416 protein-coding genes, 5 tRNA genes, 7 pseudogenes and 1 CRISPR repeat array (1 of these 429 cut by a window edge) are annotated in these 461,373 nt (G+C 58.4%); of the genes and pseudogenes, 180 read left to right on the top strand and 248 right to left on the bottom strand.

The window, feature by feature from the left end:
- From thrS to I6G83_RS16855, 9 genes are all read right to left on the bottom strand, one after another.
- Positions 1 to 140, bottom strand: partial view of a threonine--tRNA ligase gene (gene thrS / locus I6G83_RS16895; protein ID WP_015672099.1) — the 5' portion only. It extends 1,789 nt beyond the left edge of the window; 140 of the gene's 1,929 nt are visible here — the first part of the coding sequence; its start codon is at positions 138 to 140; its stop codon lies off the left edge, out of view.
- 301 nt (positions 141 to 441) lie between these two features.
- Entirely contained in the window at positions 442 to 2,007 is a 1,566-nt protein-coding gene (locus I6G83_RS16890) for a right-handed parallel beta-helix repeat-containing protein (protein ID WP_082394686.1), read from the bottom strand.
- Positions 2,008 to 2,154: 147 nt separating this feature from the next.
- Positions 2,155 to 2,334 carry a hypothetical protein gene (locus I6G83_RS16885; RefSeq protein ID WP_126532951.1) on the bottom strand — a complete coding sequence of 60 codons (180 nt, stop codon included), beginning with the start codon at positions 2,332 to 2,334 and terminating at the stop codon, positions 2,155 to 2,157.
- A gap of 86 nt (positions 2,335 to 2,420) precedes the next feature.
- Positions 2,421 to 3,554, bottom strand: a complete 1,134-nt coding sequence (locus I6G83_RS16880; RefSeq protein WP_054307192.1) for an ABC transporter substrate-binding protein — start codon at positions 3,552 to 3,554, stop codon at positions 2,421 to 2,423.
- Between the two features lie 149 nt (positions 3,555 to 3,703).
- The gene (locus I6G83_RS16875; protein ID WP_054307193.1) at positions 3,704 to 4,987 is read right to left on the bottom strand and encodes an SLC5/6 family protein; all 1,284 of its coding nucleotides are present in this window, start codon (positions 4,985 to 4,987) and stop codon (positions 3,704 to 3,706) included.
- Positions 4,988 to 5,438: 451 nt separating this feature from the next.
- The gene (locus I6G83_RS16870; protein WP_041412076.1) at positions 5,439 to 6,776 is read right to left on the bottom strand and encodes a c-type cytochrome; all 1,338 of its coding nucleotides are present in this window, start codon (positions 6,774 to 6,776) and stop codon (positions 5,439 to 5,441) included.
- Positions 6,777 to 6,788: 12 nt separating this feature from the next.
- Positions 6,789 to 8,573, bottom strand: coding sequence for a GMC family oxidoreductase (locus tag I6G83_RS16865; RefSeq protein WP_054307194.1), 1,785 nt, complete (start codon positions 8,571 to 8,573; stop codon positions 6,789 to 6,791).
- Between the two features lie 2 nt (positions 8,574 to 8,575).
- On the bottom strand, positions 8,576 to 9,301 hold the full coding sequence (locus I6G83_RS16860) for a gluconate 2-dehydrogenase subunit 3 family protein (protein ID WP_015672092.1): 726 nt from the start codon (positions 9,299 to 9,301) through the stop codon (positions 8,576 to 8,578).
- Positions 9,302 to 9,610: 309 nt separating this feature from the next.
- Positions 9,611 to 10,279, bottom strand: a complete 669-nt coding sequence (locus I6G83_RS16855) for a transglycosylase SLT domain-containing protein (protein ID WP_054307195.1) — start codon at positions 10,277 to 10,279, stop codon at positions 9,611 to 9,613.
- A 109-nt stretch (positions 10,280 to 10,388) separates the two neighbouring features.
- Between I6G83_RS16855 and ghoS the strand changes: the two genes are divergently transcribed.
- The 6 genes from ghoS to I6G83_RS16825 all read left to right on the top strand — a co-directional run bounded on the left by ghoS (position 10,389) and on the right by I6G83_RS16825 (position 15,361).
- Entirely contained in the window at positions 10,389 to 10,688 is a 300-nt protein-coding gene (gene ghoS / locus I6G83_RS16850; protein WP_054307196.1) for a type V toxin-antitoxin system endoribonuclease antitoxin GhoS, read from the top strand.
- Positions 10,689 to 10,799: 111 nt separating this feature from the next.
- Complete coding sequence (locus tag I6G83_RS16845; RefSeq protein ID WP_054307197.1) at positions 10,800 to 11,738, top strand: metal ABC transporter substrate-binding protein; 939 nt, start codon at positions 10,800 to 10,802, stop codon at positions 11,736 to 11,738.
- The gene (locus I6G83_RS16840; RefSeq protein WP_054307198.1) at positions 11,735 to 12,634 is read left to right on the top strand and encodes a manganese/iron ABC transporter ATP-binding protein; all 900 of its coding nucleotides are present in this window, start codon (positions 11,735 to 11,737) and stop codon (positions 12,632 to 12,634) included. Before I6G83_RS16845 ends, I6G83_RS16840 begins: the two co-directional genes overlap by 4 nt.
- Positions 12,634 to 13,500 carry an iron/manganese ABC transporter permease subunit YfeC gene (gene yfeC / locus I6G83_RS16835; protein WP_015672086.1) on the top strand — a complete coding sequence of 289 codons (867 nt, stop codon included), beginning with the start codon at positions 12,634 to 12,636 and terminating at the stop codon, positions 13,498 to 13,500. Before I6G83_RS16840 ends, yfeC begins: the two co-directional genes overlap by 1 nt.
- The gene (locus I6G83_RS16830) at positions 13,500 to 14,366 is read left to right on the top strand and encodes a metal ABC transporter permease (RefSeq protein WP_054307199.1); all 867 of its coding nucleotides are present in this window, start codon (positions 13,500 to 13,502) and stop codon (positions 14,364 to 14,366) included. Before yfeC ends, I6G83_RS16830 begins: the two co-directional genes overlap by 1 nt.
- 104 nt (positions 14,367 to 14,470) lie before the next feature.
- Entirely contained in the window at positions 14,471 to 15,361 is an 891-nt protein-coding gene (locus I6G83_RS16825) for a DMT family transporter (RefSeq protein ID WP_054307200.1), read from the top strand.
- Here I6G83_RS16825 and pdxR read toward each other — a convergent pair.
- Positions 15,358 to 16,848, bottom strand: coding sequence for a MocR-like pyridoxine biosynthesis transcription factor PdxR (gene pdxR / locus I6G83_RS16820; protein WP_054307201.1), 1,491 nt, complete (start codon positions 16,846 to 16,848; stop codon positions 15,358 to 15,360). The genes I6G83_RS16825 and pdxR overlap by 4 nt on opposite strands.
- Positions 16,849 to 17,087: 239 nt before the next feature.
- On the opposite strand from pdxR, the gene I6G83_RS16815 reads away from it, so the two are divergent.
- Entirely contained in the window at positions 17,088 to 17,957 is an 870-nt protein-coding gene (locus tag I6G83_RS16815) for a fructosamine kinase family protein (RefSeq protein WP_054307202.1), read from the top strand.
- Positions 17,958 to 18,006: 49 nt separating this feature from the next.
- Here the strand turns inward: I6G83_RS16815 and I6G83_RS16810 are convergent, their stop codons facing one another.
- Complete coding sequence (locus I6G83_RS16810) at positions 18,007 to 18,567, bottom strand: YniB family protein (RefSeq protein WP_015672083.1); 561 nt, start codon at positions 18,565 to 18,567, stop codon at positions 18,007 to 18,009.
- A 182-nt stretch (positions 18,568 to 18,749) separates the two neighbouring features.
- Between I6G83_RS16810 and hxpB the strand changes: the two genes are divergently transcribed.
- The 5 genes from hxpB (at position 18,750) to I6G83_RS16785 (ending at position 23,659) form a co-directional block, all read left to right on the top strand.
- Positions 18,750 to 19,415 carry a hexitol phosphatase HxpB gene (gene hxpB / locus I6G83_RS16805; protein WP_054307203.1) on the top strand — a complete coding sequence of 222 codons (666 nt, stop codon included), beginning with the start codon at positions 18,750 to 18,752 and terminating at the stop codon, positions 19,413 to 19,415.
- Between the two features lie 250 nt (positions 19,416 to 19,665).
- A complete protein-coding gene (gene kduI / locus I6G83_RS16800) occupies positions 19,666 to 20,502 on the top strand; it encodes a 5-dehydro-4-deoxy-D-glucuronate isomerase (protein WP_015672081.1) in 837 nt (278 codons plus the stop codon).
- Between the two features lie 80 nt (positions 20,503 to 20,582).
- Positions 20,583 to 21,344, top strand: a complete 762-nt coding sequence (gene kduD / locus I6G83_RS16795) for a 2-dehydro-3-deoxy-D-gluconate 5-dehydrogenase KduD (RefSeq protein ID WP_054307220.1) — start codon at positions 20,583 to 20,585, stop codon at positions 21,342 to 21,344.
- A gap of 194 nt (positions 21,345 to 21,538) precedes the next feature.
- A complete protein-coding gene (locus tag I6G83_RS16790; protein WP_054307204.1) occupies positions 21,539 to 22,087 on the top strand; it encodes a metal-dependent hydrolase in 549 nt (182 codons plus the stop codon).
- Between the two features lie 180 nt (positions 22,088 to 22,267).
- Positions 22,268 to 23,659 (top strand): L-cystine transporter, encoded by a 1,392-nt coding sequence (locus I6G83_RS16785; RefSeq protein WP_054307205.1) that lies wholly within the window; start codon positions 22,268 to 22,270, stop codon positions 23,657 to 23,659.
- 59 nt (positions 23,660 to 23,718) lie between these two features.
- On the opposite strand, the gene phnX is transcribed toward I6G83_RS16785, so the two are convergent.
- Both phnX and phnW read right to left on the bottom strand, forming a co-directional pair.
- Positions 23,719 to 24,528, bottom strand: a complete 810-nt coding sequence (gene phnX / locus I6G83_RS16780; protein ID WP_054307206.1) for a phosphonoacetaldehyde hydrolase — start codon at positions 24,526 to 24,528, stop codon at positions 23,719 to 23,721.
- Between the two features lie 9 nt (positions 24,529 to 24,537).
- Positions 24,538 to 25,632 (bottom strand): 2-aminoethylphosphonate--pyruvate transaminase, encoded by a 1,095-nt coding sequence (gene phnW / locus I6G83_RS16775; protein WP_054307207.1) that lies wholly within the window; start codon positions 25,630 to 25,632, stop codon positions 24,538 to 24,540.
- 147 nt (positions 25,633 to 25,779) lie between these two features.
- On the opposite strand from phnW, the gene phnR reads away from it, so the two are divergent.
- The gene (gene phnR / locus I6G83_RS16770; RefSeq protein ID WP_054307208.1) at positions 25,780 to 26,499 is read left to right on the top strand and encodes a phosphonate utilization transcriptional regulator PhnR; all 720 of its coding nucleotides are present in this window, start codon (positions 25,780 to 25,782) and stop codon (positions 26,497 to 26,499) included.
- A gap of 61 nt (positions 26,500 to 26,560) precedes the next feature.
- On the opposite strand, the gene I6G83_RS16765 is transcribed toward phnR, so the two are convergent.
- Both I6G83_RS16765 and kdgR read right to left on the bottom strand, forming a co-directional pair.
- Complete coding sequence (locus tag I6G83_RS16765; protein WP_054307209.1) at positions 26,561 to 26,893, bottom strand: DUF1493 family protein; 333 nt, start codon at positions 26,891 to 26,893, stop codon at positions 26,561 to 26,563.
- Between the two features lie 178 nt (positions 26,894 to 27,071).
- Positions 27,072 to 27,863, bottom strand: a complete 792-nt coding sequence (gene kdgR, locus I6G83_RS16760) for a DNA-binding transcriptional regulator KdgR (protein ID WP_054307210.1) — start codon at positions 27,861 to 27,863, stop codon at positions 27,072 to 27,074.
- A 203-nt stretch (positions 27,864 to 28,066) separates the two neighbouring features.
- Between kdgR and I6G83_RS16755 the strand changes: the two genes are divergently transcribed.
- Entirely contained in the window at positions 28,067 to 29,437 is a 1,371-nt protein-coding gene (locus I6G83_RS16755) for an MFS transporter (protein WP_054307221.1), read from the top strand.
- Positions 29,438 to 29,479: 42 nt separating this feature from the next.
- Here the strand turns inward: I6G83_RS16755 and htpX are convergent, their stop codons facing one another.
- On the bottom strand, positions 29,480 to 30,364 hold the full coding sequence (htpX, locus tag I6G83_RS16750) for a protease HtpX (protein ID WP_015672070.1): 885 nt from the start codon (positions 30,362 to 30,364) through the stop codon (positions 29,480 to 29,482).
- 515 nt (positions 30,365 to 30,879) lie between these two features.
- On the opposite strand from htpX, the gene I6G83_RS16745 reads away from it, so the two are divergent.
- The gene (locus I6G83_RS16745) at positions 30,880 to 31,044 is read left to right on the top strand and encodes a hypothetical protein (RefSeq protein ID WP_015672069.1); all 165 of its coding nucleotides are present in this window, start codon (positions 30,880 to 30,882) and stop codon (positions 31,042 to 31,044) included.
- Positions 31,045 to 31,137: 93 nt separating this feature from the next.
- Here the strand turns inward: I6G83_RS16745 and I6G83_RS16740 are convergent, their stop codons facing one another.
- The 4 genes from I6G83_RS16740 to I6G83_RS16725 form a co-directional block, all read right to left on the bottom strand.
- Complete coding sequence (locus I6G83_RS16740; RefSeq protein ID WP_054307212.1) at positions 31,138 to 31,479, bottom strand: lysozyme inhibitor LprI family protein; 342 nt, start codon at positions 31,477 to 31,479, stop codon at positions 31,138 to 31,140.
- Positions 31,480 to 31,736: 257 nt separating this feature from the next.
- On the bottom strand, positions 31,737 to 33,785 hold the full coding sequence (gene prc, locus I6G83_RS16735) for a carboxy terminal-processing peptidase (protein WP_054307213.1): 2,049 nt from the start codon (positions 33,783 to 33,785) through the stop codon (positions 31,737 to 31,739).
- Between the two features lie 19 nt (positions 33,786 to 33,804).
- Entirely contained in the window at positions 33,805 to 34,494 is a 690-nt protein-coding gene (gene proQ, locus I6G83_RS16730) for an RNA chaperone ProQ (protein WP_015672066.1), read from the bottom strand.
- A gap of 96 nt (positions 34,495 to 34,590) precedes the next feature.
- Complete coding sequence (locus I6G83_RS16725) at positions 34,591 to 35,088, bottom strand: GAF domain-containing protein (RefSeq protein ID WP_015672065.1); 498 nt, start codon at positions 35,086 to 35,088, stop codon at positions 34,591 to 34,593.
- Between the two features lie 240 nt (positions 35,089 to 35,328).
- On the opposite strand from I6G83_RS16725, the gene yebS reads away from it, so the two are divergent.
- From yebS to I6G83_RS16705, 4 genes are all read left to right on the top strand, one after another.
- Positions 35,329 to 36,576: a membrane integrity lipid transport subunit YebS gene (gene yebS, locus I6G83_RS16720; RefSeq protein ID WP_054307214.1), complete on the top strand. Its 1,248-nt coding sequence runs from the start codon at positions 35,329 to 35,331 to the stop codon at positions 36,574 to 36,576.
- Positions 36,545 to 39,178 carry a PqiB family protein gene (locus tag I6G83_RS16715; RefSeq protein WP_054307215.1) on the top strand — a complete coding sequence of 878 codons (2,634 nt, stop codon included), beginning with the start codon at positions 36,545 to 36,547 and terminating at the stop codon, positions 39,176 to 39,178. The genes yebS and I6G83_RS16715 overlap by 32 nt, the downstream gene beginning before the upstream one ends.
- Positions 39,179 to 39,288: 110 nt before the next feature.
- Positions 39,289 to 40,728 carry a 16S rRNA (cytosine(1407)-C(5))-methyltransferase RsmF gene (gene rsmF, locus I6G83_RS16710; RefSeq protein ID WP_054307216.1) on the top strand — a complete coding sequence of 480 codons (1,440 nt, stop codon included), beginning with the start codon at positions 39,289 to 39,291 and terminating at the stop codon, positions 40,726 to 40,728.
- Positions 40,729 to 40,881: 153 nt separating this feature from the next.
- Complete coding sequence (locus I6G83_RS16705) at positions 40,882 to 41,127, top strand: DUF1480 family protein (protein WP_015672061.1); 246 nt, start codon at positions 40,882 to 40,884, stop codon at positions 41,125 to 41,127.
- A gap of 57 nt (positions 41,128 to 41,184) precedes the next feature.
- Here the strand turns inward: I6G83_RS16705 and I6G83_RS16700 are convergent, their stop codons facing one another.
- Positions 41,185 to 41,787, bottom strand: a complete 603-nt coding sequence (locus tag I6G83_RS16700) for a cysteine peptidase family C39 domain-containing protein (protein WP_054307217.1) — start codon at positions 41,785 to 41,787, stop codon at positions 41,185 to 41,187.
- Positions 41,788 to 41,791: 4 nt separating this feature from the next.
- On the bottom strand, positions 41,792 to 42,184 hold the full coding sequence (locus I6G83_RS16695; protein WP_054307218.1) for an ASCH domain-containing protein: 393 nt from the start codon (positions 42,182 to 42,184) through the stop codon (positions 41,792 to 41,794).
- 319 nt (positions 42,185 to 42,503) lie between these two features.
- Between I6G83_RS16695 and yniD the strand changes: the two genes are divergently transcribed.
- Positions 42,504 to 42,611, top strand: a complete 108-nt coding sequence (yniD, locus tag I6G83_RS23590) for a small membrane protein YniD (RefSeq protein WP_225365479.1) — start codon at positions 42,504 to 42,506, stop codon at positions 42,609 to 42,611.
- 28 nt (positions 42,612 to 42,639) lie between these two features.
- Here yniD and I6G83_RS16690 read toward each other — a convergent pair whose 3' ends face one another.
- On the bottom strand, positions 42,640 to 42,804 hold the full coding sequence (locus I6G83_RS16690) for a hypothetical protein (protein WP_156484015.1): 165 nt from the start codon (positions 42,802 to 42,804) through the stop codon (positions 42,640 to 42,642).
- Between the two features lie 165 nt (positions 42,805 to 42,969).
- Between I6G83_RS16690 and I6G83_RS16685 the strand changes: the two genes are divergently transcribed.
- The gene (locus I6G83_RS16685; protein ID WP_054307219.1) at positions 42,970 to 43,179 is read left to right on the top strand and encodes a hypothetical protein; all 210 of its coding nucleotides are present in this window, start codon (positions 42,970 to 42,972) and stop codon (positions 43,177 to 43,179) included.
- Positions 43,180 to 43,326: 147 nt separating this feature from the next.
- On the opposite strand, the gene I6G83_RS16680 is transcribed toward I6G83_RS16685, so the two are convergent.
- Positions 43,327 to 44,673: a 2-hydroxycarboxylate transporter family protein gene (locus tag I6G83_RS16680; RefSeq protein WP_041411779.1), complete on the bottom strand. Its 1,347-nt coding sequence runs from the start codon at positions 44,671 to 44,673 to the stop codon at positions 43,327 to 43,329.
- A 483-nt stretch (positions 44,674 to 45,156) separates the two neighbouring features.
- Between I6G83_RS16680 and pckA the strand changes: the two genes are divergently transcribed.
- From pckA to aroQ, 5 genes are all read left to right on the top strand, one after another.
- Positions 45,157 to 46,776 carry a phosphoenolpyruvate carboxykinase (ATP) gene (pckA, locus tag I6G83_RS16675; RefSeq protein ID WP_062778969.1) on the top strand — a complete coding sequence of 540 codons (1,620 nt, stop codon included), beginning with the start codon at positions 45,157 to 45,159 and terminating at the stop codon, positions 46,774 to 46,776.
- Positions 46,777 to 47,068: 292 nt separating this feature from the next.
- Positions 47,069 to 48,448 (top strand): MFS transporter, encoded by a 1,380-nt coding sequence (locus I6G83_RS16670; protein ID WP_054307517.1) that lies wholly within the window; start codon positions 47,069 to 47,071, stop codon positions 48,446 to 48,448.
- 24 nt (positions 48,449 to 48,472) lie between these two features.
- Complete coding sequence (locus I6G83_RS16665; RefSeq protein WP_054307518.1) at positions 48,473 to 49,735, top strand: gallate dioxygenase; 1,263 nt, start codon at positions 48,473 to 48,475, stop codon at positions 49,733 to 49,735.
- Positions 49,732 to 50,565: an amidohydrolase family protein gene (locus I6G83_RS16660; RefSeq protein ID WP_054307519.1), complete on the top strand. Its 834-nt coding sequence runs from the start codon at positions 49,732 to 49,734 to the stop codon at positions 50,563 to 50,565. The genes I6G83_RS16665 and I6G83_RS16660 overlap by 4 nt, the downstream gene beginning before the upstream one ends.
- Before the next feature lie 10 nt (positions 50,566 to 50,575).
- Positions 50,576 to 51,007, top strand: coding sequence for a type II 3-dehydroquinate dehydratase (aroQ, locus tag I6G83_RS16655; RefSeq protein WP_015672050.1), 432 nt, complete (start codon positions 50,576 to 50,578; stop codon positions 51,005 to 51,007).
- Here aroQ and I6G83_RS16650 read toward each other — a convergent pair.
- A complete protein-coding gene (locus I6G83_RS16650; protein WP_054307520.1) occupies positions 51,004 to 52,227 on the bottom strand; it encodes a LysR family transcriptional regulator in 1,224 nt (407 codons plus the stop codon). The genes aroQ and I6G83_RS16650 overlap by 4 nt on opposite strands.
- Before the next feature lie 128 nt (positions 52,228 to 52,355).
- Here I6G83_RS16650 and galB point away from each other — a divergent pair, with 128 nt between their 5' ends.
- The 8 genes from galB (at position 52,356) to I6G83_RS16610 (ending at position 59,860) form a co-directional block, all read left to right on the top strand.
- Positions 52,356 to 53,096 carry a 4-oxalmesaconate hydratase gene (galB, locus tag I6G83_RS16645; protein ID WP_015672048.1) on the top strand — a complete coding sequence of 247 codons (741 nt, stop codon included), beginning with the start codon at positions 52,356 to 52,358 and terminating at the stop codon, positions 53,094 to 53,096.
- The gene (locus I6G83_RS16640) at positions 53,093 to 53,806 is read left to right on the top strand and encodes a 4-carboxy-4-hydroxy-2-oxoadipate aldolase/oxaloacetate decarboxylase (RefSeq protein ID WP_054307521.1); all 714 of its coding nucleotides are present in this window, start codon (positions 53,093 to 53,095) and stop codon (positions 53,804 to 53,806) included. Before galB ends, I6G83_RS16640 begins: the two co-directional genes overlap by 4 nt.
- 1 nt (position 53,807) lies before the next feature.
- Positions 53,808 to 54,887, top strand: a complete 1,080-nt coding sequence (locus I6G83_RS16635) for a 4-oxalomesaconate tautomerase (RefSeq protein WP_054307522.1) — start codon at positions 53,808 to 53,810, stop codon at positions 54,885 to 54,887.
- A gap of 13 nt (positions 54,888 to 54,900) precedes the next feature.
- The gene (locus tag I6G83_RS16630) at positions 54,901 to 55,788 is read left to right on the top strand and encodes an NAD(P)-dependent oxidoreductase (RefSeq protein ID WP_054307523.1); all 888 of its coding nucleotides are present in this window, start codon (positions 54,901 to 54,903) and stop codon (positions 55,786 to 55,788) included.
- A gap of 178 nt (positions 55,789 to 55,966) precedes the next feature.
- Positions 55,967 to 56,419 carry a GlcG/HbpS family heme-binding protein gene (locus I6G83_RS16625; RefSeq protein WP_054307524.1) on the top strand — a complete coding sequence of 151 codons (453 nt, stop codon included), beginning with the start codon at positions 55,967 to 55,969 and terminating at the stop codon, positions 56,417 to 56,419.
- Between the two features lie 21 nt (positions 56,420 to 56,440).
- Positions 56,441 to 56,962: a sugar dehydrogenase complex small subunit gene (locus tag I6G83_RS16620; protein WP_062778972.1), complete on the top strand. Its 522-nt coding sequence runs from the start codon at positions 56,441 to 56,443 to the stop codon at positions 56,960 to 56,962.
- Positions 56,955 to 58,571, top strand: coding sequence for a GMC family oxidoreductase (locus tag I6G83_RS16615; protein WP_054306405.1), 1,617 nt, complete (start codon positions 56,955 to 56,957; stop codon positions 58,569 to 58,571). The genes I6G83_RS16620 and I6G83_RS16615 overlap by 8 nt, the downstream gene beginning before the upstream one ends.
- Positions 58,568 to 59,860 (top strand): c-type cytochrome, encoded by a 1,293-nt coding sequence (locus I6G83_RS16610; protein WP_054306404.1) that lies wholly within the window; start codon positions 58,568 to 58,570, stop codon positions 59,858 to 59,860. The genes I6G83_RS16615 and I6G83_RS16610 overlap by 4 nt, the downstream gene beginning before the upstream one ends.
- Before the next feature lie 87 nt (positions 59,861 to 59,947).
- On the opposite strand, the gene I6G83_RS16605 is transcribed toward I6G83_RS16610, so the two are convergent.
- Positions 59,948 to 61,072 (bottom strand): M10 family metallopeptidase C-terminal domain-containing protein, encoded by a 1,125-nt coding sequence (locus tag I6G83_RS16605; protein ID WP_054306403.1) that lies wholly within the window; start codon positions 61,070 to 61,072, stop codon positions 59,948 to 59,950.
- Between the two features lie 333 nt (positions 61,073 to 61,405).
- Here I6G83_RS16605 and I6G83_RS16600 point away from each other — a divergent pair, with 333 nt between their 5' ends.
- The 3 genes from I6G83_RS16600 (at position 61,406) to I6G83_RS16590 (ending at position 65,558) form a co-directional block, all read left to right on the top strand.
- Complete coding sequence (locus I6G83_RS16600) at positions 61,406 to 62,716, top strand: MFS transporter (RefSeq protein ID WP_054306402.1); 1,311 nt, start codon at positions 61,406 to 61,408, stop codon at positions 62,714 to 62,716.
- Positions 62,717 to 62,868: 152 nt separating this feature from the next.
- Positions 62,869 to 64,119: an MFS transporter gene (locus I6G83_RS16595; protein ID WP_054306401.1), complete on the top strand. Its 1,251-nt coding sequence runs from the start codon at positions 62,869 to 62,871 to the stop codon at positions 64,117 to 64,119.
- Positions 64,116 to 65,558 carry a glycoside hydrolase family 32 protein gene (locus tag I6G83_RS16590; RefSeq protein WP_054306400.1) on the top strand — a complete coding sequence of 481 codons (1,443 nt, stop codon included), beginning with the start codon at positions 64,116 to 64,118 and terminating at the stop codon, positions 65,556 to 65,558. The genes I6G83_RS16595 and I6G83_RS16590 overlap by 4 nt, the downstream gene beginning before the upstream one ends.
- 36 nt (positions 65,559 to 65,594) lie before the next feature.
- Here the strand turns inward: I6G83_RS16590 and I6G83_RS16585 are convergent, their stop codons facing one another.
- The 3 genes from I6G83_RS16585 to I6G83_RS16575 all read right to left on the bottom strand — a co-directional run bounded on the left by I6G83_RS16585 (position 65,595) and on the right by I6G83_RS16575 (position 68,608).
- Complete coding sequence (locus I6G83_RS16585) at positions 65,595 to 66,596, bottom strand: LacI family DNA-binding transcriptional regulator (protein ID WP_054306399.1); 1,002 nt, start codon at positions 66,594 to 66,596, stop codon at positions 65,595 to 65,597.
- Positions 66,597 to 66,677: 81 nt separating this feature from the next.
- Positions 66,678 to 67,238: a HutD/Ves family protein gene (locus tag I6G83_RS16580; RefSeq protein ID WP_054306398.1), complete on the bottom strand. Its 561-nt coding sequence runs from the start codon at positions 67,236 to 67,238 to the stop codon at positions 66,678 to 66,680.
- Positions 67,238 to 68,608: a formimidoylglutamate deiminase gene (locus I6G83_RS16575; RefSeq protein WP_054306397.1), complete on the bottom strand. Its 1,371-nt coding sequence runs from the start codon at positions 68,606 to 68,608 to the stop codon at positions 67,238 to 67,240. The genes I6G83_RS16580 and I6G83_RS16575 overlap by 1 nt, the downstream gene beginning before the upstream one ends.
- Before the next feature lie 174 nt (positions 68,609 to 68,782).
- Here I6G83_RS16575 and hutC point away from each other — a divergent pair, with 174 nt between their 5' ends.
- From hutC to I6G83_RS16555, 4 genes are all read left to right on the top strand, one after another.
- On the top strand, positions 68,783 to 69,532 hold the full coding sequence (hutC, locus tag I6G83_RS16570) for a histidine utilization repressor (protein WP_054306396.1): 750 nt from the start codon (positions 68,783 to 68,785) through the stop codon (positions 69,530 to 69,532).
- A 251-nt stretch (positions 69,533 to 69,783) separates the two neighbouring features.
- The gene (hutI, locus tag I6G83_RS16565) at positions 69,784 to 71,001 is read left to right on the top strand and encodes an imidazolonepropionase (RefSeq protein WP_054306395.1); all 1,218 of its coding nucleotides are present in this window, start codon (positions 69,784 to 69,786) and stop codon (positions 70,999 to 71,001) included.
- A complete protein-coding gene (hutG, locus tag I6G83_RS16560; protein WP_054306394.1) occupies positions 71,001 to 71,804 on the top strand; it encodes an N-formylglutamate deformylase in 804 nt (267 codons plus the stop codon). Before hutI ends, hutG begins: the two co-directional genes overlap by 1 nt.
- Positions 71,805 to 72,083: 279 nt before the next feature.
- Positions 72,084 to 73,622 (top strand): serine hydrolase domain-containing protein, encoded by a 1,539-nt coding sequence (locus tag I6G83_RS16555; protein ID WP_054306393.1) that lies wholly within the window; start codon positions 72,084 to 72,086, stop codon positions 73,620 to 73,622.
- 10 nt (positions 73,623 to 73,632) lie between these two features.
- Here I6G83_RS16555 and I6G83_RS16550 read toward each other — a convergent pair whose 3' ends face one another.
- From I6G83_RS16550 to I6G83_RS16535, 4 genes are all read right to left on the bottom strand, one after another.
- On the bottom strand, positions 73,633 to 74,160 hold the full coding sequence (locus tag I6G83_RS16550; RefSeq protein ID WP_054306392.1) for a chorismate mutase: 528 nt from the start codon (positions 74,158 to 74,160) through the stop codon (positions 73,633 to 73,635).
- Between the two features lie 110 nt (positions 74,161 to 74,270).
- Positions 74,271 to 74,684 (bottom strand): lysozyme inhibitor LprI family protein, encoded by a 414-nt coding sequence (locus I6G83_RS16545; RefSeq protein WP_054306391.1) that lies wholly within the window; start codon positions 74,682 to 74,684, stop codon positions 74,271 to 74,273.
- Between the two features lie 133 nt (positions 74,685 to 74,817).
- Positions 74,818 to 75,273, bottom strand: a complete 456-nt coding sequence (locus I6G83_RS16540) for a pesticin C-terminus-like muramidase (RefSeq protein WP_054306390.1) — start codon at positions 75,271 to 75,273, stop codon at positions 74,818 to 74,820.
- Between the two features lie 326 nt (positions 75,274 to 75,599).
- Complete coding sequence (locus I6G83_RS16535) at positions 75,600 to 76,148, bottom strand: anti-virulence regulator CigR family protein (protein WP_054306389.1); 549 nt, start codon at positions 76,146 to 76,148, stop codon at positions 75,600 to 75,602.
- A 495-nt stretch (positions 76,149 to 76,643) separates the two neighbouring features.
- On the opposite strand from I6G83_RS16535, the gene I6G83_RS16530 reads away from it, so the two are divergent.
- The gene (locus I6G83_RS16530) at positions 76,644 to 76,820 is read left to right on the top strand and encodes a hypothetical protein (protein WP_164722819.1); all 177 of its coding nucleotides are present in this window, start codon (positions 76,644 to 76,646) and stop codon (positions 76,818 to 76,820) included.
- Positions 76,821 to 76,868: 48 nt separating this feature from the next.
- On the opposite strand, the gene I6G83_RS16525 is transcribed toward I6G83_RS16530, so the two are convergent.
- The 5 genes from I6G83_RS16525 to I6G83_RS16505 form a co-directional block, all read right to left on the bottom strand.
- Positions 76,869 to 77,744, bottom strand: coding sequence for a nucleoside-specific channel-forming protein Tsx (locus tag I6G83_RS16525; protein WP_015672025.1), 876 nt, complete (start codon positions 77,742 to 77,744; stop codon positions 76,869 to 76,871).
- A 406-nt stretch (positions 77,745 to 78,150) separates the two neighbouring features.
- A complete protein-coding gene (locus I6G83_RS16520) occupies positions 78,151 to 78,423 on the bottom strand; it encodes a hypothetical protein (RefSeq protein WP_015672024.1) in 273 nt (90 codons plus the stop codon).
- An 88-nt stretch (positions 78,424 to 78,511) separates the two neighbouring features.
- Positions 78,512 to 79,402 carry an aromatic amino acid DMT transporter YddG gene (gene yddG / locus I6G83_RS16515; protein WP_054306388.1) on the bottom strand — a complete coding sequence of 297 codons (891 nt, stop codon included), beginning with the start codon at positions 79,400 to 79,402 and terminating at the stop codon, positions 78,512 to 78,514.
- Positions 79,403 to 79,496: 94 nt separating this feature from the next.
- The gene (locus I6G83_RS16510; RefSeq protein ID WP_054306387.1) at positions 79,497 to 80,867 is read right to left on the bottom strand and encodes an APC family permease; all 1,371 of its coding nucleotides are present in this window, start codon (positions 80,865 to 80,867) and stop codon (positions 79,497 to 79,499) included.
- Positions 80,868 to 80,989: 122 nt separating this feature from the next.
- Positions 80,990 to 82,408 carry a glutamine synthetase family protein gene (locus I6G83_RS16505; RefSeq protein WP_054306386.1) on the bottom strand — a complete coding sequence of 473 codons (1,419 nt, stop codon included), beginning with the start codon at positions 82,406 to 82,408 and terminating at the stop codon, positions 80,990 to 80,992.
- Between the two features lie 218 nt (positions 82,409 to 82,626).
- Here I6G83_RS16505 and puuD point away from each other — a divergent pair, with 218 nt between their 5' ends.
- From puuD to I6G83_RS16485, 4 genes are read left to right on the top strand one after another with little or no spacing between them, the layout of a single operon-like run.
- Positions 82,627 to 83,388, top strand: coding sequence for a gamma-glutamyl-gamma-aminobutyrate hydrolase (puuD, locus tag I6G83_RS16500; protein WP_054306385.1), 762 nt, complete (start codon positions 82,627 to 82,629; stop codon positions 83,386 to 83,388).
- On the top strand, positions 83,385 to 83,942 hold the full coding sequence (gene puuR, locus I6G83_RS16495) for an HTH-type transcriptional regulator PuuR (RefSeq protein ID WP_015672020.1): 558 nt from the start codon (positions 83,385 to 83,387) through the stop codon (positions 83,940 to 83,942). The genes puuD and puuR overlap by 4 nt, the downstream gene beginning before the upstream one ends.
- Before the next feature lie 15 nt (positions 83,943 to 83,957).
- On the top strand, positions 83,958 to 85,448 hold the full coding sequence (gene puuC, locus I6G83_RS16490) for an aldehyde dehydrogenase PuuC (protein ID WP_054306384.1): 1,491 nt from the start codon (positions 83,958 to 83,960) through the stop codon (positions 85,446 to 85,448).
- Positions 85,449 to 85,459: 11 nt separating this feature from the next.
- Positions 85,460 to 86,740: an NAD(P)/FAD-dependent oxidoreductase gene (locus I6G83_RS16485; RefSeq protein ID WP_054306383.1), complete on the top strand. Its 1,281-nt coding sequence runs from the start codon at positions 85,460 to 85,462 to the stop codon at positions 86,738 to 86,740.
- 37 nt (positions 86,741 to 86,777) lie between these two features.
- Here I6G83_RS16485 and I6G83_RS16480 read toward each other — a convergent pair whose 3' ends face one another.
- A complete protein-coding gene (locus tag I6G83_RS16480; RefSeq protein ID WP_054306382.1) occupies positions 86,778 to 87,533 on the bottom strand; it encodes an SDR family NAD(P)-dependent oxidoreductase in 756 nt (251 codons plus the stop codon).
- A gap of 284 nt (positions 87,534 to 87,817) precedes the next feature.
- Entirely contained in the window at positions 87,818 to 88,243 is a 426-nt protein-coding gene (locus tag I6G83_RS16475; protein ID WP_054306381.1) for a universal stress protein, read from the bottom strand.
- 344 nt (positions 88,244 to 88,587) lie between these two features.
- Here I6G83_RS16475 and I6G83_RS16470 point away from each other — a divergent pair, with 344 nt between their 5' ends.
- The 5 genes from I6G83_RS16470 to I6G83_RS16450 all read left to right on the top strand — a co-directional run bounded on the left by I6G83_RS16470 (position 88,588) and on the right by I6G83_RS16450 (position 93,509).
- Positions 88,588 to 89,211: a winged helix-turn-helix domain-containing protein gene (locus I6G83_RS16470; protein ID WP_054306380.1), complete on the top strand. Its 624-nt coding sequence runs from the start codon at positions 88,588 to 88,590 to the stop codon at positions 89,209 to 89,211.
- 408 nt (positions 89,212 to 89,619) lie between these two features.
- Positions 89,620 to 89,868, top strand: a complete 249-nt coding sequence (locus I6G83_RS16465) for a glycine zipper domain-containing protein (RefSeq protein WP_054306379.1) — start codon at positions 89,620 to 89,622, stop codon at positions 89,866 to 89,868.
- A gap of 463 nt (positions 89,869 to 90,331) precedes the next feature.
- A complete protein-coding gene (locus I6G83_RS16460; protein ID WP_225365477.1) occupies positions 90,332 to 90,946 on the top strand; it encodes a 2OG-Fe dioxygenase family protein in 615 nt (204 codons plus the stop codon).
- Positions 90,943 to 92,208 carry a cysteine desulfurase-like protein gene (locus I6G83_RS16455; protein WP_054306378.1) on the top strand — a complete coding sequence of 422 codons (1,266 nt, stop codon included), beginning with the start codon at positions 90,943 to 90,945 and terminating at the stop codon, positions 92,206 to 92,208. The genes I6G83_RS16460 and I6G83_RS16455 overlap by 4 nt, the downstream gene beginning before the upstream one ends.
- A 404-nt stretch (positions 92,209 to 92,612) precedes the next feature.
- Positions 92,613 to 92,940: direct repeats of the CRISPR family, unit length 28 nt; unit sequence TTTCTAAGCTGCCTGTACGGCAGTGAAC.
- Between the two features lie 278 nt (positions 92,941 to 93,218).
- The gene (locus tag I6G83_RS16450) at positions 93,219 to 93,509 is read left to right on the top strand and encodes a Bor family protein (RefSeq protein ID WP_054306377.1); all 291 of its coding nucleotides are present in this window, start codon (positions 93,219 to 93,221) and stop codon (positions 93,507 to 93,509) included.
- Positions 93,510 to 93,614: 105 nt separating this feature from the next.
- On the opposite strand, the gene I6G83_RS16445 is transcribed toward I6G83_RS16450, so the two are convergent.
- The 3 genes from I6G83_RS16445 to I6G83_RS16435 all read right to left on the bottom strand — a co-directional run bounded on the left by I6G83_RS16445 (position 93,615) and on the right by I6G83_RS16435 (position 96,357).
- Positions 93,615 to 94,706: a calcium-binding protein gene (locus I6G83_RS16445; RefSeq protein ID WP_054306376.1), complete on the bottom strand. Its 1,092-nt coding sequence runs from the start codon at positions 94,704 to 94,706 to the stop codon at positions 93,615 to 93,617.
- Positions 94,707 to 94,969: 263 nt separating this feature from the next.
- Complete coding sequence (locus I6G83_RS16440; protein WP_054306375.1) at positions 94,970 to 95,692, bottom strand: acid phosphatase; 723 nt, start codon at positions 95,690 to 95,692, stop codon at positions 94,970 to 94,972.
- A 425-nt stretch (positions 95,693 to 96,117) separates the two neighbouring features.
- Positions 96,118 to 96,357, bottom strand: a complete 240-nt coding sequence (locus I6G83_RS16435) for a hypothetical protein (protein WP_138111448.1) — start codon at positions 96,355 to 96,357, stop codon at positions 96,118 to 96,120.
- Positions 96,358 to 96,916: 559 nt separating this feature from the next.
- On the opposite strand from I6G83_RS16435, the gene I6G83_RS16430 reads away from it, so the two are divergent.
- Positions 96,917 to 97,972: an acyltransferase family protein gene (locus I6G83_RS16430; protein ID WP_072186123.1), complete on the top strand. Its 1,056-nt coding sequence runs from the start codon at positions 96,917 to 96,919 to the stop codon at positions 97,970 to 97,972.
- Positions 97,973 to 98,235: 263 nt separating this feature from the next.
- On the opposite strand, the gene umuC is transcribed toward I6G83_RS16430, so the two are convergent.
- The 3 genes from umuC to icd form a co-directional block, all read right to left on the bottom strand.
- Positions 98,236 to 99,504 carry a translesion error-prone DNA polymerase V subunit UmuC gene (umuC, locus tag I6G83_RS16425; protein WP_054306373.1) on the bottom strand — a complete coding sequence of 423 codons (1,269 nt, stop codon included), beginning with the start codon at positions 99,502 to 99,504 and terminating at the stop codon, positions 98,236 to 98,238.
- Entirely contained in the window at positions 99,504 to 99,926 is a 423-nt protein-coding gene (gene umuD / locus I6G83_RS16420) for a translesion error-prone DNA polymerase V autoproteolytic subunit (RefSeq protein WP_054306372.1), read from the bottom strand. The genes umuC and umuD overlap by 1 nt, the downstream gene beginning before the upstream one ends.
- Before the next feature lie 224 nt (positions 99,927 to 100,150).
- Positions 100,151 to 101,404 carry an NADP-dependent isocitrate dehydrogenase gene (icd, locus tag I6G83_RS16415; RefSeq protein ID WP_015671998.1) on the bottom strand — a complete coding sequence of 418 codons (1,254 nt, stop codon included), beginning with the start codon at positions 101,402 to 101,404 and terminating at the stop codon, positions 100,151 to 100,153.
- Positions 101,405 to 101,536: 132 nt separating this feature from the next.
- Here icd and rluE point away from each other — a divergent pair, with 132 nt between their 5' ends.
- The 4 genes from rluE (at position 101,537) to mnmA (ending at position 104,175) form a co-directional block, all read left to right on the top strand.
- Positions 101,537 to 102,163 carry a 23S rRNA pseudouridine(2457) synthase RluE gene (gene rluE / locus I6G83_RS16410; RefSeq protein ID WP_062778974.1) on the top strand — a complete coding sequence of 209 codons (627 nt, stop codon included), beginning with the start codon at positions 101,537 to 101,539 and terminating at the stop codon, positions 102,161 to 102,163.
- Between the two features lie 19 nt (positions 102,164 to 102,182).
- Entirely contained in the window at positions 102,183 to 102,518 is a 336-nt protein-coding gene (locus I6G83_RS16405) for a lysozyme inhibitor LprI family protein (protein ID WP_054306464.1), read from the top strand.
- A 9-nt stretch (positions 102,519 to 102,527) separates the two neighbouring features.
- Positions 102,528 to 102,974, top strand: a complete 447-nt coding sequence (locus I6G83_RS16400; protein ID WP_015671995.1) for an NUDIX hydrolase — start codon at positions 102,528 to 102,530, stop codon at positions 102,972 to 102,974.
- A gap of 97 nt (positions 102,975 to 103,071) precedes the next feature.
- A complete protein-coding gene (mnmA, locus tag I6G83_RS16395; protein WP_054306469.1) occupies positions 103,072 to 104,175 on the top strand; it encodes a tRNA 2-thiouridine(34) synthase MnmA in 1,104 nt (367 codons plus the stop codon).
- Positions 104,176 to 104,205: 30 nt separating this feature from the next.
- Here the strand turns inward: mnmA and I6G83_RS16390 are convergent, their stop codons facing one another.
- Complete coding sequence (locus tag I6G83_RS16390) at positions 104,206 to 105,573, bottom strand: Fic family protein (protein ID WP_072186127.1); 1,368 nt, start codon at positions 105,571 to 105,573, stop codon at positions 104,206 to 104,208.
- A 298-nt stretch (positions 105,574 to 105,871) separates the two neighbouring features.
- Here I6G83_RS16390 and hflD point away from each other — a divergent pair, with 298 nt between their 5' ends.
- The 5 genes from hflD to I6G83_RS16365 all read left to right on the top strand — a co-directional run bounded on the left by hflD (position 105,872) and on the right by I6G83_RS16365 (position 111,497).
- Positions 105,872 to 106,498 (top strand): high frequency lysogenization protein HflD, encoded by a 627-nt coding sequence (hflD, locus tag I6G83_RS16385; protein ID WP_015671993.1) that lies wholly within the window; start codon positions 105,872 to 105,874, stop codon positions 106,496 to 106,498.
- Positions 106,499 to 106,519: 21 nt separating this feature from the next.
- Positions 106,520 to 107,890, top strand: a complete 1,371-nt coding sequence (purB, locus tag I6G83_RS16380) for an adenylosuccinate lyase (RefSeq protein ID WP_054306462.1) — start codon at positions 106,520 to 106,522, stop codon at positions 107,888 to 107,890.
- A 245-nt stretch (positions 107,891 to 108,135) separates the two neighbouring features.
- Positions 108,136 to 108,807, top strand: a complete 672-nt coding sequence (phoP, locus tag I6G83_RS16375) for a two-component system response regulator PhoP (RefSeq protein ID WP_015671991.1) — start codon at positions 108,136 to 108,138, stop codon at positions 108,805 to 108,807.
- Between the two features lie 5 nt (positions 108,808 to 108,812).
- Positions 108,813 to 110,267: a two-component system sensor histidine kinase PhoQ gene (phoQ, locus tag I6G83_RS16370; RefSeq protein ID WP_054306461.1), complete on the top strand. Its 1,455-nt coding sequence runs from the start codon at positions 108,813 to 108,815 to the stop codon at positions 110,265 to 110,267.
- Positions 110,268 to 110,375: 108 nt separating this feature from the next.
- Complete coding sequence (locus I6G83_RS16365) at positions 110,376 to 111,497, top strand: ribosomal protein uL16 3-hydroxylase (protein WP_054306460.1); 1,122 nt, start codon at positions 110,376 to 110,378, stop codon at positions 111,495 to 111,497.
- 49 nt (positions 111,498 to 111,546) lie between these two features.
- Here I6G83_RS16365 and I6G83_RS16360 read toward each other — a convergent pair whose 3' ends face one another.
- Genes I6G83_RS16360 through I6G83_RS16305 form a run of 12 tightly spaced genes read right to left on the bottom strand, consistent with a single transcriptional unit; the run spans position 111,547 to position 124,056 of the window.
- Positions 111,547 to 112,167 carry an alpha/beta fold hydrolase gene (locus I6G83_RS16360; RefSeq protein ID WP_054306459.1) on the bottom strand — a complete coding sequence of 207 codons (621 nt, stop codon included), beginning with the start codon at positions 112,165 to 112,167 and terminating at the stop codon, positions 111,547 to 111,549.
- Positions 112,164 to 113,405 (bottom strand): MDR family MFS transporter, encoded by a 1,242-nt coding sequence (locus tag I6G83_RS16355; protein ID WP_054306458.1) that lies wholly within the window; start codon positions 113,403 to 113,405, stop codon positions 112,164 to 112,166. The genes I6G83_RS16360 and I6G83_RS16355 overlap by 4 nt, the downstream gene beginning before the upstream one ends.
- A complete protein-coding gene (locus tag I6G83_RS16350; RefSeq protein WP_054306457.1) occupies positions 113,402 to 114,361 on the bottom strand; it encodes a TauD/TfdA family dioxygenase in 960 nt (319 codons plus the stop codon). The genes I6G83_RS16355 and I6G83_RS16350 overlap by 4 nt, the downstream gene beginning before the upstream one ends.
- A complete protein-coding gene (locus tag I6G83_RS16345) occupies positions 114,358 to 115,956 on the bottom strand; it encodes an asparagine synthase-related protein (protein ID WP_054306456.1) in 1,599 nt (532 codons plus the stop codon). The genes I6G83_RS16350 and I6G83_RS16345 overlap by 4 nt, the downstream gene beginning before the upstream one ends.
- Before the next feature lie 2 nt (positions 115,957 to 115,958).
- A complete protein-coding gene (locus tag I6G83_RS16340) occupies positions 115,959 to 117,437 on the bottom strand; it encodes a class I adenylate-forming enzyme family protein (RefSeq protein ID WP_054306455.1) in 1,479 nt (492 codons plus the stop codon).
- A 10-nt stretch (positions 117,438 to 117,447) separates the two neighbouring features.
- A complete protein-coding gene (locus I6G83_RS16335; protein ID WP_054306454.1) occupies positions 117,448 to 118,194 on the bottom strand; it encodes a class I SAM-dependent methyltransferase in 747 nt (248 codons plus the stop codon).
- Positions 118,191 to 119,567, bottom strand: coding sequence for a 2-isopropylmalate synthase (locus I6G83_RS16330; protein WP_054306453.1), 1,377 nt, complete (start codon positions 119,565 to 119,567; stop codon positions 118,191 to 118,193). The genes I6G83_RS16335 and I6G83_RS16330 overlap by 4 nt, the downstream gene beginning before the upstream one ends.
- On the bottom strand, positions 119,564 to 119,788 hold the full coding sequence (locus I6G83_RS16325) for a hypothetical protein (protein ID WP_169802932.1): 225 nt from the start codon (positions 119,786 to 119,788) through the stop codon (positions 119,564 to 119,566). Before I6G83_RS16325 ends, I6G83_RS16330 begins: the two co-directional genes overlap by 4 nt.
- Entirely contained in the window at positions 119,785 to 120,438 is a 654-nt protein-coding gene (locus I6G83_RS16320; RefSeq protein ID WP_169802933.1) for a phytanoyl-CoA dioxygenase family protein, read from the bottom strand. The genes I6G83_RS16325 and I6G83_RS16320 overlap by 4 nt, the downstream gene beginning before the upstream one ends.
- Positions 120,435 to 121,043: an alpha/beta fold hydrolase gene (locus I6G83_RS16315; RefSeq protein ID WP_054306452.1), complete on the bottom strand. Its 609-nt coding sequence runs from the start codon at positions 121,041 to 121,043 to the stop codon at positions 120,435 to 120,437. The genes I6G83_RS16320 and I6G83_RS16315 overlap by 4 nt, the downstream gene beginning before the upstream one ends.
- The gene (locus I6G83_RS16310) at positions 121,040 to 122,308 is read right to left on the bottom strand and encodes a hypothetical protein (RefSeq protein ID WP_054306451.1); all 1,269 of its coding nucleotides are present in this window, start codon (positions 122,306 to 122,308) and stop codon (positions 121,040 to 121,042) included. Before I6G83_RS16310 ends, I6G83_RS16315 begins: the two co-directional genes overlap by 4 nt.
- 5 nt (positions 122,309 to 122,313) lie before the next feature.
- Positions 122,314 to 124,056, bottom strand: coding sequence for a non-ribosomal peptide synthetase (locus I6G83_RS16305; RefSeq protein WP_072186129.1), 1,743 nt, complete (start codon positions 124,054 to 124,056; stop codon positions 122,314 to 122,316).
- Between the two features lie 297 nt (positions 124,057 to 124,353).
- Between I6G83_RS16305 and I6G83_RS16300 the strand changes: the two genes are divergently transcribed.
- Entirely contained in the window at positions 124,354 to 125,091 is a 738-nt protein-coding gene (locus I6G83_RS16300) for a 4'-phosphopantetheinyl transferase family protein (RefSeq protein WP_062778977.1), read from the top strand.
- Between the two features lie 18 nt (positions 125,092 to 125,109).
- Here the strand turns inward: I6G83_RS16300 and I6G83_RS16295 are convergent, their stop codons facing one another.
- Together I6G83_RS16295 and pepT are read right to left on the bottom strand one after the other, a co-directional pair.
- Complete coding sequence (locus I6G83_RS16295) at positions 125,110 to 126,192, bottom strand: malate/lactate/ureidoglycolate dehydrogenase (RefSeq protein WP_054306450.1); 1,083 nt, start codon at positions 126,190 to 126,192, stop codon at positions 125,110 to 125,112.
- 71 nt (positions 126,193 to 126,263) lie between these two features.
- Complete coding sequence (gene pepT, locus I6G83_RS16290) at positions 126,264 to 127,496, bottom strand: peptidase T (RefSeq protein ID WP_054306466.1); 1,233 nt, start codon at positions 127,494 to 127,496, stop codon at positions 126,264 to 126,266.
- A gap of 353 nt (positions 127,497 to 127,849) precedes the next feature.
- Between pepT and potA the strand changes: the two genes are divergently transcribed.
- From potA to potD, 4 genes are all read left to right on the top strand, one after another.
- Complete coding sequence (gene potA, locus I6G83_RS16285; RefSeq protein ID WP_054306449.1) at positions 127,850 to 128,965, top strand: spermidine/putrescine ABC transporter ATP-binding protein PotA; 1,116 nt, start codon at positions 127,850 to 127,852, stop codon at positions 128,963 to 128,965.
- Positions 128,949 to 129,809 carry a spermidine/putrescine ABC transporter permease PotB gene (gene potB / locus I6G83_RS16280; RefSeq protein ID WP_054306448.1) on the top strand — a complete coding sequence of 287 codons (861 nt, stop codon included), beginning with the start codon at positions 128,949 to 128,951 and terminating at the stop codon, positions 129,807 to 129,809. The genes potA and potB overlap by 17 nt, the downstream gene beginning before the upstream one ends.
- Positions 129,806 to 130,582 carry a spermidine/putrescine ABC transporter permease PotC gene (potC, locus tag I6G83_RS16275; RefSeq protein ID WP_054306447.1) on the top strand — a complete coding sequence of 259 codons (777 nt, stop codon included), beginning with the start codon at positions 129,806 to 129,808 and terminating at the stop codon, positions 130,580 to 130,582. The genes potB and potC overlap by 4 nt, the downstream gene beginning before the upstream one ends.
- A gap of 206 nt (positions 130,583 to 130,788) precedes the next feature.
- Positions 130,789 to 131,835, top strand: coding sequence for a spermidine/putrescine ABC transporter substrate-binding protein PotD (gene potD / locus I6G83_RS16270; protein WP_054306446.1), 1,047 nt, complete (start codon positions 130,789 to 130,791; stop codon positions 131,833 to 131,835).
- 57 nt (positions 131,836 to 131,892) lie between these two features.
- On the opposite strand, the gene I6G83_RS16265 is transcribed toward potD, so the two are convergent.
- The 6 genes from I6G83_RS16265 to lolC form a co-directional block, all read right to left on the bottom strand.
- A complete protein-coding gene (locus I6G83_RS16265; protein ID WP_054306445.1) occupies positions 131,893 to 133,119 on the bottom strand; it encodes a cytochrome P450 in 1,227 nt (408 codons plus the stop codon).
- A 142-nt stretch (positions 133,120 to 133,261) separates the two neighbouring features.
- A complete protein-coding gene (gene cobB / locus I6G83_RS16260; RefSeq protein WP_015671981.1) occupies positions 133,262 to 134,098 on the bottom strand; it encodes a Sir2 family NAD+-dependent deacetylase in 837 nt (278 codons plus the stop codon).
- A gap of 13 nt (positions 134,099 to 134,111) precedes the next feature.
- Positions 134,112 to 135,026, bottom strand: coding sequence for an N-acetylglucosamine kinase (gene nagK, locus I6G83_RS16255; protein ID WP_015671980.1), 915 nt, complete (start codon positions 135,024 to 135,026; stop codon positions 134,112 to 134,114).
- Positions 135,027 to 135,082: 56 nt separating this feature from the next.
- Positions 135,083 to 136,330: a lipoprotein-releasing ABC transporter permease subunit LolE gene (gene lolE / locus I6G83_RS16250; RefSeq protein WP_015671979.1), complete on the bottom strand. Its 1,248-nt coding sequence runs from the start codon at positions 136,328 to 136,330 to the stop codon at positions 135,083 to 135,085.
- Positions 136,330 to 137,034: a lipoprotein-releasing ABC transporter ATP-binding protein LolD gene (lolD, locus tag I6G83_RS16245; RefSeq protein ID WP_015671978.1), complete on the bottom strand. Its 705-nt coding sequence runs from the start codon at positions 137,032 to 137,034 to the stop codon at positions 136,330 to 136,332. Before lolD ends, lolE begins: the two co-directional genes overlap by 1 nt.
- On the bottom strand, positions 137,027 to 138,229 hold the full coding sequence (gene lolC / locus I6G83_RS16240) for a lipoprotein-releasing ABC transporter permease subunit LolC (protein WP_054306444.1): 1,203 nt from the start codon (positions 138,227 to 138,229) through the stop codon (positions 137,027 to 137,029). The genes lolD and lolC overlap by 8 nt, the downstream gene beginning before the upstream one ends.
- A gap of 239 nt (positions 138,230 to 138,468) precedes the next feature.
- Here lolC and mfd point away from each other — a divergent pair, with 239 nt between their 5' ends.
- A complete protein-coding gene (gene mfd, locus I6G83_RS16235; protein ID WP_054306443.1) occupies positions 138,469 to 141,945 on the top strand; it encodes a transcription-repair coupling factor in 3,477 nt (1,158 codons plus the stop codon).
- 93 nt (positions 141,946 to 142,038) lie between these two features.
- Here mfd and I6G83_RS16230 read toward each other — a convergent pair whose 3' ends face one another.
- From I6G83_RS16230 to I6G83_RS16185, 10 genes are all read right to left on the bottom strand, one after another.
- The gene (locus I6G83_RS16230; RefSeq protein ID WP_015671975.1) at positions 142,039 to 142,590 is read right to left on the bottom strand and encodes a glycine zipper 2TM domain-containing protein; all 552 of its coding nucleotides are present in this window, start codon (positions 142,588 to 142,590) and stop codon (positions 142,039 to 142,041) included.
- 363 nt (positions 142,591 to 142,953) lie between these two features.
- Positions 142,954 to 144,258, bottom strand: coding sequence for an NAD(P)/FAD-dependent oxidoreductase (locus I6G83_RS16225; protein WP_054306442.1), 1,305 nt, complete (start codon positions 144,256 to 144,258; stop codon positions 142,954 to 142,956).
- A gap of 332 nt (positions 144,259 to 144,590) precedes the next feature.
- On the bottom strand, positions 144,591 to 145,133 hold the full coding sequence (ycfP, locus tag I6G83_RS16220; protein WP_054306441.1) for an alpha/beta hydrolase YcfP: 543 nt from the start codon (positions 145,131 to 145,133) through the stop codon (positions 144,591 to 144,593).
- 67 nt (positions 145,134 to 145,200) lie between these two features.
- Positions 145,201 to 146,226, bottom strand: a complete 1,026-nt coding sequence (gene nagZ / locus I6G83_RS16215; protein ID WP_054306440.1) for a beta-N-acetylhexosaminidase — start codon at positions 146,224 to 146,226, stop codon at positions 145,201 to 145,203.
- Between the two features lie 49 nt (positions 146,227 to 146,275).
- Positions 146,276 to 147,130 (bottom strand): thiamine kinase, encoded by an 855-nt coding sequence (gene thiK / locus I6G83_RS16210; RefSeq protein WP_054306439.1) that lies wholly within the window; start codon positions 147,128 to 147,130, stop codon positions 146,276 to 146,278.
- On the bottom strand, positions 147,111 to 147,704 hold the full coding sequence (gene lpoB, locus I6G83_RS16205; protein WP_054306438.1) for a penicillin-binding protein activator LpoB: 594 nt from the start codon (positions 147,702 to 147,704) through the stop codon (positions 147,111 to 147,113). Before lpoB ends, thiK begins: the two co-directional genes overlap by 20 nt.
- A 24-nt stretch (positions 147,705 to 147,728) precedes the next feature.
- Positions 147,729 to 148,118, bottom strand: a complete 390-nt coding sequence (locus I6G83_RS16200; protein WP_015671969.1) for a YcfL family protein — start codon at positions 148,116 to 148,118, stop codon at positions 147,729 to 147,731.
- 14 nt (positions 148,119 to 148,132) lie between these two features.
- Positions 148,133 to 148,483: a purine nucleoside phosphoramidase gene (gene hinT / locus I6G83_RS16195; protein ID WP_015671968.1), complete on the bottom strand. Its 351-nt coding sequence runs from the start codon at positions 148,481 to 148,483 to the stop codon at positions 148,133 to 148,135.
- Positions 148,484 to 148,636: 153 nt separating this feature from the next.
- Positions 148,637 to 149,083 (bottom strand): hypothetical protein, encoded by a 447-nt coding sequence (locus I6G83_RS16190; protein ID WP_072186128.1) that lies wholly within the window; start codon positions 149,081 to 149,083, stop codon positions 148,637 to 148,639.
- A gap of 177 nt (positions 149,084 to 149,260) precedes the next feature.
- On the bottom strand, positions 149,261 to 149,644 hold the full coding sequence (locus I6G83_RS16185) for a winged helix-turn-helix transcriptional regulator (protein WP_072186126.1): 384 nt from the start codon (positions 149,642 to 149,644) through the stop codon (positions 149,261 to 149,263).
- A gap of 99 nt (positions 149,645 to 149,743) precedes the next feature.
- Between I6G83_RS16185 and I6G83_RS16180 the strand changes: the two genes are divergently transcribed.
- Positions 149,744 to 150,490 carry an SDR family oxidoreductase gene (locus I6G83_RS16180; RefSeq protein WP_054306436.1) on the top strand — a complete coding sequence of 249 codons (747 nt, stop codon included), beginning with the start codon at positions 149,744 to 149,746 and terminating at the stop codon, positions 150,488 to 150,490.
- 105 nt (positions 150,491 to 150,595) lie between these two features.
- Positions 150,596 to 151,246, top strand: a complete 651-nt coding sequence (gene zinT / locus I6G83_RS16175) for a metal-binding protein ZinT (protein WP_054306435.1) — start codon at positions 150,596 to 150,598, stop codon at positions 151,244 to 151,246.
- A gap of 171 nt (positions 151,247 to 151,417) precedes the next feature.
- Here the strand turns inward: zinT and ptsG are convergent, their stop codons facing one another.
- The 15 genes from ptsG to yceD form a co-directional block, all read right to left on the bottom strand.
- A complete protein-coding gene (ptsG, locus tag I6G83_RS16170; RefSeq protein WP_054306434.1) occupies positions 151,418 to 152,851 on the bottom strand; it encodes a PTS glucose transporter subunit IIBC in 1,434 nt (477 codons plus the stop codon).
- 339 nt (positions 152,852 to 153,190) lie between these two features.
- On the bottom strand, positions 153,191 to 153,967 hold the full coding sequence (locus tag I6G83_RS16165; RefSeq protein WP_054306433.1) for a metal-dependent hydrolase: 777 nt from the start codon (positions 153,965 to 153,967) through the stop codon (positions 153,191 to 153,193).
- Between the two features lie 14 nt (positions 153,968 to 153,981).
- Positions 153,982 to 154,992, bottom strand: coding sequence for a DNA polymerase III subunit delta' (gene holB / locus I6G83_RS16160; RefSeq protein WP_054306432.1), 1,011 nt, complete (start codon positions 154,990 to 154,992; stop codon positions 153,982 to 153,984).
- On the bottom strand, positions 154,992 to 155,630 hold the full coding sequence (gene tmk, locus I6G83_RS16155) for a dTMP kinase (RefSeq protein ID WP_054306431.1): 639 nt from the start codon (positions 155,628 to 155,630) through the stop codon (positions 154,992 to 154,994). The genes holB and tmk overlap by 1 nt, the downstream gene beginning before the upstream one ends.
- The gene (mltG, locus tag I6G83_RS16150; RefSeq protein ID WP_054306430.1) at positions 155,620 to 156,639 is read right to left on the bottom strand and encodes an endolytic transglycosylase MltG; all 1,020 of its coding nucleotides are present in this window, start codon (positions 156,637 to 156,639) and stop codon (positions 155,620 to 155,622) included. The genes tmk and mltG overlap by 11 nt, the downstream gene beginning before the upstream one ends.
- A gap of 12 nt (positions 156,640 to 156,651) precedes the next feature.
- Positions 156,652 to 157,449 carry an aminodeoxychorismate lyase gene (pabC, locus tag I6G83_RS16145; RefSeq protein WP_054306429.1) on the bottom strand — a complete coding sequence of 266 codons (798 nt, stop codon included), beginning with the start codon at positions 157,447 to 157,449 and terminating at the stop codon, positions 156,652 to 156,654.
- Between the two features lie 152 nt (positions 157,450 to 157,601).
- A complete protein-coding gene (gene tnpA / locus I6G83_RS16140) occupies positions 157,602 to 158,039 on the bottom strand; it encodes an IS200/IS605 family transposase (protein ID WP_032751944.1) in 438 nt (145 codons plus the stop codon).
- Positions 158,040 to 158,203: 164 nt separating this feature from the next.
- On the bottom strand, positions 158,204 to 159,445 hold the full coding sequence (gene fabF, locus I6G83_RS16135; RefSeq protein WP_061324306.1) for a beta-ketoacyl-ACP synthase II: 1,242 nt from the start codon (positions 159,443 to 159,445) through the stop codon (positions 158,204 to 158,206).
- Positions 159,446 to 159,524: 79 nt separating this feature from the next.
- On the bottom strand, positions 159,525 to 159,761 hold the full coding sequence (gene acpP, locus I6G83_RS16130; RefSeq protein WP_015671952.1) for an acyl carrier protein: 237 nt from the start codon (positions 159,759 to 159,761) through the stop codon (positions 159,525 to 159,527).
- 154 nt (positions 159,762 to 159,915) lie between these two features.
- Positions 159,916 to 160,650 (bottom strand): 3-oxoacyl-ACP reductase FabG, encoded by a 735-nt coding sequence (gene fabG / locus I6G83_RS16125; protein WP_015671951.1) that lies wholly within the window; start codon positions 160,648 to 160,650, stop codon positions 159,916 to 159,918.
- A gap of 11 nt (positions 160,651 to 160,661) precedes the next feature.
- On the bottom strand, positions 160,662 to 161,591 hold the full coding sequence (fabD, locus tag I6G83_RS16120; RefSeq protein WP_054305522.1) for an ACP S-malonyltransferase: 930 nt from the start codon (positions 161,589 to 161,591) through the stop codon (positions 160,662 to 160,664).
- Between the two features lie 16 nt (positions 161,592 to 161,607).
- Positions 161,608 to 162,561 carry a beta-ketoacyl-ACP synthase III gene (locus tag I6G83_RS16115; protein ID WP_054305523.1) on the bottom strand — a complete coding sequence of 318 codons (954 nt, stop codon included), beginning with the start codon at positions 162,559 to 162,561 and terminating at the stop codon, positions 161,608 to 161,610.
- 6 nt (positions 162,562 to 162,567) lie between these two features.
- On the bottom strand, positions 162,568 to 163,602 hold the full coding sequence (gene plsX / locus I6G83_RS16110; protein WP_071889333.1) for a phosphate acyltransferase PlsX: 1,035 nt from the start codon (positions 163,600 to 163,602) through the stop codon (positions 162,568 to 162,570).
- A gap of 11 nt (positions 163,603 to 163,613) precedes the next feature.
- The gene (rpmF, locus tag I6G83_RS16105) at positions 163,614 to 163,781 is read right to left on the bottom strand and encodes a 50S ribosomal protein L32 (protein ID WP_015671947.1); all 168 of its coding nucleotides are present in this window, start codon (positions 163,779 to 163,781) and stop codon (positions 163,614 to 163,616) included.
- Positions 163,782 to 163,797: 16 nt separating this feature from the next.
- Positions 163,798 to 164,319 (bottom strand): 23S rRNA accumulation protein YceD, encoded by a 522-nt coding sequence (gene yceD, locus I6G83_RS16100; RefSeq protein ID WP_015671946.1) that lies wholly within the window; start codon positions 164,317 to 164,319, stop codon positions 163,798 to 163,800.
- Positions 164,320 to 164,461: 142 nt separating this feature from the next.
- On the opposite strand from yceD, the gene I6G83_RS16095 reads away from it, so the two are divergent.
- Positions 164,462 to 165,043 (top strand): Maf family protein, encoded by a 582-nt coding sequence (locus I6G83_RS16095; protein WP_128144570.1) that lies wholly within the window; start codon positions 164,462 to 164,464, stop codon positions 165,041 to 165,043.
- A 2-nt stretch (positions 165,044 to 165,045) separates the two neighbouring features.
- Here the strand turns inward: I6G83_RS16095 and rluC are convergent, their stop codons facing one another.
- Positions 165,046 to 166,005, bottom strand: a complete 960-nt coding sequence (rluC, locus tag I6G83_RS16090) for a 23S rRNA pseudouridine(955/2504/2580) synthase RluC (RefSeq protein WP_054305525.1) — start codon at positions 166,003 to 166,005, stop codon at positions 165,046 to 165,048.
- A 665-nt stretch (positions 166,006 to 166,670) separates the two neighbouring features.
- Here rluC and rne point away from each other — a divergent pair.
- Positions 166,671 to 170,009, top strand: a complete 3,339-nt coding sequence (rne, locus tag I6G83_RS16085) for a ribonuclease E (RefSeq protein WP_072186091.1) — start codon at positions 166,671 to 166,673, stop codon at positions 170,007 to 170,009.
- A gap of 54 nt (positions 170,010 to 170,063) precedes the next feature.
- Here rne and I6G83_RS16080 read toward each other — a convergent pair whose 3' ends face one another.
- A complete protein-coding gene (locus I6G83_RS16080; protein WP_054305527.1) occupies positions 170,064 to 170,351 on the bottom strand; it encodes a putative quinol monooxygenase in 288 nt (95 codons plus the stop codon).
- 197 nt (positions 170,352 to 170,548) lie between these two features.
- Between I6G83_RS16080 and pyrC the strand changes: the two genes are divergently transcribed.
- From pyrC to I6G83_RS16050, 6 genes are all read left to right on the top strand, one after another.
- A complete protein-coding gene (pyrC, locus tag I6G83_RS16075; RefSeq protein WP_054305528.1) occupies positions 170,549 to 171,598 on the top strand; it encodes a dihydroorotase in 1,050 nt (349 codons plus the stop codon).
- A gap of 80 nt (positions 171,599 to 171,678) precedes the next feature.
- Positions 171,679 to 171,918, top strand: coding sequence for a DNA damage-inducible protein I (gene dinI, locus I6G83_RS16070; RefSeq protein ID WP_015671940.1), 240 nt, complete (start codon positions 171,679 to 171,681; stop codon positions 171,916 to 171,918).
- 150 nt (positions 171,919 to 172,068) lie between these two features.
- Positions 172,069 to 172,347 (top strand): hypothetical protein, encoded by a 279-nt coding sequence (locus tag I6G83_RS16065; protein WP_015671939.1) that lies wholly within the window; start codon positions 172,069 to 172,071, stop codon positions 172,345 to 172,347.
- Between the two features lie 215 nt (positions 172,348 to 172,562).
- Positions 172,563 to 172,817 (top strand): biofilm formation regulator BssS, encoded by a 255-nt coding sequence (gene bssS / locus I6G83_RS16060; protein WP_015671938.1) that lies wholly within the window; start codon positions 172,563 to 172,565, stop codon positions 172,815 to 172,817.
- Positions 172,818 to 172,956: 139 nt separating this feature from the next.
- Positions 172,957 to 174,072 (top strand): N-methyl-L-tryptophan oxidase, encoded by a 1,116-nt coding sequence (gene solA, locus I6G83_RS16055; protein ID WP_054305529.1) that lies wholly within the window; start codon positions 172,957 to 172,959, stop codon positions 174,070 to 174,072.
- A 184-nt stretch (positions 174,073 to 174,256) separates the two neighbouring features.
- The gene (locus I6G83_RS16050; RefSeq protein WP_054305530.1) at positions 174,257 to 174,865 is read left to right on the top strand and encodes a LuxR C-terminal-related transcriptional regulator; all 609 of its coding nucleotides are present in this window, start codon (positions 174,257 to 174,259) and stop codon (positions 174,863 to 174,865) included.
- 40 nt (positions 174,866 to 174,905) lie between these two features.
- Here the strand turns inward: I6G83_RS16050 and I6G83_RS16045 are convergent, their stop codons facing one another.
- Complete coding sequence (locus I6G83_RS16045; RefSeq protein WP_232238972.1) at positions 174,906 to 175,919, bottom strand: AI-2E family transporter; 1,014 nt, start codon at positions 175,917 to 175,919, stop codon at positions 174,906 to 174,908.
- A 471-nt stretch (positions 175,920 to 176,390) separates the two neighbouring features.
- Between I6G83_RS16045 and I6G83_RS16040 the strand changes: the two genes are divergently transcribed.
- Together I6G83_RS16040 and I6G83_RS16035 are read left to right on the top strand one after the other, a co-directional pair.
- Positions 176,391 to 176,945: a cytochrome b gene (locus I6G83_RS16040; RefSeq protein ID WP_015671934.1), complete on the top strand. Its 555-nt coding sequence runs from the start codon at positions 176,391 to 176,393 to the stop codon at positions 176,943 to 176,945.
- A gap of 25 nt (positions 176,946 to 176,970) precedes the next feature.
- Entirely contained in the window at positions 176,971 to 177,549 is a 579-nt protein-coding gene (locus I6G83_RS16035; protein WP_015671933.1) for a YceI family protein, read from the top strand.
- Positions 177,550 to 177,608: 59 nt separating this feature from the next.
- Here the strand turns inward: I6G83_RS16035 and trhO are convergent, their stop codons facing one another.
- Entirely contained in the window at positions 177,609 to 178,664 is a 1,056-nt protein-coding gene (gene trhO / locus I6G83_RS16030; RefSeq protein ID WP_015671932.1) for an oxygen-dependent tRNA uridine(34) hydroxylase TrhO, read from the bottom strand.
- 207 nt (positions 178,665 to 178,871) lie between these two features.
- On the opposite strand from trhO, the gene I6G83_RS16025 reads away from it, so the two are divergent.
- From I6G83_RS16025 to I6G83_RS16005, 5 genes are all read left to right on the top strand, one after another.
- The gene (locus tag I6G83_RS16025; protein ID WP_054305531.1) at positions 178,872 to 179,966 is read left to right on the top strand and encodes an NADH:flavin oxidoreductase/NADH oxidase; all 1,095 of its coding nucleotides are present in this window, start codon (positions 178,872 to 178,874) and stop codon (positions 179,964 to 179,966) included.
- Between the two features lie 263 nt (positions 179,967 to 180,229).
- The gene (locus I6G83_RS16020) at positions 180,230 to 181,150 is read left to right on the top strand and encodes a Kdo(2)-lipid IV(A) acyltransferase (RefSeq protein ID WP_054305532.1); all 921 of its coding nucleotides are present in this window, start codon (positions 180,230 to 180,232) and stop codon (positions 181,148 to 181,150) included.
- Positions 181,151 to 181,255: 105 nt separating this feature from the next.
- Positions 181,256 to 181,540 carry a YciI family protein gene (locus tag I6G83_RS16015; protein WP_054305533.1) on the top strand — a complete coding sequence of 95 codons (285 nt, stop codon included), beginning with the start codon at positions 181,256 to 181,258 and terminating at the stop codon, positions 181,538 to 181,540.
- 190 nt (positions 181,541 to 181,730) lie between these two features.
- A complete protein-coding gene (gene mdtG, locus I6G83_RS16010; protein WP_054305534.1) occupies positions 181,731 to 182,969 on the top strand; it encodes a multidrug efflux MFS transporter MdtG in 1,239 nt (412 codons plus the stop codon).
- Positions 182,970 to 183,434: 465 nt separating this feature from the next.
- The gene (locus I6G83_RS16005; protein ID WP_054305535.1) at positions 183,435 to 184,994 is read left to right on the top strand and encodes a peptide MFS transporter; all 1,560 of its coding nucleotides are present in this window, start codon (positions 183,435 to 183,437) and stop codon (positions 184,992 to 184,994) included.
- Positions 184,995 to 185,040: 46 nt separating this feature from the next.
- On the opposite strand, the gene I6G83_RS16000 is transcribed toward I6G83_RS16005, so the two are convergent.
- Complete coding sequence (locus I6G83_RS16000) at positions 185,041 to 185,439, bottom strand: VOC family protein (protein WP_054305536.1); 399 nt, start codon at positions 185,437 to 185,439, stop codon at positions 185,041 to 185,043.
- 176 nt (positions 185,440 to 185,615) lie between these two features.
- On the bottom strand, positions 185,616 to 187,154 hold the full coding sequence (locus I6G83_RS15995; protein WP_138111436.1) for an aldehyde dehydrogenase family protein: 1,539 nt from the start codon (positions 187,152 to 187,154) through the stop codon (positions 185,616 to 185,618).
- Positions 187,155 to 187,426: 272 nt separating this feature from the next.
- Here I6G83_RS15995 and I6G83_RS15990 point away from each other — a divergent pair, with 272 nt between their 5' ends.
- The 3 genes from I6G83_RS15990 to I6G83_RS15980 are packed head-to-tail and all read left to right on the top strand — an operon-like array spanning position 187,427 to position 188,613.
- Positions 187,427 to 187,624: a hypothetical protein gene (locus tag I6G83_RS15990; protein WP_128144564.1), complete on the top strand. Its 198-nt coding sequence runs from the start codon at positions 187,427 to 187,429 to the stop codon at positions 187,622 to 187,624.
- 12 nt (positions 187,625 to 187,636) lie between these two features.
- Entirely contained in the window at positions 187,637 to 188,014 is a 378-nt protein-coding gene (locus tag I6G83_RS15985; protein WP_054305541.1) for a MysB family protein, read from the top strand.
- A gap of 38 nt (positions 188,015 to 188,052) precedes the next feature.
- Complete coding sequence (locus I6G83_RS15980; protein ID WP_054305538.1) at positions 188,053 to 188,613, top strand: GNAT family N-acetyltransferase; 561 nt, start codon at positions 188,053 to 188,055, stop codon at positions 188,611 to 188,613.
- Here the strand turns inward: I6G83_RS15980 and I6G83_RS15975 are convergent.
- From I6G83_RS15975 to I6G83_RS15965, 3 genes are all read right to left on the bottom strand, one after another.
- Positions 188,604 to 188,801 carry a YceK/YidQ family lipoprotein gene (locus I6G83_RS15975; protein WP_051032622.1) on the bottom strand — a complete coding sequence of 66 codons (198 nt, stop codon included), beginning with the start codon at positions 188,799 to 188,801 and terminating at the stop codon, positions 188,604 to 188,606. The two genes, I6G83_RS15980 and I6G83_RS15975, sit on opposite strands and share 10 nt — an antisense overlap.
- A gap of 189 nt (positions 188,802 to 188,990) precedes the next feature.
- Positions 188,991 to 191,552, bottom strand: a complete 2,562-nt coding sequence (gene mdoH / locus I6G83_RS15970) for a glucans biosynthesis glucosyltransferase MdoH (RefSeq protein WP_054307406.1) — start codon at positions 191,550 to 191,552, stop codon at positions 188,991 to 188,993.
- Positions 191,545 to 193,113 (bottom strand): glucan biosynthesis protein G, encoded by a 1,569-nt coding sequence (locus I6G83_RS15965; protein ID WP_174545391.1) that lies wholly within the window; start codon positions 193,111 to 193,113, stop codon positions 191,545 to 191,547. The genes mdoH and I6G83_RS15965 overlap by 8 nt, the downstream gene beginning before the upstream one ends.
- Before the next feature lie 259 nt (positions 193,114 to 193,372).
- Between I6G83_RS15965 and mdoC the strand changes: the two genes are divergently transcribed.
- From mdoC to I6G83_RS15950, 3 genes are all read left to right on the top strand, one after another.
- Positions 193,373 to 194,506, top strand: a complete 1,134-nt coding sequence (gene mdoC, locus I6G83_RS15960; protein WP_054307404.1) for a glucans biosynthesis protein MdoC — start codon at positions 193,373 to 193,375, stop codon at positions 194,504 to 194,506.
- 341 nt (positions 194,507 to 194,847) lie between these two features.
- Positions 194,848 to 195,072 carry a hypothetical protein gene (locus I6G83_RS15955; RefSeq protein ID WP_054307403.1) on the top strand — a complete coding sequence of 75 codons (225 nt, stop codon included), beginning with the start codon at positions 194,848 to 194,850 and terminating at the stop codon, positions 195,070 to 195,072.
- Positions 195,073 to 195,351: 279 nt separating this feature from the next.
- Positions 195,352 to 197,073, top strand: coding sequence for a potassium/proton antiporter (locus tag I6G83_RS15950; RefSeq protein WP_054307402.1), 1,722 nt, complete (start codon positions 195,352 to 195,354; stop codon positions 197,071 to 197,073).
- 470 nt (positions 197,074 to 197,543) lie between these two features.
- Here the strand turns inward: I6G83_RS15950 and I6G83_RS23655 are convergent, their stop codons facing one another.
- The 5 genes from I6G83_RS23655 to I6G83_RS15930 form a co-directional block, all read right to left on the bottom strand.
- Positions 197,544 to 197,675: a hypothetical protein gene (locus tag I6G83_RS23655; protein WP_015671916.1), complete on the bottom strand. Its 132-nt coding sequence runs from the start codon at positions 197,673 to 197,675 to the stop codon at positions 197,544 to 197,546.
- Between the two features lie 69 nt (positions 197,676 to 197,744).
- Complete coding sequence (locus I6G83_RS15945; protein WP_054307401.1) at positions 197,745 to 198,248, bottom strand: YlaC family protein; 504 nt, start codon at positions 198,246 to 198,248, stop codon at positions 197,745 to 197,747.
- A gap of 122 nt (positions 198,249 to 198,370) precedes the next feature.
- Entirely contained in the window at positions 198,371 to 198,670 is a 300-nt protein-coding gene (locus tag I6G83_RS15940; protein ID WP_015671914.1) for a hypothetical protein, read from the bottom strand.
- A gap of 188 nt (positions 198,671 to 198,858) precedes the next feature.
- Positions 198,859 to 198,954, bottom strand: a tRNA-OTHER gene (locus I6G83_RS15935).
- A 159-nt stretch (positions 198,955 to 199,113) separates the two neighbouring features.
- Positions 199,114 to 199,728, bottom strand: coding sequence for a hypothetical protein (locus tag I6G83_RS15930; protein WP_054307400.1), 615 nt, complete (start codon positions 199,726 to 199,728; stop codon positions 199,114 to 199,116).
- A gap of 361 nt (positions 199,729 to 200,089) precedes the next feature.
- On the opposite strand from I6G83_RS15930, the gene proP reads away from it, so the two are divergent.
- A complete protein-coding gene (proP, locus tag I6G83_RS15925) occupies positions 200,090 to 201,613 on the top strand; it encodes a glycine betaine/L-proline transporter ProP (RefSeq protein WP_015671912.1) in 1,524 nt (507 codons plus the stop codon).
- Positions 201,614 to 201,753: 140 nt separating this feature from the next.
- Here proP and I6G83_RS15920 read toward each other — a convergent pair whose 3' ends face one another.
- Positions 201,754 to 201,981: a hypothetical protein gene (locus tag I6G83_RS15920; RefSeq protein WP_054307399.1), complete on the bottom strand. Its 228-nt coding sequence runs from the start codon at positions 201,979 to 201,981 to the stop codon at positions 201,754 to 201,756.
- Between the two features lie 424 nt (positions 201,982 to 202,405).
- Here I6G83_RS15920 and I6G83_RS15915 point away from each other — a divergent pair, with 424 nt between their 5' ends.
- Entirely contained in the window at positions 202,406 to 202,624 is a 219-nt protein-coding gene (locus I6G83_RS15915; RefSeq protein WP_015671910.1) for a hypothetical protein, read from the top strand.
- A 193-nt stretch (positions 202,625 to 202,817) separates the two neighbouring features.
- Positions 202,818 to 203,786: a porphobilinogen synthase gene (hemB, locus tag I6G83_RS15910; RefSeq protein ID WP_171020719.1), complete on the top strand. Its 969-nt coding sequence runs from the start codon at positions 202,818 to 202,820 to the stop codon at positions 203,784 to 203,786.
- Positions 203,787 to 203,818: 32 nt separating this feature from the next.
- Here the strand turns inward: hemB and I6G83_RS15905 are convergent, their stop codons facing one another.
- From I6G83_RS15905 to I6G83_RS15895, 3 genes are all read right to left on the bottom strand, one after another.
- The gene (locus I6G83_RS15905; protein ID WP_054307397.1) at positions 203,819 to 204,859 is read right to left on the bottom strand and encodes a LacI family DNA-binding transcriptional regulator; all 1,041 of its coding nucleotides are present in this window, start codon (positions 204,857 to 204,859) and stop codon (positions 203,819 to 203,821) included.
- Positions 204,860 to 205,498: 639 nt separating this feature from the next.
- Positions 205,499 to 206,701, bottom strand: coding sequence for a BRCT domain-containing protein (locus tag I6G83_RS15900; protein WP_138111433.1), 1,203 nt, complete (start codon positions 206,699 to 206,701; stop codon positions 205,499 to 205,501).
- A 276-nt stretch (positions 206,702 to 206,977) separates the two neighbouring features.
- The gene (locus I6G83_RS15895; RefSeq protein ID WP_054307395.1) at positions 206,978 to 207,742 is read right to left on the bottom strand and encodes a nucleotidyltransferase domain-containing protein; all 765 of its coding nucleotides are present in this window, start codon (positions 207,740 to 207,742) and stop codon (positions 206,978 to 206,980) included.
- 238 nt (positions 207,743 to 207,980) lie between these two features.
- On the opposite strand from I6G83_RS15895, the gene I6G83_RS15890 reads away from it, so the two are divergent.
- The 4 genes from I6G83_RS15890 to I6G83_RS15875 all read left to right on the top strand — a co-directional run bounded on the left by I6G83_RS15890 (position 207,981) and on the right by I6G83_RS15875 (position 210,790).
- Positions 207,981 to 208,325, top strand: a complete 345-nt coding sequence (locus I6G83_RS15890) for a hypothetical protein (protein WP_054307394.1) — start codon at positions 207,981 to 207,983, stop codon at positions 208,323 to 208,325.
- A 45-nt stretch (positions 208,326 to 208,370) separates the two neighbouring features.
- A complete protein-coding gene (locus tag I6G83_RS15885) occupies positions 208,371 to 208,742 on the top strand; it encodes a hypothetical protein (protein ID WP_138111431.1) in 372 nt (123 codons plus the stop codon).
- Positions 208,743 to 210,292: 1,550 nt separating this feature from the next.
- On the top strand, positions 210,293 to 210,481 hold the full coding sequence (locus I6G83_RS15880) for a hypothetical protein (RefSeq protein WP_072186172.1): 189 nt from the start codon (positions 210,293 to 210,295) through the stop codon (positions 210,479 to 210,481).
- 93 nt (positions 210,482 to 210,574) lie between these two features.
- A complete protein-coding gene (locus I6G83_RS15875) occupies positions 210,575 to 210,790 on the top strand; it encodes a hypothetical protein (RefSeq protein WP_152972232.1) in 216 nt (71 codons plus the stop codon).
- Between the two features lie 549 nt (positions 210,791 to 211,339).
- Here I6G83_RS15875 and I6G83_RS15870 read toward each other — a convergent pair.
- The 8 genes and pseudogenes from I6G83_RS15870 to uvrY form a co-directional block, all read right to left on the bottom strand.
- The gene (locus tag I6G83_RS15870) at positions 211,340 to 211,987 is read right to left on the bottom strand and encodes a hypothetical protein (protein WP_054307874.1); all 648 of its coding nucleotides are present in this window, start codon (positions 211,985 to 211,987) and stop codon (positions 211,340 to 211,342) included.
- 3 nt (positions 211,988 to 211,990) lie between these two features.
- A pseudogene (locus I6G83_RS23585) lies at positions 211,991 to 212,187 on the bottom strand (tyrosine-type recombinase/integrase); the annotation flags it as partial.
- 353 nt (positions 212,188 to 212,540) lie between these two features.
- A tRNA-Leu gene (locus I6G83_RS15865) sits at positions 212,541 to 212,626 on the bottom strand.
- 10 nt (positions 212,627 to 212,636) lie between these two features.
- Positions 212,637 to 212,710, bottom strand: a tRNA-Cys gene (locus I6G83_RS15860).
- A 55-nt stretch (positions 212,711 to 212,765) separates the two neighbouring features.
- A tRNA-Gly gene (locus tag I6G83_RS15855) sits at positions 212,766 to 212,841 on the bottom strand.
- Positions 212,842 to 212,985: 144 nt separating this feature from the next.
- Positions 212,986 to 213,534, bottom strand: coding sequence for a CDP-diacylglycerol--glycerol-3-phosphate 3-phosphatidyltransferase (gene pgsA / locus I6G83_RS15850; protein ID WP_015671900.1), 549 nt, complete (start codon positions 213,532 to 213,534; stop codon positions 212,986 to 212,988).
- A 57-nt stretch (positions 213,535 to 213,591) separates the two neighbouring features.
- Positions 213,592 to 215,424 carry an excinuclease ABC subunit UvrC gene (gene uvrC / locus I6G83_RS15845; RefSeq protein WP_054306302.1) on the bottom strand — a complete coding sequence of 611 codons (1,833 nt, stop codon included), beginning with the start codon at positions 215,422 to 215,424 and terminating at the stop codon, positions 213,592 to 213,594.
- Positions 215,417 to 216,073, bottom strand: coding sequence for a UvrY/SirA/GacA family response regulator transcription factor (uvrY, locus tag I6G83_RS15840; RefSeq protein WP_054306303.1), 657 nt, complete (start codon positions 216,071 to 216,073; stop codon positions 215,417 to 215,419). The genes uvrC and uvrY overlap by 8 nt, the downstream gene beginning before the upstream one ends.
- Before the next feature lie 729 nt (positions 216,074 to 216,802).
- Here uvrY and I6G83_RS15835 point away from each other — a divergent pair.
- Positions 216,803 to 217,027, top strand: a complete 225-nt coding sequence (locus I6G83_RS15835) for a DUF2594 family protein (RefSeq protein ID WP_054306304.1) — start codon at positions 216,803 to 216,805, stop codon at positions 217,025 to 217,027.
- Positions 217,028 to 217,072: 45 nt separating this feature from the next.
- On the opposite strand, the gene I6G83_RS15830 is transcribed toward I6G83_RS15835, so the two are convergent.
- Positions 217,073 to 217,504 (bottom strand): DUF2846 domain-containing protein, encoded by a 432-nt coding sequence (locus I6G83_RS15830; RefSeq protein WP_015671896.1) that lies wholly within the window; start codon positions 217,502 to 217,504, stop codon positions 217,073 to 217,075.
- A 653-nt stretch (positions 217,505 to 218,157) separates the two neighbouring features.
- On the opposite strand from I6G83_RS15830, the gene I6G83_RS15825 reads away from it, so the two are divergent.
- Complete coding sequence (locus tag I6G83_RS15825) at positions 218,158 to 218,496, top strand: hypothetical protein (protein WP_225365475.1); 339 nt, start codon at positions 218,158 to 218,160, stop codon at positions 218,494 to 218,496.
- Positions 218,497 to 218,510: 14 nt separating this feature from the next.
- On the opposite strand, the gene I6G83_RS15820 is transcribed toward I6G83_RS15825, so the two are convergent.
- Both I6G83_RS15820 and I6G83_RS23750 read right to left on the bottom strand, forming a co-directional pair.
- Positions 218,511 to 218,663 carry a hypothetical protein gene (locus tag I6G83_RS15820; RefSeq protein WP_015671894.1) on the bottom strand — a complete coding sequence of 51 codons (153 nt, stop codon included), beginning with the start codon at positions 218,661 to 218,663 and terminating at the stop codon, positions 218,511 to 218,513.
- A gap of 47 nt (positions 218,664 to 218,710) precedes the next feature.
- Positions 218,711 to 218,851, bottom strand: coding sequence for a hypothetical protein (locus tag I6G83_RS23750; protein WP_371851004.1), 141 nt, complete (start codon positions 218,849 to 218,851; stop codon positions 218,711 to 218,713).
- Positions 218,852 to 219,114: 263 nt separating this feature from the next.
- Here I6G83_RS23750 and I6G83_RS15810 point away from each other — a divergent pair, with 263 nt between their 5' ends.
- Positions 219,115 to 220,128 carry an Ldh family oxidoreductase gene (locus tag I6G83_RS15810; protein WP_054306307.1) on the top strand — a complete coding sequence of 338 codons (1,014 nt, stop codon included), beginning with the start codon at positions 219,115 to 219,117 and terminating at the stop codon, positions 220,126 to 220,128.
- A 38-nt stretch (positions 220,129 to 220,166) separates the two neighbouring features.
- On the opposite strand, the gene I6G83_RS15805 is transcribed toward I6G83_RS15810, so the two are convergent.
- Both I6G83_RS15805 and I6G83_RS15800 read right to left on the bottom strand, forming a co-directional pair.
- Positions 220,167 to 220,595 carry a universal stress protein gene (locus I6G83_RS15805; RefSeq protein ID WP_015671884.1) on the bottom strand — a complete coding sequence of 143 codons (429 nt, stop codon included), beginning with the start codon at positions 220,593 to 220,595 and terminating at the stop codon, positions 220,167 to 220,169.
- Between the two features lie 184 nt (positions 220,596 to 220,779).
- A complete protein-coding gene (locus tag I6G83_RS15800) occupies positions 220,780 to 221,127 on the bottom strand; it encodes a DUF4377 domain-containing protein (RefSeq protein WP_054306308.1) in 348 nt (115 codons plus the stop codon).
- Positions 221,128 to 221,915: 788 nt separating this feature from the next.
- Between I6G83_RS15800 and cycA the strand changes: the two genes are divergently transcribed.
- Positions 221,916 to 223,316, top strand: a complete 1,401-nt coding sequence (cycA, locus tag I6G83_RS15795) for a D-serine/D-alanine/glycine transporter (protein ID WP_054306309.1) — start codon at positions 221,916 to 221,918, stop codon at positions 223,314 to 223,316.
- Between the two features lie 36 nt (positions 223,317 to 223,352).
- Here the strand turns inward: cycA and I6G83_RS15790 are convergent, their stop codons facing one another.
- Positions 223,353 to 224,267: a DMT family transporter gene (locus tag I6G83_RS15790; RefSeq protein ID WP_054306310.1), complete on the bottom strand. Its 915-nt coding sequence runs from the start codon at positions 224,265 to 224,267 to the stop codon at positions 223,353 to 223,355.
- Between the two features lie 77 nt (positions 224,268 to 224,344).
- Here I6G83_RS15790 and I6G83_RS15785 point away from each other — a divergent pair, with 77 nt between their 5' ends.
- Positions 224,345 to 224,920 (top strand): helix-turn-helix domain-containing protein, encoded by a 576-nt coding sequence (locus tag I6G83_RS15785; protein WP_054306311.1) that lies wholly within the window; start codon positions 224,345 to 224,347, stop codon positions 224,918 to 224,920.
- Here I6G83_RS15785 and I6G83_RS15780 read toward each other — a convergent pair.
- On the bottom strand, positions 224,917 to 225,843 hold the full coding sequence (locus tag I6G83_RS15780) for a LysR family transcriptional regulator (RefSeq protein ID WP_054306312.1): 927 nt from the start codon (positions 225,841 to 225,843) through the stop codon (positions 224,917 to 224,919). The genes I6G83_RS15785 and I6G83_RS15780 overlap by 4 nt on opposite strands.
- Positions 225,844 to 225,912: 69 nt before the next feature.
- Here I6G83_RS15780 and I6G83_RS15775 point away from each other — a divergent pair, with 69 nt between their 5' ends.
- The 4 genes from I6G83_RS15775 to I6G83_RS15760 all read left to right on the top strand — a co-directional run bounded on the left by I6G83_RS15775 (position 225,913) and on the right by I6G83_RS15760 (position 231,417).
- Positions 225,913 to 226,533: a LysE family transporter gene (locus I6G83_RS15775; RefSeq protein WP_054306313.1), complete on the top strand. Its 621-nt coding sequence runs from the start codon at positions 225,913 to 225,915 to the stop codon at positions 226,531 to 226,533.
- 126 nt (positions 226,534 to 226,659) lie between these two features.
- A complete protein-coding gene (locus I6G83_RS15770) occupies positions 226,660 to 228,120 on the top strand; it encodes a TrkH family potassium uptake protein (protein ID WP_054306314.1) in 1,461 nt (486 codons plus the stop codon).
- 325 nt (positions 228,121 to 228,445) lie between these two features.
- The gene (locus I6G83_RS15765) at positions 228,446 to 230,440 is read left to right on the top strand and encodes a BCCT family transporter (RefSeq protein ID WP_054306315.1); all 1,995 of its coding nucleotides are present in this window, start codon (positions 228,446 to 228,448) and stop codon (positions 230,438 to 230,440) included.
- A gap of 179 nt (positions 230,441 to 230,619) precedes the next feature.
- Positions 230,620 to 231,417: a DNA/RNA non-specific endonuclease gene (locus I6G83_RS15760; protein ID WP_054306316.1), complete on the top strand. Its 798-nt coding sequence runs from the start codon at positions 230,620 to 230,622 to the stop codon at positions 231,415 to 231,417.
- Between the two features lie 55 nt (positions 231,418 to 231,472).
- Here the strand turns inward: I6G83_RS15760 and cbl are convergent, their stop codons facing one another.
- Both cbl and I6G83_RS15750 read right to left on the bottom strand, forming a co-directional pair.
- Positions 231,473 to 232,426, bottom strand: coding sequence for an HTH-type transcriptional regulator Cbl (gene cbl / locus I6G83_RS15755; protein WP_041411764.1), 954 nt, complete (start codon positions 232,424 to 232,426; stop codon positions 231,473 to 231,475).
- A gap of 263 nt (positions 232,427 to 232,689) precedes the next feature.
- Positions 232,690 to 233,367 carry a gamma-glutamylcyclotransferase gene (locus I6G83_RS15750; protein ID WP_054306317.1) on the bottom strand — a complete coding sequence of 226 codons (678 nt, stop codon included), beginning with the start codon at positions 233,365 to 233,367 and terminating at the stop codon, positions 232,690 to 232,692.
- Between the two features lie 472 nt (positions 233,368 to 233,839).
- On the opposite strand from I6G83_RS15750, the gene I6G83_RS15745 reads away from it, so the two are divergent.
- Both I6G83_RS15745 and chaA read left to right on the top strand, forming a co-directional pair.
- Positions 233,840 to 234,658, top strand: a complete 819-nt coding sequence (locus tag I6G83_RS15745; RefSeq protein WP_054306318.1) for a siderophore-interacting protein — start codon at positions 233,840 to 233,842, stop codon at positions 234,656 to 234,658.
- 314 nt (positions 234,659 to 234,972) lie between these two features.
- Positions 234,973 to 236,073, top strand: a complete 1,101-nt coding sequence (chaA, locus tag I6G83_RS15740; protein WP_015671871.1) for a sodium-potassium/proton antiporter ChaA — start codon at positions 234,973 to 234,975, stop codon at positions 236,071 to 236,073.
- 63 nt (positions 236,074 to 236,136) lie between these two features.
- Here the strand turns inward: chaA and lpxO are convergent, their stop codons facing one another.
- The 5 genes from lpxO to I6G83_RS15715 form a co-directional block, all read right to left on the bottom strand.
- Positions 236,137 to 237,039 (bottom strand): lipid A hydroxylase LpxO, encoded by a 903-nt coding sequence (lpxO, locus tag I6G83_RS15735; RefSeq protein WP_054306319.1) that lies wholly within the window; start codon positions 237,037 to 237,039, stop codon positions 236,137 to 236,139.
- 227 nt (positions 237,040 to 237,266) lie between these two features.
- Complete coding sequence (phoH, locus tag I6G83_RS15730; RefSeq protein WP_015671869.1) at positions 237,267 to 238,055, bottom strand: phosphate starvation-inducible protein PhoH; 789 nt, start codon at positions 238,053 to 238,055, stop codon at positions 237,267 to 237,269.
- Positions 238,056 to 238,617: 562 nt separating this feature from the next.
- Positions 238,618 to 240,768: a TonB-dependent receptor PqqU gene (gene pqqU, locus I6G83_RS15725; RefSeq protein ID WP_054306320.1), complete on the bottom strand. Its 2,151-nt coding sequence runs from the start codon at positions 240,766 to 240,768 to the stop codon at positions 238,618 to 238,620.
- A 127-nt stretch (positions 240,769 to 240,895) separates the two neighbouring features.
- Positions 240,896 to 243,172, bottom strand: coding sequence for an AAA family ATPase (locus tag I6G83_RS15720; RefSeq protein ID WP_072186121.1), 2,277 nt, complete (start codon positions 243,170 to 243,172; stop codon positions 240,896 to 240,898).
- A 905-nt stretch (positions 243,173 to 244,077) separates the two neighbouring features.
- A complete protein-coding gene (locus I6G83_RS15715; protein WP_054306322.1) occupies positions 244,078 to 244,827 on the bottom strand; it encodes a prepilin peptidase in 750 nt (249 codons plus the stop codon).
- 260 nt (positions 244,828 to 245,087) lie between these two features.
- Here I6G83_RS15715 and I6G83_RS15710 point away from each other — a divergent pair, with 260 nt between their 5' ends.
- The 5 genes from I6G83_RS15710 (at position 245,088) to I6G83_RS15690 (ending at position 252,112) form a co-directional block, all read left to right on the top strand.
- Positions 245,088 to 247,307 carry a DUF2157 domain-containing protein gene (locus I6G83_RS15710; protein ID WP_054306323.1) on the top strand — a complete coding sequence of 740 codons (2,220 nt, stop codon included), beginning with the start codon at positions 245,088 to 245,090 and terminating at the stop codon, positions 247,305 to 247,307.
- Positions 247,297 to 247,830, top strand: coding sequence for a GDYXXLXY domain-containing protein (locus tag I6G83_RS15705; protein WP_054306324.1), 534 nt, complete (start codon positions 247,297 to 247,299; stop codon positions 247,828 to 247,830). Before I6G83_RS15710 ends, I6G83_RS15705 begins: the two co-directional genes overlap by 11 nt.
- A 234-nt stretch (positions 247,831 to 248,064) precedes the next feature.
- A complete protein-coding gene (locus I6G83_RS15700; protein WP_054306325.1) occupies positions 248,065 to 248,538 on the top strand; it encodes a (2Fe-2S)-binding protein in 474 nt (157 codons plus the stop codon).
- Positions 248,538 to 250,790: a xanthine dehydrogenase family protein molybdopterin-binding subunit gene (locus tag I6G83_RS15695; RefSeq protein WP_054306326.1), complete on the top strand. Its 2,253-nt coding sequence runs from the start codon at positions 248,538 to 248,540 to the stop codon at positions 250,788 to 250,790. Before I6G83_RS15700 ends, I6G83_RS15695 begins: the two co-directional genes overlap by 1 nt.
- A gap of 23 nt (positions 250,791 to 250,813) precedes the next feature.
- Entirely contained in the window at positions 250,814 to 252,112 is a 1,299-nt protein-coding gene (locus I6G83_RS15690; RefSeq protein ID WP_054306327.1) for a c-type cytochrome, read from the top strand.
- Between the two features lie 33 nt (positions 252,113 to 252,145).
- Here the strand turns inward: I6G83_RS15690 and hpxK are convergent, their stop codons facing one another.
- From hpxK to hpxU, 7 genes are all read right to left on the bottom strand, one after another.
- Positions 252,146 to 253,408 carry an allantoate amidohydrolase gene (gene hpxK, locus I6G83_RS15685; protein WP_054306328.1) on the bottom strand — a complete coding sequence of 421 codons (1,263 nt, stop codon included), beginning with the start codon at positions 253,406 to 253,408 and terminating at the stop codon, positions 252,146 to 252,148.
- Positions 253,405 to 254,646 carry a pyridoxal-phosphate-dependent aminotransferase family protein gene (locus I6G83_RS15680; RefSeq protein ID WP_054306329.1) on the bottom strand — a complete coding sequence of 414 codons (1,242 nt, stop codon included), beginning with the start codon at positions 254,644 to 254,646 and terminating at the stop codon, positions 253,405 to 253,407. The genes hpxK and I6G83_RS15680 overlap by 4 nt, the downstream gene beginning before the upstream one ends.
- A gap of 15 nt (positions 254,647 to 254,661) precedes the next feature.
- Positions 254,662 to 255,399 carry an amino acid ABC transporter ATP-binding protein gene (locus tag I6G83_RS15675; RefSeq protein ID WP_054306330.1) on the bottom strand — a complete coding sequence of 246 codons (738 nt, stop codon included), beginning with the start codon at positions 255,397 to 255,399 and terminating at the stop codon, positions 254,662 to 254,664.
- On the bottom strand, positions 255,380 to 256,036 hold the full coding sequence (locus I6G83_RS15670; protein WP_161805787.1) for an amino acid ABC transporter permease: 657 nt from the start codon (positions 256,034 to 256,036) through the stop codon (positions 255,380 to 255,382). The genes I6G83_RS15675 and I6G83_RS15670 overlap by 20 nt, the downstream gene beginning before the upstream one ends.
- Entirely contained in the window at positions 256,036 to 256,701 is a 666-nt protein-coding gene (locus tag I6G83_RS15665; RefSeq protein ID WP_054306332.1) for an amino acid ABC transporter permease, read from the bottom strand. Before I6G83_RS15665 ends, I6G83_RS15670 begins: the two co-directional genes overlap by 1 nt.
- Positions 256,702 to 256,712: 11 nt before the next feature.
- Positions 256,713 to 257,498, bottom strand: coding sequence for a transporter substrate-binding domain-containing protein (locus I6G83_RS15660; protein WP_015671855.1), 786 nt, complete (start codon positions 257,496 to 257,498; stop codon positions 256,713 to 256,715).
- A gap of 236 nt (positions 257,499 to 257,734) precedes the next feature.
- Positions 257,735 to 258,574, bottom strand: a complete 840-nt coding sequence (gene hpxU / locus I6G83_RS15655; protein ID WP_015671854.1) for a MurR/RpiR family transcriptional regulator HpxU — start codon at positions 258,572 to 258,574, stop codon at positions 257,735 to 257,737.
- A gap of 154 nt (positions 258,575 to 258,728) precedes the next feature.
- Here hpxU and hpxW point away from each other — a divergent pair, with 154 nt between their 5' ends.
- Genes hpxW through hpxZ form a run of 4 tightly spaced genes read left to right on the top strand, consistent with a single transcriptional unit; the run spans position 258,729 to position 262,288 of the window.
- On the top strand, positions 258,729 to 260,312 hold the full coding sequence (gene hpxW, locus I6G83_RS15650; RefSeq protein WP_062778985.1) for an oxamate amidohydrolase: 1,584 nt from the start codon (positions 258,729 to 258,731) through the stop codon (positions 260,310 to 260,312).
- 10 nt (positions 260,313 to 260,322) lie between these two features.
- A complete protein-coding gene (gene hpxX / locus I6G83_RS15645) occupies positions 260,323 to 260,511 on the top strand; it encodes an oxalurate catabolism protein HpxX (protein WP_054307931.1) in 189 nt (62 codons plus the stop codon).
- Positions 260,508 to 261,905: an AtzE family amidohydrolase gene (locus tag I6G83_RS15640; protein ID WP_054307930.1), complete on the top strand. Its 1,398-nt coding sequence runs from the start codon at positions 260,508 to 260,510 to the stop codon at positions 261,903 to 261,905. The genes hpxX and I6G83_RS15640 overlap by 4 nt, the downstream gene beginning before the upstream one ends.
- Entirely contained in the window at positions 261,902 to 262,288 is a 387-nt protein-coding gene (gene hpxZ, locus I6G83_RS15635; protein ID WP_099050042.1) for an oxalurate catabolism protein HpxZ, read from the top strand. Before I6G83_RS15640 ends, hpxZ begins: the two co-directional genes overlap by 4 nt.
- A gap of 374 nt (positions 262,289 to 262,662) precedes the next feature.
- On the opposite strand, the gene puuE is transcribed toward hpxZ, so the two are convergent.
- The 3 genes and pseudogenes from puuE to I6G83_RS15620 all read right to left on the bottom strand — a co-directional run bounded on the left by puuE (position 262,663) and on the right by I6G83_RS15620 (position 265,096).
- Positions 262,663 to 263,565, bottom strand: coding sequence for an allantoinase PuuE (puuE, locus tag I6G83_RS15630; RefSeq protein WP_371851005.1), 903 nt, complete (start codon positions 263,563 to 263,565; stop codon positions 262,663 to 262,665).
- Positions 263,483 to 264,380 (bottom strand): annotated as a pseudogene (locus I6G83_RS15625) (aspartate/glutamate racemase family protein). The gene puuE and the pseudogene I6G83_RS15625 overlap by 83 nt, the downstream one beginning before the upstream one ends.
- Complete coding sequence (locus I6G83_RS15620) at positions 264,380 to 265,096, bottom strand: GntR family transcriptional regulator (protein WP_054307826.1); 717 nt, start codon at positions 265,094 to 265,096, stop codon at positions 264,380 to 264,382. Before I6G83_RS15620 ends, I6G83_RS15625 begins: the two are co-directional and overlap by 1 nt.
- 142 nt (positions 265,097 to 265,238) lie before the next feature.
- Between I6G83_RS15620 and I6G83_RS15615 the strand changes: the two genes are divergently transcribed.
- Positions 265,239 to 266,708: an NCS1 family nucleobase:cation symporter-1 gene (locus I6G83_RS15615; RefSeq protein WP_054307825.1), complete on the top strand. Its 1,470-nt coding sequence runs from the start codon at positions 265,239 to 265,241 to the stop codon at positions 266,706 to 266,708.
- A gap of 219 nt (positions 266,709 to 266,927) precedes the next feature.
- Here I6G83_RS15615 and uraH read toward each other — a convergent pair whose 3' ends face one another.
- Genes uraH through I6G83_RS15600 form a run of 3 tightly spaced genes read right to left on the bottom strand, consistent with a single transcriptional unit; the run spans position 266,928 to position 269,117 of the window.
- Positions 266,928 to 267,260, bottom strand: a complete 333-nt coding sequence (gene uraH / locus I6G83_RS15610) for a hydroxyisourate hydrolase (RefSeq protein WP_054307846.1) — start codon at positions 267,258 to 267,260, stop codon at positions 266,928 to 266,930.
- Positions 267,257 to 267,757, bottom strand: a complete 501-nt coding sequence (gene uraD / locus I6G83_RS15605) for a 2-oxo-4-hydroxy-4-carboxy-5-ureidoimidazoline decarboxylase (RefSeq protein WP_054307847.1) — start codon at positions 267,755 to 267,757, stop codon at positions 267,257 to 267,259. Before uraD ends, uraH begins: the two co-directional genes overlap by 4 nt.
- Positions 267,735 to 269,117 carry a nucleobase:cation symporter-2 family protein gene (locus tag I6G83_RS15600; RefSeq protein ID WP_054307848.1) on the bottom strand — a complete coding sequence of 461 codons (1,383 nt, stop codon included), beginning with the start codon at positions 269,115 to 269,117 and terminating at the stop codon, positions 267,735 to 267,737. The genes uraD and I6G83_RS15600 overlap by 23 nt, the downstream gene beginning before the upstream one ends.
- A gap of 347 nt (positions 269,118 to 269,464) precedes the next feature.
- Here I6G83_RS15600 and hpxO point away from each other — a divergent pair, with 347 nt between their 5' ends.
- Entirely contained in the window at positions 269,465 to 270,619 is a 1,155-nt protein-coding gene (gene hpxO / locus I6G83_RS15595) for an FAD-dependent urate hydroxylase HpxO (protein ID WP_054307849.1), read from the top strand.
- Between the two features lie 33 nt (positions 270,620 to 270,652).
- On the opposite strand, the gene I6G83_RS15590 is transcribed toward hpxO, so the two are convergent.
- The 39 genes and pseudogenes from I6G83_RS15590 to I6G83_RS15395 all read right to left on the bottom strand — a co-directional run bounded on the left by I6G83_RS15590 (position 270,653) and on the right by I6G83_RS15395 (position 311,903).
- Positions 270,653 to 271,993, bottom strand: coding sequence for a VasL domain-containing protein (locus tag I6G83_RS15590; protein ID WP_062778988.1), 1,341 nt, complete (start codon positions 271,991 to 271,993; stop codon positions 270,653 to 270,655).
- Positions 271,994 to 272,061: 68 nt separating this feature from the next.
- Positions 272,062 to 272,433 carry a DUF1283 domain-containing protein gene (locus I6G83_RS23745; protein WP_390901458.1) on the bottom strand — a complete coding sequence of 124 codons (372 nt, stop codon included), beginning with the start codon at positions 272,431 to 272,433 and terminating at the stop codon, positions 272,062 to 272,064.
- A 101-nt stretch (positions 272,434 to 272,534) separates the two neighbouring features.
- Positions 272,535 to 272,981 (bottom strand): type VI secretion system baseplate subunit TssE, encoded by a 447-nt coding sequence (gene tssE, locus I6G83_RS15580; protein WP_054307895.1) that lies wholly within the window; start codon positions 272,979 to 272,981, stop codon positions 272,535 to 272,537.
- Between the two features lie 23 nt (positions 272,982 to 273,004).
- Positions 273,005 to 273,103 (bottom strand): annotated as a pseudogene (locus tag I6G83_RS15575) (phosphatidate cytidylyltransferase); the annotation flags it as partial.
- A gap of 186 nt (positions 273,104 to 273,289) precedes the next feature.
- Positions 273,290 to 274,885 carry a type VI secretion system protein TssA gene (gene tssA / locus I6G83_RS15570; protein WP_054307894.1) on the bottom strand — a complete coding sequence of 532 codons (1,596 nt, stop codon included), beginning with the start codon at positions 274,883 to 274,885 and terminating at the stop codon, positions 273,290 to 273,292.
- Between the two features lie 251 nt (positions 274,886 to 275,136).
- Positions 275,137 to 277,782, bottom strand: coding sequence for a type VI secretion system ATPase TssH (gene tssH / locus I6G83_RS15565; RefSeq protein ID WP_054307893.1), 2,646 nt, complete (start codon positions 277,780 to 277,782; stop codon positions 275,137 to 275,139).
- Between the two features lie 1,092 nt (positions 277,783 to 278,874).
- Positions 278,875 to 279,348, bottom strand: a complete 474-nt coding sequence (locus tag I6G83_RS15560) for a hypothetical protein (RefSeq protein WP_054307955.1) — start codon at positions 279,346 to 279,348, stop codon at positions 278,875 to 278,877.
- Positions 279,349 to 279,391: 43 nt separating this feature from the next.
- A pseudogene (locus I6G83_RS23575) lies at positions 279,392 to 279,616 on the bottom strand (type VI secretion system Vgr family protein); the annotation flags it as partial.
- 389 nt (positions 279,617 to 280,005) lie between these two features.
- A complete protein-coding gene (locus I6G83_RS15550) occupies positions 280,006 to 280,755 on the bottom strand; it encodes a hypothetical protein (RefSeq protein WP_054307978.1) in 750 nt (249 codons plus the stop codon).
- A gap of 48 nt (positions 280,756 to 280,803) precedes the next feature.
- Positions 280,804 to 281,415, bottom strand: a complete 612-nt coding sequence (locus I6G83_RS15545; RefSeq protein ID WP_232238921.1) for a hypothetical protein — start codon at positions 281,413 to 281,415, stop codon at positions 280,804 to 280,806.
- Positions 281,412 to 282,731, bottom strand: coding sequence for a hypothetical protein (locus tag I6G83_RS23570; protein ID WP_169802938.1), 1,320 nt, complete (start codon positions 282,729 to 282,731; stop codon positions 281,412 to 281,414). The genes I6G83_RS15545 and I6G83_RS23570 overlap by 4 nt, the downstream gene beginning before the upstream one ends.
- A complete protein-coding gene (locus tag I6G83_RS15530) occupies positions 282,731 to 283,288 on the bottom strand; it encodes a DUF4123 domain-containing protein (RefSeq protein ID WP_054307981.1) in 558 nt (185 codons plus the stop codon). The genes I6G83_RS23570 and I6G83_RS15530 overlap by 1 nt, the downstream gene beginning before the upstream one ends.
- Before the next feature lies 1 nt (position 283,289).
- Positions 283,290 to 285,605, bottom strand: coding sequence for a type VI secretion system Vgr family protein (locus I6G83_RS15525; protein WP_062779023.1), 2,316 nt, complete (start codon positions 285,603 to 285,605; stop codon positions 283,290 to 283,292).
- 11 nt (positions 285,606 to 285,616) lie between these two features.
- Positions 285,617 to 286,141, bottom strand: coding sequence for a type VI secretion system lipoprotein TssJ (gene tssJ / locus I6G83_RS15520; protein WP_054306589.1), 525 nt, complete (start codon positions 286,139 to 286,141; stop codon positions 285,617 to 285,619).
- A gap of 31 nt (positions 286,142 to 286,172) precedes the next feature.
- On the bottom strand, positions 286,173 to 287,252 hold the full coding sequence (gene tssG / locus I6G83_RS15515; RefSeq protein WP_054306588.1) for a type VI secretion system baseplate subunit TssG: 1,080 nt from the start codon (positions 287,250 to 287,252) through the stop codon (positions 286,173 to 286,175).
- Entirely contained in the window at positions 287,216 to 288,985 is a 1,770-nt protein-coding gene (tssF, locus tag I6G83_RS15510) for a type VI secretion system baseplate subunit TssF (protein ID WP_054306587.1), read from the bottom strand. Before tssF ends, tssG begins: the two co-directional genes overlap by 37 nt.
- 84 nt (positions 288,986 to 289,069) lie before the next feature.
- Complete coding sequence (locus I6G83_RS15505) at positions 289,070 to 292,450, bottom strand: ImcF-related family protein (protein ID WP_054306586.1); 3,381 nt, start codon at positions 292,448 to 292,450, stop codon at positions 289,070 to 289,072.
- 25 nt (positions 292,451 to 292,475) lie between these two features.
- A complete protein-coding gene (locus tag I6G83_RS15500; RefSeq protein ID WP_054306585.1) occupies positions 292,476 to 293,636 on the bottom strand; it encodes a hypothetical protein in 1,161 nt (386 codons plus the stop codon).
- 2 nt (positions 293,637 to 293,638) lie between these two features.
- Complete coding sequence (locus tag I6G83_RS15495) at positions 293,639 to 293,902, bottom strand: PAAR domain-containing protein (RefSeq protein ID WP_054306584.1); 264 nt, start codon at positions 293,900 to 293,902, stop codon at positions 293,639 to 293,641.
- A 449-nt stretch (positions 293,903 to 294,351) separates the two neighbouring features.
- The gene (locus I6G83_RS15490) at positions 294,352 to 294,558 is read right to left on the bottom strand and encodes a hypothetical protein (RefSeq protein ID WP_152972201.1); all 207 of its coding nucleotides are present in this window, start codon (positions 294,556 to 294,558) and stop codon (positions 294,352 to 294,354) included.
- Positions 294,559 to 294,726: 168 nt separating this feature from the next.
- The gene (locus I6G83_RS15485; protein WP_138111419.1) at positions 294,727 to 295,212 is read right to left on the bottom strand and encodes a lysozyme inhibitor LprI family protein; all 486 of its coding nucleotides are present in this window, start codon (positions 295,210 to 295,212) and stop codon (positions 294,727 to 294,729) included.
- Positions 295,213 to 295,277: 65 nt separating this feature from the next.
- Positions 295,278 to 295,697 (bottom strand): hypothetical protein, encoded by a 420-nt coding sequence (locus I6G83_RS15480; protein ID WP_138111417.1) that lies wholly within the window; start codon positions 295,695 to 295,697, stop codon positions 295,278 to 295,280.
- Between the two features lie 142 nt (positions 295,698 to 295,839).
- On the bottom strand, positions 295,840 to 296,184 hold the full coding sequence (locus tag I6G83_RS15475; RefSeq protein WP_138111415.1) for a hypothetical protein: 345 nt from the start codon (positions 296,182 to 296,184) through the stop codon (positions 295,840 to 295,842).
- Between the two features lie 60 nt (positions 296,185 to 296,244).
- Complete coding sequence (locus I6G83_RS15470; protein ID WP_197910548.1) at positions 296,245 to 296,565, bottom strand: hypothetical protein; 321 nt, start codon at positions 296,563 to 296,565, stop codon at positions 296,245 to 296,247.
- Positions 296,566 to 296,624: 59 nt separating this feature from the next.
- Positions 296,625 to 296,759: pseudogene (locus I6G83_RS15465) on the bottom strand (DUF2345 domain-containing protein); the annotation flags it as partial.
- A 245-nt stretch (positions 296,760 to 297,004) separates the two neighbouring features.
- Complete coding sequence (locus I6G83_RS15460) at positions 297,005 to 297,400, bottom strand: lysozyme inhibitor LprI family protein (RefSeq protein WP_161805820.1); 396 nt, start codon at positions 297,398 to 297,400, stop codon at positions 297,005 to 297,007.
- On the bottom strand, positions 297,391 to 297,684 hold the full coding sequence (locus tag I6G83_RS15455) for a lysozyme family protein (protein WP_174545392.1): 294 nt from the start codon (positions 297,682 to 297,684) through the stop codon (positions 297,391 to 297,393). Before I6G83_RS15455 ends, I6G83_RS15460 begins: the two co-directional genes overlap by 10 nt.
- Positions 297,679 to 297,792, bottom strand: a pseudogene (locus tag I6G83_RS23740) (type VI secretion system tip protein VgrG); the annotation flags it as partial. The gene I6G83_RS15455 and the pseudogene I6G83_RS23740, both read right to left, overlap by 6 nt.
- Before the next feature lie 71 nt (positions 297,793 to 297,863).
- Entirely contained in the window at positions 297,864 to 298,616 is a 753-nt protein-coding gene (locus I6G83_RS15445) for a hypothetical protein (protein WP_152972252.1), read from the bottom strand.
- A 23-nt stretch (positions 298,617 to 298,639) separates the two neighbouring features.
- On the bottom strand, positions 298,640 to 300,997 hold the full coding sequence (locus tag I6G83_RS15440; protein ID WP_072186187.1) for a hypothetical protein: 2,358 nt from the start codon (positions 300,995 to 300,997) through the stop codon (positions 298,640 to 298,642).
- Positions 300,998 to 301,008: 11 nt separating this feature from the next.
- Entirely contained in the window at positions 301,009 to 303,366 is a 2,358-nt protein-coding gene (locus I6G83_RS15435) for a type VI secretion system Vgr family protein (protein WP_062778992.1), read from the bottom strand.
- 68 nt (positions 303,367 to 303,434) lie between these two features.
- The gene (locus I6G83_RS15430) at positions 303,435 to 304,250 is read right to left on the bottom strand and encodes a lysozyme inhibitor LprI family protein (RefSeq protein WP_054307953.1); all 816 of its coding nucleotides are present in this window, start codon (positions 304,248 to 304,250) and stop codon (positions 303,435 to 303,437) included.
- 393 nt (positions 304,251 to 304,643) lie between these two features.
- Positions 304,644 to 305,135, bottom strand: coding sequence for a type VI secretion system effector Hcp (gene hcp, locus I6G83_RS15425; protein WP_015671822.1), 492 nt, complete (start codon positions 305,133 to 305,135; stop codon positions 304,644 to 304,646).
- 1 nt (position 305,136) lies between these two features.
- Positions 305,137 to 306,834: an OmpA family protein gene (locus tag I6G83_RS15420; protein WP_054305520.1), complete on the bottom strand. Its 1,698-nt coding sequence runs from the start codon at positions 306,832 to 306,834 to the stop codon at positions 305,137 to 305,139.
- Positions 306,834 to 307,553: a type VI secretion system protein TssL, short form gene (gene tssL / locus I6G83_RS15415; RefSeq protein WP_054305519.1), complete on the bottom strand. Its 720-nt coding sequence runs from the start codon at positions 307,551 to 307,553 to the stop codon at positions 306,834 to 306,836. The genes I6G83_RS15420 and tssL overlap by 1 nt, the downstream gene beginning before the upstream one ends.
- On the bottom strand, positions 307,550 to 308,899 hold the full coding sequence (gene tssK / locus I6G83_RS15410; protein ID WP_054305518.1) for a type VI secretion system baseplate subunit TssK: 1,350 nt from the start codon (positions 308,897 to 308,899) through the stop codon (positions 307,550 to 307,552). Before tssK ends, tssL begins: the two co-directional genes overlap by 4 nt.
- A 15-nt stretch (positions 308,900 to 308,914) precedes the next feature.
- The gene (tssC, locus tag I6G83_RS15405) at positions 308,915 to 310,462 is read right to left on the bottom strand and encodes a type VI secretion system contractile sheath large subunit (RefSeq protein ID WP_054305517.1); all 1,548 of its coding nucleotides are present in this window, start codon (positions 310,460 to 310,462) and stop codon (positions 308,915 to 308,917) included.
- Between the two features lie 33 nt (positions 310,463 to 310,495).
- Positions 310,496 to 310,993 (bottom strand): type VI secretion system contractile sheath small subunit, encoded by a 498-nt coding sequence (gene tssB / locus I6G83_RS15400; protein ID WP_015671817.1) that lies wholly within the window; start codon positions 310,991 to 310,993, stop codon positions 310,496 to 310,498.
- 822 nt (positions 310,994 to 311,815) lie between these two features.
- Positions 311,816 to 311,903, bottom strand: a tRNA-Ser gene (locus tag I6G83_RS15395).
- 227 nt (positions 311,904 to 312,130) lie between these two features.
- On the opposite strand from I6G83_RS15395, the gene yccA reads away from it, so the two are divergent.
- Entirely contained in the window at positions 312,131 to 312,787 is a 657-nt protein-coding gene (gene yccA, locus I6G83_RS15390) for an FtsH protease modulator YccA (protein ID WP_054305516.1), read from the top strand.
- Between the two features lie 70 nt (positions 312,788 to 312,857).
- On the opposite strand, the gene I6G83_RS15385 is transcribed toward yccA, so the two are convergent.
- Entirely contained in the window at positions 312,858 to 313,943 is a 1,086-nt protein-coding gene (locus tag I6G83_RS15385; protein ID WP_054305515.1) for an NAD(P)-dependent alcohol dehydrogenase, read from the bottom strand.
- A 172-nt stretch (positions 313,944 to 314,115) separates the two neighbouring features.
- On the opposite strand from I6G83_RS15385, the gene tusE reads away from it, so the two are divergent.
- Positions 314,116 to 314,445: a sulfurtransferase TusE gene (gene tusE / locus I6G83_RS15380; protein ID WP_054305514.1), complete on the top strand. Its 330-nt coding sequence runs from the start codon at positions 314,116 to 314,118 to the stop codon at positions 314,443 to 314,445.
- Between the two features lie 11 nt (positions 314,446 to 314,456).
- Here the strand turns inward: tusE and yccX are convergent, their stop codons facing one another.
- Positions 314,457 to 314,735: an acylphosphatase gene (gene yccX / locus I6G83_RS15375; RefSeq protein WP_054305513.1), complete on the bottom strand. Its 279-nt coding sequence runs from the start codon at positions 314,733 to 314,735 to the stop codon at positions 314,457 to 314,459.
- A 239-nt stretch (positions 314,736 to 314,974) separates the two neighbouring features.
- Here yccX and rlmI point away from each other — a divergent pair, with 239 nt between their 5' ends.
- Both rlmI and hspQ read left to right on the top strand, forming a co-directional pair.
- Complete coding sequence (gene rlmI / locus I6G83_RS15370; protein WP_171020791.1) at positions 314,975 to 316,165, top strand: 23S rRNA (cytosine(1962)-C(5))-methyltransferase RlmI; 1,191 nt, start codon at positions 314,975 to 314,977, stop codon at positions 316,163 to 316,165.
- A gap of 77 nt (positions 316,166 to 316,242) precedes the next feature.
- Positions 316,243 to 316,560, top strand: a complete 318-nt coding sequence (hspQ, locus tag I6G83_RS15365) for a heat shock protein HspQ (protein ID WP_054305511.1) — start codon at positions 316,243 to 316,245, stop codon at positions 316,558 to 316,560.
- A gap of 53 nt (positions 316,561 to 316,613) precedes the next feature.
- On the opposite strand, the gene I6G83_RS15360 is transcribed toward hspQ, so the two are convergent.
- Entirely contained in the window at positions 316,614 to 317,027 is a 414-nt protein-coding gene (locus tag I6G83_RS15360; RefSeq protein WP_054305510.1) for a CoA-binding protein, read from the bottom strand.
- A 292-nt stretch (positions 317,028 to 317,319) separates the two neighbouring features.
- On the opposite strand from I6G83_RS15360, the gene I6G83_RS15355 reads away from it, so the two are divergent.
- A complete protein-coding gene (locus I6G83_RS15355) occupies positions 317,320 to 317,874 on the top strand; it encodes a DUF2057 family protein (RefSeq protein WP_054305509.1) in 555 nt (184 codons plus the stop codon).
- 128 nt (positions 317,875 to 318,002) lie between these two features.
- A complete protein-coding gene (locus tag I6G83_RS15350; protein ID WP_054305508.1) occupies positions 318,003 to 318,461 on the top strand; it encodes a methylglyoxal synthase in 459 nt (152 codons plus the stop codon).
- 35 nt (positions 318,462 to 318,496) lie between these two features.
- On the opposite strand, the gene helD is transcribed toward I6G83_RS15350, so the two are convergent.
- Positions 318,497 to 320,551, bottom strand: coding sequence for a DNA helicase IV (gene helD, locus I6G83_RS15345; RefSeq protein WP_054305507.1), 2,055 nt, complete (start codon positions 320,549 to 320,551; stop codon positions 318,497 to 318,499).
- Between the two features lie 159 nt (positions 320,552 to 320,710).
- Between helD and I6G83_RS15340 the strand changes: the two genes are divergently transcribed.
- Positions 320,711 to 321,163: a YccF domain-containing protein gene (locus I6G83_RS15340; RefSeq protein ID WP_015671805.1), complete on the top strand. Its 453-nt coding sequence runs from the start codon at positions 320,711 to 320,713 to the stop codon at positions 321,161 to 321,163.
- 27 nt (positions 321,164 to 321,190) lie between these two features.
- Positions 321,191 to 323,326, top strand: coding sequence for a YccS family putative transporter (yccS, locus tag I6G83_RS15335; protein WP_054305506.1), 2,136 nt, complete (start codon positions 321,191 to 321,193; stop codon positions 323,324 to 323,326).
- 42 nt (positions 323,327 to 323,368) lie between these two features.
- Here yccS and I6G83_RS15330 read toward each other — a convergent pair whose 3' ends face one another.
- On the bottom strand, positions 323,369 to 323,977 hold the full coding sequence (locus tag I6G83_RS15330) for a TfoX/Sxy family DNA transformation protein (protein WP_054305505.1): 609 nt from the start codon (positions 323,975 to 323,977) through the stop codon (positions 323,369 to 323,371).
- A 230-nt stretch (positions 323,978 to 324,207) separates the two neighbouring features.
- Between I6G83_RS15330 and sulA the strand changes: the two genes are divergently transcribed.
- Together sulA and ompA are read left to right on the top strand one after the other, a co-directional pair.
- Complete coding sequence (sulA, locus tag I6G83_RS15325) at positions 324,208 to 324,720, top strand: SOS-induced cell division inhibitor SulA (RefSeq protein ID WP_054305504.1); 513 nt, start codon at positions 324,208 to 324,210, stop codon at positions 324,718 to 324,720.
- A 361-nt stretch (positions 324,721 to 325,081) separates the two neighbouring features.
- Positions 325,082 to 326,149, top strand: coding sequence for a porin OmpA (gene ompA, locus I6G83_RS15320; RefSeq protein ID WP_015671801.1), 1,068 nt, complete (start codon positions 325,082 to 325,084; stop codon positions 326,147 to 326,149).
- A gap of 112 nt (positions 326,150 to 326,261) precedes the next feature.
- Here the strand turns inward: ompA and matP are convergent, their stop codons facing one another.
- On the bottom strand, positions 326,262 to 326,720 hold the full coding sequence (gene matP / locus I6G83_RS15315; RefSeq protein WP_015671800.1) for a macrodomain Ter protein MatP: 459 nt from the start codon (positions 326,718 to 326,720) through the stop codon (positions 326,262 to 326,264).
- 208 nt (positions 326,721 to 326,928) lie between these two features.
- Here matP and I6G83_RS15310 point away from each other — a divergent pair, with 208 nt between their 5' ends.
- Together I6G83_RS15310 and fabA are read left to right on the top strand one after the other, a co-directional pair.
- Positions 326,929 to 328,677, top strand: coding sequence for an AAA family ATPase (locus tag I6G83_RS15310; protein ID WP_072186089.1), 1,749 nt, complete (start codon positions 326,929 to 326,931; stop codon positions 328,675 to 328,677).
- Between the two features lie 68 nt (positions 328,678 to 328,745).
- Positions 328,746 to 329,264: a bifunctional 3-hydroxydecanoyl-ACP dehydratase/trans-2-decenoyl-ACP isomerase gene (fabA, locus tag I6G83_RS15305; RefSeq protein WP_054305502.1), complete on the top strand. Its 519-nt coding sequence runs from the start codon at positions 328,746 to 328,748 to the stop codon at positions 329,262 to 329,264.
- Positions 329,265 to 329,356: 92 nt separating this feature from the next.
- Here the strand turns inward: fabA and I6G83_RS15300 are convergent, their stop codons facing one another.
- From I6G83_RS15300 to rlmKL, 7 genes are all read right to left on the bottom strand, one after another.
- Positions 329,357 to 329,845 carry a fimbrial protein gene (locus I6G83_RS15300; protein WP_054305501.1) on the bottom strand — a complete coding sequence of 163 codons (489 nt, stop codon included), beginning with the start codon at positions 329,843 to 329,845 and terminating at the stop codon, positions 329,357 to 329,359.
- A gap of 391 nt (positions 329,846 to 330,236) precedes the next feature.
- Entirely contained in the window at positions 330,237 to 330,404 is a 168-nt protein-coding gene (gene rmf, locus I6G83_RS15295) for a ribosome modulation factor (RefSeq protein ID WP_004964703.1), read from the bottom strand.
- 274 nt (positions 330,405 to 330,678) lie between these two features.
- A complete protein-coding gene (gene pqiC / locus I6G83_RS15290) occupies positions 330,679 to 331,239 on the bottom strand; it encodes a membrane integrity-associated transporter subunit PqiC (RefSeq protein ID WP_054305500.1) in 561 nt (186 codons plus the stop codon).
- A complete protein-coding gene (pqiB, locus tag I6G83_RS15285; RefSeq protein WP_054305499.1) occupies positions 331,236 to 332,882 on the bottom strand; it encodes an intermembrane transport protein PqiB in 1,647 nt (548 codons plus the stop codon). The genes pqiC and pqiB overlap by 4 nt, the downstream gene beginning before the upstream one ends.
- Positions 332,869 to 334,179: a membrane integrity-associated transporter subunit PqiA gene (pqiA, locus tag I6G83_RS15280; RefSeq protein ID WP_371851006.1), complete on the bottom strand. Its 1,311-nt coding sequence runs from the start codon at positions 334,177 to 334,179 to the stop codon at positions 332,869 to 332,871. The genes pqiB and pqiA overlap by 14 nt, the downstream gene beginning before the upstream one ends.
- Before the next feature lie 77 nt (positions 334,180 to 334,256).
- Positions 334,257 to 336,161 carry an ABC transporter ATP-binding protein gene (locus I6G83_RS15275; protein WP_054305497.1) on the bottom strand — a complete coding sequence of 635 codons (1,905 nt, stop codon included), beginning with the start codon at positions 336,159 to 336,161 and terminating at the stop codon, positions 334,257 to 334,259.
- 5 nt (positions 336,162 to 336,166) lie between these two features.
- The gene (gene rlmKL / locus I6G83_RS15270; RefSeq protein ID WP_128144963.1) at positions 336,167 to 338,287 is read right to left on the bottom strand and encodes a bifunctional 23S rRNA (guanine(2069)-N(7))-methyltransferase RlmK/23S rRNA (guanine(2445)-N(2))-methyltransferase RlmL; all 2,121 of its coding nucleotides are present in this window, start codon (positions 338,285 to 338,287) and stop codon (positions 336,167 to 336,169) included.
- A gap of 103 nt (positions 338,288 to 338,390) precedes the next feature.
- On the opposite strand from rlmKL, the gene I6G83_RS15265 reads away from it, so the two are divergent.
- Positions 338,391 to 339,494, top strand: coding sequence for a YcbX family protein (locus I6G83_RS15265; protein ID WP_054305495.1), 1,104 nt, complete (start codon positions 338,391 to 338,393; stop codon positions 339,492 to 339,494).
- Between the two features lie 2 nt (positions 339,495 to 339,496).
- Here the strand turns inward: I6G83_RS15265 and I6G83_RS15260 are convergent, their stop codons facing one another.
- Positions 339,497 to 340,045 carry a cell division protein ZapC gene (locus I6G83_RS15260; RefSeq protein WP_015671790.1) on the bottom strand — a complete coding sequence of 183 codons (549 nt, stop codon included), beginning with the start codon at positions 340,043 to 340,045 and terminating at the stop codon, positions 339,497 to 339,499.
- A 235-nt stretch (positions 340,046 to 340,280) separates the two neighbouring features.
- Positions 340,281 to 341,291: a quinone-dependent dihydroorotate dehydrogenase gene (pyrD, locus tag I6G83_RS15255; protein ID WP_054305494.1), complete on the bottom strand. Its 1,011-nt coding sequence runs from the start codon at positions 341,289 to 341,291 to the stop codon at positions 340,281 to 340,283.
- Between the two features lie 310 nt (positions 341,292 to 341,601).
- Between pyrD and ssuE the strand changes: the two genes are divergently transcribed.
- The 6 genes from ssuE (at position 341,602) to I6G83_RS15225 (ending at position 347,844) form a co-directional block, all read left to right on the top strand.
- On the top strand, positions 341,602 to 342,174 hold the full coding sequence (gene ssuE, locus I6G83_RS15250) for an NADPH-dependent FMN reductase (protein WP_054305493.1): 573 nt from the start codon (positions 341,602 to 341,604) through the stop codon (positions 342,172 to 342,174).
- 35 nt (positions 342,175 to 342,209) lie between these two features.
- Positions 342,210 to 343,178: a sulfonate ABC transporter substrate-binding protein gene (locus I6G83_RS15245; RefSeq protein WP_072186088.1), complete on the top strand. Its 969-nt coding sequence runs from the start codon at positions 342,210 to 342,212 to the stop codon at positions 343,176 to 343,178.
- 16 nt (positions 343,179 to 343,194) lie between these two features.
- Entirely contained in the window at positions 343,195 to 344,343 is a 1,149-nt protein-coding gene (gene ssuD, locus I6G83_RS15240) for an FMNH2-dependent alkanesulfonate monooxygenase (RefSeq protein ID WP_054305492.1), read from the top strand.
- 10 nt (positions 344,344 to 344,353) lie between these two features.
- Positions 344,354 to 345,148 (top strand): aliphatic sulfonate ABC transporter permease SsuC, encoded by a 795-nt coding sequence (gene ssuC, locus I6G83_RS15235; protein WP_015671785.1) that lies wholly within the window; start codon positions 344,354 to 344,356, stop codon positions 345,146 to 345,148.
- Entirely contained in the window at positions 345,145 to 345,918 is a 774-nt protein-coding gene (gene ssuB, locus I6G83_RS15230; protein ID WP_054305491.1) for an aliphatic sulfonates ABC transporter ATP-binding protein, read from the top strand. Before ssuC ends, ssuB begins: the two co-directional genes overlap by 4 nt.
- Before the next feature lie 162 nt (positions 345,919 to 346,080).
- Positions 346,081 to 347,844: an acyl-CoA dehydrogenase family protein gene (locus I6G83_RS15225; RefSeq protein ID WP_072186090.1), complete on the top strand. Its 1,764-nt coding sequence runs from the start codon at positions 346,081 to 346,083 to the stop codon at positions 347,842 to 347,844.
- A gap of 58 nt (positions 347,845 to 347,902) precedes the next feature.
- Here I6G83_RS15225 and pepN read toward each other — a convergent pair whose 3' ends face one another.
- A complete protein-coding gene (gene pepN, locus I6G83_RS15220) occupies positions 347,903 to 350,518 on the bottom strand; it encodes an aminopeptidase N (protein WP_054305489.1) in 2,616 nt (871 codons plus the stop codon).
- 422 nt (positions 350,519 to 350,940) lie between these two features.
- Between pepN and I6G83_RS15215 the strand changes: the two genes are divergently transcribed.
- The 5 genes from I6G83_RS15215 (at position 350,941) to I6G83_RS15195 (ending at position 358,549) form a co-directional block, all read left to right on the top strand.
- Positions 350,941 to 352,641 (top strand): GGDEF domain-containing protein, encoded by a 1,701-nt coding sequence (locus tag I6G83_RS15215; RefSeq protein ID WP_054305488.1) that lies wholly within the window; start codon positions 350,941 to 350,943, stop codon positions 352,639 to 352,641.
- A gap of 258 nt (positions 352,642 to 352,899) precedes the next feature.
- Positions 352,900 to 354,105: a nicotinate phosphoribosyltransferase gene (gene pncB, locus I6G83_RS15210; protein WP_054305487.1), complete on the top strand. Its 1,206-nt coding sequence runs from the start codon at positions 352,900 to 352,902 to the stop codon at positions 354,103 to 354,105.
- A gap of 205 nt (positions 354,106 to 354,310) precedes the next feature.
- Positions 354,311 to 355,711, top strand: coding sequence for an asparagine--tRNA ligase (gene asnS / locus I6G83_RS15205; protein WP_054305486.1), 1,401 nt, complete (start codon positions 354,311 to 354,313; stop codon positions 355,709 to 355,711).
- Positions 355,712 to 356,013: 302 nt separating this feature from the next.
- A complete protein-coding gene (gene ompF / locus I6G83_RS15200; RefSeq protein WP_062778994.1) occupies positions 356,014 to 357,111 on the top strand; it encodes a porin OmpF in 1,098 nt (365 codons plus the stop codon).
- A 247-nt stretch (positions 357,112 to 357,358) separates the two neighbouring features.
- On the top strand, positions 357,359 to 358,549 hold the full coding sequence (locus I6G83_RS15195; RefSeq protein ID WP_054306333.1) for an amino acid aminotransferase: 1,191 nt from the start codon (positions 357,359 to 357,361) through the stop codon (positions 358,547 to 358,549).
- Positions 358,550 to 358,624: 75 nt separating this feature from the next.
- On the opposite strand, the gene I6G83_RS15190 is transcribed toward I6G83_RS15195, so the two are convergent.
- The 7 genes and pseudogenes from I6G83_RS15190 to cmoM all read right to left on the bottom strand — a co-directional run bounded on the left by I6G83_RS15190 (position 358,625) and on the right by cmoM (position 369,360).
- Positions 358,625 to 359,272, bottom strand: a complete 648-nt coding sequence (locus tag I6G83_RS15190) for an MBL fold metallo-hydrolase (protein ID WP_054306334.1) — start codon at positions 359,270 to 359,272, stop codon at positions 358,625 to 358,627.
- 65 nt (positions 359,273 to 359,337) lie between these two features.
- The gene (locus I6G83_RS15185; RefSeq protein WP_054306335.1) at positions 359,338 to 359,886 is read right to left on the bottom strand and encodes a YcbK family protein; all 549 of its coding nucleotides are present in this window, start codon (positions 359,884 to 359,886) and stop codon (positions 359,338 to 359,340) included.
- Between the two features lie 185 nt (positions 359,887 to 360,071).
- Positions 360,072 to 361,757, bottom strand: a pseudogene (ldtD, locus tag I6G83_RS15180) (L,D-transpeptidase); the annotation flags it as partial.
- 338 nt (positions 361,758 to 362,095) lie between these two features.
- A complete protein-coding gene (gene mukB, locus I6G83_RS15175) occupies positions 362,096 to 366,550 on the bottom strand; it encodes a chromosome partition protein MukB (protein WP_054306337.1) in 4,455 nt (1,484 codons plus the stop codon).
- Entirely contained in the window at positions 366,547 to 367,275 is a 729-nt protein-coding gene (mukE, locus tag I6G83_RS15170) for a chromosome partition protein MukE (RefSeq protein WP_015671773.1), read from the bottom strand. Before mukE ends, mukB begins: the two co-directional genes overlap by 4 nt.
- Positions 367,256 to 368,578, bottom strand: coding sequence for a chromosome partition protein MukF (gene mukF, locus I6G83_RS15165; protein ID WP_054306338.1), 1,323 nt, complete (start codon positions 368,576 to 368,578; stop codon positions 367,256 to 367,258). Before mukF ends, mukE begins: the two co-directional genes overlap by 20 nt.
- On the bottom strand, positions 368,575 to 369,360 hold the full coding sequence (gene cmoM, locus I6G83_RS15160) for a tRNA uridine 5-oxyacetic acid(34) methyltransferase CmoM (protein ID WP_054306339.1): 786 nt from the start codon (positions 369,358 to 369,360) through the stop codon (positions 368,575 to 368,577). Before cmoM ends, mukF begins: the two co-directional genes overlap by 4 nt.
- 151 nt (positions 369,361 to 369,511) lie before the next feature.
- Here cmoM and elyC point away from each other — a divergent pair, with 151 nt between their 5' ends.
- Positions 369,512 to 370,279, top strand: a complete 768-nt coding sequence (elyC, locus tag I6G83_RS15155; protein ID WP_054306340.1) for an envelope biogenesis factor ElyC — start codon at positions 369,512 to 369,514, stop codon at positions 370,277 to 370,279.
- A gap of 80 nt (positions 370,280 to 370,359) precedes the next feature.
- Here the strand turns inward: elyC and kdsB are convergent, their stop codons facing one another.
- The 5 genes from kdsB to cspE all read right to left on the bottom strand — a co-directional run bounded on the left by kdsB (position 370,360) and on the right by cspE (position 373,689).
- Entirely contained in the window at positions 370,360 to 371,109 is a 750-nt protein-coding gene (gene kdsB, locus I6G83_RS15150; protein WP_054306341.1) for a 3-deoxy-manno-octulosonate cytidylyltransferase, read from the bottom strand.
- Complete coding sequence (locus tag I6G83_RS15145; RefSeq protein WP_015671768.1) at positions 371,106 to 371,288, bottom strand: Trm112 family protein; 183 nt, start codon at positions 371,286 to 371,288, stop codon at positions 371,106 to 371,108. The genes kdsB and I6G83_RS15145 overlap by 4 nt, the downstream gene beginning before the upstream one ends.
- A gap of 304 nt (positions 371,289 to 371,592) precedes the next feature.
- Entirely contained in the window at positions 371,593 to 372,819 is a 1,227-nt protein-coding gene (locus I6G83_RS15140) for a winged helix-turn-helix domain-containing protein (protein WP_054306342.1), read from the bottom strand.
- A 217-nt stretch (positions 372,820 to 373,036) separates the two neighbouring features.
- Positions 373,037 to 373,258 (bottom strand): cold-shock protein, encoded by a 222-nt coding sequence (locus I6G83_RS15135; RefSeq protein WP_015671766.1) that lies wholly within the window; start codon positions 373,256 to 373,258, stop codon positions 373,037 to 373,039.
- A 221-nt stretch (positions 373,259 to 373,479) separates the two neighbouring features.
- Positions 373,480 to 373,689, bottom strand: a complete 210-nt coding sequence (cspE, locus tag I6G83_RS15130) for a transcription antiterminator/RNA stability regulator CspE (protein ID WP_015671765.1) — start codon at positions 373,687 to 373,689, stop codon at positions 373,480 to 373,482.
- A gap of 546 nt (positions 373,690 to 374,235) precedes the next feature.
- Here cspE and hglS point away from each other — a divergent pair.
- On the top strand, positions 374,236 to 375,642 hold the full coding sequence (hglS, locus tag I6G83_RS15125) for a 2-oxoadipate dioxygenase/decarboxylase HglS (protein ID WP_054306343.1): 1,407 nt from the start codon (positions 374,236 to 374,238) through the stop codon (positions 375,640 to 375,642).
- 1 nt (position 375,643) lies between these two features.
- Here the strand turns inward: hglS and lpxK are convergent, their stop codons facing one another.
- The 10 genes from lpxK to I6G83_RS15075 form a co-directional block, all read right to left on the bottom strand.
- Entirely contained in the window at positions 375,644 to 376,624 is a 981-nt protein-coding gene (lpxK, locus tag I6G83_RS15120) for a tetraacyldisaccharide 4'-kinase (protein ID WP_054306344.1), read from the bottom strand.
- Positions 376,624 to 378,372 carry a lipid A ABC transporter ATP-binding protein/permease MsbA gene (gene msbA, locus I6G83_RS15115; protein ID WP_015671762.1) on the bottom strand — a complete coding sequence of 583 codons (1,749 nt, stop codon included), beginning with the start codon at positions 378,370 to 378,372 and terminating at the stop codon, positions 376,624 to 376,626. The genes lpxK and msbA overlap by 1 nt, the downstream gene beginning before the upstream one ends.
- Before the next feature lie 35 nt (positions 378,373 to 378,407).
- The gene (locus I6G83_RS15110) at positions 378,408 to 380,630 is read right to left on the bottom strand and encodes a ComEC family protein (RefSeq protein WP_232238970.1); all 2,223 of its coding nucleotides are present in this window, start codon (positions 380,628 to 380,630) and stop codon (positions 378,408 to 378,410) included.
- A gap of 322 nt (positions 380,631 to 380,952) precedes the next feature.
- Complete coding sequence (ihfB, locus tag I6G83_RS15105; protein ID WP_015671760.1) at positions 380,953 to 381,237, bottom strand: integration host factor subunit beta; 285 nt, start codon at positions 381,235 to 381,237, stop codon at positions 380,953 to 380,955.
- A gap of 63 nt (positions 381,238 to 381,300) precedes the next feature.
- Positions 381,301 to 382,974, bottom strand: coding sequence for a 30S ribosomal protein S1 (rpsA, locus tag I6G83_RS15100; RefSeq protein ID WP_041411759.1), 1,674 nt, complete (start codon positions 382,972 to 382,974; stop codon positions 381,301 to 381,303).
- A gap of 192 nt (positions 382,975 to 383,166) precedes the next feature.
- On the bottom strand, positions 383,167 to 383,856 hold the full coding sequence (gene cmk, locus I6G83_RS15095; RefSeq protein ID WP_015671758.1) for a (d)CMP kinase: 690 nt from the start codon (positions 383,854 to 383,856) through the stop codon (positions 383,167 to 383,169).
- A 416-nt stretch (positions 383,857 to 384,272) separates the two neighbouring features.
- On the bottom strand, positions 384,273 to 385,559 hold the full coding sequence (gene aroA, locus I6G83_RS15090) for a 3-phosphoshikimate 1-carboxyvinyltransferase (protein ID WP_054307497.1): 1,287 nt from the start codon (positions 385,557 to 385,559) through the stop codon (positions 384,273 to 384,275).
- A gap of 109 nt (positions 385,560 to 385,668) precedes the next feature.
- Positions 385,669 to 386,754, bottom strand: a complete 1,086-nt coding sequence (gene serC / locus I6G83_RS15085) for a 3-phosphoserine/phosphohydroxythreonine transaminase (protein WP_054307496.1) — start codon at positions 386,752 to 386,754, stop codon at positions 385,669 to 385,671.
- Positions 386,755 to 387,095: 341 nt separating this feature from the next.
- Complete coding sequence (gene ansB / locus I6G83_RS15080; RefSeq protein ID WP_054307495.1) at positions 387,096 to 388,142, bottom strand: L-asparaginase 2; 1,047 nt, start codon at positions 388,140 to 388,142, stop codon at positions 387,096 to 387,098.
- A 228-nt stretch (positions 388,143 to 388,370) separates the two neighbouring features.
- A complete protein-coding gene (locus I6G83_RS15075; protein ID WP_054307494.1) occupies positions 388,371 to 390,788 on the bottom strand; it encodes a membrane-bound PQQ-dependent dehydrogenase, glucose/quinate/shikimate family in 2,418 nt (805 codons plus the stop codon).
- Between the two features lie 537 nt (positions 390,789 to 391,325).
- Between I6G83_RS15075 and ycaO the strand changes: the two genes are divergently transcribed.
- The 4 genes from ycaO (at position 391,326) to pflA (ending at position 397,729) form a co-directional block, all read left to right on the top strand.
- Complete coding sequence (gene ycaO / locus I6G83_RS15070; protein ID WP_054307493.1) at positions 391,326 to 393,089, top strand: 30S ribosomal protein S12 methylthiotransferase accessory factor YcaO; 1,764 nt, start codon at positions 391,326 to 391,328, stop codon at positions 393,087 to 393,089.
- 423 nt (positions 393,090 to 393,512) lie between these two features.
- Entirely contained in the window at positions 393,513 to 394,370 is an 858-nt protein-coding gene (gene focA, locus I6G83_RS15065; protein ID WP_054307492.1) for a formate transporter FocA, read from the top strand.
- 51 nt (positions 394,371 to 394,421) lie between these two features.
- Complete coding sequence (gene pflB, locus I6G83_RS15060) at positions 394,422 to 396,704, top strand: formate C-acetyltransferase (protein WP_015671751.1); 2,283 nt, start codon at positions 394,422 to 394,424, stop codon at positions 396,702 to 396,704.
- A gap of 284 nt (positions 396,705 to 396,988) precedes the next feature.
- On the top strand, positions 396,989 to 397,729 hold the full coding sequence (gene pflA, locus I6G83_RS15055; RefSeq protein WP_054307491.1) for a pyruvate formate lyase 1-activating protein: 741 nt from the start codon (positions 396,989 to 396,991) through the stop codon (positions 397,727 to 397,729).
- Positions 397,730 to 397,781: 52 nt separating this feature from the next.
- Here the strand turns inward: pflA and I6G83_RS15050 are convergent, their stop codons facing one another.
- The 7 genes from I6G83_RS15050 to lrp all read right to left on the bottom strand — a co-directional run bounded on the left by I6G83_RS15050 (position 397,782) and on the right by lrp (position 407,709).
- Positions 397,782 to 398,933, bottom strand: coding sequence for an MFS transporter (locus I6G83_RS15050; RefSeq protein WP_054307490.1), 1,152 nt, complete (start codon positions 398,931 to 398,933; stop codon positions 397,782 to 397,784).
- A 261-nt stretch (positions 398,934 to 399,194) separates the two neighbouring features.
- Positions 399,195 to 399,611, bottom strand: coding sequence for an NUDIX hydrolase (locus I6G83_RS15045; RefSeq protein WP_054307489.1), 417 nt, complete (start codon positions 399,609 to 399,611; stop codon positions 399,195 to 399,197).
- A gap of 267 nt (positions 399,612 to 399,878) precedes the next feature.
- Complete coding sequence (gene serS / locus I6G83_RS15040) at positions 399,879 to 401,171, bottom strand: serine--tRNA ligase (RefSeq protein WP_054307488.1); 1,293 nt, start codon at positions 401,169 to 401,171, stop codon at positions 399,879 to 399,881.
- A gap of 109 nt (positions 401,172 to 401,280) precedes the next feature.
- On the bottom strand, positions 401,281 to 402,567 hold the full coding sequence (locus I6G83_RS15035) for a replication-associated recombination protein A (protein WP_051032620.1): 1,287 nt from the start codon (positions 402,565 to 402,567) through the stop codon (positions 401,281 to 401,283).
- 67 nt (positions 402,568 to 402,634) lie between these two features.
- A complete protein-coding gene (gene lolA, locus I6G83_RS15030; protein WP_015671745.1) occupies positions 402,635 to 403,246 on the bottom strand; it encodes an outer membrane lipoprotein chaperone LolA in 612 nt (203 codons plus the stop codon).
- 188 nt (positions 403,247 to 403,434) lie between these two features.
- Positions 403,435 to 407,094, bottom strand: a complete 3,660-nt coding sequence (locus I6G83_RS15025; protein WP_062778997.1) for a DNA translocase FtsK 4TM domain-containing protein — start codon at positions 407,092 to 407,094, stop codon at positions 403,435 to 403,437.
- Positions 407,095 to 407,214: 120 nt separating this feature from the next.
- Entirely contained in the window at positions 407,215 to 407,709 is a 495-nt protein-coding gene (lrp, locus tag I6G83_RS15020) for a leucine-responsive transcriptional regulator Lrp (RefSeq protein WP_004928318.1), read from the bottom strand.
- A 664-nt stretch (positions 407,710 to 408,373) separates the two neighbouring features.
- Here lrp and trxB point away from each other — a divergent pair.
- The 5 genes from trxB to infA all read left to right on the top strand — a co-directional run bounded on the left by trxB (position 408,374) and on the right by infA (position 414,108).
- On the top strand, positions 408,374 to 409,345 hold the full coding sequence (gene trxB, locus I6G83_RS15015) for a thioredoxin-disulfide reductase (protein ID WP_015671743.1): 972 nt from the start codon (positions 408,374 to 408,376) through the stop codon (positions 409,343 to 409,345).
- Between the two features lie 188 nt (positions 409,346 to 409,533).
- Positions 409,534 to 411,300, top strand: a complete 1,767-nt coding sequence (cydD, locus tag I6G83_RS15010; protein WP_054306746.1) for a heme ABC transporter permease/ATP-binding protein CydD — start codon at positions 409,534 to 409,536, stop codon at positions 411,298 to 411,300.
- A 2-nt stretch (positions 411,301 to 411,302) separates the two neighbouring features.
- Entirely contained in the window at positions 411,303 to 413,039 is a 1,737-nt protein-coding gene (gene cydC, locus I6G83_RS15005) for a heme ABC transporter ATP-binding protein/permease CydC (protein ID WP_054306745.1), read from the top strand.
- Positions 413,040 to 413,058: 19 nt separating this feature from the next.
- Positions 413,059 to 413,784: a leucyl/phenylalanyl-tRNA--protein transferase gene (gene aat, locus I6G83_RS15000; RefSeq protein ID WP_054306744.1), complete on the top strand. Its 726-nt coding sequence runs from the start codon at positions 413,059 to 413,061 to the stop codon at positions 413,782 to 413,784.
- A gap of 105 nt (positions 413,785 to 413,889) precedes the next feature.
- Positions 413,890 to 414,108, top strand: a complete 219-nt coding sequence (infA, locus tag I6G83_RS14995; protein WP_002211347.1) for a translation initiation factor IF-1 — start codon at positions 413,890 to 413,892, stop codon at positions 414,106 to 414,108.
- A gap of 216 nt (positions 414,109 to 414,324) precedes the next feature.
- Here the strand turns inward: infA and clpA are convergent, their stop codons facing one another.
- Positions 414,325 to 416,604, bottom strand: a complete 2,280-nt coding sequence (gene clpA, locus I6G83_RS14990; protein WP_054306743.1) for an ATP-dependent Clp protease ATP-binding subunit ClpA — start codon at positions 416,602 to 416,604, stop codon at positions 414,325 to 414,327.
- Positions 416,605 to 416,631: 27 nt separating this feature from the next.
- A complete protein-coding gene (clpS, locus tag I6G83_RS14985; protein WP_015671738.1) occupies positions 416,632 to 416,952 on the bottom strand; it encodes an ATP-dependent Clp protease adapter ClpS in 321 nt (106 codons plus the stop codon).
- Between the two features lie 335 nt (positions 416,953 to 417,287).
- Here clpS and cspD point away from each other — a divergent pair, with 335 nt between their 5' ends.
- Positions 417,288 to 417,509, top strand: coding sequence for a cold shock-like protein CspD (gene cspD / locus I6G83_RS14980; protein WP_015671737.1), 222 nt, complete (start codon positions 417,288 to 417,290; stop codon positions 417,507 to 417,509).
- Positions 417,510 to 417,589: 80 nt separating this feature from the next.
- Here the strand turns inward: cspD and macB are convergent, their stop codons facing one another.
- The 3 genes from macB to I6G83_RS14965 form a co-directional block, all read right to left on the bottom strand.
- Positions 417,590 to 419,536: a macrolide ABC transporter ATP-binding protein/permease MacB gene (gene macB / locus I6G83_RS14975; RefSeq protein ID WP_054306742.1), complete on the bottom strand. Its 1,947-nt coding sequence runs from the start codon at positions 419,534 to 419,536 to the stop codon at positions 417,590 to 417,592.
- Positions 419,536 to 420,648, bottom strand: coding sequence for a macrolide transporter subunit MacA (gene macA, locus I6G83_RS14970; protein WP_015671735.1), 1,113 nt, complete (start codon positions 420,646 to 420,648; stop codon positions 419,536 to 419,538). The genes macB and macA overlap by 1 nt, the downstream gene beginning before the upstream one ends.
- Before the next feature lie 205 nt (positions 420,649 to 420,853).
- Positions 420,854 to 422,608, bottom strand: a complete 1,755-nt coding sequence (locus tag I6G83_RS14965; protein ID WP_054306741.1) for a tail fiber/spike domain-containing protein — start codon at positions 422,606 to 422,608, stop codon at positions 420,854 to 420,856.
- Positions 422,609 to 422,853: 245 nt separating this feature from the next.
- Here I6G83_RS14965 and I6G83_RS14960 point away from each other — a divergent pair, with 245 nt between their 5' ends.
- Positions 422,854 to 423,804: a VirK/YbjX family protein gene (locus I6G83_RS14960; RefSeq protein ID WP_054306740.1), complete on the top strand. Its 951-nt coding sequence runs from the start codon at positions 422,854 to 422,856 to the stop codon at positions 423,802 to 423,804.
- A gap of 12 nt (positions 423,805 to 423,816) precedes the next feature.
- Here the strand turns inward: I6G83_RS14960 and I6G83_RS14955 are convergent, their stop codons facing one another.
- Positions 423,817 to 425,475 (bottom strand): ATP-dependent endonuclease, encoded by a 1,659-nt coding sequence (locus I6G83_RS14955; protein ID WP_054306739.1) that lies wholly within the window; start codon positions 425,473 to 425,475, stop codon positions 423,817 to 423,819.
- A 188-nt stretch (positions 425,476 to 425,663) separates the two neighbouring features.
- Between I6G83_RS14955 and I6G83_RS14950 the strand changes: the two genes are divergently transcribed.
- The 5 genes from I6G83_RS14950 to ltaE all read left to right on the top strand — a co-directional run bounded on the left by I6G83_RS14950 (position 425,664) and on the right by ltaE (position 432,551).
- On the top strand, positions 425,664 to 426,560 hold the full coding sequence (locus I6G83_RS14950) for a lysine exporter LysO family protein (RefSeq protein ID WP_015671731.1): 897 nt from the start codon (positions 425,664 to 425,666) through the stop codon (positions 426,558 to 426,560).
- A gap of 162 nt (positions 426,561 to 426,722) precedes the next feature.
- The gene (hcp, locus tag I6G83_RS14945; protein ID WP_062779025.1) at positions 426,723 to 428,423 is read left to right on the top strand and encodes a hydroxylamine reductase; all 1,701 of its coding nucleotides are present in this window, start codon (positions 426,723 to 426,725) and stop codon (positions 428,421 to 428,423) included.
- A gap of 54 nt (positions 428,424 to 428,477) precedes the next feature.
- On the top strand, positions 428,478 to 429,482 hold the full coding sequence (gene hcr / locus I6G83_RS14940) for an NADH oxidoreductase (RefSeq protein WP_054306738.1): 1,005 nt from the start codon (positions 428,478 to 428,480) through the stop codon (positions 429,480 to 429,482).
- A 270-nt stretch (positions 429,483 to 429,752) separates the two neighbouring features.
- Positions 429,753 to 431,474 (top strand): ubiquinone-dependent pyruvate dehydrogenase, encoded by a 1,722-nt coding sequence (gene poxB, locus I6G83_RS14935; RefSeq protein WP_054306737.1) that lies wholly within the window; start codon positions 429,753 to 429,755, stop codon positions 431,472 to 431,474.
- A gap of 57 nt (positions 431,475 to 431,531) precedes the next feature.
- On the top strand, positions 431,532 to 432,551 hold the full coding sequence (gene ltaE, locus I6G83_RS14930) for a low-specificity L-threonine aldolase (protein WP_054306736.1): 1,020 nt from the start codon (positions 431,532 to 431,534) through the stop codon (positions 432,549 to 432,551).
- A gap of 22 nt (positions 432,552 to 432,573) precedes the next feature.
- Here ltaE and I6G83_RS14925 read toward each other — a convergent pair whose 3' ends face one another.
- Complete coding sequence (locus tag I6G83_RS14925; protein WP_054306735.1) at positions 432,574 to 432,918, bottom strand: DUF1294 domain-containing protein; 345 nt, start codon at positions 432,916 to 432,918, stop codon at positions 432,574 to 432,576.
- 167 nt (positions 432,919 to 433,085) lie between these two features.
- Between I6G83_RS14925 and I6G83_RS14920 the strand changes: the two genes are divergently transcribed.
- Together I6G83_RS14920 and I6G83_RS14915 are read left to right on the top strand one after the other, a co-directional pair.
- The gene (locus tag I6G83_RS14920; protein WP_054306748.1) at positions 433,086 to 434,525 is read left to right on the top strand and encodes a DUF2867 domain-containing protein; all 1,440 of its coding nucleotides are present in this window, start codon (positions 433,086 to 433,088) and stop codon (positions 434,523 to 434,525) included.
- A 155-nt stretch (positions 434,526 to 434,680) separates the two neighbouring features.
- Positions 434,681 to 435,691, top strand: a complete 1,011-nt coding sequence (locus tag I6G83_RS14915) for an NAD-dependent epimerase/dehydratase family protein (protein WP_015671721.1) — start codon at positions 434,681 to 434,683, stop codon at positions 435,689 to 435,691.
- Here I6G83_RS14915 and I6G83_RS14910 read toward each other — a convergent pair.
- Positions 435,686 to 436,516 (bottom strand): N-acetylmuramoyl-L-alanine amidase, encoded by an 831-nt coding sequence (locus tag I6G83_RS14910; RefSeq protein ID WP_054306734.1) that lies wholly within the window; start codon positions 436,514 to 436,516, stop codon positions 435,686 to 435,688. The two genes, I6G83_RS14915 and I6G83_RS14910, sit on opposite strands and share 6 nt — an antisense overlap.
- Before the next feature lie 55 nt (positions 436,517 to 436,571).
- Positions 436,572 to 436,895, bottom strand: coding sequence for a heavy metal-binding domain-containing protein (locus I6G83_RS14905; RefSeq protein WP_054306733.1), 324 nt, complete (start codon positions 436,893 to 436,895; stop codon positions 436,572 to 436,574).
- A 248-nt stretch (positions 436,896 to 437,143) separates the two neighbouring features.
- On the opposite strand from I6G83_RS14905, the gene I6G83_RS14900 reads away from it, so the two are divergent.
- The 6 genes from I6G83_RS14900 (at position 437,144) to I6G83_RS14875 (ending at position 441,771) form a co-directional block, all read left to right on the top strand.
- Positions 437,144 to 437,686: a lipoprotein gene (locus I6G83_RS14900; RefSeq protein ID WP_054306732.1), complete on the top strand. Its 543-nt coding sequence runs from the start codon at positions 437,144 to 437,146 to the stop codon at positions 437,684 to 437,686.
- Between the two features lie 257 nt (positions 437,687 to 437,943).
- Positions 437,944 to 438,672 (top strand): arginine ABC transporter ATP-binding protein ArtP, encoded by a 729-nt coding sequence (gene artP / locus I6G83_RS14895; protein ID WP_054306747.1) that lies wholly within the window; start codon positions 437,944 to 437,946, stop codon positions 438,670 to 438,672.
- Positions 438,673 to 438,710: 38 nt separating this feature from the next.
- On the top strand, positions 438,711 to 439,442 hold the full coding sequence (gene artJ / locus I6G83_RS14890; protein ID WP_054306731.1) for an arginine ABC transporter substrate-binding protein: 732 nt from the start codon (positions 438,711 to 438,713) through the stop codon (positions 439,440 to 439,442).
- A 9-nt stretch (positions 439,443 to 439,451) separates the two neighbouring features.
- The gene (gene artQ, locus I6G83_RS14885; protein ID WP_015671715.1) at positions 439,452 to 440,168 is read left to right on the top strand and encodes an arginine ABC transporter permease ArtQ; all 717 of its coding nucleotides are present in this window, start codon (positions 439,452 to 439,454) and stop codon (positions 440,166 to 440,168) included.
- Positions 440,168 to 440,836: an arginine ABC transporter permease ArtM gene (artM, locus tag I6G83_RS14880; protein ID WP_015671714.1), complete on the top strand. Its 669-nt coding sequence runs from the start codon at positions 440,168 to 440,170 to the stop codon at positions 440,834 to 440,836. Before artQ ends, artM begins: the two co-directional genes overlap by 1 nt.
- 200 nt (positions 440,837 to 441,036) lie before the next feature.
- Positions 441,037 to 441,771, top strand: coding sequence for an arginine ABC transporter substrate-binding protein (locus I6G83_RS14875; RefSeq protein ID WP_015671713.1), 735 nt, complete (start codon positions 441,037 to 441,039; stop codon positions 441,769 to 441,771).
- A 31-nt stretch (positions 441,772 to 441,802) separates the two neighbouring features.
- Here the strand turns inward: I6G83_RS14875 and rlmC are convergent, their stop codons facing one another.
- The 5 genes from rlmC to I6G83_RS14850 form a co-directional block, all read right to left on the bottom strand.
- A complete protein-coding gene (gene rlmC / locus I6G83_RS14870; protein ID WP_054306730.1) occupies positions 441,803 to 442,933 on the bottom strand; it encodes a 23S rRNA (uracil(747)-C(5))-methyltransferase RlmC in 1,131 nt (376 codons plus the stop codon).
- Positions 442,934 to 443,030: 97 nt separating this feature from the next.
- A complete protein-coding gene (locus I6G83_RS14865) occupies positions 443,031 to 443,510 on the bottom strand; it encodes a YbjO family protein (protein WP_054306729.1) in 480 nt (159 codons plus the stop codon).
- 210 nt (positions 443,511 to 443,720) lie between these two features.
- Complete coding sequence (locus I6G83_RS14860; RefSeq protein ID WP_015671710.1) at positions 443,721 to 444,206, bottom strand: type III secretion system chaperone family protein; 486 nt, start codon at positions 444,204 to 444,206, stop codon at positions 443,721 to 443,723.
- Between the two features lie 143 nt (positions 444,207 to 444,349).
- Positions 444,350 to 445,267 carry a 30S ribosomal protein S6--L-glutamate ligase gene (gene rimK / locus I6G83_RS14855; protein WP_054307818.1) on the bottom strand — a complete coding sequence of 306 codons (918 nt, stop codon included), beginning with the start codon at positions 445,265 to 445,267 and terminating at the stop codon, positions 444,350 to 444,352.
- Between the two features lie 32 nt (positions 445,268 to 445,299).
- On the bottom strand, positions 445,300 to 445,599 hold the full coding sequence (locus I6G83_RS14850; protein ID WP_054307817.1) for a YbjC family protein: 300 nt from the start codon (positions 445,597 to 445,599) through the stop codon (positions 445,300 to 445,302).
- Between the two features lie 231 nt (positions 445,600 to 445,830).
- Here I6G83_RS14850 and I6G83_RS14845 point away from each other — a divergent pair, with 231 nt between their 5' ends.
- Entirely contained in the window at positions 445,831 to 446,094 is a 264-nt protein-coding gene (locus I6G83_RS14845) for a GrxA family glutaredoxin (protein ID WP_004965081.1), read from the top strand.
- 25 nt (positions 446,095 to 446,119) lie between these two features.
- Here the strand turns inward: I6G83_RS14845 and ybjM are convergent, their stop codons facing one another.
- Positions 446,120 to 446,509, bottom strand: a complete 390-nt coding sequence (ybjM, locus tag I6G83_RS14840; RefSeq protein WP_054307816.1) for an inner membrane protein YbjM — start codon at positions 446,507 to 446,509, stop codon at positions 446,120 to 446,122.
- 307 nt (positions 446,510 to 446,816) lie between these two features.
- Between ybjM and I6G83_RS14835 the strand changes: the two genes are divergently transcribed.
- Positions 446,817 to 448,505, top strand: coding sequence for an aspartate:alanine antiporter (locus I6G83_RS14835; protein WP_054307822.1), 1,689 nt, complete (start codon positions 446,817 to 446,819; stop codon positions 448,503 to 448,505).
- Between the two features lie 279 nt (positions 448,506 to 448,784).
- Here I6G83_RS14835 and I6G83_RS14830 read toward each other — a convergent pair whose 3' ends face one another.
- The 3 genes from I6G83_RS14830 to I6G83_RS14820 form a co-directional block, all read right to left on the bottom strand.
- Entirely contained in the window at positions 448,785 to 449,228 is a 444-nt protein-coding gene (locus I6G83_RS14830; RefSeq protein WP_054307815.1) for a hypothetical protein, read from the bottom strand.
- A gap of 115 nt (positions 449,229 to 449,343) precedes the next feature.
- Positions 449,344 to 450,117, bottom strand: a complete 774-nt coding sequence (locus I6G83_RS14825; RefSeq protein ID WP_054307814.1) for an ankyrin repeat domain-containing protein — start codon at positions 450,115 to 450,117, stop codon at positions 449,344 to 449,346.
- Positions 450,114 to 451,616, bottom strand: a complete 1,503-nt coding sequence (locus tag I6G83_RS14820) for a hypothetical protein (protein ID WP_054307821.1) — start codon at positions 451,614 to 451,616, stop codon at positions 450,114 to 450,116. The genes I6G83_RS14825 and I6G83_RS14820 overlap by 4 nt, the downstream gene beginning before the upstream one ends.
- A 357-nt stretch (positions 451,617 to 451,973) precedes the next feature.
- Here I6G83_RS14820 and I6G83_RS14815 point away from each other — a divergent pair, with 357 nt between their 5' ends.
- The 4 genes from I6G83_RS14815 to idi all read left to right on the top strand — a co-directional run bounded on the left by I6G83_RS14815 (position 451,974) and on the right by idi (position 455,168).
- Positions 451,974 to 452,354: a DUF4354 family protein gene (locus I6G83_RS14815; RefSeq protein WP_054307813.1), complete on the top strand. Its 381-nt coding sequence runs from the start codon at positions 451,974 to 451,976 to the stop codon at positions 452,352 to 452,354.
- Positions 452,355 to 452,567: 213 nt separating this feature from the next.
- The gene (locus tag I6G83_RS14810) at positions 452,568 to 453,473 is read left to right on the top strand and encodes a UbiA family prenyltransferase (RefSeq protein WP_054307812.1); all 906 of its coding nucleotides are present in this window, start codon (positions 452,568 to 452,570) and stop codon (positions 453,471 to 453,473) included.
- Between the two features lie 217 nt (positions 453,474 to 453,690).
- A complete protein-coding gene (locus I6G83_RS14805) occupies positions 453,691 to 454,599 on the top strand; it encodes a UbiA family prenyltransferase (protein ID WP_054307811.1) in 909 nt (302 codons plus the stop codon).
- Positions 454,600 to 454,622: 23 nt separating this feature from the next.
- A complete protein-coding gene (gene idi / locus I6G83_RS14800; RefSeq protein ID WP_054307810.1) occupies positions 454,623 to 455,168 on the top strand; it encodes an isopentenyl-diphosphate Delta-isomerase in 546 nt (181 codons plus the stop codon).
- 79 nt (positions 455,169 to 455,247) lie between these two features.
- On the opposite strand, the gene eco is transcribed toward idi, so the two are convergent.
- Positions 455,248 to 455,757 carry a serine protease inhibitor ecotin gene (eco, locus tag I6G83_RS14795; RefSeq protein ID WP_015671699.1) on the bottom strand — a complete coding sequence of 170 codons (510 nt, stop codon included), beginning with the start codon at positions 455,755 to 455,757 and terminating at the stop codon, positions 455,248 to 455,250.
- A 232-nt stretch (positions 455,758 to 455,989) separates the two neighbouring features.
- Here eco and I6G83_RS14790 point away from each other — a divergent pair, with 232 nt between their 5' ends.
- From I6G83_RS14790 to I6G83_RS14770, 5 genes are all read left to right on the top strand, one after another.
- Entirely contained in the window at positions 455,990 to 456,736 is a 747-nt protein-coding gene (locus I6G83_RS14790) for a phosphatase PAP2 family protein (protein ID WP_072186189.1), read from the top strand.
- Positions 456,737 to 456,741: 5 nt separating this feature from the next.
- On the top strand, positions 456,742 to 457,347 hold the full coding sequence (gene ybjG, locus I6G83_RS14785) for an undecaprenyl-diphosphate phosphatase (RefSeq protein WP_015671697.1): 606 nt from the start codon (positions 456,742 to 456,744) through the stop codon (positions 457,345 to 457,347).
- Between the two features lie 185 nt (positions 457,348 to 457,532).
- Complete coding sequence (gene deoC, locus I6G83_RS14780; protein WP_054307809.1) at positions 457,533 to 458,213, top strand: deoxyribose-phosphate aldolase; 681 nt, start codon at positions 457,533 to 457,535, stop codon at positions 458,211 to 458,213.
- A gap of 148 nt (positions 458,214 to 458,361) precedes the next feature.
- Positions 458,362 to 459,126, top strand: a complete 765-nt coding sequence (gene deoR / locus I6G83_RS14775) for a DNA-binding transcriptional repressor DeoR (protein WP_054307808.1) — start codon at positions 458,362 to 458,364, stop codon at positions 459,124 to 459,126.
- 930 nt (positions 459,127 to 460,056) lie between these two features.
- Positions 460,057 to 461,355, top strand: coding sequence for an HAAAP family serine/threonine permease (locus tag I6G83_RS14770; RefSeq protein WP_015671694.1), 1,299 nt, complete (start codon positions 460,057 to 460,059; stop codon positions 461,353 to 461,355).
- Positions 461,356 to 461,373: the final 18 nt, after the last annotated feature.

Raw genomic sequence — 461,373 nt, 5'->3', positions numbered from 1 at the left:
GCGTCGACCAGTTCGCCGTTCACACGGCCGGCAATGCAGGCTTTCGCCAGGCCAGGGCCGATATCGCGGGCAACGTCCAGGGGGGATACGGCGTGGTCGTAATGACGCTGACTGCCGTCAGGAAGCGTAATAACAGGCATTAATCATTCCTTATCTACAGTGGTGACCCACACGACAGATCACATATAGAAAAACATTTTTGTTTAACATCGATGCGTTATTGGCGCTATTTAGCTTCACTCTGCCAAATATATACACGCACCGGCACAGAATTTGCGATGTGCCGAGGGTGTGACGCGATAACGGCGCACAGTGTAGCACCTTGCACGGGCGGACGGCTACCCGCGGCTTTTTCATCCAGGCCTGTTGACCGCGGATAAAAACGCAACCATGCCCGGACGCAGGCTCCGGGCATGGACAGCGTTCAATCACGCGCGTCGCTTACAGCGTCCCCCACTCACGCCGCTTGATTTCGCCCTGGTAGTTCTGGTCCAGATAGCTGCGATAGTCGCCATCCGCATACTGCCCGCCATCCCAACGCTTCAGCCTTCTTTGCGTCGCGGTATGCCCCGCCTCCACCAGGTATGTCTCCCCGTTAATCAGCAAATATTCGCCCGGCGCCGCCGTGGCCAGAATTTCCGTATAGCCGTCGCCGCGGTAATTATATAAGGCGTAGCCTTTCCAGTCCGGGTGGTACTGCAGCACCAGGCTGCCGCGCGTGAAGTTGATTTCTCCCGCGCCGTTTAAGTCAGAATAATGCCCGCGTTCGCAGGTGCCGATCGAGAAACGATTCGGGAAGTTGCCCGGGCTGCCCAGCGGCGATATCAGCGCCGGGAAGCCGTTTTCCTGCCCGCCCATAATAAACTGCCGGCCGACCAGGCTTCTGAGCGCGGCGATCGGATAGTCCGCCGTCGCCCCCAGCTCAATGATAAAGCGTTCAATCGCGGCGTGGGTATTTTCGCCAATACAAACCCGCGTCGCCATGCCGTTAAGCTTGATAGCGCTCTGCAGGCTGGAGAAAAAGTTGCCCTGAATCAGACAGTTGCCAGAGCTGTTAATCACCCTCAGGCCATAGGCCGTTTTACCGGCCGTACCGGCAATTTTGTTGTTGGTAATCACGTTATTGAATGAGCCGGAATGAATCCGGTTGCTGACAATGCCGATCCCCGCCACCTCGGCAATATCATTGCCGTTGATAACGGCGCCCGAACAGGACTCGATAAATATGCCGTTCTTGTTATTTCTTAAAATATTGCCGCTGATATTCATTTGGCGGGCGGTGCCGGACGCATTCTCCGGCGTATTACCTTCAATATCGATGCCATTATCCCCCGTATTCATCACGTAGTTCCCCGCGATGATAATCCCGTCGGGGCGCTCGGCCTGAATACCGATAAAGGCGACATCCTGAACATAACACGCGGTAACCTGGCTCTCTTTACAGCCATACGCCGACGTTGAACTGCCGCTGCGGCGTAAATAAATACCGCCGGCCTGGCCGACATTATTGTTATGCACCCGAACCTGATGAATGCGCACGCGTTGGGAATCGACGATATTGATCGCCACCATACTGGCAGCGGTGACCTGGGAGGCATTGCCGTCAAGGGTGATGCCTTCAATGCTGATATCGGTGCAGGCGCCGCTCCAGTTGGTCACGAGCGCGCCGGGGACGTTTCCTGCCGTACCGGGCATCAGCTTAATCGTCCCGTTGCCGCACAGCGTCACGCCCGAACGCATATTCAGGCAGCCAAAGCCGGCGGCCACCTCACCGGCGATCACGGTTGAAGCCGGATTTTTCGACACCATGTACGTTCTCGCCCCCAGCGTGACGCAACAGGGCGTTCCGTACGACAGATAAGACTGATGCGCCGCATCGATCGCCGCCTGAATTGCCGTGCGATCATCGGTCGCGCCGTCACCGGCAGCGCCGAACATTTCCGGGGTGTAATTGCCCTCGCCCACGGCGGCATACCTTTCCTGGTTCCCAGTCTGAACATGTTCCATATTGACTCTCCTCGTCGATATTGCTCTGTATAAACCTCATGCCCGGCTCACGAACCGGGCAGCGCCAGAGCATTTAAGAGGAAAGAGGAGAAAAAGCGGAGTCAATCGGGCCTGCTGAACCGCCACACAACATGCGCTATCGCGCCGTTAACGCCCCCACCGCCAGCAAAGTCCGCCCAGCATCACCAGGAAAACCAGCAGGGAAATCAACAGCCGCCGCCACAGCGGCCCTTTCAGGCAGGAGAAAACCAGATCGGTAATCTCACAGATCAACGTCAGCAGCGCGCCGATAATATTGATAATGACGTTTGCAATTATCTCAATCATGTCCCGGCTCATCGCTGCGCTGCGGGAAATCCGGCCATCTACAGGATGCCGGGAAAGCACGGCGCTTTCCCGGGGTGGCTACCATGTTACTTGCCGCCCGGCGCCTGTGCGCCGAGGATGCCTTTGCCTTCGGGCACTTCGGTAAAGTTCTTCAGGATTTCGCTGTAGGTCTGCGCCGGATCCAGCGTTTTAAACTGCGCCGGGTAGATAAATTTCGCCAGATACTCCAGCCCGACGATATTGTACGGATGGTTGTAGAAGTTATGGTAGATACCGTAGAAGCGCCCCTGTTTCACCGCGTCAATCTGAGCAAAGCCCGGGCGCTGCTTCATCCGCGTAAAGGCGTCGTCCACCTGCTTTTGCGTGACACCGTAACCAAACGGCACCGCGGCGTTGGTTTTACTCGCCCACTGCGAACCGGACACAATATACACCTGCGGCTTCATGCTGATAACTTTCTCCAGCGAAACGTCGCCGGTAGCGCCGGGCAGCAGCTCAGAGCCGATATTACGGGCGCCGACCGCCTCCACCAGCCCGCCCCAGCCGACGTGCGCATGGGTAAAGCAGCAGGACTCCAGACCGTTCAGCCCGGCTTTCGCTTCAATAAACACCAGCGGCTTGGGTTCAATCGCCTGGGTTTTCGCCACGATATTCTGATAGTGCTGCTGATAATAATCGGTGTACTGCTTGGCTTCTGGTTCGCGATCCAGCGCCTCTCCCAGCAAGGTCACGCTTTTCGGCGTGTTCTCCACCGGTTTGAGCATGGTGTCGATAAACAGTACCGGCACCCCCAGCGCTTTCAGCTGTTTGAGCACGCCGGTCTGTTCCAGCGACGGCTTGGAGCGCAGCTGGGCGATCATCAGATCCGGCTGTTTGGCGATCACGCTTTCCAGGTTCACCTCGCCATGGTCGCTAAAGCCCATATCGAGGATGTTATTGGCCGCCGGCCATTTGCTTTTCAGGATGTCCCAGGTTGCTCCGTCGCTCTTTTTCAGCAGGTTATTCCAGGCCACCAGGCGGCTGAACGGATCGGCGCGGTCCAGCAGCGCCAGCGTCAGAATATCACGGCCGTCCTGCACCACGACGCGCTTAGGCTCCTGCTTCAGCGTTACGCGCTGGCCGGAAGTGTCGGTTAAGGTTAACGGATATTGGGTCGCCAGGGCCTGGGCGGAGAAAACGCTGGCGCAGGCTAACACCAGCGGGATAATTCGACGGGACACACGCTGCTCCTTAGTAAAATATCAACCAGGAAAGCATAATGAGAATTACTTTTATTATCAAAATCCAACGGTGCTTTTCAGCGCCTTAATTGCAAACAGGTGTTAACCGGCAGCGGAAAGCGGCGCATCCTGACGATGCGCCGGCGGTGTTACATCAGTCCGTAAATCAACGCCGACAGGGCAATCAGCCCCATCACCAGAACAAAAACATTGCTCAGGGCGCGGTACTTATGCATCGACGGCACGGCCCGCACCGCGTACATCGGCAGGATAAACAGGATCACCGCGATCAGCGGGCCGCTGATGGTCTCGATGATATGCAGCGCGCTCGGGTTCCATACCGTCGCCGCCCAGGTGAGCAGGAACAGCACCAGCGCAGAGACACGGTGCGTAGTGCGTGAGCTCAGCGGCTTACCCAGCGCCCGGGTGACGCCGTCAATCAGGCTGGTCGCCCCTTCGGTAACTCCCAGCGAGGTGCCGAGGTAGGATTTCGCCATCGCCAGCATCGCCATGATCGGTCCCAGATAGGCGATCAGCGGGTTGGAGAACTTGTTCGCCAGCGTGGTCAGCACGGTAATGTTCTGCGCTTTGGCCTGCTCCATATCCTGGTAAGACAGGCTCAGCACGCAGCTGAAGACGAAGAACAGCACGGTGACGCAGATCAGCATGTAGCTGTAGCGCATAATCCGCGCGCAGCGGCGCTCCGCCCTGTCGCCGTACAGGCTCTTCTGCGTCGAGGCGAAGGAAGAGATGATCGGCGCATGGCTGAAGGAGAACACCATCACCGGCACCGCCAGCCACAGCGAATGCCACAGCGACGGGCTGTCAAACTGCGTGCTCATCAGCCCCTGGGTGAAATGCGCGGTATTCCAGCTCGGGACCAGATACAACGAGATGCCCATCAGGAACACCAGCAGCGGGAAGACCAGCATGCCCATCGCGGCGACAATGCCGTCTTTGCCGCGCAGCAGCACCAGATTCAGCACCGCCACCACCGCCAGGCTCAGCCACAGGCGCGGCGGCGGCGTGACGTGGAACTGGTGGATCAGGAAGCTGTCCAGCGCATTGGTGATCGAAATGCTGTACACCAGCACAATCGGGAAAAACGCCAGCAGATAAAGCACCATGATAATTTTGCCGGCCAGCACGCCAAAGTGCTCCACCACCACATCATGGATATTGCCGTCACGGCTGGAGCCGGACAGCACAAACCGGCTCAGGGCGCGGTGCGGCAGATAGGTCAGCGGAAAGGCGAACAGCGCCATCAGCAGCAAAACCAGCGGGCCGTTCAGGCCGGCGTTAATCGGCAGAAACAGCGTGCCGGCGCCCACCGCCGTAGCATATAACCCGAACATCCATACGGTGTCCGTTTTGTTCCAGCGCGACGATGGCGGGGTCGCCAGCGCGCCGGTATCCGGAGAAATAGTACTCATGAGACAGCTTACCTTAATCTGTAACGACAACGATTGCGCTCAACGGAACTTCCCTCTCCGCGATATTTTATTTTATAATTCAATAGGTTAATAAATAAAACCATCTGATTGCCTGTTGGAAGGACGGCAAAGGATAATTAAAAATGCAGGATGGGTCTATGTTTATGCGGTTAACTGCGTGCTTCGTGAACGATTAATCCATAGTTCCCGTACGGGTTCAGCATAATCATGCACGGTCAGCGTAAAAAACAGGGAAAGTATCAGCGAAGGGTGACGAGGGTTAATGTGCTGATTTTTACGCCGATGGTAAACCCTTAGAACGCGCAGAAGAAAGCGTCGCGGCTTAATCGTTAACGCCCATGCGGGCATTAAGAGAAGGTCAAATCTGCCGGGCGGCTATATAAAAAAGGCCCCTTGCGGGGCCTGTACGTTTATCGATAAGCAATCGTCGTTATTTATGCGCGTCCGGATGGTCCGGCACCGCGGCGCTGCCCATCTCTTTCTCGTCGCGGATCATTGAGCGGTCCTTACGCACCGCGGCAACGTCCGCCGCGCTGACAGCGTCGGCCTTGTTGCCCCAACTGGTGCGGATAAAGTTCACCACGTCCGCCACCTGCTGGTCGTTGAGACGCCAGCCGAACGGCGGCATGGTGATGTTGGACACCGCCCCCTTCACCGCCGGCGTGGTGTTGCCGGTCAGCACGATATGGATCAGCGAGGTGGCGTCCTCGGTCTGCACGACCGGGTTGCCCTTCAGCGCCGGGAAGGCACGTTTATAGCCCACGCCGTCGGTGCGGTGGCAGGCCGCGCAGTTATCCACGTACAGCGCCGCTCCCGGCTTGCTGTCGTCGCCGCGCCACAGATCTTTGGCGACGCTGTCTTCCACCGGCGCCGCCTGCTGCTTACCGCCCTTCGGCGGCAGCGTTTTCAGGTAGCGGGCGATGGCGGTCAGGTCTTCGTCGCTCAGATACTGCAGGCTGTGCTCTACCACGTCGCTCATGCCGCCAAATACGATCGCCTTGTCGTTACGGCCGGTTTTCAGGAACTCGGTCAGCTCGGCTTCGCTCCAGCTGCCCAGGCCGTCGCGGTTCTCACCGCGCAGGCTGGAGGCGACCCAGCCGTCAATCGGCGCATTGCTGCCGGACAGGTAGTCGTCGCCCTCTTTCTCGTTCAGCGCCTTTTCCTGCATGGTGATGCTGCGCGGCGTGTGGCAGGCGCCACAGTGGCCCAGCCCTTCAACCAGATAACGACCGCGCTCCGTCACCGGATCGGCTTGCGCATCCGCCACAAAATCGGCCGGCGCCGGCGCAAACATGCCGCGCCAGATGCTCAGCGGCCAGCGCATTGACAGCGGCCACGGAATATCGGAGTCCTTGTTGGCCTCTTCCACCGGCTGGACGCCGTGCATAAAGTAGGCGTACATGGCGCGCATATCGTCTTCTTTGATCACCGCAAACGACGGGAACGGCATCGCCGGGTACAGCGTGCTGCCATTTTTGGCGACGCCCTTGCGTACCGCGTTGTCGAAGTCTTCGAAGCTGTAATCACCGATGCCGGTTTTCTTGTCCGGCGTAATGTTGGTGGAGTAAATGGTGCCGATCGGCGTCTCCATCGCCAGACCGCCGGCAAACTCTTTGCCGCTTTTGCCGTTGGTGTGGCAGGCCACGCAGTCGCCGGCGCGCGCCAGATACTCACCCCGTTTGATCAGCTCGCTGCTGACCGTGGCGTCCTGCGCGAACGCAGAGAAACTCAGAGCACTGGCGACCAGTGCGGGAATTATTGCTTTCATCATCAGCCGTCCTTATGCCTGCACCAGTGGGCCCGGGTTCTTCAGATACTGCTCGCGGATCGCGCGCGCAGACCAGTACGCCAGCGCCGCAACGGTGCCGGTCGGGTTGTAGCCCAGCCCCTGCGGGAAGGCCGACGCGCCGATAGAGAACACATTGTGTACGTCCCAGCTCTGCAGGTAACGGTTCACCGCGCTGGTCTTCGGATCTTCCCCCATCACCGCGCCGCCGTTCATATGGGTAGTCTGGTAACTGGTGGTATCGAAGTGGCTGTCGGCATTTTTCGGGCTGCCGATGATATGTTTCGGGTTCATCGCCTTGGCAATCGGTTCCATCTTATTGAACATGAACTGCGCCATCTTGATGTCGTTTTCCTGCCAGTCGAAGGTCATACGCAGCAGCGGCTGGCCGAACACGTTTTTGTAGTTCGGATCCAGGTCCAGATAGTTGTTGCGATAAGACTGGTGCGCGCCGTGGGCGTCCATCGACACGTGGTGGGTGTAGGCATCCGCCACCGCCGCTTTCCACTCGCTGCCCCAGTTTGGCGTGCCCGCCGGCGTTGGTACGCCGGAGATCGGTTTGGTGCCCGCCTGGTTGACCCAGAACGGCGAACCGCCGACAAAGCCCTCTTTCGCATGGTCGAAGTTATCGGCGTTGAAGTCATCCACCCCGACGCCGTTGCCGCCGGCGCCGATAAACGGGTTGGTGTGCACATTCTTGTCGAAGAACGCCTTGATGGTGGTCATGTTCTGGTAGGCGAAGTTACGCCCGACCACGCCTTCGCCGGTCACCGGATCGTACGGTTTGCCGATGCCGGACAACAGCATCAGGTGCACGTTGTGGAACTGGAAGGCGCCGAGGATCACCAGATCGGCCGGCTGTTCCACCTCACGACCCTGCGCGTCGACATAGGTTACGCCGGTGGCGCGGGATTTATCGTCGGTCAGGTTCACTTTCAGCACGTTGGCGTTGGTACGCAGCTCAAAGCGTTTTTCCATCCGCAGCGCCGGCAGAATGTTCACGTTCGGCGAAGCTTTAGAATACATATAGCAGGCGTAGCCGCTGCAGAAACCGCAGAAGTTGCACGGACCCATCTGCGCGCCGTACGGGTTGGTGTAGGAATCCGAGGTGTTGGCGGACGGCAGGTTATACGGGTGATAGCCCACCTCACGCGCGGCCTTTTCAAACAGCTGCGCGGAATAGGTGTTTTTCTGCGCCGGCAGCGGGAAATCCTCGGAGCGATCCGGCGCAAAGCGGTTGCCGCCCTTGCCTTCGCCGACCACTTTGCCCTTGATCGACCAGGCAGTGCCGGAGGTGCCGAACACCTTCTCCGCCTTATCGAAGTACGGTTCCAGTTCGTCGTAGGTCACGCCGAAGTCCTGGATGGTCATATCCTTCGGAATAAAGTTCTTGCCATAGCGCTCTTCATAGTGGCTGCGCATCCGCAGTTCGATCGGATCGACGCGGAAATGGACGCCCGACCAGTGCAGGCCGGCGCCGCCGACGCCGGTGCCCGGCAGGAACGCCGCCAGCTGACGGTACGGCACCGCGGTCTGGCTGCTGTTGTGACGGATGGTGACCGTGCTTTTCGACAGATCCTGGAACAGCTTACGGCGAATATTGTAGGTCAGCTCGTCGATCACCTGCGGGTAAGAGCCGTCCGGATAGGTATCGCGCATCGGGCCGCGCTCCAGCGCCACCACATTCAACCCGGCTTCGGTCAGCTCTTTCGCCATAATGGCGCCGACCCAGCCGAACCCGACGATTACCACGTCCTTTTTCTTCATTAGCGTTGCCATTGTTATCCCCTTTCCCCACGAATTGATACCGGCGGGAAGGGATAACGTTCCCCTCGCTCAACCCAGTCCATAAAGTCGGCGCGAGCGCCCGGAAAATTAATCAGCTTCCAGCCGACCATGTCTTTGTTGCCGCCATGGATCGGATCGCTGAAGAAACCTTCACGGGTGTTTTGCAGCAGGTAGGAGAAAAACAGTTTGGACGGCAGCTGCTCGAACGCCGCTTTACCGGCCTCCATATCCTGCAGCAGCGCATCTTTCTGCGCATCCGTCAGCTCGGCAAACACTTTACCGTGCTGTTTTTTACTGTAGGCGTCCGCCTCGGCGATGCCCAGGTTATAAATCTGCTTCGGCACCAGCGGCAGCTGGTAGCCCATCTCTTTCGGCACATCAGGGTTGAATGGCCCCTGCATATACCAGATGGAGCCGGTAGCGTACGGCGTATTCATCTGACGATCGATAAACTCCGGCACGCCGGCTTCCAGCGCCCCCGGGCCGCGATCGTCGGCCGGAATCAAACGCGCCACCGCGGCGTTGATAAAGGCCCACTCTTCAGGCGTGAAGAAGGTCGGTTGGTAGTCATGGTTTTTTGGTGCGTCATCAGCGGCAACGGCCGGTGCGGGAGCCGTCAGCGCGCCAACGCTGCTGCCACCGATCACCGCTGCAGGAATCAAGGTCACCGATTTCAGTAAGAAATCGCGCCGAGAATTGTTAGTTTTATTGTCCGACATATCACATTCCATCCAAATATAATCACAACTATTTAACCTCAACCGTGCGGTTGATGCGGGTTTTAAAAATATTTTGTAACCTTTTTGTCTATTTATTGAAGGCCAAAAAGTAAACTTTAGCAAAAATGTTACCGGTAACTTATTGAATGGACGCAAAGAATTGCCTTGCCGACCCGCATGAACTTTTCGTGCGGTTTTTTCATAATTCTCGGCAGGAATGATTAGAAATGGGAGCTTGGTCGCTTTTTTTAGCTACTAAAGGGAGAAAAACCGGTCAATTTGCAACCGGTTTGTAACATTTATCACAGACTATTCCATCGCCTGATAGGCGGTGGTCACTTTCCACAGGTAACGCGGTGCCTGCGGCGCCGGATGTTTCTTTTGAATATGCTGGTAAAACTCGTCCGGGGTCAGCTGATTAATGCGGTTGACCGCCACGCGCCGATCCGAGGAAAACGTACGCAGCATAGCGCCCGCACCGTTGGCGTAAGAGACGATGGTGGCGTATTGCCGCGTTTTCGGATCGTTGATCCCGGCCAGCTGCGCCTGGAGGATATTGATATAGGCCGCGCCCAGATCGATATTCACCGCCGGATCTTTCAGCTCCCGCGAACTTGGCTGCCCGCGTCGCCCTTTCATCCGGTAGGCGTCACGCCCGGCGGTCGACGCCTTGAGCTGCATCAGCCCTACCGCGTTCGACTTGCTCACCGCCAGAGGATTAAAACCGGATTCCACCTGAATAATGGCCTTAATCAGGTTTTCATCCACGCCGTAATTGCTGGCGGCCTGGCGAATATAGTCGCTGTACGCCACCGGCGTACCGGTGTGGTTGCTCGCTGTCTGCTGCGGCGACGGCGGCTGCAGCCAGCCCCCGGAAGGGGTGCCGCCAGCGCCCGTTGTGCTGCTGGTGGTCTGCGGGTCTTTCGCACAGCCCGCTAAAAGCGTAATTGCCATCAGGCAACCAATCTTGGTTCTCACGGAATCCTTCACTCCTTTCAATGAGTTGCGTCGCATAGACAACGGTTAAGGACGCCTGCATCACTTTTTTGGTCTATTCTCAAGCTATCCATATACCAAGAGGTGATTTATGAGTCAATCGGCAACCACGTGTTTTGTGGTGACTTTTCACTATCAGGAGGCCGGATTAACCGATTTGGCGAAGCTCACCGGCCAGCTGACCCGCGAGGGTTTCACCACCACCGTGGTAGATGAAAACGGGGTTTCTCACGAGCTGGGCAGCAATAGCTATGCGATTATTACTGCGCTAAATCAACAGGATGTCGAAAAGCTGGCGCAGGGAATGGGACAGGTTGCGTTAGGAAAAACGCCGCAGGTCACGCTGATCGCCTGGGATGAATATGTCAGACAGTTACATGAGGATACATAAAACCGCCGCCGTTAATCCGATGAAAATAATTCGCCACCAGCGACATGTGACGCTTGACCTGCGCTCAGTTGATATTGATAATCATTTTCATTTAACCTCTAGGGAGTCACCATGCCGCTGAAACACCACGTGTTACCACCGTTGCGCCGGTTAGTCCGCGCCGCCCGTCCGCTTACCCTGTGCGCCCTGCTGTGCGCCGGCACCCTGCTCAGCCCCGCCGCCTCGGCGGAAAAGAAGCTGCACGTGGTGACCACCTTCACCATTATTCAGGACATTGCGCAAAATGTGGCAGGTGACGCCGCGGTAGTGGAATCCATCACCAAACCCGGCGCGGAAATCCACGATTACCAGCCCACCCCGCGCGATATCGTCAAGGCGCAGCACGCCGATTTGATCCTGTGGAACGGCATGAATCTGGAACGCTGGTTCCAGCGCTTCTTTGAAAATATCAAACAGGTGCCCGCCGCCGTCGTCACCGAAGGCATTACCCCGCTGCCGATCCGCGAAGGGCCATACAACGGCAACCCTAACCCGCACGCCTGGATGTCGCCCACCAACGCGCTGGTCTATATCGAAAATATCCGCCAGGCGCTGGTCAAACACGATCCGGCCAATGAGCAGGTCTACAACCGCAACGCCAAGGCCTACAGCGCGAAGATCGCCGCGCTCGACGCGCCGCTGCGTGAACGCCTGGCGCGTATTCCCGCCGCGCAGCGCTGGCTGGTCACCAGCGAAGGCGCCTTCAGCTATCTGGCAAAGGATTATCAGTTGAAAGAGATCTATCTGTGGCCGATCAACGCCGATGAACAGGGCACGCCGCAACAGGTGCGCCGGGTGATTGACGCGGTGCGCAGCCACCATATCCCGGTCGTGTTCAGCGAAAGCACCATTTCCGATAAGCCGGCCAAACAGGTCGCCAAAGAAACCGGCGCGCAGTACGGCGGCGTGCTGTATGTCGATTCGCTCTCCGCCGCCGGCGGGCCGGTGCCGACCTACATCGATCTGCTGAATGTCACCGTGCAGACCATCGCCAAAGGATTTAAACAATGAGTGCCGAGACCTTTATCCGGCCGGCGCTGCGCGTCGACGATGTCACCGTGACCTATAACAACGGCCACACCGCCATTTTCGACGCCAGCTTTACCCTCGACGGCGGCGCCATCTGCGCGCTGGTCGGCGTCAACGGCAGCGGCAAGTCGACGCTGTTTAAAACCATTATGGGGCTGGTGCGCCCCACCCGCGGCCAGGTGGCGCTGAACGATAAACCGATCGCCGCCGCGCTGAAGAAAAACCTGGTCGCCTACGTGCCGCAAACCGAAGACGTGGACTGGAACTTCCCGGTGCTGGTGGAGGACGTGGTGATGATGGGGCGCTACGGCAAAATGAACTTCCTGCGTATCCCCACGCGTGAGGATCGCGAGCGAGTCGCCGCCGCGCTGGAGCGCGTGGGGCTGACCGCCCTGCGCCACCGGCAGATCGGCGAGCTGTCCGGCGGCCAGAAAAAGCGGGTGTTCCTGGCGCGCGCGCTGGCGCAGCAGGGCACGGTGCTGCTGCTGGACGAACCCTTTACCGGCGTCGATGTGAAAACCGAGAACGCCATTATCGACCTGCTGCGGGCGCTGCGCGATGAAGGGCATCTGATCCTGGTGTCCACCCATAACCTCGGCAGCGTGCCCGAGTTCTGCGACCGGGTGATCCTGATCAACCGCACCGTGCTGGCCGCCGGGCCGACGGCCACCACCTTCACCCAGAGCAATCTGGAGCAGGCCTTTGGCGGCGTACTGCGCCATATCAATCTCTCCGGCACCGACCTGCACGATGACAACGACCCGCGCACCCTGACGGTGCTGACCGATGACGAGCGTCCGGCGGTGTTCTACGGCCACAGCAAAAGCGATCCGCCGGCCAAAAGCCAGCCGCAAGGGAAAAAGGAGCAACGGTCCTGATGGTGGAAATCCTGCTGCAGCCCTTTAACTACAACTATATGGTGAAGGCCATCTGGGTCAGCGCCATCGTCGGCGCGGCCTGCGCCTTCCTGTCCGCCTACCTGATGCTGAAGGGCTGGTCGCTGATGGGCGACGCGCTGTCGCACTCGGTGGTGCCCGGCGTGGCCGGCGCCTACGCGCTGGGGCTGCCCTACGCCGCCGGCGCCTTCTTCACCGGCATGCTGGCGGCGCTGGCGATGACGCTGGTGCGCCATATCACCCGCCTGCGCGAAGACGCGATTATCGGCTTTATCTTCTCCACCTTTTTCGCCGCCGGCCTGCTGATCGTCTCCCTGAACCCGACCTCGGTCAACGTCCAGTCGATTATCTTCGGCAATATTCTCGGCATCGCCGATGAAGACGTGCTGCAGGTGGAAATTATCATCGGCGTTTCGCTGCTGATCCTCTGCCTGTTGTGGAAAGATCTGCTGGCGGTGTTTTTCGACGAAAGCCACGCCGTCTCCATCGGTCTGTCGCCGCTGCGGCTGAAAATTCTGTTTTTCACCCTGCTCAGCGCCTGTACCGTCGCGGCGCTGCAAACCGTCGGGGCGATACTGGTGATCGCCATGGTGATCACCCCCGGCGCTACCGCCTATCTGCTGACCGACCGCTTCAGCCGGCTGATCGTCATCGCCCTGTGCATCGGCGCGCTGACCAGCGCCGCCGGCGCCTACCTGAGCTTCTTCCTTGACGGCGCCACCGGCGGCGTGATCGTTACGCTGCAAACCCTGGTGTTTCTGCTGGCGTTCGTCCTGGCGCCCAAACATGGCCTGCTGGCGTCCCGACGCCGGGCCGCACACCACGCCGGCCCGCAGGAGGAAGAGTGATGGAGCTGCTGTATCAATGGCTGAGTGAGCCGTTCGCCTACCCGTTTATGCAGCGGGCGATTATTGCCGCCATCGTCACCGGCGTCGTCTGCGCGGTGCTCTCCTGCTATCTGGTGCTCAAAGGCTGGTCGCTGATGGGCGACGCCATCTCACACGCGGTGCTGCCCGGCATCGTGGTGGCGTTCGTCACCGGTATTCCGCTGGCCATCGGCGCCTTTCTGTCCGGGATTTTCTGCGCGCTGGCTACCGGCTACCTGAAAGAGCACAGCCGGGTCAAAGAAGACACCGTGATGGGCATCGTCTTTTCCGGCATGTTCGCCTTCGGCCTGGTGCTGTTTTCTCGGGTGGATACCGACCAGCACCTCAGCCATATCCTGTTCGGCAATATGCTCGGCATTACCGACGGCGAGCTGCGGCAAACGCTGTGGATTGCCGGCATTACGCTGGCGGTGGTGTTGCTCAAGCGCAAAGACTTTATGCTGTACTGCTTTGACCCCAGCCACGCGCGCGCCGTCGGCCTGCCGGTCAAACTGCTGCACTACGGCCTGCTGTGCCTGCTGGCGCTGACCATCGTCGCCGCGCTGCAGGCGGTGGGGGTGATACTGGTGATCGCCATGCTGATCGCGCCGGGCATTATCGCTTTCCTGCTGTGCCGTAGTTTTGATCGCATGCTGCTGGTCGCCATCGTGGCGTCGGTCTTCTCCTGTGTGCTTGGTACGCTGATCAGTTTCCAGATAGACGGCGCCACCGGCCCCTGCATCGTCCTGGTGCAGGCGGTGCTGTTCGTGCTGGCGCTGCTGTACAGCCGCTGGCGCACGTTACGCCGTCACGCCTCCGCAACGTTGGAAACCGCCGCGCGCCGCTGATAATGGACCAATAAAAATGGTGATAACCGGCTCTTTCTTTAGGCCGGTTACGCCGCAAAATGGTGCCAATTACGGTTTTCGCCCATCGTATGGAGCACCATCGCATGAACACACCTACCCGCTCACTTGCTGCCGCCGCGTCGCCTGCCGGCTGGATTAACGGCTTTATCGGCATGCTGATTTTCAGCGGCTCGCTGCCGGCCACCCGGCTGGCGGTTTCGGCCTTTGAACCGCTGTTTCTCACCGCCATCCGCGCCGGTATTGCCGGCTGTCTGGCGCTGTGCGCCCTGCTGCTGACCCGGCAGCCGCGCCCCGCCCGCGCCGACCTGATACCGCTGCTATGGGTCGCCGTCGGCGTGGTCGCCGGTTTTCCCCTGCTCACCGCCCTGGCGCTGCAGCATATGACTTCGGCGCACTCGCTGGTGTATATCGGCCTGCTGCCGCTGATGACCGCCTGTTTTGCCGTCTGGCGTGGCAGAGAGCGGCCCAGCGTGAAGTTTTGGGCCTTCTCCGTTGCCGGCGCCGTGCTGGTGGCGGCGTTTGCCCTGACCCACAGCGAGGCCGGTTCCGGGTTCGGCGATTTGATGATGCTGGGGGCGGTCATACTGTGCGGATTGGGCTATGCCGAAGGCGCGGTGCTGTCGCGCCGTCTCGGCGGCTGGCAAACCATTTCATGGGCGCTGGCGCTCGCCCTGCCGGTTACCGTACCGCTGACGCTATTTTACGCCCCGGCCGGATGGCCGGAGGTTGGCGCAGACGCCTGGCTGGCGCTGGCCTATGTCTCTTTGTTCAGCATGTGGATCGGCTTTATTTTCTGGTATCGCGGGCTGGCGCAGGGCGGCATCGCCGCCGTCGGTCAGCTGCAGCTGCTGCAGCCCTTTTTCGGCCTGCTGCTGGCGGCGCTGCTGCTGCATGAGCAGGTGCAGCCGGCCATGCTCGCCGTAATGGCCGGGGTGCTGCTGTGCGTCGTCGGCGCCAAACGCTTCGCCCGCTAGCGCCGCAGATTTTGTGCCGTCTGTAGCAGCTGATTGAGTGTGATAACCGCCTGCTCCACCTGGCGGTCGCCGTAGCCGCCCAGACCGAGGATCAGCCCGGAGCGCCCGTGGCCGGCGGCATACATCGGCGACAGCGCCCGCACCGAGACCCCGGCCTCCTGCGCCAGCCGTTCGATATGCCGGTCGTCCAGTCCGCGCCGCAGCCACAGCACCATATGCATGCCCTGGTCGCAGGGCTGCAGCTCCGCCAGCCCGGCGGCGATATGCCGGCTGACGGCGTCGATCACCACCCGCCGCTTTTCCGCATACAGACTGCGCATCCGCCGCAGATGGCGCGCCAGGTGCCCTTCCGCCATAAACTGCGCCAACACATACTGATCGGCATTCGGCGGATGGCGATCCATCAGGATGCGCGCGCCGCAGAATGCGCCCACCAGCGCCGGCGGCACGATGGCATAGCCCAGCCGCAATGAGGGAAACAGTACCTTGCTGAAGGTGCCCAGATAAATCACGCGCGCCGGATCCTGCCCCTGCAGTGCGGGAAAAGGATGACCGTCGTAACGCATCTCGCTGTCGTAGTCGTCCTCGACGATCCAGGCGTTATGTGCCTGCGCCCAACCCAGCAGCGCCGTACGCTGCGCCATGCTCATCGGCATCCCCAGCGGATACTGGTGCGAAGGCGTAACAAACGCCGCGCGGGCGTCAGGCGCCATCATCCGCCCGGCATCGACGTCAATGCCCTCGTCGCCGACCGGCACCCGCACCATCTGCCGGTCGCGCAGCGCCGTCGTGAACAGCGCCGTCACGCCGGGATAGGCCGGATCTTCCACCCAGGCGCGATCGCCGGCGTCCAGTAAAATCTGCGCCGCCAGATACAGCCCCTGCTGCGTGCCGCAGGTCACCACAATCTGTTCCGGCGTGCAGATCACCGAGCGCGACTGACGCACATACTCACAGATTGCGCGACGCAGCGGCAGCGCCCCCTGCGGATCGCCGTAGCCATCCGGCGCGCCCGGCCCGCGTGCGCGCACCCGGTTGCCAAGACGACGCCAGATATCCCCCGGCGCCGTATCACCGACGGGCAGCGACACGGTGAACGGCGCCGGCAGCAGCGGCTTCAGGCCGCCGGCAAAGCGGGCAAACGCCTGCGCCCGCTCCGACAGCGTCGGCTCGCCGTGTGGGCCGCCGGACGGCGATGGCGATGGCGGCGTACCCGCGGCAATCGCCGCCACGCGCGTTCCCGACCCCGGCTGCGCCGTCAGCACGCCCTCGGCAATCAGTTGATCATAGGCGACGGACACCGTGCCGCGCGACAGGTACAGCGCCGCCGCCAGCGCGCGCGTAGAAGGCAGGGCATCGCCCGCCTGCAGCTTCCCCTGCCGCACCGCCTCCCTCAGCGCCTGCGACAACTGACGGCTCAGCGAGCCGGCCTGGCGATCAAGGGGGGCAATGGCAGGAATTTCAATCAGTTTGGCTTTGCGTGGCATGACGATAACCGCAGAAAAAACATCGCGTCAGTATAGCCCAGCCGCCGCGTCCGGCGCGGAAAATCGCCCGCGGCCGCCGGGCTGTACTTAAATTAATCAATAGCGTATATACTTTGAGCGATGGCGGGCGGTAAAAAAACCGGCAAATGATTAATGCCGGCTGTGCGCCACATCGAGTTTTCACGCCGTTAAAGACGCTAAGCTATTCAAACAGCAGGCAACACAGAGGGGGGAATACCATGTGGCAAGCCGTTAGCCGTCTGTTAAGTGAACATCTTGGCAGCGCAGAAATCCGCGAAAGGACTGAACTGCCCGGTGGCGAAATCCACCCGGCATGGCGCGTGAGTTACGGTGACAACGCGGTGTTCGTGAAAAACGACGCCCGGGAGTTACTGCCTGTTTTTACCGCAGAAGCCGATCAGCTGGCATTGTTGGCCCGCAGCAAAACGGTGCGCGTGCCGGAGGTGTACGGCGTGGGCAGCGATCGCGACTACAGTTTTTTACTGTTGGAGCATCTGGAACTCAAACCGCTGGATGCGCACGGCGCCTACTGCCTGGGACAGCAGCTGGCGCATCTGCACCGCTGGAGCGAACAGCCGCAGTTCGGCCTCGACTTTGACAACCATCTGGCCACCACGCCGCAGCCCAATGCCTGGCAGCGCCGCTGGGCGGAATTCTTCGCCGAACAGCGCATCGGCTGGCAGCTGCAGCTGGCGGCGGAGAAAGGCATGTCCTTCGGCGATATCGATGAGCTGGTGGATATTGTCTACCTGCGTCTGCAGCACCACCAGCCGCAGCCTTCGCTACTGCACGGCGATCTCTGGCCGGGCAACTGCGCCATGACCCGCGACGGGCCGCTACTGTTCGACCCCGCCTGTTACTGGGGCGACCGGGAGTGCGATCTGGCAATGCTGCCGCTCTATCCGGAGCTGCCGCCGCAGATCTACGACGGCTATCAAAGCGTCTGGCCGCTGCCGACAAACTTTATCGAGCGCCAGCCGCTGTACCAGCTCTATTATCTGCTCAACCGCAGCAACCTGTTCGGCGGGCAGCATCTGGTGGCGGCGCAGCAGGCCATCGACGCCCTGCAGCATCCGCAGCGCGCCTAAAGCAAAACGGGGCCGTTAAGGCCCCGTCACGCCGTCTCCGTCTCGCCCGCTAGGCGCCCGCGGCCAGCTTGCCCAGCAGGCTAATCACGAAGTAGGCCACCACCGCAATCGTCACCGGCAGCACATACAGCGGGAAATACTGCAGGAAAATGCTGTGATGCGGCAGTGAAATACGCGACTCCAGCTGTTCGCGCGTCAGGCCTTCCGTCCCCTTCGCCTGTTCCAGAATCAGCTGGTCTTCCAGACGTTCGCGGATAAACTTCACCTGCCGCGTCATCCGCGCGCCGGAAGCGCGCAGCGCCAGGCCGACGAAAATCAGCAGATAGATAATAATAAACATCAGGTTGCCGCCGCTGAACAGGCTCTTATCCAGCCCCGGCACCGGCGAGTTATACCAGAACAGGTTCAGGAATGGCGTATTAAAGCGCACCATATCGACGATGACATGTACGAAGTCGATCACCACCGCGTTGATGCCTTTGGTTTTTTCACTGTATTGGTAAACAAAATTCAGCAATGAAATCAGCGTCGACAGCAGCGCCAGAATAAACAGCACCCACCCCAGAATTTGTTTAATAATGCCAATACGCCCTGCCTGTTGATACGTCATGTGTTCCCCTTGTTAACGACGCAGCGGTAATAAACCGCGAGTTTACCCGTAGTTGCCCGGCCAAGCCCACCGTTTTCTTTACGTCGGCGCCTCACCCGGCCGGGCTATTTTGGTCGCGGCGCAGGCAATGGTAGAGTAACGCAGAGATTCCATCCACCGCTGCGGCAGGAGTTAACGCACCCATGGCTTATTCACAACGCATTGAAAGCGCAATTTTTGATATGGACGGCTTGCTGATTGATTCAGAACCTTTATGGTTGCAGGCCGAGCTGGATATTTTCGGTTCGCTCGGTCTGGATCTTTCCGACCGTGACAAACTGCCGGATACCCTGGGGCTGCGCATCGATCTGGTGGTGGAGATGTGGTATCAGGCCATGCCGTGGCAGGGCGCGTCGCGGGAGCAGGTTTCCGCGCGCATTATCGAACGCGCCATTGAGCTGGTGCAGGAACGTCGCCCGCTGCTGCCCGGCGTGCGGCAGGCGCTGGAACTGTGCCGCAGCCTCGATCTGCATATCGGCCTGGCGTCCGCCTCGCCGCTGCATATGCAGCAGCAGGTGCTGAACATGTTCGGCCTGGAACACTATTTTGACCAGTTGGTCTCCGCAGAATATCTGCCGTACAGCAAACCTCACCCGGAAGTGTACCTGATTGCCGCCGAACGGCTGGGCAGCAACCCGCTGCGCTGCATCACGCTGGAAGACTCGTTCAACGGCATGATCGCCACAAAGGCGGCTCGCATGCGCTCCATCGTGGTGCCGGCCGCCGAGTATCGTCAGGACCCGCGCTGGGCGCTGGCTGACCATCAGCTGACGTCGCTGGAGCAGCTGACGCCGTCCCACCTTGCCTGAGCCTCTCCCGCCTTCTCCGCCCCGCCCCTGCACGTCGCGCTGACGCGGCAGGCGGGGCGTCTGGTTTCAAAAACGTCGACGCACGTCAAAAAATAAATAAAACGCGATTTCATTTTTATTGAATTCATATGCCGTGCGCTCTATGCTGTCAACACCACAGAAAACGCCGGGCGGCGGCTTTGCTGTCACTGCCACGCGGCACGTCAGCCGTCCGGCGTTTTCTTCCCTCTCATCACAGCGAGGCCCTGAGATGGACGTCCGTCAAAGCATTCACAGCGATCATGCCAAGCAGCTCGACACCGCCGGGTTACGCCGCGAATTTCTGATAGAGAAGATTTTCGAGGACGACCGGTACACCATGACCTACAGCCATATTGACCGCATTATCATCGGCGGCATCCAGCCGCGCCTGCGCAGCGTCACCATCGGCGATGAGGTCGGCAAACAGCTGGGCGTCGGTTACTTTCTCGAGCGGCGGGAGATGGGCATTATCAATATCGGCGGCGCCGGGCTGATCGAGGCCGACGGGCAGCGCTACGAGATCGGTACGGAAGAAGCGCTGTATATCGGCCAGGGCGCCAGACAGCTGACCTTCAGCAGCGTCGACGCCGAGCGGCCGGCCAAGTTCTATTACAACAGCGCGCCGGCGCATACCCGCTACCCCAATAAGAAAATCACCCTGGCCGAGGCCGCACCGCAAACCCTCGGCGACGACGCCACCAGCAACCGGCGCACCATCAACAAATTTATCGTGCCCGACGTGTTGCCGACCTGCCAGCTGACGATGGGGCTGACCAAACTGGCCGCCGGCAGCCTGTGGAACACCATGCCGTGCCACACCCATGAACGGCGTATGGAGGTCTATTTCTACTTCGATATGGCGGAAGAGAGCGCGGTGTTCCATATGATGGGGCAGCCGCAGGAGACCCGCCACCTGCTGGTGCACAACGAGCAGGCGGTCATTTCACCCAGCTGGTCGATCCACGCCGGCGTCGGCACCAGTCGCTACACCTTTATCTGGGGCATGGTGGGCGAAAATCAGGTGTTCGGCGATATGGATCACCTGGCCGTCAGCGAACTGCGCTGACCCTCGTCGCCGGCTGCGCGCCGGCCGTCAAGCAGCAACCCTGTCCGTGCGGCCGGCCCGCACGGTGCGAGAATATGTCTATGACCATCAACCCTTTTGATTTAACCGGCAAAGTCGCCATGGTGACCGGCTGCGACACCGGGCTTGGACAAGGTATGGCTATCGGGCTGGCGCAGGCCGGCTGCGATATTGTCGGCGTCAACCGCAGCGATCCCGCACACACCGGCGCACAGGTCAGCGCGCTGGGGCGACGCTTTCTCAAACTGCATGCCGATCTCGGGCGTACCGAAGCCATCCCGGCGCTGATTGACAGCGCCGTCGCCGAGTTCGGCCATATTGATATTCTGGTGAACAACGCCGGCATTATCCGCCGGCAAGACGCGATCGATTTCAGCGAGCAGGACTGGGACGACGTGATGAATATCAACGCCAAGACGCTGTTCTTTCTGTCACAGGCGGTGGCCAGGCAGTTTATGCTGCAGGGCGGCGGCGGCAAGATTATCAACATTGCCTCCATGCTGTCGTACCAGGGCGGCATCCGCGTGCCGTCTTACACCGCCTCCAAAAGCGCGGTAATGGGCCTGACCCGCCTGCTGGCCAACGAGTGGGCCAAACACGGCATTAACGTCAACGCGCTGGCGCCCGGCTATATGGCGACCAACAATACGCAGCAGCTGCGGGCCGACGAGGCGCGTAATCTGGAGATACTGGAACGTATTCCCGCCGGCCGCTGGGGCATGCCGCAGGACATGATGGGGCCGGTGGTCTTTTTGGCCTCGGCGGCCTCCGACTATGTTAACGGCTACACGCTGGCGGTCGACGGCGGTTGGCTGGCGCGCTGAGCAATCCGCCCCCGGCCGCGCTACCGGGGGCGACATGGCGGGCCGTGCCGGCGGAATGTGCAAAAAAAAATAACTCAACCCTTTGTAAAGCAGAGTAAAACACACAATTAGTTACAGCGTCACCTATTCCATTACTGGGGAAATCCCCATATACTGGATAAATTACCAGTTTACCAGTCGGAATAGCAACCAGCATGACCGCGGAAGGACACCTTATTTTTTCTGTCGCTTGCGCGATCTTCGCCAAGAAGGCGGAAGTGACGCCGGTTCTCGCCGGCGGCGACTGGTGGCATATCATCCCCGCCGCCCTGCTGACGTCGCTGCTGCCCGATATCGATCACCCCAAGTCGGTGCTCGGCCAGCGCCTGAGCTGGATCGCCAAACCGATCGCCCGCGCCTTCGGCCACCGCGGCTTTACCCACAGCCTGCTGGCCATTGCCGGCGGCATGATGCTGTTCCAGCTGGACGTGCCGCGCAGCTGGCCCATCCCCGCCGATGCGCTGCACGCCATGATTATCGGCTATTTCAGCCATCTGCTGGCCGATATGCTCACCCCGTCCGGCGTGCCGCTGCTCTGGCCCTGCCGCTGGCGCTTCCGTCTGCCGCTGCTCAATTCCCAACAGGGCAATCAGCTGGAGCGCGTACTGTGCCTCGCGCTGGTCGCCTTCGCCATCTACTGGCCGGGCGGCTGCACCATCCCGGTGCAGTCATATTTTGAGCAGCTGAAAAATATCAGATGGTGATCACAAAAAACCGCACGTTTTATCACCCGATCGTTCAGATTACCGACAAAAACAAAACAAAAGTTATATGACATTCCATTTGGGTATAAGTGGGCGCCCCGGCAAACTGTTACGATATTTACATCGCTACACACTGGTGCGTAGCCATTTTTATATAAGAAAAGATTTGGAGACACGGGGATGAATTTACCGCTCGTCATTAACGTGGTGGTTTTTGTCGCCCTCCTTTTGCTGTTGGCGCAAACCCGCCATAAGCAATGGAGCCTGGCGAAAAAAGTACTGGTAGGTCTGGTGCTCGGCGTAGTGTTTGGCCTGGCGCTGCAGCTGATCTACGGTGCGGAAAACCCACTGCTGAAAGAATCCATCAGCTGGTTCAATATCGTCGGCAACGGCTATGTGCAGCTGCTGCAAATGATCGTCATGCCATTGGTGTTCGTCTCTATTCTGAGCGCGGTCGCCAAACTGCATAACGCCTCATCGCTCGGCAAGATCAGCTTCCTGTCCATCGGCACGCTGCTGTTCACCACGCTGATCGCCGCGCTGGTGGGGGTGCTGGTCACCAACCTGTTCGGCCTGAGTGCGGAAGGCCTGGTGCAGGGCACGCAGGAAAGCGCGCGTCTGGCGGCGATTCAGAGCAACTATGTCGGTAAAGTCGCCGACCTGACGGTGCCGCAGCTGGTGCTGTCGTTCGTACCGAAAAACCCGTTTGCCGATCTGACCGGCGCCAGCCCGACCTCGATCATCAGCGTGGTGATTTTCGCCGCCTTCCTCGGCGTGGCCGCGCTGCAGCTGCTGAAGGACGATGAGGCGAAAGGCCAGCGCGTGCTGACCGCCATCGACACCCTGCAGTCCTGGGTGATGAAGCTGGTGCGTCTGGTGATGAAGCTGACGCCATACGGCGTGATGGCGCTGATGACCAAAGTGGTCGCCGGCTCCAACATTCATGAGATCATCAAGCTGGGCAGCTTTGTTGTCGCCTCTTACCTCGGCCTGGCGATTATGTTCGGGGTACACGCCCTGCTGCTGAGCTTTACCGGCGTTAATCCGGTGAAATTCTTCCGCAAAGTGTGGCCGGTTATCACCTTCGCCTTTACCAGCCGCTCCAGCGCCGCCAGCATTCCGCTGAATGTGGAAGCGCAGACCCGTCGTCTGGGCGTGCCGGAGTCAATCGCCAGCTTCTCGGCATCGTTCGGCGCCACCATTGGCCAGAACGGCTGTGCCGGCCTGTATCCGGCGATGCTGGCGGTGATGGTTGCGCCAACCGTCGGCATCAACCCGCTGGATCCGGTGTGGATTGCCACGCTGGTGGGGATTGTCACCGTCAGTTCCGCAGGCGTTGCCGGCGTGGGCGGCGGCGCCACCTTCGCCGCGCTGATCGTGCTGCCGGCCCTCGGCCTGCCGGTCACGCTGGTTGCCCTGCTGATCTCCGTCGAACCGCTGATCGATATGGGGCGCACCGCGCTGAACGTCAGCGGCTCCATGACCGCCGGCACCGTCACCAGCCAGCTGATGAAGCAAACCGACAAGTCCGTGATGGACAGCGAAGACGACGTGGAGCTGGCTCACCAGTAACCCCCTTCGTCACCACAAAAAACCGGCGCCAAGACGCCGGTTTTTTTATGCCCGCCGCGCTACGGCCGCTCCCCCGCCGCCAGCCGTCGGTTAATCGCCGCTACCACTCCGGGCAGCTCCGCCAGCGTATCAATCACGTAATGCGCGCCGGCGGCATAGAGCTTCTCCGTCGCCCGCGTCCGCCGGCGCGCTACCTCGGCGTCATCCATCCGCTGGTACTCCTGCCACTGGGCGCCGAACTCATTGCCCGACAGCGCCAGCCCCACGCTCCACATGCCGGCGTTCAGCCCTTCGGCAATGCCCGGTACGGCATCATCCACCTTTACGCAATGAGCCACGGCGTCAATCCCCAGCGCAATCACATTCTGCAGTGCCATCCACGGCCCCGGACGGCCGCCGGCCGCCAGCTCGTCCGTCGCCACCCAATAATCCGGCGCGTAGCCGCGTGCGGCGGCGGCCGGCGCCAGCACCTCCATCACCGCGCGCGGGTAGCCGGAGCAGGAACCGATCTTGATCCCCTGCCGTCGCAGTTCGGCAATCGCCTCCGGCACGCCGGCAATCGGCTCGGCGAAATCCACCACCTTGGCAATCTGCAGCGGCATAAACGCCGCGTACAGCGCATCAATATCCTGCGGGCTCATGGCGCGCCCCAGCGTTGCCCGCCAGCGCGCCTCGACCGCCGGCAGTTTACCCAGCGCCTCGATATGCTGCCATTTGCCCAGCCCCATCGGAATACGCGCCTCCTCCAGACTGATGGCGATGCCAAAGGTCTGCTGGAAGGCCTCGACGAAAATCTGCGTCGGCGCAAAGGAGCCAAAATCCACCGTGGTGCCGGCCCAGTCGAGAATAACGGCGTTAATCTGTGGCATGCTGCCCTCCTAATGTTGCCAGTACATAGCGCGGCTAACGGCGTCCAGCAGACGATCGATATCCTGCGGATAGACCTCGCCGATATTGCCGATGCGGAAACAGTCGCTGTGCGACACCTTGCCGGGATAGATAACAAATCCCTGGCGTTTGAGCCGCTGGTAAAACTCGCCGAAGCGGTAGTTTTCCGCCTGCGGCGAGTAGAACGCGGTGATAATCGGCGAGTGCAGCCCATCCTCCAGCAGAGTGTCAAACCCCAGCGCACGCATCCCCGCCACCAGCCGGCGCTGATTCTCGCCATAGCGCGCATAGCGTGCGGCGATGCCGCCCTCCAGATCCAGCTCGCGCAGCGCCTGCGCAAAGGCCAGCACGCTGTGGGTCGGCGAGGTAAAGCGCCATTTCCCGGCGTGGTCTTCCATACAGCGCCATTGGGCATACAGATCCAGCGACAACGAGCGCGAACGACCGGCGCATTTTTCCAGTTCGCTGCGCCGGGCGATCACGAAGGCAAAGCCCGGCACGCCCTGAATGCATTTGTTGGCCGAGCTGATCAGAAAATCAATGCCCAGCTGGCCCACATCCAGCGGAATGCCGCCGAAACTGCTCATCGCATCGACAATCAAGGTCTTTCCCAGGCGCGCCGCCAGCGCCGCCACCTGCGCCAGCGGATTCAGCATGCCGGTGGTGGTTTCACAATGCACCAGCGCGATATGGCTGATGCGCGCGTCGGCCAGCAGCAGCGCCTCCATCGCCGTTACGTCCGGCGCCGCCGTTTCACCGCAGTCATAGCAGTGGTGATCGATGCCCATTAACGCCGCCATCCGCGCGCCATAGGCGCCGTTGCTGACGATCAACAGCTTATCCTGCGCACCAAGCGCCGTGCCCAGCACCGCTTCCACCGCATAGCTGCCGCTGCCCTGCAGCAGTACCGAGGTGTAGCCGGATGTCGCGCTGGCCAACTCCTCCAGGCGGGCGCGAATCGCCTGAACGACGCCGATATTGTAATCCTCATCCCAGGTGCAGCTGTCGAACAGCATCGCCTGCTTCACCGTATCCGAGGTGGTCAGCGGGCCGGGCGTCAACAGCAGGTAATCACGATCGTTCATCTTTTTTACCTTTCCCAATTGGTCTATACCAGATGCGCGCATTGTGACGGCTAACCGCACGGCAGGTCAAACGCCAACCGGCGGTGAAACAAAAAATTCATCCGGGCATGTATAATGGAGCCAGCCGACATGCCATAGCGAGACAACATGAAACACCCTCAGGGCGATCTTCCCCACTATCTGCAGATCAAGGCGCAGCTACAGTCACGGATTACCAGCGGAGCGCTGAAGGCCGGGGATAAACTGCCTTCCGAACGGGAGCTGTGCGCCGCCTTCGCCACGACGCGCATCACCATTCGCGAAAGCCTGGCGCAGCTGGAAGCCAGCGGCGCCATCTACCGCGCCGATCGCCGCGGCTGGTTTGTCACCCCCGCACGGCTGTGGCTGGATCCGACGCAGAACACCAACTTCCACCGTTTGTGTCAGGAACAGGGGCGGCAGGCGCGCACCGCGCTGCTGGCGGCCGAACACACCGCCGCGCCGCCGGACGTGGCGCAGGCGCTGCAGCTGGAGCCGGATGCGCAGATCTACCTGCTGCGCCGCGTGCGCTATGCCGACGAGCGGGCGATCTGTTATTGCGAGAACCACTGCTTGCCGCAGCGGGTGCCGGGACTGCTGCAGCACGAGCTGGGCGGCAGCCTGACCGAGATTTATCAGCAGCACTATCAGCTGATCTACAGCAGCATGCACCTGACGTTTTATCCGACCGCACTGCCGCCCGAGGCCGCCGCCGCGCTGGGGGCGATGGTCGGCCTGCCCGCCTTGCTGCTGCGTCGTCTCAATTACGATCGGCAGGGGCGTATACTTGATTTTGATATTGAGTACTGGCGTCACGACAGCCTGCGCATTGAGGTTGATACGCAGTGAACGCCGCATAGGGCGGGAATGAGCGCAGGATAACCGCGCCCCGGCGGGGATATGGCGTCAGCTAATCATACAGCCAGCGCCCGGCTTTGGCGGACTCGGCGAACATACGCACGGTTAAAGGCTTTCTGCTCTTTTCTATGTCAGCTTTTTTATATTTGGTCCAGCGTTCCCAGCGGGATAGATTTTCCCAAGGGTAATAATGACGCATCTCGATCACGGACACATCAACGCCGAATTTTTCAGCATAGTCGGCGATCGCATAAAAGAATTCGTCGCCTGCCGCGTAGTCCTGTAACGGCGTATCCAGTTCAAGCGGAATCGCTTTCAGCTTCCAGGTAAGAGGGACGGACAGCTCACTGCGGAAAAATGCTAAAACATCTTGCTCCGTTACCATAATTTGTCGCTCCTGTCCCTTTGCCGCACGCCTTGAAAAGGATACTAGCGTGCAGAAAAGCAGCCGACAATCAGAGGGTTCTCGGGCGGATCGCCGATGGCGCAGGGGAACGGCAAATACAAAAAAACCTGCCGTAAAGGCAGGTTGTTGGGCATTCGCGCCGTGCAGGGCGTGACTATCAGAACGGGTAGTCGTGATAGCCCTGCTGCTCGGAAATAATACGCGCCGCATGATGCAGCTGGCGCACGTAGTCGGCCTTGGCCTCCTCCGAGAAACGGATGGTCGGGAACGAGATGCTCAACCCGGCGATCACCACGCCGAAGCGGTCAAACACCGGCACCGCAATACAGCGCAGCCCCTCTTCCTGCTCCTCCACGTCTTCGCCAAATCCCTGCTGACGCACCTGCGCCAACACCGGCAGCAGCTGCGCCGCGCTGGTGAGGGTATGCGCCGTGCTGCGGGTGAATTCCAGCTGCGACAGGATATCGTCCACCTCGGCCTCATCGCGCCACGCCAGCAGCACCTTGCCGATCGCCGTGCTGTGCAGCGGGTTGCGGCGGCCGATACGGGAATACATACGCAAGTTGTATAAGGAATCGATTTTATGGATGTAAACAATACTGTCTTCATCCAGCGCGCCCAGGTGGATCGTCTCGCGGGTCTGCTGCGACAGCTCGCGCATCTGGATATCCGCACTGCGGATCAGATCCACATTCTGCAGCGATTTGGCGCCCAGTTCGAACAGCTTCAGCGTCAGGGCGTATTTTTCCGACTCCCCTTCCTGCGCTACATAGCCGAGCGATTTCATGGTTTGCAGAAAACGGTAAACGGTGCTTTTGGACATCATCACCCGCTGAGAAAGCTCGGTAATGCCGATTTCGCGTTCCTCGCCCAGCGCCTGCAAAATACCAAACACTTTCAGCACCGATGAAACCGCGTCCGGTTGCTTATCTAGATCCGTATTCGCCATCAACAATCCCAGCCTGTTTCCGTTTTAAGAAATTTAAACAAGGGTTTCAGTATAAGCGGAACGTTTCGCCCTGCGCAATGCACAACCCGCAGAACACGCGTTGCCCCTCACTGCTGCTTACAATTGCTGGCGATCGAACGGATACAATGCGCGGAAAAATTGTTAGCATGCTCACATTCCGCACGTTGACCTATGATTTCACTATGACGCTCTCCAATTCCGACGGCTTGCCCGTGCCGCAGCGCTACGGCGCCATTCTGGCCATTGCCCTCGGCCTTACCGTTTCCGTGCTCGACGGGGCCATCGCCAACGTCGCGCTGCCCACCATCGCCCGCGACCTGAACGCCAGCGCAGCCAACTCCATCTGGGTGATCAATGCGTATCAGCTGGCGATTACCATTTCGCTGCTGTCGCTGGCCTCGCTGGGGGACTTGCTCGGCTACCGCCGGATCTATCTGTGGGGGCTGATGGTCTTCAGCCTGACGTCGCTGTTTTGCGCCCTGTCCGACAGCCTGACCACCCTGACCATCGCCCGCGTGCTGCAAGGCTTCGGCGCCGCGGCGGTTATGAGCGTCAATACCGCGCTGATCCGCATTATCTATCCGTCGCGCCATCTCGGCCGCGGCCTGGCTATTAACGCGCTGATCGTCGCCTTCTCGTCCGCCGCCGGCCCCACGGTCGCCGCGGGGATTCTGTCGTTCGCCTCCTGGCCGTGGCTGTTCGCAATTAACCTGCCGATCGGTCTGGCGGCGTGGCTGCTGGGCATGCGCTACCTGCCGGCCAACGGTCAGAAAAGCCGCGGACGCTTTGACCCGCTCAGCGCCGTGATGAATGCGCTGACCTTCGGCCTGTTGATCGCCGCCCTCAGCGGCTTCGCGCAGGGGCAAAGCCCGACGCTGGTGGCGGCGGAACTGGCCGCCCTGCTTGTGATTGGCTGGTTCTTCGTACGCCGTCAGCTGCAGCAGAGCGCGCCGCTTCTGCCGGTCGATCTGCTGCGTATCCCGATCTTTGCGCTGTCGATGGGCACCTCAGTCTGCTCGTTCGCCGCCCAGATGTTGGCGATGGTGTCGCTGCCGTTCTTTTTGCAGCAGGTGCTGGGGCGTGACGAGGTCGCCACCGGTCTGCTGCTGACGCCCTGGCCGCTGGCGATCGTGGTGGTGGCGCCGCTCGCCGGCCGGCTGATTGAGCACGTTCACGCCGGGCTGCTGGGCGCGCTGGGCCTTGGCCTGTTCGCCCTCGGGCTATTCCTGCTGGCGACGCTGCCGCATAACCCGGCCGATCTGGACATCATCTGGCGCATGGCGCTGTGCGGCGTCGGTTTCGGCCTGTTTCAGTCGCCGAACAACCACACCATTATCTCTTCGGCGCCGCGTCACCGCAGCGGCGGCGCCAGCGGCATGTTAGGTACCGCGCGTCTGCTGGGCCAGACTTCCGGCGCAGCGCTGGTGGCGCTGATGTTCAACCTGTTTCCGGACCACGGCACGCACGCCTCGCTGCTGCTGGCCGGCAGCTGCGCCGCCTGCGCCGCGCTGGTCAGCGCCCTGCGTATCAGCCAGCCGCGCGCGGCGGCATAAAAAAACCCCGGCAGGCCGGGGTTTTTGGTGATTCGCTCGCGCTTACTTCAGATACTGACCGGAACGCAGCGCTTCAATACGCTTGTCCAACGGCGGGTGCGACATAAACAGCTCGCTGAAGGTCTTGGATTTGCCGTTGATGCAGAACGCCATCATGCTGCCCGCTTCCTGCGGTTCGTAGCTGGTTTTCAGACGCTGCAGCGCGGCAATCATCTTCTCACGCCCCACCAGCTTGGCAGAACCGGCATCCGCATGGAACTCACGGTGACGCGAGAACCACATGGTGATGATGCTCGCCAGAATGCCGAACACCAGCTCCAGCACCATGGAAACCGCAAAGTAGATCATCGGGTTGCCGTTACCTTCCCCTTCACCTTCGCCGTCACGGTTGCCCAGGAAGCCGGCGGCCACCTGCGCCAGCAGGCGCGAGATAAAGATAACGAAGGTGTTCACCACCCCCTGAATCAGGGTCATGGTCACCATATCGCCGTTGGCGACGTGGCTGATTTCGTGGGCGATAACCGCTTCCGCTTCATCGCGGCTCATGCTTTGCAGCAAACCGGTACTGACCGCCACCAGCGATGCGTCACGGCGCGCGCCGGTAGCGAAGGCGTTGATATCCGGCGCGTGGTAAATCGCCACCTGCGGCATAGCAATGCCCGCCTGCTGGGACTGGCGGCGCACGGTTTCCAGCAGCCAGTTTTCGGTTTCATTACGCGGCTGTTCAATCACTTCCCCGCCAACGGAGCGCAGCGCCATCCATTTGGACATCAGCAGAGAGACAAACGCACCGCCGAAACCAAACAGACCGGCCATAATCATCAGGCCCTGAACGCTACTGGATTGAATTCCTGTCAGGCTGAGCACCAGCCCGAAAACCAACATCACCGCCAGGTTGGTGAGCAGGAACAGAGCTATACGCATCATAAAATGTTTACTTCCTCATAAAATGTTAACAAGACGCTGCTGTAGATACCTTTAGCAAGTATGGGCATCCGACACAGTTTCAAGCCAGAATCGCCATTAACCCACTAAAAATACGAATCTTTACAAAAACGGCGTTTCCCGCCGGATTTACGAATTGTAAACGATTGTTGCGAAGACCGGGGAGATTTTAGGGTATTGTCACGGCGACTGCCGGTTTTTCATGCAGGAACGCAACTGTTGCCGCTTGATACCAAGGCGGTATAACGTGATAAGGTGAAGGCGGACGGCAGGTTACCTGAATCATGCGCCGTTTCGTGAAGTATTCTCACGGGAAGATGTTAAATAACAGCAGGAAATGCCCAACAATAATGATGGCGGCGCAGGTTAAACGAAAGAGGCGCATATTGCTTCACTCACCCTGGAAGATACGTCGATATTTACAGCTCACCGATAAGAAAACAACTGGAAAAAGTCTGATAAGACCCACCATCATAATGGATTGAAAGAGTATATTTATGACGTTTAACAAAGGATTTATACGGCTAGCGGGTGTGATATCCATCGTCTCCGTTGTCAGCGGTTTCACCCGCTGGCCTGACGTGATGTTTATCTCCAGCTGCGCGATGATTGCGATCTGGCTCCATGCCGAATGGGACTGGCGCCGGAAGGATAAACCCTGATCGCCCGTGCGCAGCGGGTCCTGTGGTATTGGCTTCTCCGGCACAAGACGAACGTCGTTTGTGTTCGCCAAGCGCGCCGCTGGCGGGCAGGCTTTAACTGGTCGACGGCTCACCTTGCAGCGTCTGTAAGCGCCGATCGTTCTCTGAAGCCTGACAGAGATCCGACTGCAGCTTAAAAGCGCTGCTGCGTCGATCCATCCCCGTTGTCAGATAGGCGCAATAGTCCGTTTTATAACGCTCCCAAGAGGTCTGTGCGGTTTCAAAAGCGGCGCTATATTCGGCATCGCCAAGGTTCGCCAAATCCTTCCTTATCTCCGCCAGTCGCACATCGAGCCTCTGCGCCGAACGTGCAGATAAACGCGTAACGCACGTCAGCAACGCCGGATAGTTATTATCAATATTTATCGCCTTGCACGCCGCTGGAACTCTGGACATCAACCCTTCAACGTCTGAAGCGGTCTGTGCTGCGGAAAAAATGGCGCGCAGGCCAAAACGATAATGCCGTATCTGTTCATTCTTCCTCCCGTGAGCGCCCCTGCGAGGAGGCCAGGCATTCCTGCCCTATACCGTCAGGCAATTTAACCGATAACCGTTAGCCTGTCTGCGCTCCCGCTCACCGGCTGCTGTTTCAAACACGCCCATAAAAAAACGCACCCTGAGGTGCGTTTTTCACGTTTATCGACCGGAGGCCGTTATTTGTCGGCGGCGGGCTGCTGCGCCGGCTGCCCCTGCTCCAGATGGGCCAGATCCAGCGCGATATGCACGCTTTCATCCAGATACGGATCCGGTTCCTTGTAGTCTTTCGGCAGGTTGTCGAGCGACTTCAGCGGCTTTTTACCGGCGCGCTGCAGGCGTTCGTTAATCCGCTTCAGGCGCGTGGCATCATCGTCGTGGTTCTCTTTCTCGCGCTGGGCCAGATTGAGCGAGACAATGTTGCGCTTGTCTTTCAGCGCCTTGTAGTGAGCGATATCCTGCGCAATGTACTGGAACTCCGGATCCTTGGCGATGCGCTGCTCGTGGTCCTTCAGCAGTTGCGGTTCAAACGGTTTCAGATCGCCAACCCGGCTGTAGGTGGCAGCGTTAATGCTGTCCCACGGCATCGCATTGTCTTCGAAGCTTTCACCGGTTTCCGCCGGATCGACGCCGGTCGGCATCAGGATATCCGGCGTCACGCCCTTACGCTGGGTGCTGCCGCCGTTGACCCGGTAGAATTTCTGGATGGTGTACTGCACCGATCCCAGCGCCGGCCACTCAGGGCGCAGCATCTGATCGTAGATACGGCTCAGCGAACGGTATTGCTGCACGGTGCCTTTACCGAAGGTCGGCTCGCCGACGATCAGCGCACGGCCGTAGTCCTGCATCGCCGCAGCGAAGATTTCCGACGCCGAGGCGCTGAAACGGTCAACCATCACCACCAGCGGCCCTTTGTAATAGGTCACGCCGTCGGTATCCGCATCTTCACGGATTTTGCCGTTGTTATCACGCACCTGCACCACCGGGCCGCTCGGGATAAACAGGCCGGACAGCGACACCGCCTCGGTCAGCGCGCCGCCGCCGTTGGTGCGCAGGTCGATAACCACGCTCTTGACGTGCTGTTTGGCCATCTTCTGCAGCTGCACCTTGACGTCATCGGTCAGGCCGACGTAGAAGCCGGGAATGTCCAGCACCGCGACTTTCTCTTTGCCGACGGTCTTGATGGTCATTTTCACCGCACGGTCTTCCAGGCGGATGCGTTCACGCGTCAGGGTCACCACGCGGGTTTTGCTGCCCTTGCCGGCCGGCAGAATTTCCAGCCGCACCTTGCTGCCCTTCGGCCCCTTGATCAGGGAAACCACATCGTCCAGGCGCCAGCCGATCACATCGACAATCGGCTTACCGGTCTGGCCGACGCCGACGATGCGGTCGCCGACGGTAATCGACTTGCTTTTCGCCGCCGGGCCGCCCGGCACCATCGAGTTGATCAGGGTGTAATCGTCGTCCATCTGCAGTACCGCGCCGATGCCTTCCAGCGACAGGCTCATTTCAGTGTTGAACTGCTCGGTATTACGCGGCGAGAGGTAGTTGGTATGCGGGTCGATTTCATGCGCAAAGGCATTCATCGCCAGCTGGAACACGTCTTCGCTGTTGCTCTGCGTCAGCCGCTTGATCGCGAACTGATAGCGCTTGGTCAGCGTTTCACGAATTTCCTTATCATTTTTGCCGGCCAGTTTCAGGCTCAGCTCATCGTACTTGACCTTGGCGTCCCACAGGCGGTCAAGTTCGGCGGTATCTTTCGGCCACGGCGCTTTGCTGCGGTCAACGTCGATCGTATCGTTGCCGGTGAAGTTCATCGGTTTGTTCAGCAACGACAGCGCGTAGGTGTAACGCTCGAAGCGGCGTTTCTGCGCCAGGTTGAACAACGCGTATGGCGTGGTCAGCTTGCCGGTCTTCAGCTCTTCGCCGAAGGCGGTGCGCTTATCGGCAAACTGCGCGACATCGGAGGCCAGCAGAACGTTGTGGTTGTAGTCGAGCATGTTCAGGTAGCGATCGAAGATCTTGCCTGAAAACGCCGCGTCCAACGCGAACTGACGATAATGAGAGCGAGTGAAGCGCGCCGTAACGCGCTCACTCACCGTAGCATGCTGCGGTTCCTGATGCAGCTGCGGCAGTTGGTCGATGCGGATGTTGGCGGTATCCGCACCGTAACTGACGCCAGCCCACATCAAGGCAGCGACTGCCGTTAATCTGACAAATTTGTTCATGCCTTAGTTGGCCTCCGTATCAGAACTGCAAGTGTTCTGCGCGCACAATCATCGCCAGACCGGAAGAGAGCTGTACACGTACGCCATCTTTAGCGATTTCGAGTACGGTAGCATCCATCGCGCTCTTGCCTGCTCTGACCTTGATTTCCTGGCCGATCTGCAGTGCGGAGATATCCGTGACGGGTACATGACGCTGCTGACTTTCTTCTTTGGCAGCGCGAGGCTTGCGGGCCTGCTGAGGACGCGGCTTGCGGTTTTCCGGCGCAGCGCCTTCACGACGTGCGGCCGGTTTTTTGCCGGCGGGACGCGGACGGCGCGGCGCAGCGGCATCGCCGGCGGCCTCACGCTTCTTGGCATTCTGTTCGGCACGCTGGGCCTGAACGCGCGCTTTCGCTTCTTCAAGCTGCTGACGCGCATGGTCAACGTGCTGCTGCTCCAGCTCGCCGCACGGGTTGCCGTCCAGGTCAACGCGCTGCGCGCCGACTTTAACGCCGTACAGATAACGCCAGCTGGAGGTATACAAGCGCAGTGCAGAACGCAGTTGCGTTTTGCTCAGGTTTTCTTCCCCCTGTACGCGCTCCACCAGATCCTGAAAAATACCGATTTTGAGCGGACGTGCTTCGCCCTCGGCGCTAAAGCAGAGCGGAAAACGCTCGGCAAGAAAAGCAATAACTTCTTTACTAGAGTTCAACTTAGGTTGATTTTCCATGAAATTTCCTGATTACAACGGTGTTGCCAACAAGCCGCAGGCATGAACAGGCGTCATTATAATGACGCCATCGCTAAATGCCACGTTAACCGTAGATCAACTTGCCGCTACAGTGACGTATTTCGCACAATCGCACTGTTCCAACTGTGCGCAAAGCCCCGCCACCACTGCTTTCAGGCCTGCTTCGTCCTGTTCGTCGAAGCGTTGATAAACTGTGCTGTCGATATCGAGAACGCCGATAACCTGACCGCCGACTTCCAGCGGCAGCACGATTTCAGCGTTGCTGGCGGCGTCACAGGCGATGTGTCCGGGGAACGCATGCACGTCGCCGACGCGCTGCACGGCGTTTTCCGACACCGCGGTGCCGCATACGCCCTTACCTACGGGGATCCGCACGCAGGCGATTTTGCCCTGGAACGGCCCCAGCACCAGCTGCTGACCGTCCATCAGGTAGAAACCGGCCCAGTTCACCGACTCCAGGCGTTCGTTGATCAACGCGCTGGCGTTGGAGAGCGCGGCGATAAAGTTGGTTTCACCATCCAGCAACGCACAGAGATCGCGTTTGAATTCCGCGTAGAATTGTTCTTTTGTCATGTCATAACCATTAAAACGCTGTAGATAACTTTAAGCCCGGGGCTTAACCCCTATAAAATAAGCATTAAATGCGTATAGTCACAAGGTTAATCATCTGTTACTTCACAAAACCCCGTCCGGCAGGGTATGTTTGCCTCGCATAAACCGCGCTTTGCCGCGCTTTTTTATCCCCCGGGCGAAGACAGGGTAATTTTCCAGCTACGCTAAGTAAACCGGCGGGCTTCAGAGCTATTGTTAACGATGAAAATACAGGCAATCACCGCCCCCCTTTCCAAGGCGCGCTACCAGCGCTGTTGCGAATGCGATCTGCTGTTCAGGCTGCCGGCGCTGAACGGCAGTCAGGCGGCCTATTGCCCGCGCTGCAACGCCAAGGTGGTCAACGGGCGCGACTGGTCGATGGCGCGGCTGACGGCCATGGCGGTCACCATGCTGCTGCTGATGCCGTTCGCCTTTGCCGAACCGCTGATCAATATCCGCCTGCTCGGCACCGCGATTCACGCCAGCCTGCTGGAGGGCATCTGGCAGATGAGCCGCCAGGGCGACCCCATTACCGCCAGCATGGTGGCGTTCTGCACCATCGGCGCGCCGTTGACGCTGTCGCTGTCGCTGTTGTACCTGCGCATCGGCCACCGGCTGGGGATGAACCTGCGCCCGGTGCTGCTGATGCTGGAGCGGTTAAAAGAGTGGGTGATGCTGGATATTTATCTGATCGGCATGGCGGTGGCGGCGATTAAAGTCAAAGAGTACGCCGATATCGAAGCCGGCAACGCGCTGCTGGCCTACCTGGCGCTGACGCTGCTCAGCATCCTGACGCTGATTCATATGAATCTGGAGCAGCTGTGGGAGCGTTACTACCCGCAGCAGCAGCCGGAAGGCGCGCCGAGCGCGCTGCACGTCTGCCTCTCCTGCCATTTCACCGGCTATCCGGATACGCGCGGCCGCTGTCCGCGCTGCCATATTCCGATGTGCCGCCGCCAGCCCTACAGCCTGCAGAAGACCTGGGCGGCGCTGATCGCCGCGATGATCCTGCTGCTGCCGGCCAACCTGCTGCCGATCTCCATTATTTACGCCAACGGCGCGCGCATGGAAGACACCATCTTCTCCGGCGTGGTGTCGCTGGCCACCTCCGGCAATATGCCCATCGCCGCGATCGTGTTTATCGCCAGCGTGCTGGTGCCGTTTACCAAGGTGATTGTGCTGATTACGCTGCTGTTCAGCGTACACTTCAAAACCTGCCACAGCCTGAAGACCCGTATTCGCCTGCTGCGGCTGGTGAGGTGGATCGGCCGCTGGTCGATGCTCGATCTGTTTGTTATCGCGTTGATGATGTCGCTGGTCAACCGCGAGCAATTATTGTCATTTACTATGGGACCGGCAGCCTTTTACTTTGGCTCTGCGGTTATTTTAACTATTCTTGCCGTTGAGTGGCTGGATAGCCGACTGATTTGGGATGCACATGCAACAGGAAACGCCGAATACGCCGACTGAAGCGCGGGTTAAAAACAAACGCCGCATTTCACCCTTTTGGTTACTGCCGTTTATCGCTCTGCTGATCGCCGGCTGGCTGGTGTACAACAATTTTCAGGAGCGCGGCACCACCATCACCATCGATTTCCAATCGGCGGCGGGCATCGTCGCCGGCCGTACGCCGGTGCGTTATCAGGGGGTGGACGTCGGCACCGTCCAGTCAATCCGCCTGAGCGAAGATCTGGGCAAAATCGTGGTTGAGGCCAGCATCAAAAGCGAGCTGGAGGACTCCCTGCGCGACGGCACCCAGTTCTGGCTGGTGACGCCGAAAGCCTCGCTGGCCGGCGTTTCCGGGCTGGATGCGCTGGTCGGCGGCAACTATATCGGCATGATGCCGGGCAGCGGCAAGGCGCAGACCCACTTCTCGGCGCTTGATACGCAGCCCAAATACCGTCTCAACACCGGCGAACTGATGATTCACCTGCATGCGGAAGATCTCGGTTCACTGAACACCGGCTCGCTGGTGTACTACCGCAAGATCCCGGCCGGCAAGGTGTATGACTACACCATCGCCGACGGCAACAAAGGCGTCACCATCGATGTGCTGATCGACCGCCGCTTCGCCAACCTGGTGAAAACCGACAGCCGCTTCTGGAACGTCTCCGGCTTTAAGGGCGACTTCAACCTGTCGGGCGCGTCGGTGCAGATGGAGAGCCTGGCGGCGCTGGTCAACGGCGCCATCGCCTTCGACTCGCCGGAAAAAGGTCAGCAGGCCAAGGCCGACCAGAGTTATCAGCTGTACCCCGATCTGGCCCGCAGCCAGCGCGGCGTCAGCATCACGCTGGATCTGCCTAGCGGCAGCAACCTGAGCGCCAACCATACGCCGCTGATCTATCAGGGGCTGCAGGTCGGCACCCTGACCAAGCTGACGCTGCAGCCGGACAATAAGGTGACCGGCGAGCTGACCATCGACCCGTCGGTGGTGGATCTGATGCGCAGCGGCACGCGTATCGCCATGCGCAGCCCGAAAATCAGCCTTAACGACGCCAAACTCAGCCAGCTGCTGACCGGCAATACGCTGGAGCTGATCCCGGGCGACGGCGAGCCGCAGCACCACTTCAACGTGCTCGACAGCAGCGAAACGCTGCTGCAGCAGCCGGGCGTGCTGACCCTGTCGCTGCAGGCGCCGCAAAGTTACGGCATCGACGTCGGCCAGCCGGTGATTATCCACGGCATCAAGGTCGGCCAGGTGCTGAGCCGCAGCCTGACCAACAGCGGCGTCACTTTCCGCGTCGCCGTCGACGCGCAGTACCGCGCGCTGGTGCATAAGGACAGCAAGTTTGTGGTCAACAGCCGGCTGGACGTGAAGCTGGGGCTGGACGGGATGGAAGTGGTCGGCGCCAGCGCGCAGGAGTGGCTGGACGGCGGCATCCGCATTATGCCCGGCAGCCAGGGCGCGCCGGCGGCGCAGTACCCGCTGTACGCCAACAACGACCGGGCCAAGGCCGGCATCACCGGCAACACGCCGACGCCGACCCTGACGCTCACCGCCTCCAGCCTGCCGGACGTGCAAACCGGCTCGGTGGTGCTGTACCGCAAATTCCAGGTCGGCGAAATTCTTGATATCCGCCCGAAGGCCAATGCGTTTGAGGTCGATGTGTATATCGACCCGCAGTACCGCAAGCTGCTGGGCAAACAGACCATTTTCTGGGCCGAAGGCGGCGCCAAAGTCCAGCTGAACGGCAGCGGCCTGACGGTGCAGGCGTCACCGCTGAACCGGGCGCTGAAAGGCGCTATCAGCTTCGATAATCTGCAGGGCGTGGCGCCGGGCAAAGGCGACAAGCGAGTGCTGTACAGCAACGAAACCGCCGCCCGCGCGGTCGGCAGCCAGATCACCCTGCGCACCTACAACGCCAGCAAACTGGCCGCCGGCATGCCGATCCGCTATCTGGGCATTGATATCGGCCAGGTGGAGTCGATGCAGCTGTCGCCTGACCGCACCCAGGTGCTGGCGAAAGCCGTCCTGTATCCGGAATACGTGGAGAACTTCGCCCGCTTCGGCACCCGCTTCTCCATCGTGTCGCCGGAAATTTCCGCCGCCGGGGTCAATAACCTCGATACCCTGCTGCAGCCGTACATCAACGTCGAACCGGGCCGCAGCAGCCGCCCGCTGCGCAGCTTTGAACTGCAGGAAGCCAGCATTACCGATTCACGCTATCAGGACGGGCTGAGCGTGGTGCTCGACGCCGCCGAAACCGGCTCGCTGCAGATCGGCACGCCGGTGCTGTTCCGCGGCGTGGAAGTCGGCACCGTCACCGGGTTCTACCTGGGCGCGATGTCCGACCGGGTGCATGTCGCCCTGCGCGTCAGCAAGAAATATCAGCATCTGGTGCGCAACAACAGCGTGTTCTGGCTGGCCTCCGGCTATAACCTGCAGTTCGGCCTGACCGGCGGCGTCATCAAAAGCGGCACCTTCCAGCAGTTTATCCGCGGCGGCATCGCCTTCGCTACGCCGCCGACCATCCCGCTGGCGCCGAAAGCCGCCGCCGGCAAGCACTTTATGCTGAACGCGGAAGAGCCGAAGGGCTGGCAAGAATGGGGGACCGCCATTCCACGCGATTAATCCTGTCTCACGCGTTTAACCATAACGGGGCCTGAACTATCAGGCCCCGCTTTTTTAGCGCGCTGTGCTACAATTCCTCCTTCCTTCTTATTTTCTCGCAAGAGTTTTCTGTGGTTAAACCTGCTTCCGTAGTTCTGCCGCCGGCGTTTCTCGACGCCACGCGCGCCATCATGCCCGCCGAATTGTCAATGGACGACTTTATCGCCGCCTGTCAACGCCCGTTACGCCGCAGTCTGCGCGTCAATACGCTGAAAATCAGCGTCGCCGATTTTCTGGCGCGGGTAAAAGAGTACGACTGGCAGTTGGAGCCTATCCCCTGGTGCGCCGAGGGCTTCTGGATCGCCCGTGACGATGAAAGCCTGCGGCTGGGCAGCGCGGCCGAACACCTCAGCGGCCTGTTTTATATCCAGGAAGCCAGCTCGATGTTGCCGGTCAGCGCGCTGTTTGCCGGCGATGATGCGCCGACGCGGGTGCTGGACGTCGCCGCCGCGCCGGGCTCAAAAACCACCCAAATCGCCGCGCTGATGCATAATCAGGGCGGCATCGTCGCCAATGAATACGCCGCCAGCCGGGTTAAAGTGCTGCATGCCAATATCAGCCGCTGCGGAGTCAGCAACTGCGCGCTGACCCATTTTGACGGCCGGGTATTCGGCGCTGCGCTGCCGGAAGCCTTTGACGCCATCCTGCTGGACGCCCCCTGCTCCGGCGAAGGCGTGGTGCGCAAAGATCCCGATGCCATGAGCAACTGGTCGCCGGAGAGCGTCACCAGCATCGCCGACACGCAGCGCGAGTTGATCGACAGTGCTTTCCACGCGTTAGCGCCGGGCGGCGTGCTGGTCTACTCCACCTGCACCCTGAATGAACAGGAGAACCAGGCGGTGATCCGCAGCCTGCTGGCCAGCTACGGCGATGCGGTCAGCATCGAGCCGCTGGGCGAACTGTTCCCCGATGCGCAACGGGCGCTGACGGCGGAAGGTTTTCTGCACGTGTTCCCGCAAATCTACGACAGCGAAGGCTTTTTCGTCGCCCGCCTGCGCAAACACCGTTCGGTGCCGCCGCTGGCCAAACCGAGCTATAAGGTGGGCAAGTTCCCCTTTACGCCGATGTCGCGCAAAGACGGCGCGCTGGTGCGTCAGGCCGCCAATGCCGCCGGCTTGAGCTGGGATGACGCCGCCCACGCCCTGTGGACGCGCGACAAAGAGATCTGGCTGTTTCCGACCGCGCTGGAAGCGCTGATCGGCAAAGTGCGCTTTTCACGCATCGGTGTGAAACTGGCCGAGCGCTTCCCCAAAGGCTATCGCTGGCAGCATGAGGCGGCGATCGCGCTGGCGGACGGCCAGGGGCCGCAGGCGTTCGAACTGGATGCCGCGCTGGCGCAGGAGTGGTATCACGGCCGCGATCTGTACCCGGCGGAGCCGCCGCAGGGTGAAGAGTGCATCGTCACCTACCAGCAGCAGCCGCTGGGCATCGCCAAACGCATCGGCAGCCGGATTAAAAACAATCTGCCGCGTGAACTGGTGCGCGATGGCGCGCTCGACTTCCACCAATAGTTCCCTTCCCCAAACCGATGGCGGCCAGCCCGCCGCCATCGCTGCACGCGCGCGGATAAAATTTTTCGGTGACATTTTGTGCAGCCTTGTCTATGCTCATTGATGACGGGCCAACTGGTCGTACCTCCTGCATCTGGCTGAAAAGGAGCATTCATGAGCGTATCCGTAGTGAAAATTGGTAGTTTTGAGGTCGATGACGCCATCCATTCCGCCGCCGAACAGGCGGAAAGCGATGGCCTGCTGACCATTCCGTGCAAGTCGGACCCGGATTTGTGCATGCAACTGGATGGCTGGGACGAACACACCAGCATTCCCGCCACCCTGAACGGTAAACAGCTGTTGCTGTATAAGCAGCATTATGACCGTCAGCAGGACGCCTGGATTATGCGTATCGGCTGAACGGCGGTGCGGTAAGGAAAGTTAAAAACGCGCTGCACGATAAACGCAGCGCGTTTTTTATTTCACCGTGATGGCGCGCCCGGCAAAGAAGCGGCTAAACGTCTCGGGTGACATTGTCACGTCCTCCTGCGTCGCCGGACGATCGCCGGACGGGTTATGGAATTGCAGCTGCCCCGCCGGCGCCGCGGTGATCAGCACCAGGTGCCCGCCGCGCTGCGGCGGCGTCTGCAACGGCTGACGAATGGAAGGATGCACCGACGCGATGATATAGCGCCATTCGGCCAGCAGCGCCGGCAGCTGCTCGGCCGTAATATCGACCTGCACCGCCGCCTGCAGCGCAAACTGTTCGCCCACGTAACGGACAAAAGGCGCGTAAATCAGCCCCTTGATCCCGCCGTCATCCTGCCGCACATAGGCGCCGTAAGGCAGACTGCGGCGCGCCAGCGCCAGCAGTGATGGCGCGCTGCCGTCGCGGTGGCGCAGAATCATGCGCAAACAGGCCATGCCGCACACGTGGTTGGCCCACTCCAGGTATTCCGCCTGCGTCAACGCGCCGCTGGCCGCCCAGTTCGGGTCATCCGCCAATACGGCGCGGCCGGCGATCAGATCGGCCGCCAGCTCCGGCGTGGCCCACTGGCAGCAATAGGGCACCGCTCGCATCGGCCTAAAACGCCTCTACCACGGCAAAATGCATCAGGATCAGCGTCATATCCGGCGTAAACAGATCGTATGCCTCAAAGAAGCGCCGGTGTTCGCGGCGCCAATAGGCCAGCGTACGGTCGCCTTCCCCTTCAGCAAAGGCATGCGCCTCGTCCACCTGATCGTAGCTGCGCACGTCGACCGAGGTCAGCCTGATCGCGCAGGCCGGCTCTCCCCGCCCGTCCACCACCACAAAGATATCGCCGGCCTGAGGAATGCCGTCTTCATCCAGATTGGAGCAGGTGGCGGTTTTAGTGCCATTGAGAATAAGCTGCACCAGCTCATCCGCCAGCGCTTCGTTATCGCCGAACGCCCAGCGCTCCGCATGTTCATACTGTGCCGGTATTGTCTTGGCCATGGTTATCTGCCTGTCAGAAAAGAAGTTAATACGGCGAGCATACTACAAAGCCGCCGGAGCGTCGCCGCTTCCCACCCGCGCCGCCGACCAATCTTTACCTGATATTTACCGAACGCCTCTGTGACTGCCGACTGATGACAGGCATACTGGGGCCTCATTCACGGCCGGCGAATAGCCTAGGCGAGCAGTACCATGAAAGAGTATGACAAAGATCCCGACGATACCTTCAGCGACCTGTTGCAGGCCGTCACGCTGGTTGTACTGGTAGTGGCCGGGCTGGGCATCGGTCTTCTCAGCGTCTGAACTCCGGGAGGCGCCATTGGTCACCAAACGTATGCGCGCCAAGCATGGGAAAGTCCTGCTGGTGCTATTAGGCATCTGTCTGGCCCTGCTGCTGCTGCGCTGGGCGGCGATCGCCTTCGGCTAAGCGGCCGGCAGGCCGGCCGCCTGGTTACTTAGCGCCGTGCAGCGGACGTTCCGGCCGCCGGCTCCAGCAGTTCACGTAAATAGGCCACCCGCGCCTCTCCCTGCGGCAGCCACCAGCGGCAAATCGGATGCCGAACTTCCGCCGCGTTTGATGCGCGGTAATACTCCATCAGTTGGTCCACCAGACTCATCATTTCACCCTCCGCGGTTTGACCCTTTAAGTATTAAGCGGTGAAAGCAGAAGAAATACGGATGGCCTGTTTTTTATACTTCCGGTTTTACGCTTGCCCGCGTGCAGCACTGGCGTCGTCGTCGGTCAACTGCTACATTGAGCAAAAAATCACCGACCGAGGTAAGCGATGAAGTTCTCGGAGCAGGAGATAAAACCCGTTTGGGACGAAGTCGCCCGCCTGATTGGCGACGGCGTGATGCAGCTGCGCCACCGCGGCGAAGCGCTGTCGGTGGAAAGCCTGGCCCAACAGCTGGCGCGCCAGTCGGCGGACAGTCAGGACATTGAGCAGCGTATTCTGTTGGGAGCGGCAATCAATATGCTCAAAGAGGGGAAATGAATCGCCAACCGTATGGCTGGCGACTCGGCAGACGCCCAAGGTATGCAAGCCCAGACGCCTGATAAAAATTATCTCACGAACAATCTGAAAATTTAATCAGAATTATCGGCATTAAGCAGAAAAGCTGATTTTTTTCCTGATTTTACCTCAGCGTGTCAGCCAGCCCAGCAGCAGCGTCGCGCCAATGACCGTTGACGCCCCGCCGATGCGCGTAGCGATCTGCGCAAACGGCATCAGCCCCATGCGGTTCGACGCTGACAAAATCGCCACGTCGCCGGTGCCGCCCAGCCCGCTATGGCAACAGGTGACGATCGCCGCCTCCACCGGAAACATCTTCAGCCGCGGCGCAATCAGGAAGCTCACCAACCCCATCGACAGCACCACCGAGCCGCAGACGACGACGTAGCCGACGGAGAACACCGCCACCACGTTCTCCAGCGGCACGTACAGCATGCCCAGGCCGATCATCAGCGGCCACACCAGCGCGGCGGAAACAAATTTATAAAAACTGTGCGCGCCATTCTCCATGCTGGCGGGAATAATGCGGCAGTATTTGCACAATACCGCAAACAGGATCATCAGCACCGGGCCGGGAATATGCACCAGATGCTCAAACAGCCCGCCGACGATAAAAAAGGCGCAAATCACCAGCAGCCCGCCGCCCATCCAGTGAAAATTCACCGCGCCGCCGCCCTCCTGGCGCGTAAACAGCGCGTTGTCCTGCGCAGAGCGAATCAGCATCCCGTCGCCGCTCAGCGTACGGCGTTGCATGCCGATGCGCGCCAGCACCCCGGCGCTGACGATGGCGAAAATGTTCCCCAGCACCGCCGCCGGCGCCAGCTGCGCCACGTACAGATCCGGCGTGCCGCCCAGAATCGCCGAGTAGGCCAGCGACAGCGGTAAAATCCCCTCACCGATACCGCCGCCGATAATCGGCACGATAATAAAGAAGAAGGTGTGATAGACGCCGTAGCCGAACAGCTGCCCCACCAGCAGGCCGGTCGCCACCGCGCTCAGCGTCCCTGCCAGCAGCGGCACAAACATGCGAATCATCCCCTGGATCAGGATCACCCGGTTCATGCCGAGGATACTGCCGACCACCAGGCTGGCGATCACGAAGTACAGCAGGTTGGCCTCTTTCATCAGCAGATTAACCGTCGCCAGCACATTGGGCTGAAAGGCATTAAAATAGACCAGCACCGACGGCACCATCAGGCATAAAATCGCCGGCCCGCCAATTTCCCGCAATAGCGGAATAGACTTTCCCAAATGCGCCAGTGCAAAACCCAGCGTCATGATCACCGCCAGGCCTCCGATCATATTTTTCGGTAAAAAGTTGGCATAGGCCGAAATGGCAACGATGGCGCAAATAGTGATAAACAGCGCGATCGGCACCGCTCCGATATCCATTCTGCGTATTTTTTGTATTATTCCGGAAGAATCTGATGGTGACGTTTGTCGTTGGTAACCGAGTTGTGCATTTATCTGTTTCATTATTCACCCTGTCCGCAAGTGTCTGATAAACCACGGGCGCACTCCGCCCGCAGGAAAATAATTAATAATTAAAAACATGAGATTACCGCCCGGAACAGCGCGAGGCTCCGGGTTATTGGAGGCAGATAAAACAGTAGACAAGGCCGAAGATATGATAAAAAATAAAAAAGCAGAACAAAATTAACCCGGCTTAATTAAATAGTGTGACACCCCGCTAAGGTTGGCTTTAATTAATTATCGTCAGCATTTTGTAATTAAATTAATCGGGATAATTTTTGCCGTCATGCTATAGGCAACGGCAAACATCTGCGGACTTGCAGAAATAAGAACCGGAAATAGCCCGGCTGAATCCGGTCAGCAAAATAAAACGTCCGCTGTCGTTACGCGCGCAGCCGGACACACTATCACAATACCCCAGGCAGTTGACCCGGCGGTTTACACAACGTCGGCGTCGCACCGAAAGGTATGATAAGGACGTAGACTATGTCTTCAACCGCTGTAACCCCGCAAACCCTTGCCCGCTACGGTATCCATCAGGCCAGCGATATCGTTTACAACCCTGACTATGACCTGCTGTTTAACGAAGAAACCCGCGCCGACCTGCCGCCGCTGGAGCGCGGCACCCTGACCAACCTCGGTGCGGTCGCCGTCGATACCGGCGAGTTTACCGGCCGTTCGCCGAAGGATAAGTATATTGTGCGTGACGACGTCACGCGCGACACCGTCTGGTGGTCAGACAGCGGCACCGGCAAAAACGACAACCAGCCGATGTCGCCGGCGGTCTGGCAGCAGTTGAAAACCCGCGTGGGCGATCAGCTGTCCGGCAAGCGTCTGTTTGTGATTGACGCCTTCTGCGGCGCCAACGCCGACACGCGCCTCAAGGTGCGCTTTATCACCGAGGTCGCCTGGCAGGCGCACTTCGTGAAAAACATGTTTATCCGCCCGAACGATGCCGAGCTGGCGGACTTTGAGCCGGACTTCGTGGTGCTGAACGGCGCCAAATGCACCAATCCGGACTGGCGGCAGCAGGGGCTGCACTCGGAAAACTTCGTCGCCTTCAACCTGACGGAGCGCATGCAGCTGATCGGCGGCACCTGGTACGGCGGCGAAATGAAAAAGGGTATGTTCTCCATCATGAACTACCTGCTGCCGCTGAAGGGTATTGCCTCCATGCACTGCTCGGCCAACGTCGGCGAACAGGGCGACGTGGCGGTCTTCTTCGGCCTGTCCGGCACCGGCAAAACCACGCTGTCCACCGACCCGAAACGCCAGCTGATCGGCGATGACGAACACGGCTGGGACGACGACGGCGTGTTCAACTTCGAAGGCGGCTGCTACGCCAAGACCATCAAGCTGTCGCCGCAGGCCGAGCCGGAAATTTATCAGGCCATTCGCCGCGACGCGCTGCTGGAAAACGTCACGGTGCGCGCCGACGGCAGCATTGATTTCGACGACGGCGCCAAAACCGAGAACACCCGCGTCTCCTACCCGATTTACCATATCGACAACATCGTCACGCCGGTATCCAAGGCCGGCCACGCGCAAAAAATCATCTTCCTGACCGCCGACGCCTTCGGCGTGCTGCCGCCGGTATCACGCCTGACGCCGGAGCAGACGCAGTATCACTTCCTGTCCGGCTTCACCGCCAAACTGGCGGGCACCGAACGCGGCATCACCGAACCGACGCCGACCTTCTCCGCCTGCTTCGGCGCCGCCTTCCTGACGCTGCACCCGACGCAGTACGCCGAAGTGCTGGTGAAACGCATGCAGGCCGCCGGCGCGCAGGCCTATCTGGTGAATACCGGCTGGAACGGCAGCGGCAAGCGTATCTCCATCAAGGATACGCGCGGCATTATTGACGCCATCCTCAACGGCGAGATTGAGCAGGCCGATACCTTCACCCTGCCGATCTTCGGCCTGGCGGTGCCGACCGCGCTGCCGGGCGTCGACCCGGCGATCCTCGACCCGCGCAAAACCTACGCCGACGCGTCATTGTGGCAGGAAAAAGCGCAGGATCTGGCGCAGCGCTTTATCGACAACTTCGCCAAATACACCGTCACCCCGGCGGGAGAACGCCTGCTGGCCGCCGGCCCGCAGCGCTAACGCCGCAGACCTCCACAGGGCGCAGCCACTGCGCCCTTTTTCATCCCCGCCCGCTAGATAAATAAATAAAACTCATACCTCGTTAATCATTTTCCGGCAGACAACCTGCGGCGCACTCCCTAACGTGGTTAACGAGGCGTCAGCAACAATCAACATAATTCATTGATACATATAAATTTAATGCTATAAACATTTAAAACACATCGGCTGACGCTCATCCAATACGTTTCCGGCCTGCGGCCAAAGTTTTAATCCGATCACATATTAATAAAAAAAACAGAGAGCGTACCCGATGAGCAACCACAACATTGTTGACGTCAAAGCCTGGATCGATTCGCGCCCCATCTCCGGCTATCAGTGGCTGGTATTAATCCTGTGCTTCATCATTATCATGTTCGACGGTTACGACGCCGCGGTCATGGGGTTTATCGCGCCGGCGCTGATCGAGGACTGGGGCATTTCACGGGGTGAAATGGGGCCGATCCTCGGCGCGGCGATGCTCGGCGTTGCCCTCGGCGCGTTAATCGCCGGCCCCTACTCCGACCGCTTCGGCCGCAAAAAGGTGCTGCTGCTGTCGATCCTCTGTTTCTCGCTGTTCAGCCTGCTCAGCACCTTTGCCCGCACCCCGTTGGAAATGGCGGTGCTGCGCTTTCTGACCGGCCTCGGGCTGGGGGCGGTGATGCCCAACTGCGTGACGCTGGTGTCCGAATATATGCCGGAGCGCCGCCGCAGCCTGATGATCACCCTGATGTACAGCGGCTTTAATATCGGTTCCGGCGCCGGCGGCTTTATCGCCGCCGGCATGCTGCCGAACCTGGGCTGGAAAGCGGTGCTGTTTCTCGGCGGCCTGCTGCCGCTGCTGATGCTGCCGCTGCTGATGTGGATCCTGCCGGAATCCACCCTGTATATGGTGGTGCGCAACCAGCATAAGGACAAAATCGCCCGTATCCTGCGGCGCGCCGGCGGCGTCTTCAGCGCCGGCACCACCTTTGTGTTAAAAACGCCGGTGATCGCCAAAAAAGCCCGGGTGCTGCAGTTGTTCAGTAACGGCTACGCCAAAGGCACGCTGGTGCTGTGGCTCACCTATTTTATGGGGCTGTTCGTGATTTATCTGCTCAACGGCTGGCTGCCGACCATCGTGCGCGGCGCCGGTTTTTCGCTGGAGCGCGCGGCGATTATCGCCGGTTTATTCCAGCTGGGCGGCACCATCGGCGGGCTGCTGGTGGGCAACCTGATGGACCGCTTCGTCGCCAAACGGGTGATCGCCCTGTTCTATCTGATGGGCATGTGCTGCCTGCTGGCGCAGGGCGTCTGGGGCTTCGGCCCGACGGCGCTGGCGGTGCTGGTGTTTATCAGCGGCGTCTGCATCAACGGCGCGCAGACCGGTCTGCAGGCATTCTCCCCGGCGTTCTACCCGACGGAAATGCGCGCCACCGGCGTCAGCTGGATGCACGGCATCGGCCGCAGCGGCGCGATTATCAGCTCGTCGCTCGGCGGCGTGCTGCTGGGGATGTTCCCCGGCGCCACCAGTATTTTTATTATCCTCGCCACCCCGGCTCTGCTGGCGGCGATTACCATTATCAATCATCAGCATGCGCGCCCGGCGGAAAGGATAAAAGGCATCGGCCTTAACGATCTGCCCGCACTGTCGCGCACGATGAATAACCGCTAAACACTTTCAGACAGAGGTATCAGGATGGCAACGATTATTGGCGGACTGGCCGTGTCCCACACCCCCACCATCGGCTTTGCGGTGGATCATAATAAACAGCAGGAGAGCGCCTGGGCGCCGATTTTCGACGGTTTCGCCCCGATGCAGCAGTGGCTGGCGGAGAAAAAGCCCGACGTACTGCTGTACGTGTTCAACGACCACGTCACCTCATTCTTCTTCGACCACTATTCGGCGTTTGCGCTGGGGATTGACGACAGCTACGCCGTCGCCGACGAAGGCGGCGGCCCGCGCGATCTGCCGCCCGTCGCCGGCCATGCGGCGCTGTCCCAGCATATCGGCGCCAGCCTGATGGCGGACGAATTCGACATGGCGTTCTTCCAGGATAAACCGCTGGACCACGGCCTGTTTTCACCGCTGTCCGCCCTGCTGCCGTGGCAGGACGGCGGCTGGCCGACCCGGGTGGTGCCGCTGCAGGTCGGCGTGCTGCAGTTCCCGATCCCGTCCGCCCGCCGCTGTTACAAGCTGGGCCAGGCGCTGCGGCGGGCGATCGAAAGCTTCCCGGAGGACCTGAAAGTGGCAGTGGTCGCCACCGGCGGCGTTTCGCATCAGGTGCACGGCGAACGCTGCGGCTTCAATAACCCGGAGTGGGACGCTCAGTTCGTCGATATGCTGGTGAACGACCCGCAGCGTCTGACCGACATCACCCTGGCGGAATACGCCACCCTCGGCGGCCTGGAGGGCGCGGAGGTGATTATGTGGCTGATTATGCGCGGCGCGCTCTCCGCCAACGTGGAAAAGCTGCATGAGGCCTATTACCTGCCCTCGATGACCGGCATCTCCACGCTGATTCTGGAAAACCGCGCGCGGGAAGCGCCGGTCGACGTACAGCAGCGCCAGCGCGATAAAATTAACCAACAGCTGGCCGGGGTGGAGAAACTGGCGGGCACCTACCCGTTCACCCATGCCCGCAGCCTGAAGGCGCTGCGCATCAACCGCTTCCTGCACCGGCTGATCCAACCGGACTGGCGCGCCCGCTTCCTGGAGCAGCAGCAGGCGCTGTTTGACCAGGCGGCGCTGAGCGACGAGGAGCAACGCATGCTGCGCGAACTCGACTGGCGGGCGATGATCCGCTACGGCGTCAGCTTCTTCCTGCTGGAGAAGCTCGGCGCGGTAGTCGGTAGCTCCAACCTGCATATCTACGCCGCCATGCGCGGCGAAACCCTGGAGGAGTTCCAGAAGACGCGCAACCAGCAGGTGCTGTACTCCGTAGCGGGGAAAAACGCATGACGACGCTATTTACCCAACCGAAAATCGACTGCCACCACCACCTGTTCGACCCGGCCAATTTCCCCTATGCGCCGGACAGCGCCTATAACCCGGCCGGCCATGAGCTGGCGACCCCGGCGCACTATCGCGCGGTGATGCGGGCCTATGGCATTCGCCATTCGCTGATTGTCGGCCCCACCTCGGGCTACAACACCGACAACCGCTGTCTGCTGGCGGCGCTGGCCGCCGGTGAAGGCCGCCACAAAGGCATCGCGGTGGTGCCGTTCGACAGCAGCAGCGAGACGCTGGCGCAGCTGCAGGCGCAGGGCGTGGTCGGCATCGCCCTCAACGTCGCCATGCTCGGCGTCGCGCCGTTTCTGCAGCTTGACCGGCTGATGGCCCAACTGGCGGAGCTGGGGCTGTACGCGCAAATTCAGGTGCAGGACGACCAGCTGCCGGCGCTGCTGCCGCTGCTGCAGCGCAGCCGCGCCAAACTGCTGTTTGACCATTGCGGCCGACCCGACGTCGACGCCGGGCTGACACAGCCGGCCTTTCAGGCGCTGCTGCGGCTGGCGGAGCGTGAACACGTCTATATGAAACTGTCCGGGCTGGCGAAGTTTTCCCGCCGGCACTACCCGTTCAGCGACGCGCAGCCCTACCTGCAGGCGCTGCTGAGCGCCTACGGTGCGGAGAAGTGCATGTGGGGATCGGACTGGCCGTTCCTGCGCGCCACCGAACGGATGGACATGGGCACGCTGCTGATGCTGTGCGAAAGCCTGTTCCCCGACGAACAGACGCGTCGGCGCATTCTGTGGCAGACGCCGCAGCGCCTGTTTGGCTTTGCTGATTAACGGAGAGATGATGAAAACCATTTACGTGCTCAACGGCCCCAACCTCAACCTGCTGGGCAGCCGTGAACCGGACACCTACGGCCGCGACACCCTGGCCACCATCGAAGCGCTGTGCCATCGGACGGCGGCGGAGCTGGATATCGGGATCGTATTTCTGCAGACCAACCATGAAGGGCAGATGATCGACTGGATCCAGGAGACGCGCGCCAAGGCGCAGGCGCTGGTGATCAACCCGGCGGCCTGGACGCACACCTCGGTGGCCATTCGTGATGCGGTGACCGCCGTCGCCCTGCCGCTGTTTGAGGTGCATATCACCAATGTGCACAAACGCGAACCGTTCCGCCATCACTCCTACCTGTCCGACGTGGCGCACGGCGTGATCTGCGGCTTTGGCATTCAGGGCTACCGCTACGCGCTGATGCAGGCCGCCAGCCTGCTTTAAGCGATATTGGCGCACTGCGCGCGCAGGCTGTCGATCAGCGCCTGCGCCGCCGGCGAATGCAGGCTGCCGGTGCGGAACGTCAGGCCGATGGCGCGGCCGGTATTGGGCAGCGCCAGCGGCAGCTGCACCAGCTCCCCCGATGCCAGCTCATGTTCCAGCTGGTGCGCCGACACCGCCGCCAGCATATCGGAATTCAGCAACAGCCCGCGCACCAACGCCAGATCGCCGCTCTCCACCACCGGCGACGGCGGCGGCATCGCCATTGCCTGAAAACAGTCGTCCAGCAGGCGGCGCGCCGGAGTGGCCGAACGCGGCAGCACCCAGCGCGCGCTTTTCAGCTGTGACGGCTGCAACCCGGCCTGCGCCAGCGGATGGCCACGGCGCGCCAGCAGCACCATCTCCTCGGTAAACAGCGTTTCACTGTACACATCCGCCGCATAGTCGCTGTCGCGCAGCGCGCCGAAAATAAAGTCGATATCGCCGGAGCGCAGTTCAGACGCCAACGCGGAAAATGCGCTCTCGTTGGTCACCACGCTGACGCCGGGATAGCGCGCGGTCAGCTGGACGATCGCCTGCGGCAGCAGCCGGGTGCGCCCCAGCGGCAGCGCGCCGACCCGCACCGCGCCGGTCAGCACCCCGCGCCGGGCGGCGATATCCGCCGGAATATGCTGCAGCTCATTCAGCGCGCGCCGGATGTTGGCTTCAATCTCCCGCCCGGCCAGCGATGGCACCATGCCGTGCGGCGTGCGTTCCAGCAGCGGCGCGCCGGCGCCGTTTTCCAGCACCTTCAGCGCCGCGCTGATCGCCGGCTGGCTCAGGCCCAGCAGCGTCGCCACGGTCTGCATATGCCGCGTTTCGCACAGGCAGACGAAAATCTGTAGCCGGCGCACGTTAAACAGGTACAGCGGCTCGCTGTCGGCGCGCGCCGCCCCTTTCCCCTGCAGACGGGCCAGCAGCGCCGGCACCTGATGCAGCTCCGCAATCGCCCGCCGCGCGCGCGGCAGCACGCACTTGCCGAAATCGGTCAGCAGCATGCCGCTGGCATGGCGCTCAAACAGCGGCACCGCCAGCTTTTGCTCCAGATCGCGAATCGAGCGGGTGATGGCCGACTGCGTTCTGAATAACTCATCGGCGGCGCGCGAAACGCTGCCCTGCGCAACAACCTGGCTGAATGCCCTGATTTGCATCAGGTTTGTCAGCCCGTCTTCTTCATAGTCCATGCTCAGTCTCCCGGACGGCGGTCGAGGCAATATAAATAAAACGCATACCTGCTGCAATCAAATGAATTATCCACCGCAGCGGGAAACTGACAGCATGAGGTCATTCTAACCAGCCAAGGAATCCGAACATGAGTGAGATAACCGCAAACAAAACCGCCCTGGTGGTCAGCGCCCATTCCGCCGACTTCGTCTGGCGCGCCGGCGGTGCCATTGCGCTGCACGGCCAGCAGGGTTATCAGGTGCATATCGTCTGCCTGTCGTTCGGCGAACGCGGCGAATCCGCCAAACTGTGGCGCAAAGGCGCGATGACCGAGCAGAAAGTGAAGGCCGCCCGCCAGGAAGAGGCCTGCGCCGCCGCCGAGATCCTCGGCGCCAGCATTGAGTTCTTCGATCTGGGCGACTACCCGCTGCGCGCCGATAAAGAGCAGCTGTTCCGCCTGGCGGACGTATTCCGCCGGGTACAGCCGCACTTTGTGCTGACCCATTCGCAAAAAGACCCGTACAACTACGACCACCCGCTGGCCTGCAACCTGACGCAGGAAGCGCGCATCATCGCGCAGGCGGAAGGCTACCGCCCGGGCGAACCGATCGTCGCCGCGCCGCCGGTGTATCTGTTTGAGCCGCACCAGCCGGAACAGTGCGAATGGAAACCGGACGTGCTGCTGGACATCACTTCGGTGTGGGATAAAAAGTATCAGGCCATTCAGTGCATGGCCGGTCAGGAACACCTGTGGGAATACTACACCCGCGTCGCCCAGCAGCGCGGCGTGCAGGCCAAGCGCAACGTCGGCATCGCCAGCGGTAAAAACATCGTGTACGGCGAAGGCTATCAGAGCATCTTCCCGCGGGTGACGGAGGATCTGGCATGAGCATCATCGGCAAGCAAGGCGTGGTGGTGCGCAATATTCCCCGCAGCTGCGACGACACGCTGGCGGCGCTGGCGACGTTCGGCGTCGCGACGGTGCATGAGGCGCAGGGGCGCAAAGGGCTGCTCGACCCGGCCATCCGGCCGATTCAGCAGGACCGCGCCATCGCCGGCAACGCGGTCACCGTGCTGGTGGCGCCGGGCGACAACTGGATGTTCCACGTGGCGGTGGAGCAGTGCCGGCCGGGGGATATCCTGGTGGTGGCGCCGACCTCGCCCTGCGTCGACGGCTACTTCGGCGATCTGCTGGCCACCTCGCTGCAGGCGCACGGCGTGCGCGGGCTGGTGGCGGACCTCGGGGTGCGCGACACCCGCACGCTGCGCGAAATGGGCTTTCCGGTCTGGTCGCGGGCGGTGTACGCACAGGGCACGGTCAAAGAGACGCTGGGCTCGGTCAACGTGCCGCTGGTGTGCGCCGGGCAGCTGATTTACCCGGGGGACGCGGTGATCGCCGACGATGACGGCGTGGTGGTCGTGCGCCATGCCGAGGCCGAAGCGACGCTGGCGGCCAGCCGCCGCCGCGCCGATCTGGAGGAGAGCAAACGCCTGCGGATGGCCAGCGGCGAGCTGGGGCTGGATATCTACCAGATGCGCCCGCGTCTGGCGGAAAAGGGTCTGACCTACTACGACTCGCTGGATCAGCTGGAGGAGTAATATGCGTCAACGCCGAATCCCCTGCCTGCTGATGCGCGGCGGCACCTCAAAAGGCGCATTCTTTCTGGCGGACGACCTGCCGCCGCAGCCGGCGGCGCGCGACCGCGTCCTGCTGGCGGCGATGGGTTCGCCGGATATCCGTCAGATCGACGGCCTCGGCGGCGGCGACCCGCTGACCAGCAAAGTGGCGATCGTCAGCCGCTCGCAGCGCGCGGACGCCGACGTCGACTATCTGTTCGCCCAGGTTAACGTTGACCGGCCGCTGGTGGATTACGGCCAGAACTGCGGCAATATTCTGGCGGCGGTCGGGCCGTTCGCCATCGAGCGCGGCCTGGTGGCCGCCGGCGCAGAATTTACCGAGGTGCGAATCTTTATGCAGAACACCGGCCAGGTGGCGGTGGCGCGTATCCCCACCCCGGACGGCGAGGTACGCTACGACGGCGATCTGTCCATCGACGGCGTACCCGGCAGCGCCGCCGAAATCGTGCTGATCTTCCGCGATATCGCCGGCTCCAGCTGCGGCGCCCTGTTGCCCAGCGGCCGGGCCAGCGATCTGATTGACGGCGTGGCGGTCACCTGTATCGACAACGGCATGCCGGTGGTACTGCTGCGCGCCGCCGATCTCGGCCGCAGCGGCTACGAAAGCCGTGAACAGCTGGATGCCGACCAACGGCTCAAACAGCGGCTGGAGAGCATTCGCCTGCAGGCCGGCCCGCTGATGAACCTTGGCGACGTCAGCCAGCGCAGCGTGCCGAAGATGACCCTGCTGGCCGCGCCGCGCGCCGGCGGCGCCATCAGCAGCCGCACCTTTATCCCCCACCGCTGCCACGCGTCGATCGGCGTGCTGGGTGCGGTCAGCGTCGCCAGCGGCTGCCTGCTGGCGGGCAGCGTGGCGCAGCCGCTGGCGCAGGTCGGCAACGGCGAGCAACAGCGCGTCAGCGTGGAGCATCCCAGCGGCGAATTCAGCGTGCTGCTGAGCCGCACGCCGGACGGCGAGCTGACGCAGGCCGGCCTGTTGCGCAGCGCCCGGCTGATTTTCGCCGGCGAAGTGTGCATTCCCGGCGCGGTCTGGCCGGCTTAAGATGGAGAACCCAATGACAACCTTTTCCCCACGGGTGGCGCTGATCGGCTTTGGCGAAGTCGGCGGCATTCTGGCCCAGGAACTTGGCGCCCAGGGCGCGCGCGTGACCGCCTATGACCGGCAGATAACGCCGGCGATGATTGCCGCCGCCGAGCGCTGCGGCTGCCGGTTGGCCGAACGGCTACCGACGGCGCTGGCCGACGCCGAGCTGATTTTTTCCGTCGTCACCGCCGGCAATACGCTGGCGGTCGCCGAGCAGTGCGCCCCGCTGCTGCACGCCGGCCAGTACTTTTTCGATCTGAACTCCGCTGCGCCTCATACCAAACGCGCCGCGGCGCAGGTCATCCAACGCGCCGGCGACGCGCGCTATGTCGAGGTGGCGGTGATGGCGCCGGTGCCGCCCAAACGGCTGCAAACGCCGCTGCTGCTTGGCGGCCCGGCGGCGGCCGAGGGCGGTGAACGGCTGCAGCGGCTGGGGTTTAACGCCAGCGTCTACAGCGAGCGCATCGGCGAAGCCTCGGCGATCAAAATGTGCCGCAGCGTGATGATCAAGGGGCTGGAGGCGCTGACCGTCGAATGCCTGCATGCCGCCCGGCGCTACGGCGTCGAACAGCCGGTGCTGGATTCGCTGCATGCCAGCTTCCCGTCGCTGGGCTGGGACGACCGGCTGCCGCACTACCTGATTAGCCGGGTGGCGGAACACGGGCGACGCCGCGCCGAAGAGATGGGCGAAGTGGTGAAAACGCTGCAGGACGTCGGCGTGGAGCCGCACCAGAGCCGCGCCACGGTGCTCTCGCAGTTGGGACTGGTAGAAGCGATGAAAGCGCAAGAAATCGGCTATTCGCAACTGGAACCTTTCGTTTGGCAACAGGCACTTGAGGCGATCTACGGCAAATTGTGATCGGTCTCTAATAACGGTTGGTTTTCGTTAACTTCACATTGTTAACAAACATGCAACAGAGTAAATTGAACCAAAAGGTACATAAAACAGAGCGCGCGGGAAAATCGCATCAGACGGCTACGCCCGCGCGCTCAGGTTGATTCTCTATCAGCACTGGAAAAACACCGTAATGAAAAAAATGCTTCTGTTAACCGCCGCGCTGCTCACTGTCAGCGCCGGCCACGCCGTGGCGGCGGCCGCCGCGCCGCTGACCAACCAGCAGGCCAATCAACTGATCGACAACGTGCGCCACAGCCTGCAGGCGCAGCGCAGCACCGGCTGCGTCGCCGTGGTGGACCGCGGCGGCCTGCTGCTGGCCTTCCAGCGTTTCGACGGCGCACCGCTCGGCTGCGTGGACGCCGCGCTCGGCAAAGCACGCACCTCCGCCCTGTACCGCACGCCCTCACTGAAATTTATGCAACGCCTGCAAAACGGCGAAACCACCGTCCTCGCCATCCCGCATGCGCTGGCGCTCGGCGGCGGCTACCCGCTGACGCGTGACGACGACGTCGTCGGCGCAATCGGCGTCAGCACGCCAAAGCAAGAGTTGGATAATCAGGCGTCGCAAACCGCCGCCGCCACCCTGCAGTAACCCCTGCCAGAAGGAATTTTTATGTTCGCTATTTCACGCCGCCGGCTGGTGCTCGGCTCGGCGGGGTTGCTGGCGGCCGGCGCCCTCGCTCAGAACCTGTTGGGGCGCGCCGCGCTGGCGGCCCCTGACGCCGCGCCGACGCCGGGTAATTTCCTCGCCGTTTCCCGCGCCCTGACCGGTATGCCGTTGCCCGACCCGCAGCTGGCGCAGCGGCTGTATCAGGCGCTGCTGCCGCGTTTCCCGCAGCTCAACCCGCTGCTTGACGCGCTGGCGACGCTGCTGCAACGGCATGACGTCCAGGACGGCGCCGCCCTGCAGCGGCAGCTGGCCCAGCACGCCGCCCCGCTGACGCACCTGTATCACGCGTTAATCAGCGGCTGGTATCTCGGCGTGATCGGCGATGCCGACCGCCCCGAGTGCATCGCCTTCGAAAATATCGTCAGCTATCAACTGGTGCGCGATTCGTTAACGCCCCCCAGCTATTGTCCAGGTGAGCCCAACTTCTGGGTCCGGCCGCCGCAGAAGGAGAGTAACCATGTCTGATTCATTAAGCGCCGATGTGGTGGTGATCGGCGCCGGCATCGCCGGTTCGCTGGCGGCGCTAAAGATGGCGCAGGCCGGCGCCTCGGTGCTGATGCTGGAGTCCGGCCCGGAGATCAAGCGCGATCACGCGGTGGCGCTGTTTCGCGACTCGCCGTTTAAGGGCGACTTTACCGAACCGTTTCCGCCGCAGCCCTGGGCGCCGCAGCCCAAGTTCATCCCGCACGATAACAACTACCTGATCCAGAAAGGGCCGGATCCCTATCGCGCCCAGTATCTGCGCGGCATCGGCGGCACCACCTGGCACTGGGCCGGCCAGGCGTTCCGCCTGCTGCCGAACGATATGCGCCTGCAGAGCTTGTACGGCGTCGGGCGCGACTGGCCGATCGGCTACGCCGATCTGGAGCCTTATTACTGCGAAGCCGAATACCAGATGGGGGTTTCCGGCGACAGCGATCTGGATTCGCCGCGTTCGCGCCCTTACCCGCTGCCGGGGATCCCGCTGCCCTACGGGTTTGAGCGGATTAAACAGCGCGTCGCCGGGCTGGGCTACGAGGTCGGCATCGGCCCGCAGGCGCGCAACAGCATAGCCTACGACGGCCGTCCGGCCTGCTGCGGCAATAACAACTGTATGCCGGTCTGCCCGATCGACGCCCAGTATCACGGCGGCATCTCCGCACGTAAAGCGCTGGAGGCCGGCGTGCGCATCGTCGCCAATGCGGTGGTGTACCGCATTGAGGCCGATGACAAAGGCAACATCGTGGCGGTGCACTATCTGGACCGTAATAAACACAGCCACCGGGTCAGCGGCAAACGCTTTGTTCTGACCGCCAACGGTATTGAAAGCCCGAAAATCCTGCTGCTGTCGAGCAGCGAGCGCTATCGCCACGGCATCGCCAACAGCTCCGGCATGGTGGGCCGCAATCTGATGGACCATCCGGGCAGCTCGGTGGAGTTCTACGCCGACGAGCCGGTGTGGTTCGGCCGCGGGCCGATGCGCCCCGGCAGCATCAACAACCTGCGTGACGGCGCGTTTCGGGCGCAGCGTTCGGCGCTGCGGGTCGATCTGGCCAATACCTCGCCGGTGCGCTATCTCACCGAACGCCTGATCCGTCAGGGCTATTACGGCAAGGCGCTGAATGACAAGCTGGCGTTCCAGTCTGCGCACTATGTACAGCTGAAATGCCTGCTGGAGATGCTGCCCGAGCCGGAAAACCGCGTGCGGCTGAGCACTACCGAGAAAGACGCCTGGGGCATTCCCAAACTGGAGGTCTACTACCGCTTCCCGGAGTATGTGCACCGCGGTTATGACCAGTCGATGCTCGACTTCCGGCGCATCGTCAAACAGATGGGCGGCAGCGAGGCGGTGTACAGCCAGCGCGGCGTCTATGACAACAATCAGCACATTACCGGCACAATGATTATGGGGCGCGACCCACGTGATTCGGTGGTTGACGGCGACTGCCGCAGCCACGATCACCCCAACCTGTTTATCGCCGGCACCGGTATTATGCCCTCCGCCTCAACGGTCAACTCGACGCTGACCGGCGTGGCGCTGGCGCTGCGCATGGCGGACAGCGTTCTGGGCAGTCTGCTGGGGGGCATGGCATGAACAAGAAAACGCTACTGGCGCTGATGCTGGCCGCCGCGCCGCTGTGGGCGCACGGCGACCAGGCGCTGATCAAACGCGGCGAATATCTGGCGCGCGCCGCCGACTGCACCGCCTGCCATACCGCGCCGGGCGGCCCGGCGTTTGGCGGCGGCTATCCGGTCAGCACGCCGTTCGGCGTGATTTACGGCAGCAATATCTCCGCCGACCGGCAATTCGGCATCGGCAACTGGAGCGACGATGAATTTGTCGCGGCGGTACGCGACGGCGTGGGTAAAAACGGTCAGCAGCTCTACCCGGCGATGCCGTACGACGCCTTCACCAAAATGAAGCGCGACGACGTGCTGGCCATCAAGGCCTACCTGCTGGCGCAGCCGGCGGTGCACCAGGCGACGCCGCGCACCGATCTGGCTTTCCCGTTCAACCAGCGCTGGGGCATGCGGCTGTGGAAGCTGTTTAACTTCAGCGCCGGCGAACTGCAGCCGGATCCTGCCAAAAGCGACCAATGGAACCGCGGCCGCTACCTGGTGGAGGCGCTGGCGCACTGCGGCACCTGTCATACGCCGCGCACCCTCACCATGGGGATGGACGAGGACAACGCCTTTGCCGGCGGCGATCTCGGCGGCTGGACGGCGTACAACATCACGCCGGATCAACGCGCCGGCATCGGCAGCTGGTCGCAGCAAGAGCTGGTTGATTACCTAAAAACCGGCAACGTCGCCGGCCGCGCCTCGGCCGCCGGGCCGATGGCGGAGGCTATCGAGCATAGCCTGCAATACCTGCCGGACGGCGATCTGCACGCCATGGCGACCTATCTGCGCAGCGTGAAACCCATCGCCGACGATGCGCAGAGCAAGGCCCGCGACGCCTGGGGGCGGCCGACGCAGGATTACCTGGCGCTGCGCGGCGCCAGCGCTGAGGACGCTTCCGGCGCTGCGCTGTTCAACCGCCACTGCGCCAGCTGCCACGGCGCCGACGGCGCCGGCAAGGGAAACGGCTTTAACGCCTATCCGTCGCTGCTGCGCCACGGCAGCACCGGCGCGGCGGACAATAAAAATCTGGTGGCGGTGATCCTCGGCGGCGTACGGCGCCATATGCAGCAGGGCGAGATCCTGATGCCGGCCTTCGCCGGCGAACTGAAGGACGACGAAGTGGCAACGCTGAGCAACTACGTCAACCGCCAGTTCGGCAACCCGGCGGCGGCCACCGCCAGCGCCAAACAGGTTGCGCGCCAGCGGCAGGACGCCGGGCTGCCGCAGCCGCCGACGGTGCTGCAGGGCGACCGGCCATAACCCCTGCATTTCTGCGCCCCCTCAACCGGAGGGGGCCAGAACTACCGTGGCGATCGCCATCCATGCCATGTTGCATGCCCTACACATTCAAAGTATGAAGGCCTCTTGCGTCAGTTCTTGCGTCACGCCGACAAGTTGGATTTGAAACAGCTCCGCACTCGGTTCAACGAAGGGATCCACTTCAACGTTGGTGCCTTCTGCCGTATGCTCCAGCCGCACTTCCTTGCCATTGCCGCTGAACGGCTGATAGCCGATAAAGGTCAGGTCGCTGTCTACCTCCCAGCCGATCAAGTTGTCATAGTATTCATAACCGCTCTCGTTGAGCTCACGGAGGTTAATCTTATCTTGTTCCTGCTCGTTGAAGGTGAAATCGGTGATAATGTCGGGATCTTTAGCGCTGGTTGCGCCAACCCATTCATATAAAAAGACATCATTGCCGCTGCCGCCGGTCAGCGTATCGCCACCGGACGAGGAAGAGAGCAGCAAATCATTGCCGGCCCCGCCGTCGAGGTTAAAATGGGTGCCTAACTGACCAATGTTATAGCCGGGGAATGGCTCATTCACGATATAAATTTTATCGTCCCCGTCATCACCGTATAAACGCCCGTTATCCGTGGGTGTCTGCAGCAAGAGTTCGACGCTAATCAGATCGTTGCCCTCATCACCATGCACCAGATTGTTCTCACCCATCGGCTGTATCCAATCATCACCGGCGCCGCCGTAGATGACATCGTCTTCCGGCATAATCTCTCTTGGGGGATCGTCGATGCCATAATGAATACCCCAGTATATGCCGTAGTTAAAATTGATGCGGTCATTGCCATCGCCGCCAAACACCGTGTTGTGCCCATGAACATCCAGCCCGGCATCAACCCGGTCATCTCCGTCGCCCATAAAGATCGTGCTGCTCTCGGTCATGCGCAGAGAGTCGTTGCCCGCGCCAGCAAAAACCGTTGCGTTATCGCCGGTGTAAATTTCATCGTCACCATCGCCGGCAAATACCGTATCAGCATCATTTTCCGGCGTATTAAGTTTGATAATGTCATCTCCGGCAAAACCAAACACCCAATCCTTACCGTTACTCCCTTTCAGGAGATCATCGCCTCCGGTACCCAGAATAATATTGGGTAGTTGCGGTAATAATGCGCCGATACCCTGGCTGAGCGCATTATTCTCCAGCCAGGGCAAGGTGGTTAATTTCAGATTATTCATACCGATACCTTTATGTATTCAGATAAGGTTATGAGGCATTCTCCCACATGGCGCACTGGCCCAAGCACGCCCCACAGCATGCAGGTGGATCCTCTGCTCACGCTCCTCCATAGAGATAGGGTATAACCCAAACTGTACACAAAATAAACTAACCGCCCTGCCGGTTTGCCAACCCGAGCACATCATCGCCCCTTAACTGCCGCTGTTTGCTCTACTTTTCCGTGGCTACCGTTTCCTTGATCACGATCCGGACAATCCATTGTCAGCCTGCCGACAAAACGTGCAATCATTGAGTCATAGCGTTTTCCCTGATGATTCAGGTTAAGGAACAGCATGACAGCACACTCCGCCGTGATAGACAGCCGCCGTTCACGTCAGGCGCTGCTGGCCGGTTCGGTCGGCAACTTTATTGAGTGGTACGAATTTGGCGTATACGGCTTTCTGGCCACGGTGATCGCCGCCAACTTCTTCACCCTGCAGGGCGAAAACGCCGTCACCAGCCTGATCCTGGCCTACGCCGCCTTTGCGCTGGCGTTTTTCTGCCGCCCCATCGGCGCGGTGATCTTTGGCCGCATCGGCGACCGGATCGGCCGGCGGCCGACGCTGATCGTGGTGGTGTTGCTGATGACGCTTACCACCGCGCTGATCGGCGTGATGCCGACCTACGCCTCGATCGGCGTCGCCGCCCCGCTACTGCTGACGCTGCTGCGCATGCTGCAGGGGCTGTCCGCCGGCGGCGAGTTCGGCGGTGCGGTGGCGCTGATGACCGAGTTCGCCCCGCTCGGCAAGCGCGGCCGCTTCGGCGCCTGGCAGTCGCTGACCGTCGCGTTCGGGCTGCTGGCGGGCGCCGGGCTGGTGGCGCTGCTCAGCGCGCTGCTCACCGTCGAGCAGCTGCACGACTGGGGCTGGCGCATCCCGTTCCTGCTGGCGCTGCCGCTCGGCGCACTGGCGCTGTGGCTGCGGCTGAAACTGGAGGAGACGCCCAGCTTCACTCAGGCGCAGCAGCAGCCTGCGGCCGCTGAACGTCCGGCCGCGGCCGCACCGCTCGCCGTGGCCAAAACCATTGCCGTCGGCATTGGCCGGATGATGGGCTGGTCGGCCGCCGGCTACACCTTTCTGGTGGTGATGCCCGCCTATCTGCAAACCTCGCTGCACGCCACGCTGCAACAGGCGCTGGCGGCCACCGTGCTGGCCAACGTCGGCTTTGCCCTGACCATTCTGCCCGCCGGCATCCTCAGCGATCGGCTGGGGCGCAAAGCGGTGATGGTCGGCGCAATCAGCGCGGTGATCCTGTTTACCTTCCCGCTGTTGCATCTGCTGCAGGACGCCGGCGCGGCGCTGTGGCAAAAAGGCGCGGCGGTGCTGGTGGCCGGGGCGGTGGTCGGGCTGCTGGCCGGCCCCGGGCCGGCGATGCTGGCGGAAATGTTCCCCACCAGGGTGCGCTATACCGGGCTGGGGCTGGCCTATTCGCTCTCCAACGCGGTGTTCTCCGGCTCCGCCGGGCTGATTATCACCGGCCTGATCCGCGAAACCGGCAATATCGATATGCCGGCCTATTACGTGGTGGCCGCTTCGCTGGTCAGCCTGCTGGCGCTGATGACGCTGCGGCGCGACGACCATCTGCGGCCGCTCGACGCGGCCTGACCTCTCCGCCGGACGTACGTGATAGCGATCACAGCGCCAAAATGTTAACGTTAACTTTTGTGATTAACATCGCAATCATCACCTAAGGTGACTTCCAACCGGCAAAAGTTAACGTTAACAATCAGGCTATCTTCCTCTACCAGGGCATCATCGTGAACCGCAAAACAAAAAAATATTACCTTCTGCTGAGTGGCCTGCTGTTCTTCTTTTTCTTTACCTGGTCATCCAGCTTTTCGCTGATTTCGCTGTGGCTGAACCAAAAGATCGGCCTGAAAGGCGCAGAAACCGGGCTGATCTTCTCTGCAATCTCACTGGTGGCGCTGTGCGCCCAGCCGCTGTACGGGTTTATTCAGGATAAGCTCGGCCTGCGCAAACACCTGCTGCAGTACCTCGGCGTGATGCTGCTGCTGACCGGCCCGTTCTTTATCTACGTCTACGCCCCGCTGCTGGCGAGCAATCTGCTGCTGGGGGCGCTGGTCGGCGGCGTGTTTATCGGCGCCACCTTCTTCGCCGGCATCGGCGCACTGGAGTCCTATACCGAGCGCGTCAGCCGCATCGTCGGCTTCGAATTCGGCCGCGCCCGCATGTGGGGCTCGCTCGGCTGGGCCAGCGCCACCTTTCTGGCCGGCTTTCTTTTTAATATCAACCCGAACATCAATTTCTGGCTGGCGTCGGCGTCCGCGGTGGTGTTCCTGCTGCTGCTCAGCCAGGTACGCGAGCTGAAGGCCAACGCCATGGCCGAGCTGGAGTACGGTAAAACGGAAAACCTGCGGCTGCAGGACGCCGTGGCGCTGCTGCGCCTGCCCGGCTTCTGGGCGCTGGTGATTTTCGTCCTCGGCATCAGCGTATATAACGTGTTCGACCAGCAGTTTTCGGTCTACTTCGCCGCCCAGTTCGCCACGCCGCAGCAGGGCAATGAGATGTACGGTTTTCTTAACTCGCTGCAGGTATTTCTGGAGGCCGGCGGCATGTTTTTAGCGCCGCTGCTGGTTAACCGCATCGGCGCCAAACAGGGGCTGCTGCTGGCGGGCGCCGTTATGGCGCTGCGCATGGTCGGCTCCGGCCTGGTCAGCGGCGCGCTGCTGATCTCGCTGATGAAGCTGCTGCACGCCGTTGAGCTGCCGATCCTGCTGATCGCCATTTTCAAATATATCGCCACGCGCTTCGACAGCCGCCTCTCCTCCACGCTGTATCTGGTGGGGTTCCAGTTTATTACCCAGGTGATGGCCAGCTTCCTGTCGCCGCTGGCCGGTTACGGCTATGACCGCATCGGCTTTGCCGATACCTATCTGCTGATGGGCTGTGCGGTGGCGGCCACCACCCTGCTCTCCTGCTGGCTGCTGCGCGGCGAAACCGCCGGCGGCAAGCGCAACATTCATCCTTTAAGCGAGCCAAGCCAATGAAAGAACTTTTAGCCCAGGCCGACCACGCCGTAGAAAAGCTGCGCGCCGCGCGTCAGGACGACCTGTACCCGCGTTTCCACCTGGCCGCGCAGGCCGGCTGGATTAACGACCCCAACGGACTGATTTGCATCGACGGGGTGTACCACGCGTTTTATCAGCACCACCCCTTCGATGAGCACTGGGGGCCGATGCACTGGGGGCACGCCACCAGCCGCGATCTGGTGCACTGGCAGCATCAGCCGATCGCGCTGGCGCCCGGCGACGCCGACGACCGCGACGGCTGCTTCTCCGGCTGCGCGGTCGATGATCACGGCGTGCTGACGCTGCTGTATACCGGCCACGTCTGGCTCGGCGAGCCGGGCGACGACTCGCAGCTGCGCGAGGTACAGTGTCTGGCCACCAGCGAGGACGGCATCCATTTCACCAAGCACGGTGCGGTACTGACGCCGCCGGAAGGCATTATGCACTTCCGCGATCCGAAAGTGTGGCAACAGGACGGGCAGTGGTGGATGGTCATCGGTGCCAAAGAGCACGATCTGGGTCAGGTGCGGCTGTACCGCTCCGACGATCTGCGCAACTGGCGCTTTGAACGGGTGCTGGCCGCCGCCGAGCACGCCCGGCAGGGCTATATGTGGGAATGCCCGGACTTCTTCCCGCTGGGGGAACGCCAGCTGCTGGTCTTTTCGCCGCAGGGGCTGGCGGCGCAGGGCTACCGCTATCGCAACCGCTTCCAGAGCGGCTACCTGCTCGGCAACTGGCAGCCGGACGGCGCATTCACGGTCACCCAGCCGTTTAGCGAGCTGGACGCCGGGCATGATTTTTACGCGCCGCAGACCTTCACCGCCGCCGATGGCCGTCGCCTGCTGTTCGGCTGGATGGATATGTGGGAGTCGCCGATGCCCAGCAAGGCGCACGGCTGGGCCGGCGCGTTGACGCTGCCGCGTGAACTGTCGCTCGGCGCCGACGGCCAGCTGCGTATGCAGCCGGCGCGCGAACTGACGGCGCTGCGCGGCGCCGTACGCCAGTTTGACGCGGTGCGCTGCCGCAACCAGCGGCTGCCGCTGGAGGATGAGCTGCACGAACTGCAGCTGACGCTGGATACGGCCGACAGCGACGCCGAACGCTACGGCATCAGCCTGGGCGGCGCGGCACGGCTGTATGTGGATAATCAGGCGCACCGGCTGGTGCTTGAGCGGTTCAGCGACGATCCGGCGCTGTGCGGTTGCCGCAGCGTACCGCTGCCCGCCGGCGTATCTTTGCAGCTGCGGCTGTTTATCGATCGTTCTTCGCTGGAGGTGTTCGTCAACGACGGCAAGGCCTGCCTGACCAGCCGCATCTACCCGCTGGACGGCGACCGCCGGCTGAGCCTGTTTGCCGAAGGCGGCGCGGCGTACTTCAGCGCGATCGCCGGCTGGACGCTGGACAGCATCTGGCGCTAACCCTTACGGCCCGGTGCGCCGGGCCGCACAGCCAACCTACAGCGACGCGCGCAGCAGCAGCGGACACGGCACCTTGACGCTCTCAAGGTGCTCGCGTTGTTCGATCAGGTGCAGCGCCGCCTGACGGCCCAGCTCGTAATGCGGCAGTTGCACAGTGGTGAGCGGCGGCTGGAACAGATCGCCAATCCCCACCATGTTGTCATACCCCAGCACCGCCACCTGCTGCGGGATGCGCCACCCCTGCGCCAGCAGCGTCTGATACACCAGAAACGCCACCCGGTCGTTACCGCACACCACCACGTCGCACTCCTGCCGCCCGGGCGAAAAATGGCGCGCCAGCAGTTCGACGCAGTCGCGGTAATGCTCATCGCCGCCGCTCAGGTTGAGGTGATACTGGCGCAGCTGCGCGATGTCGCCGCCGCCGTCCCGCCAGGCGCGCTCCAGCCCGCGCCGGCGCAGCACCGCCGCCGGCACGTCTTCCGGCAGATAGATGCACAGCGGCGCGCGGTAGCCTTTGGCGATCAGCGCGCGCGCCGCGTCATACTGCCCCTGTTCATCATCCGGGATATAGCTGGCGATGCGCTGCGTACGGCTGAAACAGTTGGCCAGCACCAGCCGCTTATCCAGCAGCTTGGCCGGCAGCGTGACCTGACGCAGCCCCATGGCGGTGAAAATCACGCCGTCCGGCCGGTGCGCCAGCAATAGATCCACCGTATGCTCCGCCGATTCATCGTCAAACAGATTGACGACAAAGCTGTTCCAGCCGTGTTCGCGCGCGGTTTTTTCTATCGACAAAATCATTTCGACCGAAAACGGCGTGGTGGCGGTATCCAGCGCCAGCACGCCGATGGTCTGCACCCGGCCGCCGTCGCCGCGAATACGGCGGGCGGCCATATCCGGCACATACTCCAGTTGATCGATAGCCTGCTTTACCCGGCGGTAGGTTTCCGCCCGCAGTTTATCGGGTTCGTTGATGGCGCGGGACACCGTCATCAACGACACCCCGGCCAGTTTTGCAACGTCTTTCAGCGAAGCCATGTATCCTTCTCTGCCCTGACGGGGAACATACCCCCAAGACCCCGCATAATCCCATAACTCAGCCGCAGAGACTACCGGCGTTTACACCCGGCTGAGATCGGCCCACAGCGCCAGCGCATCGTCGCTCTGCGGCACCGCCGGCCCCCCTTGGGCACTCTCCGGCCACCAGCCGCCCTGCCGGGCGCCGAGCCGGACATCCGCCGGCAGCCGCCAGTCGCCGCGCAGCACGTACCAGACGCCGGCATGGCCGGCCGGCAGCTCGCACGCCGCCGTCTGCCGCCGCACCGTGGCGCACCAGCGTCCGCGCCGGGTCATAATATTGAAATCCTGGCTGACGCCCCCCAACAGCTGCGCCTGCAGCGCCACATCGCCGGAGAAGGCAAAGGGTTCGCCCGTCATCGCCAGCCGATGGTCGATGCCGTCGCCGACCAGCCGCACGCCGTCGCCCTCCAGCAGGGTAATCGAGCGGTCGATGCCGTCGAAGGCGGAAAACGGCCCGTCCTGCGCGATGGTGGCAATGCTGGCCCGCCAGTCGAAATTCGCGCCCTCCGCCGGCTGGCAGACAATTTCACGCGTCTCGCCGCCGCCGTTGCGCCACGGGCTGACCGGCAGCGAGGCAAAATCAAAACGGTTGATCTGCATTACGCCTCCTGCTGGAAGGTTTTCAGCACCTGCATAAACTCGGCGCGGCTCTGCTGCTGCAGCGCATGACGCCCCTGCTCAATCACCTGCGCGCCGGCGACAAACACGTCGCGGATCTGCGCCTTACCGCCGGCAAACAGCCAGCGGTTGAGAATTGCCGCGTCCGGCGCCGCCGCCAGATAGGGATCGTCGCCGTCCAGCACCAGCCAGTCGGCGCGGTAGCCGCTCTGCAGACGGCCGATCGGCGCGCCGCAGGCCTGAGCGCCCCCTTGCAGCGCCTGCTGATACAGCACATCACCCACCGACGACTGCGCCGCCGTGGTCAGGCGGTTGCGGCGCTGGTCGCGCAGCCGCTGGCCATATTCAAACCAGCGCAGCTCCTCCACCACATTCAGCGAGACGTGGCTGTCCGAGCCGATGCCCCAGCGCCCCTGACGTTGCAGATAGGCGTCGCCGGGGAAGATGCCGTCGCCCAGGTTGGCCTCGGTGGTCAGGCACAGCCCCGCCACCGCCCGGCTGTGCGCCAGTTGCTCCAGCTCGGCGTTATCCAGATGGGTGGCGTGCACCAGACACCAGCGGCTGTCGACCGGCAGGTGTTCATACAGCCACGCCACCGGGCGCTGGCCGCTCCACTGCAGACAGTCGTTCACCTCTTTTTGCTGTTCAGCGATATGAATATGCACCGGCAGCGTGCGGTCGGCCTGCGCCAGCACCTGCTGCATCTGCGTCAGTTCCACCGCGCGCAGCGAATGGAAGCACACGCCCTGATTCTGCAGCGGCATCTCCGCCAACTGGCGGGCGATAATCTGCTGCTGGCTCAGATAGCCGTCCACATCCTGAATAAAGCGCCGCTGCCCCGCCTGCGCCGGCTGCGCGCCGAAGCCGGCGTAGCTGTACAGCACCGGCAGCAGCGTCATGCCGATGCCCGCCTGCTGCGCGGCGCGGCTGAGGCGGCCGGTCATTTCGCCGCGGTCGGCGTACGGCTTGCCGTCAGCGTCATGATGCAGATAATGAAACTCCGCCACCTGGGTGTAGCCGCCCTGCAACATTTCGATATACAGTTGACGGGCGATAATTTCGACCTGCTCCGGCGTCAGGCGCTGCACCAGGCGGTACATCAGATCGCGCCAGGTCCAGAAACTGTCCTGCGGATCGCCCGCCACTTCGGCCAGCCCCGCCATCACCCGCTGAAACGCGTGCGAGTGCAGGTTCGGCATGCCGGGCACCACGTCGCCATGCAGCAGCGCGCAGCCTTCCGGGCTGGCATCCGGGGTAACCTGGGTAAGAAAACCATGAGCGTCGACGTCCAGCCGGACGGCGTGCGCCCAGCCGGTGGGAAGCAGTGCGCGTTTAGCGTAGTAAGCAGGCATAGCAGTATTCCAACGTTGGTGTGACGGCGAAAGCGCGCGGCGCGCGCACAGGTAAATGTTTCAAGCCGGTAACATTATTCTGGAGAATCGGCTATTACTTGTATATACATATACAGATACCCTAATCAACAGTAAACTGATGTTATTATTTTTTTATTTGACGAGGTTAACGTCGTGGTTGATCAACAGAGCGTGTTACAACTGGCTACGGCCATGAGCGATACCCCTGCCCCCATCTACCAGCGGGTGAAACAGGCGATCGTGGATCAAATCCGCGCCGGCCACTGGCAGCCGCACCAGCGCGTCCCCTCGGAGAGCGAAATGGTGGCGGAGCTGGGCGTCAGCCGCATGACCATCAACCGTGCGCTGCGCGAACTGACCAGCGAAGGCTTTCTGGTGCGCATGCAGGGCGTCGGCACCTTCGTCGCCGAAGCCAAGGCGCACACCGCGCTGCTGGAAGTGCATAACATCGCCGACGAAATCGCCGCCCGCGGCCACCGCCACAGCAGTAAGGTGCTGCAGGTAACGGCGCGCACCGCCAGCGATGAAGAGGCCGCCGCGCTGGGCATGGCGCCGGGTCAGCAGCTGTTCTATTCGCAGATCGTCCACTATGAAAACGAGATGCCGGTGCAGTTGGAAAACCGCTGCGTCAATCCGCTGGCCGCGCCCGACTATCTCAAGCAGGATTTCGACCGGGTGACGCCCTATATCTACCTGACGCAGGCCGCGCCCCTGACCGCTGGCGAGCATATCGTCGAGGCGGTAGTCGCCAGCAAACAGGAGCGCGAACTGCTGCAGCTGGAAGAGCGCGAACCCTGCCTGCTGATCCATCGCCGCACCTGGTCGGGCAAAACCGTGGTCACCTCGGCGCGCTTGCTGTATCCCGGCAGCCGCTATCAGCTGTTCGGCCGCTTCGACGTCTAATCCTGCGCGGGACGCCACGCCGTCCCGCCATACTGCACATTGCCGGTGCGTAGGCTGCACGCCGTCACCCGCATCACTTACCGCCGTCAGCTCAGCGGGAACCCTGCATTTGCCGCCTCCTGCTATTTGAATGATTTCGGCTATGGCGATCACATTTCAGTAACAAATTATCCCTTCCGCCTCTTGCCCGCCGCCGATGAATGCGCTAGCTTGTGTTTAATTGTATATACAAGCAAGCGGAGCGGGAAAAGATGACCAGCGAGATTCACTGCGACAGCCTGTGGCACGGGGCGGATATCGTCACCATGCGCGAGGGCAAATACCATATTCTGCACGACGGCGCGCTGGCGGTGCGCGACGGTAAAATCGTCTGGATCGGCGAATACGCCGCGCGTCCGGCGATTACCGCAGATGAAACGGTGAAGTTCGAGGGCGGCATCATCACTCCCGGCCTGGTGGATTGCCATACCCATCTGGTGTTCGGCGGCGACCGCAGCGCGGAATTTGAACAGCGGCTGAACGGCGTCAGCTACGCCGAGATCGCCGCGCAGGGCGGCGGGATTATCTCCACCGTCAACGCCACCCGCAACGCGCCGGAAGAACAGCTGCTGGCGCAGGCGCAGTTCCGCCTGCGGCCGCTGCTGGCGGAAGGCGTAACCTGCGTGGAGGTCAAATCCGGCTATGGGCTGACGCCGCAAAGCGAGCTGAAAATGCTGCGGGTAGCGCGCCGGCTGGCCGAGACGCTGCCGGTCGAAGTGAAAACCACCTGTCTGGCCGCCCATGCCCTGCCGCCGGAATATGCCGGCCGCGCCGATGACTATATCGATCTGGTGTGCGACACCATTATTCCCGAAGCCGCCGGCGCCGGCCTGGCCGACGCGGTCGACGCCTTCTGCGAACATCTGGCCTTTTCGCCGCAGCAGGTGGAAAAAGTGTTTGCCGCCGCCGAGCGCGCCGGGCTGCCGGTGAAACTGCACGCCGAGCAGCTGTCCGCATTGGGCGGCAGCGCGCTGGCGGCGCGCCACCGTGCGCTGTCCGCCGACCATCTGGAGTACGCCACCGAGCAGGATGCGCAGGCGATGGGCGCCGCCGGCACCGTCGCGGTGCTGCTGCCGGGCGCTTACTACCTGCTGCGCGAAACCCAGTGTCCGCCGGTCGAGCTGTTCCGCAAGCATCGGGTGCCGATGGCGATCGCCAGCGACGCCAACCCCGGCACCTCGCCGGCGCTGTCGCTGCGGCTGATGATGAATATGGCCTGCACCCTGTTCCGCCTGACGCCGGAGGAGGCGCTGGCCGGCGTTACGCTGCACGCCGCCAGAGCGCTGGGGCTGCAGGAGAGCCACGGCTCGCTGGAGAGCGGCAAGGTGGCGGACTTCGTCCACTGGCCGCTGTCGCGACCGGCTGAACTGACTTATTGGCTGGGCGGACAGCTGCCCTGTACGGTGATTTTCCGAGGAGAGGTACGTTAATGACCATTCGCGATCCGTTTCATTTCCAAACCGGCAGCCTGCCGCTGCTGATCAGCATTCCCCACGCCGGCACGCAGCTGACGCCGGCCGTTGAGGCCGGGCTGACGCCCGATGCGCGCGCGCTGCCGGACACCGACTGGCACATTCCCCAGCTGTATGATTTTGCCCGCGGCCTCGGCGCCAGCATACTGGTGGGCAACTACTCGCGTTTCGTTATCGATCTCAACCGCCCGGCGGACGATAAGCCGCTCTACAGCACCGCCACCACCGGGCTGTATCCCGACGTGCTGTTTAACGGCGACCCCAGCTTCCTGCCCGGCAAAGCGCCGGACGAGCAGGAGCGCGCCGGCTATCTGCAGCAGATCTGGCAGCCCTATCACCAGCAGCTGCAGGATGAGCTGGCCCGGCTGAAGGCGCAGCACGGCTATGCGCTGCTGTTTGACGCCCACTCCATCGCCTCGGTGATCCCACGCCTGTTCGACGGCAAACTGCCGGATCTTAACCTCGGCACCAACGACGGCGCCAGCTGCGCCGCCGCGCTCAGCGACCGGCTGGTAACCTGCTGCGAACGGCAGCAACAGTTCAGCCACGTGCTGAACGGACGCTTTAAAGGCGGCTATATCACCCGCGCCTACGGCAAGCCGGCGGAAAATCAGCATGCGGTGCAGCTGGAGCTGGCGCAGGTCAATTATATGTCCGAACAGTATCCGTTCGCCTTCGACGCCGCGCGCGCCGCGCCGCTGCAGCGTCTGCTGAGCCAGATGATCGACAGCATGGTCGACTGGGGCGCGCAGCAGCGCTGAGCCGCCCGTCCAGCCCGGAGAACCGCAGCCGGGCTGGCAATCTCCCCCGCATCTGCACGGCGTAATCTGCGCTCTGTATCTCAAATTTCGACAAACTTCTCCGATCTGCCGCCAACACCGCACAAAACGGCGGATGTCATCCGGACGGCTGCGCCACAATCGAAGCAAAAGCGCCGCTGACGCGGCGAGATAACAGACCGGCCGACGCCTTTGCCTGCGCGTACGGACCGGCGGTGGCGGCGTTTTGCGCCCTGTCTTACACAACTCTGGAGGATAACTATGTCTGACACCCAGCTACGCTGGCGTGACGCCCGAGCTACGGCCGAGCGATTACTGGCCGACTGGCACCTGCCGGGCGAACCCGGCGGCGCCATTACCCTGTTCGATACGCAGCGTACGCAGGCGGTGGTGTGCGCCGGCCAGGCCGATCTGGCGCGCGGCGAACCCTTTACCGCCGACAGCGTGGTGCGCTACGCCTCGCTGACCAAGCATATCTTCGCCGCGCTGGCGCTGAATGCGACCGAAGGTACGCTGCGCCTTGACCAACCGTTGGGAGAACTGCTGCCGCAGCTGCGCGGCGAGCCGGCTGCGGTCAGCGTCGGCCAGGCGCTGGACATGACCGGCGGCCTGCCCGACGTGCGAGAAACGCTCGGGCTGCTCGGCATTTCCGGCTACAGCGTCAGCCACGCGGAGCCGGTGATGACGTTTATCCAGGGGCTAAGCCGCCTGAACTTCCCGGCGGGCAGCGAAATCAGCTACAGCAATACCGGTTACCGTCTGGTGGAGGCGGCGCTGCAGCAGCGGGGCTACCGCTTTGCGCAGCTGGTTCAGCAGCATATTGCGCAGCCGCTGCAGCTGGGCTGGCAGGCGCCGGACAGCTGGTTCGATATCGTCCCCGGCCTGTCGCCCGGCTACTGGCGCGCACCGCAGGGCTGGCAGCAGAGCAGCGCCGGCCTGCATCTTTCCGCGTCGGGCAGCCTGACCGGCAGCATCGACGATCTGACCCGCTGGCTGCAGGCGCTGCTTGGCGACCGCGGCGCGGCCGCCGGCGTCCTGCAGCAGCTGAGCGCGCCGCGCTATCTGACCAACGGCCAGCTCAGCGCCTACGGGCTGGGGCTGGCGCGCACCCCGCTCGGCCCGCATCAGTTATTGGGCCACGGCGGCTCTCACGCCGGTTATAAAACCTATTTTCTGTTGGCGCCGGAGCGGCAGGTTGGTATGGCGCTGGTCGCCAACCGCGAAGACTGCGACAGCACCAGCATCGCCCTGCAGGTGATGGCCGCCCTGCTGGGGGAAGCGCTGCCGCCGCGCAGCCGCGCCATTCCGGACGGCATCTACGCAACGCTGGCGGATCCCTACTGGCTGGAGGTCAGCAACGGCAACGTCGCCTACCTCGGCTGTGCGGAGACCTTGTATCAGGCGGAGGATGGCTATGCGGTGTCGCTCCGCGCCCAGCGGCCGATGCGGCTGAAATGGAACGGCGAAAGCATTGACGGTGAAGTGGGCCACGTCGCCCGCACCTTCTGGCCGGTGCAGACCAGCGGCCGCTGTTTGCAGCACGTGCAGGGCACCTGGTACCACCCTCACTACCGCACCGCCTTTGAAATCCGCGGCGACCAGGTGCATATCGGCGTCGGCCCGGCGGCGCATATCGGTACCCTCAGCCCGCTGGGCGACGGCCGGATGCTGGTTGAAAGCCGCGACGGGCCGTGGTTAAAACGTTTTTGTCTCTACTTCCGCGGTTACAGCGTCGATCTGATCGCCGAGGGCAGCCGGGTGCTGACCTTCAGGCGCGGCAGCGGCAGCCACGCGGCATAACGCGCCCTGCTCAATGGCCGTTGAGCTTGACCATCAACAGCGCATCAAACAGCCGCTGCTTATCCGCAGCGGTTAAATTCACCTGCTGAATCGCTTGAATAAAGGCCTGACGCTCGTTCTCGGCGATCGGCCCCTGCCGCAGGCGCTGCGCCAAGCGCTGCAGGATCTTGTCGCTCAGACGGGCGATCTCCGGCCGGACTTTCTCCAGCGGCTGCGGCTGCCAGTCCGTTTCCGGCTGCGCCAGCCAGTCAGCCCGGTAGCGATACTGGATGGCCTTGGCCGCATCCATCTGCGCGACGATAAACGGCTTCACCGACTGCGGCTCCAGCCCCAGCTTTTCCGCCTGCGCCTGCGTGTTGGCCAGCACCTTGCTTTCCTGCGCCAGATCCTCAACCGGCAAATGCTGCTGCGCCTTATAACCGGCCACGTCTTTCATCAGCGCCAGACGCTGGTTCACCACGTCGGCGATCGACGCGCTATTATCGGCAAGCGCGGAAAAGCTGCACAGCAGCCCCGCCATCAGACAGATTTTCAGCATAATTCCTCGTTTATCCTCATTGTTCGTCCGGCAAATATAATCCACCGCCTGCGACGGGTCACATCATTTATTGAACCGCAGAAAAAAGCCCCGCGCGGGGGCTGAAAACGTTAACTCACTGACGGCTCACCTTTCAATGTTGCAAGACGTTTGTAATTTTCCGATGCGCTGCACAACGCGATGCGATAGGCGTAATGATTGCTCTGCTCATCCACCCCGATAGCCACATAAGCACAACGGTTTTTACGGTATGCCTCCCAGGATTGCTGGTCACGCTCGAAAGCGTCCTGGTAAAGGCCGGCGTGGGTTTTCTTTAATTCAGCCCGGATTTGCGCAACTCGCGTGGTTAATTTCGTCTCAGAATCGTCAAGCAGACGCCCGGCACATTCCATATCGCCGTAATAGCCATCTTCTTGTTTGATATCCTGGCACTGGCTGGGATGATCCGTTTTCAACTCATCCAGAGATTGCGCCGCGAATGAAAACATTGGCAAGACCGCTAAGACTAACAGGTATTTTTTCACTTACCGTTTCTCCCTCGGTTCAATTCCAAATGCCCTATCCGATTTCTGTTCTTCTCATCGGTAATCAGCTCACTACTTTTTATAAATTGAATAAAATAATCGATATCGTTTTTAGCCGCCGCAGGCATCGTTGTTACACCTTTGTACCCTTGATATACCACATCAACCAGAACGTCACGAATAGCGGGGTGAAGATCCTTCCACGCCGCGCGGCCTTCAATGTGTACCGTCTTGGCGTTATAAACCGCTTCAGCACGTCGTTCATAAACAGGATAAGTCGAATTAAATAAATTAACTTGCTGCTGTTCCGTTTTACAAAATCATCAGCCTGCTTCCCTCTAAGCCCTACACCTAATGATATTGCCTGTGCTTGAGCCGGAGCGATCCCTGCACGGGTTAAATCGACAAACACTTCCTGCTGTGAACGACTGCCGATATCATACCCACGCCCGATGGTAACGCCTGAGATCCCCATCCGTGGAAAATGAATAACCCGGCTATAGAACAATGATTCCCTTATATTATTACCTTCCGCGTTAAACGTTAACAAACCACGATTAACGCCGATACTTGCCGTATCCGCCACCATTAACCTCCTTATTCACATGGTTTTAGGCAATCTATGCCTCTTCCCTGTCATTGGCAAGTCATGTCATTAAATTCAAAAGGTTAAACCATATAAGTGCGAATGGGCCGGTCAAAATCCGCCCAATAACATACTTAATAGCCTTTAAAACGGAGCCGGCTTATGCAGAGTGCCGAACAGGCGTTAACAGGCTGAGGGACGGGTATGACGGAGCACGTCATTAGAGAAAGCGATAGCAGGCAGGGATTTTCAAGCATCAATAAAGCCGCAGCTCAATACGTTGTTCAACGTTTCAGCTGCGGCTTGGGAAAGCGGGTACGGCAAACGGCTTAGTCAAATACGCCGTTAATCACCGAGGCGACCAGCGCTGTGCTCAGTGCGATCAGCACCAGGTTGTCGCCCACTACGCGCCACTCATAGCCTGGGTATTGCGGCAGCTGACCCAGCAGTGAGGCCGGTACGGTTTTCTTGGCGATGCCCGGAGGCAGCGGCTTGCCGCGCGCCAGGTTTTTCGCAATACCCGGCGGCAGTGACTGATAGCCGGTCAGGCCGTAGTTCAGCGCCAGCGCGCGGGCGCGGTCATAGGACAGATCGACATGCACCAGGCCACGATCATCCGCGTAGTTGCCGCGTTTGCCTTTGTTGCCATGCTCGTCGCTAAAGCCTTTACCTTTACCGTTACCATTGCCTTTACCGTTACCGTGCGGGTTATCGAACCCTTTATTGCCATGGTTACCGCCGTTACCGTGGTTACCGCTGTTGCCATGGCCATTGCCGCCGTTGCCGTTTCCGCCCTTATCGGCGAACACCGGTGCGCTGCTGACGCCCAGAGAAGCAATCAGCGCTAATGCCGTGATGGTCATACGACGTTTTTTCATGTTGTAACATCCTCGTTTGGGGAATTGTGCTGACTATAAGTATAATTTACCCCATAAAGAATGAGGAAAATTCTTATATTTGCACCATTGCGTTCCTAATCATCCAGGCGCCGGCGTTAATCCCCTGTCTGACGGAGGATTATCCCGCCATCCGCTGATAATAGCCTATCAACGCATAATTATTCAGCGCTGCTGACGTCATAACTAAAATGTACTTGCGGCGCCGCCGGTGTTCCAGTAGTTTGAATCCTGCGCCACAGGAGGGAGCCATCCCTGCCGTCATGGCGCGCCTCACACAGCGTCATTTCATCTATACAGTCTATTAATCATCCGTTTCCCGCGCGGTATGCGGGATCTTTTTTCTATGGCAATCAATACCCTTAGCAAAACTAAGTGTTGAGATTTTGTTGTCAATATCTTAAATTTGTTCTCGGAGAAACCTTACCTCCCGTAACGCGCTGACAGGCCGTTCTCGGGCGCTCAGGAGCAAAAGCAATGCAAATGACACTCATGGAATACATCACGCGGCATTTCAACGGTGATCTTAATCGTTATGCACAAGCGGAAGGCGTAAGCTGTGAACAAATCATCAAGTGGATTGACAACGAATGCTATGTCATTAAAGGGCGGCTCTTTATGCCGGTCAAACACTTGCCCAGCCAGGAAGCCTAAGTGATAAGACAAAAAACCCCGCAGTGCGGGGTTTTTTGTTGCGCGGGATCAGAAGTTGTAACCCACCACCAGGTAGTAACCCCAGCCGGTTGACTTGATCGGTCCCTGCGGCGTGCCGATGTCCACGCCATCCTGCCACTGACCGCCGTTATGGAAGTAACGCGCCACGACCGAGTAGTGCCAGTGGTCATAGTTCAGCGCCAGAATATGGCTGGAGGCGATGGAGTTGCTGGTGCGCGCCTGACGGCCGTTCACCGTAAAGTCATCCTTGCCCAGATCGGAGCCAAAATCGAAGTTGGTGAAGCCGATATAGCTCAGGTTGCCGCCCCAGACCTGGGTCAGCGGCACGAAGTACTTAATCTTGAAGCGGTAGCCGTCCCAGCTGTTTTCATTGGCCGCGCCGTAGTTCTGCCACTGGTATTTGGCATAGATGTTCATCGACAGGCTCATCGGCAGGCCGGTATCGATATCGGTGCCCAGACCCATATACCAGGTGTTCTGACGCGACGCCTTGTTGCGACCCATATCGTAGATATAGTTGTTGGCGAAGTACCACTCTTTAAACGGTCCGAACGCCAGGCTGGTGCCGGTCAGTTTGTCGATGGAGAAACGCGGTTCGATCTCCATAAACATCGGCGAGCCTTTATCCCAGATGCCGCGATCCGGGGTATTGCCGACGCCGAAGAACTTCGGCACGTCGATATAGCCGTAGAAATCAAACCATTCGTGCTTGGCGAAGGCTTCATATTCCAGGTAGACGTCGTTGTTAAGCTGTGGTCCGAAGCGGGTATGGTAACTCCCCACCACGTTCACACTCTGGTGCCACCAATCTGAAACAAACTCGCTGTCTTTGCTATCCGCCATTGATGATGCGCTGTAAGACGTTGCAAGAAGTACGCCTGCTGCGAGAGCTATTTTTTTCATTTTATTACCACATGCTGAAAGGGCTATTCGCTGCCCGTTAGAAAAAGATGACAAATAAGTCTGAACCCTACAGGGTGTAAACAAGCGTTAACCACTCAGCTCACCGGCGCATTATAGAAATCTCCGGCGGTAGGAATCTGTGATCCAGACACCTGTTTTGCGAATAGGTAATCGATTGCGTTCACATTTGTCAAATTATGTTTCACGAAAATTCATAATCAATGTGATTTTTATCATCAGTGACGTTTTTTCAGACAAAAACATGGCGTTCGACGCCCAGCCAGGAGGACGCCCGACAAGGATAAGCAACGTTTATGGTGAGCGTCTGAAGCTTCGTCGGCCGGCTCACGCCGCCGACGAAAAGAGAAGAGTGACACAGAGCGCCTCACGCGCTGAGCAAACCGCCTCAGCGTGCGCCCGGCACCGCCTTGGCGATATTTTCCTCACGGAAGACCACCTCGTCGCCGCGCGCAATCTCCCACTCCTGCGGCGGGATATCTATTTTCGGCGCGGCGGCCACCACCGCGCCATAAATCTGCCGGCCTTCGCGGCGCAGGATGTTTACATCAAGTTGATATTCATGCCGCAAATTGGCCGTCGTCAGCCGCACGGTGTCGCCGTACATAAACGTCTGATCGTCAATCGCCGGCTGGGGAAGAAACTGGATATCACTGCGCATAGTTCACGTTCCTTCAACAAGAAGACGTTCTATGATCTTAGCCTAATTTTTCCGCCAGGATGCTGTTTGCGCACGAAAATCGCGCCGTTCAGCCGCGGGTGGCGCGCCAGCAGACCAGCGAGCCAACGATCACCATCCCCACCCCTTGCCAGAAGCTGACGGTCAACGCCGTGTTAAGCATCACGGCGGCAAAGAGTGAAGAGAGCACCGGAGCAAAGTAGGAGGCCGTCGCCAGCAGCGTCATATTGCCGTGCAGAATGCCGATGTTCCACAAGGCATAGCCGGCCCCCATCGCCACGCCGGCGCACAGCAGCATCAGCGCTATCGGCCAGCTGAAATGCAGGGCGCCCTCCGCGCTGACGCCATATTTCCCCCACAGCGCCAGCGCCGTCAGGGCGGTGAACAGCGCCACGCCGTTTTTCCCCTGCGCCAGCCTTCTGGTCACGCTGCAGTACAGCGCCCAAATCACCGCGCCGCTGAAGGCCAGGCTGTAACTCAGCGGGTTGCTGCGCACGTTGCCCAGCATCTGTTGCAGCGACCAGGCGCCCTCCCCGCTCATGATCCAGCCGATGCCGAACAGCGCCAGCAACAGGCCGGGCAGCACCCACCATGTCGCCTTTTGTCCGTTGAACAAGATCGCCATCAATACCGTCAGGCTGGGCCACAGGTAGTTAATCATGCCCAGCTCAATCGCCTGCATCCGGTTGCCGGCATAACCCAGCGACAGCGACAGACAGATTTCATAAGCGACAAACAGCACGCTGCCGAACAGCAGGTAAGCGCGGGGGAAGGTTGACAGCTTCGGCATGCCCATGACCAGCAGCAGGAAGAGCGCGCCGACGCTGTAGATCATCGCTGCGCCGCCGATCGGGCCGAGCCCTTCGCTCACGCTGCGGATCAGGCCGATGACGCTGCTCCAAAACACAATGGCTAACAGCCCCAGCGAGGTGGCTTTATGGGATACGGCGAGAGGTGACATCCGGTGATTTCCAATGAATTCCTTTTTCCAGAATGTCACTGTACCCCGACCGGACGGGAAAAAGAAGGCGCGGCAAGCCGCGCCCGATTAACGATTACGGCAGCGGCTGACGCTCAAACTGCGGCGGCGGCTGGCGGAAGCGTCGGGTCAGATAGGCCAGATACACCACGCCCATGCCGGCCCAGCACAGCCCCATGGTCAGCGAGCTTTTCTCCAGGTTCAGCCACAGCACGCCGACGGTCAGCGCCCCCACCAGCGGCAGGAACAGAAACTGGAAGCGGTCTTTCCAGGTTTTGTTACGCCCTTCGCGGATAAAGAAGTGGCTGATCACCGACAGGTTGACGAAGGTGAAGGCCACCAGCGCGCCGAAGTTGATCAGCGCGGTGGCGGTGACCAGGTCGAACGACAGCGCGGAAAGCGCCACCGCGCCGACCATCAGCACATTCAACGCCGGGGTGCGCCATTTCGGGTGCACATAGCCAAACAGCTTTTCCGGGAAGACGTTGTCGCGCCCCATCACATACAGCAGACGCGAAACGCTGGCGTGCGACGCCAGCCCGGAGGCCAGGGTGTTGATAAAGGTGGTGCAGAGAAAAATCGACTGGAACAGCTTGCCGCCCACGTACAGCGCAATTTCCGGCAGCGCCGCATCCGGCTCCTTAAAGCGCTCGATGGTGGGGAAGAACAGCTGGATAAAGAACGATACGCTGATAAAGATTACGCCGCCGTACAGCGCGGTAAGGAAAATGGCGCGCGGGATCACCCGGGCGGCATCGGGCGTCTCTTCGCTCAGGGTGGTGACCGCATCAAAGCCCAGGAATGAAAAGCAGAGGATGGTGGCGCCGGTAATAATCGGCAGCAGGTGCGCATTTTCGCTGATAAAGGGCTGCAGACTCCAGACGGTGCCGACCCCTTCCCCCTTATGCAGCCCGTGCACCACCAGCACAATAAACACCACGATGATCATCACCTGCGCCAGGACAAACAGCGTATTAAAGTTCGCCACGATATTGACGCTTTTCAGGTTGATGGTGGTCATGATCACTACAAAGCCGACCACCCATACCCACGGAGGGACTTCCGGGAACAGCGCGGTCAGGTAGATTTTCGCCAACAGGGTGTTAATCATCGGCAGGAACAGATAGTCCAGCAGCGACGACCAGCCGACCAGAAAGCCGACGTGCGGGTTGATCGCCTTTTGCGCGTAGGTGTAGGCCGAACCGGCGGTGGGAAACTGGCGCACCAGCTTGCCGTAGCTGATGGCGGTAAACAGCACCCCGGCCAGCGCAAACAGATACGACGCCGGCACGTGGCCGTCGGTAACGCCGGACACAATGCCAAAGGTATCAAACACCGTCATCGGCGTCAGATATGCCAGCCCCATCATTACCACTTGCCATAGCTTCAGCGATTTACGCAGTTGCGGTTTGCCCGCGCCGTTACAGTCGATGGCCTCTGCCGTCATGGGTCGTTCCTCGTCGGCGTCCTGTACGCCTGATTAGGAATAGTACCGGGCGCGCGGCCTCGCCGGCCACAGGAGAGCCGGCGAAATGCGCCAGACGCGCGCGGTGCGTGACATTGGGCGGATCAGGCGTTTTTCAGCATCCACTCAATCTCGGTTTCGGTGATCAGACGCTCAAACTGCAGCAGCTCATCGTTTTTACAGGCCAGATACACATGGCTGAAGCGCTCGCCCAGCAGCGTTTTCCACAGCGGCTGTTGGGCAAAGGCGCTGAGGGCGTCGCTCTGGCGGATCGGGAACGGCAGCCCTTCCTGCTCAAGGCCGTTGCCGGTAACCGGTTCAGGCAGCGGCAGCGGGTTTTCCAGGCCGTATACAATCCCCGCCAGCAGCGCCGCCATCACCAGATACGGGTTGGCGTCCGCGCCGGCCACGCGGTATTCCACCCGGTGGCTGTCGCGGTCGCCGCAGGGAATGCGCAGCGCCACGGTGCGGTTGTTATGCCCCCAGGATGCCTGGGTCGGCACGTACATGCCCGGCTGGAAACGGCGATAGGCGTTAACGTTCGGCGCCAGCAGCGCCATCGAGGACGGCATCAGCGCGATCATCCCCGCCAGCGCCTGCTTCAGCAGCGCGGAATCTTCGCCCTGCTCATCGGCAAACACGTTCTCGCCGTCGGCATCCAGCATGCTGATATGGATATGCATGCCGCTGCCGGCGTGTTCTTCATAGGGCTTGGCCATAAAGGTGGCCTGCATCTCATGCTTTTCCGCCACCGTGCGGATCAGGCGCTTGAGCGCCAGCGCATGGTCGCAGGCCTGCAGGACGTCGCCGGTATGATGCAGATTCACCTCAAACTGACCGGGCGAGGCTTCCGCCACCGCGCCGTCCGCCGGAATGCCCTGCAGCCGCGCCAGCTCATCGATCTCACTCAGCACGTCGGCAAAGTGGTTCAGGTTATCCACCGAATACACCTGGCTCTGGGTGTTGCGCTCCTGGGTGCCCGGCGCGCACGGCGGCTGCAGATAGCCTTCCGCATCGCGCTGGCGATCGATGAGATAGAACTCCAACTCTACCGCTACCACGGGCGACAACCCGCGCTGCCGCAAGCGCTGCCAAATCCGGTTCAGCACATTGCGTGGTTCAACGTCAAAGGGAGTGCCATCTTCATCCAGCATGGTGAGCTGCACCTGGGCGATATACTCCGGGTCGCTGGCGGAGGGCGTCAGCGTGCCCGGCACCGGCACGCAGACCCGATCCGGCTCGCCCAGCTCCTGCCCCAGCCCGCTCTCTTCCACCACATTGCCCAGAATATCCATGGCGAACACCGAAGCCGGGAAATAGCAGCCCTTCTCCAGCTTGTTCAGGCCCGCCACCGGAATGCGTTTACCACGGAAGCCGCCGTTCAGGTCGGTCAGCAGGACATCAATATGCTGGGTTAAAGGATAACGTTCCAGATAGTGATTCACCTCCCGCTGGAAGGTGGTACTTCGCCGTTCTTCGTTGTGCTGCACAAAGTTTTCCACTGTTACGATATTGGTCTGCATGAGTCACCCGCCGTTGTTGAGATTGCTATCGATGATTACGACCGTACTGCTCAATATAATTTCCACTCAATGAAACATAGATGCAACAAAAATGTTTTTCAAGTGTTAATTATGGTTTGAATATTGTCCACCCCACTGCTAGATTTAGTTAATATTGAACAAAAAGGCCATTTTTACGCCATCTCGTTCATAATTTCGAACAGGCCAAGGGGAAAATAATGGGCAATATATTTAACAGACCAGTCATCGGCGTGGTGATGTGTCGCCACAGGATAAAGCAGCATCCCACGCAGACCTTGCAAGAAAAGTACCTGAATGCGGTATTGGCCGCCGGCGGTCTGCCGGTCGCCCTGCCGCACGCGCTGGCGGAGCCGGAGATTCTGGCGGATCTGCTGCCGCGCCTCGACGGCATTATGCTGCCGGGCAGCCCCAGTAATGTGCAACCGCACCTTTATGGTGAAAACGGCGATGAGCCTGATGCCGACCCCGGACGTGACGCCTTGAGCCTGGCGTTGATTCGTCTGGCGCTCGACAGACGCATTCCCCTTTTCGCCATCTGCCGCGGCATGCAGGAAATGGTGGTGGCCACCGGCGGCACGCTGCATCGCCGTCTGTATGAGCTGCCGGAACTGCAGGAACACCGCGAAGACCACGACCTGCCGCTGGAGCAACAGTACGCCCCCGCCCATGAAGTCATCGTGCGCGAAGGCGGGATGCTGCCGCAGCTGATCCCGGACTGCAACCGCTTCTGGGTCAACTCGCTGCACGGCCAGGGCGCCAAAACCCTCGGCCCCAGCGTGCGCGTCGAAGCGCACGCCGCCGACGGGCTGGTCGAGGCGATCAGCATCCGCGACCAGCCGTTCGCGCTGGGGGTGCAGTGGCATCCGGAGTGGAACAGCGACGAATACGCGCTGTCGCGCCTGCTGTTTGCCGGTTTTATCAACGCCTGCCGGGAGTATCACAAGGAACCACGCCCATGAGCGAAATCAGTCTGGCGCCGGGAAAACGGCTGTCGCAAATCCGTCAGCAGCTCGGCCTGTCGCAGCGCCGGGTGGCGGAACTGTCCGGACTGACGCACAGCGCGATCAGCACCATCGAACAGGACAAGGTCAGTCCGGCCATCAGCACGCTGCAGAAGCTGCTGACGGTATACGGCCTGTCGCTGTCGGCATTTTTTGCCGAACCGGAAAAACCGGCTGAACCGCAGATTGTGATCGAGCAGGAAAATCTGATTGAAATCGGCAGCCAGGGCGTCTCGATGAAACTGATCCATAACGGCGACCCCAACCGCACGCTGGCGATGATGATAGAGACCTACGAGCCGGGCACCACCACCGGCGAACGCATTAAACACCAGGGGGAAGAGATCGGCACGCTGCTGGAAGGCGACGTGGTGCTGCAGGTCAACGGCCAGAACTACTACCTGACCGCCGGCCAGAGCTACGCCATTAACACCGGCATTCCCCACAGTTTCAGCAACACCTCGACGCGCATTTGCCGCATCGTCAGCGCGCATACGCCGACGACATTCTGATTAACGGAGCAAGGTATGGATTTCCACCACTTGCAGTACTGGCAACAACGGGCGCAGGCCCTGACTATTGAGAACCGACTGTTTATTAATGGCCGCTATCAGCCGGCCGCTGAGGGAGGCACCTTTGCGGTGGAAGATCCTGCCGGGCAGCGCGAGCTGACGCAGGTGGCCCGCGCCGGCGACGCCGATATCGAGCTGGCGGTCAGCGCCGCGCGCGCCGCCTTTGAGCGTGGCGACTGGTCGCGCGCCGCCCCGTCCCGGCGCAAAGCCGTGCTGCTGGCGCTGGCGGAGCAGATAGAACTGCATGCGGAAACGCTGGCGCTGCTGGAAACGCTGGACACCGGCAAGCCCATTCGCCACAGCCTGCGGGATGATATTCCGGGCGCCGCCCGCTGCCTGCGCTGGTACGCCGAAGCCATTGATAAGGTATACGGCGAGATCGCCCCGACGGGCGCCGATGCCCTGGCGCTGATCGAGCGTGAGCCGGTCGGCGTCGTCGGCGCCATCACGCCGTGGAACTTCCCGCTGCTGCTGGCCTGCTGGAAGCTCGGCCCGGCGCTGGCAACGGGCAACAGCGTGGTGCTGAAACCGTCGGAAAAATCGCCGCTGAGTGCGATTTACCTCGGCCGGCTGGCGCAGCAGGCCGGGCTGCCGGACGGCGTACTCAATATCGTCAGCGGCTTCGGCCATGACGCCGGCAAGGCGCTGGCGCTGCATCACGATGTTGATGCCCTGACCTTTACCGGCTCGACGCAGGTGGCCAAACAGCTGATGGTCTACGCCGGCGAATCCAATATGAAGCGCGTCTGGCTGGAGGCCGGCGGCAAAAGCGCCAATATCATTTTCGCCGACTGCCCGGATATTGATAAAGCGGCGCAAGCCGCCGCGGCCGGCATTTTCTACAACCAGGGGCAGGTCTGCATCGCCGGCACGCGCCTGCTGGTGGAAGAGAGCATCCAGCAGACCTTCCTGCAGGCGCTGCGCAAACACGCCGCCGCCTTTACGCCCGGCAATCCGCTGGATCCCGACACGCAGATGGGCACGCTGATTGACCGCGGGCACAGCGCCAAGGTTGCCGGCTTTATCGACAACGGGATCGAACAGGGGGCAACGCTGTTTCTTGACGGGCGCGGCAGCGGCCCGCACGACGCCTACCTTGGCCCGACCGTGCTGACCCGGGTGGATAACGCCATGCAGGTGGCGCGTGAGGAGATCTTCGGCCCGGTGCTGGCCGTCACCCCGTTCAACGGCGAGCAGCAGGCCATTGCGCTGGCCAACGACAGCGATTACGGCCTCGGCGCCGCGCTGTGGACCCGCGACCTGTCGCGCGCGCACCGCCTGGCGCGTCAGCTGCGCGCCGGCTCGGTGTTTATCAACAACTACAACGACGGTGATATGACGGTGCCCTTCGGCGGCTATAAGCAGAGCGGCAACGGCCGCGACAAATCGCTTCACGCGCTGGATAAATTTACCGAACTGAAAACCACCTGGATTTCGCTGGAATAAGGATTAACACGATGACTGAACATGTAAAAAGCTACTATGCGGCCAGCGCCAACCCGCACCAGCCCTATCCACAGCTGAATGAGTCCATCGAGTGCGACGTCTGCATCGTCGGCGGCGGCTATACCGGCCTCTCTTCGGCGCTGTTTCTGGTGGAAGCCGGCTATGACGTGGTGGTGCTGGAATCCGCGCGCATCGGTTTCGGCGCCAGCGGCCGCAACGGCGGTCAACTGGTCAACTCCTACAGCCGCGATATCGACGTGATTGAACAGCGTTACGGCGCCGACAGCGCCCGCCTGCTCGGCAGCATGATGTTTGAAGGGGCGGAGATTATCCGCAGCCGCATCAAACGCTACGCCATCGAGTGCGATTACCGCCCCGGCGGCATTTTCGCCGCGCTGAACAATAAGCAGTATCACACGCTGATCGAACAGAAAGGCCACTGGGAGCGCTACGGCAATAATCAGCTGGAGCTGCTGGACGCCGACCGCATCCGCCAGGAGGTGGCCAGCGATCGTTACGTCGGCGCCCTGCTCGACCACAGCGGCGGACATATCCACCCGCTGAACCTGGCGCTCGGCGAAGCAGAAGCCATCCGCCTGCAGGGCGGACGGATCTTTGAACAGTCGGCGGTCACCGATATTCGCCACGGCGATCCGGCGCGGGTCAGCACCGCCCACGGCCAGGTCAGCGCCCGCTATGTGATCGTCGCCGGCAACGCCTACCTCGGCGACAAGCTGGAGCCGCGGCTGGCCAAGCGCAGTATGCCCTGCGGCACCCAGGTGGTCGCCACCGAGCCGCTGGCGCCGGAGGTGGCCCAGTCGCTGATCCCGCGCAATTACTGCGTGGAAGACTGTAACTATCTGCTGGATTATTACCGCATCACCGCCGACCACCGACTGCTGTACGGCGGCGGCGTAGTCTACGGCGCGCGCGATCCGGACGATATCGACAACCTGATCCGCCCCAAACTGCTGAAAACCTTCCCGCAGCTGAAAGGGGTGCGCATCGACTACCGCTGGACCGGCAACTTCCTGCTGACGCTGTCGCGTATGCCGCAGTTCGGCCGTCTGGAGAATAACGTCTATTACATGCAGGGCTACAGCGGCCACGGCGTGACCTGCACCCATCTGGCGGGCAAGCTGATCGCCGAGCTGCTGCGCGGCGATGCGGAACGTTTCGACGCCTTTGCCAAGCTGCCGCACCTGCCGTTTTTCGGCGGCCGCAACCTGCAGATTCCGTTTACCGCCATCGGCGCGGCCTATTACACGCTGCGCGATCGGATCGGCGTTTAACCACAACAGGCCCGGCAAGCCGGGCCATGATAACCAATCAGACGATTTTCGGCTGGCCGTCGGAGGCGGTCGCCCCGCCGTCCACCGGGATGTTGGCGCCGTTGATAAAGCTGGCGTCCTCGCTGGCGAGAAACGCCATCACCGCCGCCACTTCTTCCGGCTCCGCCGCGCGTCCCAGCGCGATGCGCTCATTAAACTTATCGCGGATCTCCTGCGGCCAGCCATTGGTCATATTGGTTTTCACCAGGCTCGGGCACACGGCATTCACCCGCACGCCGTCGCCGCCGTGGTCCAGCGCCATGGCGCGCGTCAGGTTGACCACCGCCCCCTTCGCCGCGCAATAGTAAGCCGCGCCCCAGTCGCCGCCCAGGCCGGAAACCGACGCGGTATTGACGATGCAGCCTTTGCTTTTCAGCAGATAAGGCAGCGCGAATTTGGAGCAGAACACCACGCCGTCGATATCCACCCCGGCGATGCGCCGCCAGTCGGCGACGCTGGTCTCCAGCACGCTGCCGGCAACATGCACCCCGGCGTTATTCAACAGCACGTCGATATGGCCGAAGCGCGCGGCGATCTCATTCATCATGGTTTCTACCGCGTCGGCGTCGGAGACATCGATATGCACCGCATGAGCCTTGCCGGCCGGCAGCGAGGCCGCCACCGCATCCACCGCCTCCTTGGCCCAGTCCGCCAGCACCACCGTTGCGCCTTCCGCAGCAAAACGGCGCGCCGCCGCTTCCCCCATGCCGTTTCCCGCCCCGGTAATGATCACTACTTTGTCATCAAAACGCATAGAACCTCCTCCGTGTGAATTATTTTGTATTAATCATAAAAATTAATAATCAATCACAGGGTAATTCCGTACTTCGCCGCAGGAAAGACAAAACGTGCGCTTTTATAACCCAAAAGAGGTAAGCGTGATTTTCTATGATCTCGCTAAACAAAAGCGCTTATTTGGTCACGGCCTGTCGGCAAGCGGTTATTATCCCAGGGGGAAATTAAAAGCCGGCATGTAGTTACCTGGCGGGAATAAATGACATCACCGCCGGCGTATGCTGCCCGCGGCGGTGATGGTAATCAGTCCTCGATGGGGATAACCAATACGTCGATCTGCAGGTTGTTGATCGCCTGACGCGTGGCGGAAAATAAACGGCTCCAGAGATCGTGATGGTGGCCGAAAATAATCAGGTCAAATCCCTTCTCCTGCGCCGCGTTGTTTAATTCCTCGCTTAATTCACCGCGGCCAATCACCACCTCCGCAATAGGATGCGGCGACTGGTTTTTGAACGACGCCAGGATGCTCGCCGCCCGTTCGGAGAATTTTTTGTCGGTGTAGTTATAAGCGCCAATCCCCAGCTCGGCGTAATAGCCGGTGTGGTGGATATCGATATAGATCAGAGAGAGTTTGGCCTGTAGCGCGCTGGCCAGCTCGGCGCCCTTTTGCAGCAACTGCGCCGCGTTTTCTCCCAGGTCCGTTGCTACCACAATATGTTGATATGCCATGATTGTCTGCCCTCCGCATTGCCCTGACAAACCGCAGCGGCCCTCCAGCCCCGGTGTTTCAGCATGCCATGCCGATAGCTTAAGTGTAGGCCAGCCCTACCCGGCATTCCTGTTTATCGCCCGGCCGGCGCACGGTAAATACCTGCATAAAAAAACTATCGCTGATTTTATAATAATTTAGTTATTAACACCGAGAGTTATAATCACCAGCTGAATCATATGACTTATTTTCTCATGCTAAATTAGCCATTGCGTCTTTGCTCCCGATCAAGAAACAGTAAAAAGAAATCCAATAAGATTATTCCTATCATAATTCCAATAAGTTTTCCCGGAGAACCCATGAGATGAGTCAAGTGATTTATCGCATTGAAGAGAGCGTGATCTTTAGTCCTGAAGATACAGGACTTTACCGACATAATCAGACGGATAACGTCGTCGCCATTTCCAGCGCCGCCGCCAGGCTGTTTACTCTGTTGATCAAAAACAGAGGGAATATCGTTGAGCGGGATACCATTCTGGAAAAGGTCTGGGATGAATACGGACTGCAGGCCAGTAATAATAATCTCAATCAATGCCTGAGTACATTGCGTCGCATTATCAAAAACATGGGCATTGATAAAAACATTATTGAAACTATCCCTAAAGTTGGGCTGAGGATCTCCCATGCCATTCAGATAGAAGAGATCAATCTACAGCCGCCCATGCAGCCGACGCCGGACAAAGCGCCGGCCTCCGCCGGACGCGCCAGGAAAAAAATCAAAAAGAAGCTCTTTTACTCTGCGCTGCTGGTTGGACTGCTGCTGATGCTGTCCCTCTTTTTTAACGTTTTTCATCTCTATAACAACCTCCAGGACGCGCAAACGTCACTGTCACGCATTTATTCCCCACTGGACCAAAGCGCGCTGTGCGACGCGCAACCTGCGGAGATGCCGCTATTGTCGACGCTCTCTTTTAATAAACCGCACTAGTTTCGCCGGCCCGGTATCTGCCGGGCCGTCTGCGGGCCATGGGCCATTCCCGGTCTGATTTCATTCATCGACCAACCTATATAAATAAATCTCAGTGAAGCACCAATGCATCACCATGATGAATTTATGCATCAATTAAATTATTGAAACTCATGTCTCAAAAAACCTATAATTTTTGAAGGTAATCTAATTACCTTTTCCCTGGTGTTGTTGTATTTTTGCCCTTCATTTGAAGGGCTTTTTTCTTTTCCGCTACCGCTCCTCTCCTCCCGATTCCCGTGCGCCACGGCGCCGCGCCCGTTTCCGCCGCCCCCGCCATCCGCCTTATCCCATCGCTATTCGCCGGCGAGCAATCTTTACACGCTCTGCTATTCTCAGTGTTGGGCCTACAATCACAAGGAGCGAAATATGTTTGGTAAAGCTGAAGATAAAGCGAAAGAAGTTGCCGGTGCTGCGCAAGAAGCGTTTGGTGAAGCCACGGGTTCACCAGAGCATGAGATAAAAGGTGCGGCCCGTAAATATGCCTCGCAGGCCAGTTATGCGGTCCGCGACGGCGCTGACGTGGTCAGACACCGGGTGGAATCAAACCCGCTGGCCGGCGTGGCGGTTGCCGCCGCCGTCGGCATCGTTTTTGGTTACCTGCTTGGGCGCAAGTAACGGCGATTACGCCTGATTAACAAGGCCTGCGGGCCTTTTTTTCTCGGAGATAAGCAATGGACTCACTGGACTATCTGACATATTTACCGGTCGCCATCGTGCTTAACCTGGTGGCGATTGTCGCCGTCGCCGGCATTTCTCTGTGGAAAATCTGGCGCAGAAAACTCCGCGCCTGATCACCCCAGTCTCACTGCCGTTTCCCCCGTGATTGCATCATAACGCCAGCGCTGCTGCGACCTTCAGCGTCGCTGCGGCTGGCGTTTAACGCCGTGCCATATCTGCCTCGTTCATCCTGGTTTACAGTTTCCGCCCCCTTCGCTGCCCAGCCCTAATCCGTCGCATCGGCGCAAAATTGATATCGCCACAGGGTCGTCTACAATTTAATCGGAATTCCTCCCTATAACGTCAGTATTATTTGATATTTGAGGTGATTATGTTACCTGGACACGAGAATGTAGTAAGTATGACTAGCCTTAGCCGTCAAGCTACGCAGCAATTAATGCCGTCGTTTTCCGCTTTACCCCACACCCAGCATGCGGATGGTAAATACCGCTTGCGCCGTTATTCCGTTATTACCTTCCGTAATAATCAGATTGAGGATATCGGGCAACGTGACTTCGTACAGTCGGACGAGTTCAACCACTTTCAGGGCAACGTGGTGCGCCACTTCGAGCCGATTGACAGCGCCGTATTGCAAAGCGAAGGCATGGCGGAGATGTGCGCCCTGTTTGCCGAAGTCAACGACCTGCCCGACGGCGCCAAAATAGAGATCCATCAGATGCGCGTGGTGGCGATTTACAATGAAACCCCGGTGGCGCCGGAAGGTATCCATCAGGATGGCTTCGAGCATATCGCCATGGCCTCCATCAACCGGCACAATATTGTCGGCGGCGAAGTCATGCTGTACGACGATAACCGCAGCATGCCGTTCTTTAGGCGCGTACTGGCGGACAGTGAAACCGTGCTGTTGGCGGACAATAAGCTATGGCACTACTTCACGCCGATCACCGCCGTGGCGCCGGAAGAAGAAGGACACCTGGATCTATTGATCCTGACCGCACGGAGAGAACAGGCATGACGTTTACCCCCGAGCGCGCCCGCGCGCAATTCGGCGCGCTGTCGCAGCACTACCAGGATAAGCCGGTGATATTTTTCGACGGCCCCGGCGGTTCCCAGGTTTCCCGCGGCGTGTTGGACAACATGACCGGCTACCTCGGCAGCTATAACGCCAACCTGGGCGGACACTACTTTTCCAGCAAGGTGACGGAACAGGTGATGCATAACGCGCGCGAGTCGGTACGCGCGCTGTTAAACGCCCCTGCACCCGATAATATCGTCTTCGGCATGAATATGACGTCGCTGACCTTCCACCTGAGCCGCATCATCAGCCGGGACTGGCAGCCCGGTGATGAGATTATCGTCACCGCGCTGGACCACTACGCCAATGTCTCCAGCTGGCAACAGGCGGCGGAGGATAAGCAGGCCATCGTGCATCATATTCCGCTGCGTCCGGAGGACTGCTCGCTGGACACCGAGCGGCTGTGCGCGCAGATCACCGACAAAACCCGGCTGATTGCGGTGACGCATGCCTCCAACGTGACCGGCAGCGTGGTGGATATCCGGGCCATTACCGCCGCCGCGCGGCGGGTCGGCGCGCAGGTCTACGTCGACGCCGTGCACTATGCGCCGCATAACCTGATCGACGTCCAGGCGCTGGGCTGCGACTTCCTGGTCTGCTCCGCCTATAAGTTTTTCGGCCCGCATATCGGCATGGCCTATATCGCCCCGCAGTGGTTACAGCGTCTGCGCCCGTATAAGGTAGAGCCGGCGACCGATAGCGGCCCGGGACGCTTTGAAACCGGCACCCAAAGCTTTGAGGGGCTGGCCGGCGTCACTGCCGCCATTGACTATCTGGCGCAGTGGGGCAAGCCGGACGCACCGCTCAGGCAGCGCCTGGAGGAGAGTTTCGCCGCCTACCACCGGCATGAAGAAGATCTGTGCCGCTATTTTCTGCAGCGCCTGCGGCAGCTGGACGGCGTCCGGCTTTACGGCCATCCCGACGCGGACAGCACGCGCCGCACGCCGACCTTTGCCTTAACCTTTACCGACTTCTCGCCGGAGCAGATTGCCATGCTGTTAGGTCAGCACAATATCTGCGCCGGCAGCGGACATTTTTACGCGCAAGGTCTGATACGGCAGCTCAACCTACAGGAGCACGGCGGCGTGCTGCGCATCGGCATGATGCATTACAACACCCGCGAGGAGATCGACCGCCTGTTTGAAGTATTGGAGGATACGCTGGCCACGGCGGACAGCCCGGCCGCCGTGAGCGGGCGCTGACGCTTTTGCGGCATGATGGTTAATCGACGACGGGAACCCCAGGGTTCCCGTTGTTTATGCGGCTTGCCGGAATGGTCAAAGGCGCGATTTATTTAATCTGACCGTTTATCGTTTCCGTTAAACCAAACGATACACCGCCCCATCAGCCGAAATAAATTAAGAAAGCCCAGCAGAACAATCACCGACAGGAAAACATCCATCAGTGAGTTGTTTGCTCCCATAATCTTCAGTGATGAGAACGACACGCACAGCAGGGTTAACGGTAAACTTAGAATAGCGGATAGTCTATTTAACATTTCCATATTTCATCCTAACTCCATAAAAACCTAATATTTTCAATAAAAATACCCTATACCATCAATAAGGTCGCGAATATAAAGATGGTCACGAAAATATAGTGTTTTTTTCTAAACTGCCTGTACGGCAGTGAACGTAAAGCGCTGTTTCTGATGCTGACAAAAAAATTTCTAAGCTGCCTGTACGGCAGTGAACCATCAAAGTGGCCTGATCGGCTGAAGCGTGGTTTTCTAAGCTGCCTGTACGGCAGTGAACCGATTTATCCGCATCGGAAAGATTTAGCCGATTTTCTAAGCTGCCTGTACGGCAGTGAACTCGTTTTTGCCGGTGAGGATGTTCGACATGTTTTTCTAAGCTGCCTGTACGGCAGTGAACCATTTCTCCGGTGACACCGGTTTGTCGCAAACTTTCTAAGCTGCCTGTACGGCAGTGAACTGTTAGAGTTTAAGGCCAGCGGCTTAATAATTAAAGCTTTTTCCCCTTTTCAGCCGCCGATACCCTTTTTTTACGCCTGCTCAGACGCCCATTAGATATCAATAAGTTACGCATAGTGCTAAAAAAAGGGTTGTTGGCGCAACCCTACGTTGCCGCTCTCTGTCGCGCGAGCCTCCTCGCTTAGCACGCTATTTATTGTCACCCACACTTGTAAATTTCTGTAATCGTGGCATTATCCCCGCGCTTTATATTGATTGATTAAAAAGGAATTGAAAATAATGAAAAAATTACTCGCCGCCGTAGTACTCGCCATGACGGTTACCGGCTGTGCACAGCAGACGTTCACGATGAAAAACCAAACGGTCGCCGCGCCTAAGCAGACCACCACACACCACTTCTTTGTCTCCGGCATTGGCCAGAAGAAAACCATTGATGCCGCAGCAGTGTGCGGTGGCGCAGATAAAGTGGTGCGCACCGAAGTGCAGCAAACCTTCCCGAATATCCTGCTGGGCGTCGTGACCTTCGGCATCTACACTCCGCGCGAAGCCCGTATTTATTGCGCCCAATAAATCACTGATACAAATTAACAACAGCCCGCTTACCGCGGGCTGTTTCTCATCTAAACGTTATCCGCTGCCGGCGACGGCCTCAAATCGCGAAGCGGCATAGGTGCATCAAAGAATAAACGCCTCTTGCGTCAGCTCCTGTGTCACACCGGCTAACTGGATAATCACCGGATCGTAGAAAGAGGTGCCCGGAATAACCTCAACGTTAGTCCCCTCTTCGGTATGAACCAACCGTACTTCTGAACCATGACGACTAAATTCGTTATAGCCAATAAACGTCAGATTTGAGGGCTTGCCGTCATAGTCATAGGCGCAGAGATCGTCCATCTTTGATAAATCTATTTTGTCCTGTTCCTGGTCATTGAAGGTGAAATCGGTAATCACATCGGGGTCGTCAGCTGAGCTTACCAGCTCCCATTCATAAAAGAAGGTGTCGTTACCTTCACCGCCGGTCAGCGTATCACCGCCCATTGACGAGGAAATAATCATGTCGTTCCCGGCGCCGCCGTCAATCTCAAAATGCGTTCCTTCCTGACCAACCACCTGATACGCGTCATTATTGGCAATAAAGATAAAATCGTCACCGTCGCCGCCGTCAATTTTGCCGTTATCACTCGGCGCCAACAGCATCAGGCGAACCATAATATCATCGTTGCCGGCGTCCCCCTTCACCCGGAAGTTCTGCCCCATGACATCGATGCGATCGTCGCCCTCACCGCCATAAATAACATCGTTGACCGGCACGACGCTGACGCCATCCGGCGGATTGTTGAGGTCAACCGGATGGAGCGTGCTGATGGTGTCATTACCATCACCGCCCAGAATAATATTATGGCCATCGGTAAAACGTTCACTTTGCAGAACGTCGTCACCGGCCCCCAGATCGACAAAACTGTTGTTGGTAATATAAGCCGCATCGTTATCATCACCGGCAAAAATCACCGCGCCGCTGCCGGTGTAAATCGTATCCTCACCGCTGCCGGCAAACACAATGTCGGCATTATTGCCCTCGGTATTCAGCTTGATGGTATCGTTACCCGTATAGCCAAAGACCAGATCCTTGCCGATAGTGCCATTCAACAAATCGTCCCCTGCCGTGCCGGTGATAATGTTCGGCACCAAAGGTAATAACACATCCCAATCCTCCTGCACGGCCGCCTTTTCAGGCAGATATGCGGCGGTCAGCCTGTTGTTATTCATAACCCTATCCTCTTGATATTTACCATCCGGCGGCATCGTTCATCGCCGGTTTATCCTGCACCATCTTCTGTCACAACATCGTTTATGGTATGCAGGCCCATAGCCATCTCGATGGACCGTGATAAATAGGGTATAGCCAAAGGTGGCGAATAAATAAACGACGGAAGGGTTTATCTGGCTGTGGAGCGCTGCCGTGGCAGGGGATCGTGTGGTTGGTATTTAATTTAACCTCCCCCTGAAATCAGAGGAGGTTTTCTACCTGTTTACCGCTTGGCAAACTCCGCCTTGGCTTTGGCCAACGCATCGTTAAAGCCTTGATTGCCGTGCAGCGCGGCTACCACCGCGGCCCCCATCAAACGTCCGTTATCCACATCGCTTTGCCAGTGGGCGCCGCACACCACGCGGCTCTGACCAAAGTCATAACCCCGTTTCAGGATCTCGGTTTCACGCGCCGGGTTAATCTCCGTCAGCACCAGTGCCGTCGCCCAGCCAAACGAGGCGTGCCCGGAAGGATAGGAGCCCGTTTTTGCCATAGACTTATCCTTTTCCGGCGTACAGGTGCTGTCCTTGTACACCACAAAAGGCCGCACGCGCATATAGTGGTCTTTGGCCGCCCTCATCGCATAGTCGTGACTGTCCTGCAGTACGCCCTGCAGCAGCGCATAGAGAGCCGGGGTTTTTTCTGGCGAAATCTCTTCGCCAAAGGCGGCGGAAAACGCGGCGGAGATATTTTTATAGTCCGCATCGCTGGCCGCCAGCGCCTGACGCTGCGCATCTTTTAACGTTTTGCCCGTCTCATAAGCGGCCTTATCGTTTAAAAACGCCGTGGTGTTTTCCGCCGGCGGCGGCGGTAAGATCTGCAGGCTGTCGGGCGCGGTTTCCGGCGTCAGAAATCCTGGCGTCTGCGCAGCGAATGCGCCAGAGGCGGAGAACAACAGAGCGGCAACTGAACATACGGCAACGCGTTTCTTAAAATGTAATCGCATACTTTTTTATCCCTTTTTAACAAGTCCCGCAGCAAACGGTAGAGGCACTCCGGCGCATGCGCTTAACAAAATATGCTATCAACGCCCATAGCAAAATATTGTTACCTAACAGGTAAATATTGAGATAACGCTTTACAGCGTGACGGCGGATAGTATGAAAAATCCTAGAGCCAGACGAGCAAAAACCTTCCTATTTTCCAGCAAGTAAAAAGAAGTGAGTTTAACAAGATTCGTTATGGCATTTATGTACTTATTAATATATAAAAGGGACGTCCCCGACAAAGGGTCTTTAATAAATGACGACCGATCGCATGATGAAAATCTATCCAAAGTAACAACACCACAGACTGCGATTTTAATTCATTAAAAATAGCAAAAGTAAAAAACCCACCAAATAGTGGGTTTACTCACTGTATGAATACTCATTAGGCATACTTTTTCTCGAAATGACTCTTTACTTCATCAAAAGCAAGATCAGGGTGTTCTCGAGATGTAGCTAATAAAATAATATCACGAGACGCTATCCCTACAGGGTCGATACGATATACAGTCACATCCGCTGTCAACTCGCTGTAGTTGTCATATACCTCATATTTTACACGCGAAGGTTTTTCTCCAGTAAAAACATAAGTATCCAGAAGTTCATTCGTAGTAATTTTTTTCATTTTCATTCTCTCCTTTGTATGTCGAACACTATTCTTAGCGTTTCACAGCAACGTCCACAACTATCTTATGTTGTTAGTTTCCTCACACATCATTTACAAAAATGACAATAAATATTCAATCACATCTATCATAGAGAGGCGCCTACAACACTATGACAACGCAAAGGTGACGTTTTTTTGTACATTTAGTGAAAGGTGTGACGACAAGAGAATTAATACGCCAAACAGATTAAACATACTTAATTATTTTAGCGCAAAATATTAATATTTAAGCATATTGGCGTCTTCCATAAAGCTTTTCAAGTCATAGATCACGCACTTGACGGTGCTGTTATAGCCCTATTTTTAACGTTTTGGTCAATCAATGATTGATAATAAGACAACCGCTAAAATCAAATGGTAATTTAAATTCACTTATGAATAATTACTAATGCTTGCCATAACCCTGACAAATGTTAATATCCCACACCAAAAATATGGTTACCTTTTATGAACTACACACCACTGGAAGCCAGTCTGGAACAAAAATATCCCGCTGAGGGAAACATGGATATTAAAAATGAAGAAAAATATTTTTTTTGGAATCACAGGACTTAGGGCCATTGCTGCCTCTCTTGTTTTGATTGTTCATTCATCAGCAATGTTATCTTTTGGCCACAGCATCAGCCCGCTAGTTATTCTAACAAACTCTGGGGTGGATATATTCTTTATAATAAGTGGTTTTATAATAACATACGCACACTGGAATGATTTCGGTGGGGGAATGGCAAATATTCGCAAGTTCTTTAAAAAAAGAACCATCAGAATATATCCCATGTATGTTATTTTCACATTAATAACAACCGGTATCCTTATTGCAATACCATCGTTATTCTTTAGCTTAAAATATAGCAATAGCCTGCTGCTTTCATCGTTATTTTTCATCCCCTCACAAATGGATAATGGAGATGTCACGCTTATTCTTGCGGTTGCATGGACGTTATCATATGAAGTTGTTTTCTACCTCATATTTGCAATAGCGATGATCTTCCCAAGAAGATATGGCTTAGCATTGATATGTGTCTCTCTAGCACTATGGTCTATATCTCACACAGTATACCAAGGGGAATATATATCAGAATATTTTTTATCAACACTTCCTCTTGAGTTTTTATTTGGGGTATTGCTGTGCTCAGTATTTATGCACAGTGAAAATGGTTTGAGAGTAAATAAACCACTGTCTTACTTTTTAGTTTTGTTATCCATAACGTCCATTCTGACGATACCATTCAATTTTCCTTATGATATAAGTGAGTTTCGCGGAAATGGTCGTTTCATTTATTTTGGAATTCCATCTCTGATTCTCTTCCTTGCCCTATTCAATACAGGGAGGCCTAAGAACCCCATTGTTAGCACATCAATTGAGTTAATTGGAAATGCATCATACGTAACATATCTTTCGCACTTCCTTACTATCGGTGTGATAAAATTCATAATGAAGCGGATTGAAATAATTCAATCAATACCTCTTTCTATTATCGTTATTTTTTCCTGCATCACGTGTACCACTGTGGGAATTTTAGTTCATATTTTTGTCGAGAGAAAAGTTCTAGGATTTCTAAACTCTAGAGCTTAACATTGCAAACAGCGTACGTTAGTGGCGGGATCCCGCCACTAACTCTCACAACACTAACACTCCACCAGAGCATGTCACCGAGACGTAAGCAAGCCATTTCCGGGTTGCCATCTTCTCCAACGAAGACTAAAAACCAATAATAGTTTGACTTAAATTATATTTTTTTCTCTTTCCACCCAGCCAGCCAACCCACATTCCGCCCATTTTTAACCCACCGAGTTTTAAACATCTTCAGAGATTTTGATAACCAATATTCACTCGCTCTAGCACACTCTTGCCCGTGGCAAATCGCTCACTCGCGTCGTGTACGCCGGCGACAGCATTTCGCGCTTCATCGACCACGCTTGTTGCGTGCCCTGACCGGCGAACCATAACGTGGCTCTCCCGGAATTATTGATCCGATCCAGAACGCTCATCAGTTGCTCACTGTTATGCCTCGGCTGGTACTCATCGAACAATCCGAGCTGTGCAACGCCATGGCAGAAGAAGTTCTGCAGCATAACGCCCGCTTTTTGATAGCGATGCCCGGGCTGCCAAATAGCGTCAAAGCAGCGCACGGCCGCTGCGATAATGTCGCGGCTATCTTGCGTTGGCGTGCTCAATTTTATACTTGCCGAATTACCGTAGTATTGCTCATTGATGGCGAACGGACTGGTTTTGAGCCAGGCGCTGATGTGCATGCAGTACTGATGCTCCTTACGGAGTTTTTCTGCCGCCCGCGTCGCGTACATGCAGATAGCCTGGCGCATATCGTCATATTCGGTGATGCGCTCGCCAAACGAACGCGAGCAGAGGATCTGCTGCTTCGTTGGCGCAAATTCTTCAAGCTCCAGGCACGGTTCGCCGCGCAGCTCACGCACCGTTTTTTCTATCACCACGCTAAAATGCTTTCGTATCATTGCCGTGCTGGTATCGGCTAACTGCAGCGCCGTGTCGATCCCCATGATCTGCAGCTTTTTCGCTAGCCGCCGGCCGATGCCCCACACCTCTGCGACAGGCACCAGCCCCATCAGTTTGCGTTGGCGTCCGGCACTGGACAGATCCACCACGCCCCCGGTCCCCGGATACTTTTTCGCCGCATGGTTGGCCAATTTTGCCAGCGTCTTGGTTGGGGCAATGCCGATACCCACCGTCAGGCCGGTATCGCGCAGCACTCTCGCCCTCACCTGGCGGCCGAAGTTTTCCAGTTCAACGCAGCGACGCACGCCGGTCAGATCCATAAAGCTCTCATCAATTGAGTAAATCTCAACGCGCGGCGCCATCTCTTCCAGTACAGACATCACGCGCATCGACATATCAGCGTACAGCTCATAATTGCTGCTGAAGGCGATGCCGCCAGCACGCTCAAAAGGGTGCTTAACCTTGAAGTAAGGCACTCCCATTTTAATGCCGAGAGCCTTTGCCTCTTCGCTTCTGGCCACCACGCAGCCGTCATTATTTGAGAGTACGACGACCGGACGGCCGCGCAGGTCCGGGCGCCACAGCGTTTCGCAGCTCGCGTAAAAGCTGTTCACATCCGCAAGCGCGTACATTATTTGAGCCTCGTAATCGAAGACACGACAACCCCCACCACCTCCAGGCTATCCCCGTCATCCTGTAGAACGATCGGCTCATACTTTGCATTCATCGGCTCCAACTGGGCGCGCGGATGCAAACAAAGACGCTTTACCGTGAACTCCCCGGCAATACTCGCGATAACGATATCGCCATGTGCCGGAGCAATGCTGCGATCGACAACCAGCATCGAGCCTTCAGTGATCCCCGCCTCAAGCATCGAGTCGCCGGTCGCATAGAGAAAATATGTCGCATTAGGATGGCTGATACAGTATTCGTTCAGATCGATGCGCGAGCTGACGTAATCCGCGGCGGGGCTGGGAAAACCAGCGGGCACTTTGTCAGAGAACAGCGGTAGTTCAAGTTTTACCGGGGTTGGCGTTGGAAAAAAGAGAGTCATAATGTTGCCTTGATACTGTGTTTTTATACAGTATAAGCGCAAGATTTTAACGGAGGGAAGTTCGGATATTACTTAGAATTGTAGGGTATTGATCGGTAAAGAAAGATAGATTTTATGGATGAATATGAGGTTCTATCGCCATCTCGGACTGACCCCATAACGTTGCAATGGGCATAAAAAACGGGAGCACTCAGGCTCCCGTTTTCAATCAAACGCTCAACACATTACATGTGTTCGACGATAGCGTCGCCAAACTCTGAACATTTCAGCAGCTTAGCGCCTTCCATCAGGCGTTCGAAGTCATAGGTCACGGTCTTGGCGGCAATGGCGCCTTCCATGCCTTTAACGATCAGGTCAGCCGCTTCGAACCAGCCCAGGTGACGCAGCATCATTTCTGCAGACAGGATAACGGAACCTGGGTTCACTTTGTCCTGGCCGGCATATTTTGGTGCGGTGCCGTGGGTAGCTTCGAACAGCGCGCACTCGTCGCCGATGTTGGCGCCCGGCGCGATGCCGATGCCGCCAACCTGCGCAGCCAGTGCGTCAGAGATGTAGTCGCCGTTCAGGTTCATACAGGCGATCACGTCGTACTCCGCCGGACGCAGCAGGATCTGCTGCAGGAAGGCGTCGGCGATCACGTCTTTAACCACGATCTCTTTACCGGTGTTCGGGTTTTTGATTTTCAGCCACGGGCCGCCGTCAATCAGTTCGCCGCCGAACTCTTCGCGCGCCAGTTCGTAGCCCCAGTCTTTGAAGGCACCTTCGGTGAACTTCATGATGTTGCCTTTGTGAACCAGAGTCACAGAGTCACGGTCGTTGACGATCGCATATTCGATCGCCGCACGCACCAGACGCTTGGTGCCTTCTTCTGAACATGGCTTCACGCCGATGCCGCACTGCTCTGGGAAACGGATTTTCTGCACGCCCATCTCGTCGCGCAGGAATTTGATCACTTTATCCGCTTCGGCAGAGCCGGCTTTCCACTCGATACCGGCGTAGATGTCTTCGGCGTTTTCGCGGAAGATCACCATATCGGTCAGTTCTGGGTGTTTAACCGGGCTAGGGGTGCCCTGGTAGTAACGCACCGGGCGCAGGCAGACATACAGATCCAGCTGCTGACGCAGGGCAACGTTCAGAGAACGGATACCGCCGCCGACCGGGGTGGTCAGTGGGCCTTTGATGGCAACGCGGTAATCGCGGATCAGGTCCAGAGTTTCTTCCGGCAGCCACACGTCTTTCCCGTAAACGTGGGTAGATTTTTCGCCGGTGTAGATTTCCATCCAGGAGATTTTACGCTCGCCGTGGTAAGCCTTCTCAACTGCAGCATTAACCACATTAATCATGGCAGGGGTCACGTCAACGCCGATACCGTCGCCTTCGATGAACGGAATGATCGGGTTATGCGGAACAACCAGTTTACCCTGGGCATCGACCGTAATTTTTTTACCTTCTGCCGGAACAACTACTTTGCTTTCCATCAACCTCTCCTTCAAGCGCAATTTTTGTTAATGCTTTGTAAGATGCGTGTCAATACTACTCGAATATTCAATCCGCGCCAATCCGAAACGGATTCAGTTATAATGCGCCTATCATTCGCAAGTACAATAGATATGAATAAATTCCCTGTTAAAAAACACCAAGTTAAACGATTCAGCCGACCGAATAGCGCCAAACGCCCCGCGGCGTCGGGGCCGCGCCGGGTGGTGTTATTCAACAAGCCCTTCGATGTGCTGCCGCAGTTCACCGATGAAGCCGGCCGCGCCACGCTAAAGGAATTTATTCCCTTTAACGACGTCTACGCCGCCGGCCGCCTGGACCGCGACAGCGAAGGGCTGCTGGTGCTGACCAACGACGGTAAACTGCAGGCGGCGCTCACCCAGCCGGGCAAACGCACCGGCAAAGTCTATTACGTCCAGGTAGAAGGCGATCCGCAGGAGAGCGATCTGGCGCCGCTGCGCAGCGGCGTGACGCTGAAGGACGGCCCCACCCTGCCCGCCGGCGTCGAACGGGTGGCGGAACCCGCCTGGCTGTGGCCGCGTACGCCGCCGATCCGCGAGCGCAAAAGTATCCCCACCAGCTGGCTGAAAATCACGCTGTATGAAGGCCGAAATCGTCAGGTGCGTCGCATGACGGCGCATATCGGGTTCCCTACCCTGCGCCTGATTCGCTACAGTATGGGTAATCTTTCATTGGGCGACTTGCAGCCCGGTGAATGGAAAACCACGGATTCACCGTAGCCAATCGGAGAGTTGCGCCATGAAAACGTTACCTACCCTGCTGTTAACCACGCTGCTGTGCGCCGCCGGCGCGCAGGCCGCCAGTTTCGACTGCCGCCAGGCGGTCGCCAAGGATGAACAGGCGATTTGCGCCAGCCGCTCGCTGAGCGATAAAGACGTTGAAATGGCCACCAAGTATCAGTTTCTGCGCGGCCTGTTCGCCATGGGCTTTCGCGGCGAAATGCAGGACCAGCAAAGCCGCTGGCTGGCAACGCGTAAACAGTGCGGCGGCGACGTCGACTGCCTGAGCAACAGCTACCGCCAGCGCATCGGCGAGCTGGACGCGATTTACAACAAAATCGACCGGCCATTGTAAGGAGGCGCCATGTTCAAACCGCACGTTACCGTCGCCAACGTGGTGCACGCCGCCGGCAAGTTTTTAATCGTCGAAGAGACCGTGAACCATAAGGCGCTGTGGAACCAGCCCGCCGGCCACCTGGAGGCCGACGAGACGCTGCTGCAGGCCGCCGAGCGCGAACTGTGGGAAGAAACCGGCATCCGCGCCGCGCCGCAGTCGTTCCTGAAGATGCATCAGTGGATCGCGCCGGACGGCACGCCGTTCCTGCGCTTTTGCTTCGTCGTCGAACTGCCGGAGATCGCGCCGACCGCGCCGCAGGACAGCGATATCGACCGCTGTCTGTGGCTCAGCGCCGACGAGATTCTGCACGCCCCCAACCTGCGCTCGCCGCTGGTGGCGGAGAGCCTGCGCTGCTACCGGCAGCCCGAGCGCTACCCGCTCTCGCTGATCGGCAGTTTTAACTGGCCGTACTGAAGCACAATAAGTGCCGTGCGCGCAGGCCGCCATCGTGGTAAAATCCTGCGCCTGTTTTTTTATCAGCACGGTTCGTGTTCAAGTTCGTGAGATCCCCATGTCAGACAACAGCCAGAAAAAAGTAATCGTCGGTATGTCCGGCGGCGTCGACTCTTCCGTTACCGCCTATCTGTTACAGCAACAGGGCTACCAGGTCGCTGGGCTGTTTATGAAGAACTGGGAAGAAGACGATGACGAAGAGTACTGCTCCGCAGCGACCGATCTGGCCGACGCTCAGGCGGTATGCGACAAACTCGGCATTGAGCTGCATACGGTCAACTTCGCGGCGGAATACTGGGACAACGTGTTCGAACTGTTTTTGGCAGAGTACAAGGCCGGCCGCACGCCGAACCCGGACATCCTGTGCAATAAAGAGATCAAGTTTAAAGCCTTCCTGGAGTTCGCCGCCGAAGATCTGGGCGCCGACTATATCGCCACCGGCCACTACGTGCGCCGCCAGGACGTTGACGGCAAGAGCCGCCTGCTGCGCGGCGTTGACGGCAACAAAGACCAGAGCTACTTCCTGTATACCCTGAGCCACGAGCAGGTGGCGCAGAGCCTGTTCCCGGTCGGCGAGCTGGAAAAGCCGGAGGTACGCCGCATCGCCGAACAGCTGGAGCTGGTCACCGCCAAGAAAAAAGACTCCACCGGCATCTGCTTTATCGGCGAGCGCAAGTTCCGCGACTTCCTCGGCCGCTACCTGCCGGCGCAGCCCGGCCCGATCGTGACCGTCGACGGTCAGACCATCGGCCAGCATCAGGGGCTGATGTACCACACGCTGGGTCAGCGTAAAGGGCTCGGCATCGGCGGTATGAAAGACAGCAGCGAAGATCCGTGGTACGTGGTCGACAAAGACGTCGCCAACAACCTCCTGATCGTCGCTCAGGGCCACGACCATCCGCGCCTGATGTCGGTCGGCCTGATCGCCCAACAGCTGCACTGGGTCGATCGCCAGCCGCTGACCGCCCCGCTGCGCTGTACGGTGAAAACCCGCTACCGCCAGCAGGATCTGCCGTGCACCATCACCCCGATCGACGAGCAGCGCATCGAAGTGCGCTTCGACGAGCCGGTAGCGGCGGTCACGCCGGGCCAGTCGGCGGTGTTCTACCAGGGCGAAATCTGCCTGGGCGGCGGTATCATCGAACAGCGCCTGCCATTATAAACGGTATTAACCAAGGGGCTAGCCCCTTGGTTACCAGTCTTGAGTACTCAAGACGCTATTTTTTTTCTGATGCCACTTCTTCAAATCACGAATACTTTTTGGCGAAGTATATACCTTGCCTTTACCCTCTTTTAAAACCCGCATGATCCCTAATTCTGCAAGCTTTTTCAGATCATCCCTTGCCGTATTTTCCGCCACCCCCATCCGTTCGGCAATCTCACTTGCCGAGAACAATACACCAGGTTGACTGATCGCCATCAGAACAATATCCCGCTGACGTCCGTTCAACTTGGTCAACAGGCCGGAACGGTAGAACCAGCGAGTAAGCTCCTCACGCGTACGAATGATGTTGCGAATATAGTCGATATACTCCTGTACGGCGCGGGCAATAATTTCACTTTGATAATTAACAAAATAGGTCAAATCCATACCGTCAGTTTCCGTATAAAGGTAGGACTTCACATATTGCGCCGGCGCATTTTTGAGCAATTTACTAATGGAGATATACCGAAAGGCGGTGTAACCGCATTTAAGCATGTATGCATAAAACAACGCTCTTGCGGAACGACCATTACCATCTCTGAATGGGTGCAAATAACCCATCATAAAATGGATAATGCTCGACTTAACCAACGGGTGTAAGTATTTCTCCCCCTGATACGTTTCATGCGGTGTGTTGATAAATTCACACAATCGAGTGAGCCGTTCCTGGAGCTGCGCTGCTGGCGGTGGGGTATGAATCACATTTCCCTCCAAATCAACAACCGCAACATTATCTTCACCCTGCCGGAACTGGCCTGGCGCATAGTTATCATCATTGACACCAACGACCGCAACACGGTGCAACTCAAGAATATAATCCAGAGTGACCTCATCCCCCGCATGTTCAGCAACAAAATTCATCATGCGGTAATTCCCCATGATCATTTTTTCACTTTCATCCCGCGGTAATCTGCCAACTTTGATCATCTCCAACGCAACTCGGCTCGTTGTTGCCGCCCCTTCCAACTGACTGGATGCGATAGATTCCGCAGCAACTAACTCAGCCATAAGATAATCGCCAGCATCAAATTCTTCATAGCGCTCGGCTTCCGCCGCCGAAGAAGTTAAACGATCAACAATTGAACATGAACGCTGTATTACCCCAGTGGTACTAATGCCGGGTTTGTTTTCATCTTCAGCTAATGCCAGCAACGAAAAGCGTTTTAGTGAAATAGTACGTGTCAAGTTGATGACAAACCACATACTGTCGAGTTCTTGCTGCTGCCTGACTCGATGCCTCAACTCGTCGTAATGAAGGTATTTATCTGTAATTTGGTGATATTTATCTACCAAAGCTGAGGGCGAATCAATATTAACATCAGTAATATTGAGTTTAGGTGGTGGCGTAACTCTCATCACTTCACCTCAAAAAGAGTGGAAATTGAGGTAATGATGGCGCTATTACTCATCTAAAACAAGTCAAATGTCAGCAGAAAACACCTTCCAACGCTTAGTTTTCATGCAAACAATGGAAATCTTCCCTATCCTTCCAACCCACCGCGTCAAATAACCTATTCACGCTGGGTTTAGCCAGAGTTTTATGGCATCATTCGCAACATTCACGATCATTATCGTTACCGGCGCGGGCAGAGGTTATCATTTTGCCGCCACGCAGCCTGTCACCGTAAGCCATGTACCGTATACAGGAGTATTCGTGGCGAAGAATTATTATGACATCACGTTGGCCATGGCCGGAATCAGCCAGTCAGCGCGTTTGGTTCAGCAGCTGGCGCACGAAGGGCAATGCGACCGCGAAGCGTTGCACACCTCGCTCAGCAGCCTGTTGCAGATGAACCCCGCCTCCACGCTGGCGGTATTCGGCGGTGAAGAGCGTAATTTGAAAGTCGGCCTGGAAACGCTGATGGGCGTACTGAACGCCAACAATAAAGGCCCCGGCGCCGAACTGACCCGCTACACCATCAGCCTGATGGTGCTGGAGCGCAAGCTCAACGCCAACAAGCAGGCGATGAATACCCTCGGCGAACGCCTTGAACAGCTGGAGCGCCAGCTGGCGCACTTCGAGCTGGAATCCGACACCATTATCAGCGCACTGGCGGGCATCTATGTCGACGTAGTCAGCCCGCTGGGGCCGCGCATTCAGGTCACCGGCTCACCGGCCATTTTGCAAAACAGCCAGGTGCAGGCCAAGGTGCGCGCCACGCTGCTGGCCGGCATCCGCGCCGCCGTGCTGTGGCAACAGGTCGGCGGCAGCCGCCTGCAGTTAATGTTTTCCCGTAATCGTCTGTTCACGCAGGCGCAAAATATCGTTGCTCATTGTTAATTTTCCCAGGAGTTGCTACCGATGGAATTATCCTCACTGACCGCCGTTTCCCCCGTTGACGGACGCTACGGTGATAAAGTCAGCGCACTGCGCACCATTTTCAGCGAATTCGGCCTGCTGAAATTCCGCGTACAGGTTGAAGTACGTTGGCTGCAAAAAATGGCGGCCTGCGCAGAAATCAAGGAAGTTCCTGCTTTTGACGCCGACGCAAACGCTTTCCTCGACAAGATCGTGGCAGAATTCAGCGAAGAAGACGCCCAGCGCATCAAAACCATCGAGCGCACCACCAACCACGATGTGAAAGCGGTCGAATATTTTCTGAAGGAAAAAGTGGCGGCAGTACCGGCGCTGCACGCGGTGTCCGAATTTATCCACTTCGCCTGTACCTCCGAGGATATCAATAACCTGTCCCACGCGCTGATGCTGAGCACCGCCCGTCAGGACGTGGTGCTGCCTTACTGGCGTCAGACCATCGACGCCATCGCCAAACTGGCGCAGGAATACCGTGATATCCCGCTGCTGTCCCGCACCCACGGCCAGCCGGCCACGCCGTCTACCGTCGGTAAAGAGCTGGCCAACGTGGCGTACCGCATGGAGCGTCAGTACCGCCAGCTGGAGCGCGTCGAGATCCTCGGTAAAATCAACGGCGCCGTCGGCAACTACAACGCGCACATCGTCGCCTACCCGGAAGTGGACTGGCACCGCTTCAGCGAAGAGTTCGTCACCTCACTGGGCATTACCTGGAACCCGTACACCACCCAGATCGAACCGCACGACTACATCGCCGAACTGTTCGACTGCATCGCGCGCTTCAACACCATCCTGATCGACTTCGATCGCGATATCTGGGGCTACATCGCGCTGAACCACTTCAAGCAGAAGACCATCGCCGGCGAAATCGGCTCCTCCACCATGCCGCACAAGGTTAACCCGATTGACTTCGAAAACTCCGAAGGCAACCTGGGCCTGGCCAACGCCGTGCTGGGCCACCTGGCGAGCAAACTGCCGGTTTCCCGCTGGCAGCGCGACCTGACCGACTCCACCGTGCTGCGCAACCTGGGCGTGGGCATCGGCTATGCGCTGATCGCCTATCAGGCCACCCTGAAGGGCATCAGCAAGCTGGAAGTGAACCAGGCGCACCTGCTGGATGAACTGGACCACAACTGGGAAGTGCTGGCCGAGCCGATCCAGACCGTAATGCGCCGCTACGGCATTGAAAAGCCGTACGAGAAGCTGAAAGAGCTGACCCGCGGCAAACGCGTGGACGCCGCCGGCATGCAGGCGTTTATCGACGGCCTGGCGCTGCCGGAAGAGGAGAAAACCCGTCTGAAGGCGATGACGCCGGCCAACTATATCGGCCGCGCCACCACCATGGTGGACGAGCTGAAATAATCCGCGCTTATGCGCAGCCAGGCGGCCTCCGGGCCGCCTTTTTCATCCCCCCGCCCTCACCACCCCCGTTCCGTTTAAGTTTGGTTTAACTTCACCCTGCCGTCGTTGAATCAACGTTTACCGGCCGCTGCCGATAATTAAGCCGTAATCCGCTCCCGCAATCCGGGAAAACCGTGCTTAATTGCGTGATACCTATATAATTTGGGTGATTGGAGCCGCACCCGCGCGAAAACAGGAGATTATCGATGCGAATACTGGTGGTTGAAGATAACGGTCTGCTGCGTCATCACCTTTCGGTGCAGATGCGCGAGATGGGACATCAGGTCGACGCGGCGGAAGACAGCAAGGAAGCGGACTATTTCCTGCAGGAACATGCGCCGGATATCGCCATTGTCGATCTCGGCCTGCCGGGCGAAGACGGGCTGGCGCTGATCCGCCGCTGGCGCGCGCACCAGGTCAAACTGCCGATTCTGGTGCTGACCGCCCGCGAAAGCTGGCAGGACAAAGTGGCGGTGCTGGAAGCCGGCGCCGACGACTATGTCACCAAGCCTTTCCACCTGGAAGAGGTGATCGCCCGTATGCAGGCCCTGATGCGCCGCAACAGCGGCCTCGCCTCGCAGGTGATCGTGCTGCCGCCCTTCCAGATCGATCTGTCGCGCCGCGAACTGTGCGTCAACGAGCAGCAGATCAAGCTGACGGCGTTTGAATACACCATCATCGAAACGCTGATCCGCAACGCCGGCAAGGTGGTGAGCAAAGATCTGCTGATGCTGCAGCTCTACCCCGACGCCGAACTGCGCGAAAGCCACACCATCGACGTGCTGATGGGCCGGCTGCGTAAAAAGCTCCAGGCTGAACACCCGCAGGAGGTGATCACCACGGTGCGCGGCCAGGGATACCGCTTCGACATTAAGTGAGTGTTATGTTCAACAGGGATAAAAAACCGTTCTCGCTGCGCGCCCGCTTTCTGATGGCGACCGCCGGCGTCATTCTGGCGCTGTCGCTCTCCTACGGCCTGGTGGCGGTGGTCGGCTATATTGTCAGCTTCGACAAAACCGCCTTCCGCCTGCTGCGCAGCGAGAGCAATCTGTTTTTCAGCCTGGCCCAGTGGAAGGACCAAAAACTCACCATCGCCATTCCGCCGGATATCGATCTGAACTCCCCGACGCTGGTGTTTATCTATGATCAGCACGGCCACCTGCTGTGGAGCCAGCGCCAGATGCCCGAGCTGGAAAGGCTGATCGACAAAAAATGGCTGAAAGAAGCCGGATTTTACGAAATCGACACCGACACCCGCATCAGCAGCGAAGTGCTGGGCGATAACCCCAAGGCGCAGGATCAGCTGAAGGATTACGACGCCTCCGACCAAAATGCGTTAACCCACTCGGTGGCGGTCAATACCTATGCCGCCACCGCGCGCCTGCCGGCGCTGACCATCGTGGTGGTCGACTCCATTCCGCAGGAGCTGCAGCGCTCGGACGTGGTGTGGGAGTGGTTCAGCTACGTGCTGCTGGCCAACCTGCTGCTGGTGGTGCCGCTGCTGTGGCTGGCCGCCTACTGGAGCCTGCGGCCGATCAAAACGCTGATCCATCAGGTCGGCGATCTGGAAAACGGCGAACGCGAGCAGCTGGATGAAAATCCCCCCAGCGAACTGCGCGGCCTGGTGCGCAACCTCAATATTCTGGTGCGCAATGAGCGTCAGCGTTACACCAAGTACCGCACCACGCTGTCCGACCTGACCCACAGCCTGAAAACGCCGCTGGCGGTGCTGCAGACGACGCTGCGCTCGCTGCGTTCCGGCAAGCAGACCACTATCGAAGAGGCGGAGCCGATCATGCTGGAGCAGATCGGCCGCATCTCGCAGCAGATTGGCTATTACCTGCACCGCGCCAGCATCAACTCCGGGCAAACGGTGCTGACGCGCGAGATCCACTCGGTGCCGGCGCTGCTCGACAGCCTGAGCCTGGCGCTGAACAAGGTCTACCAGCGTAAGGGCGTGGTGATTACGCTGGATATTTCGCCGGAGGTCACCTTTATCGGCGAGAAAAACGACTTTATGGAAGTGATGGGCAACGTGCTGGAAAACGCCTGTAAATACTGCCTGGAGTTTGTCGAAGTCACCACCCTGCACTCCGACGAACACCTGACCATCGTGGTGGACGATGACGGCCCCGGCATTCCGCAGAGCAAACGCTCGCTGATCTTCCAGCGCGGCCAGCGCGTCGACACCCTCAGCCCCGGTCAGGGGCTGGGCCTGTCGGTGGCGGCGGAAATTATCGAGCAGTATGACGGGGAGATCGCCATCGCCGACAGCCCGCTCGGCGGCGCGCGCATGATGGTCACCTTTGCCCGCCAGTACGACGCACACGGCGAATAATGCCGCACACCGGCGCGCCACGCGCCGGATCTCTGCCGACAATGCTGCAGCTTCAGCGGCGAAGAGTATATAATCCTCTACAGGCACACTCCTCTCCTGGAATACAACATGGATTATCAATTAGATCTGGACTGGCGCGATTTTCTGCAGCGTTATTGGCAAAAGCGTCCGGTGATTCTCAAGCGCGGCTTTAAAAACTTTATCGATCCGATCTCTCCGGACGAACTGGCCGGGCTGGCAATGGAAAATGAGGTAGACAGCCGAGTCGTCAGCCATCAGGACGGGCGCTGGCAGGTGGCGCACGGGCCTTTCGAAAGTTATGACCACCTGGGTGAAAACAACTGGTCGCTGCTGGTGCAGGCGGTGGACCACTGGCACGAGCCCTCCGGCGCGCTGATGCGCCCGTTCCGCCAGCTGCCGGACTGGCGCATGGACGATCTGATGATCTCCTTCTCGGTGCCGGGCGGCGGCGTAGGGCCGCACCTCGACCAATACGACGTATTTATCATTCAGGGCACCGGCCGCCGCCGCTGGCGCGTCGGGGAAAAAGTGCCGATGAAGCAGCACTGCCCGCATCCGGACCTGCTGCAGGTGGAGCCGTTCGACGCCATTATCGATGAAGAGATGGAGCCGGGCGATATTCTCTATATCCCGCCGGGCTTCCCGCATGAGGGCTACGCGCTGGAAAACGCGCTCAACTATTCGGTCGGTTTCCGCACGCCCAACGGCCGGGAGCTGATCAGCGGCTTCGCCGATTACGTACTGGCGCGCGAGCTGGGCAGCCAGCGCTATAGCGACCCCGATATTCAGCTGCGTGAGCACCCGGCCGAGGTGCTGCCGCAGGAGGTGGATGCGCTGCGGACGATGATGCTGGATCTGGTGCAGCAGCCGGAGCACTTCCAGCAGTGGTTCGGCGAGTTTATTTCGCAGTCGCGCCACGAGCTGGACGTCGCGCCGCCGGAGCCGCCGTATCAGGCCGGTGAAATCTACGAACTGCTGCAACAGGGCGAAACCCTGCAGCGTCTGGGCGGACTGCGCGTGCTGCGCGTCGGCGACCGCTGCTTCGTCAACGGGGAGCTGATTGATACCGAGCATCTGCAGGCCGCCGATGCCTTGTGCCAACACTTCAGCGTCGATGCCGGGCTGCTGGGGGACGCCGTCGACGATCCTTCCTTCCTCGCCCTGCTGACCGCCCTGATCAACAACGGCTACTGGTATTTTAACGACTGACGCCGCCGCTACGACGCGTTATCAGCCCCCGCCTGCCGGGGGCTTTTTTTCAGGCCACATCCCAGGCTTGACGCAGGGGCGACAGATGTCCGCCCGGACAATAAATTTCACGGGCATTCAGCCGCCGGGCGAAATGCTGCTGCGTCGCCACCGGCGTCAGCGCATCGTTAAGCGGAATCACATAGCTGACCCGGCAGCGCAGTTTCCGCACCGCCGGCGGCGGCGCATCCAACAGCATCTGCGCCGGCTCACTGGCTGCCAACGCGACGGACGCCTGCAACAGCTCGCAAAATCGCGCCGGCTCCTGCAACCGAATCTGCCCCTCCGCCGCCTCGAGCCGGCACAGCGACATCAGCGCGCTCTGCCGGCTTTCCTGATAGCTTTCCAGCGCGCTGCCGCCCTCACTGACCAGCCCGCTGAACAAGCACAGATGGCTGACGCGCTCACCGAGCCTGGCGGCCAGACACTGCGCCAGATAGCCGCCGAAACTGTGCCCGCACAGGGTCAGTGGTTCCACGCACGTCGCCAGCGCCGCCTGCGCTCTGTCCAGCCACCCGTTGAGATCCATACCCTGCACATCCCGCCAGTCGTCAAAACACTGGGCGTCCGCGGCCGACGGCCAGGCGTTCTGGCGTAAAAAAAAGCCGGAGATAATCACACGTTGATTCATGACGATTGCACCTCCTCTTCCTGCGTTCGTTTCAGCGCGTTGGCGCTCCCCTGCAATACCATGATCAGCGCACAGAGCGCCGCCAGGCCGAGAAACAGCGCGCGTCCGCCCAGATGATCCAGCATCAACCCGCCATACAGCGGGGCCAGCGCACTGCCCAGGCTATACAGGTTGGCCGCACCAAAGTAACTGCCGCGCACGGCGTCCGGGGTAATCTGATCGACCGCCACGCTGAAGGTGGGAAACACAATCAGCTCACCCAGGCTAAGGATCACGGTGGCGATCCCCAGCGCGAAAAAACTGCTCAGCGGCGAAAAGGCAAACAAAAACTGCGCCGCCAGCATCAGCAGCATGCCGATTAATAAACGTCCGCCCGATGAGTAACGCTGCAGCAGATGCAGCAGGGGGAACTGCGCCAGCACAATGGTCAGCGCATTGATCGCCACCAGCACGGCGATCATATGCACCACGTCCGGTATGCCGCTGCGGGTCAGGTACTGCACCAGACTGGAGTCAAAATTGGCGTAAACCAGCGCCGCCAGCGTATTGCACAGCAGCAGCAGGCAAAACAGGCGGTGGCGCAGCATCACGCCGCAGGTGGCGAAGAACCCCGGCGGCGGCGGGGATGCACCGGCGGGATGATGACGCGCCGTCTCGCCGCGCAGCATGCGCCACAGCAGAATGCCGTAACAAAAGTAGACCGCGGCGGTAGTCAGAAAGGTGCCGCTGCGCGCCGCCAGTCCGACGGTGACGCCAAACAGCGGCCCGACCGCCGCGCCGATATTGATCGCATAGTAACGGCAATACAGCGCCAGCTCGCGCGAAGACTTATCCTGCACCCGGTCGCCAATCAGCGCCTTGCAGCTTGACTCCAGCAGTGCGCAGCCGATGCTGACGCCGGCGATGCCCACCCCGTAGAGCGCCGGATGATTGCCCAGACACAGCCCGACAAACGCCAGCGCGCTGAGCGTGGTGCCGCCCAATATCAGACGCCGGCGGCCAAAGCGGTCCGACAGCCAGCCGGTATACACGCCGCTGAGCGCGCCGCACACCGTGGCCACCGCCAGCAGCACGCCGATCGCCGTCGCCGACAGATGGAACTGCCGGTAAAGCAGCACCGCCAGAAATGGCCAGACCATATAATAGGCCCCGCGCGTCAGCAGCGTGCCCGCCAACATCAGATGGATCTCTGCCGGCAGCGTACGGAATCGCTCCCAGTTGAAGGTGCCGACACTCATGACGAGACCTCTGTCGCCACGCAGATGCCGCCGCGCAGTACGCCGGCATGGGTATGATGGAACAGCGGCATAAAACTGTCCGGCAGCGGTCGGGTAAATTCGCTGCTGAGCCAGCAGCGCAGCAGACAGCGCTGATAGTCGGCGCTATTTTCAAACCGGGTGCGGGCATGCAGCGAAATATGGTTATTCACCATGACGATGCTCCCCCGCCTGAAGTCCAGTTCAGCATAATGGCCCGGCTGTTCGATCACCGCATCGATCTCGTCCAGCATCTGTCTGACCGCATCCGGCAGCGTCAGACCGTGCCGCACCACAGATTCATTGAATTTGCGAATATAGCGCAGCGTGAAAGTGCTCTCGCTCTCGGTCAGCAACGGCACCTGCGCATAGGGCGCCCCGCCCTCATCACGCAGATCGTGAGGAATAGGCTCGGTCAACAACTTCAGCCAGTGCGGCCGCCGTTGCTCTAACTGCTCCACCACATCGGCCGACGAGCGGATACGGAACTGCCCACCCTGCGCCGCCGGTGACCAGCATCCCAACACGGTGATATCGGCGCGATCGGAATGGAACGCCAGTTCCTGGTTGGTGAGATGTCCACGCTGCGGCGCATTAATCTCATCGCGCATGCCGTGATCCCGCACCTCCTTCAGGTATTGCCCCTGACGGTTGATCGGCACCGGCATCCCCAACCATACGCACAGCGCCTGGAACACGCGGCGAAACTCGCTTTCCGGCAATGACGCCAGCATCTCGGACTCGTGCAGCAGTACGCCGGTGCCCTGTTCAAGTTCCTGATGCAGCCGGCGGCGCAGGTCGACGACGTCACCGCCCGGTAAACGCCCCTGCGACAGGGTGCGGATCACCCCTTCCAAACCGGCGGCAAAGTGACGTGAAGCGTCAAACACCGCATTACCGCGCCATGCGCGCGGCCGCGGGTAGCGGGAAAAAGTCATAACGCCACCTCATACTCTTGCTGCCAGAACGACAGCGTGGTTAATGTGAACAACTGCGCCGCATCGATCGTCGTCAACGTCTCCGGCGTCAGATTGACCAGCCCCAGCTGACGCAGGCTCTCGCCATGCGCCGACAGGTAGCGACGCATGGCCTCGACGACCTGCGGCCAGTGGCTGAAAGGTAAACGGAAATGGCGTTTCGGCTGATAGCGCCACGCTGGCAAACGGCGCTGCAGCAGGGCCGACAGCGGCGCCTTCGCCAGACCATCAACAATGCGCGGCGCCGCGCCGGCCAACGCCGGAACCCCCGCATGCAGATAGGGAGTGCGCGCCTCAATGGTGCGCGACATCAGCAAGTGATCGGCGCGCCGCAACAGCGGCTCCAGCGAATAACGCCGGTCGAAGCCGTCGATGGCCGCTTCGCTGCCCCCTTGCAACGCACTGTCCCCCAACGCGTCAATCCGTGCGACCAGCGCGCGCCCCACGTCCGGCGCCAGCAGCTCGGCCTTGGCGGCATAATCGCCGAACCAGGCGCGGCAGAATTCACGCGGCGCTGGCGCCGCCCCCTGCCGCCACAACGCCACATGGCGCGGATAGCCCCAGAACAGTTCATCGGCTCCCTCACCCAGCAGCACGCAGTGGTAGCCGGCGTCGCCAATCGCATCGGCCAACTGCTGGTACATCACCAGGCTGGACATGCGGGTCGCACTGCCGAAATTGGCGACTGCGCGCCGCAGCACCGCCATAAAATCCGTCTGCCGCAACGGCACCCGCTGCAGGTTGCGCTGCGGCAGCATCGGTTCCGCGTCCTGTTCCAGCGCCAGATGGAATTTGGGATAGTCCGGCTCCAGATAGGTATTGAGCAGATTGGAGTCCATACCGCCGCTCAACAACAGCGCACTCGGCCGAAACGTCTCCCGGCCGAATGACACCGCGCGCTCCAGCGCCGCGTCCAACGGCAGTTCCGCCGCCTCCGCCGCGCCGGCGACGCTATCGCGCCGGAGCAGCTGCGCCCGTCCGTCCTCCAGGGCGAACACCAGTCTCTCCCCCGGCTGCAACAGCCGCACGCCGCTGAACAGAGTCTGCTCGCTCAGCGGAACGCCGGTGGCCACCAGTTCGGCTATCGCCCCATAGTCTGGCGCGACCTGCCCGACCAGCGTCAGCAGCGGTTTGATTTCCGACGCGAAAGCCAGGCTGCCGTCTGCCGGCCGGTAACAGTAATACAGCGGTTTAATGCCCAATCCGTCACGCAGCAGCGTCAGGGTGGCGCGCTGCGCGTCCCAGGACGCCAGCGCAAACATGCCGTCCGGCAGCCGGCCCTGCGCCATCCCGTCAAGCAGCAGCGCGATTTCCTTATGGATATCCGCGCCGCGCACGTACACCTCTCCGTTGTAGGCCGCATAGCCCTGCGGCGTTTTGACCGGCAACGGCGTCGGCGCGGCGCTGGACATCGGCAAACGCGTCATCGCCAGCCCGCCGTGCGGCAGCGCAACGCTGCCTTCGCCGTACGGCCCGCGGTGACGCAGCTGCGCCAACGCGGCCTGAAAGCGCGCGGAGGGGATCTCCGCGCCGAGGTAACCCACTATGCCGCACATAATCAGACGACCTCCTGACCGATCAACGCCGCAATCGCTTTACGATCGTGCTTACCCGCACCGTTCAGCGGCAGACTCTGACTCAAACAGACCACCGTACGCGGCGCGCGCTGCGTCCCCAGTTGTAGCTCCAACCATGCCGTCAACGCCTGTCGTTCTTGCCCGCTGCTCTGAATAACGGCGATATAATCTTCCCCGTATACGTCGCAAGGCACTTTCAGGCAGCAGGCGTCCACCACATCCTCCCGCCCGTTGAGCAGCTGTTCGCACTCATTGAGATGAAACAGATTGCCGCCTTTATTGATCGTGCCATCGGCGCGCCCCAGCACGTGGACCCCGCCCTGCGCGTCAAAGAAAGCGACATCCTGCGTATCCAGCCAGCCGTCCTGCAACACCTGCGCGGTGAGCGCCGGCTGATTGATATAACCCGAAAACAGGCTGGGGGTTTTTACCCACAGGCGTCCGCGCGCCCCAGGCCGGTTCAACGGCGCGCCGCTCTCATCGGTTAAACGCAGCGACAATCCGACCGCCGGGCCGACCGAATTGTCGAACAGTTCGCCCTGACGCCGGCCGAACAGAAATGCAAAGCCGCACTCGCTCAAACCATAAATATTGGCCAGCGGCGCGAAGTGCTGCTGGAACAGCCGCTGCGCTTCGGCATCCAGCCGCGCCGATCCGGCAACGCACAGCAAGCGCTCAAGCCGGTAAGGATGCGGCGGCGGCGTGCCCTCTTTCACCATAAAATTGACGATCGGCGGCACCATATACAAAAACGTAATGGCGAACCGATCCACATAACGCCAAAAGTCGTCGCTTTCAGCCCAACAGTGCAGCGGCAACAAGACGACGCTGCCGCCATACAGCAACGGGAACAGAAAATTAATGCCGAGGATCCCCAGCCCGCTGACCCGGTAAAAGCAGCCGGCGCGGGTGTGCTCGCCGATCTGCAGACAGCGTTGGCCGATGGCATAAGCGCTGACCATCGCCTGCTGGCTGAGCACAATGCCCTTCGGCTTACCGGTAGTGCCCGAGGTAAACAGGATCATCCGGCTCTGCGCCGCGCGATCCGGCGCCTGCTCGCCTGCTGGCAACGGCGCGAAGTCGAGAGGCGCCTGCAACCCGGCGAATTCATCGTGCAACGTGATGTTGCCCGCCAACACGCGAAGCGACATTTCATCGATAATCGCGCGTTTGGCCGCCTGCCCCCATTCCGGATCGATCAGCACCAGATCCTTGCCGGCACGCATCACGGCATAGATCAGACAGATGCAGCGGTATGAGTTATCCAGTAACACGCCTACGGCATCACCAGGCTGCTGCGCCAGTTGCCTGGCCAGACCGTTAACCAGCTGATCGGTCTCGCCCCAGCGATAGTCCATCGGCGCATCGGGGTCGCGTGCATCGGTCAGTAAAATACGCTGCGGCTGCTCTGACGCCATACGACGCAGCGTGGCATCCAGCGTTGCGGGTGTTTGCACCATGCCGGGATCCTTAGCCGTTGACAGCGGTAAACGCATGGATATCGAAATTCATCGCCACCTGCGGCGCCCGCTCAATATCCAACACGGCGGCGGCGAACTGATCGATATAGTCCTGCCCGCCCTCCTCTTCGATATAGCGCGTCACGTAGCTGGTAGACAGGAAAAACAGCGCCACCTCTTGCGGCGTCAGGAAAATAATATTGGCGAACACTTCGCGGCGCGCCTGACGCAAATGGTCGCAACTCTGCATCACCTCCAGCGTGTCGTCGTACTGGGTCAGACGCGGGTCGCGGTGGCGTGACCACTTGGTAACCAGTTCATGTTCGATAAAATCGCGCAGTGGACCATACGCCACCGGAAAATCATATTTGTACGCACAAAACAGCCCGCCGGGTTCCAGCCACTGCGCCATCTTCATCAGCACCGCTTTACGATCCATCCAGTAGAACGAGGTGGCGCTGGTGATCAGATCGAAACGGCGCTGCGGGACGAAATCTTCGGCAGGAGAGACGCTGAAAGTCAGATCCGGGTAGTTTTGGCGGGCCTTTTCAATCAACGCCTCGCCAATATCGCAGCCTTCCACATGTTGAAACAGCCCCTGCAGACGCACCGTGGAGACGCCGTTGCCGCAGCCAATATCCAATGCGGCGTTATGGGCCGGCGCTCTGGCCGCCAGCGAGGCGTACAGCGCATCGGGATAGGCGATCTTGCCGCGCACCGCGTTATAGGCCTGAGCATTTTTATTGAACTGTTTCATTGAGTTATCTCCAGTAAGCTGTCGTGGTAATCGCCTTTATGCACAAAATTGATATAGGTGCCGCAGCCGCGGATAAAGCGGTAAGAGTGCGCCACGCCGGCCGGAATAAATACGCTGGCGGGCGAAGTCAAACGCCTCCGCGTCCCCCCGAGATCCACCTCGACTTCCAGACCGGCGTAATCCGCGCCATCACCCAGGAATAAAAATACGGAATCGCAGTTATGGATATGGCTGTCCACATGGCCGCTGACCGCCGAATCGTCGGCATCCGCGTCAGCAAACTGGCGGGCGATAAAGTAGAACGGCGAGCCGTCCACCAGCCGCTTATCCAGCATAACAAAACGCTTGCCCGGTCCGTGGCGATGATATTTCAGCTCGGTTGCCGATTTCTCGAACGGCGCCAGGAACAGCGCCTGCTGGTGCATCGGCTGGAAGCGTTCCAGCGACACCCGACCGTTGATCAGCTCGGGGTCAAACACGCTGTAGGCAGCGCTGTCCTCCTGCATCGCAAGCTGATGCAGCCGGGCTACGTGCACAAAGGCGTTTTTCCCCACCACCGGCTGCATCGGTGACAACGGAATGCGGCTGTAAGCCTCCACCAGCTCGGAGAGCGCCATCATGTTTTTCAGGTTGAACCGCTCCTGCTGAAAGCGCGTATGCAGCAGGGTCAGCAGTTGGAAGGTATCCGTGATCCCCGCCCGCTCGCCGATGCCGTTGCAGCTGATTGACTGCCACTTCACCCCGGCCTGAATCGCCGCCAGCGTATTCGCCAACGCCAGCCCCCGGTCGTTATGGACGTGATACTCAAACTCGACGTCATAAAATTCCTGACGCAGCAGCGACAGCACATCAAAAGTTTCATCCGGCAGCAGGATACCTACGCTGTCCGCAAAACAGATGCGGTCGGCCCCCGCGTCCCGCGCGGCGGCCACCATACTGACCAGATCGGATACCGAGGTGCGCCCGGCGTCTTCCACCGTCGCCCGGACCTGCAGTCCCAGGCCGCGGGCGTAGCGAATCGCGTCGCCGAACATGGTGAGAATGTCTTCGCGCGTCATCCCTTTGAACTTGGTCGTCAGCGAAATAGCGTTGATGGAGGCAAACAGCCCTACCCACTGCGCGCCGCTGCGCGCCACGGCGTCGATATCTTCCGAGCGCGCCCGGGCGTGCGCCAGCACCGGCACCGGGGAAACCGCAACCACGCTGCGCACCCGCTCGACTTCCTGCGCAGAAATAAACGGGTGGCCGCACTCAATCATGTCCACGCCCAATGCGCCGATCTCTTGCGCCAGCAACGCCGACTGCTGGGCAGTAAAACTGCATTGCCGCGCCTGTACGCCTTCGCGCAGGGTACAATCGATCACCTTAATCATCGCTGCGCCTCCCCGCTATCGGCCAGCGTTGCAAAGTTCGGTTTGGCGATAAACTCCATAATCTTCGGCGCCCGGCCGAACTGACGGGAAAAACGCGCCAGGAAGGTCACCATTTTCAGCGAGTGCTGACAAAGCTGCGGCAGGTAAACATCAATATTCTCTTCGGCAATGTCTTCGTTGGGGAATACCGTTTGCAAATGACTTACGATCCAATTTTTCATTGTGACCTCACATTAAGTTTCTGATATTCACTTTCATCAACAAACACCACGGGCATACCGATGCGTAACTGTCCGCTGGTATTCATATAACTGCCGTGCGGCGTGCGCGCCGGCCAGACCAGAACATCACCCGCCTCCAGCGGCGCATCGACGATGCTTTCCGGCGGAATGCGATTTTTTTCAACGTCAATGCATTTGAACATCGGGTATTGCAGATTGAATTCATGCGGATAGATGGTCTCAGCCGATCGGCAATAGAACATGCCGCCGTTTTCATTGCGGGATGGGGTCAACGCAATCCAAAACGTCACGGCGCTTTCATAGGCTTTTTCCCACAGCGCAATATCCTGATGCAGCGGAATATAAGATTCATCGGCGTGGCGTTTGATAAAGGCGGCATGACGCAGCAGCTTCGGCCGCGACAAATGGTCGCCGACCAACGCATTGAGGCCGGACAGCTGAAACCACTGCTGCCAGAAGGACGGATCGGCCTCACTCAGATTACGGATCTTTTTCGCATAGCGCCCGTCGTCATCGGTAATATCGAACTCCGGCTCCAACAACGGCTGCGGCGCCTCCGACGCGGACAGGATCCACGTCAGGGCCTGCTGCTGGTAATGCGAGGTAATCACCTGCTGAAAATGCTTCATGACATAGCTCCCCCATTGATCAGTTGCGATATATGAACGATAACGTCCCGATCCGTCATCACGGTATGGTGGGCGGCGTCGCTGTCGAAACGCCGCAACTCCCTGACCTGTTCACGCCAGTCGCCGGCCGGCGCGCCATTTTCGCCCCGGCAGCATATCCAGTCCGCCTGCACGATCCGCCCCTGCGGTCGCCAGTCGCTGAACAGTGCGATGTTGTGCAAAATCACCGCCTGCCGAATCTCCCCCAGCTGTTCCATCAGCGCGATCCAGTCGCGCGTTTCCGTCGTCAGCCAGCGCGCAAACTGTTGCTCGGCCGGCGTACGACGAAATTCGGCGCGGGGAAGATGACTGTCCACCATAATTAGCCGCGGCGCGCCGGGTAAACGCTGCAATAACTCAAAACCCAGCGCACCGCCAAACGAGTAACCGACGATGATGGACGGCGGTTCCGCGGCGTTGTCGGCCAGGTGCTGCGCCAACGCGGCCAGGCTGCCACACAGCGGCAGACGGTGATAATCGATGCTGCGGGTCGCCGCCGGCAGATGCGGCAACAACGCGCGAAAACAGCCAGGGTGGCCGATAAAATCCGGCAGCAGCCAAATCATGCGCCCAATGCCCGCCGTAGCGCGCCCCCCAGCGCCTGGCTGAACGCCTCACCCAGCCGTGTGGTCAGCGCCACGCGCCAGCCGCCCTGTTCGATGCCGGTCAGCGTCAGGGTGATCGGTTTGCGGCTGCGCTGCTCCGGGCTATGACGAAATGCCGGCGGCGTCGCCGGACGGTCGATAATGTTCAGCATCACCAGCGCCCGGCGGTAATTCACCCCGGCCGCCTCGGCAATCTCCTCTTGCGGCAACAGCGCATGTTCCAACCAGCTGCGTCGGCGAGACTCGAATTCCGCCGCGCTGCAGCCGGCATCCAGTACCAAAGGAATAAGATTGATATAGCAACCGCTGGCCGCCGCCCCGCCGTCGCCGCGCCGCAGCGTTACCGGCGCGACCGCCAGCAACGGCCCGCCGATGCCCTGTTGCCGCAGCGCCTGCGCCAACGCCTGCGCCACCAATGTCGCGCCGCCGCGGCCGGCGGGCAGATCAAAAGTCTGACCGGTCGTCGTCGGCGTTACCGCCGGCAACGTTTCCTCCCACGGCGTCAACGCGGCGAATAGCGCTGCCTGCCCGCGCCAGAAACGCTGTAAACGCGAATGCTGCAGCGCCAGCGTACGTCCAAGACGCCACTGCAGCTGGATAAAGGAAAAATCCGGAGCGGTCATTTCGCCGTCCTGCAGCCAACGCTGCGCCAGCGGCAGCAGCACGCGTATAAAATCAGCGTCGGCCACCAGGTGATGCAGCCAAATCCCCCAGCGCCGTTCGCCGGCGCAGCGCGCCGTTACGATACGCAGCATGCCGCGCTGGAACACCGAGTGCGGACGGACGAGCTGCGCCTGAATAAACGCCTCATCGTCGGCATATTCCCCGGCCTCTTCCGGCAAATAGGCCGCCGGCCGGGTGCTGACGCACCATTCCGGCTGCTCGCCGTCCCACGCCACGTTACTCGCTAACAGCGGAAAAGCGCGATACAGCGCCGCGCCAAGCTGCGTCAACCGCTGTTCATCCTCCGGCGCTCCGCCGACGGCCAAAAAAAACAGGCCGTACTGCGTCAGGTCGCCGCTCATCATCTCTCCCAGCACGATGGCGTTAAGCCAGGCGGGCAGCGGCGTACGCCATTCGTTATCGGCCTGCGCCAGCAGCGCCGCCTTCTGCTGCGCCAGCGCGGCGCGTTCCTGAACGGTCAGACGCTGCCATTGTCCGAACACCACCAGCCGCCCATGCAACGGCTGACAATAAATATCCCGTTTGCTCAGATCGTTCATCATCTCTCTCATAGCACCAGCGGCTGTTCCGGGATTGCGGTATGACGCGACGTCGCCGAGCGGCCTTTGGCGCTCAGCAGGCGGGCGAAAGCGGCCAACGTAGAGTGGTCATACAGCTCGTTGAGCGAAATGTCGGCCTCTCCGCCGTCAGCCTGAGTGATGGCCAGCAGCCGCAGCGCGAGCAGCGAATTCCCTCCCGCCTGGAAAAAATCCAGCTCAGGATCAACCACCGGCTGCCCCAGAATCTGGGCCCACCAGGCCGCGCACAGCGTTTGCATCGGCGTCAGCGGCTCCTCGACCTCGGTATGCCGGCGTTGATGCGCCTGCCACTCGGCCAGCAGCGCCCGCCGATCGGTTTTGCCATGCGGCGTCAGCGGGAAGCGGCGGAGGCAAAGATAGGCGCCTGGTCGCTCCCAGGAGGCCAGCGCCAGCGCCGCATCACGCGCCGGGCCATCATCCTGCGCCAGTAAGACGGCGACCAGACGTTTGCTGCCCTGTTGTTCAACCACCAGCAGCGCACAATCCTGTATCGCATTCACCTGACGAAAATAGGCCTCCAGCGCCGCCAGGTTCAGGCGGTAGCCGTTGATTTTGACCTGACTGTCGACGCGGCCGACAAAGTGCAAATAACCGTCGTCGTCATAGCGGGCGAGGTCGCCAGTGCGATAGGCGCGCATGCGCCTTCCCCGCAGCTCCACCGTGACAAATGCCCGTGCGTTTCTGTCCGGTGAACGGTGATAGCCCCGCGCCAGACCGGCGCCGAACGCATAAATCTCCCCCGTTTCCCCGGCGCAGGTAACCGGCGCACCCGCCGCATCGTACAACCCAACCTCAGTGCCGTTGATTGCCCGGCCGATAGGAATATCCTGCGCGGCCGCATCCTGCGGACGAATAACATGGCAGCAGGTAAAGGTGGTGTTTTCCGTCGGCCCATAGCCGTTGATAAAGCGGGTTGCCTTATGGGCCGCCAACGCCCGCCGCACATGGGACGTCGACAGCGCGTCGCCGCCGGTCAGCAGGTGTTGTATCCCGCTCAGACAGGCGAGATCCACATCAACAAAGGTGTTGAACAATGACGCGGTCAGCCACAGCGTATTCACGCCGCGCTGCCGGATATGCGCGCGCAGTTTTTCCGGCGTCAACATACCGCCGGCGTTAACCACACAGCAGCCGCCGTTCAGCAGCGCCCCCCATATCTCCAGCGTCGCGGCGTCAAATGAGAGCGGGGAGTGAAACAGGAAAGTCAGCGCGGCGCCGAACGGCAGGAAATCCTGCTGCTGGCACAGCCGGGTCACGCCCGCATGGGTACAAACGATCGCTTTGGGCTGGCCGGTGCTGCCGGAGGAAAAATTGATGTAGGCCGCGTGCTGCGCGGAAAGCTCAGGCAGCGCCACCGCGGATTCACGGGTATCGAGCGTGACGGGAAGAAACGCCACCCCCGCAAGCACAATGTCGGGCAGCGTATCGCCGCAGTGCAGCACGCGCCGACAGCCAACGTGGCGCAGATGGTCACCCAGCCAGTCGGCGGGCTGACTGACGTCAACATACAGATAATGATTGCCTGACAGCACCACGCCAAGCAGCGCCGCCAGCGTCCGCACGCTTGGCGGGCCAGAGATCCCCACGCACTCATCGAAAACATCATCATTAATTAATGTTTTACTCACATTGCGTGCCGCACAGCCAAGTTGCTGGTAATTCAGCGAGATATGCTCATCCACAGCCGCCAACGAGGAAGCATGTTTTCCCATGGCGAAAATGAATTTATAATTAATTGAATTACAATCACTTAAATTCATACAATGACACCACCGCCAGCCGTTTTTTCCCAAGCACCGACTAAGCGTAGTTAATGCCATTGCCGTTTTGTAAATTTAATGTAAATTAAATATGTAAATAAACATTAACAATGTAAAAGGTATTGATTAACATGCCGTTAGGCGACGAACTTTCACGCAGGTTATCAATACGTCGACGAAAAACGCAGGCTAATATTTTGATATAAAAATAAAAAAGCAGACGTTTTCAGTTACGAGAGGGACAATTAAATGACTCACCGTTTTTTTGCCGCTCGTGGCGCCCACCGGCCCACGCTCTGCTTTCCCTGGTGCGAAGAGGGGTACATTGCCGCCCTGCCGACGATTACCTACTGCCGGCTGACGTTTGACGCAGCGTACTACCATGACCGGCAGTTCACCCGCTGCCGTATCCCGTTGCCAACCTGGCTGAGCGGGATGCCCACTGCGCGTAAGGCGGACTATCTGGCGGGGCGTTACTGCGCGCGGCGCGCGTTAATGTGCTTGGGCGCTCACGTTACCGACGTCGGCGTCCACCTGGGGCGGGTTCCCCGCTGGCCGGAAGGCTTTATCGGCTCCATCAGCCATTCAGCCAAACGTGCGATCGCGCTGGCGACCAATGACGCCAGGATCCGCCATCTGGGGGTCGATACCGAACGTCATCAACCGGAGGCGATGCGGGAAATTGCAGAAATGCTGGCCTCGCACGCGGAAGCGCAGTACATCGCCCGTTTGCCGCTAGCGCGTGAATGGGTGCTGACGCTGCTGTTTTCAGCCAAAGAGAGTTTGTTCAAGGCGCTATATCCGGCCCTGCAACGCGATTTTGATTTTATGGCGGCGGAGCTGGCCGCGCTGGCTCCGGCTGAGCGACGCTTCACGCTGCGCCTGACCGTAACGCTGTCCGCACACTTTAAGGCAGGCGATTGCTTTGACGGTTACTTCAGCGAAGACGGCGACCACCTGACGACGCTGGTGGTCGTCAGGCAATAATCGCCCGGTTCAAACGCCTCAGCGCGCCAGCGCGCGATACCCCTCAAGCTCGGCCGGCGGCATACCGGCCGCCTGCGCCGCGGCGCAAATCTGCTGCCAGGTATTGCCGTCAATCGGGATGCCGTCCTGCAGGCGCAGTGCGCGGTTCATCTCTTCCCACTCTCCCGGCACCTGAATCGGCTCGTCGCCGCTTTCCGGCGAGGCCTTCACCCAGTCGACAAAAGCTTCGGCCTCGGCCTGCATCGCCGGCGCCTCAAAGGCGTCCGGGCTGAGGATAATGGTGGTCATGCAGTTGATGATCGCGTCGTTGGTCACCTGCAGCGTGTCGTCATGGGTGGTCTGTCCGCCGGAGAGCGCGCCGCCCAGGATCTCGCACAGCGTCGCCAGCGCATAGCCCTTATGGGCGCCGAACGGCAGCAGCGAACCAAACGGCGCTTCATGCATCACCTTCGGTTCATTGGTCGGCCGTCCCTGCTCATCGATCAGATAGCCGGGCGCCACCGTCAGGCCTTTGTTGTACGCGACGCGCGTTTTGCCATAGGCAATGCCGCTGGTGGCAAAATCCAACAGCAGCGGCGCCTGGCCGGGACGAGGGAAAACAACGCAGAAAGGGTTGGTGCCGAAGCGGCGATCGCTGCCGCCAAACGGCGCCACCATCGGATCGCCCATCACGTTGACGAAGTGGATGGAAACCAGGCCGGCGCGCGCGCACTGCTCCGCCCAATGGCCAATGCGACCGATATGGTGGGCGTTGTGCAGCGCCACGGCGGCGATCCCCAGCTGGCGCGCGCGTTCAATGCCGCGCTCCATGGCCTCGCAGGCGACCACCTGGCCAAAACCTTTGCCGCCGTCCAGCGTCAGCACCGCTCCGGCATCCTTCACCACCCGGGCATGGGTATTCAGCTGCAGATGCCCCTGCGCCAGCGATGACATATAGCGCGGGATCATGCCGACGCCGTGCGAATCGTGCCCGGCCAGATTGGCCTGCACCAGATGCTCTGCCACCAGCTCGGCCTCACGGGCGGAACTGCCGGTATGACGCCAGATAGCCTGAACAAACTGCCCTAACCGCTGGCTGTCGATACGATACTCAGAACTCATGCCGCGAATCTCCTTGTGCGTGAATGTCTTTCCACCCTAAGCACAAAAAGTCATTGCGGCAAGTGAGTAACTCACTGTTTGGCGCGCTCCGCCGTCAGGGTTGCGATACGCATGATCACCGCCACCGCCTGCTCCATGCCCTCCAGCGTAATAAACTCGTGTTTGCTGTGGAAGTTGTAGCCGCCGGTAAACAGATTAGGGCACGGCAGCCCCTTGAAAGAGAGCTGTGCGCCGTCGGTGCCGCCGCGGATCGGCTTGAGCACCGGTTCAATCCCGCAGTCGAGCATCGCCCGCTGCGCCAGTTCAACCACGTGCGGATGCTCGGCCACCTGCTCGCGCATATTGTAGTAGCTGTCCTCAATGGTGACGTCGATGCGGCACTCGCGCGGCAGCCCTTTGCCCACGTGCTCCGCCGCCGCCATCAGCTTACGTTTGCGGGCGGCAAAGCCGTCGCGTTCAAAGTCGCGCAGAATATAGTGCATCTCGGCGCGGTCGACCTGCCCCTTGATGCTGCTCAGATGATAGAACCCCTGATAATCCGCGGTGTTTTCCGGCGTTTCCTCCGCCGGCAGGCATTGGTGGAAACGGGTTGCCAGCGTCAGCGCGTTGACCATCACGCCCTTGGCGCTGCCGGGATGCGCATTGTTGCCGACGATTTTCACCACCGCCGAAGCGGCGTTGAAATTCTCGCACTCCAGCTCCCCCACGCCGCCGCCGTCAACGGTATAGGCCCAGGCGGCGTTAAAGCTTTCGACGTCAAAATAACGGGCGCCCTTGCCGACCTCTTCATCCGGCGTAAAGGCGATGCGGATATCGCCGTGCGGGATCTGCTGCTGCCGCAGACGCACCATGGCGGTCATGATTTCGGCAATGCCGGCCTTATCGTCCGCGCCAAGCAGCGTTTTGCCGTCGGTGGTGATCAGCGTCTGCCCCAGCAGCTGGTGCAGCACCGGGAAACGCACCGGCGACAGCACCTCATCGCCGATACCCAGCGCAATATCACCGCCGCGGTAATTTTCCACAATTTGCGGGTTTACCTGCTTGCCGCTGACGTCCGGCGAGGTATCAAGGTGGGAGATAAAGCCGATGGCGGGCACCGGCCAGGCGACGTTGGATGGCAGGGTCGCCGTGACGCAGCCCTGTTCACTCTGCATCACCTGCGCAAAACCCAGTTCCAGCAGCTCCTGCTGTAACGCGCGCGCCAGTTTCAGCTGCCCGTCGGTACTTGGCACATGTTTAACGTTCGCTTTAGATTGCGTATCAAAGGTGACGTAGTTAAAAAAACGATCGAGTAGTTTATCCATGATGGCGCCCTTCAAATTATCGCAAGTCATTATGCAAAAGCGCCTGAAGGGAAATATTGCGTCAGGTCATTTTTAACCAGAATTAGCGGGAATCATTACCGGCAGTAATGATTTATTGATTAAATGAATGCGTTAAACTGTCGCATAGTGCGGCTATAATGGTAAAAATCAGCGCGTTGCCGGTGGTTCGGCTTTCAATTCACTGCCACAGCGTCTATCATGCGCGCTCTAAAAATTTCGAGCGGCGCCACTGGTTTTGAGCTTTTGTACGGCGGGGTATTTCGCCAGCTCTCGCAGTCTTTTCCAGCGGCGGTTCTATCTGCAAGAGTTCACGGGATAGAGTGACACCATAAATGACTGAGACATCCTCTCTAAAGCCACTGGTTGAATTAAAAGCGTTAAGCAAAGGGTTCGACGGCAAAACTATCATCAGCGATCTTGAACTCACCATTAATAACGGCGAGTTTTTGACGATCCTCGGCCCCTCCGGCTGCGGCAAGACCACCGTATTGCGCCTGATCGCCGGCCTGGAAGATGCCGACAGCGGCCAGATCGTGCTCGACGGTCTGGATATTACCGCCATTCCGGCCGAACAGCGCCACGTTAATACCGTCTTCCAAAGCTACGCGCTGTTTCCGCATATGACGGTGTTTGATAACGTCGCCTTCGGCCTGCGGATGCAGAAAACGCCGGCGGCGGAGATTACCCCGCGGGTGGAAGAGGCGCTGCGCATGGTGCAGTTGGAGGCCTTCGCCCAGCGACGCCCCAGCCAGCTGTCCGGCGGCCAGCAGCAGCGCGTCGCCATCGCCCGCGCGGTGGTGAACAAACCGAAAGTTCTGCTGCTGGATGAGTCGCTGTCGGCGCTGGACTATAAGCTGCGCAAGCAGATGCAGAACGAGCTGAAAGCGCTGCAGCGCAAGCTCGGCATCACCTTTGTCTTCGTCACCCACGATCAGGAAGAGGCGCTGACCATGTCCGACCGCATCGTGGTGATGCGTGAAGGCCGCATTGAGCAGGACGGCACGCCGCGCGAGATCTACGAAGAGCCGCGCAACCTGTTCGTCGCCAGCTTTATCGGCGAGATCAATATCTTCGACGCCACCGTGCTGCAGCGCATCGACGCACAGCGGGTGCGCGCCAACGTCGAAGGGCGCGAGTGCGATATCTACGCCAGCCTGCCGGTCAGCGCCGGCCAGCGCCTGAAAGTGCTGCTGCGGCCGGAAGATCTGCGCGTTGAGGAGATCAACGGCGCCGAGCAGGTCGACGGCCTGATCGGCTACGTGCGCGAGCGTAACTACAAGGGGATGACGCTGGATTCGGTCGTCGAGCTGGAAAACGGCAAGATGGTGATGGTCAGCGAATTCTTCAACGAAGACGATCCGGACGTCGACCATTCGCTGAATCAGAAAATGGCGGTGACCTGGGTTGAAAGCTGGGAGGTGGTGCTGGCCGATGAAGACCTCGCGTAAACTGTTCCAGAATGTGGTGATTACCGGGGTGGTGGCCTGGCTGGTGCTGTTCGTCTTTATGCCGAACCTGATGATCATCGGCACCAGCTTCCTGACCCGCGACGACGCCAACCTGATTCAGATGGTGTTCACGCTGGATAACTACACCCGGCTGTTCGATCCGCTGTACGCCGAAGTGCTGCTGCACTCGCTGAATATGGCGGTGATCGCCACCCTGTGCTGCCTGGCGATCGGCTATCCGTTCGCCTTTATTCTGGCGCGCCTGCCGCAGAAGGTGCGGCCGCTGCTGCTGTTTCTGCTGATCGTCCCCTTCTGGACCAACTCGCTGATCCGCATCTACGGCCTGAAGCTGTTTCTCAGCACCCGCGGCTACCTGAACGATTTCCTGCTGTGGCTGGGGGTGATCGATAAGCCGTTTCGCATCATGTACACCTCCGAGGCGGTGGTGCTGGGCCTGATCTATATTCTGCTGCCGTTTATGGTGATGCCGCTCTATTCCAGCATCGAGAAGCTGGATAAATCCTGCCTGGAGGCGGCGCGCGATCTCGGCGCCAGCAAGCTGCAGACCTTTATCCGCATCATCGTGCCGCTGACCATGCCGGGCATTATCGCCGGCTGCCTGCTGGTGATCCTGCCGGCGATGGGGCTGTTCTTCGTCGCGGACCTGATGGGCGGCGCGAAAAACCTGCTGATCGGCAACGTGATCAAGAGCCAGTTCCTGAATATTCGCGACTGGCCGTTCGGCGCCGCCACCAGCATCTGCCTGACGCTGGTGATGGGCCTGATGCTGCTGGTGTATTACCGCGCGGCGAAACTGCTGAACAAGAAGGTGGAACTGGAATGATCGGACGCCTGCTACGCGGTGGTTTTATGACCATCATTTACGCCTATTTGTATATTCCGATCGTGATTCTGATCGTCAACTCGTTCAACGCGTCGCGCTTCGGCATTAACTGGCAGGGCTTTACCGTCGACTGGTACTCGACCCTGCTCAACAACGACAGCCTGCTGCAGGCGGCGGGCCACTCGCTGACCATGGCGGTGCTGTCGGCCACCTTCGCCACGGTTATCGGCTCGCTGACCGCGGTGGCGCTGTACCGCTACCGCTTCCGCGGCAAGCCGTTCGTCAGCGGCATGCTGTTTGTGGTGATGATGTCGCCGGATATCGTGATGGCGATCTCCCTGCTGGTGCTGTTTATGCTGCTGGGCATCTCGCTGGGCTTCTGGTCGCTGCTGTTTTCGCATATCACCTTCTGCCTGCCGTTTGTGGTGGTGACCGTCTACTCGCGCCTGAAGGGCTTCGACGTCAAGATGCTGGAAGCGGCGCGCGACCTCGGCGCCGGCGAGGTGACGATTCTGCGTAAAATCATCCTGCCGCTGGCGATGCCGGCGGTCGCCGCCGGCTGGCTGCTGAGCTTTACCCTGTCGATGGATGATGTGGTGGTGTCCTCGTTCGTCACCGGGCCAAGCTATGAGATCCTGCCGCTGAAGATCTACTCAATGGTCAAAGTCGGCGTCTCGCCGGAGGTGAACGCCCTGGCCACCATCCTGCTGCTGATGTCGCTGGTGCTGGTGCTCGCCAGTCAGTGGGTAATGCGCGATCGCAATGTCAAATAATCAGGTGGGCACATTCATTTTGTGAATGTGCCCATTTTTATTCTGCTATCCTGTTTTTGGCTAAAAAACCGCTATTTGCCAAGAAGATAACCGCCTTTACCCCGCGTCGCACGCCGCCTATAATGGCCGCTTTCTGGGGTATAGGGCCGCCGCGCCGCTATTCGGCCTATACTGTTAAACGCGATAACTGCTGAAGGATACGCTGCATGAAAAAGTGGTCACACCTGCTCGCAGCCGGGATGATGGCACTGAGCATCGGCTCTGCAACCGCCGCCGATGACGGCAAAACCCTCTATTTCTATAACTGGACTGAATATGTGCCGCCAGGCCTGCTCGATCAGTTCACCAAAGAAACCGGGATTAAGGTGATCTATTCCACCTATGAATCCAATGAAAGCATGTACGCCAAACTGAAAACCTATAAAGACGGCGCGTACGACCTGGTGGTGCCTTCCACCTATTTCATCGCCAAGATGAGCAAGGAAGGCATGCTGCAGAAGATCGACAAAAGCAAGCTTAGCAACTTTAAGGATCTCGATCCCAACCTGCTGAACAAGCCGTTCGATCCGAATAACGACTACTCGATCCCCTATATCTGGGGCGCCACCGCCATCGGCGTCAACAGCGACGAGATCGATCCGAAAACCATCACCTCATGGGCCGACCTGTGGAAGCCGGAATACAAAAGCAGCCTGCTGCTGACCGACGACGCGCGTGAAGTGTTCCAGATGGCGCTGCGTAAACTGGGCTATTCCGGCAATACCACCAATCCGCAGGAGATTGAGGCCGCCTATAACGAGCTGAAAAAGCTGATGCCGAACGTGCTGGCCTTTAACTCCGACAACCCAGGCAACCCGTTTATGGAAGGGGAAGTCAATCTGGGGATGGTGTGGAACGGCTCAGCCTTTGTCGCCCGTCAGGCCGGCACGCCGCTGGAGATCGTCTGGCCGAAAGAAGGCGGCATCTTCTGGATGGACAGCCTGGCGATCCCGGCAAACGCCAAGAACGTCGACGGCGCGCTGAAGCTGATTAACTTCCTGCTGCGGCCGGAAATTGCGGTGCAGGTGGCGAAAACCATCGGCTATCCGACGCCGAACCTGGAGGCGAAAAAGCTGCTGCCGCCGGAGATCGCCAACGACAAATCCCTGTATCCGGACGACGCGGTGATCAAAAACGGCGAATGGCAGAACGACGTCGGCGACGCCAGCACGCTGTACGAAACCCAGTTCCAGAAGCTGAAGGCCGGCCGTTAACGCCAGCCTCACTCCTGTCAGGCCGGGCGCACTGCCCGGCCCTGTTCCCTTCCCCGCCTAGCCCAACGCCAACGGCAGCGACTTCAGCGAACGTAAAATCAGACTGTCCGTCTGCCACTGCGCCTGCTCCAGCGGCCTGAGGCGCGGAAAGTGCTGCAGCAGCGCGGCACAGACGCTTTCCGCCTGAAACCTTGCCAGCAGTTGCCCCGCACACAAATGTGCGCTGCCGCCGAACCCCAGATGCCGAGAGTTATTTTCACGGTGCAAATCGAACTGCTGCGCGCCACAAAACTGTGTTTCATCACGATTAGCCGCCCCCAGACACAGCAACACCGCATCCTGCTCACGCAGCGTGCGGCCATGCAGCGTCCACGGCTGGATAACGGTACGCCGCGCCATCTGCAGCGGTGACTCATAGCGCAGCGTTTCCTGCACCGCCTGCGCAATCCACTGCGGGTGCTGCCGCAGCTGCTGCTGGAGCGGTTCATCCTGCGCCACAACCTGCATCAGGTTGCCGATCAGCGCCTCGGTGGTTTCGCTGCCGCCAATCAGAATGGTGACGCAGTCGGCGCTGAAGTAGCGTTGCATCAGAGCCTGCTGGTCGCCATAGCCCTGCGCCAGCGCAGCAAAGAACAGTGAAGGACGGCCGTCGGCGCACTCCTGGTAGAGCTGGCTGAACAACGTGTCCAGACGCCGCAGCGCTGACGCCAGCCGCTCAAGGCCGGCCCGATCGATGGCGCTGGGATCGAGCAGCAGACGAATACTCTCCTTCTCCTGCTCAATCACCTGGCTCTGCTGCGGTGAAAGATTCAGCCAGCGGGCAAACAAACGCGGCCACAGCGGCCGCGCCAGCTGCACGATCACATCCAGGCGATCCGTCTTCGCCAGAGCGGCGATCGACCGGTTAATTTCATCGACGACCAGCCGCCTGAGCTGCGCCAGCGGCTCGCGGCTGAACAGCGCCATCAGCGGCTTACGGTGCTGCCGGTGCGTACCGTTATCCTGAAACAGCGCCATCTCCTGCACCAACATCGCCAATTCAGGCGCCAGCCCGCCTTGCAGGCGCGCGAACTCCGCGCTCAGATGCCGCGGAATACCGCTGCAGCTGAGCTGCGGGGCGCGCAGCGCCGCGCTGACATCCTGATAACGCGTCAGCACCCAGGTTCTGCCGATGCGCAGCAGCGGCTGCTGCCGGCGCATTCGCTGATAAATCTGATAAATATGCTGATTAAATAAGGGAGAGGCCGGGTTAAAACGCAGGGTTCTATCATCAGAGTTATTCATGAATATGAAACCTCTTTTTGACTAAACACGCTCTTTCGGCCGAAAGAGCCATGTTTTAGTAAAGCAAAGTTTCATTATCATGCCACGTGATAACGGATTTCATTGCCGCCGCGGCGCGCAGGCCGCGGCGAGTTCTGCGGGGTTACGGCCGGTCGGCGCGTTCAATTTTCCCCATCAGAAACTTATGCACAAAGCGCGGCACCACTTCGCTGGCCGGGCCGTAGTGCTTCTCGGCAAACTGGCTTTCCACCTGGCTCGGCTCCAGGTTCAGCTCCATGGTGTGCGCGCCGCCCAGCCGCGCCTCGTGCACAAACCCGGCCGCCGGATACACATGGCCGGAGGTGCCGATAGCGACGAAGAAGTCCGCGCTTTCCAGCGCCTGATAGATATCGTCCATGCCGATCGGCATTTCGCCGAACCACACCACGTGCGGGCGCAGCGGCGCCGGGAACTGGCAGCAGTGGCAACGGTCGTCGACGTTCAGATCGCCGGGCCAGTCTACCACCTGGCCGGACTGCGTACAGCGCGCCTTCAGCAGTTCGCCATGCATATGCACCACCCGGCGGTTGCCGGCACGCTCGTGCAGGTTGTCGATATTTTGCGTAATCAGCAGGAAATTGTCCCCCAGCCACTCTTCCAGACTGGCCAGCGCGCGGTGCGCGGCGTTCGGCGCGATATCATCCTGCTGCAGCTGGCGGCGGCGCGCATTGTAAAACGCCTGCACCAGCTCCGGATCGCGCTGGAAGCCTTCCGGCGTCGCCACGTCCTCCACCTTATGCTCTTCCCACAGGCCGTCCGCCGCACGGAAGGTGCGAATGCCGGACTCCGCAGAAATGCCGGCGCCGGTCAACACCACCACAAACGGCTTTTTCAACTCCGCCGCCGCCATGGTATCGCGGTGAAAAATCCGCGAACGGAAACGTTGGTGCAACACATGTTTGCTCTTGCGAAACTGACACAGCCGATGGCGCGTACGCATAACTACTCCTTATTCAATTATCCACCAGGTTGAGGAACGCCGCCCCGCGTACGCCGCCGGCATCGCCATAGCGCGCCGGCTCGATCCTTGGCATCTTCGCCACGCGCAACAGGCTGCGCGGCAGACGCGACGGCAGCGCCTGATAGATCGCTGCAAAATTCGAAAGTCCCCCGCCAATCACCACCAGATGCGGATCGATGACGGTCAGTAAATTGCCCAGGCAAATCGCCAGCAGATCGAGAAAACGCTCAACGTGAGCCTGCGCCTGCGGCTCACCGGCCTGATAATGCGCAATAATTTGCGGTGCAGACAAGCGCTGCTGATAAAAATGCGCGTACAGCCACTCAAATCCGCGGCCTGATATGTAATTTTCAATGCAACCATGGTGGCCGCAGCCGCAGGCAACGCGAGGTATGTCACGCCCCAGCACCTCCAGCGCGTCGACCGGCAGCCGCAGGTGGCCGAATTCGCCGGCAATATGATTGCGGCCCGACACCACCTTACCGTCGACGATCAGGCCGCCGCCGACGCCGGTGCCGAGAATCAGCCCGAACACCACCGGATAGCGGCGGAACTCCTCATCCCAGGCCTCCGACAGCGCGAAGCAGTTGGCGTCGTTTTCCACCCGTACTTCCCGGCCGATCAGCGCCGCCAGATCGCGCGGCAGCGGCTGCCCCATCGCCGCCGGCACGTTGGCGGTAAACAGCGTGCCGTCATCATCGTTCGGCAGGCCGGGGATGCCGATGCCCACCTGTCCGGGCGCGCCGCAGACGGCGTCCGCCTCCAGCGTCATATCGCGCAGCGTCGCCAGCAGTTGGCGATAGTCGTCCCGCGGGGTCGCCACCCGCTTTTGCCAGATACGCTGCAGCTTGGCGTCAAACACGCCCAGCTCAATTTTGCTGCCGCCCATATCAAAACCGTAGAACATCCGTTACCTCACGCAAAAAAATGGGGCTGCATCACTGCGCCCCATTTTTAATCCGGTCACTGACCGCTTAGCACCCGCGCCGGATCGATACGGCTGGCGCGACGCGCCGGGTACCAGCTGGCCAGCAGGCTGAGTACGATGGCGGTCGCCAGGACGATCAGTACGTCCAGCCAGTGCAGCTCCGACGGTAAAAAGTCGATAAAGTAAATATCGCCGGACAAAAACGAATGTCCGACCATTTTTTCAATCAGCTTAATGATATTTGTCAGCTGCAGCGAGGCAAACACGCCGGCCACCACGCCGCTCAGGCTACCCACCAGCCCCGCCAGCAGGCCGTACCAGACAAATATCGCCCGGATAAAGCCGTCTTTGGCCCCCAGCGTACGCAGCACGGCGATATCGCCACTCTTGTCCTTCACCGCCATCACCAGCGTGGAGACGATGTTAAAGCAGGCCACGCCGATCACCAGCACCATCGCCAGATACATAATGGCGCGGATCATCTGAATATCGCGGTACATATAGCCGTACTTGCCGATCCAGCTCTTGATATAGACGTAGGCGTTGGTCACCTCGCCGGCGTCGCGCACCAGCTTATTGGCGGCGAATACGTCATTCACCTTGATGGCGATGCCAGTGACACTGTCACCCATGTCCAGATAGCGCTGCGCATCGGCCAGCGGCACCATCGCCAGGCTGTGATCCAGCTGGCCGCTGAGCTGCAAAATGCCGCTGACGTGCAGGCGGATACGCTTCGGCTGCAGCAGTTTCATTTCCGGGTCGCTGTTGGGGATCATCACCGTGACAAAAGAGCCCTGCTTAACGCCGAGCGCATCGGCAACGCCTTTGCCCAGAATCACCTGCTGTTCGCCGCCCTTGAAGTTGGCCCAGGCGTCGCCCTGCACATATTTCGGCAGCGCGCTGAGATCCGCTTCCTGCGCCGGGTCAACCCCTTTCAGCTGCACCGCGCGCAGCTGGGCGCCGTTTTCCATCAGGCCGGTGAAATTGATGTACGGCGCGGCGGCCAGAATGCCCGGCACCTTCTCCACCCGCTGCATCATCGCCGGCCAGCCGTTAAACGGCTGATTGACCGGCTCGATTTCCCCGTGCGGCACCACCGACAGCACGCGGTTTTGCAGCTCGCGCTCAAAACCGTTCATCGCGCTCAGGCCGACGATCAGCACCGCCACCCCCAGCGCAATGCCGATGGTGGAGATCACCGAAATCAGCGACACCATGCCGCCGCGCCGCCGACCGCGGCTGAAACGCAGCGCCGTCAGCAGTGAGAGAGGCAATGCGCGCATTACTCGGCCCCCAGCAGCGTCAGCTGCGCCTGCAGATGGCCGTCGCGCATTTCCAGCTGACGGTTAAGGCGTTTGGCCAGCTGCAGATCGTGGGTCACCACCAAAAACGCGGTGCCCTGACGCACGTTCAGCTCGCCCAGCAGATCAAAGATGCTGTCGGCGGTGCGCTGGTCCAGGTTGCCGGTCGGTTCATCCGCCAGCACCAGCGACGGATTGTTCACCAGCGCACGGGCGATCGCCACCCGCTGGCGTTCGCCGCCGGACAGTTCGGCAGGACGGTGTTTGCTGCGCTTATCCAGCCCGACCGCCGCCAGCATCTCCAGCGCCTTCTCCTGCGCCTGCGCCGGCTTGACGCCGCCGATCAGCAGCGGCATCGCGGCATTTTCCAATGCGGTAAAATCCGGCAGCAGATGGTGAAACTGGTAGATAAAGCCCAGCTCGCGGTTACGCAGCTCCGCCTTGGCGGCGGACGACAGCGCGTTCATCGCCTGCCCTTTGAACACCACGCTGCCGGAGGTTGGTGAGTCCAGCCCGCCCAGCAGGTGCAACAGGGTGCTTTTCCCCGAGCCCGAGCTGCCGACAATCGCCATCATCTCGCCGGGCTGCATGGCAAAGCTGACATTACGCAGCACGTCGGTATGCAGATTGCCTTCCTGATAGGTCTTGCACAGGTTGTCACACTGCAACAATGGATGGTTACTCATAACGTAAAGCCTCAGCGGGTTGAACGGCGGCGGCGCGCCATGAAGGATACAGCGTGGACAGCAGTGAAACCACCATCGCCGCGACGGCGATGATCGTCACCTGCAGCGGATCCACCGCCACCGGCAGCGATGCGCCGTCAATCAGCGCGCCAAGCGCCGGCATAATGGTATTCAGGTTCAGCGCCAGCAGCACGCCCAGCAGGGTGCCGAGCAGCGCGCCGATGATCCCGGCGCTGGCGCCCTGGGTCATAAACACCGCCATAATCTGGCGGCGCGTCAGCCCCTGGGTTTGCAGGATGGCCACTTCGCCCTGCTTTTCCATCACCAGCAGGCCGAGAGAGGTAATGATATTAAAGGCGGCGACCGCCACAATCAGGCTCAGCAACAGCCCCATCATGTTCTTCTCCATACGCACCGCCTGGAACAGCTCGCCTTTGCGATCGCGCCAGTCTTTCCAGCTCGCGCCCTGCGGCAGCGCCTGCCGGCTCAGGCTGTCGACCTCCAGCGGCTGCTGCAGGAACAGGCGCCAGCCGGTGATGTTGCCCGCCGGATAGCGCATCACGCGCGAGGCGTCCTGCTGGTTGACCAGCAGCTGGTATTCGTCCACATCGCTGTTGGCGTGGAAGGTGCCGGCCACGGTAAACACGCGCTGGCTGGGGATGCGTCCCATCGGAGTAAACTGGCTGGCGCTCGGCACCATCAGGCGCAGTTTGTCGCCGCGTTTGACGCCCAGTTTGCCGGCCAGCACTTCGCCCAGAATCACGCGGTACGCGCCCGGCTGCAGCGCCTGCTGTTTGATATTGACCAGAAACGGCGTCAGCGGATCGGCTTCATCCGGGTTGACGCCCAGCATCACCCCGACCGCCACGTTGCGCGGGCTTTGCAGCACCACGTCGCCGGTAGTCAGCGGGGCCACGCGGGTGACGCCCTGCAGCCCCTGCACCGCAGAGGCCGGTAGCCGTTGAGGATTGACCGACCCGCTCGGGGTGGTGACCAGCGCTTGCGGCATCAGACCCAGAATGTTGTTTTCCAGGTCTCGTTCAAAGCCGTTCATCACCGACAACACGGTGACCAGCGCCATCACCCCCAGCGTAATGCCGATAGTGGAAAGCCAGGAGACAAACCGGCCAAAGCGGTCTGAAGCCCGCCCGCGCATGTAGCGCAGGCCAATGAATAACGCGACAGGTTGATACATGAAATCCGTTTTGTGGCCGTAGCTTAAGCAAAGTGATCATGGATAATAAAGGCTCTGCGCCGATTAGGGAACCGTTCGACGGCTTTTATTCTGCCAACGCGGGCGCATGCGGGTTAATTAACCACCACTAAGCCGATTTGCCTATGTCAGTTTGCCGGCCAGTGGGCTAGTATAAAGCAAACAAAAGCGCCGCCCGCCGACGCCGGATCACCATCACTTTACAGACCAAAAGATACCTGATGAGCATTGCCGATAACCGTAGTCGTTCCGCCGCCTCCTCTTCCCGTTATGACCTGCCGAGCCGCGCAGGGGATTTACGCCAGCTGGGTCAGCTGACAGGTGCGGCCTGCGCCGTCGAATGCGCCGAGATCGCCGAACGCCACGACGGGCCGATTATGCTGATCGCGCCGGATATGCAAAACGCCCTGCGGCTGCGCGATGAGATCCAACAGTTTACCGACCAGATGGTCACCACGCTGTCGGACTGGGAAACGCTGCCTTACGACAGCTTCTCGCCGCATCAGGAGATTATCTCCGCCCGCCTCTCCAGCCTGTACCATCTGCCGACCATGGCGCGCGGCATCATTATTCTGCCGGTCAACACGCTGATGCAGCGCGTCTGCCCGCATGAGTTCCTGCACGGCCATGCGCTGGTGATGAATAAGGGGCAACGGCTGTCGCGCGACAAACTGCGCGCCCAGTTGGAGCAGGCCGGCTACCGCAGCGTCGATCAGGTGATGGAGCACGGTGAGTTCGCCACCCGCGGCGCCCTGCTCGATCTCTACCCGATGGGCAGCGACGAGCCCTACCGCATCGATTTCTTTGATGATGAAATCGACAGCCTGCGTATTTTCGACGTCGACAGCCAGCGCACGCTGAGCGAAGTCGAGTCGATCAACCTGCTGCCGGCGCACGAATTCCCGACCGACAAAAACGCCATTGAGCTGTTCCGCAGCCAGTGGCGTGAACAGTTTGAAGTACGTCGCGACGCCGAACATGTTTATCAGCAGGTCAGCAAAAGCAGCTGGCCCGCCGGTATTGAATACTGGCAGCCGCTGTTTTTCAGCCAGCCGCTGCCGTCGCTGTTCAGCTATCTGCCGGCCAACACCCTGCTGGTCAATACCGGCCATCTGGAAAACGCCGCCGAGCGCTTCTGGCAGGATGTCAATCAGCGCTATGAGAGCCGCCGCGTCGATCCGATGCGCCCGCTGCTGGCGCCGGATACCCTGTGGCTGCGCGTCGACGCGCTGTTCGCCGAGCTGAAAGCCTGGCCGCGCGTGGCGCTGAGCACCGAGGATCTGCCGGCCAAAGCGGGCAATACCAATCTCGCCTACCGCGGCCTGCCTGAGCTGGCGGTACAGGCGCAGCAAAAGGCGCCGCTGGATAACCTGCGCCGCTTTATCGAAGGCTTTGACGGCAGCGTGATCTTCTCGGTGGAGAGTGAGGGCCGACGCGAAACGCTGCAGGACCTGCTCGGCCGCATCAAGCTGGGCACCAGCCTGATTCAGCGGCTGGATCAGGCCGAAGCCGGCGGCCATTATATGATGGTCGGCGCCGCCGAACGCGGTTTCCTCGACGCGCCGCGCCAGCGGGCGCTGATTTGCGAAAGCGACCTGCTGGGCGAGCGCGTCAGCCGCCGCCGGCAGGATAACCGCCGCACCATCAATACCGACACCCTGATCCGCAACCTGGCGGAGCTGCATCCCGGCCAGCCGGTGGTGCACCTGGAGCACGGCGTCGGCCGCTACGTCGGCCTGACCACGCTGGAGGCCGGCGGCATCAAGGCGGAGTATCTGATTCTGTCCTATGCCGGCGAAGACAAGCTGTACGTGCCGGTCTCCTCGCTGCATCTTATCAGCCGCTATGCCGGCGGCGCCGATGAAAACGCCCCGCTGCACAAGCTCGGCGGCGACGCCTGGTCGCGGGCGCGACAAAAAGCGGCGGAGAAGGTGCGCGACGTCGCCGCCGAACTGCTGGATATCTATGCGCAGCGCGCGGCCAAGGCCGGCTTCGCCTTTAAACACGATCGCGAACAGTATCAGCTGTTCTGCCAGTCCTTCCCGTTTGAGACCACTCCCGACCAGGAGCAGGCGATCAATGCGGTGCTGAGCGATATGTGCCAGCCGCTGGCGATGGATCGTCTGGTGTGCGGCGACGTGGGCTTCGGCAAAACCGAAGTGGCGATGCGCGCCGCCTTCCTGGCGGTGGAAAACGGCAAGCAGGTGGCGGTGCTGGTGCCGACCACCCTGCTGGCGCAGCAGCACTTCGACAACTTCCGCGACCGATTCGCCACCTGGCCGATCCGCATTGAGATGATGTCGCGCTTCCGCAGCGCCAAAGAGCAGCAGCAGGTGCTGGACGACGCGGCGGACGGCAAGGTCGACATCGTGATCGGCACCCACAAGCTGCTACAGAGCGATCTGCGCTGGAAAGATCTGGGGCTGCTGATCGTCGACGAAGAGCACCGCTTCGGCGTGCGCCACAAAGAGCGCATCAAGGCGATGCGCGCCGACGTGGATATCCTGACGCTGACCGCAACGCCGATTCCGCGCACGCTGAATATGGCCATGAGCGGCATGCGCGATCTGTCGATTATCGCCACCCCGCCGGCGCGCCGCCTGGCGGTGAAAACCTTCGTGCGCGAATACGACAGCCTGGTGGTGCGCGAAGCCATCCTGCGTGAGACGCTGCGCGGCGGCCAGGTCTACTACCTGTATAACGACGTGGAAAACATCGAAAAAGCGGCCGAGCGGCTGGCGGAGCTGGTGCCGGAGGCGCGCATCGCCATCGGTCACGGTCAGATGCGCGAGCGCGATCTGGAGCGGGTGATGAACGATTTCCACCACCAGCGCTTCAACGTGCTGGTCTGCACCACCATTGTCGAAACCGGCATCGATATTCCCAGCGCTAACACCATCATTATCGAACGGGCCGACCGCTTCGGCCTGGCGCAGCTGCACCAGCTGCGCGGCCGCGTCGGTCGTTCACACCATCAGGCTTACGCCTACCTGCTGACGCCGAATCCGAAAGCGATGAGCAGCGATGCCCACAAACGTCTGGAGGCGATCGCCACGCTGGAGGATCTGGGCGCCGGTTTCGCCCTGGCGACGCACGATCTGGAGATCCGCGGCGCCGGCGAGCTGCTGGGGGAAGACCAGAGCGGACAGATGACCACCATCGGCTTCTCGCTGTATATGGAGCTGCTGGAAAGCGCGGTGGATGCGCTGAAACAGGGGCGCGAACCGTCGCTGGAAGATCTGACCAGCAGCCAGACCGAGGTGGAGCTGCGCATGCCGGCGCTGCTGCCGGACGACTTTATCCCGGACGTCAACACCCGGCTGTCGCTATACAAACGCATCGCCAGCGCCAAACGCGAAGGCGAACTGGAAGAGCTGAAGGTCGAGCTGATCGACCGCTTCGGCAAACTGCCGGACGCCACCCGCAACCTGCTGCACAGCGCCGCGCTGCGTCAGCATGCGCAGACGCTGGGCATCAAGCGGATTGAGGTTAACGAGCGCGGCGGCTTTGTCGAGTTCGGCGAGAAAAACCGCGTCGATCCGGGTTACCTGATCGGCCTGCTGCAGAGCCAGCCGCAGATCTACCGGCTGGACGGCCCCACCAAGCTGAAGTTTACGCTCGACCTCGGCGACCGGGCAAAACGGCTGAAGTTTATTGAGGATCTGCTGAGCGCCTGCCGTGAACATACGCTGGCCTAGCGCCATCGCCTGACACGCAGGCAAACAAAAACCCGCAGCCGACGTTGAAGTTGGCTGCGGGTTTATTTTTAACGCCGGGAAGGCGTTAAGGCATCAGGCCTGCGTGCTGTTGGTACGGTTCAGAATCAGCTGACCGCTCTTGTCCAGCGGGATCTGAGTGCCCGGATCGTGATCCATGCGGATTTTGCCCTGCTGGTCGCCGATCTTGTAGGTCACGTCATAACCCAGCAGCTTCTGCGATTTGTCGTACACCGTTTTACAGCGCTGTTGCACGCTGGTGGTGGTGTCGTTGTTCTGCATCGAGCCCTGGATCTGGTTGCCGGCATAGCCGCCGCCCAGCGCGCCAACCACCGTCGCCACGTCGCGACCGCGACCGCCGCCGAACTGGTGGCCGATAACCCCGCCGGCTACGGCGCCCAGCACGGAACCGGCAATGCGGTTCTCATCCTGCACCGGCGCACGGTGGGTGACCGTCACGTTGCGGCATTCACGCCGCGGGGTTTTGATGGTTTCATTAATCGGCTTGGCGTTGAGAACCTGCGCGTATTGTGGGCCGGAAGAAAATACGTCCAGGCTGGCAACGGCAGCAACACCCAGAGCAGCTGCGATACCGATACCCACACCGGCTAACATTGACTTGTTCACAGGAAATCCTCCTGAAATTGTTACCACGCATTTGCACCGGGTACGTTGCCAACGTTGCACCGCGCTTATTATTTTGCGCATTGGCGGCACGGGCCTCCCGGTTTACGGCGTGCGTGCTGCGCCGTCTGTAAACACGTCAAAGTCTGCACAATCCTTATTGTTGCTGCAATAAGACGAAGTGACCAAAGATGCGGGAAAATGCGTAAATTACGCGTGTTTAGGAGAAATCCGAACATGCGGACGGGAAAAAGCCCGATTTTATGCTGCGCCCGCGGCGACATGACATACATCGGCCTGCCGGCGCCAATAAAAAACCCACGCGGTCGCAAAACGGCGTGGGTTGGATAACGCGATACGGCAGAATCAGTGCATTTTCAAACGCGGACGAATCACGCGGTTGATGCCGCCCACCAGCATCATCAGGCCGGTTTTGATATAGCCGTGCAGCGCCACCTGGTGCATACGGTACAGCGAGATATAGACAAAGCGCGCAATACGCCCTTCCACCATCATCGAACCGCGCATCAGGTTGCCCATCAGGCTGCCGACGGTGCTGAAGCGGGACAGGGAAACCAGCGAGCCGTGATCTTTATAGACGTAAGGCTTCAGCGTCTGGCCGTTAAGCAGCGCCAGAATGTTGCTGCCGCAGCGTGACGCCATCTGGTGCGCCGACTGGGCGCGCGGCGGCACGAAACCACCGCCCTCTTTCGGGCAGGAGGCGCAGTCGCCGATGGCGAAGATGTTCGGATCGCGCGTGGTCTGTAACGTCGGCTCGACCACCAGCTGATTGATGCGGTTGGTTTCCAGCCCGGCGATCTCTTTCATAAAGTCCGGCGCTTTAATGCCCGCCGCCCACACCATCAGATCGGCCTGAATAAATTCGCCGCCTTTGGTATTGAGGCCGTTGTGCTCCGCGCTGGTGACCATGGTATTGGTCAGTACCCGCACGCCCAGTTTGTTCAACTCCTGATGCGCAGCGGCGGAAATCCGCGGCGGCAGCGCCGGCAGGATGCGCTCGCCGGCTTCCACCAGCGTCACGTTCAGCGCGCTGTTATCCAGCCCTTCAAAGCCGTAGCTGTGCAGCTGTTTCACCGCGTTGTGCAGCTCCGCCGACAGTTCAACCCCGGTGGCGCCGCCGCCGACGATGGCGATATTGACGCTCTCTTTCTGCCCCGGCTGCGCCGAGAACTTCAGGAACAGGTTGAGCATTTCGTTGTGGAAGCGCCGCGCCTGATGCGGGTTATCCAGGAAGATGCAGTTATCCTTCACGCCCGGCGTGCCGAAATCATTCGAGGTACTGCCCAGGGCCATCACCAGGATGTCGTAAGACAGCTCACGTTCAGGCACCAGCTCGTCGCCCTGCTCATCACAGATCTGCGCCAGCTGTACGGTCTTGTTGTCCCGGTCGATATTGGTCAGCGAACCCAGTTGGAAACTAAAGTGGTGATTACGGGCGTGGGCCAGGTAGCTCAGCGCATCGACGCCGTCATCCAGAGAACCGGTCGCCACTTCGTGCAGCAACGGTTTCCACAAGTGGCTGTGGTTACGGTCGACCAGCGTCACCTCAGCCTTGTTTTTACGACCGAGCTTGTGACCCAGGCTGGTCGCCAGCTCCAGGCCTCCGGCGCCGCCGCCCACAATGACGATTTTCTTGATTGGCATTGTCAAAATAACCCTCTAAATGTGAACCAATTGTTATCTAAGGGTAAAGAAATAATATCCTTAGAATACATGGGGTTCGCGTAAAATAAACCTGCAATCTGCGGCCAGAATAGCATGTGAGGTTATTTGGTCATACCAAAATTGACGCATATCAAAGTTTTTTACTTAAAGGCTGGACGCGGGGCTTTTTTGACGATTGCGATTCAAATAGTTAGCGTCAGGTCACATTTTTTTGCCCAGCCGCTGACTGCCAACATCTTTGCCAGAGCAATAAAAAAAGCCGCGCATTACCCTCGTTCAGAGCAATAGTCGCGGCGGTGCGGCGCGTTATAAAACTGTTACGCGAGGGTCTTGAAGGCTTTGATGCGCTGCAGATGCGGGGAGATGTTTTTGAACTTGTGCGTCTGCTGCTCGTCCCAGACAATTTCGTAGTACTTGTGCAGCAGATCGGCGCTGCGCTGGCTATCCAGCACTTCGTCATGGCGCGACAGCACCACCAGGCAGCGGTCGCGGTTCTTTTCGCGGAAGTCCGCCACGCACTTGGTGGCAATATCCAGGTACTCTTCCGGCCGGTCAATCTTGCCGTGCATATGCTCCTGCGGGAACAGGTTCGGGTTGAACGCCACCTGCCGTATGCCGCACAAAAAGCCGATGCGCTCCGCCCAGAATCCCCCCAGTCCGACGCCGCAGATCAACGGCTGGCGGTCCCCTTCCTGCTGCACCGCCTTATCGACCTCTTTCAGCAGATACTGCATATCATGACGTGGGTGCAGAGTGCTGTAGCTGATAAAGCGTACGTCCGGATCGATAAACTGCAGCTGCAGCACTTTCTCATGATTGCCGGGACTGGTGGAATCAAAACCATGCAAATAGATAATCATGTGGATCCTCGCAATAAACGGAGGGCCGGATCACGACCCTCACCGGCAGCGCCGCAGGACGACGCCGTTATTGGTTGACCTCGCCGCGCTGTTTGTACTCTTCCCAGCGCTCGCTCAGCGCGCTCAACTGCTGATGCGCCAGCTTCCAGCGTTCGGAATCGCGCAGCGCCTGACGGGTAAACTGCCCCTGATGATACAGCCGCTTAAGCTTGTCAACTTTGACCGGGGACAGGTTATCCAGCACGCTGACCGCGCCGGCGCGGTTGTTGCACACCAGAATCATATCGCAGCCGGCATCCAGCGCCGCCTGGCCGCGTTCAGCGTAGCTGCCCATCACCGCCGCGCCTTCCATCGACAGATCGTCAGAGAAGATGATGCCGTCAAAACCCAGCTCCTGACGCAGAATTTGCTGCAGCCAGTACGGCGAGCCGCTGGCCGGACGCGGGTCAGCCTCAGTATAGATAACGTGGGCCGGCATCACCGCGTCCAGCAGCCGGCGCTCAATCAGCGCGCGGAAAATCGACATGTCGTGATTGCGGATGGTCGCCAGCGGACGCGGGTCGCGCGGGGTTTCTTTATGCGAGTCGGCGCTGACCGCGCCGTGCCCCGGGAAATGTTTGCCGGTGGTGCGCATGCCGGCGCTGTGCATCCCCTGTATAAAGCGTTCCGCCATCGCCAGCGCCTGCGTCGGATCCTGGTGGAAAGAGCGCTCGCCAATCGCCGCGCTGACGTGGCCGATATCCAACACCGGCGCAAAGCTGATATCGATATCCTGCGCGATCATCTCCGCCGCCATCAGCCAGCCGGCCTCCTGCGCCAGTCGCCCCGCTTCCGCCGCGTCATTGAGGGCGGCGAACGACTGCGCCGCCGGCAGGCGGGTAAAACCTTCGCGGAAGCGCTGTACGCGGCCGCCTTCCTGATCGACCGCCACCACCAACCGATCGTGGGACGCCGCGCGGATCTGCCGCACCAACTCACGCAGCTGCTGCGCATCGTGGAAGTTGCGGGTAAACAGAATCAAACCGCCCACCAGCGGATGCTGTAAAATTTCGCGCTCTTCGGCATCCAGCTCATAGCCGGCGACGTCTAACATTACTGGGCCCACGGCCACCTCACTTCATCAATTCATACAGAAACAGGGATCATAAACAAAAACGCCGGCGCAGCGCTGCGGCGCAACGCAAAAATTGCGCATCGCCGCTCTGCTGCCAGCGGACTTCAAACCACATCAGCATCAGGTAATCAACCCATGGCAGCCAGCGGCGCACCTGACGACTCAGCGCCGCCGGGTCCCGGTAGCCCTGGCCGGCGTACTGCTGCAAAAATTCCCACTGCGCCGCGGCGGACCACTGGTTGAAACGAAACAGGGCCGCCAGTTCAAGCGCCACATCGCCGTCGCCGGCGTATTCCCAGTCAATCAGCCGCAGCCGCGTCTGCTGTTCAATCAGATTTTCCGGGTGAATATCCATATGCAGCGGCGCCAGCTTCAGCGGCCGCGGCGGCGGCGTCTGCAGAAAATAGCGCTGCAGGCGCAGCCAGGCCGGGGTGATGCGCCGCCGGTCCAGCTGCTGCCAATAGCGCAGATATTGCGCCGGCAGGTTCAGCCGGTAGCCGCTGCGCGGTCGGCGGTGCAGCGCGGCAATCAGCGCCGCCAGCTCGCCCCCCTGCCGGTAGCGTTCAAACGCCTGCGGGCTGACGCTGGCGCCGTCAAGCCATTCCACCACCAGCCAGCGCCGGTCCTGCGCGAGCGGCCGCGGCCCCAGCGCGCCTGCGCTGCGGCGCAGTACGCGCGCCTCGCGCCGGCGGTTCACCCCCAGCGCCGCTTTTTCCGCCCCCTGCTGACGCGCCAGCAGCACAACGCCGTCAGCGCTCTCAATGCGCCAGCTTTCGCCGGTCAGCCCGGCTACCGGGCTGAAACGACTACCGGCGGTTTTCACCGCCGGCAGTTTGTGTTGCAAGAGTCGCTGCAGTTCGGCCTCAGCGCTTAACCGCGCCATTGCCCGACCAGATGATTTCGCCGGTCTGCACCAGCATCAGCTGCATATCCAGCTGCGGTGACTTCACATCGCCGCTGGCGTCGCTATACAGCACGTATTGCGCGTTGACGATACGCGCCAGGCCAATCGCCTTGCTGCGTGAACCCAGGCTGTCTTCCGCCGACAGCCCCAGCGTCTGCTTGGCGCTGGTCAACTGCGCCTGCGGCACTACGGTGAAGGTCTGGTTGGCGCCCAGCGCTTTGTGCAGCGCCGCGGTCGCCTTGCCGGTCTGCAACGAACCGTTGGTGTTGTTTTTCACGCTGTCGAGCAGCAGCACGCTGCCCGGCGTCACGCCATCGGCCTTCAGCATCTGTGCGATCAGCGGCTGTACGCTGCCCAGCCAGTTAAAACTCTGAATCTTCGGCGGCTGCGGCACCGGCTCGGAAGTCGGCGGCTCCGGCTGATGCGGCACCGGCGTCGTCTCTTCCGGCGTCACCGGCGTGATCGTCACCGGCGCTTCCGGCTGTTCAGGCGGACGCTGTGGACAACCGGTCAATACCAACGCGGCCGCTGCCACAAACAGATACTTTTTCATTATTTTCTCCAACTGGCCCGAGGATTATAAGAATAGATACAGGCGCGCGCGCTTGGCGTCAAAGTTGCCATTAATGGAATAAACCTGCGCCGTCGCATTTGGCGCCAGGGTAATGGCGCGCGGTTTTTCAAACGGACGAATATCCAGACCCTGTTCGTCATACCAATAGAAGCGGTAGCGCAGGGTTACCGAGGTCGGCTGCGTGTTGCTGAGCACCGCGGTGGCTATCACCCGGCCGGAGGCGTCGTTAACCACCGGCCTGTCGGCCAAAATGCCGGCGGTCAGCACCGACGGCTCCATCACCACCGTCTGTCGTTCATTAACCGCGATCCCCTGCGGGCTGCTGCAGCCCGTCAGTATCGCGGCGGACAGCGCCAGCGCCATTAGGCAACGCAGCGGTTTGTGATAGCGCATGGCGGCTTCCTCAATCAGTGTGACAGCATAGGGCCGAGGGCATGACCGCCCACCAGGTGCATATGAATATGATAGACCTCCTGGCCGCCGTGGCGATTGCAGTTGACGATCAGGCGGTAGCCATCCTCGGCGATGCCTTCCTGCTCGGCAATTTTCGCCGCCACGGTCATCATCCGCCCCAGCGCCGCCTCATGCTCGCTGGTCACGTCGTTCACCGTCGGGATCAGCACGTTCGGCACGATCAGGATGTGCGTCGGCGCTTTCGGCGCGATATCGCGGAAAGCGGTCACCAGCTCATCCTGATACACCACATCGGCAGGGATTTCACGGCGGATAATTTTACTGAAAATCGTTTCTTCGGCCATCTGGAATTCCTTGTTAGCGTTAAAGAAAAAGGTATACGCAGTATGAGTGACAAATTCTACCGCTTTCAACCTGATTGCGCACTTTCTACATCGAGTGGCGCAGAATCAGACAATCCTGTCCCCATAAGGTAGCGGCGCATCCTTTTTCCCTTTTTAACGCCAGGCGTTCACCCCCTGCGCCAAAAAGTCGAGGGTAGGCATCATCGGCACCGCATTGTTCTCACCATAGAAGAATGCCGAATTGGTGAAAGAATACACTTTACCGGTGAAGTTGATGCTTACCCGGTTTCCGTCGCCCTTCACCACCGCATCAGGACGATCGGCTGTCAAAAATGGCGCGCTCTGCTCCAGAATCGCCAGCGGCGCCTCACGAATGTCCCGGTTCAAATAGTAGCGGTAAACCTCGCTGTCAGTCGCCCCCGCCCGCTGATACTGGGTAATATAGAGCCACATTTCGTCCGTCAGCTGTTTTTTGCTATACAGGATGTCATCATACGATGCAGTCGTAACATAGAGATAACCGCCCAGCGCGGTGACCAGTATTAGCAAAACGACTGTCAGTAGCCGATGTCCCCATTTAATAACCATGCCGGTTTGCATAATTAATTCCTTGTTGAATCCAATACTGGTCCCAAGGATCATCTCCACAAGCGGGATACGGAAAAAGGGGATAATATGCCTATTTTTCAAACAAATAAATAGGCCGTCAAGTTAGGGTTTCATGTTATATAAAAGGCTATTTACCCTCTATCGCCAATTAATACCCATATAAATAAGCTATTTCTTATCCGTAATTAACTGCGGCGCATGGCTGCGCATCCAGTCGGCCAGCGAATCCAGCGTCGGGCGCAGCGTCTTGCCCAGCGGGGTAATCTGGTATTCCACCCGCGGCGGCACCTGCGGAAATATTTGCCGCGTCACCAGACCGCGTCGTTCGAACTGGCGCAGCTGACGCGTCAGCTCCTTTTGTGCAATCGGCGCCACGGCGCGCTGCAGTTCACCAAAGCGCACCGGCGCATCCATCAGGATCAGGCGGTACAAAATCGGTATCGCCCACTTGCCGGACAACAGATTGACAAAATCCACCATCGGGCACGGCTGCCCCGCCGCCGGCAGCGCCGCCAAATTTTTTTCCTGCTCGCTATGCGCGGAACCCGTCATTTCATACCTCCCGGCGCCTTAGTATCCATTCGGTACCTACTATGCAAAGGATAGTTTTGCCGTAAATAATGCCAGCAAGCTCAGCAGGAGGAAACCGTAATGACACGATTAACAGACAAATACGCGCTGATTACCGGCGCAACCAGCGGCATCGGGTTGGAAACCGCCCGTCAGTTTATTGCCGAAGGCGCCAACGTGGCGATAACCGGCCGTTCGTCACACGGCCTGGAGGAGGCGCAACGGCAGCTGGGCAAGGCGATCGCCCTGCAAAATGACGCCGGAGATATTGCCCAACAGCGCCAGCTGGCGCAGCAGTTGGCCCAACGCTGGCCACGGCTGGACGTGCTGTATATCAACGCCGGCGACGTCACCCACCAGCCGCTGGAACTGTGGGATGAGCAACGTTACGACCGTCTGATGCATACCAACCTCAAGGGGCCGTTTTTCCTGATCCAGGCGCTGCTGCCGCTGCTGGCCAATCCAGCGTCGATTATTCTGTGTGGTTCGGTCAGCGCCCATATCGGTCTGCCGCAGAGCAATGTCTACGCCGCCAGCAAAGCCGCCCTGCTGTCGCTGGCTCGCACCCTGTCCGGCGAGCTGCATTCCCGTGGTATCCGCGTGAACAGCCTCAGCCCCGGGCCAACGGAGACGCCGGCCTTCGGCAAGCTGGGGTTGCAGGATAAGGATGAGCAAATGCTGAAGGACGAGATCCGCGCGCTGGTGCCAATCGGCCGGATGGGCACCAGCCATGAGCTGGCCAGGGGGGCGGTATTCCTCGCCTCGGACGAGTCGGCGTTTATGGTCGGCACCGAGCTGTTGATGGATGGCGGCGTAAGGAATTTGTAGTCTGCATTCCCCCTGCCCGTCCAATTTTATGCGTCACCGTTGCGCTATTAATTGTTATGTTATATTGTAACTTTTTATTTGTTTCTATCAGCAGGGAGATATACGGTGACGATTCATTTTGGCAAACTGGCGCTTGCGCTGGGAACGCTGCTTATCAGCAGCCAGGCGCTGGCCCATGCCCATCATTCACATGGCAAACCGATGACGGAAGCCGAGCAGAGGGCCGCCGCAGGCGTATTCGACGATAAACAGGTGCAGGACAGAGCGTTAAGCGACTGGGATGGCGTCTGGCAGTCGGTATATCCTTATCTGCTCAGCGGCGATCTCGACCCGGTATTTAAGCAGAAAGCGGAAAAGGACAAGAGTAAAACCGTTGCCGAGCTGAAGGCCTATTACCGCCAGGGCTATGCCACCGACGTGGACACCATCGGCATTGAAAACGGCGTGATGGAGTTTCACCGCGGCGACAAAGTCAGCAGCTGTAAATACGACTATGCCGGGCATAAAATCCTGACCTACGCCTCCGGTAAAAAAGGCGTACGCTACCTGTTTGAGTGCCCGGATGCCGGCAGCCAGGCGCCGAAATACGTGCAGTTCAGCGACCATACTATCGGCCCGCGTAAATCGGCCCACTACCATATCTTTATGGGTAATACCTCTCAGGAGGCGCTGCTGAAGGAGATGGATAACTGGCCGACCTATTACCCGTATCAGCTGGACGCCAAACAGGTGGTGGACGAAATGCTGCATCACTAAAGGTTAACGCCGGTTCGGCCCGCCGCCGAGCCGGCAATAATGCCTGTGCTTAGCTTTCCCTTGTGCTTCTCCCTATTTCTCCATCTTATCTGTCGTGATTTAAAAGCTTTCAGAATACATTACCCATAAAAAAGGGAGGCTTGCGCCTCCCTCCGTTAATGCCTATCTGAATCAGTGATTACGGATATATTCATCCATATCGGTTTTCAGGTTATCGGACTTGGTGCCGAAGATAGCCTGTACGCCGGAACCGGCAACCACCACGCCGGCGGCGCCCAGTTTCTTCAGCCCGGCCTGGTCAACCTTGGACACGTCGGCCACGCTGACGCGCAGACGGGTGATGCAGGCATCCAGGTTGGTGATGTTGTCTTTACCGCCGAACGCCTGCACCAGCGCCGCGGACATTTCCGTGCCGCCCTGCGCGCTTTGGTCGGCGGCGCTGTCTTCACGACCCGGGGTCTTCAGATCCAGCTTGGCAATCAGTACGCGGAAGATGGTGTAGTACACCAGACCGTAAATGATGCCGACAATCGGGAACAGCCAGATTTTGCTGCTGTTGCCGCTCAGTACGATAAAGTCGATCAGACCGTGTGAGAAGCTGGTGCCGTCGCGCATGCCGAGCAGGATACAGATCGGGAACGCCAGGCCGGCCAGAATAGCGTGGATGGCATACAGCACCGGCGCCACGAACATGAAGGAGAATTCGATTGGCTCGGTAATCCCGGTCAGGAACGAGGTCAGCGCCGCGGAGATCATGATGCCGCCCACTTTCGCGCGGTTCTCAGGCTTCGCCGAGTGCCAGATGGCGATAGCCGCCGCCGGCAGGCCGTACATTTTGAACAGGAAGCCGCCGGACAGTTTGCCCGCGGTCGGGTCGCCCGCCATATAGCGCGGGATATCGCCGTGGAACACCTGGCCTGCTGCGTTGGTGAACTCGCCGATTTGCATCTGGAACGGCACGTTCCAGATATGGTGCAGACCGAACGGCACCAGAGAACGCTCAACGACGCCGTAGATGCCGAACGCCACTACCGGGTTCTGATAGGCAGCCCACTGCGAGAAGGTCTGAATGGCGCTGCCGATTGGCGGCCAGATAAAGGAGAGCAGCACGCCCAGCACGATCGCCGCCAGGCCGGAGATAATCGGCACAAAGCGTTTACCGGCGAAGAAGCCGAGGTATTCCGGCAGCTGAATGCGGAAGAAGCGGTTAAACATATAGGCCGCAATGGCGCCGGAGATAATCCCCCCGAGCACGCCGGTATCCGCCAGGTGTTTGGCGGCAATCTCTTCGGCCGGCAGATGCAGCACCAGCGGCGCCACCACCGCCATGGTTTTTACCATGATGCCGTAAGCCACTACCGCCGCCAGCGCGGAAACGCCGTCGTTATTGGTGAAGCCCAGCGCCACGCCGATGGCGAAAATCAGCGGCATATTGGCAAACACGGAACCGCCCGCCTCCGCCATCACATGCGAGACTACCGCCGGCAGCCAGCTAAAGTTGGCAGAACCGACGCCCAGCAGGATACCTGCAATAGGCAGTACGGATACCGGCAGCATCAGCGATTTACCTACTTTTTGTAGGTTTGCGAATGCATTCTTGAACATAGTTGAGTGTGCTCCTGAGTAATAGGCTTAGCGACTTCTTGTTGCGCGCTTTTTGCGCTGCAGAGGGGAACAAAAACCCTCTACAATTCAGGGTGTCTGAGCACCCCTTGAATTTTTACGAAGAGTAAAATAAATACCCCAAACATTGTTTGATGGCAGTCACGTTTCAATCAATAACCCTGCTACTATTTCTGAAATTGGTGTTTTTTTGTAAAAAATGATGAAAGCACATCCGTTAACGGGCCGAACGGGGGTGGAACCTTACCCGTTCAGCCGATTAATTACGAGATTTAAAATAATTACGTGTGCAACGCTGGCAACCTAAGACTAGGTCATGAATCAGAATTTGATGTGAAATAAGCGAGAAAAATTGGCAGTCGTGGCGGCGGCCAGTTCTTCCAGGCTTACGCCTTTCAGTACGGCCATGTATTCAGCCACGTCGCGCACGTAAGCGGGTTGATTCTCTTTGCCACGGTGCGGCACCGGAGCCAGATAAGGCGAGTCGGTTTCCACCAGCATGCGGTCCAGCGGCACATAGCGCGCCACGTCGCGCAACTGCTCGGCGTTGCGGAAAGTGACAATGCCGGAGAAAGAGATATAAAAGCCCAGGTCCAGCAGCACCTCTGCGGTCGCCCGGTCTTCGGTAAAGCAGTGCAGCACGCCGCCGCACTCCTGCACCTGCTCTTCGCGCAGGATCGCCAGCGTGTCTTCCCGCGCATCGCGGGTATGCACGATCACCGGCTTGTTCAGCTCGCGGCCGATGCGGATATGCTGGCGGAACGACTCCTGCTGCAGCGCCCAGTTATCCTTCTGGTAGAAATAGTCCAGCCCGGTCTCCCCCAGCGCCACCACCTGCTCCGCCGCCGCCAGCTGGCGCAGCTCGGCATAGTCATAGCCGCCTTCCAGGTTTAACGGGTGCACGCCGCAGGAGAACGCCACGTCGGGACGATCGCCAATCAGCGCCGTCATCGAACGGAAGCCCGGCAGAGTGGTGGCCACCGCCAGCACATAGCCCACGTCGCGCGCCTTGGCTTTCGCCAGCGCGTCGTCCACGTTCTGGTGTAATGCCTGGTAGTCCAGGCTGTCGAGGTGACAGTGAGAATCGACTAACAACATAATGTTTAACTCTTTTACAGCGAATGAGGGTGAGAATAGCCGGCGGCTGCGAACATCTGTTCCCAGCCCAGCAGGCGTTCGGTCAGCAGCAGTTCGCGGTTAACGCCCACCACGCTGAGTAATTGATGCCGGCAGTGCAGCCACTGCTGCACACTATGCTGCAGCGAGCTGCTGCTCAGCCGCGCGGCCAACAGCTGCACCAACGGCTGCTGATCCTGATTGAGCACAAAGGCCGCGGCGCCCTGCTGCCACTTCATCGCGTCCATCAGCAGCGCGCACAGCCAGTGCAGCCGCTCGGCGACGTCATCGTGATTCAGCTGCGGCAACAGCTGCAGCATATCCTGCGACTGCAGCGCCTTAGCGAGCGCCGCACACAGCGCACTGCGCTGCTGCCAGCGCTCCGGCTGCAGCAGGCGTTCGGCGGCCAGCGGCGCACCGTCATGCAGGCGCAGCGCCGTCAGCCAATCCGTCCGGGCGCCGGCAACGCCCTGGCGCTCCAGCCATTGCAGGCTCAACGCTTCCTCAGGGCTGGACAGGTGCCAGTACAGGCAGCGGCTGCGCAGCGTCGCCAGCAGGTTGGAGGGTTCGCGGCAGCTCAACAGAAAATAGGTGTGCGCCGGCGGCTCTTCCAGCGTTTTGAGCAGCGCATTGGCCGCCGCTTCGGTCAGCTGCTCCGCCTGCGGCAGCCACACCACTTTGGCGCCGCCCTGCTGCGCATGGGCATACAGGGTTTCGCTCAGCTGGCGCACCGGCTCGATACCCAGGCTGCTTTTGCCCTTCTCCGCCGCCAGCACGTGGTAATCCGGATGGCTGCCCGCCAGCATCAGGCGGCAACTGTGGCACTCGCCGCAGCTTTTTTCTCCGTTGCGGCGCTGGCAAATCAGCCAGCGGCTGATGGCGTAAATCAGCGCGTCGTCGCCGTTGCCGGCCGCCGCGTGCAGCAGCAGCGCATGGTGACCGCGCCCGCCGGCATACTGCCCGACGAGTTGACGATAAGGCATATTCAGCCACGGATACCAATTCATCAGGCCGTTTCCTGTTGCAGCAGCCACGCGCTGACGCATTGACGAATGTCGGCGGTGACCTGTTCCAGCGTCTGCGCCGCATCGACGGTCACGATCGCGTCGTCCGCCGCCGCCAGCTGCAGATAGCGCTCGCGCGTACGTTCAAAGAACGGCAGCGCCTCTTGCTCAATGCGATCCAGCGCGCCGCGCGCCTGCGCACGCTGCAGCCCGACCAGCGGCGGCAGATCGAGATACAAGGTCAGATCGGGGCGGAAATCACCCAGAACGGTATCCCGCAGCGACACCATCAGCTGCGGGTCGACGCCGCGCCCGCCGCCCTGATAGGCCTGAGACGACAGGTCATGACGGTCGCCGACCACCCAGGCGCCGCGCGCCAACGCCGGTTTAATCACCGTTTCAACCAGCTGCACCCGCGCCGCATACAGCATCAGCACTTCCGCCTTGATGGTGGGCAGCTCGCCTTCATGGCCGCGCTTAAACAGATCGCGCAGTTTTTCCGCCAGCGGCGTACCGCCCGGCTCACGGGTGAAAACGATGTCCTCGATACCGTGTTCGCGCAATACGCTGACGACCGTATCACGCGCGGTGGTTTTTCCCGCGCCTTCCAGCCCTTCAATAACCACGAATTTACTTTTCATTCTTTTCCTTCACTAGCTGGCGGTAAACCCGCACCGCCTTATTATGGCTGGCCAGATTGGTGGTAAAGGTGTGTCCACCCTTGCCGTCAGCAACAAAATAGAGATAAGGCGTTTTTTCCGGCTGCGACGCCGCCGTCAGCGACGCCTGGCTCGGCATGGCGATCGGCGTCGGCGGCAGCCCGCTGATGGTATAGGTGTTATAGGCGGTCGGCGTATCCAGATCCTTACGGGTAATGGTGCCAGTATAGCGTGCGCCCATGCCGTAGATCACCGTCGGATCGGTCTGCAGCCGCATACCGATGCGCAGGCGGTTGACGAATACCGACGCCACTTTGCCGCGCTCGGCCGCCACCGCGGTCTCTTTCTCGATAATGGAAGCCATGGTCAACAGCTGTTCCGGCGTTTTATACGGCAGCGCCTTGTCACGCTGCTGCCAGGCCTCATCCAGCGCCTTTTCCATCCGCGTATGGGCGCGCTTGAGCAGAGCGATATCGCTCATGCCGGCGGTATAGGAATAGGTATCCGGGTACAGACGCCCTTCCGGGTGCGTGCCTGCCGGCATGCCCAGCGCAGCGGCGATTTCCGCCTCGCTTTTACCCGCCAGCGTATGCTTCAGGTACTTGGCCTGCTGCAGAATGCTCATCCAATCGCTCAGGCGCGAACCTTCAATAAACCGCGCGTTGAACTGCGCCTCTTTGCCGCTGGCCAGCAGTTCCAGCATCTGGCGCACCGTCATGCCCGGAGTGAAACGGTAGGTGCCGGCTTTAAATGCCGCCAGCTTAGGCTCAATTTTCAGCAACCACGGGAACCATTTTCCATTGCGGATCAGCTTATCGCGCACCAGCAGCCCTTCCAGCGCCACCCGCCCGGTGCCCGCCGGCAGTTTAAAGATCGCTTCCTGCTGGATCGCCAGCGGCGTATCGGCAAAGCGTTCAACCTTCTGATAGCCCCAGAACAGCAGGGCCAAAATCACGACGACGAGCAGTGCAACAAACTTTACTTTCTTCATTAATCGGCCTGGTTAAATTTGGTGTCGTAAAAACTCATACAGCCGGCGCGAATCATAGCGCCATAAATGGGCGGCATTGACCGGCAATAACGGCATCAGCGCGTTACTGATCAATACCTCTTCCGCCGTCGCCAGCGTTTCCGGCGGTTCGGCGACGTAATGCAGCGTATATTCGCTGTCTGTCAGTAACTCAATCACCCGGCGGCGCATCAGGCCAGCCACGCCAGACTGGCTTAAATCCGGGGTATATACCGCTTTCCCCTTACGCCAGAATAAATTAGCCGCACAGCATTCCACCAGCAGCCCTGCGGTGTCAAGCACCAGCGCCTCGTCGGCGTCAGTCTGCTCAAGATGCGCACGGATCAACACCTGCTCCAGCCGGTTCAGATGTTTAATCCCCGCCAGCAGCGGGTTACGCGCCAGCGGCACCGGGCTTAACGCCAGGCTGACGCCCTGCTCGCGCCATGACAGATAGTGCTGCGGATACGCGCCGCATGACACGATGCGGGTGGGCTGCTCACAGCCTGCGGGGCTATAGCCGCGCCCGCCGCTGCCCCGCGTCACGATGGTTTTGACCACGCCAAAGCGGATTGATTCTGCCGCCTGACGCATTTCCTGCTCCAGCGTCGCCCAGTCCAACGGCGGCAGCAGCAGACGCTGCGCCCCCTGCTGCAGGCGTTCAAGATGCCAGGGCAACAGTTCCACCCGACCATCGACCGCACGCGCGGTGGTAAAGCAGCCGTCGCCGAACTGTATGCCGCGATCGCCGGCCGCCAGCGTGTCGCTCTGCTTCCCATTAATCCAGTACATGGCTCTTCCCCCGCCTCTCATCTTGCGGCCTACAGGATAACAGGCATGACGCCAAATCCTGAACGACGGACGTAAAAAACCACCTGCATAGCAGGTGGCATTGATAGCGCCCCAGAGGGGCGTACTTAGCTCAGACTCTGAGAGCCTTCGCTTCACACCTCTTTTAGTGGAAGCTGGCTCTCTTCAACTTCATGCTTTTCCTGATACTTCACGTACTTTCTTATCATTTCTTCATTTATACCTACGGTATCTACGCAGTAACCCCGCGCCCAGAAGTGATTTCCCCACAACTTGTTCTTCCGCAGATAGGGAAATTTGCTGAACAGCCTAAGGGCTGTTTTACCTTTCAAATGACCTATCACATGTGAAATAGAAAGACGTGGCGGGACTTTTACCAGTAAATGGACATGATCTATCTGAACATTCAGCTCTACCACTTCTATCCCGAGTTGCTCACTTGAGATCCTTATCTGCTTGTAGACCTCTTTGCCAACATTATTCCTAAGGATGCGAAATCGGTACTTGGGTGTCCATACAATATGATATTGACAACACCAGAGCACATGAGATGCTTTCTGGAATCTACTCATGGTTAAATCCTTATCAGTTATGGGGATAACAGATTCGGATTTTCCCATGAGTAGCATTACTGGCAGAGCCAACTTGTTGCTGACCACCTCCATAGGAGGTGGTGTTCATTCAGGGATAAAAAAGCCCGGTAAGAACCGGGCTTTTAATCTGTGACGCAGCAACGTTACGCGCGACGGAAAATCAGCGAGCCGTTGGTGCCGCCAAAGCCGAAGGAGTTACACAGCGTGTACTCCATATCTTTGGTCTGACGCGCTTCATGCGGCACAAAGTCCAGATCACAACCTTCATCCGGGTTATCCAGGTTGATGGTTGGCGGTACGGCCTGATCGCGCAGCGCCAGCACGGTGAAGATCGACTCAATCGCCCCCGCCGCCCCTAACAGGTGACCGGTCATGGATTTTGTCGAGCTGACCATCACGTGCGCAGCATCGGCGCCGAATATCGATTTCACCGCCTCTGCCTCGGCTTTGTCGCCTGCCGGGGTAGAGGTGCCGTGAGCATTGATATAATCGATTTGCCCGGCGTTGAGGCCGGCATCGCTCAGGGCGTTCGCCATCGCCAGCGCGGCGCCCGCGCCGTTTTCCGGCGGTGACGTCATATGGTAGGCATCGCTGCTCATACCAAAGCCGACCACTTCCGCATAAATTTTCGCGCCGCGTTTTTTCGCATGTTCGTACTCTTCGAGCACCATCATGCCGGCGCCGTCGCCCAGAACAAAACCGTCGCGGTCTTTATCCCAAGGGCGGCTGGCGGCCTGCGGATCGTCATTGCGGGTGGAGAGCGCGCGTGCAGCGCCGAAGCCGCCTACGCCCAGAGGCGTACTGGCTTTCTCTGCGCCGCCGGCCAGCATCACGTCGGCATCATTGTAGGCAATGATACGCGCCGCATGGCCGATATTGTGCACGCCGGACGTACAGGCGGTGGCAATGGAAATGCTCGGGCCGCGCATGCCATACATGATGGTCAGGTGGCCGGCAATCATATTCACGATGGTCGACGGCACGAAGAACGGACTGATCTTGCGCGGACCGCCGTTAACCAGCGAGCTGTGGTTTTCTTCGATCAGACCCAGGCCGCCAATGCCGGAGCCAATAGCGGCGCCAATACGGCTGGCGTTAGCCTCGGTGATCTCCAGCCCGGCGTCCTGCATGGCCTGCATGCCGGCAGCGATACCGTACTGGATAAACAGATCCATCTTGCGCGCATCTTTGCGCGAGATGAAATCTTCAGAATTAAAATTCTTTACTAAGCCGGCAAACTTGGTTGCATAGGCAGTAGTATCGAAATGGTCAATCAGGCTGATGCCACTCTGACCGGCAAGAAGTGCGTTCCATGTGGACTCGACCGTGTTGCCGACAGGAGACAACATGCCCAGTCCGGTCACAACTACTCGACGCTTAGACACGTTTGTCCTCCAAGGAGGGATAATATGACACTAGGATAGAAAAACTTAGGCGGTCGAGTGACCGCCTAGATATGTTCGCTTACTGCTGGCTAGCGTTGATGAAATCAATAGCTGCCTGAACAGTAGTGATTTTCTCAGCTTCTTCGTCTGGAATCTCGGTGTCGAATTCTTCTTCCAGTGCCATTACCAGTTCAACGGTGTCAAGAGAATCGGCGCCCAGGTCTTCAACGAAAGAAGCGCTATTTACCACTTCGTCCTCTTTAACACCCAGTTGCTCAACAATGATTTTCTTAACGCGTTCTTCGATAGTGCTCATACTCTTAAATTTCCTATCAAAACTCGCTTTCGCGATGGTTTTCGTAGTGTATAAAATGTTGAAAAAGATGCAACTAAATCCCGGCTGGTCAAACCACGATTTTACGCTATTTTGCGGTTTTTACCTCAAATAACGCAAATGGTTTTCGCATTTTTTAGACCATGTACATGCCGCCATTGACATGTAAGGTCTCACCGGTGATATAGCCAGCCTCATCAGAGGCTAAAAATGCAACAGCGCTGGCGATTTCTTTAGCATCCCCAAGCCGGTTGGCCGGTACAGATGCCAAAATGCCTGCACGCTGTTCTTCTGTCAACGCCCGTGTCATGTCCGTTTCAATAAAACCGGGCGCCACGACGTTGACCGTAATGCCACGAGAAGCAACTTCACGTGCCAAGGACTTGCTAAAGCCAATCAGGCCGGCTTTAGCCGCCGCATAGTTTGCCTGCCCTGCGTTCCCCATGGTACCAACCACGGAACCGATGGTGATGATACGGCCAAAACGCTTTTTCATCATAGCTCGCATTACCGCTTTTGACAGACGGAATACGGAAGTCAGGTTGGTGTCCAGGATATCCTGCCACTCGTCTTCCTTCATACGCATCAGCAGATTATCACGCGTAATACCGGCATTATTCACTAAAATGTCGATTTCGCCAAATTCTGCGCGAATAGATTCTAAAACGCTGTCGATAGATTGCGCATCGACCACGTTCAGCATGAACCCTTTACCGCTTGCGCCCAGATAGTCGCTGATCGCTTCAGCGCCTTTTTCACTGGTCGCCGTGCCAATCACCTTGGCGCCGCGCGCAACAAACGATTCCGCCACCGCGCGGCCAATACCACGGCTGGCGCCGGTGACCAGAACAACTTTTCCTTCGAAGCTCATTGTTTTCCTCTTTATTGTGCAAGCGCCGTCGACAGGGTAGCAGGGTCATTGACCGCCGCCGCCGTCATGGTATCAACGATACGCTTGGTCAGGCCGGTGAGCACCTTGCCCGGGCCGACTTCCAGCAGAGAGCTGACGCCCTGCGCTGAGATAAATTCTACGCTTTCCGTCCAACGCACCGGGCTGTACAGCTGACGCACCAGCGCGCTGCGGATCGCCTGAGGATCGTTTTCGATCTTCACGTCGACGTTGTTCACCACCGGGATCTGCGGCGCATTGAAGGTCACCGCCTCCAGCGCAACGGCCAGTTTGTCGGCCGCCGGCTTCATCAGCGCACAGTGGGAAGGTACGCTGACCGGCAGCGGCAGCGCGCGCTTGGCGCCGGCCGCTTTACAGGCCGCGCCTGCGCGCTCAACGGCTTCTTTGTTGCCGGCAATCACTACCTGGCCCGGGGAGTTGAAGTTGACCGGAGAGACCACCTGGCCTTCCGCCGCGTCGGCGCAGGCTTTGGCGATGGACTCATTGTCCAGACCGATAATCGCGTACATCGCACCGGTTCCCGCCGGCACCGCTTCCTGCATCAGTTTGCCGCGCAGCTCAACCAGGCGTACCGCCTCCTGGAAATCCAGCACGCCGGCGCACACCAGCGCGGAGTATTCACCCAGGCTATGGCCAGCCATCAGCGCCGGCGCGTTGCCGCCCTGCTGCTGCCATACGCGGAAAATCGCCACCGAGGCGGCCAGCAGCGCAGGCTGCGTCTGCCAGGTTTTATTCAGCTCTTCGGCCGGCCCCTGCTGCACCAGCTGCCACAGATCGTAGCCCAGCGCGGCGGATGCCTCGCCAAACGTCTGTTCAACCACCGGGAATTCAGCAGCCAGTTCGGCCAGCATGCCAACGGTCTGCGACCCCTGGCCCGGAAAAACAAAAGCAAATTGCGTCATTTTTATTTCCTGTCAATCAGAAACGAACCAGCGCCGAGCCCCAGGTAAAGCCGCCGCCAAAGGCTTCGAGCAGTACCAGTTGACCGCGCTGAATGCGTCCGTCGCGTACGGCTTCATCGAGCGCCGCCGGTACCGAGGCGGCGGAGGTGTTGCCGTGTCTGTCGAGCGTCACCACCACTTTGTCCATCCCCATACCCAGCTTCTTCGCCGTCGCGCTGATGATGCGCAGGTTGGCCTGATGCGGCACCAGCCAGTCCAGCTCGCTGCGGTCCAGGTTGTTGGCGCTCAGCGTTTCATCGACGATATGCGCCAGCTCGGTCACCGCCACTTTAAAGACTTCATTGCCCGCCATGGTGACATACGCCGGCTTGTCTTTATCCTGACGGTCTTTGTACGCCAGCGTCAACAGATCGCCGTAGTGGCCGTCCGCGTGCAGATGGGTGGACAGAATGCCCGGCTGCTCGGAAGCGCCCAGCACCACCGCGCCCGCACCATCGCCAAACAGGATGATGGTGCCGCGGTCTTCCGGATCCAGCGTGCGCGACAGCACGTCGGCGCCGATCACCAGCGCATGCTTCACCGCGCCGTTTTTAATGTATTGGTCAGCCACGCTCAGCGCATAGGTAAACCCGGCGCAGGCCGCCGCCAGATCGAACGCCGCGCAGTCTTTGATGCCCAGCATGTTCTGAATCTGACAGGCCGAGCTTGGGAAGGCGTGGCTGGATGTGGTGGTCGCCACAATAATCAGGCCGACGTCTTCCTTGGCCACGCCGGCCATCGCCAGCGCGTTGGACGCCGCCTGGAATCCCATGGTCGCCACGCTTTCATCCGCAGCGGCGATACGACGTTCACGGATACCGGTACGCGTTACGATCCACTCGTCCGAGGTATCCACCATTTTTTCTAAATCAGCATTGGTGCGCACTTGTACGGGTAAATAACTCCCCGTACCGAGAATCTTTGTATACATGTACGATCAGTCACTCTTGGGTAATACAGCCTCAAGGCGCGCCGCAATCCGGTTGGGGATTTGCCGCTGCACCGCCTGCACAGCCTGTTCAATAGCTACCGCAAACGCCTTCTGGTTCGCAGCGCCGTGGCTCTTGATTACGGTGCCCCGCAATCCTAACAGACATGCACCATTATACTGGTCGGGGTTCAGGTGGCCGAAGCGTCCTGCCACCCGTTTTTGCAGCCAACGGCCCAACCATTTTAACCACCACGCCTGCTTGCCACCGTCGCCTGACGATTTCAGCAGCGATAAAAATAGCCTTATTACGCCTTCCATGGTTTTCAGCGTAACATTGCCGACAAAGCCGTCGCAGACCATAACATCGGTTTTACCTGTGAGCAGATCATTGCCTTCCAGATAACCAATATAGTTGATTGTCGGAGTTTTTCTTAATATGGCGGCGGCTTCGCGAATATTATCTAAACCTTTGCTCTCTTCTTCGCCAATATTGAGCAGCGCCACGCGCGGCTGCGCGATACCGACCACCTCTTCCGCCATCACCGCGCCCATCACGGCGAACTGCACCAGCATCGTGCTGTCGCATTCCACATTCGCGCCCAGATCGAGCACCACCGTTTTACTGCGCTGCTGATTCGGCAGCACCGTCATCAGCGCCGGGCGCTCGATGCCGTCCAGCGGCTTGAGCAACAGTTTCGCCAGCCCCATCAGCGCGCCGGTATTGCCGGCGCTGATGCACGCCTGCGCTGCGCCGTTGTTTACCTGCTCCAGCGCCACGCGCATCGAGGTGCCGCGGCTGGCGCGGATCGCCTGAGAGAGCTTGGCGTCGTCGGCAATGACCGATGCAGCGGGCACGACTTGCAGACGCTCCAGCAAATGCGGATCGGCTTTGGCAAGTAAGGGGGAGATGGCGTCGGGGTCGCCGACGAGCAGAAGATGGAGCTGTAAATTAGAGGCCAGTGCCTGCAATGAAGCAGGCACTGTGACGCAGGGACCGAAGTCCCCGCCCATTGCATCTAACGCCAGGGTTAGACGAGTCAAGGTATCGCTACTTAGCCGATAACCTTGCGACCGCGGTAGAAACCGTCGGCAGTGATGTGGTGACGACGGTGGGTTTCACCGGATGCTTTGTCTACAGACAGGGTAGTCGTAGTCAGAGCATCGTGTGAACGACGCATGCCACGCTTGGAACGGGTTGGTTTGTTCTGTTGTACGGCCATGGACCTTACTCCTCGATTACTTACGCTTTAAACTGGCTAATACGGCAAACGGATTCGGTTTCTCCGCCTCTGCAGGCAGTTTGCCAAATACCATGTCCGCTTCGGACACTTCACAGTGTTCAGATTCATGTACCGGAACGACCGGCAGTGAAAGAATAATTTCGTCTTCAATCATTGCCAACAGATCGACTTCGCCAAACTCGTCAACTTCGATCGGTTCGTACGCTTCCGGTAATGCCTCAGCCTGCTCATCATTGACGACCGGGCTAAAACAATATGTTGTGTGCACATGATGCTGGAACGGCTCGCCGCAGCGCTGACACGATAACGTGACCGTGACATCCGCCTGACCGGTGATAACCGCCAAACGCTGGTTGTCGATATTAAATGACAATTCAGCGACAACGTCGCTGTCCACACTGACCACGGACTCGGCAACACGGGTAACCAGCTCAGGCGCATAGACACCAACATAGTCCAGGCGTTTCTGAGCGGTACGTACCGCATCAATGGTCAAGGGTAATTTTACCTTTTGCATAGGGCGCGCATATTAACTTTGTAACGACATAGAGTCAAAGAAAAAGGCCGTGAAAACGGCACCTTTCACCAATATTCGCTTCCGCAGCGGCCGACAGTTTAAAATGCTGACACCATTTACGCTACGGTTTACGAAAAAAATTATGCAACAACTTCTTTTGGCCTCCACCTCCCCTTACCGCAAAATGCTGCTGGAAAAACTGCATTTGCCGTTTATCACCGCCGCGCCGCAGGTTGATGAAGCGCCGCTGCCGGGCGAAAGCGCCGAAGCGCTGGTGCTGCGGTTGGCCGCCGCCAAGGCGCAGGCGCTGGCGAACGCCTACCCCGACCACCTGATCATCGGCTCCGATCAGGTATGCGTGTTAAACGGGCAGATAACGGGCAAGCCGCACAGCGAGGCGCAGGCCTGCGAACAGCTGCGCCAGGCCAGCGGCAATGTCGTTACCTTCTATACCGGACTGGCGCTGTACAACAGCCGTACGCAGCATCTGCAGGCGGTCTGCGAGCCGTATCAGGTGCATTTCCGCCCTCTCGGCGCGCAGGAGATCGCCCACTACGTGCGTCTGGAGCAGCCGCTGAACTGCGCGGGCAGTTTCAAAAGCGAGGGGCTGGGCATTGCCCTGTTCGACAAGCTGACGGGCCGCGACCCCAACGCGCTGGTCGGGCTGCCGCTGATCGCACTGTTGGAGATGTTGCGGGCCGAAGGGGTCAGCCCGCTGGCATAGCGTTACTTCTGCGCCTGTTGGCGCAGCTGCTTCAGGCAGTGACGCAGTTGGTCATCCATCGGCGCTTCAATACGCAGCGTTTCGCCAGTGCCCGGATGCTCGAAACGCAGCGCCGCCGCATGCAGGAACAGCCGTTTCAGACCGGTCGGCGCCAGCTGACGGTCGAACTCCCGGTCGCCGTAACGGTCGTCAAAGGCGATCGGATGGCCGGCATGCAGCGTATGAACGCGGATCTGGTGGGTGCGCCCGGTAATCGGGCTGGCCTTGACCAGCGTGGCGAACGCAAAACGCTCCTCAACCTTGAAACGGGTTTCGGACGGTTTGCCTTCGCTGCTCACCCGCACCACCCGCTCGCCGCTTTGCAGAATATTCTTCAGCAGCGGCGCCTGCACCGCCTTGCAGTGGGACTGCCACTGGCCGCGCACCAGCGCCAGGTAATCCTTCTGCATGGTTTTCAGCCGCAGCTGTTCATGCAGCGCCCGCAGCGCCGAGCGTTTTTTCGCCACCAGCAGCACGCCGGAGGTATCGCGGTCCAGCCGGTGCACCAGCTCCAGGAAGCGCGCCTCCGGACGCAGCGCGCGCAGCCCTTCGATCACGCCGAAGCTCAGGCCGCTGCCGCCGTGCACCGCCGTGCCGGACGGTTTGTTCAGCAGCAGCACATGGTCGTCTTCATACAGGATGCAGTCGGCCAGCGCCGCCACTTTATCCAGCTTGGCGGACACCGGCGCCTCTTCGCGTTCGGCCACCCGCACCGGCGGTACGCGCACCACGTCGCCGGCCGCCAGCTTGTATTCCGCCTTGATGCGCCCTTTATTGACCCGCACCTCGCCCTTGCGCACGATGCGGTAGATCATGCTCTTCGGCACGCCTTTCAGGCGGGCCAGCAGAAAATTGTCGATTCTCTGACCCGCTTCGTCGTCAGAAACCGTGATGAATTGTACTGCAGGATTGTTCGTTTTCATGGGGCGGGATTCTAAATACAGCAGGTAAATAGCGCCACCTCTTTTTATATGCTTAACTGTCAGTCTGAGTGCGGAAGTCGTCGCAGTGAACAATAAGGCAGCAAGCCGGTTTGATCGTTTGCGATTTCTTCCGCAGTTAAGGCAAAGTCACCTTGCTATAACGGTATCAGCAGTGGAATAATGAGTTCGCTTTCCGCGTTGATTCTCGTTAAAGCAGAGTAAAATGCGGAATTACCAAGGTTTGTCTGATAACGCAAAAACGCAGCAATGGCGTAAGACGTAATGCGATATCAAACAATTAGCGGGCTGCGGGTTGCAGCTTGGCCGGCAAATGGAATGTGATCTGTCGACGTAAATCAGAGGCTATTCCCCGAGTAAAAGTGCTGTTTTTCACAAAGAAAAACAGGCTTACCGAGATAATGCGCCCCTATGCAGGCGACAACCGGGAGGTTGACGGCTTTGCGAGAAGACACGGGGTTTTCGGTTTTAACCCGGCCATAGAGGTTATGCCCAAATAATTCAGGTGGCGCTAAAGCGGCGACCGCGCGCACGTTCGGCAACATGGACGGGCGCGAGAGAAGGCCGCGACGCAAGGCAACCTGAACGATGACGGATATATTGCCCGCAGCTCTGTCGATAATGTAAAAAATAACGAGTAAGTTAAGATGAAAAGAATGTTGATTAACGCAACTCAGCAGGAAGAGTTGCGTGTTGCCCTTGTAGATGGACAGCGGCTGTACGATTTGGATATCGAAAGCCCGGGTCATGAGCAGAAAAAAGCGAACATTTACAAAGGCAAAATCACCCGTATTGAACCAAGTCTTGAAGCAGCGTTTGTTGACTACGGCGCAGAACGACATGGTTTCCTTCCTCTTAAAGAAATCGCCCGCGAATACTTCCCTAACAGCTATTCCTCCCATGGCCGCCCCAACATCAAAGATGTGCTGCGCGAAGGCCAGGAAGTGATCGTACAGGTTGATAAAGAAGAGCGCGGCAACAAAGGCGCCGCCCTGACCACCTTTATTAGCCTGGCCGGCAGCTATCTGGTGCTGATGCCGAACAACCCGCGCGCCGGCGGCATTTCCCGCCGCATCGAGGGCGACGACCGCACCGAACTGAAAGAAGCGCTCTCCTCGCTGCAACTGCCTGACGGCATGGGCCTGATCGTCCGCACCGCCGGCGTCGGCAAATCCGCCGAAGCGCTGCAGTGGGACCTGTCGTTCCGCCTCAAGCATTGGGAAGCCATCAAGAAAGCCGCCGAAGGCCGCCCTGCGCCGTTCCTGATTCACCAGGAAAGCAACGTTATCGTGCGCGCCTTCCGCGATTACCTGCGTCCTGATATCGGCGAAATCCTGATCGATAACCCGAAAATTCTCGATCTGGCGAAAGAGCATATCGCTGCGCTGGGCCGTCCGGACTTCAGCAGCAAAATTAAAATGTACAGCGGCGAAATCCCGCTGTTCAGCCACTACCAGATTGAGTCGCAGATCGAATCCGCCTTCCAGCGTGAAGTGCGCCTGCCTTCCGGCGGCTCCATCGTTATCGACACGACCGAAGCGCTGACCGCGATCGACATCAACTCCGCACGCGCCACCCGCGGCGGCGATATCGAAGAGACCGCGTTCAACACCAACCTGGAAGCGGCGGATGAAATTGCCCGCCAGCTGCGCCTGCGCGACCTCGGCGGCCTGATCGTCATCGATTTTATCGATATGACGCCGGTGCGCCACCAGCGCGAGGTGGAAAACCGCCTGCGTGATGCGGTGCGTCAGGACCGTGCGCGCATTCAGATCGGTCGTATTTCCCGCTTCGGCCTGCTGGAGATGTCCCGCCAGCGCCTCAGCCCGTCGCTGGGCGAATCCAGCCACCACGTCTGCCCGCGCTGTAACGGCACCGGCACCGTGCGCGACAACGAATCGCTGGCGCTGTCCATCCTGCGTCTGATTGAAGAAGAAGCGCTGAAGGAAAACACCAAAGAAGTTCACGCCATTGTGCCGGTACAGGTCGCCTCTTACCTGCTGAACGAAAAGCGTGAATCCGTCAGCGCCATTGAAAAACGCCAGGCCGGCGTGAAAGCCGTGATCGTGCCGAACGATCAGATGCAAACGCCGCATTACTCGGTACTGCGCGTGCGCAAAGGCGAAGAAACGTCAACCCTGAGCTATCTGCTGCCGAAGCTGCATGAAGAAGAGATGGTGCAGCCGTTGGAAGAAACGCCGATGGAGCGCAAGCGTCCTGAGCAACCGGCGCTGGCCTCCTTCTCTCTCGGCGCCGACGCACCGCCGCCGGCGGCTGAATCCGCCCCGGTGAAAAAACCGGCCGCCAGCCAGCCGAGCGCGCCGGCAGCCGCCGCAGCGCCTGGCCTGCTGAGCCGCTTCTTCAGCGGTCTGAAATCGCTGTTCGCCGGTGAAGAACCGCAGCCGGCAGTCGAGGAAAAACCGGCTGAAACCGCGAAGAGCAGCAGCGGCGAAAACCGCCGTCAGGATCGTCGCAGCCAGCGTCGTCAGGGTTCCGGCCGTAAAGAACGCGGCGAGCGTGGTGAACGTAGCGAGCGCAATGAGCGCGGCGAGCGTAAAGAACGCAGCGAGCGTAAAGAACGCGGCGAAGGCCGTGAGCGTGACAACCGTGAAGGACGCGATCGCGATAACCGCGAGTCGCGTGACGAGCAGCGCCGCAACCGTCGTAACGCCGCGAATAATGCGCAGGCGAGCGCCGATGCGCCCGTTGTTGATGAAGCCGCTAAAGCGCAGCGCGAAGAGCAACAGCAGCAGCGCCGCGAGCAGCGCGCAGAGCGTCAGCGTCGTCGCCAGGAAGAGAAGCGTCAGGCGCAGCAAGAAGTGCAGCAGCTGGAGAAAGCCGCAGTCGAACCGGTAGCGGCCGCTGAAGAGGATAAGGAAGACCGCCATCAGCAGCCGGCGCAGCGTCGTCAACGCCGCCAGCTGTCGCAGAAGGTGCGTATCCTGTCCGCGGAAGAAGAACTGCAGCGCGCTGCAGAAGAACTGTTGGCGCCAAAAGCGCCGGCGGCAACCGCTGAGGAAAGCAAAGCGCCAGCGGCGGACGACAGCATCAAGCTGCTGCCGGAAACCGTCGCCGTGACCGGTGAGGAAGAAGCGCAGGAAAACCGTAACGGTGAAAACGGCATGCCGCGTCGCTCACGTCGTTCACCGCGCCATCTGCGCGTGAGCGGTCAACGTCGCCGTCGTTACCGCGACGAGCGTTACCCAACCCAGTCGCCGATGCCGCTGACGGCAGCCTTTGCTTCGCCGGAAATGGCCTCTGGCAAGGTATGGATCGGTTACCCTGTCACAACAGCTGCGCAACCGGTTGAAGAGACAGAAGTTAAATCGCCATCCGCCGACATCGTTGAGCAGCAGCCGGCAGCGGAAACCGCCGCCAGCGTTGCCGCGCCTGTCATCGCCGCTGCTCAGGATGAGGTTCAGGCACCAGCCGCTGCTGCGGCCGCCGCCAGCGTCGAGCCGGAGGAAAGCACGCCAGCCGCCGCTCTGCCGCAGGAAGAGGTCAAAGCGCCTCAGCCAGCAGCCGTAGAAGCACCGGCCGACGTCGCCAGCGATGCAGAACCTGTCGCTGAAGCCGCACCGTCTCAGCCTGAAGAGCAGCCGGCTGCGCCTGTCGCCGTTGCGCCGGCAGCCGACAACGCTGCTGCTGAAGAACAAGCGGTGACAGAACAGGCCGTTGAGGAACCGACCATTGCGGCACCAGCCGAAGCGGTCGTCACCGAGCCTGCTCCGCAGCCGGTAAGCGATGAGACGGCGGCAACCCCTGCGCCAGCCATCGTGGCCCAGCCGGCAGAGACGCGCTACAAGCACATCGCCAGCGCGCCGATGACCAAAGCACCGGCACCGGCTTACCAGCCGGAAGCACCGAAGCACAGCGACTGGCAGCGCCCGGCGTTTAATTTCGACGGCAAAGGCAGCGCCGGCGGCCACTCGGCAGTAAGCCAGGCTACCGCCCCGGCCACCAAGCCGCAGCCGGTTAACGACTAAGTTAAACCGTGAAAAAAAAACCCGCCAATCGGCGGGTTTTTTATTGCACGGCATTCAGGCTACTTTTTTCAGCTGTTTGATATCCAGCGAGTCCAGCTTGCCGTCAATCTGGCGGACAAAGTGTTGGAAGTGTTCGGTGGCATTATGCTTATCCAACGCCTCAGCGCTGGCCCAGCGCTCGAAGAACACAAAGGTGCCGGGCTTATCCAGCTCACGGTGCAGATCGTACTGCAGGTTTCCCAACTCCTGACGGCTGGCGTCGATAATCTGATGCACTGCGTCATTAACATCATCAATAAACTCCTCTTTGGCCTGCAAAGTGGCCACCACGCGAATTTCCATTTCATCCTCCTGTAGGAATAAGTAGCAAAAGTCATCGTCAAGACGATTACTATGCGCCCGTTTATCTATTGTTTTCAACTTTGGTTAACAAACAGATGCATCAAGAGCGCTTTCCGCTTATGCTTACACCCCGGCGTGAATAACCCCCATTATTCGCTTTTACTTAGACGTATTTCTGACCGCCGGAGCCTTGCACCATGACAGCACAACCTCAAGCCATGAAAATTCGCCGCCCTGACGACTGGCACATCCATCTGCGTGATGATGAGATGTTGAAAACGGTCCTGCCCTATACCAGTCAGGTATTCGGCCGCGCGATTGTAATGCCGAACCTGGCTCCGCCGATCACCACGCTTGAAGCCGCACAGCGTTATCGCGACCGCATCCTGGCGGCAGTGCCGGCGGAACACAATTTCACCCCGCTGATGACCTGCTACCTGACCGACTCTCTGTCGACCGACGTGCTGACGGAAGGGTTCAAGCAAGGTATTTTCACCGCCGCCAAACTCTACCCCGCTAACGCCACCACCAACTCTAACCACGGCGTCAGCGACGTAACGGGTATCTACCCGCTGTTTGAGCAGATGCAGAAAATCGGCATGCCGCTGCTGATCCACGGTGAAGTGACCGACGCCGGCGTGGATATCTTCGACCGCGAAGCCCGCTTTATCGCCCAGGTGATGGAGCCGATCCGCCGTCAGTTCCCGGAGCTGAAGATCGTCTTTGAGCACATCACCACCAAAGAGGCGGCTGAATACGTCCTGGCCGGCGACCGCTTCCTCGGCGCCACCATCACGCCGCAACACCTGATGTTCAACCGTAACCATATGCTGGTGGGCGGCATCCGTCCGCACCTGTTCTGCCTGCCGATCCTCAAGCGCAATATCCACCAGGAAGCGCTGCGCAAGGCGGTAGCCAGCGGCTCCGACCGTTTCTTCCTCGGTACCGATTCCGCGCCGCACGCCAAGCACCGCAAAGAATCCAGCTGCGGCTGCGCCGGGGTGTTCAATGCGCCAAGCGCCATGCCGGCCTACGCCACGGTGTTTGAACAGTTAGGCGCGCTGGAACACCTGGAAGCCTTCTGTTCACTCAACGGACCGCGCTTCTACGGCTTACCGGTCAACGAAGACTTTATCGAACTGCAGCGCGTCCCTAGCGTGCAGCCGGAAGAGATTGCGCTGGGCAACGAGTCCATCGTGCCGTTCCTGGCCGGCGAAAGCGTTAACTGGACGGTAACCGCCAGCTAATCTTTTTTATTTATCACGCCCTCTTGCTCCCGATGCGGATTAACTGTATAAATAAACAGTGAATAACTTCGGGGGCAATAATGCGTGTTGAAGTAACCATAGACAAGACCAGGCCGCTGCCGCCGGGGGCGATAGAAGCCCTTAACGGTGAATTAAGCAAACGGATTAACCGTCAGTTCCCGGATACGGTGGTTCAGGTCAGGTATTCCGGCGCCAACGGGCTTTCCGTTCTCGGCGGCCTCAAGACAGATAAGGATCTGATCGCCGAGATTCTCCAGGAAACCTGGGAAAGCGCCGACGATTGGTTCAGTGCCGAATAATACTGCAATGCTGTTTTTGCCGGGGGTCGCTCTCCGGCTTTTTTATGCCTGTAACCCGCCAACCGGGATGAAATTAGCTGGAATAAAAACGCCATCTGATCTGTAATAAAGGATGGGTGCGGGCGCTATTACAACAGGAGGTCTCTTTCCATGGCCCTGGACAAAGAAAAATCAGAAGAAGCAATGACCTTCGGCGAACTGCTGACGGTTATCGCCGATCAAAAACGGCGCCTTAACGTGCTGGAAGTCGCCTTCTCCTATCTGGCCTTTGGGCTGGATGACAAGGCGAATCAACTGCTGATCCACAGCCTGAAGCTGGAAGCGCAAAACCAGAACCGCGATGCGGAAACGCAACAACACTTCGCCCAGCTGGCCGGCGAACTGGAAAAGCATCTTCAGCCCCCCGCCGCTTCCCCTGCGGCAGAGTAAACCGTCGTTCTACGGCTTGTCGTTCCGAGAAACGGCAAGCTGCCCCCTCTCTTTTGCTGAATTATTGCGCAAACACGTCATTATTTAACAAATTTTCATCGGAAAAGCCGCATCAGACAACCACGAAGCGTATACTATAAAGGCTCCTCATGAAGATGAGCCGCATCGATCCTCGTTAGTCACTCGCGTTAGTTACTACTCAATAAGGGGTCTTTATGGACAGAAATGATGAAGTTATTCAGACACACCCGCTTGTTGGATGGGATATCAGCACCGTTGACGTTTACGACGCCATGATGATACGCCTTCATTACCTGTCTTCGCTAGACCAAACGCCCGAGGAAGCCCAAGTAGACAGAACGCTTTGGTTAACCACAGATGTCGCCCGACAATTGATAAATATCCTAGAGGCGGGCATCGCAAAAATCGAATCGACGGAATACCAGGATCTTGATCGTAAAAAACACTGATTCATTAAGCCAAACGTCCTAAGCGCCGGTGAACATTCCCGGCGCTTTTTCTTTATCTGCCGCCGACAACGGGTGCATTGGCGCGCCCAACCTTTTATCATGCTGGGTTCAGCAAAGCGCAACAGTGAGGATAGGTTACGTGGAATATGATTTAATCGTCGTCGGCAGCGGTTCCGTTGGCACCGCCGCTGGCTACTACGCCACGCAGGCAGGGTTGAAAGTGCTGATGATCGACAGCGAAATCCCCCCGCACAGCAACGGCAGCCACCACGGCGATACGCGTATTATTCGCCATGCCTACGGCGAAGGTGAACGATATGTTCCGTTATTGCTGCGCGCGCAGGCCCTGTGGAACGGCCTGACGCGGGACTGCGGCGAGCAGCTGTTCCACGCCTGCGGCGTGCTCAACCTGGGCCCCAAAGACGCCGAGTTTATTGCCAACGCCCAACAAAGCGCGCGCACTTTCCGCCTGAACACCCAACTGCTGAGCGCCGACGACGTGCAACAGCGCTGGCCTGAATTCAACGCGCCGGCGCACTACGTCGGCGTCTTCGAGCCGGACGCCGGCTTTCTGCGCTCCGAACGGGCCATCGCGCAATATATCCGCCTGGCGCAAGAGGCCGGTTGCAGCCAGCTGTTTAACTGTCCGGTCACGGCGGTTAACGCCATTGACGGCGGCGTAGAAGTCACCACGGCGGAAGGCCGCTATCAGGCGAAAAAAGCCCTGGTCGCCGCCGGCACCTGGGTAAAAGCGCTGTTGCCGCAGCTGCCGGTCACGCCGCTGCGTAAAGTCTTTTCCTGGCACCAGGCCGACGGGCGCTACAGCGAACCCAACCGCTTCCCGGCCTTTACCGTTGAGGCGCAGGACGGCTGCCACTATTACGGCTTCCCTGCCGATAACGACGGCCTGAAAGTCGGCAAACACAACGGCGGCCAGCCGATTGAAACACCGGAGCAGCGCCGGTCCTTCGGCAGCGTTGCCAGCGACGGCAGCGAAGTGTTTAACTTCCTGCGCCAGCATCTGCCCGGCGTCGGCGTGTGCCTGCACGGCAAAGTCTGTACCTATGATATGAGTCCGGACGAGGACTTTATTATTGATACCGTTCCCGGTAGTGAGAATATGATGGTGATTACCGGGCTAAGCGGTCACGGCTTTAAGTTTGCCAGCGTACTGGGTGAAATCGCCTCGCTGTTTGCGCAGGACAAAGCCATTCCGTTCGATCTGACGCCGTTCTCGCTGCAGCGTTTTAACTAACCGTAACGCAATCGCAGCCGTTGCCCGCCTCGGCTGCGACATTCCCCCTGACGTTGGCATCCCTTCGGCATCTATCCACGGAAAAAGCTGGCGCAACAATCCAGATTTCCGAATTGATTGGCATCGGGCTCCCCCCTATTTTACCTATGCTTGGTATTATTTGCCCGATCACAAGGATGTCAGCATGAAACTACTCGTCGTGGACGAATGCGGTTATACCCGCCTCGGTATCGCCAGCTATCTGGCCGACAACGCCGCCAATACCGTAACCGGTTGTGATACGCTCAGCGCCGCGGTGCAGCACCTGTCCAGCGATAACCCCTCGCATATCCTGCTGAACCTGACCCACTACTGCCGGCCAAATCTAGACAATCCCTGGTTACAGACGCTGATCGACAGCAGTAATAACGCGGTGCTGTTTATCTACCTGGATGCTCCTTACCCTTACGGCGACCGACCGATGCGCATCGCCGATAACGCCTTCCTGTTCAATAAGGCCGCATTGCCCAAAGCGCTGCGTATCCTGCGCGATACGCCGCATTCCTTGATGGAAAACAGCCTGCATTCGCTGTTCAGCCCGCAGGAGCTGACGGTCATGAAGCACTGGATGGCGGAAGTGCCGAACTACCGCATCGCCCGTAAACTGCAGATCAGTTCGCATACCGTTTATGTGCATAAGCGGCATATCACGGAGAAGATTAACGCCCGTAACCGGCTGGAGTTTTATTCGCTGTACAACATCCTGCGATATTTTTATCCGCCCGATGCCCCCGCAGTGCGCATGGCGGGCTGAACGACAGGGTGTCAGCCGCGCCAAATGCGTTAGCGTCGCGTTATTCCGCCTGGCGTTCCGCCGCCCTTTCGTCGCGGCCATCGCCCAGAATTACCGCTATTTTCCTGCCGTTTTCACTGGCTTCCAGCGCGATGCGCGCAATGATGGTGAGCGGCACCGACAGCAGCATCCCCACCGGCCCCAGCAACCACCCCCAGAAAATCAGCGAGAGAAAGACCACCAGCGTCGACAGGCCAAGACCGCGCCCCATCACCCGCGGTTCGAGGATATTGCCAATCACCAGGTTGATCAGTACAAAGCCGCCGGCCACCACCAATGCATCGCCAAAGCCGTTAAATAACAGCGCGGTGATCAACGGTGGAACGGCGGCGATCACCGAACCGATATTGGGAATAAAATTGAGCAGGAAAGCCAGCAGCCCCCAGATAAAGGCAAAACGCACGTCGATAATCGCCAAAAAGATCCAGACAATCATGCCGGTCGCCAGGCTAATCGCCGTTTTGATCACCAGATAGTGCGTCACCCCCTGCACTGCCCGCTGCAGGTTGGCAATGCCCTGGGTCGGCCTGCTCAATACCTGGCGCAGCTTCGCTGGCAGCAGCTGCACCTCAAACAGCATAAAGACCACCGTCATCAGCAGCAGGAAAATATTGGTCATCGCGCCGGAGAGGTGGCTCAGCAGGCGCGTCACCAGATTCATCGTGGCGCTGGGATCAATATAATGCACGATCGCCTCCGCCGAGATGACGATATTGAAGCGATCCGCATAGCGCTGCAGCTCATGCATTTTTTCCGTCATCATGCCGCGATACTGCGGCAGCGAACGGGCAAACTCATTCAGCGATGCCCCCATCATGCCGATAAACATCACCAGTACGATCACCACCAGCGTCACTAACAGCATCACGCCCAGCATACGCGGCACCCGCCAGCGTTCCAGACGGGCAACCAACGGGTTTAGCACGATGGTTAAAAATACCGCCAGCAAAAACGGCACCACAATTTCCGAGGACATTTTAATCCCGGCAAGGATCACCACGATCGTCGCCAGCATAATCGCCAGCCGCAGCGGGCGATCGATGAATAGATTTCGGCTCAAGATAACATCCTTTTTTCCCGATAATAGGCAAACTAATGAAACAGTTATTTTAACAAACTCTGCCGCAGGACTGTGGGTTAATCATCAGTTTTTATAACTCATCCGCGTGGAAAATCAGCAGATGCCGGCCGGTGACGACCATCCTTTTCCGGTCAACAAGACGCATTGCCGAACGCTGGCGACCGGATTTACGCAACATGACAAAAATTGACAGTAAAATAGAAATTCGTTTTATTTCAATTTACAACGTAGGCCATGGCCGTCTTTTTCCCTTATCTCTTCAACGATTACTTTGATTAATTTTTCCGATCTTGTGCAAATCCACTGACTAATATTATTAAGTCGCAACATAGTTAAATTTATTATTGATTTTATGTTTTTTCCTGTTAATTATTGCAATCGGCAATAAGGAATTAAGGAAGTCCGATGCTTTGGAAAAATACCCCCGACCGTTTCGGTCATCTGTTTATCTTGATCCACTGGCTGGTCGCCCTTGTGGTGTACGGCATGTTTGCGCTTGGCCTATGGATGGTCACGCTGGGCTATTACGACGTGTGGTATCACCAGGCGCCGGAGATCCATAAGAGTATCGGCGTGCTGCTGTTTATCGTTATGGTGGTGCGCGTCATCTGGCGCCTGATCTCTCCGCCGCCGAAACCGCTGGCCAGCTATTCCCGCGTTACCCGCGTCGGCGCCGTGCTGGCGCACCTGGCGCTGTATGTCATTCTGTTCGCTATTCTGATCAGCGGCTATCTGATTTCTACCGCCGACGGTCAGGCGATCAGCGTGTTCGGCTGGTTCGAGGTTCCCGCCAGCGTCACCGGCATGGGCGCTCAGGCCGATACCGCCGGGACGATTCACCTTTATCTGGCCTGGAGCGTCGTCGTGCTGTCGGTACTGCACGCTTTGGCCGCACTTAAGCATCACTTTGTGGATCGTGATGTCACTTTGAAACGGATGCTGGGTCGCAGCGCCGATTAACCTACTTGGAATAATGGAGATAACCATGTTGAAAAAGACCGTATTAGGCCTGACCGCAGGCGCTCTGCTGCTGAGCGCCGGTTCCGCGCTGGCCGCCAACTACAAAATCGACAAGCAGGGGCAGCACGCCTTTATTGAGTTCCGCATCCAGCACCTTGGCTACAGCTGGCTGTACGGCAGCTTCAAGGATTTTGACGGCGGCTTTACGTTCGATGAGAAAGATCCGTCCAAGGATAAGGTCAACGTCACCATCAACACCGCCAGCGTCGACACTAACCACGCGGAGCGTGACAAGCACCTGCGCAGCGCCGAATTCCTCAACGTGGAAAAGAACAAGCAGGCGAAGTTTGAATCCACCGAAGTGAAAAAAGACGGTGACGGCTACGCCGTGGTCGGCAACCTGACGCTCAACGGCGTCACCAAGCCGGTTACGCTGGACGCCAAGCTGATTGGCCAGGGCAATGACCCATGGGGCGGCTACCGTGCCGGCTTTGAAGCCAACGGTAAAATCAAGCTGAAAGACTTCGGCATCACCACCGATCTCGGCCCGGCCTCACAAGAGGTTGAGCTGATCATCTCCGTCGAAGGCGTACGTGAGAAGTAACTAACAACAAGGGCGCGGTTCTGCCGCGCCCTTGTGTCATCATCGCCCTTCGGCAACGATTATTTATCTTCCGGATCCGGAATATGCATGGTGGTCTGCAACAGCCCTTTTGACTTGTTGAAGATCTTCACGCCGTTCTCCCGCCCGGCGCGACGCGCACGCTGCTCTTCGCGCGGCAGTTTCAGCTCTTCACGACAGATTTCGCTGCAGCAGCCTTCAAACTTGGCGGCGCAGCTCGGGCACTGGATAAACAGCAGGTGGCAGCCGTCATTCTTGCAGTTGGTATGGCTGTCGCACGGCGCGCCGCACTGGTGACAGTGGGCGATAACATCGTCCGAAATCCGCTCGCCCATCCGCTCGTCAAACACGAAGTTCTTGCCGATAAACTTCAGCGGCAGCCCCTGCTCTTTAGCACGACGGGTATATTCAATAATGCCGCCTTCCACGTGATAAATGTTTTTGAAGCCGTTATGCAGCATGTAAGCGCTGGCCTTTTCACAGCGGATGCCACCGGTGCAGTACATGACAATATTCTTGTCTTTCTGATCCTGCAGCATTTCCACCGCCATCGGCAGCTGGTCGCGGAAGGTGTCGGAAGGCACTTCAATGGCGTTTTCAAAATGCCCCACTTCGTACTCATAGTGGTTGCGCATATCGACAAACAGCGTGTTCGGATCGTCGATCATGGCATTGACCCGATCGGCCTTCAGATACTCGCCCACGTTAGAAGGATCGAAGCTGTCATCGTCGATACCGTCGGCGACAATACGCTCGCGCACCTTAAGGCGCAGCACCCAGAAGGACTTACCGTCATCTTCCAGCGCGATGTTCAAACGCACCTGATCCAGCGCCGGGTGTGAGGCAAACAGCGCCGTTTTAAACGCCTCAAAATGGCTCTGCGGCACGCTGATCTGCGCGTTGATGCCCTCTTTCGCCACATAAATACGGCCGAACACCTTCAGTTTTTCAAACTGAATATACAGGCTGTCGCGAAAGGCTTTAGGATCGTCGATGGTGAAGTATTTATAAAAAGAAACCGTGGTGCGCGGCTCGGTTTCAGCCAGCATGCGCGCCTTCAGTTCCTCATTGGAGATTCGGTTATGTAACACTGGCATGGTGTACGTTCCTGTTCTTTCTGAGGTAAATAATCGCCGCGCGCCGCCCCCGGAACGGCGCGCGGCGCACATCATACCTGAAAATATCAGGCAGCACATCATGAACTGCCCGGCCAGCCTGACGGCTGCTAAACTTGATGCAGTTCACACATCCACCTACGGATAGTGCCGGCACCCGATGCCATGTACCGCGAAAAGAGGATATCAATGAGCCAGCTATTCAAACCGATTTCCCTGGGGAAACTCACCCTGCCGAACCGCATTATTATCGCTCCGATGTGCCAGTATTCCGCCCAAGAGGGGGCGGCGACGCCTTGGCATACCATGCACCTGGGCAGCCTGGCGATGTCCGGCGCCGGCCTGCTGATTGTCGAGGCGACGGCGGTATCGCCGGAAGGACGCATCTCGCCGCAGGATCTGGGGTTGTGGGACGATACCACCGAACAGGCGCTGGCCGAGGTCGTCAATGCGGTCAGACAGCACGCCACCATGCCGCTGGGCATTCAGCTGGGCCACGCCGGGCGTAAAGCCTCCACCGCCGTTCCTTGGGAAGGCGGCGGCCAAATCCGCCAGGCAAACGGCGGCTGGCAGACGATTGCCCCCTCCGCAACGCCGTTCCATGCCGAGGATGAAGCGCCGGAGGCGATGAGCCTGGCGCAGATCGACCTGCTGAAGCAGCAGTTCGTCGAGGCGGCCAAGCGCGCCGATCGCCTGGGCTTTGAGCTGATTGAGCTGCATGGCGCCCACGGTTATCTGTTGCACCAGTTCCTGTCGCCGCTGGCCAATCAGCGTAATGACCAATATGGCGGCTCGCTGCAAAACCGTATGCGGCTGCTGCTGGAAATTTTCAGCGAGGTACGCGCAGTCTTCCCGGCGCACAAAGCCGTCGGCGTACGCATCTCCGCCAGCGACTGGGTGCAGGATGGCTGGGATGAACAGCAATCGGTGGCGCTGACCAAGGCACTGAAAGAGTTGGGCTGTGACTATATTCACGTCTCCAGCGGCGGTCTGTCGCCGCAGCAGCAAATCCCCGTCGGCCCGAACTATCAGGTGCCCTTCGCCGAGACCATCAAACGCGAAGTCGGCCTGCCGACCATCGCCGTCGGCCTGATCACCGAACCGGAACAGGCTGAAGCGATCGTCTCCACCGGCCAGGCCGATATGGTGGGGCTGGCGCGCGGCATTCTGTATAACCCGCGCTGGCCATGGCACGCCGCGGCCAAGCTGGGCGCAAAAGCCAGCGCGCCGCCGCAGTACTGGCGTTCTGAGCCTCATGTCCTGAAAGGGCTGTTCAACAGCTAAACGCCCGGCGCCGGGCTGACTGCAACAACATGCTTCCCGGGTCATTCAACCGAATGACCCGCCTTCTCTTCTCCCTCACGCCGGAAAAAATCCGCCGCTGAGCGCACCATAACCTAATTGAGGATTTTCCTGTCACGCCAGAAAATGCCACAATAACCGTCATTACCGGCAGAAAATGATACGCGTGCACAGCGTCCATTAGGGCAACGGACCATGCTAATTCGCTGTTATTAAACCAATAATTACCAAAAAGCTGAGAATACATGACACAACTTCCTTCTTTTAATCGTTCCCTGCTGCATCCGCGTTATTGGCTGACCTGGTTCGGTATTGGTCTGTTATACCTGCTGGTATTGCTGCCTTACCCCGTCATTTACCGCCTTGGCACCTCGCTGGGCCGTTTCTCCATGCGTTTTCTGAAACGCCGCGTGGCTATTGCGCAGCGCAATCTAACGCTGTGTTTCCCGGATATGCCGCAGGCGGAACGCGATGCGCTGGTGGTGAAGAATTTCGAGTCGGTCGGCATGGGCCTGTTTGAAACCGGCATGGCCTGGTTCTGGCCGGACTGGCGTATCAAACGCTGGTGCCGCCCTGAGGGGCTGGAGCACATTCAGCAGGCGCGGGACAACCAGCAGGGGGTTTTGCTGATCGGTCTGCATTTCTTAACGCTGGAGCTGGGCGCGCGCATTTTCGGCATCTACAACCCCGGCATCGGCGTTTATCGTCCGCATGACAACAAGCTGCTGGACTGGCTGCAGACCTGGGGAAGGATGCGCTCGAATAAATCGATGCTGGACCGCAAAGATATCAAGGGCATGATCCGCGCGCTCAAACAGGGCGATATCATCTGGTATGCGCCGGACCACGACTACGGCCCGCGCAGCAGCGTCTTCGCCCCGCTGTTCGCCGTAGAGCAGGCCGCCACCACCACCGGCAGCTATATGCTGGCGCGGATGGGCAAACCGGCGATTATCCCCTTCGCCCCGCGCCGCCTGCCGGACGGCCAGGGTTATGAATTACTGATTCAGCCGGCGGTGGAAGACTTCCCGCTGGACAGCGAACTGAGCGCCGCCACCCGGATGAACCAGGTGGTGGAGCACGGCATTCTGCTGGCGCCGGACCAGTATATGTGGCTGCACCGCCGCTTTAAAACCCGTCCGGAAGGCGAACCTTCACTGTATTAAATGCTACCCGCCTGACGGCGGGTTTTTTATGTCTGATGACTTGAGCTACGGCTCAAACAGTGTGAAGGTAACGGTTACCAACGAACGCTAACCATGGAGCGCAGCATGTACATTGTCAGTCTGACCTACCACCGCCCGATTGAAGAGGTCGACAACCATCTTGAGGAGCATATTGCCTGGCTGAAGAAATATTTTGCCCAGGGCGATTTTATCGCCGCCGGACGTAAAAATCCGCGCAACGGCGGCGTGATCCTCGCCAAACAGATGCCGCGTCCGCAGTTGGACGCCATTCTGGCGCAGGACCCGTTCACCGCCGTAGCTAACTACGAGGTGACCGAGCTGGCGGTGACCGCCGCCGGCGAAGATTTCAGCAACCTGCTCAACCAGTAATGCCCCCGTCCCGCGCCGCCCGGTGCGGGACTATCGTCGCTTTCGCTTTTTGAAACTTTATTTTAATTTTTGCCAATCCGCCCTGAACGCATTTGAAGTCCGCGCATCGAAGGCGCATACTGAGCAGGCTAACTTTTTGCCTTGGCCGCTGCGCCATCGCCAGGCTCTTCTTCTGCTGTTACGGTAACCCATGGCCCCGGTATCAGAACCCATAAACTGGAAACGCAACCTCTTTGTCGCCTGGCTCGGCTGCTTTCTTACCGGCGCCGCCTTCAGCCTGGTTATGCCCTTTCTACCGCTCTACGTCGAGCTGCTTGGCGTCTCCGGGCATGAGGCGCTAAACCTGTGGTCCGGGCTGGTGTTCAGCATTACCTTCCTGTTTTCTGCCGTGGCCTCCCCCTTCTGGGGCGGGCTGGCCGACCGGCGCGGACGCAAGCTGATGTTGCTGCGTTCTGCGCTGGGCATGGCGATTGTGATGGTGCTGATGGGCATGGCGCAAAATATCTGGCAGTTCCTGGCCCTGCGCGCGCTGCTCGGCCTGCTCGGCGGCTTTATTCCCAATGCCAACGCGTTGATCGCCACCCAGGTGCCGCGCAACCGCAGCGGCTGGGCGTTGGGCACCCTGTCAACCGGCGGCGTCAGCGGCGCGCTGATCGGCCCGCTGATCGGCGGCCTGCTGGCCGACCAGTACGGGCTGCGCCCGGTGTTCTACATCACCGCCGCCGTGCTGTTTGTCTGCTTTATGCTGACGCTGTTTTTCGTCAGGGAGCAGTTCACCCCGGTGCAGCGGAAAGATATGCTGCACGCCCGCCAGGTGTTCGCCTCGCTGAAAAACCCCAGACTGATTCTGGCGCTGTTTGTCACCACCATGATTATTCAGATCGCCACTGGCTCGATTGCGCCGATTCTGACGCTGTACGTGCGTGATTTGGCCGGCGATATCCATAACCTGGCGTTTGTCAGCGGGCTGATCGCCTCCGTACCGGGCGTCGCCGCGCTGATCAGCGCGCCGCGCCTGGGGAAACTGGGCGACCGCATCGGGCCGGAGCGCGTTCTCGTCTGCATGCTGCTGTTCTCCGTACTGCTGCTGATCCCGATGGCCTTTGTGCAGACGCCGTGGCAGCTGGCGGTGCTGCGTTTCCTGCTGGGCGCCGCCGACGGCGCGCTGCTGCCCGCGGTGCAGACGCTACTCATCTATAACAGCAGCAACCAGGTGGCCGGACGCATCTTCAGCTATAACCAATCCTTCCGCGACGTCGGCAACGTCACCGGCCCGCTGCTCGGTGCGGCGGTCTCGGCCAACTACGGTTTCCGCGCGGTATTTGGCGTAACGGCGCTGGTAGTGATGTTTAACGCGCTCTATTCATGGCGCTGTCTGCAGCGCCGTCCTAAACCGCCGCGGGAAAAGCAGCTGCAGGAAGAGCCTTAATTTCCCCGCCCTGCGCGATTTTTTCCCGTTAGCCGCCATTTCCCCCACTTTTGTTATGCGCTGTGTTTCGCCGCCGCGCACCATAGCAAATACGCCAAAAACACCCTATCTTATTGTTTATAGTCAACAATTAAAATCCCAGCGCCATAAAGACGCTGTCAATCATATTTCGCGTTTTTCCAACATAAAAACTAAAAAAGTAGATGTTTGTCGACTTTTCATCTAATAAATGGGATATAGGTACTAGACAAAACCAACGGCCGATTATCAAATGGCTAAATAATATCACGCTGAGTGCCTGCACCCGGCTAAGTGAAGAAAGGTTCGCGATGCTTTCCACGGCATACGGGCGTTGCGACCGCGGTTTTGTCCGGTAATCCGCTTTTACGGGATTATCACGCTTAACAACATATACATACCACACAATAAGCCGATGCAATCGGCAGACTTCATTGGGAATACGTTATGCAATCCTCTAGTAATAACCAAGAAAGCCGGACCTTTTTCGGCCACCCTTATCCGCTCGGCTCACTGTTCTTCACCGAAATGTGGGAGCGCTTCTCGTTTTATGGCATTCGTCCGCTGCTGATCCTGTTTATGGCCGCCACGGTTTATGAGGGCGGGATGGGGCTGGCGCGCGAGAATGCGTCGGCTATCGTCGGCATCTTTGCCGGCAGCATGTATCTGGCCGCCCTGCCCGGCGGCTGGCTGGCCGACCACTGGCTGGGGCAGCGTAAAGCCGTCTGGTACGGTTCGATTCTGATCGCCCTCGGCCACCTGTCGATCGCTCTGTCCGCCATCATGGGCAACCCGCTGTTCTTTATCGGCCTGATGCTGATCGTGCTGGGCTCCGGGCTGTTCAAAACCTGTATCTCGGTGATGGTCGGTACGCTGTACAAGAAAGGCGATACCCGCCGCGACGGCGGTTTCTCGCTGTTCTATATGGGCATCAATATGGGCTCATTTATCGCACCGCTGATTTCCGGCTGGTTGATCAAATCTCACGGCTGGCACTGGGGCTTTGGCATCGGCGGTATCGGTATGCTGGTGGCGCTGCTGATCTTCCGCATCTTCGCCGTACCGTCAATGAAACGCTACGACAAGGAGGTGGGCCTGGACTCCACCTGGAACAGCCCCGTTGTGAAGAAAAACGGCGTCGGCGCCTGGCTGGGCGCCATCGCGCTGGTTATCGTGGCGCTGACCGTGCTGATCGCCAACGGGACGATCGTGATTAATCCGGTGGCCGTCGCCAGTATGCTGGTTTATGTTATCGCCGCCTCGGTAACGCTCTATTTTATCTATCTGTTCGCCTTCGCCGGTTTAAACCGCAAAGAGCGCGCCCGCCTGCTGGTATGCTTTATTCTGCTAATTTCCGCCGCCTTTTTCTGGTCGGCCTTCGAGCAGAAGCCAACCTCATTCAACCTGTTCGCCAATGACTACACCAACCGTATGATCGGCGGCTTTGAAATTCCGGCGGTCTGGTTCCAGTCCGTCAATGCGCTGTTTATTATCCTGCTGGCGCCGGTATTCAGCTGGCTGTGGCCGGCTCTGGCGCGCAAGCAGGTGCAGCTGAGCAGCATCACGAAATTTGTGATTGGCATTCTGTTTGCCGCCGCCGGTTTCGGACTGATGATGATGGCCGCCCAGCACGTGCTGAACAACGACGGCGCCGGCGTATCACCGCTGTGGCTGGTTGCCAGTATTCTGATGCTGACGCTGGGAGAGCTGTGCCTGAGCCCTATCGGGCTGGCGACCATGACGCTGCTGGCGCCGGAAAGAATGCGCGGGCAGATGATGGGGCTGTGGTTCTGCGCCAGCGCGCTCGGCAACCTGGCGGCCGGCCTGATCGGCGGCCACGTGAAGGCGGATCAGCTGGACTCGCTGCCGGAGCTGTTTGCCCGCTGTTCCATCGCGCTGCTGATTTGCGCCGCGGTGCTGACCCTGCTGATTGTGCCGATTCGCCGCATGCTGGCCAATACCAAGACCCAAACCAGCACGGAGCAGACACCGGCCACCAGCGTCTGAACGACCTGAGCTGTCACACCAACCGGCGCACTCCGCGCCGGTTTTTTTATGCCTGCCACTGCTGCCGCTGCAGCACAACGTGATAACCATCCGGATCGGCAAAAGTCTGGCCGTTGACATCCCAGTACGGATTGTAGGCGGCCACCCGTTGAAAGCCCGCAGTCAGCATCTGACGGCACTGGGCCTGCCACTCCGCCTCATCCGGCAGGTAAAACACCAGCAGGTTATCCCGGCTTGGCGCATGCCCCGCCGTTGCGCCGCGATGGTGGGTAAATTCCAGATGATAAGCATGATGCGGATGTCCCAGCATTACGCCGTCAAATCCCTGATGATCGTAAAACTCGCCCAATCGGCTAAAGCCCAGACCATCGCAATACATGGCCGCAATGACCTGTAACCGATCGGTCGGCCGTGCAATGCGCAGCACGGCATTTTTTGGCAGCATGGCGCCTCCTCCTCATTATCCGTTGTCGGCCTAATTATCCTCAGCAAGAATAGTTAACAGACGGCATTGATTCAGAGAGTTGCGTGCTGTTTGCCAGCAACGAGCGGCACCAATCCCGGACAAAAAATACCGCCGTCAGCGACGGCGGTATCCGGTCTTATCACACGTCCGGCGGATTAAAACAGTCCCTGCGCCTTATCGGAGTAGCTGACCAACAGACACTTGGTTTGCTGGTAGTGCTCCAGCATCATTTTATGCGTCTCACGGCCGATGCCCGACAGCTTATAACCGCCAAAGGCGGCATGGGCCGGATAGGCGTGGTAACAGTTGGTCCAGACCCGGCCGGCCTGAATGCCGCGGCCCATTTTATAGGCCAGCGAGCCGTTGCGGCTCCAGACGCCGGCGCCCAGGCCAAACGGCGTATCGTTGGCAATGGCCAGCGCTTCGTCCGCATCTTTGAAGGTAGTTACCGCCAGCACCGGGCCAAAGATCTCTTCCTGGAAGACGCGCATATGATTGCGCCCGAACAACACCGTCGGCTCCAGGTAGTAGCCGTTGCTCAGCTCACCGCCCAGATCGACGCGGTTGCCGCCAATCAGCACCTCCGCGCCCTCGCGCTTACCGATTTCAATGTAGTCCATGATGGTTTGCAGCTGGTCAGCAGAAACCTGCGCCCCCATCTGCGTCGCCATATCCAGCGGGCTGCCGCGCCGGATCTTCGCCACGCGCTCCAGCGCCCTGTCGATAAAGCGCTCGTAAATGGATTCCTGAATCAGCGCGCGACTCGGGCAGGTACAGACCTGCCCCTGATTAAAGGCGAACAGGGCAAACCCTTCCAGCGCCTTATCAAAGAAGGCGTCATCTTTATCCATCACGTCGGCAAAGAAGATATTGGGCGACTTGCCGCCCAGCTCCAGCGTCACCGGAATCACGTTCTGCGCGGCATAGCTCATAATCTGCTGCCCCACTTCCGTCGAACCGGTGAACGCCACCTTGGCGATCCGCGGCGAAGTGGCCAGGTATTCGCCAATCTTGGCCCCGGAGCCGTTGACCACGTTCACCACCCCCGGCGGCAGAATATCCTGGATAATCTCCATCAGCACCAGCACGGACAGCGGCGTCAGCTTGGCCGGTTTCAATACCACGCAGTTGCCCGCCGCCAGCGCCGGCGCCAGTTTCCAACAGGCCATCAGCAGCGGGAAGTTCCACGGAATAATCTGTCCGACCACGCCCAGCGGCTCATGGTAATGGTAGGCGACCAGCTCCGATTCAATATCGCTGATGCTCCCTTCCTGGGCGCGGATACAGGCGGCAAAATAACGGAAGTGATCCAGCGCCAGCGGCACGTCGGCCCCTTGGGTCTCACGCAGCGCCTTGCCGTTATCCCAGCTTTCCGCCGCGGCCAGCAGCGGCAGGTTAGCCTCCATCCGGTCGGCGATGGCGTTAAGCAACGCCGCACGCTGCGCCACCGAGGTTTTCGCCCAGCCTGTTTTTGCCTGATGCGCGGCATCCAGCGCCAGATCCACATCCCGCGTATCCGAACTCGCCACCTCGCACAGCGGCCGTCCGGTGACCGGCGTCAGGTTGGTAAAATACTCGCCGCCGCTGGGCGCCACCCACTGGCCGCCGATAAAGTTGTCATAGCGTTTTTTCAGCTCAAAACCGGGCGTGATGTTATTTTTTGTCATCCATTTTATCCTCTTTGTGGTTATCATTATCCAAATAGCCAGAGCCGGGCGAAATCCCGGAACGTTTATTCCTTGGCATTAACAAAAAACAGGAAAGCCGGCGCTATTGTTACCAGACTAATATGCTCAGGTAAATAAATACGGGCCAGAAAGGCATTTATCTGGAAAATCTCACCATTTACCCGCTAAACAGCGCGAACCATTAAGATAATTCTATTTATTGGTTTAATTTAATTAAGAATCATCATGTTAATGCGCCGCGTTTAATTGTGTTATATCACTGCGCATTCAAAGAACTAATGATTAATTCTCAACGGCGCGTTATTTCGGCCATCGTCAGCCTGATTCCGCTGCGATATGGCGCCGTCACCGGCAGCGTAAAAATAATGCATAAAAAATTTGCATCCTGCGCGGCGGCGACAACAATTAATTTTGACGTTTGTCATCCTGCTTCAGGGTATTCCTGCCCTGAAGCCCGCCGTTCCACCGCACTGTGACCGGAGATGATTATGGACCTGTATGACACACTGGAAGAAGCGATTGAAGCAGCGCGCGAAGCCTTTATCGAGTCCGCCGAGGAGGACGATAGCGAACCGCCGGCGCCGCAACAGTTCAATTTGCAAAAATACGTGATGCTGGATGGTGATATCCTATGGCAGGCGGAGTTCTTTGCCGAAGAAGGCGAGTCGGTAGAGTGTCTGACGCTGCGCAGCGGCGCCGCCGCCCAGGCGATTTTTGCCGGCGACTATGACGAGATAGAGATCCGCGAAGAGTGGCTGGACGAAAATACCCTGTATGAATGGGATGAAGACGATTTCCAGCTGGAACCGCCGCTGGATACCGAAGAAGGCAAAACCGCGGCCGACGAATGGGATGATGACCGTTAGATACCCTCAGCGGCCGCGACAAAATGGAAGGAGCGACCATGATCATCAGGCCGGCGCAGTCCGCCGATTACCCCGCTATTCTGGCGCTGCAGGCGCAAAACGTGCCGGAGCACCTCAGCGCCGAACAGCGGCGGCAAGGATTTATCGTCTCGACAATGGATGAGGCCCAGCTGGCGCGTATCAATGCGGCGCTCGGGATTCTGGTGGCGGAAGCGGAAGGAGAGCTGGCCGGCTTTGTCTGCCTGACGCAGGCCAACGTACAGCCTCGCCCTGAGGTGGTTGACGCCATGCTGGCGACGCTGGAGCCGCTGCGCTTTGACGGCCGGCCGATTAATCAGCAGCGCTACTTTCTCTACGGCCCGGTCTGCCTGGCCCAACGCTGGCGCGGTAAAGGGGTGCTGAAACAGCTGTTCGCGGCGGTCAAGGCGCATACGCGCGCATCGTACGATCTGGGGATTCTCTTTATTGACGACGCTAACCCGCACTCGCTCGCCGCCCATCAGCAAGGGCTGGGCATGACGACGGTGACAACGTTTAGCTGCCGGGGCAAGCGCTATTACCTGCTGGCGTTCGCCACCCGCAACGCCGGCTACTCATAAGGCCCGTGCCGCGCATCAAACGGCAGCATAAAGGTATCCACCACCATCGACAGCGGCACGTCAATCACCGTCAGATAGCGCCAGGGCGTGTCACGCAGGTCCCACTGTACGCCCGGATAATATTGATGGCCATGGCCGGCGCCGGGCACTGTCCGGCTGATAATACTGCCGCAGCCGGACAGCGTCATAACGCCCAGCGTTAACAGCGCCGCCCGCAGCAAGAAACCTGTTTTCACTCTCTTAACCTATCTGTCGCCGGATAATACCGACGCGCAGTGTAACATGACGCCCGGCGTACGGAATGTCAGCATAGTGTAAGGGGCAATAAAAAAGGACGCGTAACAACGCGTCCTTTCGTCAGGTAGGCAAACCAACGCTTAGCGCTGGCCGGCCGGGTGAGCCTGCGCATTATGCGGCAGCTGCTGATAATGCGCCCGCCAGCCTTCACCTTCCGGCTGCTGCCAGACGCGCTGATGCAGACGGGACAGCGCCACCGGATCGCTGAGCAGCTCAAGGCGCTTCAGTTTTTCCAGTTTTTCCGGGCCGACCTGCATCGCCTCGTTGACCCGCTCTTCACGCGCGCGCTCAATTGCCGCGCGCAGATGGTGACGCGCCGTCGCCATCGCCGTCGCCAGCGCGTTGAAGGACGGATTCACCACCGCATGCATAAAGCCGTTACGCAGCGCACGGTTGCGGTTCTGCTGCAGGTACTCTTCGGTCGCCACCAGCACTTTCGGCGGCGAATACTCTTCCGGGATCAGGAACAGCTTGGCGCGCTTGCTTTTCAGGCCGAGCGTCGCGCGGCTGGAGAGCACCGACACGAACGGCGACAGAATCAGCGAGAACACGATCGGCGCCAGCCACCACAGGAAGCGCAGGTCCAGCCACGCCATGCCGCCGGCCCATACCAGCCCCAGCAGCATTTGCGAGCCGTGACGTTTGAACGCTTCGCCCCACGGCGTATCGTCGTCGTCACGCTGCGGCGAATTCCACACCACTTCCCAGCCGAGGAACGCGCTGACCACAAACACGGTATGGAACAGCATGCGCACCGGCGCCAGCAGCACCGAGAACAGCATTTCCATCAGCATCGAGATCAGCAGGCGGAACGCGCCGCCGTACTCCTTCGCGCCTTTCGCCCAGATCAGGATCACGCTGAGCAGCTTCGGCAAGAACAGCAGCACCAGCGTGGTGGAGAACAGCGCTATCGCCAACTCCGGACGCCACTGCGGCCATACCGGGAACAGCTGCCTCGGCTGCAGGAAGTACTGCGGCTCCATCAGCGTATGCACCACCTGCAGCGCCGTCGACAGGGCCAGGAACATAAACCACAGCGGTGCGGACAGGTAGGACATCACACCGGTCAGGAACACCGCGCGGTGCACCGGGTGCATGCCCTTCACCAGGAACAGGCGGAAGTTCATCAGGTTGCCGTGACACCAGCGGCGGTCGCGCTTCAGCTCATCCAGCAGGTTCGGCGGCAGCTCTTCATAACTGCCCGGCAGGTCGTAGGCGATCCACACGCCCCAGCCGGCACGGCGCATCAGCGCAGCTTCGACGAAGTCATGGGACAGGATCGACCCGGCGAACGAGCCTTCACCCGGCAGCGGCGCCAGCGCGCAGTGCTCGATAAACGGCTTGACGCGGATGATCGCATTGTGACCCCAGTAGTGGGATTCGCCCAGCTGCCAGAAGTGCAGACCGGCGGTAAACAGCGGCCCGTAGACGCGCGTCGCAAACTGCTGAACGCGCGCATACAGCGTATCCATCCCGGAGGCCTTCGGCGCCGACTGAATGATACCGGCGTTCGGGTTGGCCTCCATCAGGCGCACCAGCCCGGTGAGACACTCGCCGCTCATCACGCTGTCCGCGTCCAGAATCACCATATAGCTGTAGTCACCGCCCCAGCGACGGCAGAAATCATCGATATTGCCGCTTTTACGCTTCACGCGGCGGCGACGACGACGGTAGAAAATACGTCCGTGGCCGTCCACGTCGCGGCACAGTTCCATCCAGGCTTTCTGTTCCGCTACGCAGATATCGGGATCGTAGCTGTCGCTCAATACGTAAATATCGAAGTGATCCAGCTGCCCGGTCGCCTTGACCGACTCATAAGTCGCGCGCAGGCCGGCGAAAACGCGTTCAACGTCTTCATTACAGATCGGCATAATCAGCGCGGTGCGGTGCGCCGGATTGATCGGCTCATCCCCCTTGATGGTGGAGGAGATACTGTATTTATCCTTGCCGATCAGCAGCTGCAGGAAGCCCATCAGCGCCGTCCAGAAGCCCGCCGATACCCAGCAGAACAAAATGGCGAACAGAATCAGGATGCCGGTTTGCAGCACGTATGGCAGCAGTTGCAGCACCGACTGCATCAGGTCCTGGTCGAGCATGGCGATAGGATCGATCAGCGCCCAGCCCTGATACGGCAGGATGGTTTTCATATACCAGGTGGCGATGCCGGTCTGCACCAGCATCAGCACCAGCAAGACATAGCGACGCATCGAGCCTGCGAGACGCCAGCGGTTTTCCGCATCGGCCTCTTCTTTGCTGGCGTGGCGATTGTGCGGCGAGCGGCCGAGCAGCGAGTCCCAAAAGCGCGCCACCGGGTTGGTGCGCCAGGCTTCGGGGAACATGCTGGTGCGTTTGATCGGCGGCGTTGCTTTCAGAATCGCGCGCCCTTCCGCATCGGTATCAAAGTTTTCGTCGTCAACCGCGTCCGGCCAGGCGTTTTCAATGCGGCTTTTCACCGAGGCCAGCGCGATATCGTCTTCCGACAGCGTGGCGACGTTGGCGTCTTCAGCACCCATCTGGCGGTGCAGCGCTTGCAAAGACTGGCCGCCATCGGCGGCCAGTTGCTGATTGAGCGCCTCCGACCGCTCAGCGGTCAGAGGCATTGCCGCAAGATAATCCTGGGCAGTTTGAGTAGACTTATTCATTGGCAGGTAGCTGATAGCTCCAGGTTTCCGACAGGGTCTTATCACCATTAACCAGTGCTGCACGCATTTCTACAGGTTTCTTGTCGTCTTTCACTTTCACACGCAGCGTCAGACGCCAGCCTTTAGTCACTGGGTTATAGCGAACGTTGTTTTCCACCATTTCGCCGTTATCACCGACGCTGACCTGTGAAGCCACCGGCGCCTTCTCATCCAGGCCTTTCAGGACCGGACCGACGAAGTCCACCAGGAAAGCAACGCTGCCGTCCGGCTCACGAATCAGGTTGGACTGCTTCACATCGCCGGTGGAGCGCATGGTCTGGCTCACATAGGCAATATCCTGTGAATGCAGCTTGTCCTCATCACGGGTGAAGTGCAGACGATAATTCAGCGCCAGCGGCGTTTTGGCATCCGGCAGTACGTCCGGCGTCCAGAACGCAACGATATTGTCGTTGGTTTCATCGGCGGTCGGGATCTCCACCAGCTCAACCTTACCTTTGCCCCAGTCGCCGCGCGGTTCGATCCAGCCGCTCGGACGCTGATCGTAACGATCGTCCAGATCTTCATAATCCTTGAAGTTACGACCGCGTTGCAGCAGGCCAAACCCTTTCGGATGTTCAACGGTATAGGTGCTGACGGACAGGTGCTTCGGATTGTTCAGCGGACGCCAGATCCATTCGCCGTTGCCGGCGTGGATGGACAGACCGTTGGAATCATGCAGCGCCGGACGGTAGTTCATCGTCGGCGACGGCTGGTTCGGCCCGAACAGGAACATGCTGGTTAACGGTGCAATGCCCAGTTTGCCCACTTTGTCACGCAGGAACACCTTGGACTGTACGTCCACGACGGTGTCGCGGCCCGGATAGACCACAAAACGGTAGGCGCCGGTGGCGCGCGGCGAATCCAGCAGCGTGTAAATCACCAGGTGTTTGTCGCCCGGCTTAGGCCGTTCGATCCAGTATTCGCGGAAGCGCGGGAACTCTTCACCGGAAGGCAGCGCGGTGTCGATCGCCAGGCCGCGTGCAGACAGACCATACACCTGATCTTTACCCACCACGCGGAAATAGCTGGCGCCCAGCATGCTCATGATTTCGTCGTTCTTATCCGCACGATTGATCGGATACAGCACTTTGAAACCGGCAAAGCCCAGATTTTTCACCGACTCAGGATCGTGTTTCACCGAGCCGAAGTTGAAGTAATCGGGACTATATTTGATCTGTTTGACCGTGGTCGCGGTGACTTCGTTGATTTTCACCGGCGTGTCGAAGTACATGCCCTGATGATAAAACTCAAGCTTGAACGGGGTTTTCAGCTTGTTCCAATAGGCTTTATCGTGATTGAACTGGATCTGCTGGTAGTCCGCAAACTTCATGTCGCGGAACTGAGAAGGAAGGTTGCTCTTCGGCGCTTCAAAACGCTTGCCCGCCAAATCCTGCGCCTGTTTGGCGACATCATCGAGCGTAAAGGCCCACGCCTGCGAGCTGAACAGCGTGAACAACACAGTGGCACCTAACCAACGAACGCTCACGGCGCGTGGCTGTCTGGATAAAATATTAACTGGCACATCCCCCCCTATTCGTGTGCTCAAATCATTTAAAATCCATATTAATGGATTATTCAGCTATCCGACAACATGATAAATGATTGGTTCATGTTTCCGGCTCAGAGTTTAGGCAGCTGACGAAGCCCAGCGTAGCAAGCCCGCGCGCAAGACGCTATGGAAAATTACGGGGTGATATAGTAGGGTCTGAAATGAGATTTAACCCATGCTTGATTAATAAGCAGGTTAAAGAAGCCTCAATAAAAACTATCTGCGGTATCTTATGACTAACGGAAACAACCAGCGCGAGTTTTTCCTGGATTCTATCCGGGCATATTTAATGTTGCTCGGCATCCCTTTTCATCTTTCTCTGATTTACTCCAGCCATACCTGGTCAGTCAATAGCCTTGCGCCGTCGTTTTCACTGACGGTGCTGAACGATGTCATTCATGCATTTCGCATGCAGGTGTTCTTCATCATCTCCGGCTACTTCTCCTTTATGCTTTACCAGCGTTATGAACGTAAACGCTGGCTCAAGGTGCGGTTGGAGCGGGTGGCAATCCCGCTGTTAAGCTCCATCCCCCTCATTACCCTGCCGCAGTTTTTCCTGCTGAAATACGCGACGCATAAACTGGACGGCTGGGACGGATTTGACCTTTATCAGAAAATTAACGTTGCCGTTTGGGAGTTGGTGTCCCATTTATGGTTTTTATTAACGCTGTCGCTGCTCACCTGCGCCGGTTTTTACCTGTTCAGAAAAATTAAGGCGATAAAAACGCCGATTGCGCCGTTCCCAATAAATAGCATGAATAGTTTAGGAAAGATCTCACTGTGCTTTCTTATTTATGGGGTAGCCTATTCGGTGGCACACCGTATTATTTTAATTACCGCACCGCAGCTGCTCGGTAATGGGCTATTCAATTTTGTGGTGATGGAAACGCTGTTCTACCTGCCGTTCTTTCTCCTTGGCGCCTACGCCTTCAAATACGCCTGGCTAAAAGCGATTTTCCTGACTCCCTCGCCCAAGGCGGCGCTGGGCGCGCTGCTGCTGTTCATCGCCTATATGCTGAACCAGAAGCTGCTGGCCCATAACGACCTGATGTTTGAGGTGGAAGTCCTTATCAAGATCGTATTGGGCATCCTGATGACCAACGTGGTGTTTTCATGCGGCCACCGGCTGCTCAACTACCATTCGCCACGCATCACCTATCTGGTGAACGCCTCATTATTTATCTATCTGGTGCACCACCCGCTGACGCTGCTATACGGCGCCTTTGTCACGCCCTATATCAGCAATAATATTGTGGGATTTGCCGTTGGCCTGGTATTTGTCTTTGGGCTGGCCTTTATATTGTATGAAGCGCACAAGCGTGTACCGCTGCTGCGTTTTCTGTTTTCCGGCAAGCCTCAGAAGTAAACCGGGGCACGTTTTCAAGAATCATCTCATTATTCCAACAAAAACATGGGGTTTATTACCCCATGTTCTTCCCGGCCTAATCACACACTCCCCAAATTCGTTAAACGGCATATAATTTACTTTCGCAGCTATCGTCGCCCGAAGAGCACGCATTGCTCGCTGGCCGGATAATAATTGCGGCACAGTAAACGTGTGAACGGCGGACGTCGCCGCGCAGTAATGGAAATCCACATCCCTGCCTCACGGTAGCGATTGGGCTCACTGAACCCTAAGGGAAGGCGCTGTCGCCGCAGACGGCGCCAGCAGCATCTCCCTTCCGTCACGACAGAGAGGATTTTTCAATGACCGACCAAAACACCCCTGCTCAGGATGCAGAACCGGCCAATGCCACATTACTTAAAATTCTGGGCAGGTTGCTCTCCGCGCTGGATGCCTCAATCAGCGGCAAGGATCGCAGCATACTGGTGCACGACCTGTCTCACTTCAATCTTGATGGCATTTCCGAAGCGGAAAGGAAGCTGGCGGCGGAGTTAATCAAACGCGCCCTGCAATCCCTCGACCATTAATGCAGCACTAGCCACCAACCATTAAACCTGACTCAGGTTTAATGGTTCGGTCGTCACAGCATGGTTTGTTAGCAGCCTAGCTTTCCAATCATCTGATATATTTATATAAAAGGCCGAATAACCACAATTTTGACGCATTACGCCGGCTTTTACTAAAAAAAAGCAATAATACGCAGACAGCCGTCAATCAACCTTAGCGTTTTACCCTGAAAACAGGCTATCATTAAGCTGCCGCACGCAGCCGCGTACCGCCATACCCCGCCAAAGGAGAACGTTATTTTGGATGCCAGCACCATCAACAACCTGTTTATCATTGGCGCTGTGTTGGTAGGAGCCAGTATCCTGCTCAGTTCATTCTCTTCACGCCTCGGCATCCCTATTCTGGTTATTTTCCTTGCAATTGGCATGCTGGCCGGCGTTGACGGCCTCGGCGGCATCCCTTTTGACAATTATCCGGTCGCCTATCTGGTGAGTAACCTGGCGTTGGCGGTCATTCTGCTCGATGGCGGCATGCGCACCCGCGTCAGCTCCTTCCGCGTGGCGCTATGGCCCGCGCTGTCGCTGGCGACCGTCGGCGTGGTGATCACCGCCGGCCTGACCGGCCTGGCCGCCGCCTGGCTGTTTAATATCGATCTGATTCAAGGATTGCTGATCGGCGCCATTATCGGCTCGACCGATGCCGCCGCGGTGTTCTCACTGCTTGGCGGGAAAGGTCTTAACGAACGCGTCGGCTCCACGCTGGAAATTGAATCCGGCAGTAACGATCCCATGGCCGTGTTTCTCACCATCACCCTGATCGCCATGATTTCCGCCGGCGAGACCATGATCAGCTGGAGCTTCCTGCTGCATCTGCTGCAACAGTTCGGCATGGGTATCGTCTTCGGTCTCGGCGGCGGCTGGCTGCTGCTGGGGCTGATCAACCGCATTAAATTGCCGGAGGGGCTGTACCCGCTGCTGGCCGTCAGCGGCGGCATTCTGATTTTCGCCCTGACGACCGCGCTCAACGGCAGCGGCATCCTGGCGGTGTACCTGTGCGGCCTGATGCTGGGCAACCGCCCCATCCGCAACCGGCACGGCATTGTGCAAACCTTCGACGGGCTGGCCTGGCTCAGCCAAATCGGCATGTTCCTGGTGCTGGGGCTGCTGCTGACGCCGAGCAACCTGCTGCCGATCGCCATCCCCGCGCTGCTGCTCTCGCTGTGGATGATTCTGTTTGCCCGCCCGGTGTCGGTGTTTATCGGCCTGCTGCCGTTTCGCAACTTCACGCTGCGCGAGCGCATCTTTATTTCCTGGGTGGGGCTGCGCGGCGCGGTGCCGGTGATTCTGGCGGTATTCCCGATGATGGCCGGCCTGCCCAATGCGCATCTGTTCTTCAACGTGGCCTTTTTCGTCGTCCTGGTCTCGCTGCTGCTGCAGGGCACCACGCTGACGCTGGCGGCGAAAAAAGCCAAGGTGGTGGTGCCGCCGGCGCTGGCGCCTATCTCCCGCGTCGGGTTGGATATCCACCCGGAAAACCAGTGGGAACAGTTCGTTTACCAGCTTTCGGCGGAAAACTGGTGCGTCGGCGCCGCGCTGCGCGAGCTGAAAATGCCGCAGGGCACCCGCATCGCCGCCCTGTTCCGCGGTAAAGAGCTGCTGCACCCCAGCGGCAGTACGCGACTGCGCGAACAGGACATTCTGTGCGTTATCGGCCACGAGCATGATCTGCCGGCACTGGGCAAACTGTTTAGCCAGGCGCCGGCCGTTACGCTGGACGAACGCTTCTTCGGCGACTTTATCCTACAGTCGGACGCGCGGCTCAGCGATATCTCTCAGGTTTACGGGCTGAATCTGCAGGATGATATCGATGAACAGCAAACGCTGGGCCAGTTCGTGATACAGATGCTCGGCGGGGAGCCGGTGGTCGGCGACCAGGTGGAGTGGGACGGATTAACCTGGACCATCGCGGAAATGGACGGCAACGCCGTCAGCAAGATCGGGGTAAAAATCGACGCCGATTAATCCTTTCGCCGGTGGCGCGAATGCGCCACCGCTGCCCGCCCTGCCAGCCTGATCATCAGCCTGCTTCTTCCCCTATTGTCTCATCCGGCCAGTGCGCCGGGGAACTTCTGCCCGTAAGTAAGTTCTTAATCAAGAGCGGTCGGTCCGCCCTTCCGCACTAAGAACGATAAAACGACAGGATAGGTATCGTGTGAATAACGGGAAAAAGTTCGTTTCTGCCATGCTGGTCTTGGCATTAGCGTTGGTTGGTTTGAACCTGGGCGTTGCCGATTTGGTTCATAAACTTATAGTTGGATAATTTATCGTGGCACAGCACGGGAAAGACAAGGATATTTTAGGCAAGGTGTTGCTCAGCGTTTCGGCGCTCTGCCTCGCCGTAGTGATTGGTTTTCTGGTCTGGGCGTTTGTCCTCGACTGAACCACAGCCAATAAAAAAACCGCCGCGGCGGTTTTTTTATTGGCAATGGCGATTAAATTTTGCAGCCTTCGCAATCTGCTTCATCCTCAAGGATGTCAGGCACTTCACTGGCCTTCTCCGCCGCTTTTTTTTCTGCTTTCGCGAGTTCGGCGTCAATATCAAAATCAAAAATCTCGTCACTCATTGCAACTTCCTCATGCTTCTTTACGGGCTCAAACGCTGAGTATAATCGACCCCGGAGCCGACGCAACCCTTAGTTGGCCAACGCCACCGATGCGGCAGGCGTATGCAGCTTTTTGCCGTAGGCCAAATCATACACGTCGTAGAAGTCGATCTCGCCCTTATTGGCCAAAATCTCGCGAACGCGCGTCTTCAATTGCGGGTTGATCGACGGTTCCGCCAGCAACTCATCCACCGCCTGAGACGGCAGCGCGCGGGTAAAGTACCACTCGCCGTTATAACAGACGCGTAAGTCCAGCACGCCGATATCTTCAAAGCGATAAACGGGTTTGATCTCCATCAGCAGCATGGCGAACATAAACAGCACAAAAGCGGTAAAGCCAAGCAGCGCTCCAAGCCCCAGATAGGGTACCGGATACATCACGGCGATCACGGCAAAATAGCCGGCGAACATCGCCAGACACAGGTAACGGTGATTGCGGGCAAATTCGCTGTTAAAACGCGGCTTGCCGTCGCGCCCTTCCCGCTGGTTGATCAGCTCAATCTCTTTCACCAGAATGTTTTTTATCGCGTCCATCTGTTACTGCCTTAGCCTGAAAGCAAAATGGCTATCAATCGTTACCCTTCACGCTAACACAAGTACAGTTTCCCCGGGTATAGCAGTTAGCTAATTAAAAACCGGCAACTGTTATAGCCGAGCTAGCGCGGCTGCGAGGCCTTGCCCTGGGCGAACATAAACATCCGCTGCGCAACATCATCCGCCTGTTTGATCCTGTCTTGCTGCACGGCATTACCCCGTTGAATGGCGCGTGCATAGGCAATCTCGTGGGCGCGATCGATCATGCCGATAACATTATCACGCAGCGATTTGTCCAGATTGCCCAGCAGGGTCGTCAGGATCGCCTGATAGGCATTGGATTCCGCAGTCAGCGCCTTCTCCCGCGCTTCGAGCGCGGCGATACGTTGCATCAGTTCCTGCAGTTGAGCGGACTCAGACATATCGACCTCCGGTTATCAGACAGAAAGGCTGCCTTGATAACAGTCTAGCAAAGGATCGATAGGCGAAAAGAAACGCCGGACGGCGTGGACGGTAAACAGGGTAAAGCACACCCGGAAATCCCAACGAGGAGTCGATAGTGCACATCAACCCGGGCATGCTTTACGCTGGCCACCAAGGCCGGGGGAGTTGGCGCGCTATGCAGGACTCGAACCCGCGTCTATCAATTTTGTAGCCAATTAAAGCATGTTAAAACCAATCACTCTGCCAACTGAGTTAATAGCGCACTCCCTTATGCTTTGGCGACATTATCCATAATGTCGCCATGGGTACAAGATAAATCACTGGCAGTGGATGATTTTACAGATAAATCCCATCAAGACGACGTTATTGGCACAACTATTCACTTAACCAATCATCAAAGCTGCAATTATCGCAAATGGCGCTAGGCCTGGCGGGGTTTTGCCAGATACTGGCAGGTCGCAAACAGGCAAAAAGCGTAGCCGACCAGTTCACAGCCCTCTTCCACCATATTTTTTACCACCCGATTATACCCATCCAGCAGCAACCCTTCCCACAACAGGTGCATGCCAAACAGGCGGGAAAACACCAGAATGCACAGCAAACCGGCGCACATCATGCCGTAGCTCGGATGGTTAAAGAAGTGGGCCAGACCATGCAGCGCCGAGGCCGCATGACGCGCTGCATAGCCCAGACACAGCAGCGTGGTCAGCAGAGCAAACCACACCCAGGCGCCGTGATGCAGATAATCGAAGGCGAAATCCAGCTCGCGGATCAACATGCACAGAAAGAAGCCGCCAATCAACACCCTGGCAGCCCGATACTCAGCATGACGGCGGGCGGAAACCAGGAAGCCTACCGCAATGGCGGCAAGGAATATCTCCTGCATCAGCTCCGTCAGCGACATCTCATAGACAAAGTTATGTAGCCAATAAACATCAACAAAAATCAGCCCCAACAGCCCGGCCAGCGTTGCTGAATAAAGCAGAAATAAAGCGAGTTTTTTTACAATAATATTGAGGTTGGTACGGTACTGCATAGTCACTTCCGTTATTATATTCACGCGACACATGTTACCTGCCGTAACCTCTTTTACCTTGGCTATTCATGCGCTTGCTGCCGATCTTCCGTAATTATTTATACGTCCGTATTGATAAATAAAATTGCTAGATTTGATCCCGGTCACATATAACGTTAAGCTATATATGAATTTTTATTAATCACGTAAGTGACATATTGATGGGGAAATAGGTCAAATTTCAACAAAGTAATCAGTTTAATGATTGAGGGGCTCCAAAGTGCCAACGGCACACTAAAATTAGAATAGTTAATGTCTGGGCAGAAAAACGTGAACGAGAACGGTTGATTCACGTTCAACTCAATATTTAAGGGATGATGCGATGAAGCTGAGAAAAAAACGACATAAACCGCTACATATTAACGACATAACCATTATTGACGACAGCAAGCTGAAAAAAGCCATTACCGCCGCCGCACTGGGCAACGCGATGGAATGGTTTGACTTCGGGGTTTACGGCTTTGTCGCCTATGCGCTTGGCCAGGTGTTCTTCCCCGGCGCGTCCCCCGGCGTCCAGATGATCGCCGCGCTGGCGACCTTCTCGGTACCGTTCCTGGTACGTCCGCTGGGCGGCGTATTCTTTGGCGCTATGGGCGATAAATTCGGCCGGCAAAAGGTCCTGTCCGTCACCATCATTATTATGGCTATCAGCACCTTCTGTATCGGGCTGATCCCGTCCTATGCCAGCATCGGCATCTGGGCGCCTATCCTGCTGCTGCTGGCCAAACTGGCGCAGGGCTTCTCAGTGGGCGGTGAATACTCCGGTGCCGCCATCTTCGTCGCCGAATATTCGCCGGACCGCAAGCGCGGCTTTATGGGCAGCTGGCTCGATTTCGGCTCCATCGCCGGTTTCGTGCTCGGCGCCGGCGTCGTGGTGCTGATTTCCAGCATCGTCGGTGAAGCCAAGTTCCTCGACTGGGGCTGGCGCCTGCCGTTCTTCCTCGCGGCGCCGCTGGGCATCATCGGCCTGTACCTGCGTCATGCGCTGGAAGAAACCCCGGCGTTCCAGCAGCACGTCGACAAAATGGAACAGGGCGACCGCGATGCGCTGCAGAATCCGCCGCGCGCCTCCTTTAAAGAGATCGCCACTAAACAATGGCGCAGCCTGTTGGTATGCGTGGGGCTGGTTATCGCCACCAACGTCACCTACTACATGCTGCTGACCTATATGCCGAGCTATCTGTCGCATAACCTGCACTATTCAGAAAGCCACGGCGTCCTGATTATCATCGCCATCATGATCGGCATGCTGTTTGTCCAGCCGGTGATCGGCCTGACCAGTGACCGCATCGGCCGTAAACCGTTTGTTATCGGCGGCAGTATTGGCCTGATGTTACTGGCTATCCCCTGCTTTATGTTGATCAACAGTAACGTGATTGGTCTGATTTTTGTCGGTCTGCTGGTGCTGGCGGTACTGCTTAACTCCTTTACCGGGGTGATGGCCTCAACCTTGCCGGCCATGTTCCCGACGCATATCCGCTACAGCGCGCTGGCCATTTCGTTCAACATCTCCGTCCTGGTGGCGGGCGCGACGCCGACCGTTGCCGCCTGGCTGGTAGAGTCCAGCGGTAATCTGTATATGCCGGCCTACTACCTGATGGCGGTGGCCGTTATCGGCCTGCTGACCGGCCTGTATATGAAAGAAACCGCCAACAAGCCGCTGCGCGGCGCAACGCCGGCCGCTTCGGACCGTTCCGAGGCCAAAGAGCTGCTGCAGGAAACCTACGATAATATCGAGCAGAAGGTGGAAAACATCAGCGATGAGATTGGCGACCTGGAAGAGCAGATCAAAGCGCTGGAGAAAAGAAAACAGGCGCTGATCGATCAGCATCCCAAGCTGGACTGATTAACGCCCATAAAAAACCACCCCATCATGGGGTGGTTTTTTTACATCCGTCGTCACGTCTCGTCAGAGCGAAAAATAGGCGCAGCCGGCGCGTTAAAATAAAGCATCCGGCGATCTTTCCTTACCCGATTTATTCTGCTTCAGCGCGCATGGACCCCGACGGTCTCCAGAGCAACGCGATAATATTTCTGAATATCTTCCGGCTGCCGTTCAATTTCCCGCACCAGATACTTCATAATATTATCTTTATTTACCGTGCGCTGTGAAGAAATCAAATGCAGCACGCTTTCACCGTAAATAACCATCAGCTTATCCCGGTAGATTTGTGCATTATCTTGCGGCATTCCGTACAAACTGTAATCAACCATTATTAAATTTCTCTCAAACCAAACGCCGCTGAACTATCCTGGGTAGACAGTATTATCCAGCAATTACAATAGGATAACAAAGGGCGATACTTCACACACTTAGTCGAACAATAAGAGTTTTCCTAGCAAACGGCAAGCTTATAAAGCCCGGTCATTTGTGTTTAAGATTTTTCGCACCCATTAGCCTTGTCGTTATATTTAACCACAATAAAAACGCTGGATTTTAATTATTCCGTCAGGCTTTCCCATTACGCCGGCAACCTTCATGCCAATATTTCGCATTTTAAATATTATAAATGCGATGGGGTTCACGTTTTTTTGGCGGATTAGCGATTTTATCTTGCCTCCGGCCATCCAGAAAGCTAGCTTGCTACGGCCGACTTGGTAAACCATTACTTTTAACAATATGAAATAAAAGGTTATTATGTCGATTACCGTTAAAAGCAAGAAAGAAGCTAAAGTTGCCATCTCGACAGGGAAAGCAAAACGCATCAAGCTCGATTATGCGGTCAGCGCTGACGATGTTTCGGAGCTGACGATGATATGCCGTGAAAAAGGCGCCAATATCATCAAAGACAATGATAATTTCATCATTGCCATGGGCAATCCTAGCATGCCTAAAGTGGCCAGTTTCCCATTCTGAGCCTCTTTAATCCCTTCGCCCCGAACGGGGCGTTGTTCCCTTTTCTCTTCCTCTCCCGATAGCGCCCCAACAGCGGTGTGAAACAGTCAAAAAATGCGGCCTGACTTGAATAATTGAAGCGCTTCATTTACCTTCCCACCATCATCACCGCATGCTTCCTGCATGCGATAGAGCGCTTCACGAAGAGGTTATTATGAATTCCCTGCCAACCCGCCTGCGCCGCCTGAGAAGTTCCGAGGCGCGCCGTTCCCTGTTCCAGGAAGATGAACTGCGACTGTCCGACCTGGTGTTGCCCATCTTCGTCGAGGAAGATACCTCGGAATATCTGGAGCTGAACGCGCTGCCGGGCATCAAACGCATCCCTGAATCCAGACTGGCTTTTGAGCTGGAGAAATACGCTAAAAGCGGTATCCGCAGCATCATGACGTTTGGGGTGTCTCACCATAAAGATGACACCGGCAGCGATACCTGGAACGAAAATGGCCTGGTGTCACGTATGGCGCGTATCTGTAAAGATACCGTCCCGGAAATGATCCTGATGTCAGACACCTGTTTTTGTGAATACACCACCCACGGGCACTGCGGCGTGGTGCACGATCACACCGTCGACAATGATGCCACGCTGCTGAACCTGCAGAAGCAGGCGGTGGCCGCGGCGCACGCCGGCGCGGACTTTATCGCCCCGTCTGCCGCAGCCGACGGCCAGGTGCAGGCCATCCGTCAGGCGCTGGACGCAGCCGGCTTCGGCAATACCGGCATTATCTCCTACTCCACCAAGTTCGCCTCCTCCCTGTACGGACCGTTCCGCGAGGCCGGCGGCAGCGAACTGAAGGGCGACCGTAAAACCTACCAGATGAACCCGATGAACCGCCGGGAAGCGCTGCGCGAGTCGCTGATTGACGAAGCCGAAGGTGCTGATGCGCTGATGGTCAAACCGGCCAGCTATTATCTGGACGTTATCCGTGATATTCGCAATGCCAGCACGCTGCCGGTTGCGGCCTATCAGGTCAGTGGGGAGTACGCGATGATTAAATTCGCCGCCGCCGCGGGCGCGATCGATGAAGCCCAGGTGGTGCGTGAGTCGCTGTCGTCCATTAAACGTGCCGGCGCCGACTTTATCTTCTCTTACTTCGCCGCCGATTTGGCGCAGCAGGGCCTGTAAGTATGACAACGGCGCGGCCTCCTGGCCCGCCGTTATCCCCCTTCCCGCGGTACGCCGAGACTCTGGCGTAAAACCAGCGAGCATGCCAGTTCGGCACTTTCAATAAACGTCGTTTGCTCCACCATACTGACGATGCGCCGGGCAGCCAGCGCGCCGATAGCGCGCGACGGCACGTCAATGGTCGTTAATGCAGGCTGCGCCAACGCGGAAAATTCAATGTTATCCATCCCGGTGACCGATATATCCTGCGGCACCCGCCAACCGGCCTGCCCCAGCTCATCAAGAACGCCCAGCGCTTGTACATCCGTCATGCACAGAATGGCCGTCGGCGGTTTGCCTGCGGCCAATAGCCGCCTGGCGGCGTCTCGTCCGCCTTCAATGGTGAACGGCGCCTCATAGACTTGCGACTCGTCCAGGCGTAACCGGCGCTCTTGCATTGCCTGAGCAATACCGTCAACGCGCTGGCGGCTGCGATTATTGTTCGCCTGGCTGCCGCAGACCACGGCGATCGCCCGGTGACCCAGGGCAATCACTTCCTGCGCCATCCGGTATGTCGCGCGCCAGTTATCGAAGCCAATGCTGACGCCATAGGGCGGTTCATCCCTCTGCCAGGTGAGCACCAACGGCAGCTGGCGCTGACGCAGCAGCTCATAAACCCGCTCCTCATGTGTAGAACCCACCAGAACGATGCCCTCAACGCCGCGTTCCACCAGCGTTTTGATTACGTCAAACTCACGCTCGGCCTGATATTCATGCGTCGCCAATATAACCTGATAGTTCATCGACCACAGCGTCGCCTGCAGGGTCTGTAAGGCATCGACAAAGGCCTGGTTATACATCGTTGGGAATACGGCGCCAATGGTATAGGTGCGTCGGGAAGCCAGCGCCCGCGCGGCGCCGTTGCTCACATATCCCAGTTGCTCGACGGCGGCGCGGACGCGCTGCAGCGTGGCGGGTTTAACCCTTTCAGGAACCGACAGCGCCCGTGAGGCGCTGCCCAGCGAGACGCCGGCCAGTTCGGCAACGTCGGCAAGGGTCGGGCGTTTGACGCTGTTTTTAATTGAAGAAGACATGAAACCACTTGAACCCATGGCAGGAGGCAAAAATTATACCCCTCACCCACGGTGATAGCCAGCCGGCGGCATCGCGCGCCGTATTCCACCGCGCAGTAAAGAAAGAATAAGGAGGATTGCGACAGGAATGATTAAATCGTCGTACAAAGAACCAATGGAGTAAGGTTGCTGACATTCCCTGTCATACTTTGTACGACGGAACGTAACATAACACCATAAAATATATATTGATACAAAAATTCAATGAGAATTATCTCAATTAATATCAAACCTCGCATCTACCGCTATCACGCCCCGCCGATAGAAGCGGCTTACCTAGCCCCAAACGGCTGTTGCGCGTATCACTGCGTACCTTGACAAGGATCAAGATGAAAACGGGAATACGACGGTACAAATAGATCGCCGCCAATCACTATCAAGGAGGTTTCCATGTCCGAGATCATCGTAACCGCGTTGATAATGACCGCCGTATCTGTTTTATCTGCGCTTGTTTTCGTCAACTTCTTCATCATTAAACTCGTTTAGACGCGCCCTGTTCTGCCCATCGGCATTACGCACGCGTCCAGATGTCCGCCACCTGACGGAAAGCCAGAATAACAAGCGCCGTTAAGCCGCTGTCGCGTACCTACCATCAGCCCGTTATACGTTTTTACCGCTTAAGATATCTATCCGCATCGGCGCATGCCCTTTCTCTTTTTTCCAGTAATATCCCGTCTGCAACAGTGCAATAAACTCATCCTGAGTTAAAGACAGCGTTTCAACCCGCTCCACCCGCTTCTGGTCCGAGGTTGGGCGCAGCACATCGATAACCAGCGTCCCGGGATCGTAAGACTGGCTTTCAATACGCAGGGGTAGCCGCTCAAACACCTTGGGTGCGGTAATCAGATTTTCCGGCACGAAGTCGCCGGAAAAAAGGCCATCCAGCGTCGCGACCGTTTCATAACCGGCAAAACACTCGAACCTGACCTTCACAATAGCGGCATGTTCAAGTTTTAAAAATGCCGGCCAGTCCGTATAGCCGAGCTTATCGCTGTAAAACGCATCACCGCGATGAAAAGCATAGCGGTTTCCCTGAGTCCAGGTTTCATACTTATAGCCATCGAAGACCGCGGTGGTTTGTTTGATGTCCAACGCCTCTTTAAACACGGATTTCACGGCGAAGCGCCAGCCGACCGCATAACCGTCGACGAATTGCGCGATTAAGATATTGCTGCGCGGCAGGGATCTCAGCGTATTAAACGTGGCGGCGGCGCTCTCTCTTAACGCCTGCAGTTTATCGGGTTCGGTCGCGGTATTATCAGCCGGTCTGCCGTCGGTTTCTTTTGACTTATAGGGAATTTCCCCGGTAGCGATAAAATGTCGGAACTGGTCACCGCTCAAAATCAGGGCCCCTTTGGCATTCGCCTCCTCGATCTTGCGCCAGCCTGCATTGGCGCCGCAGCATAAGCATGTCAGCTTCGCCGTCACACCGCTTCTAACTTTAAAGTGGGATGAAACAGCCAGCGCGGCAAGTTCATCGTTTTCCCGCTTATCAAAGCCCGTGAAGCAGATTTCCCAACCGCCGTTTGCAGCTGGCTGACGGCGGGAGCCCACCGCCGGCGTAACGTTAGCGTGTTGCTCCTGCGCCAGGTCAGCCTCTTCCAACTCGGCTTGCGTCGTGAACATTCTTACGATTCGATCTTTTCTAAACGTTCGGTAACTGCGGCGTACGACCGAATAGCCCTGGATATGTGCGTCCTTCTCGACCATGTTAACTAATGTATGTTTAGATAATTGATCCTCGGCGTTCAAATAAATAAAAAAGGCTTCCCTGTTGTTTACTTTTTTCACATCAAACATCATTGTCACCTATCGTCATCATCCCGGATAACAGCGTCCTTGTTCGGCAGTTGTCGTTAGCAATCGCTCAGCCATTATTCAACGTAACAGCCAGCCATCTTAGTGCATATTAATCGTAAGTAAATAGAGATAGCGCCTGTCACGCAACTTCTGTTTAAGTCTGGTCTTATATCACTGAACCCTCGACAGAATTAATTAACCACAGAATAAAATAAATAATCAAAACAAAAAATGATAAAATAGGAATAAATTAATTTCATATATAATTCGAGATAACCCTTAGCGTTCAAGCTGCTCCAGGCACGCCATTAACGCGTGCAGCCGCACAATAAACTCCCGATGCCGCGCATCGGTTTGTTGACCCTGTGCGAGAAAGTAATTTATCTCGCCCGTTAACTGCGGATAGCGGCGGATAAACTTTATCGCATGTTCTTCAAGCGTCTCCGGCCAGTCTCTATCTTGTTCTCCCCGCCACAGACTTGTGGCGCGAATCAGCTTTTTAGCCGCCGACTGCTGCAAACGCCTGCGTTGATTAACGTCATCCATCTGCTGGATACGCTCGATATAGTCGTGCAACACGCTGAGGTAATCGCCATTCAGCGCTACGGCAATCGCGCGTGAAGGTTTAAAACGCGGGAAACGACCGGCCAGATCCACACCGTACACACAGCGGCAATGGTGTTTTAACCAATAGCCCCAGCTGTGCAGGTTCTCCACCGCCATAACCTCCGGCAGAATGCCACAGTCGAGATCAATCTTGCTGACCATGGGATGCGCCGCCTCAAGCTCCGAACGTACCGACGCCAACGCACTCTCCTGCGCCGGCTGCAGCGGACGATAAAAGATAATGCAAAGATCCAGATCTGAGCGTCCCACTGTTGCCTTGCCCCGCGCAACGCTGCCATAGACATAAATACTGTGCAGGACGTCGCCCAGCGTCGCCGTCAGCTGGCGCACGGCGTCATCAATCACGCCGGTAAATTCAGCCTGAAAACTAGCCTCGCCAGACGTGGCGATATATCCGTTATGGTCGACAGCCATCATCACCTTCCGAGCAGGCGCCCCGCCTCAATGCGAGAATATACATCACTGTACTACAGGAAAGACAAAGCGAATGCAAAACGCCGCCGGCGTTCGCGGACCGTCACGGATGGCGTGGTCTGTCCAGAACAAACGCGTAACATAAGATAGACTCGGGAATCCTTTATGATGAAAATCGTTATTTCTTGTTGATTTTTATATCCTTTATCCAATAACTGACAATACAGAAGGATTTTCGGCCATGCCGCGTAGCAAAACAACGCTGATACTCACCTGCATCTTTCTCTCTTCCGCACTCTCCGCCTGCGCCAAAGAGGAAAGCGCCCCCTTCACGCCCGCCCCTCAATGCCAGTTCACCCGGTTAACGGGCAAACATGTCACGGCCGTTCAACTATGTGCTGATGAGAAAACGGGAAACACCATTACCGTGGTCAAAGACGGACAAGCCTATGATATCGCGCGTATGGCCTATACCCGCTTCCAGCGCTTCAAGTTCAGTGCCGACCCTGACGCCTTCTTCAGCAAGGTCATTGAACCCAATCATACGGTGACGCCTTATCAGGGAAGCGCGCATCCACACGGCTGATCCCGCATGCCGCTGTACCGTTTTCTATGTTATGCCGGAGGAAGAATGTTAACCCCATCGAATATCATGATGGCCTGCCTGTTTTATATGCTGCTGCCCGCTCCGGGGCATGCCGCCAGCGTGCTACGTCTGAACTGCCCAGAGCGGGCCATGATGACCGTTACACGCTTTAACTATGGCCTGACCACGTTAGCGTGGGCTGAACGTCACTTCCAGGTAGCGGCAGGCGTGAAGCGTAATCATACGGCGGAAGGCTCGCCTTTTCGGGTGATCAGCTTCCGCAATGGCGACGACCTGGTGTACCTTCCTGAAAAGCATCTGCATATCTTTTTTTATGCCGACCGCGAGAATCCCGTCGTCTGCGAAGATATAGACGCCTTTACTACACATGCTATCAAGCTTCCGCGCTATCGCTAGCATGCCGTAGACCAAAAATGTCATATATTCAATGCAATATGATGCATAAAACTTCACTATACCAATGCATTTTTGCCGCAGATTCATTGACATAAATCAAATTTGAAAATATAGACTCCCGTATCATCACCAGTGAAAGATTTTCCCTGGTGTTGATGCCTTTCCCCTCCTTAGTGAGGGGATTTTTTTTGCACCGATGTTCACAGCGCTAGCACAGATAATAAAAAAGCCACCTGACAACAGCGATCTTTAAACCATTTCTATATCAAGATTATTTTTACAACAGGGAAACATAATAGCGCTTATTTATTAAGCAAATATATAAACAACATAAATTCACAATTATCATTTCCCTTCCCACCTCACAGAATCAGCCCAAAAAGACAAAGAAAAACCTCAAAAATAAAAAGACAAGTCCTTTTTATCAACGATAGAACATCAATGCATTGACACATAATACTCCACCTGTAACGTACAGATGTTAGCCGCATGGTTAACTAGAATTAATTAAAGCCATTATTTCATTTTATTTTTTATTTATAGGAAATTATCATGAAAAAAATCACACTATGTCTCTTGGCCGCAGCGATTATCGGCACGTCGGGATTTGCCAGCGCGGCAAAATGGTCCACGGCCCCCGCCGTCTCAGCCGTTAAAACCCGCCTGGCATATATAACCTCAAATGCCTCTTTTGTTTACTGCCATTACCAGATCTACAATATAAAAACTGGCTACATTCATAACACTTATAATAGAATGTATATTGCCAGACTATTCAAAGGGTGTCCTAGCCGTTAATAATTTAAAAATGGCAGGAGTATTCTCAGGGGGAGTTTTATCTCCCCCATAATCAACCACCCTAAATAATTTCATCCTATTTTTCGTCGGACAGAGCTCGGTAATCTATTCCTCTTTCTCCGCCCGTCTCTTCTTCATTGCACACTCTGGCGCAAGTTCACAAAAAATGGCAATTATCGTGGTTGTGTCGTGTGAGCTTTCTACCTGTTGCCCAATCACGCACAATGTGTGACACTATTCATTCAATCAGCCAATGTTAATGGATAACAAATGAATCTCAGGATTATGGCTATATTACTGATGACCGTATTACTCAATGCCTGCGCTACTGATGGCATATCTCTATCATCGCCTTCGGTTTGCCAGGGTTTTGGGTGCGGGAACAGGCCGGGTGAGCATGCTGACCAGGCAGCAACACATAAGCCGACCAAGGATGAAAAAATCCGCGCACGCAGGGGCGAAAACCCTGACTTTGGTTCGGATGATATCAGGATCAGCGGCCCAGGAATTTCATTCTGAATGTAAAGCCAGCGAGTAACGCCACGCGGGTTCGCCGGGATACCTAAAAGCTGCACGCTTAATACGTCGGGGAAAGGCCCCCGGCGCTAACGTTCCCCCTCATCATAATCCCCCTCTCTATAACGGCTCGCCGCTTAGCTAATAACCAGCCATTGCAACCTTGGGCCGGGTTGATTATGTTACCACCATACCAATCGCTCAGAATCTCCATCACCAAGCCCGGAGTAGCAGCAATGATTGGAACCCTGATCGGGTTTGTTCTATTGGTCAGCCCTTGTGGTTATGATGCATGCGACGCGCTATTGGCCTCTGAAACGGTTTATCCGACCCGTTCGGAATGTGTGGAGGTCAAAGAAGCTGTCCAGCGGCGTCTCCCTGAGGTCGTGCTATTTTGTCAGGAAGCCTATCGACATGAAAACTGACGACAGCAAGATGAACAGCCCCGCCATATGTGGCAAATTGAGCAGCCTCGCCATTATCGCCCCCGTCCCGCGAGCGTGAACCTAAGGTACAGCATGGCCAAACTATACTATTCCGTGTGCTGCATCATGTTGATCATCGGCATCGGCATCTCTGTCCTTAGCGCCGAGTTCCCCGACAGCGCTGACGGTGGCGAGATGCCCCTGGCTTTTGGCGCCGGCCTGTATATCGCATTTATCGCCATTCTCGGCGTTGCAGCAGGCTTAATAGCACAATGCCTCTCAGCGGTGATAAAAAAGCTAACCAGATAACCGTATCCACGGTTTAAGATCCCGCCTATGCGGTGAGGAAGGTCTCAGTGCGAATGGCGCAAGTCTATGCGGCAGTGACAGTAGTTAGGGGAAGTTTGAGGACACAAAAAAACCGCCTTTCGGCGGCTTACGACACTGCTTATTGCTTTGATTATTCTGATGTTTCCCATGGTACCCGGGGCGGGACTTGAACCCGCACAGCCATAAGCCGAGGGATTTTAAAAACTACGATAGGCTGCTTAAAATCATAAGATGATGATTTATATCAAAATAAAATTGTGCATGGTTGCTACTTTTAGCGCTTAGTTGGTTTTCCATCACCACGACTCACACACAACCCAATCCAGCCCTATACGCCATCATAAAAACGCATTGCCAACCTGTACACTAAATAAGCCGGGACAAACCCTACACAGGATAGGAAGGCGAAGACATATTTGTAATCAGCCTCAGAAATGAACGCAAAATAACCAATGATAACCAGCGTCATAGCACCGATAGCGTTGCTCGTTCCAACCAAGATTTTGGATATAAATTTATTCATGAGGATCACTTAGCTACCTTTTGGAAGAAAAGTTCAACAATCCGATTAAAGTCACTCCTACTGCTATGCCAAACTGCGATCGCATCTTCAAACGGCCTGGTGCGCTTCTCCATCAAAAAATAAAGAAGGTCAAGGTTTCCCATTCTCCTAAGCCGGTCATATAGCCATGGGTTTCTTGAGCGCAGCTCGCGTGACGTATAAATCGCACGGGATTTCATCGCGCCAAGGGATAACACCGACCCCAATGAAAGGCTTGCTGCGAACTGCAGAACAAACCGTTCGGCAATCAAAGCACCTAGGTTGACACCAAGTAATTGGTTGGTCACGAACCTACCCAGGAACTTACCCGAACCTTTTTCAATAATTAGCTTTACTCGTTCGCTATCTGTTTTCTCAAGGAAGTCATCAGCGACCAATCTCGCAATTTTGGCCAAGCTCTTTTTATTGGCTAAACCAGACTTAATCAGGCGGATCATCCTTTCAGTATCATCCATATTGGCTGACCGATTTTCAGTATCAAGGAAGTCGTATGCCAAATAACCAAGATCGATGGGAAGCGATATAGCACCTTGGGCGAATCCAGTTAAGAAGCCGTTATCCACATTTAACGCGTCGGCCATACGTTGCGCGAGGTCTTTTGCGCTTATGTTCATGATTCAATCCCTTACTGTATCAATGCTGTCAAATGGATTAAGAGCGACAGCTGCGTCCAGGTGTTCAGGCGCAAAATGCGCGTATCGCATAGTCATCGTGATAGAGCTGTGTCCCAATATCTGCTGCAGCACCAAGATGTTACCGCCACGCATCATGAAATGGCTGGGGAATAATGCTGTAATGCGTGCGTGCGCTGACCTGCTATGCTGGCATGCACCGGAAAATCGGGTTATCGCGTTTTTGAGGCATCTAAGCTTGCCATTATGCAAAAAAGTCGCACTTCAAATCACCCTACCCGAACGGACAAACCCCATCAATAGGATTCTCTCGCGTCTTCTCAACGGTGATTGAATTTCAGTGCGACAGGCGTATTCCCAGTATTATATACAGCGAAAAACAGCTCAACGTGTCACTGTAAAAACAGCCCGCGCACATGCGGGATTTTTTTGGTGTCGTCACTCTGCCGCCACTTGCCGTTTTACAGGCACAAAAAAACCGCCTTTCGGCGGCTTACGACACTGCTTATTGCTTTGATTATTCTGATGTTTCCCATGGTACCCGGGGCGGGACTTGAACCCGCACAGCCATAAGCCGAGGGATTTTAAATCCCTTGTGTCTACCGATTTCACCACCCGGGCTCGGGAAAATTGGAGGCGCGTTCCGGAGTCGAACCGGACTAGACGGATTTGCAATCCGCTACATAACCGCTTTGTTAACGCGCCATATTCTGTTTGCCTTTTCAGGCTGAAAGCTCGTGCATCACCAGCTTTCTTAATTTGGAGCGGGAAACGAGGCTCGAACTCGCGACCTCAACCTTGGCAAGGTTGCGCTCTACCAACTGAGCTATTCCCGCATCATCAGAACTTACTGATTTGCTTGCCAACTTTCTGCAAATCGTCGCTGCCGTCTGATGCGATGCATTCTACTTACCTGACGTGATGAGTCAACAAAATTGTTTGCCCACCACAGCCGTTTGCCGATTTTTGCATCGAATCGATCACGGTTCCAGCAAATCGTTACGCGCAGCGTTCAAATATTGGAACATTGACCAGAAAGTCAGCACCGCCGCGATGTACAACAGGCCGATGGCCGCGTACTCGACGCTACGATCGGGACGCCACAGCAGCCCCACCAGCGACATCATCTGCGCACTGGTCTTCACTTTACCGATCCAGGAGACCGCCACGCTGCTGCGCTTGCCGATTTCCGCCATCCACTCGCGCAGTGAAGAAATAATGATTTCACGCGCAATCATCGTCGCCGCCGGCAACGTAATCCACCAGGCGTGATAGTGTTCCGCCACCAGCACCAACGCCATGGCGACCATCACCTTGTCGGCGACCGGATCCAGGAACGCGCCAAAGCGGGTTGTCTGCTTCCAGCGTCGGGCTAAAAAGCCGTCAAACCAATCGGTTACCGCTGCAAACACAAAAATGATGGCGCAAACCATCGGGGCCCAAGTGAACGGCAGATAAAATGCCAGCACAAAGAATGGGATCAGAACTACGCGAAACAGGGTGAGCCAAGTCGGTATATTCAATTGCATAATGCTACGGTAACTATCTGGCTGGAGTGGAATTAAGGGTATGTTGCTACATTGCCTTCAGTGTTTCAATGCATTATAGATCTTTTCTGCCAATGCTTGTGAAATACCCGGCACTTTTGCAATTTCCTCAACGCTGGCGTTCATCAACGGTTGCAGACCGCCCATAAACTTCAGCAGCGTTTGCCGCCGTTTTGGCCCCACGCCCTCAATCAGCTCCAGCGCGCTGGTATTTTTAACCTTGGCGCGTTTTTGGCGGTGGCCGGTGATGGCATGGTTATGCGAATCATCGCGGATATGCTGGATCACGTGCAGCGCCGGCGAATCCGCCGGCAGCGAAATCCCCTCGCCTTCGGGCACAAAGAACAGCGTTTCCAGGCCGGCTTTACGATCGGCGCCTTTGGCAATGCCAATCAGCCGCGGTTTGCTTTTATCCCACGTCACGTCCAGCGCATCAAACACCTCACGCGCCATGCCGAGCTGGCCTTTGCCGCCGTCGATAAAGATCACGTCAGGGATTTTTTTCTCTTCCAGCGCCTTGCCGTAACGGCGTCGCAGCACCTGCGCCATCGCCGCGTAATCATCGCCCGGCGTAATGCCCGTGATGTTATAGCGACGATACTCGGAACGCAGCGGACCGTTCTCATCAAATACCACGCAGGAAGCGACGGTCTGTTCGCCCATCGTGTGGCTGATATCAAAACATTCCATCCGGGTAATGTTATCCATCTGCAGAACCTTCGCCAGCTCCGCCAGGCGCTGGTGAATGGTCGACTGCTGAGACAGTTTGCTGGTTAACGCCGTCGCCGCATTGGTGCGCGCCAGTTTGAGGTAGCGCGCGCGGTCGCCGCGCGGCTTGCTCTGGATATGGATTTTGCGCCCCGCCACCTCGGACAGCGACGCGGCCAGCAGATCTTTTTCCGGCAGCGTAAAGTCCAGCAGGATCTCCGTCGGCAGGGTGCGCGACTGGCTGCCCTGCAGATAAAACTGGCCGACAAAGGTCTGCACCACTTCGCTGATGTCGGTATCGCCCGGCACTTTGGGGAAATAACTGCGGCTGCCGAGCACCTGCCCCTGGCGGATAAACAGCACGTGCAGGCAGGCCATGCCGGCCTCAAAGGCAACGCCGATCACATCCATATCGTCGCCGTGGCCGGAGACAAACTGCCGTTCCGTGACGCGACGCACCGCCTGGATCTGATCGCGCACCCGCGCGGCCTCTTCGAAATTCAGCGCCTTGCTGGCGTTCTCCATGCGCTCAATCAGCTGATGCAGCACCTGCTGATCCTTACCGGACAAAAACAGCCGCACATAGTCAACCTGCTGCCGGTACTCTTCTTCGCTCACCAGGCCGGCGACACAAGGGCCAAGACAGCGGCCGATCTGATACTGCAGACAAGGGCGCGAGCGGTTACGGTAAACGCTGTTTTCACACTGGCGAACGGGAAACAGCTTTTGCAACAGCGCCAGCGTTTCACGCACGGCATAAGAGTTGGGGAACGGGCCAAAATATTCGCCCTTGGCGTGTTTGGCGCCGCGGTGAACGGCAAGCCGCGGATGGGTATCGGCGCTCAGAAAGATCAGCGGATAAGATTTATCGTCGCGCAAAAGAACATTATATCGCGGTTGATATAATTTAATGTAGTTATGTTCCAGCAACAGCGCTTCTGTTTCGGTATGTGTAACAGTAACGTCTATTTGCGCGATATTTTTAACCAGCGTTTCGGTTTTACGGCTGCCGACCTGCGTGCGGAAATAGCTCGCAAGGCGTTTTTTCAGGTCTTTGGCCTTGCCGACATAGATAACCGTGCCGCCGGCGTCATACATGCGATAGACGCCGGGCTGGCTGGTTACGGTTTTAAGAAAGGCTTTTGCATCAAAACGATCATTCACCGCTTAACAACGTCTCCGCATTGAACAATCCATGTCGGATAGCCAGGTGAGTCAGCTCCACATCGCCGCTGATGTTCAGCTTGCTGAACATCCGGTAGCGGTAGCTGTTTACCGTTTTGGGGCTAAGGTTCAACTGCTCGGAAATTTCGTTGACCTTCTTTCCTTTGGTAATCATTAACATAATCTGCAGTTCACGGTCAGAAAGACAGCTGAACGGCGTTTCGGCCTCCGGCTCGAGCTGGCTTAACGCCATCTGCTGCGCAATGTCGGAGGCAATATAGCGTTGCCCGGCATGCACGGAACGTATGGCGTTCACCACTTCCTGCGGCGCGGCCCCTTTGCTCAGATAGCCGGCGGCCCCCGCCTGCATCACTTTCGCCGGCAAAGGATTTTCTGTGTGGATAGTCAACATGATGACTTTGATGTCGGGTGCATAACGCACAATCTTACGGGTGGCTTCCAGCCCCCCAATACCCGGCATATTCATGTCCATCAGCACGATATCAACAACATTGTTGCGACACCATTTTACGGCATCTTCGCCGCACTGGACTTCACCGACAACCTTTATGCCTTTGATATCTTCAAGAATGCGTCGTATCCCTGCGCGCACCAGTTCGTGGTCATCAACAAGAAGAACGCTAATCAAGGAACAATCTCCAAAAAATAGGGGAGTAACGCAATCAGTCTCTGTTATCGCGACAGATATTACTTGTTTTTCAACAAAGAATGAATACAGATTAATATGTATACTCGATTAACTCTGCGGAGCAGGCCTAATTTTTCGTATTTTTACACCTGACGACGCGAGCTTACGGCGTTGCGGGCGGATAAAAACCCGGCAGCGCATATACCTGATCGAGGGATCGTTGACAAAACGCAGGTGCGGTAAACGCCCCGGCTGAGTAAAGATCAACGCGGGTAATCATAACCAAGCGTAATAATAACATCCTTTCCGCTGAGAATTAACCCTTTAAAATCACGGCGCTATAATAGCACATGCCGGAGTGCAGCGTTATCACTTTAGGCGTAAAATCATTGCCTGTCGCTATATGTATCAGCGAACCCAACATTATTTACGCTATGGCCCGCCCGTCAGACAGCAGAAGCATGCACGTAAAGTGCTTATTAAGCATTTAAAAATATGCGCGCATGCAAGGTTGCAGCGTTAATTCGACATACCTATTCATCAATGCGCAATAAATCTCAAGTATAATAAATATCATTAATACTCATCAGTCGAGGACGCCGCTGGCTCAAGCGCAGTTTATGTTATACTCGCCAGCAGAAAACGGCGCCGTCGCCCGTATGTTGCGGGCGGCGGCCCGGCGCACAGGCGCACCTTTTACGGCTACGGCCGCAGAGATCAGGAGATAAAATGAGCAACATCGATTTCACTACGTCCGCAAATCCAGAAACACTGGCAACCGAAGTTGCCTGCCTGAAAGCCACGTTAACGCTGATACTGAAATCGATTGGTCAGGCCGATGCGGGCAAAGTCATTATTAATCTGGAGCGTTTTATTGCCCAGATCGAAGACCCTACGCAGGCGGAAGTGTTTAAAAACAGCCTGCAGCAAATCAAACACGCTTACCGCCAGTAAGCCATGCAGGAAACAGGCCGGTCACGCTGCACCGGCCTGTGCGATTCAACCGCGCCCGGGCTTCAGGATAAAGCCGCTCTGCATGTCGCCGCCAATCCGCAGATAGCGCACGTCCCCGGCGCGCAGGGTCATCGGCTGCTGCCCGGCGGTCTCGCGCCAGATACACAGATGACTTTCGATCATATCCTGACCGATGCTGACCACGTGATTACCGACCGGCATGCGGAACTCCGCCTTCTCTTTCGTCGCCAGCGACGCGGCGAACTCGCCGTCAACATAGACGCCGGTGCGACAGGATCCGGCCAGCATGCCGCTGTCACGCACCACGACCACCGTGGCATACGGCGTAGTCGGCAGGTTTTGATAAAGCATCAGCCGGCTTGGCGGCGGGGATTTAGCCTGTTGCGGCGGCACCGCCTGGGTAGCGCAACCGGACAATAGCACAGAGGAAATAAGTAACGCGGCGTAACGCTTCATCCTGAACTCCTTAAAAAAACAGGCCCCAATAGTAACAAGATAATCCCGCCCTGCATCAAGCATCCCGCAGCTCGACAAAAAATAAGATTAATCCCCACCACGTCCTGAAGCAACGCAGAGATTAGCGGCCAGATGCAGCGCGCTGCCAACAGGCATATTTCACGGGCATCGGCGACATACGTCAGCCAAACGACACACTAGCGCAACACGTTATGACATCCGGAAAATTAAACGTGGGCCGACCTTCTGCGGCCTTTATTAAGAATAAACCTCTTAATTAATCTATCATTAATTAGAATGATCCTATAAAAAGCAGGTTATTACTCTTAACCGCAAGGTATAAAGGATGCGGAGAAATATCTGCAGGGTAATATAAATTACCGTTATTTTTCCTGGTGATTTATTTCCCCTATAATACCCGGCGTTTATCGGCAGCATGTCGGCGTTATCCGGTACGCTTAATGTCCGCCAGCCACGATAACGACCGGTCGGTCATCGTTACGCTGACAACGAATGCCTTCAGCGGTGCCGCATCATTGATGCTCCGCCCTTGTTAACACCGACGCTTAAGGAAGAATATTCTTAATCAACAGCGCATCGCGCGTGCTTATAAATAAGCTAATAGGGATATAATGAAAACATACGGACTTTTAATGATCATACCCGCACTTTTCCTCAACGGCTGCGTTCAGTGGGAGCGTAACGACGCCAGCAATACCCTCTGGCAGGCCGAATATGCCAAATGCAAGGAGCGCGCGTACCAGCGCTTTCCGCCTGACGTCGTCAAAGACGTTGAGGTTGAGTATGGCGATCAGTACGTTCCCTGCAAGAAAAACAAGAAAACCTGCCCGGACGGCCACCGTTATGAATCACGCCCGACGCTGCGTACATTACACAGCGACAACAACAAGGACGCCCGCAACGCCATCATAAAATCCTGCATGTACGAGAAAGGCTGGTATGAAAAGGTCTACTACTGGCCGCGCAGCTAAAAGCCGGCCTGAGCCTACTCGTCATCGCCGTGCGGCATGCCGGTTTTCGGCTTGCTTTTATTGTCGTGCGGCTTATCCTTCGCCGCTGATAATGCCTTACCCATCAGCCATAACAACAGCGGCACCAACAGCAGGCATAATCCCAGTGTAATCAGCGCGTTTGTCATCCTTCATCCGCCTGTTTCGTGGAGTATTATGCCTGAGTGTAGCAGTTTTACGCGTCGGATTCGCGCTCTGCGCCGCGCAGCAACGTCGCGGTGCGTACCGGCGTCAACGACGTCCGCGGCGGCGCCAGCGGCCAGTCGAACAGATAGCGCGCCGCCGTTGCGCAAATTTTCCCCTGGCAGGCGCCCATGCCGCAGCGGCTGCGCCTGCCCGGCCACCTGTCCCAACGTCACATCCTCGCAGCGACATAGCAGCGTTGGCACCGTCGCCGGCGTCTTTAACGCCGGGTCTGAAAGAATGCTCCCCGCCACCGCAGCGCCATCGGTCACCCGTGGGATACCCTGACGGTGGCGGTGATTGCGCTGGCGATCTACTACTGGGGCGCCTATACCTGTTTACCACAGGCAAATTTTGTCGGAGATGAAGAAGAGTAACTCAAGGGAGGATGTCATCATGACGGCAAGCATACGCCTGACGCTGGATCAGGCCTATCATCTGGCGCAGCGCGCGTTGCGCAGCAACGGTTTCAGCGCCGAACACGCCGACGCGGTGGCGCAGAACGTCACCGCCGGGGAGCGCGACGGCTGCGCCTCCCACGGGCTGTACCGCATTCTCGGCTGCGTACACTCGCTGCGGATGGGGAAAGTCTCCGCCGATGCCGAACCGGAACTGATCGACAGCGCCCCCGCCATTATGCGGGTGAACGCCCACGGCGCATTTTCGCTGGTGGCCTACCGCCGGGCGCTGCCGGCGTTTGTCGATAAGGTGAAACGCAACGGCATCGCCGCGCTGGCGATCAACCACTGCGTGCACTTCTCGGCGCTGTGGGCCGACATCGAGCCGCTGACCGAGCAGGGACTGGTGGCGCTGGCCTGTACCCCCAGCCACGCCTGGGTGACGCCGGCCGGCGGCAATCAGCCGCTGTTCGGCACCAACCCCATCGCCTTCGGCTGGCCGCGTCCCGCACGGCCGCCCTTTGTGTTTGATATGGCCACCAGCGCCGCGGCGCGCGGTGAAATAGAGCTGCACCGGCGCGCCGGCAAGCCGCTGCCGCCGGGCTGGGGCATCGACAAGGACGGCAACCCCTCAACCGATGCCGCCAGCGTGCTGGCCGGCGCCATGCTGACCTTCGGCGGGCATAAAGGCTCGGCGCTGGCGGCGATGGTGGAATTATTGGCCGGGCCGTTGATCGGCGATATGACCAGTAAAGAGTCGCTGGCGTTTGATAACCAGACCGGATCATCGCCTTACGGCGGCGAACTGATTATCGCCATGGATCCGCAGCGCTTTTTGGGGGAACAGCAGGCTACCTATCTGGCCCATGCCGAAACGCTGTTCAGCGATATGCAGCAACAGGGCGCGCGGCTGCCCGGCGAGCGGCGCTTTCGCCAGCGTCCGCTGAGTGAGCAGCACGGCATCGAACTGCCGCAGGCGCTGTACGAGGAGATTGAGGCGCTGTGCCATTAACATGTCGCCCCCCTCCCCGCCGGGAGAGGGGCGAATGATTATCTGACCACCATCACCGACGTTTTGGCATGGCGTACAATCGCCGCGGCGTTGGAGCCGAGCAGGTAGGTTTTGACGCTGGGACGCCGCGAGCCGACCACGATCAGGTCCGCGCCGATATCATCGGCCAGCTGCAGCACCTCGTCACGCGGTGAGCCGAAGCTGATGGTGTAAGACAGACGCTCCAGCGGCAGCTCCATTTCCGCAATGATATTCTTCAGTTTGTCGATAGCGTTAACTTCCGCCTGATTCTCAAATTCTTTGATACCGAACGAATAGGCAGTCACGAATGCCGACGCATCCGGCAACGCATGGAACAGGTGCACCTTGGCGCCCGACGCCTTGGCCAGATACTCCACATGCTTGATCGCCTTATCCGTCAGCTGCGGCTCTTCAAGATCAACCGGTACTAAAATCATCTGGTACATATATCATCCCTATTTGGTGGTAGCCCTGTGGCTTCCAGCTTACTGCTGACGGCGGCGCGGATGAATTGATTTCTCGGTTTTTTGTGATCGGGGGTAAAGACTATTTAACCGCCGGGACGGCGTTAATCAGGGTGGGCGCTGGAGCTGCGCCGGAGGCCGCATGCCGCCGCCTCCGGCGTATGCGTTATGCCTTGGTTTTTTCCAGCTGTTTGACCAGCACATAGCGCAGCGAAGAGGCGTCGGCCGGCACGTTTTCCAGCTCGCTGACGTTCACCAGCAGCTTATAGCGGTAGCCGGGGGTAAACGCAAAGCCTTCAATCTGGGTGTAAAACAGCTCCCACTCTGCATCCGGCGTCTGACGCACCTGCATGCACTTCATCGGCGCGACGCCCACGCAGTCCACCAGACGGCTGTTGACGTATAAGGTTTCGCTTTTTCCGGCCGCTGACGCAGACGCTTCCGGCGACGTTGACGACTGGCTGCAGCCGGTCAGGCCAGCCAGTAATAAGAGCGCTAATGATTTGTTTTTCATACTTTGTTCCCTCAGAGGTTAAGCAGGCATGATAACAATAACAGTCGCCATTCAACAAAATAAAAAACCAGTTTTTAACGCACAGCCAGCTAATCAAGTGGCAATAATGAAAAAACACAGTTAAGCCATCTGGTCATGCCTGCGGGTGAAAATCGGTGAATTCCTGCTCATCCGGCCACTGGCGACGGAAATTTTGTGCATGACAAGAAGTAGGGATAAAATACGCACCGGCGCGCTAAACATGCGCCAGATCACCTTTCTGCACGCCAAGCGAAACGCCACTGCAATTTTGCGCGGCGCCGCACAAATTTAACGCCATCCTGCCACACCGAGTCTGAAGCGGGCGCGCTAAGCTAATGATTTTTAGCTGCCTGAGGCTCAACGCCTGCCGCAGGCTGACGTAAACCGATCGCCGACGCTCCCCGATCCAACGTCGGCGGTTCGCACTCAATTAGCGCCGGGCGTCTGCGACGGCTCACCGTTTCCATGCATTAGTTTTTTTCATGCTAAAAACTTAACCCTTTGGGATATCAACAAGATAGCGTTGGCAAAGGCTGTTAATTTTTGATGCCTGAGGGTAACCTTGCGCTTCCTGAAGGTCCGATTTACCGCCTGTGTACAAGAAACAGTCAACTTTCCCCTCGGCGTCAAATGTTGTAAACATGTTACGCAAAGGTGAATTGGTAACACCACCTAAATTAAAGCCGGACAGCCGGATAAACGTATAAGAAAGAGCCAATTTAGAGCTCGTAATTTCACTCATGACAGGTAAGACAGGACATCATCAGATGGTAGACCACGCTAAAATTACCACCGACGCCGCAGAGGCGTCAGACGATCATCTACGCAGAAACCTGACCAACCGCCATATTCAGCTGATCGCCATCGGCGGCGCTATCGGCACAGGTCTGTTTATGGGCTCGGGCAAGACCATCAGCCTGGCCGGCCCTTCCATTATCTTCGTCTACATGATCATCGGCTTTATGCTGTTCTTCGTGATGCGGGCGATGGGCGAACTGCTGCTGTCCAATCTGCAGTACAAATCCTTCAGCGATTTCGCCGCCGATCTGCTCGGCCCGTGGGCCGGCTTCTTTACCGGCTGGACCTACTGGTTCTGCTGGGTGGTGACCGGCATTGCCGACGTAGTGGCGATCACCGCCTACGCCCAGTTCTGGTTCCCCGGGCTGTCGCAGTGGATCGTGTCGCTGCTGTGCGTGCTGGTGTTGCTGACGCTCAACCTGGCCACGGTGAAGATGTTCGGTGAGATGGAGTTCTGGTTTGCGATGATCAAAATCGTCGCCATCATCGGCCTGATTGTCACCGGGGTGGTGATGATCGCCACCCACTTCCAGTCGCCGAACGGCAGCGTCGCGTCGCTCTCACACCTGTGGAACGACGGCGGCATGTTCCCGAAAGGCATCAGCGGCTTCTTCGCCGGCTTCCAGATTGCGGTGTTCGCCTTTGTCGGCATCGAGCTGGTCGGCACCACCGCCGCCGAAACCAAAGACCCGGAAAAAGTGCTGCCGCGTGCGATTAACTCGATTCCGCTGCGCATCATCATGTTCTACGTGTTCTCGCTGATCGTCATCATGTCGGTGACGCCGTGGAATTCCGTGGTGGCCGACAAGAGCCCGTTCGTCGAGCTGTTTATGCTGGTCGGCCTGCCGGCGGCGGCCAGCGTGATTAACTTCGTGGTGCTGACCTCGGCCGCCTCCTCCGCCAACAGCGGCGTGTTCTCCACCAGCCGTATGCTGTACGGCCTGGCGCAGCAGGGCGACGCGCCGAAGTCATTCGCCAACCTGTCCAAACGCGCGGTGCCGGCTAACGGCCTGACCTTCTCCTGCATCTGCCTGCTGGGCGGCGTGGTGCTGATTTACCTGATCCCGAACGTGGTGACGGTATTTACCCTGGTCACCACCGTGTCCGCCATTCTGTTTATGTTCGTCTGGACGATCATTTTGTGTTCGTACCTGGTGTACCGCAAGCGTCGCCCGCAGCTGCACCAGAAATCGGTTTACAAAATGCCGGCCGGCAAGCTGATGTGCTGGGTATGCATGGCGTTCTTCGCCTTCGTGCTGGTGCTGCTGACCCTGCAGGACGATACCCGCCAGGCGCTGATGGTTACGCCGCTGTGGTTCATGGTTCTGGCTATCGGCTACCTGGTGGCGCGCAATAAAAAAGCGGCCTGACGCTAACGGGGAGGCCGCGCCTCCCCGCTTCCTGCACTAACTCTCCGCCACGGCCTCACGTTTTTTCTTCCGCCGGATACGCAGTTCGCTGACAATCACCCCCAGCACGATCAACGCCCCGCCAAGCAGCGCGGCGCCCGGTAAACGTTCCCCGGCGATACGCCCCACCACGCCGGCCCACACCGGCTCACCGGCATAAATCACCGTGGCCCGCGTCGGCGAAATACTGCGCTGCGCCCAGTTCATGGTGAGCTGGATCAGCGCGCTGGCGATGCCAAGCCCCACGGCGCAGTACAGCAGATAGTCGGAATAGGCCGGCACCGCTTCGCCGCTCGGCACCATCATCAGGAAAGAGAGCAGCGAGGCGGTCGCCAGCTGAACGACGGTCACCCGCCTGACGTTCACCTTGCCGGCATAGGCGCCGATCAGGATAATTTCCGCCGCCACCGCCACGGTGCCGATCAGCGTCACGGTCTCGCCCAAACTGAAGCTGACCTCGCTGTTGCTCGGCCCGGCCAGCAGCATCAGGCCGCTGAAGGCCAGCAGGATGCCGACCCAGGCCATCAGGCCCGGAAAACGCTTGAGCACCAGCCACTGCAGCAGCGGCACCATCGGCACGTACATCGCGGTAATAAACGCCGACTGGCTGCTGCTGATGGTCTGCAGCCCGATGCTCTGCAGGCTGTAGCCCACGGCGATCGTCACGCCGATCAGCATCCCCGCCTTGCACTCATACCAGGTCAGCCCGCGCAGGCTGTTCAGTGAAAACAGCGTTAACGCCAGCGCGGCGGTGCCGAAGCGCAGCCCGACAAAAAAGAACGGGCCGCTGACCGTCATCGCATGATGAATCGCCAGAAAGGTGCCGCCCCAGATCATGGTAATCACAATCAGGATCGCTTCCTGCGGTCTGATTTTCAGCCACAGGCCAGGAGTAGAAGATGTTTTGCTCATAGACGCCGACTTGCTCTAGATAAATACAACGTGCACTATAATGCACAGATCCTGCCAGTATGAGACATTACGCAACAATGAGCAATATAGTGCACAACGGCAAGTCCGACGCGCCCCAGGTGCTGCAGTACCTCAGCAGCAACGTGCGCGGTTATCGTCAGCAGGCGGCGCTGAGTCAGACGGCGCTGGCGGCGCTGTCCGGCGTCAGCCGCCGCATGCTGGCGGGGATTGAGGCCGGCGACCGCAACGTCAGCCTGGCGGTGCTGGATAAACTGGCGGCGGCGCTCCAGGTCTCTTTCAGCGACCTGATCCAGGCGCCGGCGGCGCGCGGCAGCCATCTGGTGGGCGAGCTGGCCTGGCAGGGCGAACAGGCGGGCAGCCAGGCGATTGTTGCCGCCAGCGTGCCGGCGCGCCAGCGGGTAGAGCTGTGGCAGTGGACGCTGATGCCGCACGAACAGTATCACTCGCAGCCCGATGCCGAAGGCTGGCGCGAAATCGTGCATGTGATTGAGGGCTGCCTGACGCTGCTGCTGGAGCAGCAGACGCTGACGCTGTGCGCCGGCGATACCTACGTTTTTAACAGCGATCAGCAGTACGCCTACGCTAACCGCGGTGACGGCCCGCTGCGCTTTATCCGCAACATCTCCTTCTAAAGCTCCATCGCCTGGCGCTGCAGCCAATGCAGCAGGGTTTCCGCCGCGCTGCCCGGCGTGACCGGCTGCGGCGTCAGCAGGCTGTAGCCGCTGCCGTCATGGCGAAAGCCGAACGGCGCCGCCAGTAGCCCGGCGTCGATATCATCACGCACCTGTTGCCACGGCCCAATCGCCACGCCCAGCCCGGCGACCGCCGCCTGTAGGCTAAAGTAGAAGTGCTCGAAACGCTGCTGCGGCATACCCTCGATCGAGACCCCCTGCGCCTGCGCCCAATCCGCCCAGGCGTCGGGCCGGGTGGCGGTCTGCAGCAGTGCCGCATCGCGGCGCAAACGCGGCTCTGTCTGGCTGCCCTCGACAAACTGCGCCAGCATTTCCGGTTTGCAGACCGGGCCGATCTTTTCACTGAACAGCGGGATGCTGTGCACGCTGGCGCCCCAGTCAAAATCATTACGCCGAATCGCCAGCGTGATGCCATCCTGAAACGCCACCGCGCCGCCGCCGGCCACCAGCTGCACATGAATGGCCGGATGGGTGCGCAGGAATTCCGGCATGCGCGGAATCAACCAGCGCATCAGTAACGTCGGCTCACAGGAGAGGACGATCGGCGCGTTTTGCGCCTGCAGATACAGTTCCTGCACGCTCTGCTCAAGGATATCGAACGCCTGCTGGCTGGCCTGCCACAGCTTGCGCCCGGCCGCCGTCAGATAGACCCGGCGGTGACGCCGTTCAAACAGCGCCAGCCCCAATTCATTCTCCAGCGCCCGCACCGCCCGGCTGATGGCGCCATGGGTCAGGCTCAGGCTGTGCGCCGCCTGGGTAAAGCTTTCCAGCCTGGCCGCCGCCTCAAAACAACGCAGCCCGCCCAGCGAAATGTTCCTGCCGATTTTGCGTGAGATAGGCTCACCGATTTTGTCAGTTTTCATCGTTTGTCTCCCTGTTCGCGACGTTCAACAATGCAACCCTATCTAATCAATATCTTATACAGGCCCACTATGACCGAACTTATTGCCGTCGTCACCCTGACTTTACTCGCCGTGATCAGCCCCGGCCCGGATTTCGCCATGGTATCGCGCAACAGCCTGAGCGGTTCGCGCGCCGCCGGGCTTTACTGCGCGCTAGGCATCAGCCTCGGCGTGCTGGTCCACGTGGGCTACACGCTGATCGGCGTCGGCCTGCTGATTCAACGCTCGCTGTGGCTATTCACCCTGCTGAAATTTATCGGCGCGGCCTACCTGATTTATCTGGGCGTACAGATGTACCGTCATGCAACCGCAGCGCCGGCGCACGCAGCAACGCCGGTGCTGCACATCAGTGACTGGCGCGCACTGAAAACCGGGTTTCTGACCAATGTGCTGAACCCCAAGACCACCGTTTTCATCGTCAGCCTGTTTATGCAGGTGGTTAACCCGCAAAGCCCGCTGTGGCTGCAGATCGGCTACGGGTTGTTCATCTCTCTGGCGCATATGCTGTGGTTTGGCTGCGTGGCGCTGTTCTTCTCTGCCCCGGGCGTCAGCGCGCGCTTTCTGCGCCTGCGCCGCGGTATCGACCGCCTGTTCGGCGGGTTGCTGGTTACGTTCGGCGCGCTGCTGGCGCTGAGTAACCTGAGCCGCTGACGCTATCCTTGCCGGGACACGCGCGGAGCCGATAATTTTTATGATATTTTTATATCGTCCGCGCTATTCTATAGTGACTTCTATCAATGTGTTGACGCACAGTCCTTCGGCAATCCGGGCGCAAGCATGGTTAAAACAAAACAACTGGTTATTGTTGTTCACCTTTGCAGTTTTTTAGTGGTTCTTTACAGCCTTTCCATGATTCCCCCGTTATTAATGGCGTTGCTCTATAAAGAAAAGAGCATCTTCTCGTTCTTCTATACGCTGGTGATCGCCGCATCGGTCGGCGGCCTCGGCTGGTTCAGCAGCCGCCAGTCGAAAGTACAGCTGCGCACCCAGGACGGTTTTTTAATCATCGTGCTGTTCTGGCTGCTGTTTTCCATCATCAGCGCCCTGCCGCTGTGGCTTGACGATACCCTGAACATCAGCCTGGTGGACGCCATGTTCGAGGGCGTCTCAGGCATCACCACCACCGGCGCCTCGGTGCTGAACGACGTCTCCTCGGTGCCGAAGTCCTTCCTTTACTACCGCGCGCAGCTGAATTTTGTCGGCGGTTTGGGGGTTATCGTTCTGGCGGTGGCGGTGCTGCCGCTGCTGGGGATCGGCGGCGCCAAACTGTATCAGTCGGAAATGCCCGGCCCGTTTAAGGAGGAGCGCCTGACGCCGCGCCTGGCCGACACCGCCAAAAACCTGTGGCTGATTTATCTCGGGCTGGGGCTGCTGTGCACCCTGGCGTACCGCCTGGTCGGTATGCCCTGGTTCGACGCCCTGTGCCATGCGCTGTCCACCGTCTCGCTGGGCGGCTTCTCCACCCGCAATGAGAGCCTGGGCTATTTCGACAGCGCGCCGATCGAGCTGGTCGGCGGTGTTTTCTCCGTGCTGGCGGCCATCAACTTCACCCTGTTCTTCGTCGCCGTCAGCCGCCGCAGCCTGAAGCCGCTGCTGCGCAACCCCGAGCTGCGCTTTTTCCTGCTGATTCTGTCCATTATCGTAGCCATCGTGGTGATCGAGCTGTACCGCTCCGGCATGTACGGCCTCAAAGACGCGCTGGTGCACGGCTTTTTCCTCACCAGTTCGATGATGACCGACAACGGCTTGGCCACCGCCGACTACGCCAAAACGCCGACCAACGCCATCCTGCTGCTGCTCGGCGCCAGTTTCTTCGGCGGCTGTGTAGGCTCAACCTGCGGCGGGATTAAAGCGCTGCGCTTTCTGATCATGTACAAAGTGAGCCGCCACGAGGTCAACCAGCTGGTGCACCCCAACGCCATTTTCACCATCAAGGTCGGCGATGCCTCGGTGCACGATCGCGTACTACGTTCGGTATGGAGCTTTTTCTTTCTGTACGTGCTGTTCAGCTGCCTGTTCGTCTGGGCGCTGAATCTGATGGGCTATGACATGATGACCGCGTTCGCCACCGTCGCCGCCTGTATCAACAATATGGGCCTGGGGTTCGGCGAGACGGCGGCCGGCTTCGGCACGCTCTCCGATCCCGCCAAATGGCTGATGTGCGCCGCCATGCTGCTGGGGCGTCTGGAGATTTACCCGATTCTGATTTTATGCTCCCGCACCTTCTGGCGTTTCTGACCTATTCCGCCTGCCGACAGCGTCGGCAGGCGTCTTGCATTAGTCAGTAAAATCAATGAAATAACTAAGTTCATTCCCCGTAAATTCAAGTTATGTCAATTTTCGTGTATACTTCCCCGGCACTATTTTTCGGGCGTCCTGCGCCCATTTTCTCTGGAGTTGTTATTTCCAATCAGTAGCTTTATCCCAAATAATTTGGACTTGCATCGCGACGGTAAGGGAGCGCACCTCAATAAATCAATCATTTGGGTGCAACCGTCGGTGACACAGATGCAGCTTCAAGCATAAAGGGGATATCACTCCCTAACGGACTAGAAGGTATTCTATGAGCCAAAACGACACTGAAAACGTGGCCCGTCGTAGCCATATCAATCCTCCGGTATTTTTCATTTCCGCCGCACTGATCATCGTCCTGGTGGCGTTTGCCGCGCTCTATCCCGAGCTGGCCGATCGTAAATTCAAAGCACTTCAACAGGGGATATTCACCAACGCCAGCTGGTTCTATATTCTGGCGGTCGCGCTGATCCTGCTCAGCGTCACCTATCTCGGCCTGTCGCGTTACGGCAACATCAAGCTGGGGCCGGACCACGCCCAGCCGGACTTCAGCTATGTCTCCTGGTTCGCCATGCTGTTTTCCGCCGGCATGGGCATCGGCCTGATGTTCTTCGGCGTCGCCGAGCCGGTGATGCACTATCTTTCGCCGCCGGTCGGCACGCCGGAAACGGTGGAAGCGGCCAAACAGGCGATGCGCCTGACCTTCTTCCACTGGGGCCTGCACGCCTGGGCGATTTACGCCATCGTGGCGCTGATCCTGGCGTTCTTCAGCTACCGTCACGGCCTGCCGTTAACGCTGCGCTCGGCGCTGTATCCGATTATCGGCGACCGCATCTACGGGCCGCTGGGCCATGCGGTGGATATCTTCGCCGTGATCGGCACCGTTTTCGGCGTCGCCACCTCGCTGGGCTACGGCGTGCTGCAGGTGAACGCCGGTCTGAACCATCTGTTCGGCCTGCCGATCAATGAAACGGTGCAGGTGGTGCTGATCGTGGTGATTACCGGGCTGGCGACGCTGTCGGTGGTGTCCGGTCTGGATAAGGGCATCCGCATTCTGTCCGAACTGAACCTCAGCCTGGCGATCCTGCTGCTGGTGCTGGTCGGCATCCTCGGCCCAACCGTGCTGCTGCTGAAATCCTTTGTGGAGAACACCGGCGGCTACCTGTCCGAGATCGTCAGTAAAACCTTTAACCTGTACGCCTACGAGCCGAAATCCAGCAACTGGCTGGGCGGCTGGACGCTGCTCTACTGGGGCTGGTGGCTCTCCTGGTCGCCGTTTGTCGGCATGTTTATCGCCCGCGTCTCCCGCGGCCGCACCATCCGCGAATTCGTCACCGGCGTGCTGTTTGTCCCGGCCGGCTTCACCCTGCTGTGGATGACCTTCTTCGGCAACAGCGCTATCAATCTGATTATGACCGAGGGCGCACGCGATCTGGCAACCACGGTGCAGACCGACGTTTCGCTGGCGCTGTTTAACTTCCTGGAGCACTTCCCGTTCGCCAATATTCTGTCGTTTATCGCCATGGCGATGGTGGTGGTGTTCTTCGTCACCTCGGCGGACTCCGGCGCCATGGTGGTGGATACGCTGGCCTCCGGCGGCTCCGACAAGACGCCAATCTGGCAGCGTATCTTCTGGGCTGCGCTGATGGGGGTGGTGGCGATCGCGCTGCTGGTCGCCGGCGGCCTGAGCGCGCTGCAGACGGTCACCATCGCCAGCGCCCTGCCGTTCTCCATTATCCTGCTGATCTCGATTTACGGGCTGCTGAAAGCGCTGCGGGTAGACGCCTATAAGCGCGACAGTCAGATGATGACCACCATCGCGCCGACCGCCGCGCGCAACCCGATCTCCTGGCAGCGGCGCCTGCGTAATATTGCCTACTTCCCGAAACGCTCGCACGTGAAGCGCTTTGTCAGCGAAGTGGTGCATCCGGCGATGACGCTGGTGGAAGCCGAGCTGATAAAACAGAACACCGAATCCTCGATCGACGATACGCAGGATGACCGTATCCGCTTTGAAGTGGATTTGGGCGACGACCTGAACTTCGTGTATGAAGTGCGCCTGCGCGCGTATATTCAGCCGGCCTTCGCCCTGGCGGGGCTGAACGATGAAGAGCGCGACGAAGAGCACAAGTACTACCGTGCGGAAATCCACCTGAAGGAAGGCGGCCAGGACTACGACGTGATGGGCTGGACGCAGGAACAGATCATCCACGATATTCTCGACCAGTACGAGAAGCACCTGCACTTCCTGCATCTGGTACGTTAAAACCGCTGCACTGACCGCCCTTCGGGGCGGTTTTTTTTCGCCTCAACGCCTCTCTTTTATGTATCCCCCACAACACATCACCAATATCAATATGTTGCATTGTTGTATTCATAACGCTGCGATAGGTTAAAAGCACTGTAAATAAATACAGTATTTTCTAACTTATTGAGGATACCACCATGCGTTTGAAACAGCTTTTCTCCCTGCTGGCCCTGCTCGTCAGCGCACAGACCTTCGCCGCTGCGTCCGAGTCGATCGACAACTGCGCCGTCGGCTGCCCCACCGGCGGCAGCACCAACGTATCGATTGTGCGCCACGCCTACACGCTGAATAACAACAGCAGCACCAAGTTCGCCAACTGGGTGGCCTATCACATCACCAAAGATACGCTGGCCAGCGGTAAAACCCGCAGCTGGAAAACCGACCCGGCGCTGGATCCGCAGGATACCCTGGCCCCTGCCGACTACACCGGCGCCAATGCCGCCCTGCAGGTGGATCGCGGCCATCAGGCGCCGCTGGCCTCGCTGGCGAACGTGTCGGACTGGGAATCGCTGAACTATCTTTCCAACATCACGCCGCAAAAATCGGCGCTGAACCAGGGATCCTGGGCGGCGCTGGAAGATCAGGAGCGCAAACTGATCGCCCGCGCCGACGTCAGTTCGGTGTATACCGTTACCGGCCCGCTGTATGAGCGCGAGATCGGCAAACTGCCCGGCACCAGCAAGCCGCACACCATTCCCAGCGGCTACTGGAAGGTGATCTTTATCAACAACAGTCCGGAGGTGAACCACTACGCCGCCTTTATCTTTGACCAAGACACCCCGCGCGACGCCGACTTCTGCCAGTTCCGCACCACCGTCAACGAGGTGGAAAAGCGCAGCGGCCTGATTCTGTGGGCCGGCCTGCCGGATGCGGTACAAGATAAACTGAAGAGTAAACCGGGCGTATTACCCGAGCTGATGGGCTGCCAAAACTAAGAATCACCGTATGATCCAGGCGGGGGCAGCGCTCCCCGCCTGACGGGCCAACCGGCTAAATCTGGTAATCGATCGCCGCTTCAAGCTGAGCGGAAAACACCTTCTCTTTAATCTCCGTCAGCGTCAGCGTCGGGTTGCACAGCTGAATAAAACGCCAGGCGTAATTACGCTGCAGCTGGCTGCGCTTCAACCCCAGCCAGACGGTATTCGGCTCGAACAGGTGTTCGGCATTCAGGCTGACCAGTCCGCGATCGCGCTCTTTCTCGTACGACATATCGGCCAGCACCCCCACGCCCAGCCCCAGCTCCACATAGGTTTTAATCACGTCGGAATCCTGCGCGCTGAGGGCGATGTCCGGCGTCAGCCCCGCCGCCTTAAAGGCCGCATCCAGACGCGAACGCCCGGTAATGCCCTGCCGGTAGGTGATCAGCGGCTGAGTGCTCAGTTGCTCCAGCGTCAGCGGCCCGGCCTGCGTCAGCGGGTGGTTTTCCGGCACCAGAATCGCATGGTGCCAGCGATAGTAAGGAAACGCCGCCAGCGCGTCGTCGTTGATCAGCCGCTCGCTGGCGATGCCGATATCCGCCTCCCCGGAGGCCAGCATGGCGGCAATCTCCTCCGGCGTGCCCTGATTAAGCACCACCCGCACCCGCGGATACAGGGCGCGGAACTCCTTAATCACCCGCGGCAGGCTGTAACGCGCCTGAGTATGGGTGGTGGCGATATGCAGCTGCCCGTCGTCGTTGCTGCTGAACACATCCGCCAGCCGGCGAATATTGTTGGCATCGTTCAGAATACGTTCGGCCACCACCAGCAGCTCTTTGCCGGGTTCGGTCATTCCCAGCAGGCGTTTACCGCGGCGAATAAATATTTCGATGCCCAGCTCTTCTTCCAGTTCGCGAATATGTCGGCTGACCCCCGACTGTGAAGTAAATAAGGTATTGGCCACTTCGGTCAGATTGTAATTACGACGGGCCGATTCCCGAATAATTTTTAATTGTTGGAAATTCATCCTGTCCCCCATTGCGCACGATTTCCTAATATTGATACGGGGACAGCGGCAGGCTCACAAATAAGAAATAGCCTTTAGTTATGCTTTTTCACGATAAGACGTCGCCCGGGCGCCGCATTCTGCCGGCGCCCGGCGGGTTAAAAATGAAAATCAAATAAAAACAACAGGATGGATAACCATAGCTAAAGGGCGGTTTATTTTCCGCCCTTGCTGACAGTTATTAAATAGAGGGATTGGGTATAACCAGACGCGCCCGTCGCGCTTTAGCCTGCAAGCGGCGCATGCTGCTGCAGCCATTGGCGCACGCTGCTGGCCAGCTCACCGATGGCGTCATCATGCATGCCGTGGTTTTTCAGTTCGCGGTCGAGGGCAAACAGATACTGGGCGTTGCTGCCCAGCGGGCCGCTGGCGCTGGCGATCAGCGGCGTCACCACCTGATGGCAGGTATCTTCCTCAAACAGCGGATGCTGCGCGTCCATCACAAACGCCAGCGCGGTGATGCGCTGGCCGCCGTCCAGCGTCAGCTCGCACCAGGTCGGCAGGTAACAGCCGGTCACCATTTCGCGTTTCCACAACAGCGCCAGCTCGTCTTCCAGCTGCGCCTGCGGCAGGCGGAAGGCCAGACCGCGGGTCTGCCCGCCAGCCTTCAACGCCAGCATGCGGCCAGGCTGGTGCTGGGTGCCGCGCCCGGCGGTCAGGCGCAGACAGAACGCCCGGTGCCAGCCCTGCAGGGTAGCGGGCAGCACCTCTTCCGCTTCAAAAATCGGGTTCCACATCAGCGAGCCGTAGCCAAAGACCCAGACCGGGCCGCTGTCCGGCCGCTGCGCCAGCGTACTCGCCAGCGACGCCGCCCGCTGCTCCGGCGTCAGCAACAGCGTCTCTTCGATGGCACCAAATGCCGTTTTGCAATCTGCCTGCTGCAGAAAATCTCGCGTTAACACCGATCAACCTCCCGGGTAGCAGCGCCGCTGCTTCCCATCACCACTGATTTAAACCTATCACTCTCATAGCCTAATAATTCAAGGTACCGGCAGAATCCCGCTGAACTTACTCCGGTAACTGATTCATGCAGCCAACGCACCTGTCACTTGAAGTATGACGGATATATACGGAATTTTATTAGTTCACTATTTAACCGCCTAATGATGACACTATTCTTTTCCGCAGCGGCAATCAAGTCTCCGGCGCTTTTTTACCGGCAAAAGTATTTGTACCCAGCAGCAATAATATTTCCTTCTTTGTCAGCCGGACATATAAGCCTCATATATTGGTTCCCCCAATCGGAGAAAATAACCGCAATGTTATCCGGGGAATAAACCGCGACATTGGCAAACGGTGCGCCTTTAATTGGCAACGATTCTCATTATCAACCGTCGTGGTATACTGCCGCCACAACGACAACAGGAGAACGCCGTGACTACCGAAGCATCCCGCACCCGCGCCCCCTATTTAATCAGCGTTGCCCGCGTTGAGGACGTAACGCCGCACCTGCGTCGCATCACGTTTTATGCCGACGATTTACAGTACTACCCGGCCAACGCCGCCGCGGCGCATATCAAAGTCTTTCTGCCGCGCGCCGGGCAAAGCCAGCCTGACCTGCCGCGCCTGACGGAAAATGGCCCGGTCTGGGCGGCGGACGCCGTACGCCCGCTGGTGCGCACCTACTCCGTGCGCGCCATTCGCCCGGAGCAGCGGGAAATCGACATCGAATTCGCCATGCACGATCATAACGGCCCGGCGGTCAGCTTCGCCCGCCATGCCAAAGCCGGCGACAAAATCGGCATCAGCAACCCCGGCGGGCCAAAACCCATGCTGCCGGACGCCGACTTTTACTGTCTGGCGGGCGACCCTTCATCGCTGCCGGCCATCGCCGCCCTGCTGGAAAACCTGCCGGCGCGCAGCGAAGGACACGCCTTTATCCGCGTCGACAGCAGCGCCGATGCCCTCGATCTGCGCAAGCCGGCCGGTTTTGAACTGAGCTGGATTATCGGCGGCACCGACAAAACCGCCGAGCTGGTCACCCAGTTCTGCGCGCAGCCGCTGCCCGCCGGCCGCACGCACTTCTGGCTGGCCGGCGAGGACCAGCTGGTGGTCACGCTGCGCCGCTACCTGCGTCGTGAACGTCAATGTGAGCGTAATCAGCTTTATGCGGTGCCTTACTGGCGTGAGGGGCTAAATGAGGAGGGTTATCATGAGACCCGCCATGAAATCATGGACAATATTGATTCCTGATCGACGCAAGCTGCGTGTATTCGCAAAGAAATTTGGCATTAACTGATTTTTTTAGCGGGTTAATGATAAAAAATCGCTTAGCTGCGTAAAAGTAAGTAAAAAAAACCGCATCCCCTGCGGTTTTTTTGTTACTCTATGTCACATAAAGCAAGTTTTTTCTTGCTCATAACGCCACAACATCACCATTCCCACGGTGCAATCCAGTCAGCATATCCTATGATTAAGTATCCTCCGCGATACGTGAAATCGTCGGTTATACAGGCGATTAGCGCTCAACCGGGAACCTGCAGTTCGAGAAAGGAGACGTACTATCCATGAAGTCGCAACACGATCCTGGCCGATCTAAATCCCGCCATACCGAATACTCCCTGATTTTCCCCATCGCTGCGCTGGTTGTCCTGAACCTGTGGAGCGGCACCAGCAACTTCCCGCTGATCGTCGGCATCAATATTCTCGCGCTGTTCGGTATTCTGAGCAGCGCCTTCAGCGTCGTGCGCCATGCCGACGTGCTGGCCCACCGCCTGGGCGAACCCTACGGCTCGCTGATCCTCAGCCTGTCGGTGGTGATCCTGGAGGTCAGCCTGATCTCCGCGCTGATGGCCACCGGCGACGCCGCGCCGGCCCTGATGCGCGACACCCTGTATTCCATCATTATGATCGTCACCGCCGGACTGGTGGGCGTCGCCCTGCTGCTGGGCGGGCGCAAGTTCGCCACCCAGTACGTCAACCTCGGCGGCATCAAACAGTATCTGATGGCGATTTTCCCACTGGCGGTGATCGTGCTGGTGCTGCCCAGCGCCCTGCCGGGCGGCAACTTCAGCACCGGCCAGTCGCTGCTGGTCGCGATGATTTCCGCCGCCATGTACGGCGTTTTCCTGCTGATTCAGACCAAAACGCACCAAAATCTGTTTGTCTACGAACATGAAGACGACGATGGCGACCCGCACCACGGCAAGCCGTCCTCCCACAGCAGCCTGTGGCACGCCGCCTGGCTGGTGGTGCACCTGGTGGCGGTAATCGCGGTGACCAAATTCAACGCCGGCCCGCTGGAAGGTCTGCTGACCAAAGTGAACGCGCCGGCTCAGTTCACCGGCTTCCTGGTGGCGCTGCTGATCCTGTCGCCGGAAGGGCTGGGCGCCCTGCGCGCGGTGCTGAACAACCAGGTGCAGCGCGCCATGAACCTGTTCTTCGGTTCGGTGCTGGCGACCATTTCCCTGACGGTGCCGGCGGTAACCATTATCGCCACGCTGACCGGCCAGACGCTGATCTTCGGCCTGCAGGCGCCGCATATGGTGGTGATGCTGACGGTGCTGATCCTGTGCCAGATCTCCTTCTCCACCGGCCGCACCAACGTGCTGAACGGCACCGCCCACCTGGCGCTGTTCGCCGCCTATATGCTGACCATCTTCGCCTGATCCAGGCGACCGCAGCATGAAAAAAGGGCTGAACCTGGGTTCAGCCCTTTTGTTTTCCGCCGGCTACAGGGCGCAAAAAATCCCCACGGCGATACCGCCGAACAGCAGCCATTTAATAATGTAATACACCGTTTTATTCCAGGCCTTCAGCCGTTTCCCCACCCGGCGGACGGCGTAAATATACTTGAAAATCTTATTCACACCGCCGGTACGGTCGCCCTCTTCATTCGGCGCGGTGGCGGCGCTCAGCAGATGGCGTCCCAGCCAGTGGTTCACCCGCTGCGTCCAACGGTAGCGCATCGGCCGTTCAATATCGCAGAACAGAATCAGGCGGTTCTGCCCGCTTTGGTTCTCCGCATAGTGCAGATAGGTCTCGTCAAACAGCACGTCCTCGCCATCGCGCCAGCTGTAGCGTTCGCCGTCCACCTCGATAAAACAGCGGTCATCATTCGGCGTAATCAACCCCAGGTGATAGCGCAGCGAGCCGGCATACGGGTCGCGGTGACGCGGCAGGCGGCTGCCGTCCGGCAGCTCGGCAAACATCGCCGCCTTGACCGACGGCAGCGTGCGCAGCAGCGCGGTGGTCTGCGGGCACAGCGTCATCGCCGAAGGATGGCTGTCCTCATACCATTTCAGATAAAAGCGCTTCCAGCCGGTTTTAAAAAAGGAGTTAAATCCCGCATCGTTATAGGTATCGGACGCCTTGATCTGCCGGATCGCCATCAGCTGGCGCCCTTCGTCGCGAATCACCTGCCAGTTGTCGCGCAGCGCCTGTAATTCCGGGAACTGCGCCTGCGGCAGATACGGCGTGGTGGGCACGCGGGAAAAGAGATACATAAAGACGTTCAGCGGCGCGGTGAAGGTCGAATGGTCAGCCAGCTGACGCCAGAAGCCGTAACGAACCCGACCGCGATAGTGCACATAAACCACGCATAAAATAAACAGAATTAAAACGATATATTTCATTGTTTTTCATCAGGATAATCATACATAGCCATCCCTGAGCCAGGCAGGCGCAGGACCCAGCGCCCCGCCGTGCGGCGGGGGTTACAGCAACCTATCATCAACAGTGTAGAAATGATTTTCTATACAATAAACCACAAAAACTTACACAAAAAGTCAACAAAGCGCAGATAGCATGCCGGCAATAAAAAAGGCCGCAGAGCGGCCTTTTCACACGGGTTTACGGAAGGTTAACTGTAAGCGTGCAGCGTACGCTGGCACAGTGCGGAACGTACGCAGTCCTGTTTATCAAAGCGAATAATGCCGACCATTTCGTCTTCCTCGAAACGCTGCAGCGCATCGTTCAGGCCCGATTCCACCCCGCGCGGCAAGTCGCACTGGGTGATATCGCCGTTGACGATCACCGTCACGTTCTCCCCCAGGCGGGTGAGGAACATTTTCATCTGGCTGGTGGTGACATTCTGCGCTTCGTCCAGAATCACCACCGCGTTTTCAAACGTCCGCCCGCGCATATAGGCGAAAGGCGCAATTTCGACCTTGCCGATTTCCGGCCGCAGACAATATTGCAGGAAGGACGATCCCAGCCGGCGCTGCAGAATGTCATAGACCGGGCGGAAATAAGGGGCAAACTTCTCGGAAATATCCCCCGGCAGGAAGCCGAGATCTTCATCCGCCTGCAGCACCGGACGGGTGACGATAATACGATCCACTTCTTTATGAATCAGCGCTTCCGCCGCTTTCGCCGCGCTGATAAAGGTTTTGCCGCACCCGGCTTCGCCGGTGGCAAACACCAACTGTTTATTTTCTATGGCTAACAAATAATGACCCTGAGCCTCGGTTCGCGCCTCGATGGGTGAGCTATCGCGCTTATCCCGCGCCATGCCGATAGACTCAACGCCACCCATTTGCACCAGCGAAGTCACGCTTTCTTCTTCCAGCTGGCGATGACTGCGAGCGTCACGACGAATTACGCGTTTCGCTTCACGACGTGCTTTGATCACTGCTTTCTGTCTTCCCATAGTGGCACCTTACAGTTTGTTTCACCTACCGCAGCGTTATTCACGCGCGATGAATGTTTCACACACGTATTAGGTTCTGGCCTCCTTCAAGCCAATATATACCTCGGCGTTGCGGACGACGTTCCGCAAAACCTGGGGGCAAGCCAATGGATAAAGTAAACCTGCGGCTGCGTTATTACGCCGAGATCCACCGGACGAAGAGACGAAATAAACGGAATCTGCGAGTATGGCGTTGCGCGTGACAGTGTAGAAAGTGGTGAGAAAAAGAGAGTCGGAGAGAGAACCCTCGTTACAACGAGAAATCAGGGAGGTGGTGTTATTTTTTCTTTGTAGCCCCAACCAGGACTTTACCATTAGCGATCCCCGCAGTGTTATTTACAGCCTCGGGCTGTGCACCGTGTGAAAACTACCGCCAGATGATTACAGTATAATGACAATGCGCCAGTCTGCGTTGCTTAAATGTAAAAAAATTTATTTTTTTACTTTCCTGCGCGCTGCTCGCTTATTTTTTGAGCTACCGCATTAATATAGCATGCCGGCCGCGCCGGCATGCCGCTGATTATTATTCGAACGAATAGGCTACGCTGATGCCGCCGCCCCAATTACGTCCCGGCGCCGGCTCATAGAAACGCCCGTTGCCCTCATTAACAATCACCGATCCCACGTAATCGCGGTCAAACAGGTTATCAACCCGGCCAAAAACGTTGACCAGCCAGTTGCCCAGCGGATAGCGGTAGCCGCTGTTCAGCCCGACGGTGGTGTAGGACGGCGCCTGGGCGCTGTTGGCGTCATTGACCTGAATATCGCTCATATAGCGCACCTCGGCGCCGGCATACCAGCCCTGCTCCGGCGCCCACGCCAGCGAGGCGTAGCCCATATTGCGGGCGATGCCCGGAATGCGGTTGCCGCGGCCGATAAACTTATCCGCTGAACAGGCAACGTCGCCGCAAATATCGTCGCGATAGCGCGCATCCAGCAGCGTCCAGGCCACATTTAACCGCCACGCCTCGCCAAACTGCTGATCCAGCGCCAGCTCCAGGCCGCGACGCCGCGTCTGTCCGGCGTTTTTATAGCTGCTGCGCCCGTTGCTGCTGTTGGCGGTGACAATCTCATTGCGGGTGTCGGTCTGGAACAGCGCCGCGGTCAGCAGCCCGTTGCCGATGCGCGTCTTACTGCCCACCTCCAGCGTATCGCTGACGGCCGGCTGCAGATCGAAGTTCATGCCGGCGCTGCCGTCCGGCCGGTAAGAGAGTTCGTTGATGGTCGGCGTCTCAAAGCCGCGTCCGGCGGCGGCGTAGATGTTCCAGCCGTCCGCCAGCGCATAGCGCAGCGCGCCGGCAGGCAGCCACTGGTGATAGCGGGCGTTGCCGCTGTCGTCGCCGTTGCCGGCGGTAATAAAGTGGTCATTGGAGTCAAAATTGACGGTGCTGAAGCGCACGCCGGCGTCCAGCGTCAGGCGCGGCGTCAGCTGCCAGGAAGTTTGCAGATACGGGTCAAGGTTCCACATCAGGTTGCGCTCGTCACGGCGCAGATTGCCCTTCACGCCCAGCTGCTGTTCACCGTTCACCTCGGCAAAGTTTTCATAGCCCTTGCGCTTTTCCGTCATGGTTTCATAGTTGAGGCCGCCGGTCAGGGTATAGGGCACGGCGGCGATCTCGCCGCGGTGCGTCCAGCGCGTATCGACGCCCTGATAATGACGCGCCAGCACAATCACGCCGCCGGGCTGCTGGGGGCTGCGCTGCTGGACAAATACCGGGATCGACTGATACTGGGTGGTTTCCCGCTCGCCGGCGTACATCATCACGCTCAGATCGTCGCTGTCGCCAAACTGGCGCTGATAGTGCAGGCCGCCCTGGGTCTGCGACACGGTCTTGCGCGTGTTGAACTGTTCGGCGCGCGGCGACTGGCGCGGGTTATCCTGCCACTCCGCCCGCGTCAGGCCGCCGGGATCGTCGGCGTTGATATCGACGCTGTTAAACAGCAGCGTCAGGGTGCTGGCGTCATCCAGCCGCACGCCCAGTTTGGCGTTGCCCAGATTCTTGCGCGCGCCGCTGTGATCGCGGAAGCCTTCGGTGGTAAAGCGCGTCGCGGACACCGCGTAGTTGACGTCGCCGGCCTGGCTGCCGTCGCCGGTGGCGCCGCTGGCCTTGACGCCGTAACGCCAGGAGCCGTAGCTGCCGGCGTACATGCCCGCCTCTACGCGGTTCGGCTGACGGCCGGTCTGCGTTTCAACGTTGACCACCCCGCCCGAGGCGTTGCCATACAGCGCGGAAAACGGTCCGCGCAGCACTTCAACTTTATCCGCCGACGCCAGATCGATATTCGAGGTTTGCCCCTGTCCGTCCGGCATGGTGGCGGGAATGCCGTCGACATAAATCCGCACGCCGCGCACGCCGTAGGTGGAGCGCGCGCCAAAACCGCGCACCGACAGCTGCAGATCCTGCGCGTAGTTCTGACGGTTTTGCACCTGCAGCCCGGGCACCACGCCAAGGCTCTCCGACAGGTTGACCTGCGGTTTGGCGTCGCGCAGCTGCTCACCGTTAACTACGCTGACCGCCGCCGGCGTACTCAGTTCAGACAGACCGCTGCGCTTGGCGGTGACCACCACGGTCGCCTCGTCGTCAGCGGCTGGCGCCGCACCGGCGATCGCCGGCCATAAAACAGGCAGCAGCGCCACCGCGGCGGCGCAGGTATTCCCGGAAATAGGTTTCATAAAGTTGATGCCGTTAAAAATAGAAGGAAGTCGTAACAATCAGACGCAAGCGGCAATATATACGAATATTGCCGCAAGCAGTGCACAAATCGTCAGGATCCCGCTATTTTCTGCCGTCGTCGGCGCCTCAGCACTGATAGCCGCTGCCGACGTCAAAATTCAGTACCACGCCCTGCCGCGGGTCGTAAGCCAGCTGCAGCAGCTGCGGCTTGCGATGCTCCTCCAGCCGCTGCAGCAGCTGGCGGGAAACCGTCGGCAAAATTTGCTGATTCAGCACGCTGTCGATATGGCGCACGCCGCCCTCCGCCTGCAGACCGACCGACACCAGCGCATCGCTCAGGCTGTCGTCGACCACGCAGCGCAGATCGTAACGCTGCCGCAGCCGCTGCATAATCTGTTGCAGCCTGCTGGCGACAATCCGCCGCAGCGCGTCGACGTCCAGCGGACGGTAGATCAGCGCCTGCGCCTGGGCCAGCAGCGCCGGCTGAAAGCGTGCGCGCAGAATCGGCTGCAGCACGGCGCTCAACTCGGCGTCCGTCGCGTCGGGCTGCGTGTCCAGCTGTTGCAGCAGCTGCTCGCGCCCCAGATCGCTGCTCAGCAGGAACACCGTATGGTGAAAATCAATCAGCCGCCCTTTGCCGTCGCGCAGCGAGCCGTGTTCAAACAGCCGGCAGAGCAGCTTCTGCACCTCGCCATGCGCCTTTTCCACCTCTTCCAGCAGCACCACGCTGTACGGGCGCAGGCGCACCGCTTCGGTTAACGTCCCCTCCTCCTCCGCCTGCTCGCCATGCCCGCCGATCAGATGCTTCACCGCGCACGCTTCCTGATACTCCGCCATATTCAGGGTCAGCAGTGAGGCGTCGTCCGCATACAGGTTCTCGGCCAGCGCCCGCGCGCTCGCCATTTTGCCGACGCCGGCCGGCCCCAGCAGCAAAAATACCCCCAGCGGCCCATTCTCCAGCCGCAGCTGCGTTGAGGCGGTATACAGCCGCTGCGCCAGCGCGGCCATCGCCGACTCCTGCCCGATAACCTGCTCGCTCAGGCGCTGTTCAAGCTGTAGCAAACAGCTGCGCTCATCCTTTAACAGGCTGCTCAGCGCGATGCCGCACCAGTCGGCGATGACCGTCGCCACCATGCGGGCGTCCACATCCAGCGACAACAGAGGAACGGACGCCTGCAACACCGCCAACTGCTGCTGCAACGCCGCGCATTCATCGTCGCGCTCCGCCTGCCGGGCGCTCAGCAGCCGCCGCGCCAGCTCCCGCTCCTGCTGCAGCTGCTGTTCCAGGCTTGCCCGCTGCTGCTGCAGCCACAGGCAGCGGTCGCAGATATCCGCCAGCCGCGCCGGATCGACCTCATCACTCTGCGCCTCGTCCTGTTCAAGCGCCTGCTGCTCCATCGCCAGCGCCGCCAGCTCCGCACGTATCTGCATTAACGGCTCGGGTTCAACCTCCAGGCTCATCCGCACCCGGGCACTGGCAATATCCAGCAGATCCACCGCCTTGTCGGGCAGCTGGCGGCCGCACAGATGGCGACGCGACAGCACCACCGCCGCCTTCAGCGCCGAGTCCTGAATATAGACGCCATGGTGCTGGGCGTAACGCTCCTTCAGCGCCCGCAGCATCAGGCAGGCGGTCTCGTCATCCGGTTCATCAACGCGAACCTTCTGCAGGCAGTGCCCCAACCCGCTGTCCCACTCCACATGCTGCTGATATTCCTGGCGGTTGGCGGTAATAATCAGGCGCAGCTCGCCGCGCATCAGCGCCGGCTTCAAGACCTTGAGCACCTCTTCACTGCCGGCCGACTCGCCGGCGCCCAGCGGCGCGTACGCCTCGTCAAGCAGCAGCAGGTGCGGCACCGGCGAACGACGCAAGGCGTCAACCACCTGCAACAGCCGCGCCGCAAAAGCGCTGCGGTCGCTGAGCCCTGCCTGCAGCTGCGCCAAGTCCAGTCTGCGGATACGCATATTTTTCAGGCCGTCCGGCACATTGCCTTCTACAATGCGCTGCGCCAGCCCCTCCACCAACGCACTTTTCCCGACGCCCGGCTCGCCGACCAGGATCGGATTGTTTTTACGCCGGCGGGAAAGCACATCAACGATCTGCCGCAGTTCGGCGTCACGCCCCAATACCGGATCGAGCTGCCTGGCCTGCGCTTTCGCGGTGATATCCAGGGTGAATTGATCCAACAGCGCTGAGAACTCACATTCCGTCATATCCGTAATCCTGACAACAGGTGATTCCACGGACGAAAAACCGCAGCTCTGATGACCGCCCGCCGACCCCTCCGGCCACGGCGGCGCACACTTCAGCGGCATCTCATCCAGACTCAACAGCGTCCCGGCAGCCGTCCGCATGCCGTCGGGGCTTAAGTTGCGTAGCCAATAGGCTAAATGCGTTGTCATAAAGCTCTTCCTTGTTTGCCAGCACCGGACAGACTCTCCTTACCGGCGCGTTTTGTTCGCGTAAATCCCATTCCATGGGGCACTCTCTGCAGGGTTAAGCGGCGCTTCCCGCGGCTTAACCCAAGACATCGCAGGCCGATCGGTTGCCTGACCCGATTAGCCCTGCGTCTGCGGTCTGAAGTTTTGCGTGGGTAGGAGACGTGAAGAGTAGCAGCGGCCCGACGCCTGACCGACGCCGTACTCCCGGCCGCACGCGGGGCCCAGATGAACAGCAGGCCGTCCTGAGATAAAGCGGGTGCGTCAAACCAATCACCTCCGGCAATAAATCGTACAACATGGGCGTATTTCCCCAATTCTGTATCTGATAAACTCGCCAGCCTGAGCGCAGGCTGACTTAATTACGCCAAAACGGCGCTCGCCCAAAATAAATTATTTATCTTTGTACGCGGGCAGTGGCGCCGATAAAAACTTTCATAAACGTTATGAATATCGGAAAATTGTTTCAGCCCGCAGCGCAGAAAATAATTCAGACAAATACCTATAGACACAAGTTTAAAAAGCTATGACATATGAAAGGAATTAAAAAGATGTAAGCAAATATTTCAAAGAAGCCATTTTAGTCATAAGCACCAGCATTCTGATTATTAAGATTTTCCCCACGCACACTCAGGCAGGGCGCATGGTGGCAGGTGCTGGCAGATCGCATCAAGGCGCTAATCGCTATTAACGGGTGCAGGAAGAAAACATCAAATAAGAAAAGTCCTGTTTTTCTGCCAACCGACGCCATGCGTTTTTATTGTTAACAGAAAACTAAAAAAAATATTATGTATTCCCTCGTCAAATATATAAACCATATAGATCCGTTTTTTTTATAATTATGGCTAATATGCATCGGCGACAATGCGTTAATAATTTATTGGCGCGACAAGAAACAGCAGGTTTACCACACCGCTGATTGCCAACCAGGGGCCAAACGCCAGCGGCTCTTGCCCGCCCTCTTTATTCCATCCGCGCCTCAGCAGCACATACGTCAGGCCGCCGCCTGCCGCCAGCAACAGCAGGTTCGGCAGGCTTTGCCAGCCGCACCAGGCGCCCAGCGCCGCCGTCAGTTTAAAGTCGCCGTAGCCCAGCGCCTCCTTGCCGCTGCCGAGCCTGAACAGCCAAAACAGCGCCCACAGCCCGGCATAGCCGGCAACGGCGCCGATAACCGCCTGATCCAGCGGCACAAACCAACCGTTCAGGTTGCACAGCAGGCCCAGCCACAGCAGAGGCAACGTCAACGCATCCGGCAGCAGCATGGTGTTGAAATCAACCAGCGCCAGCGTTAGCACCAGCGAGCAAAACAGCAGCAGCGCCAACAGCGGCAACCCCGGCGGCAGCCGCATCCCCGCCAGCAGAAACAGCAGCGCCAGCGCCGCTGCCGGGTAACGGCTTGCCGGCGCACGCGTAAACAGCTTCCGCCACCCGGCCGCATCCCCATCCGTCACCGGCAGGTCCAGCTGGCGCTGCGCGGCGCGACGCCAGCGCTGCTCCAACAGCAACGGCAGCTGCAGCGCCACGCGGTTAAGCAGGCTGCCGACGGCCCAACCCACCAGCATCAGCAATCCCAGCCAGCATGCCGGGTAAGCATCGGCCAGGCGTATCAAGGCGTTCATCCGTTATCCCCCGTCAATCGTCCTGCCTGCCATGCTGCCGCATTTTCCCCGCCGCCGGTACGGAGACAACTCAGCTCAGGCGCACCTTTTACGGCAAATATCCTAGCCCGTCGCTGACGCCGGCCACACAAGGGTGATTAATCAGGTAAACTGGTAGTTCAACGCAGCGCTGCGTGCCCGGCATCTGCAGCGCATTTTTAGCCGACAGCGGCCGGGCCTGCGCCCCGCCGGGTCAATATCACCACGGCAAGGAAGTCTGTATGGATTCGTCGTATCACCCTGCCCGCATGCCTTCCGGCGCGGCAGCACACGTATGCCGCACGCTCGGCGCGCTGCAACGCTCATCGCCGGACAGCGACGGGCTGTCCGCCGCTGCCTATCAACAGATCCTGCTGTACTGCGGCGTGCGGCCGGATCGCCCCGCCTGGCGTCGTTTTCTGCTGGCCGCGCTGACGCTGCTCGGCCTGCTGGCGCTGGTCAGCGGCGGTATTTTCTTTATCGCCTGGAACTGGGCAGCGATGCCCAAAATGGCCAAATTCGCCCTGGTGGAGGGCGGGATCCTGGCGCTGACGGTCGTCGTCTGGTGGCGCTGGCGACAGACGCTGGCGCGCATGGCGCTGCTGGCCATCGGCCTGAGCTTCGGCGGGTTGCTGGCGCTGTACGGCCAGACTTATCAGACCGGCGCCGACAGCTGGGAGCTGTTCCGCGCCTGGACGCTGATACTGCTGCCGCTGGCGCTGCTGGGACGGCAGAACGGCCTGTGGATCTGCACCTGGGCGGTCGCAAACCTGGCCTTTCAGTTCTATTACGCCAACCAGGCGCTGCTGCTGATGGGCGACGACGCCTGGCAGCCTTTCCCCTGGTCGGGCAACGGCCTGCTGTACGCCTACTTCGCCGCCCAGCTGCTGTGCCTGATCGTACGCGAGGCGCTGGCGGACTACGCCTCCCGCCGGCAGCCGACGTCATGGCTGGCCAAACGCTGGCCGTCGCGCATCCTGGCCGGCTATCTGCTGCTGACCCTCACCGTCTGGGTAGCGGCCACGGTGCTGGAGTGGAGCAACACGGATGACCGTCTGATTATTGTGCCCTGGGCGCTGTTGCTGGTGATCGGTTACGGCGTTTACCGCCACCATCGGCCGGATCTGTGCATGCTGACGCTTGGCATGACCAGCCTGATGGTGGTGGGCTGCGTGGTGATTCTGCAGCTGCTGTACTTCTCCTGGAATCTTGAGGCTCTGTTGCTGATCGCCTGGGGGACCGGCAACCTGTTTCTGATCTGTGGCCTGACGGCGCTGTGGCTGGCGCTGTGCGGCTCACTGCTGCTGCGCTGGCGGCGTGAAATGTACCCGCAACAGCCGCCGGACATCGCGCCGGATGAGGTCGGCGCACTGCTGCAGGCGCTGCAGCAGCGCCGGTTGCTGAACGCCCGGCAGGCGGCGGCCGTGGCGAACTTCGACCATTCCGCACGGCTGCCGTGGTATTTACGCCTCGCGCTGACGCTGGGCGGTTGGCTGGCGGCGATGATTATCCTGTTGCTGCTCGTTCTGGTGCTGTATGTGGTTGGCCTGATCGGGTCGCTCGACGGCGCGTCGCTGACGTTCTACTCCGCCTTGCTGGCGGTGCCGGCCGCCCTGTGGTTGCGTAAACCGACAATCGGCCAGCAACAGATCGGTCTGGCCTGGGCCATCGCCGCCACCTGCGGCTTTTATCTGGCGATTATGTCGTTCGGCGACGGCGATTCAAACTTCCGCATGATGCTTAAGGTGCTGTGTTTCCTGCCGGTGCTGGCGGTAATGACATGGGCGATGCCGAGCACGCTGTATCGTCTGATGGCGGTCTGCGGCGGGGTCTTCCTGCTGGTGCAGTCGCTGGGCTATTTCAGCGGCCGCTATCTGCCGCCGATGCTGGCTATCGGCCTGACGGCGCTGCTGGTCGCGCTGCTGCTGGCCGGCTGGCTGCAGCAGGTTATCCGCAGCGCTGCGCGGCCGTCAGCGGGCGGCAACGCATGGCGCTACGGCATACCCGCCGGGCTGATGGCGCTGTGCCTGGCCGCTATCCACCGCGGCCTGCTGAACGATATTTTCGGCCCCTCTGCCGGCCACGCCATGCTGGCGACCATGCTGGGCCTTGGCATCGCCGTCGGACTGGTCGGCAGCGCGCTGGCCTATACCCGGCGCACCGCCGCCGACGCAATGCCGGTTTACCTGCCCGCCGCCCTGTTCTGCGGCGTCACCGCCCTGTTCTCACCCGGGCTGGGGCTGGGGCTGCTGCTGCTGCTCACCGCGCGCTATCTGGGCAGCCGCGCGCTGCTGGCGACCGCGGGCGCTTATCTGCTGCTCTACCTTGCCGACTGGTATTATTTCCTCGGCATCACGCTGCTGCATAAAGCGCTGCTGCTGATGGTCAGCGGCAGCGCGCTGTTGCTGCTGGCGCTGTGGGTCAAACAATGGCAGACGCAGGGAGGCGACCATGCAGACTAATTCCGTTATCAAATGGCTGACCGGCGCGCTGGTGCTGGCAGCGCTGCTGCTGGTTAACCTGTCGATTTACCAAAAAGAGCAGCAGCTCAGGCAGGGCCGCGTGGCCATCCTGCAGCTGGCGCCGGTCGACCCGCGCTCGCTGATGCAGGGCGACTATATGGCGCTGGACTATGCGCTGGCCGCGCCGCTGCGGACGCAGATGCGCCAACAGCGGCAAGCCTGCCGGGCCGGCGACTGCCAGGCGCCGGCATCCCGCGGACAGCTGGTGATTGAACTGGATGCGCAGCAGCACGCGGTCAGCGCGCACTTTTATCGCGGAGAGCCGCTGAAGCCGCAGCAGATTCTGATGCAGTATCACCTGTCCGCCAGCGGGCTGCAGATCGGTACGCCGAGCTACTTTTTCCAGGAAGGGCACGGCGACAGGTTCGCCCGCGCGCGTTACGGCGAGTTCCGCGTCGCACAGGACGGCAGCGCGCTGCTGACCTATCTGCGCGATGCCGACGACCGGCGCATTCTGCCATAAGTCCATCCCTCTCCCGCGGCCGACGCCTCGTCAGCCGCGGGACTAGCATATAAACACCGCCAATAAAATACTCCTTAATATCCCTTCTTTCCCGGTCAATTCCCCACAAATAGTCAAGTTAATTAACGATTAGTTAACGTATTATCTCAAAAGCATATAACTCGATAAATTCAGCTTATTTTTTGCACCGATCGGCAGTGATGCCGGCATTTTTATTGACCAGGAAAATACCCAATGAACATCCAAATTAACGGACGGATGGTACCGCTCGACGACAGTCTCCGAGATACTCCCCTGCTTTATATCCTGCGCAACGATCTGGCGCTGAACGGCCCGAAATACGGCTGCGGCCTCGGCGAATGCGGCGCCTGCACCGTACTGATTGACGGCGTCGCCGCCCGCTCCTGCTCCGTCAATGCCGCCAGCGTCGTCGGTAAATCAGTTACCACGCTGGAAGGCATCGGCGACGCCGAGCATCTGCACCCGGTACAGCAAGGCTTTATTGATGAACAGGCGGCCCAGTGCGGTTACTGCACCAACGGCATGATCATGACGCTGGTGGCGCTGTTTGAACGCGATCCGCAGGCCGACGAGCAGGCCATCAAGCAGGAGCTGGCGTTCAACCTCTGCCGCTGCGGCACCCATATTGAGATCCTGCGGGCGGCGCAGCGCGCCAAACAGATTGTGGCCGAGCGGGGTAACGCGTGATGAACAGCCTTGAAATAACCCGCCGCCGTTTACTGCAGGCCGGCGGGCTGGTGATGGTCAGCAGCCTGTTGCCCCTGTCCTTCGACGCCCTGGCGGCCGCGCCGGCCGGACGCCCGGCCTCGCCGCCGCCGGACCGCGTCGACAGTTTTATTGCGCTGTCCGCCGACGGCCAGGTCACCGCCTTTAACGGCCACGTCGATCTCGGCACCGGGGTGAAAACCGCCCTCAGCCAACTCGTCGCCGACGAGCTGGACGTCGATCTGGCCGCCGTCACCATGATCCTCGGCGACACCCGCCGCACGCCGAATCAGGGGCCGACCATCGCCAGCGCCACCATTCAGGTCACCTCGATACCGCTGCGTCAGGCGGCGGCGCAGGTGCGTCAGCATCTGCTGCAGCTGGCGGCGCGGGCGTTCAACCTGCCGGAGAGCCGGCTGGCAACCGAAAACGGCTATGTGTTTGAGCGCGCCAACCGCGCACGTCGTCTGAGCTACGGCGAACTGGCGCGCGGCCAGGATCTGCATCTGCCGCTGGACAGCGCGGCGCTGCTGAAGACGCCGGCCCAAAGCCGCTATGTCGGCCGGCCCGTAGCGCGCGTGGATATCCCCGCCAAGGTCACCGGCGGTCTGAGCTACGTCCACGACGTGCGCGTGCCGGGCATGCTGCACGGCCGGGTGATCCGCCCGCCCTATGCCGGCGCCGACAGCAGCGCGCCGCTCGGCAAGGCGCTGGTGGCCGTGGACGCCGCCTCCATCGCCCATCTGCCGGGCATCGTCAAACTGGTGGTGATTAACGATTTTATCGGCGTAGTCGCCGAGCGCGAAGAGCAGGCGATCGCGGCGATGAACCAGCTACAGGTCACCTGGCGCGACTGGCAGGGGCTGCCCGATCTGGCCGCCGGGCTGCACGATACGCTGGTGGCGCACCCGAAGCAGGACCGCATGCTGCAGGACGACGCCGAGATCGAACAGATTATCAGCGCGCTGCCCACACCGGTTAACGCCGATTACCTGTGGCCTTTCCATCTGCACGCCTCCATCGGCCCTTCTTGCGCGGTCGCCGACGTACGCGACGGCCAGGCGGAGATCTGGTCAGGCAGCCAGAACCCGCACGACCTGCGCAAAGACATCGCCAAACTGCTGGATCTGACGGAAGAGCAGGTGCATATCCAGCGGTTGGACGCCTCCGGCTGCTATGGCCGTAACGGCGCCGACGACGTGTGCGCCGACGCCGCGCTGCTGTCGCAGGCGGTGGGCAAACCGGTGCGGGTGCAGCTGATGCGCGAACAGGAAAACGGCTGGGAGCCGAAAGGCACCGCCCAGCTTATCCGGGTGCGCGGCGGGCTGGACGCCGCCCGTCAGGTGGCCGCCTATGATTTTAAAACCTGCTACCCCTCCAACAACGCCGTGACGCTGGCGCTGGTGCTGAGCGGCAAGGTCGCCAATCAGGCCGACGTGCAGCAGATGGGCGATCGCACCGCCATCCCGCAGTATCGCTACCCGCATATGCGCGTCGTGGCGCAGGACGCCGCGCCGATCGTGCGCGCCTCCTGGATGCGCGGCGTGTCGGCGCTGCCGAACGTGTTCGCCCATGAATCCTGGATCGACGAACTGGCCTATCTGGCGGACGACGATCCCATCGCCTATCGCCTGCGCTACCTCGACGATCCGCGCGCGCTGACGCTGATCGAAGCGCTGAAAAAGCAGGCCGGCTGGCGGCCCGGGCGCGCGCACCGTCATCTGGCGCCCGCCTCGCAGGAGTGGGTCAGCGGCCGCGGCTTTGCCTACGCCCGCTATTTTCACAGTAAATTCCCCGGCTTCGGCGCCGCCTGGGCCGCCTGGGTATGCGACTTAGTGGTCAGCCGCCGCACCGGGCAGATAAAAGTGAAGAAGGTGTTTGTCGCCCATGACTGCGGCCGCATCGTCAACCCGGCCGGGGTGCGCCATCAGGTGCACGGCAACGTGATCCAGTCCACCAGCCGCGCGATCAAGGAGTTCGCCACCTTTGACGGCGCGGGCACCACCTCGCTGGAATGGGGCGGCTACCCGATCCTGCGTTTTGACGAGCTGCCGGACGTCGATGTGCAGCTGCTGGATAACCCCGATCAGCCGCCGATGGGCGCCGGCGAATCCGCCTCGGTGCCCAGCGCCGCCGCCATCGGCAACGCGCTGTTTGACGCGCTGGGCGTCCGCCTGCGGGAAGTGCCGTTCACCCCTGAACGCATTCTGCAGGCCTTAACCTCCGCTCACTGACGCCCGACGGCAAGGAAACCACCATGAAGAGTAACCGTAAAAAAATTCTCGGCTGGAGCGCCGCGGCGGTCGCCGTCGCCCTGATCGGCGCCGGCATCGCCAGCTGGCAGCCGGCCATCGCCCCGCTGAACGAGGCGGACCACCAGACCTTCAGCGCCGAGCAGATCGCCCGCGGCGCCAAACTGGCCGCCCTCGGCGACTGCGCGGTTTGTCATACCCACCCCGGCGGCGTGCGCAACACCGGCGGTCTGGCGATGGAGATCCCGTTCGGCACCATCTATTCCACCAATATCACGCCCGACCGCGAAACCGGCATCGGCGGCTGGAGCTACCCGGCCTTTGAACGCGCCATGCGGCACGGCGTCGATCGCGAAGGTCACTACCTGTACCCGGCGTTCCCTTACACCTCCTTCACCCGCACCAGCGATGAGGATCTGCAGGCGCTGTACGCCTGGCTGATGTCGCAGCCGCCGGTGCGCTACCAGCCGCCGAAAACGGATCTGAACTTCCCGTTCAATATCCGTCAGGGGATCGCCGCCTGGAACTGGCTGGCGCTGCGGCCCGGCGCCATGCAGCCCGATCCGGCGCACGACGCGGTCTGGAACCGCGGCGCCTACCTGACCGAAGGGTTAGGCCACTGCAGCGCCTGCCACTCACCGCGCAATATCCTGTTTGCCGAACAGGGCGGCAAGGCGCACCTGTCCGGCGGCGTTGCCGAAGGCTGGAGCGCGCCGGCGCTGACCGCGCACTCCAACGCGCCGATTAGCTGGAATTACGCCGATCTGCTGAGCTTTATGCGCAGCGGCTACGTCGCTAACCACGGCGTGGCCGCCGGTCCGATGGGGCCGGTGGTGAATGAGGGGCTGTCACAGCTGCCGGAGGACGATCTGCGGGCGATGGCCGTCTATCTGGCCTCGTTCAACCCGCCGCAGCCGGACGACGAGGCGGCCGCGCTGAAACAGCGGCTGCTACAGCGCGAAACGCAGGCGAAAACGCTGGCTTCGGAAGGCGCGCGCCTCTATTCCGGCGCCTGCATGGCCTGCCATGCGCAGTCGGAAGGGGCGCAGCTGGCCGGGGTGCGTCCGGCGCTGGCGCTCAACAGCAATCTGAACGACGCCAGCCCCGACAACGCCATCCGCGTGGTGCTGAACGGCATCGCCGTCCCCGCCACGCCGGCGCTCGGCACCATGCCGCCGTTCGCCAACCACCTCAGCGACCGGCAAATCGCCGTGCTGCTGAACTACCTGCGCACCGAGCAGGCGGGCAAAGCCGCCTGGCCGGATCTGCAACAACGCGTCACCGCGCTGCGCAGCGCGCAGTAAGCCGCCGTTCCCGGCCCGCTGCGGGCCGGGACGTTACTCGCCCTGCGCCAGATCCGTCACCACCTGACGGTAGGCGGCAATCGCCAGCGCCACATCCTGCGTCGTCACCGCTTCCGCCGGGTGATGGCTGACGCCCCCCTTGCAGCGTACAAACAGCATGCCGACCGGCCAGCGTTCCGCCATGGCGATGGCGTCATGCCCCGCGCCGCTCGGCAGCGACAGCGACCGTCCCTGCACCTGCTGCACCGCCCGCTCCAGCGCCGTCTGCAGCCGCGCGTCGCACGGCGTGGCGCCGATGTGGTAATACTCCTGCGCGTCAAACTGCAGCCGACGCCGCCCGGCGATCGCCTCGGCCTCGGCCAGCAGCGTCTGCAGCAGCGCCGCCAGCGGCGCATCCTGCGGCCCGCGAATATCCAGCGACAGCCTGACCTCGCCGGGGATAACGTTCACCGCGCCGGGCGCGCACTGCACGTCGCCGACCGTGGCCACCAGGTTGCCGCCCTGCCGGCCGGCGGTGCGCTCGACAAACACCATCCACTCGGCGGCGGCGGCCAACGCGTCTTTACGGTGCTGCATCGGCACCGTACCCGCATGGCCGGCCTCGCCGGTAAAGCGGCAGTTGAGGCGGCGCGCGCCGTTGATCGCCTGCACCACCCCCAGCGCCAGCCCCGCCTGCTCCAGACAGGGGCCTTGTTCAATATGCAGCTCCAGATAGGCGGCAATCTCATCGGCGGCGCGCGCCGCCTGATGGATCTGCGCCGGGTCCAGCCCGGCGTCGCGCATCGCCTGCGCCACGCTGATGCCCTGCGCGTCGGTCTGCGCCAGCCACACCTGCGGCCAACTGCCGGTCAGGCCGCGGCTGCCGAGCAGCGTAATGCCGAAACGCGTGCCCTCTTCATCGCCAAAGCCGACCACCTCCAGCGCCAACGGCAGACGACGCCCCTGCTGCTGCAGCGCCTGCACCACTTCGATCGCCGTCAGCACCCCCAGCATGCCGTCGTAGCGCCCGGCGTTACGCACCGTGTCCAGGTGCGAACCGAGCAGCAGCGCCGGCGCGCCGGGCCGTTCGCCCTCGTAGCGCCCGCAGATATTGCCGACCGCATCCTGCCGCACCTGCATGCCCGCCTCCGCCATCCAGCTGCCCACCAGCCGGTTGGCCTGCAGATGCTGCGGCGACAGGTAGACGCGCGTCAGGCCGTCCGGCGTTTCGCTGAGCGCCGCCAGCTGGTCGGCGCGCGCCATAACGCGGGCGGCAGCCTGCTCGCTCGCCGCCTGCGGACTTAGCGTTTCACTCATGCCGCATCCCCGCTGCCGTAGTGATCCCACGCCGCCTGCAGCGCCGCGCCCTGAGTGGTGGCGAACTTCAGGTGGTTCAGCACCGACTCCAGCGCGCTCAGGGTGGTCATCACGCAGTCTTTACGCGCGTTATAGCCCATGGTGCCAATGCGCCACACCTTGCCGTGCAGCGGCCCGAAGGAGGTGCCGATCTCGATGCCGAAGTCGTTAAGCAGCAGCTGACGCACCCGGTCGCCGTCAATCCCCGTCGGGATCACCACCCCCAGCACGTTATTCATCTTGTGGCGCAGGTCGCCGAAGGTCTCCAGCCCCATCGCCTGTACCCCCTTCAGCAGCGCATCGCCGTGCAGCTTGTGACGGGCGATGCCGTTATCCAGCCCCTCTTCCAGAATCAGGCGGGCGCACTCGCGGGCGGCAAACAGCGCCGAGGTGGCCTCGGTATGGTGGTTCAACCGCTCCGGCCCCCAGTAATCCATCACCATGCCCAGATCAAAGTAGTTGGAGTAGATCATCTCCTCCTCGCCGTCCTGATGCGCCGCGGTGCGGATCCCCGCCTCGACGCACTTACGGCGGCGGATCTCCTCCTCCATGCGCGCGCTGAGGGTGATCGGCGAGGTGCCGGACGGGCCGCCCAGGCATTTCTGCATCCCGGCCGACACCGCATCCAACCCCCAGGCGTCACACTCCAGCGCATTGCCCGCCAGCGACGCGGTGGCGTCGGTATAGAACAGCACGTCGTAGCGGCGGCAGATGGCCCCCAGCTCCGCCAGCGGCTGCAGCATGGTGGTGGAGGTATCGCCCTGCACCGTCAGCAGCAGGCGCGGCCGCACGCGTTTGATGGCGTCCTCAATCTGATCCGGCGTAAACACCTCGCCCCACGGCACCTCGATGGTGTGCACCTCGGCGCGGCAGCGGCGGGCGATTTCACACAGCAGATGGCCGAAACGGCCGAACACCGGCACCAGCACTTTATCGCCGGGACGGATGGCCGACACCAGCAGCGCTTCGATCCCGGCGCGCGAGGTGCCGTCGACCAGCATCGTCCAGCGGTTTTCGGTGCGGAACACGCCGCGGTACAGCGCCATCACCTCATTCATATAGTGGGTCATCGCCGGATCGTACTGGCCAATCAGCTGGCTCGCCATGGCGCGCAGCACGCGCGGGTCGGCGTTGATCGGTCCCGGCCCCATCAGCAGGCGTTGCGGCGGGTTGATTTGCGGATATTGAGCGGTAGCCATCGTGTTTTCCTTTGGTTAGTTAAGACCGCGTACGGAGGAGATGAACTGTTTAAGTTCAGGAGTCTGCGGGTTAGCGAACAGGCTGTTGCCGTCGCCCTGCTCCCAGACGCGCCCCTGATGCATAAACACCACGCGGTCGCCCACTTCGCGGGCAAAATTCATTTCATGGGTCACCAGAATCAGCGTCATGCCTTCGGCCGCCAGCTGCTCCAGCACTTTCAGCACCTCGCCGACCAGCTCCGGATCCAGCGCGGAGGTAATTTCATCGCACAGCAGCACCTTCGGCGACATCGCCAGCGCGCGGGCGATCGCCACCCGCTGCTGCTGGCCGCCGGACAGACTGGCGGGGGAGAAATCCAGGCGGTCGCCCAGCCCGACCTTTTCCAGCATGCGGACGGCCAGTTCGCGGCACTCCGCCGCGCTTTTTTTCAGCACCCGACGCGGCGCCAGCATCACGTTCTCCAGCGCCGTCATATGCGGAAACAGGTTGAAGCTCTGGAACACCATGCCCACCGAACGGCTGATTTCCCGCGCCTGCGCATCGCGGTCGGTAATGGTCATGCCGCCCAGTTTGATGCTGCCCTCCTGGTAGCCCTCCAGCCCGTTGATGCAGCGCAGCAGCGTGCTTTTGCCGGAGCCGCTGCGGCCGATAATCGACACCACTTCCCCCATGGCGATATCCAGATCGACGCCCTTGAGCACATGGTTGTCGCCGTAATACTTCTGCACCTGATTAATGGTGATGAGAGGCATTGAATTTATTCTCCAGATAGCGGCTGTAGCGCGACAGCGGGTAACACAAGACAAAGTAGCCCAGCGCCACCAGCGCAAAGACCTTGAACGGCTGATAGGTGACGTTGGTCAGCATGGTGCCGGCCTTGGTCAGCTCGACGAAGCCGATGATCGACGCCAGCGCCGTGCCCTTCACCACCTGCACGGCAAACCCCACCGTCGGCGCAATGGCGATGCGCAGCGCCTGCGGCGCCACCACCCGCCACAGCGTCTGGCCGAACGACAGGCCGAGACAGCGCGCGGCTTCCCACTGCCCCTTCGGCAGGGCGCGGATGCTGCCGTACCAGATATCCAGTAAAAACGCGCTGGTGTAAAACGTCAGCGCCAGCGACGCCGCCGCCCACGGCGATACGTCCACGCCGAACAGCGCGACGCCGAAGAACGCCAAAAACAGCTGCATCAGCAGCGGCGTGCCCTGAAACAGGGCGCTGTAGCCGCGGATCAGCATGCCGAGCCGGCGGCCGCCGTTCAGGCGCAGCAACAGCAGCGGCAGCGTCACCAGCGCGCCGCCGGCAAACGCCGTCAGCGACAGCAGCACCGTCCAGCGCCCGGCCAGCAGCAGGTTGCGCACAATATCCCAGTCGGTAAAAGAGGCCATCATGCCGTCACCCCCAGCCATTTACGCCCCGCCGCCATCATCAGCTGACGCATGGCGATGGACAGCAGCAGATAGATACCGGTTGTCACCAGATACACCTCAAAGCTGAGAAAGGTGCGCGACTGGATCAGGCTGGCGGCGAAGGTCAGCTCTTCATACGAGACCTGCGACACCACCGATGAGCCCAGCATCACGATAATGCACTGGCTGACCAGCGCCGGATAAATACGCTGCAGCGCCGGCGGCAGCACCACCCGCATAAAGGTCTGGCTGCGGCTCAGCCCCAGCACGCGCCCGGCCTCCCACTGCCCTTTCGCCGTCACCTGAATGCCGGCGCGGATAATCTCCGTGCTGTAAGCCCCCAGATTGACCACCATCGCCAGCAGCGCCGCCTCGCCCGCCGTCATTTTTAGCCCCAGATTGGGCAGGCCGAAGACGATAAAGAACAGCTGCACCACAAACGGCGTATTGCGGATCAGCTCGACATAGGCGCCCCACAGGCGGCTCAGCCAGCCCGGTCGCCCGCTGCGGATCGCCGCGCCGACGATGCCGAGCGCCAGCCCGCCGCAGGTCGCCAGCAGCGTCAGCTGCACGGTGACCCACAGCCCCGCCAGCAGCTCCGGCCAATACGGCCAGAGCGCGGAAAAATCCAGTTGTTGCGTCATGGCTGCGCGCCTTACAGCGCGAGGCTGGCTGGCAGCGGCGCTTTCAGCCACTTCTCGGACAGGGCGTTCAGCGTGCCGTCCTTGATGCCCTGTTCAATCAGCGCGTCAACCCTGGCCTTCAGCGCCGCTTCGCCCTTTCTCAGGCCGATAAAACAGGGCGAGTCTTTCAGCATAAAGCTCGCCACCGGCGCTTTGGCCGCGTTCTGCCGGCTGATGGCCGCCACCACCAGGTTGCCGGTGGCGACATACTGCACCTGGCCGGACAGATACGCCGACAGCGTGGTGTTATTGTCTTCGTAGCGCTTAATCTGCGCCGCCGCCGGTGCAATGGCGCTCAGCACCATGTCCTCCACCGCGCCGCGCGTCACGCCGACGCTGTGGCCGGCCAGCGCGGCCGCATCGCTCAGCGGCGCCGTTTTCGGCCCGAACACCCCGAGGAAGAACGGCGCATAGGCGCGGCTGAAGTCCATCACCTTTTCCCGCTCGGCATTTTTACCAAGGCTGGAAATCACCAGGTCGACCTTATCGGTCTGCAGATAAGGCACCCGGTTGGCGCTGCTGACCGGCACCAGCTGCAACTTCAGTTTCATCTGCTGCGCCAGATAGCGCGCCATATCGATGTCATAGCCCTGCGGTTGCAAATCGGTGCCCACCGAGCCGAACGGCGGAAAATCCTGCGGCACCGCAATGCGGATGACGCCGCGCTGCTCAATGCGCTGCCACTGGTCGGCCTGCGCCGCAGTCATGTTGGCCAACAGGCAGACGACGCCGGCCAGTGCGATGATGATTCTTCTCATTAGCGTTTCCCCGTAAAATTAGCATGAAACAAAAGGTTCCATAAAACCAATTCTGCAACTAATGTGCCAAATACGGGCGGCGCAACGCCGACGCCGCAAAGAAACGACGTCCGGGAAGTAACCGGCTGATTTTCAGTAAATCGGTAATGTTATGGCGACGCGGCGGCGGCGACCGGTGCATCAGTCGTGCACCGGACGCGCACCAAAACAAGGCAAAGCACCATTCTGGCGCCCCGTCAGCGCTGTTCCAGCTCGTCCAACTGCTGGTAAAGGGTGGCGATGTGATGGATGCGCGGCCGCCCGCTGTCCAGCAGCTGATGCAGCAGCGCGTTGGCCAGCAGATTAATCAGGCTGTTGGCCGCGGCGTAGCTGTCATAGGCGGAGACGCTGTCCAGCGGCGCGCACAGCTGCCAGCGCGCCAGCGGAAACAGCGCCTGCGCCTGCGGCTCGCACAGCAGCAGCACCGGCACGCCGTCCGCCTGCAGTTGCTGCAGCAGCGGGCGCACAATGCGCGGACGGCGACGGAACGCCACCATCACCACCAGATCCTCCGCCGAGGCGTCCACCAGCTCTTCGCTCAGGCTCTGTCCCGGCTGCGGCAGCAGCAGCACCTGTCCGCGCGCCTGCAGCAGCTGCTGACGCAGGTGCAAGGCGACGGGATAGGCATTGCGCATACCGATAATAATGATGCGCCGCGCGTTCGCCAGGCCGTCGATCGCCGCGGCAAACTGCTGCGCATCGATGGCGTTGACCCACTGGGTCAGGTTGGCCATTTCCTGCTTATAGTGACGCGCCAGCAGCGTGTTGCCCTGCACCGCATCGCGGTTGTCGGTCAGCGGCATGCCGCTCTGGCGCAGGGTGCGCAGCTCGTCGCGCATGTCTTTGTATTTGTCGTAGCCGAGCCGCTTGAACAGCCGGCTGACCGTCGCCTTCGACACCCCGCTCAGCCGCGCCAGCTCCGCGCTGTTATAGCTGATCAGGTCGTTGAAATGGTCGAAGATAAAATCCGCCACCCGCTGTTCCTGCGGCGACAGCGCGGCATACTGCGCCTTCAGGCGTTCATCAAGCTGTTGCATTACGGCCCCTGTAACTTTCGTTTCACCGGACTATAGCGTCAAACCCCGTCATCGTGCACACCGGCAGGCAAAAAATTTCGCGGACGCTGCCCGTCGGCAGATTTGGAACAACTTTTGCAACCTCGTCGGCAGGCGATAACCACGAGGACGATCCATGCAGAGTAATGTAGCGACCCACGGGATGGCGGTCACGCCGCACCACCTGGCCAGCCAGAGCGCGCTGGCGGTACTGCGGGAAGGCGGCAGCGCCATCGAAGCGATGGTGGCCGCCGCCGCCACCGTCGCGGTGGTCTACCCGCATATGAACGGTCTGGGGGGCGACGGTTTCTGGCTGATCGTGCCGCCGGACGGTGAACCGCTGGCCATTGACGCCAGCGGCGCGGCCGGCGCGCTCGCCACGCCGGCGGCCTATGCCGACCTGACGCAGATCCCGCACCGCGGCCCGCGTGCGGCGCTGACCGTCGCCGGCACCGTCAGCGGTTGGGATGAGGCGCTGCGCGTCTCCGCCGAGCTGTGCGGGCGTGCGCTGCCGCTGCCGCGCCTGCTGGCGGACGCCATCGACTACGCCGAAACGGGCATTCCCGTCACCGCCTCGCAGGCCGCCGCCAGCGCGGCCAAATACGCCGAACTGTGCGACCTGCCGGGCTTTGCCGCCGCCTTTCTGCCGGACGGCGCGCCGCCGCAGGCCGGCAGCCGTTTCTGCCAGCCGGCGCTGGCGGCTACCCTGCGGCAGCTGGCGCAGGAGGGGCTGGACAGTTTTTATCGCGGCCCGCTGGCCAAACGGCTGGCGGCCGGCATGGCGCAGCTGGACATGCCCGTCACGCTGGCGGATTTACAGCGGCACCGCGCGCGTCGCACCGTACCGCTGCGGCTGCAGCACCGGCAGGGCGACGTCTGGAATCTGGCGCCGCCGACCCAGGGGCTGGCGTCGCTGGCGATCCTCGGCATCAGCGATCGGCTGGCGATGGCCGAGGCGGACGAGACGGAAACGGTGCACCGGCTGGTGGAGGCGACCAAACTGGCCTTTGGCCTGCGCGATGCGCATATCACCGACCCCGCCTGTCTGGCAGGCGACAGCCAGGCGCTGCTCGAACCGGCGGCGCTGCAGGCGCTGGCGGCGCGGGTGGATGAACGACGCGCTGCGCCGTGGGGCGCGGGCAAAGGTCCGGGCGATACGGTGTGGATGGGCGTGATCGACAACAGCGGCCTCGCCGTCTCATTTATTCAGAGCATCTATCATGAATTTGGCAGCGGCGTGGTGCTGCCGGACAGCGGCATCGTCTGGCAGAACCGCGGCGCCGCCTTCAGTCTGGATCCGGCGCATCTGCTGGCGCTGGCGCCGGGCAAACAGCCGTTCCACACCCTCAACCCCGCCGCCGCGCGCCTGCACGACGGCCGCGTGATGGTGTACGGCTCGATGGGCGGCGACGGCCAGCCGCAGACCCAGGCGGCCCTGTTCACCCGCTACGTGCTGCAAAACGCGCCGCTGCAGGAGAGCATCAGCCGCCCGCGCTGGCTGCTGGGGCGCACCTGGGGGCAAAGCTCGGAGTCGCTCAAACTGGAGGGCCGCTTTGCCCCGGAAACTATCGCACGCCTGCGTGCGCTGGGCCATGAGGTGGAAGTCCTGGCCGACTTCACCGAAGCCATGGGACACGCCGGCGCAATTGTCCGCCACCCTGACGGCCTGCTGGAAGGGGCGTTTGACCCGCGCAGCAACGGCAGCGCCGCCGGTTTTTAAGGAGAACAGCATGACCCATTTACCCCCGGACTGGCGCGCCTACCTCGCCCAGATGGAACAGATTCTGGCGCTGGAGCTGGACGACGCCCGGCGTGCCGAACTGCAGCGACAGTTTATCCGCATCGCCGCGCTGGCGGAGCCGCTGATGGCGTTTCCGCTGGATGAGCGGCTGGAAGTGGCAGGAGTGTATCAGGCATGAAATTACATCAGTTAAGCATCCGCGATATCCAGCGGGCGCTCGGCAACGGCGAACTCAGCGCCCAGGAGATCGCCCGCAGCACGCTGGATGAGATCGCCCGCGTCAACCCGCAGATCAACGCCTGGACCGCGATCACCGAGCAGCGAATGCTGGCGGAAGCGGCGCAGATCGATACGCTGCGACGGCAACGCCAGCCGCTGCCGCCGCTGGCGGGCGTACCCTACGCGGTGAAAAACCTGTTTGACGTGGCCGGACACACCACGCTGGCCGGCGCGCAGCTGTTCAGCGAGCGTCCGCCGGCCGCCGCCGACAGCTGGGCGGTGCGTCAGCTGCAGCAGGCCGGCGGCCTGCTGTCCGGCATGCTGAATATGGATGCCTACGCCTACGGCTTCACCACCGAGAACAGCCACTACGGCGCCACCCGCAATCCGCACGATCTGCAGCGTATTGCCGGCGGCTCCTCCGGCGGCTCTGCGGCGGCGGTCGCCGCCGGTACGGTGCACTTTTCTCTCGGTTCCGACACCAACGGCTCCATCCGCGTGCCGGCGTCGCTGTGCGGCATTTTCGGCCTGAAGCCGACCTTCGGCCGGCTGTCGCGCGCGGGCACCCAGCCGTTTGTCGCCAGCCTCGACCACATCGGCCCCTTTGCCCGCCGCTGCGGCGATCTGGCGACGGTGTACGACGCGCTGCAGGGCAGCGATCCGCAGGACGCCTTCCAGGCGGATCGCCCCGCCCAGCTGACCGCCATGCAGCTGCCGCGCGGCATGGAGGGCCTGCGCTGCGCGGTGCTCGGCGGCTATTTCACCACCTGGTGCGATGACGACGCCCGCGCCGCGCTGCAGCGCGCCGCCCGGGCGCTGGAGGCGCAGGAGGAGCTGATATTCCCCGAGGCCGAGCTGGCCCGCTCCGCAGCCTTTATTCTCAGCGCCTCCGAGGGCGGCAACCAGTATCTGCCCGCCCTGCGGCGCGAACCGGCGCGTTTTGAGCCGCACTCGCGCGAGCGCCTGCTGGCCGGCGCGATGATCCCCGCCGCCTGGTACGTACAGGCGCAGCGCTTCCGCCGCCATGCGCAGCAGCAGTTTCTGGCGCTGTTCCGCCATACCGACGTGCTGCTGGCGCCGGCGACGCCGTGCAGCGCAACGCCGATCGGCGCGCAGGAGATGGAGATTAACGGCCAGCCGCTGCCGATACGCGCCAGTATGGGCATGCTGACGCAGCCGATATCGTTTCTCGGGCTGCCGGTGGCGACCGCGCCGCTGCGCACCGCCGCCGGACGCCCGATCGGTCTGCAACTGATTGCCGCGCCGTTTAACGAACAGGCCTGCCTGCGCGCCGCCGCCGCGCTGGAACAGATGGGCATTACGGTGGCCGACGCCGCGGAGGTGGCAGCATGATCGCTCCCCAAGAGATTAACCATCCCCTGACGCTGGCCGAAGTGACCGCCGCGTTTGACCGCTACGAACAGGCGCTGGTCAGCAACGATATCGCCGTGCTGGATGAGCTGTTCTGGCACAGCGAACGCACGGTGCGGCTGGGGGCCGGCGAGAACCTGTACGGCATCGGCGACATCCGCGCCTTTCGCGCGGCGCGTCCCGCCGCCGGGCTGGCGCGCCGGCTGCAGAATACCCGGATCGTCACCTTCGGTGAGGATTACGCCGTCTGCAGCACCGAGTTCACCCGTGACGGCAGCACGCGCATCGGCCGTCAGCAGCAGACCTGGGTGCGCTTCCCCTGCGGCTGGCGGATCGTCGCGGCGCAGGTGAGCCTGATGGAATAACGGGGAAACCTGTCGGTAAAATTTGATGGGAATTTATGCAAGATCGGTGTAAATCGAATTGCCGTAAACGATCGGCGCTTCTCTGTCACGATAATGAACGGCAATTGCAGGGGCCGTAGGCGCGGCCCCTGCACCCGCGCCCGCGCTTAGGCACGTTCTGCCCGCTACGCGGGTACCCTCTCTGCGTCACCGTCGCCGGGCGGGTCGGCTCTACAGGCATCCCTGCCTGTGCCGCCTCAACCGGACATCCCTGTCCGGTTGCCCCTGGCTCAGGTTCCTTGTTCGGCAGCCCGTGATGCGCGCTAAAGGTCAACACCCGAATCTGTATTTACCGGGAAAATCAGCTACGGCGTTGACATTCGTCATCCCCGGCTTTACCTCCCCTGCCAAGGATGCACCCGCCGCCAGTGGTCGGCGATCTGCTGCCGGGTGCAGACCCACACCCGGTCGTGCTGCTGGATATAATCCAGAAAATGCTGCAGCGCGCGGAAACGCCCCGGACGCCCCAGCAGGCGGCAGTGCATGCCGATCGACATCATCTTCGGCGCGCTCTCCCCCTCGGCATACAGCACGTCGAAACTGTCGCGCAGATAGGTGTAAAACTGCTCGGCGGTGTTAAAGCCCTGCGCGGTGGCAAAGCGCATATCGTTGGCGTCCAGCGTATACGGCACGATCAGGTGCGGCTTGCGCTCGCCGTCGCCGCACGTCACCTCGGTCCAGAACGGCAGATCGTCGCCGTAATAGTCGCTGTCGTAATCAAAGCCGCCGTGCTCCGCCACCAGCCGGCGGGTATTGGGGCTGTCGCGGCCGGTATACCAGCCGGTGGGCGCTTTGCCGAACAGCTCGGTCAATACCTGCACCGCCTGCTGCAGATGACGCCGCTCCTCGTCGATCGCCATATCCTGATAGTGGATCCAGCGCCAGCCGTGGCTGACCACGTCGTAGTCGGCGGCCTTGATCGCCGCGACAATCTCCGGGTTGCGCGCCAGCGCCATCGCCACGCCGAACACGCTGAGCGGCAGCCCGCGGCGGCTAAACTCCTGATGAATGCGCCAGAACCCGGCGCGGCTGCCGTACTCATACAGCGAATCCATCGACATATGGCGGTCCGGGTAGCTGGCGGCGCCGATAATATCGGACAGGAACTGCTCGGAACCCGCGTCGCCGTGCAGCACGTGGTTTTCCGCCCCCTCTTCAAAGTTCAGCACAAACTGAACGGCGATACGCGCCTCTCCCGGCCAGGCGGCATGCGGCGGCCGGCCGGCGTAGCCGCGCATCTCGCGCGGGTAGTCCGGGTTAATGGTGTCTGGCTGTTGATCCATACGCTGACCTGGTGCCTCCTGAGTAATTAACATGGATATAAGGACTGAAATTTTCCGCTGAGCGCCTTGCGCTCCGGCCAGGCCAGATCGCCGTGCTTGCTGGTCGACAGCCCCAGCGCCGCCAGCGATTCGACCATTTTCACCGCCGCGCCGACGCCGTCGATCACCGGTATGCGCAGCTCCTGCGTCAGCTCCCGCGCCAGGCTGGCCATGCCGCCGCAGCCCAGCACAATCGCGCCGCTGCCGTCCTGCCGCATCGCCTGGATGCAGCGTTCACGCACCATTTGCTGCGCCCGCCCGCTGCCGTCCTCCAGCGCCAGTACCGGCAGGTCGATGGCGTGCAGCGCGGCGCAGTGCTCGCTAAAGCCGTACTGGCGCAGCAGATGGCGGGCGATAATCAGCGTGCGCGGCAGCGTGGTGACGATGGAAAAGCGCGTAGCCACCAGCGTCGCCATATGCATCGCGGCCTCGGCAATGCCGATCACCGGCGCCTGCGCCAGTTCGCGCGCCGCCAGCAGGCCGGGGTCGCCGAAACAGGCGATCACGTGCCCATCAACGCCCTGCTCGCGGCCGGCCCGCACCTGCTCCAGCACCCCGATGGCGGCGACCGCCTCATCAAAATGGCCCTCAATCGACGGCACGCCCTCCGCCGGGCATACCGCCAGAATCTCGCTGCCCGGCGCCGCCGCGGCGCGGGCGGCCGCGCCAATGGTTTCGGTCATGCCGGGATCGGTATTGGGATTGATCACTTGTATACGAACGGCGGACATTATTGCTCCTTATCGGCGGCAAACAGCCGGGCAAAATCGGGGTGGCCAAGCTCCTCACGCTCGAAGCGCAGGCTGGCGACAATATGGGAAAAATGTTGTTCGATGGCGGCGCTCAGCGCCGGCAGATCCCGCTGCCGCAGCAGTGCGATCAGCCGCTCATGATCGTGGCAGCGGCAGCCCTGCCGCCACGGCGCGCCCCAGACGGCGATCGCCAGCGAGGAGCGCTGGCACAGCCGGGTCACCATCTCGGTCAGCACGCTATTGCCGGAGATGGCCTGCAGCTGAATATGGAACGCGGCGGAAAGCCGGATCGCCGCCGGGCCGTCATGCGCCTCGTGCGCCTGCTGCTCGTCGCGGATAATCGTCTCCAGCGCCGCCAGATGCGGCGGCTGGCAGCGCGCCAGCACCTCCGGCAGGTTCGCCACCTCCAGCAGGGTGCGGGTGCGGAAAATATCCTGCGCCTCCTCCGCCGTCGGGCTGGCGACGTATGCACCGCGCTTGGGCGTCAGCTGCACCATCTGCACCACGGCGAGCCGCTGCAGCGCCCTGCGGATACCGGTGCGGCTGACGCCGAACACCTCGGACAGCGCCTCTTCCGGCAGTTTGCTGCCCGGCGGCAGCTGATGTTCGACGATGGCGCTCAGCAGCGCCTGATAGATGGATTCATCCTTGTCAGGCCGGCCGGACGCCGTTTCCAGGCGGTTTTCGCTTTTCATCACCTCACTCCCAATTAACTCTTGCGCATCAAATCGTATACATAAAAATAATTTTTTGTATACAAATTTGCACATTCTGGCCTGGATCCTGCTTCAGCCTGTCTATCCCCGCGACAGGGTTTTCATCAGAGGAGCAGGTTTCATGCCAAACAGACAAACTACGCGTCAGGCGTACAGCCCGCGGCTGTGCAATGAGGATCTGGCGCCAACCCGCGATCAGAACTGGAGCTGGTACAATATCTTTTCATTCTGGATGTCGGACGTGCACAGCATGGGCGGCTACGTGATCGCCGCCAGCTTCTTTACCCTCGGGCTGGCCAGCTGGCAGGTGCTGCTGTGTCTGCTGGCGGGCATCGGCATCGTCCAGCTGTGCGCCAACCTGGTGGCGAAGCCCAGCCAGATGGCGGGCGTACCCTACGCGGTAATCTGCCGCCAGGCGTTCGGCGTGTTCGGCGCCAATATCCCGGCGGTGATCCGCGGGCTGATCGCCTTTGCCTGGTACGGCATTCAGACCTATCTGGCGGCCAACGCGCTGATGCTGGTGGCGCTGAAGTTCTGGCCGTCGCTGGCGGCGCTGACCGCCGGCTCGCTGCTCGGCCTCTCTTACCTCGGCTGGATCTGCTTTGCGCTGATGTGGCTGCTGCAGGCGATGGTGTTCTGGCACGGCATGAACGCCATCAAGCGCTTTATTGATATTGCCGGCCCGGCGGTGTACGTGGTGATGCTGGCGCTGGCGGGCTGGATTGTGTACCAGACCGGCCCGGACGGCATCTCCTTTACCCTGGCCAGCAAATCCCTGAGTACCGGTGAACAGGCGTGGCAGATGATCACCGCCACCGCGCTGGTGGTCTCCTACTTCTCCGGCCCGCTGCTCAACTTCGGCGACTTCTCGCGCTACGCGAAGAATATGAACGAAGTGCGCCGCGGCAACCGCTGGGGGCTGCCGTTCAACTTTGTGCTGTTTTCGCTGGTGACGGTGGTGATCGTCTCCGGTACCCAGTCGCTGTTCGGCCATATGATCACCGACCCGATTGAAACGGTCAGCCGCGTCGGCAACGACCTGGCGGTGGCGATCGGCCTGCTGACCATGATTACCGCCACCATCGGCATCAATATCGTGGCCAACTTCGTCTCGCCGGCGTTCGACTTCTCCAACTGCGCGCCGCAGAAAATCAGCTTCCGCACCGGCGGCATGATTGCCGCAGTCGGCTCGGTGCTGCTGACCCCGTGGAACCTGTTTAACTCGCCGGAGCTGATCCACTACACGCTGGACGTGCTGGGCGCATTTGTCGGCCCGCTGTTCGGCATTCTGCTGGCGGATTTCTATCTGATTAAACGCCAGCAGCTGTCGGTGGACGATCTGTTCAATGACACGCCGGCGGGTAAATACTGGTATCGCCACGGCTTTAACCCGAAGGCCATCGCCGCCCTGCTGCCCTCCGTCGCCGTCGGCGTTACGATCAGCTTTATTCCAGCGCTGCATGCGGTGGCCAACTTCAGCTGGTTTATCGGCGTGGCGCTGGGGGCGCTGGCCTACCGCTGGCTGGCGCGCGATGAGCAGCAGGCCGCCGCGCCGCGCTTCAGCGCCAAGGCGCTGCTGCCGAAGGAGTAAGGAGTACGCCAGAACGTCAAAAGGCCGCTTACGCGGCCTCAGACTGCTGACAAAGCCTGTTATTAGGGAGAGCGTGGCGATGGGGTCGTAGCGGCGTAAGCCGCCGAAGTGCCCCTCGTTACGCTAGGCCCGAGTATCTCGGACTCTCAGGCCACTTTGTCATCAACTTCAAGGCCGCTTGCGCGGCCTTTTTTTATCTGTCCATTTTATTGCTGACGCTCAGCTGCCGCGGTAGGTCGACCAACCGCCGGGGGCGATTAAAAACGGCAGGTGGTAGTGCTGTTCCTCGCTGAGCTGCAGCTCAATCTGCGCGTGCACATAGGGCGTTTCGCGCCCGGCGGCGTTAAACCAGGCGCCGATCTCCGCCGTCAGACGATAGCGCCCCGCCGGCAGCGCCGCCGGGGTAAACGCGCCGATGCGGCCGTTGGCGTCGGTATGGCAGCTCGCCAGCGGTTGATAGTCGCCCTGTTGATAGCGCGCCAGATGCACGGCGACGCCGGCGGCCGGACGGCCGGTAGAAATATCCAGAATATGGCTGCTCAGATTGCTCATGCGCCGATCGCTCCTTCCAGTCTGAGTAAGGTAATTTCACGCAGCTGCGCCAGCGAAGCCTGCCGCTCCTGCGCCTCATCATTGTGCAGGCGCTGGCGCAGCGCCTGCAAAATCTCCGCGCCGCTGCGCCCTTTGGCACGGATCAGAAATACCCGACCAAAGCGCGCCTCATACTGCGCGTTGGCAGTGCGCAGCGCCTCGGCAAGCTGCGCGTCATCGCGGTCCACCGACGACTGCTCCTGCCGCGACAGCGCGGCATGCGTCTGGTTGCCCGCCGGCCGTTCACCGATGCGCGGGTGGGCGCTCATCGCCTGCTGCAGTTCGGCCTCGCCCCAGCGCTGCATCAGCGCCTGCGCCCGCGCCAGCAGCGCGGCGCGATCGGCATAGGGCCGCGTCTGCGCCAGCGCCGGCGCCCAGCTCGGGATCGCCACGCAGGGGCTGAGCAGCGCGATGGCCTCATCAAGCGGTAAACGGTTAAAGCGTTCGAGCGCGTTCATCGTGACTCCTGTTGCTAACGACTGCGTCATGTTTCTCTTCCGGCATAATCAGGTTAAGGATAATCGCCACCAGACCGCCGCTGGTGGCCGCCGAGCCGAACAGATTGCCGACCAGCGGTGGGAAATGGGTCAGAAACGCCGGCACCGCCTCAATGCCGAGGCCGATGCCGAACGCCAGCCCGACGATCAGCATGGTGCGCCGCGTCAGCGGGGTCTGGGTAATGATACGGATGCCGGCGGCAACCACGCAGCCGAACATCACCATCGTCGCCCCGCCCAGCACCGGCGTCGGGATCTGCCGCAGCAGTTCGCCAAACGGCGGGAACAGCCCCAGCAGGATCAGAATGACGCCCATATAGCGCCCGACATAGCGGCTGGCGACGCCGGTCATCTGAATCACGCCGTTGTTCTGCGCAAAAGTGGTGTTCGGAAAGGCGCACAGCATGGCGGCGATCATACAGCTCACGCCGTCGGCCAGAATGCCGCCTTTCAGCCGGGCGCGGAAAGCGGCGTTATCGATCGGCTGCTGCGAGATCAGACTGTTGGCCGTCAGATCGCCCACCGCCTCCAGAATACACACCAGCGACACCAGGGCAATCGGCAAAAAGATTGCGCTGTTAAACTGAAAGCCGAACGGGAACAGCGCCGGCAGCCGGAACCAGGTATCCCCCAGCGACACCGGGTGGAAGTTGCCGGTCAGCGCCGCCGCCAGGCAGCCCGCGGCGATGCCCACCACGATCGACGCCAGCCGCAGCCAACGGTTGCCGGCGCAGCTCAGCAGCACAATCACCCCCAGCGTCAGCCCGCCCAGGCCGATATTGCTGATGCTGCCGAAATCTTTCGCCCCTTCGCCGCCGCACCAGTTAATCACGCTCACCTTAATCAGGCTGATGCCGATCAGCGCGATCACGCTGCCGGTGATCACCGGGGTAAAGATTTTCTTCAGCGGCTCAATAAAGCGGCTGACGACCACCGGCACCAGCGCGGCGACAAAGTTGACGCCGAACAGCATGGCCATAATGTCCTCCGGCCCGCCGCCCTGCTGCTTCACCCACAGCCCGCCGGCCACCGACACGCCAAGAAAGGCGAAGCTGGTGCCCTGCATGCAGATCATACCGGCGCCGATGCCCCACAGCCGGTTAGACTGTAAAAAGGTGCCGATGCCGGAGGCCAGCAGCGACATGCTGATCAGGTAAGGCATCCACGGCCCCAGCCCCAGCGTGGCGCCGATCAGCAGCGGCGGCGTAATAATGCTCACCAGCCCGGCCAGCACGTGCTGCAACGCGCTAAAAAATGCCGGCAGCGGCGGAATGCGTTGTTCAAGACCATAAAGCAGCGTGCTGTTTTTCTCGTCTGACATGCCATTATTCCTCAGTAAATGCGCTTTTCCCTGAGGCGTGCACAAAACAGGCCAGATCGTCGCCGGCGCGGCGCATCAGGCGCAACAACACCAACTTTCCATTTATTATCAATTTATTAGCATCAACCCCGACCGATAACTCGCTTTTTCGCCGCCACTGAAACGTTGGGTTCACAAACCAACATCAAGAAACTAATGATTCATAAAAAGGCAAAGCGGTCGCCGGAATGCTGCTTTATGGTGCAACACCGCCGCGCCTGCGGCGCCAACACGCCGCCGTGGCGGCAAATGCCGATGTGGTACGCAAATTGCTCGGGCCTATGACCAGATCCCTACAGGAGAGCATAATGAAAGCATTGGTCATCGGCGCCGGCATCGGCGGACTCAGCGCGGCGGTCGCACTGAAACAGGCAGGTATTGAGTGTGAGGTTTTTGAAGCGGTGGAGGAGATCAAACCAGTGGGGGCGGCCATTTCCATCTGGCCCAACGGGGTGAAATGCATGCAGCATCTGGGCATGGGAGAGATTATGGAGACCTACGGCGGCCCGATGCGCTCGATGGCCTATCAGGAATACCGCAGCGGCGCGATTATGACGCGCTTTAGCCTGGCGCCGCTGATTGAACGCGTAGCCGGCCGCCCCTGCCCGGTGTCGCGCGCCGAACTGCAGCGGGAGATGCTGGATTTTTGGGGTCGCGACAGCGTGCAGTTCGGCAAACGCGTCACCGAGGCGCAGGAAGACGCCGACGGCGTGACCGTCAGCTTCAGCGACGGCACCACGGCGCGCGGCGACGTGCTGATTGCCGCCGACGGCAGCCGTTCAGCGCTGCGCCCGGCGGTGCTGGGCTATACGCCGGAGCGACGCTACGCCGGCTATGTCAACTGGAACGGCCTGGTGGAGATTGATGAAGCCATTGCGCCGGCCGACCAGTGGACGACCTTTGTCGGTGAGGGGAAGCGGGTATCGCTGATGCCGGTGGCCGACGGGCGCTTCTATTTCTTCTTTGACGTGCCGCTGCCGGCCGGGCTGGCGGAGGACCGCAGTACGCTGCGCGCCGATCTGCAGCGCTACTTCAGCGGCTGGGCGCCGCAGGTGCAGCGGCTGATCGCCGCGCTGGATCCGGCCACCACCAACCGCATTGAGATCCACGATATCGAGCCGTTCGAGCGGCTGACGCGCGGCAGAATCGCGCTGCTGGGGGATGCCGCCCACAGCACCACGCCGGATATCGGCCAGGGCGGCTGCGCCGCCATGGAAGACGCGGTAGTGCTGGGCGACGCGTTCCGCAGCCACGACGATATCGGTGCGGCGCTGCAGCAGTACGAGAGCCGGCGCTGTGAACGGGTGCGGGATCTGGTGCTCAAGGCACGCAAGCGCTGCGATATTACCCACGGCAAAGATATGGCGCTGACGCAGGCCTGGTATCAGGAGCTGCAGCAGGAGAGCGGCGAACACATTATCAACGGGCTGTGCGACACCATTCAGGGCGGCCCGCTCGGCTGAGTACCGCCTGCGCAGCCGCGCCGTTGCGAGACGCTAGCGCGCGTCGTCCGGCATCTTTTCCGCGCTGGCGGCATGCTGCAGGAAATAACGCGCCTGCAGCTGCTCCAGCGCCAGTTCCGCCTGTTTGCGCCGCGCCTCCGAGGTGCCGACGCCATAGCGCCGCAGACGCTCCTCCGCCGGCGGGTGGCGGTTAAACGCCTGGGTAATGGCGAACACCGACGACTTCAGCTCGCTGACGGTCATATATTTACCGTGCTTTTCATCCAGCCCGTTCAGCCGGTTGGTCAGCTGCTGCAGCCGCTGCATACCGTCGCGCCAGCCAAGGAGCGAGGTTGCCGGCAGCGCGTTGGCCTCCAGATGCTGCCGCCACGCCTGCTGCATGGCCGCCACGTCGGGGCTATCCGGCCACAACACCTGCGCCTGATCCATCAGCTGCTGGCCATAGCGCAGCGACCAGTCCGGCGGCAGCGTCATCAGCCACTGCAGCTGCTGGCGGGTTTGCTCCGTCAACGCGTCGGCCTGCGGCGGCGTCTGGCGCAGCGCGGCCAGCTGCTCCCTGGTCAGCGCGCCCGGCAGCGGCGTCAGCGAGGCCGTCAGCCGTTGCTGCGCCGCTGACGGCGCGTTCAGGCGGTGCCAGCCCCACAGCAGCAGCCCGCCGGCCAGCAGCGCGCTGCAGACGCCGGCCAGAAACGGCCGCACGGCGCGCGGCGTCGTTGCCGTCCTCTCTCCCGTCGGTTCCGGCGGCACCACCAAGACCAGCCGGTCGGCAGCGGCGGCCGGCTCATCGGCGTGGCTGACCACCGCCTGCGGCGGCAGCGCGACGGCCGGCTGTTGCCCTTCGTCGCGCGGCATATTTTCCAGCCGGGTAATCGCCTGACGGACCCGCTGCTGGATCCCTTCCGTGCGGCTGACCTGCTGCAGCTCGTGGCGCGCCAGCGTCTCCGCCAGCCGCTTCAAGCTTTTTTCCAGCTGATACAGCCGTTCCAGCTCATCGCGATCGTCCAGCGCCAGCGTGCGCAACACGTTCTGCAGCCGCTGGTTAAGGCCGATAATAATCTCCATCCGCGTATGAACGCCGGCCGGCCACATCACCGACCACTGGTAGGCCGTCAGCGCATTGACCAGCGCCAGCCCCTCCTGAATGCCCGCCAGCCCGGCAAGATGCCCCCGCGCCAGCGTATACCAGGCCGCCGTCTGCAGATCGACGCCGTTATGTTCGAACAGCCGCAGGCACAGCGTCTCTACCGTGCGCCACTCAACGTCCGGCCGCGCCGGGTGCGACAATTTCAGCAGTTCATCGCGCAGCACGGCATAGTCCGGCAGCGCGCGCGGGTCGTCGCCGATTTTTAGTTTACGTTCAGATGGAGACTTCATGGCAATAACTCATATCAATGAAAGAATAGACGGGTAACAAATATGCAATGACCGAACGGTGAAATATCTCAGTCAGTGATAACTCGCCCGGTAGCGCGGTCTAAACAACGTTCGCTCGTCGCTTCCCAGTACGCATTGATGTTGTTGCTATTCATGCATCGCTCACGCATCTCAGACGGTGATACGGCAGAGCGTAATGTGGAATCAGTGCCCTTTCTTTCTGCCGTCGCTCCCCCGCCACTGGTTTTTTTCACCCCATTCATGGTTCTGCCCGTTCGGGGTTGCGAAGCGCTATCGGCCGGAACAGATGCGGCTTTCTTTACCGGCCGCGCCTGCTCAATAGGCTGTACTCGCCGACTTTTTGTCCCATGGCAGTGATACTCGCCAGTTTTACGGTTGGTATGGCAGCCATTCGCATCAGTTCTGCCAGGATGCGCCATGGAAGGCATGCTGACACTGACGCAAAGTAATAACGTTAATTTGATACTCGTTCGCCATTTCATTCCAAATGTCCTTATCAAGAACCGACATGATAAAAATGTTATTGATTATCCAGGTATCGTTGCTGCTTCATATGCCGCAGCAGGACTTTGCCCTCCGGCATAAATTCGGTGCCGTAGCGCACCAGCCCGACGCCTTTCAGCTCGGCGTCGATGGCGTAGCGCAGTTCGCCGGGCGTCGCCTGCTCCAGCATCACCACGCTGATGCCTTTCAGGCGCGGCTCATACTTCAGCAACACCTCGGAGAGCGTGGTCATCAGCTGGTGCGCCGTGCCGGGCATGCCCTGCAGAATTTTGCTCATATCCGGCAGGCCGTAGTCCGGCAGATGGGCCAGCGTACCGGCCCGGGCGTTGAGAATGCGCTGCAGATTATCCAGCACCGATAAAATCACCTGGTTTTCTTCGCTGACCAGGGGCAGATCGAGGCCGCCGCTAAAATTGCCGTAGAGCATGTCGTATAACGAGGGGGCGTGGTGAAGGTGCGCCATTGCTTATCCTTACGGGTGACAAATCAGGTGAAGTAAAATCTGACGATGTGAAAGAATACCGGCGCGGCGAAGCACAAAGAGTCGATGCGATCCATCATGCCGCCGTGGCCTTCTATCATTGCGCATGATGCGGTACTGGCAGACAGTGCGTTTTTCTCCTACCGGGCAGGAAGGTAGCGCATTTCCGCATCGAAATAGCGCAGGGTTAAATCATCCATATTTTTCAACGTCCTTTTTTGGCGAACAAATGTGCCGGCGCCAAAGGCACAACATGTCTGAACTTTATGGTATTGGTCCCCGGTATCACGTTATCCGCACAGCACCGCCGCCCGCAGCGGATCCAGCTGAATTAATCCGCTCAGCAATGCCTCCATCTGGGGCTGCAGCCGCTGCTTATCGCTGTCGTTACGGCCGGCTCTCATCCTCAGCAGACGCAGCAGACGCGCCTTAACCTCAAACGCCAGTTCCGGCTCCCAGTGCGTCAGGGTCAGCGCCGTCGCGGCGCCGTCCAGTTCGTGCAGCAGGTGCGTCGCCAGCTCATTCTTGCCGTACTGTTCGGCCACCCGCGCCATCAGCAGGCGCAGCAGCCAGCGACGGCGGGCGCTGTCGGCGCCCGGGCGGTTCTGCAGCCAGCCCAGCGCGGCATCGATACCGTCTTTATCCGCCAGGGTCAGCGCTTCCGGCTCCAGCAGCAGAATGTCATCCTGCGCGGGGGCGGCCGCGCTTTCCATGTCGTCGCCCCATCCCTCCGCACTGTCCAGCACGTGCTGGTTTATCCAGTTAAGCGTGACTTCATCCGCAAAGGGGCTGCCGTCATTCCAGGCCAGGCTTTCCACGCCCGGCAGGCGATGCAGCACGCCCCGCAGATCCTGCCGCACAATGTCCGCCCAGGCTTCATGCATGCCGCCGATGCGGGTTAACGCCTGGTACAGATACCACTGCAGATCAAGCCACAAATGGTTTACGCCTTCGGCAAACATCCGATCGGCCTGCTCCAGCAGTTCCGGCCAGCTTTGCTGCAGATACAGCCGCTTCAGCTGCGCGCGGTAATCCGCCTTCGGCGGCACCAGGCGGGTTCTGCCGGCCGCATCCAGCGCCGGCAACTGGTGCAGGGTGTCCCAACGCACGCTTTTCATCAGCCGGTGAGCGGACAGCCAGCCCTCAGGCTGGTCATGCAGATACTTCGCCAGCCGTTTGGCCTGCTCCATCAGCTCACGTCCGGATGAGATCGCCGCTGTGACGCCGAATACGCCGCCGCCCGCCGGCAGCGGCTCATTGCCACCGCTGTTTTGCGGCACGACGGCCTCCATGCCGCCGGACTGCGCCATACGGTTTTCCAGCGCGCCATACAGCGCGCCAAGTTCAGGCCGCGCCGCCGCCTCCCAGGCTGCCGTCTCCTGCTCAATCAGCGCCAGCGCGCCCACGATCTGTTTAAAGTCATCCTTGCTGACCTCCGGGTACAACGACAGCGTATCAAGCACGCGGTTGCCCGCCAGCCATTCCAGCGCCGCTTTACGCGGCCTTTCACGCCGCGGATGAATCTCCGCGCCGAAGCGCGCCAGCAACGCGGCGAGCAGCGCCAGCCCCTGGGCAAAGCCGGCTTCGCCGTCCTGCTGCAAACGCGCCCAGGCATAAAACGTGGCGACGCGAACGTCTTTTCCGCCCTGAACCAGCAGCTTTTCCGCCAGTGAACAGATAAGTTCGCTGTTTACCCCGGAAAGTTTGTTTACTTCTTCACGTATCAGCTGAAAGTCATCGTCGTAACTGATGTCTTCGCCGGCCGGCTGCAGCGCAGAGACCGGCTCCAGCCAGCGCGCCCACAGCGTGAGCGATTGTTGCGTATGCTGCATCAGCACCTGCGGCGCAGCGCCGCAGGCGTTAGAAAGAGTTTCCAGTGTGGCCATGGTGCATTCCGCCAGGTGTAGGGTCAGTGGGTACGGGTATCAGGCGAGGACGCCGCCGCGCCTGAAGTCAGAAAGATTGCGTCCGGCAGGACAACGTTGCGCAGTTTCAGCAGCGCCAGCGTACGCGTCATCGCCTGCGAATTGCATCTCTCAATATGTCTATTCGTGGTGAGCGTAGTCAGTCACTCTGATGCACAACCAGCCCGCCAAACCTGCCCATGCCGGAGCCGGGCAGGTACGCCGTTTTGCACTCACATGTCAGCCGCGCTTTCTGCATCAAACGCCAACACAATCCCTTCCTCGTCATGCCAGTCGAGGGTCAGAGCCTGGGGTTTCCGCTTCGCCGCCATCTGGCTTAACAGCTGCTGGCTGAGCACCGGCAGCAGCTGCTGGTTGAGCAGGCTGTCGACGTTGCGCGCGCCGGTATCCGGCAGCAGACAGGCGGCGGTCAGCGCGTCGTACAGGCCATCGCCGATCTGGGTGGCGAGACCGTAGTGGCGCTGCAGCCGCCGGCTGACCTGCTCCAACTTCATCTGCACGATGGTGCGCATCGCCTCCGCCGCCAGCGGCCGGTAAATCACCGTCTGGAAACGGGCCAGCAGCGCCGGCTGGAAGTGGTCGCGCAGCAGCGGCCGCAGCAGCTCCTGCAGATCCGCCTCCGTGGCCTGCGGCTGTTCGTCCAGCAGCTGCATGATGTGGTCGCTGCCGAGGTTGGAGGTCATCAGGATCACGGTGTTGCGGAAGTCGATTTCGCGTCCCTCGCCGTCGCGCATAAAGCCGCGGTCGAACACCTGATAGAACAGGTTCATCACGTCGCGGTGCGCCTTTTCCACCTCATCCAGCAGCACCACGCTGTACGGCCGCTTGCGCACCGCCTCGGTCAGAATGCCGCCCTGGCCGTAGCCGACGTAGCCCGGCGGCGAGCCTTTCAGTTGGGAAACGGTGTGCGGTTCCTGATATTCGGAGAGGTTGATGGTGATCAGCGATTTTTCGCCGCCGTACAGGCAGTCGGCCAGCGTGAGCGCGGTTTCGGTTTTACCGGTGCCGCTCGGCCCCACCAGCAGGAACACGCCCTGCGGCCCGTTTTCGCTGGTCAGGCCGGTTTTGGCGGCGCGCAGCCGCTGGGCAATAGCGTACAGCGCCGTATCCTGCCCGACCACCCGCCGGCCGATTTCCGTCTCCAGACTCAGCAGTTCGTTCTGCTCGTCCTTCATTAAGGAAGATAGCGGCACCCCGGTCCAGTCGGCGATCACGTTGGCCACGCTGCGGGCGTCAACGTCCGCCGTGAGCAGCGCCTGCTCGTGGGGCAGCGCCGCCAGCGCCTGCTGGACAGTCGCGATCTCCGCCTGACGCGCGCCGTCCGTACGGCACGCCAGCAGTTGACCAATCAGTTCCTGCTCCTGACGGTACTGGCCTTCCAGCTGCGCCAGACGCTGGTTCAGTTCCGCGGTCTGGACGGCGATGGCCGCCAGCCGTCCTTCTTCTGCCGGATTGCCGACGGCAATATCCGCCAGCAGCGCCTGCTCTTCCAGCGTCAGCGCGGTAACGGCGGCCTGTGCGTGGATGATCGCTTCCGGCACGGTATCCAGGCTCATGCGCACCCGCGCGCTGGCGGTATCCAGCAGATCCACCGCCTTATCCGGCAGTTGGCGGCCGGTGAGATAGCGGCGGGAGAGCGTGACGGCGGTGCGCACCGCCTCATCGGTGATATGTACTCCGTGGTGCTGCGCATAGCGGGATTTCAGGCCGCGCAGCATCAGACAGGCGGTGGCGTCGTCCGGTTCGTCCACTTTCACCATCTGGAAACGACGCTCCAGCGCCGCGTCGCGCTCGAAGTACTGTTTGTATTCGCTCCAGGTGGTGGCGGCGATGGTGCGCAGTTCGCCGCGCGCCAGCGCCGGCTTCAGCAGGTTGGCGGCATCGGCGCCGCCGGCCTGATTGCCGGCGCCGATAATGGTGTGGGCCTCGTCGATAAACAGCAGCACCGGCGTCGGCGACTGCTGCACCGCATCGATAATGTTTTTCAGCCGCTGTTCAAACTCGCCCTTCACGCCGGCGCCGGCCTGCAGCAGCCCGAGATCCAGCGTACGCAGGGTGACCGGCTGCAGGCTGGCCGGCACGTTGCCCTCGGCAATGCGCAGCGCCAGCCCTTCCACCAGCGCGGTTTTCCCCACGCCCGGTTCACCCACCAGGATCGGGTTGTTTTTACGCCGGCGGGAGAGAATGTCCACCATCTGGCGGATCTCGGTATCGCGGCCGAACACCGGGTCGATCGCGCCGGCCCGCGCCTTGGCGGTGACGTCGAGGGTGAATTTATCCAGCGCGCCCTGTAGCGCCGGGGAGAGTTCGCCCGCCTTTAGCTCAGCGTCCGCCGCAGGCTCCGCCACCTCGGCGCAAGTCTGCGCCAGCCCGGCCTCCTGCTGCACCTCCGGACGCTCTTCCGACTGCGCATCCAGCAGCGGGCGCAGGCGCTCCAGCTGGCTCTGCCCCAGCGTCAGCAGCGGCCACAGACCGTCGCAGCGCGCCAGCGCGGGCTTGCCCACCAGCGCCGTCAGCAGGTGAACGCTGCGGATCTGTGTCTCGCCGGCCAGCGAGGCCAGCAGCCAGGCCTCCTGCAACAGCGTCAGCAGACTGTCCGCCAGTTCCGGTCGCCCACGTACCGAGCGCGGCAGGCCGTCCAGCCAGTTCAGCAGCGCCTGCCAGATCTCATCCATATTCCATTCGTAACGCCGCGCCAGTACCGTCAGGTCCCCTTCGCCCTGCTCCAGCAGCTTCAGCAGCCAGTGCTCCGGCAGGATCTGCGCATGGGCGCGGGTCTGACACAGCGACGCCGCCCCTTCCAGGGCGCGGGCGCAATAAGGATTAAGACGGCGTAACAGGACAGCTGAATTTTCCATAATTCTCTCTCTTGATTAATCGGTTCCCGGGCACGCTACCGCCCATCGCTGTGTACCAAAGCGCATCAGGTCAGATTGCCGGATTGTGATCTCTTTGCTGAATGCCCGCCACGGCAGACGTTCAGCAAAAATAGGCGACAAGAACGACCCATTAGGCTATTTCCATAAATAATTCGCGTCGCAGGGAGACGGCAGATTTGCCCTGTGACCGAGTCATCAAACGCTCCTGCGGCGCGAAGTGTGACGGGGAATCAGCCGATGACGCGTCCGTTCCAGAAGTCGGAATGAATGATGTTGCCGTAGTTTGTAGCCCCAGATGATTTTTTCGTAACGCAGCTCGGGGAGGGGTTATCCCTGTTTCAGGCAATGAATAGAAATGCACAATGCCACTGAGGGATAAAAACAGAAAGGCTGAGTTGCCAATACGGTACATCCCTGTTTATGTCCGCCGACGTAATAAATATCCGGGGTCACAACAAGCGCTTTATCCATTAGCGACATAACACGGCACTCTGTTTTTTCTGAAAAACAAAAAATCCAGATAATTACCTATAACAGGAGTTTAAAAACGTTGAAGGCATGATTGAAAATCAATATATGTAACAAAACATTTCTTCTTCCGCCATCACACAAAAGCAACCATCAGATTGATTTACAAGAAAAATCTTAACAATTGCTGCCAAAGCCCCGTGGGGTAAGGGTAGGCGTAAAATGAAAGACGGATCATAAAATCATAGATTGTGCAAAATACGCCTGATAAAAAAGAAATATCCTAAGGTTTATTTTTTACTAAAAATGAGATGCCCGTTGCCATTTTTCTTTTCGCCAACGCGCCAAAGAAATAGCGCTGAGTTAAATAACGATAGCTGAGCGGCTTCATTAACAGGATTAATCACTTTGCACTCACAGCAAGCTTATTATTGCCGTGCGATATGATTAACTCTGTCAGCAATCGTCAGCATGCCGTCCCGACATCCACGTGCCGGGGCAGACGTCGCCGCCACAACCTGCGAAACGAAAGGCGCTTCATCGACGGTACTGGCCGGAGGTTCATAGCGCCGGAATGTATATACCGGCTCCAGCGCTATTCAGTCACTGTGGCAGCAGGCTATCAAGCAATTCAAAAAAGACCGGCTCACAAAACGCAACCCTGCGGCTGCCCGGAGAGACGGACGGCATATATGTCCAGTCAGGCGCGTCACACGAGCGCATAAATAAACGCCCCAGGGACCTACGGTCTCCTTGCGCATAAAGGGTAATATCGACACAGCCGGTTACCCCCTGCCCATATAAAAATGAAGGAGTGAAGGTTACCAGCCGCTCCTGATAATGGATCCGGATACCGGAAATGCGAAATGCCCCCGCCCCTAGAAGCAGTTCCACCAGAGGAACCTCGGTGCTTTCCACCCGGATGCCGGTCTGTTCAAGCCAACCCTCTATGGTTTCCTGCAGCTGAATCATTCGCTGGCGAAATTCTGCCATATCCGCCTGCCCCCGGCTTGTCGGCTGGCTCAACCCCGTCTGGCTGGCCTGAAGCTTTTTAAGAAACTGCGCTTTTGCTGACATGAGTTACCTTATAATTCTGTTCCAAAGAAAAACTCCACAAACGGCTGCCGTCCGATTCCAGCACGCCACCCGGCGTCAGCTGTGCGGCGTTGCTGAACAGGTGCAGTCTGGCCGAGCTGTTCAGCTCGCGCTCATGGTGAAGGCGCGCATAAAACGCCCCGCTTTCGGTTTCCGGCTCTGACGTGCCGTCATCACCGGCGTCCAGGAAAGGCGCGGCATAGCGGTAGTGTTCTCCCGTGGTGGTGGCGCTATTTCTAACGGTAAACGCCGGTACGGAACCGGATCCCCACCTCAGAAAGAACACGCTGTATAAACTGCAGGTCGTAATGCTGCTTTCAAAATTATTCAATTGAGGGATAAAACCTAGATATACCTAATCAGGGTAATGGCCCACTAGTCGATAATTCCACCTCAATACTTTTACCACATAAAAAATCAATCAAGCGTTCCACATTGAATATTTACCTTGAAAAGATCGCTCAAACTTATCTCCCAAAAAAATCAGATAACCCCCCTTTCATTACATAAATAAAAAATATAACAACCGGCCAAAAGACATAATATAACGCCGAGTAAAACACATCCCCACCTTTCAATCCCTGTACCTTTTAAAACCCCCACCACTATATTTAACTTAGGAAATGGAATTATATAGACTCATACTGAATCATGCTTAAAATGAAAGCATGAATATATTGATGAGATTTTATAGTGACTATTTTCCTTGTCACCATTAAAGAAGCTTAGCAACGGGGGGATAATAAGGTGAGATCGAAAAAAATCTTTATCAAACCCAACCCCAAATAAAAACATAATCACGATGAAGTATGTTTTACACACTTCGTCATTTAAATTATATAGTTCAGAATGAACATCTGAAAGCATTATTAATTCATCTACGGCATTAGCGCCTACAAATGAATAGCGCTGAGGATATAAATCATTTAACAGTTTATGTAAACTCCCATCCCCATCAATTAAACGAGAAGGCAAACCATTGACATCTAAATTCTTAAAATTAGCCTGACTTTCTTTCAAATAAACACATCCCATACCGTGGGCAGAGCTACAGTACTTCTCCACTAATAAGTAAATTGCCATACTCTTTTCTAACTGTGGAAGTTCATGTTCAATGTTGTTTTTTAACCAATAATAAAGCGGATCATACTCAAACCCGGTTCCAAACATTATTGTCATATCAACATAAAAGCGTACTGGTCCCCTTTGCGTATATCCAGACGTCTTCGCCGACATAATAATATTTTCAAAATGTTTATTGAGTGTCTCCTTATCAAACAAAGGAATCAAGTTAGGGAAAATGATTCGACAATGCTCGTAGAGTTCACTTATATACCTTGAAAATGACAACTCTTTAAGTGATAAAACCTGACTATCAGTGAATTCCATGAATCGTTTATCCTTTAAATAAATCCATAAGGCCGATTACACTGCATTTTACTTTACCGGCTTACCCTCTTTGAAGTCCTTGTATGAATACCCAGCAGGTAATATTGAATGCCAATAGCCTGATTTTCTTACGGCACTGCCATATGTCATAAAAATAGGCTTCCCATTGATAATGGTCCTTAGCAGTTCTACTTCATATTTATTTCCTTTATACAAAAAAAATATTAGAAAATAATCATCAATCGGTGTTAATGATTCGTTATTAAACTCAGTCCTCAAATACTCACTAGAAAGTTTACCATCCATCAGTTGGAAAAAAACTTGACTATCTAAATTGTTAAGAGCAGCGAGCTCAGGAATATCATCTCCAGCATTATTTATGGCTTCCTGTATTCTTGCCGTAATCCCGAACACATTTAAATCATCTATTGGTGTATAATTGAGATTTAATAGATAGAAGTCATCAATTTTAATATATTGTGATGTTTCAAGCCATTTGCTCGCATCTATCCATTTCTTCCTGCTTGGCCATTCATGATCATTTTCGCTTTCTGGAATTACAAATACAGCCATTTTATTAGACTGTGCATACATATAATATCCTCCAACACTAAAAACAATTAATATAAAAAACAAAAACCATCTGAAATTTAACTTCATAACAACTTCCACTCGGTTGGCTGGTATGGTTGTAAACCTTTCTTTAGTCCGGCAGGAGTATTACCTGTTCTTGGATATCGCCAAGATCCGTTAGGTGATATAGGCCCGCCTATTTTTTCATTTTTTGTTCTTTCTTTAAGATCGATATGTCTTCTGACATTCACATCATAGTCACTTGGAAGCTCTGGAGGTTTTGCATGTATATTACCTTTAGCTTTCTCTGCTTTATAGACATCCATCTCATATTGATATTTTTTTATAACATCCCCATAACTACTAGCCTTTTTAATTTCTTCCACAGTACCATAAATACCTACATAGCTGGATCTCATTTCGAGGGCATTTACCTTTACATCCCAACTGTCAGCCATTTTCTGTGCAGGGCTTAACTTCTGTCCTGCATCCTTATTATATAAATCACCAGCATCAACAGATATCCCTGCTCTACACGCATAAGTTGTGATTTCTGCATCATAATCAAAAATTGACTCATACACATTCTTAATATCATTAATAGAAAACTCTCCAGCTTCTACATCATTTCCTGCATAATGAAAAGACGCAATATTGATGATGCCATGGCAAAAAAACACCATCTCCTTGATAAGCCTATTTTTACTTTTTCTTTTTATCAAAAAATCAACAAACTCCTCTTTATTCTTTACATATACAATGCGGGCATGATGCCTTTCTGTATATTCATTTATTTTACCAATATCATACTCAGTATATCCTTGTTGAAAAACCACCATAATACGCTGTACAGAATAATTATCTTTACTGGCCGGAGGAAACTCACACAGTTGACGTATTCCACAATTAATAAATCGATATTGGTTGCCCTTACTCTCCGCCGTCAGGCCATATCCCCCCTGCCAGCGCCAGTCTCTTGGCGCCGTTCTTGCTCCAACCACTGTGATATAGTCATAACCGCTACAGTATGGCACCTCTTTTTCAGGATAGTCTGGCATGGTAACCAGTGATATTTTTCTTTCTTCAATTTCGCCCAGCGAGCCAAAACTCCCCCCACGCTTCCGGAATCCCTCCGATAATTTTCCGACAAGGGCGAAGAAAAGCTCTGGTTTTGATGTTTTAAACCGTTCCGTTTCACCCCTATCATTGGTTTTACCCCGTTGATTAGTCGTATTTTTAAAATGGACGGACCAAGGAACCCCCTTCAGAACGACAGCATCACCATTCACGGGCACAAGCTTAATTTGGTTAGTAAACTCTTGATTACACTGTCCTGCAGGCTCCCCCACTTCACCAGTGCAATTTGTCATTGAGGTAGGATCTAATGGTGAGTTGTCAGTCATTATAGTATATCCCTATTTTCGTTTTGTTTGTTTTCCTGGGTTGTTATTTTCAGTACTGCATCATGATAATGAAAACTGTTTATGGCGCCTTTACTCAGAAAAAGCCATTGTCGCGTAAGTTTCATCAGGTTCTCGATTTGAAAGGGTAATAAAATTTGAGGTAGTAGTAACAGAACCCGACAATCGTAAAACCGAAACAAACCCGTTTCCTTTGAAGGAAAGGATATCATAAGACAAGACGTTAAATGGGCTGCCAGCGGATATAATTCTTTCTCACTTACAATCCATGATACTGCTGGGTGTTTTTTTTCAAGCACGAAAATATTCGAAAGCTCATTCATTGATAACTGCTCAGCATCCATTAACCACGGGCCTGCAAACGCAATAGATCTGTCTTCAGGCAAAGTTAAAAGAGGCCGAACAATCTTGTTTTCTTCTATTGGTCCACCAAAAGCTCTTTCATACTGAATGCCATCCACCAGAGCATATATCTTCACGACATCTGATTTTTTCCTGCTCTCAGTTAGCGCCTGAAAAGCATAATGTTGATCCCGCATCTTAGTTGCCTCGCATAACAACGGGTGTACCATTCATCGCAGCATCCATCAGGCAGCTCAGGCATAACCCTTTATCCCTGAATGGAAGCGGCAACGTCTCTGCTCCCGTCGTCACCGATCGCTTAATCTTCCGCGTATACGTCGTGTCCGTACCGTATTCTATCTTTCCGCCCTCAATCTTCAGGTAGCTGCCGCCGCCAATTAAGGTCACTTTCTTCTTGCCTGCGAACAACATATCCGCTGCCGATATCAGGCTCAGCTTCTGTTCTGCGCTGATGTGCATCGCGCCGTTTTGCGCCTGTATCTGCACCGGGCCTTCGCTGACGTTCAGGCTCAATGAGCCGGTTCGGGCAAACAGACCAACGCTTTCCCCGGCCAGTATCGCGGTGCTGCCTAATGCCCCGCTGCTAAAATCCCCACCCGCGTTCAGCGCCACGTTCTGAGCGGCGGTCAGCTGCATATGCTCTCCGCTGCTGAAGGCCACGCCCTGCGGGCCGTAAACGTGGATCATCGCGTTCAGCGGTTTCAGCCGCTGGTCGAACATCGCAATCTGGCTGGCGATATCGGCCTCCAGCGCCTGCGCCTGTTCTGCGGCGGCGGCCAGCGCCTTCAGCTGCTGCTGACAGACTTCGATCTCCTTCAACGCCGTGTCCATATCCAGCACCTCACCCGCCGCTTTATGCTGTCCGTCGGCGGTGATGAACAGCCCTTTCGCCACGCGGATTACGCCGTATTCATCCGTTCTGAGCTCAAAACCGGCGCCCCGCCGTTTATTCTGCTTGTCAACGAGATGTCCCTGGCTGAGCTGCGTGCCGCCGAATGGCGTCGTCAGCGCGATATGCTCCTGACCGCGCTGGTCTTCCATCCGCAGTTCGTTATCCGCCGCCGTACGCAGCACGTTCTGACTGCGGTTGTCGCGGGTGACGATGTCCTGATGTTTCGAATCATGAAAGGCGTGGGCAATATACGGACGGTCGATATCGCCGTCGTCATACGCGATACCCACCTCCGTGCCGTCAATCAGCGGCATATGCCAGCCGTAGGTATCACCGGCATACGGCTTTGCCTGGCGTATCCACAGGTAGTTGTACCCCGCTTCAGCCTCTTCACGGCTGAAGTCCAGCTTCACCCGGTAACGGCCATGATTGTCGAGGTGCGCGTAGGTATCATTTTTCTCACGACTCTCAATACGCGCCGGCAGCGTGCCGTTCATCTTCGGACGCGGTTTTTCCGCTGGACGGAAGCAGAACCGTTCACTGTACGGCATGCCCCACACCGACACATGCAGCCGCGTGTCGCGGGCGGCGCGATACGTGACAAACGTGATGAGCATACCGTCTTTCAGGTCATTCAGCCTGCTGCCGTCCGCTTCCAGCACCCCACCCGGCGTCAGCTGTGCGGCGTTGCTGAACAGGTGCAGTCTGGCTGAGCTGTTCAGCTCGCGCTCATGGTGAAGGCGCGCATAAAACGCCCCGCTTTCGGTTTCCGGCTCTGACGTGCCGTCATCACCGGCGTCCAGGAAAGGCGCGGCATAGCGGTAGTGTTCTCCCGTGGTGGTGGCGCTGTTTCTGACGATAACGGTGGAATTCATCGGCGTGGTCGCCGTGCGATAGTTGTAATCGCGCGTGCGGACCAGCCCGGTCACCGTGTTGTGCCAGGTGCGCAGCCCCCATACGGACTCAGTGGCACCGTCATACAGCGCAGACGGCTCCTGGTAGGGCAGATGTTGACCAAACTGATAGAACTGCTGACTGTCGGCAAAGGTCACCGTATCCAGCCCGGTGACATCGTTCACCCCGCTGCAGAACCAGATCCCCACCTCGGAAAGAATGCGCTGGATAAACTGCAGGTCGCTTTCCCGCCACTGGGTAATGAGCTCACGCTGTGGGTAGGTACGTTCCAGGCGGAACGCAAAGTCTGAACCTTCCAGACCATGCCTGCGCAGCACCTCCTCCACCAGCTCCGGCACGGAAAGGTTCTGGTACACCGCACAGCGCCGGGTATAAGAGAGCAGCGCCAGGCGGGATGAGAGCGTCACGCTGTAGTGCGTCTGATCCGCGGTCGACCCCAGCCATGCAAACGCCGTAATCACGCCGTGAACTTCCCGCCCGCTGCTCATGCGCAGCGTAGCGTATTTCAACAGGACATCTTCTGCCGCCACATCGTCCTGCGGCGTGGTGAACTCGATGCGCCAGGCAGACGCCGTGCTCAGGGCTTCACGCCCGTAAAAATTCAGTACGTCCGGTTTTACCCGGCTGTCGTTGATCTCAAGCTGGTAACGAGCCTGTCCGTCGAACAGCGCCAGCCAGTTATCCATTGCCATTGTCGTCACTCCTTAACCGGGACCAGGGTCAGGAAGCCATTGCCCAGTTCGATGGTGCGCGGCTTATCCGGATCCAGCTCATCGCGACTCAGCACCAGCCGCCAGGCGTTATCTTTCATATCCGGGCGATTGAACAGCCCGATAACCGCTACATATTGCGCTTCTTCATCCATCGGCATATTGAGCATCATGCTGCCTTTGGGCATTACCAGCAAAGACTTGCTCGCCACCCTATCTTCTTTGAGCACGCTGTCGGCATTCCGCAGCAGCGCCTGGTAGTCGGCAGCATCCACCTTCTGACGATCCTTGAGCTGATAGATACGCACCATGGTCGCCAGCGGCGTCTGCGCTTCATCCGCATTGGCTGCCGAGCGCGGTTCAAAATCGAGGTGCAGCACCTTAATTTTTTTGTAGAAGATGGATTTGGTCATGCTGACCGCACCGTCGGAGACGGTCTGGCTCAGGCCGCAACCGGCCAGCAAACCGCAGAGCGCGAGCAGAGCAACCTGTCGCAGGGAAACAGATGTCATTCAGGGATTCCTTTCAGAATAAACAGCAGAATTAGTCGAAGCGGTAACCGCCGTCCTGTGCCGGACGCAGCGGCTCGCACTCCAGCCCTTCGTAGCACCCCAGGCTGACGGTCAAATGGCTGTACTTGGCGGGCCGGTCATTTTTCAGCCCCAGAATGCCGGTACGCCCAAGCTGGATGCGGCGTTTTTGCCCAAGACGCGGCTCCGGCAGTACGCTTACGGGAACTGTCAGACGCAGACGCACATCCGAGCGATAACCCAGATACACCCGCAGCAGCACCATCAGATCGGTGTGCAACTGGCCACCGGGGAGCCAGCCTTCAGTCTCGCTCGGATTGTTGGTCGCCAGCATCAACAGAATACGGCTACAGGCTTCTTTGCCGGTTTTACCGAGCGTGGCGCGCTGTGACAGGGCCACCCGGTTTTCTTTCCCCAGCCCACTGCGCTGCGCCACCTGTACTTTTACCGGATCCGGGCTGATGATGGTCGCGGTAGTGTCCGGGGCCAACAGGCTAACCAGCCGGCGAATACCTTCGGCATTGCGGGTCGGCAGGCGCATCGTACCGAGCAGCGCCAGAAAACGGGAAACCGGGGTTGCGATATTTTCAGCCGTACCGGGGATCCCCAGCCCCACCAGTCCCAGCAGACATTGTGACGTTTCATCCGTCCCTCCCGCTTCAAACGTCGCCGGGTAAGCGTATTTACGCCAGATACGGTAGTACTGCGTAGTGATTCGATGGCTGAAGATATCGAGAAAGGCCGCTGTCGCTTCAGAACCTTCCCGCCGCTGGGCGATATCGTCCAGATAAGCGGTCGGGAGCGGCGAATCCACACCGTACATTCCGAGGAACGTTGTGCGAACCGAGGGCGGCAGCTCAGGGTGGTCTTCGTCCGTTTCAACAGCGCGCAGCTCACTGGCAGGGAATCCCATCCCCGGCCACGGGCGAAAGCGCACCGGATCGTCAGCGGGTTTCTCACCGGTACCCAATAATGGTGCGCCGGCATTCTCCTGTTCAAGCAACTGGCAGAAGCGGTAAAAGTTAACCCGCCAGATATCCCTGCCAAGTAGTTCGGTCAGCCTGGCACGTGCAGGCTGTGATTCTCTTTCCATCGCAGTCGTTTCCCTGTCGGTTGCAGTACCAACGTGAGCTGATTAAAGAGGTGAACATCGGCATACAGCGCAAAGAAACGGTGCAGCATCTCACCAAACAGATTGACGTCGCCCTCACCCGCAAAATTATCCGCATTGAGCGTAATTTCAATGTCCACACCGCGCAGCATGTAGCCACGCTCAAAGCGACGCACCAGCGTGTGTTTCACCGCTACAATGGCTTCCAGACGGCGGCGGTTCATCTCATCATCGGTCCAGTCATACAGCGCCAGTGTGCCGCGCAGCACGTCCGGGTTATCCATCATGCTCAGGAAGCTCGAACCCAGATGACTCATGACCCGCCAGTGGAAGCGATCGTTCGCTGGCGGATAAAGCGGCAGGGTCGGTGCGGTGAGATTAATAACCTTTACCGCCGCCTTACCGGCCTTCACCACCCGATCGAGCAGCGTGCTTTCCAGCGCCTTGCGGGGCAGTTGCCCGTTGGTGCCGGTGATGCGCATGGAAAGTGATTCAGGCTTTTCAGAGAGCTGCTCCATCTCAAACGACCGCCCCCCGAGGATAAGCCAGGTGTCATACAGACCGGACGGACCACGCTTTACGCGGGTGTGGAAATAACGCTCTGGAGCATCGTGGCGCATCATGCCGCCGCGATGGCGGAAACTGGTGAACGGCACGTAAGGGTGTTTGCCATTTTTCACTGCGCCGTGAATGTTATCGACGCTGTATATTTCTGTATGACCATCCTGCACACGCAGCGGGCGCAGCAGGTACTCGTTTTCCAGCGGGTCGATGGTCAGCGGATCAGCCTCCATCGTGAAAAGGTTAATCACCGGCGAACAATGCAGCCGAAAGTTTTCTGTTTCAAACGGCATATCGGACGGCCAGCCGCCATCGAGCACGATGTCGGTTTCAAACCAGGTGGTATCCTGGTTAAGACCGGCCAACTCCAGCCCGCGCAGCTCAACAAACATAAACTTCTGGCGGAAGCTGAAATACTCCAGCAGCAGCTGATAGCCGCTGAATGCAGAATCGCCTTTCGGCCACAGACGCTCGTTATCTTCAAAGCCCATCGGCTTACACCAGCCGTCAAAGCGGATACGCTCAGTATGCGTCGCTGCATGACGGACATACATCGCCTGCACCCGACGGGTCAGCGCCAGATGCAGGGCTGATGCCACCGGGCTTTCAGCATCCAGATAAAGGGCGATTTTATCAATGCCGCTTTTCGCCCAGTCCACCTTGCTGCTGCATTCAAAACGCAGGCGAATGGCGGCGCGCCCGTCAGGCTCAGTTTGCAAACGGGCATCGGCCAGATGAACTGGCTGCAGGGTAAGGTCACGGGTCGTGCGGTACTGGCATACGGTCTTGTCCGGCCCCACCGGACGTGACAGTACCGAAAAGCCTTCCGGCAGAATCTCCGCCTGCTTCATCAGTTGCCATTCCGGGTCAAACGCCACGATGGAGAGTGACGGAATGGTGCGCATATAGTGTGGCCAGAGCAGGCTCACCAGCCCTTCAGTCAGCTCAGGCAGGTCATCATCAAGCTTTTCACGCAGACGCCCCATCAGGAAGGCAAAACCTTCGAACAGACGCTCGACGTACGGGTCGCGGGCGCCGGTTTTATCCAGATTGAGCATGGCTGCGCGATCGGGATGGGCGCGGGAAAATTCTTTGCCGGCTTCGCGCAGGTAGCGCATCTCTGCTTCGTAATAGCGCAGGGTTAAATCATCCATGCACGGTTTCCCCGAATGTCGTGGTAGTTAAAAAAGAGAAAATCAAACGCACGCAGAGCCAGCCGTGCTTTTGCCATCGCCATCTTATTTCCCCTCGGTGGATGCAAAGGTATTATTCACGGCGTCTGCGCTCACCGAGAAGATAGAATCCGGTAAGCGGAAGCCCTGCAGTTTCAGCAGCGCCAGCGGACCATCGCCCAGCTCGCTGCGCATAATAAATTTCAGCGGGTTACCATCCGGGGTGATCCACACCAGCTGAGTGCGGCTGCTGTCGAGCGGGGTAATCAGCGCCTTATCGAGCAGACGAATAAAGCCCCAATTCCCCTGATGGTGTTCATACAGGCGCATTTCCGTATTCACACTTCTCCAGCTAAGATCCACGCCGGGATAGTAGGTGTTTCCGGGCCAGGTAAAACTCTGCCAGCTTTCCATCTGGTTGAAGTAGTCCAGACTCTGGCCGTCCAGCGTCAGCTGCATGCGCGCAACATCCCGTGAAGGACGCGCCATCAGTTCAAAATGAACGCCCGCATCACCCTGTGCAAAGATAATGTCAGCGATATCCGCCAGTTGGTTGACAGCCGTAAGGAACGCCGGATTAACGGTCATGCCCTGACTTACAGAGGGATTGACCACCCAGCGACTACCTTCCTGGTGCAGGATCCCGCCAAGGTTGGTTTTGAGGAATGCCGCGATACGGCCGGAATCACCACGCAGGAACTGCGCCAGCAATGGCAGTGAGGCGTCGCTTCCCGTGGCCTTAAACGGATAACGCCCGGCAAACGCCGTGTTCCACTGGGCGACAATTGTACTCTGCCAGCGGGTGTTCAGGCTGCCTGCCGCCGGGGCCAACACCTGACGCCATGCCAGATCAAGCGGCTGTACAAACAGCGCCTGACCAAAACCGTTCCACTCCTGCCCAAGACTTGCCGCCGCCAGGCTGCCGTAATCGCGGGTATCCGTCAGATCGATGGCTTTGCCCTGGAACACCGTTTGCGCCAGCATCTGCGCCATCGCCTGCGGATCCGGCGCGCTGGTCACCTGCTGGAGTTTAAGGCGAACCTGCGTCACGCGCGCCAGCCAGGACTGGAAGCTGAGATTACCATTTGAGCCGGTGCCATCTTTCCCGGCCATCAGGCCATTGAGTGGCCCGAACACGCTATCCAGCGGCCCTTTTGGCCCCCGCGCTTGCTCGATAAACTGCTGCGCATTCTTTTTACGGCCCACCAGCTTCTTCGCTGAATCGACGATTGAATCCGCCAGCGCTGCGCCTTTGGCCCCGGTCTGTCCCTGCCAGGCCAGCGTGTTCATCAGCGCCACCAGCGGCGACTGGCGCACGTCCGCCAGCAGGTTGAGCTGGGCGATCGCTTCAGACAAGGAACCCGCCTCATGCCACTGAATACTGTTGGCCATATTCAGCCAGGCATTACCGAAGTCGCTAAAGTAACGCTCGGTCAGACGCTGCTTCAGCGCTTCCGGCGAGATATCGCTGCCAGCCTGATGGGTCTTATCCGTCAGCACCCAGTCGATTTCCGCACGGCGGGTTTTCGCCACCTCATCAATGGCGTTCTCGACCTGCTCCTCCCACGCCTGACGGGTGAACATGCCCGGCACCACTTCGGAAGTTGAGAACAGGGTTGACGCGTCGGTATCACCGGTCATGTCTGTCAGCGTTAAGTCCGGCCAGTTGCGGGCGATCCGCTGCAGCATCTCCTGGTATAAACCAGACTCCGCATTACGCTGTCCGATCTGCTTAAGCAAAATCTGACGCACGGTGCCGACCAGCTCTGCATCCGGCTTAATTTTCCACTCCGGATGTGCAGGCAGGTTCTGAGCATAGAACCCGAGCAGTTTGGGAGCCTGGGTCTGCCAGACGCTGGCTGGCACGCCGGCACGTGTCGGCCAGGCTTTCAGCATGTTGGCAGCAAGCCAGGAGGCATCTGCTTTATCCGGGCGCGCCAGCATCAGATAGCCTTTGAGCAGGCCATAGGCTCGCTGTGTCGCAGCACTACGGGCATCACTTCCCGGCGGCAATTGGACATAAGCGGTAAGCTGGTTATGCAGTTCATCCCTCAGCGCGTCGCGCATCAATGCCTGGTTGTTACGGGCATACAGCGGCCAGAGGACGTTCAGGGTGTCGCGATCCTGATTCAGACCAAACTTTGTGAACCACGGCGCACCATGGGCTTCTCTGTCCTGCAGACGAGCAATGGTCTGTTGCAGAACAAGCTGATTACGCAGGCGTTCAGCCAGCGGCTGTTTTGTATCAGCGGCTACGCGCGCCGTTGCCTGCGCCTGATAAATTTGTGCGCGGTTAACCACCAACGAAAGCAGCGTTCCCGCCCCCCACAGCAGCACGCATGCCAGCAACAGCAGGCGCAGAGCTCGCTGCCAGTGGAAACCGATTTTACGGGCGTGGACCTGAAGACAGTCTTCTTCCAGCGCCTGCCATGCAGGCGAACTCAGACGTGCATGCGGCAGCGTGGCAATCGCAGCCTGTGCAGGGCTGAACATCACCCCACGCAGGCGGTAAGGCGCCGGGCCGGTCATCAGGCCGGTCAGCAATGGCGTTAGCTGTTGTTTGAGACGGCCACGCAGTTGCTCGGATAACCGTAGCAGCCAGTCGTGACGGCTATTGCTCAGCAGCACCGGTATGCCCGCACGGCTTAGACGAGAAGAAAGCGTGGCCAGAGACTCAACGGCAGCGTCCGGTGCTGCCCCCGGTCCAAACAATGTACCTGTCGCCGGAACGCCTTCGCCTTCCTGGCTCCAGGCTTCCTCACGGATAAACCACAGCCAGACCGGGGCCTGCCAACCAAACAGCGAATCGGCTTTCTGGCGGCTGCGAACCAGCGTGTCCAGTGCAGCGGCATCCGGGAGCTGCGCACAGTCCATCACCTGTACAATACCGTCCACCGGGCGCTGAGGACGAACCGCATTCAGCACACCAACAAATTCCGGGTCAGGTGCGGCTTTTGCCAGTCCGGCATGAATAAGGATAATACCGTCGTTTTCCTGCCAGTGGTCATGCTTAAGCCCCGGCACCACTTTCTCGATGTGGTCATCGCTCCCCTGCACCAGCAGTAAGCGAACTTTGGCTTTCCAGCGACGGCCATAGCGCAGGCGGAGGTGGTCGATGAGCGGGCCGGAAGTAAAGCGCGTTGTATCCTCATCGGTGTGGGGAGCTAATTCCGGCTGGGAAGAATCCCCGACACCGCGACTTTCGTCCTCATTCTGATCGCCGCCTTTCTCCCCGGCGGTCACCGCCAGCATTTGTGCAAACCACCCGACGACCAGAATGACGATGGTCAGCGCCAGGCAGAAAATGATCACACCTGAATGGCTGAAAGGACCCACGCGCACCGTAGCGGCAGTCTCTTCCGGGTAAATCCAGAGAAAACAGCCGACTATGCCGGTAATACAGAGCGCCAGGAAAATAATGGATGCGAGTGCGGATGGTCTTTTCATAACGAACGGTAACAATCCCTGATTATTATTCTGGAGTGACAGCGCAGAGCTGTCGGTAATCTGGTGATGATTCGGTCACGACCAGTTGTGCTTCTTGGTCGGCAATACACTGACGGGCCGCGAGAATTAAAGCCTGCCAGGCTGCCGTCACGCCGGCGAAACCTGCCACGCTGTCGATATTGACGTAACGTTGCGCCGTCAACTCTGGCGCATAGTGGTCGCAGGCCGTGCTCAGCGTATCGCTGGAAGCAAGTTGACCACCGGTTATCCAGCCACGCAGTTGTGCGTCTTTCCCAAGACCGGCCCACAACATCGCGTGGCGCAGCGCATGGCGCATATCACCGGTGTGATTAATTTGCGGGCGATGAATTCGGGCTGATAGCAGCGGCGTGTCATTAAGGCGACAGTTAGTCATCAGCACCACTGCCAGAGCTTCCCCGGAGTCATCCGCAGGAACATCGTTCAGCTGTGCGCTGATCACCAGCAGCGCGGACGGTTTTGCATAGTGGTAATCAAGCCAGTAATCAATGATCCGCAGCCCTGAGAGATCACGGATGTGGATCACCGGCCGGGTAATCCCCGATAACCAGCTGAGGGAGATATCCGGCAAGTCTTCGGCCAAATCCAGCGCCAGGTAGCAGGTCATAGTTTCAGGTAACGTATCCAGCAACACGTTGATATGCTCCACCACTTCGTACTGGTATCCGTTCAACACGTCAGGCGCGCTTCCTTCTTCAGCTAATCGGGAGTGCCTGACGGGCTTTCCCGCTCCACGAGGCATCACGGGTTGCAGCACCGGCGTTTTAGCGAGTGCTGCGCTTTGCGTTGCCACATGCTGGCGCTCGAGGGCATTCACCAGATATTCACCGACAAACCAGGCAAAGCGCTGCCCGCGATTTTTATCATGGTCGTGACGGGCTTCGATCCTTCGGTTCGCCGCATCCTGCCCTACGCTTTGGTATTTGTAGCCCGCGCGGCGAGCCGAGAATATGACTCCCCAAAGCAGCAGCGGCAGCACAACGGCAAAAAGCCAGAACCCGGAGCCGGAACGCTCGCCCTCCCAGAACAGAAACGTCAGCCCCATCCCGACAGCCAGAACCACTACCCCGAAAATCAGCCAGCGCCTGGTCACCGGACGCGGCGGTTTGGCTCTCTTTTCCGGGATCCTTTCCAGAATGACGGGCATAGTTAACCCACCATAGCGTTAGGCAGAGAGCTTATAAGCGTGCAGCCACAGGCGCATTTGTGCCCATGAAACGCCACCGGGATCCCGTTATCGAGATAGTCCGGGTTACCTTCGGTGATGACAGTGGGGCCATGTCCTTGCTGCGGACAGGAAACTTTGTCGCCCTTGCGAGCTACGCCAATGCCACCGAAAATCATGGTGGAGGAACCTGACAGGACTGCGCCGCCGTGAGTGGTTTTATCGCCGATGCGGATGATTCCTTGCATGGTTATATCCTTTAGGTAAATCAGAAAAATGTTCAATGCTAATTACTTCTGGCAATAGTTCTATTCGGCACACTTCCTCCACGCGAGTGGAGGTTTCAGCCAGCTTCAGAGTAAACACGACCTGTTATTCGGCATGGCATATCTTTTCATGTCCGATGAGCAATTTTTCAATAGTATAAAGGCAAAAAACTCTACTTTACGCAGACAATGAATAAACTGGAGAGCGCAATGGTTATTTATCCTTAAAACAACCAGCTATTTAAAATCAAGAAAAATCACCACTTACAATCGGTGCCATCACTATTGTAAGCATTGGTATCATCTTGAAATCTAGTAATCTTATCGGCTATAGATTTATACTCAAATTGATAGAACCTGGCACCTTGTGACATTACTTTATAATAACCACTAATCTTACCATTTATAAAGTCAGTCCATTTAGTAGTTAACTATTCAGGAACTCCCTCTTCATTTTCTTCAGAAACCTCACTGACATAAACCAGTGGTATAGCTACTTTTGATTTCTGATACTTAACGTAACCCAAGCTAATGCCATCTTGATCGAACCGCACAAGTTTCACATTAGTTTTACCCGATGAAAAACATCCAATAGACTGTTCTCCTTTTGCAATGGCAGCAAAAGATGCAGTAGCCAAAGACAACCCTAAAAAATCATTTTATTACGCACAAACTGGCTCTTGACTGGTTTAATTCTCCTTCCCTCCCTAAAAAACACCAATACTCATAACATAAATAATTTTATCAACTTCAGATATAACCCAACCACACCAAATTTAACTTCGGATAAGTAAATCAGGAAAATATCAGCCATTTTCATTCAAATATTTTATGCGTTCATTTGTTTTATCCAACAAACATTTCTCATATATACTTGAGAATGCAGTTCCAGTTTTAGATTCATATGTTTCATAGTCACAATCAGCATCTCTAAGTTTTATCCATGCTTGTTGGGATCTTTTCAAATAAACATCTCTGGATTCATTTTGCCCATAAAACCCAGCGCCTTCTCTTTTGTATTCCCGCATTTTACTTTTATATATAGAAATTAACTCCGCATCAGCCTTTGAATATCTATCTTTTACTTTTAAATAATTATCATCCTCACCTATTGAGTATGCACTAACCGCGAAGGGAAACACCAAAACAGCGTATAGCATTACAATAATTTTTTTCATTACAGATATCCTCTCCAGTACCTCTCCCTGGACCTTGGCCTGCACATCGGCTGTCAGGTAAACACCACAGATAGCACGCACGGCACCAAACTCATCGCTACGCAGTTCAAACATTTTTCACATTAAGCATCAACAGGTGAGAGGTTTTATAGCCATCCTTGAATTCTGCCTTCAATTAACTAACGAATAACACGGGTGTTTTTCCAACCATTGGGATCCCAAATGAATAATTTACTGTGAACCAAGACTTTCCCGATCGGGGATTTTTTCAGGAAAATTTGCGGTGATGGCATATCACACTCAGTATCCAGATTATCATTACTGGACCAGCTGAGCGCTAATTTCTTACCTTCATGTGAAACAATATATTTACCATCACAGGTAAACGGGGCATGCCATGATGACACAGTAACAACTGCATTTTCGTCATCCTTAATTGTAATATTCCAGGTAATGCTTGCTATCTGCCCATCGATCATCTCCTCGCCTTGTTGAGTGTATGAATAAGTTCCAACAGGAATATCACTCGCTGACGTAAAAAAAGCAACACAGCTTAAAATAATAGTAATGCACACACCATATCCAAATTTACCCTTCACTTATACACCTCTTCAGAACAATTAGTCTCAACCGCATAACCAAGAGAATAGTAGATATGGACACCACCATATTTTGACATAACGTGCACTCCCTCAGAACTTGTACAATATGACACAACCTCTTTGATTTTATTGTTTTTTATTACAAGGCCACGGTGATCATTAAAATTAACATCTCTAACTTCAATGCTGTCGCCATGAAATATAAAGGCCACACTAATTCCCGTCTTAAATTTATGACTTTCAGGAGTACGAAGGGAATATGTATATATTTTTTCCCTGTCGCAACATCTTCTACAGAATCATTAGGCATAATACTTGAAAAGTCACTTCCTCGATAAACGGCGCAAGTTTCTTTTTCAGTGAAACAAATTAATACATTATCCTCGTACAAAGTACCTTTAGTTGTTGAAATCTGCATTTCTGAATTTTCTGAAGACACAATAGCTATGGATAATGGTGTGATGATTCCATCGGCATAAGCCATATAAGGAAAAAATAACCATAAGAAAAGTATCTTTATACATTTGTACATATATCACCATGATTAGTGGCCATCATCAGACCAATGTGGAGGATCCGAAAGCAACTTAAGAACACCATATGATGCCCCGACCTCATGTAATACAGATTGAGATTTCACTAATACATCCACACCAGCAGCATTTTTCACCGATTTATTTATAATTCCAGTGATTGTCATGTCGATTGCACGTCTCTGAGTGTGCCGTGAGGTTAACACTGGTCCATAGACTATGTGATAAGCATTTACCATATCTCGGGCAGCAGCAACTGCATCAGCGCGATTCCCCCTATGAGACCAATCTATATTCACCCCTTCTTTAGCAGGTACAGCAGATGGATTCATACCTTCCTTGACTATTTTCCACGAGTAATGCATCAGATAAACCCGTTCTACAGGTCTGTATCGACATGCTGCCCTGCGGTTATCATGGTGTTTTTTGCGCTGGCCAGCTGCAGGTGCTCCCCGGAGGTAAGGGCAATGCCCTGAGGGGCAGAAGCCAGTACTACGGCGGACTGCAAATCTTTCAGGCGGTTCCGCAGGAGGTTGTTCTGCGCACTTCCTTCATGAGACTGGAGGTTTCAGCCTGTTTCAGAGTAAACGCGACCTGTTATTCTGTATCCTTCTTTAAATACCGGTATCCGAACTTTAAAAAACTTTCACCACTGGGCCACCTTTGCTGAAAAGTTCAACATTCTCATCCATGACATGTCATCCAGCCATTTTCCCGAGTAATTCTTTACCTCATAATTTAAGCTTTGATGCATAAACCTATACTTAAATATTAATATGGGAGAGCCTTCATCTCTTCAATTCTTTGTGCATCGATTCTTGCCATGCATTTATTCACTAACGAAGCATTTGCTGAAGAACCAGGTTCGGCAAAAAGTGCTTCCATCGAGCATTGTGCGTCTCTATATTTTAACCAATTATGCTGAGCAGACCGAAGTTTTTCTGAATATGTTTTTTCCATTACTTTATCTGTGGAGTAAGTATCAGAAACCCTGCCTTTCAATGCTCTGTATTCATCATTTAAATTTTTCTCTGCCTCATTTTTCATTTGTACATAACATGAATCAACCCCATCAGTCGATTTAATTGATGAGCACTCATCATTAGCAAAAGACACAGATGATATAAAACTAAAAAAACAAAAAACAACTATTTTATTTAAAACCACAATAATTTCCCTATTAAGTATTTTTCCCTATGACGACCATCTTCACAACTTGATATTACAGAATTACTCTCAATGTATGAAATCATTTCCTGCCGACTATTGTTCATACCTGAACGCATAGGCCTTTCCCCACTAAAACCTTGATACACAAAGTCAACCAAAACATCTTTTACTTTCTGTTCTAAACTATCCCATGGTAAAACATTGGAAACACCAACTATTTTCTTGGCATAATTAGCCTTTGCTCTAGCAACGTATAAGGGATATATCAGTTCAAATATCATGGTGTTTTTTGCGCTGATCAGGTGCAGGTGCTCCCCGGATGTAAGGGCAATGCCCTGAGGGGCAGAAGCCAGCACTACGGCGGACTGCAAATCTTTCAGGCGGTTCCGCAGGAGCGTTGTTCTAACACTTCCTCCATGCGACTGTATATTTCAGCCTATTTCAGAGCAAACTCAACCTGTTATTCGGCATCCTTTTTTACATACTTCCCATTTACAAAAACATACTCAATTTCGATTTCTGAATTTGTACTATTGCAATTTAATAATATTGAAGAATTACTAAACTTTTCCATGTTTTGATAAATTGGTGTCATGTGGAATCCAAAATCACAACGTTTATCTTGAATATTTATAATCTGAACTACATGACCATTCTCTTTGCTTATAACTTTTATTTTATTGATCACTACCCCATCTTTATCTTTCTCATAAACCCCAATGAAACTATGCTTGTCTGTCTGCCCCCAAAATGGTACATCTAGCTCACCATTTTTACTCGTTATATTAGATTCATTCATGGAGGAAAATTTAGAGAGTACAATATCTAATTTGACATTTTTATTTTTCCACTCACCTTTCAAAACCTGACCATGTTTTGTTATTCTAAAAGGACATTCTGTAGCGTTGTATTTATCACCAGACACGATATACTTTTCAAAATCTTCCTTGCTAAATATCTCACACAATACAATATCACCATCCTTTTCCTTTCCAAACAACACTATCGGTGAATTATGATGATCGTAATAATAACTGCCTTCAATATTAACGTCACTACCAAATGCATATGATTGAATAGATAAATGTACTGGGTATTTCCCGATAGTCCCTGTATAGTTATCTACTACATACCAACTTTCCCTCGCTTCACTGTAGCCACACCCCACACCCCAAGAAAAAATAAATAAAACCATGAGATCACTTAAACTCATCTTACTTATCCTTTGCTTCTTCATTAAAAACCCTCCACAAACATTTTTTTATTCATTATATTTTCAAAATGCTTGCGTCTTTTTTCATAACTATCTGTATGTAGATTTACCTTAGCCGTTATCTTATCTACAATCGCGCCAGCACTACCGACATCTGCTATTGCATACAAGTTTTCACGAAGCCAAAAATATACAGCAGCTCGAACACAGTAAACAGGCCTCTCTAGCAAATAAGGTTTTTCAATAAAATCAACACCATCACCCCATTGTTTTTTATAATAACTAGAAAAACCTTTATAGTTTACTTTACCTGTCAGATGTACTCCGCCTCTCCCACGATACTTACTACCATCACCGGATGCCACATTCCCATTCCCGAGCCGGTTTGCATATACACGATTAGCAATTGCAGTTTCATCAGCGCGGGTTGTTATCTTGTCTCCGGTTTTCTTATAGGAATATTTCCTTGCTTCATCCGGGTGTTTTCTAAAGTATTTGAAATTCACTTTCAAGCCCTCTTCGCTATAGTTTAGCCCTTCTATAGGACTGGCAGTCCCTCCCATTTCCTCTCTCACTTGAGCAAAGAAATGATTAACACGTTGAAGAGTATCTAGTTTGTAATTTTCCACATTATTATTTATTTCATCAGCGAATTGTTGCAAAAATTCTTTTTTAGCTGGAGAACGTAACCCTTCAAATACTTTGTACAGCATATCAACTGTAATGCGGATCTGGCTTGTTACCCCGATAGCATCCAAAAACACCACCGGATGCATATGCCATACCGCCTGACCCGAACTAAACGGCTCCACCTGGCTCATCCACTCCATATCGTCCAGCCACTTCTTCACAAAGCCGATGCGCAAGGTATCGTAGTTCTGGAAAAACGCCGTCCATTTTTGATGGCTGCTGCCGCCAAACCACTCGCTTTGATGCTTTACAATCATCCGGGCAACGATGTCGCGAACACCCATTTCCGGATGCTGCAGCGCGGCAAACAGCTCTCTCTCCGACAGTTGCCCGTCCTTGTCGGTATCCATCTTCTCGAGCATCCCTTTATAAAAGGACGACATCTGCTGCTCCCGGATACCGCGTTCGGGCCTCACCTGCTCGGCAAGCCGCCCGAGCCCGGACTTCATCCAGCCCTCTTGCAGCGAGGCCGACATATCAGGCGTGGTTTCTTCCGCCAGCGCCGTGAACCCCAGTTCCTTCAGGTTGTACTGATCGATCAGATCCACGTCATCCTGGCTCAGCCAGTAGCTCTGCCCGACCTGATACCAGCTCTTGCCGCCGCTCTTCTTCGGGTTGCATTTATCCACCGGCAGGATGATATGCCTATCCTTTTCGACCGGATTGCCCGTATTGCTAAACGTGCTGCCGGAGAGCGTGTAAAGTTTCGCAGTCGGATGGACACGAATGTATTTGCGTCCCGCCGTCACCTTTCCCGGATTATCAAGAAACGCCGGCATGCGGCTGTCGGCACTGAGCACCTCGATATGGGCATACGTGCTGCGGCTGGTTTTTGCCTTGCCCATCGGGGCGATGTCTTCACCCAGAAAACCGATGGCATCACCCGCGCTGATTTTCAGCGCTGTCGCGGGTTTCGTCACGGCATCAAAGATGCCCTGTTCAACCGCTTTCTGCATCCAGAACGGCAGGTGCGCATACTGCTCACCCTCCTCCGTCATATATCCCGGCAGCAGAGTGACCCAGAACTTTTCCTCTGTCAGCTTGCCGTTCTTGTCAAACGCCTGTGCCAACCCAAACGGCTGTAGCTCGGTCGTGCCCGGACGCGTCTTCGGCGAAACAGGCTTATTCAGGAACTCTGTCTCTTCCAGGATAAGGAGCCGCGCTCCCTTTGGGAGCCGTCCTATAGCCTTAGGCGCATGGGGGGTATCCCCTGATTGTCGGCTGCTTTCGTACTTGCCAACTTCCCTTTTAGTCACCTCTTTTTGGGCAACCATGCATTTGCGTTTCTCAAACGCAGACAGCGGCGCCAGCCCCATATAGAGCGAATAAAAATCCAGCTGCGTTTGCTCCTTGCTCTTATCCGGCAGGCAGGTTGACTTCACCAGCACAAACGTCGTCGTATATTGCACGGGCTGATCGAGATAGGTGCTCCTCTGGTAATCCTTGTTCAGACGCCAGGCCACCACCTCACCGTCCGCCATGCACTGCAGCGGAACCGCTGTCTCCGCCATGTTCGGTTTAAGGACAGAACCCGGGGCTGATATCTCCGAGATATGGATCCCGCCATGCCACATGTTATTGGTGCCCGCCAGCCAGGAGCCATGGGGTTCCTGGCCGATCAGAGCCATCATTTCATCCAGCGTGGCGTAGTTCTCTCCGTTTTTCTTACGGGAAGGGAAACAGGTTTTCATTCATGCATTCCTTAGCGTGACATCACACCATTTGATTCAGTCGGCACAAGTTCAAGCGTGGTTTTATCGAAAACGGGCGGCTCGCACTGCATATTGGCTCCCGCCATCGGCACCTGATAGCGCGCCGCTTTGGTAATAAAATCCCCGTTCGTCCCGTGTTCAATCCCGCTTTCACTCAGCTTCAGATACGAACCGCCGCCGTTCAGCGTCAGGGTTTTCGGGGTGCTGATGGTGATTTCATCTTTGCTGCTGGTGACGGTGAACTGCTGGTCGGCACTCATCTCAAGCCGGCTGTGCTGGGCGCGAACTTCTACGCTGCCCTGGTTGGCGATGACCTTCGCCCCGGCTTTATGGGCAAACAGCCCCAGAGACTGCTCCGCGCTGACCGTGACATTCTTCATTGCCCCGATATCAACATGCTGCCCTGCGGTTATCATGGTGTTTTTTGCGCTGGTCAGCTGCAGGTGTTCCCCAGAGGTAAGGGCAATGCCCTGAGGGGCAGAAGCCAGCACTACGGCGGACTGCAAATCTTTCAGGCGGTTCCGCAGGAGGTTGTTCTGCGCCTGAATATCACTGGTCAGGGCTTTCGCCTGTTCGGCAGCCCCGTTCAGTGCCTGCATCTCGCTGTTGGCCTGGGTTATCCGGCTGACAGCCGGGTTCATCTCCAGTACCTCTCCCTGGCCTTTAGCCTGCGCATCGGCTGTCAGGTAAACACCGCGGGCAGCGCGCACGGCGCCAAACTCATCGCTGCGCAGTTCAAAACCCGTACCGCGCTTTTCACGTTGCGCATCAACCAGATGGCCGAGATTGAGCTGGGTCTTGCCAAACTCCGTCGCGAGCTTGATGTGCTCTTCCTGGCGCTTATCCTCCATACGGAGTTTATTGTTCGCCGGGGTTCGCAGGACGTTGCGCGTATGGTTATCGTCAGTGACGTGGTCCGGGTGTTCTGAATCGTGCTGGGCATGGGCGATATACGGACGGTCAGGATCCCCCGCATCAAACATCACCGAGACTTCGGTACCGTCGAGCAGCGGCGCATGAAAGCCGTAATTGTCTCCAGCATACGGCTTCGCTAGACGCAGCCACAAATAGGCGTAGCCCTGCTCGCTGTCGCTGCGGTCGAAGTCCAGCCTCGTGCGGTAGCGGCCCTGATTGTCCAGCCAGGCATAGGTATCACCTTTCTCAGTGCTTTCCACGCGTGCAGGTAAGGTACCGGCAATCACCGGGCGATGATGTAACGGCGGACGATAGCACACGGCTTCACTGTAAGGGATCCCGGTAAAGGTCATCTTAAAGCTTTGCTTACGCGAACCACTGCTCTGCACACCGGTGATAACGATGCCGTTTTTCAGGCTGGCAGGAAGCGAGCCCTGCGGTTCAAGCACCTCCCCCGGTGACAGCACGGGGCTGGTTGTTTTCCCCGTGACCGCCTGCTGCGCATTCAGAATGCGTTCATGGCGCAGGCGGGCATAGTACGCCCCGCTCTCCGGAGTTGCGGCATCGCCTCCGCTCAGGAAAGGTTCTGCGTAGTGATACACCTCGCCCGTCGTGATGCCATCCGTGGTGCTGACAGACGCGGAGCTGTCCTGCGGCTTCAGCGCCTCGCGGTAGTTGTAATCGCGGTTGGCGACACGTTCTGACACCACCTGATGACCGTTTTTTATATCCCAGACGCTGAGCTGCCCGTTATCGCTGGTGCGTGACGGCGGGATCAACGGCAGAACCACGCCAAACTGATAGTGCTCCAGGCTGTCCTGGAAAATCACCACATCCTTTTCGAGACGTCCATCCATTTCAAAGCGCCAGAAGATACCCACTTCGGCAAGCAGGCGCTGCACAAATTCGAGGTCAGTCTCACGCCACTGGGTGAGCAGTTCACGTACCGGATAACTCTGCGACAGACGGAATTCAAAATCATCGCCTGCCAGCCCGTGGGAGCGCAGGATCTGCTCCACCACTTCCACAACGGACTGATTGAGGTAAATCTCACTGCGCTTTGTGTGTTGCATCAGCGCGATGCGCGGCACAATCGTCAGCGAGTACCGGGTTTCATCGGCAGAAGTAGAGAGGCGCTGAAATGTCTGAACCACGCCATAAACGGTACGCACAGGTGTGGCGGGCATACCGTTATACAGCGGAACCTGGAACGTGAACGATGCCGGTTTGAGCAGCATGTCGTCGCTGGAAATATCACTTTCGGAACAGGTTACTTTGACGGTGTAGTGCCACGGTGCACTGAGCTTTTCTTCCGATCTGAAACTGAAGACATCCAGAAAGTGCGGGCACTCGTGAACGTCCAGCTTATAGCGGGACATTCCCAGAAGTTGGTTGATTTTTTCCTTTGCCAAGGCAATCACAGAATCACTCATACTTTAATCCTCTCTCCCGCACTTTCTCATTTATCACTCACTCTCTGGAGAAATAAAAAACTTGATAGTTAGTTATCATTACCAGTTAAATAGGTGATCCTTTCATTAGTCATTTTTGTCTGACACTGATAAATATCAACCCACCGCTGTACATTATCTTTCTCTGACTCGCCATCTGGAAGCTTTCCACATTTAGCCACTTTATTATTAACCCAGACCACTTGCTCTTTTTTCAGTGAATTCCGTGCTGAGTCGGGTAATTCCTTCCATACAGCATTCAACTCACGATCGGCGTTTACATAAGCAGAGCGTGCTGAACTCAGCGCATTCTGCGAGAGAGCACTAATAATCTGTTCTTTGTTTACAGCGAGCACGCTCATATTGAATAAAGCAGCAGAAGCATCAGTTCTGCTGAAGTTGCTAAAAATAACATCCTTATTATTATCAGCAAGTTTTGCACTATAGGCAACGCCATTCCAAATTACGCCATTATTATTTATCTTTCCATATCCGCCAGTGATATAATGTAAGTAATTAGGGATTTTATTTACCACATCCAGCGTGTCTTTCGGGATTTTCATTGAAATAGTTGCACTGCAATTTAGATCATGACTACCTTTACCAGATGTTGATACATTTGCAATTGTCACTTCCATGCTGTCCAGCATACTCTGATAAACTGAAACAGGCTTATCATAATAAAAATTTGATTTTGTAAGATAGTCACTTTGCAACATACCCGAAGCATCGTTTTTTATATAATCAGTAAGCGCTTTAACAGTATCATTCCTGCCACATTTGAAATCGTTAGAATCAAATAACCCGGCATTTACCGAACCAGAAAACACAACAACTGACGTTAATAAAACCATTTTTTTGAACATTTTTTAATTTCCCTTTTTAAACACACATTTTTAATGTGTAGACTCTTTATTTCTTATCTGTCCCCAAACATCAGCGCAATCCCTTCTTCACTCCATCCCAGGGTAAGTGGCTGTAAGCAGGTCGACCGTATTGAAGGATTAAGGCGGCGTAACAGGACAGCTGAATTTTCCATAATTCTCTCTTGATTAATCGGTTCTCCCGGGCACGCTACCGCCCATCACTGTGTACCAAAGCGCATCAGGTCAGATTGCCGGATTGTGATCTCTTTGCTGAACACCCGGATGCCGGATGCTCAGGAAAAAAAGCGGACAGGGGACCTGTCCGCACAGGTTGTTAGCCTCAATCATTCGTGTCGCAGCCAACGTATCTGCGGCGCGAAGTATGACGGGGCATTACGCAGTAGCGCGTTCGTTCCAAGAGTCGGAATGAATGATGTTGCCGTCTTTGTAGGTCCAGGTGATTTTTTCGTAACGCAGCTCGATCTGCTCGAGGTGGTTATGCTTTTCAAACGACGGATCCTTGATGTCGTGCATCAGCGGATTCACTTTCACCACCTTCACGTTCTCCAGTTTGGTGTTGAAGTACTCCACTTCCTGACCGGCATCGTTAATGCGGTACCATTTGAACTCCGCCGACTTCAGGGTCTGGCCGGTGGTGACCGCCTTGTACAGGTACGGGCTGGAGGCATCGATCTCCTTGGTAAACAGGAACGGCGTATGGATACGGGTGCCGGTCAACTTGCCGGTGTTGTTATCGGTCGGGATGTACAGGTTATGTTCCTGCGCCACCACTTCGATGCTGCCGTCGCGATCCTGAACGTCCACCGACCCTTTGATGTCCGCGCCGCCGTCGTCTTTCAGCCAAAGATAAACAGGAATTGCCATTTCATTTTCTCCACTCGTTGTTATCAACGCCGTCACCTTCCAATGATGACGGCGGGGTTGCGTCCGGCAGCCGGCAGGCGTCCGCCTGCGGTACCAGACTGATTTCGACGCGTCGGTTAAGCGCACGGCCTTCCGACGTATCGTTGTCGGCGACAGGGCGGCTTGCGCCGTAGCCCTGCACCGCAAAACAGCTTTCCGGCACGTCGCCGGTATCGCGCATCCAGTTGCGTACCGCCTCGGCGCGCTGCAGCGACAGCCGCTGATTCAGCTGCGCCTTGCCGGTGTTGTCGGTATGGCCGCTGACCACAATCAGCCAGCCCGGTTTGGCCTTGATGCCCACCAGCGAATTGACCAGCATTTTGGTCGAGCCGGCTTTCAGCTCCGCCTTGCCGGAGTCAAACAGCGACATGCTGTCGAGGCGGACAATTTTCGGCGCCGGCGCCTGCGGTTTGACTTCTGGCGGCGGTGGCGGCGGCGGTGGAATATAAGTATCAATCGCCTGCTGTACGCTCAGCCACAACCGCTCGCCCGGATAAAGCCCCAGGCCGTAACGCTGCGGCTCGCCCTGGCGCTGCCAGCGTTCCAACAGCAAGGCATCCTGTTGCAGGGCATGCAGGGACTGCGCTTTCGGCGCGTAGAGCGTCATCGGAATGGCGTACCAACGCTGCAGATCGGAGGCAATCCGCCCGATAAGAGACTGGTTGTGCAGTACGGACAAGCCCAGCGCGCTGATGATGCAAAGCAATAGGGAGATCACCACCCAACGCCCGGTTTTTCCGCCCTGAAGCGGCATGGCATAAGGAGCAAGCACCGGCAGTACCGGGTCGGCAAAATGCCACTGCGCCGGATACGTTGCGGTCGCTGTCGGAGGTAACAATGTCGAATGGCGGAACAGCCACTGCGGCCAGACGGCTTCCGTCTGAGTTCGAACTGCGCCGCTACGAACAACCACCGCAAACGGCGAGACGGCCGGATACAGACGGTCTGCTTTCTTCAGTTCCTCCATCACCACCTGCTGCAGCAGGTTCATTGCATGGGACAGATATGGTAAACGCGTTACGTTTTCAGGCAGGGCACGCCACTCCTCCAGCGTCAGCGCAGGCTCATCCGTCGGGCAGACCAACGGCGTTTTGCCCCGAATCATAATCCACGGCGTTTCCGGCCCGGAAAACTCTCCAGCCAGCACGACAGGAGGCAAATAGCCGGAAAGATTCTTCATCTGCTTCACCTGTTGGCGCAGCACCTTCAGAGAAGCACGCAACAGCCCTTCATCTTCGTGCAAGTCCGGCAGACAGCGGAACATGACGACCAGTTGTCCGGCCATGCGAGGTTCACGCACCAGCAAGCGGTCAGCAAATTTGCTTAACCGATCCGTTGACCCCACTTTCAGATAGCAGCCCTGCGCCGTGGTGCGACATCCACCATCCGCAAACAGGCGATCGTTGATATCGCCGCATACCAGTAAAACTGGGCCGGTAAAACCAGCTGGCGGGTAACCATCCTCATCAACATGCTGGCCAACAGGCTGCTGACGGCGATAGCGGCGATGCATCAGCAGCAGCGCCACCATGAAGCCAGCCAACGTCAGCACGCTTTTAACCAGCACGGAGACATTCAGAAATCCCCACATAACCCAGAGCGCAGCCGCCAGACAAATCAGCACCGGTAATGCAGCCCATATCAGCGCAGACTTTCGCATCAGCGCAGCTCCGGTAATTGCTGGTGCAGAAGGTGTTGCAACCACAGGTGGCCACCTGTCCAAACCAGCGCCGTGAACACCACGGCCATAACGATCCAGAACCACACTGAACGCAGAATGTTGTAGCGCCGCTTACCTGTTTTCTGTACAACCAGATCGCTCCCCGTCTCCAGTCGTGGGACACGCTCGTTCAGGGCGGCAATTACTTCGTCTCGCTGCGATTGTCCGACGCCGGAGAGGCTAAACTGCCCCTGAAATCCCAATGCAAGAACACGCTGGTAGCAGGTCAGCACCGCAGGAACCGGAGACGGCTGACGCAGCACTTCCGCGATGCGGTCATACAATGCACCACCTGCACGCAGCGAGCCAAAGTAACGGGCCTGCAGCGGTGCGGCACGCCAGGCTTTGATGCCTTCGTCCATGTCGGTTTTCTGTAGAGCCTCAGATTCAGAGTCCGGCGAATTCACGTATTCATCTGCAGACACGGGCTTACGGTTCATCACCGCTTCATCCAGCAGAGCACACTGCGCATAAGAAATATGTGTGATGCTCTCACTGTCATAACCGGCTCGTTCCAGCGCTTCACGCACGCTTTCCACCTGTGCACAGCAATTTTTATACAGCGCCTGCCCGTTCGGCGCCTTGGCGCCGTGACGCAGCTGCGCCACGGTAAGCCAGGTATCCGCCATCAGGCTGTCAATATCGATATCCTTTCTCATGAGCGCAGTACCGCAAACAGTTCAAGTTCAAGCTCGCCCAACAATGACGGCACGTAGAACAGGCATACCCCCTGCTCCAGCATGTCATGCGCTGCACGGCTCTCCATATCCAGCACGAAGTACTGATTTTCCAGACGCACCGGCAATGCCGCAGGGACACGGCTGAGAGGGATTAGTCCAATGCCTTCCATTGCTACGCCGGAAATCTGACCTACATCATCCGGAGTTCCGGCCAGGGCCATATCGGCAAACTTCTCAGCCACTTGCCAGGCCGGCAGATTTGAACGGACAGACAGGTAGAAATCGGCTTCTTCACGCAGACGAATATCGTGCAATACCGCTTTCCAGGTCTGCTCGTCCTGGCGAGTCATCTCCACGGCAATAACGCGGGACGGCAGGCTGGCTTCAAGCAGCTCACTAATAAGCTCAAATAGCGGCGGGAAGGTGTTTTCCGGGGCCTGATGGTCATAGCCCGGAATAGCGTCCAGATCGCGATCCAGTGAAAACGTCAGCATACTGCCTGCCAGCCGTGCCAGCTCCGCCCATACCTGCTCAGGATGACGGGCCGGGAAACGTTCAAACTCGGTTAGCACACGAGCATGAGTATTCAGCGCGTTCAGCAACCAGAACAACGAGACGTCGGCAACCGCGAAGTCCGCCATGCGGTCATTACTTTCGCGACGCATCGCCATCAGGCGCTGACGACGAGAACGCAACTGACGATTTAGCAGCACCAGACGTTCGTGCAACAGGCCGCTTGCCGAAAATAGCGCCATGGGCGGGATAAAGTCCGGATCCTGACGCCAGCCTGCGTTTCCGTCCGGTAGCAAACGGGCTACCGCACAGGTCTGCCAGGCATCGTTGCTCTCAGTGTCAAAACGGAAAGCAAGATTAAACCTAGCCACCGCCATCGATTCTTCTTCCTTGCCAAACGCATCCGGAACCACCGCCCACTCTTCACGATAACGCAGCGGGCGCTCGGCCCGCACGGTATCGGTCTGAACGTTAACGATGCCCGGCTGCATCACCGGCAGAGCCAGAAAGACCGTCAGCCGCTCAGTGCTTCCCCTGACGGGGGACGGGATTTCACGCGGCTCAGGCGGCAAATCGCTGTTCTGCGTGTCAACCAGCGTACCGTCGGGCAGCCACAGACGCAGAAACTGTGCCTGAATGCGCCCCGACGCCAGATGTTGATTATCCAGTTCAACACGCTCAACTCCCCACGGGAAAGGTGAGTTGAGGGAAGAGACTCCCGCCCTGGAAAATGCTTCCCATTCAGACTGCTGCTGGAACTGCTGTGGGGCCAGCACGGCCCCGTCAGTCCACAACGGACGATAGATTTTCATCCCCGATAACCCGCCTTATGCTTTCGCCTTCGGCATCTGGGATACCAGCGACAGGTTGACGTCCATCCCTTCCACCTGGAAGTGCGGCACCGCATACAGCTTCACGCGGAAGAAGCCCGGGTTGTCTTCGATATCTTCCACCGCCACCCTGGCGTCGCGCAGCGGGTGCGAGGCCTGCAGCTCGTCGCCCGGGTCGGTCATTTCGGTCACCAGGCTGCGTACCCAGGTGTTCAGCTCCAGCTCCAGCAGGCGGCGATCCTTGGTGGTGCCGATGTTTTCGCGCTGGATCAGCTTCAGGTAGTGCGCGATGCGCGACAGCAGGAAGATATACGGCAGACGTGCGTTGATGCGGCTGTTGGCGGTAGCGTCCGCGGTGTCGTACAGCGCCGGCTTCTGGGCGGAGTTGGCGGAGAAGAAGCACGCATAGTCGCGGTTTTTGTAGTACGACAGCGGGATAAAGCCCAGGTTGGCGAACTCAAACTCACGGGTTTCCGGGATCATCACTTCCGACGGGATTTTCACCTGGTTGCCGGTGCCGAGATCGTAGAGATGGATCGGCAGGTCCTGCACCGCGCCGCCCGCCTGCGGGCCGCGGATCTGCACGCACCAGCCGTTGTTGATAAAGCTGCGCACCATATTGGCGGCGAACGCGAAGGAGGCGTTGGTCCACAGGTATTTATCGTGGTCCGGGCCTTTGACCTCTTCCACATAGTTAAAGCTGCGCACCGGCACGGTGTCCGGGCCATACGGCAGGCGGCCCAGCACGCGCGGCATCACCAGGCCGATATAGCGGGCGTCATCGGTTTCGCGGAAGGCTTTCCATTTGAGGTATTCGGCGCGGTCAAAGTAGTTGCCGATATCCTTAATGGCGGCGACGTCTTCCATGTTGTCTTTCAGGAAAAACTTCGGCCCGGCGGAGCCGATAAACGGCATGTGCGCCGCGGCGGACACCTTGGAAATATTGCGCAGCAGCGCGATATCCTGCGCGGAGGCGTCGAACTCATAGGCGGAGATCAGCGCGCCGATCGGCTCGCCGCCCGGGGTGTCGTATTCGGCAACGTAGGTCTGCAGGTAGAGGCCGCTTTGCACGATTTCCGGCGCGTCTTCAAAATCCTGCCGCAGGTCGTCCTTCGACAGATCCAGCAGCTCGATTTTGACGTTCTGACGGAAATCAGTTTTGTCCACCAGCGACTTCATGCCGCGCCACAGGGATTCAACGCGCTGGAAGTCCTCGTGGTGCATCACCGCGTCCAGCTGGCGGCTGATCTGGTGGTCCAGTTCGGCAATGTGGTGATCCAGCAGGGTCTTGTCGAGTTTTTCCACCTTGTCGCCGGACTGCTTCAGACGCTCCAGGAAGATCTGCATCGCGGCGGTGACGCGTTCGTCCGCCGTGGCGTCGGACATCGTCTGGTTATCCTGCCAGCTGTCCAGCGCGCTCAGCGACGCCACCGGGTTCAGGTTGATTTTTTCAAACAGGGAAGCATACACACCGCCCGCCTGCGGACGTTCCAGCACCACACTCTCACCGCCGGCGGCATTCTCATTTTTTACAGACATCAGCATTTTCTCTCGTTAATCCGTTAAATATCGCGGCCGTTACGGCTGCGCCGGCGCCAGGGCGGACAGTTCATCGCGCAGTTCAGCGCTCAGGGCGGGATCCAGCAGAATTTTCTCCAGCTCTTTACGGAACGTCTGGTTGTCCAGCAGGTTGGCCTTCAGGTCGCGCAGCAGGTTGCGCATGGCCAGCATGGCTTTCAGCTGCGGGATCTGGCGGGCAACCTGTTCCGGGGTGAAATCATTCATCTCGCGGAACGTCAGGCTGACGTTTTCCTCGCTGCCGTCGCCGGCCAGGGTGTTTTCCACCGCCAGGTTGACCGACGGAGAGAATTCGGCCAGCACGCTGTCAAAATTGTTTTTGTTAACGTTGATCTTTTCGCGCTCGGACAGCGGGCGTTGTTCACTGCCGTTGCTGTAATCCCCCACCACCATCAGCTTGAGGGGCAGTTCGACTTTTTTCTGGGCGCCGCCGGTATGCAGGTCCAGCTTGATATTGACGCGGGCCTTGGGGATCTCGGACTGGTATGAGTTAGACATTGGCTATCCCTGTTCTATGCAATAAATAGAAACGCTCAATGCCGTTGATGAATAAAAACAGAAAGGCTGAGTTGCCAGTACGGCACATCCCTGTTTACGTCCTCCGACGTAAATAAATAACCGGGGTCACAGCAAGCGCTTTTATCCATTAGCGACATGACACGGTATCCTAGGTTTTTTCTGAAAAATAAAAATTCAGATAATTACCTATGGCGGGAGTTTAAAAACGTTAATGGCATGATTGAAAATCTTTATATGTAACAAAATGTTTCTTTTTTGCCATCACAAAAAAAGGAAGCATCGAGTTGATTTACAAGAAAAATCCTAACAATACCCACCAAAGCCTTGTGGGATAAGGGCGCACATAAAACGATCGGCGAATCCTAATCTCATAGATTGATCAAAATACGCCTAATAAAAAAGAAATGTCCTAAGGTTTATTTTTTATTAAAAATGAGACGTCTGTCGCTATTCAGCCGTGCGCGATCAACAAAAAGAAATGGCGTGCATTTAAATACCGGAGAGTTGTGCGGCGTCATTTAACAGGATTAATCACTTTGGATACACAGCAGGCTTATTATTGCCGTGCGATACGCTGGGCTCTGCTCGAAATAAACATGCCATTTCGGCGCGGTTAACGTCAGGCGGGTGAAAACGGCGGGCTTGCCAAAGGAAGCGTTACAACGTTGAGGAACTGACGGCGGGGAGAAGAAATTAATACGCGATACGCAACAGCCGCCGCCGCGCAGATACGCTCTGCTGACTCACGGCGGCCCATAACGAAAAACCCCGGGCTTATCGCTAAGCCCGGGGTCTGTAATATGGCGGAGGAGCAGAGATTCGAACTCTGGAACGGTTGCCCGTCGACGGTTTTCAAGACCGTTGCCTTCAGCCACTCGGCCACCCCTCCGTAATGAGGCGAACTATAAACACAGTGCGTGGGCTTGTAAAGGCTGCGGCCGTTCAACCGCGTGAAAAAACAGCACGCTCGCGCCGCTCGCCGAATAAAGCAGCAAATCGTACGCCGTTGCACCAATGATACTAAGGGTAAAGATTGGTAAACAAACTTTAATCAATCGCTTGCGCTCTCTATCATCGTAACTAATTTTGTGATGACCTGATAAGAGAGATCATTCTATGGACCGCACTGTCGTCTCATCCTCGCGCGATTCGCTGCTCAGCACCCACAAGGTGCTGCGCAATACCTATTTCCTGCTTTCCCTGACGCTGGGCTTCTCCGCGCTGACCGCTACCGCCAGCACCATGCTGGGGCTGCCGGCGCCGGGGCTGCTGCTGATGCTGGTCGGTTTCTACGGCCTGATGTTCCTGACCCACAAGCTGGCCAACAGCCCGGCGGGTATCCTGGCCGCCTTCGCACTGACCGGCTTTATGGGCTATACCCTGGGCCCGATCCTCAGCTCGTTCCTGAATGCCGGCGCCGGCGACCTGATTATGCTGGCGCTGGGCGGCACCGCGCTGGTGTTCTTCTGCTGCTCGGCCTACGTGCTGACCACCCGTAAGGATATGTCGTTCCTGTCCGGGATGATGATGGCGGGCTTTGTGGTGCTGCTGGTGGCGGTGATCGCCAACCTGTTCCTGCAGATCCCTGCCCTGCACCTGGCAATCAGCGTGCTGTTTATTCTGTTCTCCGCCGGCGCCATCCTGTGGGAAACCAGCAACATTATCCACGGCGGCGAAACCAACTACATCCGCGCCACCGTCGGCCTGTATGTCTCGCTGTACAACATGTTTATCAGCCTGCTGAGCATTCTGGGCTTCGCCCGCAGCAACTGATTTATCACCGGTAAGATGATGATAAAAGCCTCCGCCTACGCGGGGGCTTTTTTACGTTTAACGGCCGGCGTCAGGCGCTAATCGCCAGCTTAATCACGCCGTCGCGTTTTTCCGCAAACAGTCTATAGGCATCAACGATCTCATCGAGCGGGAAACGATGGGTGATGAGCGGCGTCAAGTCCAGGCCGCCATGCTGCACCACGTTCATCATTCTGCGCATCCGCTCTTTACCGCCGGGGCACAGCGCGGTACGGATGGTGTGGTCTCCCAATCCGTTAGCGATCGCGTTAACCGGTAATTGCAAATCCTCACTGTATACGCCGAGGCTGGAAAGCGTGCCGCCCGGTTTCAGCACCCGCAGCGCCTGATTAAAGGTGTGCTGCGTGCCCAGGCACTCAATGCTGGCGTCCACGCCGCGTCCGCCGGTGATCTTCATAATCTCATCCACCACGTCGACCTGTTTGTAATTGAGCAGCACGTTGGCCCCCATCCGGCCGGCTATCGCCAACTTCTCCGGCGCGCTGCTGACGGCGATCACCAGGCTGGCGCCGCGCAGACGCGCGCCGGCGGTCGCATATAAACCAATCGGTCCCTGAGCAAATACCGCCACCACATCACCAATCTTGATGCCGGCGTTTTCCGCGCCCTTAAAGCCGGTGGACATCGCGTCCGGACACATCAGCACCTGTTCATCGGACAGGCCGTCGGGGATCGGCGCCAGGTTCGCTTCGGCATCCGGCACCAGCACGTACTCCGCCTGGGTACCGTCAATCACATTGCCAAAGCGCCAGCCGGCGGTGGCCTTATAGCCGTGGCAAGCACAGCCGGGCAAATGCGAGCCGTCCTGCGCGGGGTAGCCGTCCTGGCAGGCATAAGACGTGAACGAGGGGCAAATGGCGCCGGCCAGCGCCCGCTGCCCTTCCCGATACCCCTTTACGTTACTGCCCAGTTTTTCAATAATGCCGACCGGCTCATGGCCCACGGTCAGCATCCTGGATACCGGGTACTCCCCTTTCAGAATATGAATATCCGTGCCGCAAATGGTGGTGGTGGTAATCTTCAGCAACGCATCATTGGGGCCGGGGGTAGGAATCGGCTTATCAACAAGCTCAATACGCCCTTTTTCAATAAATGCAGCGGCTTTCATCATACTCATATCAGCGTCCTTAATACTCTGGTTGATGGGACGAACTCGGGCCTAAATGCCCTCTCAGAGTGTAGTCAACGCCGTGGGCGGATGCCGTCCCTGCACCTTCGGCCCCGGTGTTTGCCGCCGCTTAAATTTGTTAGACTGCGCAACGTGATCAGTTACCCGTTATTGAGGCTGTATGTTGGAGTTTGAAGGTCAGATTATTGATACCGATGCGCAGGGCTACCTGAAAAACAGCGCCGACTGGCATGAAGGCCTGGCGCCGCTGTTAGCGGCGCAGGAAGAGATTGTCCTGACGGACGCGCATTGGGAAGTGGTGCGTTTTGTGCGTAATTTCTATCAGGAATTTAATACCTCACCGGCAATCCGTATGCTGGTGAAGGCCATGGCGCAGAAGTACGGCGAAGAAAAAGGCAACAGCCGCTATTTATACCGCTTATTCCCGAAAGGCCCGGCCAAACAGGCAACCAAGATCGCCGGTCTGCCCAAGCCGGTCAAATGTATCTAAGCCGCCGACGCTCAATAGCGAATCGTAAATCCCTGTAGGGCCTGCGCGCCCCTTGGCTCCACCAGCACGCGATCAACGCGCGCGCTGCGTGGGCCGCCCTGCTGCAGCCAGTCGATCAGCGCCTCAACCTGCTGCGCTTCCCCGCACGCCAACACTTCCACGCTGCCGTCATCCAGGTTGCGCGCATAGCCGCTCAGGCCCAACGCCGTCGCCTTAATCTGCGTGTTGTAACGAAAGCCCACGCCCTGCACCAGGCCGTAGACATAGGCCACTTTACACATCTGCGTCATCACCGCCCCCTCTTTATTACCACTCCGCCGCGCCGTTTCCTGCCGCTGCCGCCGGCGGAATATCACAACTCTGTCGGATTATTCTAACAAATCACGTAAACTAGCCCGACATGATGGCCGCTGCGCCATCCAGCGGACATCCATCCCACATCGCCGGCCGACGCCCTCGCCCGCCGATGATTGATGTCATTTTGACTGATAATGACCTATCCGTCGTCATCCACCGTATTGAAAGAGTAATTATAATGCGCCTGTTTCTCGCTAAAGGACGTGAAAAGTCCTTGCTTCGTCGTCATCCCTGGGTCTTCTCCGGCGCGGTCCAACGCATCGAAGGCAAACCGCTTTCCGGCGAAACCATCGATATCCACGACTGTCAGGGAAAATGGCTGGCCCGCGGCGCCTATTCGCCGGAGTCGCAAATCCGTGCGCGCGTCTGGACCTTCCAGCAGGATGAGGCGGTTGATAGCGCGTTCTTTATCCGCCGCTTACAGCAGGCGCAAAGCTGGCGTGACTGGGTCGCCAAACGCGACGGCCTGAACGGCTACCGCCTGATTGCCGGCGAATCTGACGGCATGCCGGGCATTACCATTGACCGCTTCCAGAATTTCCTGGTGCTGCAGCTGCTGTCTGCCGGCGCTGAACATCAACGCGCCGCGCTGATTACCGCCCTGCAGCACTGCTACCCGGAATGTGCGATTTACGATCGCTCCGACGTGGCGGTGCGTAAAAAAGAGGGCCTGCCGCTGACGCAGGGCCCGGTGCTGGGCGAGCTGCCGCCGGCGCTGTTGCCGATTACCGAGCACGGCATGCAGCTGCTGGTCGATATTCAGCAGGGGCACAAAACCGGTTTCTATCTCGATCAGCGCGACAGCCGCCTGGCGGCGCGTAATTTTGCCGCCGGTCGCCGCGTGCTGAACTGCTTCTCCTATACCGGCGCTTTCGCCGTCTCGGCCCTGATGGGCGGCTGCAGCCAGGTGATCAGCGTTGATACCTCGCAGGCGGCGCTGGACGTGGCCCGCCAGAACGTTGAGCTCAACCGGCTGGATGTCAGCAAGGCCGAGTTCGTGCGGGACGATGTGTTCCAGCTGCTGCGCAACTGTCGCAATCAGGGAGAGAAGTTCGACCTGATCATTATGGATCCGCCGAAGTTCGTCGAAAATAAAAACCAGCTGGCCAGCGCCTGTCGGGGCTATAAAGATATCAATATGCTGGCGCTGCAGCTGCTCAATCCCGGCGGGATCTTGCTGAGCTTCTCCTGCTCCGGGCTGATGGCGACCGATTTGTTCCAAAAAATCCTGGCCGACGCCGCTGTCGATGCCGGTTGTGATATACAATTTATAGAGCAGTATCGGCAGGCCGCCGATCACCCGGTGATCGCCACCTATCCGGAAGGGTTGTATCTGAAAGGGTTTGCGTGCCGGGTGATGTAACTTGAAATAGGCCGTTTTGCCCCCATATCCAGGGTATGCAAAGGATCGGGCAAAAAACTGTTTCTCAGGAGGTCACCATGATTGCCAGCAAATTCGGTATCGGACAACAGGTTCGTCATAAACTGCTGGGGTATCTGGGCGTCGTGATTGATATCGACCCGGAATACTCTTTGGAACAACCCAAGGCTGACGAAATCGCCGCCAACGATGATTTACGTTCCGCACCGTGGTACCACGTCGTGATGGAAGACGAAGAGGGCCAGCCGGTGCATACCTATCTGGCAGAGGCGCAGCTGGCCGGGGAAGAGCAAGATGCGCACCCGGAGCAGCCGTCGCTTGATGAACTGGCTGAATCCATCCGCAGCCAGCTGCAGGCGCCCCGCCTGCGCAACTGAGCATCACGCCTGAGAAACCCGCAGGGCCCGACGCTACATCGGGCCCTGTGTTTTTATCGCTCCAGCCCCAGACGCGGGATTTCGATTTTCGGGCAGCGATCCATCACCACTTTGAGTCCGGCCGCCTGCGCCAGCTCTTCCGCCTGGCTATTAATCACGCCAATCTGCAGCCAAAGCACCTTGGCGCCGATGGCAATCGCCTCCTGCGCCACGCCGTAGGCCGCTTCCGAATTACGAAAAACATCGACCATATCAATGGAATGGGGAATGTCATCCAGACTGGCGTACACCTGCTGACCCAGCAGCGTCTGTCCGGCCAGCTTCGGGCTGACCGGCGTCACCTGATAGCCCTGCGACAGCAGGTAGGCCATCACGCCATAGCTCGCGCGCGCGGGTTTATCGCTGGCACCGACCAGCGCAATAGTTTTCACCTGCCGCAGCACCTCGGCAATTTCACGATCGTCCATCTCGCTCTCCTGATTATTGGCGGCTAATACCTGCCGTTTAGTCTATACCCAAACGCGCTCGCAGGCAGGCAATAAACCTGCGCCGATAAGTCCCGGATAAAAATAACAAACGCTGCAACCCTGCGGCATTTTTGCGGTCTGAAGGAATCAACCGACCGGCGGCGGCGGATTATGTGTCTAACAATCAATAAAAATGACAAAATGTAAGCCGTAGCGGCTGACGGAAAAATTTTGACACACTGTGTCCGCTCCCCAACAATAGAAAGCATGCCTGCAGATAAGGAGATAACGAATGAAATTTGGTCTGGTGGTTACGGGATTGCTCGGCGTGTGCCTGAGCCTGCCGGCCGTAGCTACGACCCTGAAACTCTCCCCGGATATCGAACTGTTGGTCGTTGACGGCAAGCAGATGACCGGCTCGCTGTTAAAAGGCGCTGACAGTCTCGAATTAAACGGCGGGCAGCATCAACTGCTGTTTAAGGTCAGTAAACCCCTGCACGCGGCAAGCCAGCCGCCTTCGTTATACACCTCGCCGCTGATGCTGGTGGCATTCAACACGCATAATGTCAGTACGGTGGCGATCCAGCTCCCCCCGATCGACAGCCAGCAGGATGGCCAACGCTTTGAACAGCAGCAAAACTATCAGGTGATTGATAAACAGGGGAAAGCATTGCCGGCAAAACGCGACATTCTGCGCATTACCCCACCGTATGCCCATGAGCGGCTGGAGAAAACCGTCGCCGACTATAACCGCCAACCGCGTCCGGCCGCCGTTCCGGCCTTTGCGCGCCAGAGCGCCGACGATCGGGAACGCTTATCCGGCGCTAAACCCTGGCATACGCCATAATGCCCTCGACAGCGGGCCAAAAGCCGGCGGATATCACTTAATCATAATTTTCAATGCGTAAACGCTAGGCAGAAAAACGCGGTTTCAGTAATCTGCTGAGTATGAATCGGTAAGCCAAGGATATTGCAATGGAAGTGACTACCCGCACGATTGCGGAACGTAAACATATCGCCCTGGTGGCGCACGATCACCGTAAACAGGATTTGCTGCGCTGGGTTGAAGAGCATAAAGCGGCGCTGTCCCAACACCAGCTGTACGCCACCGGCACCACCGGCAATCTGATCCAGCGCGCCAGCGGTATTCCGGTACAAAGTATGTTAAGCGGCCCGATGGGCGGCGATCAGCAGGTCGGCGCGCTGATCTCGGAAGGCAAGATCGATATGCTGATTTTCTTCTGGGACCCGCTCAATGCCGTGCCTCATGACCCCGACGTCAAGGCGCTGCTGCGTCTGGCGACGGTGTGGAACATTCCGGTGGCCACCAACCGCGCCACCGCCGATTTCCTGATTGACTCCTCACTGTTCACACAGGCCGTGGACATCACCATTCCCGACTATCAGCGCTATCTGCAAGCACGCCTGAAATAACGGCCGATGCCGGGCCGACTGCCGCGGCCCGGCGATCACGGTTTTTTCTGCAGCGGCACGCCCAGCTCATGCAGCTGTTCGACAAATACCGACGGCCGCTCGCGATCCTGCAGCAGCCACACCTGATGTTTGGCGCGCGTCAGCGCCACGTACAGCAACCGCCGCTCTTCCGCATCCGGGAAATCTTCCGGCTGCGGCAGCAGCACGTCTTCCAGCACCGATTCGCGCACTACCGCCGGGAAACCGTCGTTGCCGTCATGCAGCCCGACGATAATGACATACTCCGCCTGCTGCCCCTTGCTGGCATGGATAGTCATAAAGTCGAGATTCAGCTTCGGCCAGCGGGTGGCGGCCTTCTGCAACAGCTCCGGCTTTAAGTGGTGGTAACGCGCCAGCAGCAAGATGCGTTCGTCGGGTTTGGCGTAACCGCTGAGCTTATCCAGCAGATTTTCCAGCTGCTCCTGCGGCAGAATCGCCACCGACTTCTTGTTGCCTTTGCTCAGGCTGTTAAGCGGCTTTTTCAGCTGATGCGGGTTCTGCTGTACAAAACGGTTGGCGATATCGCCGATGCGTTCGTTGAAGCGATAGGTGGTATCCAGCGCGCACTGCGCCCCGGCGCCGAAGTTCTCGGCAAACGCGGTGGTCAGGCTGAGCTCCGCCCCGCTGAAACGATAAATAGCCTGCCAGTCGTCGCCGACGGCAAACAGGCAGGTCTGGGTATTCTGCTTGCGCAATGCGGCCAGCAGCTGCGCGCGCTGCGGTGAAATATCCTGGAACTCGTCCACCAGAATATGTTTCCAGGGGCTGACGAAGCGCCCTTTTTCCAGAATGTTGACCGCCTGATGAATCAGGCCGGAGAAGTCGACCGCCCCCTCCTCCTTCAGCGCGCTTTTCCACGCCTTCAGCAGCGGCGCCATCAGCCGGATACGTTTGGAGAACAGATCGCGGCTCTCGTCATCCGCCTGCTCAATCATCTCCGCCTGGCTGCCGCCGTGCATGCGCATCAGGCCCAGCCAGCGCTCCAGGCGCCCCGCCAGGCGCGACGCCAGCCGCCGATCCTGCCAGAAGTCCCCTTCGGGCACTTCCCACGCCAGCTCCTCCGTCAGCCACTGACGCCAGCCTTTCGCCTGCGCCTTTTTCTCGGCGCACTGCTGCTGCCAGTTGGCAATCAGTAAGTCACGCCGGGCCTTGCTGTCGGTTTCCAGCTTACTGATGACGGGAACTTTACGGCTGCCCTGCTGGATAATCTGCAGCGCCAGCGCGTGAAAGGTTTTCGCCTGAATCGCGCTGACGCCCAGGCGTTCCTCTATCCGCTGGTTCATCTCTTCGGCCGCCTGCCGGCCGAACGCCAGCAGCAGGATCTGTTCCGGCGCCGCCTCCTGCCGGCGCAGCAGCCACCCGGCGCGCGCCACCAGCACGGACGTTTTACCGCTGCCGGCGCCGGCCAACACCAGCACCGAGTCTTCACCATTGACCACCGCCCGGCTTTGCGAATCGTTCAGCGGCGAGGTTTCCACCGTCCGGAAGAAATCGTCATGCTCCGCCAACATCCGCTCCGTCCACTGCCGGTTGCGCTCGGCGACGCTGTGCGGCCCGTGCTGCAGCCACTGCAGGCAGAGGCGGTAATCATCGCGGCAGTTGTCAAAACTTTCCAGACGCGCCGCCGGCATCGGCAATGCGCCGAAGGCCTCGCGGATCTGCTGCTGCAGCTTGCCCAGCGACGACCGCTTGAACCATTTGTCCTGCTGCTCAATGCGCCGGATGTTTTCCACCTGCTGCTGCAGCACGCCGGCGCTGATCTCGCTCATTTCGGCGCTCCAGCGCTGCCACGCCTGCAGCATATAGTGGTAGAAACGCTGTGTTTCCTGCCATTCGGTGCCGTGCAGACGCACCACTTTTTCGTCCGGCAGTTCGAACTCCAGTTCACCCCAGACGATGCCGCGCTTACAGCGGACCTCGATCAGCTGATTGAACGGAATCAGGTATTCATGCTTTTCACCGCTGACCTCAACGCCGGCATGCAACAGTCGTACTCTGTTATAAGGATGCTGAGCCAGGTGTTTTCCCAGCGATGTCGCTTTAAGTTCCATATCGGCGTGCCATGACTCTATTGAGATTGGAGAGTTGCCAGTTTACCTGCGATAAGCAGTGGCACTCTAGCGCTAAAAAAAGGGTAGAATAGTTTCTACGTTTTGATAGCAAACGCAACCGCCCTGCGGTTTGACCATGATTAGAGCAGAGTCCCAACTATGCGTACTGTACTGAATATTCTGAATTTTGTGTTAGGCGGTTTTTTCACGACCCTGGCGTGGCTGTTTGCCACCCTGGTCAGTATCGTCTTAATCTTTACCCTGCCGTTAACTCGCTCCTGCTGGGAAATCACCAAACTCTCCTTCCTGCCTTACGGCAATGAAGCAATCAGCGTCAACGAACTGTACCCGGAAAAAAGCAATGCCCTGCTTTCCGCCGGCGGTTCGCTGCTCAATGTGTTCTGGCTGATCTTCTTCGGCTGGTGGCTGTGCCTGTCGCACATTGCCGCCGGCATCACCCAGTGCATCAGCATTATCGGCATCCCGGTAGGCATCGCCAACTTTAAAATCGCCGCCATTGCGCTGTGGCCGGTCGGACGCCGGGTGGTTTCCGTCGAAATGGCTCAGCAGGCCAGAAGTGAAAATGCACGTCGCCAATACCAACAACGTTAACTTTTTCTCCGTCTGAGGAGTTTTTTTGTGCTTGCTTTTGCACCGGCGCTGCGTCGTTATGCCTACAACAGCAGTTTGCTTTACAACCTGCGTATTTTTATCGCTCTGGTCGGCACCACCGCCGTTCCCTGGTGGCTGGGCGTTGCCAAGCTCACCATTCCGCTGACGCTGGGGGTGGTCGCCGCCGCCCTCACCGATCTGGATGACCGGCTCGCCGGCAGGCTGCGTAATCTGCTGATTACGCTGGTCTGCTTCTTTATTGCTTCCGCGTCGATCGAACTGCTGTTCCCCTACCCGTGGCTGTTTATCCTGGGCCTGGCGCTGTCTACCTGCGGCTTTATTCTGCTGGGCGCCCTGGGGCAGCGCTATGCCACCATCGCGTTTGGCGCTCTGCTGATTGCGGTGTACGCCATGCTCGGCACCTCGATGTATGACGTCTGGTATCAGCAACCGATTCTGCTGATTGTCGGCGCGGTGTGGTATAACCTGCTGACGCTGATCGGCCATCTGCTGTTCCCTATCCGCCCGCTGCAGGAGAACCTGGCGCGTTGCTACCAGCAGCTGGCCAATTATCTGGACGCCAAGGCCAATCTGTTCGACCCGGACGCCGAAAAGGACGCCGACCTGCCGTGGATGGACGTCGCCATGGCCAACAGCAGCCTGGTCAGCACGCTGAACCAGACTAAAATGTCGCTGCTGACCCGCCTGAAAGGCGATCGCGGCCAGCGCGGCACCCGCCGTACCCTGCATTACTACTTTGTCGCGCAGGACATCCATGAGCGCGCCAGCTCTTCACACGTACAGTATCAGGCGTTGAGCAAACAGTTCCGCCACAGCGATATTCTGTTCCGCTTCCAGCGGTTACTCAGTAAACAGGCCCGCGCCTGCCAGCAGCTGGCGCAGTCAATCCTGCTGCGGCAGAAATATCAGCACAACAGCCGCTTTGAACCGGCGTTTACCCGTATCGAAGAGGCGCTGGCGCGCATCGCCGTCAATGCTGATAACCGCGAGCTGACCAAGGCGTTGTCCCATCTGCTGAAAAACCTGCGGGCGATTGACGCCCAGCTGGCGAATATTGAATCGGAACAGGCGCTGGCCAACGGTCAGGAAGAAGAGAACAGCCTGTCAGACGACCGGCTCACCGGCTGGAGCGATATCCGCCTGCGCATCAGCCGCCACCTGACGCCGCAATCGGCGCTGTTCCGCCATGCCATCCGCATGTCGGTCGTGCTGTGCATCGGCTATGCGTTTATTCAACTGACCGGAATGCGGCACGGTTACTGGATCCTGCTCACCAGCCTGTTTGTCTGCCAGCCTAACTACAACGCCACCCGCCGGCGGCTGGCGCTGCGGATTATCGGCACCCTGGCGGGCGTTCTGATCGGCCTGCCAATCCTGTACTTTGTCCCGTCGACCGAAGGCCAGCTGGTGCTGATCGTGATCAGCGGCGTGCTGTTTTTCGCCTTCCGTACGGTGCAGTACGCTCACGCCACCATGTTTATCACCCTGTTGGTGCTGCTGTGCTTCAACCTGCTGGGCGAGGGTTTCGAAGTCGCCGCTCCGCGCGTTTACGACACGCTGCTGGGCTGCGCCATCGCCTGGGCGGCCGTGACCTTTATCTGGCCGGACTGGCGCTTCCGTCAGCTTTCCGCCGTCGTCAGCAAAACGCTGGATGCCGACTGCCGCTACCTGGACGCCATTTTGGTGCAGTACCACGAAGGGAAAAATAACGGTCTGCCTTACCGTATTGCCCGCCGCGACGCCCATAACAGCGATGCGGAACTGGCGTCGGTGATCTCAAATATGTCCGCCGACCCCAAAGCCGACAAGGCGACGCAGGACGCAGCCTTCCGGCTGCTGTGCCTTAACCATACGCTGCTGAGTTATATTTCGGCATTGGGGGCCCATCGTGAACGGCTGACCAATATCGACGTGTTCAACGTGCTGAACGACGCCGTTTGCTACGTAGACGGCGCGTTGCAACACGACGCCGCCGATGCTCAACGCATCAACCTGGCGCTGGAAAAACTGTCCGCGCGCATCGCGCAGCTGACGCCAGAGCCAGAAAGCAAAGAGCAGTTAGTTCTGCAGCAAATAGGGCTGGTTGTGGAGCTGCTGCCGGAGCTGACGTCGTTGAACGCGCAGATTGGGCAATCACAATGAGCCTGTAGCCAGATTAAGGCGCGTTAAAGTCGTTAACGCGCCTTACTGCGGCATTTGTTGATTAAACCAGGCGCTCAGTTCTCCGCGAATCTCATCGGGCAACGCGGCGTGATGGTAGCCGGCAATCGCGCCGGCCAACGACAGCAGCGCCTTCAACCCCAGGTTTTTTTGCTGCCGCATCAGCTTCTGAAAAGAGCCCTTGGCCCCCTGCAGACGCAGATCATACACGTCGCGGATCCCCACCCGCCACAGCAGCCGCTCCAGGCCGGCATCGATATTGGGCAGCCCCTTCAACCGCCGGCTGCCGCGGCTGCGGCTCTGTATCTCTTTGTTCGCCTCGCGCTTTGCCTGCCAGGCCAGCGCAAACAGCGCCTGCGGCTCGCCCCACAGCTGATGGTCCACCCAGTAATAGCGCATGATGATCGGCACGCCGCGCTTTGAGTACACCATGTTGACCATGCCGCGTGCGCGAAACTCCGACTCCAGACTCTTGGTGGCGCGCAAATACATTTCGCCGTCGGCAACGACGGCGAACATCACGCCGTCTGCCAGTAATCCGTAGCCGCCGAACTGTGAACGGGTAGTAATAGTGCCCAATGTATCAAAACAGGCTTTTGCCTGTGCGACTCTTGCTATTGTTCTTCCATGCATAACGTTCTCCTCTGTGGCTTCTCAGTCAATCATAATTAAAATCAATAAGATAAAACTTACGAGAACACGTAATAGAAAAATACGCATTAATGTCTGCACTGCCAATCACAATTCAGATATGTACAAAAAACGTTCACGATTATGCGAGGCGTGACGAAAAATTGGCTTGATCTCGGGAGATATTGCGGATACTGTATATACATACAGTACAACTACAGGCGGGATATCACATGCGTACTCAATCACTTCACAAAGCCCATCGCAGCCATAACGCGTTTACCCTGAACGGTGCGCAGAACGCTTCTGCGGGCAGCGCCAGCGAAAATGGCCTGATCGGTGAATTTGTTTACAACGAGCATCAGCCCGCGGTCACTCAGCTTCTATTATTACCGCTGTTGCAGCAGTTAGCCACCCAGTCGCGCTGGCTGTTATGGCTAACGCCGCAGCAGAAACTCAGCAAGCTGTGGCTGCAGCGCTCTGGCCTGCCTGCAGATAAAGTCGTACAATTGAGCCAAATCAGCCCGATCAATACGGTCGATGCGATGGAAAAAGCGTTGCTGACGGGGAACTACAGCGCCGTTCTCGGCTGGTTGCCCGAGCTAACCGCGGAAGATCGTCTAAAATTACAGCGGGCGGCTGAACAGGGTCATGCTTACGGTTTTATTATGCGTCCTCAGCGTGACACAATCCCGGCTCAGGGACAGTTTCCGACCCTAAAAATTCACTCTTCTTTGTATCATTAAGTAAATTTAGGATTTTTCCCATCATTTTTATCCCCCGAAAACGGAACCTTTGGGGGATCATGGACAAAGCGAGAGCAGCCGCGGTTCCACGCCCTCAGTCGAACAAAAAATCGGCTAAAAATGCGCCTAAATTTGTTAGCAAATATGACTATTTCTGCGTTTTTTTTTAGAGCTTTATCACATCACACTTGTAACTTTCGCGCCACGTTGTAGACTTTACATCGCCAAGGTTGCTCTATAACGCCAGTAAAAAACTGGAGAGTAACAAACGAGGGCACAAACCTTGGCGAAGGAATTTAACCAAGGGCTTAAAAATCAGCTTTAAAGCTCATTGCCTATTTGGATGATAACGAGGCGCAAAATGAAAAAGACAGCTATCGCATTAGCAGTGGCACTGGCCGGTTTCGCTACCGTAGCGCAAGCCGCCCCAAAAGATAACACCTGGTACACCGGTGCTAAACTGGGCTGGTCCCAGTATCATGACGTAGGTTTCTATGGCAACGGCTACACCGGTACCGGTAACGGCCCAATCCATGAAAACCAATTGGGTGCTGGTGCGTTCCTGGGTTACCAGGCGAACCAATACCTGGGCTTCGAGCTGGGCTATGACTGGCTGGGCCGTATGCCTTACAAAGGCAGCGTGAACAACGGTGCTTTCAAGGCACAGGGCGTTCAGCTGGCAGCTAAACTGAGCTACCCAATCGCTGACGATCTGGACATCTACACCCGTCTGGGTGGTATGGTATGGCGTGCAGATTCCAAAGCTAACTTTGGCAATGGCACCCGCATCAGCAACCACGACACCGGCGTTTCTCCGCTGGCTGCAATTGGTGTTGAATACGCACTGACCAAAAACTGGGCTACCCGCCTGGATTATCAGTTCGTTAGCAACATCGGCGACGCAGGCACCGTGGGCGCACGTCCAGACAACACCATGCTGAGCCTGGGCGTTTCTTACCGTTTCGGTCAGGACGAAGCTGCTCCAGCACCAGCGCCAGCTCCAGCTCCAGTTGTTGAAACCAAGCGTTTCACCCTGAAGTCTGACGTTCTGTTCAACTTCGGTAAAGCTACTCTGAAACCAGAAGGCCAGCAGGCTCTGGATCAGCTGTACTCCCAGCTGAGCTCTATGGATCCTAAAGACGGTTCCGTAGTTGTTCTGGGCTACACTGACCCAGTTGGTAAAGATGCAGCCAACCAGCGTCTGTCTGAAAACCGCGCTCGCAGCGTAGTTGACTACCTGGTTTCTAAAGGCATCCCTGCAGACAAAATCTCTGCACGTGGCATGGGCGAAGCTAACCAAGTTACCGATAGCTGCGGTTACAAAAACGGCCGTGCTACCAAAGCACAGATCGAGTGCCTGGCACCGAACCGCCGTGTAGAAATCGAAGTTAAAGGCGTTAAAGACGTTGTAACTCAGCCTCAGGCTTAAGTTACCGCTTCTTAATAAAAAACCCCGCGCTGCGGGGTTTTTTTTCGCCTTCTGCCCATTGCCGCCATAAAAAAACCGGCGCGCGGCCGGCTTTATCGTGAGCTGCCCATCCCTACTCTTCGTCTTTGCCCAGAATCGCTTGCAGATCTTGTTTCAGCGATGACATCTGGCTGGCGTATTTCTCTTTACGCTCGGCATCTTCAATCAGTTGTACCACCGTTTCCGACAGCGTCACGCCGCGACGACGGGCTAACGCCGCCAACCGCTGCCACACTAAAAACTCCAGATCGATGGATTTTTTACGCGTATGCTGGTGCTCGGAGTTAAAATGGCGTTTGCGTCTGGCACGAATGGTCTGTTTCATCCGGTTATCAAGCGCAGGGTTCATATGGGCATGAATCCATGCCAGAACTTTAACCGGCTCATTTTCCAATTTTAGCAGCTCGTCAACCGCATCCTGCGCAGCGCTGTTTTCAATGTAGCGGGTGATAAGTTCCCCTTCCCGGTGCTTCTTCACCAGGTATTTCCATTTCCAACCGCTCTCCAGATTTTCCAGTTGCTGATATTTCATCGTGAGCTCTTCAGTGACCGCGTAACTTCAATAAGCATAACAGCTTTACGCCGAATTTCCCCGGCAATTAAAACCTCTGACAGACTGTTTTTTGCACAGTCGTCGCCCGATGTCAAACTCCCGGACATCAAGCGGCACTCCACTGTATCAAGCTGACGTTATTCTTGTATAATCGCTGTTTCACTTTTTGATAACTGCATCTAACACTTTGACCAATAACCGACTTGAATGGCAATCCTTGTTGCCTGCCGTTGCGCCTTACCAGGCGATATTCGATTCTGCTGCTCAGTTGGCGCCCGTCACCTTTGCTGCGCTGCAGCCCCGGCTGGATAATGCCCTGACGTTATTCTGCCACCCACGTTCTCAACCCCGTTTTATGCTGCTTAAGGCGCAGGAAAACCGCGAATATCTGGCATTAATTGCGAATGCGGTCACACAGCGTCAGCCGCAGCAGCCTGCCTGCCCCGGCAGCCATTACACCGTGCACAACGGTCAGGTTCAGGTTGAGCCGGCCAGCCAGGGCGATGAGCCGTTTGCCGCCGCCGGCGCCTGCATTTACCAAGAGTGGGTTGAGCCTGAACAGCTGTTTGGCTGTGTACGCCAGCTGCAGGGCAACGTTTCGCTGGCGCCGGGGTTAATACACCGCGCCAACGGCGGCGTGCTGATTCTCTCCGCGCGCACCTTGCTGGCGCAGCCTCTGATGTGGCTGCGTCTGAAACAGATGATCGAGCAGCGCCAATTCCTGTGGTACTCCCCGGATGAAACACGCCCGCTGCCGGTCACCATCCCGCCGATGCCTCTGGAGCTACGACTGATTGTGGTGGGCGACCGCCTTGGGCTGGCCGACTTCCACGAAATGGAGCCGGAAATCAGCGAGCTGGCGATGTATGGCGAATATGAAGAAGAGCTGCAGCTCGCCGACGATGAAGATATGGTGCTATGGTGCGGCCATGTGAATACCCTGGCGGCCGAACGCCAGTTGCCGGCGCTGGCAGCCGACGCCTGGCCCCCGCTGCTGACGCAGGCGGTGCGCTACAGCGGTGACTGCGCCAGCCTGCCGCTCTCACCGACCTGGCTGGGCCAACAGCTGTCCGAGGCGTCGCTCTATGCCGAAGAAGGCCAGATTACCGCCAAGGCGCTGGACGCCGCCCTGACCACCCGCCAATGGCGCGAAGGCTATCTGGCGGAGCGGATGCAGGATGATATCGAGCTCGGCCAGATTCTGATCCAGACCGAAGGTGAAGTCGTCGGCCAGATTAACGGCCTGTCGGTGCTGGATTATCCCGGCCATCCGGGCAGCGTCGGCGAGCCTTCCCGCATCAGCTGTGTGGTGCACCTCGGCGACGGAGAATTTACCGACGTCGAACGCAAAGCCGAGCTGGGCGGTAATCTGCACGCCAAAGGCATGATGATTATGCAGGCGTTTTTGATTTCCGAACTGGAATTGGATCAACAGCTGCCGTTTTCCGCCTCGATGGTGTTTGAGCAATCGTATGGTGAAGTCGACGGCGACAGCGCCACGCTGGCCGAACTGTGCGTACTGATCAGCGCCCTGTCGCAACAGCCGATCAACCAGCAAATTGCCGTCACCGGCTCCGTCGACCAATTTGGCAACGTACAGCCCATTGGCGGCGTTAATGAAAAAATCGAAGGATTCTTCGAGGTCTGCCAACGCCGCGGCCTGACGGGCCAGCAGGGCGTTATTTTGCCGGCGGCCAACGTACGCCATCTGTGTCTGCGCCAGGAGGTGGTCGATGCGGTGCGTGAAGGACAATTCCATCTGTGGGCGGTGGACAGCGTGGCGGAAACCTTGCCATTATTAACGGGTTGCCTCTATACCGATGAACAGCAGCCTAATCTGCTGTCGGCGATTCAGGAACGGATAGCGCAGGTGAACCCGCAGGAACGGCAACGTCCATGGTGCTTACGCTGGCTCAACTGGTTTAACCACGGCTGATCGGACTTGTTCAGCGTACACGTGTACGCTAACCTTCGTCCTTCATTAAAATAAGGTTTACTGAGAACATGGTAGATAAACGCGACTCCTATACGAAAGAAGACCTCGAAGCATCCGGCCGTGGCGAGCTGTTCGGCGCCGGTGGCCCGCCGTTGCCGGCAGGTAACATGTTGATGATGGACCGCGTGGTCAAAATGACAGAAACAGGCGGCACGCACGGTAAGGGCTACGTTGAGGCAGAGCTGGATATCAATCCGGACCTGTGGTTCTTCGGCTGCCACTTTATCGGCGATCCGGTGATGCCTGGCTGTCTGGGTCTGGACGCCATGTGGCAGCTGGTAGGCTTCTACCTCGGCTGGCTGGGCGGCGAAGGCAAAGGCCGCGCGCTGGGCGTCGGCGAAGTGAAATTCACCGGTCAGATTCTGCCGACCGCGAAAAAGGTCACCTACCGCATCAACTTCAAGCGCGTTATCACCCGTAAATTGATTATGGGCGTCGCCGATGGCGAAGTACTGGTCGACGGCGAAGTGATTTACACCGCCACCGATCTGAAAGTGGGCCTGTTCAAGGACCCAACGGTATTCTGATGACAGACAGTGGCTTCCCCAAACGTCGCCACGGGTCACTGAATAGCAGAAAGCCTCGCCAAGCGAGGCTTTTTTAATGCGAGATTTCCGCACTACCAGTCGCTGCCGTAGTTGAACGCAATCCGCGCCTCAACCGCTCCCGGCTTCACCTGGTCATGTAACGCCACCAGCATCGCTTCAAACACCAGCATATCACCAACCAGCGGGAAACTCTGTCCCTGCTCCGGGAGAATAGGCTTGCCGATGCAAGAGAGACGAATGCCGATATCCGGATGCGACGTGGCAAACAGCGCTTCGTCACCCGGCGCGCTCGCGCCGCTAAAATAGCCCACCATCGCCTTGCACGCCTGATTGAACACTACCCGCCCCTGCATGGCGGCCGCGCTGCTGCCGGCCACGCGAAATACCGAGACAGAGACCGTCGCCATCATGATCTCTACGTCGGCCGGTTCTGCAGCGGCGCGCACGCTCGGTTCAGAGACCGGTGGTGTCGCCAGCGGCAGCAGGCCGCCGCCCAGTTCGGGCACGGTCAACGGACTATCGAGAACTTCCGCGCTAAAACGAATCGATTTACTCGCCATATTATTTCCTTATATTCCCTTTTATTGGTAAACCCGCTTGCGCCAGGCTTTACACGCTTCTCCTCACAGGCTGGTTACGAATACGTCGTCACCTTGCAGCAACGTCTCTGACGTCGCCAGCCTCGCACTACGGATTATCACTTCAGCAGATAAAACCATAGCGACAATTCACTACATAAATCATTGTTATACAATGACTTTATAGAGTGTTAATAACATAAACAGGGAATTAATAAAGAAAAGTTAATCAAATAATCAGGCGTTTTTTTGCGGGGAAACATGGAAACTGGCGCTTCAGATAACCCTGATGAACGGTAACGTTACCCAGGTACAGAAATGAAAACCTCCGCGCACCGGCGGAGGTCATTCCTTCTTCATGACAGGGAGCCGCTTAAGCGGTCACAGCCCTGTCCTCCATGGCTTGTCGCCAACCTCCCAGCCAATTGGCCCGGGCGTCTAAAGACTGGTAGGGACAAAGTTCCCTGGAACGCCCTGAAAGACCTGCTTGGTAACCACGGGACTGTGCCCGCTCCAGACGATCTCGCTTCTGTCTCTTCATGCCTCGTTTCCCTCATTCTTGGTCTGCTGGAAAGAAAACAGCGGCCACTTTTTGTGCAGCCACGAATAATCAATAGCGCGATTCGCAGTGAAGATCAATGCGCAAATTTCACGCCAGTGTCATATTTGTGAGCTATACACGCAGAAATCGCTAAGTGGCTGATAACGCGAGATTCAATGTAATTAATTGAAATATATCAATAAAAAACGCCGGCGGGTCATCGTTCCATGACGCGCCGGCGTTCGCTTAGACCGTTTCGCTCCCGCTTATAGCATCAGAAAGCGCCCAGCTGGGCGGCGATGGCCTGCGCCTCCTGCTGCCAGCCCGTCGCCAGCGTGCGCACCAACGCATCGTAGCCGTCTTCGCTCTGCGTCAGCTCCAGGCTGAACGGCCGCTTGATCATCCGCCCCTGGCGGTTCAGCACCCACTCGCCGCGAATAATCGCCTTGCCGTCGTAGCGCCCGTGGAAGCCGGTGATCGTCACGTTAAGCACATCCTGATCGCTGCTCATCGGCTGCGAAGACACCAGCCAGCCCGGCAACGCATTGCTCAGGTTGGTGACCAGCGACTGCTGCAGCTGCTGATCCAGCGGGCTGGCCCACAGGTTGTTCTGACCAATCACATACTGCACGTCGTTGGTCTGATACACCACGCCGTTCTGCGCCAGATAATCCGCCACGCCGACGTGCTCCAGCCACAGCTGATGCGACGCCGAGGCGGCGCTCCCCTGCTGCGCCGGCGCGCTCATCGCCGGCAGCTGATAGTAGGTTTTCTGTGGCGTACTGCTACAGGCGCTGAGCAACAGCGCCAGAGTTACCGGAATCCATTTCATCATTGTTTGGCCTTCTTCGGCTGAGGATCGTCGCTGCTCTTGGCTTCAAACACCAATGCATTGCTCTTTTCATTCAGGGTGCGCAGCACCGGCTGCAGTTCGCGCAATACCTGATCCAGACGCTGCATATCACCCACCATTTTATTGTAGGCAGGCGAACCCGGCTGGAAGCCTTTCATACTGCGGTTCAGCTCCTGCAGCGTTTTCTGCATATCCTGCGGCAGATCTTGCATCGCCTTGCTGGACATAATCTCGTTCAGCGACTTCATGGTTTCCTGCGTTTCACGCATGGTGCGTTGGCTTTCCGCCAGCGTTTTGGTCGCCTCGTTGATCATCGGGTTCAGCGGCATCGCATTGATCTTATCCAGCGTCTGCATCAGTTTCTGCTGGATCTGCGCCAGGCCGCCGCTGGTGGTCGGCAACAGCGGATAGCCGAACATTTTACGCGGCCCTTCCCAGCCTTTCTGCTGCGGGTAGAAGTCCAGATCGATATACAGCGAACCGGTCAGCAGGTTGGCGGACTTCAGCGACGCGCGCAAGCCACGCGACTCGGCGTCCTTCAAGTGCTGTTCCATATCGAAGTCTTTGCCCAGCTGTTTCTGGAAGCGGTCCGGCTCAATGCGGATCAGCACCGGAATACGATAATCACTGTTCAGACTCTGTTCCAGGCCCTCTTTATAGAACGGCACCTGCGCAACGGTCCCCAGACGGATACCGCGGAACTCAACCGGCGCGCCTGGCTGCAGGCCGCGTACGGAGTCCGAGAAGAACATCAGGTAATCTTTATGTACGGTATACAGCGAATCCTGAATACTGCGCTGGTTCTCATACAGCTCGTACACGGATTTCTCTTTCGCCTGCACGCCGCGCTCCCAGCCCTGCGGGACGTCAAAGCTGACGCCGCCGCTGAACAGGGTGGTCAGCGAGCCCATCTCAACCCGCATGCCCTGCGCCGACATATCGAACGTTACCCCGCTGTCTTTCCAGAAGCGGACGTTGGTGGTGACCAACTGGTCGTAAGGGGCGGAAATAAACAGCTGGTAGCGCATGGCGCGGATTTTCGGGTCGAAGTAGCTGGTTTCCACCGAGCCGACGCGATAGCCGCGGAACAGCACCGGATCGCCGGCGTTCAGCTGGCCGGATTTATCGCTGTCGAGCACCACGCGCAGCCCTTTGGCGTCCGGCGAGGCCAGCGGCGGCGCATCCAGCAGCTGGTACTCCTCTTTGCCCTTCTCGCCTTTGCTGCCGGGCTGCAGCTCAATATAGGCGCCGGACAGCAAGGTGCCCAGACCGGTTACCCCTTCACGGCCGATCTGCGGCTTCACCACCCAGAAGGCGGAGTCCTGACGCAGCAGCTTATTCATGCCGGCGTTGAGTCGCGCCGTCACCAGCACCTTGTTCAGGTCGTCGCTCAGCGTCACGCTCTCGACGGTGCCGACGTCCACGCTGCGGCTTTTGATTTTGGTTTTACCCGCCTCAAGCCCTTCCGCCGTCGTGGTGTATAAGGTCACCACCGGCCCCTGATGACTGAAATGGTAAAACAGGATCCACGCGCCGATCAGCGCCGTGACGATCGGGATAATCCACACCGGCGACCAGCGCTTAATCTTTTCAACATCCGCGACGCTATGATTACTTTCCGTCACCTTGCGGCTCCTTCTTTATTGTTTCACTTACGCGATCCCAACTCAGGCGGGGATCAAACGTCATGGCGGCAAACATCGTGAGGATCACCACCAGGGCGAACAGCAGCGCGCCGGTCGCAGGATAGATACTCATCAACTGTCCCATTCGTACCAACGCCGACAGTACGGCGATCACAAACACGTCAATCATTGACCAGCGGCCGACAAACTCGACAACTTCATAAATCAGATGCATGCGCTCACTGTCCGCACGCTGCTTCCCTTTCACGTTGGCGTCCCAGCACAGCCAGCCGATGGCCAGCATTTTCAGGCTCGGCACCATAATACTGGCGATAAAAATCACCATGGCGACCGGATAGGAGCCGTCGCTCCACAGCAAAATTACCCCGGCCATCACGGTGGACGGCATTTTATTGCCCAGCGCCTCCGTCACCATAATCGGCAGCAGCATCGCCGGGATATACAAGATAAATGAGGTGATCAGCAGCGCCATGGTCCACTGCAGGCTGTTGTGGCGTCGTACATGGCCATGACTGTGACAGCGCGGACAGCGCAACTGTTCCGCCGGCAGAATGGCGGTGCAGCAGCGGCAGGAACGCAGCCCCTGGCGCATGCCGGTCGTACCGATCGTGACCGGCTGTTCGATCGGCGGCGCAGCGGCAATGTCGCGCCACAGCCAGCGGCGATCGACACACTGGAAGGCGCGCACCTGCAGCAGGCAGAACAGGCAGTAAGGGATAAAGCTGGTGCCGATGCCGATATCGCCGTAGGCCATCAGCTTGACGAAGCTGACCAACACCCCCGCCAGGAAGATCTCCACCATGCACCAGGTTTTGAACTGGAACAGCACTTTCGCCATCCACACCTTCAGCCCCTGCGGCAGCCTTACCCGGCCGCACAGCAGAATGATCGCCAGCATGCAAAACGTCGGGATCAGTTGGACAAACACCATAAACAGCGTCGCCATGCTGGCGTAATCTTCCGCCACCATCACTTCGGGGATCTGGATAAGTTTGATTTCGCTGACGATGCCGGCCACGCGCATATTGACGAACGGGAACAGGTTGGCCACCAGCAGCATAAACAGGGCGCTGAGCGCGTAGCCAATCGGCCGTTTGCGCGGTTCATCCCAACGGGCGCTGAGCTGGGTTTTGCAGCGCGGGCATAGCGCCTTGCTGCCATAGGCCAGAGGCGGCATCGCCACCAGCATGTCGCATTGCGGACACAGAATCAGGCCATCTTGCTGCTCGCCGTGCAACGAATGGCTATGCTGCTGGTGATTGTCGTGGGAACACACCATTTTCCTCCTTAACAACATCAACGCTCAATGCTGTAATCCGGCCCGCAGCAGCATGCGGGCCGGGTCTGAGCCAATCAGCCGTTTTTCATTGCTTCCAGTTCTTCCCAGCGGGCAAATGCGCTTTCCAGCGCCTGCTCGGCGGCGGCCAGATCGCCCAGCACCTTTTGCGTCTCCTCATGGGGACGTGAGAAGAAATCGGCGTCGCTCACTTCGGCCTGTAACGCCTCAATGTCCGTCTCCAGCTGTTCGAGGCGCTGCGGCAATTGTTCCAGCTCACGCGTCAGGTTATAGCTTAGTTTGGTCGCTGGCTTCTTCGGCTGCTCGGTTTTTTTCTCCGCCGGTTTGCTCTGGGCCGCCGGCGCGGTCTGGCGGATCGGTTTGGCGGTGGCGCGCTGATGGTGGGCGTCATAGTAACCGCCGACAAAGGCGTTAATCACGCCGTTGCCTTCAAAAATCCAGCACTCGGTCACCGAGTTGTCAACAAACTGACGGTCGTGGCTCACCAACAGCACGGTGCCCTGATAGCCGTCGATCAGCTCTTCCAGCAGCTCCAGCGTTTCAACGTCCAGATCGTTGGTCGGTTCATCGAGAATCAGCAGGTTGCTGGGCTTCAGGAATAACCGCGCCAGCAGCAGGCGGTTGCGTTCACCGCCCGACAGCGCCTTCACCGGCGTCATCGCGCGTTTCGGATGGAACAGGAAGTCCTGCAGATAGCCGAGCACGTGGCGTGAGCGGCCGTTGACCATCACTTCCTGTTTGCCTTCCGCCAGGTTGTCCATCACCGTACGCTCTGGGTCCAGCTCCGCACGGTGCTGATCGAAATAGGCTACCTCCAGCTTGGTGCCGCAGTGCACGCGGCCGCTGTCGGCCTGCAGCTGACCGAGCATCAGCTTCAGCAGCGTAGTTTTGCCGCAGCCGTTCGGCCCGACCAGCGCAATTTTGTCGCCGCGCTGCACCTGGGCGGAAAAATCACGCACCAGCACTTTATCGCCGACCTGATAGTTGACGTTTTCCAGCTCGAAGACAATTTTGCCGGAGCGCGTCGCCTCTTCCACCTGCATCTTGGCGGTGCCCATCACTTCACGGCGTTCGGCGCGCTCCATCCGCAGCGCTTTCAGCGCGCGCACGCGCCCCTCATTACGGGTGCGGCGCGCCTTGATGCCCTGACGGATCCACACCTCTTCCTGCGCCAGTTTGCGGTCGAATTCGGCGTTTTGCAGCTCTTCCACCCGCAGCGCTTCCTCTTTGCCCAACAAATACTGATCGTAGTTGCCCGGCCAGGACACCAGTTTACCGCGGTCAAGATCGATGATGCGCGTCGCCATATTGCGGATAAACGAACGGTCGTGGGAGATAAAGATAATGCTGCCCTGGAACTCCTTCAGGAAGCCTTCCAGCCAGTCGATGGTTTCAATATCCAGGTGGTTGGTCGGTTCGTCCAGCAGCAGCACGCGCGGCGAGCTGACCAGCGCACGTCCCAGCGCCGCCTTACGCAGCCAGCCGCCGGAAAGCGATGACAGCTGCGCTTCGCCGTTCAGACCCAGCTGCGCCAGCACCTCGGCAATCCGGCTATCCAGCTGCCACAGCCCGTGGTGATCGAGGATCTCCATGACCTTCGCCATCTTCGCCAGGTTTTTCTCGCTGGGATCCTGCTCTACCTCGTGAGAGATCGCGTGATAGGCCTTCAGGTGTTCGGCCTGTTCGGCCACCCCTTCCGCGACAAAATCAAACACCGTGCCGCCGATATTGCGCGGCGGATCCTGCTGCAGGCGTGCAACGATCAGATCCTGTTCGTAAATCACCCGGCCGTCATCCAGCGGCTGTTCCTTACCGAGAATTTTCAGCAGGGTGGATTTACCGGCGCCGTTGCGCCCGACCAGACAAACGCGCTCGTTGTCTTCGATATGAATTTCGGTGTTGTCCAGAAGCGGCGCATCGCTGAAAGAGAGCCAGGCGCCGGACATGCTAATTAACGACATAGTTATTACTTTCCTTCGCCGGCATGGCTGACCAGCCAGCAGTTGTGAATCTGACGGTTACGGGCAAAGTCCTGCGACAGCGTCTGATTGGTGATCTCTTTCGCTTCCAGACCCAGGGCCTGCAGCCCGTCGAGATCCATGCGGAAACCGCGCTTGTTGTTCGAGAACATAATGGTGCCGTTACGGCGCAGCAGCCGTTTTAAATCCGTCATCAGCGCCAGATGGTCGCGCTGCACGTCAAAGGTGTTCTCCATCCGCTTGGAGTTGGAGAAGGTCGGCGGATCGATAAAGATCACGTCGAACTGTTCGGCGGCATTATGCAGCCATGACAGGCAATCCGCCTGTATCAATCGGTGCTGCCGCCCGGTCAGGCCGTTGGCGCGCAGGTTTTTCTCCGCCCATTCCAGATAGGTGCGCGACATATCGACCGTAGTGGTGGAGCGCGCGCCGCCCAGACCGGCGTGCACGCTGGCGCTGCCGGTATAGGCGAACAGGTTGAGGAAATCTTTCCCTTTGCTCATCTCGCCCAGCATACGGCGCGCGATGCGGTGATCCAGGAACAGGCCGGTATCCAGGTAGTCGGTCAGGTTAACCCACAGCTTGGCGTTAAACTCTTCCACCAGCAGGAACTCGCCCTTCTGCGCCAGTTTCTCATACTGGTTTTTCCCCTTCTGCCGCTCGCGGGTCTTCAGCACCAGCTGGTTGGACGGCAGCTCCAGCACCGCCAGCGTGGCGTTGATCACGTCAAACAGCCGCTGACGCGCCTTTTGCGCATCGACCGTTTTCGGCGGCGCGTACTCCTGCACCACCACTTTGCTGCCGTAGCGATCCACCGCAACGTTATACTCCGGCAGGTCGGCGTCATACAGGCGATAGCACTCAATCCCCTGCTGCTTCGCCCACTTATCCAGCTTTTTAACGTTCTTACGCAGCCGGTTGGCGAAATCTTCCGCCACCTGAATGCCGCCGCTGCCCTGCGGGTTTTCCGCCAGCTGATAGTTTTTCTGTACGCAGTCCAGCGGGCCGTTTTTGGCCTTATACTGGCGCTCGGCGCGCAGCTGCAGGCAGCTCAGCAGCTCCGGCGAAGCACTGAACAGCGACAGCTGCCAGCCGCCGAACGCGCTCTTCATAATGCGCCCCAGCATGTTGTGCAGCGCAATCAGCGCCGGTTCGCTTTCCAGGCGTTCGCCATACGGCGGGTTGCTGAGTACGGTGCCCGTCGGGCCTTCCGGCAGCGGATTGCTCAGCTTGCTGACGTCATTGACGTTAAAGGTAATCAGTTCGGCGACGCCGGCGCGGCGGGCGTTGGCGCGCGCCATATCAATCACCCGGCGGTCGATATCCGAGCCGAAGAAACGCGAGGTGGTTTCCTGCAGCCCGCGGCGGGCGCGCACCTGCGCTTCGGTCACCACTTCACGCCACAGCTCGGCGTTGTGGCCGTTCCAGGCGCTGAAGCCCCAGTGCTGGCGATGCAGCCCCGGCGCGCGATCGGCGGCGATCATCGCCGCTTCAATCAGTAAGGTACCGGACCCGCACATCGGATCCAGCATCGGCGTGCCAGGCTGCCAGCCGGAGCGCTGTACGATCGCCGCCGCCAGAGTCTCTTTCAGCGGCGCCTGGCCGGTCAGATCGCGGTAGCCGCGCTGGTGGAGACCCTCACCGCTCAGGTCGAGCGCCACGCTGGCCATATCGCGCTGCAGGAAGACGTTGATGCGGATATCCGGCTGCTGTTTCGCCACGGTCGGGCGCTGGTCGATTTTGCGGGTAAAGCTGTCGACGATGGCGTCTTTCACTTTCAACGCGCCGTACTGGCTGTTGCGAATCTCTTCGTTCACGCCGCTGAAGTGCACGGCGAAGGTTTTATCCACGCCGAAAATCGACGTCCAGTCGATCGCCTGCACGCCAAGGTAGAGATCCAGATCGCTGTGCACGCGGAATTCATTCAGCGGCAGCAAAATGCGTGAAGCCAGGCGGCTCCACAGCAGACTTTGGTACAGAAGACGATCGTCGCCTTGAAAATGTACCCCGCCCTGCACGACTTTACAGGCGTGGGCGCCAAGCCGCTCCAGTTCGCTTTTTAACAGTTCTTCCAATCCACGCGCTGTGCTAGCAAACAAAGAGTTCATATCGTACTTATCACCAAAAAGAAAATTGTTGCGCATTATAGCTAATCCGCACCGCTTGTCATAAAGTTGCTCCTCTCTATTTACAAAACCCACGGAGGCAAGGGTGATCACGCTTTCTCGGCTTTACGTCCATCCGGTGAAATCCTTACGCGGCTTGCAGCTTTCCCACGCCCAGGTGGCGAACCACGGACTGGCGTTCGATCGCAGCTTTATGATCACCAGCCCCGACGGCACCTTTATTACCGCGCGGCAATATCCGCAGATGGTGCTGTTCACACCGGCGCTGCTGGCGGACGGCCTGTATCTGACGGCGCCCGACGGCGACAGCGCGACCATCCGCTTTGACGACTTTGCCGCCGAGCAGCAGCCGACCGAAGTGTGGGGCAACCATTTCACCGCCCGGGTGGCGCCGGCGGCCATCAACCAGTGGCTGAGCGGCTATTTCCAGCGTGACGTCCAGCTGCGCTGGCTCGGGCCGGCGCTGAGCCGCCGCGTGAAAAAACACCCGGAGGTGCCGCTCTCCTTTGCCGACGGCTATCCGTTCCTGCTGATCAATGAGGCCTCATTCCGCGATCTGCAGCAGCGTTGCCCCGCCGGCGTCAAACTGGAGCAGTTTCGCCCTAACCTGGTGGTGACCGGCGCCGCGCCCTGGGCCGAAGACGGCTGGCAGGTGATCCGCGTGGGCGAGGTGATGTTCGATCTGGTCAAACCGTGCAGCCGCTGCGTGCTGACCACCGTCAGCACCGAACGCGGACGCAAACACCCGAGCGGCGAGCCGCTGACGACGCTGCAAAGCTTCCGCACGGCGGATAACGGCGATGTGGATTTTGGTCAGAATATGATTGCCCGCAACAGCGGAATTATCCGCGTTGGCGATACGGTGGAGGTGCTGTCGAACAAACCGCCGCGCCCGTACCACGCTGGCAAGGTAACCGAAAAGGTGCAGGCGCCGCAAAACCAGGCGCAAAGCCTTACCATCGACTATCAGGGCCAGGTGTTTAGCGGCAACAATCAGCAGATTTTACTGGAGCAGTTAGAGCAGCAGGGCATCCGCGTACCCTACTCCTGCCGGGCGGGGATCTGCGGAACCTGCCAAATGACGCTGGTCAACGGCGAAGTGGCGCCGCTGACAAAAAGCGCAGTGGCGAATGACGGCACGATTCTGTCTTGCAGCTGTATACCTAAAAGCGACCTGACGTTACGTTAGGCTCAGACCGCTCTGTCATACGCCGGGGCGGTATCGGCATCGTGCGCATAGGGCTTCAGGCGGTCGTGCATCACCTTGATGGCGTCGCCGAACACCATGGTGCGCCCCGCTACCGTCAGCTGTCCCTGCGCCAGTAAGCACAAGCTGGCGTTATCGCCGGCTTCCACCACCAGCAGCCGCGCATCCTGTCCGCTGTCCATCACCTTGACCGCCGCCAGCTCGCCGTTTTTCGGCTGCAGCGGGAAATGCTGCTGGGCAAAGTGCCAGCTCTTCGGCATCAGCGGCTTGAGGAAGCGGTAGGCCACCAGCGCGTTCAGCACCAGCTCCGCACGCTGCTCGTGACTGAGTTTGGTGCGTTTGCACTGTTCTTCATAGGTAAAGTACAGCGCGGCATCCTCGACGCAAAACGCGCATTCGTTAAAGGCGTCCGGCGTCAGCATCTTGGCCGGAAAACGCGAACGAAAGATCATCCCGTTGGCCAAATCAAGCATCAGCCGGTCGTGTTCGGCGTCAAAATACCAACGCCAATTATCGTCAGGTTTTATCTTCATCGTTTGTCCTTTATCGCCACTCGCCAACGAATATATCCGGCATAAAAAGAAGCCGCGCTCGCGGTGCGCCGCTGCTCAAACCGGTCATATAATTTACCCCAAAGGGTGAGTTTACCACCGAAAATCTGGTCTAAACATCGGATAATTCCGCGAACGATATTTAGCCTAATGGACAAAATATAGACGAGCCGGGGGAATAAATAAACCCCCGACAAGGTCTGAAAGGAAAAAAATATCAGATGTGGTTAACGATATCTTTAATCAAACGCGGACCGTGGTAGATAAAGCCGGAATAAATTTGCACCAGCGTCGCCCCCGCCGCTATTTTTTCACGCGCGGCGGTCAGGGAATCAATTCCGCCGACGCCGATAATCGGCAGTTTGCCCTGTAGCTCCTGCGACAGACGACGGATCACTTCGGTGCTGAGCGACTGAACGGGACGGCCGCTCAGGCCGCCGGCCTGCTCGCAGTAATTTAATCCCTGCACCAGTTTACGATCCAGCGTGGTATTGGTAGCGATGACCCCATCAATATTATGGCGAACCAAACTGTCGGCAATTTGGATCAACTCTTCTTCAGAAAGATCCGGCGCGATCTTTACCGCGACCGGCACATATTTGTGATGGCGCTCATGTAACTCCGCCTGCTTATTTTTAACCGCCGCCAAAAGATCGTCCAGCGCTTCACCATACTGCAGGGATCTTAATCCCGGGGTATTCGGCGATGAGATGTTGATCGCAATATAACCGGCATACGGATAAACTTTATCCATGCAGATCAGATAATCGTCTTTGCCCTCTTCAACCGGCGTATCTTTATTCTTGCCGATATTAATCCCCAGGATGCCGCCAAAGTGGGATTTTTTGACGTTATCAACCAGGTTATCCACGCCGTGGTTATTAAAGCCCATGCGGTTGATAATGCCTTCCGCTTCAACAATGCGGAACAGGCGAGGCTTATCGTTGCCCGGCTGCGGACGCGGCGTCACGGTGCCGATTTCAATAAAGCCGAAGCCCATCGCACCCAGCGCATCAATGCATTCGCCGTTTTTATCCAGACCGGCGGCCAGCCCCAGCGGGTTCTTAAAAGACAGCCCCATGCAGGTAACCGGTTTGGTCGGCACCGACTGGCGCACCAGAAATTCGAAAGGGGTGCCGGTGACACGGCGCAGTTGCTGGAAGGTCAATTCATGCGCGCGCTCTGGATCGAGCTGGAACAACGCTTTCCTGATGAGGGGGTAGTACATGTACTCTCCTGATTTCCCGGTTATCCCCAGAATGCGGAAGTGGCCGCCGCATCCCGAACGCTATTGGGTTAGTTACAAACCGGGGGCGTATTATCCGGGATCCCCGGCGTAATTGGAATTGATTCCGCGCAAAAAAAGCGTTTTTTACGCAAACGTTTTCCCGCCGATCCCGCCTCATACCGCCAATCCGCATTTGCGCATAACCAAAGCCAAAAATGAGATTTAAAAAACCGGCCGCTTTGCTGTTAGCTTTAAAACACTTACTCATCTTTTACTCATTAAACCTAACTTTTAGTTATAAGGATTGGTTATGCGCGTTATAACTCTGGCCGGCAGCCCGCGTCTCCCCTCCCGCTCCGCGGGGTTACTGAATATTGCCCAGTCATGGCTGCAGCGGCGCGGCGTTGAGGTGGAGCCTTACACCCTGTATGACTTCGACGCCGAAGATCTGCTGCGCGCCAATTTCAACAGCCCGGCGATTAAAACCTTCGCCGCCCGCCTGGCGCAGGCCGACGGGTTGCTAATCGCCACCCCGGTGTATAAGGCGTCATTTTCCGGCGCGCTCAAAACCCTGCTGGACCTGCTGCCCGAACGCGCGCTGGAACACAAAGTGGTGCTGCCGCTGGCCACCGGCGGCTCCGTCGGCCATATGCTGGCGGTGGATTACGCCTTAAAGCCGGTGCTATCGGCGTTAAAAGCCCAGGAGGTGCTGCACGGCGTCTTTGCCGATGACGGCCAGCTCACCACGCAGGGCGAGCGGTTAACCCCCAGCGATGCCGTGGCGCTGCGGCTGGAGGAAGCGCTGAACAGCCTTTATCTGGCGTTGAGCCGTCGTCAACCTGCGCCCTCCTCCGCAGAGGCGTTGCTGCAGACGCAATCCTGACCCTGCCGATAAACACCACCAATAAGGAAATAATGATGACGCGACTTTCTTCCTGGCGCCGCTGGCTGCAGACCACATCGCTGACGGCCGCTCTGACGCTGGGCGTGGCCTACGGCGCCGCGGCCGATCCCGGCCCCCAGCAGCTGCGCATCGGTTACCAAAAAGGCTCCGTCAGTCTGGTGCTGGCGAAAAGTCATCGTCTGCTGGAACAGCGTTTCCCGCAGACCAAAATCAGCTGGACCGAATTCCCCGCCGGGCCGCAGATGCTGGAGGCGCTGAACGTCGGCAGTATTGATGTCGGCAGCACCGGTGATATTCCGCCGATCTTTGCCCAGGCCGCCGGCGCCGATTTGCTGTACGTCGGCGTAGAGCCGCCCAAGCCCAAGGCGGAAGTGATTCTGGTGCCGGAAAACAGCCCGATCCACGACGTTGCCGAACTGAAGGGGCACAAGGTCGCCTTCCAGAAAGGCTCCAGTTCGCACAATCTGCTGCTGCGCGCCCTGCAGCAGGCCGGCCTGAAATTTACCGACATCAAGCCGGTGTATCTGACCCCGGCCGACGCCCGCGCCGCCTTCCAGCAGGGCAACGTCGACGCCTGGGCGATTTGGGATCCCTACTACTCGGCGGCGCTGCTGCAGGGCGGCGTACGGGTGCTGACCGACGGCAGCAAGCTCAACCAGACCGGTTCGTTTTATCTGGCCGCCCGGCCATATACCGAAGCCAACGGCGCGTTTATTCAACAGGTGCTGAAGGTGCTGACGCAGGCTGACGCGCTGTCCCGCAGCGACCGCGAGCAGAGCATCGCCCTGCTGGCCAAAACCATCGGCCTGCCGCAGCCGGTGATCGCCGCCTACCTGGATCACCGGCCGGTCACCACCATTACGCCGCTCAGCGCCGACACCATCAAAGCCCAGCAGCAAACCGCCGATCTGTTCTACGCCAATCATCTGGTGCCGGTGAAGCTGGATATTTCCCAACGCGTCTGGCAGCCCAGCGCCCAATAATTGAGGAGAGCTTATTATGAGCCTGAATATCTTTTGGTTCTTACCCACCCACGGCGACGGTCACTATCTGGGATCGAGCGAAGGGGCGCGCAGCGTCGATCACGGCTATCTGCAACAAATTGCCCAGGCGGCCGACCGCCTGGGATTCGGCGGCGTGCTGATCCCGACCGGACGCTCCTGCGAAGACTCCTGGCTGGTGGCCGCGTCCCTGATCCCCGTCACGCAGCGGCTGAAATTCCTGGTGGCGCTGCGCCCCGGCATTATCTCCCCGACGCTGGCGGCGCGGCAGGCGGCAACGCTGGATCGCCTCTCCAACGGCCGCGCGCTGTTTAATCTGGTCACCGGCGGAGACCCGGACGAACTGGCGGCCGAAGGGCTGCACCTTAACCATGAAGAGCGCTATGAAGCCTCGGCGGAGTTTACCCACGTCTGGCGCCGGGTGCTGGAAGGGGAAACCGTCGATTTCAGCGGTAAGCATATTCAGGTCAAAGGCGCCAAACTGCTGTTCCCGCCGGTTCAGCAGCCGCGACCGCCACTCTACTTCGGCGGCTCGTCGGCCGCCGCGCAGGATCTGGCCGCCGACCAGGTAGAGCTGTATCTGACCTGGGGCGAGCCGCCGGCGCAGGTGAAACAGAAGCTGGACGAAGTACGCGCCAAAGCCGCCGCCAAGGGCCGTAAGGTGCGCTTCGGCATCCGGCTGCATGTGATCGTGCGTGAAACCAACGACGAAGCCTGGCGCGCCGCCGACCGTCTGATCGCCAATCTGGACGATAAAACCATCGCCGACGCGCAGCAGGCTTTCGCCCGTTTTGATTCGGTCGGCCAGCAGCGCATGGCGGCGCTGCACGGCGGCAAGAAAGATAACCTTGAGATCAGCCCTAACCTGTGGGCGGGCGTTGGCCTGGTGCGCGGCGGCGCCGGCACCGCGCTGGTGGGCGACGGCCCGACGGTGGCGCAACGCATCCGGGAGTACGCCGATTTAGGCATCGACACCTTTATTCTTTCCGGCTACCCGCATCTGGAAGAGGCCTATCGCGTTGGCGAACTGCTGTTCCCGCATCTGGATGTCGCGCAACACGCCGCGCCGGCGCCGCTGCGTCCGGTCGCGCCTCAGGGGGAAGTCATCGCCAATATCTATGCGCCGCAGCGGGCGTCGCAAAGCTAAGGAGCCAGTTATGAGCCATCGCACACAGCGCCTGCTGCACCGTTTAGCCCCCTGGATCCTGCCGATCGCCCTGCTGGTTTTCTGGCAGATCGCCGTTGAGGCCGGCTGGCTCTCCAGCCGCATTTTGCCGGCCCCCAGCGCCGTTGCGACGGCGTTCTGGACGCTGACGCAAAGCGGTGAACTTTGGCAGCACCTCACCATCAGCAGCTGGCGCGCGCTGATCGGTTTTGGCATCGGCGGCAGCCTTGGCTTGCTGCTGGGCCTGATCAGCGGCCTGTCCCGCTGGGGGGAACGCCTGCTGGACAGCTCGGTGCAGATGCTGCGCAACATTCCGCATCTGGCGCTGATCCCGCTGGTGATCCTGTGGTTCGGTATTGATGAATCGGCAAAAATCTTCCTGGTGGCGCTCGGCACCCTGTTCCCGATTTATCTCAATACCTATCACGGCATCAAAAATATCGACCGCGGGCTGCTGGAAATGGCGCGCAGCTATGGCCTGAGCGGTTTCCGCCTGTTTACCCAGGTGGTGCTGCCCGGCGCGCTGCCTTCCATCATGGTCGGCGTGCGCTTTGCGCTGGGGCTGATGTGGCTGACGCTGATCGTCGCCGAAACCATTTCGGCCAATTCCGGCATCGGCTATCTGGCGATGAACGCCCGCGAATTTCTGCAAACCGACATTGTGGTGGTGGCCATCGTGCTCTACGCCCTGCTCGGCAAACTGGCGGACGTCAGCGCACAGTGGCTGGAACGCCTGTGGCTGCGCTGGCACCCGGCTTATCAACTGAAACAAGGGGAAGCATCATGACGACTCCGACCCGTATTCCCCAGGGGACGCCCGTCACCCTGGAGTCCATCGCCAAGCGCTACGGCAACCGCACGGTGCTGGATAATCTGCAGCTACGCATCACCTCCGGCCAGTTTGTCGCCGTGGTCGGCCGCAGCGGCTGCGGCAAAAGCACCCTGCTGCGCCTGCTGGCCGGGCTGGAAAACGCCAGCAGCGGCGCGTTGCTCAGCGGCAGCGCGCCATTAAGCAGCGTGAAAGAAGACACCCGGCTGATGTTTCAGGATGCGCGCCTGCTGCCGTGGAAAAAGGTGATTGATAACGTCGGCCTGGGCCTGCGCGGCGACTGGCGTGACGCGGCGCGTCAGGCGCTGGCGGCAGTCGGCCTGGAGGAGCGGGCCGACGAATGGCCGGCGGCGCTGTCCGGCGGCCAGAAGCAGCGGGTCGCTCTGGCGCGCGCGCTGATCCATCGGCCGCGTCTGCTGCTGCTGGACGAACCGCTGGGCGCGCTGGATGCGCTGACGCGCATCGATATGCAGGGGCTGATTGAAAACCTGTGGCAACAGCATGGCTTTACCGTGCTGCTGGTCACCCACGACGTCAGCGAAGCGATCGCCCTGGCGGACCGCGTGATACTGATTGAGCAGGGACGCATCGGCCTGGATATGGCTATCGACCTGCCGCGACCGCGCCGCAAAGGCTCGGCCAGGCTGGCTGAACTGGAGGCGCAGATCCTGGAACGGGTGCTGTCGCCGGCTGCAACCGCAGAACCGGCGCGCCAGGCGGCGAATTAATCTCCTTCCAGCGCTTCCGCCTGCTGCGGCAATCCGGAAGCGCTGAAGTTTACACCCCACAGACAATATTCTCTTGCCCCCTATTTAGCACGCCAGACGCTAAATACTATGCTTTTCCATAATGAGAACTGCCTTAATGCCATACTCAGCATGGATGAAATAATGATTCACTCTCCCGACCACTATCAGCAGATCCGCCATACGTTAAAACAGCTAAGCCAAACCGAACCTTTCCAAAGAAATATCAGTGGATTAACACGATCTGCGCAGATCGATCACCTGTATACGCTGATGCAACAGGTCACCACTGCAGTACCTCTGAGCGGGCGCGACATACTTGACGATATGCGTAAACTGCTGACCGTGATGGAGTCGCCGTGTATAACGGCCAACTTTGGTCTGTCTCCCTTGCTTGCCAGCCACTATAACCTGTGCCTGGGAACCATTATGGCGCTGGCGGACCCTTCTTCTACCGCCATACGGCAATATATCGCCGAACTTGAAGCGGTCAGCAGTAAAGGACTCTATATGGTCACCGAGATCGATGTCGGTAACAACGCCATGAGCCTGCAAACCGAAGCCCATTATGACAGTCAGGCCCGACAATTTATCATCAATACGCCAACGCCGGGCGCCTGTAAATTTATGCCCTACCTCTCTGCGCAACAACCCAAATTGGCTATCGTAATGGCACGGCTGTTTATAGAGGCGCGGGATTGCGGCATTCACCCGTTCATTGTGCGCTGCCGCGACCATAAAGGTCGGTTGCTGCCGGGGATTCAGACTAGTGATATCGAAGATGTGGATATTTATTCCGTTTCTTACGTCGATCACAGTATTACCGCCTTTCATCAGGTAAGGGTTCCGCACCACGCTTTTCTTGGCGGCAGGCTGCATCAGGTGACGCCCGATGGCAAATTCATCACCCGCGCAACGTCACACCGGGAAACATTCTTTCATTCGCTGTGCCGGATTGAATGGGGAAAAATCGTGTTAACCGCCGCGCTGATTTCTCCGTTAAAAATGGCCGTCGCCAGCACCGTACACTATCAGACACACCGCAAGCTCAATACCCGAGAAAAAGAAATTAACGTCGCCGATATCCTGATCAACAAAACTGAAGCGGCAGATGCCTACGTCACCGCCGCGGCCTCCATCGCACTGTATGAAAACCGAAAAGAATATTGCCTTAACAACGCGCTGGATGCCTCACAGCTACAGTTTCATGCCAGCATCGTCAAAAGTATGGTGGTTGAACTTTCCCGCGAGGCGATCAGAAAATGTCTGATGCGCACCGGCGTGCACGGTAAACTGATTCGCAACCGCATCACACTCGCGATGATGGTGAACGACCACACCGCAACCGCAGAAGGCGACAGCCTGCCGGTGCTGATGAACATCGCCAAACGGCTGCTGAAACCATCGTCAGTGACGCAAACAGCCGAAGAGCCCCCCTACCCGCGGCTTTCCGCCCGGCATATCATGGCGCTACTGCAGACAAAGGAACATGCGTTGAGAGACAGGCTCGCTACCCTAATGGCCACCGCACAAGATGCAAACCACGCCTGGAATGAACATTCCGATCTGGCCTATCAACTGGCCTGGACGCACGGTGTGCGCGCCGCGCTTGACGCGCTGGCGCCGCAGCCGGACATACAGGCCGCCTTTGCGTTAAGCCAACTGCTCAAAAATGCCGTGTGGTTTATCACCCAACAGGCCCTCACACCCGAAGAGTTTGGCGAAGCCGAGGAGAAGCTGCGCCGCTTATTGGTCGATATCTTCGAACGGCGCGCCGTCAACGCCGCTGAAGAGTGGGATATTGCCGATTTACTGGCGCAGACCGAGATCGGCGCAACAGATATGGGCGAATACTGGCTGCAACACACCCGGCTAGAACCGCGCTTCACCCCAACCTCCCTGCGCTGATGCCGGACAGAAAAACGCCCGGTATCACCGGGCGTTTTTTGGCAAAAAACAATTTCCGTCAGGCATCCAACGCCTTGCTAATCTTCTCAAACAGATCGCCGGACAGATTCTCCAGCCCCTTCAGTTGCTCCAGCGCTTTACGCATCAGCGCCTGACGGCCAGCGTCATAGCGCTTCAGACGGATCAGCGGTTCAATCAGGCGCGCCGCCACCTGCGGGTTGCGCGTGTTGAGATCGCTGAGGATCTCCGCCAGGAACTGGTAACCGCTGCCGTCAGGCGCATGGAACGCCGACGGGTTCGCCGAGGCGAACGCCCCCACCAGCGAACGGGTGCGGTTCGGGTTGCTCAGGCTGAATGAGCGATGCTGCAGCAAACCGCGCACCGTGTTCAGCACGTCGGCCGCCGGGCTGGTGGCCTGCAGCACAAACCATTTGTCCATCACCAGTCCGTCCTGATGCCAGCGCTCGTCGAACGCCGTCATCAGTGCGTCGCGGCAAGGCAGCTGTGCGGCCACCGCCGCCGCCAGCGCCGCCAACGAGTCGGTCATATTATCCGCCTGGCGGAACTGCTCAGCCACCAGCGTATCGGCCTGCTGCGCATCACCGAAGGCCAGATAGTGCAGACAGGTATTGCGCAGCGCGCGTTTGGCGATATCGCCATGCTCAACGCGGTAGCCGTCGGTGCGGTTGGCGCGGTATACCGCCAGCCACTCGTCGGCCATTTCCTGCGCCAGACAACGGGTGATTGCGTCGTGCACCGCGGCGATCGCTTCCGGATCGATTTCGGCAAACAGTTCGGCCATCTCATTTTCCGTCGGCAACGTCAGGATCTGCGCGGCCAGGGCCGGATCCAGTTTTTCATCCAGCAAGACCGCCCGGAACGCATCCACCACGTGCAGCGGCAGCGACAGCGGCTGTTTCTGCTGGTGCTTGGCGACGTTCAGCTTGATGTAGGTCGCCAGCAGGCTTTGCGCGGCATCCCAGCGGGCAAAATCGTTGCGCGCATGCTGCATCAGGAAGGTCAGTTGCCCGTCGCTGTACGGATAGTCCAGCTTCACCGGTGCGGAGAACTCACGCAGCAGTGACGGCACCGGACGCTGCGCAACGCCGTCAAAAATAAAGGTCTGCTCCGCTTCGGTCACGTTCAGCACGTTATTAACCGGCAGGCCGTCCTTCTGCAGCACAATCACGTTGCCTTCGGAATCGTACAGTTCAATATCCAGCGGGATATGCAGCGGCTGTTTCTGCGGCTGATCGGCGGTCGGCGCGGTATGCTGGCTGACCTGCAGGCGGTACTGCTGCTGCTCGGCGTCATAATCATCGCGCACCGTCAGCACCGGCGTGCCGGACTGGCTGTACCAGCGGCGGAACAGGGACAGATCGACATTGGAGGCATCTTCCATCGCCTGCACAAAGTCATCACAGGTCGCCGCGCTGCCGTCATGGCGTTCAAAATAGAGCTGGATCCCCTTCTGGAAGTTCTCCTCGCCCAGCAGCGTATGCATCATGCGGATCACTTCAGAACCCTTCTCATACACCGTCAGGGTGTAGAAGTTGTTCATCTCGATCACTTTGTCCGGACGAATCGCGTGCGCCATTGGGCTGGCGTCTTCCGCAAACTGCGCGCCGCGCATCACGCGGACATTATCAATACGGTTAACCGCACGCGACCCCAGATCCGAGCTGAACTCCTGATCGCGGAACACCGTCAGGCCCTCTTTCAGGCTGAGCTGGAACCAGTCGCGACAGGTGACGCGGTTGCCGGTCCAGTTATGGAAATACTCATGCCCGATCACCGCTTCAATATTCAGGTAATCCTTGTCGGTCGCGGTTTCCGCCTTAGCCAGCACGTATTTGGAGTTAAAGATATTTAACCCTTTGTTTTCCATCGCGCCCATATTGAAGAAGTCCACCGCGACGATCATATAGATGTCGAGGTCATACTCCAGGCCGAAGCGGGTTTCATCCCATTTCATCGAATTCTTCAGCGAGGTCATCGCCCAGTCGGCGCGATCCAGGTTGCCGCGGTCAACAAACAGTTCCAGCGCCACTTTGCGCCCTGAGCGGGTCACAAAGCTGTCGCGCAGCACGTCGAAATCACCGGCGACCAGCGCAAACAGATAGCTCGGCTTCGGGAACGGATCCTGCCACTGCACCCAGTGACGGCCGTCGTCCAGTTCGCCTTCGGCAATGCGGTTGCCGTTGGACAGCAGGAACGGATAACGCTGTTTATCCGCCGTGATGCGGGTCGTGAAGCGCGCCAGCACGTCCGGACGGTCCAGATAGTAGGTAATATGACGGAAGCCTTCCGCCTCACACTGGGTGCATAGCGCCTCGCCGGACAGGTACAAACCTTCCAGCGCGCTGTTCTGCGCCGGATGAATATCGTTGACGATGGTGACAGTAAATTGTTCCGGCAAACCATCAATAATCAGCTGGTTATCCTGTTGGCGGTACGCCTCCCAGGGCTGACCGTCAATCTGCAGACTCACCAGCGTCACATCCTCACCGTCCAGCACCAGCGGTGCGCCGGCGGCGCCCTGACGTTTCACTTTGCTGACGGCGGTGACGCGCGTCGTGTCGGCGTGCAGATCAAAATCCAAATCAATGTCGGTGATGGTGTAATCCGGCGCGCGATAATCATGGCGATATTTCGCCTGTGGCTGTTGTGTCATACAAACCCTTTGACGTCTCAGTGAGTAACGGATAACGGGCCGCGATGTCCTGCACGGCACGGCGCACTGGCGCTCGGCGCCACCGCGACCCGGATTGTAAATAAACTGTATCACAGCCACGGAAAAAACCCAGAGACCACCGCATCCGCAGCAGAGAAATGCGCAGCGGATCATCCTCTGCCAGCCATTATTCAGCGACCACAGAGCACGAAAAGGAAAAAACAGCACGATATGCCAATAAAATAACCATGCGCAGCCATTTATCCAGACAAACCCGCCAGCCTGCAGGCCATCATTGTGTCCACCTCGCCGGCTGACTATTTATTTGTATTATTTCCTGACGTCGATCATTAAGATGGTGAAACATACGCGCCACGGCGGTGGTATCATTCCGGCTCCAGGCATGAGGACGCGCGGTTGTTATGAAAGTTAAATACCTTATTTATTTTTTTACCTTTTTATTAACCGCCTCGTTCACTATTGCAATTTGCGATGAGTGGGCGGAAGCCAAAAAGCAATATAACGACAGCGCCTGGAACCTGAATAAAACCCTGCACTCGGAAGAGGTATCTTCGGTGTTGCAAAATACCCTGCGGCTGCATACGGTAAAGCGCCTGAGCCTGGTCAATCCGGAGCTGAAGCCTGCGCTCTGGCAGGAAAGCGAACGGGAAACGCGTAACAACATCCGGCAGATACGCCGCTACGTCAACTCGGGTGCCCTGCAACACTTAACCACCCAGCAAAAAATCGACATCCGCTCCATGCTTAACCTGCTGGAGAAAATGCTGGATAACGATACCCAGCAACTGGCGCCGATGAATAATGCCATCCGTAATTTATTCAATATCAACAGCGCGTATTACATCACCCAGTCCAGCATGGATTATTACAGTTACACCTACGAAAGCCGTATTCTGAATGCCGACGCCTTTTTATTCCTCGAGTCAATCCGCCTGAATAATCAGCTTAATATCACCCTCACCGAGATTATCGATCAGCTGGTGGATATCACGCTCAACGGACAGAATGACAAAGAGTCCTATCTCAAAACCATCCAGTTGACCGGCGTGCTGAACGTGCTGAGTTCACGCCTGCTGTTTATGGAAATGGTTTATAGCGACCCGCAAATCAGCCGTATTATCAACCAACTGCTGGAAAAGCTTTCCCCGCAGCAAACCGACGGCCTGGCCGGCGAGCTGTACGATTCGATGGTCCATGGCAAAGCGTTCGACGCCGCACGCATTTACGCCTATGTCAAAGAGATGGACCGGCTGTCGCAGCAGCTTTTCCAGCGCAGCTTTGAGCTGGAGATCGCCAAATGCCGCAAGCAAATGTACCAGAGCCAGACGGCGATTAACGGCCTGTTTGCCTTTGCCTGGCTGCTCGCCCTGTTTCTGCTGATGCCGACCCTGATTTTCTGTTCCAACATCAGCCGTTGGCTGACCAAAACGCAAAGCAATATTCAGCGCCTTTCGCACGGCGATATGGCGATCGATGCGCCGGAGGTGTTTTACAGCCAGGAGCTGATTGCCATCACCGACGCCATCAATCAGCTCAAACAGTATCATTTGGAAAAGGTGCGGCTGGAGCAGGAGAAGCATGCGCTGATTACCGAGCTGGAGGCGTCCTCCTATCTCGACCCGCTCACCAACATTTACAACCGTCGCCGCTTCTTCCGTGACGCCGAACAGCTGCCGGACGCCAGCTACCCGCTGGCCTTCTGCCTGATCGATATCGATAACTTCAAGGCGCTTAACGACACCTACGGCCACAATATCGGCGACCTGGCCCTGGTGGCCTTTGCCGATCTGCTGCGCCACGCCTTCCGCGCCGAGGACATCTTCTGCCGTTACGGCGGCGAGGAGTTCGCCATCCTGCTGCACCACTGCGCGCTGCCGGACGCCAGAATGGCGCTGGAGAAACTGCGTCACAAGGTCCAGCGGCTGCGGCTGCCGGTTCCCGACGGGCAGCCGGTGCGTTATACCATCAGCTGCGGCATCGCCGCGGTGGCGTCCCCGCGTCAGCTGCAAACCGCGATAAAACTGGCCGATGAGGCGCTCTACTTCTGCAAGAAAAACGGCAAGGATCGGGTGGCGATCAACGACGGTTCAAGCTGCCGCTAAAAGCGCTGTTTAAAATAATTAACCTTATAATTTTTATCGCTAATTAGACTAAGTGATTCACTTTTCTTGGTTTATCCGCCTTTTCATTTCAGCGCCGCGCCGCGGCGGCGCATAAGCGCACGTTTAATCCTCGACCCGTTCCCCCGATTTATGGTGTGATGGCGCTTCAATAACAGGATAATCCGGGTATACTCCCCCATCTTTTTATGATTAACCGGATTTTGGAGACGCGCCCTGACGAGGATGCTGTAACGCGCTATGACTCAATACGCTTCCCCGATTTTGACATCACTGCTGGATACCGACGCTTACAAGCTCCATATGCAGCAGGCAGTGTTCCATCGCTATCCCGCGATCGACGTCGCGGCGGAGTTCCGCTGCCGCGGCGACGAGCTGCTGGGCGAGTACGCCGACGAAATCCGCGCGCAGGTCGCGCTGATGGGACAGTTGGCGCTGACCGAGGCTGAATACCAGTATCTCTCCGGGCTGCCTTTCTTCCGGCAGGATTACCTTAACTGGCTGCGCGATTTCCGTTACAACCCGCAGCAGGTCGCCATCGACAATCAGGATGGCAGGCTGCGGATCCGCATCGCCGGGCCGTGGCGTGAAGTGATCATGTGGGAAGTGCCGCTGCTGGCGGTGATCAGCGAAGTGGTGCACCGCCACCGCACGCCGGAGGTCACGCCCGCGATGGCGGTCGCGCAGCTGCGCAACAAACTGACGCAGTTCCGCCAGCTGACGCAGGATATCGATATCTCGCGCTTTAAGCTGATGGACTTCGGCACCCGCCGCCGCTTCTCACAGCCGGTGCAACAGGCGATCGTCAGCACGCTGCAGCAGGAGTTCCCTTATCTGGTCGGCACCAGCAACTACGATCTGGCCCACCAGCTGGGGCTGACGCCGGTCGGCACCCAGGCGCATGAATGGTTCCAGGCGCACCAGCAGATCAGCCCGGTGCTGGCCAACAGTCAGCGCGCCGCCCTGCAGGCCTGGCTGGATGAGTACCCGGATCAGCTCGGCATCGCCCTGACCGACTGCATTACCATGGACGCCTTCCTGCGTGATTTCGGCCTGCAGTTCGCCGAACGCTATCAGGGGCTGCGTCATGATTCCGGCGACCCGTTCGAATGGGGCGAAAAAGCCATCGCCCATTATCAGACGCTGGGCATCGACCCGATGAGCAAGACGCTGGTGTTCTCCGATAACCTCGATCTGGAGAAAGCGCTGGCGCTGTACCGCCGTTTCGATCGCCGCATTAATCTGGTCTTCGGCATCGGCACGCGCCTGACCTGCGATATCCCCGGCGTCAAGCCGCTGAATATTGTGATCAAACTGGTGGAGTGCAAAGGCAAACCGGTGGCGAAACTCTCCGACAGTCCGGGAAAAACCATCTGCCAGGACCAGGCGTTTGTCAAAGCATTGCGCAAGGCGTTTGACCTGCCGCTGGTGAAAAAAGCCAGCTGACCGTCGGCAAGCCGGGTGAGTTTTCAGCCGGCTTTTCTCTTCTTTATTACCCTTCCCGCCCCTACTCGCCGCGACAAGACAGAAATGTTGCGCCAATCTGGTGATTTCTGCTTGTGCTCTGCACCGCGGCAAGTAACATAGCAAGACCCCCATTGTCTTGGGTTGTAAGCTATTTCTTTATCAAATCAATTTAAGAGAGAAATTTATGAGCGTAGTGCCTGTATGCGACGTGCTGCAAGGGCGTGCTGCGGTTGACAGTGAAGTCACCGTGCGCGGCTGGGTGCGTACCCGAAGAGATTCTAAAGCTGGTATCTCCTTCCTCGCCGTTTATGACGGCTCCTGCTTTAATCCGTTACAGGCCGTCGTTAATAATTCTCTGCCGAATTATCAGGATGAAGTGCTGCATCTGACCACCGGCTGCTCGGTTGAAGTGACCGGCAAAGTCGTCGCCTCACCTGGCGAAGGCCAGAGCTTTGAGCTGCAGGCGACTGAAATCAACGTGGTCGGCTGGGTCGACGATCCGGATACCTATCCGATGGCCGCCAAGCGTCACAGCATCGAATACCTGCGTGAAGTGGCGCACCTGCGTCCGCGCACCAACCTGATCGGCGCCGTGGCGCGCGTGCGTCATACGCTGGCGCAGGCGATCCACCGCTTCTTCCATGAAAACGGCTACTTCTGGGTTTCCACCCCGCTGATCACCGCGTCCGATACCGAAGGCGCCGGCGAAATGTTCCGCGTGTCCACGCTGGATCTGGAAAACCTGCCGCGCGACGATAAAGGCGCGGTCGACTTCAGCGAAGACTTCTTCGGCAAGGAAGCGTTCCTGACCGTTTCCGGCCAGTTGAACGGTGAAACTTACGCCTGTGCGTTATCAAAAGTTTACACCTTCGGCCCGACATTCCGGGCGGAAAACTCCAACACCAGCCGCCACCTGGCGGAGTTCTGGATGATTGAGCCGGAAGTCGCCTTCGCGACGCTGGATGATTCCGCGGCGCTGGCCGAAAGCATGCTGAAATATGTGTTCCAGGCGGTGCTGGATGAGCGCGCCGACGATATGCAGTTCTTTGCCGAGCGCGTTGATAAAGACGCCGTTGAACGTCTGAAACGCTTTGTCTCTTCCGACTTTGCCCAGGTGGACTACACCGACGCCATCGATATCCTGCTGGCTTCCGGTCAGACCTTCGAGAACCCGGTGTCCTGGGGTATCGATCTGTCTTCTGAGCATGAGCGTTATCTGGCGGAGAAACACTTCAAGGCGCCGGTCGTCGTCAAGAACTATCCGAAAGACATCAAGGCGTTCTATATGCGCATGAACGACGACGGCAAAACCGTTGCCGCTATGGACGTGCTGGCGCCGGGCATCGGCGAGATCATCGGCGGTTCTCAGCGTGAAGAGCGTCTCGACGTGCTGGATCAGCGCCTGGCGGAAATGGGGCTGAATAAAGAAGACTACTGGTGGTACCGCGACCTGCGTCGTTACGGCACCGTGCCGCACTCCGGCTTTGGCCTCGGATTTGAGCGTTTAATCGCCTATGTGACCGGTGTACAAAACGTGCGTGATGTAATCCCGTTCCCACGCACTCCGCGTAACGCAAGCTTTTAATTAGCAACGCTAAACAAATTCACTACCATTTTGTTACAAAACAAAGGCCAGCTCTGCTGGCCTTTCGCATTTTTTATTCTTGACGAAGCTCACAAAGTTCCGTTTCATTAATATTTAGTTACACATATTTTCTTTGTGAAACGTTTTTACGACATTAGTAGCATCTTAACCCTAGATTAACCCTGCGCTGAATGGAACACTGCGTTCAGACACAGGACGACACCAATCTATCAACAATAGTTCCCTAAAGAATTATTGGCGGCAGTGGCAAAGGTGTCCGAATAACACCAATGAGGGTAATAATGATGAAGCGCAACATTCTTGCAGTGGTAATTCCTGCGCTGCTGGCTGCTGGTGCAGCAAACGCAGCGGAAATCTATAATAAAGACGGCAACAAGCTGGATCTGTACGGTAAAGTTGACGGCCTGCACTACTTCTCCGATAGCAAAAGCGATGATGGCGACCAGTCTTATGTCCGCTTCGGCTTCAAAGGTGAAACCCAGATCAATGACCAACTGACCGGTTACGGCCAGTGGGAATACAACATCCAAGCCAACAACAGCGAAGGCGGCGACGACGCGCAAAACGGCAACAAAACCCGTCTGGGCTTCGCCGGTCTGAAATTCGCCGAGTACGGCTCTCTGGACTACGGCCGTAACTACGGCATCGTTTACGACCCAATGGGTTGGACCGATATGCTGCCTGAATTCGGCGGCGACTCTGCCGGCAGCGACAACTTTATGGTTGGCCGTTCTACCGGTCTGCTGACCTACCGCAACAACGACTTCTTTGGTCTGGTTGACGGCCTGAACTTCGGCCTGCAGTACCAGGGCAAAAACGACCGTGAAGACATCAAACGTTCTAACGGCGACGGCTGGGGTATCTCCACCACTTATGAACTGCCGGTTGGCGTAGGCTTCTCCGCCGCATACGCATCTTCTGACCGTACCGACCGTCAGACCAACGCAGGTTACGCCCGTGGCGAAGGCCGCGCTGAGCAGTGGGCAGCTGCGGTGAAATACGACGCCAACAACGTCTACCTGGCGGCGATGTACGGTGAAACCCGTAACGCCACCTACATCAAAAACGATAAAGTCGGCAGCCTCAACTACGGCACCACCGGCTTCGCTAACAAAGCGCAAAACTTCGAACTGGTTGCTCAGTACCAATTCGACTTCGGCCTGCGTCCGTCCATCGCCTACGTACAGTCTAAAGGCAAGGACATCGAAGGCATCGGCGATGCTGACCTGATCAAATACGTTGATGTCGGTGCGACTTACTACTTCAACAAAAACATGTCCACCTACGTTGATTACAAAATCAACCAGCTGAACGACAACAACCCGCTGGGCCTGAACACCGACGACATCGTTGCCGTTGGTCTGGTTTACCAGTTCTAATTGTTGCTTCATCTGCCGGTCATCAACCGCCGGCACATTTGAAAAACAGGGCTTCGGCCCTGTTTTTGTTTTTCCGCCATCGACAGCTTTTTATGCTGCCTGCCGCCCCTTTACCGTCATTTTTTGTGCTGAATCTGCCTTCCTCACAAGTTCGATGTGTTTTTCTCGCAAACGGTTGGCAAAGCGCACAACTGGCGCTACCCTGATGCCTCTATCCGCTTAACGCTAAGCTATGGAACCATCTGACATGTTTGAAAAAATCGCTGCAGCACCTGCCGATCCGATTCTGGGTCTGACCGACATTTTCCGCGCGGACGCCCGTCCGAACAAAATCAACCTGGGTATCGGCGTCTACAAAGACGAAACCGGCAAAACGCCGGTGCTGACCAGTGTGAAAAAAGCGGAGCAATACCTGCTGGAAAATGAGACCACCAAAAACTACCTCGGCATTGAGGGGATCCCTGCGTTTGCCAGCTGCACCCAAGAGCTGCTGTTCGGCAAAAACAGCCCTATCATTACCGACAAGCGTGCGCGCACCGCGCAAACGCCTGGTGGTACCGGTGCCCTGCGCGTAGCCGCCGACTTTATTGCCAACCAGACCGACGCCAAGCGCGTTTGGGTCAGCAACCCAAGCTGGCCGAACCATAAAAACGTCTTCGCCGCCGCCGGTCTGGAAGTGGTGGAATATAACTACTATGACGCCGCCAACCACGCGCTGGACTTCGACGGGTTGCTGAGCAGCCTGCAACAGGCGCAGGCCGGCGATGTTATCGTATTCCATGGCTGCTGCCACAACCCGACCGGCATCGACCCGACGCCGGAGCAGTGGAGCCAGCTGGCTGAGCTGTCGGTCAGCAAAGGCTGGCTGCCGCTGTTCGATTTCGCCTACCAGGGCTTCGCCAAAGGCCTGGAAGAAGATGCGCAGGGTCTGCGTATTTTTGCCGCCAAGCATCAGGAACTGATCGTCGCCAGCTCCTACTCGAAAAACTTCGGCCTGTACAACGAGCGCGTCGGCGCCTGCACCGTAGTGGCGGCCGATGCCGAAACCGCAGACCGCGCCTTCAGCCAGGTTAAAGCGGCGATCCGCGCCAACTACTCCAACCCGCCGTCACACGGTGCGGCCGTCGTTGCCACCATCCTGAGCAACGATGCGCTGCGTGCGATCTGGGAGCAAGAGCTGGCCGATATGCGTCAGCGCATCCACCGCATGCGTCAGCTGTTTGTAAATACCCTGCAGGAAAAGGGCGCACAGCAGGACTTCAGCTTTATTATCAACCAGAACGGCATGTTCTCGTTCAGCGGCCTGACCAAAGAGCAGGTGCTGCGTCTGCGCGAAGAGTTTGGCGTTTACGCGGTCAACTCCGGCCGCGTTAACGTCGCAGGCATGACGCCGGATAACATGGCGCCGCTGTGCGAAGCCATCGTCGCCGTGCTGTAAGCTACACCCATCAGATGTAACAAAGGGGCGCTCTGCGCCCCTTTTGCTGTTATTTCCGCCGGGAAATACGGCTGTTTACCACGCCTCAGGCTGCTCACGCAAAAACGGGTTGGTCTGCCGTTCATGGCCAAAGGTCGACATCGGCCCATGCCCCGGAATAAAGTCCATATCATCGCCCAGCGGCAGGAGTTTGTTGCGGATGGAGGCAATCAGCGCCTGATGATCGCCGCGCGGGAAATCACTGCGCCCCACCCCGCCGTTGAACAGCACGTCGCCAACCAGCGCCAGACGCGCTGTATCGTTGATAAACACAATGTGTCCCGGCGTATGTCCCGGACAGTGCAGCACGTTCAGCGTCATCTCGCCCACCTGCACGCTGTCGCCTTCGGCCAGCCAATGGGTCGGGGTTAACGGCGCACACTCTTCCAGCCCGAACATCCGGCTTTGCGCCGGCAGGCCGTCGAGCCAGAACGCATCCTCTTTGTCCGGCCCGATAATCGGCACCTGATAGTGTTCCGCCAGCTCCGCCGCCGCGCCGACGTGGTCGAGATGCCCGTGCGTCAGCAAAATTTTCGTCAGCTGCACGCCCGCATCCTGCACCGCCGCCTTCAGCTTTTCCGCCTCGCCGCCGGGATCCACCAGCGCGGCCTGCCCACTCTGCTCACACCAGATCAGCGTACAATTTTGGCTAAACGCCGTGACGGGAATAATTTGGTATTTCATAACGCTCCAACGACAACGGCGCCGGACCTTGCGGCCGGCGCTCTCTTAACCCAGAGGCACAGCGATTACCAGGTACGCACCGGCCCGGTATCGATGTGAACAAAATTGCTACGCGGATAATAGCCTACGCCGCCGGCGCGCATTTTCAACGCCGCCTTGCGGATATTGCTCAGCTGAATGCCTTCGATATGGAAGTCCATCGCCTGGCCTTTGGTATGATAGCTGTGTTTGGCAACGCCGCGGCTGCGTGCGCGCAGATCGTTGTTCGTTCCCAGCGAGCGGTAGCCGGAAATCAGCTGCACCGGCTTGGTGGTGCCCAGCATCCCCTGCAAGCGATAAAGATGATCAAACAGCTGCGGATCGATCGATTTCACTTTATTCGCGCGAAAATCGCGGAACAAGTGATTTAAACGCACCAATTCTTCTTTATTATAATTTTTACCGTCAAAGAATTCGGCTTTCAGTGATTCGCCTGTATGCAGATTATTTACTACAAGAATACGAGGACGAGAAGTAGAAAGGCTGGCAAATGCTTGACCCGGAAGTAAAGCCATGCCCATCGCGGCGCCACCCAACGCCAGCCATTTACGGCGGTGAAGATCAATTTTGTCCATGTTTCTATCAGACCCGGCAAGAATATCAAAAAAATATGCACAAAAAAGCGCACTGCCTGAACCTTAACCGCCAGCGCCGCCTGAGTCAACCCATGATGCGGCGCGGCTTACAGGCGCTCTGAAATCGAGCGCCTGCGTCTGGTCCAAATAGTCTGACCGTTATTTATTTAAAAATGCTGCATTTATTACAGCAATTTCTCCGCCCGGGCCAAAATTTGTGCGCCCGATCGCACGGTATTATCGTAATTGTAAATATCTGTACGGAATTGTGGCTGTCCATCATCGGCAACCCACGCCGTTAAATAATACAATTTAACCGGAATACGCCCGCGTACATTAACGAACGTGGTATTACCCTGCTTCAGGGTGGAGGAAACGCGGCTGTCATTCCAACCGGCATCCTGCAGCAGCATATTGGCTAAGACGGACGCTTTATTTACCCGTACGCAACCGGAACTGAGCGCACGAATATCTTTTTTGAACAGGCTGTGGTTCGGCGTATCATGCAGATAAATAGCATCCGAACTCGGCATATTAAATTTAAAACGCCCCAGCGAGTTAGTCGCGCCCGGCGCCTGACGGATACGATACGGGAAATTGCGGGCGGAGATAGAACTCCAGTCAATCGTTGACGGATCAATCACCTGCGCATCATTGCTCCAGCCGGACAATAACGTATAGCCGTGCTTCTGGAAATAATTAATATCGCGCATCGCCTTCGGCACAATATCTTCACGCACCAGCGTCGTCGGCACGTTCCACGGCGGATTAACCACCACGTTATTCAGCGCGCTGCTCATCAACGGCGTTTTACGGCTTGGGCGGCCGACAATCACCCGAGATGACAGCACTTCATTACCGTCGCGGTAATAAACCAGCGAATAGTTGGGAATATTCACCATAATACCGTTATTCACCCGCCCCGGCAGAATGCGCAAGCGCTGAATATTCAGCGCCAGCAACGCGGCGCGGGTTTGCGGCGACACGTTCAGCCACTCGCGCGTGCGCACGCCGATCAGGCCGTCGGCACTCAGCCCCTGCCATTTTTGGAAGCGCTTGACGCCTTCAACCAGATCGTCGCTGTACAGGCTAGCGCCGCTCGCGGCGGACTGCAGCATGCCGCCGTCCTCCGGGGTCACCGACGCCGACGATGGGCTGACCACCGCGGCACGGTTCTCACGCAGCTTTTCTTCATCGACCGACTGATCGTCATCCACCACCGGCGCGTTGCTATTCACCATCGCCGGCTCCTGACTCTGCTGTATGCCGGCATCGCTGGCGGACAACATGCCGGTGCGCTGCAGAATCTCACGCAGCGCGGGAATATCGCTACTGCTCTGTCCCGGACGCAGCGTCGGGCCGTTGGCCAGGCGCGGCCAAGGGCGGCTATCGGTCAGCAGGTCGCGCAGCGCCTGATGCATTTTTGCGTATTGCGGATGCTGCGGCGCCAGCGATTCAATATAGGGCAGCGTTTTACTCTGACGCACCGCAAGCTGCCACTGGTTAATCACGGTGGCCGGCGGCGTCGCCAATTTATAAGGGATATTGCTGTATAGCCAATTATTGCCGTTAGCGCCGATGGAGGAGACAAACTGCAGGTAGCCCAGCATCGCATCCGACAGCACGATGTCGCGCCCCATGTCGCTGATTGCCGGGTCGGTCAGCTGTTTCACCCATTGATTAAACTGCGGCTGAATTCCGGAAATAGCCAGCTCGGCCAGCTGCTGCTGGAACTGCTGCACCGTTTCACGATCCCGCCACATCGGCTGCATGTGGTTGGCCGCGTACAGCGGGGCCAGCGTGGCAAGGTAGCGCGGCGTAACGCCCTGCGGCAGCGCCGACATCATCTCGGCGCGGCTTTGCGCCACCGTTGTCGCTGAAGAGCCGGCGGACAATCCGGGCGTAGCTGCCCATACAGGTAACGACGCGGCAAGACCACATGCGATAGCGCAGCTCAGCGCCAAACGTCGAACCTTGTTACTTTCTTTAAGCAACATCCCTTGCCCCCTCTCTGCTCACAAAAAATACGACAAAAATTACTGATTAATTTAAGTATATACCGAAAATAAATGGAGTTGCACCCGGCCGCCAAATGCGTCCGCCGGATGAACCCGCGCCCGGTACGCCAGCGCAAGAAACCGCCCTATCATCCATAGCCAATAAAAAATAGCCACCCTGGGGCGGCTATTTTCAGATTTTTAGGAGGGTTTTAAACCTGCGGCGTCTCTGCCGGGCTGGCCCCCAGCGCCGGCGGCTCATTGGCAAAGCCGCGCAGCCCCACCACGTGCACATGCTCCTGATTCTGGAACACCTTACGCACCAGTTTATAGGTGGTGCCTTTTTCCGGGCTGATATTCTCCGGCGCCGCGATGATCAGCTGCATTTCCAGACGGTCGCACAGCTCAAACAGGGTGGCGATGGATTTGGCATCCAGACGCGCCGCTTCATCGAGGAACAGCAGACGACACGGAGAAATATCCTTGCCGCGCAGGCGACGGGACTCTTCTTCCCAGCTCTGCACCACCATCACCAAGATCGACATACCGGTACCGATCGCCTCACCGGTGGACAATGCGCCGCTTTCCGCACGCAGCCAGCCGTCGGAGCCACGGAATACTTCGACTTCCAGCTCCAGGTAATTACGGTAATCCAGCAGCTCCTCGCCGATAGTCTGCGGCGTACGCTGGCCCATATCGATCTGCGGGTTCAGGCGCTGATACAGCTTGGCCAGCGCTTCGGAGAAGCTCAGGCGGTTGCTGTTGAACAGATCCTGATGCTGCTCCTGCTGTTCGGACAGCACATCCAGCAGCGTCGCATGCGCTTCACGCACGTTGACGTTCAGACGCACGCTCTTCACCTGACCGAAGGAAACGGCCTGCAGCCCCTGGTTCAGCATGCGGATGCGGTTCTGCTCACGCTGAATGGTTTTGCGGATGATATTCGCCACGCTCTTGGAACTGATGGCCAGCTTCTGCTCACGGCTGGTCAGCTCTTCGGTCAGACGGCTCAGCTCGATCTCCATCTGTTCGATGGCCTCGATCGGATCGTCGGTGCGGATAATATCCTGGCGGATGCGCTCGCGCAGGTGCTGATACACCGCGATATAGAACTGAATCTTGCGTTCCGGCCGCTTCGGATCTTCCGACAGGCGCAGCACGTCGCGCAGATGTTCGTTATCCGCCACCGCCAGACGCAGCGCACCCAATGCCTTATCCGACATCGAACGCAGCTCGTCGCCGTCCATATAGGCCAGCTCGCGGCGGTGCAGGCGGCGTTCAACGCCGTTATCTTTCACCATGCGCATCACCGCGCACCAGCCCGCCTTGGCGGTCACCACTTGCTCACGCAGCTGATGGTAGTCGCGCTCCAGCTTGCGCAGCTTTTTCTGCAGGCTGTCCATTTCCGCTTCGCAGAAGGTCAGCTGCTTCTCCAGCTGATTGCGACGCGCGCGGTTGTTGCTCAGCGCCGCATGCAGCTCGTCGCGACGCTGACGCGCGCGCGCCTCGGCGTTGGCATCGGCCTGGACGCCGATATCCACCAGCTCCTGGCTCAGCTCTTTGAGCATATCGCGTTTGGCTTCATAAGAGCTTTTCAGCGAGGCCAATACCTGGCTGTACTGTGTAAACTGGCTCTGATACTGACGCAGCTGCTCACGGGCGCTGCTGCGCTCCGCTTCCGCCTGCTCCAGACGACGGCGCAGTTTGTCGTTAAGATCGTTATTGGCGTTCTGCATACCGGCCGAGTCGGTATAGCTAAAGTGTGCGCGGCGCTGCACCACCTCGATCAACGCAAAGGCCTGCTGCTTCGCCTGGCGCTGGGTATTCTGCGCCTGCTGATAGTCCTGCTGCAGCTGTTCATGCTGCTCAGGGTCGTTTTGCAGCACCGACACCATCGGCTCCAGTTTATTCAGGGCAACGCCATGCTGCTGCAGGTAGCGCGCGGCCTCCTGTGCTTCGTCCAGCTCGTCCTGAATCTCCTCCACCCGGTCCTGCAGGGTGTCGTCATTCAGCAGTGAAACCAGCGGCGTCAGGCGGTGCAGCGCCGAGAGGCCCTCTTTCGCCTGATCGTACTGCTGGCGCTGCTGCTGGTTCTGCGCTTCATGGTTGTTCAGCGCACGTTCGATCTCCGTGCGGCGCGCGTTCAGCGTACGGATTTCCGCTTCCGGGTCGGTATCAAAGGCAACGCCCAGATGGCTGCCGATAAAGCGGCTGAATGCCTGATGAGAGCGCTGAATTTTCTGTACGTCGAATGACAGCGTCGCGTAGCGCTCCGCCAGCGTTTCACGTTCGGCATGCAGCACTTCCAGACGTTTTTCACGCGCGGCGCGGCCAAACAGCGGCACCTCAGGGAAGCGAGAGTAGCGCCACTGGCGGTCGGCGATTTTCACCACCACCGCCTTTTCCTGTTCTTCTACTGCAAAAACGCTGTCATCGAACGACTGCGGGTCCCCTTCGATCAGATAGAGATCTTCCGGGCAATCCTCCAGCCCTTCCAGCATTTCGCGCACCAGCGACAGATCCGGCACCACGATCGCGTGGCGGGACGGGCCATACAGCGCGGAGAAGTAAGGCGCATCGTCGATGGTGACGTCGTCGTAAATTTCCGACAGCAGCACGCCGCCAAAACGTTCGGCCAGTGTCACCAGACGCTGATCTTCCGCACCGCTCGGCTGGCTCAGCCGTTCGATCTGCGCGTCAACTTCGCGTTTGCGGGCCGCCACTTCGTCACGCTCAACCGTGGTTTCACGCTCGCGCTCCAGCAGCTGCTGCATATATTCAGTAACCTGCTGGCTGCTTTCCAGCGGTTCGCCGCTTTGTTCGCTCAGTTGGCTGAGCGAGTCCTGCGCCGTCAGCCACACCGGCGCGCGGGCGGTCAGTTCGCGAATGCGCTGCTGGAGATGCTCCAGTTCCTGGCGCATCTCCATCCGCCGCTCGCCGGCTACGCTGACGTTTTGCGACAGCGATTCCAGCCGCTCCTCCAGCTCCTGCTGCAGCGCGTCCAGATCGTCAGCTTGATAGTCCTGTCCCTGACGTTTGCAGAACTCCTGCAGCAGACGCTCGGCGTCCTGCTGGGAGCGCAGACGCTGCTCCAGCTCGCTCAGACGCATGCGCAGCGGCTGCACGCGCTCCGCCTGGTGCTGCTGCGACGGCCAGTCGCGCAGCACGTCGCGCGCGGTCTGCCAGGCTTCGCTGCGGCTGACTTCACCGGCGATTTTGCATACCAGTTGGTAGGCCTGCTCAAAACGGCCGTGGGCGGCATCGGCCACGCTCAGCTTCTGTTCCAGCATCAGCAGCGCTTCGGTGGCTTCCTGCTCGCGCGCCTGGAAGGTTTCCAGCCACTGCTCGGCATTTTCCGCGCTCAGATCCGGCAGCTGGCACAGGGAACGCGCACGTTCCAACGCCTGCAGCGCCTGTTGATACTGAATGGCGCGGGTCTGCTGCACGTCGAGCGCCTGCTGGTAGTCGGCCAGCTGGCTTTTCAGCTCATCCACTTCCAGCTCGGCCGCCTCGGCGCGCGCGCTGTACTCTTCCTGCTGTTCGCCGGCTTCGGCCACCACTTCATTCTGTTCTTCCAGACGGTAGGTCAGCTCTTCCAGATCGGCTTCGTAGCGCTCGATCTTCTCCTGCTGACGCATCGCGGTCTGCACCAGGTTCAAGTGATCGCTGGCCGCCTGATAATCGGTTTCCAGATCGGATTCGGCGCCGCTCTGTTCTGCCAGCTCACGCGCCATTTCCACGTGGCGGTACTGCTCCGCCGCCAGCTGCTTCCGGCTGCCGAACAGATCGTTACGCAGCACCAGCGTGCTGTCCAGATGGATGCGGCGCTCGTTGGCATGGCGCATGTAGTCCGCCGCCACATAGGACGTGGCTTCGGAAATCAGGTGTTTAAACAGATCGCGGTCGGACTGGGTGACGCGGATCGCCTCCAGCGTCATGCGGTTTTCCCGCAGCGCGGCTTCCATATCCTGGAACGCCTTGCGCACGCCGCTGTTTTCCGGCAGCAGGTAATCGCGCAGCGAGCGGGTAATGGCGCTGGAAATCCCCCCGTACAGCGAGGCTTCAATCAGACGGTAGAACTTGCTGCGGTCAGCGGCGGAGCGCAGACGTTTCGGGATAATCCCCAGATCAAACATCAGCGAGTGATAGTCGGTGATGGAGTTGAACTGCTTGAACTGCACCCCTTCAATCTCTTCCAGCCGCTCTTTCAGCTCCGGCAGCGACAACACGCGCGCCTGGCGCTCACCCACCGTCTGCGTCAGAATTTCCGTCGGCTGCACCGAGGTCGGCAGCCCCTGGATGGTGAACGGCTTGATATCGACCTTGCGATCGCGGCCGGCCACCTGCTGCAGACGCACGCCGACCACCACGCGCTGATGGCGCGAGTTGACCACGTCGAGCGTCGAGTAACACACCCCGGCGCGCAGTTTGCCGTGCAGGCCCTTATCGCGCGAGCCGCTGGTCGCGCCGGCTTCGGTGGTGTTACGGAAGTGCAGCAGCGTCAGATCGGGGATCAGCGCGGTGACGAAGGCCGCCATGGTGGTGGATTTCCCCGCCCCGTTACCGCCGGACAGCGTGGTGACCAGCTCATCCAAATCAAAGGTGCGGGCAAAGAAACCGTTCCAGTTAACCAGCGTTAGCGAGCGAAATTTACCGCGTTCAATCATTCCTGTTCATCCTCTGCGCTGTCCGGCGTGCTATCTGCCGTCTGCTCTTCGCCTTCCTGCTCATCATTCAACAACAGGCTGTTCTCAATCGGCATGGCCTCGCCGTCGCGGATCATGCGCAGTTGCGCCTCGCGCGGATCGTCGCCGCTGCGCACGTCTGCGCCGAAGCGGAACACCGCCTCGGTGATGCGGAATTTACTGCTGTCGCCGCCCATAAAGTAGACCATGCCCAAACGACGCAGGCGGTTCAAGGAGGTGCGCACCTTTTCGTGCAGCTTCTGCCGGTCAAGGTCGGAGCCGGTGGAGCGCTGGTTAACGAACTTCAGCAGTTTATTTTCATCCGCCAGGCTCAGCAGCTCGTCGTACAGCTCCTGATGGCTGAAGATGCCCTCATGCGCCAGGCGTTCCGGGCTCAGATAGAGGTAACAGAGTATTTTACCCACCATCATATCCAGCTCGGACAGCACCGAACGCGGGATCAGCGTCGTAGAACGCGGACGCAGGTAGAAAAAGCCTTCCGGCGCGCGCAGCAGCTCGACGCTGTAACGGGCGTAGAACTCTTCCAGCTCGTCCTGAAAATCCATCAGAAACGCATGGTTGTCCAGCTCGTCAATGCCGATATGGCGCCCTGCGCGCAGTTGGCTGTCCAGCGCCGGAAACAGCGGGTTGGACAATGCCTTCGCCAGTTTCACTGGCATGATATGTTCAATATTTGTCGATGACATGGGCCTGTACCTTGGCTCCGTAATCATTGATTGCCTGCCATTCGGCCGGCAACCCTGAAAAATCAGCTTCGGCCACACCGAGGCGCACCGCCTGGTCGACCACTAAACGCGCCACGTCAAAGTGACGGGCGCGCGGATATTGCGCCAGATAATCGCGCATTACCGCCCCTAAATTAAGCGGCAACTGTTGTTCCTGATACTTCTTCAGCGCCTGTTCGATCATCGCCGCCAGCTGTTCGCGGATCTCGCTGAACTCTTCATATTCCAGATCCGGCGGCAGTTCCCCGGTCACCTCATCGCTGCGCAGCGCCAGTTCTTCATCGCGCATATCCAGCAGGCGATCGGCGCTGGCGTGGGTCAGCGCCCACGGGTTGTCGAAATAGTTTTGCACCGACTGGCGCAGACGCTGCGCGAACACACGGTTTTTATCCATGTCGATCGCGGTACGAATGAATTTATGCACGTGGCGGTCATAGCCGATCCACAGGTCGATCGCCTGTTGGCCCCAGCTGACAATGCGGTCCAGCTTACTTTGCAGGTCAAACACCAGCTTGTCGACAAAGGCCAGTTCGACATCGCCCAGCGTGGCTTCCTGGATGCGCAGCAAATTCGCCTGCAGCTTATCGCCGGCAGCTTCCAGCGTATCCTGCAGTTCACGCAGCGTACCGGAGGTTTCCGACAGCAGCATCTCACAGCTGGAGATCGCGGCGCGCCAGTCCTGGTTCAGCAGCGCGGCGATATCTTCTTTCACCCCCTGCTGCTGTTCGTCCATCACGCGCTGGGTCATGTCGATGCTGTCGAAGATCTCCGCCACCGAGTACTTCAGCGGGGCGAAGACGTTGCGATGCCAGTGGAAATCATCACCGCCCTCTTCGGCGGCATCCGCCGCGCGTTTCAATTCCTGCGCGACGATCGACAGCTGCATCGACAGGCGCAGCGTTGAGAATTCACGCTGACGAATATAGTAGTCGGTAATACCGATGCCCAGCGGCGTCAAGCGGTAAATGGCATTGCCGTCCGCCAGTTCGCTGGTAAAACGGTTCAACAGGCGCTGGCGCACCATGTCGTTAATCGCATTGTTGGCGCGGATCGCCACCGTTTCATGCGTCTGTTCGAAACCCTTGCTGACATGGCGAAATGCATCAACCAGCTCACCTTCGCTCATCTCGCCGTCCAGCCGCTCGCCGTTTAAGGTGGCGATCGCAAGCAGAAACGCAAGACGCTCCGTAGGGAGCGAAATAGAGAAATCATTTTTCCGTGCCCAGGCGACCAGTTCGGGTACAGTCTGGGAAAATTCACTCATAGTTCGTCCTTCAGGTTTGGTTTATGCGCCATGACGTGAATATAGCGCCCCAAACTCACGTACGGCTCCTGCCGACAATAGTGCTGTTCAAGCGCCAATAACTCTTCAAATTTTTGTGTCTGCAGCTGCCTGCTTTGCAGGTAGTCATGAAATACGCGCACGCCGGTTTTACCGCTGATACGCATGCCCAGCTGCTCCAGCCAGCCATAGACCAACGGCGGACTATGCGGGTACTGCGGCGACAGTGAACGCTTGCGGCGCCTTCTCACTTCGGGATTGACCAATTGGAAATTACCCAATACCACGTTACGCATCAACAGGCCGTTGGCGTTGAAAAACATCAGCGACAGCGCGCCACCGGGCCGCAGACAGTCATACAGCGCCTGCAATGCCGCCTGCGGCTCTGCGATCCATTCAAGCACTGCATGGAACAATATCAGATCGACCGGCTGTTCCAAATGCTGACCGATCTCCTGAGCCGAACTTTGTACAAATTGCATGTTCTGGCTCACACCTTTCTGTTCCGCCAACTGCGCGGCGCGTTGGATCATCTCACCAGACAGATCGCACAACAACACCTGATGTCCTAATTCCGCCAGTTGGCAGGCCATATGGCCTTCGCCGCCGCCGGCATCAAGTATACGCAATGGACGCTGCGGCAGTTGCGCCAGCAGCGTATTCAGATCCTGCCAAACCACCGCCTGGCGGATTTTGCCTTTCGTGGTGCCGTAAATATTACGCGCAAACTTTTCCGCAATATCGTCAAAATTGCGATCCTGCATTGGACTACGGCTCCGTTGATCTTATCCTGCCGGGGGGCAACACGCTCCCCACCAAACCTGCTATTTTGGCACAGACTGGCATAGAATAAATCTTCTTACGGCCGGAATGTGCCCGGATGTCGTTTTTTCGCCCAAAAGGACCGGATTTTTCATGCTGTTCAACCTGAAAAAGTTTATTGGCGGCATCATGATGCCGCTGCCCGCCCTGCTGTTGCTGATGGCGCTGGCGCTGTTGCTGCTGTGGTTCACCCGCTGGCAGAGAAGCGGGAAAGTGATTCTCAGCCTGAGCTGGCTGTTTTTACTGCTTTTCAGCCTGCAGCCGGTCGCCGATCGGCTGCTGCGGCCGATAGAAGCCACCTACGCCACCTATCGCGGTCACGACCCGGTCAATTATATCGTGGTTTTAGGCGGCGGTTACACTTTCAATCCGGACTGGGCGCCCAGCTCGAACCTGATCGGCAACAGCCTGCCGCGGGTTACCGAAGGGGTGCGGCTGTATCTTACGCATCCCGGGGCGAAAATGGTGTTTACCGGCGCGCGCGGCGCCAACACCCTGAGCAATGCGGAAACCGCAGCGCGGGTGGCGGAAAGCCTGGGCGTGCCGCGCAGTGATATTGTGGTGCTGGATCGCCCGGTGGATACCGAGCAAGAGGCGGCGCAGGTCGCCAAACTGATCGGCCGGCAGCCGTTTTTGCTGGTGACCTCCGCCAACCACCTGCCGCGCGCCATGCGCTTTTTCGAGGCGCAGGGATTGCAGCCCATCCCGGCGCCGGCCAACCAGCTGGCCATCACTTCGCCGCTGAATATCTGGGATCGCCTACTGCCTTCCGCCATGTTTCTCGGCCATAGCGAGCGCGCCTGGTACGAAACCCTGGGCAGCCTGTGGCAACGTTTGAAAGGGGATAGCGTCAAAGCGTGATCTCTTAACGCTGGGCGCAGGGACGTTGACATGGTGAATACGCTTACCGGCGCAGAACGGCCGGTAAGCAATAAGAAAACTTAAGCGTTAAGGCTGTCGCGCACGCGCTGTAAATCTTCCGCGGTATCCACGCCGACGCTCGGGATGGCCTTCGCCACCGCGACATGGATCTTTTCGCCGTACCACAGCACCCGCAGCTGCTCCAGCAGTTCGATTTTTTCCAGCGGGCTTGGCGCCCAGCTGACATAGCGGCGGACAAAACCGGCGCGGTAAGCATAAATGCCCAGGTGACGCAGCAGGTTATCGCCAATCTCACTTTTAGACCGCGCGAAACGCTCACGGTCCCAAGGGATGGTGGCGCGGGAGAAATAGAGCGCATAGCCTTCGGCATCCATCACCACTTTCACCGCATTCGGGTTAAACGCCTCTTCCGCCGTTTCAATCGGCGCAGCCAGCGTGGCCATGCCGGCGCTGCTCGCCGCCAGATTGTCCGCCACCTGGCGAACGATCACCGGCGGCACCAGCGGTTCATCCCCCTGCACATTGACAATGATCTGATCGTCGGCAAAGCCGTAATGCGCGATCACCTCGGCCAAACGCTCGGTGCCGGACTCATGATCCTCTCGGGTCATGCATACCTCACCGCCGGCGGCTTCAACCGCACGGGCGACGTCGGGATGATCGGTGGCGACGATAACCCGCGCCGCGCCGGACTCACGCGCGCGCTCCATCACATGCACCACCATCGGTTTCCCGTGGATGTCCGCCAGCGGCTTACCCGGCAGACGGGTCGATGCATAACGAGCCGGAATTATGGCGATGAAACTCATGCTTGCTTCTCATCCGGCGACAGCGTGCGCGCTTCGTTTTCCAGCAGCACCGGAATACCGTCGCGCAGCGGATACGCCAGGCCGTCCAGCTTACAGACCAATTCCTGATTTTCTTTATCAAAGTACAGTTTTCCGTTGCAGACCGGGCAAGCAACAATTTCAAGCAAACGGTGATCCATGCTTCCTCCATGGGGAGAGATATGACTGTGGGGAATGTGCGTGAGAATAACATAACGCGCCAGCCCAGGTTAATCATTGCGGGTTTTACAGCTGTGCTTTTCGCCAAAGTAGCGCGGGGGTTGTGTTACCCGTCAAGCAGGCGTAACATTTGTGATGTAAGTCACACAATTATGCAAGCACCTGCCAATGATGAAACGTATCAATAAAATTATCGCCCTGTTCGCTAACTTCAGCGCCTAAAGGGCCAAGCTTGTAACGAACGGCGATGTCACTCGTTTTACCCCCCAGAAACAACGCCGTTCGTTATCCCACTTGCCACACCTCGCCATATTGTTCACGCAATGCTTCCGGTACGGCTTTCAGCCTGACCTGCGCCGCGCCGTGCCATTGCGCCATACGGCTGATGGCCTGAAAAAGATCCTGACAGCGCTGTTTGCCCATACGCACATCAGGTTCCAAATGGAAGCTGATCACCTCAAACTCTCCGACTCGCCGATGCATTTTTGCATCGATACGCCCAATCAGCTCGCCGCGGTTGAGCACCGGCAGCGTAAAATAACCGTACTGGCGCTTTGGTTTCGGCGTATAGCACTCCAGCCGATAGTCGAAATTAAACAATTCCAGCGCCCGGCGGCGATCCCACACCACGGGATCAAACGGTGAAAGCAGCGTGGTAACCCGCGAGCGCAGCGTGTTCTGCTCGGCCAGCGGCAGTAGTTCTGCCAACGAATGATGCAGATAAAAATCGCCCGGCAGCTGCGCAACTTTTAGCGGCACGATTTCCCCCTGCTGCTGTAGCTGCCGGAGTAAATTTTTAGGCGCCACGCGTTTCAGACGATAATAATCAGCCAGCCACTCCGCCTTAAAAATCCCCAGATAGCGGCAGGTGCGCGCCAGCATATCCCAGCGCGCCTGTTCCTCGGACAGCGCATGTCTGGCATCGTCCCACTCCGGCAACAGACGCTCGGTCAAATCGTACACCCGGTGGAAATTGCGCCGTTCGGCAACCATCAACTTACCGGCGGTGAACAGCGTCTCAAGGTGGCGCTTTTCCGGCTTCCACTCCCACCAGCCGTTGCTCCCCTTCTTCTGCGCATTGAAATCCGCCGAGCGCTGCGGCCCATGTGCGGCGATATGATGCAACACGCCGTTAATCGCCTCCTGATGCTCTTCCACCCACGCCTGCGAATATTTCCAGCCCATCTTCTGCGGATTCAGCATACGGTGGCGCAACAGACCGAAGTCTTCAATCGGCAGAAAGCAGGCCTCATGCGACCAGTACTCAAACAGCTGGCGGCTGGCCAGCGCCTGCTCCAGCCACTGCGGCGCATAATCCCCCAACCGGCTGAACAGCACCAGATAAGGGCTGCGGGCGACGACGCTGATGGTATCTATTTGCAGCAGGCCCATGCGTTGGATCGCGGCGGGCACATCTTCTGCTCTGGCCTTGCGTTTCGCCGGCGTCAGCAGCCCCTGGGCCGCCAGATGCAGCGCGCGGGCTGCGGTCAGTGAGATAACCGGAACGGACATAGAAAAGCTCAGGTGATTAATCAATCGCTTGAGAATAGTGGAAGTTCAGGCATTTTTCTTCAACGCATTAGATGCGGGATAACGAAAATGTCAGCGTTGGGAAAGCATGATGGCGTTTGTTACATCATCATATTGCTGATAGATAAGGGGGGATTTGCAGGTTCTTCGCCAGTGCGAGGGGGTGGCGACACCGGCACTGGCGAGGAAGGGGAATGCCTTAGAACGCGATAACGTCCGCGGCGGACAGCCCGTGGGAGCTGCGACAGATCGAGAACTCGACGTTCTGACCTTCATTTAATGACTTGTTCTTCGTATTGGCAATAGCGCGACGGCTGACATAAATCTCATCGCTGCCGTCAACCGGTAAAATCACACCGTAGCCTGCGGCCTGGTCATACCATTTTACACGGCCCATTTTTAACATTGTATTTTTAAACATAATTATTTCCTTTCTTTCGGGCATCCGTAACAACGCTCTTTGTTATTATTGTCTGGATGCTAACCGCCCATCCTAAAGTTTTTCGTAACAAACCTCTCATGAGCAACAAATAAAAAACCCGCACAACGGCGGGCTTATTGAACTTAATATCTTCCGCATGACTCGGCTCAACGCCTCATCAAGGTTGTATCAAGATCTCTATACGCTATTTCCTGTAAAACTTACAGGGCAACAACGTTGGCGGCAGCCGGCCCGCGCGGGCTGTCTTCAATGGTATACTCAACGCGCTGGCCTTCAGCCAGGGTCTTGAAACCATCGGTCATGATTGCGGAGAAGTGTACAAATACATCTTTACCGCCGTCTTGCTGTTCAATGAAACCAAAACCTTTACTCTCATTGAACCACTTAACCTGACCGGTCTTCTTAGACATTACATTTACCTTTTAAATATTTACAAAACCTGCCATAAGGCAATTTTGGCCATTGCAGAATCATTACTTATGGGAGGTACTTAGAAGGTTCGTCTTTGAAGCGGAATCGAATGATAACGTTTATGGAGGAACTGCTTAGCTTAGTAACTTACTACCTAAACTTCTAAATCTTGTCTCGTACATAAATAGGTCTGAATCACAGGCCGAATTCATTTACTCATAAAAGCCCTGATTGCACAAGAGGGTTTTCACACTATTTTTATCCCGGCGTGCCATTTAATTTTATATCTATGATTAGTATTGAGTTATTTTTTGCAAAGTACGGTAAAGAAAACCTGCCCCAGCGTTTTTTTGACGCCTGCGTCGCGATCCAGACGCGGCAAATGAGAGCTAACGCATAAAAATCCAATATGGTTACGCAACATATAACAAATCCATAGCCCGATGGCTAAACTTGGGTTGATAACAAGGTGAGAGGCACGATCGGCAGCACTTTTACCGGAAACGTCATTTTTTCAGATAAAACTGAACAAAGGAGCTATGCGCATGACTGCTCAGCAGTTCGTTTCACCCAATGAAATCCGCAGCCGGTTTTCTCTGGCGATGTCGGAGATGTATCAAAAAGAGGTGCCGCTCTATGGCGAGCTGTTAGCACTGGTGGCGGAAACCAACCGCCAGGTGCTCAGCAGCGACAGCGCATTGGCGCACCAGTTGCAAATCACCGGTGAAATAGAACGTCTGGCGATGGAGCGCCATGGCGCCATCCGCGTCGGCACCGCCGAAGAGCTGGCGACGCTACGCCGGCTGTTCAACGTAATGGGCATGTCGCCGGTCGGCTATTACGACCTGGCGCCGGCGGGCGTGCCGGTACACTCCACCGCCTTTCGCGCCGTCCACGAGCAGGATCTGCAGGCCAGCCCTTTCCGCGTATTCACCTCGCTGTTACGGCTGGAGTTGATCGAACAGCCGGAACTGCGCGCGTTAGCGCAACGTCTGTTGGAGCGCCGCCGTATTTTCACCCCCAAAGCGCTGGCGCTGATCGCGCAGCATGAAAACCAGGGCGGGCTGAGCGCACAACAGGCGGACGAATTTGTTGAGCAGGCGCTGGAAACCTTCCGCTGGCACAGTCAGGCCACCGTCAGCGCTGCCGAATACCGGCAACTGCACGATCAACACCGGCTGATCGCCGATGTCGTGGCATTTAAAGGGCCGCACATTAACCACCTGACGCCGCGCACGTTGGATATTGACGCAGCGCAGAACGCCATGCCGCAACGGGGCATCACGCCCAAAGCGGTGATCGAAGGCCCACCGCGCCGCCGCTGCCCAATTTTGCTGCGGCAAACCAGCTTTAAAGCGCTGGTGGAACAGGTGGCTTTTGTCGAAAGCGACGGTGCTGCGGTGATGGGACAACACACGGCGCGCTTTGGCGAGATAGAGCAACGCGGCGTCGCGCTGACGCCGGAAGGCCGCGCTCTGTACGATCGCCTGCTGCAAGCCACCAACGATGCGCTGCAGGCCACGCCAAACGAAGGCAATGCCGCGCATTATTATCAGCTGTTGCAGGATAACTTCCGCGCCTTCCCGGATGACTATCCGACGCTGCGCGAGCAACGGCTGGCCTGGTTCCGCTATTTCCCTACGGAACTGGGGCTGGCGGCCAAGGAGAATCTGGATGAAAGCTGGACGCTGGAGCGCTTAATCGCCGAGGAGTATATTCGTTTCCAGCCGTTGGTATACGAGGATTTTCTGCCGGTCAGCGCCGCCGGTATTTTCCAGTCGAATCTGGGAGATAATGCGCACTCGCATTACAACGCCGCCTCCAGCCGCAGCGCGTTCGAACAGGCGCTCGGCACGGAAGTGGTGGATGAATTGGCGTTGTACCGACAGACGCAGCAGCGTTCGCTGCAGGCCTGCGCGCAAGCGCTGGGGCTTGGCGCGCTGGAGGCCTGATTTACTTCTTCAGATGGGATTCAATGCGTTGCAGCAATGATGCCGCCTGTTCAGCGGGAAAGACGGCATCAACCGGCAGATACCACCAGTTATCCTGTGCAAAGGCGCGGCATTTGACCGCGTCTTTTTCTGTCATCAACAGCGTTTGCCCCGGCGCGGTCAGCGCTTGCAGTTGCTCTGCGCTATAGTCCTGATGGTCGGCGAACGCCACTTCCTGTACGACGTTAACGCCCAGCTTTTCCAGCGTGGCGAAAAAGCGCGGTGGATGACCAATGCCGGCCATCGCGACAGCCTGCGGCAGCTGCGCCGCCGGCAACCGCTCGCCCGTAGCGATATTTACCGCATCACGCGCCTGCAGTTTCATGGCGATCTCACCCGGCTGCGCCACGCCGCCATTGGTAATGCAGGCGTCAACGCTGCGCAGGCGATCGGCGCGTTCGCGCATCGGCCCAGCCGGCAACCACCAGCCATTGCCAAAACGCCGCACGCCGTCAATGACCACCAGCTCAACGTCACGCTGCAGCGCATAGTGCTGCAAGCCGTCATCGGTAATCACCAGGTCAAGATCGTGCTGCGCCAGCAGCGCCTGCACCGCTTCCGTTCGCTTGGGCGATACCGCCACCGGCGCCGCGGTGCGCTGATAGATCAGCACCGGCTCATCCCCGGCCTGCCGGGTGGTCGTCTGTGCATCCAGCACCAGCGGATAAACCGCCGACTTGCCGCCATAGCCGCGGGAAACCACGCCAACCCGGTAGCCACGCTGCTGCAGCTGTTCGACCAGCCAGATAACCGTCGGCGTTTTACCATTGCCGCCGGCGGTCAGGTTGCCCACCACCACCACCGGCACTGGCGCACGCCAGCTCTTACGCCAGCCGAGCCGGTAGCTCAGACGAATAAGCCCGCTCACCAGGCCATACAGCCAGGAGAGCGGCAGTAACAACAGGTAGAGCAGCGAACTGCCGGACCAGATACGCTCGATCATTATTCACCAAACTGCATGCGGTGCAGCTGTGCGTAAGCACCCTGCTTCGCGAGCAAGTCAGCGTGCTCGCCACGCTCAACGATACGGCCGTCCTCAACCACTAAAATCTCATCCGCTTTTTCAATGGTAGACAGGCGGTGAGCAATAACCAGCGAGGTACGGTTCTTCTGCAACTCGTCCAGCGCCGCCTGGATCGCCCGTTCAGATTCCGTATCCAGCGCCGAGGTGGCTTCATCCAGGATCAGGATCGGGCAATCACGCAGCAGCGCACGGGCAATGGCGATACGCTGACGCTGACCACCGGAAAGCATCACGCCGTTTTCACCGATCACCGTATCCAGCCCTTGATCCATTTTCTCGATAAAGTCCATGGCATAAGCCATCCGCGCCGCTTTCTCGATATCTTCACGGCTATAACGATCCTCGCGGGCATAGGCGATATTATTGGCGATGGTATCGTTAAACAGGTGGACATTCTGCGATACCAGAGCCACCTGATCGCGCAGCGACGCCAGCGTATATTCACGCAGGTCGTGCCCATCCATCAGGATCTCACCTTCCTGAATGTCATAGAAGCGGGTCAACAGGTTGGCTATCGTCGATTTACCCGAGCCGGAACGTCCGACCAGGGCCACCGTCTTACCTTCCTCAATCGTCAGGTTGATATCACGCAGCGCCGGCGTATCTTTCCCCGGATAGTAGAAGGTGACATTGCGCAGCTCGACGTCCCCTTTGGCGCGCTTGATTTCGCGCGTACCGGTATCTTTTTCCTGTTCCATATCCAGGATGGAGAACAGCGTCTGGCAGGCCGCCATACCGCGCTGGAACTGGGCATTGACGTTGGTCAGCGATTTCAGCGGACGCATCAGTGCAATCATCGAGGAGAACACTACGGTAATGGTACCCGCCGTCAGGGTCTCCATCACGCTTGGGAAGCTGGCGGCAAACAGGACAAAGGCCAGCGCCAGCGAAGCAATCAGCTGAATAATCGGATCGGAGATGGATGAGGCGGAAACCAGTTTCATCCCCTGTTGACGCATACGGTTGCTGACGGTGTTGAAACGTTCGGTTTCTACCTGCTGCCCGCCGAAAATCAGAACTTCCTTATGCCCTTTCAGCATCTGTTCGGCACTGGTGGTCACCTGCCCCATCGTATTTTGCATGCTTTTGCTGATATTACGGAAACGCTTGGAAACCATGCGGATAGCGATAGAAACAATCGGCGCCAGTACGATCAAGATAAGCGACAGCTGCCAGCTGTAGTAAAACATCATGATAAACAGGCCGATGATCGAAGCGCCCTCACGCACCACGGTCACCAGCGCGCCGGACGATGATGAAGCTACCTGTTCGGAATCATAGGTAATGCGCGACAGCAGCGTACCGGTAGACTGCTGATCAAAGAAAGAAACCGGCATACGCATCATATGGCCAAACAAGCGCCGACGCATCTGCATCACGACCATTCCCGATACCCAGGAAATACAATAGCTTGAAATGAAGCTGGTTACGCCGCGCATCAGCATCAGCCCGATCACGGCCAGCGGCATCCATACCAGAACGCTGCTGTCTGCTTTACCAAAGCCGTCATCCAACAGCGGTTTGAGCAAGGATAACATCAGGGTATCGCCTGCTGCGTTTAACACCAGCGCAATAGCAGCGACAACTAACCCTGCTTTGAAAGGGGTGATCATCGGCCATAGTCGACGGAAGGTCTGCCAGGTCGAGAGATCTTTATCATTCATCATGCAAATACCAGCATCGGAAGAAATAGCGGCCCATTTTACTCATTATCCCCCCTTTCTCCAAACCGCTGATGATACCAACGGGGCATTAATTGCTCACGAAAGCCTTTAATTTGCCAATCATTGTCGAAAAATAACGCGCTCAACTGCCCGGAGCGTGAAGTGTCGTGCCATGCAATGCGATAGGAACGGTAACGCTTGATGATTTTTTCCGCAGGCAGACGCCACTGATTGTAGCGGGAGGCCGAGGCTAACGCCGCTGCCGGCGCCACCGCCCGTAAAAATGGCGGCGTGGATGAGGTCTTGCTGCCGTGATGCGGCACCTGCAGCAAGGTAGAGGGTAGCTCAGCGCGCAGTTTCAGCAGCGCCGACTCCCCGCGAGCCTCCAAATCGCCGGTTAACAACAGGCTGAACCTGCCATCATCGACGCGGATAGTGCAGGAATCATCATTGCCCACCTGTTTCAGGCGCTGCGGTGGCCACAGCACGCGGAAATTGAGCCCGCGCCATTGCCACTGCCGCCCCCGTACGCAGGCATAATGCCCGGCGGCATACAGAGGAGAATACACCTCCGCCTGCGGAAAGGCTCGTTGCACCGTACTCAGCCCGCCCATATGGTCCTGATGGCTGTGGCTGATGATAATCTTCTCCAGTTCAAGACCGCGCCAGTGCAGATAAGGCAGGATCTCCCGCTCGGCCATGCTGCCGCTTGCCCAGCGGGCGCCGGTGTCGTACATCACCGCCTTGCCGTCACGTTCGATCACCACCGCCAGGCCATGCCCCACGTCCAACATATCGACGCGCCAGCGATAGTCCGGCTGACGTTCGCGCCACGTCAGGCAGCAGAGCAGCACGACAATACAACTGCAGGGTGAAGAAGCCCAGCAACGCAAGCGCCAGCCAACCACCGCCAGCCAGCCCAGTACGCTGAACGGCAGCAGCGCGCTGCCAACGCGTAGCCATCCCTGTTCCAGCCACGGCAGCGGCCACATCGCCCAGGTCAATGACAGGTCGGCCCAGCGCCAAAACCCGCTGGCCACTAGGCTCCCGGCGCCGCTGATAATGGCAAACAAAATCAGCGGCACGCTGAGCAATGAAACAATCGGCACCGCCCAGAGATTGGCCGGCAGCGAGGTCCAGGTCACGCCGTGAAACAGTCCAAACTGCATCGGCATCAGCAACAGCGTCATCCCCAACTGGATATGCAGCCAACGCAGCGGCGCCCAATACCAGCCGGTGCTGAAGCGGGACGGCAGTGCCGCCCATTCAAACCAGAAGATCAGCGCCGCCACCGCCAGTACCGACAGCCAGAAACTGTCGGACAGCACTGCCAACGGATCGCTGAGCAGAATCAGGCATACGCACCACAGCCAAATCTGCCAGGAGGTGCAACAGATTCCCCGTAAGCGTATCAGCGTCCACAGCGTCAACGCCAGCAGCGCCCGCACCGCCGGCGGCTGGGCCCCCGCCAGCCAGACATATCCCAACGCCGCCAACAGGCTGGCAATCAGAGGCCCGCGGTAGCCAATCCTGCCCACCGGTAACGTAAACTGCATCAGGCGCAACAGGCACCACGCGACCATAGCCGCCAGAGAAATATGCAGGCCGGAAATCGCCATTAAATGCGCAATGCCCGTTTTCAGAAACAGATTCCGCTCCCCCTGGCTCAGCAGAGCACGCTCGCCAAACGCCAGCGCCAGCAGAGTGCCCTGGTGAGGTAAACCGTCGCTACGCCGCTGCGCCGCGCTGACAATATGCTGGCGCCAGCTGCAGCGTACATCGATCGGCGTTGCGGACTGCACATATCCGCTTAAGGGCTGACGGCGCGCTATTGCCCAGCGCTGGCTGTCAAAACCGCCCTGATTCAGCCGGCTGTGTACCGGGCGCAGGCGCGCTTTGAGTTGCCAGCGTTGTCCGGCGCACCATGGGCCATGCTTCCAGTAGGCGCTGAAAGATAACGCTGGAAACAGCCAGCGGCCGTTAACCTGCTCAACGCGCAGTAGCACCTTGCCCGGCTCATGGTTAGCCAAGGCCACGCTGGCAACGCTGACCGTCAGATGCAGCGGCTTACCGCTTAATACGGCGATCTGGCTCGTAAGCTGCTGCGCACTGCCGCAGGCCAACACCAACCCGCACAGCAGCCAGGCGGCATACTGGCAATACGCCGAGGTCGTGCGGCGCCAGCAGATCACCATTGCCAACGCCAATCCCCCGATCAGCATAGGCGGCGGCAACTGCGGTAAAAACAGCAGCGGCAGCATGCCCAACACCAAGGCAACGGCGGCGATATCCACGGAAATTTTGATAATGCTCTCCCGGTGAACGGTTCACGATTGCAGGGAGAGTATGATGATATTCAGGCCGGTTACCCGCCCTAAAAGCGAGTAACGGAAAGCAGCACGCAAACTTGCTTTTGGCTTAACACGCCTTACGCCAAGCGTGCGCAGCAGCGCGCAACATCATGAGGAAAGTGCGGCAAACGCAGGCGGTATTTCCCCCATCATGCACTGGCGCCACAGACAAAAAAAACGGCGCCAGAAGGCACCGTTTTATATTCTTTACAAGCAACAACGCTATGGTCAATTAACCATAGATATTGGCGCGATCGCGCAACTCTTTGCCCGGTTTGAAGTGAGGAACGTACTTGCCGTCCAGCTCAACCTTGTCACCGGTTTTTGGGTTACGACCAACGCGCGGGGCACGGTAGTGAAGAGAAAAACTGCCGAATCCGCGGATCTCGATGCGCTCGCCATCAGCCAATGTCGCAGCCATATGTTCTAGCATCTCTTTCACTGCATCCTCAACGGCCTTCGCCGGGATATGAGATTGCTGGCCAGCAAGTCTTTCAATAAGTTCAGACTTGGTCATAGTTCCTCCAAGCTTTGCAGCTAAACTACCGTATCGGGGGCGGGAAACGCCGCCCCCCCGTCATTACTCGCCTTTAGCCGCTTTGAAAGCTTCAGCCATTGCGTTAGAGAAGTTGCCTTCTTCCTGTTTGTTGTTAACAGTCGCGATAGCATCTTTCTCGTCAGCTTCGTCCTTAGCACGTACGGACAGGCTTACAACGCGGTTCTTACGGTCAACGCCGGTGAATTTAGCTTCAACGTCGTCGCCTACGTTCAGAACCAGAGTTGCATCTTCAACGCGGTCGCGAGAGGCTTCAGATGCACGCAGGTAACCTTCTACGCCGCCTGCTAATTCAACTGTAGCACCTTTAGCGTCAACTGCGGTGACTTTACCAGTAACAATAGCACCTTTCTTGTTCATAGACAGGTAGTTATTGAACGGGTCTTCAGCCAGCTGCTTAACGCCCAGGGAGATACGCTCGCGCTCTGCGTCAACCTGCAGAACAACCGCTGCGATTTCGTCGCCTTTCTTGTATTCACGTACTGCTTCTTCGCCTGCAACGTTCCAGGAGATGTCAGACAGGTGAACCAGGCCGTCGATGCCGCCGTCCAGGCCGATGAAGATACCGAAGTCAGTGATAGACTTGATTTTACCTTCAACACGGTCGCCCTTGTTGTGGGTTTCCGCGAACTGCTGCCATGGGTTGGATTTGCACTGCTTCAGGCCCAGGGAGATACGACGACGTTCTTCATCGATGTCCAGAACCATAACTTCCACAACGTCGCCCACGTTAACAACTTTGGACGGATGGATGTTTTTGTTGGTCCAATCCATTTCAGAAACGTGTACCAGACCTTCAACGCCTTCTTCGATTTCTACGAAGCAGCCGTAATCAGTCAGGTTGGTAACACGACCAGTCAGCTTGGTGCCTTCTGGGTAACGTTTCGCGATAGCAACCCATGGATCTTCGCCCAGCTGTTTCAGGCCCAGGGAAACACGAGTACGTTCGCGGTCGAACTTCAGTACCTTAACGGTGATTTCATCACCCACGTTGACGATTTCGCTTGGGTGCTTAACGCGTTTCCAAGCCATGTCAGTGATGTGCAGCAGGCCGTCAACGCCGCCCAGATCAACGAATGCACCGTAGTCAGTGAGGTTCTTAACGATACCTTTAACTTCCATGCCTTCCTGCAGGTTTTCCAGCAGTTGATCGCGCTCTGCGCTGTTCTCGGATTCGATGACCGCACGGCGAGAAACAACAACGTTGTTGCGTTTCTGATCCAGCTTGATCACTTTGAATTCAAGCTCTTTGCCTTCCAGGTGCAGCGTGTCGCGTACCGGACGCACGTCAACCAGGGAACCTGGCAGGAACGCGCGGATGCCGTTCAGCTCAACAGTGAAACCACCTTTAACTTTGCCGTTGATAACACCGGTCACAGTTTCAGCGTCTTCGTAAGCTTTTTCCAGCGTGATCCAAGCTTCGTGACGTTTAGCTTTCTCACGGGACAGCAGGGTTTCACCGAAGCCGTCTTCTACTGCATCCAGAGCAACGTCAACTTCGTCACCAACCTGGATTTCCAGTTCGCCCTGGGCGTTTTTGAATTGCTCAGCCGGGATGGCAGACTCAGATTTCAGACCGGCGTCAACCAGTACTACGTCTTTGTCGATAGCAACAACAACGCCGCGCACGATGGAACCTGGGCGGGTTTCGATTGATTTCAGGGATTCTTCAAAAAGTTGAGCGAAAGATTCAGTCATGTTGATAATCTTCAGGGTTCTTTGATTTAACGTCCATTTAGCGTCCCGCCGAATGGGGTTGTTTAACATACCCCGCCATTGGCTCCATGCCGACAGGGTTTAAGGTTACAGGGGTAAAATTTTACCCGATATATCATGATACTGCTATGTCAATCAGATGACAAATGTACAAATAACACTACGCCGCCGCGCTTATTGCTGCGGCAACGCCAGTGTTTCCTGCGCATATGCCAGCGCCTGCCGGATAACTTCGTCGATCGACATGCTGGTCGAGTCCAGCACCAGAGCGTCGGCAGCCGGCACCAACGGCGCTATCGGCCGATTACGGTCACGGTCGTCCCGTTCTTTTATCTCGGCTAAAAGACGTTCAAAGTTAACATTAAAGCCCTTCGCCTGCAACTGGAGCATACGGCGCTGCGCGCGCTCCTGCGAGCTGGCGTCGAGGAAAATTTTAACCGGCGCATCGGGGAAAACCACCGTGCCCATATCGCGGCCGTCGGCGATCAGGCCTGGCGCCTCGCGAAACGCGCGCTGCCGGCGCAGCAGCGCCTCGCGCACCCGCGGGAATGCCGCCGCCTGAGAGGCCGTGTTGCCAACGGTTTCGGTGCGGATCTCATTACTGACGTCCTCACCTTCCAAAATCACCTGCAGCTTGCCGTTTTCTGCGACAAACCGGACGTCAAGATGTGCGGCCAGCGGAACCAGCGCCTCCTCTGACGTGATATCAACCTGATGATGCAGCGCAGCCAGAGCCAGTACGCGGTAAATCGCGCCTGAGTCCAGCAAACGCCAGCCAAGCGATTCGGCCAGGGCCTGGCACAGCGTGCCTTTGCCTGCGCCGCTTGGTCCATCAACGGTAATCACCGGGGCTGTAGCCGTCATGTTGCGTTCTCCTTCGGGTAAAAAACCTCGCAGAGCCCGAGCCGCCGCCACTGCCGTAATACGGGCCGACGCCGGACCAGCCTGCTACCCAGCCCAGTCGGGGCGGGTTCGGTGGCGTATTATACGCTGCAACGGCCCGAACTGTTACCCTGCATGCGACCGGTTGCCGAAAATAAGGCCACCAATGCGCAAAAAGTATAGAAGAAACGCCGGGTTTCGCCGCCGTTAAACGCAAGAAAGGCCCCGAACGGGGCCTTGAGGTTGATGACAAAGTGGTCTGAGAGTTCGAGATACTCGGGCCTAGCGTAACGAGGGGCGCTCCGGCGGCTTACGCCGCTACGACCCCATCGCCACGCTCTCCCTAATAACAGGCTTTATCAGCAGTCTGAAGGCCCCGAACGGGGCCTTGACAGGGATTACGCCAATTGGCTGATGCTCGCCAGCCGTTCGAAATAATCGGGGAAGGTTTTCGCGGTGCATTTCGGATCGAGAATGGTCACCGGGGTATCCGACAGCGCCACCAGGGAGAAGCACATCGCCATACGGTGATCGTTATACGTGCCGATCTCGGCGAACTGCAGCTTGGCCGGCGGCACGACGTGAATATAGTCTTCGCCTTCGTCTACCGTCGCGCCGACTTTGCGCAGCTCGGTGGCCATCGCCGCCAGCCGGTCGGTCTCCTTCACCCGCCAGTTATAGATATTGCGGATGGTGGTCGGGCCGTCGGCAAACAGCGCGGCGGTCGCGATGGTCATCGCCGCATCCGGAATATGGTTCATGTCCATATCAATGCCCTTCAACACGCCGCGCCGGCACTCGATATAATCGTCCGCCCAGGTGATGTGCGCGCCCATTTTCTCCAGCACGTCGGCAAACTTGGTATCGCCCTGCACGCTGTTGCGGCCTATCCCGGTCACGCGCACCGTACCGCCCTTGATCGCCGCCGCCGCCAGGAAATAGGAGGCCGAAGAGGCATCCCCTTCCACCAGATAGTCTCCCGGCGAGCGGTAGGTCTGGCCGCCGGCGATATGGAACACGCGGTAGTCATCATGGCTGACGTCAACGCCGAAGGTTTTCATCAGGTGCAGCGTAATATCAATGTACGGCTTGGAGACCAGCTCGCCTTTAATATGAATATGCGTATCCTGCTGCGCCAGCGGCGCGGTCATCAGCAGCGCGGTGAGAAACTGGCTGGAGACGCTGCCGTCAACGGTGACATCGCCGCCGCGGAAGCCGCCGCGCAGGCGCACCGGCGGATAATCCGTCTGCTCCAGATAATCAATCTGCGCGCCGCCCTGCCGCAGCGCATCCACCAGATGGCCGATCGGCCGCTCTTTCATCCGCGGTTCGCCCGTCAGCACCACGTCTCCGGCGCCCAGACACAGCGCGGCGGCCAGCGGACGCATGGCGGTGCCGGCATTGCCGAGAAACAGCTCCAGCGGCTGCGCGGCCTGCAGCGGCCCGGCAACGCCGGTGACCGTGCACTCGGTGCGATCGGCGGAAAGCTGATAGCTGACCCCCAGCGCCTGCAGCGCGTTCAGCATATGCCGAACATCGTCGCTGTCCAGCAGGTTGGTTAAGCGGGTCGTACCCTGCGCCACTGCCGCCAGCAGCAGAGCCCGATTGGATACGCTCTTGGAGCCGGGTAAGTTGACGGTGCCATTGACCAGGGCAACCGGTTGTAACGTCAGGGAATCCACCATGTGAAAAAATACTCTCCAGATCTGATAAACGAAACGGCCCCGGTAATCTTGCCGGAGCCGCTTTAATGCAACAACAGCCAGTGTTCCCCGCCGAAGCGGGAAACGGCGATTAACCGTGGCGACGCTCGAAGTCCGCCATAAAGTCGGTCAATGCCTGTACGCCGGCCAGCGGCATCGCATTATAGATAGAGGCACGCATGCCACCAACAACGCGGTGCCCCTTCAGCGCCTGCAGGCCGAGGGCCTCGGCTTCGCGGAGGAACTCGCCGTCCAGCGCGCCGTCGGCCAGCTGGAATGGAACGTTCATCCAGGAACGGTTGGACGGTGCCACCCGGCTGCGATAGAAGTCGGAATTGTCGATAGCGGCGTACAGCAGTTCGGCCTTGGCCTGGTTGCGTTTTTGCATTTCGATCAGGCCGCCCTGCTCTTTCAACCATTTGAACACCAAGCCGGACAGATACCAGGCAAACGTCGGCGGGGTGTTGAACATCGAGCCGTTCTCAGCCAGCACGGTGTAATCCAGAATGGACGGCACTTCACGCCGCGCTTTGCCCAGCAGGTCTTCACGCACGATCACCAGCGTCAGCCCCGCCGGACCGATGTTTTTCTGCGCGCCGGCGTAGATAACGCCAAAGCGGCTGACGTCCAGCGGACGGGAAAGAATGGTGGAGGAGTAGTCGCCGATCACCACTTTATCGCCGAAGTCCGGCGTTTCATCGATGGCGATGCCGTCGATGGTTTCATTCGGGCAGTAATGCACGTAGGCCGCATCGTCGCTCAGCTGCCATTCGCTCATCGGCAAAATGGCGGACAGGCCGTCGACCTCGGTCTTCACATCAATTGCATTCGGCGTACAGTATTTCTGCGCTTCTTTAATCGCGCTCTGCGCCCAGTAGCCGCCGTCGATGTAGTCGGCGCTGGCGTTGTCGCCCAGCAGGTTCAGCGGCAGCGCGGCGAACTGCGCGCGCGCGCCGCCGTGGCAAAACAGCACTTTGTAGTTCGAGGGGATGTTCAGCAGGTCACGCAGATCCTGTTCGGACTGCTCGGCAACTGCGATAAACTCCTTACTGCGGTGACTGATTTCCATCACCGATGTTCCGAGGCCGTGCCAGTTACAGAGTTCCTGTTCCGCGCGACGCAAAACTTCCACCGGCAGCATTGCCGGGCCAGAACTAAAATTATAAACCTGAGTCATTTCCCCTCACCACATTCACTTATTTCGCCAGGTTTGCCTGGCTGACCGAATACGCCCGAGGCCGGATAAGTGTGACATCCAGCACATCGGTTTTATCACTCGCGCCTCCCGGCTGCAACGCTTATTCTGCCGCGCAAAGAAAATGGCTGACGCCCGGCTCCGCGCCGTCGCCCTGCGAACCACTTTTTTTCGGCAAAAAATCAATGACGGCGGCTAATTCAGCGGGTTATAGCAGATTTTTGTGCTGCATTTTCGCCTCAGGCAGGCTCATTTATTAGCCGTCCGCCACGGCCGGCAAGCGGCGAAAAAAGGGCCGTCACGGCCCTTGTGCACCACGGCTGTCAGTACTGATTAAACATCTGCTGAATCTGCGCCGCATCCCGGGTCTGCGTCAGCGCCAGCTGCAGCAGAATACGCGCTTTCTGCGGGTTCAGGGTGCCGGCGGCGACAAAACCGTATTTGGCGTCGTCGATCTCCGCATCCTCCGTGGTGGCGCCGGTCGGCACGCGGGAAGAGCGCACGACGGCCACGCCCTGGTGCGCCGCGGTCGCCAGCGTATCGAACAGCGTTTTATACAGGTTGCCGTTACCGACGCCGGCGCTGACGATGCCCTGATAGCCGTCCTCGATCAGCGCTTTGGCCGGCGCATCCGACGCGCTGGCATAGCTGTAGACGATGCCGACCTTCGGCAGAGCGTCCAGTTTACTGACGTCAAACGGCGTGGCGCGGGTATGCTTGCGCTGCGGCATGCGTTGATAATCAACCTTGCCGTTGTGGATAGAGCCCAGCGGGCCATAGTTCGGCGACTGGAAGGTCTGTACCGCCGTGGTGCTGGTTTTGGTCACGTCGCGCGCGTCCAGCACGCTGTCATTCATCGCCACCAGCACGCCGCGTCCGGCCGACTGCTTGTCCGCCGCAGTCACCACCGCGTTGTAAAGGTTGAACGGCCCGTCGGCGCTCATCGCCGTCGCCGGGCGCATCGCGCCCACCATCACCACCGGTTTGTCGCACTTCACCGTCAGATCGAGAAAATAGGCGGTTTCTTCCAGCGTGTCGGTGCCGTGAGTAATCACAAAGCCATCGGTTTTGCCGCAGTCGGCATTAATTTTCTTTGCCAGCGTCAGCCAGACCTCATCGTTCATATCCTGCGAACCGATATTAACGATCTGTTCCCCCTGAACGTCCGCCACCTCTTTCAGCTGCGGCACGGCGCTGACCAGCGCCTCTACGCCCAACTGGCCCGCCTGATAATTGGATTTGGTGGCCGACTCGCCGCCGCCGGCAATGGTGCCGCCGGTCGCCAGAATAGTGACCGACGGCAGCGCCAGCGCAGAACCGCTGACGCCGGCCAGCAACAGCGCCAGAAAACTCCGTTTGCACGTTTTCATTATATTCCCCCGCATTAATTAACCCGCTGAATTATCATCTTTCTCATAATAAAAACCGTGATAGCGACGGCGCTTTGTAAAGGCATCATTCGCACCCTGCGGCAAGTTTAGTCTGACTGGTGAGAAGAAACGGACGGGATTATGCGGCATAGTGACCGCGGGCATACGGCGGTGATAACAAAGAAAAACCGCCAAACGCGGAGGCGTTCGGCGGTGGGTGGCGGCTAATTAACGCTGCGGCAACGCGTAGGCAATAATGTAATCGCCCACGTCCGGCGAGTGGCTGCTGCCCCCGGCGGAGATCACCACATACTGTTTACCGGTTTTCGGCGACTGATAAATCAGCGGCGCGGCGACGGCGCCGACCGGCAGCCGTGCTTTCCACAGCTCTTTGCCGGTTGCCGAATCCAATGCGCGCAGATAGTAATCCTGCGTGCCGGCAAAGAACACCAGTCCGGAGGCGGTGGACGTCGGGCCGCCCAGCGTCGGCATCCCCAGCGGGATTGGCATATGGGTTTTCATCCCCAGCGGACCGGTGTCCTGCACCGAGCCCATCGGCACCTGCCACACCAGCTTTTTGCTGTGCAAATCGATGGCGGTCATGGTGCCGAACGGCGGCGTATTGCACGGCACGCCCAGCGCCGACTGCAGAATATCAATGCGCACGCCGCCGTATGGCCCGGCGATTTGCGGACGCACCGTGCCCATAAAGCCGGGCACTTCGTCGGTGGAGATTTTATATTTCGCGACGTCCTCTTTGCGGACCAGCGACATACGCAGCGGCATGCGCATATCGTTGACGAACATCAGTCCGCTGCGCTCGTCGACCGAGATACCGCCCCAGTTCATTCCACCGAGCAGGCTCGGCCACTCGATATACGGCTTCTCGGACGGCGGCGTGTACATGCCATGATAGGCAGACTCTTTAAAGCTGACCCGACACAGCAGCTGATCAAAGGACGACACGCCCCACATCGATTTTTCCGTCAGCGGTTCGACGCCGATTTGCGGCATCCCGACCGAGAACGGCTGCGTGGCGGACAACCGCTCGCCTTCGGCCACCCCTTCCTGCGCTACGGCGCGCTCTTCCACCTGCGTGACCGGTTTGCCGGTGCGGCGGTCCAGCACGAAGATCTGGCCGGTTTTGGTGGTCTGAATCAGCGCCGGGATAGTTTCCCCCTGCGCATTCTTCACATCAAACAGCACCGGCTGTGACGGCAAGTCGTAGTCCCAGACGTCGTGATGCACGGTCTGGTATACCCATTTGGTCTGGCCGGTGCCGGCATCAACCGCCACAATGGCCGAACCGTACTTCTCTTTCGCCTCGTTACGGTCGCCGCCCCAATAGTCCGGCGGGCCGTTGCCGGTCGGCAGATAGACCAGGTTCAGCGCCTTATCAAAGCTTGGGATCGTCCAGACGTTCGGCGTTTCCAGCGTATAGGCACGCCCTTTGACCGGATCGGTGACATTTTCCGGCTGGCCGACGTCCCAGGCCCAGGCCACGTCGCCGGTACGTACGTCAAACGCGCGCACCACGCCGGAAGGCTCGCCGTGCACAATATCGCGCACCCAGCCGCCGATGATGGCAATATGCCCCATCACGACCGGCGCCGCCGTCGGGTGATAGCGTTTGCTGTTTTCGGTATCGCCCATGCCCTGCTTCAGGTCGACGCTGCCGTTATCGCCAAATCCCGGGCACAGTTCGCCGGTGCGGGCATTCAGCGCCATAAAACGCGCGTCAACGGTGGAAACCAGGATACGCTGCGGACACTGCTGCAGCGCCGGCGCGCTCTTTTCATCCGCGCTCAGGCTGTCGTCTTTATTGACGTCGTAATAGCCGACGCCGCGGCAGGTGACGTGCTCTGCCGTTTTTGCCTGCGGGTCGAACTTCCACAGCGCTTTACCGCTGTCCGCGTCCAGCGCGGTAATCAGGTTCTCCGGCGTGCAGGAATAAAGTACGTTGCCCACCTGCAGCGGCGTATTTTCATCCACGCCGATAGCGCTGCCGGTGGTGCGGCGGCCGGTGTGGTAAACCCAGGCTACGTCGAGGTTCTTAACGTTTTCCGGCGTGATTTGCGTATACGGCGCAAAACGCGTGCCGGACGCGCTACGCCCGAAAAATTCCCAGTTATCCTCGCCCGCGGCCGGCGCGGCTTTGGCATCCGGCGTTTTCAGCGCAACCTCGTTGCGAATCACGTTATGCGGATAAAACGCCGCCGCCAGCGTCGCCAGCAGCACCACGAAAATACCAAGACCGCCCCAGTTCGCCAGACGGCGACGGCCGTTGCCGGTCTGCGGCAGCGTCGGGATCAGCCACAGGCTGAGCATCAGCAGCAGCGCCGGCACCACCAGCCGCGGCACCAGTCCCCAATAGTTGAACTGTACCTCATACAGCGCCCAGCAGAGCGTGAGGAAGAAGGTGATGAGAGAAAGCCAGAAGGTATGTTTACTGCGGACGAGGAAACAGACGGCGATAATCAGATAGGCCAGGCCGCCAAGCAGGTAATAGGCGCTGCCGCCTAACGAAACCAGTTTTCCTCCCCAGATAACAAAAAACAGACCGATACAAAAACTGAGTATGACAAAGAGCAGGCGATAAGCGGTAAAGAACCAACGCTTACCGGCGCTCTGCTGTGGAGCGGACATTTTTCTTTCCTTATTACCAACATCGAGTAACCGTCAATTTCGCTCACAATGTTATGAGGAAATTAACACTCACAGCACGTACCGTGAGCTATTTGTAATACAATTATACATAGTTGTTATTTTTGTGTAAATTTATTTGTATTACAAATAAGAAGTGTAAAACCAGACGGTTAGCGTTGCAGCTCATAATGAGCAAGTGCAGAGCGCGCCGTGCGCCATGGCGAAACGAAAAAAAACCCTCCCAGCAGGCTGACCGCCGTCGCTGACGAAAAAAATGCCCGGCCGGCGGTTATAAATTCAATAACATAAAAATATTGCCGCGACTGAGCCTACCCTTTGCTCCCCGACGTATGAGAAGATAACGCCTTATGCTCCAAGGCGCCGGCGTGTACGCCGCCTTGCCGTAACCTCGCACGCTGTTACACGGATGCGAGTCTCGGAAAACAGTGACATCAGGCACGTCTCCAGCGGTTCGTTGCCGGCTGACAGAGACATGCTTAACATCGCCTGCTATCCCCAAACATTTAAGTGAAGACAATGACGCAAACTTTTATCCCCGGTAAAGACGCCGCGCTGGAAGATTCCATCAGCCGTTTCCAACAGAAACTGAGCGATCTGGGTTTCAATATTGAAGAGGCCTCCTGGCTCAACCCGGTGCCGCACGTCTGGTCGGTGCATATCCGCGACCGCGACTGCCCGCTGTGCTTCACCAACGGCAAAGGCGCCAGCAAGAAAGCGGCGCTGGCCTCGGCGCTGGGCGAATACTTCGAACGTCTGTCGACCAACTATTTCTTTGCCGACTTCTATCTGGGCCAACAGATCGCCAACGGCGATTTCGTCCACTACCCGAACGAGAAGTGGTTCCCGATCCCGGCGGACGACTCACTGCCGGCGGGCATCCTCGATCCACGCCTGCACGCCTTCTACGATCCGGAGCAGGAGCTGAGCGCCGGCGATCTGATCGACCTGCAGTCCGGCAACGGCGATCGCGGCATCTGCGCCCTGCCGTTCACCCGTCAGTCGGATCAGGAAACGGTCTATATTCCGATGAACATTATCGGCAACCTGTACGTTTCCAACGGCATGTCAGCCGGCAACACCGCGAACGAAGCGCGCGTGCAGGGGCTGTCTGAAGTATTTGAGCGCTATGTGAAGAACCGCATCATTGCCGAATCCATCAGCCTGCCGGAAATCCCGGCCGAGGTGCTGAACCGCTACCCTGGCGTGGTTGAAGCCATCGCCAAGCTGGAAGAGGAAGGCTTCCCGATCCTCTCCTACGACGCCTCGCTGGGCGGCAAGTACCCGGTGATCTGCGTGGTGCTGTTTAACCCGGCCAACGGCACCTGCTTCGCCTCCTTCGGCGCCCACCCGGACTTCGGCGTCGCGCTGGAGCGTACGGTGACCGAACTGCTGCAGGGCCGCAGCCTGAAGGATCTGGACGTGTTCACCGCGCCGACCTTCGACGATGAAGAAGTGGCGGAGCACGCCAACCTGGAAACCCACTTTATCGATTCCAGCGGCCTGATCTCCTGGGATATGTTCAAGCAGAACGCCGACTACCCGTTTGCCGACTGGAGCTTCAGCGGCAGCACGCAGGAAGAGTTCGCCACGCTGATGGCCATCTTCCAGCAGGAAGACGCCGAAGTGTACATCGCCGATTACGAGCACCTGGGCGTTTACGCCTGCCGCATCATCGTGCCGGGCATGTCCGATATCTACCCGGCGGAAGATCTGCTGCTGGCCAACAACAGCATGGGCGCCCATTTGCGCGACACCCTGCTGGCGCTGCCGGACAGCGACTGGCAGCCGGAAGAGTACCTGGCGCTGCTGCAGCAGCTGGACGATGAAGGGCTGGACGACTTCACCCGCGTGCGTGAGCTGCTGGGCATTGCCTCCGGCAAGGATAACGCCTGGTACACCCTGCGCGTCGGCGAGCTGAAGTCCATGCTGGCGCTGGCCGGCGGCGATATGGAGCAAGCGCTGATCTGGGCGGAATGGACGCAGGAGTTTAACGCGTCGGTGTTTACCCCACAGCGCAGCAACTACTACCGTTGCCTGCAAACCCTGCTGCTGCTCGCGCAGGAGCCAGAACGCGATCCGGCGCAGTACCACAGCGCGTTTGTCAAAATGTACGGTCAGGACGCCGTCGATGCCGCCTCCGCCGCCATGAGCGGTGAAGAGCGCTTCAACGGGCTGTTCGCCATCGACAGCGATCTGCAGGCGCTGCCGGCGCATCAGGCGCTGCTGGCGGCCTATGAGAAGCTGCAGCAGGCCAAACGTCGCCACTGGGCGAACGCCTAACGCGCCTGCCGGGCGGCATCAGCGCCGCCCGGCTATTTTTCCGTTCACGTTCGACCGTTGCCCTGAATAACGCCAGGCATTTTCTTCTCTGCATAAGACGCTAATACAAGAGTACGGCGGCTGATTTGTTGCATTAAGGTGAAATAATCATTGGCGCCCATTGATTAACTCTCCATTCCGCCTCTATTTAATGAAATTATTTAACCGGCAGATAACCTGTCCGGCACGCTGATTAAAAAATAATTGCAAAACTTAAAAAATATTTTTTATATTAATTTCAAGCACATAACCACAAAAACCACGTAATTTATACGCCTTTGCGCCGTTTTACTTCGGCGCCCCATGATCCAAATCAACTTTTACCCGATACCGCTTTGCTAGTATCTCATTGCGTTGTTATAACCCTTTTGAGCGAGAACTGGCGTGAAAGCTGACAACCCCTTTGATTTGCTGTTACCTGCCGCGATGGCGAAAGTCGCCGAAGACGCCGGCATCTATAAAGCGACCAAACACCCGCTAAAAACGTTTTATTTAGCGATCACCGCCGGCGTTTTCATCTCTATCGCATTCGTGTTCTATATCACCGCCACCACCGGCACCGCCGACGTCCCGTTCGGCCTGGCCAAACTGATTGGCGGCATCTGTTTCTCGCTCGGGCTGATGCTGGTCGTCGTCTGCGGCGCCGACCTGTTCACCTCCACCGTGCTTATCGTTATCGCCAAGGCCAGCGGCCGCATCACCTGGCGGCAATTGGCGGCCAATTGGCTTAACGTCTATATTGGTAACCTGATCGGCGCGCTGTTCTTCGTCGCCCTGATCTGGTTCTCCGGCGAATATATGACGGCCAACGGCCTGTGGGGGCTGAACGTATTACAAACCGCCGACCACAAGCTGCACCACACATTTATCGAGGCCGTCTGCCTCGGCATTCTGGCTAACCTGATGGTCTGCCTGGCGGTCTGGATGAGCTACTCCGGCCGCAGCCTGATGGACAAGATGTTCGCCATGGTTCTGCCGGTCGCCATGTTTGTCGCCAGCGGTTTTGAACACAGCATCGCCAATATGTTTATGATCCCTATGGGCATTGTGGTTAAACACTTCGCCACGCCGGAATTCTGGCAGGCCGTAGGGACAGCACCCGAGCATTTTGCTCATCTGACCGTAAGCAACTTTATCTTCGACAACCTGATCCCCGTCACCCTCGGCAACATTATCGGCGGCGGTCTGTTGGTTGGTTTGACTTACTGGGTAATTTATCTGCGTGGCGACAAGCAGCCTTAAGCCGCATCGCCACGCCGGATCCGAACTCCACAATTAGAAGGTAGGTGTAACATGACCGAACTTAACGAGAAATTAGCCCAAGCCTGGGAAGGTTTCAGCAACGGTGACTGGCAGAACGAAGTCAACGTCCGTGACTTCATCCAGAAAAACTACACGCCGTATGAAGGCGATGAGTCCTTCCTGGCCGGCGCTACGCAGGCGACCACCACGCTGTGGGACAAGGTCATGGAAGGAATCAAACTGGAAAACCGCACCCACGCGCCGGTTGATTTCGATACCAACGTCGCCTCTACCATTACCTCCCACGACGCCGGTTACATCAATAAAGATCTGGAAACCATCGTCGGTCTGCAGACCGAAGCGCCATTAAAACGCGCGCTGATCCCGTTCGGCGGCATCAAAATGGTTGAAGGCTCCTGTAAGGTCTACGGCCGCGAGCTGGATCCGCAGCTGAAAAAAGTCTTTACCGAATACCGTAAAACCCACAACCAGGGCGTGTTCGACGTCTACACCAAAGACATCCTGAAGTGCCGTAAATCCGGCGTGCTGACCGGTCTGCCGGATGCTTACGGCCGCGGCCGCATCATCGGCGACTACCGCCGCGTAGCGCTGTACGGCATCGACTTCCTGATGGCGGACAAATTAAACCAGTTCAACTCCCTGCAGGAGAAGCTGGAAAACGGCGAAGATCTGGAAATGACCATCCAGCTGCGCGAAGAGATCTCTGAACAGCACCGCGCGCTCGGCCAGATTAAAGAGATGGCCGCCAAATACGGTTACGATATCTCCGCGCCGGCGAAAAACGCCCAGGAAGCGGTGCAGTGGACCTACTTCGGCTACCTGGCCGCAGTGAAATCACAAAACGGCGCCGCCATGTCCTTCGGCCGCGTCTCCACCTTCCTGGATGTCTACATTGAACGTGACATCAAGGCCGGCAAACTGACCGAAGAGCAGGCGCAGGAACTGATCGACCACCTGGTGATGAAACTGCGCATGGTGCGCTTCCTGCGTACCCCTGAGTATGACGAGCTGTTCTCCGGCGACCCAATCTGGGCCACCGAATCGCTGGCCGGTATGGGCGTCGACGGCCGTACGCTGGTCACCAAGAACAGCTTCCGTTTCCTGAACACCCTGTACACCATGGGGCCGTCTCCGGAACCGAACATGACCATTCTGTGGTCGGAAAAACTGCCGCTCAACTTCAAAAAATACGCGGCGAAAGTGTCTATCGACACCTCTTCCGTACAGTATGAAAACGACGACCTGATGCGTCCTGACTTCAACAGCGATGACTACGCCATCGCCTGCTGCGTCAGCCCGATGGTGGTCGGTAAGCAGATGCAGTTCTTCGGCGCGCGCGCCAACCTGGCGAAAACCATGCTGTACGCCATCAACGGCGGCGTTGACGAAAAACTGAAAATGCAGGTCGGCCCGAAAGAAGCGCCGATGATGGACGAGGTGCTGGACTATGACAAAGTCATGGACCGTATGGACCACTTTATGGACTGGCTGGCGAAGCAGTACGTCACCGCACTGAACATCATCCACTACATGCATGACAAGTACAGCTATGAAGCGGCGCTGATGGCCCTGCACGACCGTGACGTCTACCGCACCATGGCCTGCGGCATCGCCGGTCTGTCCGTGGCGGCCGACTCCCTGTCTGCCATCAAGTACGCGAAAGTCTCCACCATCCGCGACGAAGACGGCCTGGCGGTGGACTTCAAGGTTGAAGGGGAATATCCGCAGTTCGGTAACAACGACCCGCGCGTCGATGACATCGCCTGCGACCTGGTGGAACGTTTCATGAAGAAAATTCAGAAACTGCGCACCTACCGCAATGCGGTGCCGACCCAGTCCGTGCTGACTATCACCTCCAACGTGGTGTACGGCAAGAAAACCGGTAACACGCCGGACGGCCGCCGCGCCGGCGCGCCATTCGGCCCGGGCGCCAACCCGATGCACGGCCGCGACCAGAAAGGCGCCGTCGCCTCTCTGACCTCGGTGGCGAAACTGCCGTTCGCCTATGCGAAAGACGGTATTTCCTATACCTTCTCCATCGTACCGAACGCGCTGGGTAAAGATGACGACGTGCGTAAAACCAACCTGGCGGGCCTGATGGACGGTTACTTCCACCATGAAGCCGCTATCGAGGGCGGGCAGCACCTGAACGTTAACGTGATGAACCGTGAAATGCTGCTGGACGCGATGGATAACCCTGAGAAATATCCTCAGCTGACCATCCGCGTATCCGGCTATGCGGTACGTTTCAACTCGCTGACCAAAGAGCAGCAGCAGGACGTTATCACCCGTACCTTCACGCAGACCATGTAACACCTTGCCGATGCCGGGCTGCACAGCCCGGCCAGATGGCAACCGGGGGCCGGGATAACCGGCCCTTTTAACACGCAATGTTCCTGACTCCCGCGAGTCTGTTTTGCCAGGTATCTATACTCAGTGGACATCCGGCAAAACAGTGATCCGGCACACGGCCGGTCAACAGGCATCTCTCCCCTCCGGCAGTCGGGCTTTTCCGCTGCTGCATCGCTGATACCTGACCGACGGCCGTACGCCCATTTTTAGACTGCGCTTGACAGTCAATATTGGAGAAACCCGCAATGTCAGTAACTGGTCGTATCCACTCTTTCGAATCCTGCGGCACCGTTGACGGCCCGGGCATTCGTTTTATCGTCTTTTTCCAGGGCTGCCTGATGCGTTGCCTGTATTGCCATAACCGCGACACCTGGGATACGCACGGCGGCAAGGAAGTGACCGTGGAAGAGCTGATGAAGGACGCCGTCTCCTACCGTCACTTTATGAACGCATCCGGCGGCGGCGTAACGGCCTCCGGCGGCGAGGCGATTCTGCAGGCGGAGTTCGTACGCGACTGGTTCCGCGCCTGCCATCAGGAAGGCATCAATACCTGTCTGGATACTAACGGCTTCGTGCGCCGCTACGATCCGGTGATTGACGAGCTGCTGGACGTTACCGATCTGGTGATGCTCGATCTGAAGCAGATGAATGACGATATTCACCAGAACCTGGTGGGCGTCTCCAACCACCGTACGCTGGAATTCGCCCGCTATCTGGCCAAGCGCAACCAGCGCACCTGGATCCGCTATGTGGTGGTGCCGGGCTGGTCAGACGACGATAAGTCCGCCCATCTGCTGGGTGAATTCACCAAAGATATGAAGAATATTGAAAAAATCGAGCTGCTGCCCTATCACGAACTGGGCAAACATAAATGGATCGCCATGGGCGAAGAGTACAAGCTGGACGGCGTGCATCCGCCCAAGGCCGAGACCATGGATCGGGTCAAAGGCATTCTGGAAGGCTACGGCCATAAAGTGATCTACTGATTACGCACGGCAACATGAAAAAACCCGGCGCTCCTGGCCGGGTTTTTCGCTTTCAGGCCGCGGCGAACGGCGTGTGATGATGGTCCGGCTTCTGTTTTTTCAGCAGCATCACCAGATAGACCAGCGCCACTGCGGCAATCATCACGAACAGCAGCTGGTCGGAATAGTTCTGCATCAGCATCGCCGTCATCGACGGGCCGAGCAGGCTGCCGATGGTGTAACTCATCAACAGCGCCTGGTTCATCGCCACCAGCTCATGGGACTGCACCTTCTCGCACGCCCAGGACATCGCCACCGGGTACAGCGTAAAGCCGGCGCAGCCCAGAATAAACAGCGAAGGCGCCATGGCGTAGCCCCCCAGCATCGCCATGCTGGCGATAATCACCACGAAGACCTGCACGCGCAGCACCAGCAGTCGCCCGTAGCGGTCGGCCATTTTACCGACCGGCCACTGGCCGATAATGCCGGAGCTGACCAACAGCGCCATCCAGTAGCCGACGTCCGCATCGCTGAAGCCCTGATGGGACAGATAAAGCGGCATCAGGCCATACAGCGAACCGAGCACAATGCCGGAAATCACGCAGCCGTTAATGCCCAGACGCGCGCTGCGGCGTTTCAGCATCGGCAATACCGCCGCCTGCTGCGGCTCATCATCGGCGCGATTGACCCGGGCAAACAGCATCGGCAGCATGGCGGTAATCACGACCGCCGTCACCCACGGCAGCACGTTCAGCAATTCGGAAGAGACCATGCCGAGCAGCAGCTGGCCGATCACCGTCCCCAGGTAATACACCGTCATATAGGCCGCCAGCAGCTGACCGCGGTTGGTCTGATTACCGCTGCGCAGCAGCGCGCTCTCAACGATCACCCAAATCCAGGCGCAACCGATGCCGGCCATGAAGCGCCACCCCAGCCAGCTCCAGAAGTCGAGCGACAGCGCCATGCCGGCTGTCGCGACGGCAAACAGCAGGCAGGAGAGATGGTAGCTGCGGGTAAAACCGATGCGCTTAATCAGCTTGCCGGCCAGCATGGTGCCGAGCAGGTTGCCGGTAAAGTAGGAAGAGCCGATCATTCCCACCTGCCAGGTTGACAGTTGAGCATGAGTTAACCAAAGAGGGACTAACGTATTCAGTACGGCAATAGAAACCGTGAGCAACAACAAGCCGCAGAGCAAGAGAAGCACTGGGCGGGAGTATGCGTACATAGTGAACTTGAGACCGAGCAAGCAATGAGAGTGCGCGCATCATGCCACTGGCGATAAAAAAGTCAATCGCCAGTAAGCGATCGATCGCACGATTTGTTTTCAGCGGCGGCCTCACGGCCTGAAATCAGCGCCGGGAGGCGGTGAAATTCGGTAAATCAGGCGGGTAAAACTTAGACGCAAACGTACTTCGCCCGCCCCTCACGGTCCGCAGCAACAGCGTTGTGTTTTAACGTGCCGGTTGCCATCGCATACGCCAGCGAATCAGTCGATCAGCTGCATCTCTTTTAACGCATTCAGCACCTGCACCGAGACCACAGAGCAACGGTGACGATCCGCATATGTGAGCCAGGCGATCTCTTCAATCTCAGCGTTAGCCTTCAACTCACCGCTAAAGTCGGCGGTAAAACAGCGTATGTTCACTACCACGCCCTGCGCCTTACCGTCGGCCTGCCCGCTGAACTCGCCAAACAGAACGATGCTGTCATGCATTAAATCAACGGAGAGTTCTTCGTTAATTTCCCTGACCAGCGCCGCCTGGTCACTTTCTCCGGCCTCTCGCTTCCCGCCGGGAATATAAAAAGTAGATTTATTATATGAACGCGCCATCAGAATTTTTTTGTTCTGAATATAAATCCAACCCAACTTATCAATCTTTTTGGCTACAACGTTGTTATTCATTTTCTGGCCTCTCAATCCAGCTCGGATACCGATTCAAACCACGGTGGCGACTCCAGCACAGAGCAACGAACAGCACGCTCATCACCATGGCAGCGACAACAGAGGAAGCACCGCAAAAATACCGTACATGATGAAAACAAACTCAATATGGTCTGTTTATTCGTAAACAAGGGTTCATGCCCGGAAGACATGAACCCTTGTTAAATTAGCCGGTCAGGCGAAATATCAGCGCCGGAGAGTCCCCTCAGGCGCCTTTCAGTTCCGCTATCAGCCGATAAATTCCAGACCGCCCATATACGGACGCAGCACTTCCGGCACCTGAATACGGCCGTCAGCCTGCTGGTAGTTTTCCAGTACCGCAACCAGCGTACGGCCAACCGCCAGGCCTGAGCCGTTCAGCGTGTGCACCAGACGCGGCTTTTTCTCGGTCTTGCTGCGGCTGCGCGCCTGCATGCGACGCGCCTGGAAATCCCACATGTTGGAGCATGAGGAGATCTCGCGGTAGGTGTCCTGCGCCGGCAGCCACACTTCCAGATCGTAGGTCTTGCAAGCGCCGAAGCCCATGTCGCCGGTGCACAGCAGCACTTTGCGGTACGGCAGGTTCAACAGCTGCAGCACTTTCTCCGCGTGGCCGGTCAGCTCTTCCAGCGCATTCATCGAGTCTTCCGGACGTACGATCTGCACCATCTCAACCTTGTCGAACTGGTGCATGCGGATCAGACCGCGGGTATCACGGCCATAAGAGCCCGCCTCGGCGCGGAAGCACGGCGTATGCGCGGTCATTTTCAGCGGCAGCGCTTCCTCTTCCAGAATCTCATCGCGCACCAGGTTGGTCAGCGGCACTTCCGCCGTTGGGATCAGCGCGTAGTTGCTACTGTCGGATTCTTCTTCCAGCGGTTTGGTGTGGAACAGGTCGTCACCAAACTTTGGCAGTTGGCCGGTGCCGTACAGCGTTGCGTGGTTCACCAGATAAGGCACGTAAGCCTCCAGGTAACCATGCTGTTCGGTGTGCAGATCCAGCATAAACTGCGCCAGGGCGCGGTGCATGCGGGCAATCTGCCCTTTCATCACCACAAAGCGGGAACCGGTCAGTTTTACCGCTGCGGCAAAGTCCAGACCGCCGGCCATTTCACCCAGGTCAACGTGGTCGCGTACCGGGAAATCATAAGCGCGTGGTTCACCCCAGCGGCTGACTTCCTGGTTTTCGCTGTCGTCTTTGCCGTTAGGCACGGCGTCGTCCGGCAGGTTCGGCAGCGTCAGCGCGTAATCGCGAATGTCGTTCTGCAGCTTGTCCAGCTCCGCCTTGGCGGCATCCAGCTTGTCACCCAACTCGCTCACTTCGCGACACAGCGGCTCGATGTCTTCCCCACGCGCTTTCGCTGCGCCGATGGATTTCGATCGGGAGTTACGTTCTGCCTGCAGCGCTTCTGTTTCTACTTGCAGAACCTTGCGGCGCTCTTCCTGCGAACGCAGCAAATCCAGATCGAGTTTAAAACCACGGCGAGCCAGTTTTTCGGCGACTGCGTCTAGCTCATTACGCAGCAGATTGGGATCGAGCATGCTAATCCTGTGCTTGTTGTTATTGAAAGAAAATTTGTTGTCTTATGCGGCTGATTGGGCGCCGCATAAAAGGAAAGTGATACCCGCTAACCTTACCGCAACGGCAACGCTAGCGGTAGCGTTTTGTCGGGCTATTTTGATCCTGCTCCGTAAGCCACGCCAACTTTTCACCAATTTTACCTTCCAGCCCGCGGCTGGTCGGCCGGTAGTAGCGCGTATTGGCCATTTGCGGCGGGAAATAGTTCTCGCCGGCGGCGTAGGCGTTGGGTTCGTCATGGGCGTAGCGGTACTCCGCCCCCAGCCCCATCTCTTTCATCAGCTTGGTCGGCGCGTTGCGCAGATGTTCCGGCACGTCATAGTCAGCCATCTCTTTTGCATCGCGCATCGCGGCTTTAAAGGCGGTATAAACCGCGTTGCTCTTCGGCGCGCAGGCCAGGTAAACGATCGCCTGGGCGATGGCGCGTTCGCCTTCCGCCGGCCCGACGCGGGTAAAACAGTCCCAGGCGGCGATCGCCACCTGCATGCCGCGCGGGTCGGCATTGCCGACGTCTTCCGAGGCGATCGCCAATAAACGGCGCGCCACGTACAGCGGATCGCCGCCGGCGGTAATAATGCGCGCATACCAGTAGAGCGCCGCATCCGGCGCCGAACCGCGCACCGACTTATGCAGCGCGGAAATCAGATCGTAAAAGCGGTCGCCCTTATTATCAAAGCGCGCGCTGCGTTCGCCGGACACCTCTTTCAGCAGTTCAGGAGTGAGTACACGCACGCCTTTGGCATTGATTTCCGCCATGTCGGCCATCATTTCCAGGCTGTTCAGCGCCCGCCGGGCATCCCCGCCGACCAGTTCAGACAGCACGTGCCGCGTCTCGTCCGGCAACTCGATATTCTGGCCGCCAAAACCCCGCTCTTTGTCGTTCATCGCCTGATCCAGCACCTGGCCGATATCATCAGCGGTCAGCGCCTTAAGCAGGTACACGCGCGCCCGCGACAGCAGCGCCGAGTTCAGTTCAAACGAGGGGTTTTCGGTGGTGGCGCCGATAAAGGTGATGGTGCCGTCTTCAATATGCGGCAGGAACGCATCCTGCTGGCTCTTGTTGAAACGGTGCACCTCATCGACAAACAAAATGGTGCGGCGGCCGGCATCGCGGTTCTGCCGCGCGCGCTCGATCGCCTCGCGGATCTCTTTAATGCCGGAGGTAACGGCAGAAATGCGTTCGACATCGGCCTGCCCGTAGCGGCCAATCAGCTCTGCCAGCGTCGTTTTCCCCGTTCCCGGCGGTCCCCACAGGATCATCGAGTGCAGCTGCCCGGCCTCAATGGCGCGCGGCAGCGGCTTACCCGGCGCCAGCAGATGCTGTTGGCCGATATATTGCGCCAGCGTGGTTGGCCGCATACGCGCGGCCAGAGGCTGGAACTCATTCTGGGAAAAATCGAGCGACAAATTATTACTCACGCTTACCTCACTGGCGCTGGTCGTCCAGCGTCACCCCCTTCGGCGGGGTAAATTTAAACTTACCGGCGTCAACCGCGGTATTTTGCTGGCTTTTCAGCGTATAGGCGCTGCGCTGGCCATCCTGCTCCACGGCGGCGAAGCTGTTGATGGTGCCGCTGTTAGTCACGGAGATCGCAAACTGCTTCAGGTTACCGCTGCTGCTTTTCGGCGTCAGTTCGAAATCATCGCCTTTCTGCTTAATGTTGTACTGCTTCCAATCGCTTGGGTTGTTGCGGGTGATCAACATAAACGGCGTATTGCCGGTGGCGCTTTTCAGCCAGGTCGCCGTCACCTGCTCAACAAACGGATTATAGAACCATAGCGTTTCGCCATCGGAAACCAGCACGCTTTCATCAGGCGACGTCATATGCCAGTTGAACAGATTAGGGCGCTTCACCCACAGCTCGCCTTCTCCCTGCTGCACGGCGGAACCATCGCCGCCGGTGACGGTCTGGCTGAAGCTGGCGTGGAAGCTATTTACTTTCGCCAGGCGGCTCTGCAGGTCGTGCGCCGCGTCGGCCAGCACGGAGGTGGATGCGAATCCAGAAAGCAGGCAACAAGCAACTAACAGTTTTTTCATTATTCCAGATACCTTTTCAAATGCGTTGACCGCCAAACGGCGTCAGCGGGGAAACAGATCGCGTCTTCACTTTACCGCAAGCCTGCGGCGGGCAGAACGCGCAAAATTCCGAGAACCGACGGGTTTACCCTTCTTTGCACAAGGGCCGCAGAGCGGCCCTTGGATTTCTTACTGTATCTCTTCGACGATCATTCGTGCCGCGGCGGGGCCAGCACCTCACGGTTGCCGTTATGCCCCTGCTCGCTGACGATGCCCTGCGCTTCCATCTGTTCGATGATGCGCGCCGCGCGGTTATAGCCGATGCGGAACTGGCGCTGTACGCCGGAGATCGACGCGCGGCGTTTATCCACCACAAACTCGACCGCCTGATCGAACAGCGGATCCAGCTCTTCGTCGCCGTCGAGACCGCCGCCGCCTTCGCCATCGTCACCGCCGCTGATAATGCCGTCCTTATATTGCGGCCGCTCACGCGCTTTCCAATCCTTGACCACCGCGTGCACTTCCTGATCGCGCACAAAGGCGCCGTGCACGCGCACCGGGATCGACGAGTTCGGCGCCAGATACAGCATATCACCCATCCCCAGCAGCGATTCCGCACCGCCTTGATCGAGGATGGTGCGGGAGTCGATCTTGCTCGATACGGTAAAGGCGATACGCGTCGGGATGTTGGCCTTGATCAGGCCGGTAATCACATCCACCGACGGACGCTGGGTCGCCAGCACCAGGTGGATCCCTGCCGCACGCGCTTTCTGCGCCAGGCGGGCGATCAGCTCTTCGACCTTTTTGCCGACGGTCATGATCAGATCGGCAAATTCGTCGACCATCACCACGATGTACGGCTCTTTCTCCAGCACCGGCGGCGTGATGTCCATGCTGTCGGTCGGTTTCCAGAACGGATCCGGAATCGGACGCCCCATGGCTTCCGCCTGATCGACGCGCTCGTTATAACCGGCGATGTTACGCACGCCCAGTGCGGACATCAGCTTATAGCGACGCTCCATCTCCGCCACGCACCAGCGCAGGGCGTTGGCCGCGTCTTTCATGTCGGTCACCACGTCGGTCAGCAGGTGTGGAATACCTTCATATACCGACAGCTCCAGCATTTTCGGGTCGATCATGATAAAGCGCACGTCTTTCGGCGTGGCCTTATACAGAATACTCAGGATCATGGCGTTAACGCCGACCGATTTACCGGAACCGGTGGTACCGGCGACCAGCAGGTGCGGCATTTTGCCCAGATCGGCCACCACCGGCTCACCGGAAATATCCTTGCCCAGCACGATGGACAGCGGCGACGGATTGTCGCGGAACGCCGGGCAGTCCAGCACTTCACGCAGATAAACCGTCTGGCGTTTGGCGTTCGGCAGCTCCAGGCCGACATACGGCTTGCCCGGAATCACTTCCACCACGCGCACCGCCGGCGTAGACAGCGAACGCGCCAGGTCGCGCGACAGGTTGGAAATACGCGCGGCCTTCACGCCCGGCGCCAGATCCAGTTCGAAACGGGTGATCACCGGCCCCGGCAGAATATCCACCACTTCGGCCTTCACGCGGTAATCCGCCAGGCTGGCTTCCACCAGACGCGCCTTCTGCTCCAGCGCAAACGTATCCACCGGCTCGATATCTTTCGGTGCTTCGGTCAGCAGTTCCAGCGTCGGCAGCGGCGTGGTCGGTTTCTCCAGCGGCTGGTCGTTACGCATCAGGAACGGGTGGATCAGGCTGTCCATCGCCGGCTGCTGCGGCGCGGCCGGCTGGGCCGGTGGCTGCTGCGGCTGCGCAGGCGGTTGCTGTTGAGCCTGATAAGGTTGCTGCGACGTTTGCTGGCTCTGGTACGGCTGCGGCGGCGACTGAGGCTGCGGGTAAGCCGGCTGCTGAGCCTGGTATGGCTGCTCTTGCTGTGCAGGCGGCAGCTGCGCCGCGTTGTCGTCCTCAGGCCACGGCGCTGCGGGTTCTTCATGCGGCGACAGGGTAAACAGCGGCTCATCCGGGCCGTTATCCACCAGATCGTCAACCGGCGAGAAGCTAAACGCATTGTTGGTTTCTACCGGCTGCGGGGCAACCGGCGCGGCCGGCTGAGGCTCGGCGCCATAGCGCGCCTGCTGCTGCTCGGCAAACGCCTTGCGCAGCGCCTCTTCCTGCATGGCGTCCTCATCATCTGCGCTTACCGCAGGTTCAGCATGGTCATGCTGGTACTCTGCGCCGTAACGCTGGCTCTGCTGTGCAGCGAACGCCTGACGCAGCGCTTCTTCCTGCATCGCCTCATCATCCTGAGACGCCACGGCGCTATTCGGCGCAGGTTCCGCAGTCTGTTGTCCGCGCTGCTCCTGCTCCGCCATCCGCTGCGAAGGCAGCTTGATGCCGTAAGAGGCCAGCTCGCGGCGCGTCGGGATACGCACCGGATTCGGGCGCGGCAGCTCGGGGCCAATCCCCTGCTTCACCTGGCTATTGCCTTCGCTGGTGGCGCTGAACGCCGGCATAAACGTATTAGCCGCAGCTGCGCCAGCCGCGGCAACGGCAGCATTGTCCATCGCCGGTTTGGCGGCGGCGGATGACAGCGCCCCGTCAATAACGTCGGGAGCCGCACGATGGTGTCCGCTATCTGCCTGCGCCGCAGAGAAATCAAACGGCGAAGCGGCAGGCTGCTGAGACGCCGTCGCCCGGTTCCAGTCCCCCAGGCGCGGCTCATCATCGTCCTGGTGAGCCTCGGCCGGACGCGGGGTTTTCGGCGCCGGCGTCTCTTCAGGAATTTCAAATGAGTACAGCGGCGGCGCGTTATCTTCCGGCGGCGCGCTCATCGGATGCTGGTTCACGGAGGCCGGCGCGGCGGGCGCGGTCGTCACCGCCGGGGCGGCCGCAGGCGTAGCCGGAGCTGCGGCCACAGGAGCCGTCGGGGCTGCCGCAGGCGTGGCCGGAGCTGCAGCCACAGGAGCCGCCGGGGCTGCCGCAGTAGCGGCCGCGTCTTCAGGCGCCGGCGCGACAGCGCTATCCGCCGCATCCGCGCCATCGTCGTCGTGGCTGGCCCGCAGGCCGCTGAGCAGCGGATCCGCCGCTTCGTCGGCGGACGCCGTCTGAGCGTTCTCTTGCACCGACGGCGCGCTGAACAGTACATCATCGGCATCGGCCGCATGCGCGGCAGCGGCTGCACTGGCGGCGGCCGCTGCGCCCTTGCCGCCTTTTTCCGACACGTCGGCGTATGGTTCATCTTCGTCGTCGCGATAGCGATCGTCACGACGAGAACGGTTGGTCATAAAGGTGGCGACGCCCAATACGGCCCCGCCGATCTTCTCGGCAATCACCAGCCATGACCAGCCGGTGAACAGCGTCAGGCCCGCGGCCCACACGCACAGCAGCGCCAGCGTCGCGCCGATGCCGTTGAACCACGGCAGCATCGCGTTGCTCAGCAGGCTGCCGATCACGCCGCCGGACGCAAAGTAATAGAGATCGTCAACGTTCAGCGCCGCCAGCCCGCACGAGGTGAGCACCAGCGCCAGCGTGCCGATCAGGCGCAGTGAAAGCGCGAAGTAGTCGATATAGTCGCTGGTACCGCGCTGCCGGTAGGCAACCCAGCACAGGATAAGCGCGATCGGCGGGATCGCGTAAGCGAGCACCCCGAAGGTGAAGAACAGCGTATCGGCCAGCCAGGCGCCAACGCCGCCGCCAAGGTTATGAATCGGCTCATGCCACGCCGTCTGCGACCAGCTGGGGTCAGACGGATTGAAGCTGACCAACGCGGCCATGAGGTAAACGGCAAAAATCGCCACCACGATCAACGCAGCTTCCAGCAACCGACGGCCGCTGCTGAGTTTCTTCAAGGTAACTTCTTTATCTTCTGTGTATTCCTGGCTCAAGAAAGGCTCTCCAGGTTCCTGTTAGCGGATAGAGTAACAGCGCCGAGTTGCTTCCCCGGCGCCAAAACTGTATGAATAAACAGGAGTGTAACGAATTTAATCAGGTTTTGCACCTGCACCTTACCGTGTTTTGATAACCAGACGGTTACTCTGTTTCACTTCTTCCATTACCACGTAAGTGCGGGTGTCGTTCACACCCGGCAAACGCAGTAAGGTTTCGCCAAGCAGCTTACGGTAAGCTGACATATCCGGTACGCGGGTTTTCAACAGATAGTCGAAATCACCGGACACCAGATGACACTCCTGAATCTCTTCAAGCTTCTGTACTGCCGAGTTAAACTGCTCAAACACATCCGGCGCGCCGCGGTTCAGCGTGATTTCCACGAAAACCAGCAGTGATGCATCCAGATAGTGCGGGTTCAGCAATGCAGTATAGCCATGAATGAACCCCTGACGTTCAAGACGACGTACGCGTTCCAAACACGGCGTCGGGGATAACCCCACGCGTTTTGAAAGCTCAACGTTCGAAATACGCCCATCCTTCTGTAACTCATTGAGGATGTTGCGATCGATACGGTCAAGATCTTTACCCGGGCGTTTCTTATTGTCTGCCATTATTATTGTCTCTCTTTTTTCTTCCTTACACTTGCCAAACCCTAGCCAACGTCACTGTGTAGGGACTTGTTTCAAGCGAAGACCCGATTTTTGTTATATGCAGTCGATTGCGCTGCGCAACCGGTGCCGCACACAATGCTTCTTCACTATCCTCGTTTGCCGCGTTACAGCCTGTCTGTCAAACCCTGCGCGCGGCGATAAAACGATCTTCATCGTTAAGAAAGAAGCGCGCCTGTTCAAAGACGCCCCCTGCCCTGCCTCCGCCTGATGATGAAAAGACGAACGATCGGCTGTGGCTGCGGGGATAATTTCTTCTTCCTCTGATGTTTTCGCAAATGCGCAGCGGATTGTCAAAGTAAAAGAAGCAAAATCAGAAGAACGTACCGTCGGGAAATGCGTTAACCCCTTTTTTAGTTATGAACCGCTGGCTTAAAAAGCGCCGCGGTCGCGGAAAGACGCAGGGAAAAGCGCCGCTTTTGGCATCCGGCCGCCGCGTCGTACGCCAAAGCGCGCTAACCACGCCAACATTTCTATCGCAAGACCTCAATTAATAGCCTGCAACTATCAGACAAATCGATAACAACCGTTACAGGTGCTTTTTTTACTTCACTATTTTCCCTACAATCGATGCCATTGTCCGCCATCGTGGGAAAAGAGGTTATTCATGGGCACGGCTAAACATAGCAAATTACTGATTCTGGGCTCCGGTCCGGCTGGCTACACCGCCGCGGTGTACGCTGCGCGTGCAAACCTGCAGCCGGTGTTGATCACCGGCGTGGAGCAAGGCGGTCAGCTGACCACCACCACCGAAGTGGAAAACTGGCCGGGCGACGCCAACGACTTGACCGGCCCGGCGCTGATGGAACGTATGCGCGAGCATGCGGAAAAGTTCCAGACCGAGATCGTGTTCGACCATATCAACGGCGTCGATCTGCAGCAGCGTCCGTTCCGCCTGACCGGCGACAGCGGCGAATACACCTGTGATGCGCTGATTATCGCCACCGGCGCCTCCGCGCGCTACCTGGGCCTGCCGAGCGAAGAAGCGTTCAAGGGTAAAGGCGTTTCCGCCTGCGCCACCTGCGACGGTTTCTTCTACCGTAATCAGAAAGTCGCAGTAGTCGGCGGCGGCAACACCGCCGTTGAAGAAGCGCTGTATCTGTCCAACATCGCCGCGGAAGTGCATCTGATTCACCGCCGCGACAGCTTCCGCTCAGAGAAGATCCTGATCGACCGGCTGATGGAGAAAGTGAAGAGCGGCAACATCGTACTGCATACCGATCATCAGCTCGACGAAGTGCTGGGCGATGAAATGGGCGTCACCGCCGTGCGCATCCGCAGCACCAAGCAGGAAAACGAAACCCAGGAACTGGCCGTTGCCGGCGTATTTATCGCCATCGGCCACAGCCCGAACACCGCTATCTTCGGCGATCAGCTGGCGTTGGAAAACGGCTATATCAAGGTGCAGTCCGGCATTCACGGCAACGCAACCCAGACCAGCATTCCGGGCGTGTTCGCCGCCGGCGACGTAATGGACCATATCTACCGTCAGGCGATCACCTCCGCCGGCACCGGCTGTATGGCGGCGCTGGATGCCGAGCGTTATCTCGACGGCATCGCGCAGGCGGAAGTCTGCTAATCCCGCTCCTTAGATGACCTTAATTGACAAATAAGGCGGCCTTTTGGCCGCCTTATTTCTTTTCAGCCTGCACGGTGACGAGGTAACATTGGGCTTCGCTTGTGTGCTTCAACGTTGAAGAAAACACTTTTTTAACAGTATGTTAACCTAGCCTGTCTCAACAGGCGTCGGCGACGCAGATACTTCCAATGAAAAAAACCAGACAGCACCAGTTGACCCAATGGCTTAAAACGCAAAGCACGCTGGCCAAGCGCTGGCTGCGCCTCTCTATGCTGCTGGGGTTGTGCAGCGGCCTGTTAATCGTAGCCCAGGCCTGGCTGCTGGCCTCGCTGCTTCATGCCTTGATCATTGACCATACGCCCCGCGAACAGCTGACCGGTTCATTTATCGGCCTGGCCGCCGCCTTCGCCCTGCGCGCGCTGCTTAGCTGGCTGCGCGAGCGGGTGGGCTTTATTGGCGGTCAGGTGCTGCGGCGGGAAATGCGCCGGCAGGTGCTGGACAAACTGCAGCAGCTTGGCCCGGCCTGGGTGCAGGGTAAACCGGCCGGCAGCTGGGCGACGATTATCGTCGAGCAGATCGAAGATATGCAGGATTATTACTCGCGCTATCTGCCGCAGATGTATCTGGCGGTGTTTATTCCGCTGCTGATTCTGATCGCCGTCTTCCCGATTAACTGGGCCGCCGGGCTGATCCTGCTGGCCACCGCGCCGTTGATTCCGCTGTTTATGGCGCTGGTCGGCATGGGCGCCGCCGACGCCAACCGCCGTAACTTTGTCGCGCTGGCGCGCCTGAGCGGCAGCTTCCTTGACCGGCTGCGCGGGCTGGATACCTTACGCCTGTTCCATCGCGGCCAGGCGGAAACCGCGCAGATCGCCCGCTCTTCTGAAGATTTCCGTCGCCGCACCATGGAAGTGCTGCGCATGGCGTTTCTCTCCTCCGCGGTGCTGGAGTTTTTCGCCTCCCTGTCAATTGCCGTAGTCGCGGTCTATTTTGGCTTCTCTTACCTCGGGGATCTGAACTTCGGCAGCTATGGCGTGGGCGTGACGCTGTTCTCCGGTTTTCTGGTATTGGTGCTCGCGCCGGAATTTTTCCAGCCGCTGCGCGATCTGGGCGCCTTCTACCACGCCAAGGCGCAGGCCGTCGGCGCCGCAGAAGCGCTGGAGACCTTCCTGAACGCCGAGGGCGAGCAGATCGGTCAGGGCGCTCTGACGCTGGACGAGACGACGCCGCTGACGCTGGTGGCCGAACGGCTGGAAATCCTGTCGCCGCAGGGCATCGTGCTGGCGGGGCCGCTGGACTTCACCCTGGCTGCCAATCAACGTATCGCGCTGGTGGGCCTCAGCGGCGCGGGCAAAAGCTCGCTGCTGAACCTGCTGCTGGGGTTCCTGCCCTATCGCGGCTCGTTGACGGTAAACGGCAACGAGCTGCGTGAACTGAACGCGGAGCACTGGCGGCAGCGGCTGGGCTGGGTCGGGCAAAACCCGCACCTGCCGGCGCAAACGCTGCGCGACAATATTTTACTCGGCAATCCGCAGGCCGATGAGCAGCAGCTACAGCAGGCGGTGGAACAGGCCTACGTCAGCGAATTCTTACCGCAGCTGCCGCAGGGGCTGCAGACGGAGCTCGGCGACGGCGCCGCCCGCCTGTCGGTCGGTCAGGCGCAGCGGGTCGCCGTCGCCCGCGCGTTAATCAGCCCGCGCCGGCTGCTGCTGCTGGATGAACCGGCCGCCAGCCTGGACGCCCACAGCGAACGCCTGGTGATGCAGGCGCTGAATGCGGCGTCGCGACAGCAGGCCACCCTGCTGGTGACCCACCAGTTGGAAGATACCGAAGATTTCGACCAGATTTGGGTGATGGACAACGGCAAGATCGTCCAGCAGGGCGACTACGCCAGCCTGAGCGCTCAGCCGGGGCTGTTCGCCACCTTAATCGCACACCGCAGCGGGGAGCTATAATCATGCGCGTTTTACTGCCGTTTCTGGCGCTATACCGCCGCCACGGGTTCCTGATTGCGCTGGGCATCGTGCTGGCGATCATCACCCTGCTGGCCAGCATCGGCCTGCTGACCCTGTCCGGCTGGTTCCTCGCCGCGTCGTCTCTGGCCGGACTGGCCGGCCTGCTGACCTTTAACTATATGCTGCCGGCCGCCGGCGTACGCGGCGCGGCCATCTTCCGCACCGCCGGCCGCTATGCCGAGCGCGTGGTCAGCCACGACGCCACCTTCCGGGTGCTGGCGCACCTGCGGGTCTTTACCTTCAGCAAAATTCTGCCGCTGTCGCCCGGCGGCATCGCCCGCTTCCGCCAGGCCGAGGTGTTAAACCGTCTGGTGGCCGACGTTGATACGCTGGATCACCTGTATCTGCGGGTGATATCGCCGCTGGTCAGCGCCGCCGTGGTGATCGTGGTGGTCACCTTTGGCCTGAGCTTTGTCGACCAGACGCTGGCGCTGATCCTCGGCGGCATCCTGCTGCTGCTGCTGGTGCTGGTGCCGCCGCTGTTTTACGCCGCCGGTAAACCGATCGGCGGCGAGCTGACCGCCCTGCGCAGCCAATACCGCACCGGGCTGACCGCCTGGCTGCAGGGCCAGGCCGAGCTGGTGGTATTCGGCGCCGTTAACGATTTTCGCCGCACGCTCGATCGCACCGAACAGCGCTGGCAGCGCCGTCAGTGGCAACAGGCGTCGCTAGGCGGCATCGCACAGGCGCTGATGATTCTGGCCGGCGGGCTGACGGTTACCCTGCTGCTATGGCTGACCGCCGCCGGCGTCGGCGGCAACGTCCAGCCGGGCGCGCTGATTGCGCTGTTCGTGTTCGCCGGGCTGGCCTCCTTTGAAGCGCTGATGCCGGTCGCCGCCGCGTTTCAGCACCTCGGCCAGGTGATCGCCTCCGCCACCCGGGTCAAACAGCTGCTCGACCAGCAGCCGACCGTCGCCTTCCCCGCCGCCGGTCCCGCCGCTGCCGCCGCCGCTGCCCTGCAGCTGCGCCGCGTTGACTTTACTTACCCCGGCCAGCCGCAGCCGGTATTACGCCACATCGAGCTGGAGATCGCCGCCGGTGAGCATATCGCCCTGCTGGGACGCACCGGCTGCGGCAAATCCACGCTGCTGCAGCTGCTGACGCGCGCCTGGGACGCCGACGGCGGCGATATTCTGCTCAACGGCGAGCCATTAGCCCGCTACGATGAAAGTACGCTGCGCGCCATGACGACGGTGGTGAGCCAGCGGGTGCATATCTTCAGCGACACGCTGCGGGAGAACCTGCGGCTGGCGGCGCCCGATGCGGACGACGCAGCGCTGCAGCAGGCGCTGAGCCAGGTCGGGCTGGACAAGCTGTTGGAAAATGAGGGGCTGAACGCCTGGCTCGGCGAAGGCGGCCGTCAGCTGTCCGGCGGTGAACAGCGCCGGCTGGGCATCGCCCGCGCGCTGCTGCATTCGGCGCCGCTGTGGCTGCTGGATGAGCCGACCGAAGGGCTGGATGCCGAGACCGAACAGCAGATCCTGGCGCTGCTGCGCCAGCACTGTCAGGGCAAAACGCTGATTCTGGTGACCCACCGCCTGTACGGCCTGGAGCATATGGACCGTATCTGCGTAATGGACGGCGGGCAGATCGTCGAACAGGGCGACCACGCCACGCTGCTGCGCCAGCGCGGGCGCTATGCCCGCTTCCGCCAACGCATCGGCAACGCCTCGCTGTAACGCGACGCTAAGAGGTGATATGCGCATTGTGAAACTGTCGCCGCACTCCGTGGCCTTCCCTTCGCCGGAGGGCGCGCTGCGCGATCCTAACGGCCTGCTGGCCATCGGCGGCGATCTGAGCGCGCCGCGCCTGCTGGCCGCCTATCAGCGCGGGATTTTCCCCTGGTACTCGCCCGGCGAAGCGATCCTGTGGTGGTCGCCGGACCCGCGCGCGGTGCTGTACCCGGCCGAGCGCCATATCAGCCGCAGCTTCAGGCGTTTCCTGCGCGCGGCGCCGTTTCGCATTACGCTGAATCATGACTTCGCCGCGGTGATTGCCGCCTGCGCCGAGCGACCGCAGGACGGCACCTGGATCGGCCCGGAGGTGCAGCACGCCTATCTGCATCTGCACCGCTTGGGCTACGCCCATTCGGTCGAGGTGTGGCAAGGCGATGAGCTGGTCGGCGGCATGTACGGCGTCGCTCAGGGCGCGCTGTTCTGCGGCGAATCCATGTTCAGCCGCGTCACCAACGCCTCCAAGTGTGCGCTGATGGCGTTTTGCCGTCATTTTGCCGCTTTTGGCGGGGAATTGATTGACTGTCAGGTGTTGAACGCGCGCACTGCCTCGCTTGGCGCGAGGGAAATTTCCCGGCGCAGTTTTTTACAGCAGCTCAGCGAGCTTCAGCGCCGGCCGTTAGCGGCGGCGTGCTGGGCGGCGCAAGTGATACCCCCACAGCAGGTTGATCCGTCCTCACCGACAAACTAATTTGCGCAAACGGTGCATTGTTCACCGACACATCTTTACATAATGTGGGTTTTTCGGCATTATCTTGCCGGTTAAAAACTAAGGTAGTTACACCTAGAGGATTCGATGGCCAAAGAAGACAATATTGAAATGCAAGGCACCGTTCTTGATACGCTGCCGAACACCATGTTCCGCGTTGAATTGGAAAACGGGCACGTGGTTACCGCTCATATCTCCGGTAAAATGCGTAAAAACTATATCCGCATCCTGACGGGCGACAAAGTCACTGTAGAGCTGACCCCGTACGACCTGAGCAAAGGCCGCATTGTCTTCCGTAGCCGTTAATCGGCTGACCGGTCGCCAGCCAGTGGCGACGCAGAGGATGTAAATCCCGTCCTGAGCCCTTTCCGTTTACCCCCGCCGCAGCGTTCAACACTGAGTTGCAAGCGCGTAGGTAAACTGAGAGGGCTCACTCATTTCCCTGGCGCGCTGTTGCGCGCATAAAAAAAGCGATGCCGAAGCATCGCTTTTTCATTATTGCTGCATCACGCCGTTGGCGGATTAATGCACGCCCTCGTCCGCTTTGCGCTTCTGGGCGCTGAGGAAGTGGTAAGTCAGTTTCTGGGTATCCGGATCCAGTTCGACTTTCACCGAACCGCCATCCACCAGAGAACCGAACAGCAGCTCATTCGCCAGCGGTTTCTTCAGGTTTTCCTGCATCACGCGCGCCATCGGCCGTGCGCCCATCGCACGGTCATAGCCTTTCACCGACAGCCAGTCGCGCGCTTCGTCGCTGACCTCCAGCGATACGCCCTTGGCATCCAGCTGCGCCTGCAGTTCGACGATAAACTTGTCGACCACCTGCTGGATCACCGCCGTTGACAGGTGGTTGAACCAGATGATGTTGTCCAGACGGTTACGGAACTCCGGCGTAAACACCTTCTTGATCTCTTCCAGCGCGTCAGTGCTGTTGTCCTGCTCAATCAGGCCGATGGATTTACGTTCCGTCTCGCGCACCCCGGCGTTGGTGGTCATCACCAGGATCACGTTGCGGAAGTCGGCCTTGCGGCCGTTGTTATCGGTCAGCGTCCCGTTGTCCATCACCTGCAGCAGCAGGTTGAACACGTCCGGGTGCGCCTTCTCGATCTCATCGAGCAGCACTACCGCATGCGGATGCTTGATCACCGCATCGGTCAGCAGGCCGCCCTGATCGTAGCCGACATAGCCCGGAGGCGCGCCAATCAGGCGGCTGACGGTATGACGTTCCATATACTCGGACATATCAAAACGCAGCAGCTCGATATCCAGCGCCTTCGCCAGCTGCACCGTCACCTCGGTCTTGCCGACGCCGGTCGGGCCGGCGAACAGGAAGGAACCGACGGGCTTGCGCTCGTGCCCCAGGCCGGCGCGGCTCATTTTGATCGCTTCCGTCAGCGCCTCGATGGCCGGATCCTGACCGAACACCAGCATCTTCAGGCGGTCGCCCAGGTTTTTCAGCACGTCGCGATCGCTCGCCGAGACGGTTTTCTCCGGAATGCGCGCGATACGCGCCACTACGGATTCAATATCCGCCACGTTAACGGTTTTCTTGCGCTTGCTGACCGGCATCAGCCGGCTGCGCGCGCCGGCTTCATCAATTACGTCGATCGCCTTGTCCGGCAGATGACGGTCGTTGATGTATTTCACCGACAGCTCCACCGCCGCACGCACCGCCTTGGCGGTATAGCGCACGTCGTGATGCGCTTCGTATTTGGTTTTCAGACCGTTGATAATCTGCACGGTCTCTTCCGGCGTCGGTTCGGTAATATCGATCTTCTGGAAACGGCGCGCCAGCGCGCGATCCTTCTCAAAGATATTGCTGAACTCCTGATAGGTGGTGGATCCGATCACCCGGATCTTGCCGCTCGACAGCAGCGGTTTGATCAGGTTGGCGGCGTCCACCTGCCCGCCGGAGGCCGCACCGGCGCCGATGATGGTATGGATCTCATCGATAAACAGGATGCTGTTCTGATCCTGCTCCAACTGTTTAAGCAGCGCCTTGAAACGCTTCTCGAAGTCGCCGCGGTATTTGGTGCCCGCCAGCAGCGAGCCGATATCCAGCGAATACAGGGTGCAGTCCGCCATCACTTCCGGCACGTCGCCCTGCACGATACGCCACGCCAGCCCTTCGGCAATCGCCGTTTTCCCCACGCCCGACTCCCCCACCAGCAGCGGGTTGTTCTTGCGGCGACGGCACAGCACCTGAATGGCGCGCTCCAGTTCGCGGTCGCGGCCGACCAGAGGATCGATACCGCCTACCCGGGCCAACTGATTGAGGTTGGTGGTGAAGTTTTCCATACGGTCTTCCCCTCCGGACTGCTCTTCGTTTATCGGGTTTTCCGCGTTGTTCGGCGCCTGGCCCGGTTCGTCTTTACGCGTCCCGTGCGAAATAAAGTTCACCACGTCCAGACGGCTGACGTCATGCTTACGCAGCAGATAGGCCGCCTGCGACTCCTGCTCGCTGAAAATCGCCACCAGCACGTTGGCGCCGGATACTTCGCTGCGGCCGGAGGACTGTACATGGAATACCGCACGCTGCAGCACGCGCTGGAAGCTGAGCGTCGGCTGAGTGTCGCGCTCTTCTTCGCTGGCCGGCAGCGTCGGCGTGGTTTGTTCGATAAAGGCTTCCAGCTCCTGGCGCAACGCCGCCAGATCCACCGTACATGCCTCAAGCGCTTCTCGCGCGGCAGGGTTGCTCAGTAACGCCAGCAACAGGTGCTCCACGGTCATAAACTCGTGTCTGTGCTCACGCGCTCTGGCGAAAGCCATGTTGAGACTGAGTTCCAGTTCTTGATTGAGCATAAGCACCTCCCCAATAGATTGCCTTAATCAGGCTTTTTCCAGCGTACAAAGCAACGGATGCTCGTTCTCCCTCGCGTAACGGTTCACATGGACGACTTTGGTCTCCGCCACCTCGGCGGTAAACACACCGCAGATCGCCTTGCCTTGATAGTGCACCGTAAGCATCAGTTGCGTTGCGCGTTCAATATCATAAGAAAAGAACTTTTGCAGAACGTCAATCACAAATTCCATCGGAGTGTAATCGTCGTTGTTAAGTATAACTTTATACATTGACGGCGGTTTTACCGCATCGATTTGTTTTTCTTCGGCCAAGTGTTCAAAATTCAGCCAATCGTTGCTATTGCCCATCGCTGCTCATCTTCTCTTGTCTACCCCCAGATATGGGGACGCATTCAGGTTATTCAAACGGGGATATCTACTATTTTATCATCTTCGCCCTCGCTTCGCCGCAGGGAAAGCGCCGATAAAAACGGCGGCGATTGACGGCGGATGTATCGCAATAGCGTTACCTGCTTCAAACTTTGAGGAACTGCCGCCCCCTGTCAAAAGCCGATCGCTTGACGTGATGATCATATGTTCTAGAGTGTAATTTCGTGAGCTGCTGGTCTTTTAACCACTTTTTGCGCTCACCGAAAATCAGTTATTCATCTCACTTAAAATAGCGTTGCGAGGGATGTACAAACATGGAGACGGGTACTGTTAAATGGTTCAATAACGCCAAAGGTTTCGGCTTTATCTGTCCGGAAGGCGGTGGCGAGGATATTTTCGCTCATTATTCGACGATCAAAATGGATGGTTACCGGACGCTGAAAGCCGGCCAACAGGTCAGATTCGACGTGCATCAGGGCCCGAAAGGCAACCACGCCAGCCTGATTGAGCCGCTGGAAAGCGAAGCGGTGACCTGAAGGCGGCGCCATGCCGCCGCCCTACTAAAATGCCAGCCACATCCGTGACTGGCATTTTTCATCGCCGCAGGACAGGCCGCCTATTCACGCGCCAGCGCGTCAATCGGGTTCAGGCGGGCGGCGTTGCGCGCCGGCAGGTAACCGAACACCACGCCGATGGCGGTGGAACAGATAAACGCGCTGAGCAGCGCCACCGGCGGAAAGCTGATCTGCCAGCCCGGCAGCACCAGCTGCACCAGCAGGCCGATAGCCAACGACAAACCGATGCCCAGCGCGCCGCCCACCAGACACACCAGCACCGCTTCAATCAGGAACTGCTGCAGCACGTCGCCGGAGCGCGCCCCCACCGCCATGCGGATGCCGATCTCGCGCGTACGCTCGGTCACCGACACCAGCATGATATTCATCACCCCGATACCGCCGACCACCAGTGAAATCACCGCCACCAGCGTCAGGAACAGCTGCAGGGTGCGGGTGGTTTTTTCCGCAGTCTGCACCAGGCTGTCCATGTTATAGGTGAAGAAGTCTTTCTTACCGTGGCGCAGCGTCAGCAGACGCGTCAGCTGCTGCTCCGCTTCCTGGCTGTTATAGCCGTCGCGGATGCGCACGGTGATCGAGTCAAAATAGGCGTTGCCCATCAGCCGGTTGGCCATGGTGCTGTACGGCACCCAGACGCTCAGGGTTTTGCTGCTGCCGAACATCGACTGCTTCTCCTGAGCGACGCCCACCACCGTCGCCGGCATATTACCGACCAGGATCACCTCACCGACCACCTCTTTCTGATGCGGGAACAGCCGGCGCTTGGTATTGGCGTCGATCACCACCACCTGCGCCTGCGACTGCACCTGCAGCGGATCGATACCGCTGCCCTGGCTGAAGGCCATGCCGTAGACGCGGAAAAACTGTTCGCTGACGCCGGAGACGTTGGCCGCCGCATCCACGTTGCCCATCCGCAGCCGCATGCTGCTGCTGATATTCGGCGACAGCGCGCCGACGTACGGCTGCTCGCGCAGCGCCTCGAGATCGTCATACTTCAACGACTGGCGATAGGCCGGATCGTCATCGCCGAAATCCTTGCCGGGATAGATATCGACCGTATTGGTGCCGATCGATTTGATATCCGCCAGCACCATCTGTTTGGCGGCGTCGCCGATCACCAGAATGGAAACCACCGAGGCGATGCCGATGATAATCCCCAGCATGGTCAGCATGGTGCGCATTTTATTCGCCGCCATCGCGCGCCAGGCCATCACCAGCGCTTCACGAAAACGCCCGCCTACCTGCTGCCAGGAAGGCGCCGGCGCCGCCAGCTCCAGCGGCTTGGCCTGCGGGTTCGGCGCGCTGACCGGCCTGGAGTCGTTGACGATCTCACCGTCGCGGATCTCGATGATCCGCTCCGCCTGCTGCGCCACCGTCGGATCGTGCGTAACGATGATCACCGTATGCCCCTGCTCGCGCAGCTGCTTGAGGATCGCCATCACCTCTTCACCGGAGTGGCTGTCCAGCGCCCCGGTCGGCTCATCCGCCAAAATCACCTGGCCGCCGTTCATCAACGCCCGGGCGATACTGACGCGCTGCTGCTGCCCGCCGGACAGCTGGCTCGGCTGATAGGACACGCGTTCCCCCAGCCCCAGCCGCTGCAGCAGCGCCGTGGCGCGTTCACGCCGCGCCGCTTTGCCGACCCCGGCATACACCGCCGGCACCTCGACATTGTGCGCGGCGCTGAGGTGCGGCAGCAGATGGTAACGCTGGAAGATAAAGCCGAAATGTTCGCGTCGCAGGGCCGCCAGCGCGTCGCCGTTCAGCGTGGCCACATCCTGCCCCGCCACGCGGTAAGTGCCGGCGCTCGGCTTATCAAGGCAGCCGAGAATATTCATCAGCGTCGATTTGCCGGAGCCGGAAGCGCCGATAATCGCCACCATTTCGCCGGCGTCGATGCTCAGCGTCACGTTCTTCAGCACGTCGACGGTCTGTTCGCCGGATTGATAGCTGCGGCAGATCCCCGTCAGCTCAAGCAGCGCCGCCATCAGTTGGCCTCCGCGCCGCCGCGGTTAACGATCACCTCGTCGCCGACGCCAAGCCCTTTGACAATCTGCACGTCGATATTATTACGCATGCCGATGGTCACTTCGCGCTTCTCTTCCTTGCCCTGCTTCAGCAGCGACACATAGTAGCGGTTATCAGCAATCTGTTCGCCCAGCGCCGCCAGCGGGATCGCCAACGCCTGGCTGACGCCGCCCAGCTGAATATGCACCTGCGCGGTCATCTGCAGACGCAGCAGCCCCTGCGGATTCGGCACCTCAAAACGGGCATAGTAGAAAATGGCGTTGTTGACCTTCTCCGGCGTCGGCTGAATATCTTTCAGCACGCCGTCAAAGCGTTTGTTCGGATCGCCCAGCACGGTAAACCAGGCTTTTTGCCCCGGCTTCAGGTGAATAACATCGGCTTCGGACACCTGCGCCTTCACCAGCATGGTGCTGAGGTCGGCCAGCGTCAGAATGTTCGGCGCCTGCTGCGCCGCAATCACCGTCTGCCCCTGCAGGGTGGTGATCTGCACCACATCGCCGTCCATCGGCGCTTCGATGCGGGTATAGGCCAGGTTGATTTTGGCCGTATCCAGGCTGGCCTGGTTACGGGAAATTTGCGCTCGGATGCTCTCCACCTGCGCCTTTTTCACCGCCAGTTCGCTGGTGTACTTATCCAGATCCTGACGCGATACCGCCTGCACGCGCGACAGCGCGCGATTACGCTGCAGGGTGACCGCCGCCAGATGCTGTTCGGCCTGCGCCTGCTGCAGCTGCGCATGCAGTTCACGCAGCGCCGCCTCGCTTTCACGGATGCTGTTTTGCGCCTGCTGCGGGTCGATCACCCCCAGCAGCTGGCCTTTTTTCACTTTATCGCCAATCTCGACCGTCAGGCTCTCCAACTGGCCGCTGACCTGCGCGCCGACGTCAACCTTGCGCACCGCGTCCAACTGGCCGGTAGCCAGTACGTTTTGCTGCAGGTCGCGCTTGGCCACCTTCACCGTTTTATAGTCCACCGGCGCCGGCTGACGGAAATACCAGAAAGCCGCCGCGGCGATAACCACCAGTCCCACGATAACGATCGTCCTGCGTCGTAGACGTCCCATAAACTTCATAAAGCGGCCTATCCTTTTGTTTTTACCGGTAATGAGCGCGTATTGTTAACGGCCAGACGGGTAAATCCCCGCGATCCCGCGACGCGCGCCGTCGTCGATTAACGCGCACTATAACCGATCCTCCACGATCAAATCACATATTCCCGGCGCGGAAAAACAAGACGGCCGGGATCGCTCCCGGCCGTGATTACGTGCGATAAACGTCTTATTTGCGCGTAAAGGTAAAATAGAGGGGGAAGGTATGCGGCGAATCCTGCTGCACCTTCAGCACCAGCGGCGCATCCTTGTCGTCGCCATAGATAAGTTTTAATCTGGCGCTGTCTTTGATCGTGCTGTCAAAAATCTCCAAACCTGCCGACGACACCGCCACCTTAAAGCTTGAACAAACGCCGCTTAAATTGGTCGGTCCAAACACCTGGACTTCATAGATATCTTTTACCCCCGGCGCATTGTTGATACCGATATATTTAAAGGTACGAATGGTGCGCGCCTGACCCGGCGCAAAAGTGGCGGCAAAGTCCGTGCCATAGGCCCGATGGGTGCGCAGATATAAATCCCCGCCCGGCGCAATAAACGTCGAGGTGCAATCAAACAGATTCTTATTGAGATAGCTATCCCGCAACGTTAACGTCGTACCAGAATGCAGCCACTGTGCGCCGTTCACTGAATTGGTCGCGACGCTGTACGAGTTCTTGTAATTAAGGGTGCAGCTATACAGCGAATGACCAACCAGACCGCCGACATAACCACAGTCAACATCGAGCCGGGCAAAAGGCGCGCCATAAAAGTCCAGGATAATATCAAAGTAGAAATTTTCTCCCTGCTGCGCGGTGCGCACTGCGGAAATAGCGCTGCGCCATGAGCCGGACGTTAATGTATCCCCCGTGGCGAAAGAACTTTTGCCAGCGGAAACGTCATTTTTTTCAATGATAAGTACCTTATAAACGCCGGCCGTTTGCACATAAAAAGCCAGAACCTCGCCCGTCGCCGTGCCATTGCTAATCTCCGCACCGCGCGCCAGCCCGGTAAATGACCGGCTGGATAACGTCACCTCGGACAGGAAGCGTCCGTTGAAATCCGCATCGCCGGAGATCTGACTATATTGCGAACCATTGCGCCACAGCGAACCGCCATAACGCATTTGCGTAATAAACCCGACAGAGAGTTTATGCCCTTCGGCAATGGGGTAATCGCCAGACGGCCCCCTGGCTAAATAAGCGCCCATATTACCTTGATACCAATAATCCCCGGTAATAAAGTTGGAGGCCGACGCATGCGTTTGCTGGCTGCAGTCATAAACAATATTACAGTTAATCGCTTTGCCGATATGAATGCGTGAGCCGCCGCATCCTTTCCCGCGGATAGAAACACCGTTAGCGCGCGTCTTGCCATTGATATAACCGATATGGATCTCAAGGCCGACCATTGAGCCGCCCTCTTTACCAATCACAATCAGCGGCGTAGCATTTTTCCAATCCGTATAGGTTGGGAAATTTTCATGCGCTTCCAGCGCGGCAAAACGCATTTCCAGGCCGCTAGTCCAGTTATCTATAATCAGCGGTGATTTAAACGCCAGCTGCTGGAACGACCACACTTTATTAAGGTCGTTATTGATGGCATAAGCCAACGCCGCCTGCGCCGCCGGCGTCCAGTCGCCCTCTGCGGTCACCAGGTGATAAAAATCCTCCACCAGCACCATATTATTCAGCTTGGCGGATGAGGCTACGCCGCTAATATCTACCCAGGCGTCGGGGGCAAATCCCCCCGTCGCTTCCGGCGTTGTTGCCGGCGCGACCACTTTCGGCAAGGCGCCCCGCCATACCACGTATCCCCGGGTGCTTTCCAAATAGAGCACCTGATTGGCAGACTCCAGAGTAAAGCCATTTTTAAAATAGCCAACGGGAATATACCCGCCCCGACGAATTGCATCTTCATAACTGACCAATTTTTGCTTAGCCATATACGGCTCCTTTCTTACTGCGTTGAGGGAAACAGCAATGTAACCAGCAACTACGACAAGAAATACAAATCAGAAACCGACCATTAACCACACAACAAAGTGATGCTCAGAGCCTTGCCAAACCGATATCGTTAAACCGCGGCTCAACGTAATGAATATTCCTAATCCCGCGCCGGGAATATTGAAGCGCCGTTTAGTCATCCCTTGATGAAATAGCGCCATTCGATACCGTCAAGGATTTCACCATGTCACAATTTAGCTATCCGCTCGTCGCCAGCCAGCCGATGAACGGCCAACGGTTAATTACCGCACTGCTCAGCGGCAGCATGGCGCCCGCCCGCTGCTGGCGCAAAACCTCGTTTCGCCTGAAGTTCCTCAGCCGCTCGCTGCTGAACTGGCAGACCACCAGCGGCCTGATGAACACGCTGGCGGACAACCCGCTGCTGGAAACCATTCTGCGCGCACAGCCCAACCTGCCGTGCAAACTGCACCGCCCGTATCTGGCGGCCAATATGAGTAAACTCGACGGTCTGTTTGCCCTGCGCGACCACTACGATCTGATCGCCCAGCGCATGCCGGGGAAAATGCTGCTCGGCCATCTGGGCGCGCAGCCGCTGGTGTTAAGCCGCGCGGAGGATAAAAACGGCGGGTCGGTAACGCTGGAGCTGGCGGCGATTGACAAGCTGAACAAGGAGGGGGAAACCACGCTGCTGCTGCGCAACGCCGCGGGCGTGATGCTGGCGGAAATCACCTTTACCCTGATGCACTTCCGGCAAAAGAGCACGCTGTTTATCGGCGGTCTGCAGGGGGCGAACGGCGACGTGCCGCACAGCGTGATACAGCAGACCACCAAAGCCTGCCACGGCCTGTTCCCGAAACGGCTGGCGCTGGAAGGAGTGTGTCATCTGGCGCGCCTGCTGGGGATCCAGCAGGTGGTGGCGGTCGGCAACGGCAGTCATATTTATCAGAACTGGCGCTATAAAAATAAAAAGCGCGACCTGCTGCACGCCGATTATGACCAGTTCTGGCTGTCAATGGCGGCCCGGCCGCTGCCCGGCGGCTACTTTCTGCTGCCGGCGCGTATCGCCCGCAAGCCGCTGGACGAGGTCGCCAGTAAAAAACGCGCGGAATACCGCCGCCGCTATCAGCTGCTGGACCAGCTGGAGCAGGGACTCGCCGCGCATTTTTCCCGTTGAGGCAGCCGCAGGCTAGTCGGCCCGGCCGCGCGCCAGCCAGATCACCCGCGAGAACATTTTTTTCAGCAGCGACGGCACCGCATCGGTGCCCCACTCGCCCGCCTGCATCGCAACTTCGATCGCCAGATCCGGCTTCGAAGCGCGGTGCACCGCTTTCAGGATCACCTTGCGCATCGGCATCTGGGCGTTGATCGGCACCGCCGCCACCCGGTGATACACCGGGCTGAAGCCCTCTTTATACATAAAGTGTTCCATATCCGCCGCTGGCAGCGCGGTCAGACGATCGCGCTCACTATCCTCATGGTTATCCAGCATGCTGCGCACGGTGTTGGCGTACTTTTTGCCGGCCTCATCGCCATCCACCAGCGCATGCCACTCGATGCCCATCCGCCGGGCGAACTTCAGCAGAGGTTTTAAACCGCACTGGGCAAATTCAATTACCCGCACCCCTTCGGCCTCAAAATTATGGCCGCACTGCCGCGCCAGTTCGTTCAGCAGCCAGACTTCTGTCTCCCCTTCCACCAGCAGCCAGCAGCGGGCAAACAGCGAAGAAGGCCGGTTAAAACGGATATGAAAGGCGATGCGCCGGCTGTCCTCCGGCCCGAGGCCGCGCGCGCCCAGGCGATAGGTCGCCACCCGGCCGGACTCGCGCACCAGCCGGCAGACGTGCACCACCGGCACCAGCGACACCAGTTCGCTCGAGTTGGTGGTGGTGATACGCTGCAGCGGCAGCTGATTCAACAAGCCCCAGGCGACCGACAGCATAATCGGGTGCAGACGGGTTTCCGGATCCTCCACCAGCAGCAGCGGGCGCGCATGAGGCTCCAGCTTTACATTGCCCTTGGCCTGCAGCAGCGTCGAGAACATGCCGAGCAAAATCAAGCGCATGCTGCGGCTGTTCGGCTCGGCCACCATGCGGTTGATATTATCGAGCGAACGCCAGGCCTGCTGCTCCTGCTGCCGACGCTGCCGCCTTGGCCCGACGGTTTGCGATCCCTGCTCGGAAAAATAGTGCTCCAGCAGCTGCTGCATCGCCGCCAGCCCCTGACGCAGCTCGCCGTTAGTCAGCTTTTGCGGGTTGCGCACCAGTTCACGCGTCAGCTGGTCAAGCTGCTGCGCCAGCATCTCGTTGTCGGCGGGCAGCCGGTCGCCGAGCGAACTGGGACGCAGACGCCGGATAAAGCGCGCATCGCGCAGCCGCAGCACCGGATGAATACGGATAATGCTGCGCACCAGCCGATCGATATGATGCAGCAGCAGCGGATTACCGTCGGCGTCCAGAAAGCTGCGCCAGGTGCATACCGTGTCGTCATCGGTCATCTCCCCTTCGCAGCGATAGTGGATCCGGCTCAGGCCGTCCTCCGCCTTGACCCACAGCGGCGATAAATGGCGATAGCGCGGCAGATGGGCATGGCCGATGTCCTTTTCGCAGAAGGTGAAAATAATCTGCAGGTAGCGCTCCTTGGCCGCTTCGTCACCGGGCGGAAAGTGGAAATCATGCGTTTCGAAGCGATACAGCGTCTCTTCCGGCGCCAGCAACAGCGTCAGGGCGTCCAGCAGGCTGGATTTGCCCCAGGCGTTTTCCCCAAGCAGCAGCGTGTTGTCATCCAGCGTCAGCGACAGCCGATTAATGCCACGGAAACCTACAATCTCAATGCGTTCTAAGTACATCTGTCGCCTCCCGTGCGAACCTTGGCCACTCTCTGTCGAATGACGACTCTGAGCATGGTCAACGATCCCCCCGCAGGTCAAGCAAAGGCGCGTAAATCTGCTACTTTACTCTGAAGAGGGTTTTGATTAGCCTGTTGCGGTCGCTCGGCACTTGCCGCCGCGATTTAAGCAAGGAAATTATTGTCGTCATGTATTCAGGACTGTTGATCATTCTGGTGCCGCTGATTGCCGGCTACCTTATCCCGCTACGCAACCATAACTTTATCCAGAGCATCAACCGTCTGCTCAGCTGGATGGTGTACGTTATTCTGTTTTTAATGGGCATCAGCCTGGCGTTTCTGGAGAACCTCAGCAGTAACCTGCTGCTGATTTTCCAATACACCGCCGCCTTTTTCCTGTGCATTTTCCTTGCCAACGCGCTGGCGCTCTACCTGCTGGAGCGCAAACTGCCGTGGCGCAGCACGCATAAGCAGGAAAAACTGCCTTCGCGCCTGCATATGGTGCTGGAGTCGCTGAAGCTGTGCGGCGTGGTGCTGATTGGCTTCCTGCTCGGCCTGACGCAGTGGCCCTGGCTGCACTACGCCACCGCCGGCAGCGAATACGCGCTGATTTTCCTGCTGTTCCTGGTGGGCATCCAGCTGCGCAACAGCGGCATGACGCTGCGGCAGATTATCGTCAACCGCCGCGGCATGCTGGTCGGCGTTGCGGTGGCGATCAGCGCGCTGGCCGGCGGCGCGCTGGCGGCCTGGCTGCTGGGAATGCCGGTCAAGGCCGGGCTGGCGGTAGCTTCCGGCTTCGGCTGGTATTCGCTGTCCGCCATTTTGATCAGCGACGCCTACGGCCCGGTGCTCGGCAGCACCGCCTTCTTTAACGATCTGCTGCGCGAACTGGTGGCGATTATGCTGATCCCGACGCTGATCCGCCGCAGCCGCTCGACGGCGCTGGGCCTGTGCGGCGCCACCTCGATGGACTTCACCCTGCCGGTGCTGCAGCGCAGCGGCGGCCTGGAGATCGTGCCGCCGGCCATCGTCCACGGCTTCCTGCTGAGCCTGATGGCGCCGGTGCTGATCGCCCTGTTCTCCTGACCGTTGCCGGGGGCTTGCCCCCGGAATCGTTCTCATCCGCACGCGACTTTGCGTTAAATCAAACTTACCCCACTTTTCCGACAAAACCCTTTTTGCTGCTGCGGTTGCCGATCTATGCTCTTAAACAAGCATTTTAAATGCAACTTTAAAAAGGACGCGATTATGTTTTGTGTGCAATGTGAACAAACCATCCGAACCCCGGCCGGCAACGGCTGCTCTTATGCCCAGGGCATGTGCGGCAAAACCGCCGAAACCTCCGACCTGCAGGATCTGCTGGTCGCCGCGCTGCAGGGCCTGTCCGCCTGGGCGCTGCAGGCGCGCGCGCTGGGGATTATCGACCATCAGACCGACAGCTTCGCCCCGCGCGCCTTCTTTTCCACGCTGACCAACGTCAACTTCGACTCGGCGCGCATTATCGGCTACGCGCGGGAAACCATCGCGCTGCGCGATACGCTGGCGGCGCGCTGCCGCCTGCAGGAGCCGTCGGTCACGGTCGACCATCCGCTGGCGGCGCGCTGCCGCCTGCAGGAGCCGTCGGTCACGGTCGACCATCCGCTGGCGGCGCTGCAGCTGGCCGGCGACGATATCGACAGCCTGCAGCAGCAGGCGGCGCAGTTCGCCCTCGATCGGGATAAGGCCGAGGTGGGCGACGATGTGCACGGCCTGCGCATGCTGTGCCTGTACGGCCTCAAAGGCGCCGCAGCCTATATGGAGCACGCGCACGTGCTCGGCCAGTATGACGATGCGATCTACGCCCAGTATCACGAGCTGATGGCCTGGCTGGGCACCCAGCCGCGCGATGTCGACACCCTGCTGAATAACGCCATGGCCATCGGCCATATGAACTTCGGCGTGATGGCGATCCTCGACCGCGGGGAAACCGAGGCGTATGGCGATCCGCAGCCGACCGCGGTCAACGTGCGGCCGCTGGCCGGCAAAGCGATTTTGATTTCCGGCCACGACCTGAAAGATTTACGTATGCTGCTGGAGCAGACCGAAGGCCAAGGAGTAAATATTTATACCCACGGCGAAATGCTGCCGGCGCACGGCTATCCGGAGCTGAAAAAATTCAAGCATCTGGTCGGCAACTACGGCAGCGGCTGGCAGAACCAGCAGGTGGAGTTCGCCAAATTCCCCGGCCCGATCGTCATGACCTCCAACTGCATTATCGACCCGAACGTCGGCCATTACGGCGACCGCATCTGGACCCGCAGCATCGTCGGCTGGCCGGGCGTCAATCACCTGGAGGGCGACGACTTCTCCGCGGTTATCCGTCAGGCGCAGGGTATGGCCGGTTTCCCCTACAGCGAAATCGAACAGCTGATCACCGTGGGCTTCGGCCGCCAGACGCTGCTTAACGCCGCCGATACGGTGATCGACCTGGTCAGCCGGAAAAAGCTGCGCCACGTATTTCTGGTCGGCGGCTGCGACGGCAGCCGCGGCGAACGCAGTTACTACACCGACTTTGCCCGCGCGGTGCCGCAGGACTGCCTGATCATGACGCTGGCGTGCGGCAAATACCGCTTCAATAAACTGGACTTCGGCACGCTGGAAGGCCTGCCGCGCCTGCTGGACGTCGGCCAGTGCAACGACGCCTATTCGGCGATTATGCTGGCGGTGAAGCTGGCGGAGAAGCTGGGCTGCGGCGTTAACGACCTGCCGCTCAGCCTGGTGCTGTCGTGGTTTGAACAAAAAGCGATTGTGATTCTGCTGACGCTGCTGGCGCTGGGGGTGCAAAACATCTTTACCGGCCCGACCGCGCCGGGCTTCCTGACCGATAACCTGCTGGCGATCCTCAACGATAAGTTCGGCATGCGTCCGATCACCAGCGTAGAGCAGGATCTGCAGGCCATTCTGGGCTGATTGTATTGTTTTTCCGGGGCGGCGGCGTCCGCCCCTTCCGCAGTGAGGTGCCTTATGAGCCAACCCCATCCTTTGTGTCCGAACCGCATGCAGGTGCACTCCATCCGGCAGGAAACCGCCGACGTCTGGACGCTGAACCTGATCTGCCACGATTTTTATCCCTATCTGCCCGGCCAGTTCGCGCTGGTCAGCATCCGCAACAGCGAAGAGACCCTGCGCGCCTACACCCTTTCCTCCTCGCCGGGGCTCAGCCCGTTTCTCAGCATCAGCGTGCGCTGCCTGCCGGACGGCGCCGGCTCGCGCTGGCTGACGCAGGAGGTGCGACCCGGCAATACGCTGTGGCTGTCCGACGCGCAGGGCGAGTTCAGCTGCGTTTCTCACCCCGCCGAGCGCTATTTGATGCTGGCCGCCGGCTGCGGCGTCACGCCGATTATCTCGATGTGCCGCTGGCTGGCGGCGTACCGCCCGGCGTGCGATGTGCAGGTGATCTTCAGCGTCCGCCGTCCGGAGGAGGTGATTTTTGCCGAACAGTGGCGGCAACTGTGCGCCGCACACCCGTCGCTGAACCTGACATTGATGGCCGAGCATCAGGCGCCGCCCGGCTTTCTCAGCGGGCGCATCAGCGACGCGGTGCTGCGGCAGTGCGTGCCGGATATCGCCGAGCGCCGGGTGATGACCTGCGGCCCCGCGCCCTATATGGCGCAGGTTGAGCAGCTGTGCCTGGCGCTGGGGGTTCCGCCCGCGCGTCTGCATAAGGAGCAGTTTCACACGCCGGCGGAAAACGCCGGGTCGTCGGACAATACGCTGGCGCTGCGCATCGGCCAGCCGCTGCGGGAGTTCCGCGTACCGGTCGGCAGCACGCTGCTGGCGGCGCTGGAATCCCATCGCCTGCCGGTGACCGCCGCCTGCCGCGCCGGCGTCTGCGGCTCCTGCAAAACCCGCATACTCGACGGCGACTATAGCGTCAGCAGCACCATGACGCTGACGCCGGCAGAGATCGCCCAGGGCTATGTGCTGGCCTGCAGCTGCCAGCTGCAGGGCGACGTCACCCTCGCCTGATCCCCTCGCCCCGTTTCCGGCGGGGCACTTATTGGCGCAAACTATTCTTCATCCCGTTCTATCGTAATTCCCGCAGCTTGCTAAGCTGAGAAGACCTTTTCTACCCTAAATAATTCGAGTGACAGGAAGGCGGCAAGAGCAGGGATCACGATACGCTGCCTCAGGTCAGTGATTCGGATGACTGAACGCGGCCAACACCCCGTTACTTGAAGTATGACGGGTATCTATCCCGCCGTTAAGCGACGGGGTTATCACATCACTGGGGGAACCATGAAGCAAACCGTAGCCACATTGATTGCCAAAACCCTGGACCAGGCGGGCGTAAAACGCATTTGGGGCGTCACCGGCGACTCGCTGAACGGCCTGAGCGACAGCCTGCACCGCATGGGGACGATTGAATGGCTGGGCACCCGCCACGAGGAAGTGGCCGCCTTCGCCGCCGGCGCGGAGGCGCAGCTGACCGGTGAACTGGCGGTGTGCGCTGGCTCCTGCGGACCGGGCAACCTGCACCTGATCAACGGCCTGTTCGACTGCCACCGCAATCACGTGCCGGTGCTGGCGATCGCCGCCCACATTCCTTCCAGCGAGATCGGCAGCGGCTACTTCCAGGAAACCCATCCGCAGGAGCTGTTCCGCGAATGCAGCCACTACTGCGAACTGGTCTCCAACCCGGAACAGCTGCCGCGCGTGCTGGAGATCGCCATGCGCAAGGCAATCCTTAACCGCGGCGTGTCGGTGGTGGTGCTGCCCGGCGATGTGGCGCTGCGCATGGCGCCGGAAGACGCCGAGGTGGTCTGGCAGACCCCGGCGCTGCCGCTGGTGCAGCCGCCGATGAGCGAGCTTAACCGGCTGGCGGAAACGCTGAACGGGGCGAAAAATATTACCCTGATGTGCGGCAGCGGCTGCGCCGGCGCCCACGATGAGGTGGTGAAGCTGGCTGAACTGCTGCAGGCGCCGATCGTACATGCGCTGCGCGGCAAAGAGCATATCGAATGGGACAACCCGTACAGCGTCGGTATGACCGGCCTGATCGGCTTCTCCTCCGGCTATCACGCCATGATGAACGCCGACACGCTGGTGCTGCTCGGCACCCAGTTCCCCTACCGCGCCTTTTATCCCACCAACGCCACGATCGTCCAGGTGGATATCAACCCCGGCAGCATCGGCGCGCACTGTCCGGTCAATATGGCGCTGGTGGGCGATATCAAAACCACCCTTGCCGCCCTGCTGCCGCAGCTGGAGGCCAAGAGCGACGATAAATTCCTCAACAAGGCGCTGGAACACTACCGCAGCGCACGCCAGGATCTCGACAGCCTGGCGACCTGCAACGATAGCCAGCCGATTCACCCGCAGTATCTGGCGCAGCAAATCAGCCGCCATGCCGACGATGACGCCATTTTCACCTGCGACGTCGGCACGCCGACCGTCTGGGCGGCCCGCTACCTGCAGATGAACGGCAAACGCCGATTGCTCGGCTCGTTTAACCACGGCTCGATGGCCAATGCGATGCCGCAGGCCATCGGCGCACAGGCCACCGCGCCGGATAAGCAGGTGGTGGCGCTGTGCGGCGACGGCGGCTTTACCATGCTGATGGGCGACTTTTTATCGCTGGCGCAGCTGCAGCTGCCGGTTAAAGTGGTGGTGTTTAATAACAGCGTGCTGGGGTTTGTAGCGATGGAGATGAAGGCCGGCGGCTACCTGACCGACGGCACGGATCTGCATAACCCGGACTTCGCCGCCATCGCCAACGCGGCCGGCATTAAAGGCTTCCGGGTTGAAAAAGCCTCGGAGCTGGACGCCGCCCTGCAGGCGATGCTGGCGCACCCCGGCCCGGCGCTGCTGGACGTGGTGACCGCCAAACAGGAGCTGGCGATGCCGCCGCAGATCAAATTCGAACAGGCCAAAGGGTTCAGCCTGTATATGCTGCGCGCCATCATTAACGGCCGCGGCGACGAAGTGGTCGAACTGGCCAAAACCAACTGGCGGCGTTAATCCGCCCTGACGGCGGCGTAGCCTGCTGCGTCGCCCTTAACCGTTGAAAGGATACCCATGCTGATCGATCTCCGCAGCGATACCGTTACACAGCCCACGGCCGCCATGCGTCAGGCGATGGCCAACGCCGAAGTGGGCGACGACGTTTACGGCGATGACCCTACGGTCAACGCGCTACAAAACGAAGCGGCGCGCCTGGCCGGCAAAGAGGCGGCGCTATTTTTACCCAGCGGCACCCAGGCCAATCTGGTGGCGCTGCTCAGCCACTGCCAGCGCGGTGACGAATATCTCGTCGGCCAGCAGGCGCACAACTACAAATATGAAGCCGGCGGCGCGGCGGTGCTGGGCGGCATTCAGCCGCAGCCGATCGAGGCCGACGACGACGGCACGCTGCCGCTGGATAAGGTCGCCGCCGCCATCAAACCCGACGATATCCACTTTGCCCGCAGCCGGCTGTTCAGCCTGGAGAACACCATCAGCGGCAAAGTGCTGCCGCTCGCCTATCTGGAACAGGCGTGGCAGTTCAGCCGCGAGCGGCGGCTGGCGCTGCATATCGACGGCGCGCGCATTTTCAACGCCGCGGTGGCGCTCAATGTGCCGCTGAACAAGATCGTGCAATACTGCGACACCTTCACCATTTGCCTGTCCAAAGGGCTGGGCGCGCCGGTGGGATCGCTGCTGTGCGGCAGCGCCGAATTTATTCAGCGCGCCAACCGCTGGCGCAAAATGACCGGCGGCGGCCTGCGTCAGGCCGGCATTCTGGCGGCGGCCGGCCGCTATGCGTTAGAACACCACGTCGCCCGGCTGCAGGAGGACCACGACAACGCCCGCTGGCTGGAACAGCAGCTGCACGACATCGGGCTGACGATTGCCGATGCGGGCGCCCAGACCAACATGTTGTACATCCGGCAGTCTGCCGAACAGGCGGCGCAGCTCGGCCCGTGGATGCGCGAGCGCGGCGTGCTGATCGGCAGCGGGCCGCTGACGCGCCTGGTCACCCACCTCGACGTCAGCCGACGGGATCTGCAGCAGGTGGTCGAGCTATGGCGCGAGTTCCTGCAGCGGCACGGGCGGTAAGTGCTCCGGCGTCAGGCTGCGGCTATAGAAAGCGGCCATAGACGATGTACCACGCCGCGCCGCACGCCGCCACGTTGAGCAAGATGCTGACGATAAACCAGGTTTTAAACGGCTGTTTCTGCGTCTTGTGCCGGAACAGCCGCTGAGCGCACAGCGCCCCCGGCCAGCCGCCGATCGCCCCGAACGCCAGCAGCGTGATTTCCGGCACCCGCTGCCAGGCCTTGATCGCCGCCAGCTTATCGGCGCCATACAGCGCCAGCGTCAGCAAATTCAGCAGTAACAGCCCCGTCCACCCCGGATGCGGGAAAAATGCGCTAACCGCCAGGGTTAACGCCAACACACCGTAACACACCACATTCAGCCGCATGATTCACTCCCGCCAAAGCAACGGCGCGTAGTGTGACGCCTGCGCCAGGGCGTTGCAAGTTGCCATTTGTCCACACAAAAAGTGTTTTTATAGCCCGATTTTGGCATGCTATAACCAACGGTATTCAGGATACCGTTCCCTACTTTTCACTGCATAAGGTCGTGCTGATGAGCCACCAACGCATTCTGGTCCTTGGCGCCAGCGGTTATATCGGACAAAACCTGATCCCCCACCTGACGGCGCAGGGGCATGAGGTTATCGCCGCCGCCCGCCGTCTCGAATGGCTGCAGGCGCAAAACTGGCCGCAGGTGCACTGCCAGTATGTCGACGTCTACCAACCGGAAACGCTGCCGCCGGCGCTGTGGCGGATCGATACGCTGTACTATCTGATCCACGGCATGGCCGACGGCCGCGACTTTATTGAAAAAGAGCGCCAGGCGGCGCAGAACCTGCGCGACGCCCTGCGCCAGTCCGCGGTCAAACAGGTGATCTTCCTGGGCGCGCTGCAGCCGCAGCATGACAGTTCGCCGCACCTGACCGCCCGCCGGCTTACCGGGGAAATTCTGCGTCAGAGCGGCGTGCCGGTCACCGAACTGCGCGCCGGCATTATCGTCGGGCCGGGTTCGGCGGCGTTCGAAGTGATGCGCGACATGGTCTACAACCTGCCGCTGCTGACGCCGCCGCGCTGGGTGCGTTCAAAATCCTCCCCGATCGCCCTGCCGAACCTGCTGACCTACCTGAGCGAACTGCTGCGGCACCCGGCCGACGATCACCGTATTTTTGACGCGGCGGGGCCGGAGTACATCAGCTATCAGACCATGCTCACGCGCTTTATCGCCATCAGCGGCTACCGACGCTGGCTGATCCCCATTCCGCTGCCGACGCGCCTGATTTCGGTGTGGTTTATCAGCCTGATCACCTCGGTGCCCACCCCGGTCGCCCGCGCGCTGATTCAGGGGCTAAAACACGATCTGCCCGCCGACGGCCGGCCGCTGCAGGCGCTGATCCCACAGCAGCTGCAATCCTTTGACGACGCGGTGACGGAGACCCTGCAGCGTGAAGCGGAGGTGACCGACAGCGCCGACTGGGGTTACGACCCGGCCGCGCGGGCGCGCTGGCGTCCCGGCTACGGTTTCTACCCGAAACAGGCCGGCCATACGCTGGAGACGCAGGCCTCGGCCGCCGCTCTGTGGCAGGTGGTGCAGCAGCTGGGCGGCAAAGAGGGGTACTTCTACGCCAACGCGCTCTGGCAGATCCGCGCGCGCATGGACGACCTGCTCGGCAACGGCGTGGTGTATGGCCGCCCGCCGCGCCGCACGCTGCAGCTCGGCGATATGATTGACGGCTGGAAAGTGATCGCGCTACGGCCCGAACGCCAGCTCTCACTGCTGTTCGGCATGAAGGCGCCCGGCCTCGGCCGGCTGACGTTCACCATCCGCGATTACGGCAACCGCCGCACCCTCGACGTGCGGGCCTGGTGGCACCCGGCCGGTTTTAGCGGTTTGCTTTACTGGTTCGCCATGATGCCGGCCCACCTGTTTATTTTCCGCGGAATGGCCGCACGCATTGTCCGGTTGGCTGAGCAGGAAGACCACAATTTGCCGTAACGTTGTTCATTTGTCGATCGACCGCACAGTTTGCCGTGGTTGATCGTCCCTTTCCGATTGCATAGCGCCCCAAATCACGAAAGAATGGCATCTTATTTGCTGGGAAACGGCAATACGCCGCCAGCGCTTTGTTTTTTGGTGAGAAAGAGTCTGTTATGAAGGTATTGGTCACCGGTGCAAGCAGTGGATTAGGCCGTAACGCCGTTGAATATCTGCGTCGCCAAGGCATACAAGTATGTGCCACCGGCCACAACCGGGCCATGGGCCGCCTGTTGGAGAAGATGGGCGCCGAATTTATTCAGGCCGATCTCACCAACCTGGTTTCCTCGCAGGCGAAAGCGATGCTGGCGGACGTGGACGTGCTGTGGCACTGCTCCAGCTTCACCTCTCCCTGGGGCACCGAAGAGGCCTTTGAGCTGGCCAACGTGCGCGCCACCCGCCGCCTGGGCGAATGGGCGGCGGCCTACGGCGTCTCGCAGTTTATCCATATCTCTTCGCCGGCGATCTACTTCGACTACCACCACCACCGCAACGTGCCGGAAGACTTCCGCCCGGCGCGCTACGCCAATGAGTTCGCCCGCAGCAAGGCGGCCGGCGAGCAGGTTATCCAGCACCTGGCGCTGGCCAACCCGCAGACCCACTTCACCATCTTACGCCCTCAGGGGCTGTTCGGGCCGCACGACAACGTTATGCTGCCGCGCCTGCTGCATATGATCAAACACTACGGCAACCTGCTGCTGCCGCGCGGCGGCGCGGCGATGGTGGATATGACCTATCTGGAAAACGCGGTGCACGCCATGTGGCTGGCGACGATGAAGCAGGATACGCCGTCCGGCCGCGCCTATAACATCACCAACCAACAGCCGCAGCCGCTGCGCAACGTGGTGCAGCTGCTGATTGATGAGCTGGGTATGAAGTGCCGCATCCGTTCCGTCCCCTACGCTATGCTCGACATGATGGCGCGCGGCATGGAAAAGCTGGGCAGCAAAAGTGAAAAAGAGCCGGTGCTCACCCACTACGGCGTGGCCAAACTCAACTTCGACCTGACGCTGGACATCAGCCGCGCCCAGCAGGAGCTGGACTACCGGCCGGTGGTGTCGCTGGAAGAAGGCGTGATGCGCACCGCGCGCTGGCTGAAGGAACACGGCAAGCTGCACGGCTTATAAGCCGTAATATTTATGCAGCAGCGCATCGATAATCGCCTCGCTTTCGGCATCCGGTTCACCGCGGTAATCGGCGGGCCGGAAATGCATCTGAAATGCCGCCAGCACCCTTGTCTGTTGACGCCCGTCCCACTGCGGATCGATAGCGTAGCCATAGCGCGCCAGCTTCTCGAGCAGCGGCGCTAGCGCCACCGGCGCATGGGGATCGCGCCCCGCCAGATAGCGCCGTACATCCTCCTTATCCGGCCAGGCGCCTATGCCGGCCTCCGCCAGCGTTTGCCAGGGAAACAGCGGGCCGGGGTCCTGCTTGCGCTGCGGCGCAATATCGCTGTGGCCGACAACGTCCACCGGCTGAATGCCGTAGCGGCGGATAATATCGCGGCTCAGGGGGATCAGCAGCGCAATCTGTTCGGCGCTGTATGGCTGCCAACGGGTGAACAGCATGCTGCGGCTAAAGCCGCGGTTGACGATCTCAATGCCGATCGAGGTGTCATTCAGCTGGCTGCGACCGCGCCAGCTGCTGGCCCCGGCATGCCAGGCGCGCATCGCCTCCGGCACCAGCTGGTACGCCGTCGGCCTGGCGTGCGCACGCCGCGGCTGCGCCGGCAGCAGATAGTGGGCGCTGACGTGCTCGTCGGTCAGCGTCTTGAGCGACGTCTGAAAATCTTCCGCCGTATAATGCATCACCAGAAAACGAATGCGCTGGTCGACGCCCTGCGCCTGATGCAGCGTTTCCAGCTGATAGTCGCCGCGGTCGACGGTGGTGCCCGGCCCCGAAGCCTGGCAGCCCGCCAACAGCAGCGCGACGATCCCTGGCCATTTAGTCATGCTTCACTCCTTGTGACACGCAAAACCCGGCGCGCATGCGCCGGGCCGGGCAAACTTAACGGCTGATTTTTACCGCCGTGCCGCTGACGCTGACCATCAGCATGCTGCTGTCCTTGCCTACCGTTTCATAGTCGATATCCACGCCGACGATCGCATTGGCGCCCAGCTCGCGCGCCTGCTCTTCCAGCTCCTGAAACGCTATCTGGCGCGCCTTGCGCAGCTCTTTTTCATAGGCGCCGGAACGGCCGCCGACGATATCACGCACCCCGGCGAAAAAGTCGCGGAAAATGTTGGCGCCTAAAATCGCCTCGCCGGTGACGACGCCGCAGTATTCGGTAATGGTGAACCCTTCCAGGGTCGGGGTAGTAGAAATTTGCATCAAAGACTCCTTGCTTGATTCATGGCCGTGCTCGCCAGGATAATAGGCGCTGTCTGCCGTTGCCGGGAAAAACCGGGATCGCCAGTGTAACCCACGCGGATACGGCTTCAAGCCTGCAAAAATATGACCGCTGATTTTACAGTATATTCTGAATGCGGATGGCACAGAGTACGAATGCAAGGCTGAAAAACGCATTTATACTGTAAGCTATCGTCTTCATGGTAGAGACTTTCACATAAGGTAGTGAGATGAAAACAAAAACGATTGCGGCTGTTTTACCTTTAGCGGCGCTGGCGCTGAGCGCCTGTACCACCGTTGAACCGGCCTACAAGGATATCGGCGCGCGCAGCGGCGCATGCATTGAAGGCGGCCCGGACAGCGTGGCGCAAAAATTTTACGACCTGCGTCTGGAGCAAGGCAGCACCACGCTGCCGGACAGCAACCGTCTGGCGCAGCTGCAGCCTTACCTGAGCCAGCCGCTGTATCAGGAACTGCTGAGCGCTAATCAGAAACCGCAGGCAAACGCGGCCGCGCTGTTCACCGGCAACGCCGAAGGCGCCACCAGCGCCAGCGTAGCCAGCGCCTCTTCCATCCCGAATACCGACGCCAAGAATATCCCGCTGCGCGTCCAGCTGAGCTATAAAAAAGACGACAGCAGCGCCAAAGAGTGGCAAAACGAGGTGCTGATGGTGCGTGAAGGCACCTGCTGGGTGGTGGATGACATCCGCTACCTCAACGTGCCGCCGCACGCCGCCAGCGGCACGCTGCGTCAGGTGCTGGAAAACGACTGATCGTATCCCTGGCCGGCGCTGCACGGCGCCGGTCGTTTCCCCCCCGCCAACCTGCCTGTTTCTTGAGCAAAAACATCAAATTCGCTAGCCACTTCACACACTGCGCGACAAACCTCCCCTTCGCGCCTGCACTGCGGTATGTTGTGCTATTCTTTTACTATCCTGCCGTACATTAATAAATTTTAACTCACAATGATTGCATAAGTATTCTGCGGAAGTTAACATTTGCGGCATCAATGTCTATTCAATTCCAGCGCATGAGTATTCAACTAAAAAATATAAATTGCTTCTATGGCGCACACCAGGCGCTGTTCGACATCACGCTGGATTGTCCAGCCGGGGAAACCTTAGTGCTGCTTGGCCCAAGCGGCGCGGGGAAAAGTTCATTGCTGCGGGTGCTGAACCTGTTGGAAATGCCGCGATCCGGCCAGCTGCAGATCGCCGGCAACCAGTTTGACTTTAAGCAGGGGCCGGGTGAAAAAGCCATCCGCGAACTGCGCCAAAACGTCGGCATGGTATTCCAGCAGTACAACCTGTGGCCTCACCTGACCGTGGTGCAAAACCTGATTGAAGCGCCGTGCCGCGTGCTGGGCCTGAGCAAGGCCCAGGCGATGGCGCGCGCCGACAAGCTGCTCCAGCGTCTGCGCCTGACCGACTTTGCCGACCGTTTTCCGCTGCACCTGTCCGGCGGCCAACAACAGCGCGTCGCCATTGCACGCGCGCTGATGATGGAGCCGCAGGTGCTGCTGTTCGATGAGCCGACCGCCGCGCTGGACCCGGAAATCACCGCGCAGATCGTCAGTATCATCCGCGAACTGGCCGGTACCGGCATTACGCAGGTGATCGTCACCCACGAGGTGGAAGTGGCGCGCAAGACCGCCAGCCGCGTGGTGTATATGGAAAACGGCCGCATTGTGGAACAGGGCGACGCCAGCCGCTTCGCGCAGCCGCAGACCGCCGAATTCGCCAGTTATTTATCACACTGATTTTTTTCTACACCAGACCAGTTTTAGGGGAGTTTGCGATGAAAAAACTAATAATCGCCGCCGTATTGGCCGGCATCAGCGTTTCCGCCTCTGCCGCCGACAAGATTCGTTTCGCGACCGAAGCCTCCTACCCGCCGTTTGAGTTTATCGGCGCGGACAACAAGATTCAGGGCTTCGACGTCGATCTGGCCAACGCGCTGTGCAAAGAGATGCAGGCGGAGTGCAGCTTCAGCAACCAGTCGTTCGACAGCCTGATCCCGGGCCTGAAGTTCAAACGCTTTGACGCGGTGATGGCCGGCATGGACATCACGCCGGAGCGTGAAAAACAGGTGCTGTTCAGCAAGCCTTACTACGACAACTCCGCCCTGTTTATCGCGCAGAAAGGCAAAGTGGCCGATATCGCGGCGCTGAAAGGCAAACGCGTCGGCGTGCAGAACGGCACCACGCACCAGAAGTACCTGACGGATCAGCACGCTGAAATCACCACCGTGCCGTACGACAGCTACCAGAATGCGGTGCTCGATCTGAAAAACGGCCGTATCGACGCCGTCTTCGGCGATACCGCGGTAGTTAACGAATGGCTGAAGCAGAACGCTCAGCTGGCCGCGGTGGGCGACAAGGTGACCGACAAGAACTATTTCGGCACCGGTCTGGGCATTGCCGTACGCCAGAAGAACAGCGATCTGCAGGGCAAGTTCAACGCCGCTCTGGACAAGATCAAACAGGATGGGACCTATGAAACCATCTACAAAAAATGGTTCCAGCAGTAATCTATCCCGATGAATGAAATTCAACCTTTAGCAACCGCCGCCGGGATGACCGTCGGCCTTGCCGTTTGCGCGCTGGCGCTCGGGCTGATCCTGGCGATGCTGTTCGCCGGCTGGGAGTCCGCGCGCTGGAAGCCGGTCAGCTGGCTCGGCACCGCCTGGGTCACGCTGCTGCGCGGCCTGCCGGAAATTCTGGTGGTGCTGTTTATCTACTTCGGCTCGTCACAGCTGCTGCTGACGCTGTCGGACGGCTTTGAGCTGAACTTCGGCCTGTTTACCGTGCCGGTGCAGGTCGACATTGAAAGCTTCGAAGTCAGCCCGTTCCTCTGCGGGGTCATCGCGCTGGCGCTGCTGTATTCGGCCTATGCGTCGCAGACGCTGCGCGGCGCGCTGAAAGCGGTGCCGCAGGGGCAGTGGGAATCCGGCCAGGCGCTCGGCCTCGGCAAGGCGGCCATCTTCTTCCGGCTGATTATGCCGCAGATGTGGCGCCACGCCCTGCCCGGCCTCGGCAACCAGTGGCTGGTGCTGCTGAAGGATACCGCGCTGGTATCCTTAATCAGCGTGAACGATCTGATGCTGCAGACCAAAAGCATCGCCACCCGCACGCAGGAGCCGTTCACCTGGTACGTGATCGCCGCCGCCATCTATCTGGTGGTGACCCTGCTGAGCCAGTTTATTCTTAAGCGAATCGAACTGCGCACCACACGTTTTGAGCGGGGGCCGGTCTGATGCTGGAATACTTACCGGAAATCATCAAGGGGCTGCACACCAGCCTGACGCTGACGCTGGCGGCGCTGCTGGTCGCCCTGGTGCTGTCGCTGATCCTGACGGCGATCCTGACGTTGAAAACCCCGCTGCTGTCGCCGCTGGTGAAGATCTACATTACGCTGTTCACCGGTACGCCGCTGCTGGTGCAGATCTTCCTGATCTATTACGGCCCCGGACAGTTCCCGGCGATCCGCGACTATCCGTGGCTGTGGAACCTGCTGTCACAGCCCTGGCTGTGCGCCATGATTGCGCTGGCGCTCAACAGCGCCGCCTACACCACGCAGCTGTTTTACGGCGCGGTGCGGGCCATTCCGGCCGGCCAGTGGCAGTCCTGCGAGGCGCTGGGCATGTCGCGTCGCCAGTCGATGCGCATTCTGCTGCCGTTCGCCTTTAAGCGCGCCCTCTCCTCCTACTCCAACGAAGTGGTGCTGGTATTTAAAAGCACCTCGCTGGCCTACACCATCACGCTGATGGAAGTCATGGGCTACAGCCAGCTGATGTACGGCCGTACCTATGACGTGATGGTGTTCGGCGCCGCCGGGCTGGTTTATCTGGTGGTCAACGGTCTGCTGACGCTGTTGATGCGCCTGGTTGAACGCCGCGCGCTGGCCTTTGAACGCCGTAACTGAGCCGCTTACCCAGCCCTGCCGCCGCGGCGGGGCTGTTTCCCCCGCTCCGCCAAAACAATTTATAATCATTTTTATTGCATATTCATTCACTCAGTGGCATGGTTATCGACAGCACCGTCAGCGACAACCTGCAGAATATTGTCAGCAAAATCAACCGATGGCGGCGATAACAACACGAATAGTCAGACAGGAGCTTCCGCATGAAAAAATTACTGCTCGCCGCCGCCGTGCTGGCCGGAGTGACCTTTAGCGCCCAGGCGGCCGACACCATCCGTTTCGCCTCTTCCGCCACCTATCCGCCGTTTGAATCGCTGGACGCCAATAACCAGATCGTCGGCTTTGATATCGACCTGGCGAAGGCGTTATGCAAGCAGATGCAGGCGGAATGCACCTTCACCAACCAGGCCTTCGACAGCCTGATCGCCGCGCTGAAGTTCAAAAAGTTCGATGCGGTGATTTCCGGGATGGACATCACGCCGGAGCGCAGCAAGCAGGTCAGCTTCACCCAGCCGTACTACGCCAACTCGGCGATTGTGATCGCGCAGAAAGGCAAATACGCCTCGCTGGCGGAGCTGAAGGGGAAAAAGGTCGGGATGGAAAACGGCACCACCCACCAGAAATATATGCAGGATAAACACCCGGAGATTAACACCGTCTCTTACGACAGCTATCAGAACGCCATTCTGGAGCTGAAAAACGGCCGTATTGACGGCGTCTTCGGCGATACCGCGGTAGTGAATGAGTGGCTGAAAAACAGCCCGCAGCTGGCGCCGGTCGGCGAGCACATCACCGATGCGCAATACTTCGGCACCGGCCTGGGGATTGCGGTGCGCCCGAATAACAAGGCGCTGCTGGACAAGCTGAACGCCGCGCTGACGGCCATCAAGGCCGACGGCACCTATCAGGCCATCAGCGACAAGTGGTTCCCGCAGTAAGCCATCAGCTCAGCCCGGTTCGCCGGGCTGATTACTTCTCCCGCACCAGCAGCGTCAGCACCTCATAGTGCGCGGTATGCGGGAACATATCGAACAGCTGCACCCGCTCAATCCGATACCCCGGCAGCAGCGCGATATCCTGCGCCATGCTTTGCGCATTGCAGCTGGAGTAGAGCAGATAGTCCGGCGCCATCCGCTGCAGATAGTCGCACAGCGCCTGACCGATGCCGCGCCGCGGCGGGTTGACCACCACCAACTGCGGCACATCCCCTTCCGCCGTGGCGAAACGGGTGGAATCCAGCGCCTGAAACTCAACCCGCTGCAACCCCAGCGTCGCCGCCGACTGGCGCGCGCAGCGAATCGCCTCCGCGCTGATTTCAATCCCGGTCAGGCGCGTTTCCGGCCGGGCACAGTGCAGGCCAAAGCCGCCGACGCCGCAAAACAGATCCCACATGCTGTCGATATTCAGCTCACGCACCCAGTCGCGCGCCGCGGCATACAGCGCCGACGCCACCTGCGGATTGGTCTGGAAGAAGCCCTGCGGGCGGATATACAGCGGCACCTGGTTAAAACGCTCCTCCAGCGCCTGCTGCTCGGTCAGGATAATTTCCTGCTCGCCCTCCATAATCGCCATGTGCACCGGCTGAATATTCACGGAAATCACCTGCAGCTGCGGCAGCTGTTGCTGCAGCCACGGCAGCGCGGCGCGCAGCTGCGCCAGTTTGCTGTCCGAGCGCAGAACAAAACGCAGCATCACCCCGTCGTTGCTGGTGCTTTCCGTCAGCAACAGATACTTCAGCTCGCCGCGCTTGCGCGCCACGTTATATGGCGTCAGCCCGGCGCGGGCGATAAAGGTTTTCAGTACGTTGAACATCGGCGCAAAGCTGGCGGGGTACAGCGGGCAGGCGCACAGATCGACCGGCGTGCCGTCGCGGTGCAGCATCCCCAGCAGCGGGCGCTCCACGCTGCCGCTGACCACCATTTTCGCCTTGTTGCGGAAGGCGCTCAGCGCACCGGTCACCGGCGGCAGCCACTGCCCGACCTCACGTTCGGCCAGCAGGGCCTGCAGATGCTGCTGTTTATCAGCCAGCTGCTGCGGATAAGGCTTTTCCAGCCACTGACAGGAACGGCAACTGCCGGCCGTATACAACGCGCAATGCATAGGATAACCGTAGGGATCGACGAATAAAAAATAAGGGCGCAGAGTTTAGCACCCTACGCCCTTATCCCCAAACTTCTTGACGCTATCGCCGCCGCCCTCAGCCGCGGGCAAAATAGCGGCGGCTGGCCGCCGGCAGAAACAGCAGGCCAAGAATCACCATATCGGGGATTTTTTCCAAAATCAGGGTATGCATAATCTGGGTGTTGGTTTCACCATCGACGGTAAACACTTCGGGAAACACGCTGCCGATGGTGGCCAACAGCAGATACCCCACCACCAGCGCCTGACAGAGCACATAGCCCCAGCGCCCGCCATTTTTACCGCGTATCACGGCAAAGCCGCAGTAAATCTGCAGGCAAAGCATGACGATGCCGGCCAGAAAGATCAGCGTCGAATCCCAGGCCTGCGCGCTGGTGCTGACAAATTCCTGCAGGCCGGACAGCCCCAACTCCCCCAACAGCAGCAGAATGCTGATGCATTTAATCGCCACCATTGCCGTACCGGCGATCAATACCGCCACCGGGACATCCGTTTGCGCTCTCAGGGTTCCCTGCTTGCTTTTCAGCATCTCTGACATATCCGTATTCCGCGATGAAATATCAGTAATATTCGGTATAAGAGCCAGTTAAATCATTTGCAATGCCAATTACAAAAAATAGCAGGTTTGGCGCCGAACGGCTATGACAGGACGGAGATAAAGCGCACGACCAGGCTTGTAGCGACGGGCAGACAACGGAGAGGGGGCAACGCATCGCCGGGATGGACGATGCGTCGTTGCAAGACGGGATTAGTGCAGCATCGGCTGGCGCATGGCCGCCGCCGGATTTTCTTCTTCCTCGCCCTCGCCCATAAACAGCAGGTCGTTGGCGCGCGCCTCGAGGATCACCATCGAGACCTGCTCTTCGCCCTGCTGCATAAAGTGCGCGAACTGTTCCAGCGTAATACCGACGGCAACGCTCAGCGACTGGCAGACGATCAGCTTGGGCAGATTGTCATCCTGGATATCCACAAACGCTTTGATGGTCAGCGAGCTGGCATTGATCTGGCTGAGGTCGGCAACCAGCGGGATCAGCGCAGTCGGCTTCACCTCCGCCAGGGCGGAGAACAGGATCACCCCGTCAACCAGGTCGATCTTGGCGTCGAAAATGCCGTCAAAGTTCTGCATATGCGGCAAATGCAGCGCCTGACAGGAGTCGCATTCAAAAAATGAAATGCCCAACTGGTCCAGCCAACGTCGTAATAACGCCAAATCGGGGACGATGAGTGAATCCATAGGGTACCAGCCTCACAATATTCAAAAACGCGAAAGGCGCATAGCTTACGGAATATTCATCCATGATGCCACGATCAATCAGGCTTAATTCAATAAAGGCGCGTTTCGCTATGGAAAAACTACGGGAAAATCGCATTAATCCCTTATTTTTTACTGGTTATCGGCGTCATTTTAGGGAAAATCCCGTGCGCCGCACGCTGCTCAACATAGTCAATCATCATCTCGGCGATATCCAGGCCGGTGGCGGTCTCGATGCCTTCCAGCCCGGGCGAGGCATTAACCTCCATCACCAGCGGCCCGCGATCGGCACGCAAAATATCAACGCCGGCAATATCCAGCCCCAGCGCCGCCGTCGCCTTGATGGCCAACGTGCGTTCTTCATCGCTGATATGCGTCGCAGACGCCGTGCCGCCGCGGTGCAGGTTGGAGCGAAACTCCCCCGCCCTGGCCTGACGCTCGATCGCCGCCACCACCTGGCCGCCAACCACCAGGCAGCGAATGTCGCGCCCCTGCGCCTCGCGCACATACTCCTGCACCAGAACATGCGCCTTCAGCTCACGGAACGCATCGATCACGCTGGCCGCCGCCTGCCGCGTGTCCGCCAGCATCACGCCGATGCCCTGCCGGCCTTCCACCAGCTTCACCACCAGCGGCGCGCCGCCGACCAGCGCGATCAGCGCATCGGTATCATCCGGCGAGTGGGCAACGCCGGTCATCGGCAGATCGATGCCCTGCTGCGCCAGCAGCTGCAGGGATTGCAGTTTGTCGCGCGCCCGGAGAATCGCCGCGGCTTCATTCAGCGGATAGCTGCCGAGCAGTTCAAACTGCCGCAGCACGGCGGTGCCGTAATAGGTGATGACGGAGCCGATACGCGGGATCACCGCGTCATAGCGCGCCAGCTGACGGCCGCGATAGTGAATGGCGGGCGCGGCCGAGTTGATATTTATCACGCAGGCGAGCGGATCGATCACCTCAATGCGGTGTCCGCGCCGCTCCGCTGCGGCGCGCAGGCGTCGACAGGAATACAGCGCACCGTCACACGAAAGAATGACAATGTTCAATTTATCTCGTCACCCCGAATCGGCGCCGACGCTTAATCGCGCGGGTCGCGTTTTTGTGGCTGTTGCGGCGGCTTACGCCGATCGTTTTCCGGCGGCAGTCCGCCGCGCATCAGCGGGCTGAAGCCATGCGCCACGCGCCAGACCAGCAGGGCCGCCGCCGGCAGCATCAGCGCCACGCCGAGAAAAATCATCGCCACCGCCGCCGCCTGTGAAGACAACATCCCCGGCAACTGAACATAGTCATGAATGCTCAGATAAGCCAGGATCAACATCACGATGCCCAATCCTTCCAGCACCAATATCGGGCGGGGCAATTCACCAAATGAACGCATGCTTTTTATCTCCAGACGTATTGCGCACAGTGTAGTGAATTCCCGCCGGCGAGGCCATTCGATAGGCGATGTAAATCAGATTAACAGGCAAATCCTGCTTTTTTTTAGTCACGCCAACAGGCATAGTAGGCGCCATTACACCTGAGTAATGCGCTGACTGAGGTCTGTTTCTGACCGACGGGATGTCGTTGCAATAGCGGTAAATTCTTGAATAACAACGAGGAGTATCTCATGTTTGCAGTAATCTTCGGGCGTCCTGGCTGTCCTTATTGTGTCCGTGCGAAAGAGTTGGCGGAAAAACTGACTGAAGAACGTGACGATTTCAACTTCCGTTATGTTGATATCCACGCGGAAGGCATCACCAAAGCTGACCTGGAAAAAACCGTCGGCAAACCGGTGGAAACCGTGCCACAGATCTTCCTGGATCAACAGCACATCGGCGGCTGCACCGATTTTGAAGCCTACGCGAAAGAAAATCTGAACCTGTTCCAGTAACCGGTTCACTCCCGATTAAGGCGCCTCAGGCGCCTTTTTTATTGCCGTGGGTTCGCTGCCGGGCAGACAGCATCCGGCGCAGGCTGCGCAAAAAGAGAAACAGCAGTGCGCCGCACAGGCACCAGAACACCGCGCTGGTGGCGTACGCCAACTCCTGCCAGAACGACTGGGTCGACATCAGCCAGAAATGGCGCACCACCAGGCACAGCGGCAGCGCACACAGTGCGCCGAGCAGCGGGCAGATAAGCCGTTTTTTGCTGGCAAGATAGCTGGCGATAAAGCCGGGAAGAGTAAACAGCAACAGGCCGGTTTCTCCATGCTGCGGGTGATTCAGCGAATTATTCTGACCAAGAAAGATCAGGCAGAACAGCAGAAAACAGCTGCTGAAACCGCCCCAATACCGATAGCTTACCATTCTGCTCCTCCCAGAAATGCAACAACGGACGCCGCGTAACCACGGCGCGCACGAACCGCGTCGGCCTGAGCCGACAAATTTTCCTTGGTAAAAAGAGAGTTAAATGCAAAAGGCGGCGCTCATTTTCAGCTTAGTGCTGGCTGTCCTGCGTCAGAGAGACTAGAATAATGCCGCTGATCGAGGAAGCGATTGCGCCTTTCGCGGGTTGGCGATTGGTATCGTTTTTATCCAACTATTTATATGGCTGAATCTATCCTGTATAGCCAGCCATATCAAGCACTTACTGGTAAACAATAAGTTACATCCTGTGAACATAAACGTCGCTAGTTTGTTAAACGGCAACTACATCCTGTTGCTGTTTGTGGTACTCGCCCTGGGGCTCTGCCTCGGAAAACTTCGCCTTGGCTCCGTGCAACTCGGTAGTTCTATTGGCGTTTTAGTCGTCTCCCTGCTGCTTGGCCAGCACAACTTCGCCATTAACACCGAAGCGCTCAGTCTGGGCTTTATGCTGTTTATCTTCTGCGTCGGCGTCGAAGCCGGGCCGAACTTTTTCTCGATCTTTTTCCGCGACGGTAAAAATTACCTGATGCTGGCGCTGGTGATGGTCAGTTCCGCGATGGTGATGGCCGTCGGCCTCGGCAAGCTGTTCCACTGGGACATCGGCCTGACCGCCGGCATGCTGGCCGGCTCCATGACCTCGACGCCGGTTCTGGTCGGCGCCGGCGATACGCTGCGCAATACCATTACCAACGGGCCGGCGCTGCTGTCCGCCCAGGACCACCTCAGCCTGGGCTATGCGCTGACCTACCTGATCGGTCTGGTCAGCCTGATTTTCGGCGCGCGCTATCTGCCCAAGCTGCAGCATCAGGATTTACCGACCTCGGCGCAGCAAATCGCCCGCGAGCGCGGCCTGGATACCGACAGCCAGCGTAAGGTCTACCTGCCGGTGATCCGCGCCTACCGCGTCGGCCCGGAGCTGGTAGCCTGGGCCGACGGCAAAAATCTGCGCGAGCTGGGCATTTACCGCCAGACCGGCTGCTATATCGAACGCATCCGCCGCAACGGCATTCTGGCCAACCCGGACGGCGACGCCGTGCTGCAGGTTGGCGATGAGATCTCGCTGGTGGGTTATCCGGACGCCCATGCACGCCTCGACCCGAGCTTCCGCAACGGTAAGGAAGTGTTCGACCGCGACCTGCTCGATATGCGCATCGTCACCGAAGAGATCGTGGTAAAAAACAGCAATGCGGTCGGCAAGCGTTTAAGCCAGCTGAAGCTGACCGACCACGGCTGCTTCCTCAACCGGGTGATCCGCAGCCAGATTGAAATGCCGATTGATGACAGCATCGTACTGAACAAAGGCGATGTGCTGCAGGTCAGCGGCGACGCGCGCCGGGTGAAGAGCGTGGCGGAGAAAATCGGCTTTATCTCTATCCACAGCCAGGTGACCGACCTGCTGGCCTTCTGCGCCTTCTTTATCATCGGCCTGCTGATTGGCCAGATCACCATCCAGTTCAGCAACTTCTCGTTCGGCATCGGCAACGCCGCCGGGCTGCTGATGTCGGGCATTATGCTCGGCTTCCTGCGCGCCAACCACCCAACCTTCGGCTATATCCCGCAGGGGGCGCTGAATATGGTGAAAGAGTTCGGCCTGATGGTGTTTATGGCCGGCGTCGGCCTGAGCGCCGGTGCCGGCATCAGCCACAGCCTGGGCGCCGTCGGTTGGCAGATGCTGGTCGCCGGGCTGATCGTCAGCCTGGTGCCGGTAGTGATCTGCTTCCTGTTCGGCGCTTACGTGCTGCGCATGAACCGCGCCCTGCTGTTCGGCGCGATTATGGGCGCGCGCACCTGCGCCCCGGCGATGGACATCATCAGCGACACCGCCCGCAGCAACATCCCCGCCCTTGGCTACGCCGGCACCTACGCTATCGCTAACGTATTGTTAACGCTGGCAGGTTCGCTGATTGTGGTGCTGTGGCCGGGCATACTGGGCTGACGACGCGGACGCGGAGAAAATTTAGCGGCGAAATATTTTTGAAATTTTTATCATCCGGCAGAACTTTTCGAACGGGTGGTAGTCTTAATTAGTGCCACTGCTTTTCTTTGATGTCCCCATTTTGTGGAGCCCGATAATCCCGCCTTTTCAGGTTCAAGATTATCGGGTTTTTTGTTACCTGAGGAAAATATCCTTCTAATACAATGCACTAGCGACACTAACATCCCCCAGTGGCGGCTGACTGCAAGGGCAGCAGAAGATCGTAAAAGTGACGGCCGGCTAACCGGGGAAAAAGGCGAACAAAAAACATAATACGGCAACCAGTATGATGATACTGAAGATCAGCCCGGCGCCGAACAATATCGCATGGAAGACAAGCGTCCCTCCGCCAAAAAACAGCGCTCCGCCAACCCCCCAGCCGTTCTCCTTGCGTATCCCTCCGATAAATGCGAGCACCAACGCAACGATCGCCAGACCAATGGTCGCGCTATTCAGTATGTTATCGACATCGATAGCACGTTTCTCCGTCACCGGCGGTTCCTGACCTTTCAGGCCGGCTAAAATGCCGTTTTTGATAGATGACACTTTCTCCGCAACGCTGACTTCCAGCGGCGGCTTGCTTGCTAACGGATAAAAGTTGAAATGAAACAGGCTGATAAGCAAGGCCAACGCACCAAGCAACATGCCATATAGGCTGATTTGATATTTATGTGTTTTGCGCATGCTATATACTATTTTTATGGAAAATGATTTTATGAGAAGCCAATGATAACACCATTTAATCTTGTATTGAGCAGGGATGCCACATGTAAATGCGGCATCTTTTCCTATAAAACACTTACTTCTCGACGGGTTGAGGCGGCCAATCTCCACCATTCTTAATTAATAGTTCTTTTATTTTTTCAATTTTATCTTTATCATCAGCATCTCCTTGATCTCTACTTATAAATCGTTGCAACTGATTCCCCATCGTCCATCCTGAATTGCCCTTAATTTTGTCGTCCGCACCTTTTTCCAGTAAAAGAATTGCATGGTCAAATGAATAAGAATCTACCGATTCTATCAATAGAGTATCACCCAATGAGTCTTTTATATTTATATCAGCACCGTACTCAAGCATTGTTTTTAAAGTTTCAGTATTTTTCGCTTTTAATGTTTCAAATACAATTGGCTCATTAAATGTTTTATCTTTGGCATTAGGAGATAACCCGCCGTTAAGCATCGCTTTTATCCAAATCCCCTTGTCGCCTTTCAGGACAAATTCCGCAGGACTGCTTCCCCCTTTTGATCTTGGTTGCAATGGGTCTGCGCCAGCCTTAACCAAGTCCGTAATAATTCTAAGCCTTTCCTGAGCAGTTTTATCGTAGATCGAGTTCAGCACCGACCAGAATAACAGCGTCATTTCTGCTTTTGCCGGCCGGTTCAGCTCTTCCTTGCTGACGGATGGAAGCTTCTGCTTCAATTTCGCTTCATCACCGTCATAAATCAGCTGCGCGATTTCCAGCTGGCTGCCGTCAAAAAAATCCTTTGGTTCATATTCCATACTTTTCTTACACCCCTGCACCATAAAAACAGAAAACATTAACGCCATTGCCATTATCACCCTTCTCATATTCTCCCCCTGATAGTGGCGACATCGTCGTCTTTCTGATCCTCAATCAGCTTTATTGTCTGGTCTATACCGTGTTTGTCAAGCAATGTTCCCGTTCCGCCGGGAAGCGTGTGTGGTATACCAGCAGCTTTAGGCACAGCAAGCGATAGCCACTCTTTTAAAGTGAACGGTAGTGCGACTCCCCACGGTTTTTGCAGCGATTCAGGCAGGAAATTTTTTATCAGTTCATAATCACTTTCGTTATTAACCTCTTGCAGTGTAGTTAATAATTCCCCCTCAACCCGATAGGCCTGTATATTACTGGTAGTACCAAGGATTTCACTTCCGTATTTTTCAACAGTTCCGCTGTTAAGTCCGGCAGCATTGAATGTCCATGCAGGCTTTCCACTGGCCATTGATGTAGCCGAGGCCATCCCTCCACCTAATGAATGCCCTGAAATATCAATATTTGGATATTTTGATATTTTAGCCCCAATATCGATAGCCCTTTTATAATATTCTGAATTTATGCCAGAAGCTTGGGCGCCATTATTTATCCAGTCATTGACATTTTTTATTCCTGACAGATCGCCACCCAATGCTTTTCTTGTTGCAATGCCAGTTCCCTCTGGGAATTCTGGCGCTCTTGACCCTCTGAACACGACCGTCGGATTCATATCGTCACCAAAAACACTGCTATCAGGTTGATATACCCTTGCCAGAAAATCAGGTGCTTCCTCACTATCAAAGAGCATCTTTCTTTTTAACCCAATTTTACTCAGGGCATTATCATCATTACTGATATCCTTCCACCCCTCCGGAACTCCCGGGGTATCTCTGAGCGGATTGGTCGTTTTGTAGACATTTTCAGCCAGCTTTGCCTTCTCTACGGCGACATTGTTTTCGGCCAGTCGTTCTGAAGCAATACGAGCATCCGGGTAGATACTCCGCTGCCCTCGCCCAATCAGATATTTTCGCTCCTGCCAGCGCTCTGCTTTGGTCATAGAACCAGCCGCCGCCTCCTGGGAGACCCTCCCCCCCTTCGTCAGCTCATCCGCTTCCAGCGCAGGTTTTTGCCGCGCTACCTGCGCCGGGAAAACTGACGGCCGCGCCCGACGTCCGCCATAAGACTTCACGACCTCCTCATAGCGCCTTATTATCTCATCCACCCGGTAGTTGGGTTCCTGCCGCCCCTGCGGTCTCAGATAGCCTTCCGTGTCAGCGTAAAATGGCCCTATCGTCGCCAGTACGCCCGGACGGGTTTCAATCGCCACAATGTCGCCTATCAGCAAGGCGCTCTGCACCTTTCCACGCAGGTTGGAGCTCATTCCCTCATGAGTGAAACCGATTTCACGGCGTATCCGCTCGCCACCTTTAAAACCGGTGAAGAGTGACAGAATGTCGCTTTCCGGCATATATGACAGTTTATGACATGCACTGGCAGGGCTGATTATCCGGGGGAACTCATCAGGTGAAATTAAATCATCGGTGATATACAGCAACTTCAAGCTGGAAAACATTTTGCATCGGTTCCTTTGCAGCGACTCCGCCTGCTCATACAGGCATTCACACTCGGTAGCGTTAAGATCGTCAATTTTTCGAATAACAATCAGCCATTGCCGACTGTCCATAAGGTATCGAACGCTTGGTTGTATAATAGATAAATTGCGCTGTTTATCTATGCGTTTTTGATAAGAATACTTCCCGGATGGATTGTATGAGTCCGAATGTGGCGTGACATCGAGCGCTTTCAGTGATAAATCGCATAACCCAGCCCCCCTTTACCCACGGTTTAACTCAGAACCGATATCCTTAAGAAGCCATATCTTGCATACGCAGCGTGTGGCTGAGACATAACTCAACGGAAAGGACTAGCTATGAAAATTTCTACCATGGCGGCATCGCTTGCTTTAGCCGGCTTCTGTTTCGCGGCAAACGCGGCTACCCCGAAGAATATTGCGGTGTACGCAACGGAAAAGTCGACCGGCTCGATATCCATTAGCGGCAAGGACGCCTACACCAAAACCTTTGACGTCGCACTGGCCAAATTGCCCGGGGACGATATCGATTTATCAAAACTTTGTCTGAAGGCCTACTCGCCGGATAATCAGGCCTTCAAGCTCGACACGGTAGACGAGGCATTAACTAGCGGCAGCTTAAAAGAGGGTAAACTGGTGAAAGGCATCGCCGTATTTGCCGCTGACAGCGCCGCAGTCTACAGCGCCGCCCTGGTCAAAATTACCGACGATTGTAAGTAATCCGCCCAAGCAGCCTGACCGGGCTGCTTTTTCCTTATTGCCTTATTCAGCTCCGCCTTCGCCAGCAAGGCAAATAATAAGCAGATTTATTATCCCAATGCGGGATAGCTTGACACATAAATATTACTCACCTAAAACTGTGATAAATTTTATGTCAGCAAGATAAGAGCCGCGCTATGGGCCATGGGTCTATCGCTCCGCTAAGGATGCAATATGGCTGAAGATATCAGCATCCAAAAACGTCGCGGGGTGATGTTTGAACTGTGGCTGTCCTGGCGCTTCGTCAAAAACAATATCTGGGCGGGCGCCGTGGCGCCGACGCTGTTTACTCTGGCGCTCTGTGCAGCCAACGGTCTGGCCGGTACGGAAATCGCCATCAGCACCCTGGCATCATTTATTTATGCCTATCTACATCTCTACGTCTTTGATATCAACAGCCAGATATTTGGCATCGAAGAAGATAAAATCAATAAGCCGGATCGCCCGCTGGCGGCAAAAATCATTACGCTGGCGTCGGCGAAAATCAGGGCTGTCATTTTCACGCTGCTGTTTTTTGCCTACGGCATCTGCCTCGGCGTCATTGGCTGGACCCTGCTCTGGGTACTGTTCGTCCTGCTGTACAGCTATACGCCGTGGAGCAATAACTGGCTGCTGAAAAATCTCTTTGTCGCACTGGGCATACTGACGCTGCTGCCGGTCGCCGCCCACAACGCCGGCGTGCCACTCAGAGAGATCGCACACTGGCTGCTGTCGCTGCTGGTGATGACCAGCTATATGATCACCACGCAGGATCTCCGCGATGTAAAAGGCGATGCACGCATCGGCAGAAAGACTTTTCCCTTGGTTTACGGCATCCGTACGGCCAAGAACGCTCTGTCGCTGGCTTATCTGCTCTCTCTCGTTATCGCCCACTATACGCTGTTTACCCCAGGTGAAAACGGCAGCAGCGGCGCACTGTTGATCTTCGAGAGCGGCTCTGCGGTAATTTTATTATGCATCGCGGCGCGTTTGTGTAAACAAGACGCCGACTGCCGCTATGACCATTTTACCTACCGCCTATGGGAATACTGGTACACGCTGGTGTGTATTTCCATATTTGCCTTTTATATCAGCCGCTAGCCGGCAATCGCACCGATCATTGTCCTCTTTACCGCCCATTGCACAGGCTCCCCGGCATCATTTTCATTTCAGTTCAAATAATAAGCCGATTTATTATCTTATTCTGGGATAGCTTGACACATAAATATTTCTAAACTAAATATTTTATCAACCCCATTTCCGCCATAAGAGAACCCCACTATGCATCGCACGTCTGCCGCCTTGCCAAGGATGCCGCATGATTGAAAATGTCAGCATCCAAAAACGCCGGGACGTGCTGTTTGAACTGTGGTTATCCTGGCGTTTTGTCAGAAACAACGTCTGGGTCGGCATTATCGCGCCAACGTTATTTGCGCTGTCGCTCTCCCTCGCCAAGGGGATGGGAGCGCAGGCAATAGTATTCAGCACCCTGACTACCTTTATTTATGCTTATTTTCATATCTATATCATCGATATCAACAGCCAGATATTTGGTATTGAAGAAGATAAAATCAATAAGCCGGACCGTCCGCTGGCGGCCCAGGTCATCACGCTGAAGTCGGCCAAAACCCGCGCCGCGATTCTCGCCCTGCTGTTTATTGCCTATGGCCTTTACCTCGGCGTGATTGGCTGGGTACTGTTCTGGATACTGTGCTCACTGGTATACAGCTATACGCCATGGAGCAATAACTGGCTGCTGAAGAACATCCTTGTTTCGCTGGGCATACTGACGCAGCTGCCGGTCGCCGCCCACAACGCCGGCGTGCCGTTCAGGGAGATTGCCGACTGGCTGCTGCCGCTGATGCTGATGACCAGCTATATGATCACCACGCAGGATTTCCGCGATGTGAAAGGTGATGCGCTCATCGGCAGAAAAACCTTTCCGCTGGTGTACGGCATGCGCAAAGGAAAAATAATCATTGCCGTCGCCTATCTGCTTTCCATTGTTATTGCCCACTACACGCTGTTTATGCCCGGTGAACACAGCGGCAACGCTAGCGCCCTGTCCCTGTTTGAGATAGGATCCGCGCTTATTTTACTGCTCGTCTCAGCGCGTCTTTGCAAAAGAGATGCCGACAGCCGCTATGACCATTTCACCTACCGACTGTGGGAATACTGGTACACCCTGGTGTGTATTTCCATTATTGCCGTTTATATCAGCCGTTAACCGAGCACACCATGGAGAACACAATGCTTGAACATCATGAGCAGGTTATTTTGCTGGATGAGCATTTCCATCAGAGTGGGACAATGGATAAAGCCGTGGTGCACACCAGCCAGACGCCGCTGCATCTGGCCTTTTCCTGCTACGTGTTTAACCACAAAGGACAACTGCTGATTACCCGGCGGGCGCTCAGCAAAACCGCCTGGCCCGGCGTCTGGAGCAACTCGTTTTGCGGTCACCCGCAGCCCGGTGAAAGCCAAAGCGATGCGATAATGCGCCGCGCCGCCTTTGAACTTGGCCTGAGCATCAGCCCGCCGGAACTGGTGGTCCCCCGCTTCCAGTACTGCGTCACCGATGCCTCCGGCGTAATGGAAAACGAATTTTGCCCCATCTACGTCGCGCGCAGCGACGCGCAGCCGCAGCCTAATCCGCTGGAAGTGATGGAGTATGCCTGGGTCGGTATCGGACAGGTGATAGACGCCATTAGCGCCGTTCCTCAGGTGTTTTCCCCGTGGATGGCGTTGCAGCTGCAGCAGCCGGAACTGCTGAAAAAAATCGGCGCGCTAGCCTGACGGGTCAATAAGAAGCGGAGACGGGGAACAGCCCCGCCTCACGCTGAACCGGCGCATAAGAAGTGCGCCGGTAAGAGGGTTATTTCTTCACTGCGTTGTTAACCGCATCGTCGGCTTTCCAGACGCGATATTTCACTTCTGCGTCCTGCGGCACATAGACCACGATCGGCAGGCGGCTGTTATAACGCTGCATGGCGGCATCGCCCAGATTCGCCGTCACAAAGGCTTCACGCTTGGTCTTGTCCGGGCAGGCCATCATGGTGCTCATCGGGCCGGAGAGTTTATCCAGCACCAGATAGTCATAGCCCCAGCCGGACAGAGTTTTGCTTTCCAGCTTGCCGCCCAGCCCGTGGTGGTTGCAGTCAACTTCCAGCGTTTTACCGATCAGCAGCTCAACTTTGTAGTTTTCTTCATGATCCTGTTTCGGCAGGTAAATCACCTGACGCGTCATGCCTTTCTCCGCCTGCGGGTAAGGGGCAATTTTTTCCAGCGGCTGCTGGCTGATGTCGCCTTTTTCAGTCGCATTGGTTGCCGCGCCGGCAGAAGCAGCCATCATCATGCCGGCTACTAACAAGGAGATCTTTTTCATGTTCTTTCCCTATGATTCATACTGAAAACCAGACATAAACTAATACACTATCCCAACAGTTTCCAATAGTTTAATCTTCTTTACATTAAGAAATTGAAAGCCACAACCACTGGAACAAAAACAAATAACAGAATAAAAACAATTCACATAAGCAATGGATTGTAGCGCTAAGGTTTTCTTAAGCCGGGAGATTTACCGTTGGCAAGACTGATGACTAACGGTGAGCTGACGCGTGGACCTCGAAAAACCATCCCGATCTTTATTAAATCAATCCTCAACGGCCAAACACTTTAAGAATGGCTCTATTTACTCCTTAACGCCATCCTTTTACCGTTGGCAGGTTTTTGGCTTAATTGTCAGTGGTTTGCTATTTTTATGGCTGTCGCGTGACGAACGCCTGGACTGGGCCATCAGCAACATGTGGTTCGACAGCGCCAGCGGGCACTTCCCCTGGCAGCATAACGTCTGGCTGGACGTGATTAATCACCGCTTATTGAAGATCGGCGTGATCGCGGCGTCAGTGCTGGCGCTGCTATGGGGCATTTACCGGCGCCATGCCCGGCTGATCCTGTGCATGTTGCTGGTCGGCGTCGGGCCGCTGGTGGTCGGCCTGTTAAAGGCTTTCAGCGCGCACTCCTGCCCGTGGGATCTGGTGCAATACGGCGGGCAGGCGATGTCGTTCCCGCTGTTTGGCGCGCTGCCGACCAACCCCGGTCCCGGCCGCTGCTTCCCCGGCGGGCACGCGTCCAGCGGCTTTGCGGTAATGGCGCTGTTCTTTCTGTTTTATCCCCGGCGGCCAAACGTGGCTTACGCCTGCTGGGGTGCCGGCATCGTTCTGGGGCTGCTGATGGGCTTTGGCCAGGTGATGCGCGGTGCGCACTTTTTTTCCCATAACCTGTGGGCAGGTTGGTGGGTTTGGTTCAGCCAATTGGCTGTTTATTGGTGGGTTAGCGGCGTTATTCGCCGCAAGACGAGGTAAATATTATGGAGCAGTTGAACTATCTTCTTTTCGCCTGGATTAATGCGACCCCGGCCTCGCCCGCCTGGTCGATCGACTTCGCCACCTTTATTGCGCGCGATCTGATCGCGATTGTTCCGCTGCTGATCGTCGGCCTGTGGTTCTGGGGGCCGAAAGACGCGCTGGTTTCACAGCGTGAAGTGGTGGCCAAGACCACCATTGCGCTGGCGTTCGCCATCCTGACCTCTGCCGCTATCGGCATGCTGCTGCCGCATGAACGTCCTTTCGTCGCCGGCATCGGCTATACCTTCCTGCAGCACGCGCCGGACAGCTCCTTCCCCAGCGATCACGGCACCGCCATTTTCACCTTTGCCATGGCATTTCTGTGCTGGCACCGGCTGTGGTCCGGCATTGTGCTGATGGTTATCGCCGTCGCCATCGCCTGGTCGCGGGTTTTCCTCGGCGTACACTGGCCGCTGGATATGGTCGGCGGTTTCCTGCTCGGCATGGTGGGCTGCCTGGTGGCGCAGCTGGTGTGGAACCTGTTCGGCAGCGCGATCGCCGCCAAACTGGAGCGTCTGTACCGCTTCCTGTTCGCCTTCCCTATCCGTAAAGGCTGGATCAAAGAGTAATCACCGCGCGGGGCCGTTCAGCCCCGCAGCTCTCCCCTGCGCCATCTCCTCTTCAGCACCCTTAATGTTATTTTAATAACAAAAAACCCTCTAAACCCGTGGCAAAAACGCAAATAACGGCTATAATCACGGTTATTAAATGTCATTATTATAACATTCACTGCTCACCATTCAGAGGACACGCAATGACCAGCGAAAATATTGATTACGCCAGCTATATCGACCATACCCTGCTGGCGATGGACGCCACCGAGCAGCAAATCAGCACGCTGTGTGAAGAAGCGCAGCAGCACAATTTCTATGCGGTATGCGTGAACTCCGGTTACGTGCCGCTGGTGGCGCAGCTGTTGCAGGACAGCACGGTAAAAGTCTGTTCGGTGATCGGCTTCCCGCTGGGCGCCGGCCTGACCGTTACCAAAGCTTTTGAAGCCAAAGCGGCGATTGCCGCCGGCGCGCAGGAAATCGATATGGTCATCAACGTCGGCTGGCTGAAAAGCGGCATGCTGGACGATGTCAAAGCCGATATCGCCGCCGTGCGTGAGGTTTGCGCGGCTATCCCATTGAAGGTAATATTGGAAACCTGCCTGCTCAGCGACGCGCAAATCGTGCAAGTTTGTGAAATGTGTCGCGAACTTGACGTTGCCTTTGTCAAAACCTCAACCGGCTTCAGCACCGGCGGCGCTCGTGAAGAGCACGTTAAGTTGATGCGCGCCTCCGTGGGCAGCGAAATGGGCGTAAAAGCCTCCGGCGCAGTACGCGACCGCGCGACCGCGAAAACGATGATCGAAGCCGGCGCCACGCGCATCGGCACCAGCTCTGGCGTAGCCATCGTATCCGGCGAGCAAGCCGCCGCCGGCAGCTACTGATAGCAACGCCCCCGGGATACTGGCAGTAACCGGGCGCATTTGTTGACTGATGCGGGGTAATGCGTGATACGCACTGCTCCGCATTGTTGTATCTGGCCCTGGGCCGCCACGGATATCTCTTTAATCTCTAAACCGACGGGAGCAACAAATGGAAACGCGGCGCGAAGAACGCATCAATCGCTTAGTCCAGGTATTAAAGCGTTCTGACAAAATCCACTTAAAAGAAGCCGCCGCGCTGCTGGGGGTGTCGGAAATGACCATCCGCCGCGATCTCAGCGCCGAACCTGCGGCGGTGGTATTGCTGGGCGGCTACGTGGTGACCGATCCGCGCAACAACGGCGTGACCCATTACTTTGTCTCCGACCAGAAAGCCAAACAGGTGAGCGAGAAACGGCGCATCGGCCTGCTGGCCGCACCGCTGATCGCAGAGAACGATACGGTGTTCTTTGATTGCGGCACCACCACGCCGGCGATTATCGACGCCATTGCCGACGACCTGCCCTTTACCGGCGTCTGCCACTCGCTGAACACCTTTCTGGCCCTGCAGGACAAGCCGCAGTGCAAGGTGATCCTGTGCGGCGGCGAGTTCAAGCCGAACAACTACATCTTCAGCAGTATCGGCCAGCGCAACGAAATGGACAGCATCTGTCCCAACATCGCCTTTATTTCCGCCGCCGGCCTCAGCCTGCAGCAGGGCGCCAGCTGCTTTAACTTTGACGAGCTGGATATGAAGCACCGGGCGCTGGCGACGGCGCAGCGCAAGGTGTTGGTGGCCGACCACAGTAAATTCGGCAAGGTGAAGCCGGCCTGCATCGGCCCGCTGACCCTGTTTGACCACGTCATCACCGACCAGCGTCCCGACGACGAATTCAGCGATTTCTTCAGTCAGCACGCTATCACCCTGCGCTACTGAACCATTCAGGCCGCTGAGCACGCTCAGCGGTTCTCCTTGCCCCCATTATCCGCCAATTAATTACCAATAATCCTATCCGAATCCGGCAATAGGTTAATAAAATGCAACCGGTAACGGGGGTTATTATTTTTTCCACTGGAAATAACGGTAAAATAATGAGCTGCGGCATCAGCGCCCGGCACGTTTTAAGCCCATCGTATCGCAACAAGAATTGATTAAAATAACACCAGCAATATCCCTTATTGCCGCTCAAACAGCTATGACTGCACTTTTATATGATAAATGGCTAAGCACCGTTGGCCATTAATAAATCATTTCGCCTGACCAGGGCCACAGAAGAAAAACACAGTAATTAAATTAAAATCAGTTAGTTAACCAAACTCCATCTGGCGCATTGATGTGATCGCCATCACCAAATCTGCATATTCATCGTTTTTAGCTAGATCCTGGCCACTGCTTAAAATATATTGCTCACCTTCTATACACAGGCAGCGTTTTATCCGGCAAATCTGGCAAAAACCCAGATAACGCTGGTGGTAATAAAAAAACACAATAAAGCATAATGCTTCATGATAAAGAACATTTTATAAATAAAATATTAACAAACTAGTCTTTATCCGCATATATATCGCATTTGGGAGCATGATCACGGTTGTTTATGCTGTAAATCGTTATCTTTCTGCCATCAAAAACGGAAGACAAGAATCTTCTGAGCCAATACCCTATTTCCGCCCAACCTGGAGCGGCATGATTTTTAGTGTTAGTTGATCGCCACGATAATTAGCACAGTAAATAACCAGGGGGAAGTTCCTTTATCCCCGCAGGAAGCACCTGATTTAGCCGAATGCCGATCACTGGTTTACGGCATTCGGTTGTAACGTAAATTTTTGACTTTGCTTTTAAATTAACGTGTTCACTTCGGAGATATTTATGGACACTACACAGACCGGCACGATCGTCTCGGCAGCATCGGGTTCCAGCAGTACCTGGCGTAAAAGCGATACCATGTGGATGTTGGGCCTGTACGGCACCGCCATCGGCGCGGGCGTACTGTTCCTGCCCATCAACGCCGGGATCGGCGGCCTGATCCCACTGATTATTATGGCCATCATCGCATTCCCGATGACGTTCTTCGCCCACCGCGGCCTGTGCCGCTTTGTCCTGTCCGGTAAAAATCCGGGCGAAGATATCACCGAGGTGGTGGAAGAGCACTTCGGCATCAGCGCCGGCAAACTGATTACCCTGCTCTACTTCTTTGCCATCTACCCTATCCTGCTGGTTTACAGCGTCGCCATCACCAACACCGTCGACAGTTTCATCACCCACCAGCTGGGCATGACCTCACCGCCGCGCGCCATTTTGTCGCTGATCCTGATCGTCGGCCTGATGACCATCGTGCGCTTCGGTGAGCAGGCCATCGTCAAGACCATGAGCATTCTGGTGTTCCCGTTTGTCGCCGTGCTGATGCTGCTGGCGCTGTACCTGATCCCGAACTGGAGCGGCGCTATCTTCGAAAACGTCTCCCTGTCAGGCGCCGGCACCGGTATGGGCCACGGCCTGATGATGACGCTGTGGCTGGCGATCCCGGTGATGGTGTTCTCCTTTAACCACTCGCCGATCATTTCCGCCTTCGCCGTAGCAAAACGCGAAGAGTACGGCGCGGACGCCGAGAAAAAATGCTCACGCATTCTGGCTTACGCCCACATCATGATGGTGCTGACCGTGATGTTCTTCGTGTTCAGCTGCGTACTCAGCCTGTCGCCGGCCGATCTGGCGGAAGCCAAGGCGCAGAACATCTCCATTCTGTCGTACCTGGCCAACCACTTTAACAACCCGATGATTGAGTACATCGCGCCGGTTATCGCCTTTGTCGCCATCACCAAATCGTTCCTGGGCCACTACCTCGGCGCGCGTGAAGGTTTCAACGGCATCGTCAGCAAATCGCTGAAAACCCGCGGCAAAACCATCAGCAGCGGCAAACTGAACCGCCTTACCGCCATCTTTATGCTGGTCACCACCTGGATTGTCGCAACGCTGAACCCAAGCATTCTGGGCATGATCGAAACCCTGGGCGGCCCGATTATCGCCATGCTGCTGTTCCTGATGCCGATGTACGCCATCCGTAAAGTGCCGGCGATGCGTAAATACGCCGGCCATATCAGCAACGCCTTCGTGGTGCTGATGGGTCTGATCGCCATGTCGGCCATCCTGTACTCGCTGTTTAGCTAAACGCACTCCCGCCGGCGC

This window comes from Serratia rubidaea, assembly GCF_016026735.1.
GTDB lineage: Bacteria > Pseudomonadota > Gammaproteobacteria > Enterobacterales > Enterobacteriaceae > Serratia_B > Serratia_B rubidaea.
The sequence above is the reverse complement of the archived record's forward strand: the minus strand, read 5'-3'. Positions and strand labels throughout refer to the sequence as shown.

Excerpts from the sequence above, each read along its gene's own strand:
- I6G83_RS14910 (WP_054306734.1), bottom strand. The coding sequence starts at position 436,516 with ATGACTAAATGGCCAGGGATCGTCGCGCTGCTGTTGGCGGGCTGCCAG.
- I6G83_RS16520 (WP_015672024.1), bottom strand. The coding sequence starts at position 78,423 with ATGCGCAGTGATATCCAGTTTCTTCCCCAGCCGGCGATTGACGATCAG.
- cbl (WP_041411764.1), bottom strand. The coding sequence starts at position 232,426 with ATGAATTTCCAACAATTAAAAATTATTCGGGAATCGGCCCGTCGTAAT.
- mukF (WP_054306338.1), bottom strand. The coding sequence starts at position 368,578 with ATGAGTGAATTTTCCCAGACTGTACCCGAACTGGTCGCCTGGGCACGG.
- I6G83_RS16590 (WP_054306400.1), top strand. The coding sequence starts at position 64,116 with ATGAAAGAACTTTTAGCCCAGGCCGACCACGCCGTAGAAAAGCTGCGC.
- I6G83_RS16785 (WP_054307205.1), top strand. The coding sequence starts at position 22,268 with ATGAATTTACCGCTCGTCATTAACGTGGTGGTTTTTGTCGCCCTCCTT.
- galB (WP_015672048.1), top strand. The coding sequence starts at position 52,356 with ATGAGTGAGATAACCGCAAACAAAACCGCCCTGGTGGTCAGCGCCCAT.
- I6G83_RS15140 (WP_054306342.1), bottom strand. The coding sequence starts at position 372,819 with ATGTCCGTTCCGGTTATCTCACTGACCGCAGCCCGCGCGCTGCATCTG.
- uraH (WP_054307846.1), bottom strand. The coding sequence starts at position 267,260 with ATGAGCAATCTGAGCAGCCATATTCTGGATATTTCTACCGGCCGTCCG.
- I6G83_RS16875 (WP_054307193.1), bottom strand. The coding sequence starts at position 4,987 with ATGAGTACTATTTCTCCGGATACCGGCGCGCTGGCGACCCCGCCATCG.
- I6G83_RS15805 (WP_015671884.1), bottom strand. The coding sequence starts at position 220,595 with ATGTACCAGATGATTTTAGTACCGGTTGATCTTGAAGAGCCGCAGCTG.
- I6G83_RS16450 (WP_054306377.1), top strand. The coding sequence starts at position 93,219 with ATGAAAAAATTACTCGCCGCCGTAGTACTCGCCATGACGGTTACCGGC.
- asnS (WP_054305486.1), top strand. The coding sequence starts at position 354,311 with ATGAGCGTAGTGCCTGTATGCGACGTGCTGCAAGGGCGTGCTGCGGTT.
- I6G83_RS16540 (WP_054306390.1), bottom strand. The coding sequence starts at position 75,273 with ATGGTGGCGGATACGGCAAGTATCGGCGTTAATCGTGGTTTGTTAACG.
- lolD (WP_015671978.1), bottom strand. The coding sequence starts at position 137,034 with ATGAGTAACCATCCATTGTTGCAGTGTGACAACCTGTGCAAGACCTAT.
- I6G83_RS16680 (WP_041411779.1), bottom strand. The coding sequence starts at position 44,673 with ATGAAACAGATAAATGCACAACTCGGTTACCAACGACAAACGTCACCA.
- fabD (WP_054305522.1), bottom strand. The coding sequence starts at position 161,591 with ATGACGCAATTTGCTTTTGTTTTTCCGGGCCAGGGGTCGCAGACCGTT.
- tusE (WP_054305514.1), top strand. The coding sequence starts at position 314,116 with ATGTTGGAGTTTGAAGGTCAGATTATTGATACCGATGCGCAGGGCTAC.
- mnmA (WP_054306469.1), top strand. The coding sequence starts at position 103,072 with ATGTCAGACAACAGCCAGAAAAAAGTAATCGTCGGTATGTCCGGCGGC.
- pgsA (WP_015671900.1), bottom strand. The coding sequence starts at position 213,534 with ATGCAATTGAATATACCGACTTGGCTCACCCTGTTTCGCGTAGTTCTG.
- cydC (WP_054306745.1), top strand. The coding sequence starts at position 411,303 with ATGCGCGTTTTACTGCCGTTTCTGGCGCTATACCGCCGCCACGGGTTC.
- idi (WP_054307810.1), top strand. The coding sequence starts at position 454,623 with ATGCTTGAACATCATGAGCAGGTTATTTTGCTGGATGAGCATTTCCAT.
- I6G83_RS16620 (WP_062778972.1), top strand. The coding sequence starts at position 56,441 with ATGTTCGCTATTTCACGCCGCCGGCTGGTGCTCGGCTCGGCGGGGTTG.
- I6G83_RS16185 (WP_072186126.1), bottom strand. The coding sequence starts at position 149,644 with ATGACGGGTTCCGCGCATAGCGAGCAGGAAAAAAATTTGGCGGCGCTG.
- I6G83_RS15985 (WP_054305541.1), top strand. The coding sequence starts at position 187,637 with ATGGACCTGTATGACACACTGGAAGAAGCGATTGAAGCAGCGCGCGAA.
- I6G83_RS15500 (WP_054306585.1), bottom strand. The coding sequence starts at position 293,636 with ATGCCCGTCATTCTGGAAAGGATCCCGGAAAAGAGAGCCAAACCGCCG.
- I6G83_RS16445 (WP_054306376.1), bottom strand. The coding sequence starts at position 94,706 with ATGAATAACAACAGGCTGACCGCCGCATATCTGCCTGAAAAGGCGGCC.
- I6G83_RS15145 (WP_015671768.1), bottom strand. The coding sequence starts at position 371,288 with ATGGATCACCGTTTGCTTGAAATTGTTGCTTGCCCGGTCTGCAACGGA.
- I6G83_RS16745 (WP_015672069.1), top strand. The coding sequence starts at position 30,880 with ATGACGTTTAACAAAGGATTTATACGGCTAGCGGGTGTGATATCCATC.
- cobB (WP_015671981.1), bottom strand. The coding sequence starts at position 134,098 with ATGCGTACGCGCCATCGGCTGTGTCAGTTTCGCAAGAGCAAACATGTG.
- I6G83_RS16755 (WP_054307221.1), top strand. The coding sequence starts at position 28,067 with ATGACGCTCTCCAATTCCGACGGCTTGCCCGTGCCGCAGCGCTACGGC.
- hxpB (WP_054307203.1), top strand. The coding sequence starts at position 18,750 with ATGGCTTATTCACAACGCATTGAAAGCGCAATTTTTGATATGGACGGC.
- I6G83_RS16355 (WP_054306458.1), bottom strand. The coding sequence starts at position 113,405 with ATGAGTGTCGGCACCTTCAACTGGGAGCGATTCCGTACGCTGCCGGCA.
- rmf (WP_004964703.1), bottom strand. The coding sequence starts at position 330,404 with ATGAAGAGACAGAAGCGAGATCGTCTGGAGCGGGCACAGTCCCGTGGT.
- tssA (WP_054307894.1), bottom strand. The coding sequence starts at position 274,885 with ATGGCCACACTGGAAACTCTTTCTAACGCCTGCGGCGCTGCGCCGCAG.
- chaA (WP_015671871.1), top strand. The coding sequence starts at position 234,973 with ATGAAGTCGCAACACGATCCTGGCCGATCTAAATCCCGCCATACCGAA.
- I6G83_RS15780 (WP_054306312.1), bottom strand. The coding sequence starts at position 225,843 with ATGAAAACTGACAAAATCGGTGAGCCTATCTCACGCAAAATCGGCAGG.
- lpxO (WP_054306319.1), bottom strand. The coding sequence starts at position 237,039 with ATGAAATATATCGTTTTAATTCTGTTTATTTTATGCGTGGTTTATGTG.
- potA (WP_054306449.1), top strand. The coding sequence starts at position 127,850 with ATGACTGAGACATCCTCTCTAAAGCCACTGGTTGAATTAAAAGCGTTA.
- I6G83_RS16390 (WP_072186127.1), bottom strand. The coding sequence starts at position 105,573 with ATGAGAGTTACGCCACCACCTAAACTCAATATTACTGATGTTAATATT.
- I6G83_RS16635 (WP_054307522.1), top strand. The coding sequence starts at position 53,808 with ATGCGTCAACGCCGAATCCCCTGCCTGCTGATGCGCGGCGGCACCTCA.
- ssuE (WP_054305493.1), top strand. The coding sequence starts at position 341,602 with ATGCGCGTTATAACTCTGGCCGGCAGCCCGCGTCTCCCCTCCCGCTCC.
- mdoH (WP_054307406.1), bottom strand. The coding sequence starts at position 191,552 with ATGAATAAGTCTACTCAAACTGCCCAGGATTATCTTGCGGCAATGCCT.
- I6G83_RS15190 (WP_054306334.1), bottom strand. The coding sequence starts at position 359,272 with ATGAAATACCAAATTATTCCCGTCACGGCGTTTAGCCAAAATTGTACG.
- fabA (WP_054305502.1), top strand. The coding sequence starts at position 328,746 with ATGGTAGATAAACGCGACTCCTATACGAAAGAAGACCTCGAAGCATCC.
- prc (WP_054307213.1), bottom strand. The coding sequence starts at position 33,785 with ATGAACAAATTTGTCAGATTAACGGCAGTCGCTGCCTTGATGTGGGCT.
- fabG (WP_015671951.1), bottom strand. The coding sequence starts at position 160,650 with ATGAGCTTCGAAGGAAAAGTTGTTCTGGTCACCGGCGCCAGCCGTGGT.
- ssuD (WP_054305492.1), top strand. The coding sequence starts at position 343,195 with ATGAGCCTGAATATCTTTTGGTTCTTACCCACCCACGGCGACGGTCAC.
- ompF (WP_062778994.1), top strand. The coding sequence starts at position 356,014 with ATGATGAAGCGCAACATTCTTGCAGTGGTAATTCCTGCGCTGCTGGCT.
- rluE (WP_062778974.1), top strand. The coding sequence starts at position 101,537 with ATGAATAAATTCCCTGTTAAAAAACACCAAGTTAAACGATTCAGCCGA.
- ompA (WP_015671801.1), top strand. The coding sequence starts at position 325,082 with ATGAAAAAGACAGCTATCGCATTAGCAGTGGCACTGGCCGGTTTCGCT.
- tssG (WP_054306588.1), bottom strand. The coding sequence starts at position 287,252 with ATGGAAAGAGAATCACAGCCTGCACGTGCCAGGCTGACCGAACTACTT.
- I6G83_RS16885 (WP_126532951.1), bottom strand. The coding sequence starts at position 2,334 with ATGATTGAGATAATTGCAAACGTCATTATCAATATTATCGGCGCGCTG.
- I6G83_RS16025 (WP_054305531.1), top strand. The coding sequence starts at position 178,872 with ATGAGCCAGCTATTCAAACCGATTTCCCTGGGGAAACTCACCCTGCCG.
- I6G83_RS15800 (WP_054306308.1), bottom strand. The coding sequence starts at position 221,127 with ATGAAAAACAAATCATTAGCGCTCTTATTACTGGCTGGCCTGACCGGC.
- kdsB (WP_054306341.1), bottom strand. The coding sequence starts at position 371,109 with ATGAGTTTCATCGCCATAATTCCGGCTCGTTATGCATCGACCCGTCTG.
- phnW (WP_054307207.1), bottom strand. The coding sequence starts at position 25,632 with ATGAACGATCGTGATTACCTGCTGTTGACGCCCGGCCCGCTGACCACC.
- trxB (WP_015671743.1), top strand. The coding sequence starts at position 408,374 with ATGGGCACGGCTAAACATAGCAAATTACTGATTCTGGGCTCCGGTCCG.
- I6G83_RS15690 (WP_054306327.1), top strand. The coding sequence starts at position 250,814 with ATGAAGAGTAACCGTAAAAAAATTCTCGGCTGGAGCGCCGCGGCGGTC.
- I6G83_RS14805 (WP_054307811.1), top strand. The coding sequence starts at position 453,691 with ATGATTGAAAATGTCAGCATCCAAAAACGCCGGGACGTGCTGTTTGAA.
- rluC (WP_054305525.1), bottom strand. The coding sequence starts at position 166,005 with ATGAAAACGAACAATCCTGCAGTACAATTCATCACGGTTTCTGACGAC.
- cydD (WP_054306746.1), top strand. The coding sequence starts at position 409,534 with ATGAAAAAAACCAGACAGCACCAGTTGACCCAATGGCTTAAAACGCAA.
- phoH (WP_015671869.1), bottom strand. The coding sequence starts at position 238,055 with ATGGGAAGACAGAAAGCAGTGATCAAAGCACGTCGTGAAGCGAAACGC.
- yfeC (WP_015672086.1), top strand. The coding sequence starts at position 12,634 with ATGGTGGAAATCCTGCTGCAGCCCTTTAACTACAACTATATGGTGAAG.
- lpxK (WP_054306344.1), bottom strand. The coding sequence starts at position 376,624 with ATGATCGAGCGTATCTGGTCCGGCAGTTCGCTGCTCTACCTGTTGTTA.
- I6G83_RS15835 (WP_054306304.1), top strand. The coding sequence starts at position 216,803 with ATGAGCAACATCGATTTCACTACGTCCGCAAATCCAGAAACACTGGCA.
- I6G83_RS16825 (WP_054307200.1), top strand. The coding sequence starts at position 14,471 with ATGAACACACCTACCCGCTCACTTGCTGCCGCCGCGTCGCCTGCCGGC.
- ssuB (WP_054305491.1), top strand. The coding sequence starts at position 345,145 with ATGACGACTCCGACCCGTATTCCCCAGGGGACGCCCGTCACCCTGGAG.
- tssL (WP_054305519.1), bottom strand. The coding sequence starts at position 307,553 with ATGAGAAAGGATATCGATATTGACAGCCTGATGGCGGATACCTGGCTT.
- thiK (WP_054306439.1), bottom strand. The coding sequence starts at position 147,130 with ATGGCGCGGTTAAGCGCTGAGGCCGAACTGCAGCGACTCTTGCAACAC.
- serS (WP_054307488.1), bottom strand. The coding sequence starts at position 401,171 with ATGCTCGATCCCAATCTGCTGCGTAATGAGCTAGACGCAGTCGCCGAA.
- holB (WP_054306432.1), bottom strand. The coding sequence starts at position 154,992 with ATGAATTGGTATCCGTGGCTGAATATGCCTTATCGTCAACTCGTCGGG.
- lolC (WP_054306444.1), bottom strand. The coding sequence starts at position 138,229 with ATGTATCAACCTGTCGCGTTATTCATTGGCCTGCGCTACATGCGCGGG.
- I6G83_RS15915 (WP_015671910.1), top strand. The coding sequence starts at position 202,406 with ATGTCGATTACCGTTAAAAGCAAGAAAGAAGCTAAAGTTGCCATCTCG.
- I6G83_RS15470 (WP_197910548.1), bottom strand. The coding sequence starts at position 296,565 with ATGAATCCATCTGCTGTACCTGCTAAAGAAGGGGTGAATATAGATTGG.
- I6G83_RS14810 (WP_054307812.1), top strand. The coding sequence starts at position 452,568 with ATGGCTGAAGATATCAGCATCCAAAAACGTCGCGGGGTGATGTTTGAA.
- I6G83_RS16455 (WP_054306378.1), top strand. The coding sequence starts at position 90,943 with ATGACGTTTACCCCCGAGCGCGCCCGCGCGCAATTCGGCGCGCTGTCG.
- I6G83_RS16095 (WP_128144570.1), top strand. The coding sequence starts at position 164,462 with ATGCAACAACTTCTTTTGGCCTCCACCTCCCCTTACCGCAAAATGCTG.
- yddG (WP_054306388.1), bottom strand. The coding sequence starts at position 79,402 with ATGTCACCTCTCGCCGTATCCCATAAAGCCACCTCGCTGGGGCTGTTA.
- I6G83_RS16485 (WP_054306383.1), top strand. The coding sequence starts at position 85,460 with ATGACTGAACATGTAAAAAGCTACTATGCGGCCAGCGCCAACCCGCAC.
- cycA (WP_054306309.1), top strand. The coding sequence starts at position 221,916 with ATGGTAGACCACGCTAAAATTACCACCGACGCCGCAGAGGCGTCAGAC.
- I6G83_RS16300 (WP_062778977.1), top strand. The coding sequence starts at position 124,354 with ATGACTCACCGTTTTTTTGCCGCTCGTGGCGCCCACCGGCCCACGCTC.
- I6G83_RS15185 (WP_054306335.1), bottom strand. The coding sequence starts at position 359,886 with ATGGACAAAATTGATCTTCACCGCCGTAAATGGCTGGCGTTGGGTGGC.
- macB (WP_054306742.1), bottom strand. The coding sequence starts at position 419,536 with ATGGCGGCGCTGCTTGAGCTGACGGGGATCTGCCGCAGCTATCAATCC.
- I6G83_RS16295 (WP_054306450.1), bottom strand. The coding sequence starts at position 126,192 with ATGAGTTCTGAGTATCGTATCGACAGCCAGCGGTTAGGGCAGTTTGTT.
- pyrC (WP_054305528.1), top strand. The coding sequence starts at position 170,549 with ATGACAGCACAACCTCAAGCCATGAAAATTCGCCGCCCTGACGACTGG.
- I6G83_RS16585 (WP_054306399.1), bottom strand. The coding sequence starts at position 66,596 with ATGGCTTCGCTGAAAGACGTTGCAAAACTGGCCGGGGTGTCGTTGATG.
- I6G83_RS15350 (WP_054305508.1), top strand. The coding sequence starts at position 318,003 with ATGGAAGTGACTACCCGCACGATTGCGGAACGTAAACATATCGCCCTG.
- pqqU (WP_054306320.1), bottom strand. The coding sequence starts at position 240,768 with ATGAAACCTATTTCCGGGAATACCTGCGCCGCCGCGGTGGCGCTGCTG.
- bssS (WP_015671938.1), top strand. The coding sequence starts at position 172,563 with ATGGACAGAAATGATGAAGTTATTCAGACACACCCGCTTGTTGGATGG.
- I6G83_RS16180 (WP_054306436.1), top strand. The coding sequence starts at position 149,744 with ATGACACGATTAACAGACAAATACGCGCTGATTACCGGCGCAACCAGC.
- I6G83_RS14830 (WP_054307815.1), bottom strand. The coding sequence starts at position 449,228 with ATGCGCAAAACACATAAATATCAAATCAGCCTATATGGCATGTTGCTT.
- I6G83_RS15225 (WP_072186090.1), top strand. The coding sequence starts at position 346,081 with ATGATTCACTCTCCCGACCACTATCAGCAGATCCGCCATACGTTAAAA.
- I6G83_RS15330 (WP_054305505.1), bottom strand. The coding sequence starts at position 323,977 with ATGCATGGAAGAACAATAGCAAGAGTCGCACAGGCAAAAGCCTGTTTT.
- I6G83_RS16310 (WP_054306451.1), bottom strand. The coding sequence starts at position 122,308 with ATGATGAACGATCTGAGCAAACGGGATATTTATTGTCAGCCGTTGCAT.
- I6G83_RS16815 (WP_054307202.1), top strand. The coding sequence starts at position 17,088 with ATGTGGCAAGCCGTTAGCCGTCTGTTAAGTGAACATCTTGGCAGCGCA.
- I6G83_RS15920 (WP_054307399.1), bottom strand. The coding sequence starts at position 201,981 with ATGGTTGATTACAGTTTGTACGGAATGCCGCAAGATAATGCACAAATC.
- I6G83_RS16510 (WP_054306387.1), bottom strand. The coding sequence starts at position 80,867 with ATGACGGCAGAGGCCATCGACTGTAACGGCGCGGGCAAACCGCAACTG.
- I6G83_RS15340 (WP_015671805.1), top strand. The coding sequence starts at position 320,711 with ATGCGTACTGTACTGAATATTCTGAATTTTGTGTTAGGCGGTTTTTTC.
- I6G83_RS16020 (WP_054305532.1), top strand. The coding sequence starts at position 180,230 with ATGACACAACTTCCTTCTTTTAATCGTTCCCTGCTGCATCCGCGTTAT.
- I6G83_RS16660 (WP_054307519.1), top strand. The coding sequence starts at position 49,732 with ATGACGACGCTATTTACCCAACCGAAAATCGACTGCCACCACCACCTG.
- aroQ (WP_015672050.1), top strand. The coding sequence starts at position 50,576 with ATGAAAACCATTTACGTGCTCAACGGCCCCAACCTCAACCTGCTGGGC.
- I6G83_RS16715 (WP_054307215.1), top strand. The coding sequence starts at position 36,545 with ATGCAACAGGAAACGCCGAATACGCCGACTGAAGCGCGGGTTAAAAAC.
- clpS (WP_015671738.1), bottom strand. The coding sequence starts at position 416,952 with ATGGGCAATAGCAACGATTGGCTGAATTTTGAACACTTGGCCGAAGAA.
- ptsG (WP_054306434.1), bottom strand. The coding sequence starts at position 152,851 with ATGTTCAAGAATGCATTCGCAAACCTACAAAAAGTAGGTAAATCGCTG.
- proP (WP_015671912.1), top strand. The coding sequence starts at position 200,090 with ATGAAGCTGAGAAAAAAACGACATAAACCGCTACATATTAACGACATA.
- I6G83_RS16670 (WP_054307517.1), top strand. The coding sequence starts at position 47,069 with ATGAGCAACCACAACATTGTTGACGTCAAAGCCTGGATCGATTCGCGC.
- I6G83_RS16360 (WP_054306459.1), bottom strand. The coding sequence starts at position 112,167 with ATGAATCAACGTGTGATTATCTCCGGCTTTTTTTTACGCCAGAACGCC.
- hcr (WP_054306738.1), top strand. The coding sequence starts at position 428,478 with ATGAGCCAACCCCATCCTTTGTGTCCGAACCGCATGCAGGTGCACTCC.
- I6G83_RS16035 (WP_015671933.1), top strand. The coding sequence starts at position 176,971 with ATGTTGAAAAAGACCGTATTAGGCCTGACCGCAGGCGCTCTGCTGCTG.
- ssuC (WP_015671785.1), top strand. The coding sequence starts at position 344,354 with ATGAGCCATCGCACACAGCGCCTGCTGCACCGTTTAGCCCCCTGGATC.
- I6G83_RS15035 (WP_051032620.1), bottom strand. The coding sequence starts at position 402,567 with ATGCGGCCAACCACGCTGGCGCAATATATCGGCCAACAGCATCTGCTG.
- aroA (WP_054307497.1), bottom strand. The coding sequence starts at position 385,559 with ATGGTGGATTCCCTGACGTTACAACCGGTTGCCCTGGTCAATGGCACC.
- I6G83_RS16790 (WP_054307204.1), top strand. The coding sequence starts at position 21,539 with ATGACCGCGGAAGGACACCTTATTTTTTCTGTCGCTTGCGCGATCTTC.
- tnpA (WP_032751944.1), bottom strand. The coding sequence starts at position 158,039 with ATGAGTAGATTCCAGAAAGCATCTCATGTGCTCTGGTGTTGTCAATAT.
- I6G83_RS15785 (WP_054306311.1), top strand. The coding sequence starts at position 224,345 with ATGAGCAATATAGTGCACAACGGCAAGTCCGACGCGCCCCAGGTGCTG.
- I6G83_RS16575 (WP_054306397.1), bottom strand. The coding sequence starts at position 68,608 with ATGCCTGCTTACTACGCTAAACGCGCACTGCTTCCCACCGGCTGGGCG.
- umuC (WP_054306373.1), bottom strand. The coding sequence starts at position 99,504 with ATGTACGCGCTTGCGGATGTGAACAGCTTTTACGCGAGCTGCGAAACG.
- I6G83_RS16580 (WP_054306398.1), bottom strand. The coding sequence starts at position 67,238 with ATGCAGATCAACCGTTTTGATTTTGCCTCGCTGCCGGTCAGCCCGTGG.
- deoR (WP_054307808.1), top strand. The coding sequence starts at position 458,362 with ATGGAAACGCGGCGCGAAGAACGCATCAATCGCTTAGTCCAGGTATTA.
- pabC (WP_054306429.1), bottom strand. The coding sequence starts at position 157,449 with ATGTACTGGATTAATGGGAAGCAGAGCGACACGCTGGCGGCCGGCGAT.
- hpxO (WP_054307849.1), top strand. The coding sequence starts at position 269,465 with ATGAAAGCATTGGTCATCGGCGCCGGCATCGGCGGACTCAGCGCGGCG.
- I6G83_RS16475 (WP_054306381.1), bottom strand. The coding sequence starts at position 88,243 with ATGGCATATCAACATATTGTGGTAGCAACGGACCTGGGAGAAAACGCG.
- I6G83_RS15955 (WP_054307403.1), top strand. The coding sequence starts at position 194,848 with ATGACCGACCAAAACACCCCTGCTCAGGATGCAGAACCGGCCAATGCC.
- artP (WP_054306747.1), top strand. The coding sequence starts at position 437,944 with ATGAGTATTCAACTAAAAAATATAAATTGCTTCTATGGCGCACACCAG.
- I6G83_RS16610 (WP_054306404.1), top strand. The coding sequence starts at position 58,568 with ATGAACAAGAAAACGCTACTGGCGCTGATGCTGGCCGCCGCGCCGCTG.
- I6G83_RS15300 (WP_054305501.1), bottom strand. The coding sequence starts at position 329,845 with ATGGCGAGTAAATCGATTCGTTTTAGCGCGGAAGTTCTCGATAGTCCG.
- I6G83_RS16605 (WP_054306403.1), bottom strand. The coding sequence starts at position 61,072 with ATGAATAATCTGAAATTAACCACCTTGCCCTGGCTGGAGAATAATGCG.
- I6G83_RS15790 (WP_054306310.1), bottom strand. The coding sequence starts at position 224,267 with ATGAGCAAAACATCTTCTACTCCTGGCCTGTGGCTGAAAATCAGACCG.
- pncB (WP_054305487.1), top strand. The coding sequence starts at position 352,900 with ATGACTCAATACGCTTCCCCGATTTTGACATCACTGCTGGATACCGAC.
- I6G83_RS14905 (WP_054306733.1), bottom strand. The coding sequence starts at position 436,895 with ATGCAAATTTCTACTACCCCGACCCTGGAAGGGTTCACCATTACCGAA.
- hutG (WP_054306394.1), top strand. The coding sequence starts at position 71,001 with ATGACCATTCGCGATCCGTTTCATTTCCAAACCGGCAGCCTGCCGCTG.
- I6G83_RS15590 (WP_062778988.1), bottom strand. The coding sequence starts at position 271,993 with ATGAAGTCTCCATCTGAACGTAAACTAAAAATCGGCGACGACCCGCGC.
- yccX (WP_054305513.1), bottom strand. The coding sequence starts at position 314,735 with ATGACGCAGATGTGTAAAGTGGCCTATGTCTACGGCCTGGTGCAGGGC.
- yceD (WP_015671946.1), bottom strand. The coding sequence starts at position 164,319 with ATGCAAAAGGTAAAATTACCCTTGACCATTGATGCGGTACGTACCGCT.
- rpmF (WP_015671947.1), bottom strand. The coding sequence starts at position 163,781 with ATGGCCGTACAACAGAACAAACCAACCCGTTCCAAGCGTGGCATGCGT.
- I6G83_RS15905 (WP_054307397.1), bottom strand. The coding sequence starts at position 204,859 with ATGTCTTCTTCAATTAAAAACAGCGTCAAACGCCCGACCCTTGCCGAC.
- sulA (WP_054305504.1), top strand. The coding sequence starts at position 324,208 with ATGCGTACTCAATCACTTCACAAAGCCCATCGCAGCCATAACGCGTTT.
- hpxK (WP_054306328.1), bottom strand. The coding sequence starts at position 253,408 with ATGAGTGAAACGCTAAGTCCGCAGGCGGCGAGCGAGCAGGCTGCCGCC.
- I6G83_RS16630 (WP_054307523.1), top strand. The coding sequence starts at position 54,901 with ATGACAACCTTTTCCCCACGGGTGGCGCTGATCGGCTTTGGCGAAGTC.
- ycaO (WP_054307493.1), top strand. The coding sequence starts at position 391,326 with ATGACGCAAACTTTTATCCCCGGTAAAGACGCCGCGCTGGAAGATTCC.
- I6G83_RS15765 (WP_054306315.1), top strand. The coding sequence starts at position 228,446 with ATGAGCCAAAACGACACTGAAAACGTGGCCCGTCGTAGCCATATCAAT.
- I6G83_RS16265 (WP_054306445.1), bottom strand. The coding sequence starts at position 133,119 with ATGAATAACTCTGATGATAGAACCCTGCGTTTTAACCCGGCCTCTCCC.
- yebS (WP_054307214.1), top strand. The coding sequence starts at position 35,329 with ATGAAAATACAGGCAATCACCGCCCCCCTTTCCAAGGCGCGCTACCAG.
- I6G83_RS23750 (WP_371851004.1), bottom strand. The coding sequence starts at position 218,851 with ATGGGCGCCTGCCAGGGGAAAATTTGCGCAACGGCGGCGCGCTATCTG.
- I6G83_RS16320 (WP_169802933.1), bottom strand. The coding sequence starts at position 120,438 with ATGAAGCATTTTCAGCAGGTGATTACCTCGCATTACCAGCAGCAGGCC.
- mdtG (WP_054305534.1), top strand. The coding sequence starts at position 181,731 with ATGGCCCCGGTATCAGAACCCATAAACTGGAAACGCAACCTCTTTGTC.
- I6G83_RS16810 (WP_015672083.1), bottom strand. The coding sequence starts at position 18,567 with ATGACGTATCAACAGGCAGGGCGTATTGGCATTATTAAACAAATTCTG.
- artJ (WP_054306731.1), top strand. The coding sequence starts at position 438,711 with ATGAAAAAACTAATAATCGCCGCCGTATTGGCCGGCATCAGCGTTTCC.
- ihfB (WP_015671760.1), bottom strand. The coding sequence starts at position 381,237 with ATGACCAAGTCTGAACTTATTGAAAGACTTGCTGGCCAGCAATCTCAT.
- I6G83_RS16700 (WP_054307217.1), bottom strand. The coding sequence starts at position 41,787 with ATGCGAGCGGTGCCCTATTGCTGCCAGTGGGCCACGCCGGAGCTGGCG.
- I6G83_RS16505 (WP_054306386.1), bottom strand. The coding sequence starts at position 82,408 with ATGCAGACCAATATCGTAACAGTGGAAAACTTTGTGCAGCACAACGAA.
- I6G83_RS16615 (WP_054306405.1), top strand. The coding sequence starts at position 56,955 with ATGTCTGATTCATTAAGCGCCGATGTGGTGGTGATCGGCGCCGGCATC.
- tmk (WP_054306431.1), bottom strand. The coding sequence starts at position 155,630 with ATGAAAAGTAAATTCGTGGTTATTGAAGGGCTGGAAGGCGCGGGAAAA.
- I6G83_RS16845 (WP_054307197.1), top strand. The coding sequence starts at position 10,800 with ATGCCGCTGAAACACCACGTGTTACCACCGTTGCGCCGGTTAGTCCGC.
- I6G83_RS16165 (WP_054306433.1), bottom strand. The coding sequence starts at position 153,967 with ATGTTGTTAGTCGATTCTCACTGTCACCTCGACAGCCTGGACTACCAG.
- I6G83_RS15930 (WP_054307400.1), bottom strand. The coding sequence starts at position 199,728 with ATGCAGTACCGTACCAACCTCAATATTATTGTAAAAAAACTCGCTTTA.
- potC (WP_054306447.1), top strand. The coding sequence starts at position 129,806 with ATGATCGGACGCCTGCTACGCGGTGGTTTTATGACCATCATTTACGCC.
- mfd (WP_054306443.1), top strand. The coding sequence starts at position 138,469 with ATGAGCATTGCCGATAACCGTAGTCGTTCCGCCGCCTCCTCTTCCCGT.
- I6G83_RS16740 (WP_054307212.1), bottom strand. The coding sequence starts at position 31,479 with ATGTCCAGAGTTCCAGCGGCGTGCAAGGCGATAAATATTGATAATAAC.
- I6G83_RS15885 (WP_138111431.1), top strand. The coding sequence starts at position 208,371 with ATGTTAACCCCATCGAATATCATGATGGCCTGCCTGTTTTATATGCTG.
- eco (WP_015671699.1), bottom strand. The coding sequence starts at position 455,757 with ATGAAAAAGATCTCCTTGTTAGTAGCCGGCATGATGATGGCTGCTTCT.
- I6G83_RS16350 (WP_054306457.1), bottom strand. The coding sequence starts at position 114,361 with ATGACTTTTTCCCGCTACCCGCGGCCGCGCGCATGGCGCGGTAATGCG.
- I6G83_RS15495 (WP_054306584.1), bottom strand. The coding sequence starts at position 293,902 with ATGCAAGGAATCATCCGCATCGGCGATAAAACCACTCACGGCGGCGCA.
- kduI (WP_015672081.1), top strand. The coding sequence starts at position 19,666 with ATGGACGTCCGTCAAAGCATTCACAGCGATCATGCCAAGCAGCTCGAC.
- mltG (WP_054306430.1), bottom strand. The coding sequence starts at position 156,639 with ATGAAGAAAGTAAAGTTTGTTGCACTGCTCGTCGTCGTGATTTTGGCC.
- pckA (WP_062778969.1), top strand. The coding sequence starts at position 45,157 with ATGTCTTCAACCGCTGTAACCCCGCAAACCCTTGCCCGCTACGGTATC.
- rlmKL (WP_128144963.1), bottom strand. The coding sequence starts at position 338,287 with ATGAACTCTTTGTTTGCTAGCACAGCGCGTGGATTGGAAGAACTGTTA.
- trhO (WP_015671932.1), bottom strand. The coding sequence starts at position 178,664 with ATGCCAGTGTTACATAACCGAATCTCCAATGAGGAACTGAAGGCGCGC.
- I6G83_RS15475 (WP_138111415.1), bottom strand. The coding sequence starts at position 296,184 with ATGGCTTATGCCGATGGAATCATCACACCATTATCCATAGCTATTGTG.
- yccA (WP_054305516.1), top strand. The coding sequence starts at position 312,131 with ATGGACCGCACTGTCGTCTCATCCTCGCGCGATTCGCTGCTCAGCACC.
- tssF (WP_054306587.1), bottom strand. The coding sequence starts at position 288,985 with ATGGATGATTTAACCCTGCGCTATTACGAAGCAGAGATGCGCTACCTG.
- nagK (WP_015671980.1), bottom strand. The coding sequence starts at position 135,026 with ATGTTCTACGGTTTTGATATGGGCGGCAGCAAAATTGAGCTGGGCGTG.
- pflA (WP_054307491.1), top strand. The coding sequence starts at position 396,989 with ATGTCAGTAACTGGTCGTATCCACTCTTTCGAATCCTGCGGCACCGTT.
- I6G83_RS14900 (WP_054306732.1), top strand. The coding sequence starts at position 437,144 with ATGAAAACAAAAACGATTGCGGCTGTTTTACCTTTAGCGGCGCTGGCG.
- I6G83_RS16530 (WP_164722819.1), top strand. The coding sequence starts at position 76,644 with ATGCAAATGACACTCATGGAATACATCACGCGGCATTTCAACGGTGAT.
- I6G83_RS16555 (WP_054306393.1), top strand. The coding sequence starts at position 72,084 with ATGTCTGACACCCAGCTACGCTGGCGTGACGCCCGAGCTACGGCCGAG.
- I6G83_RS15420 (WP_054305520.1), bottom strand. The coding sequence starts at position 306,834 with ATGCGAAAGTCTGCGCTGATATGGGCTGCATTACCGGTGCTGATTTGT.
- I6G83_RS14770 (WP_015671694.1), top strand. The coding sequence starts at position 460,057 with ATGGACACTACACAGACCGGCACGATCGTCTCGGCAGCATCGGGTTCC.
- pepN (WP_054305489.1), bottom strand. The coding sequence starts at position 350,518 with ATGACACAACAGCCACAGGCGAAATATCGCCATGATTATCGCGCGCCG.
- kduD (WP_054307220.1), top strand. The coding sequence starts at position 20,583 with ATGACCATCAACCCTTTTGATTTAACCGGCAAAGTCGCCATGGTGACC.
- I6G83_RS16470 (WP_054306380.1), top strand. The coding sequence starts at position 88,588 with ATGAGTCAAGTGATTTATCGCATTGAAGAGAGCGTGATCTTTAGTCCT.
- I6G83_RS14875 (WP_015671713.1), top strand. The coding sequence starts at position 441,037 with ATGAAAAAATTACTGCTCGCCGCCGCCGTGCTGGCCGGAGTGACCTTT.
- tssE (WP_054307895.1), bottom strand. The coding sequence starts at position 272,981 with ATGGCGCACCTTCACCACGCCCCCTCGTTATACGACATGCTCTACGGC.
- I6G83_RS14820 (WP_054307821.1), bottom strand. The coding sequence starts at position 451,616 with ATGTTTTCCAGCTTGAAGTTGCTGTATATCACCGATGATTTAATTTCA.
- I6G83_RS14815 (WP_054307813.1), top strand. The coding sequence starts at position 451,974 with ATGAAAATTTCTACCATGGCGGCATCGCTTGCTTTAGCCGGCTTCTGT.
- helD (WP_054305507.1), bottom strand. The coding sequence starts at position 320,551 with ATGGAACTTAAAGCGACATCGCTGGGAAAACACCTGGCTCAGCATCCT.
- I6G83_RS15980 (WP_054305538.1), top strand. The coding sequence starts at position 188,053 with ATGATCATCAGGCCGGCGCAGTCCGCCGATTACCCCGCTATTCTGGCG.
- I6G83_RS15870 (WP_054307874.1), bottom strand. The coding sequence starts at position 211,987 with ATGAACATAAGCGCAAAAGACCTCGCGCAACGTATGGCCGACGCGTTA.
- I6G83_RS15880 (WP_072186172.1), top strand. The coding sequence starts at position 210,293 with ATGATTGGAACCCTGATCGGGTTTGTTCTATTGGTCAGCCCTTGTGGT.
- ghoS (WP_054307196.1), top strand. The coding sequence starts at position 10,389 with ATGAGTCAATCGGCAACCACGTGTTTTGTGGTGACTTTTCACTATCAG.
- I6G83_RS15975 (WP_051032622.1), bottom strand. The coding sequence starts at position 188,801 with ATGACGCTGTCCGGCTGCGGCAGTATTATCAGCCGGACAGTGCCCGGC.
- I6G83_RS16525 (WP_015672025.1), bottom strand. The coding sequence starts at position 77,744 with ATGAAAAAAATAGCTCTCGCAGCAGGCGTACTTCTTGCAACGTCTTAC.
- cmk (WP_015671758.1), bottom strand. The coding sequence starts at position 383,856 with ATGACGGCTACAGCCCCGGTGATTACCGTTGATGGACCAAGCGGCGCA.
- I6G83_RS16015 (WP_054305533.1), top strand. The coding sequence starts at position 181,256 with ATGTACATTGTCAGTCTGACCTACCACCGCCCGATTGAAGAGGTCGAC.
- I6G83_RS15945 (WP_054307401.1), bottom strand. The coding sequence starts at position 198,248 with ATGGACGCGATAAAAAACATTCTGGTGAAAGAGATTGAGCTGATCAAC.
- I6G83_RS15775 (WP_054306313.1), top strand. The coding sequence starts at position 225,913 with ATGACCGAACTTATTGCCGTCGTCACCCTGACTTTACTCGCCGTGATC.
- I6G83_RS16045 (WP_232238972.1), bottom strand. The coding sequence starts at position 175,919 with ATGCTGGCGACGATCGTGGTGATCCTTGCCGGGATTAAAATGTCCTCG.
- cspD (WP_015671737.1), top strand. The coding sequence starts at position 417,288 with ATGGAGACGGGTACTGTTAAATGGTTCAATAACGCCAAAGGTTTCGGC.
- I6G83_RS15705 (WP_054306324.1), top strand. The coding sequence starts at position 247,297 with ATGCAGACTAATTCCGTTATCAAATGGCTGACCGGCGCGCTGGTGCTG.
- I6G83_RS15680 (WP_054306329.1), bottom strand. The coding sequence starts at position 254,646 with ATGGCTACCGCTCAATATCCGCAAATCAACCCGCCGCAACGCCTGCTG.
- I6G83_RS15050 (WP_054307490.1), bottom strand. The coding sequence starts at position 398,933 with ATGTACGCATACTCCCGCCCAGTGCTTCTCTTGCTCTGCGGCTTGTTG.
- I6G83_RS16690 (WP_156484015.1), bottom strand. The coding sequence starts at position 42,804 with ATGATGAGTCTGGTGGACCAACTGATGGAGTATTACCGCGCATCAAAC.
- I6G83_RS14920 (WP_054306748.1), top strand. The coding sequence starts at position 433,086 with ATGAGCCACCAACGCATTCTGGTCCTTGGCGCCAGCGGTTATATCGGA.
- mukB (WP_054306337.1), bottom strand. The coding sequence starts at position 366,550 with ATGATTGAACGCGGTAAATTTCGCTCGCTAACGCTGGTTAACTGGAAC.
- I6G83_RS16830 (WP_054307199.1), top strand. The coding sequence starts at position 13,500 with ATGGAGCTGCTGTATCAATGGCTGAGTGAGCCGTTCGCCTACCCGTTT.
- I6G83_RS16550 (WP_054306392.1), bottom strand. The coding sequence starts at position 74,160 with ATGCTGAAAATCTGTCTGATGGCGGGGCTGCTGTGCAGCTTTTCCGCG.
- cspE (WP_015671765.1), bottom strand. The coding sequence starts at position 373,689 with ATGTCTAAGAAGACCGGTCAGGTTAAGTGGTTCAATGAGAGTAAAGGT.
- I6G83_RS15990 (WP_128144564.1), top strand. The coding sequence starts at position 187,427 with ATGATTAATTCTCAACGGCGCGTTATTTCGGCCATCGTCAGCCTGATT.
- phnR (WP_054307208.1), top strand. The coding sequence starts at position 25,780 with ATGAAACACCCTCAGGGCGATCTTCCCCACTATCTGCAGATCAAGGCG.
- hspQ (WP_054305511.1), top strand. The coding sequence starts at position 316,243 with ATGATTGCCAGCAAATTCGGTATCGGACAACAGGTTCGTCATAAACTG.
- I6G83_RS15615 (WP_054307825.1), top strand. The coding sequence starts at position 265,239 with ATGCCAAACAGACAAACTACGCGTCAGGCGTACAGCCCGCGGCTGTGC.
- serC (WP_054307496.1), bottom strand. The coding sequence starts at position 386,754 with ATGACTCAGGTTTATAATTTTAGTTCTGGCCCGGCAATGCTGCCGGTG.
- I6G83_RS15445 (WP_152972252.1), bottom strand. The coding sequence starts at position 298,616 with ATGAGTTTAAGTGATCTCATGGTTTTATTTATTTTTTCTTGGGGTGTG.
- I6G83_RS16705 (WP_015672061.1), top strand. The coding sequence starts at position 40,882 with ATGAGCGTATCCGTAGTGAAAATTGGTAGTTTTGAGGTCGATGACGCC.
- I6G83_RS15900 (WP_138111433.1), bottom strand. The coding sequence starts at position 206,701 with ATGATGTTTGATGTGAAAAAAGTAAACAACAGGGAAGCCTTTTTTATT.
- tssJ (WP_054306589.1), bottom strand. The coding sequence starts at position 286,141 with ATGACATCTGTTTCCCTGCGACAGGTTGCTCTGCTCGCGCTCTGCGGT.
- I6G83_RS14965 (WP_054306741.1), bottom strand. The coding sequence starts at position 422,608 with ATGGCTAAGCAAAAATTGGTCAGTTATGAAGATGCAATTCGTCGGGGC.
- I6G83_RS16335 (WP_054306454.1), bottom strand. The coding sequence starts at position 118,194 with ATGAAACAGTTCAATAAAAATGCTCAGGCCTATAACGCGGTGCGCGGC.
- tssK (WP_054305518.1), bottom strand. The coding sequence starts at position 308,899 with ATGAAAATCTATCGTCCGTTGTGGACTGACGGGGCCGTGCTGGCCCCA.
- kdgR (WP_054307210.1), bottom strand. The coding sequence starts at position 27,863 with ATGGCGAATACGGATCTAGATAAGCAACCGGACGCGGTTTCATCGGTG.
- potD (WP_054306446.1), top strand. The coding sequence starts at position 130,789 with ATGAAAAAGTGGTCACACCTGCTCGCAGCCGGGATGATGGCACTGAGC.
- poxB (WP_054306737.1), top strand. The coding sequence starts at position 429,753 with ATGAAGCAAACCGTAGCCACATTGATTGCCAAAACCCTGGACCAGGCG.
- I6G83_RS15505 (WP_054306586.1), bottom strand. The coding sequence starts at position 292,450 with ATGAAAAGACCATCCGCACTCGCATCCATTATTTTCCTGGCGCTCTGT.
- I6G83_RS16840 (WP_054307198.1), top strand. The coding sequence starts at position 11,735 with ATGAGTGCCGAGACCTTTATCCGGCCGGCGCTGCGCGTCGACGATGTC.
- ltaE (WP_054306736.1), top strand. The coding sequence starts at position 431,532 with ATGCTGATCGATCTCCGCAGCGATACCGTTACACAGCCCACGGCCGCC.
- I6G83_RS15810 (WP_054306307.1), top strand. The coding sequence starts at position 219,115 with ATGACGGCAAGCATACGCCTGACGCTGGATCAGGCCTATCATCTGGCG.
- I6G83_RS15700 (WP_054306325.1), top strand. The coding sequence starts at position 248,065 with ATGAACATCCAAATTAACGGACGGATGGTACCGCTCGACGACAGTCTC.
- I6G83_RS16480 (WP_054306382.1), bottom strand. The coding sequence starts at position 87,533 with ATGCGTTTTGATGACAAAGTAGTGATCATTACCGGGGCGGGAAACGGC.
- I6G83_RS16625 (WP_054307524.1), top strand. The coding sequence starts at position 55,967 with ATGCTTCTGTTAACCGCCGCGCTGCTCACTGTCAGCGCCGGCCACGCC.
- I6G83_RS16000 (WP_054305536.1), bottom strand. The coding sequence starts at position 185,439 with ATGCTGCCAAAAAATGCCGTGCTGCGCATTGCACGGCCGACCGATCGG.
- hinT (WP_015671968.1), bottom strand. The coding sequence starts at position 148,483 with ATGGCCGAAGAAACGATTTTCAGTAAAATTATCCGCCGTGAAATCCCT.
- I6G83_RS15820 (WP_015671894.1), bottom strand. The coding sequence starts at position 218,663 with ATGACAAACGCGCTGATTACACTGGGATTATGCCTGCTGTTGGTGCCG.
- I6G83_RS14825 (WP_054307814.1), bottom strand. The coding sequence starts at position 450,117 with ATGAGAAGGGTGATAATGGCAATGGCGTTAATGTTTTCTGTTTTTATG.
- hpxX (WP_054307931.1), top strand. The coding sequence starts at position 260,323 with ATGACCCATTTACCCCCGGACTGGCGCGCCTACCTCGCCCAGATGGAA.
- I6G83_RS16600 (WP_054306402.1), top strand. The coding sequence starts at position 61,406 with ATGACAGCACACTCCGCCGTGATAGACAGCCGCCGTTCACGTCAGGCG.
- potB (WP_054306448.1), top strand. The coding sequence starts at position 128,949 with ATGAAGACCTCGCGTAAACTGTTCCAGAATGTGGTGATTACCGGGGTG.
- hemB (WP_171020719.1), top strand. The coding sequence starts at position 202,818 with ATGAATTCCCTGCCAACCCGCCTGCGCCGCCTGAGAAGTTCCGAGGCG.
- I6G83_RS15530 (WP_054307981.1), bottom strand. The coding sequence starts at position 283,288 with ATGCGGGATCAACATTATGCTTTTCAGGCGCTAACTGAGAGCAGGAAA.
- uraD (WP_054307847.1), bottom strand. The coding sequence starts at position 267,757 with ATGAACGCGCTCGAACGCTTTAACCGTTTACCGCTTGATGAGGCCATC.
- clpA (WP_054306743.1), bottom strand. The coding sequence starts at position 416,604 with ATGCTCAATCAAGAACTGGAACTCAGTCTCAACATGGCTTTCGCCAGA.
- I6G83_RS15135 (WP_015671766.1), bottom strand. The coding sequence starts at position 373,258 with ATGTTTAAAAATACAATGTTAAAAATGGGCCGTGTAAAATGGTATGAC.
- I6G83_RS16435 (WP_138111448.1), bottom strand. The coding sequence starts at position 96,357 with ATGAAAAAAATTACTACGAATGAACTTCTGGATACTTATGTTTTTACT.
- I6G83_RS15660 (WP_015671855.1), bottom strand. The coding sequence starts at position 257,498 with ATGAGAAGAATCATCATCGCACTGGCCGGCGTCGTCTGCCTGTTGGCC.
- rlmC (WP_054306730.1), bottom strand. The coding sequence starts at position 442,933 with ATGCATTGCGCGTTGTATACGGCCGGCAGTTGCCGTTCCTGTCAGTGG.
- I6G83_RS16860 (WP_015672092.1), bottom strand. The coding sequence starts at position 9,301 with ATGTCGGACAATAAAACTAACAATTCTCGGCGCGATTTCTTACTGAAA.
- hpxU (WP_015671854.1), bottom strand. The coding sequence starts at position 258,574 with ATGCAACAGCTTGATGAACGCCTGAAGGCGCAGTATGCCGCGCTGTCG.
- hutI (WP_054306395.1), top strand. The coding sequence starts at position 69,784 with ATGACCAGCGAGATTCACTGCGACAGCCTGTGGCACGGGGCGGATATC.
- rpsA (WP_041411759.1), bottom strand. The coding sequence starts at position 382,974 with ATGACTGAATCTTTCGCTCAACTTTTTGAAGAATCCCTGAAATCAATC.
- mdoC (WP_054307404.1), top strand. The coding sequence starts at position 193,373 with ATGACTAACGGAAACAACCAGCGCGAGTTTTTCCTGGATTCTATCCGG.
- pdxR (WP_054307201.1), bottom strand. The coding sequence starts at position 16,848 with ATGCCACGCAAAGCCAAACTGATTGAAATTCCTGCCATTGCCCCCCTT.
- I6G83_RS14850 (WP_054307817.1), bottom strand. The coding sequence starts at position 445,599 with ATGCGTTCATTTGGTGAATTGCCCCGCCCGATATTGGTGCTGGAAGGA.
- macA (WP_015671735.1), bottom strand. The coding sequence starts at position 420,648 with ATGAAGTTTATGGGACGTCTACGACGCAGGACGATCGTTATCGTGGGA.
- I6G83_RS15355 (WP_054305509.1), top strand. The coding sequence starts at position 317,320 with ATGAAATTTGGTCTGGTGGTTACGGGATTGCTCGGCGTGTGCCTGAGC.
- I6G83_RS15940 (WP_015671914.1), bottom strand. The coding sequence starts at position 198,670 with ATGTCTGAGTCCGCTCAACTGCAGGAACTGATGCAACGTATCGCCGCG.
- hcp (WP_062779025.1), top strand. The coding sequence starts at position 426,723 with ATGTTTTGTGTGCAATGTGAACAAACCATCCGAACCCCGGCCGGCAAC.
- artM (WP_015671714.1), top strand. The coding sequence starts at position 440,168 with ATGCTGGAATACTTACCGGAAATCATCAAGGGGCTGCACACCAGCCTG.
- I6G83_RS16305 (WP_072186129.1), bottom strand. The coding sequence starts at position 124,056 with ATGGGAAAACATGCTTCCTCGTTGGCGGCTGTGGATGAGCATATCTCG.
- I6G83_RS16190 (WP_072186128.1), bottom strand. The coding sequence starts at position 149,083 with ATGCAAACCGGCATGGTTATTAAATGGGGACATCGGCTACTGACAGTC.
- I6G83_RS23655 (WP_015671916.1), bottom strand. The coding sequence starts at position 197,675 with ATGAGTGACGAGATTTTTGATTTTGATATTGACGCCGAACTCGCGAAA.
- I6G83_RS15260 (WP_015671790.1), bottom strand. The coding sequence starts at position 340,045 with ATGAAGATAAAACCTGACGATAATTGGCGTTGGTATTTTGACGCCGAA.
- hcp (WP_015671822.1), bottom strand. The coding sequence starts at position 305,135 with ATGGCAATTCCTGTTTATCTTTGGCTGAAAGACGACGGCGGCGCGGAC.
- icd (WP_015671998.1), bottom strand. The coding sequence starts at position 101,404 with ATGGAAAGCAAAGTAGTTGTTCCGGCAGAAGGTAAAAAAATTACGGTC.
- phoP (WP_015671991.1), top strand. The coding sequence starts at position 108,136 with ATGCGAATACTGGTGGTTGAAGATAACGGTCTGCTGCGTCATCACCTT.
- ycfP (WP_054306441.1), bottom strand. The coding sequence starts at position 145,133 with ATGATTATCTATTTGCATGGTTTTGATTCCACCAGTCCCGGCAATCAT.
- I6G83_RS16650 (WP_054307520.1), bottom strand. The coding sequence starts at position 52,227 with ATGGACTATGAAGAAGACGGGCTGACAAACCTGATGCAAATCAGGGCA.
- artQ (WP_015671715.1), top strand. The coding sequence starts at position 439,452 with ATGAATGAAATTCAACCTTTAGCAACCGCCGCCGGGATGACCGTCGGC.
- I6G83_RS15360 (WP_054305510.1), bottom strand. The coding sequence starts at position 317,027 with ATGGACGATCGTGAAATTGCCGAGGTGCTGCGGCAGGTGAAAACTATT.
- I6G83_RS16685 (WP_054307219.1), top strand. The coding sequence starts at position 42,970 with ATGAAGTTCTCGGAGCAGGAGATAAAACCCGTTTGGGACGAAGTCGCC.
- I6G83_RS15075 (WP_054307494.1), bottom strand. The coding sequence starts at position 390,788 with ATGTCCGCTCCACAGCAGAGCGCCGGTAAGCGTTGGTTCTTTACCGCT.
- I6G83_RS16405 (WP_054306464.1), top strand. The coding sequence starts at position 102,183 with ATGAAAACGTTACCTACCCTGCTGTTAACCACGCTGCTGTGCGCCGCC.
- I6G83_RS14865 (WP_054306729.1), bottom strand. The coding sequence starts at position 443,510 with ATGTCAGAGATGCTGAAAAGCAAGCAGGGAACCCTGAGAGCGCAAACG.
- I6G83_RS16345 (WP_054306456.1), bottom strand. The coding sequence starts at position 115,956 with ATGTGCGGCATAGTGGGTTACCTCGGCGCGGAGATCCCCTCCGCGCGC.
- elyC (WP_054306340.1), top strand. The coding sequence starts at position 369,512 with ATGCTGTTCAACCTGAAAAAGTTTATTGGCGGCATCATGATGCCGCTG.
- I6G83_RS15770 (WP_054306314.1), top strand. The coding sequence starts at position 226,660 with ATGGTTAAAACAAAACAACTGGTTATTGTTGTTCACCTTTGCAGTTTT.
- I6G83_RS15875 (WP_152972232.1), top strand. The coding sequence starts at position 210,575 with ATGGCCAAACTATACTATTCCGTGTGCTGCATCATGTTGATCATCGGC.
- I6G83_RS16695 (WP_054307218.1), bottom strand. The coding sequence starts at position 42,184 with ATGGCCAAGACAATACCGGCACAGTATGAACATGCGGAGCGCTGGGCG.
- I6G83_RS14860 (WP_015671710.1), bottom strand. The coding sequence starts at position 444,206 with ATGGATTCACTCATCGTCCCCGATTTGGCGTTATTACGACGTTGGCTG.
- I6G83_RS15545 (WP_232238921.1), bottom strand. The coding sequence starts at position 281,415 with ATGAAGTTAAATTTCAGATGGTTTTTGTTTTTTATATTAATTGTTTTT.
- I6G83_RS15435 (WP_062778992.1), bottom strand. The coding sequence starts at position 303,366 with ATGAGTGATTCTGTGATTGCCTTGGCAAAGGAAAAAATCAACCAACTT.
- I6G83_RS16640 (WP_054307521.1), top strand. The coding sequence starts at position 53,093 with ATGAGCATCATCGGCAAGCAAGGCGTGGTGGTGCGCAATATTCCCCGC.
- I6G83_RS16330 (WP_054306453.1), bottom strand. The coding sequence starts at position 119,567 with ATGATTAAGGTGATCGATTGTACCCTGCGCGAAGGCGTACAGGCGCGG.
- matP (WP_015671800.1), bottom strand. The coding sequence starts at position 326,720 with ATGAAATATCAGCAACTGGAAAATCTGGAGAGCGGTTGGAAATGGAAA.
- I6G83_RS15710 (WP_054306323.1), top strand. The coding sequence starts at position 245,088 with ATGGATTCGTCGTATCACCCTGCCCGCATGCCTTCCGGCGCGGCAGCA.
- tssB (WP_015671817.1), bottom strand. The coding sequence starts at position 310,993 with ATGTCTAACTCATACCAGTCCGAGATCCCCAAGGCCCGCGTCAATATC.
- I6G83_RS15525 (WP_062779023.1), bottom strand. The coding sequence starts at position 285,605 with ATGGATAACTGGCTGGCGCTGTTCGACGGACAGGCTCGTTACCAGCTT.
- I6G83_RS15675 (WP_054306330.1), bottom strand. The coding sequence starts at position 255,399 with ATGCCTCTCATCACCATTAATCAGGTGCAGAAGTATTACGGCGACAAC.
- I6G83_RS16665 (WP_054307518.1), top strand. The coding sequence starts at position 48,473 with ATGGCAACGATTATTGGCGGACTGGCCGTGTCCCACACCCCCACCATC.
- I6G83_RS16870 (WP_041412076.1), bottom strand. The coding sequence starts at position 6,776 with ATGAAAGCAATAATTCCCGCACTGGTCGCCAGTGCTCTGAGTTTCTCT.
- I6G83_RS15670 (WP_161805787.1), bottom strand. The coding sequence starts at position 256,036 with ATGGCCTCTTTTACCGACTGGGATATTGTGCGCAACCTGCTGCTGGCC.
- lrp (WP_004928318.1), bottom strand. The coding sequence starts at position 407,709 with ATGGCAGACAATAAGAAACGCCCGGGTAAAGATCTTGACCGTATCGAT.
- I6G83_RS23570 (WP_169802938.1), bottom strand. The coding sequence starts at position 282,731 with ATGACTGACAACTCACCATTAGATCCTACCTCAATGACAAATTGCACT.
- deoC (WP_054307809.1), top strand. The coding sequence starts at position 457,533 with ATGACCAGCGAAAATATTGATTACGCCAGCTATATCGACCATACCCTG.
- I6G83_RS14925 (WP_054306735.1), bottom strand. The coding sequence starts at position 432,918 with ATGCGGCTGAATGTGGTGTGTTACGGTGTGTTGGCGTTAACCCTGGCG.
- I6G83_RS15720 (WP_072186121.1), bottom strand. The coding sequence starts at position 243,172 with ATGACAACGCATTTAGCCTATTGGCTACGCAACTTAAGCCCCGACGGC.
- I6G83_RS16365 (WP_054306460.1), top strand. The coding sequence starts at position 110,376 with ATGGATTATCAATTAGATCTGGACTGGCGCGATTTTCTGCAGCGTTAT.
- dinI (WP_015671940.1), top strand. The coding sequence starts at position 171,679 with ATGCGTGTTGAAGTAACCATAGACAAGACCAGGCCGCTGCCGCCGGGG.
- I6G83_RS15110 (WP_232238970.1), bottom strand. The coding sequence starts at position 380,630 with ATGCTGCCGCTGCTGTTTTTACCGCAGTTGCCGCCGCCTATGCTGATC.
- hpxW (WP_062778985.1), top strand. The coding sequence starts at position 258,729 with ATGCAGAGTAATGTAGCGACCCACGGGATGGCGGTCACGCCGCACCAC.
- I6G83_RS16050 (WP_054305530.1), top strand. The coding sequence starts at position 174,257 with ATGAAACTACTCGTCGTGGACGAATGCGGTTATACCCGCCTCGGTATC.
- I6G83_RS16115 (WP_054305523.1), bottom strand. The coding sequence starts at position 162,561 with ATGTATACAAAGATTCTCGGTACGGGGAGTTATTTACCCGTACAAGTG.
- phnX (WP_054307206.1), bottom strand. The coding sequence starts at position 24,528 with ATGCCACAGATTAACGCCGTTATTCTCGACTGGGCCGGCACCACGGTG.
- rne (WP_072186091.1), top strand. The coding sequence starts at position 166,671 with ATGAAAAGAATGTTGATTAACGCAACTCAGCAGGAAGAGTTGCGTGTT.
- I6G83_RS15620 (WP_054307826.1), bottom strand. The coding sequence starts at position 265,096 with ATGAAAAGCGAAAACCGCCTGGAAACGGCGTCCGGCCGGCCTGACAAG.
- hpxZ (WP_099050042.1), top strand. The coding sequence starts at position 261,902 with ATGATCGCTCCCCAAGAGATTAACCATCCCCTGACGCTGGCCGAAGTG.
- I6G83_RS15665 (WP_054306332.1), bottom strand. The coding sequence starts at position 256,701 with ATGACGCAACAACTGGATTTTTCCGCGCTCTGGCCGTATTGGCCGGAG.
- pqiC (WP_054305500.1), bottom strand. The coding sequence starts at position 331,239 with ATGATGAAATGGATTCCGGTAACTCTGGCGCTGTTGCTCAGCGCCTGT.
- I6G83_RS15830 (WP_015671896.1), bottom strand. The coding sequence starts at position 217,504 with ATGAAGCGTTACGCCGCGTTACTTATTTCCTCTGTGCTATTGTCCGGT.
- I6G83_RS15995 (WP_138111436.1), bottom strand. The coding sequence starts at position 187,154 with ATGATAACCACAAAGAGGATAAAATGGATGACAAAAAATAACATCACG.
- I6G83_RS15485 (WP_138111419.1), bottom strand. The coding sequence starts at position 295,212 with ATGTTTGAACTGCGTAGCGATGAGTTTGGTGCCGTGCGTGCTATCTGT.
- acpP (WP_015671952.1), bottom strand. The coding sequence starts at position 159,761 with ATGAGCACTATCGAAGAACGCGTTAAGAAAATCATTGTTGAGCAACTG.
- lpoB (WP_054306438.1), bottom strand. The coding sequence starts at position 147,704 with ATGAAAAAGTATCTGTTTGTGGCAGCGGCCGCGTTGGTATTGACCGGT.
- I6G83_RS14950 (WP_015671731.1), top strand. The coding sequence starts at position 425,664 with ATGTATTCAGGACTGTTGATCATTCTGGTGCCGCTGATTGCCGGCTAC.
- I6G83_RS15695 (WP_054306326.1), top strand. The coding sequence starts at position 248,538 with ATGAACAGCCTTGAAATAACCCGCCGCCGTTTACTGCAGGCCGGCGGG.
- I6G83_RS14960 (WP_054306740.1), top strand. The coding sequence starts at position 422,854 with ATGTCACAATTTAGCTATCCGCTCGTCGCCAGCCAGCCGATGAACGGC.
- I6G83_RS15455 (WP_174545392.1), bottom strand. The coding sequence starts at position 297,684 with ATGATATTTGAACTGATATATCCCTTATACGTTGCTAGAGCAAAGGCT.
- tssC (WP_054305517.1), bottom strand. The coding sequence starts at position 310,462 with ATGCTGATGTCTGTAAAAAATGAGAATGCCGCCGGCGGTGAGAGTGTG.
- I6G83_RS15245 (WP_072186088.1), top strand. The coding sequence starts at position 342,210 with ATGACGCGACTTTCTTCCTGGCGCCGCTGGCTGCAGACCACATCGCTG.
- I6G83_RS15430 (WP_054307953.1), bottom strand. The coding sequence starts at position 304,250 with ATGTTCAAAAAAATGGTTTTATTAACGTCAGTTGTTGTGTTTTCTGGT.
- I6G83_RS15640 (WP_054307930.1), top strand. The coding sequence starts at position 260,508 with ATGAAATTACATCAGTTAAGCATCCGCGATATCCAGCGGGCGCTCGGC.
- pyrD (WP_054305494.1), bottom strand. The coding sequence starts at position 341,291 with ATGTACTACCCCCTCATCAGGAAAGCGTTGTTCCAGCTCGATCCAGAG.
- hglS (WP_054306343.1), top strand. The coding sequence starts at position 374,236 with ATGACTGCTCAGCAGTTCGTTTCACCCAATGAAATCCGCAGCCGGTTT.
- puuR (WP_015672020.1), top strand. The coding sequence starts at position 83,385 with ATGAGCGAAATCAGTCTGGCGCCGGGAAAACGGCTGTCGCAAATCCGT.
- infA (WP_002211347.1), top strand. The coding sequence starts at position 413,890 with ATGGCCAAAGAAGACAATATTGAAATGCAAGGCACCGTTCTTGATACG.
- I6G83_RS15560 (WP_054307955.1), bottom strand. The coding sequence starts at position 279,348 with ATGTCAGCAAAAGCGCAGTTTCTTAAAAAGCTTCAGGCCAGCCAGACG.
- I6G83_RS15385 (WP_054305515.1), bottom strand. The coding sequence starts at position 313,943 with ATGAGTATGATGAAAGCCGCTGCATTTATTGAAAAAGGGCGTATTGAG.
- I6G83_RS15275 (WP_054305497.1), bottom strand. The coding sequence starts at position 336,161 with ATGTCGTTAATTAGCATGTCCGGCGCCTGGCTCTCTTTCAGCGATGCG.
- I6G83_RS15715 (WP_054306322.1), bottom strand. The coding sequence starts at position 244,827 with ATGAACGCCTTGATACGCCTGGCCGATGCTTACCCGGCATGCTGGCTG.
- I6G83_RS15550 (WP_054307978.1), bottom strand. The coding sequence starts at position 280,755 with ATGGAATTCACTGATAGTCAGGTTTTATCACTTAAAGAGTTGTCATTT.
- lolA (WP_015671745.1), bottom strand. The coding sequence starts at position 403,246 with ATGAAAAAACTGTTAGTTGCTTGTTGCCTGCTTTCTGGATTCGCATCC.
- I6G83_RS16765 (WP_054307209.1), bottom strand. The coding sequence starts at position 26,893 with ATGGTAACGGAGCAAGATGTTTTAGCATTTTTCCGCAGTGAGCTGTCC.
- tssH (WP_054307893.1), bottom strand. The coding sequence starts at position 277,782 with ATGGAAAATTCAGCTGTCCTGTTACGCCGTCTTAATCCTTATTGCGCC.
- I6G83_RS16080 (WP_054305527.1), bottom strand. The coding sequence starts at position 170,351 with ATGGAAATTCGCGTGGTGGCCACTTTGCAGGCCAAAGAGGAGTTTATT.
- I6G83_RS16725 (WP_015672065.1), bottom strand. The coding sequence starts at position 35,088 with ATGACAAAAGAACAATTCTACGCGGAATTCAAACGCGATCTCTGTGCG.
- I6G83_RS16535 (WP_054306389.1), bottom strand. The coding sequence starts at position 76,148 with ATGAAAAAACGTCGTATGACCATCACGGCATTAGCGCTGATTGCTTCT.
- mukE (WP_015671773.1), bottom strand. The coding sequence starts at position 367,275 with ATGTCATCGACAAATATTGAACATATCATGCCAGTGAAACTGGCGAAG.
- phoQ (WP_054306461.1), top strand. The coding sequence starts at position 108,813 with ATGTTCAACAGGGATAAAAAACCGTTCTCGCTGCGCGCCCGCTTTCTG.
- I6G83_RS16890 (WP_082394686.1), bottom strand. The coding sequence starts at position 2,007 with ATGGAACATGTTCAGACTGGGAACCAGGAAAGGTATGCCGCCGTGGGC.
- I6G83_RS16005 (WP_054305535.1), top strand. The coding sequence starts at position 183,435 with ATGCAATCCTCTAGTAATAACCAAGAAAGCCGGACCTTTTTCGGCCAC.
- I6G83_RS14955 (WP_054306739.1), bottom strand. The coding sequence starts at position 425,475 with ATGTACTTAGAACGCATTGAGATTGTAGGTTTCCGTGGCATTAATCGG.
- I6G83_RS14915 (WP_015671721.1), top strand. The coding sequence starts at position 434,681 with ATGAAGGTATTGGTCACCGGTGCAAGCAGTGGATTAGGCCGTAACGCC.
- I6G83_RS15215 (WP_054305488.1), top strand. The coding sequence starts at position 350,941 with ATGAAAGTTAAATACCTTATTTATTTTTTTACCTTTTTATTAACCGCC.
- pepT (WP_054306466.1), bottom strand. The coding sequence starts at position 127,496 with ATGGATAAACTACTCGATCGTTTTTTTAACTACGTCACCTTTGATACG.
- cmoM (WP_054306339.1), bottom strand. The coding sequence starts at position 369,360 with ATGCAGGATCGCAATTTTGACGATATTGCGGAAAAGTTTGCGCGTAAT.
- I6G83_RS16325 (WP_169802932.1), bottom strand. The coding sequence starts at position 119,788 with ATGAAAAATTGGATCGTAAGTCATTTGCAAACGGTATTCCCCAACGAA.
- I6G83_RS15825 (WP_225365475.1), top strand. The coding sequence starts at position 218,158 with ATGATCATACCCGCACTTTTCCTCAACGGCTGCGTTCAGTGGGAGCGT.
- I6G83_RS15440 (WP_072186187.1), bottom strand. The coding sequence starts at position 300,997 with ATGAAAACCTGTTTCCCTTCCCGTAAGAAAAACGGAGAGAACTACGCC.
- I6G83_RS16865 (WP_054307194.1), bottom strand. The coding sequence starts at position 8,573 with ATGGCAACGCTAATGAAGAAAAAGGACGTGGTAATCGTCGGGTTCGGC.
- I6G83_RS15760 (WP_054306316.1), top strand. The coding sequence starts at position 230,620 with ATGCGTTTGAAACAGCTTTTCTCCCTGCTGGCCCTGCTCGTCAGCGCA.
- I6G83_RS16430 (WP_072186123.1), top strand. The coding sequence starts at position 96,917 with ATGAAGAAAAATATTTTTTTTGGAATCACAGGACTTAGGGCCATTGCT.
- htpX (WP_015672070.1), bottom strand. The coding sequence starts at position 30,364 with ATGATGCGTATAGCTCTGTTCCTGCTCACCAACCTGGCGGTGATGTTG.
- proQ (WP_015672066.1), bottom strand. The coding sequence starts at position 34,494 with ATGGAAAATCAACCTAAGTTGAACTCTAGTAAAGAAGTTATTGCTTTT.
- I6G83_RS16065 (WP_015671939.1), top strand. The coding sequence starts at position 172,069 with ATGGCCCTGGACAAAGAAAAATCAGAAGAAGCAATGACCTTCGGCGAA.
- ansB (WP_054307495.1), bottom strand. The coding sequence starts at position 388,142 with ATGAAAACGTGCAAACGGAGTTTTCTGGCGCTGTTGCTGGCCGGCGTC.
- purB (WP_054306462.1), top strand. The coding sequence starts at position 106,520 with ATGGAATTATCCTCACTGACCGCCGTTTCCCCCGTTGACGGACGCTAC.
- aat (WP_054306744.1), top strand. The coding sequence starts at position 413,059 with ATGCGCATTGTGAAACTGTCGCCGCACTCCGTGGCCTTCCCTTCGCCG.
- ybjG (WP_015671697.1), top strand. The coding sequence starts at position 456,742 with ATGGAGCAGTTGAACTATCTTCTTTTCGCCTGGATTAATGCGACCCCG.
- I6G83_RS16460 (WP_225365477.1), top strand. The coding sequence starts at position 90,332 with ATGACTAGCCTTAGCCGTCAAGCTACGCAGCAATTAATGCCGTCGTTT.
- ybjM (WP_054307816.1), bottom strand. The coding sequence starts at position 446,509 with ATGGTAAGCTATCGGTATTGGGGCGGTTTCAGCAGCTGTTTTCTGCTG.
- umuD (WP_054306372.1), bottom strand. The coding sequence starts at position 99,926 with ATGACTCTCTTTTTTCCAACGCCAACCCCGGTAAAACTTGAACTACCG.
- I6G83_RS16340 (WP_054306455.1), bottom strand. The coding sequence starts at position 117,437 with ATGGTGCAAACACCCGCAACGCTGGATGCCACGCTGCGTCGTATGGCG.
- nagZ (WP_054306440.1), bottom strand. The coding sequence starts at position 146,226 with ATGTTAGACGTCGCCGGCTATGAGCTGGATGCCGAAGAGCGCGAAATT.
- I6G83_RS23745 (WP_390901458.1), bottom strand. The coding sequence starts at position 272,433 with ATGGCGCATCCTGGCAGAACTGATGCGAATGGCTGCCATACCAACCGT.
- I6G83_RS15045 (WP_054307489.1), bottom strand. The coding sequence starts at position 399,611 with ATGAATAACAACGTTGTAGCCAAAAAGATTGATAAGTTGGGTTGGATT.
- puuE (WP_371851005.1), bottom strand. The coding sequence starts at position 263,565 with ATGCGCGGCTACGCCGGCCGGCCGCCGCATGCCGCCTGGCCGGGAGAG.
- I6G83_RS16040 (WP_015671934.1), top strand. The coding sequence starts at position 176,391 with ATGCTTTGGAAAAATACCCCCGACCGTTTCGGTCATCTGTTTATCTTG.
- lolE (WP_015671979.1), bottom strand. The coding sequence starts at position 136,330 with ATGCGCGCATTGCCTCTCTCACTGCTGACGGCGCTGCGTTTCAGCCGC.
- msbA (WP_015671762.1), bottom strand. The coding sequence starts at position 378,372 with ATGATGAATGATAAAGATCTCTCGACCTGGCAGACCTTCCGTCGACTA.
- I6G83_RS15890 (WP_054307394.1), top strand. The coding sequence starts at position 207,981 with ATGCCGCGTAGCAAAACAACGCTGATACTCACCTGCATCTTTCTCTCT.
- I6G83_RS16440 (WP_054306375.1), bottom strand. The coding sequence starts at position 95,692 with ATGCGATTACATTTTAAGAAACGCGTTGCCGTATGTTCAGTTGCCGCT.
- I6G83_RS16315 (WP_054306452.1), bottom strand. The coding sequence starts at position 121,043 with ATGATTTGGCTGCTGCCGGATTTTATCGGCCACCCTGGCTGTTTTCGC.
- pflB (WP_015671751.1), top strand. The coding sequence starts at position 394,422 with ATGACCGAACTTAACGAGAAATTAGCCCAAGCCTGGGAAGGTTTCAGC.
- I6G83_RS16465 (WP_054306379.1), top strand. The coding sequence starts at position 89,620 with ATGTTTGGTAAAGCTGAAGATAAAGCGAAAGAAGTTGCCGGTGCTGCG.
- I6G83_RS16400 (WP_015671995.1), top strand. The coding sequence starts at position 102,528 with ATGTTCAAACCGCACGTTACCGTCGCCAACGTGGTGCACGCCGCCGGC.
- puuD (WP_054306385.1), top strand. The coding sequence starts at position 82,627 with ATGGGCAATATATTTAACAGACCAGTCATCGGCGTGGTGATGTGTCGC.
- I6G83_RS15895 (WP_054307395.1), bottom strand. The coding sequence starts at position 207,742 with ATGATGGCTGTCGACCATAACGGATATATCGCCACGTCTGGCGAGGCT.
- I6G83_RS15195 (WP_054306333.1), top strand. The coding sequence starts at position 357,359 with ATGTTTGAAAAAATCGCTGCAGCACCTGCCGATCCGATTCTGGGTCTG.
- I6G83_RS14845 (WP_004965081.1), top strand. The coding sequence starts at position 445,831 with ATGTTTGCAGTAATCTTCGGGCGTCCTGGCTGTCCTTATTGTGTCCGT.
- I6G83_RS16200 (WP_015671969.1), bottom strand. The coding sequence starts at position 148,118 with ATGCGCTATCACAAACCGCTGCGTTGCCTAATGGCGCTGGCGCTGTCC.
- I6G83_RS15600 (WP_054307848.1), bottom strand. The coding sequence starts at position 269,117 with ATGTCAGACGAGAAAAACAGCACGCTGCTTTATGGTCTTGAACAACGC.
- puuC (WP_054306384.1), top strand. The coding sequence starts at position 83,958 with ATGGATTTCCACCACTTGCAGTACTGGCAACAACGGGCGCAGGCCCTG.